The organism is Streptomyces kanamyceticus, from assembly GCF_008704495.1.
GTDB lineage: Bacteria > Actinomycetota > Actinomycetes > Streptomycetales > Streptomycetaceae > Streptomyces > Streptomyces kanamyceticus.
In genome coordinates this window covers 3,672,336-4,126,791 of the sequence record NZ_CP023699.1, presented here as the reverse complement: position 1 = coordinate 4,126,791, position 454,456 = coordinate 3,672,336, and the positions used below count along the sequence as shown (strand labels likewise).

Annotated in this window: 404 protein-coding genes, 3 pseudogenes and 1 riboswitch (1 of these 408 running past the window's edge); of the genes and pseudogenes, 224 read left to right on the top strand and 183 right to left on the bottom strand. The window is 70.5% G+C overall.

Going from position 1 to position 454,456, the window contains the following annotated elements; all coding sequences use genetic code 11:
- Positions 1–670: the 3' portion of a LysR family transcriptional regulator gene (locus CP970_RS16925; RefSeq protein WP_055549853.1), read on the top strand. The gene continues 227 nt to the left of window position 1, outside the view; only the last 670 of its 897 coding nucleotides appear in the window; its start codon lies beyond the left edge, outside the window; its stop codon occupies positions 668–670.
- 72 nt (positions 671–742) lie between these two features.
- On the opposite strand, the gene CP970_RS16920 is transcribed toward CP970_RS16925, so the two are convergent.
- A complete protein-coding gene (locus CP970_RS16920) occupies positions 743–1,069 on the bottom strand; it encodes a WhiB family transcriptional regulator (RefSeq protein ID WP_055549854.1) in 327 nt (108 codons plus the stop codon).
- 389 nt (positions 1,070–1,458) lie between these two features.
- On the opposite strand from CP970_RS16920, the gene CP970_RS16915 reads away from it, so the two are divergent.
- From CP970_RS16915 to CP970_RS16900, 4 genes are all read left to right on the top strand, one after another.
- A complete protein-coding gene (locus CP970_RS16915; protein ID WP_003948568.1) occupies positions 1,459–2,070 on the top strand; it encodes a response regulator transcription factor in 612 nt (203 codons plus the stop codon).
- A gap of 266 nt (positions 2,071–2,336) precedes the next feature.
- Positions 2,337–2,912 (top strand): sigma-70 family RNA polymerase sigma factor, encoded by a 576-nt coding sequence (locus CP970_RS16910; RefSeq protein ID WP_055549856.1) that lies wholly within the window; start codon positions 2,337–2,339, stop codon positions 2,910–2,912.
- A 129-nt stretch (positions 2,913–3,041) separates the two neighbouring features.
- Positions 3,042–4,550: an IMP dehydrogenase gene (gene guaB / locus CP970_RS16905; RefSeq protein ID WP_055549858.1), complete on the top strand. Its 1,509-nt coding sequence runs from the start codon at positions 3,042–3,044 to the stop codon at positions 4,548–4,550.
- A 112-nt stretch (positions 4,551–4,662) separates the two neighbouring features.
- Entirely contained in the window at positions 4,663–5,787 is a 1,125-nt protein-coding gene (locus tag CP970_RS16900) for a GuaB3 family IMP dehydrogenase-related protein (protein WP_055549860.1), read from the top strand.
- A 94-nt stretch (positions 5,788–5,881) separates the two neighbouring features.
- On the opposite strand, the gene CP970_RS16895 is transcribed toward CP970_RS16900, so the two are convergent.
- Both CP970_RS16895 and CP970_RS16890 read right to left on the bottom strand, forming a co-directional pair.
- A complete protein-coding gene (locus CP970_RS16895; protein WP_055549862.1) occupies positions 5,882–6,475 on the bottom strand; it encodes a hypothetical protein in 594 nt (197 codons plus the stop codon).
- A gap of 93 nt (positions 6,476–6,568) precedes the next feature.
- Entirely contained in the window at positions 6,569–7,822 is a 1,254-nt protein-coding gene (locus tag CP970_RS16890) for a nucleotide sugar dehydrogenase (RefSeq protein WP_150493503.1), read from the bottom strand.
- A 227-nt stretch (positions 7,823–8,049) separates the two neighbouring features.
- Between CP970_RS16890 and CP970_RS16885 the strand changes: the two genes are divergently transcribed.
- From CP970_RS16885 to CP970_RS16845, 9 genes are all read left to right on the top strand, one after another.
- Positions 8,050–9,759, top strand: a complete 1,710-nt coding sequence (locus CP970_RS16885) for a glycerol-3-phosphate dehydrogenase/oxidase (protein ID WP_079043985.1) — start codon at positions 8,050–8,052, stop codon at positions 9,757–9,759.
- Between the two features lie 297 nt (positions 9,760–10,056).
- Positions 10,057–12,189 (top strand): serine/threonine-protein kinase, encoded by a 2,133-nt coding sequence (locus CP970_RS16880; RefSeq protein WP_055555251.1) that lies wholly within the window; start codon positions 10,057–10,059, stop codon positions 12,187–12,189.
- 124 nt (positions 12,190–12,313) lie between these two features.
- Positions 12,314–15,064: a protein kinase gene (locus CP970_RS16875; RefSeq protein WP_150493501.1), complete on the top strand. Its 2,751-nt coding sequence runs from the start codon at positions 12,314–12,316 to the stop codon at positions 15,062–15,064.
- A gap of 201 nt (positions 15,065–15,265) precedes the next feature.
- Positions 15,266–16,918: a serine/threonine-protein kinase gene (locus CP970_RS16870; protein WP_055544679.1), complete on the top strand. Its 1,653-nt coding sequence runs from the start codon at positions 15,266–15,268 to the stop codon at positions 16,916–16,918.
- A gap of 69 nt (positions 16,919–16,987) precedes the next feature.
- Positions 16,988–18,619 carry a serine/threonine-protein kinase gene (locus tag CP970_RS16865; protein WP_150493499.1) on the top strand — a complete coding sequence of 544 codons (1,632 nt, stop codon included), beginning with the start codon at positions 16,988–16,990 and terminating at the stop codon, positions 18,617–18,619.
- 108 nt (positions 18,620–18,727) lie between these two features.
- A complete protein-coding gene (locus tag CP970_RS16860; protein ID WP_150493497.1) occupies positions 18,728–20,557 on the top strand; it encodes a serine/threonine-protein kinase in 1,830 nt (609 codons plus the stop codon).
- The gene (locus CP970_RS16855) at positions 20,557–22,239 is read left to right on the top strand and encodes a serine/threonine-protein kinase (RefSeq protein ID WP_150493495.1); all 1,683 of its coding nucleotides are present in this window, start codon (positions 20,557–20,559) and stop codon (positions 22,237–22,239) included. Before CP970_RS16860 ends, CP970_RS16855 begins: the two co-directional genes overlap by 1 nt.
- 146 nt (positions 22,240–22,385) lie before the next feature.
- Positions 22,386–24,002: a succinic semialdehyde dehydrogenase gene (locus tag CP970_RS16850; protein WP_055556780.1), complete on the top strand. Its 1,617-nt coding sequence runs from the start codon at positions 22,386–22,388 to the stop codon at positions 24,000–24,002.
- 87 nt (positions 24,003–24,089) lie between these two features.
- Positions 24,090–25,934: a GMC family oxidoreductase gene (locus CP970_RS16845; protein WP_055556782.1), complete on the top strand. Its 1,845-nt coding sequence runs from the start codon at positions 24,090–24,092 to the stop codon at positions 25,932–25,934.
- Positions 25,935–26,045: 111 nt separating this feature from the next.
- Here the strand turns inward: CP970_RS16845 and CP970_RS16840 are convergent, their stop codons facing one another.
- Positions 26,046–27,068: an LPXTG cell wall anchor domain-containing protein gene (locus CP970_RS16840; RefSeq protein ID WP_063806293.1), complete on the bottom strand. Its 1,023-nt coding sequence runs from the start codon at positions 27,066–27,068 to the stop codon at positions 26,046–26,048.
- 286 nt (positions 27,069–27,354) lie between these two features.
- Between CP970_RS16840 and CP970_RS16835 the strand changes: the two genes are divergently transcribed.
- Complete coding sequence (locus tag CP970_RS16835) at positions 27,355–27,720, top strand: hypothetical protein (protein ID WP_055556786.1); 366 nt, start codon at positions 27,355–27,357, stop codon at positions 27,718–27,720.
- 108 nt (positions 27,721–27,828) lie between these two features.
- Entirely contained in the window at positions 27,829–28,659 is an 831-nt protein-coding gene (locus tag CP970_RS44200; RefSeq protein WP_157877873.1) for a hypothetical protein, read from the top strand.
- Between the two features lie 578 nt (positions 28,660–29,237).
- Here the strand turns inward: CP970_RS44200 and CP970_RS16825 are convergent.
- A complete protein-coding gene (locus tag CP970_RS16825) occupies positions 29,238–29,543 on the bottom strand; it encodes a chorismate mutase (protein WP_150493493.1) in 306 nt (101 codons plus the stop codon).
- A 396-nt stretch (positions 29,544–29,939) separates the two neighbouring features.
- Between CP970_RS16825 and guaA the strand changes: the two genes are divergently transcribed.
- Positions 29,940–31,520 carry a glutamine-hydrolyzing GMP synthase gene (gene guaA, locus CP970_RS16820; RefSeq protein WP_055548796.1) on the top strand — a complete coding sequence of 527 codons (1,581 nt, stop codon included), beginning with the start codon at positions 29,940–29,942 and terminating at the stop codon, positions 31,518–31,520.
- A 95-nt stretch (positions 31,521–31,615) separates the two neighbouring features.
- Here guaA and CP970_RS16815 read toward each other — a convergent pair whose 3' ends face one another.
- Complete coding sequence (locus CP970_RS16815) at positions 31,616–32,095, bottom strand: pyridoxamine 5'-phosphate oxidase family protein (RefSeq protein ID WP_055548794.1); 480 nt, start codon at positions 32,093–32,095, stop codon at positions 31,616–31,618.
- A 130-nt stretch (positions 32,096–32,225) separates the two neighbouring features.
- Here CP970_RS16815 and CP970_RS16810 point away from each other — a divergent pair, with 130 nt between their 5' ends.
- The 3 genes from CP970_RS16810 to CP970_RS16800 all read left to right on the top strand — a co-directional run bounded on the left by CP970_RS16810 (position 32,226) and on the right by CP970_RS16800 (position 35,110).
- A complete protein-coding gene (locus CP970_RS16810) occupies positions 32,226–33,011 on the top strand; it encodes a class II aldolase/adducin family protein (RefSeq protein WP_055548792.1) in 786 nt (261 codons plus the stop codon).
- 172 nt (positions 33,012–33,183) lie between these two features.
- Complete coding sequence (locus CP970_RS16805) at positions 33,184–34,449, top strand: hypothetical protein (protein WP_055548800.1); 1,266 nt, start codon at positions 33,184–33,186, stop codon at positions 34,447–34,449.
- A gap of 136 nt (positions 34,450–34,585) precedes the next feature.
- Positions 34,586–35,110: a DoxX family protein gene (locus tag CP970_RS16800; protein ID WP_055548789.1), complete on the top strand. Its 525-nt coding sequence runs from the start codon at positions 34,586–34,588 to the stop codon at positions 35,108–35,110.
- Positions 35,111–35,174: 64 nt separating this feature from the next.
- Here CP970_RS16800 and CP970_RS16795 read toward each other — a convergent pair whose 3' ends face one another.
- Together CP970_RS16795 and CP970_RS16790 are read right to left on the bottom strand one after the other, a co-directional pair.
- Complete coding sequence (locus CP970_RS16795) at positions 35,175–35,399, bottom strand: hypothetical protein (RefSeq protein ID WP_055548787.1); 225 nt, start codon at positions 35,397–35,399, stop codon at positions 35,175–35,177.
- Complete coding sequence (locus CP970_RS16790; RefSeq protein ID WP_079043605.1) at positions 35,386–36,756, bottom strand: PspC domain-containing protein; 1,371 nt, start codon at positions 36,754–36,756, stop codon at positions 35,386–35,388. Before CP970_RS16790 ends, CP970_RS16795 begins: the two co-directional genes overlap by 14 nt.
- Before the next feature lie 184 nt (positions 36,757–36,940).
- On the opposite strand from CP970_RS16790, the gene CP970_RS16785 reads away from it, so the two are divergent.
- From CP970_RS16785 to CP970_RS16760, 6 genes are all read left to right on the top strand, one after another.
- Positions 36,941–38,230, top strand: coding sequence for an ATP-binding protein (locus tag CP970_RS16785; protein ID WP_055548784.1), 1,290 nt, complete (start codon positions 36,941–36,943; stop codon positions 38,228–38,230).
- A complete protein-coding gene (locus tag CP970_RS16780; protein ID WP_055548782.1) occupies positions 38,227–38,952 on the top strand; it encodes a LuxR C-terminal-related transcriptional regulator in 726 nt (241 codons plus the stop codon). Before CP970_RS16785 ends, CP970_RS16780 begins: the two co-directional genes overlap by 4 nt.
- Positions 38,953–39,018: 66 nt before the next feature.
- A complete protein-coding gene (locus CP970_RS16775; RefSeq protein WP_055548780.1) occupies positions 39,019–40,278 on the top strand; it encodes an AAA family ATPase in 1,260 nt (419 codons plus the stop codon).
- Positions 40,278–40,988, top strand: coding sequence for an RloB family protein (locus CP970_RS16770; protein WP_055548778.1), 711 nt, complete (start codon positions 40,278–40,280; stop codon positions 40,986–40,988). The genes CP970_RS16775 and CP970_RS16770 overlap by 1 nt, the downstream gene beginning before the upstream one ends.
- 98 nt (positions 40,989–41,086) lie before the next feature.
- Positions 41,087–43,903, top strand: a complete 2,817-nt coding sequence (locus CP970_RS45525; RefSeq protein ID WP_150493491.1) for a type I restriction-modification system subunit M — start codon at positions 41,087–41,089, stop codon at positions 43,901–43,903.
- A complete protein-coding gene (locus CP970_RS16760; protein WP_079043894.1) occupies positions 43,893–45,134 on the top strand; it encodes a restriction endonuclease subunit S in 1,242 nt (413 codons plus the stop codon). The genes CP970_RS45525 and CP970_RS16760 overlap by 11 nt, the downstream gene beginning before the upstream one ends.
- A gap of 2 nt (positions 45,135–45,136) precedes the next feature.
- On the opposite strand, the gene CP970_RS16755 is transcribed toward CP970_RS16760, so the two are convergent.
- Positions 45,137–45,586, bottom strand: coding sequence for an ATP-binding protein (locus CP970_RS16755; protein ID WP_079043895.1), 450 nt, complete (start codon positions 45,584–45,586; stop codon positions 45,137–45,139).
- A 133-nt stretch (positions 45,587–45,719) separates the two neighbouring features.
- Between CP970_RS16755 and CP970_RS16750 the strand changes: the two genes are divergently transcribed.
- The 5 genes from CP970_RS16750 to CP970_RS16730 all read left to right on the top strand — a co-directional run bounded on the left by CP970_RS16750 (position 45,720) and on the right by CP970_RS16730 (position 52,585).
- Entirely contained in the window at positions 45,720–46,535 is an 816-nt protein-coding gene (locus CP970_RS16750) for a helix-turn-helix domain-containing protein (RefSeq protein ID WP_224058478.1), read from the top strand.
- Positions 46,532–46,780 carry a DUF397 domain-containing protein gene (locus CP970_RS16745; RefSeq protein ID WP_055553827.1) on the top strand — a complete coding sequence of 83 codons (249 nt, stop codon included), beginning with the start codon at positions 46,532–46,534 and terminating at the stop codon, positions 46,778–46,780. The genes CP970_RS16750 and CP970_RS16745 overlap by 4 nt, the downstream gene beginning before the upstream one ends.
- 274 nt (positions 46,781–47,054) lie before the next feature.
- Complete coding sequence (locus CP970_RS16740) at positions 47,055–47,999, top strand: MarR family transcriptional regulator (RefSeq protein ID WP_224058476.1); 945 nt, start codon at positions 47,055–47,057, stop codon at positions 47,997–47,999.
- 123 nt (positions 48,000–48,122) lie between these two features.
- Positions 48,123–51,782: a type I restriction endonuclease subunit R gene (locus CP970_RS16735; protein WP_055543932.1), complete on the top strand. Its 3,660-nt coding sequence runs from the start codon at positions 48,123–48,125 to the stop codon at positions 51,780–51,782.
- 35 nt (positions 51,783–51,817) lie between these two features.
- Positions 51,818–52,585 (top strand): M48 family metallopeptidase, encoded by a 768-nt coding sequence (locus CP970_RS16730; protein WP_055543933.1) that lies wholly within the window; start codon positions 51,818–51,820, stop codon positions 52,583–52,585.
- Positions 52,586–52,649: 64 nt separating this feature from the next.
- On the opposite strand, the gene CP970_RS16725 is transcribed toward CP970_RS16730, so the two are convergent.
- Both CP970_RS16725 and CP970_RS16720 read right to left on the bottom strand, forming a co-directional pair.
- Positions 52,650–53,291, bottom strand: a complete 642-nt coding sequence (locus CP970_RS16725; RefSeq protein ID WP_063805988.1) for a hypothetical protein — start codon at positions 53,289–53,291, stop codon at positions 52,650–52,652.
- Between the two features lie 78 nt (positions 53,292–53,369).
- Entirely contained in the window at positions 53,370–54,419 is a 1,050-nt protein-coding gene (locus CP970_RS16720) for a C40 family peptidase (protein ID WP_055543935.1), read from the bottom strand.
- 345 nt (positions 54,420–54,764) lie between these two features.
- On the opposite strand from CP970_RS16720, the gene CP970_RS16715 reads away from it, so the two are divergent.
- Positions 54,765–55,118 carry a hypothetical protein gene (locus CP970_RS16715; protein ID WP_055543936.1) on the top strand — a complete coding sequence of 118 codons (354 nt, stop codon included), beginning with the start codon at positions 54,765–54,767 and terminating at the stop codon, positions 55,116–55,118.
- Positions 55,119–55,190: 72 nt separating this feature from the next.
- Here the strand turns inward: CP970_RS16715 and CP970_RS16710 are convergent, their stop codons facing one another.
- Positions 55,191–56,405 carry a C40 family peptidase gene (locus CP970_RS16710; RefSeq protein WP_055543937.1) on the bottom strand — a complete coding sequence of 405 codons (1,215 nt, stop codon included), beginning with the start codon at positions 56,403–56,405 and terminating at the stop codon, positions 55,191–55,193.
- Between the two features lie 8 nt (positions 56,406–56,413).
- Positions 56,414–56,587, bottom strand: a riboswitch (cyclic di-AMP (ydaO/yuaA leader).
- Between the two features lie 243 nt (positions 56,588–56,830).
- Here CP970_RS16710 and pcrA point away from each other — a divergent pair.
- Positions 56,831–59,380 (top strand): DNA helicase PcrA, encoded by a 2,550-nt coding sequence (gene pcrA, locus CP970_RS16705; RefSeq protein WP_055543938.1) that lies wholly within the window; start codon positions 56,831–56,833, stop codon positions 59,378–59,380.
- Positions 59,381–59,471: 91 nt separating this feature from the next.
- On the opposite strand, the gene CP970_RS16700 is transcribed toward pcrA, so the two are convergent.
- On the bottom strand, positions 59,472–61,028 hold the full coding sequence (locus CP970_RS16700) for a M23 family metallopeptidase (RefSeq protein ID WP_055543939.1): 1,557 nt from the start codon (positions 61,026–61,028) through the stop codon (positions 59,472–59,474).
- A 192-nt stretch (positions 61,029–61,220) separates the two neighbouring features.
- Positions 61,221–62,108, bottom strand: coding sequence for a lipase family alpha/beta hydrolase (locus tag CP970_RS16695; protein WP_224058475.1), 888 nt, complete (start codon positions 62,106–62,108; stop codon positions 61,221–61,223).
- A gap of 416 nt (positions 62,109–62,524) precedes the next feature.
- Between CP970_RS16695 and CP970_RS16690 the strand changes: the two genes are divergently transcribed.
- A complete protein-coding gene (locus CP970_RS16690) occupies positions 62,525–62,941 on the top strand; it encodes a cobalamin B12-binding domain-containing protein (RefSeq protein ID WP_055556719.1) in 417 nt (138 codons plus the stop codon).
- 328 nt (positions 62,942–63,269) lie between these two features.
- Here CP970_RS16690 and CP970_RS16685 read toward each other — a convergent pair whose 3' ends face one another.
- Complete coding sequence (locus tag CP970_RS16685; RefSeq protein ID WP_055555819.1) at positions 63,270–64,898, bottom strand: DUF5691 domain-containing protein; 1,629 nt, start codon at positions 64,896–64,898, stop codon at positions 63,270–63,272.
- Positions 64,899–64,915: 17 nt separating this feature from the next.
- Positions 64,916–66,271 carry an SWIM zinc finger family protein gene (locus tag CP970_RS16680; protein ID WP_055555817.1) on the bottom strand — a complete coding sequence of 452 codons (1,356 nt, stop codon included), beginning with the start codon at positions 66,269–66,271 and terminating at the stop codon, positions 64,916–64,918.
- 153 nt (positions 66,272–66,424) lie between these two features.
- Between CP970_RS16680 and CP970_RS16675 the strand changes: the two genes are divergently transcribed.
- From CP970_RS16675 to sucD, 6 genes are all read left to right on the top strand, one after another.
- On the top strand, positions 66,425–67,615 hold the full coding sequence (locus CP970_RS16675) for an ATP-binding protein (RefSeq protein WP_224058474.1): 1,191 nt from the start codon (positions 66,425–66,427) through the stop codon (positions 67,613–67,615).
- Complete coding sequence (locus CP970_RS16670; RefSeq protein ID WP_150493488.1) at positions 67,612–70,170, top strand: DUF5682 family protein; 2,559 nt, start codon at positions 67,612–67,614, stop codon at positions 70,168–70,170. The genes CP970_RS16675 and CP970_RS16670 overlap by 4 nt, the downstream gene beginning before the upstream one ends.
- A complete protein-coding gene (locus tag CP970_RS16665) occupies positions 70,167–71,336 on the top strand; it encodes a VWA domain-containing protein (protein WP_150493486.1) in 1,170 nt (389 codons plus the stop codon). The genes CP970_RS16670 and CP970_RS16665 overlap by 4 nt, the downstream gene beginning before the upstream one ends.
- Positions 71,337–71,362: 26 nt before the next feature.
- Positions 71,363–71,842 carry a hypothetical protein gene (locus tag CP970_RS16660; protein ID WP_055552082.1) on the top strand — a complete coding sequence of 160 codons (480 nt, stop codon included), beginning with the start codon at positions 71,363–71,365 and terminating at the stop codon, positions 71,840–71,842.
- Between the two features lie 307 nt (positions 71,843–72,149).
- Entirely contained in the window at positions 72,150–73,328 is a 1,179-nt protein-coding gene (gene sucC / locus CP970_RS16655) for an ADP-forming succinate--CoA ligase subunit beta (protein ID WP_055552080.1), read from the top strand.
- 21 nt (positions 73,329–73,349) lie between these two features.
- The gene (gene sucD, locus CP970_RS16650) at positions 73,350–74,234 is read left to right on the top strand and encodes a succinate--CoA ligase subunit alpha (RefSeq protein WP_055552078.1); all 885 of its coding nucleotides are present in this window, start codon (positions 73,350–73,352) and stop codon (positions 74,232–74,234) included.
- Between the two features lie 111 nt (positions 74,235–74,345).
- Here the strand turns inward: sucD and CP970_RS16645 are convergent, their stop codons facing one another.
- A complete protein-coding gene (locus CP970_RS16645; protein ID WP_055552075.1) occupies positions 74,346–75,647 on the bottom strand; it encodes a helix-turn-helix domain-containing protein in 1,302 nt (433 codons plus the stop codon).
- 149 nt (positions 75,648–75,796) lie between these two features.
- Between CP970_RS16645 and CP970_RS16640 the strand changes: the two genes are divergently transcribed.
- Positions 75,797–77,548, top strand: coding sequence for a cell division protein PerM (locus tag CP970_RS16640; RefSeq protein WP_398655226.1), 1,752 nt, complete (start codon positions 75,797–75,799; stop codon positions 77,546–77,548).
- Positions 77,549–77,584: 36 nt separating this feature from the next.
- Here CP970_RS16640 and CP970_RS16635 read toward each other — a convergent pair whose 3' ends face one another.
- Positions 77,585–78,358 (bottom strand): hypothetical protein, encoded by a 774-nt coding sequence (locus CP970_RS16635; RefSeq protein WP_055552074.1) that lies wholly within the window; start codon positions 78,356–78,358, stop codon positions 77,585–77,587.
- A 253-nt stretch (positions 78,359–78,611) separates the two neighbouring features.
- Here CP970_RS16635 and purN point away from each other — a divergent pair, with 253 nt between their 5' ends.
- Positions 78,612–79,250 (top strand): phosphoribosylglycinamide formyltransferase, encoded by a 639-nt coding sequence (gene purN / locus CP970_RS16630; RefSeq protein ID WP_398655224.1) that lies wholly within the window; start codon positions 78,612–78,614, stop codon positions 79,248–79,250.
- A complete protein-coding gene (gene purH, locus CP970_RS16625) occupies positions 79,247–80,860 on the top strand; it encodes a bifunctional phosphoribosylaminoimidazolecarboxamide formyltransferase/IMP cyclohydrolase (protein ID WP_055552069.1) in 1,614 nt (537 codons plus the stop codon). The genes purN and purH overlap by 4 nt, the downstream gene beginning before the upstream one ends.
- Before the next feature lie 113 nt (positions 80,861–80,973).
- On the opposite strand, the gene CP970_RS16620 is transcribed toward purH, so the two are convergent.
- A complete protein-coding gene (locus tag CP970_RS16620; protein WP_055552067.1) occupies positions 80,974–81,609 on the bottom strand; it encodes a hypothetical protein in 636 nt (211 codons plus the stop codon).
- A gap of 254 nt (positions 81,610–81,863) precedes the next feature.
- On the opposite strand from CP970_RS16620, the gene CP970_RS16615 reads away from it, so the two are divergent.
- From CP970_RS16615 to CP970_RS16600, 4 genes are all read left to right on the top strand, one after another.
- A complete protein-coding gene (locus CP970_RS16615) occupies positions 81,864–82,718 on the top strand; it encodes a bifunctional methylenetetrahydrofolate dehydrogenase/methenyltetrahydrofolate cyclohydrolase (protein ID WP_055552065.1) in 855 nt (284 codons plus the stop codon).
- A 19-nt stretch (positions 82,719–82,737) separates the two neighbouring features.
- Positions 82,738–83,211 (top strand): DUF3017 domain-containing protein, encoded by a 474-nt coding sequence (locus tag CP970_RS16610; RefSeq protein ID WP_055552062.1) that lies wholly within the window; start codon positions 82,738–82,740, stop codon positions 83,209–83,211.
- A gap of 264 nt (positions 83,212–83,475) precedes the next feature.
- Positions 83,476–84,657, top strand: coding sequence for a sensor histidine kinase (locus CP970_RS16605; RefSeq protein ID WP_055552059.1), 1,182 nt, complete (start codon positions 83,476–83,478; stop codon positions 84,655–84,657).
- A gap of 4 nt (positions 84,658–84,661) precedes the next feature.
- Positions 84,662–85,345 (top strand): response regulator, encoded by a 684-nt coding sequence (locus CP970_RS16600; RefSeq protein ID WP_055552057.1) that lies wholly within the window; start codon positions 84,662–84,664, stop codon positions 85,343–85,345.
- Positions 85,346–85,430: 85 nt separating this feature from the next.
- On the opposite strand, the gene CP970_RS16595 is transcribed toward CP970_RS16600, so the two are convergent.
- A complete protein-coding gene (locus CP970_RS16595) occupies positions 85,431–85,784 on the bottom strand; it encodes a hypothetical protein (protein WP_150493484.1) in 354 nt (117 codons plus the stop codon).
- Positions 85,785–86,445: 661 nt separating this feature from the next.
- On the opposite strand from CP970_RS16595, the gene CP970_RS16590 reads away from it, so the two are divergent.
- Positions 86,446–87,576 (top strand): helix-turn-helix domain-containing protein, encoded by a 1,131-nt coding sequence (locus CP970_RS16590; RefSeq protein ID WP_150493482.1) that lies wholly within the window; start codon positions 86,446–86,448, stop codon positions 87,574–87,576.
- A gap of 815 nt (positions 87,577–88,391) precedes the next feature.
- Positions 88,392–89,381: a malate dehydrogenase gene (locus CP970_RS16585; protein WP_150493480.1), complete on the top strand. Its 990-nt coding sequence runs from the start codon at positions 88,392–88,394 to the stop codon at positions 89,379–89,381.
- Between the two features lie 113 nt (positions 89,382–89,494).
- On the opposite strand, the gene CP970_RS16580 is transcribed toward CP970_RS16585, so the two are convergent.
- Complete coding sequence (locus CP970_RS16580) at positions 89,495–90,829, bottom strand: MFS transporter (protein ID WP_398656945.1); 1,335 nt, start codon at positions 90,827–90,829, stop codon at positions 89,495–89,497.
- A gap of 250 nt (positions 90,830–91,079) precedes the next feature.
- On the opposite strand from CP970_RS16580, the gene CP970_RS16575 reads away from it, so the two are divergent.
- A complete protein-coding gene (locus tag CP970_RS16575; RefSeq protein ID WP_055557222.1) occupies positions 91,080–92,003 on the top strand; it encodes a LysR family transcriptional regulator in 924 nt (307 codons plus the stop codon).
- A gap of 45 nt (positions 92,004–92,048) precedes the next feature.
- Here CP970_RS16575 and CP970_RS16570 read toward each other — a convergent pair whose 3' ends face one another.
- Positions 92,049–92,468: a hypothetical protein gene (locus tag CP970_RS16570; protein WP_317987154.1), complete on the bottom strand. Its 420-nt coding sequence runs from the start codon at positions 92,466–92,468 to the stop codon at positions 92,049–92,051.
- Between CP970_RS16570 and CP970_RS16565 the strand changes: the two genes are divergently transcribed.
- Together CP970_RS16565 and CP970_RS16560 are read left to right on the top strand one after the other, a co-directional pair.
- Complete coding sequence (locus CP970_RS16565; protein WP_055554276.1) at positions 92,467–92,712, top strand: helix-turn-helix transcriptional regulator; 246 nt, start codon at positions 92,467–92,469, stop codon at positions 92,710–92,712. The two genes, CP970_RS16570 and CP970_RS16565, sit on opposite strands and share 2 nt — an antisense overlap.
- Entirely contained in the window at positions 92,712–93,317 is a 606-nt protein-coding gene (locus CP970_RS16560; RefSeq protein ID WP_063806217.1) for a hypothetical protein, read from the top strand. Before CP970_RS16565 ends, CP970_RS16560 begins: the two co-directional genes overlap by 1 nt.
- 1 nt (position 93,318) lies before the next feature.
- Here the strand turns inward: CP970_RS16560 and CP970_RS16555 are convergent, their stop codons facing one another.
- Positions 93,319–94,158 (bottom strand): hypothetical protein, encoded by an 840-nt coding sequence (locus tag CP970_RS16555; protein WP_224058472.1) that lies wholly within the window; start codon positions 94,156–94,158, stop codon positions 93,319–93,321.
- 156 nt (positions 94,159–94,314) lie between these two features.
- Between CP970_RS16555 and CP970_RS16550 the strand changes: the two genes are divergently transcribed.
- The 5 genes from CP970_RS16550 to CP970_RS16530 all read left to right on the top strand — a co-directional run bounded on the left by CP970_RS16550 (position 94,315) and on the right by CP970_RS16530 (position 101,578).
- Positions 94,315–95,844, top strand: a complete 1,530-nt coding sequence (locus CP970_RS16550) for an aldehyde dehydrogenase family protein (protein ID WP_191094929.1) — start codon at positions 94,315–94,317, stop codon at positions 95,842–95,844.
- 143 nt (positions 95,845–95,987) lie between these two features.
- Entirely contained in the window at positions 95,988–97,523 is a 1,536-nt protein-coding gene (locus CP970_RS16545) for a GMC family oxidoreductase (protein WP_055554270.1), read from the top strand.
- Positions 97,520–98,644, top strand: a complete 1,125-nt coding sequence (locus CP970_RS16540) for a quaternary amine ABC transporter ATP-binding protein (protein ID WP_055554268.1) — start codon at positions 97,520–97,522, stop codon at positions 98,642–98,644. The genes CP970_RS16545 and CP970_RS16540 overlap by 4 nt, the downstream gene beginning before the upstream one ends.
- On the top strand, positions 98,644–100,611 hold the full coding sequence (locus CP970_RS16535) for an ABC transporter permease (protein WP_055554266.1): 1,968 nt from the start codon (positions 98,644–98,646) through the stop codon (positions 100,609–100,611). Before CP970_RS16540 ends, CP970_RS16535 begins: the two co-directional genes overlap by 1 nt.
- A 1-nt stretch (position 100,612) precedes the next feature.
- Entirely contained in the window at positions 100,613–101,578 is a 966-nt protein-coding gene (locus CP970_RS16530; protein WP_055554264.1) for an ABC transporter substrate-binding protein, read from the top strand.
- A gap of 64 nt (positions 101,579–101,642) precedes the next feature.
- Here CP970_RS16530 and CP970_RS16525 read toward each other — a convergent pair whose 3' ends face one another.
- Genes CP970_RS16525 through CP970_RS16515 form a run of 3 tightly spaced genes read right to left on the bottom strand, consistent with a single transcriptional unit; the run spans position 101,643 to position 103,332 of the window.
- The gene (locus CP970_RS16525) at positions 101,643–102,368 is read right to left on the bottom strand and encodes an isocitrate lyase/PEP mutase family protein (RefSeq protein WP_055554280.1); all 726 of its coding nucleotides are present in this window, start codon (positions 102,366–102,368) and stop codon (positions 101,643–101,645) included.
- Complete coding sequence (locus tag CP970_RS16520; protein ID WP_055554262.1) at positions 102,365–102,811, bottom strand: carboxymuconolactone decarboxylase family protein; 447 nt, start codon at positions 102,809–102,811, stop codon at positions 102,365–102,367. Before CP970_RS16520 ends, CP970_RS16525 begins: the two co-directional genes overlap by 4 nt.
- A complete protein-coding gene (locus tag CP970_RS16515; RefSeq protein WP_055554278.1) occupies positions 102,808–103,332 on the bottom strand; it encodes a carboxymuconolactone decarboxylase family protein in 525 nt (174 codons plus the stop codon). Before CP970_RS16515 ends, CP970_RS16520 begins: the two co-directional genes overlap by 4 nt.
- A 47-nt stretch (positions 103,333–103,379) precedes the next feature.
- Between CP970_RS16515 and pdxR the strand changes: the two genes are divergently transcribed.
- A complete protein-coding gene (gene pdxR / locus CP970_RS16510) occupies positions 103,380–104,873 on the top strand; it encodes a MocR-like pyridoxine biosynthesis transcription factor PdxR (RefSeq protein ID WP_055554260.1) in 1,494 nt (497 codons plus the stop codon).
- Between the two features lie 53 nt (positions 104,874–104,926).
- Here pdxR and CP970_RS16505 read toward each other — a convergent pair whose 3' ends face one another.
- Positions 104,927–105,304 carry a VOC family protein gene (locus tag CP970_RS16505; protein ID WP_055554258.1) on the bottom strand — a complete coding sequence of 126 codons (378 nt, stop codon included), beginning with the start codon at positions 105,302–105,304 and terminating at the stop codon, positions 104,927–104,929.
- A 131-nt stretch (positions 105,305–105,435) separates the two neighbouring features.
- Positions 105,436–106,299 (bottom strand): hypothetical protein, encoded by an 864-nt coding sequence (locus CP970_RS16500; RefSeq protein ID WP_055554255.1) that lies wholly within the window; start codon positions 106,297–106,299, stop codon positions 105,436–105,438.
- Between the two features lie 197 nt (positions 106,300–106,496).
- Between CP970_RS16500 and CP970_RS16495 the strand changes: the two genes are divergently transcribed.
- On the top strand, positions 106,497–106,883 hold the full coding sequence (locus CP970_RS16495) for a hypothetical protein (RefSeq protein WP_055554253.1): 387 nt from the start codon (positions 106,497–106,499) through the stop codon (positions 106,881–106,883).
- Between the two features lie 11 nt (positions 106,884–106,894).
- A complete protein-coding gene (locus CP970_RS16490; RefSeq protein ID WP_055554251.1) occupies positions 106,895–108,079 on the top strand; it encodes a glutathionylspermidine synthase family protein in 1,185 nt (394 codons plus the stop codon).
- On the opposite strand, the gene CP970_RS16485 is transcribed toward CP970_RS16490, so the two are convergent.
- Positions 108,057–109,130 (bottom strand): NADP-dependent oxidoreductase, encoded by a 1,074-nt coding sequence (locus tag CP970_RS16485; RefSeq protein WP_150493476.1) that lies wholly within the window; start codon positions 109,128–109,130, stop codon positions 108,057–108,059. The two genes, CP970_RS16490 and CP970_RS16485, sit on opposite strands and share 23 nt — an antisense overlap.
- Before the next feature lie 137 nt (positions 109,131–109,267).
- On the opposite strand from CP970_RS16485, the gene CP970_RS16480 reads away from it, so the two are divergent.
- Positions 109,268–112,669 carry an AfsR/SARP family transcriptional regulator gene (locus CP970_RS16480; RefSeq protein ID WP_055549483.1) on the top strand — a complete coding sequence of 1,134 codons (3,402 nt, stop codon included), beginning with the start codon at positions 109,268–109,270 and terminating at the stop codon, positions 112,667–112,669.
- On the opposite strand, the gene CP970_RS16475 is transcribed toward CP970_RS16480, so the two are convergent.
- Positions 112,657–113,130, bottom strand: coding sequence for a hypothetical protein (locus CP970_RS16475; RefSeq protein ID WP_150493474.1), 474 nt, complete (start codon positions 113,128–113,130; stop codon positions 112,657–112,659). The two genes, CP970_RS16480 and CP970_RS16475, sit on opposite strands and share 13 nt — an antisense overlap.
- A 159-nt stretch (positions 113,131–113,289) precedes the next feature.
- Positions 113,290–114,531, bottom strand: a complete 1,242-nt coding sequence (gene rocD / locus CP970_RS16470) for an ornithine--oxo-acid transaminase (RefSeq protein ID WP_055549479.1) — start codon at positions 114,529–114,531, stop codon at positions 113,290–113,292.
- Between the two features lie 281 nt (positions 114,532–114,812).
- Here rocD and CP970_RS16465 point away from each other — a divergent pair, with 281 nt between their 5' ends.
- Positions 114,813–116,108, top strand: coding sequence for a serine hydroxymethyltransferase (locus CP970_RS16465; RefSeq protein ID WP_055549477.1), 1,296 nt, complete (start codon positions 114,813–114,815; stop codon positions 116,106–116,108).
- Positions 116,109–116,188: 80 nt separating this feature from the next.
- On the opposite strand, the gene CP970_RS16460 is transcribed toward CP970_RS16465, so the two are convergent.
- From CP970_RS16460 to CP970_RS16450, 3 genes are all read right to left on the bottom strand, one after another.
- Positions 116,189–116,920: a hypothetical protein gene (locus tag CP970_RS16460; protein ID WP_063806127.1), complete on the bottom strand. Its 732-nt coding sequence runs from the start codon at positions 116,918–116,920 to the stop codon at positions 116,189–116,191.
- 72 nt (positions 116,921–116,992) lie between these two features.
- Positions 116,993–117,847, bottom strand: coding sequence for a hypothetical protein (locus tag CP970_RS16455; RefSeq protein ID WP_055549492.1), 855 nt, complete (start codon positions 117,845–117,847; stop codon positions 116,993–116,995).
- Positions 117,844–118,497, bottom strand: a complete 654-nt coding sequence (locus CP970_RS16450; RefSeq protein ID WP_079043647.1) for an RNA polymerase sigma factor — start codon at positions 118,495–118,497, stop codon at positions 117,844–117,846. The genes CP970_RS16455 and CP970_RS16450 overlap by 4 nt, the downstream gene beginning before the upstream one ends.
- A gap of 89 nt (positions 118,498–118,586) precedes the next feature.
- Between CP970_RS16450 and trpS the strand changes: the two genes are divergently transcribed.
- The 3 genes from trpS to CP970_RS16435 all read left to right on the top strand — a co-directional run bounded on the left by trpS (position 118,587) and on the right by CP970_RS16435 (position 121,576).
- Entirely contained in the window at positions 118,587–119,600 is a 1,014-nt protein-coding gene (trpS, locus tag CP970_RS16445; protein WP_055549487.1) for a tryptophan--tRNA ligase, read from the top strand.
- Positions 119,601–119,701: 101 nt separating this feature from the next.
- Positions 119,702–120,283, top strand: coding sequence for a 2'-5' RNA ligase family protein (locus CP970_RS16440; protein ID WP_055549473.1), 582 nt, complete (start codon positions 119,702–119,704; stop codon positions 120,281–120,283).
- A 39-nt stretch (positions 120,284–120,322) separates the two neighbouring features.
- A complete protein-coding gene (locus tag CP970_RS16435) occupies positions 120,323–121,576 on the top strand; it encodes a hypothetical protein (protein WP_150493472.1) in 1,254 nt (417 codons plus the stop codon).
- A gap of 33 nt (positions 121,577–121,609) precedes the next feature.
- Here the strand turns inward: CP970_RS16435 and CP970_RS16430 are convergent, their stop codons facing one another.
- Positions 121,610–122,365 carry a decaprenylphospho-beta-D-erythro-pentofuranosid-2-ulose 2-reductase gene (locus CP970_RS16430; protein ID WP_055549469.1) on the bottom strand — a complete coding sequence of 252 codons (756 nt, stop codon included), beginning with the start codon at positions 122,363–122,365 and terminating at the stop codon, positions 121,610–121,612.
- 13 nt (positions 122,366–122,378) lie between these two features.
- On the bottom strand, positions 122,379–123,755 hold the full coding sequence (locus CP970_RS16425) for an FAD-binding oxidoreductase (RefSeq protein WP_055549485.1): 1,377 nt from the start codon (positions 123,753–123,755) through the stop codon (positions 122,379–122,381).
- Positions 123,756–123,997: 242 nt separating this feature from the next.
- Here CP970_RS16425 and CP970_RS16420 point away from each other — a divergent pair, with 242 nt between their 5' ends.
- Genes CP970_RS16420 through CP970_RS16405 form a run of 4 tightly spaced genes read left to right on the top strand, consistent with a single transcriptional unit; the run spans position 123,998 to position 126,900 of the window.
- Positions 123,998–124,516: a phosphatase PAP2 family protein gene (locus CP970_RS16420; RefSeq protein WP_150493470.1), complete on the top strand. Its 519-nt coding sequence runs from the start codon at positions 123,998–124,000 to the stop codon at positions 124,514–124,516.
- Positions 124,509–125,462, top strand: coding sequence for a decaprenyl-phosphate phosphoribosyltransferase (locus tag CP970_RS16415; protein ID WP_055555549.1), 954 nt, complete (start codon positions 124,509–124,511; stop codon positions 125,460–125,462). Before CP970_RS16420 ends, CP970_RS16415 begins: the two co-directional genes overlap by 8 nt.
- A gap of 2 nt (positions 125,463–125,464) precedes the next feature.
- A complete protein-coding gene (locus CP970_RS16410) occupies positions 125,465–125,929 on the top strand; it encodes a GtrA family protein (RefSeq protein ID WP_055555551.1) in 465 nt (154 codons plus the stop codon).
- Positions 125,917–126,900 carry a YihY/virulence factor BrkB family protein gene (locus tag CP970_RS16405; protein ID WP_055555553.1) on the top strand — a complete coding sequence of 328 codons (984 nt, stop codon included), beginning with the start codon at positions 125,917–125,919 and terminating at the stop codon, positions 126,898–126,900. The genes CP970_RS16410 and CP970_RS16405 overlap by 13 nt, the downstream gene beginning before the upstream one ends.
- Here CP970_RS16405 and CP970_RS16400 read toward each other — a convergent pair.
- A complete protein-coding gene (locus tag CP970_RS16400; protein WP_055555555.1) occupies positions 126,845–128,107 on the bottom strand; it encodes a D-alanyl-D-alanine carboxypeptidase family protein in 1,263 nt (420 codons plus the stop codon). The two genes, CP970_RS16405 and CP970_RS16400, sit on opposite strands and share 56 nt — an antisense overlap.
- Before the next feature lie 109 nt (positions 128,108–128,216).
- On the opposite strand from CP970_RS16400, the gene CP970_RS44950 reads away from it, so the two are divergent.
- The 3 genes from CP970_RS44950 (at position 128,217) to CP970_RS16385 (ending at position 130,360) form a co-directional block, all read left to right on the top strand.
- Positions 128,217–128,459, top strand: a complete 243-nt coding sequence (locus CP970_RS44950; protein WP_055555558.1) for an SCO4848 family membrane protein — start codon at positions 128,217–128,219, stop codon at positions 128,457–128,459.
- A 23-nt stretch (positions 128,460–128,482) separates the two neighbouring features.
- Complete coding sequence (locus tag CP970_RS16390; RefSeq protein WP_150494801.1) at positions 128,483–129,799, top strand: metallophosphoesterase; 1,317 nt, start codon at positions 128,483–128,485, stop codon at positions 129,797–129,799.
- Positions 129,800–129,961: 162 nt separating this feature from the next.
- On the top strand, positions 129,962–130,360 hold the full coding sequence (locus CP970_RS16385; RefSeq protein WP_055556194.1) for an ATP-binding protein: 399 nt from the start codon (positions 129,962–129,964) through the stop codon (positions 130,358–130,360).
- A gap of 122 nt (positions 130,361–130,482) precedes the next feature.
- Here the strand turns inward: CP970_RS16385 and CP970_RS16380 are convergent, their stop codons facing one another.
- Positions 130,483–131,934, bottom strand: a complete 1,452-nt coding sequence (locus CP970_RS16380; RefSeq protein ID WP_150494800.1) for a sensor histidine kinase — start codon at positions 131,932–131,934, stop codon at positions 130,483–130,485.
- 77 nt (positions 131,935–132,011) lie between these two features.
- Positions 132,012–132,734: a response regulator transcription factor gene (locus tag CP970_RS16375; RefSeq protein ID WP_055544387.1), complete on the bottom strand. Its 723-nt coding sequence runs from the start codon at positions 132,732–132,734 to the stop codon at positions 132,012–132,014.
- A 175-nt stretch (positions 132,735–132,909) separates the two neighbouring features.
- On the opposite strand from CP970_RS16375, the gene CP970_RS16370 reads away from it, so the two are divergent.
- Positions 132,910–135,411, top strand: a complete 2,502-nt coding sequence (locus CP970_RS16370) for an MMPL family transporter (protein WP_055544388.1) — start codon at positions 132,910–132,912, stop codon at positions 135,409–135,411.
- Between the two features lie 20 nt (positions 135,412–135,431).
- Here the strand turns inward: CP970_RS16370 and CP970_RS16365 are convergent, their stop codons facing one another.
- Entirely contained in the window at positions 135,432–136,703 is a 1,272-nt protein-coding gene (locus tag CP970_RS16365; protein WP_055544389.1) for an MFS transporter, read from the bottom strand.
- 71 nt (positions 136,704–136,774) lie between these two features.
- Between CP970_RS16365 and CP970_RS16360 the strand changes: the two genes are divergently transcribed.
- On the top strand, positions 136,775–137,320 hold the full coding sequence (locus CP970_RS16360; RefSeq protein ID WP_150493468.1) for a MarR family winged helix-turn-helix transcriptional regulator: 546 nt from the start codon (positions 136,775–136,777) through the stop codon (positions 137,318–137,320).
- Between the two features lie 208 nt (positions 137,321–137,528).
- Here the strand turns inward: CP970_RS16360 and CP970_RS16355 are convergent, their stop codons facing one another.
- From CP970_RS16355 to CP970_RS16325, 7 genes are all read right to left on the bottom strand, one after another.
- Positions 137,529–137,936, bottom strand: coding sequence for a VOC family protein (locus CP970_RS16355; RefSeq protein ID WP_055550422.1), 408 nt, complete (start codon positions 137,934–137,936; stop codon positions 137,529–137,531).
- Positions 137,937–138,093: 157 nt separating this feature from the next.
- The gene (locus tag CP970_RS16350) at positions 138,094–140,124 is read right to left on the bottom strand and encodes a family 20 glycosylhydrolase (RefSeq protein ID WP_055550380.1); all 2,031 of its coding nucleotides are present in this window, start codon (positions 140,122–140,124) and stop codon (positions 138,094–138,096) included.
- Positions 140,125–140,277: 153 nt separating this feature from the next.
- The gene (locus CP970_RS16345) at positions 140,278–141,045 is read right to left on the bottom strand and encodes a succinate dehydrogenase iron-sulfur subunit (protein ID WP_055550383.1); all 768 of its coding nucleotides are present in this window, start codon (positions 141,043–141,045) and stop codon (positions 140,278–140,280) included.
- A complete protein-coding gene (gene sdhA / locus CP970_RS16340; protein ID WP_055550385.1) occupies positions 141,045–142,799 on the bottom strand; it encodes a succinate dehydrogenase flavoprotein subunit in 1,755 nt (584 codons plus the stop codon). The genes CP970_RS16345 and sdhA overlap by 1 nt, the downstream gene beginning before the upstream one ends.
- Positions 142,800–142,815: 16 nt before the next feature.
- The gene (locus CP970_RS16335) at positions 142,816–143,307 is read right to left on the bottom strand and encodes a succinate dehydrogenase hydrophobic membrane anchor subunit (protein ID WP_055550387.1); all 492 of its coding nucleotides are present in this window, start codon (positions 143,305–143,307) and stop codon (positions 142,816–142,818) included.
- Between the two features lie 8 nt (positions 143,308–143,315).
- Positions 143,316–143,696 carry a succinate dehydrogenase, cytochrome b556 subunit gene (sdhC, locus tag CP970_RS16330; RefSeq protein ID WP_079043698.1) on the bottom strand — a complete coding sequence of 127 codons (381 nt, stop codon included), beginning with the start codon at positions 143,694–143,696 and terminating at the stop codon, positions 143,316–143,318.
- Positions 143,697–143,864: 168 nt separating this feature from the next.
- The gene (locus tag CP970_RS16325) at positions 143,865–144,530 is read right to left on the bottom strand and encodes a 2-oxo-4-hydroxy-4-carboxy-5-ureidoimidazoline decarboxylase (protein ID WP_063806146.1); all 666 of its coding nucleotides are present in this window, start codon (positions 144,528–144,530) and stop codon (positions 143,865–143,867) included.
- Between the two features lie 256 nt (positions 144,531–144,786).
- On the opposite strand from CP970_RS16325, the gene CP970_RS16320 reads away from it, so the two are divergent.
- The 4 genes from CP970_RS16320 (at position 144,787) to CP970_RS16305 (ending at position 148,653) form a co-directional block, all read left to right on the top strand.
- Positions 144,787–146,358, top strand: a complete 1,572-nt coding sequence (locus CP970_RS16320; protein WP_055550391.1) for a beta-N-acetylhexosaminidase — start codon at positions 144,787–144,789, stop codon at positions 146,356–146,358.
- 153 nt (positions 146,359–146,511) lie between these two features.
- On the top strand, positions 146,512–147,324 hold the full coding sequence (locus tag CP970_RS16315) for a DUF4328 domain-containing protein (protein WP_063806147.1): 813 nt from the start codon (positions 146,512–146,514) through the stop codon (positions 147,322–147,324).
- A gap of 163 nt (positions 147,325–147,487) precedes the next feature.
- On the top strand, positions 147,488–147,994 hold the full coding sequence (locus tag CP970_RS16310; RefSeq protein ID WP_055550393.1) for a hypothetical protein: 507 nt from the start codon (positions 147,488–147,490) through the stop codon (positions 147,992–147,994).
- A 71-nt stretch (positions 147,995–148,065) separates the two neighbouring features.
- Positions 148,066–148,653, top strand: a complete 588-nt coding sequence (locus CP970_RS16305) for a hypothetical protein (protein WP_055550395.1) — start codon at positions 148,066–148,068, stop codon at positions 148,651–148,653.
- A gap of 4 nt (positions 148,654–148,657) precedes the next feature.
- Here CP970_RS16305 and CP970_RS16300 read toward each other — a convergent pair whose 3' ends face one another.
- A complete protein-coding gene (locus CP970_RS16300; RefSeq protein ID WP_224058468.1) occupies positions 148,658–149,140 on the bottom strand; it encodes a hypothetical protein in 483 nt (160 codons plus the stop codon).
- Positions 149,141–149,437: 297 nt separating this feature from the next.
- On the opposite strand from CP970_RS16300, the gene CP970_RS16295 reads away from it, so the two are divergent.
- The 4 genes from CP970_RS16295 (at position 149,438) to CP970_RS16280 (ending at position 154,599) form a co-directional block, all read left to right on the top strand.
- On the top strand, positions 149,438–149,836 hold the full coding sequence (locus tag CP970_RS16295) for a hypothetical protein (RefSeq protein ID WP_055550429.1): 399 nt from the start codon (positions 149,438–149,440) through the stop codon (positions 149,834–149,836).
- 132 nt (positions 149,837–149,968) lie between these two features.
- Positions 149,969–150,610 (top strand): RNA polymerase sigma factor, encoded by a 642-nt coding sequence (locus tag CP970_RS16290; RefSeq protein ID WP_055550397.1) that lies wholly within the window; start codon positions 149,969–149,971, stop codon positions 150,608–150,610.
- Between the two features lie 134 nt (positions 150,611–150,744).
- Positions 150,745–152,955, top strand: a complete 2,211-nt coding sequence (locus CP970_RS16285) for a hypothetical protein (protein ID WP_055550399.1) — start codon at positions 150,745–150,747, stop codon at positions 152,953–152,955.
- A 45-nt stretch (positions 152,956–153,000) separates the two neighbouring features.
- Positions 153,001–154,599 (top strand): type 1 periplasmic-binding domain-containing protein, encoded by a 1,599-nt coding sequence (locus CP970_RS16280; protein WP_224058467.1) that lies wholly within the window; start codon positions 153,001–153,003, stop codon positions 154,597–154,599.
- Between the two features lie 46 nt (positions 154,600–154,645).
- Here CP970_RS16280 and CP970_RS16275 read toward each other — a convergent pair whose 3' ends face one another.
- Positions 154,646–156,040 (bottom strand): FG-GAP-like repeat-containing protein, encoded by a 1,395-nt coding sequence (locus tag CP970_RS16275; protein WP_055550400.1) that lies wholly within the window; start codon positions 156,038–156,040, stop codon positions 154,646–154,648.
- 350 nt (positions 156,041–156,390) lie between these two features.
- On the opposite strand from CP970_RS16275, the gene CP970_RS16270 reads away from it, so the two are divergent.
- From CP970_RS16270 to CP970_RS16250, 5 genes are all read left to right on the top strand, one after another.
- Complete coding sequence (locus CP970_RS16270; protein WP_055550402.1) at positions 156,391–157,209, top strand: hypothetical protein; 819 nt, start codon at positions 156,391–156,393, stop codon at positions 157,207–157,209.
- Between the two features lie 144 nt (positions 157,210–157,353).
- Complete coding sequence (locus CP970_RS16265) at positions 157,354–157,980, top strand: RNA polymerase sigma factor (RefSeq protein WP_055550404.1); 627 nt, start codon at positions 157,354–157,356, stop codon at positions 157,978–157,980.
- Positions 157,981–157,982: 2 nt separating this feature from the next.
- Positions 157,983–158,207 (top strand): hypothetical protein, encoded by a 225-nt coding sequence (locus tag CP970_RS16260; RefSeq protein ID WP_055550406.1) that lies wholly within the window; start codon positions 157,983–157,985, stop codon positions 158,205–158,207.
- Between the two features lie 307 nt (positions 158,208–158,514).
- Complete coding sequence (locus tag CP970_RS16255; protein ID WP_055550408.1) at positions 158,515–159,180, top strand: RNA polymerase sigma factor; 666 nt, start codon at positions 158,515–158,517, stop codon at positions 159,178–159,180.
- The gene (locus CP970_RS16250; protein WP_055550410.1) at positions 159,180–160,385 is read left to right on the top strand and encodes a hypothetical protein; all 1,206 of its coding nucleotides are present in this window, start codon (positions 159,180–159,182) and stop codon (positions 160,383–160,385) included. The genes CP970_RS16255 and CP970_RS16250 overlap by 1 nt, the downstream gene beginning before the upstream one ends.
- Positions 160,386–160,619: 234 nt before the next feature.
- Here CP970_RS16250 and CP970_RS16245 read toward each other — a convergent pair whose 3' ends face one another.
- Positions 160,620–161,495, bottom strand: coding sequence for a L,D-transpeptidase family protein (locus tag CP970_RS16245; RefSeq protein ID WP_055550412.1), 876 nt, complete (start codon positions 161,493–161,495; stop codon positions 160,620–160,622).
- A 92-nt stretch (positions 161,496–161,587) separates the two neighbouring features.
- Here CP970_RS16245 and CP970_RS16240 point away from each other — a divergent pair, with 92 nt between their 5' ends.
- Positions 161,588–163,168: an acyl-CoA mutase large subunit family protein gene (locus tag CP970_RS16240; RefSeq protein WP_055550414.1), complete on the top strand. Its 1,581-nt coding sequence runs from the start codon at positions 161,588–161,590 to the stop codon at positions 163,166–163,168.
- Between the two features lie 48 nt (positions 163,169–163,216).
- On the opposite strand, the gene CP970_RS16235 is transcribed toward CP970_RS16240, so the two are convergent.
- The 4 genes from CP970_RS16235 to CP970_RS16215 all read right to left on the bottom strand — a co-directional run bounded on the left by CP970_RS16235 (position 163,217) and on the right by CP970_RS16215 (position 169,690).
- Positions 163,217–163,705: a hypothetical protein gene (locus CP970_RS16235; RefSeq protein WP_055550416.1), complete on the bottom strand. Its 489-nt coding sequence runs from the start codon at positions 163,703–163,705 to the stop codon at positions 163,217–163,219.
- A 47-nt stretch (positions 163,706–163,752) separates the two neighbouring features.
- Positions 163,753–166,998 carry a CHAT domain-containing protein gene (locus tag CP970_RS16230; protein ID WP_055550418.1) on the bottom strand — a complete coding sequence of 1,082 codons (3,246 nt, stop codon included), beginning with the start codon at positions 166,996–166,998 and terminating at the stop codon, positions 163,753–163,755.
- Between the two features lie 392 nt (positions 166,999–167,390).
- A complete protein-coding gene (locus CP970_RS16225) occupies positions 167,391–167,603 on the bottom strand; it encodes a hypothetical protein (protein ID WP_055550420.1) in 213 nt (70 codons plus the stop codon).
- A 923-nt stretch (positions 167,604–168,526) separates the two neighbouring features.
- The gene (locus CP970_RS16215) at positions 168,527–169,690 is read right to left on the bottom strand and encodes a tetratricopeptide repeat protein (RefSeq protein ID WP_055557063.1); all 1,164 of its coding nucleotides are present in this window, start codon (positions 169,688–169,690) and stop codon (positions 168,527–168,529) included.
- Between the two features lie 154 nt (positions 169,691–169,844).
- Between CP970_RS16215 and leuE the strand changes: the two genes are divergently transcribed.
- Positions 169,845–170,501 carry a leucine efflux protein LeuE gene (gene leuE / locus CP970_RS16210; protein WP_055557067.1) on the top strand — a complete coding sequence of 219 codons (657 nt, stop codon included), beginning with the start codon at positions 169,845–169,847 and terminating at the stop codon, positions 170,499–170,501.
- Between the two features lie 22 nt (positions 170,502–170,523).
- On the opposite strand, the gene CP970_RS16205 is transcribed toward leuE, so the two are convergent.
- Positions 170,524–170,994, bottom strand: coding sequence for a MarR family winged helix-turn-helix transcriptional regulator (locus CP970_RS16205; RefSeq protein WP_150493466.1), 471 nt, complete (start codon positions 170,992–170,994; stop codon positions 170,524–170,526).
- An 18-nt stretch (positions 170,995–171,012) separates the two neighbouring features.
- Positions 171,013–172,470, bottom strand: a complete 1,458-nt coding sequence (locus CP970_RS16200; RefSeq protein WP_150493464.1) for an FAD-dependent monooxygenase — start codon at positions 172,468–172,470, stop codon at positions 171,013–171,015.
- Positions 172,471–172,507: 37 nt separating this feature from the next.
- Between CP970_RS16200 and CP970_RS16195 the strand changes: the two genes are divergently transcribed.
- On the top strand, positions 172,508–173,158 hold the full coding sequence (locus CP970_RS16195; protein ID WP_055556208.1) for a TetR/AcrR family transcriptional regulator C-terminal domain-containing protein: 651 nt from the start codon (positions 172,508–172,510) through the stop codon (positions 173,156–173,158).
- Here CP970_RS16195 and CP970_RS16190 read toward each other — a convergent pair.
- Genes CP970_RS16190 through CP970_RS16180 form a run of 3 tightly spaced genes read right to left on the bottom strand, consistent with a single transcriptional unit; the run spans position 173,142 to position 176,643 of the window.
- On the bottom strand, positions 173,142–174,287 hold the full coding sequence (locus CP970_RS16190) for an acyltransferase family protein (protein ID WP_079044037.1): 1,146 nt from the start codon (positions 174,285–174,287) through the stop codon (positions 173,142–173,144). The genes CP970_RS16195 and CP970_RS16190 overlap by 17 nt on opposite strands.
- Complete coding sequence (locus CP970_RS16185; RefSeq protein WP_055556206.1) at positions 174,284–175,666, bottom strand: polysialyltransferase family glycosyltransferase; 1,383 nt, start codon at positions 175,664–175,666, stop codon at positions 174,284–174,286. The genes CP970_RS16190 and CP970_RS16185 overlap by 4 nt, the downstream gene beginning before the upstream one ends.
- The gene (locus tag CP970_RS16180; protein WP_055556204.1) at positions 175,666–176,643 is read right to left on the bottom strand and encodes a glycosyltransferase family 2 protein; all 978 of its coding nucleotides are present in this window, start codon (positions 176,641–176,643) and stop codon (positions 175,666–175,668) included. Before CP970_RS16180 ends, CP970_RS16185 begins: the two co-directional genes overlap by 1 nt.
- A 222-nt stretch (positions 176,644–176,865) precedes the next feature.
- Here CP970_RS16180 and CP970_RS16175 point away from each other — a divergent pair, with 222 nt between their 5' ends.
- From CP970_RS16175 to CP970_RS16160, 4 genes are all read left to right on the top strand, one after another.
- Positions 176,866–178,233 (top strand): DUF6716 putative glycosyltransferase, encoded by a 1,368-nt coding sequence (locus tag CP970_RS16175; RefSeq protein ID WP_317987191.1) that lies wholly within the window; start codon positions 176,866–176,868, stop codon positions 178,231–178,233.
- A 68-nt stretch (positions 178,234–178,301) separates the two neighbouring features.
- Positions 178,302–179,618, top strand: a complete 1,317-nt coding sequence (locus tag CP970_RS16170) for an N-acylneuraminate cytidylyltransferase (RefSeq protein ID WP_055546280.1) — start codon at positions 178,302–178,304, stop codon at positions 179,616–179,618.
- Positions 179,619–179,631: 13 nt separating this feature from the next.
- Positions 179,632–180,591, top strand: coding sequence for an N-acetylneuraminate synthase family protein (locus CP970_RS16165; protein WP_055546281.1), 960 nt, complete (start codon positions 179,632–179,634; stop codon positions 180,589–180,591).
- Positions 180,592–180,644: 53 nt separating this feature from the next.
- A complete protein-coding gene (locus CP970_RS16160) occupies positions 180,645–181,748 on the top strand; it encodes a hypothetical protein (RefSeq protein WP_055546283.1) in 1,104 nt (367 codons plus the stop codon).
- Positions 181,749–181,772: 24 nt separating this feature from the next.
- Here the strand turns inward: CP970_RS16160 and CP970_RS16155 are convergent, their stop codons facing one another.
- The 8 genes from CP970_RS16155 to CP970_RS16120 form a co-directional block, all read right to left on the bottom strand.
- A complete protein-coding gene (locus CP970_RS16155) occupies positions 181,773–182,165 on the bottom strand; it encodes a peptidoglycan-binding domain-containing protein (protein ID WP_055546285.1) in 393 nt (130 codons plus the stop codon).
- A 265-nt stretch (positions 182,166–182,430) separates the two neighbouring features.
- Positions 182,431–182,919, bottom strand: coding sequence for a hypothetical protein (locus tag CP970_RS16150; protein ID WP_055546287.1), 489 nt, complete (start codon positions 182,917–182,919; stop codon positions 182,431–182,433).
- An 85-nt stretch (positions 182,920–183,004) separates the two neighbouring features.
- Positions 183,005–183,235: a hypothetical protein gene (locus CP970_RS16145; protein WP_055546289.1), complete on the bottom strand. Its 231-nt coding sequence runs from the start codon at positions 183,233–183,235 to the stop codon at positions 183,005–183,007.
- Positions 183,236–183,334: 99 nt separating this feature from the next.
- Positions 183,335–184,174, bottom strand: a complete 840-nt coding sequence (locus tag CP970_RS16140; RefSeq protein WP_055546291.1) for a Scr1 family TA system antitoxin-like transcriptional regulator — start codon at positions 184,172–184,174, stop codon at positions 183,335–183,337.
- Complete coding sequence (locus CP970_RS16135; protein WP_055546293.1) at positions 184,171–184,686, bottom strand: DUF6879 family protein; 516 nt, start codon at positions 184,684–184,686, stop codon at positions 184,171–184,173. The genes CP970_RS16140 and CP970_RS16135 overlap by 4 nt, the downstream gene beginning before the upstream one ends.
- Positions 184,670–184,876 (bottom strand): hypothetical protein, encoded by a 207-nt coding sequence (locus CP970_RS44945; RefSeq protein ID WP_079043408.1) that lies wholly within the window; start codon positions 184,874–184,876, stop codon positions 184,670–184,672. Before CP970_RS44945 ends, CP970_RS16135 begins: the two co-directional genes overlap by 17 nt.
- Positions 184,877–185,098: 222 nt before the next feature.
- Positions 185,099–185,281: a DUF397 domain-containing protein gene (locus CP970_RS16125; RefSeq protein ID WP_055546295.1), complete on the bottom strand. Its 183-nt coding sequence runs from the start codon at positions 185,279–185,281 to the stop codon at positions 185,099–185,101.
- Between the two features lie 13 nt (positions 185,282–185,294).
- Entirely contained in the window at positions 185,295–186,149 is an 855-nt protein-coding gene (locus tag CP970_RS16120; RefSeq protein WP_150493462.1) for a helix-turn-helix domain-containing protein, read from the bottom strand.
- A gap of 230 nt (positions 186,150–186,379) precedes the next feature.
- Here CP970_RS16120 and CP970_RS16115 point away from each other — a divergent pair, with 230 nt between their 5' ends.
- On the top strand, positions 186,380–186,829 hold the full coding sequence (locus CP970_RS16115; RefSeq protein ID WP_150493460.1) for an ATP-binding protein: 450 nt from the start codon (positions 186,380–186,382) through the stop codon (positions 186,827–186,829).
- A gap of 9 nt (positions 186,830–186,838) precedes the next feature.
- Here CP970_RS16115 and CP970_RS16110 read toward each other — a convergent pair whose 3' ends face one another.
- Positions 186,839–187,453, bottom strand: coding sequence for an antibiotic biosynthesis monooxygenase (locus CP970_RS16110; protein WP_150493458.1), 615 nt, complete (start codon positions 187,451–187,453; stop codon positions 186,839–186,841).
- 92 nt (positions 187,454–187,545) lie between these two features.
- Here CP970_RS16110 and CP970_RS16105 point away from each other — a divergent pair, with 92 nt between their 5' ends.
- Positions 187,546–187,947, top strand: coding sequence for a GNAT family N-acetyltransferase (locus tag CP970_RS16105; RefSeq protein WP_055555527.1), 402 nt, complete (start codon positions 187,546–187,548; stop codon positions 187,945–187,947).
- A gap of 108 nt (positions 187,948–188,055) precedes the next feature.
- On the opposite strand, the gene CP970_RS16100 is transcribed toward CP970_RS16105, so the two are convergent.
- A complete protein-coding gene (locus tag CP970_RS16100) occupies positions 188,056–188,820 on the bottom strand; it encodes a VOC family protein (RefSeq protein WP_055555529.1) in 765 nt (254 codons plus the stop codon).
- A 340-nt stretch (positions 188,821–189,160) separates the two neighbouring features.
- Here CP970_RS16100 and CP970_RS16095 point away from each other — a divergent pair, with 340 nt between their 5' ends.
- The 10 genes from CP970_RS16095 (at position 189,161) to CP970_RS16045 (ending at position 201,931) form a co-directional block, all read left to right on the top strand.
- A complete protein-coding gene (locus CP970_RS16095; RefSeq protein ID WP_055555531.1) occupies positions 189,161–190,396 on the top strand; it encodes an amidohydrolase in 1,236 nt (411 codons plus the stop codon).
- A 161-nt stretch (positions 190,397–190,557) separates the two neighbouring features.
- Complete coding sequence (locus tag CP970_RS16090; RefSeq protein WP_055555534.1) at positions 190,558–191,640, top strand: BMP family lipoprotein; 1,083 nt, start codon at positions 190,558–190,560, stop codon at positions 191,638–191,640.
- A 229-nt stretch (positions 191,641–191,869) separates the two neighbouring features.
- On the top strand, positions 191,870–192,922 hold the full coding sequence (locus CP970_RS16085; protein WP_055555537.1) for a BMP family lipoprotein: 1,053 nt from the start codon (positions 191,870–191,872) through the stop codon (positions 192,920–192,922).
- 206 nt (positions 192,923–193,128) lie between these two features.
- Positions 193,129–194,793 (top strand): ABC transporter ATP-binding protein, encoded by a 1,665-nt coding sequence (locus CP970_RS16080; protein WP_224059231.1) that lies wholly within the window; start codon positions 193,129–193,131, stop codon positions 194,791–194,793.
- Positions 194,790–195,935: an ABC transporter permease gene (locus CP970_RS16075; protein WP_055555539.1), complete on the top strand. Its 1,146-nt coding sequence runs from the start codon at positions 194,790–194,792 to the stop codon at positions 195,933–195,935. Before CP970_RS16080 ends, CP970_RS16075 begins: the two co-directional genes overlap by 4 nt.
- Positions 195,932–197,194: an ABC transporter permease gene (locus CP970_RS16070; protein WP_150493456.1), complete on the top strand. Its 1,263-nt coding sequence runs from the start codon at positions 195,932–195,934 to the stop codon at positions 197,192–197,194. The genes CP970_RS16075 and CP970_RS16070 overlap by 4 nt, the downstream gene beginning before the upstream one ends.
- Positions 197,191–197,592, top strand: coding sequence for a cytidine deaminase (locus CP970_RS16065; protein WP_150493454.1), 402 nt, complete (start codon positions 197,191–197,193; stop codon positions 197,590–197,592). The genes CP970_RS16070 and CP970_RS16065 overlap by 4 nt, the downstream gene beginning before the upstream one ends.
- 141 nt (positions 197,593–197,733) lie before the next feature.
- Complete coding sequence (locus CP970_RS16060; RefSeq protein WP_150493452.1) at positions 197,734–199,011, top strand: thymidine phosphorylase; 1,278 nt, start codon at positions 197,734–197,736, stop codon at positions 199,009–199,011.
- Between the two features lie 595 nt (positions 199,012–199,606).
- Positions 199,607–201,493: an eCIS core domain-containing protein gene (locus tag CP970_RS16050; protein WP_055549331.1), complete on the top strand. Its 1,887-nt coding sequence runs from the start codon at positions 199,607–199,609 to the stop codon at positions 201,491–201,493.
- Positions 201,494–201,559: 66 nt separating this feature from the next.
- Entirely contained in the window at positions 201,560–201,931 is a 372-nt protein-coding gene (locus CP970_RS16045; RefSeq protein WP_224058465.1) for an STAS domain-containing protein, read from the top strand.
- Here CP970_RS16045 and CP970_RS16040 read toward each other — a convergent pair.
- A complete protein-coding gene (locus tag CP970_RS16040; RefSeq protein ID WP_055549328.1) occupies positions 201,842–202,825 on the bottom strand; it encodes a sigma-70 family RNA polymerase sigma factor in 984 nt (327 codons plus the stop codon). The genes CP970_RS16045 and CP970_RS16040 overlap by 90 nt on opposite strands.
- A gap of 142 nt (positions 202,826–202,967) precedes the next feature.
- Positions 202,968–204,260, bottom strand: a complete 1,293-nt coding sequence (locus CP970_RS16035; RefSeq protein ID WP_055549327.1) for an MFS transporter — start codon at positions 204,258–204,260, stop codon at positions 202,968–202,970.
- 63 nt (positions 204,261–204,323) lie between these two features.
- Here CP970_RS16035 and CP970_RS16030 point away from each other — a divergent pair, with 63 nt between their 5' ends.
- Positions 204,324–205,301 (top strand): LysR family transcriptional regulator, encoded by a 978-nt coding sequence (locus tag CP970_RS16030; protein ID WP_055549325.1) that lies wholly within the window; start codon positions 204,324–204,326, stop codon positions 205,299–205,301.
- Positions 205,302–205,347: 46 nt separating this feature from the next.
- Here the strand turns inward: CP970_RS16030 and CP970_RS16025 are convergent, their stop codons facing one another.
- Positions 205,348–206,112 carry a dienelactone hydrolase gene (locus CP970_RS16025; protein ID WP_055549322.1) on the bottom strand — a complete coding sequence of 255 codons (765 nt, stop codon included), beginning with the start codon at positions 206,110–206,112 and terminating at the stop codon, positions 205,348–205,350.
- Positions 206,113–206,214: 102 nt separating this feature from the next.
- Here CP970_RS16025 and CP970_RS16020 point away from each other — a divergent pair, with 102 nt between their 5' ends.
- Both CP970_RS16020 and CP970_RS16015 read left to right on the top strand, forming a co-directional pair.
- Positions 206,215–207,384, top strand: coding sequence for an adenosine deaminase (locus tag CP970_RS16020; RefSeq protein WP_055549320.1), 1,170 nt, complete (start codon positions 206,215–206,217; stop codon positions 207,382–207,384).
- A gap of 152 nt (positions 207,385–207,536) precedes the next feature.
- Positions 207,537–207,875: a hypothetical protein gene (locus CP970_RS16015; RefSeq protein ID WP_055549318.1), complete on the top strand. Its 339-nt coding sequence runs from the start codon at positions 207,537–207,539 to the stop codon at positions 207,873–207,875.
- Positions 207,876–207,946: 71 nt separating this feature from the next.
- Here the strand turns inward: CP970_RS16015 and CP970_RS16010 are convergent, their stop codons facing one another.
- The 5 genes from CP970_RS16010 to afsQ1 form a co-directional block, all read right to left on the bottom strand.
- Positions 207,947–208,147 carry a PspC domain-containing protein gene (locus CP970_RS16010; RefSeq protein WP_055549316.1) on the bottom strand — a complete coding sequence of 67 codons (201 nt, stop codon included), beginning with the start codon at positions 208,145–208,147 and terminating at the stop codon, positions 207,947–207,949.
- A 90-nt stretch (positions 208,148–208,237) separates the two neighbouring features.
- Positions 208,238–208,786 (bottom strand): VanZ family protein, encoded by a 549-nt coding sequence (locus CP970_RS16005; protein ID WP_055549314.1) that lies wholly within the window; start codon positions 208,784–208,786, stop codon positions 208,238–208,240.
- A gap of 39 nt (positions 208,787–208,825) precedes the next feature.
- The gene (locus CP970_RS16000) at positions 208,826–209,431 is read right to left on the bottom strand and encodes a hypothetical protein (RefSeq protein WP_055549311.1); all 606 of its coding nucleotides are present in this window, start codon (positions 209,429–209,431) and stop codon (positions 208,826–208,828) included.
- Positions 209,428–210,975 carry a sensor histidine kinase gene (locus CP970_RS15995; protein WP_055549310.1) on the bottom strand — a complete coding sequence of 516 codons (1,548 nt, stop codon included), beginning with the start codon at positions 210,973–210,975 and terminating at the stop codon, positions 209,428–209,430. Before CP970_RS15995 ends, CP970_RS16000 begins: the two co-directional genes overlap by 4 nt.
- Entirely contained in the window at positions 210,972–211,649 is a 678-nt protein-coding gene (gene afsQ1 / locus CP970_RS15990; RefSeq protein WP_055549335.1) for a two-component system response regulator AfsQ1, read from the bottom strand. Before afsQ1 ends, CP970_RS15995 begins: the two co-directional genes overlap by 4 nt.
- A gap of 248 nt (positions 211,650–211,897) precedes the next feature.
- Between afsQ1 and CP970_RS15985 the strand changes: the two genes are divergently transcribed.
- Entirely contained in the window at positions 211,898–212,671 is a 774-nt protein-coding gene (locus CP970_RS15985) for a SigE family RNA polymerase sigma factor (RefSeq protein ID WP_079043634.1), read from the top strand.
- A 199-nt stretch (positions 212,672–212,870) separates the two neighbouring features.
- Here CP970_RS15985 and CP970_RS15980 read toward each other — a convergent pair whose 3' ends face one another.
- A complete protein-coding gene (locus tag CP970_RS15980; protein ID WP_398655189.1) occupies positions 212,871–213,554 on the bottom strand; it encodes a uridine kinase in 684 nt (227 codons plus the stop codon).
- 187 nt (positions 213,555–213,741) lie between these two features.
- Between CP970_RS15980 and CP970_RS15975 the strand changes: the two genes are divergently transcribed.
- Both CP970_RS15975 and CP970_RS15970 read left to right on the top strand, forming a co-directional pair.
- Complete coding sequence (locus CP970_RS15975) at positions 213,742–214,599, top strand: arylamine N-acetyltransferase family protein (RefSeq protein WP_055545555.1); 858 nt, start codon at positions 213,742–213,744, stop codon at positions 214,597–214,599.
- Between the two features lie 156 nt (positions 214,600–214,755).
- A complete protein-coding gene (locus CP970_RS15970; protein WP_055545557.1) occupies positions 214,756–215,190 on the top strand; it encodes a hypothetical protein in 435 nt (144 codons plus the stop codon).
- Here CP970_RS15970 and CP970_RS15965 read toward each other — a convergent pair.
- Positions 215,142–216,728, bottom strand: a complete 1,587-nt coding sequence (locus CP970_RS15965) for an MDR family MFS transporter (RefSeq protein WP_055545559.1) — start codon at positions 216,726–216,728, stop codon at positions 215,142–215,144. The two genes, CP970_RS15970 and CP970_RS15965, sit on opposite strands and share 49 nt — an antisense overlap.
- Positions 216,729–216,755: 27 nt before the next feature.
- Positions 216,756–217,373, bottom strand: coding sequence for an NADPH-dependent FMN reductase (locus tag CP970_RS15960; protein WP_055545561.1), 618 nt, complete (start codon positions 217,371–217,373; stop codon positions 216,756–216,758).
- Positions 217,374–217,461: 88 nt separating this feature from the next.
- On the opposite strand from CP970_RS15960, the gene CP970_RS15955 reads away from it, so the two are divergent.
- Entirely contained in the window at positions 217,462–218,193 is a 732-nt protein-coding gene (locus tag CP970_RS15955; RefSeq protein WP_055545563.1) for a TetR/AcrR family transcriptional regulator, read from the top strand.
- Positions 218,194–218,265: 72 nt separating this feature from the next.
- On the opposite strand, the gene CP970_RS15950 is transcribed toward CP970_RS15955, so the two are convergent.
- The 3 genes from CP970_RS15950 to deoC are packed head-to-tail and all read right to left on the bottom strand — an operon-like array spanning position 218,266 to position 221,524.
- On the bottom strand, positions 218,266–219,150 hold the full coding sequence (locus CP970_RS15950) for an aldehyde dehydrogenase family protein (RefSeq protein ID WP_055545565.1): 885 nt from the start codon (positions 219,148–219,150) through the stop codon (positions 218,266–218,268).
- Positions 219,143–220,582 (bottom strand): aldehyde dehydrogenase family protein, encoded by a 1,440-nt coding sequence (locus tag CP970_RS15945; protein ID WP_055545567.1) that lies wholly within the window; start codon positions 220,580–220,582, stop codon positions 219,143–219,145. Before CP970_RS15945 ends, CP970_RS15950 begins: the two co-directional genes overlap by 8 nt.
- 3 nt (positions 220,583–220,585) lie before the next feature.
- Complete coding sequence (gene deoC / locus CP970_RS15940) at positions 220,586–221,524, bottom strand: deoxyribose-phosphate aldolase (protein WP_055545570.1); 939 nt, start codon at positions 221,522–221,524, stop codon at positions 220,586–220,588.
- Positions 221,525–221,853: 329 nt separating this feature from the next.
- Between deoC and CP970_RS15935 the strand changes: the two genes are divergently transcribed.
- Complete coding sequence (locus CP970_RS15935) at positions 221,854–222,489, top strand: PH domain-containing protein (protein WP_055545572.1); 636 nt, start codon at positions 221,854–221,856, stop codon at positions 222,487–222,489.
- Positions 222,490–222,521: 32 nt separating this feature from the next.
- On the opposite strand, the gene CP970_RS15930 is transcribed toward CP970_RS15935, so the two are convergent.
- The 4 genes from CP970_RS15930 to CP970_RS15915 all read right to left on the bottom strand — a co-directional run bounded on the left by CP970_RS15930 (position 222,522) and on the right by CP970_RS15915 (position 227,370).
- Positions 222,522–223,736, bottom strand: coding sequence for a hypothetical protein (locus CP970_RS15930; RefSeq protein WP_224058463.1), 1,215 nt, complete (start codon positions 223,734–223,736; stop codon positions 222,522–222,524).
- A 144-nt stretch (positions 223,737–223,880) separates the two neighbouring features.
- Positions 223,881–225,569 carry a phospho-sugar mutase gene (locus CP970_RS15925; RefSeq protein ID WP_150493446.1) on the bottom strand — a complete coding sequence of 563 codons (1,689 nt, stop codon included), beginning with the start codon at positions 225,567–225,569 and terminating at the stop codon, positions 223,881–223,883.
- A 348-nt stretch (positions 225,570–225,917) separates the two neighbouring features.
- A complete protein-coding gene (locus CP970_RS15920; protein ID WP_055555941.1) occupies positions 225,918–226,742 on the bottom strand; it encodes a purine-nucleoside phosphorylase in 825 nt (274 codons plus the stop codon).
- Between the two features lie 190 nt (positions 226,743–226,932).
- Positions 226,933–227,370, bottom strand: coding sequence for a gamma-glutamylcyclotransferase (locus CP970_RS15915; protein WP_055555939.1), 438 nt, complete (start codon positions 227,368–227,370; stop codon positions 226,933–226,935).
- 104 nt (positions 227,371–227,474) lie between these two features.
- On the opposite strand from CP970_RS15915, the gene CP970_RS15910 reads away from it, so the two are divergent.
- Positions 227,475–228,923: an NAD(P)H-quinone dehydrogenase gene (locus tag CP970_RS15910; protein ID WP_055555937.1), complete on the top strand. Its 1,449-nt coding sequence runs from the start codon at positions 227,475–227,477 to the stop codon at positions 228,921–228,923.
- Positions 228,924–229,099: 176 nt separating this feature from the next.
- Positions 229,100–230,068, top strand: coding sequence for a DeoR/GlpR family DNA-binding transcription regulator (locus tag CP970_RS15905; protein ID WP_079044024.1), 969 nt, complete (start codon positions 229,100–229,102; stop codon positions 230,066–230,068).
- A 42-nt stretch (positions 230,069–230,110) separates the two neighbouring features.
- On the opposite strand, the gene CP970_RS15900 is transcribed toward CP970_RS15905, so the two are convergent.
- The 4 genes from CP970_RS15900 to CP970_RS15885 all read right to left on the bottom strand — a co-directional run bounded on the left by CP970_RS15900 (position 230,111) and on the right by CP970_RS15885 (position 234,050).
- Positions 230,111–230,674 carry a TetR/AcrR family transcriptional regulator gene (locus CP970_RS15900; protein ID WP_107099128.1) on the bottom strand — a complete coding sequence of 188 codons (564 nt, stop codon included), beginning with the start codon at positions 230,672–230,674 and terminating at the stop codon, positions 230,111–230,113.
- Positions 230,675–230,798: 124 nt separating this feature from the next.
- Complete coding sequence (locus CP970_RS15895; protein WP_055555930.1) at positions 230,799–230,978, bottom strand: hypothetical protein; 180 nt, start codon at positions 230,976–230,978, stop codon at positions 230,799–230,801.
- A gap of 2 nt (positions 230,979–230,980) precedes the next feature.
- Positions 230,981–231,847 (bottom strand): hypothetical protein, encoded by an 867-nt coding sequence (locus CP970_RS15890; protein ID WP_055555928.1) that lies wholly within the window; start codon positions 231,845–231,847, stop codon positions 230,981–230,983.
- A 427-nt stretch (positions 231,848–232,274) separates the two neighbouring features.
- Positions 232,275–234,050 carry an acetyl/propionyl/methylcrotonyl-CoA carboxylase subunit alpha gene (locus CP970_RS15885; protein ID WP_055555926.1) on the bottom strand — a complete coding sequence of 592 codons (1,776 nt, stop codon included), beginning with the start codon at positions 234,048–234,050 and terminating at the stop codon, positions 232,275–232,277.
- Positions 234,051–234,411: 361 nt separating this feature from the next.
- Between CP970_RS15885 and CP970_RS15880 the strand changes: the two genes are divergently transcribed.
- Positions 234,412–234,867, top strand: coding sequence for a hypothetical protein (locus CP970_RS15880; RefSeq protein WP_224058461.1), 456 nt, complete (start codon positions 234,412–234,414; stop codon positions 234,865–234,867).
- Between the two features lie 40 nt (positions 234,868–234,907).
- Here the strand turns inward: CP970_RS15880 and CP970_RS15875 are convergent, their stop codons facing one another.
- The 4 genes from CP970_RS15875 to CP970_RS15865 form a co-directional block, all read right to left on the bottom strand.
- Positions 234,908–235,513: a Maf family protein gene (locus CP970_RS15875; RefSeq protein ID WP_055555922.1), complete on the bottom strand. Its 606-nt coding sequence runs from the start codon at positions 235,511–235,513 to the stop codon at positions 234,908–234,910.
- A gap of 40 nt (positions 235,514–235,553) precedes the next feature.
- Positions 235,554–235,682, bottom strand: coding sequence for a morphogenic membrane protein MmpB (gene mmpB / locus CP970_RS45520; RefSeq protein WP_263406796.1), 129 nt, complete (start codon positions 235,680–235,682; stop codon positions 235,554–235,556).
- A gap of 94 nt (positions 235,683–235,776) precedes the next feature.
- On the bottom strand, positions 235,777–235,983 hold the full coding sequence (locus CP970_RS15870) for an acyl-CoA carboxylase subunit epsilon (protein ID WP_055555919.1): 207 nt from the start codon (positions 235,981–235,983) through the stop codon (positions 235,777–235,779).
- 44 nt (positions 235,984–236,027) lie between these two features.
- Positions 236,028–237,602, bottom strand: a complete 1,575-nt coding sequence (locus CP970_RS15865) for an acyl-CoA carboxylase subunit beta (protein WP_055555892.1) — start codon at positions 237,600–237,602, stop codon at positions 236,028–236,030.
- Positions 237,603–237,761: 159 nt separating this feature from the next.
- On the opposite strand from CP970_RS15865, the gene CP970_RS15860 reads away from it, so the two are divergent.
- From CP970_RS15860 to hutH, 5 genes are all read left to right on the top strand, one after another.
- Entirely contained in the window at positions 237,762–238,625 is an 864-nt protein-coding gene (locus CP970_RS15860; protein ID WP_150493444.1) for a biotin--[acetyl-CoA-carboxylase] ligase, read from the top strand.
- Between the two features lie 430 nt (positions 238,626–239,055).
- Positions 239,056–240,186, top strand: coding sequence for an adenylate/guanylate cyclase domain-containing protein (locus CP970_RS15855; RefSeq protein ID WP_055556805.1), 1,131 nt, complete (start codon positions 239,056–239,058; stop codon positions 240,184–240,186).
- A 78-nt stretch (positions 240,187–240,264) separates the two neighbouring features.
- Positions 240,265–241,062, top strand: coding sequence for an enoyl-CoA hydratase/isomerase family protein (locus CP970_RS15850; RefSeq protein WP_055556807.1), 798 nt, complete (start codon positions 240,265–240,267; stop codon positions 241,060–241,062).
- A gap of 95 nt (positions 241,063–241,157) precedes the next feature.
- Entirely contained in the window at positions 241,158–242,312 is a 1,155-nt protein-coding gene (locus CP970_RS15845; protein ID WP_150493442.1) for a GGDEF domain-containing protein, read from the top strand.
- Positions 242,313–242,613: 301 nt separating this feature from the next.
- Complete coding sequence (gene hutH, locus CP970_RS15840; RefSeq protein WP_398656942.1) at positions 242,614–244,152, top strand: histidine ammonia-lyase; 1,539 nt, start codon at positions 242,614–242,616, stop codon at positions 244,150–244,152.
- A 21-nt stretch (positions 244,153–244,173) separates the two neighbouring features.
- On the opposite strand, the gene CP970_RS15835 is transcribed toward hutH, so the two are convergent.
- The 3 genes from CP970_RS15835 to CP970_RS15825 form a co-directional block, all read right to left on the bottom strand.
- Positions 244,174–244,773 (bottom strand): AAA family ATPase, encoded by a 600-nt coding sequence (locus CP970_RS15835; RefSeq protein WP_055549094.1) that lies wholly within the window; start codon positions 244,771–244,773, stop codon positions 244,174–244,176.
- Positions 244,770–246,272 carry an APC family permease gene (locus CP970_RS15830; RefSeq protein WP_224058459.1) on the bottom strand — a complete coding sequence of 501 codons (1,503 nt, stop codon included), beginning with the start codon at positions 246,270–246,272 and terminating at the stop codon, positions 244,770–244,772. Before CP970_RS15830 ends, CP970_RS15835 begins: the two co-directional genes overlap by 4 nt.
- Before the next feature lie 101 nt (positions 246,273–246,373).
- Positions 246,374–247,105, bottom strand: coding sequence for a TetR/AcrR family transcriptional regulator (locus CP970_RS15825; protein WP_055549096.1), 732 nt, complete (start codon positions 247,103–247,105; stop codon positions 246,374–246,376).
- 138 nt (positions 247,106–247,243) lie between these two features.
- Between CP970_RS15825 and CP970_RS15820 the strand changes: the two genes are divergently transcribed.
- Both CP970_RS15820 and CP970_RS15815 read left to right on the top strand, forming a co-directional pair.
- Complete coding sequence (locus CP970_RS15820) at positions 247,244–248,548, top strand: MFS transporter (RefSeq protein ID WP_224058457.1); 1,305 nt, start codon at positions 247,244–247,246, stop codon at positions 248,546–248,548.
- Positions 248,549–248,639: 91 nt separating this feature from the next.
- The gene (locus tag CP970_RS15815) at positions 248,640–249,659 is read left to right on the top strand and encodes a hypothetical protein (RefSeq protein WP_150493440.1); all 1,020 of its coding nucleotides are present in this window, start codon (positions 248,640–248,642) and stop codon (positions 249,657–249,659) included.
- 13 nt (positions 249,660–249,672) lie between these two features.
- On the opposite strand, the gene CP970_RS15810 is transcribed toward CP970_RS15815, so the two are convergent.
- Positions 249,673–249,873, bottom strand: coding sequence for a DUF397 domain-containing protein (locus tag CP970_RS15810; RefSeq protein ID WP_150493438.1), 201 nt, complete (start codon positions 249,871–249,873; stop codon positions 249,673–249,675).
- Between the two features lie 12 nt (positions 249,874–249,885).
- The gene (locus tag CP970_RS15805; RefSeq protein WP_150493436.1) at positions 249,886–250,737 is read right to left on the bottom strand and encodes a helix-turn-helix domain-containing protein; all 852 of its coding nucleotides are present in this window, start codon (positions 250,735–250,737) and stop codon (positions 249,886–249,888) included.
- A 239-nt stretch (positions 250,738–250,976) separates the two neighbouring features.
- Between CP970_RS15805 and CP970_RS15800 the strand changes: the two genes are divergently transcribed.
- Complete coding sequence (locus CP970_RS15800; RefSeq protein WP_055546299.1) at positions 250,977–251,480, top strand: ATP-binding protein; 504 nt, start codon at positions 250,977–250,979, stop codon at positions 251,478–251,480.
- Positions 251,481–251,498: 18 nt separating this feature from the next.
- Here the strand turns inward: CP970_RS15800 and CP970_RS15795 are convergent, their stop codons facing one another.
- Positions 251,499–251,753 carry an LAETG motif-containing sortase-dependent surface protein gene (locus CP970_RS15795; protein ID WP_079043409.1) on the bottom strand — a complete coding sequence of 85 codons (255 nt, stop codon included), beginning with the start codon at positions 251,751–251,753 and terminating at the stop codon, positions 251,499–251,501.
- Between the two features lie 167 nt (positions 251,754–251,920).
- On the opposite strand from CP970_RS15795, the gene CP970_RS15790 reads away from it, so the two are divergent.
- The 4 genes from CP970_RS15790 (at position 251,921) to CP970_RS15775 (ending at position 258,106) form a co-directional block, all read left to right on the top strand.
- Positions 251,921–252,253 (top strand): hypothetical protein, encoded by a 333-nt coding sequence (locus tag CP970_RS15790; RefSeq protein WP_055546303.1) that lies wholly within the window; start codon positions 251,921–251,923, stop codon positions 252,251–252,253.
- A 266-nt stretch (positions 252,254–252,519) separates the two neighbouring features.
- On the top strand, positions 252,520–253,776 hold the full coding sequence (locus tag CP970_RS15785; RefSeq protein WP_055546391.1) for a L,D-transpeptidase: 1,257 nt from the start codon (positions 252,520–252,522) through the stop codon (positions 253,774–253,776).
- 131 nt (positions 253,777–253,907) lie between these two features.
- Entirely contained in the window at positions 253,908–254,600 is a 693-nt protein-coding gene (locus tag CP970_RS15780; RefSeq protein ID WP_055546305.1) for an ABC transporter ATP-binding protein, read from the top strand.
- Positions 254,601–254,770: 170 nt separating this feature from the next.
- Entirely contained in the window at positions 254,771–258,106 is a 3,336-nt protein-coding gene (locus tag CP970_RS15775; RefSeq protein WP_055546307.1) for a S8 family peptidase, read from the top strand.
- Positions 258,107–258,127: 21 nt separating this feature from the next.
- Here CP970_RS15775 and CP970_RS15770 read toward each other — a convergent pair whose 3' ends face one another.
- The gene (locus CP970_RS15770; RefSeq protein ID WP_055546309.1) at positions 258,128–258,523 is read right to left on the bottom strand and encodes a YybH family protein; all 396 of its coding nucleotides are present in this window, start codon (positions 258,521–258,523) and stop codon (positions 258,128–258,130) included.
- A gap of 24 nt (positions 258,524–258,547) precedes the next feature.
- Here CP970_RS15770 and CP970_RS15765 point away from each other — a divergent pair, with 24 nt between their 5' ends.
- The 3 genes from CP970_RS15765 to CP970_RS15755 are packed head-to-tail and all read left to right on the top strand — an operon-like array spanning position 258,548 to position 260,219.
- Complete coding sequence (locus tag CP970_RS15765) at positions 258,548–258,937, top strand: winged helix-turn-helix transcriptional regulator (RefSeq protein ID WP_079043410.1); 390 nt, start codon at positions 258,548–258,550, stop codon at positions 258,935–258,937.
- Between the two features lie 46 nt (positions 258,938–258,983).
- Positions 258,984–259,406, top strand: coding sequence for an ASCH domain-containing protein (locus CP970_RS15760; RefSeq protein ID WP_224058455.1), 423 nt, complete (start codon positions 258,984–258,986; stop codon positions 259,404–259,406).
- Between the two features lie 6 nt (positions 259,407–259,412).
- Positions 259,413–260,219 (top strand): alpha/beta fold hydrolase, encoded by an 807-nt coding sequence (locus CP970_RS15755; RefSeq protein WP_055546313.1) that lies wholly within the window; start codon positions 259,413–259,415, stop codon positions 260,217–260,219.
- Here the strand turns inward: CP970_RS15755 and CP970_RS15750 are convergent.
- Entirely contained in the window at positions 260,201–260,587 is a 387-nt protein-coding gene (locus tag CP970_RS15750; protein WP_055546315.1) for a VOC family protein, read from the bottom strand. The genes CP970_RS15755 and CP970_RS15750 overlap by 19 nt on opposite strands.
- A gap of 200 nt (positions 260,588–260,787) precedes the next feature.
- Entirely contained in the window at positions 260,788–261,840 is a 1,053-nt protein-coding gene (locus CP970_RS15745) for an NAD(P)-dependent alcohol dehydrogenase (RefSeq protein ID WP_055546317.1), read from the bottom strand.
- Between the two features lie 127 nt (positions 261,841–261,967).
- Here CP970_RS15745 and CP970_RS15740 point away from each other — a divergent pair, with 127 nt between their 5' ends.
- The gene (locus CP970_RS15740) at positions 261,968–262,858 is read left to right on the top strand and encodes a helix-turn-helix domain-containing protein (RefSeq protein ID WP_055546319.1); all 891 of its coding nucleotides are present in this window, start codon (positions 261,968–261,970) and stop codon (positions 262,856–262,858) included.
- Between the two features lie 161 nt (positions 262,859–263,019).
- A complete protein-coding gene (locus tag CP970_RS15735; RefSeq protein ID WP_055546321.1) occupies positions 263,020–263,355 on the top strand; it encodes a helix-turn-helix domain-containing protein in 336 nt (111 codons plus the stop codon).
- Between the two features lie 4 nt (positions 263,356–263,359).
- Here CP970_RS15735 and CP970_RS15730 read toward each other — a convergent pair whose 3' ends face one another.
- The 5 genes from CP970_RS15730 to CP970_RS15710 all read right to left on the bottom strand — a co-directional run bounded on the left by CP970_RS15730 (position 263,360) and on the right by CP970_RS15710 (position 267,683).
- The gene (locus CP970_RS15730; RefSeq protein ID WP_055546323.1) at positions 263,360–263,968 is read right to left on the bottom strand and encodes a ClpP family protease; all 609 of its coding nucleotides are present in this window, start codon (positions 263,966–263,968) and stop codon (positions 263,360–263,362) included.
- A 14-nt stretch (positions 263,969–263,982) separates the two neighbouring features.
- Positions 263,983–264,639: a ClpP family protease gene (locus CP970_RS15725; RefSeq protein ID WP_055546325.1), complete on the bottom strand. Its 657-nt coding sequence runs from the start codon at positions 264,637–264,639 to the stop codon at positions 263,983–263,985.
- Positions 264,640–264,779: 140 nt separating this feature from the next.
- Positions 264,780–265,724, bottom strand: coding sequence for a DUF5829 family protein (locus tag CP970_RS15720; RefSeq protein ID WP_224058453.1), 945 nt, complete (start codon positions 265,722–265,724; stop codon positions 264,780–264,782).
- Positions 265,725–265,771: 47 nt separating this feature from the next.
- Entirely contained in the window at positions 265,772–266,479 is a 708-nt protein-coding gene (msrA, locus tag CP970_RS15715) for a peptide-methionine (S)-S-oxide reductase MsrA (protein ID WP_055546327.1), read from the bottom strand.
- 85 nt (positions 266,480–266,564) lie between these two features.
- Positions 266,565–267,683, bottom strand: a complete 1,119-nt coding sequence (locus tag CP970_RS15710; protein ID WP_055546329.1) for a hypothetical protein — start codon at positions 267,681–267,683, stop codon at positions 266,565–266,567.
- A 101-nt stretch (positions 267,684–267,784) separates the two neighbouring features.
- Here CP970_RS15710 and CP970_RS15705 point away from each other — a divergent pair, with 101 nt between their 5' ends.
- Positions 267,785–268,939 (top strand): cystathionine gamma-synthase, encoded by a 1,155-nt coding sequence (locus CP970_RS15705; RefSeq protein WP_055546331.1) that lies wholly within the window; start codon positions 267,785–267,787, stop codon positions 268,937–268,939.
- A gap of 12 nt (positions 268,940–268,951) precedes the next feature.
- Here the strand turns inward: CP970_RS15705 and CP970_RS15700 are convergent, their stop codons facing one another.
- From CP970_RS15700 to CP970_RS15690, 3 genes are all read right to left on the bottom strand, one after another.
- Positions 268,952–269,203, bottom strand: coding sequence for a hypothetical protein (locus CP970_RS15700; protein ID WP_055546333.1), 252 nt, complete (start codon positions 269,201–269,203; stop codon positions 268,952–268,954).
- A 16-nt stretch (positions 269,204–269,219) separates the two neighbouring features.
- Positions 269,220–269,702, bottom strand: coding sequence for a sigma factor-like helix-turn-helix DNA-binding protein (locus CP970_RS15695; protein ID WP_055546335.1), 483 nt, complete (start codon positions 269,700–269,702; stop codon positions 269,220–269,222).
- A gap of 63 nt (positions 269,703–269,765) precedes the next feature.
- Positions 269,766–270,284 (bottom strand): MarR family winged helix-turn-helix transcriptional regulator, encoded by a 519-nt coding sequence (locus tag CP970_RS15690; protein WP_055546337.1) that lies wholly within the window; start codon positions 270,282–270,284, stop codon positions 269,766–269,768.
- Between the two features lie 157 nt (positions 270,285–270,441).
- Here CP970_RS15690 and ilvA point away from each other — a divergent pair, with 157 nt between their 5' ends.
- The 3 genes from ilvA to CP970_RS15675 all read left to right on the top strand — a co-directional run bounded on the left by ilvA (position 270,442) and on the right by CP970_RS15675 (position 273,709).
- Entirely contained in the window at positions 270,442–271,671 is a 1,230-nt protein-coding gene (gene ilvA / locus CP970_RS15685; protein WP_055546340.1) for a threonine ammonia-lyase, read from the top strand.
- A gap of 158 nt (positions 271,672–271,829) precedes the next feature.
- Entirely contained in the window at positions 271,830–272,843 is a 1,014-nt protein-coding gene (locus CP970_RS15680) for an ATP-binding cassette domain-containing protein (protein WP_055546342.1), read from the top strand.
- The gene (locus CP970_RS15675; protein ID WP_055546344.1) at positions 272,840–273,709 is read left to right on the top strand and encodes an ABC transporter permease; all 870 of its coding nucleotides are present in this window, start codon (positions 272,840–272,842) and stop codon (positions 273,707–273,709) included. Before CP970_RS15680 ends, CP970_RS15675 begins: the two co-directional genes overlap by 4 nt.
- Positions 273,710–273,780: 71 nt before the next feature.
- Here the strand turns inward: CP970_RS15675 and greA are convergent, their stop codons facing one another.
- Both greA and CP970_RS15665 read right to left on the bottom strand, forming a co-directional pair.
- Complete coding sequence (gene greA / locus CP970_RS15670) at positions 273,781–274,278, bottom strand: transcription elongation factor GreA (RefSeq protein WP_055546346.1); 498 nt, start codon at positions 274,276–274,278, stop codon at positions 273,781–273,783.
- 167 nt (positions 274,279–274,445) lie between these two features.
- Positions 274,446–274,853, bottom strand: a complete 408-nt coding sequence (locus CP970_RS15665) for a DUF4307 domain-containing protein (protein WP_055546348.1) — start codon at positions 274,851–274,853, stop codon at positions 274,446–274,448.
- Between the two features lie 116 nt (positions 274,854–274,969).
- On the opposite strand from CP970_RS15665, the gene mca reads away from it, so the two are divergent.
- From mca to CP970_RS15650, 3 genes are all read left to right on the top strand, one after another.
- Complete coding sequence (gene mca, locus CP970_RS15660; protein WP_079043412.1) at positions 274,970–275,851, top strand: mycothiol conjugate amidase Mca; 882 nt, start codon at positions 274,970–274,972, stop codon at positions 275,849–275,851.
- A gap of 19 nt (positions 275,852–275,870) precedes the next feature.
- Positions 275,871–276,095, top strand: a complete 225-nt coding sequence (locus CP970_RS15655) for a hypothetical protein (protein WP_055546352.1) — start codon at positions 275,871–275,873, stop codon at positions 276,093–276,095.
- A gap of 168 nt (positions 276,096–276,263) precedes the next feature.
- Positions 276,264–276,962 (top strand): alpha/beta hydrolase, encoded by a 699-nt coding sequence (locus tag CP970_RS15650; RefSeq protein ID WP_055546354.1) that lies wholly within the window; start codon positions 276,264–276,266, stop codon positions 276,960–276,962.
- A gap of 32 nt (positions 276,963–276,994) precedes the next feature.
- On the opposite strand, the gene CP970_RS15645 is transcribed toward CP970_RS15650, so the two are convergent.
- Complete coding sequence (locus CP970_RS15645; RefSeq protein WP_055546356.1) at positions 276,995–280,204, bottom strand: tetratricopeptide repeat protein; 3,210 nt, start codon at positions 280,202–280,204, stop codon at positions 276,995–276,997.
- Between the two features lie 180 nt (positions 280,205–280,384).
- Between CP970_RS15645 and CP970_RS15640 the strand changes: the two genes are divergently transcribed.
- Positions 280,385–280,900 carry a DinB family protein gene (locus tag CP970_RS15640; RefSeq protein WP_055546358.1) on the top strand — a complete coding sequence of 172 codons (516 nt, stop codon included), beginning with the start codon at positions 280,385–280,387 and terminating at the stop codon, positions 280,898–280,900.
- Between the two features lie 60 nt (positions 280,901–280,960).
- Here CP970_RS15640 and CP970_RS15635 read toward each other — a convergent pair whose 3' ends face one another.
- Entirely contained in the window at positions 280,961–281,710 is a 750-nt protein-coding gene (locus CP970_RS15635; protein WP_055546360.1) for an SDR family oxidoreductase, read from the bottom strand.
- 94 nt (positions 281,711–281,804) lie between these two features.
- On the opposite strand from CP970_RS15635, the gene CP970_RS15630 reads away from it, so the two are divergent.
- Together CP970_RS15630 and CP970_RS15625 are read left to right on the top strand one after the other, a co-directional pair.
- Positions 281,805–282,452, top strand: a complete 648-nt coding sequence (locus CP970_RS15630; protein WP_055546362.1) for a TetR/AcrR family transcriptional regulator — start codon at positions 281,805–281,807, stop codon at positions 282,450–282,452.
- Between the two features lie 79 nt (positions 282,453–282,531).
- Positions 282,532–283,266 (top strand): S1 family peptidase, encoded by a 735-nt coding sequence (locus tag CP970_RS15625; RefSeq protein WP_055546364.1) that lies wholly within the window; start codon positions 282,532–282,534, stop codon positions 283,264–283,266.
- Between the two features lie 278 nt (positions 283,267–283,544).
- On the opposite strand, the gene CP970_RS15620 is transcribed toward CP970_RS15625, so the two are convergent.
- Genes CP970_RS15620 through CP970_RS15605 form a run of 4 tightly spaced genes read right to left on the bottom strand, consistent with a single transcriptional unit; the run spans position 283,545 to position 287,991 of the window.
- The gene (locus tag CP970_RS15620; protein WP_055546397.1) at positions 283,545–284,084 is read right to left on the bottom strand and encodes a hypothetical protein; all 540 of its coding nucleotides are present in this window, start codon (positions 284,082–284,084) and stop codon (positions 283,545–283,547) included.
- A 20-nt stretch (positions 284,085–284,104) separates the two neighbouring features.
- On the bottom strand, positions 284,105–286,087 hold the full coding sequence (locus CP970_RS15615) for a hypothetical protein (RefSeq protein WP_191094925.1): 1,983 nt from the start codon (positions 286,085–286,087) through the stop codon (positions 284,105–284,107).
- Positions 286,084–287,247, bottom strand: coding sequence for a 5'-methylthioadenosine/S-adenosylhomocysteine nucleosidase family protein (locus CP970_RS15610; protein WP_055546366.1), 1,164 nt, complete (start codon positions 287,245–287,247; stop codon positions 286,084–286,086). Before CP970_RS15610 ends, CP970_RS15615 begins: the two co-directional genes overlap by 4 nt.
- A complete protein-coding gene (locus CP970_RS15605; protein ID WP_079043414.1) occupies positions 287,248–287,991 on the bottom strand; it encodes an NUDIX hydrolase in 744 nt (247 codons plus the stop codon).
- A 174-nt stretch (positions 287,992–288,165) separates the two neighbouring features.
- Between CP970_RS15605 and CP970_RS45965 the strand changes: the two are divergent.
- Positions 288,166–288,303 (top strand): annotated as a pseudogene (locus tag CP970_RS45965) (DUF255 domain-containing protein); the annotation flags it as partial.
- Here the strand turns inward: CP970_RS45965 and CP970_RS15595 are convergent.
- Positions 288,293–288,601 (bottom strand): annotated as a pseudogene (locus CP970_RS15595) (Uma2 family endonuclease); the annotation flags it as partial. The pseudogenes CP970_RS45965 and CP970_RS15595 overlap by 11 nt on opposite strands.
- Before the next feature lie 137 nt (positions 288,602–288,738).
- Here CP970_RS15595 and CP970_RS15590 point away from each other — a divergent pair.
- Positions 288,739–290,760 (top strand): thioredoxin domain-containing protein, encoded by a 2,022-nt coding sequence (locus tag CP970_RS15590; protein ID WP_055546368.1) that lies wholly within the window; start codon positions 288,739–288,741, stop codon positions 290,758–290,760.
- Positions 290,761–290,877: 117 nt separating this feature from the next.
- Here CP970_RS15590 and CP970_RS15585 read toward each other — a convergent pair whose 3' ends face one another.
- From CP970_RS15585 to trhA, 4 genes are all read right to left on the bottom strand, one after another.
- On the bottom strand, positions 290,878–291,606 hold the full coding sequence (locus CP970_RS15585; protein ID WP_055546370.1) for a Mut7-C RNAse domain-containing protein: 729 nt from the start codon (positions 291,604–291,606) through the stop codon (positions 290,878–290,880).
- A gap of 99 nt (positions 291,607–291,705) precedes the next feature.
- On the bottom strand, positions 291,706–292,344 hold the full coding sequence (locus CP970_RS15580; protein ID WP_079043416.1) for a TetR/AcrR family transcriptional regulator: 639 nt from the start codon (positions 292,342–292,344) through the stop codon (positions 291,706–291,708).
- Positions 292,345–292,348: 4 nt separating this feature from the next.
- The gene (locus tag CP970_RS15575) at positions 292,349–293,911 is read right to left on the bottom strand and encodes an MFS transporter (protein WP_055546374.1); all 1,563 of its coding nucleotides are present in this window, start codon (positions 293,909–293,911) and stop codon (positions 292,349–292,351) included.
- 132 nt (positions 293,912–294,043) lie between these two features.
- Positions 294,044–294,760, bottom strand: coding sequence for a PAQR family membrane homeostasis protein TrhA (gene trhA / locus CP970_RS15570; protein WP_079043417.1), 717 nt, complete (start codon positions 294,758–294,760; stop codon positions 294,044–294,046).
- Positions 294,761–295,007: 247 nt separating this feature from the next.
- Between trhA and CP970_RS15565 the strand changes: the two genes are divergently transcribed.
- Entirely contained in the window at positions 295,008–296,879 is a 1,872-nt protein-coding gene (locus CP970_RS15565; protein WP_055546376.1) for a phosphoenolpyruvate carboxykinase (GTP), read from the top strand.
- Between the two features lie 201 nt (positions 296,880–297,080).
- Complete coding sequence (locus CP970_RS15560) at positions 297,081–298,826, top strand: YncE family protein (RefSeq protein WP_224058449.1); 1,746 nt, start codon at positions 297,081–297,083, stop codon at positions 298,824–298,826.
- Positions 298,827–298,902: 76 nt separating this feature from the next.
- Here CP970_RS15560 and CP970_RS15555 read toward each other — a convergent pair whose 3' ends face one another.
- Positions 298,903–299,313: an SCO4983 family protein gene (locus tag CP970_RS15555; protein ID WP_055546378.1), complete on the bottom strand. Its 411-nt coding sequence runs from the start codon at positions 299,311–299,313 to the stop codon at positions 298,903–298,905.
- Positions 299,314–299,394: 81 nt separating this feature from the next.
- Positions 299,395–300,606 (bottom strand): pyridoxal phosphate-dependent aminotransferase, encoded by a 1,212-nt coding sequence (locus CP970_RS15550; protein WP_055546380.1) that lies wholly within the window; start codon positions 300,604–300,606, stop codon positions 299,395–299,397.
- Positions 300,607–300,841: 235 nt separating this feature from the next.
- On the opposite strand from CP970_RS15550, the gene CP970_RS15545 reads away from it, so the two are divergent.
- The 3 genes from CP970_RS15545 to CP970_RS15535 all read left to right on the top strand — a co-directional run bounded on the left by CP970_RS15545 (position 300,842) and on the right by CP970_RS15535 (position 302,632).
- Positions 300,842–301,693, top strand: a complete 852-nt coding sequence (locus CP970_RS15545) for a trypsin-like serine peptidase (RefSeq protein ID WP_055546382.1) — start codon at positions 300,842–300,844, stop codon at positions 301,691–301,693.
- Between the two features lie 125 nt (positions 301,694–301,818).
- A complete protein-coding gene (locus CP970_RS15540; protein ID WP_398655161.1) occupies positions 301,819–302,133 on the top strand; it encodes a MerR family transcriptional regulator in 315 nt (104 codons plus the stop codon).
- A 295-nt stretch (positions 302,134–302,428) separates the two neighbouring features.
- Entirely contained in the window at positions 302,429–302,632 is a 204-nt protein-coding gene (locus tag CP970_RS15535; protein ID WP_030788646.1) for a cold-shock protein, read from the top strand.
- Between the two features lie 102 nt (positions 302,633–302,734).
- Here the strand turns inward: CP970_RS15535 and CP970_RS15530 are convergent, their stop codons facing one another.
- On the bottom strand, positions 302,735–303,313 hold the full coding sequence (locus CP970_RS15530) for a hypothetical protein (RefSeq protein ID WP_055546384.1): 579 nt from the start codon (positions 303,311–303,313) through the stop codon (positions 302,735–302,737).
- A gap of 111 nt (positions 303,314–303,424) precedes the next feature.
- Here CP970_RS15530 and CP970_RS15525 point away from each other — a divergent pair, with 111 nt between their 5' ends.
- Both CP970_RS15525 and CP970_RS15520 read left to right on the top strand, forming a co-directional pair.
- Entirely contained in the window at positions 303,425–304,885 is a 1,461-nt protein-coding gene (locus CP970_RS15525; RefSeq protein ID WP_055546385.1) for a cellulase family glycosylhydrolase, read from the top strand.
- A 99-nt stretch (positions 304,886–304,984) separates the two neighbouring features.
- Complete coding sequence (locus CP970_RS15520) at positions 304,985–305,857, top strand: trypsin-like serine peptidase (protein ID WP_055546387.1); 873 nt, start codon at positions 304,985–304,987, stop codon at positions 305,855–305,857.
- A 22-nt stretch (positions 305,858–305,879) separates the two neighbouring features.
- On the opposite strand, the gene CP970_RS15515 is transcribed toward CP970_RS15520, so the two are convergent.
- Positions 305,880–307,496: an N-acyl-D-amino-acid deacylase family protein gene (locus tag CP970_RS15515; protein WP_055546389.1), complete on the bottom strand. Its 1,617-nt coding sequence runs from the start codon at positions 307,494–307,496 to the stop codon at positions 305,880–305,882.
- A gap of 345 nt (positions 307,497–307,841) precedes the next feature.
- The gene (locus CP970_RS15510) at positions 307,842–309,137 is read right to left on the bottom strand and encodes an amino acid deaminase (RefSeq protein WP_150493434.1); all 1,296 of its coding nucleotides are present in this window, start codon (positions 309,135–309,137) and stop codon (positions 307,842–307,844) included.
- A 210-nt stretch (positions 309,138–309,347) separates the two neighbouring features.
- Here CP970_RS15510 and CP970_RS15505 point away from each other — a divergent pair, with 210 nt between their 5' ends.
- The 5 genes from CP970_RS15505 to CP970_RS15485 all read left to right on the top strand — a co-directional run bounded on the left by CP970_RS15505 (position 309,348) and on the right by CP970_RS15485 (position 314,999).
- Positions 309,348–310,349, top strand: a complete 1,002-nt coding sequence (locus CP970_RS15505; protein ID WP_398656939.1) for a sugar kinase — start codon at positions 309,348–309,350, stop codon at positions 310,347–310,349.
- Entirely contained in the window at positions 310,346–311,146 is an 801-nt protein-coding gene (locus CP970_RS15500; protein ID WP_150493432.1) for an IclR family transcriptional regulator, read from the top strand. Before CP970_RS15505 ends, CP970_RS15500 begins: the two co-directional genes overlap by 4 nt.
- Positions 311,147–311,153: 7 nt before the next feature.
- Positions 311,154–311,564 carry a RidA family protein gene (locus tag CP970_RS15495; RefSeq protein WP_055554813.1) on the top strand — a complete coding sequence of 137 codons (411 nt, stop codon included), beginning with the start codon at positions 311,154–311,156 and terminating at the stop codon, positions 311,562–311,564.
- Between the two features lie 198 nt (positions 311,565–311,762).
- A complete protein-coding gene (locus CP970_RS15490) occupies positions 311,763–313,253 on the top strand; it encodes a GntP family permease (protein ID WP_150493430.1) in 1,491 nt (496 codons plus the stop codon).
- 183 nt (positions 313,254–313,436) lie between these two features.
- Complete coding sequence (locus CP970_RS15485; protein WP_150493428.1) at positions 313,437–314,999, top strand: alpha/beta hydrolase; 1,563 nt, start codon at positions 313,437–313,439, stop codon at positions 314,997–314,999.
- A gap of 165 nt (positions 315,000–315,164) precedes the next feature.
- Here CP970_RS15485 and CP970_RS15480 read toward each other — a convergent pair whose 3' ends face one another.
- Together CP970_RS15480 and CP970_RS15475 are read right to left on the bottom strand one after the other, a co-directional pair.
- Positions 315,165–315,536: a hypothetical protein gene (locus CP970_RS15480; RefSeq protein ID WP_055554286.1), complete on the bottom strand. Its 372-nt coding sequence runs from the start codon at positions 315,534–315,536 to the stop codon at positions 315,165–315,167.
- Positions 315,533–316,180 (bottom strand): TetR/AcrR family transcriptional regulator, encoded by a 648-nt coding sequence (locus CP970_RS15475; protein WP_150493426.1) that lies wholly within the window; start codon positions 316,178–316,180, stop codon positions 315,533–315,535. Before CP970_RS15475 ends, CP970_RS15480 begins: the two co-directional genes overlap by 4 nt.
- Positions 316,181–316,250: 70 nt before the next feature.
- Between CP970_RS15475 and CP970_RS15470 the strand changes: the two genes are divergently transcribed.
- The 4 genes from CP970_RS15470 (at position 316,251) to CP970_RS15455 (ending at position 319,727) form a co-directional block, all read left to right on the top strand.
- Positions 316,251–316,913: an O-methyltransferase gene (locus tag CP970_RS15470; protein WP_150493424.1), complete on the top strand. Its 663-nt coding sequence runs from the start codon at positions 316,251–316,253 to the stop codon at positions 316,911–316,913.
- Between the two features lie 192 nt (positions 316,914–317,105).
- Positions 317,106–318,299 carry a serine hydrolase domain-containing protein gene (locus tag CP970_RS15465; RefSeq protein WP_150493422.1) on the top strand — a complete coding sequence of 398 codons (1,194 nt, stop codon included), beginning with the start codon at positions 317,106–317,108 and terminating at the stop codon, positions 318,297–318,299.
- 62 nt (positions 318,300–318,361) lie between these two features.
- Positions 318,362–319,102: a class I SAM-dependent methyltransferase gene (locus tag CP970_RS15460; protein WP_150493420.1), complete on the top strand. Its 741-nt coding sequence runs from the start codon at positions 318,362–318,364 to the stop codon at positions 319,100–319,102.
- Positions 319,103–319,244: 142 nt separating this feature from the next.
- Positions 319,245–319,727 (top strand): phospholipase A2, encoded by a 483-nt coding sequence (locus CP970_RS15455; protein WP_150493418.1) that lies wholly within the window; start codon positions 319,245–319,247, stop codon positions 319,725–319,727.
- A 59-nt stretch (positions 319,728–319,786) separates the two neighbouring features.
- Here the strand turns inward: CP970_RS15455 and CP970_RS15450 are convergent, their stop codons facing one another.
- A complete protein-coding gene (locus CP970_RS15450) occupies positions 319,787–321,124 on the bottom strand; it encodes a M14 family metallopeptidase (protein ID WP_150493416.1) in 1,338 nt (445 codons plus the stop codon).
- 191 nt (positions 321,125–321,315) lie between these two features.
- On the opposite strand from CP970_RS15450, the gene CP970_RS15445 reads away from it, so the two are divergent.
- The gene (locus CP970_RS15445) at positions 321,316–322,641 is read left to right on the top strand and encodes an Nramp family divalent metal transporter (protein WP_150493414.1); all 1,326 of its coding nucleotides are present in this window, start codon (positions 321,316–321,318) and stop codon (positions 322,639–322,641) included.
- A gap of 89 nt (positions 322,642–322,730) precedes the next feature.
- On the opposite strand, the gene CP970_RS15440 is transcribed toward CP970_RS15445, so the two are convergent.
- On the bottom strand, positions 322,731–323,747 hold the full coding sequence (locus CP970_RS15440) for a chitinase (protein WP_150493412.1): 1,017 nt from the start codon (positions 323,745–323,747) through the stop codon (positions 322,731–322,733).
- A gap of 283 nt (positions 323,748–324,030) precedes the next feature.
- Here CP970_RS15440 and CP970_RS15435 point away from each other — a divergent pair, with 283 nt between their 5' ends.
- The 11 genes from CP970_RS15435 to CP970_RS15385 all read left to right on the top strand — a co-directional run bounded on the left by CP970_RS15435 (position 324,031) and on the right by CP970_RS15385 (position 333,574).
- On the top strand, positions 324,031–324,981 hold the full coding sequence (locus CP970_RS15435; protein WP_055556363.1) for a hypothetical protein: 951 nt from the start codon (positions 324,031–324,033) through the stop codon (positions 324,979–324,981).
- 116 nt (positions 324,982–325,097) lie between these two features.
- Entirely contained in the window at positions 325,098–325,808 is a 711-nt protein-coding gene (gene cpaB, locus CP970_RS15430) for a Flp pilus assembly protein CpaB (RefSeq protein WP_055556361.1), read from the top strand.
- A gap of 10 nt (positions 325,809–325,818) precedes the next feature.
- The gene (locus tag CP970_RS15425; protein ID WP_150493410.1) at positions 325,819–327,435 is read left to right on the top strand and encodes an AAA family ATPase; all 1,617 of its coding nucleotides are present in this window, start codon (positions 325,819–325,821) and stop codon (positions 327,433–327,435) included.
- Positions 327,436–327,545: 110 nt separating this feature from the next.
- Positions 327,546–327,869, top strand: a complete 324-nt coding sequence (locus CP970_RS15420) for a TadE/TadG family type IV pilus assembly protein (RefSeq protein WP_055557013.1) — start codon at positions 327,546–327,548, stop codon at positions 327,867–327,869.
- Between the two features lie 34 nt (positions 327,870–327,903).
- Complete coding sequence (locus tag CP970_RS15415; RefSeq protein WP_055557012.1) at positions 327,904–329,241, top strand: CpaF family protein; 1,338 nt, start codon at positions 327,904–327,906, stop codon at positions 329,239–329,241.
- Positions 329,242–329,251: 10 nt separating this feature from the next.
- Positions 329,252–330,199 carry a type II secretion system F family protein gene (locus CP970_RS15410; protein WP_055557016.1) on the top strand — a complete coding sequence of 316 codons (948 nt, stop codon included), beginning with the start codon at positions 329,252–329,254 and terminating at the stop codon, positions 330,197–330,199.
- 28 nt (positions 330,200–330,227) lie between these two features.
- Positions 330,228–331,118, top strand: a complete 891-nt coding sequence (locus CP970_RS15405) for a DUF5936 domain-containing protein (protein WP_191094923.1) — start codon at positions 330,228–330,230, stop codon at positions 331,116–331,118.
- A 310-nt stretch (positions 331,119–331,428) separates the two neighbouring features.
- On the top strand, positions 331,429–331,632 hold the full coding sequence (locus CP970_RS15400) for a hypothetical protein (RefSeq protein WP_055557015.1): 204 nt from the start codon (positions 331,429–331,431) through the stop codon (positions 331,630–331,632).
- An 11-nt stretch (positions 331,633–331,643) separates the two neighbouring features.
- Entirely contained in the window at positions 331,644–332,234 is a 591-nt protein-coding gene (locus CP970_RS15395) for a pilus assembly protein TadG-related protein (RefSeq protein ID WP_224058447.1), read from the top strand.
- Between the two features lie 32 nt (positions 332,235–332,266).
- Positions 332,267–332,860: a hypothetical protein gene (locus CP970_RS15390; RefSeq protein WP_055557008.1), complete on the top strand. Its 594-nt coding sequence runs from the start codon at positions 332,267–332,269 to the stop codon at positions 332,858–332,860.
- 3 nt (positions 332,861–332,863) lie between these two features.
- Positions 332,864–333,574: an OmpA family protein gene (locus tag CP970_RS15385; RefSeq protein ID WP_150493408.1), complete on the top strand. Its 711-nt coding sequence runs from the start codon at positions 332,864–332,866 to the stop codon at positions 333,572–333,574.
- Here CP970_RS15385 and CP970_RS15380 read toward each other — a convergent pair.
- On the bottom strand, positions 333,564–334,052 hold the full coding sequence (locus CP970_RS15380) for a nuclear transport factor 2 family protein (RefSeq protein WP_055551345.1): 489 nt from the start codon (positions 334,050–334,052) through the stop codon (positions 333,564–333,566). The genes CP970_RS15385 and CP970_RS15380 overlap by 11 nt on opposite strands.
- 142 nt (positions 334,053–334,194) lie before the next feature.
- Here CP970_RS15380 and CP970_RS15375 point away from each other — a divergent pair, with 142 nt between their 5' ends.
- Positions 334,195–334,974 carry a class I SAM-dependent methyltransferase gene (locus CP970_RS15375; protein ID WP_107099018.1) on the top strand — a complete coding sequence of 260 codons (780 nt, stop codon included), beginning with the start codon at positions 334,195–334,197 and terminating at the stop codon, positions 334,972–334,974.
- Positions 334,975–335,075: 101 nt separating this feature from the next.
- Positions 335,076–335,447 (top strand): winged helix-turn-helix transcriptional regulator, encoded by a 372-nt coding sequence (locus tag CP970_RS15370; protein ID WP_055551337.1) that lies wholly within the window; start codon positions 335,076–335,078, stop codon positions 335,445–335,447.
- A 242-nt stretch (positions 335,448–335,689) separates the two neighbouring features.
- On the opposite strand, the gene CP970_RS15365 is transcribed toward CP970_RS15370, so the two are convergent.
- Entirely contained in the window at positions 335,690–336,097 is a 408-nt protein-coding gene (locus tag CP970_RS15365) for a DUF192 domain-containing protein (RefSeq protein WP_224058446.1), read from the bottom strand.
- Positions 336,098–336,494: 397 nt separating this feature from the next.
- Between CP970_RS15365 and CP970_RS15360 the strand changes: the two genes are divergently transcribed.
- Positions 336,495–336,977, top strand: coding sequence for a hypothetical protein (locus CP970_RS15360; RefSeq protein WP_150493406.1), 483 nt, complete (start codon positions 336,495–336,497; stop codon positions 336,975–336,977).
- A gap of 70 nt (positions 336,978–337,047) precedes the next feature.
- On the opposite strand, the gene mgrA is transcribed toward CP970_RS15360, so the two are convergent.
- Complete coding sequence (gene mgrA, locus CP970_RS15355; RefSeq protein ID WP_055551334.1) at positions 337,048–338,085, bottom strand: L-glyceraldehyde 3-phosphate reductase; 1,038 nt, start codon at positions 338,083–338,085, stop codon at positions 337,048–337,050.
- Between the two features lie 109 nt (positions 338,086–338,194).
- Here mgrA and CP970_RS15350 point away from each other — a divergent pair, with 109 nt between their 5' ends.
- The 4 genes from CP970_RS15350 to CP970_RS15335 all read left to right on the top strand — a co-directional run bounded on the left by CP970_RS15350 (position 338,195) and on the right by CP970_RS15335 (position 343,290).
- Entirely contained in the window at positions 338,195–338,968 is a 774-nt protein-coding gene (locus CP970_RS15350) for an isoprenyl transferase (protein ID WP_055551332.1), read from the top strand.
- Positions 338,969–339,301: 333 nt separating this feature from the next.
- A complete protein-coding gene (locus CP970_RS15345) occupies positions 339,302–340,624 on the top strand; it encodes a PhoH family protein (RefSeq protein WP_079043759.1) in 1,323 nt (440 codons plus the stop codon).
- Between the two features lie 400 nt (positions 340,625–341,024).
- Positions 341,025–341,753 carry a lytic transglycosylase domain-containing protein gene (locus CP970_RS15340; protein WP_055551328.1) on the top strand — a complete coding sequence of 243 codons (729 nt, stop codon included), beginning with the start codon at positions 341,025–341,027 and terminating at the stop codon, positions 341,751–341,753.
- 136 nt (positions 341,754–341,889) lie between these two features.
- Positions 341,890–343,290, top strand: a complete 1,401-nt coding sequence (locus tag CP970_RS15335; RefSeq protein ID WP_055551326.1) for an AI-2E family transporter — start codon at positions 341,890–341,892, stop codon at positions 343,288–343,290.
- 96 nt (positions 343,291–343,386) lie between these two features.
- On the opposite strand, the gene CP970_RS15330 is transcribed toward CP970_RS15335, so the two are convergent.
- Complete coding sequence (locus CP970_RS15330) at positions 343,387–343,920, bottom strand: alkyl hydroperoxide reductase (protein ID WP_055551324.1); 534 nt, start codon at positions 343,918–343,920, stop codon at positions 343,387–343,389.
- Positions 343,921–343,935: 15 nt separating this feature from the next.
- On the bottom strand, positions 343,936–344,490 hold the full coding sequence (locus CP970_RS15325; protein WP_055551322.1) for a peroxiredoxin: 555 nt from the start codon (positions 344,488–344,490) through the stop codon (positions 343,936–343,938).
- Between the two features lie 158 nt (positions 344,491–344,648).
- Between CP970_RS15325 and CP970_RS15320 the strand changes: the two genes are divergently transcribed.
- Positions 344,649–345,611, top strand: coding sequence for a LysR substrate-binding domain-containing protein (locus tag CP970_RS15320; RefSeq protein ID WP_055551320.1), 963 nt, complete (start codon positions 344,649–344,651; stop codon positions 345,609–345,611).
- A gap of 92 nt (positions 345,612–345,703) precedes the next feature.
- Here the strand turns inward: CP970_RS15320 and CP970_RS15315 are convergent, their stop codons facing one another.
- Genes CP970_RS15315 through CP970_RS15305 form a run of 3 tightly spaced genes read right to left on the bottom strand, consistent with a single transcriptional unit; the run spans position 345,704 to position 349,322 of the window.
- On the bottom strand, positions 345,704–348,115 hold the full coding sequence (locus CP970_RS15315) for an FtsX-like permease family protein (RefSeq protein WP_055551318.1): 2,412 nt from the start codon (positions 348,113–348,115) through the stop codon (positions 345,704–345,706).
- Entirely contained in the window at positions 348,112–348,798 is a 687-nt protein-coding gene (locus CP970_RS15310) for an ABC transporter ATP-binding protein (RefSeq protein ID WP_055551316.1), read from the bottom strand. The genes CP970_RS15315 and CP970_RS15310 overlap by 4 nt, the downstream gene beginning before the upstream one ends.
- Positions 348,795–349,322, bottom strand: coding sequence for a PadR family transcriptional regulator (locus tag CP970_RS15305; RefSeq protein ID WP_055551314.1), 528 nt, complete (start codon positions 349,320–349,322; stop codon positions 348,795–348,797). The genes CP970_RS15310 and CP970_RS15305 overlap by 4 nt, the downstream gene beginning before the upstream one ends.
- Before the next feature lie 238 nt (positions 349,323–349,560).
- Between CP970_RS15305 and CP970_RS15300 the strand changes: the two genes are divergently transcribed.
- The gene (locus CP970_RS15300; RefSeq protein WP_055551312.1) at positions 349,561–351,816 is read left to right on the top strand and encodes a transglycosylase domain-containing protein; all 2,256 of its coding nucleotides are present in this window, start codon (positions 349,561–349,563) and stop codon (positions 351,814–351,816) included.
- A 90-nt stretch (positions 351,817–351,906) separates the two neighbouring features.
- On the opposite strand, the gene CP970_RS15295 is transcribed toward CP970_RS15300, so the two are convergent.
- The 5 genes from CP970_RS15295 to CP970_RS15275 form a co-directional block, all read right to left on the bottom strand.
- Positions 351,907–353,349, bottom strand: a complete 1,443-nt coding sequence (locus tag CP970_RS15295) for a catalase (protein WP_055551310.1) — start codon at positions 353,347–353,349, stop codon at positions 351,907–351,909.
- An 82-nt stretch (positions 353,350–353,431) separates the two neighbouring features.
- On the bottom strand, positions 353,432–355,534 hold the full coding sequence (locus CP970_RS15290; RefSeq protein ID WP_398655142.1) for a SpoIIE family protein phosphatase: 2,103 nt from the start codon (positions 355,532–355,534) through the stop codon (positions 353,432–353,434).
- A 62-nt stretch (positions 355,535–355,596) separates the two neighbouring features.
- Entirely contained in the window at positions 355,597–356,238 is a 642-nt protein-coding gene (locus CP970_RS15285) for a class I SAM-dependent methyltransferase (RefSeq protein WP_224058445.1), read from the bottom strand.
- Between the two features lie 116 nt (positions 356,239–356,354).
- Entirely contained in the window at positions 356,355–357,038 is a 684-nt protein-coding gene (fomD, locus tag CP970_RS15280; RefSeq protein WP_055551304.1) for a cytidylyl-2-hydroxypropylphosphonate hydrolase, read from the bottom strand.
- 55 nt (positions 357,039–357,093) lie between these two features.
- Positions 357,094–358,506, bottom strand: coding sequence for a class II fumarate hydratase (locus CP970_RS15275; RefSeq protein ID WP_055551302.1), 1,413 nt, complete (start codon positions 358,504–358,506; stop codon positions 357,094–357,096).
- Between the two features lie 122 nt (positions 358,507–358,628).
- Here CP970_RS15275 and CP970_RS15270 point away from each other — a divergent pair, with 122 nt between their 5' ends.
- The gene (locus CP970_RS15270) at positions 358,629–360,167 is read left to right on the top strand and encodes a ricin-type beta-trefoil lectin domain protein (protein ID WP_055551300.1); all 1,539 of its coding nucleotides are present in this window, start codon (positions 358,629–358,631) and stop codon (positions 360,165–360,167) included.
- 72 nt (positions 360,168–360,239) lie between these two features.
- Here CP970_RS15270 and CP970_RS15265 read toward each other — a convergent pair whose 3' ends face one another.
- Entirely contained in the window at positions 360,240–361,916 is a 1,677-nt protein-coding gene (locus tag CP970_RS15265; protein ID WP_107099017.1) for a fumarate hydratase, read from the bottom strand.
- 230 nt (positions 361,917–362,146) lie between these two features.
- On the opposite strand from CP970_RS15265, the gene CP970_RS15260 reads away from it, so the two are divergent.
- Together CP970_RS15260 and CP970_RS15255 are read left to right on the top strand one after the other, a co-directional pair.
- Complete coding sequence (locus CP970_RS15260; RefSeq protein WP_150493404.1) at positions 362,147–362,836, top strand: DUF1707 SHOCT-like domain-containing protein; 690 nt, start codon at positions 362,147–362,149, stop codon at positions 362,834–362,836.
- A gap of 125 nt (positions 362,837–362,961) precedes the next feature.
- Complete coding sequence (locus CP970_RS15255) at positions 362,962–363,336, top strand: WhiB family transcriptional regulator (protein WP_079043691.1); 375 nt, start codon at positions 362,962–362,964, stop codon at positions 363,334–363,336.
- Positions 363,337–363,461: 125 nt separating this feature from the next.
- Here the strand turns inward: CP970_RS15255 and glpX are convergent, their stop codons facing one another.
- Positions 363,462–364,493: a class II fructose-bisphosphatase gene (gene glpX, locus CP970_RS15250; RefSeq protein WP_055550286.1), complete on the bottom strand. Its 1,032-nt coding sequence runs from the start codon at positions 364,491–364,493 to the stop codon at positions 363,462–363,464.
- Positions 364,494–364,646: 153 nt separating this feature from the next.
- Here glpX and CP970_RS15245 point away from each other — a divergent pair, with 153 nt between their 5' ends.
- Complete coding sequence (locus CP970_RS15245; protein ID WP_079043690.1) at positions 364,647–365,165, top strand: DUF4245 domain-containing protein; 519 nt, start codon at positions 364,647–364,649, stop codon at positions 365,163–365,165.
- Positions 365,166–365,238: 73 nt separating this feature from the next.
- On the opposite strand, the gene CP970_RS15240 is transcribed toward CP970_RS15245, so the two are convergent.
- From CP970_RS15240 to CP970_RS15225, 4 genes are all read right to left on the bottom strand, one after another.
- Entirely contained in the window at positions 365,239–365,829 is a 591-nt protein-coding gene (locus CP970_RS15240; protein ID WP_055550282.1) for a malonic semialdehyde reductase, read from the bottom strand.
- A 191-nt stretch (positions 365,830–366,020) separates the two neighbouring features.
- The gene (locus tag CP970_RS15235; protein ID WP_055550280.1) at positions 366,021–366,278 is read right to left on the bottom strand and encodes an exodeoxyribonuclease VII small subunit; all 258 of its coding nucleotides are present in this window, start codon (positions 366,276–366,278) and stop codon (positions 366,021–366,023) included.
- 19 nt (positions 366,279–366,297) lie between these two features.
- Positions 366,298–367,515 carry an exodeoxyribonuclease VII large subunit gene (gene xseA, locus CP970_RS15230; protein WP_055550278.1) on the bottom strand — a complete coding sequence of 406 codons (1,218 nt, stop codon included), beginning with the start codon at positions 367,513–367,515 and terminating at the stop codon, positions 366,298–366,300.
- A 138-nt stretch (positions 367,516–367,653) separates the two neighbouring features.
- Complete coding sequence (locus CP970_RS15225) at positions 367,654–369,057, bottom strand: APC family permease (RefSeq protein WP_055550276.1); 1,404 nt, start codon at positions 369,055–369,057, stop codon at positions 367,654–367,656.
- 85 nt (positions 369,058–369,142) lie between these two features.
- On the opposite strand from CP970_RS15225, the gene CP970_RS15220 reads away from it, so the two are divergent.
- Complete coding sequence (locus tag CP970_RS15220) at positions 369,143–370,126, top strand: 4-hydroxy-3-methylbut-2-enyl diphosphate reductase (RefSeq protein WP_079043689.1); 984 nt, start codon at positions 369,143–369,145, stop codon at positions 370,124–370,126.
- 21 nt (positions 370,127–370,147) lie between these two features.
- Positions 370,148–370,891, top strand: a complete 744-nt coding sequence (ppgK, locus tag CP970_RS15215; protein WP_055550272.1) for a polyphosphate--glucose phosphotransferase — start codon at positions 370,148–370,150, stop codon at positions 370,889–370,891.
- A gap of 55 nt (positions 370,892–370,946) precedes the next feature.
- Here ppgK and CP970_RS15210 read toward each other — a convergent pair whose 3' ends face one another.
- Positions 370,947–371,639 carry a DUF6542 domain-containing protein gene (locus tag CP970_RS15210; protein WP_398655137.1) on the bottom strand — a complete coding sequence of 231 codons (693 nt, stop codon included), beginning with the start codon at positions 371,637–371,639 and terminating at the stop codon, positions 370,947–370,949.
- 206 nt (positions 371,640–371,845) lie between these two features.
- Here CP970_RS15210 and ychF point away from each other — a divergent pair, with 206 nt between their 5' ends.
- On the top strand, positions 371,846–372,934 hold the full coding sequence (gene ychF, locus CP970_RS15205; RefSeq protein ID WP_055550271.1) for a redox-regulated ATPase YchF: 1,089 nt from the start codon (positions 371,846–371,848) through the stop codon (positions 372,932–372,934).
- A 233-nt stretch (positions 372,935–373,167) separates the two neighbouring features.
- On the opposite strand, the gene CP970_RS15200 is transcribed toward ychF, so the two are convergent.
- The 4 genes from CP970_RS15200 to CP970_RS15185 form a co-directional block, all read right to left on the bottom strand.
- Positions 373,168–374,310 carry a Fic family protein gene (locus CP970_RS15200; protein ID WP_055550269.1) on the bottom strand — a complete coding sequence of 381 codons (1,143 nt, stop codon included), beginning with the start codon at positions 374,308–374,310 and terminating at the stop codon, positions 373,168–373,170.
- A gap of 50 nt (positions 374,311–374,360) precedes the next feature.
- The gene (locus CP970_RS15195) at positions 374,361–375,047 is read right to left on the bottom strand and encodes a hypothetical protein (protein WP_055550267.1); all 687 of its coding nucleotides are present in this window, start codon (positions 375,045–375,047) and stop codon (positions 374,361–374,363) included.
- Positions 375,044–375,547: a hypothetical protein gene (locus CP970_RS15190; protein WP_055550265.1), complete on the bottom strand. Its 504-nt coding sequence runs from the start codon at positions 375,545–375,547 to the stop codon at positions 375,044–375,046. Before CP970_RS15190 ends, CP970_RS15195 begins: the two co-directional genes overlap by 4 nt.
- Positions 375,548–375,697: 150 nt before the next feature.
- On the bottom strand, positions 375,698–376,924 hold the full coding sequence (locus CP970_RS15185) for a ParB N-terminal domain-containing protein (protein WP_191094919.1): 1,227 nt from the start codon (positions 376,922–376,924) through the stop codon (positions 375,698–375,700).
- A 151-nt stretch (positions 376,925–377,075) separates the two neighbouring features.
- Here CP970_RS15185 and CP970_RS15180 point away from each other — a divergent pair, with 151 nt between their 5' ends.
- The 5 genes from CP970_RS15180 (at position 377,076) to CP970_RS15160 (ending at position 387,563) form a co-directional block, all read left to right on the top strand.
- A complete protein-coding gene (locus CP970_RS15180; protein WP_055550263.1) occupies positions 377,076–379,295 on the top strand; it encodes an N-6 DNA methylase in 2,220 nt (739 codons plus the stop codon).
- A gap of 91 nt (positions 379,296–379,386) precedes the next feature.
- A complete protein-coding gene (locus CP970_RS15175; RefSeq protein ID WP_055550260.1) occupies positions 379,387–381,396 on the top strand; it encodes a type I restriction-modification system subunit M in 2,010 nt (669 codons plus the stop codon).
- A 632-nt stretch (positions 381,397–382,028) separates the two neighbouring features.
- Complete coding sequence (locus CP970_RS44935) at positions 382,029–382,628, top strand: restriction endonuclease subunit S domain-containing protein (RefSeq protein WP_224059406.1); 600 nt, start codon at positions 382,029–382,031, stop codon at positions 382,626–382,628.
- Positions 382,625–385,801: a type I restriction endonuclease subunit R gene (locus CP970_RS15165; protein WP_055550258.1), complete on the top strand. Its 3,177-nt coding sequence runs from the start codon at positions 382,625–382,627 to the stop codon at positions 385,799–385,801. The genes CP970_RS44935 and CP970_RS15165 overlap by 4 nt, the downstream gene beginning before the upstream one ends.
- Before the next feature lie 175 nt (positions 385,802–385,976).
- A complete protein-coding gene (locus tag CP970_RS15160; RefSeq protein ID WP_055550256.1) occupies positions 385,977–387,563 on the top strand; it encodes a serine/threonine-protein kinase in 1,587 nt (528 codons plus the stop codon).
- A 28-nt stretch (positions 387,564–387,591) separates the two neighbouring features.
- On the opposite strand, the gene CP970_RS15155 is transcribed toward CP970_RS15160, so the two are convergent.
- Both CP970_RS15155 and CP970_RS15150 read right to left on the bottom strand, forming a co-directional pair.
- Positions 387,592–389,055 (bottom strand): CBS domain-containing protein, encoded by a 1,464-nt coding sequence (locus tag CP970_RS15155; protein WP_055550255.1) that lies wholly within the window; start codon positions 389,053–389,055, stop codon positions 387,592–387,594.
- 593 nt (positions 389,056–389,648) lie between these two features.
- A complete protein-coding gene (locus CP970_RS15150; RefSeq protein ID WP_398655132.1) occupies positions 389,649–389,783 on the bottom strand; it encodes a hypothetical protein in 135 nt (44 codons plus the stop codon).
- Positions 389,784–389,824: 41 nt separating this feature from the next.
- On the opposite strand from CP970_RS15150, the gene CP970_RS15145 reads away from it, so the two are divergent.
- Positions 389,825–390,463: a hypothetical protein gene (locus CP970_RS15145; protein ID WP_191094918.1), complete on the top strand. Its 639-nt coding sequence runs from the start codon at positions 389,825–389,827 to the stop codon at positions 390,461–390,463.
- Positions 390,393–391,805 carry an amidase gene (locus tag CP970_RS15140; RefSeq protein WP_055550253.1) on the top strand — a complete coding sequence of 471 codons (1,413 nt, stop codon included), beginning with the start codon at positions 390,393–390,395 and terminating at the stop codon, positions 391,803–391,805. Before CP970_RS15145 ends, CP970_RS15140 begins: the two co-directional genes overlap by 71 nt.
- Before the next feature lie 3 nt (positions 391,806–391,808).
- Here the strand turns inward: CP970_RS15140 and CP970_RS15135 are convergent, their stop codons facing one another.
- The 3 genes from CP970_RS15135 to CP970_RS15125 all read right to left on the bottom strand — a co-directional run bounded on the left by CP970_RS15135 (position 391,809) and on the right by CP970_RS15125 (position 396,586).
- Positions 391,809–394,565, bottom strand: a complete 2,757-nt coding sequence (locus CP970_RS15135) for a discoidin domain-containing protein (protein WP_450262695.1) — start codon at positions 394,563–394,565, stop codon at positions 391,809–391,811.
- Positions 394,566–395,087: 522 nt separating this feature from the next.
- On the bottom strand, positions 395,088–396,023 hold the full coding sequence (locus tag CP970_RS15130; RefSeq protein ID WP_055556947.1) for a hypothetical protein: 936 nt from the start codon (positions 396,021–396,023) through the stop codon (positions 395,088–395,090).
- Positions 396,020–396,586 carry an RNA polymerase sigma factor gene (locus tag CP970_RS15125; protein ID WP_150493400.1) on the bottom strand — a complete coding sequence of 189 codons (567 nt, stop codon included), beginning with the start codon at positions 396,584–396,586 and terminating at the stop codon, positions 396,020–396,022. The genes CP970_RS15130 and CP970_RS15125 overlap by 4 nt, the downstream gene beginning before the upstream one ends.
- A 397-nt stretch (positions 396,587–396,983) precedes the next feature.
- Here CP970_RS15125 and CP970_RS15120 point away from each other — a divergent pair, with 397 nt between their 5' ends.
- The 8 genes from CP970_RS15120 to CP970_RS15085 all read left to right on the top strand — a co-directional run bounded on the left by CP970_RS15120 (position 396,984) and on the right by CP970_RS15085 (position 406,260).
- Positions 396,984–398,558, top strand: a complete 1,575-nt coding sequence (locus CP970_RS15120) for a S8 family peptidase (protein ID WP_150493398.1) — start codon at positions 396,984–396,986, stop codon at positions 398,556–398,558.
- 194 nt (positions 398,559–398,752) lie between these two features.
- Positions 398,753–399,613: a DUF4190 domain-containing protein gene (locus tag CP970_RS15115; RefSeq protein WP_055547629.1), complete on the top strand. Its 861-nt coding sequence runs from the start codon at positions 398,753–398,755 to the stop codon at positions 399,611–399,613.
- 139 nt (positions 399,614–399,752) lie between these two features.
- On the top strand, positions 399,753–400,982 hold the full coding sequence (locus CP970_RS15110) for an alpha/beta hydrolase (RefSeq protein WP_055547631.1): 1,230 nt from the start codon (positions 399,753–399,755) through the stop codon (positions 400,980–400,982).
- A gap of 112 nt (positions 400,983–401,094) precedes the next feature.
- Positions 401,095–401,850 (top strand): GntR family transcriptional regulator, encoded by a 756-nt coding sequence (locus tag CP970_RS15105; protein WP_055547633.1) that lies wholly within the window; start codon positions 401,095–401,097, stop codon positions 401,848–401,850.
- A gap of 271 nt (positions 401,851–402,121) precedes the next feature.
- The gene (locus tag CP970_RS15100) at positions 402,122–402,307 is read left to right on the top strand and encodes an SPOR domain-containing protein (RefSeq protein WP_055547635.1); all 186 of its coding nucleotides are present in this window, start codon (positions 402,122–402,124) and stop codon (positions 402,305–402,307) included.
- Positions 402,308–402,430: 123 nt separating this feature from the next.
- Positions 402,431–402,829 (top strand): (deoxy)nucleoside triphosphate pyrophosphohydrolase, encoded by a 399-nt coding sequence (locus tag CP970_RS15095; protein WP_055547637.1) that lies wholly within the window; start codon positions 402,431–402,433, stop codon positions 402,827–402,829.
- Positions 402,830–402,955: 126 nt separating this feature from the next.
- The gene (locus CP970_RS15090) at positions 402,956–403,363 is read left to right on the top strand and encodes an ATP-binding protein (protein WP_055547638.1); all 408 of its coding nucleotides are present in this window, start codon (positions 402,956–402,958) and stop codon (positions 403,361–403,363) included.
- 173 nt (positions 403,364–403,536) lie between these two features.
- Complete coding sequence (locus CP970_RS15085) at positions 403,537–406,260, top strand: SpoIIE family protein phosphatase (protein WP_055547640.1); 2,724 nt, start codon at positions 403,537–403,539, stop codon at positions 406,258–406,260.
- Between the two features lie 98 nt (positions 406,261–406,358).
- Here the strand turns inward: CP970_RS15085 and CP970_RS15080 are convergent, their stop codons facing one another.
- The 7 genes and pseudogenes from CP970_RS15080 to CP970_RS15050 all read right to left on the bottom strand — a co-directional run bounded on the left by CP970_RS15080 (position 406,359) and on the right by CP970_RS15050 (position 415,411).
- Positions 406,359–407,072, bottom strand: a complete 714-nt coding sequence (locus CP970_RS15080) for a PspA/IM30 family protein (RefSeq protein WP_055547642.1) — start codon at positions 407,070–407,072, stop codon at positions 406,359–406,361.
- Positions 407,073–407,213: 141 nt separating this feature from the next.
- Positions 407,214–409,264: pseudogene (locus CP970_RS15075) on the bottom strand (TPM domain-containing protein).
- A 124-nt stretch (positions 409,265–409,388) separates the two neighbouring features.
- Positions 409,389–410,834 carry a glucoamylase family protein gene (locus CP970_RS15070; protein ID WP_055556911.1) on the bottom strand — a complete coding sequence of 482 codons (1,446 nt, stop codon included), beginning with the start codon at positions 410,832–410,834 and terminating at the stop codon, positions 409,389–409,391.
- Positions 410,835–410,999: 165 nt separating this feature from the next.
- Complete coding sequence (locus CP970_RS15065) at positions 411,000–412,205, bottom strand: glycoside hydrolase family 1 protein (protein WP_055556909.1); 1,206 nt, start codon at positions 412,203–412,205, stop codon at positions 411,000–411,002.
- Between the two features lie 63 nt (positions 412,206–412,268).
- The gene (locus CP970_RS15060) at positions 412,269–413,105 is read right to left on the bottom strand and encodes a carbohydrate ABC transporter permease (protein WP_055556907.1); all 837 of its coding nucleotides are present in this window, start codon (positions 413,103–413,105) and stop codon (positions 412,269–412,271) included.
- A complete protein-coding gene (locus tag CP970_RS15055) occupies positions 413,102–414,157 on the bottom strand; it encodes a carbohydrate ABC transporter permease (protein WP_079044082.1) in 1,056 nt (351 codons plus the stop codon). The genes CP970_RS15060 and CP970_RS15055 overlap by 4 nt, the downstream gene beginning before the upstream one ends.
- 9 nt (positions 414,158–414,166) lie before the next feature.
- Positions 414,167–415,411 carry a sugar ABC transporter substrate-binding protein gene (locus CP970_RS15050; protein ID WP_055556903.1) on the bottom strand — a complete coding sequence of 415 codons (1,245 nt, stop codon included), beginning with the start codon at positions 415,409–415,411 and terminating at the stop codon, positions 414,167–414,169.
- Between the two features lie 364 nt (positions 415,412–415,775).
- On the opposite strand from CP970_RS15050, the gene CP970_RS15045 reads away from it, so the two are divergent.
- Positions 415,776–416,762 carry an acetylxylan esterase gene (locus tag CP970_RS15045; protein WP_055556901.1) on the top strand — a complete coding sequence of 329 codons (987 nt, stop codon included), beginning with the start codon at positions 415,776–415,778 and terminating at the stop codon, positions 416,760–416,762.
- 60 nt (positions 416,763–416,822) lie between these two features.
- Here CP970_RS15045 and CP970_RS15040 read toward each other — a convergent pair whose 3' ends face one another.
- Positions 416,823–417,893, bottom strand: a complete 1,071-nt coding sequence (locus CP970_RS15040) for a LacI family DNA-binding transcriptional regulator (protein ID WP_191095057.1) — start codon at positions 417,891–417,893, stop codon at positions 416,823–416,825.
- Positions 417,894–418,092: 199 nt separating this feature from the next.
- Here CP970_RS15040 and CP970_RS15035 point away from each other — a divergent pair, with 199 nt between their 5' ends.
- Entirely contained in the window at positions 418,093–418,773 is a 681-nt protein-coding gene (locus CP970_RS15035; RefSeq protein ID WP_150493394.1) for an SMI1/KNR4 family protein, read from the top strand.
- 15 nt (positions 418,774–418,788) lie between these two features.
- Here the strand turns inward: CP970_RS15035 and CP970_RS15030 are convergent, their stop codons facing one another.
- The 6 genes from CP970_RS15030 to CP970_RS15005 form a co-directional block, all read right to left on the bottom strand.
- Positions 418,789–419,712, bottom strand: coding sequence for a hypothetical protein (locus tag CP970_RS15030; protein ID WP_055557090.1), 924 nt, complete (start codon positions 419,710–419,712; stop codon positions 418,789–418,791).
- A gap of 60 nt (positions 419,713–419,772) precedes the next feature.
- Positions 419,773–420,975, bottom strand: coding sequence for an alpha/beta hydrolase family protein (locus tag CP970_RS15025; protein ID WP_063806304.1), 1,203 nt, complete (start codon positions 420,973–420,975; stop codon positions 419,773–419,775).
- A 169-nt stretch (positions 420,976–421,144) separates the two neighbouring features.
- The gene (locus CP970_RS15020; RefSeq protein ID WP_055550171.1) at positions 421,145–421,915 is read right to left on the bottom strand and encodes a succinate dehydrogenase/fumarate reductase iron-sulfur subunit; all 771 of its coding nucleotides are present in this window, start codon (positions 421,913–421,915) and stop codon (positions 421,145–421,147) included.
- A complete protein-coding gene (locus CP970_RS15015; protein WP_055550169.1) occupies positions 421,912–423,882 on the bottom strand; it encodes a fumarate reductase/succinate dehydrogenase flavoprotein subunit in 1,971 nt (656 codons plus the stop codon). Before CP970_RS15015 ends, CP970_RS15020 begins: the two co-directional genes overlap by 4 nt.
- Entirely contained in the window at positions 423,882–424,718 is an 837-nt protein-coding gene (locus CP970_RS15010) for a hypothetical protein (protein WP_055550167.1), read from the bottom strand. The genes CP970_RS15015 and CP970_RS15010 overlap by 1 nt, the downstream gene beginning before the upstream one ends.
- Before the next feature lie 80 nt (positions 424,719–424,798).
- Positions 424,799–425,101 carry a hypothetical protein gene (locus CP970_RS15005; protein WP_055552149.1) on the bottom strand — a complete coding sequence of 101 codons (303 nt, stop codon included), beginning with the start codon at positions 425,099–425,101 and terminating at the stop codon, positions 424,799–424,801.
- Positions 425,102–425,498: 397 nt separating this feature from the next.
- Here CP970_RS15005 and CP970_RS15000 point away from each other — a divergent pair, with 397 nt between their 5' ends.
- The 10 genes from CP970_RS15000 (at position 425,499) to CP970_RS14955 (ending at position 438,497) form a co-directional block, all read left to right on the top strand.
- Entirely contained in the window at positions 425,499–427,820 is a 2,322-nt protein-coding gene (locus tag CP970_RS15000) for an ABC transporter family substrate-binding protein (protein WP_055552147.1), read from the top strand.
- A 382-nt stretch (positions 427,821–428,202) separates the two neighbouring features.
- On the top strand, positions 428,203–430,077 hold the full coding sequence (gene typA, locus CP970_RS14995; protein WP_055552145.1) for a translational GTPase TypA: 1,875 nt from the start codon (positions 428,203–428,205) through the stop codon (positions 430,075–430,077).
- Between the two features lie 570 nt (positions 430,078–430,647).
- Entirely contained in the window at positions 430,648–432,273 is a 1,626-nt protein-coding gene (locus CP970_RS14990; RefSeq protein ID WP_055552143.1) for a peptide ABC transporter substrate-binding protein, read from the top strand.
- Positions 432,274–432,363: 90 nt separating this feature from the next.
- Positions 432,364–433,293 carry an ABC transporter permease gene (locus CP970_RS14985; RefSeq protein WP_055552140.1) on the top strand — a complete coding sequence of 310 codons (930 nt, stop codon included), beginning with the start codon at positions 432,364–432,366 and terminating at the stop codon, positions 433,291–433,293.
- Entirely contained in the window at positions 433,286–434,242 is a 957-nt protein-coding gene (locus tag CP970_RS14980; RefSeq protein ID WP_055552138.1) for an ABC transporter permease, read from the top strand. The genes CP970_RS14985 and CP970_RS14980 overlap by 8 nt, the downstream gene beginning before the upstream one ends.
- 11 nt (positions 434,243–434,253) lie before the next feature.
- Entirely contained in the window at positions 434,254–435,315 is a 1,062-nt protein-coding gene (locus CP970_RS14975; RefSeq protein WP_055552136.1) for an ABC transporter ATP-binding protein, read from the top strand.
- The gene (locus CP970_RS14970; RefSeq protein WP_055552134.1) at positions 435,308–436,462 is read left to right on the top strand and encodes an ABC transporter ATP-binding protein; all 1,155 of its coding nucleotides are present in this window, start codon (positions 435,308–435,310) and stop codon (positions 436,460–436,462) included. The genes CP970_RS14975 and CP970_RS14970 overlap by 8 nt, the downstream gene beginning before the upstream one ends.
- Before the next feature lie 152 nt (positions 436,463–436,614).
- Positions 436,615–437,187, top strand: coding sequence for a GNAT family N-acetyltransferase (locus tag CP970_RS14965; protein WP_150494792.1), 573 nt, complete (start codon positions 436,615–436,617; stop codon positions 437,185–437,187).
- Positions 437,188–437,266: 79 nt separating this feature from the next.
- Positions 437,267–437,806 carry a SigE family RNA polymerase sigma factor gene (locus CP970_RS14960; RefSeq protein ID WP_150493392.1) on the top strand — a complete coding sequence of 180 codons (540 nt, stop codon included), beginning with the start codon at positions 437,267–437,269 and terminating at the stop codon, positions 437,804–437,806.
- Positions 437,799–438,497: a hypothetical protein gene (locus tag CP970_RS14955; protein ID WP_150493390.1), complete on the top strand. Its 699-nt coding sequence runs from the start codon at positions 437,799–437,801 to the stop codon at positions 438,495–438,497. Before CP970_RS14960 ends, CP970_RS14955 begins: the two co-directional genes overlap by 8 nt.
- A gap of 131 nt (positions 438,498–438,628) precedes the next feature.
- Here the strand turns inward: CP970_RS14955 and CP970_RS14950 are convergent, their stop codons facing one another.
- From CP970_RS14950 to CP970_RS14930, 5 genes are all read right to left on the bottom strand, one after another.
- On the bottom strand, positions 438,629–439,669 hold the full coding sequence (locus tag CP970_RS14950) for an ABC transporter ATP-binding protein (protein WP_055548397.1): 1,041 nt from the start codon (positions 439,667–439,669) through the stop codon (positions 438,629–438,631).
- 34 nt (positions 439,670–439,703) lie between these two features.
- Positions 439,704–440,729, bottom strand: a complete 1,026-nt coding sequence (locus tag CP970_RS14945) for an ABC transporter ATP-binding protein (RefSeq protein ID WP_055548395.1) — start codon at positions 440,727–440,729, stop codon at positions 439,704–439,706.
- Between the two features lie 20 nt (positions 440,730–440,749).
- A complete protein-coding gene (locus CP970_RS14940) occupies positions 440,750–441,730 on the bottom strand; it encodes an ABC transporter permease (RefSeq protein WP_055548393.1) in 981 nt (326 codons plus the stop codon).
- A 112-nt stretch (positions 441,731–441,842) separates the two neighbouring features.
- Entirely contained in the window at positions 441,843–443,627 is a 1,785-nt protein-coding gene (locus CP970_RS14935; RefSeq protein WP_055548391.1) for an ABC transporter substrate-binding protein, read from the bottom strand.
- 96 nt (positions 443,628–443,723) lie between these two features.
- A complete protein-coding gene (locus tag CP970_RS14930; protein WP_079043567.1) occupies positions 443,724–444,749 on the bottom strand; it encodes an ABC transporter permease in 1,026 nt (341 codons plus the stop codon).
- A gap of 397 nt (positions 444,750–445,146) precedes the next feature.
- On the opposite strand from CP970_RS14930, the gene CP970_RS14925 reads away from it, so the two are divergent.
- The 5 genes from CP970_RS14925 to CP970_RS14905 all read left to right on the top strand — a co-directional run bounded on the left by CP970_RS14925 (position 445,147) and on the right by CP970_RS14905 (position 450,915).
- Positions 445,147–446,778 carry a peptide ABC transporter substrate-binding protein gene (locus CP970_RS14925; RefSeq protein ID WP_055548387.1) on the top strand — a complete coding sequence of 544 codons (1,632 nt, stop codon included), beginning with the start codon at positions 445,147–445,149 and terminating at the stop codon, positions 446,776–446,778.
- A 67-nt stretch (positions 446,779–446,845) separates the two neighbouring features.
- The gene (locus CP970_RS14920; RefSeq protein ID WP_055548385.1) at positions 446,846–447,769 is read left to right on the top strand and encodes an ABC transporter permease; all 924 of its coding nucleotides are present in this window, start codon (positions 446,846–446,848) and stop codon (positions 447,767–447,769) included.
- Positions 447,762–448,736, top strand: a complete 975-nt coding sequence (locus tag CP970_RS14915; protein ID WP_055548383.1) for an ABC transporter permease — start codon at positions 447,762–447,764, stop codon at positions 448,734–448,736. Before CP970_RS14920 ends, CP970_RS14915 begins: the two co-directional genes overlap by 8 nt.
- A 6-nt stretch (positions 448,737–448,742) precedes the next feature.
- Positions 448,743–449,789, top strand: coding sequence for an ABC transporter ATP-binding protein (locus CP970_RS14910; protein WP_055548381.1), 1,047 nt, complete (start codon positions 448,743–448,745; stop codon positions 449,787–449,789).
- 52 nt (positions 449,790–449,841) lie between these two features.
- Positions 449,842–450,915 (top strand): ABC transporter ATP-binding protein, encoded by a 1,074-nt coding sequence (locus CP970_RS14905; protein ID WP_055548405.1) that lies wholly within the window; start codon positions 449,842–449,844, stop codon positions 450,913–450,915.
- A 43-nt stretch (positions 450,916–450,958) separates the two neighbouring features.
- Here the strand turns inward: CP970_RS14905 and CP970_RS14900 are convergent, their stop codons facing one another.
- On the bottom strand, positions 450,959–453,142 hold the full coding sequence (locus CP970_RS14900; RefSeq protein WP_055548378.1) for a prolyl oligopeptidase family serine peptidase: 2,184 nt from the start codon (positions 453,140–453,142) through the stop codon (positions 450,959–450,961).
- A 150-nt stretch (positions 453,143–453,292) separates the two neighbouring features.
- Here CP970_RS14900 and CP970_RS14895 point away from each other — a divergent pair, with 150 nt between their 5' ends.
- Both CP970_RS14895 and mshB read left to right on the top strand, forming a co-directional pair.
- Entirely contained in the window at positions 453,293–453,487 is a 195-nt protein-coding gene (locus CP970_RS14895) for a hypothetical protein (protein WP_055548403.1), read from the top strand.
- Between the two features lie 31 nt (positions 453,488–453,518).
- Entirely contained in the window at positions 453,519–454,442 is a 924-nt protein-coding gene (gene mshB / locus CP970_RS14890; RefSeq protein ID WP_055548376.1) for an N-acetyl-1-D-myo-inositol-2-amino-2-deoxy-alpha-D-glucopyranoside deacetylase, read from the top strand.
- Positions 454,443–454,456 lie beyond the last annotated feature (14 nt).

Here is a 454,456-nt window from a genome sequence, read left to right as displayed (position 1 = left end):
CACCGCCGCGGAGGAGGAGGTCGCCGCCATCGCGGGCCTGCGCGCGGGCCGGGTCCGGCTCGTCTCCTTCCCCAGCGGCAGTTCGACGCTCGTGCCCTGCGCCCTCGCGGCACTGCGCGCGGAGCACCCGGGCACCCGCGTCTCGCTCGTGGAGGCCGAGCCGCCGCGCTCCGTGGAGATGCTGCGCGAGGGCGACTGCGACGTGGCCCTCGCCTTCCGGTACGAAGGGGCGACCGCGGCGGAGGAGTGGGACGACCTCGTCGTACGACCGCTGCTCGCGGACCGTCTCGTCGGGCTCGTGCCCGAGGGGCACCGGCTCGCCGCCGCCGCGTCGGTCACCATCGGTGAGTTCGCCGACGAGTCGTGGATCGCGGGCTGCCCGCGCTGTCGCAGGCAGCTGGTGGAGGTCTGCGAGGGCGCGGGCTTCGTGCCCCGCATCGACTTCGCGACCGACGACTACCCGGCGGTGATCGGTCTGGTCGGCGCGGGCCTCGGGGTCGCGGTGCTGCCCGAGCTCGCCATCGAGTCGGTGCGCCCCAAGGGTGCCCGCACCGTGACGGTCGAGCCGGCCGTGCGGCGCGAGATCGTCGCGCTCACACTGCCTGATCTGGCCCAGGTGCCGGCCGTCGCCGCCACGCTGGACCACCTGGCGCGGGCCGCCGCCCGCTGATCGTTCGTACGTACGCGGACGTGGTCGTGCGCGTGACTCGTACGTGTCAGACGTATCAGAGGAAACGTTCCTTCATCGGTGTGACGCGGCGGCCGTCGTGGCCGACGCCGTGACCAGGCGGTTGCGGGCGCGCCCCATGAGCTCCTCGCGCTCGTCCTCGGTCAGTCCGCCCCATACGCCGTAGGGCTCGCGCACCGCGAGTGCGTGCGCGGCGCACTCCGCGCGCACCGGGCACCGCATGCAGACCTCCTTGGCGGAGTTCTCGCGTGCGCTGCGCGCCGCGCCCCGCTCGCCCTCCGGGTGGAAGAAGAGCGAGCTGTCGACCCCGCGGCAGGCCGCGAGGAGCTGCCAGTCCCAGAGATCTGCGTTCGGTCCGGGAAGGCGGGAGAAATCTGCCATTGCTGGTCCCCTTGAAGCCGTTTTGACGCGGATACGGTGCCCATGACCGTACATCTACTGTCTAAGGAGATGAAAATATGACTCATTGCGAATCTAGCCACAGACACCAGGAAAAGGGAAGAAAAGGCGCTAAATGGGGCATAGCTTGTGATGAAAGGTTGAGGGTCTCTTGCGCTGTCTGCGCTGTGTCCGCGCCCTCACGTAGAGTGCCGAACGTGGCCGATCGCCCCGTAACTCTTTCGGGTGACCGTCGTTGAGAGTGCGAGGCGGTTGAAAGAACAAGCGCTCGGGCAGGTGTCCGAGAGCGTCAACCGCACAGGTGACGAATATGTACCAGCCTGGAGGCTCAAGGTGACGCGCAGCAGCTGTGAGAGCCGCGGAGGACAGTCATGACATCCGTCCTCGTCTGCGACGACTCCCCGCTTGCCCGAGAGGCGCTCCGCCGCGCGGTCGCGACCGTGCCCGGTGTCGAGCGTGTGACGACGGCAGCCAACGGCGAGGAAGTCCTCCGCCGCTGGGGTGCCGACCGCTCGGACCTGATTCTGATGGACGTACGCATGCCCGGTCTGGGCGGCGTGGAGACCGTCCGGCGGCTGCTGTCCGCCGACCCCGGTGCGCGCATCATCATGCTCACCGTCGCCGAGGACCTGGACGGTGTCGCGCTCGCGGTCGCCGCCGGTGCCCGCGGCTATCTGCACAAGGACGCCTCGCGCGCCGAACTGCGGGCGACGGTGACCCAGGCGCTCGCCGATCCGACCTGGCGGCTCGCCCCGCGCAGACTGCGTTCGGCCGAGATGGGCGCCGCGCCCACGCTCACCGCGCGGGAGATCCAGGTGCTCGAGGGCATGAGCCACGGCCGCTCCAACGCGGAGATCGGGCGCGAGCTCTTCCTCTCCGAGGACACCGTGAAGACGCACGCCAGGCGGCTCTTCAAGAAGCTCGGCGCCTCGGACCGGGCGCATGCAGTGGCGCTCGGTTTCCGCTGGGGCCTGGTCCGCTGAATGTGTCGCCGCGGGGGCATGGCGAGCCCCGCCCGCCGGGTGGTGGGCGGGGTGACGGATGCCCGTCGCGCCCCGCATCGGGAGCGATTGCTGTCGCTTCGCCGCCGATGCCGCATCCTTGAGGTGTGGAGTTCCTCGGGGACGAGTCGATCGAGCGGGAGGGGAGGGCGCAGGAGATGACTTCCGGCGCGCCTGCTCATAACGCTTCAGTGCACAACTACGGACGCGGTGCGACGGATCAGTCGCCGTCAAGGCACCATGGACCGATGCGCGATGACAAGACGACGGTGATCGGTGCCCTCGTCCTTCGCGCGGTCGAGGGTGACGAGCAGGCCACGCACGATCTCCTGGCACACGTGCACCCGCTGGCGCTGCGGTATTGCCGTACGCGGCTCTCCCGCCTGCCGGGTGACGCACGGCACTTCGTGGAGGATCTGGCGCAGGAAGTGTGCGTCGCCGTGCTGCTCGCGCTGCCGCGCTACAAGGACACGGGGCGCCCCTTCGAGGCGTTCGTCTTCGCGATCGCCGCACACAAGGTGGCCGATCTGCAGCGTGCCGCGATGCGCCATCCCGGATCGACCGCGGTGCCTTCGGACGAGATGCCGGAGCGGCCCGACGATTCGCTCGGTCCCGAGGAGCGTGCCCTGCTCAGCAGCGATGCGGAGTGGGCCAAGAAGCTCATGGCCAACCTTCCGGAGAACCAGCGGGAGCTGCTGCTGCTCAGGATCGCCGTCGGGCTCACGGCGGAGGAGACCGGGCAGATGTTGGGGATGTCACCCGGGGCGGTTCGTGTGGCCCAGCACCGGGCGCTGAGTCGTCTGCGGGCGCTGGCCGAGCAGTAGCAGGAACGCGTGAACGTACGACGTACGAACGTACAAAGCTTGCCGATGATCTTGATCGTGGAATGAGACACCCTCGGATCCCGTTAGCATGGACATCCGCACCGATCAAGGCCATCTGGGGAAGGTGTCATGACTGCAAACGTCGACGGAGTGCCCGGAAAATTCGCGACGCTCGGGCTGACCTACGACGACGTGCTGCTGCTGCCGGGCGCGTCGGACATGGCGCCCGACCAGATCGACACTTCCTCGCTCATCTCGAAGAACGTGCGAGTGAACGTCCCGCTGCTGTCGGCCGCGATGGACAAGGTCACCGAGTCCCGCATGGCGATCGCCATGGCGCGGCAGGGTGGCGTCGGCGTGCTGCACCGCAACCTCTCCATCGCCGACCAGGCCAACCAGGTCGACCTGGTGAAGCGCTCCGAGTCCGGCATGGTCACCGACCCGATCACGGTGCACCCGGACGCGACGCTGGCCGAGGCCGACGCGATCTGCGCGAAGTTCCGCATCAGCGGCGTCCCGGTGACCGACCCGGCGGGCAAGCTGCTCGGCATCGTCACCAACCGTGACATGGCCTTCGAGTCGGACCGCTCGCGCCAGGTGCGCGAGGTCATGACGCCGATGCCGCTCGTCACCGGCAAGGTCGGCATCTCCGGCGTGGACGCCATGGAGCTGCTGCGCCGCCACAAGATCGAGAAGCTTCCGCTGGTCGACGACGCGGGCATCCTCAAGGGCCTCATCACGGTCAAGGACTTCGTGAAGGCCGAGAAGTACCCGAACGCCGCCAAGGACGCGGAGGGCCGCCTCCTGGTGGGCGCCGCCGTCGGCGTCGCGGGTGACGCGTTCGAGCGTGCCCAGGCGCTGGTCGCCGCGGGCGTCGACTTCATCGTCGTCGACACCGCGCACGGCCACTCCCGCCTGGTCGGCGACATGGTCGCCAAGATCAAGTCCGACGCCCCCGGCATCGACGTGATCGGCGGCAACATCGCCACGCGGGACGGCGCGCAGTCCCTGATCGACGCCGGTGTCGACGGCATCAAGGTGGGCGTCGGACCCGGCTCCATCTGTACGACGCGCGTCGTCGCCGGTATCGGCGTACCGCAGGTAACGGCCATCTACGAAGCGTCGCTCGCCGCCAAGGAGGCCGGTGTCCCGGTCATCGGCGACGGTGGCCTGCAGTACTCCGGAGACATCGCCAAGGCGCTCGTCGCCGGTGCGGACACGGTCATGCTGGGCTCGCTGCTCGCCGGCTGCGAGGAGTCCCCGGGGGAGCTGATGTTCATCAACGGCAAGCAGTTCAAGTCGTACCGCGGCATGGGCTCGCTGGGCGCGATGCAGACCCGCGGCGAGCAGAAGTCCTTCTCCAAGGACCGCTACTTCCAGGAGGGCGTCGCCTCCGACGAGAAGCTGGTTCCCGAGGGCATCGAGGGGCAGGTGCCCTACCGCGGCCCGCTCTCGGCCGTCGTGCACCAGCTGGTGGGCGGCCTGCGCCAGTCGATGTTCTACGTCGGCGGACGCACCGTCCCCGACCTCCAGGCCAACGGCCGTTTCGTACGCATCACGTCCGCGGGCCTCAAGGAGAGCCACCCGCACGACATCCAGATGACGGTCGAGGCGCCGAACTACAGCCGTAGCAAGTAGCCTCCTGGCTCCACGCGCGCGTGGAAGGGGCGGCCCCGGATGACCGGGGCCGCCCCTTCCACGCGTGTCGGGGATACTGGACAGGCAGACCAAGAGGGAAAGGCCCCACAACGTGACAGAGATCGAGATCGGGCGCGGCAAGCGCGGCCGCCGCGCGTACGCGTTCGACGACATCGCCGTCGTACCGAGCCGGCGCACCCGCGACCCGAAGGAGGTCTCGATCGCGTGGCAGATCGACGCCTACCGCTTCGAGCTGCCCTTCCTGGCCGCCCCCATGGACTCGGTCGTCTCGCCTGCGACCGCCATCCGCATCGGTGAGCTCGGCGGCCTCGGCGTGCTGAACCTCGAGGGCCTGTGGACGCGGCACGAGGACCCGCAGCCGCTGCTCGACGAGATCGCCGAGCTGGACGCGGAGAACGCGACCCGGAGGCTCCAGGAGATCTACTCCGCGCCGATCCAGGCCGACCTCATCGGGCGCCGCATCAAGGAGGTGCGCGACTCGGGTGTCGTCACCGCCGCCGCGCTCTCCCCGCAGCGCACCGCCGAGTTCTCCAAGGCCGTCGTGGACGCGGGCGTCGACATCTTCGTGATCCGCGGCACCACGGTCTCCGCCGAGCACGTCTCCGGTGCCGCCGAGCCGCTGAACCTGAAGCAGTTCATCTACGAGCTGGACGTCCCGGTCATCGTCGGCGGCTGCGCCACGTACACCGCCGCCCTGCACCTGATGCGCACCGGCGCCGCGGGCGTCCTGGTCGGCTTCGGCGGCGGCGCCGCGCACACCACGCGCAACGTGCTCGGCATCCAGGTGCCGATGGCCACCGCCGTCGCCGACGTCGCGGCCGCCCGCCGTGACTACATGGACGAGTCCGGCGGCCGGTACGTGCACGTCATCGCCGACGGCGGCGTGGGCTGGTCCGGCGACCTGCCCAAGGCCATCGCGTGCGGCGCCGACTCCGTGATGATGGGCTCCCCGCTGGCCCGCGCCACGGACGCGCCCGGCAAGGGCCACCACTGGGGCATGGAGGCCGTGCACGAGGACGTGCCGCGCGGCAAGAAGGTCGACCTGGGCACGGTCGGTACGACCGAGGAGATCCTCACCGGGCCTTCGCACATCCCGGACGGCTCGATGAACTTCTTCGGAGCGCTGCGCCGCGCGATGGCGACCACGGGCTACAGCGAGCTCAAGGAGTTCCAGCGCGTCGAGGTGACCGTCGCGGACTCGCAGCACAAGCGCTGAGCCGACGCGTCGCTCCGCTTGAGCGGAAAAGGGTCCGGGCCCACCGAAAGGTGGGCCCGGACCCTTTTTCTCTTCGCATGTTTCCGTGGGCCGGTCAGTCCCCGGCCTTCTTGGCGGCGGAGAACGCGGCCGCGCCGCCGACGGCGAGGAAGACGAAGGTGAGGACGTCCTTCTCGTGCTTCCAGACCTGGTTGACCAGGTCGAAGTGGTCGGTGAGGACGGTGAAGAACGAGACGTCGAGGCCCTCGCCGATGGCCATCGCGTACCCGGTGAGCTGGCCCAGGTACACGGCTATCAGGGCGACCACGGCGGAGACGATCGGGAGCGCGGGGTGCCGTCCGCCGACCTTGCCCGCGCAGAACCCGATGATCAGGCCCACAGCGACCGCGGCGTAGCCGATCTCGTGCTCCACGGCCTTCATGATGGCGCCGTAGACACCGGCCGTGACGAACAGCAGGACGATGGCGACGGCCACGCCGAGGCCGACGTTGCCCGTGCGGCCGTGCGGCTGCGGGGCCATCGGGAAGCCGCCCTGCGGAGCGGGCTGCTGCTGCGGGAAGGCGGCGTACGGCTGTTGCTGCTGCGGGGGCTGCTGGCCGTAGGGCTGCTGGCCGTAGGGCTGTTGCGGCGGGTAGGGCTGCTGCTGGCCGTACGGGTTGCCGTCCGGTGGCTGGGGTGGCTGGGTCATTCGGGTCCCCCTGGGGCGTGGTTGCCGTACTGATGTGCGGCAGAAGGGCGGCACAGTAGCAGTCGTGGCCAACGCCCGGGGGAACGCGCCGGTTCACAGCCGGTGTGCGGCGCCCGCCGGGGTCGCTCCCCTGGTGTCCAGGAGGAGTTGGGCCTTCACCGCGAGCCCCTGGAGGTCGTACGTGCGGTGGTGCTGGAGCAGGATCGTGAGGTCGGCGTCGGCGGCCGCCTCGTAGAGGGAGTCGGCGCGCGGGACGGGGCGGCCGAGGATGCTCCAGTTCGGGACGTAAGGGTCGTGGTAGCTGACGGCCGCGCCCATCTCCATCAGGCGCGTCGCCACTTCCTGGGCGGGGGCGCCCTGCTGGTCGGCGAGGTCCGGCTTGTAGGTGACGCCGAGGAGCAGGACACGGGCGCCGCGGGCGGACTTGCCGTGTTCGTTGAGCAGGGTCGCCGAGCGCTGGATGACGTACTGAGGCATGCGGTCGTTGACCTGCTGGGCCAGTTCGACCATGCGCAGGGGGCGGGCGCCGCGGGAGGGGTTGGGGATGTCCAGGGGGACGCCGTGGCCGCCGACGCCGGGCCCGGGGCGGAACGCCTGGAAGCCGAACGGCTTGGTCTCCGCGCAGCGGATGACGTCCCAGAGGTCGATGCCCAGGTCGTGGCAGAGCACCGCCATCTCGTTGACCAGGGCCATGTTCACGTGCCGGTAGTTGGTCTCCAGGAGGTGCACGGTCTCGGCCTCGCGGGGGCCACGCGCGCGTACGACCTTGTCGGTGAGGCGGCCGTAGAAGGCGGCGGCCGACTCCGTGCAGGCCGGGGTGAGGCCGCCGATGACCTTGGGGGTGCCCGCGTAGCCGTGCAGCCGGTTGCCCGGGTCGAGGCGGCCGGGGGAGTACGCGAGGTGGAAGTCGCGGCCCGCGCGCAGGCCCGATCCCTGTTCGAGGATGGGACGGAGGAATTCCTCCGTGCTCCCCGGGTACGCGGGGGACTCGAGGATCACCGTGGTGTGCGGGCGCAGTCGCGCGGCCAGGGCGCGGGCGGCGTCGGCCACCTGGGTCAGGTCGAGCGAGCGGTCCGCGGCCGCCGGTGTGGGGGCGCAGATGACCGCGGTACGGACCCGGCCGAGCTCGACCGGGTTGGTGGTCGGCCGGAAGCCCCCCGAGAGCATCCGGCGGACGTCGGCCGCGGTGAGGGTGCCCTCGGCGCCGTCGCAGGGCAGCCTGCCGCCCGCCAGGTCGGCGGCGCGGGCGGGGTCGTAGCCGATGGTCGCGATGCGGGCGGCGACGGCGGCCTGGGCGAGGGGCAGGCCGAGGTGGCCGAGACCGATGACAGCGAGATCTGCGGGCATGGCGGTGGGCCGTCCTCCCAATAGCCGGACCGGGACGAGTGCGCAAGCCCTGTGGACAAGGCGGACCAGCGCAATGTCAGACTAGGAGTAAATATGACCGATATGTGGCATTGCCCGGCCCCGAAGTCCGGAGTGTTGTCCACAGGTCGCGGCGGCGATCAGCGGGCGCGGCGGAAATCTGGGCATGATGTGAGTCCGACCACACCCGATCGCAACGGGAGGCAGCGGTGAGGACAGCGACACTGGGGCCGGCGGAGCGTGCCGAGTCACTTGCGGGAATGGCCGACCGGGAGCTGGACATCCTGGTCGTGGGCGCGGGGGTGGTCGGCGCGGGTACGGCACTCGACGCGGTCACCCGCGGCCTGTCCACCGGCCTGGTCGAGGCCAGGGACTGGGCGTCCGGCACATCGAGCCGGTCGAGCAAGCTGATCCACGGCGGCCTGCGCTATCTGGAGATGCTCGACTTCGCGCTCGTGCGGGAGGCGCTGAAGGAGCGCGGACTCCTCCTTGAGCGGCTCGCCCCGCACCTGGTGAAGCCGGTGCCGTTCCTCTACCCCTTGCAGCACAAGGGCTGGGAGCGGTTGTACGCGGGATCGGGCGTCGCGCTCTACGACGCCATGTCGATGTCGCGCGGACACGGCCGAGGACTGCCCACGCACCGCCACCTGACCCGACGTCACGCGCTGCGCGTCGCCCCGTGCCTGAAGAAGGACGCCCTGGTCGGGGCGATGCAGTACTACGACGCGCAGATGGACGACGCCCGCTACGTGGCGACACTGGTGCGCACAGCGGCGGCGTACGGAGCGAAGGTCGCCAACCGGGCCAAGGTCACCGGCTTCCTGCGCGAGGGCGAGCGCGTGGTCGGCGCCCGCGTGCAGGACGTGGAAGGGGGCGGGGAGTACGAGATCAGGGCCAAGCAGATCGTGAACGCCACCGGTGTGTGGACGGACGACACGCAGGCCATGGTCGGCGAGCGGGGACAGTTCCACGTCAGGGCGTCCAAGGGCATCCACCTCGTGGTGCCCAAGGACCGGATCAACTCCACGACCGGCCTGATCCTGCGGACCGAGAAGAGCGTCCTGTTCGTCATCCCGTGGGGGCGGCACTGGATCGTGGGCACGACCGACACGGACTGGGACCTCGACAAGGCGCATCCGGCCGCGTCCAGCGCCGACATCGACTACCTGCTCGAGCACGTGAACTCGGTGCTCGCGGTGCCGCTCTCGCGGGACGACGTCCAGGGGGTGTACGCGGGGCTGCGGCCGCTGCTCGCCGGGGAGTCGGACGCCACGAGCAAGCTGTCGCGCGAGCACACGGTCGCGCATCCGGCGCCCGGCCTCGTGGTCGTCGCGGGCGGCAAGTACACGACGTACCGCGTGATGGCCAAGGACGCCGTGGACGAGGCGGTGCACGGTCTGGACCAGCGCGTCGCCGACTGCGTCACGGAGGACGTCCCGCTGGTCGGCGCCGAGGGGTACAAGGCGATGTGGAACGCGCGCGCCAGGATCGCCGCGCGGACGGGTCTTCATGTGGTGCGCGTGGAGCACCTGTTGAACCGGTATGGCTCGCTGGCCGAGGAAGTCCTCGACCTGGTCACCGCCGACCCCACGCTCGGCGCGGTGCTGCAGGGAGCGGACGACTATCTGCGCGCCGAGGTGGTGTACGCGGCCTCGCACGAGGGCGCGAGGCACCTGGACGACGTGCTGACGCGGCGCACGCGCATCTCGATCGAGACCTTCGACCGGGGCACGCGCAGCGCCCGCGAGTGCGCCGAACTGATGGCGACCGTCCTGGGCTGGGACAAGGACCAGATCGAGCGGGAGGTACAGCACTACGAGAAGCGGGTGGAGGCCGAGCGGGAGTCGCAGCGGCAGCCGGACGACCTGACCGCGGACGCGGCGCGGCTCGGCGCGCCGGACATCGTGCCGCTCAACTGACGGTCGGGGGACGGGGGGACGGGGGGCGCGGCCTTGCCTCGGCCGGTGAGCAGCGGAAGAGTGACGTCCAAGGCCGGATTCACGAGCCCTGACGGGTCGGCCCTTCCACCGCGGAGGGCCGCCACGAGGAGGACGGCCGACAGCGTGCGCGGTTTCGGCACGTCGGGCCCCTCCTTGTGCGCGGTCCCTCATGAGGGACCCTGGACCCTGGGCGTAAGGCGGTCCTTGAGTAAGGGACAATGAAGGCTCTGTCAGGGCGGGTTGCGCGGGTAGCAGCGGTAGCAGCAGAGGGGACGCATGTCGGACGCGGAGCAGACGGGTGAGGCCCGTCGGGACAAGAGCGAACGTCTCCTCGCCGGCCGGTACCGGCTGGGAGAGGTGCTCGGCCGCGGTGGCATGGGCACTGTGTGGCGCGCCAAGGACGAGACGCTTGGCCGTACGGTCGCGGTGAAGGAGCTGCGGTTCCCATCGAGCATCGACGAGGAGGAGAAGCGGCGGCTCATCACGCGGACGCTGCGCGAGGCCAAGGCGATCGCGCGGATCCGCAACACCAGCGCCGTGACCGTCTACGACGTGGTCGACGAGGACGACCGGCCGTGGATCGTGATGGAGTTGGTCGAGGGCAAGTCGCTCGCGGAAGCGATCCGCGAGGACGGTCTTCTGACGCCGCGTCGGGCGGCCGAGGTCGGGCTCGCCGTGCTCGACGTCCTGCGCTCCGCGCACCGCGAGGGAATCCTGCACCGTGACGTGAAGCCGTCGAACGTGCTGATCGCGGAGGACGGCCGGGTCGTCCTGACCGACTTCGGCATCGCGCAGGTCGAGGGCGACCCGTCGATCACGTCCACCGGCATGCTCGTCGGCGCGCCGTCGTACATCTCGCCGGAGCGGGCGCGCGGGCACAAGCCGGGTCCCGCGGCCGACATGTGGTCGCTCGGCGGCCTGCTGTACGCGGCGGTGGAGGGCGTGCCGCCGTACGACAAGGGGTCGGCGATCGCGACCCTCACCGCGGTGATGACCGAGGACGTGGAACAGCCGCAGAACGCCGGTCCGTTGGAGAAGGTCATCTACGGCCTGCTCGCCAAGGACCCGGAGCAGCGGCTCGACGACGTGGGGGCGCGGGCGCTCCTGATCGACGTGATCCACGCGCCGGAGCCCAAGGCGGAGCCGGAGCCGGTCGAGGCGACCAAGGTGGTGCCGCTGCCGCCCGTTCCGGGCAAGAGGGGACTGGGCAAGAAGGGGCTGGGCAAGGGCTCGGGGAAGGGTCCGGGTAAGGGTTCGGGCAGAGGGCCGGGGAGGAAGGGGCTCGGCGGATCGGGCGCCGCCGGTTCTGCCGCGGCTTCCTCTGCCGCGGCGTCTGCCGCTTCTCCTACTGCTTCCCCTTCCGCTTCCCCTTCTGCTTCTGCTTCTTCTTCCGCCCCTCCGGTCCCTTCCGCTCCTCCCGCTGTTCCTGCCGGTCCTCCCGCGTCTTCCGCCGGCGTCGGCGCGGCCGGGTCCTCCGGGACGCTCGGTGGGCGCAAGGCCGAGGAGGCCGCCGACCGGGTGAAGGGGGCGCTGCGTTCGGTCCGCAAGGCCGCCGCCTCGGCGACCGCCCGGGGTACGGGTACCGGCGCGGGCGGCACCGCCGTGCCGCCGCCTCCGGGAGCCTCGCCGCGGGCGCCGGTCAAGGCGTCGCTCACCGATGTGGTGCCGCGCAGGACCCTGGTGATCGCTTCCGTGGTCGCCGTGCTCGCGGTCCTCGGGACGGTGCTCGCCTTCGCGCTCGGCGGCGACGACAAGGGCTCCGACAAGGACAGCAAGGGCGGCGACAAGGCCGCTTCCAGCGGGGCGACGGCCGGTGACGGTGCCAAGGAGTCCGAGAAGGGGTCCGACAAGGGCACCGGTACCGGCGACGACAAGGGCGCCGGCGCGGAATCGGACAAGGGCGACGACCCGGGCAAGGGCGACGCCAAGGACAAGGACGAGGACGAGAAGAAGAACAAGGGCAAGAAGCCGGGGGACGGCGCCGCGTCGACGTACAAGCACGGCCAGGGCTTCTCCATAGGCCTGCCCAAGGGCTGGAAGTACCAGTCCACGGGCAGCGCGGGCGCGCGCTTCACCGGGCCGAACGGGCAGAAGCTGCTCGTCGGTTGGACCACCACTCCCAAGGACAACCCGGTGGCCGACTGGAAGAGCCAGGAGAACTACATGGTGCGCTCCCAGTACGACCGGATCCGGATAGAGAAGGTGGACTACCGGGACTGGAACACGGCTGACTGGGAATTCACCTATGCCGACGGCGGCACCAAGTACCGGTCGATAGACCGTGGCTTCGTCGTCAACGGCGGGCTGGGCTACGGAATGATGTACACGGCCAAGGCCGACGACTGGGGGAGCGCGGAGCGCAAGGGCGCCTGGCGGACCTTCACGAAGACGTTCGAGCCGAAGTCCTGAGATCTCCGGTCCCCTCAATGCGGTTCGCGCAAGGCACGTATCGTGAGTGCCTGCGGACCGTACGCCACCGCAACAAGCCGTAAGACGAACGGAATTGACCGCCGGGCGGGACGGGGGATGCGTCGTGGAGGACTATGCGGGACGGGTGCTCGCCGACCGCTACCGCCTGCCGCTGCCGCCTTCGGATGAGTACGAGCTCGCCGAGTCGCGTGCGTTCGACACGTACAGCGGTCAGGAAGTCCTGGTCAGGCAGGTGCCGTTGCCCGAGATCGTCGAGGCGGAAGTGCTCGACGAGGAGGTGCCGCACGATCTGCCCGCGGGGTTCGTGCCGCGGGCGGGGGCGACGGCCGGGAGCGGCGTGCGGCGGGCATCGGCGCGTACGACGCGCAGTCCCACGGATCCCGCGGTCCGCCGCGCCATGGAGGCGGCGCAGTCCGCCGCGCAGATACCGGACCATCCGCGGCTCGACCAGGTCTTCGACGTGTTCGCCGAGGGCGGCTCGCTGTGGATAGTGAGCGAGTTGGTGGCGGCGAGGCCGCTGGCCGCGCTGCTCGCCGACCAGCCGCTGAGTCCGTACCGGGCGGCGGAGGTCGCGGCGGACGTGCTCGCCGCGCTGCGGGTCCTTCACGGACACGGCTGGGTGCACCGGAACATCACCGCGCGCACGGTGTTGATATGCGATGACGGCCGGGTGATGCTGACGGGCCTCGCGGCGGGCGCGGCCGAGGAGGCGCTGTGCGGGTACGACCCGCGCCCCGAGGAGGAGGGCGAGGCGACCGGTTCGGCCGGGTCCGTCGGGAACGTCGCCGCGTACGGGAGCGGGGGCGGGGGCGAGGGCGGGTTCGGGGACGGGTTAGGGGAGCCGGACCAGGGCGGGGACGAGGGCTGGAGCGGGGACGGGAGCGGGGACGGAAGCGGGCGGTCAGGGAGCCGAGGGCTGCCCTTGTACCGGGACCAGATCGGGTATCCCGGCCAGGATCGGGGCCAGGACCAAGGACAGGATCTCGGCCAGGAACAGGGGCAGCGGCAGGGGCATCGCGGCCGGGGCCGGTCCGGGGACGTGGAGATCGAGCCAGCCCCGGAGTCCGCGGGGCTGCCGCCGGGTGACGCGCGGGCCGCGCGGGCCGGGGCCATCGCGGCGTACCGCGCGGGGGCACGGGCCGCGGCGCGGCTGGACGACGAAGAGCCTTCCGTGCCCGGACGGATCTCGGATCCCTATGGGGTCGCGGGCGTCGCGAAACCCTGGCACGGGGCGGTGCCGCGGCACCGTAACCAGGGGGCCGCGCAGGACAGTTCTCAGGGCATTTCCCCTGAGCGCGCGTACGAGTCCGGGTACGAGTCCGGGTACGAGTCTGGATACGAATCCGGCCCACTGACCCCCGAACCTCTGCCCTCCGAGCCGCCGACGCCTGCCCCCCTGGCCCCCGACGCCACCGCCCGCCGCGGCCCCACCACCGCGCTCGCCGCCGAGCGCGCCCGGCACGCGCGCATGGTCGTCGTCGGAGCCGTCACCGAGCGCTGGGCGCCCGAGCAGGCCGGGCCCGTCCACGAGAACTGGCAGCTCGCCGCGCCCATCGGACCCGCCACCGACCTGTGGGCACTCGGTGCCCTGCTCTTCCGTGCGGTGCAGGGGCACGCGCCGTACCCGGAGGACAGTACGACCGAGCTCGTGCAGATGGTGTGCGCGGAGCCGCCCGCCTTCGCCGAGGAGTGCGGGCCGCTGCGGCCCGTCGTCGAGTCGCTGCTGCGCCAGGACCCGACCGACCGGCTCGACTTCGAGGAGCTGGGCGGCTGGCTGCGCTCGCTGGTGCGGTCGGCGCCGGAGCCGGAGGCGGGGGCGCACGTCGTGCCGGTGCCGCCGTACGACGCGGGCAGGCTGCCCGTCGTACGGCGCCGTGGCGAGGTCGTGCGCAAGCGGCGGTCCGCCGTGCCCGCCACCACCGGGCAGGAGCACGGTCGGCACAAGCACAAGCGAGGCAGGGGCAGAGGTCAGGGCAAGGAGGTCAAGGCCGCCCGGGCACCGCGGGCGCCCCGGGAGGCCAGGGCGCCCAAGGAGGCTCGGCTGAGCGAGACCCGGCTGCGGGAGACAGGCCCGCGCAGGTCGAGGCCGGGCGCGCCGCGGCCCGGCAGCGGGGCGCGGCCCCGTTCGCTCGGGCGGCTGCTGCTGATCGCCATCCTGGTGGGGCTCGTCGCGGCCGTCGCGTACGCCATGTTGTTCATGCCCAAGTCTGGTGACCGCACCTCGGACGGGCGCACCGGCTCGGCGGGTGAGGTCAGTTCGGGGCCGGGCACGGACGGTGGCGACGACAAGCCGGACGGGCGGCCGAGCGACGGGGAGAAGCCGGACGGCAAGCCCAAGGACAAGCCGACCAGGACCAAGAACCCCGGCTCGCAGGAGCCGCAGACCACCGACCCCGATCTGCCCCGCGGGTTCGCGCTGCGCAAGGACACCGAGGGTTTCCGGGTCGCCGTCGCCAGCGGCTGGGACCGGGAGCCCAAGAACGGCCGGGGGCAGGTCCTTTACACGCACGGTGACTTCGAGCTGCTCCTGGTCCCGGGGCGGGACGGCACGGACAGCTACGGCAGCGACCCGATGAAGTACCAGCGCGAGCACGAGCGCGAGTTGCAGCCCTTCCGCGACTCGTCGTGGGCGACGTCCAGCGGGATGCGGCGGATCGACGTCGGCGGGCGGGCCATGGCCGAGGGGCAGTTCACCTGGCAGGACGCCGAGGGCCGCGAGGTCTTCGTACGCAATCTCGCGATGGTGGTCGGCGGGAAGTACCACGTGGTGCAGGTGCGCGGTCCCGAGGCGGAGCGGGACGAGGTGACGCGGCTGTACGAGCAGGCGTCGACCACCTATCAAGTCGTCGGCTGAGTCCGCGTCGACCACCCGCCGAGCTCCGGCGCGGCTGCCGTGGGGCAGATTTCGGCCACGCTCCGATAGCCCCTCTGACCAGCATGGAACATCCACGACATGCGTCACAGTGCGGTCTCCGTGGACCCCCGGCGGTTCCCTGCACGGGCTTCCCTCCTTAACCTGGGCCTGTCAAGACCATTGCGGGGGAACGTGAATCAGATGCAGGGCCTGCTCCTCGCGGGCCGCTACCGACTCGGTGAGTCCATCGGCCGCGGTGGCATGGGACGGGTGTGGCGCGCGCAGGACGAGGTGCTGCACCGTGCCGTCGCCGTCAAGGAACTGACGGCCGCGCAGTTCGTGCAGGAGGCCGACCGCGCGGTCCTCTTCGCGCGCACCCAGACCGAGGCGCGGGCCGCCGCCCGGATCAACCATCCCGCGGTCGTCACCGTCCACGACGTGGTGCAGTACGACGACCGGCCCTGGATCGTGATGGAGCTGGTCGTGGGGCGCTCGCTCGCGGACGCCGTCAAGGACGACGGCCGCGTCGACCCCGTCGAGGCCGCCCGCATCGGCCTGTGGACCCTGAAGGCGCTGCGCGCCGCGCACGCCGCCGGAGTCCTGCACCGCGACGTCAAGCCCGGCAACGTCCTGCTCGCCGACGACCGGCGCATCCTGCTCACCGACTTCGGGATCGCCGCGATCGAGGGCGACTCGACGATCACGCGGACCGGCGAGGTCGTGGGCTCCGTCGACTATCTGGCGCCCGAGCGGGTCAGCGGCGCCAACCCCGGGCCCGCGTCCGACTTGTGGGCGCTCGGCGCCACGCTGTACACGGCGGTCGAGGGCAACTCCCCGTTCCGGCGCACCTCGCCGCTCGGCACCATGCAGGCCGTGGTCACCGAGGAGCCGTCGCCGCCCGAGCACGCGGGGGCCCTCGCGCCGATCATCAGCGCGCTCCTGAGCAAGGACCCGGCGGCCAGGCCGAGCGCGGAGGACGCCGAGGCGATGCTGGCCGAGGCGGCGGAGGGGCGCAGGCCGCACCAGGCGCAGGCGTACGTGCCGACGCAGGTGCATCCGTCCGCAGGGACGCCCGGGGGAACCTCCGCCGGAACATCCGCCGGGACGTACGGGCAGGGGCAGACGCCCACCGCGTACGGGCAGGGGCAGACCTCGACCGCGCATCCGCAGCAGCAACAGGGCCACGGGCACACCGTCGTCGGCGGCACGGGCTCCGACGGTGCCTCCTCGCGCGAGCGGCGCCGCTGGCCCGCGCGCATCGCCCTCGTCGTGGTGGCCGCGCTGCTCGGCGGCGCCGGTGTCTTCGGCTATCTGCACTACGCGGACGAGGGTTCGGGCGCGGGAGCCGGGGCAGGGGCGGACGACGGCGGTCCGGGTACGGACGTGGGCGGCATCCCCAAGGAGTGGAAGCGGGTGAACGACCCGGCGGGCTTCAGCCTGCGACTGCCCAAGAACTGGAACCGCGAGGTCGACGGCAGCCAGATCGACTACACGCCCGACGGCGGCCGCCGCTTCCTGCGCATAGGCGTCGACAGGGCTCCGACGTTCGACAGCCCCTACACGCACCAGCTGGCCCTGGAGAAGGGCCTGCGGGTCAAGCTCCCCGCGTACAAACGGCTCGATCTGAACTCCAACACCTTCCGCGACCGGCCGGGCGCGCTGTGGCAGTTCAGCTGGACGGCGGGTGCCAACGACACGACCGCGGGGCCGCGCAGGGCCATCTCGCAGACCTACATCAGCCGGGACGGCGTCGAGTACGCGATCTACATGTCGGCGCCCGCACAGGGCTGGGAAACCACCCGGGAGCAGTTCGACGCGATGCTGCAGGGGTGGCGGGAGCGCAAGGTGAACTGAGCGGCCGGATCAGGACCGCGGCGTGCTTCACCCCATTCCGTTCGCACACGTGTGGGGCATGATGGCCGCATGGGGAGCCTGGGAGACCACACCGGCGGGGGCGCCGGTGGCGGCAACGCCCGTGTGATCGCGGGCCGTTACCGGCTTGAGGCGCGGCTCGGCCGGGGCGGCATGGGAGTCGTGTGGCGCGCCACCGATCTGCTCCTGGGACGCCAGGTCGCCGTCAAGGAGCTGGACCGCGACGAGACGCTCTCCGACTCCGAGGCGGACCAGCAGCGCGAGCGGACCCTGCGTGAGGCGCGGGCGGTCGCGCAGCTGCGGCATCCGCACATCGTCGTCGTCCACGACGTCGTCGTACAGGACGAACACCCCTACATCGTCATGGAGTTGATCGAGGGCGGTTCGCTCGCGGGACGGCTCGCGCGGGGCGGGCCGCTGGACGCGCACGCCGTCGCCCGGATGGGCATCGACCTGCTCGGCGCCCTGCGCGCCGCGCACGGCGCGGGCGTCCTGCACCGCGACCTCAAGCCCGCCAACGTGCTCCTCGAACAGGCCACCGGGCGCGTGGTCCTCACCGACTTCGGGATCGCGCAGGTCACCGGGGCGACGACGCTCACCGAGGTCGGATCGTTCGTGGGCTCGCCCGAGTACACCGCGCCCGAGCGGATGGCGGGGGAGCGGACGGGACCCGAGTCCGACCTGTGGTCGCTCGGCGCGCTCCTCGCCACCGCGCTGGCCGGTGAGTCGCCCTTCCGCCGCGACTCGATCGGCGGCGTCCTGCACGCCGTCGTCTATGACGAGATACGCCCGTCGGCCGCCGTCGCGCCCCTGTTGCCCGTGGTGCTCGGCCTGCTCGACCGCGATCCGGAGCGGCGGCTCGACACGGACGAGGCGGAGCGGCTGCTCGCGGCGTACGTCGACACGGGGCGGATGCCCGCGTCGCCGCGGGAGAGACCCGGTTCCGGCAGGAACGTGCTGCCGGGGCGCGGCGGTCACACCCCCACGCAGCGCGACCTGCCCGCGGGGGCGCGGCCGCCCGCCGCCGGGCACCCGGCGGGCCGACGGCGGCACGGGCGGGCCGTGCTGATCGCGGCGGCGCTGGTGGCGGCCGTCGCGGGGGCCGGGGTCGCCACCGCCGCGCTCCTGATGGGCCGGGACGGCGACGGGGGCGGGGAGCCTTCCCACTCGGCGTCGGTGACGGGCCGTCCGGCGCCCACCGTCACGGTGACCACCCCCACCGCGCGCCCCTCGACCCCCGAGGCCCCCGACGGCTACCACATCGTCAAGGACCCCAGGGGCTTCACGCTCGCCGTCCCCGACCGCTTCCGGCGCGAGGTGGACGGGCCCCGCGTCTTCTACGTCTCGCCGGGCGGCGCCTACCGCATCGGCATCAAGGAGTCGGCCACCGAGCCGGGCGGCCCGCTCGCCGTGCAGCGCCGCTCGGCCGCCAAGGGGCCCGAGAACAACCCCGGTTACCGCGAAGACGAGGTCACGGAGGCCACGCACAACGGCAGGCCCGCAGCCCTGTGGGAGTTCACCTGGGACGGTTTCACGGCGGCGGAGGGCGCGCGTCACACGTACGACCTGTGCTGGGAGGAGGGCGGCCGGATGTACGACGTGTGGGTCTCGGCGCCGGTCGCGGACGCGGCGGAGGCGCGGCGCTACTTCGACACGGCGGTCGACACGTTCGTACGCCGGTGAGGCGAGGTGGCCGTACGTCGGGGTGACGCGGCGCCGCGTGCATCACCCCGGTCACAAGTGGGCGACCCGGCTGGAAACCGATGTGCCCGGCAAGGTACTCATGGGGGCATGAGTAACGACGGGGGAGCCTCTTACGGCCCGAACGAGCCCACCAGCTTCGGGCTGCAGCCGCCGCAGCAGCCGGGCGTACCTGGGCAGTCCGGGCAAGCGGGGCAGAACGGTGGGGTGCATCCCGGGAATCCGTACGCTCAGCAGTCGCCGCAGCAGCCACAGCAGCCGCAGCAGTCGCCGACGCAGCAGGCGCAGCACCAGTCGCCGCAGGCTCAGGCTCAGCCCCAGCAACACCAGCAGTCCCAGCAGCCCGCCCCTCCCACCCCGCCCCCCTCCCCGTACGCCCAGCCCACCCAGGTCGTGCCGAACCAACAGGGCGGCGAGGCCGAGCCGGGTGCGGGGCGGCTCGTCGCGGGGCGCTACCGGCTGCTCTCCAAGCTCGGCCACGGCGGCATGGGCACGGTGTGGCGCGCCAAGGACGAGACGGTGGACCGCGAGGTCGCGGTGAAGGAGCCGCGCCTCCCCGACCACCTGCCCGAGCGCGAGCGCGCCAACGCCTTCGAGCGGATGCGCCGCGAAGCGCGCGCCGCGGCCAGGCTCGACCATCCGTCCGTGGTCAACGTCCATGACGTGGCCGTCGAGGACGGGCAGCCCTGGATCGTCATGGAGCTGGTGCGGGGCCGTTCGCTCGGCGCCGCGCTGCAGGAGGGCACGCTCGGCGCGCGAGAGGCCGCTCGCATCGGGCGCGACGTCCTGAACGCCCTGGACGCCGCGCACCAGGCGGGCATCCTGCACCGCGACGTGAAGCCGGACAACGTGATGCTCGGCAACCACGACCGCGTCGTCCTCACCGACTTCGGCATCGCCCAGATCGAGGGCGAGACCAATCTGACGGACACCGGCGGCTTCGTCGGATCGCCCGAATTCATCGCCCCCGAGCGGGTGTTGGGGCAGCGTCCAGGACCCGCGTCCGACCTCTGGTCGCTGGGCGTCGTCCTGTACGCGGCCACGGAGGGCGTCTCCCCCTTCCGCCGCAGCAACACCCCCGCGACGCTCCAGTCGGTCCTGAACGCGACGCCCGCGGCGCCCGCTTCGGCGTCCGGGCCGCTGGCCGACGCGATCAACGGCCTGCTGGCCAAGGACCCCGCGCAGCGGCCGAACGCCGCGCGGGTCCGCGCCCTCCTGGAGGAGGCGGCCAAGCCTCCGCAGCCCGCTCCGACGCAGTTCGTCCCGACCGGCGACGCCGGGAGCGGCCGCAAGGGCGTCGTCCTCGGCCGCAAGACGCTGATCGGCATCGGCGCGGCGGTCGTCGCGGCGGCGGTGGCGGCGTACCTGGTCGTCGCGGACCCGTTCGCGGGATCGCTGCCGAGCGACTGGGAGACCAAGGAGGCGAAGGGCCTGGGGGCGACCCTCGCGGTGCCCGCCGGATACCAGGTCTCCAAGCCCGAGGCCGACGACGAGAAGCACTGGGTCCAGTACACCGACCAGAGCGGCAGCGTCTGGGTCCTCCTGTCCCTGGTCAAGAAGTCCGAGGACGACAGCGGCGAGATCGCGGGAACCGCCGCCGCGGAGATGTACGACGACGACGCCGACTTCAAGCAGTCCGGCAAGTACGACCTCGGTATGGCGTCCGACCCCGCGCCCAAGACCGACCCCGAGAGCGACACCGAGTACCGGGGCAAGAAGGCCGCGGAGAACACCGTCGTGTACTCCAGCACGGACAGCCAGAACCCGCGCCCGCGCGAGCTCAAGGCCTTCTACTACAAGACCGGGTCCGGCGACATGTACAAGCTGGTCATCAGCTACCCGGGCAAGGGCGACTTCACCGAACGGGGCCGTGAAGTCGCGAGCACCGCCATCGACAACCTGGACATCGACGACGTCTGATGAGCGCCGACGGGGGAGAGCGGGACGGTCGTCTGGTCGGCGGCCGCTACCGCCTGGCGGAGCGCATCGGCTCCGGGGGCATGGGCACGGTGTGGCGTGCCGTCGACGAACTGGTCGGCAGGGACGTCGCGGTCAAGCAGCCGCGGCTGCCCGGGGATCCGCACGACGCGATGGTGCGGCGGATCTACGCCAGGCTGCACCGGGAGGCCCGCGCGGCCGCCAGCGTGGACCATCCGGCCGCGGTCACCATCCACGACGTGGTCCTGGAGGACGGACTGCCGTGGATCGTCATGGAGCTGATCCGCGGCGAGTCCCTGCACGAGGTGCTCCAGCGGGGCGCCCTGGCGCCCGAGGAGTCGGCCCGCATCGGGCTCGCGGTCGTCGGCGCGCTGGCCGCGGCGCACGCGCAGGGCATCGTGCACCGCGACGTGAAGCCCGCCAACGTCCTCATCGGCACGCACGGCCGCGTCGTCCTCACCGACTTCGGCATCGCGCACATCAAGGGCGAGGAGTCGCTCACGGTGAGCGGCGAGTTCGTCGGCTCCCTCGAATTCATCGCGCCCGAACGGATGTCGGGGCGCGGCGCGGGTCCCGAGTCCGACCTGTGGTCCCTCGGCGTGCTCCTCTACGCGGCCGTCGAGGGCTGGTCCCCCTTCCGCCGTACGACGATGGAGTCCACGCTCGCCGCGGTCCTCTCCGCGCAGGCGCCGCCGCCCGAGCGGGCCGGTGAACTGGGGCCGCTGATCGAACGGTTGCTGACCAAGGACCCGGATCTCAGGCCCGGCGCGGCCGAGATCGCGGCGGCGCTGGAGGCGGTGGCGGAGGGGCGGTCGCTGCCCGCGCCGTTCGAACACCCGCCCGCGCAGGACCCGTCGGGGATGCGGGAGCTGTCGGACGACGTGGGGACGCTGCGGATGTCCCGGCGGGACAACCTCAAGCCCACCGTCCCGGACACGGCTCCCGATCCGGCCCTCGATCCGGCCCCCGATCCGGCTCCCGCCCCCAAGTCCCGCCGTACCCCCGCCCTGCTCGCCGCCGCGCTCGCCGGAGCGCTCCTGGTGGGCGGCGGTGTGTGGCTCGGTGTGTCCGTGGGCGGTGGCGACACCTCGTACGACGAGGGGGTGGAGGGCGCGCCGCCGGGCCGTGTCGACGCGCCCCACGACATCCCGGACGACTCCTCGGCCAGCAAGAAGCCCGCCGCCTGGAAGACCCGCCCCGAGCGCAAGATCGACGCCGAGATCTCCGTGCCGTCCACGTACAAGGTCTTCGCGCGCGAGGACAGCGACGCCGACCACGCCCGGACCGCGGCCCGCCTCGTGGTCTACAGCCCCTCCGAGGGCAGCCTGCTGCAGGTGCGGCTCACCAGGGAGGACACGGCATCGACACCCGCCATGACCTGGGCGAAGCAGGAGGCCGCGACCTGGCACGACAACGACGCGGGCGCCCGCACGAACTACACCAAGACGTCCTTCCACGGCTACGACGCGGCGATCGCCGACACGACGTACGACGACGGCACCGCGACCCGCTGCATGCAGCTCGTGATCATCACGGCCGACCAGGAGTTCTACGAGCTGCGCGTGGACATGCCCAAGGGGACGCGGGAGGAGCGCGAGGGCACCGCGCTCTTCAAGGGAGTGCGCGACCGTCTCAAGATCGGAAAGGACATGACCGGCTCCTGAAATTGCCGCGTAAGCGAGCCGTGCGTCACGACAACGCGCTGATCAGCGGCTTTGCCGCCAGCAATCACTGGCGTCGTGTGCGTGAGTGGTGAAGGCCCATTACCGATGGGTACCCAAAAGCCTGACGTGGGCCTAGTCTCACGAGCATGACGGACTCGCAGGCCACCGCAGCGCCCCTCGGAACGAACCCGACAGCCCCGGCTCCCGAAGGCGCGCGCACCGCCGCCGACGTGGTCACGCCCGAGCTGATCGCCCAGCTCACCCGTGACGTCATAGGTTCCGGGCGCACGGCCAACCACACGCCGCTCACCGGCGAGAAGCTGGCCGACCTGCCCGAGTCCACCCCCGAGGACGTGGCCACCGCCTTCGAGCGGGCCCGCACCGCCCAGATCGCCTGGGCGAGGACCCCCGTCAGGCAGCGCGCCGCCGTCCTGCTCCGCTTCCACGACCTGGTGCTCCAGCGCCAGGCCGAGGTGCTCGACCTGATCCAGCTGGAGACCGGCAAGGCCCGGCTGCACGCGCACGAGGAGATCCAGGCCGTCGCGGTCGCCGCCCGGCACTACGGCCGCAAGGCTCCCTCGTACCTGAGCCCCAAGCGGCACACCGGCGTCGTCCCGACCCTCACCAAGGTCACCGAGAACCGCCAGCCGCGCGGCGTCGTCGGCCAGATCGCCCCCTGGAACTACCCCTTCGAGCTGTCCATCGGCGACGCGCTGCCCGCTCTCGTCGCGGGCAACGCGCTCGTGATGAAGCCCGACACCGAGACCTGCCTCACCGCGCTGTGGGCCCGCGACCTGATCATCGAGGCCGGACTGCCCTCGGAGGTCTTCCAGGTCGTCCTCGGCGAGGGCCCGGTCGTCGGCCCCGAGCTCGTCAAGCACGCCGACTACGTCTCCTTCACCGGCTCCACCCGCACAGGACGCGAGGTCGCCCAGGGCGCCGCGGCCCGCCTGGTCGGCGTCTCGCTCGAACTCGGCGGCAAGAACGCCATGCTGGTCCTGCACGACGCCGACGTCGACAAGGCCGCCGCGGGCGCGGTGCGCGCCTGCTTCTCGTCCGCGGGCCAGCTGTGCATCTCCATCGAGCGTCTGTACGTCCACGAGTCGATCGCCGACCGGTTCGTCGAGCGCTTCGCGGAGCGGACGAAGGCCATGCGGCTCGGCACGTCCCTCGCGTACGGCGCCGACATGGGCTCCCTCGTCGGCGAGCGGCAGCTGGAGACCGTCACCCGGCACGTCGACGAGGCCGTCGCCAAGGGCGCCACGCTCGTCGCGGGCGGCGTCGCCCGCCCGGACATCGGCCCCTACTTCTTCGAGCCGACCATCCTGGACGGCGTCGAGGCCCCGATGTCCGTCTGCAACGAGGAGACCTTCGGCCCCGTCGTCTCCATCTACCGCTTCACGGACGAGAACGAGGCGGTCGAGCTCGCCAACGCCACGTCGTACGGCCTGAATTCCTCGGTCTGGACGAAGGACGGCAGGCGCGGCCGCGAGGTCGCCACCCGGCTTCGCACCGGCACCGTCAACGTCAACGAGGGCTATGCGCCCGCCTACGGCAGCGTGCAGTCCCCGATGGGCGGCATGAAGGAATCGGGCCTCGGCCGCAGGCACGGCTCCGAGGGCATCCTCAAGTACACGGAGGCGCAGACCGTCGCCACCCAGCGGATCATGCCGCTCGCGCCGTCCTTCGGCCTGGACGACGAGAAGTACGCGGCGTTCATGAGCACGAGCCTGAAGGTCATGAAGGCGTTCCGCTTGCGCTAGCCCAAGCCCCGAGGGAGCGCCCGAAGGGGCGCGGGGAACTGCGCGCCCAGCTACGACGCACCCGCAGAGTTTCAACGAGGAGAGTCAATGTCACAGGAGAGCTCTGTCCAGAACCGGGCGGGCGGCGACGCTTCGTACGACTACGACTACGACTACGACTACGACTACGACGTCATCGTCATCGGTTCAGGCTTTGGCGGCGCCGTCTCCGCCCTGCGCCTGACCGAGAAGGGCTACCGCGTCGGCGTGCTCGAAGCCGGTCGCCGCTTCACGCGCGCGACCCTGCCCAAGAACTCCTGGGACCTGAAGAACTACCTCTGGGCCCCCGCCCTCGGCCTCTACGGCATCCAGCGCATCCACCTGCTCGGCAACGTGATGGTCCTCGCGGGCGCAGGCGTCGGCGGCGGCTCGCTGAACTACGCCAACACCCTCTACGTGCCGCCCGCGCCGTTCTTCAACGATCCGCAGTGGAAGGACATCACGGACTGGCAGGACGAGCTGGGCCCGTACTACGAGCAGGCCAAGCGCATGCTCGGCGTACGGCTCAATCCGACGACGACGCCATCGGACGTCCATCTGAAGGCCGCCGCCCAGGAGATGGGGGTCGGCGACAGCTTCCACATGGCGCCCGTCGGTGTCTTCTTCGGCGACAAGGAAGACGCGGACGGTCAGTCAACGGCCAGGCCCGGCGCGGAAGTTCCCGACCCCTACTTCGGTGGCGCCGGACCCTCCCGCAGGGCCTGCACCGAGTGCGGCGAGTGCATGACCGGCTGTCGGCACGGCGCGAAGAACACCCTCAACGAGAACTATCTCTACCTCGCGGAGCGGGCGGGCGCCGTCGTCCACCCGATGACCTCGGTCGTCGCCGTCACCGAGGACTCGCGGGGCGGGTTCGCGGTGGGCACCCTGCCCACCGACGACAAACGCAAGGGCAAGGGCCGTACGTTCAAGGCCCGCCAGGTCGTCGTCGCCGCGGGGACGTACGGCACGCAGACCCTGCTGCACCGCATGAAGGACGCCGGGCTGCTGCCGCGCGTCTCCGCGCGGCTCGGCACCCTGACCCGCACCAACTCCGAGGCCCTGGTGGGCGCCCAGACCACCGACCGGCGCTACCGCAAACGGCACGGCGCCGAGAAGGTCGACTTCACCAAGGGCGTCGCGATCACCTCGTCGATCCACCCGAACGACAGCACGCACATCGAGCCCGTCCGCTACGGCAAGAAGTCCAACGCGATGGGCGGCATGACGCTGCTCCAGGTCCCGTACAGCGTCAAGGGCGGCAAGGACCGCGTCACCGGCTGGCTCGGCAACATGGCGCGCCACCCGCTGCTCGCGGTGCGCTCCCTGTCCAACCGGCGCTGGTCGGAGCGGACCATCATCGGCCTGGTGATGCAGTCGCTCGACAACTCCCTGACCACGTACCGCAAGGAGAAGGGACTCGGCAAGGGCCTGCTCACCGCCCGGCAGGGCCACGGCGCGCCGAACCCGAACCAGATCGCCGAGGCGACCCGCGCCGCGACGATCCTCTCCCAGGAGATCAACGGCTTCCCGGGCTCGAACATCGGCGAGCTCATGGGCACCCCGCTGACCGCGCACTTCCTCGGCGGCTGCCCGATCGGCGACTCGGCGGACACCGGCGTCATCGACCCCTACCACCGGCTCTACGGCCACCCCGGCATCTCGGTCGTCGACGGCGCCGCGGTCTCCGCGAACCTGGGCGTGAACCCGTCCCTGACGATCACCGCGCAGGCCGAGCGCGCCATGTCGTTCTGGCCCAACAAGGGCACCGAGGACCCGCGTCCCGCGCAGGGCACCGCGTACGTACGCCTCGCGGCGGTCGAGCCGAAGACCCCGGCGGTCCCCGCGGACGCCTTCGGCGCGCTGAGGCTGCCGTTCCTGGGGATGCCGACGGTGCCGCCCAAGAAGCCGTAGCTCCCCTGGGCCCGTGGACTGATGACCCCGGACACACGTAAGGACCTGCACCCCCCTCCGAGCGCAGGTCCTTCCGCGTGATCAGGTGCCGCCGTCGGGCGGCTGCCGCGGTTACGCGGCGGCGTCGGCCTTGCGGCGACGCACGACGAACACCGCGCCCGCACCGGCGACGACGGCGATGCCGCCCGCGATGCCGATGGTCGGCAGCATCGAGCTGGAGCCGGTCTCGGCGAGGCTGCCGGTGACCGGGAGCTCCTTGGCGCCGCCCTGCGGCTTCGTGACGTTGGTCGGCTGGTCCTTGCCGGGCTTCGGCTTGGCCGTGCCCGGGTTGTCGTTGTCGCTACCGGCCTTGAGGATCGTCAGCGGGTAGTAGTCGAACGAGTTGTGCGTGCAGTTCGTCTTGGAGTCGACGTAACCGCCGAGGCCGATCGCGTAGCCGGGTCCGGCCGGGGCCTTGGCGCTGACCTTGAGCCGCAGCTTGATGTCGACCTTCTCGTTGGCGCCGAGCTCGGTGACGCCGAAGGCGAGGCCGCCGTCCAGGTCGCCGTCGATCGACTCCCAGGACTTGGTCTCCGGGTCGAAGTACTGGAGGTTGGCGAAGTTGCTCAGCCAGTCCTTCTCGTCCTCACCGTTGCTGTCCACGGCCGCGATCCACGTGACCTCGCCGAGCGCCTCGTCGGTGGGGTTGGAGGCGGTCAGCTTGAACTGGTGCCAGCCGCTGCCCGCGACGATCTTGCCGGGCAGGCCGTTGATGGCCATCTCCAGCTTGGAGTCGACGTCCTCGTCGTCCTCGTCCACCGGGCAGCTGTCCGGCGGCTCGGTCGGCTCTTCGGTCGGCTTGGCGGTCTCGGTGGGCTTCTCCGTGGGCTTCTCGGTCGGCTTCTCGGTCGGCTTGGCCGTCTCCGTGGGCTTCTCGGTCGGCTTGGCCGTCTCGGTCGGCTTGTCCGTCGGCTTGGGCGTCTCGGTGGGCTTCTCGGTGGGCGTCTCGGTCGGCTTGGGCGTCTCGGTGGCCGTCTCGGTCGGGGCGGCGGTGGTGGTGTCCTCGGTCGCGAACGCGGCGGGCGCCGACAGGAGCGCGAGCGGGACTATGGCAGCCGTAGCGGCCGCGGCAGCCATGGCACGACGAAGCTTCATGAAGACCTCAGGAAGTCCGGCGCACTGCCGGGTGGACAGTGCGGAGGTGGAGCCCTCCGCGGTGGGGCGCGGGTGTGGCCGTTGTTACTGCATGCATGACCTGCGATCCCTGTGAATGGTTGTCCTCGAACTGACGGAATTCTTATGTGCGGTGGATCACAGCGCTTGTGCCGGTGGGACGGGGTGCCGTAGAACTTCCCCGGCCCGAACGGGTTTTGATCTCAAGGGGCTTGATCTCAAGGGGCCTCATCTCAACGGGCTTGATCCCAAAGGGGGAGGGGACAGCGTGGCCATACCCGACGAGGTGTGGGAGAGATTCGAGAAGGACAGCGAGCGGGACATCCGCTCGACCGCGCCGAAGGAGCCGTCCGCGCGGGCGCGCATGGTGGCCGAGCGGCTGCGGCGCCTGGACGAGGAGGCGGCCTGCCAGCAGGCGGAGCAAGCCGGACGCCTCCGCCGCAGGCGCGGGAAGCGCAAGGCCGATCCCGAGCCGTGGCGCCCCGACGGCTGGCGCGCGGCGCCCACGGGACCGAGCCGCGGCGGCCGCTCCGAGCGCAGCCGCCGGGTGTGGAGCGTGGTGATCGTGATCGGCGGCATGGCCCTCGCGATCGCACTGCTCAGCCCGTTCCGCTTCTGGATCTGGGGCTGGTGAACAGACCGCCCGGCGGGACGGAACCGTCGGCGATCTTCCTCCGTCGTAGAAGTGGTGCGGGTGACTCCGCACGGTGCGATGCGTGAGTGAAGTGAGTGGGGGAAGAACGTGAAGTCAGCTGTGTCGCGGGCCGTGGTGGCCGCCTCCGTCGTGGCCGCCCTCGGCGCGCTGGCCGCGTGCGGCGGCAGCGGTGACAGTGGCGCCGACGACGCCGGGAAGTCGGCGAAGCCGGGCGCGAGCAAGAGCGCGGGCGCGGGTTCCGGTACGGACGGCGGTGCGGGTTCCGGTACGGACGGCGGTGCGGGCGGCTCCGGCGGTTCGCGCGGCGCCGCCGAGCTGGAGAAGGCCGCCCTTACGGCCCATGACATCAAGGGCTACAAGGTCGAGAAGGCCGACGAGCCCGCCGCGCGCCCGGCGGGCACCGTGTCCCCCGCGGTCTGCGCGCCGCTCGCCGCGGTGCTCGGACCGGGTGCGCCGCCGAAGGCCGACGCCCACGCCGGGCGCGTACTGAGCGTTTCCGGCAAGGGCGATCCGACGATCACCGGCGTCGGCCTCTCCACCTATCCGCGGGCCGACGCCACGAAGACCATGGAGGGCCTGCGCGCGGCCCTGAAGTCGAAGAAGTGCTCCACCTTCGGCGTCGGCGGCGACCGGTACCTCGGCGTCCACGGGCTGCCCGCGCCGGACAAGGGCGACGAGGCCGTGTCGTACAAACTGGCCCAGCGCAAGGGCGAGTTCCTGATGCGCGAGAGCGTCACGGTGGCCCGCCGCGGCGCGACCCTCGTCGTCTTCGAGGCGTCGAACATGTACGACCCCGAGGGCGTCCAGCAGGACAAGGACGCCGCGCGGGACGGCAGGGACGGCGCCGGCACGCCCACGGCGGACGAGGACCCGAAGGTCGCCCCGGAGATCGTCGACGTACAGCTCGGCAAGGTATGAGGTGACGTAGCGAAGGGCCCCGCGGGACGGATCCGCGGGGCCCTTGGCTGTCAGCACCGACGTCAGGGCAGCGTCGATGCCTCGGGGCGGCGCCGGGGGGAGTGCGCCGCAGGTTCGAGTGCCGGTGGCCGCCCCGGCGCACAGGGGGCGCTCGAGTGGTATCGACCATTGGCAGTGAAGCTGTGGATGGGGGACTTGGAGCCCCGCCCTCTTACGCATCGTGCTGGATGCGTTGTTGGGGGCGCAACCGTTTCGACCACATCTATAGGGGAAAGGGGACGGAGGCCGGCCGACTCCGAGCGTCCCCGAAGCCGACCGTTCTCTTGGGTGACCGGGCTGCTGTCCCCTGCCGTCCGGTCACAAATCTGAAGCGAGGTCCCACGGCGTACGAATGCGATCCGTACGCCTCATCGCTCCAGCGGAGCCACGCGTGGTTCTTACGGGCCCGCCCCTGGCTGACACGGACACCGGGACCAACGAAGCCCGCCCGGAACCGGTCACGCGCCGTACGGGTGAGAATGCGTCCGAACTCAGGTCCACAGGCGCCCGCGGCAGGTCCGCGGGCGTCCGGGGCCGGGTCAGACCCGGCCCCGGCACAGCTCCAGGAGCGTCATCGCGAGCGCCGTACCGGGCTTGCCGAGCGCGTCCCTGTAGTGGCCGAGGACCTCCATCTCGCGGGAGAGGTTCACGCGGCGGCCGCCGGAGGTGATGCGGGCTTCCTGGATGACGGCCGAGACGGCCATCCGTTCCTGGATGAGACCAATGATGCGGTCGTCGAGCGTGTCGATCCGCTCACGGGAGTTCTCGATCAGGTCCGCGGCCTCGGGGGTGCGGGCGCCGGTCTTGTCGGTGGCGGTGGCGGTGGTGGCGGTGGTGGCGGTCATGCGGGGCTCCTCGTGGCCTTGGGTCTTCGTGGGTGGGGAGCCCCGGAGCGGCAAGGTCCGCGAACGACAGAGCGCCCCGGGCCTTGTCGGCCCGGGGCGCCCGGTAAGTCGCTTGTCAGGTGATCAAGCAGCTCGACCATGGCAGCCGGCAGGCCGGTTGCCATAGGTAAAGAGGAAGCTCAGGTGCTTGGTCACGGGGCCAGTATGCCCCCACGCGCGCGTGCCCGGTCAATCCGGCTTCCCGGGCGGCTCGGATGCTGAGACGTCCGCACGGCGGCTCCGCTCCGTCGGATGCGACGAGGAAGGTCCCGCCAGGCCCGTTAGAATCGACAAACACAGACCCCCTGCTCACGCACTGAGCCTCTCGCTCACGCTCAACGCCGGAAGGCCGCCGCCGTGCCATCAGCGCCCCCCGCTGCCGCCGCTCCCGACACCGTTCTGGTCGTCGACTTCGGAGCGCAGTACGCCCAGCTCATCGCCCGCCGCGTCCGTGAGGCCCGGGTCTACAGCGAGATCGTGCCGAGCACGATGCCGGTCTCCGAGATGCTCGCCAAGAGGCCCGCGGCGATCATCCTCTCCGGCGGCCCCTCTTCGGTGTATGCGGAGAACGCGCCCACCGTCGACCGCCAGCTCTTCGAGGCCGGTGTCCCCGTCTTCGGCATGTGCTACGGCTTCCAGCTGATGGCGACCGCGCTCGGCGGCACCGTCGACGACAACGGCGCCCGTGAGTACGGCCGCACGCCGCTGGCCGTCTCCAAGCCCGGCTCCACCCTCTTCGAGGGCACCCCGGCCGAGCAGTCCGTGTGGATGTCGCACGGCGACGCGTGCAGCGCGGCGCCCGAGGGCTTCACCGTCACCGCGTCCACGGACGTCGTGCCGGTCGCGGCCTTCGAGGACGACGAGAAGAAGCTGTACGGCGTGCAGTACCACCCCGAGGTGATGCACTCCACGCACGGCCAGCAGGTCCTGGAGCACTTCCTCTACCGCGGCGCGGGCATCAAGCCGAACTGGACGACCGGCAACGTCATCGACGAGCAGGTCGCCGCCATCCGCGAGCAGGTCGGCACCAAGCGCGCCATCTGCGGCCTGTCCGGCGGCGTGGACTCCGCCGTCGCCGCCGCCCTCGTGCAGAAGGCCATCGGCTCGCAGCTGACCTGCGTCTACGTGGACCACGGCCTGATGCGCAAGGGCGAGACCGAGCAGGTCGAGAAGGACTTCGTCGCCGCGACCGGCGCGAACCTGAAGGTCGTCGACGCCAGCGAGCGGTTCCTGAACGCGCTGGCCGGGGTTTCCGACCCCGAGGAGAAGCGCAAGATCATCGGCCGGGAGTTCATCCGGGTCTTCGAGCAGGCGCAGCTGGAGATCCTCCAGGAGGACGGCCCCGAGGTCGCCTTCCTCGTGCAGGGCACGCTCTACCCGGACGTCGTCGAGTCCGGCGGCGGCACCGGCACCGCCAACATCAAGTCCCACCACAACGTGGGCGGCCTGCCCGACGACATCGAGTTCGAGCTCGTCGAGCCGCTGCGCCAGCTGTTCAAGGACGAGGTCCGGATGGTCGGCGCCGAGCTCGGCCTGCCGGACGAGATCGTCCAGCGCCAGCCGTTCCCCGGCCCCGGCCTGGGCATCCGCATCGTCGGCGAGGTCACCAAGGACCGCCTCGACCTGCTGCGCGAGGCCGACGCCATCGCCCGCGAGGAGCTGACGGCGGCCGGTCTCGACCGGGAGATCTGGCAGTGCCCCGTCGTGCTGCTCGCGGACGTCCGCAGCGTCGGCGTCCAGGGCGACGGCCGCACGTACGGCCACCCGATCGTGCTGCGCCCCGTCTCCTCCGAGGACGCCATGACGGCCGACTGGACCCGCATGCCGTACGAGGTCCTCGCGAAGATCTCCACGCGCATCACGAACGAGGTCGCCGACGTGAACCGCGTCGTCCTCGACGTGACGAGCAAGCCGCCGGGCACCATCGAGTGGGAGTGATCTCCCCGCACGCCTGACGGTGTGCGCGAAGAGATGCCTGGAGCGGCGCCGTCCACAGCCTGTGGGCGGCGCCGCTCGCGTACGCGCCCGAAGGGTCAGGTCCTGCGGGTGACACGCGACGGAGCACCGGGCTTCCACAGCCGCACCGCGAGGTACGTGCCGTCCTCGATGTACGTCCGCACCACCTCCGTCAGCTCGGTGCGGAAGAGGTGGAACGCGTTCGGGTCCGGCGGATTCACCGCCTCCGTGTAGAGCGCGACGACCTCCGGATCCCGCACCTCGACAGCCCGGCCCGCGATCCGGACGTCGCCGCCCGCCATCTCCGTGCCCGGTCCCGGATTCGCCTGCAGCGCGAAGCGCGGATCGCGGCGCAGGTCGAGCGCCTTGAGCGAGTTCGGCATCATGCCGAGCCACAACTCGCCGTTCAGGAAACGGACTTCCAGCCCGGTGGTGCGCGGCGAACCATCCTTGCGGAGCGTCGCGAGGGTGTGATGGGTGAACGCGCCGAAGCGTTTCTCGACGGTCTCGGCGAAGTCGGACTCTGCGGTGGCGAAGGCTTCCCAGTTGCACGACATACGGAGAGTCTGGCGCGGATACCCGACACCTCCTGTCCTCATTCGCGGCACCGTTGATCGTGCCCTGCCTCTGTCCTCCTGTGCTTCCCACCGGTAACTTCCGCCCCGTACAGCCAGGGATGGAGGACACATGCAGGCGCCCACACCGATACCCGTCGAACGGTTGCAGTTCGCGATGCCGCCCGTGCACGACTCCGTGGCGGACGAACGGCGCCACCGCAAGGAGCGCCTCGCCGGGGCCCTGCGGCTCTTCGGACGGCTCGGGTACGAGGACGGCGTCTCCGGGCACATCACCGCGCGGGACCCGGAGTACGCCGACTGCTTCTGGGTGAACCCCTTCGGGATGCCCTTCAAGCACATCACCGTCGGCGATCTCGTCCTCGCCAACGCCGACGGGCAGGTCGTCGAGGGGCGCCACCACGTCAACCAGGCCGCGTTCACCGTCCACGCCCAGGCGCATCTGGCGCGGCCCGACGTGGTCGCCGTCGCGCACTGCCACTCGCTGCACGGCCGCGCCCTCGCCACGCTCGGCGAACTCCTCGACCCGATCACCCAGGAGGCGTGCGCCTTCTACGAGAGCCACGTGCTGTACGACGGCTACACCGGTGTCGTCGTCGACGCCGACGAGGGCCGCAGGATCGCGACCGCGCTCGGCGACCACAAGGCGGTCATCCTGCGCAACCACGGCCTGCTCACCGTCGGCGACTCCGTCGACGCCGCCGCCTGGTGGTTCATCACCATGGAGCGCTCCTGTCAGGTCCAGCTGAGCGCGCGGGCCGCGGGCCGCCCGGTGCTCATCGGCCACAAGCAGGCGGTGCAGACCCGCGAACAGCTCGGCAGCGATCTGGTCGCGTGGATCAACTACCAATCCCTGTGGCAGGACATCAGCCGCAGCGAACCGGATCTGCTGGCCTGAGGCATCCGCCCAGGTCCGCGACCTGCCCGTCAACGGGAGCGTGGCGCGTTCACTCCCGCTGACCAGAGCCGCGGGATCCGTTCGCCCTTCAGTGCGGCACAATTCCCCTTCTCTGCAAGGAAGTTCACGGGCGGCCCCGGCGGCCCTCAGGGTGGGGAAGGCGGCGTACGCGGTGGCAGTGCAGGAGGCGAGACAGGGCGCGCACGGGGGCGGCTGCACGTGCGGCGGCTGCCCGCACGGCGCTCGCGAAGGGCACCGGCGTGCCGTGGCCGAGTTCCTCGCCAAGCGCGACGCACTCGCGGCGGGGGAGGGGCTGCCGCCCGCCGTCGCGCACTCGGCGGGCGCGTCCCGGCAGTGGGTGTCGGACGAGCTGACGCAGTCCGCGCGGGCCGTCGCCGAGCGCGGCAGGGCCGAGGGGGACGCCTGGCCGCACCGACTGTGGACGCGCACGCTCGTCGTGGTCTGGGGCGCCTTCGCCGTGCTGCTCGTGGTCCAGGCGCTGACCGCGATCGGCACGGGCTGGACGGCCGCACGCACGGCCGGTCTCCTCGCGGCCCTGGCCGTGGGCGGGCTGCTGACCGGCGCCGGATACCTCCACCGGGCGCGCGGCGGGGTCCTCGCGCCGGTGATCGGAGAGGACAACAGGATCTCCACCTCGCGTGCCGTGGCCGCCTCCTGGGTGCTCCTCGTCGTCTTCGCGGTGCTCGTCCTCGCGGGCCAGCTGGCCGCGGCGTCGGGTGCCGACCGGCGGGACGAGCTGATCGCCGGGCTCGAGCTCGCCCGCGCCGCCGGGGTGGTGACCGTCCTCGCCGTGGTGTGCGGGGTCGCGGTGCTCGTACGCCGTGTCGTCGGTGTGCGCGTGCTCGGGCAGCGGCTGCAGAAGGTCCGCGCCGACCGGCCGCGGGCCGCCGACCCGCTCACCGACGACGCGGGCAGCGGCAGCTTCACCGATGTGCAGTACGCCCTGGTCAGCGCGGTCGCCGTGGTCTTCGCCGCGGTCCGGCTCGCGCGCCGCCCCGAACAGCTGCCCGACCTGCCGTGGGGGCTCGCCCTGCTCGTCCTGGTCTCCGCGGCGACGTACCTGGCCGGCAAGTACTCCGAAGGCGGCCGTCCCGTGATCCTCTCCGTCGTCCGCTCCCGGGAGGCGGGCGACCTGGACGCCCCCATCCGTACGGGTGACGACATCGAGATCCGGGGCGCGGGCTTCGTGCCGCCCGGCGCCGGTGCCGCGGACCGGCTCGCCCGCATGGTCGTCCGCATCGGCACCGTGCACGTCCATGTGCCGCTCGTCCCCGTGCCGGGCGGCTTCACCAACCCGACCGACGCCACCTTGACCGTGCCCGTCCCCGTCGACGTCGAGCCGGGCCGTGTCGACGTCCAGGTGATCACCGCCGCGGGCATCGAGACGAACCGCGTCACGATCGACGTCACGGACTGAAACCATCGCTTCCCCATCAGAGCCTCCCCCCGGGACTGCCGGGCCGATGTCATGAAATCCGCCGCACGTCGGTGAGCAGCGGTCCCTCTTCGTACGTATGGTCAGATGACGGGTCGACGGGAGAGGCGGCGGAGCGATGGCGCACGGCATGCGGACGGACAGCCACACCAGCTATGTCAGGCGCGACGACTGGCGGGAGTCCGCCACCCGCTACGCCCTGCTTCCCCTGCGCGTCTTCCTCGGCATCACCTTCATCTACGCGGGTCTGGACAAGCTCACCGACAGCGCCTTCATGCAGGCCAGCGGGGCGGGTTCGATCGGCGCCATGATGGAGGGAGTCCGCGACATCTCGGCCATCCCCGCACTCGTCGACCTCGCCCTGAAGAGCCCCGTCGGCTTCGGCTACGCCATCGCCCTCGGCGAACTGGCCGTCGGCATCGGCACCCTGATCGGCCTCTTCGCCCGGCTCGCCGCGCTCGGCGGAGCGCTGATCTCGCTCAGTCTCTGGCTGACCGTCAGCTGGTCCACCGAGCCCTACTACTACGGCAACGACCTGGCGTACCTGATGGCCTGGCTGCCCCTGGTGCTCGCCGGAGCCTCCGTCTTCTCCGTCGACGCCCTGCTCGCCGAACGCCGCAGGAACGCGATGGGGCTCGGCTAGCCAGGGTTCGGCAGGGTCGGTCCGGGGCCGATCGGTTCGCCCGGTCCGGTCAGCCCGTCCGGGGCTAGTCCGGAGAGCGTCGGGTGCCCGAACGGCCCGAGGAGCGCGGGCGTATCCCGTGGACCGCCGCCACCACACCCGCGATCAGCAGACCGACCATCACCATCGGCAGCGCGACGAACCAGGGCGCGTCCCAGATGCCGCCCGCATCGCCCGCGTACACGACGGCGACCGCCAGCAGGAAGAGGCCCGCGACCAGCTTTCCCGGGTGGAATTCATGACGTAGCACGGGTCACCTTCGCTTGTCCGACGCCGACTTCGAGGCGCAGATCGATCGTGCCGCCGGACTTGCCGCCCGAGGGCGGCTCCAGCGTCACCTTCTTCTCCCGTCCCGGAGCGATGTCCAGGTCCTTGTCACTCGGCAACACGATGTCGCCGAGGCCCACTTCGGCGTCGAGGCGCACGGTGGCGCCCTTCGGCAGGATCACCCGGAGATCGCCCACGCCGACCTCGGCGTGCGTCTTCACCGTCTGGCCCTTGCCGATGTGGATCTTGCTCAGGTCGAGCCTGCCGGTGCCGAGGCCCACCTCGTACTGCGGCCGGACGTCCGCCGCCGTGGCGGGTATCCAGTCCGTGCGGGCGTAGTGCGTGGTGATGTTCTTCGGGAGGGCCGCCGTGGCCGCGAGGAGACCGGCCGTGAGCACCGCGAGCACGATCGACCCCGCGCCCGTGCGCCCCAGGAGGGCGCTGACCGCGATGCCGATGGCGAACACCGCGAGAGCACAGGCCAGGCCGGTCTGCAATGTCGTGCCGAGCGGGTTCGTGTCCCAGGTCAGGCCGGTACCGAGGCCGCCCGCGAGCAGAGCCAACAGGAACACCCAGCCGCCGATCCAGCGAGGCCCCCGGGGCTTGGGCGGCGGGGCGGGCGGGGTCTCGCCGCGAGGCGTACCGGGGTGGCGGCCGCTCGGCTGATAGCCGACGTCCAGGCCCCCGGGGCCCCAGAAGTAGCCGGACGCCCCGTCGTGCGTGCCGTCCTTCACTATCGGGTCGCGCCACCACGAGGGGCTGCCCGCGACGGGTGGCGCCTTCGCCTCGGGCGGGGCGTCGGCCGCCGCGTGCGCCGCCACCGGGTCGGGGTAGGGGGCGCCGCGCTGCTGCGACCAGTACCCCGCGCCCGCGAGGAGGAGGGTGAGGACGGCGGCGAAGGTCAGCGCCCCGCCGTTGTTCAACAGTGTGAGGAAGACGCCGCAGCCGACGAGGGCGAAGAGCACGGCCGTCAGGGCCTGCCCGTCGACCCGGCCGGAGAGCAGCCTGCGCGCCTCGTTCTCCTCCTCGTCCTCGTACGGCACGAAGAGCCAGGCGAAGCCGTAGACGACCAGGCCGATGCCGCTGGTGATCGCGAGGACCGCGAGGCCGATGCGGAAGATCACCGGGTCCATGTCGCAGTGCCGTCCGAGCCCCGCGCACACGCCACCGAGCTTTTTGTGCCCGCGGTCGCGGCGGAACTTCCGCTCCACGGCGGGCAGGCCCGGCTCGAAACCGCCCGCGACACCGTCAGCGAAACCGCCCGGCTCGTCCCGCGAGCCGTGCAGGGCATGGCGGAGGGCGGCCTCGGTCTCCGTCTCGGCGGGCTGCTGATCTGTCATGCGTCCATGGTGACTGCCGCGAGGCCGCCGCGGCAGTCGGGACGACCCTGGCCGAACCCTGATATCACCCCTGAGACGCCTGGGGTCCCGCCCCTGACAGGGCCGGGGCGGGGGCGGAGATCAGGGAAGTCTCGGGGGTCGACCCTGATGCCCGCATCCGCGCGCACGTGTGAATATCGGTGTCATGCCGGAAGCCGCTGCACCGCCCATCGACGACGTCCGACCGCTGCGCAAGCTCTACCGCAGCGGTGACGGCCGTTGGCTCGGCGGTGTCGCGCGCGGCCTCGCGGGACATCTCGGACTGCCCGTGATCTGGGTCCGGCTCGTCTTCGTCGGCCTGTTCACCGCGGACGGCCTGGGCGCGCTGTTGTACGCGGCGTTCTGGTTCTTCGTCCCGCTCGGCATCGGCGGTGTCGGCTCCGAGCGCCCGCCCGCGGCCGTCGCCACCGAGACGTCGTCCGACGGCCGTCGCAGGCTCGTCGCCCGCAAGCCGGACAAGGGCCAGATCGTCGCGCTCCTCGCGATGGTCGTCGTAGCCATGATCTTCGTCGGCAATGTGGACCTGGACGGCTCGACCAAGGCGTACGTCTTCCCGACCCTGCTCGTCGCGGCCGGGGTCGCCCTGGTCTGGCGCCAGGCCGACAATGCCCGCAGGGCCCGCTGGATGGCCGTCGGCCGGCGCAGGCGCACGCTGACGATCGCCCGGACGGCGGCCGGGGTGCTGCTCGTCGGTGCGGGCGTCTCCGGCGTCTTCGTGCTCCAGGGTTCCGCCGCGCATCTGGGCGCCGTCCTCCAGGCCGCGCTCGCGGTGCTCGTCGGCATCGCGCTCCTCGCCGGGCCGTATCTCGTCCGCATGACGCAGGACCTCTCCGAGGAGCGTCTGATGCGCATCAGGGCCCAGGAGCGGGCCGAGGTCGCCGCCCACGTGCACGACTCCGTGCTGCACACCCTGACCCTCATCCAGCGGAACGCGGAGAGCGCGAGCGAGGTCCGCCGTCTGGCCCGCGCCCAGGAGCGCGACCTGCGGGCCTGGCTCTACAAGCCCGAGGGCACCGGCAAGGACGAGGACGAGGAGCCCGACACCCTCGCCGAGGCGGTCCGGCAGAGCGCGGCGGAGGTCGAGGACAAGCACGGCGTCCCGATAGAGGTGGTCGTGGTCGGCGATTGCCCGCTAGACGAGAGACTGACCGCGCAGATGCAGGCCGCGAGGGAAGCGATGGTGAACGCCGCCAAGTACGGTGGCGAGGGCGGTGCGGTGCAGGTCTTCGCCGAGGTCGAGGGAGAGACGGTGTTCGTGTCCGTCCGGGACCGCGGTCCCGGCTTCGATCTGGATTCCGTGCCGGACGACCGCATGGGCGTACGAGAATCGATCATCGGCCGTATGCAGCGCAACGGAGGCACGGCGCGGCTGCGCGCAGTGCCCGGGGGCGGCACGGAAGTCGAGCTGGAGATGGAGAGGACGGCGACGACATGAGCGACGCGACCGAGGCGAACGAGCCCGCGGAGCAGGCCGGGGCGGGCGGGAGCGAGGGCGGGCGTCGTGTGCGGGTCGTCCTGGTCGACGACCACCGGATGTTCCGCACCGGAGTGCAGGCCGAGATCGGCCGGACCGAGGTCACGGGAGTCGAGGTCGTCGGAGAAGCGGCCGACGTCGACCAGGCGGTCACGGTCATCACGACCACGCGGCCCGAGGTCGTCCTCCTGGATGTGCACCTGCCCGGCGGCGGCGGTGTGGAAGTGCTGCGCCGCTGCGCGCCGTTGATGGCCGCCGCGACGGATCCGGTGCGCTTCCTCGCGCTCTCGGTCTCCGACGCCGCCGAGGACGTCATCGGCGTCATCCGGGGCGGGGCCCGCGGCTACGTCACCAAGACCATCACCGGCACGGATCTGGTCGACTCGATCTTCCGGGTGCAGGAGGGCGACGCGGTGTTCTCGCCGAGGCTCGCAGGGTTCGTCCTCGACGCCTTCGCCTCCACCGACGCGCCCCCGGTCGACGAGGACCTGGACCGCCTCACCCAGCGCGAGCGCGAGGTGCTGCGGCTCATCGCGCGCGGGTACGCGTACAAGGAGATCGCCAAGCAGCTCTTCATCTCGGTGAAGACGGTGGAGTCGCATGTGTCGGCGGTGCTGAGGAAGCTTCAGCTGTCCAACCGGCATGAGCTGACGCGGTGGGCGACGGCGCGACGGCTGGTCTGACTTGACCGACCGGTAGGCGCGTACGCGATCACGCGGTTACCCTTTGCGCGACGAGAGGAGGACGGTGTGCTGCTGAGGTTCCGCACGGCCAACGTGCGGTCGCTGCGCGAGGAGCAGGAGCTGTCCTTCGTCGTCCCGCAGGGCGAGGAATCGGACGCGGCGCGTGCGTTGGAGCTGTCAGACGGGAAGTCGCTCCAGGTCTTCCCGGTCCTGGGTGTCTTCGGTGCGAACGCTTCGGGCAAGTCCAATGTCATCACCGCGCTGAAGAAGATGAGGGAAGCGGTCCTCAGTTCATACGGGCCCTGGACGTCATACACCGGAATCCCCGATCGTCAACCCTTCGGGCTCGACCCGAAGGCCGCAGCCGAAAGCACTTTCTACGAGGCCGACTTTGTACTCGATGACGGCGTGCGGTGGACATACGGCTTCGAGCTGGGTGACAAGCGGGTCGAGTCGGAGTGGCTCCACGCGTACCCCAAGGGGCGCCGCCAGGTGTGGCTCGACCGGGATGCTTCGCGTCAGAGTGCGTACGAGTTCCCGGGTGAGCGGGTGCAGGACCGTGCGCGCCTTGCCCGCACGACACGCGCGAACGCCCTCCTTGTCAGCCGCGCGGCCAGCGACAATCATCCTCAACTCTCCAAAATTTACGACTGGTTCAGGTCGAACCTCTGGGACATCACGCCGGAGACCGAGCTGAGGCAGCGTGAGGCGTATACCGCGGAGAAGTTGCTCGACGAGGCGACGCGAGATCGTGTCCAGGAGCTTCTGCGGGCCGCTGACCTGGGCATCCAAGGTGCTGAGGTCGTGCGGCGGTCCGGAGACAACGCCCCGACTGTGAAGCTGCTTCATGGAGGTACCGGTGACGAGCCGGTGGCCTTCGACTGGGCCAATGAGTCCTTCGGTACCCGCTCATGGTTCGCGCTGATCGGGCCGCTATTGCTGGCCTTGGACAGCGGAGCCGTGTTGCTGATCGACGAGTTGGACGCCAGCCTCCATCCGCGCTTCGCGGCTGAGGTGGTCCGCCTCTTCCAGGCTCCGTGGTCCAACGCCAAGCAAGCGCAGCTGCTGTTCACATCTCATGACGCGTCGCTGCTGAAGACACCCAGGGGTGGCCGCTCGCTGGATCCGGGGCAGATCTGGCTCACGGAGAAGGACAAGGGCGGCGCCACGGAGCTGTATCCGTTGAGTGATGTTGATCCTGGTCCCGATGAGGATCTCGCGGACTCTTACCTGGCAGGCGCTTTCGGTGGAGTGCCGAACGTCAGCCAGGGGCAGATCGGACGAAAAGTGCTGACGGTACTGACGGGGGAGGCCGAGCGTTCCTGATGGCGAGGGACAAGGGGAGGGACAATCCGGGGCGGAACCGGAAGCCGAAGGTACTGCGGCGTGAAGTGTTCGTCTTCACTGAAGGCGAGGTCACCGAGCCGGAGTTCATCACCTTCGTGACCGAGAACGGCAAGCGTGCTGAGTCGGGACGCGAGATCGTCTGCACCGTTGAGAACCGGAGCGCCCCGACCAAACGCCGCAAGCCCCTGCCGCTCGTGGAAGAGGCGATCGACAAGTGGGTCGAGGTTGAGCGGGCCGCGAAGAAAGCGAAACTGAAGCCGACGGACTGGAACTGGCCTCAGGTGTGGTGCCTCTTCGACCGCGATGAGCACGAGGACATCCCTACCGCCTTCTCGCGAGCGAAGAAGGCCAAGGTGCACGTCGCGTACTCTCACCCCTGCTTCGAGTTGTGGCGCCTGCTTCACTACAAGGATCACACGAGCTCGTTCGGCGGAGTCTGTGAGAGCGCCGCGGGCCTTCTCCGGAACCAGTCCGCCTTCCCTCAGACCTACGGCCCCACCATCCAGTCGGTCTCCAAGGAGCAGGCGAAGCGCGTCATGCCGGGCCAGCTCAAAGGGAAGTACGACAAGGCGCGGCAGTTCGCCAAAGCGCTCTCTCCTGAGTACACGGGGCCGGACCAGAGCCGGTGGGACCCCTACACGGACGTATGGCGCTTCGTCGAGGACGGCCTGGACGTCGTCGACTACTGACGGTGACTTCCTGTGCGCGGTGATTCCCGAGGCCGTGAAAGCCTTAGGCTTCCCGGTGCAACCGGACGAATCGCCAGTCATCTCAGGGAGTGCCGTACGTGGCCAAGCTCACGCTCGCGCAGCTGGAACGCCATCTCTTCGCGGCGGCGGACATTCTGCGTGGCACGATGGATGCCGCCGAGTACCGAGACTTCATCTTCGTGCTCCTTTTCCTCAAGCGTGTCAATGACGAGTTCGAAGCGGCACGTGAAGTCGTCATTCAGCAGCGTCTGGCGGCAGGCGAGAGTCAGGAAGATGCCGAGGATGATGCGGAGTCGTACGAGGAGTACGGGCCGCTCGGCGCTATCTTCGTCCCGCAGGAAGCACGTTGGGAGACGTTGGCCGGTGCCGTCGACAACGTAGCCACGGAGGCCCTCCAGCCCGCCCTCGATGCCCTTGAAAGGCAGAAGGGCAACAGCGAGCTGCGCGGCTTGTTCGCGCACGTGAACTTCAACCGCATCGGCGGTGGTGGAAGCGGCAAGGGCTCGGCCGCGGCGTTGGCCGACAAGCGGCTCGCGGCGCTGATCGACCACTTCGGGAGCATCCGCCTTTGTGGTGAGGACTTCGAGTTCCCCGACATGATCGGTGCTGCGTACGAGTACCTGATCAAGGACTTCGCGGACTCGGCCGGCAGCAAGGGCGGTGAGTTCTACACCCCGCGTGCGGTCGTCCGGATGATGGTGGAGCTGGCCCGCCCGCACGGCGGCATGCGCGTGTACGACCCGTGCGTGGGCTCCGGCGGAATGCTCATCCACGCGATGGAGTACGTGGATGAGCACGGCGGCGACTCCCGCAATCTCGGCCTCGCAGGCCAGGACGCCAACAGCGGTTCGTGGGTCATGGCCACGATGAACATGCTCTTCCACGGAGCCAAGAAGTTCTCCCTGCGGACCGGTGACACCCTCACCAATCCGCTGCATCCGGAACGCGACTTCGACCTGGTCCTCAGCAACCCGCCCTTCTCCATGGACTACACGATGGCGGAGGTGCCGGGGCTCACGGATCGGATGCCGTACGGCCAGACGTCCGAGCGCGGCAAGGCCGACCTGATGTTCCTCCAGCACATGCTGGACATGGTGAAGCTGAAGGCTGGCGCGGTCTTCACCGTCATGCCGCACGGTGTGCTCTTCCGCGGCGGACAGGAGCAGAAGATCCGGGCGGAGCTGCTGAAGCACGACCTCGTCGAGGCGGTGATCGGACTCGCCCCGAACCTCTTCTACGGGACGGGCATCCCGGCCTGTGTGATCGTGCTGCGTCCGCCGGGGCAGAGGCGACCGGATCGGCGTGGGCAAGTCCTCTTCATCAACGCCGACCGCGAGTTCCACGCGGAGCGTGCCCAGAATGTGCTCCTTCCCGAGCACATCGAGAAGATCGTCTCCACGTTCCACGCGTTCGAGGGCGATGAGGTCTTCGAGGATGTCGAGGGCTTCGCGCGTGCCGTGCAGCGGGACGAGCTGGAACGCAACGACTTCAACTGCAACATCCGCCGGTACGTGGACAACACGCCGCCGCCGGAGCCACAGGATGTGCGGGCGCACTTGGTGGGGGGAGTGCCCGTCGCCGAGGTCGAGGCGAAGAAGCCGCTTCTGGACGCGTACGGCATCGGGGTGCGCGATCTGTTCGCGGTGCGGGAGAACGACTCCGAGTACGTCGACTTCCTTCCGGAGGGGGAGCGGCCGGACGCGGTGCGTCTCGCGGAGCTGGCGAGTGGGCGTGAGCGGGAGCTCTGGGGCGCCTTCGAGGAGTGGTGGACGTCGGAGACGGAGCAGATCACGGTGCTGGAGCCGGTCGACGGCGACGACCGTACAGAGCAGGAGCGTAAGGCTCAACTTGCCCGGCTTCGTGGCGAGTTGATCGGCTCGTTCCGGGATCGGCTGCTGACTGTGGGGCTTCTGGACCGGTACGCGCTCGCGGGGGCGGTCGCCGGTTGGTGGCACGACGCGAAGAACGAACTCAAGGCGCTGTCGGTCAACGGCTTCACGGGGGTCGTGGACGGCTGGGTGGAGACCGTCGAGACGATGCTCGCGCCGGAGCCGGACCCGCGTACGGGCGGGGCGCGGGACCGTACGGCGGCGGAGCGGCGTCAGGCGTACGACCATAAGGTAGTCGCGGCGATTGCCCCTGGATTCCTGGAAGACCTGGCGTCGGCGGAGCGTACGCACGCGGAGCTCGACGCGAAGGTGAAGGCGGCGCAGGAGGCGGAGGCGGCGGTTGCGGCTGCGCTGGCTGCGGCGGAGGGGGGCGACGCCGAGGACTCCGGCGCGGGGGAGATGGACCCGGAGCTGGTCAAGGCGGTGCTCAGCAAGGCTGAGATGCGGGACCTGACGAAGAAAAGGGGCGAGGCGAAGAAGGCCATCGAGGAGCTGGAGGACGACTTCTGGCCGGTGCCGGCGGTTCAGCGGAAGCGGGACGCTGAGCGGGAGAGGGTGGCGAAGAAGGCCGGTGCCGGTGCCGGTGGCGCTGGGGCGAAGGGTGGCTCGGCTTCGGGGAAGGGGCGGGCTCGGGCTGCGGAGCAAGTCGCGGCTGGTCAGGGGGCGTTGATGGAGCTGCCGGAGGCCGAGGCGGGGGCGGAGCCGGAGCCGGTGGTGGCTGAGGGGGGCGCGGCTGCCGGTGCGGCGCGGAAGGCGGGGCTCACCCGGGCTCGGGAGGAGCTGGCCGAGGCCGGTGGGGAGAGGGACGTGGTGCTCGGCATCCTGCGGGATGACCTGTCCGGGAAGCTGGGCGGTCATGTGGTGCGGCGTCAGCGGGAGTTGGGCGAGGCGTATCGGGTGTGGGAGGGGAAGTACGGGGTTTCTTTGCGGGAGATTGAGGGGCGGCGGGAGAGGGCTGCGGGGGCGTTGGAGGGGTTCTTGAAGGAGCTGGGTTATGTCGCTTAAGTCGCACCCGGAGGTGTTGCTTCGCGACACTCTGCTCGGCATCGAGTCCGGCTGGAGCCCCATTTGCGAACCCTACGCTCCCGGCAAATCGGAATGGGGAGTTCTGAGTTTGGGTGCCGTCACCTCGGGGTTCTTTATTGACAGCCAAGCGAAACGACTCCCTCCGGCTCTTAGCCCTCGTCCTGCCCTGGAAGTCGGATCAGGTGACGTTCTGGTTGCCCGGGCTAACGGGTCTAAGAGGTTGGTGGGTGTCGGGTGCGTTGTTCCCGGCGGTGTCCGTAAGGGACTTCTTCTGCCAGACCTCGTATATCGACTGGTGCCGAAACGGGAGCGTTTGGACTCTGCGTATCTCGGTCTGGTTATTTCCTCTCCTCTCTTTCGTCGACAGGTAGAAGCGGTGATGCGCAGCACCAGCGGTCAATTCAAGATCTCCAAGAGTGACCTTCTGGACTTCTCTATCCCCCTGCCGTCACTGCGTCATCAGCAACGTATCGTTGAAGCCCTTGCATCGTTGACCGAGCAAGAGCAGGCAATCGAGGCGGCCATCGCCAAGCTGCGGACGGTACGTCGTGGGGTGCTGATCTCGGCGATCCCAAGTGCTCCCGAGGCCGAGCGCGGCCGTAGTGGAATCTGGCCGACCGTGCGTGAGGTCGGCGAGGTCCGGATGGGTAAGCAGCTTTCGCCGAGCAGTCGACAATTCGGGACACAGTTGCCCTACTTGCGTGTGGCGAACGTCCTCGACGGGTGGATCAACTATTCCGACGTAAAGGTGATGGGGTTCTCGGACTCGGAGCGCAGGACGTACGAACTGCGTCCTGGCGACATTCTCCTCAACGAAGGTCAGAGCCTTGAGCTCGTCGGAAGGAGTGCGATCTACCGGAGGGGAGAAGGCGAGTTCCAATTCCAGAACACCCTCGTGCGGTTCCGTGTAGGCGAGGATGTGCTGCCGGAGTACGCGCAGACCGTATTCTCGTACTGGTTGACCACTGGCGTGTTTGCGACTATCGCGAAGAAGACAACGAGTATCGCCCACCTAGGCGGTGACCGATTCGCGTCGCTTCCGTTCCCGATGGTTTCGCTCGAAGATCAGAGGAACGTCGTCAGGACGCTCGACGCGTGGGACAAGCGAATCGCGAGCGAGGAAGACGCTCTCGCCAAGCTGCGCCGACTGAAGCAGGGGCTGGTCGATGACCTCTTGTCGGGGAAGGTGCGGGTGCAGGACGTGGCTTAAAGCTACGTTGGCGGCGTCAAGTGCAGCTCGAACCAGACTGTCTTGCCGATGCCGCCCTCGCGTAGTTCCGCGTCCCAGGCATCCGCCAGCATCGTCACCAACGCCAGGCCTCGGCCCGATTCGTCCTCTGGTGAAGCCCGACGCGGAGTCGGAAGCGTGTCGTTCGCGTCCGTGACCGAGATGTGGAGGTGGTCTTCCGTCAGTACGCAGCGAGCCCAGATCTCGCGGCCCGGAGAGGTCTTTGCGTGGCGGTACGCGTTTGTCATCAGCTCGCTCAGGAGGAGTACCGCCGTCTCCGTCAGGTCGTCCGGGAGCTTCCATGAAGTGGCCTGCTCCGTAAGGAGCGTTCGGGCCTTGCTCACGCTTCGGGCGTGACGGGGCAGGCGCCATTCGATCTCCTGCGGGAGCGCGGGCGCGGTGGGCTGTGGGGTGGAGCCGGTCTGCGTCGGCATGCGTGGTTCGGTCCTTGCGTGTGAGCTTTCGTCGTTTGCCGAGTTCACGGTCGTGGCTCGCGCGTAGCCTCAGGAGTAGCGGCGCGGGTACAGAGGGTGGTTGTACCCGCCGTGGACCCGGGAGGTGGATGCGGTGAGCGCCACAAGTTCTGAGCCGCCCATGACGTGGCGGTACTGCGGGAATCAGATCAAGCTCTGGCGCACGCGTGCTGGCTTCACTCGCGAGGCGCTGGCCATCGAGGCCGGGTATGACTACGAGTACGTAAAGTCCATGGAGCAAGGGAGGCGGAAGCCGACACTGAGGCTGCTCCAGGTCGCTGACGAGTTGTTCGAAGCGCACGGACTCCTGCTGGCAGCGCAGGATTACCTCAAGCCGGACAGGTTCCCTTCGTACTCCAAGGACTACGCCGAGGCTGAGTCCCGAGCCTCGGCTCTGCACTCGTACCAACCGCTCTTTGTTCCAGGGCAGTTGCAGACTGAGAGCTACATGCGGGCACTGCTCGGCGCGAACTGCCCTCCCCTGGACGACGAGACGATCGAGGCTCGAGTGGCTGGTCGACTGGAGCGGCAGGAAAGGTTGGTGCGCTGCCCCACGGTCCTCTTTGGGTTCGTGATCTACGAGGCCGCTTTGCATGAGCCCGTTGGTGGTTGCGACTGCATGCGCGAGCAGTTGAACCATTTGCACAACATGGGAGCCCTCCGCAATGTTTCCGTCCAAGTGCTTCCAGTTGGCCAGGGTGCGCATACGGGACTGAACGGTCCCCTCGTGCTATTGGAGACGCCTGACCACGAGAACCTTGCGTACGAGGAGGGGCAGTCGACCGGAGTTCTCCATTCCGAGCCGGATAAGGTCGCCCTGCTTACTCAGCGCCATGGCATGATCCGCATGCAATCCCTCAATGCCGAGCAATCGGCTCGGTTCATCAGGAAGGTGGCGGAGGAGCTATGAGCGAGGGGCTGGCGTGGTTCAAGTCCAGCTACAGCAACACCGAGGGTGGCGACTGCCTCGAAGTCGCCCTTGACTGGTGCAAGTCCAGCCACAGCGATGGCCAGGGTGGCGACTGCCTCGAAGCTCCCATCTGCCTCCACGTCATCCACGTCCGAGACTCGAAGCTCGGCCCCCGAAGCCCCCGCTTCGCCGTCCCCGCCGGCGCCTGGGCCGCCTTCATCTCGTACGCGTCGCACGGCGCCTGAGCCCCGAGCTTCGGGCGCCAAGATCCGAGCTCCTTTTGTAAGGAATGGGTGGTGGGTTTAACCCGCCCTCCCGCCCCAACTGCTCCCGCACGCACTGCACATCACTTTTCGTGACCGACTTGCCACACCGCGTCGCCACCCTCTAGCGTTCGCAGCAATAAACAACCCCGACAGGTGTTACCAGCACCGGCCGGGGTCTCACCCAAAGATCGAATCGAGCGATCTCGTGGCTTGCGAAAATTCTAACGCCGCCCTGCCCGCCCCCGCACACCCCATGGCCAACCCCGGCTACGGCAAACGCTCCGTCTCGGCCCCTGCTGAAGGACCTCGCCGCCCCGCCGACTCCAGCCCGTTCGGTCACCTCCCGCCCCGCGAGAGCCACCTAGCCACCCTCATCGACCGGCTCCCGGACGGCGCCGCCATGGACGCCAAGACCCTCGCCAAGGCCTCGCCCCTCTATGGGCAGCAGGCCGTCCGCACCGCCCTCAACGAACTCTCCCGCGCCGGACATCTGCGCCGTGTCCGGTGCCTTGCCGCGACCGGCGACAACGGCACCCGCTGGATTTTCCGTACCCACTGGTCCCGCACCGCACGTGACAGCGAATGGTGGGCCTGCTTCCTCGCCGGTGACGCAGTGTCCGAGGGCGGCGCCCCCATTGGCGTACGAGACGTACAACCCAAGCCCGAGCAGCCAGCCGCGGACGCGAGCGGTGAACCCCAGCCGCAGCGCCGGTCTCACACCTCAACCGCCTACCGAGTCCTCGCCCAACTCGGCCGCACCGAACCCCGCTTGACCCTCTCCGCCGCCGACTGCGCCACCCTCGAACCCCTCGTCTCCGAATGGTTCGCCCGAGGAGCCACCGGCGCCCAGCTCACCAGTGCCCTCACCTCCGGCCTCCCGGAATCCGTCCACTCGCCCTGCGGCTTCGTCGCCCGCAGGCTCCGTGACAAGCTGCCACCCGAGCCGGAGCAGGAAGCCCCCGCAGGACGCGTACCCCGCGTCATCCTGGAGTGCACCGCATGCGGTGTCCCCGGACGCTCCGAGGCCCTGCCGCAGGGCCTGTGCAGGGCGTGCACCGAGGGGTCGACGCTCCCTGGCGTCGTCGACGGCGCCGACACCATCGACGTACACCGTCACGCGGCAATCCTGCGCGCCACCCTCACCACCCGCCACGACACACTCCAGCCACCCCGCCTGGCCGGAACTCGGCTGCCCTGAACCGCGATTTTCCACCCCGCATCCGTCACGATTCGCGCAGAATAGAACAACGGTCGAAAGCGGCCACTGCCGTAGCGCCTGGAGCGCATCGACGGACGGGAAACGCGGGAAAGGCGCCAGCACATGCAACGCGGCACGGCCGAGCTCGACGAGGTGGAGCACCCGATCATCGACCAGCTGAAGTCGATGGGGTGGCAGCACATCCACGGACCGGACCTCAGTGAGAAGTCCGCCCCGGAGGGCGACGAGCGCGCCTACAGCGACGTACTGCTCACCAAGCGCCTCCGCCGCGCCGTCCAGCGCCTCAACCGCGTCGCGGGCACTGGCGAGACCTGGATGGATGGCGCCGACGCCGACGCCGCCATCGACGACCTGAGCCGAGCCGCACGCAATGTCGCCACCACGTCCCTCAAGGACGTCAACAGCCATGTAACCAGTCTGCTCCTGAGCGGCACCCCGGCCACCGGTCACGAAGTGCACCACCAGGGCCGGACCGTCCATGTCCAGTACATTGACTGGGAGTTGGAGGGGGTCGGGGACGACGAGATCCTGCGGCGCAACGAGTTCCTGGTCGTCGACCAGTTGCGGGTGCGTACTCCCGATGGGGCGGAAGCCGTTCTCGACCTCGTGCTGTTCGTGAACGGCATCCCGGTCGCCGTCGTCGAGTGCAAGAGCCCGGACCGCAAGGACCCGGTCGGCTCTGCGGTCCGCGATCTGCGGGCCTACGCCGGGGTGCCGCTCGACGACGATCCCAGGGAGCCGCACGAACGCCCTGGCGGCGTACCGGAGTTCTTTGCTCCCGTGCAGCTTCTTGTCGCGGCTGCCGGTGACAGCGGGGCGGCTCTCGGCACGATCACGTCCAGCGAGGAGCACTTCGCCGCCTGGCGGAGTGTGACCCCCGACTACGAGGACGAGAAGGCGCTTGGCCGTGTCCTTCAGGCCGTCCGGCGGGAGAACGGAGAGCGGCTCGTCGAGCCGGGGCAGTCGCCGACCGATCAGCACAAGCTCGTCGCGATCGTCCTCAAGCCGCGTAACCTGCTGAATATCATCCGGCACTACGTCTTCGAGCTTCCGGTGAAGACGAAACAGGGTGAACCGCCGATCACTGTGAAGGCGGTCTGTCGGCACCAGCAGTACCGGGCGGTCGAGAAGATCGTGCGGAAGCTGCGGACCGGGCGCACCCTGGAGGACCCTGCTGCCGAAGTCGATGAGCGCGGTGGTGTCATCTGGCACACCCAGGGCTCCGGCAAGAGCCTGACAATGGCCTTCCTCGCCCGCAGGCTCCAGACCAGCCGGGATCCGGAGCTGAACCGCTTCACGGTGCTCGTCATCACCGACCGCAAGCAGCTGGAGCAACAGCTGTCGGCGGCGGTGCGCGTCAGCGGGTGCGCGGTGCGGGTCGCCACGTCTCAGGCGGACGTGGAGGGCATGCTGGGACGCGCCGGGAAGCCGGGCGGGCGCGCGGTCATCTTCGCGATGATCCAGAAGTATTTGGGGCGCATTCCTGGAGTCGTGGGCGAGACCGCGAGCAGTGACGAGCGGGACCCAAGCGAGGAGTTCACCGCCGCGCAGGCCCGTATCGAGGAAGGCGGGAACGCCGAGGAGGCCGCGGATCCCACGCCGGACGACGCGGCCATCGAGGAGATCAGGCGTCGGTTCACCGAGTGCAGTACGTCGGCGAGTGTCCTGGTGCTCGTGGACGAGGCGCATCGGTCGCACACCTCCGTGCTGCACGCGTGCCTGCGGGACGCGGTGCCGAACGCCGCCCGAATCGGCTTCACGGGTACGCCGATCATGAAGGGCAGGCTCACCGACACGGGGCGGATCTTCGGGCTTGAGCCCGACGACAAGTTCCTCGACTCGTACCTGATGGACGAGGCGGAGCGGGACAAGGTCGTCGTGCCGGTCCGTTACGAAGGGCGGACCGGGTCGGCCGAGGTGCGCGACAAGGCCGAGCTCAATCAGAAGTTCGAGGATCTGATCGCGCGCCTGCGGGAGGAGCAGAAGGACCGTGTCCGCGGCAAGCTGAAGCCCACCAGCCGTGCCGTCGCCGAGTCCGTGTCGATGATCCGGGCCAAGGCCGTGGACATGCTGGAGCACTATGTCACCGGACCGCTGACCGGCGGCTTCAAGGCTCAGGTGGCGGCGGTGAGCCGGCGTGCGGCCGTGCTCTACCGGCACATGCTGAATGATGCCCGCGCCGAACTTCTTGCCCGTGTACGTGAATTCGACCCGGCGACGCTTCGGCACAAGGACCTGAAGGACTACACGTGGGACGACTTGGTGCTGCTCCGCGCGTGGCAGTACCAGGAGGTGCTGCGGCGCATCGACTTCGTACCGGTGATCTCCGCCGGTAGCGAGCAGAAGCAGGGACTGTGGCGGGAGTGGACCGATCCGCTGCGGCAGCAGGAGAACATCGACCGGTTCCTGGAGCCGTTCCCGGAGCTGCCGCCGGACAACCCTTGGGTGGTGACGCACGAGCCCGAGCCCGACCCGGTGCCGGGCGGCACGATCGCGATGAATCCGTGGAGCGGTGCGGCTGTGCCCGTCGTCGAGGAGAGGCGGCCGGTCGCCTTCCTCATCGTCAAGTCCATGCTCCTCACCGGATTCGACGCCCCCATCGAGCAGGCCCTGTACCTGGACCGGCCCATCCAGGACGCCGAGTTGTTGCAGGCCATCGCCCGGGTGAATCGGCCACGCCACAACAAGCACGAGGGCCGGGTCGTCGACTACTACGGCGTACTGAGCGACCTTGCTGTCACGCTGCCCGCGTACAAGGGAGACGGCCCCACACTCCGCACGGTGCGCAGCTTGGCGAGTGAGGTCCCGGACATGCAGGCGGCCGCTGCCGAGATGGAGCGATTCCTCGCCGACATGGGGATCACGGGCCTCGATACGCCCGGGGGGCTCGGGCGTGGCATGCGTGCGTTGGACGACCCTGCGGCGCGCGCCGACTTCGATGCGAAGCTCGGGGTGTTCCTGGGCGCGTTGGAGCGCGTACTCCCGCACGAGGGCGCCTTGGCGCAGGTGGCGAACGCGCGGTACTGGACGGCCTTGCAGAAGCGGGTGCGCAGGCACTACCGGGATGCCGAGCGCGGGGGCTTCTCCATGCGGGCGTACGGGCGCAAGGTGCGGGCCATGGTCGCCGACCATCTGGTTCTGCCTGAGATCACACAGGTCATCGCGCCGGTATCCATCCTCGCGCCCGACTTCGACGAGGTCGTGGACCGTATCCCAGACCTGGAGGAAGCCGCGGCGGAACAGGTACAGGCGCTCCGCTACCACTTGGAAGAGCGGCGGGAAAACGGGGAGCGGCCCATCCACCGGACCCTGTCACAGGAGCTGGAGCAGATCCTTCAGGAGTTCGACGGGCGCTGGGACGAGATCAAGGTGCGGATCGGCCCACTGATCGACAGGGCGCGGAAGGCGGAGGAGGCTGATCCGGCTGTCGCCGACCTGACGCCTGTCGAACAGCAGCTGTACACGAAGGTGTCGGACCTGCTGGCGGAGTCCCCGGCGTTCGACGTGCCTGACGTGGAATTCCTGCGCCGGGTGACGGTAGATCTCACTTCCCTGATTGCCGACCATGTCACCAGCGCTTCGTGGTCCGGGAACGAGTCGAGCCTGGACGATCTTCAGGTCGGGATCTGGCACCTCCTGCGTGAGGAGGGCCTGCGACCGAAGGAGCGGGACCGGCGGGCGCTGCGCGACCTGTCTGAGTCGCTCACCGGGCATGCGCAGCGGCATGCCGCATCCTTCAGGGCGAAGGGGAGGGGAGAATAGGGTGCGTGCCAGCCGCCCTCCCACTCTCTGACGCCATGGACATCGGTCGTACCGCTTTGACGGACGGCCAGACAGTCATGGTCAACGGCAGGAGACTCCTGGTCACGGTGAGTGCCCGGCGTAAGCGGCTGGGCCTCACCGTCGAGAGGGACGCCTCGCTGACCCTCCGTGTTCCGCCGGACTGTGAGCTCGGTCGGGCCGAGGAATTCGTCAGACAGAGCGAGGCCTGGATCGCCGACAAGCTCCGGCTGCGGGAGGAACACCGTCCGGCGCATCCGGTGCGGTCCTTCAGAGACGGCGAGAGCTTCTTCTATCTGGGGCGCGAATACCGGCTGCTCCTAGTGGACGAAAGCGACGCAGCGCCCGTCCGCCTCGTCGCGGGGAGGCTGCGGCTGGACGCGGCGATCGCCGGGAATCCGAGACAGGCCCGTCGTGAGGTGGTCGCTTGGTACCGGAGAGCCGGGCTGCGCTGGGCACAGGGCCGATTGCAGCCGTGGGGCGCGCGCATGGAGGTTCCCGAACCTGATGTGGCTGTCCGGGACGTGGGCAATCGGTGGGGCACGTACCGAGCGGGCGTGGGAGAGCGGGGGCAGATGGCGCTGCACTGGGCTGTCTTTCAGCTCCCCGCGCATCTTGTCGACTATGTGATCGCCCATGAGCTGGCGCATGCTCGCGTCTCTGGGCACGGGGCGGATTACTGGGCTTTGCTTCGGCGTGCCATCCCTGATTGTGAGCAGCGAAAGGCTGAGCTGGACGACCTCGGTCGTAGGTTGTGGCTAGGTGAGACACCAGCACTTCGTTGAGCTCTGTGGGCTGACTTTGGCCAGAGGGAGAGGTGCCCACGGACAGCTGAGGGCCCAGCCATGGTCAGCGATGTACCGCGTTGACCACCGACGCGGCCGGGCCAAGCCTGCGCAGGGCCCAGCGGTAGTGGCGGGCGGCCTTCGCGCCGCCGATGAGGCCCGTCAGCCACAGGACCAGGCCCGCGCCCATGCCGAGCGCGACATCGGCGTAGGTGTCGCGTCCCGGTTCGGCGTACGCGGCCGCGGCGAAGGACGCCCACAGGCCGAGCGCGCAGACGGCGAGGGAGGACAGCAGCCAGAAGAGGCTGAGGCCGGGAGAGCGCAGGCGGGCGTCGGTGGCCGGGTGGCTGTCCAACGCGAGCCAGGCGTCGGTGAGTTCCCGTAGCCGACGGTCGTGGCGGAGGCCGAGGACGACGCCGATCACCGAGGGGGCGAGCACCGCCACGCCGAGCACCATGAGGACCGGGCCGAGCAGGAAGCCGCTGGGGTCCTTGTCGTCGATGAACTGCAGCGGCAGCGTGAGGAGCGCACAGCCGACGACGCCCCCGAAGCCGCACAGCCACAGCAGCAGGAGCCGGTGCACTCCCAAGTACCGCCTGCGCAAGTCGTCGAGAGCCATGCCGCGGTCGGTGAGCAACGTCTGCCGGTCGGGCCAGGTGCGCAGGTGCACGGGTGGCGGGGGCGGCGGCAGCGTACGGCTAGGCATGGACGTGACATTACCTGCGGCTCCGTGGCCGGATCGCGCCGACCGGGTGACCGGATCGGCCGGGGCTCAACGGCCCTTTCACGCCACGCGGGTGGCGCCCGCGAACGGCATCTGGTCGATGGGCGCGAGCCGTACAGGAGCGCTCGGGTTGGGGGCGTGGATCATCTGGCCGTTGCCCACGTAGATGCCGACGTGGCTGATGCCTGAGTAGAAGAACACCAGGTCACCGGGGCGCAGCGCGGAGCGCGGAATCCGTTCGCCCGCGGCGATCTGGGCGTAGGTGGTGCGGGGCAGCGAGACGCCCGCCGAGCGGTAGGCGGCCTGGGTGAGCCCCGAGCAGTCGAAGGCGCTCGGTCCTGTGGCGCCCCAGACGTAGGGGCTGCCGATGGCCTTGTAGGCGTACGAGACGGCGGACGCGGCGCGGGAGTTGGGGGCCTTGGCCGAACCGCCGACGGCGGCGGCACGGGCGTCCGAGCGGGTGGCGCGGTCGCCGTCGGGGTGGGCCAGCGCGGCGCGCTGCTCGCCGGTGAGCTGGGAGAGGAGCCGCTTGGCCTCGTCGAGCTTTCCGGTGACCGTCTTCTTCTGCTTCTTCAGCTCCGCCTGGCGCTTGTGGAAGGCGTCGAGGCGGTCGTCCGCCTCGGAGCGCAGCTGGTCGATCTCCTGGAGCTGCTTGTGTATGCCGCTGACGGTCGCCGCTTGGCGGTTGCCCGCCCGGTCGGCGAGCGCGGCGCGGTCGAGGAACTGTTCGGGGTCGGAGGAGAGGGCCAGCTGCACGGTCGGGTCGATGCCGCCGGTGCGGTACTGGGCGGTGGCGTACGAACCGACTTCTTCGCGGGCGGAGTTGAGCTTCGCCGTCTTGCGGGCCGCCTCGTCGCGCAGCACTCCGAGGGATTTCTCGGCCTTCTCGGCCTTCTCCTTCGCGCCGTTGTACTTCTCGGTGGCGATCTCCGCCTCGCGGTAGAGCGAGTCGACCTTGGACTTCACCTCGGCGGGGCTGAGGCGGGGTTCCGCGTTGCCCACGCCGTCGAACGCGGTCGCCGACGCGGCTCCCGCGAGGGCGATGGTGACGGCCGTGCGGGCGGTGTTGCCGCTGAGCGAGCGCTGCTTGGGCTTGCGGTGCGCTGACACGGAGAGAGGCTCCTTACGTGTCCGGCGGCGGCCCGCACAGGGGGAGCGGACCGCCGCCGGTTCCTCGGCGGTGGTGGCCGACTGCCGCCCCGGGTCCGGGCGGCGGTGGGGAGTCGGTCACCTGGTCCAGGACGCTAAACCTGACCGTCACGGCCTGGTGAGGGATTGCACGTAACTGAGAAATGTGAGCGACGCGGTGACTGAATGTGACCGTGCAAATCACTCTTTAACATCCACTTCGCGTGGCTCTGTGACCGATGCGACGTTTGTTCCCTGACAGCCTGCGTGACGGTGATAAGGGACCGGCCGTGTGGGGTGGAACAGGCCCCGGTTAGGCTCCGGCTCATGGACGTACTCATCCATCTCTTCGTCGGCCTGCACATCATCGGCATCGCCTCGCTCCTGGGCGGCTTCCTGACCCAGATGAAGCAGATGGGCCAGGGCACCGCCCGCTTCAGCCCCGCGATGCTGCACGGCGCGCTGACCATGCTCGTCACCGGTGTCGTCCTGGTCGGCCTGAACCAGGCGGACGACAACCCGGTCAACAACCTCAAGATCGGCATCAAGATGGCCGTGCTGATCGTGATCCTCGCGCTGGTCTATGTGAAGCGGGACGAGGAGAAGGTCGACAAGGGGATGTTCGGGGCGGTGGGTCTGCTGACCGTGGCGAACATCTTCATCGCGGTGCTCTGGACCTGAGTTTTCCGCTCTCTACGCGCGCGTGGCCCGCATCCCCTGGAGGATGCGGGCCACGCGCGCGTAGTCAGGCCGTCACGCGGGGCGCACCACGCTGTGGATCGGCATGTAGTAGATCGACTCGACGCGGACGTTCGCGCCCGGCTTCGGGGCGTGGATCATCTTGCCGTTGCCGATGTAGATCCCGACGTGGCTGATGTCGTCGTAGAAGAAGACCAGGTCACCGGGTTTGGCGTCGGCCGTCTTCACCGTCGTGCCGACCTTCACCTGGTCCCACGTGGTGCGCGGCAGGGAGATCCCGGCGGCCTTCCACGCGTCCTGGGTGAGTCCGGAGCAGTCGTAGGAGTCGGGGCCCGTGGCGCCCCAGACGTACGGCTTGCCGATCTGGGCCTCGGCGAAGTCGATCACCTTCGCGGCCTTGGTGGCGTAGCTGCCGTCCGTACTCCCGGAGCCGGAGCCGGAGCCGGAACCTGAGCCCGATCCGGTGCCCGAGCCCGAGCCGGAACCAGAGCCCTCGCCCTCGCCCTGGCCCTCGTTCTTCTCCTTCTGCGCCGCCTCTTCCGCCTTGCGCTTGCGCTCCGCCTCCGCGACCTGCTTGCGGGCCAGCTCGTCGGCCTTGCGCTTGGCCGCCTGCTCCTTCTTGCGCTCGATCGCCGCGAGCCTGGCCTTCTCCTCGGCGGTCAGCTCAGACAGGAGCGTGCGGGCCTCGCCCAGCTTCTTCTGGACGGTCCGCTTGCTCGTCCTGAGGTCGTCGCGCGAGTCGGTCAGCGTCTTGAGGCTCTTCGCCGCCTTCGTGCGCTGCTTCGTCGCCGAGGCCTGCTCGGTCTGGTAGTCGTCGACCGCCTTCTTCTGGCGCTCGGTGAGCCGGTTCGACAGGTGGTTCTGGTCGAAGTAGCCCTGCGGGTCGTTGGCGAGCATCATCGTCGCCGTCTGCGAGATGGCACCGGTGCGGTACTGCGCGGCGGCGAAGGAGCCGAGCTCCTGGCGGGCCGCGTTCAGCTTCTCGGTGCGCTTGGCCACGTCGTCCAGGAGGTGGTCGACCTTCTTGCGCTGCTTGTCGGTCTTCTCCTTGGACGAGTTGTACTTCTGGGTGGCCACGCCCGCCTGGTGGTAGAGGTCGTCGACCTTCTTCTGCACTTCTTCGAGGCTGGGCTTCGTCGGCGCGGAGGGGGCCGCCTGCGCGCTCTGTGACAGGAGCGCCACGGAGGTGAGGGCGGCCGTGGTGATGCCGATGGCGGGGGCCGTGCGTTTTCCGGCTGTCCGGGTCCGCGGCTTGCGGTGCGACGCCAAGAGAGGCGACTCCTTCCGTAGACCGCCTACCGGGTTAGCTGTCGGGTTCGGGCGGGTGGTCCGGAAGGTTGCCCTACAGCCCCGTACTTCGTACTTGCCTCGTACTCCGTACGGGACCGATTCACCCCAAGGTCTTGGTGGGTCCCCGGCTCCGAGCATGTCGGACTCGGCGTAGGCCACCCGTTCCCGGCGGGGTTCGCCGGTGGGGGGACGTGCGGCCCGCGCAGCACGCTAGCCAACTCGTGTGGCCCGTGTGAAGGTTGATGTTCGATATGCCCGATACATTTTCGTGACTTTTCGAAGCTCCTGATGTGGGCATGACGCGCGGGAGCGGAGCGTGATCGCCCCGGGGCGGACCGTCATCGGCGGGAGGTGGCCGGAACCCGGGGCGGGTTGTCAGTGGGGCCGCCTAGACTCGGGAGGCGATGAGCAGCCTCTTTGATGACAGCTTCCTGGCGGACCTGCAGCCCTCTCGGGCCGCGGACGAAGAGCCCCCGCCGCCGCCCGAGGACACCACTCCGGAGCCCATTCCGGACGATCTGTTCGACGGGAAGTTCGACGCGCCCATGACCCGGGACGCGCACTACCGCGGTGGTGCCCCGCGCCCGGTCATCGACCCGGCGGCGCTTCTCGACGGCCTCAACGAGAACCAGCGCGCGGCGGTCGTGCACGCGGGCTCCCCGCTGCTCATCGTCGCCGGTGCCGGTTCCGGCAAGACCCGCGTGCTGACCCACCGCATCGCGTACCTCCTCGCCGAGCGCGGTGCGCACCCCGGCCAGATCCTCGCGATCACCTTCACGAACAAGGCCGCGGGCGAGATGAAGGAGCGCGTCGAGCAGCTCGTCGGACCGCGGGCGAACGCGATGTGGGTGTCGACGTTCCACAGCGCCTGCGTCCGCATCCTGCGCCGCGAGTACAAGAAGCTGGGCTTCACGTCCTCCTTCTCGATCTACGACGCCGCGGACTCCAAGCGTCTGATGGCCCTGGTCTGTCGCGACCTGGACGTCGACCCGAAGAAGTTCCCGCCGAAGTCCTTCAGCGCCAAGGTCTCGAACCTGAAGAACGAGCTGATCGACGAGGAGGACTTCGCAGCCCAGGCCGCCGACGGCTTCGAGAAGACCCTCGCCCAGGCCTACGCGATGTACCAGTCCCGCCTCCGCGAGGCGAACGCACTGGACTTCGACGACCTGATCATGACGACGGTCCACCTCCTGCGCGCTTTCCCCGACGTCGCCGAGCACTACAGGCGCCGCTTCCGGCACGTCATGGTCGACGAGTACCAGGACACCAACCACGCGCAGTACGCCCTGGTGCGCGAGCTGGTCGGTCCCTCCGGAGGCGAGGGTGACGACCCCGGCGAGCTCTGCGTGGTGGGTGACGCGGACCAGTCCATCTACGCCTTCCGCGGCGCCACCATCCGTAACATCCTCCAGTTCGAGGAGGACTACACGGACGCGACGACGATCCTCCTGGAGCAGAACTACCGCTCCACGCAGACGATCCTGACCGCCGCGAACGCGGTCATCGAGCGGAACGAGAGCCGCCGCCCGAAGAACCTGTGGACCAACCAGGGCGCGGGCGCGCGCATCACGGGGTACGTCGCCGACACCGAGCACGACGAGGCGCAGTTCGTCGCCGACGAGATCGACCGCCTCACCGACGCGGGCGACGCGAAGGCCGGCGACGTCGCGATCTTCTACCGCACCAACGCTCAGTCCCGTGTCTTCGAAGAGATCTTCATCCGCGTCGGCCTGCCCTACAAGGTCGTCGGCGGCGTGCGCTTCTACGAGCGCAAGGAGGTCAGGGACGTCCTCGCGTACCTGCGCGTGCTCGCCAACCCCGAGGACGCGGTGCCGCTGCGGCGCATCCTCAACGTTCCCAAGCGAGGCATCGGCGACCGCGCGGAAGCGATGATCGACGCGCTGTCGCAGCGCGAGAAGATCTCCTTCCCGCAGGCGCTGCGCCGCGTCGACGAGGCGTACGGAATGGCGGCCCGGTCGACCAACGCCGTCAGGCGTTTCAACACGCTGATGGAGGAGCTGCGGACCATCGTCGAGTCCGGCGCGGGCCCTGCGGTCGTCCTGGAGGCCGTGCTCGAACGGACCGGCTATCTCGCCGAGTTGCAGGCGTCCACCGACCCGCAGGACGAGACGCGCATCGAGAACCTTCAGGAACTCGCCGCTGTGGCGCTGGAGTTCGAGCAGGAGAGCGGTCAGGCCGCTGAGTCCGCTGACGCCGCAGAGGGCGCCGAGGGCACGGCGGACGCAGAGGGAGCAGCGGGCGAGGAGGACGCGGCTGGTGCCGCGACCGCCGGTTCGCTCTCCGACTTCCTGGAGCGCGTCGCCCTCGTCGCCGACTCCGACCAGATCCCGGACGAGGAGGACGACGGCTCCGGAGTCATCACCTTGATGACACTGCACACCGCCAAGGGCCTCGAATTCCCCGTGGTGTTCCTGACCGGCATGGAGGACGGCGTCTTCCCGCACATGCGCTCGCTGGGGCAGGTCAAGGAGCTGGAGGAGGAGCGGCGTCTTGCGTACGTGGGCATTACGCGCGCGCGTGAGCGGCTCTATCTGACGCGGTCCTCGATGCGCAGCGCCTGGGGCCAGCCCTCGTACAACCCGCCGTCGCGCTTCCTGGAGGAGATCCCGGACGCCCACCTGGACTGGAAGCGGACGGGCTCCATCGGCGCCCCGGCGTCGTCTGGCTCGTCAGGTCCGGCCGGTGGCATCGCCTCGTCGCTGTCCTCGGCGCGGTCGCGCTCCGGGGGCGCGCAGGGATTCGCCACGCGCCGTGCCACGGAGAAGCCGGTGGTCTCGCTCGCGATCGGCGACCGGGTCACGCACGACCAGTTCGGCCTCGGGACCGTGGTCGGCGTCAAGGGATCGGGTGCGAACGCCGAGGCGACGGTGGACTTCGGAGAGCCCAAGCCGAAGCGGCTGCTGCTGAGGTACGCGCCGGTGGAGAAGCTCTAGGGACCCCTAGGGGTCCCTAGGGGCCTTCGGGGATCTACGGACTGTGGTCCCGTGGGGTCGGTTGACCCCGCGGGACGACGGCGCTCGCTGCCTACGTCGGGTCGAGGCCGTGGCTGCGCAGCCACGGCAGCGGGTCGATCGCGGAGCCGCCGCCGGGACGCACCTCGAAGTGCAGGTGCGGTCCTGTGGAGTTGCCCGAGTTGCCGGAGAAGGCGATGGCCTCGCCCGCCTTCACGGGGCCGCTGGAGATCTTGTGCGTGGAGAGGTGGCAGTACCACGTCTCCGTGCCGTCCTTGGCGGTCACGATCGCCATGTTGCCGTAGGCGCTGTTCCACTTGGTGGACACGGTGCCGTCGGTCGCGGCGAGCACCTCCGTGCCGTACGACACGGGGAAGTCGATGCCGGAGTGCGCGGACATCCAGTTGACGCCAGCCTGGCCGTAGTACGCGCTCAGGCCGTGCTGCTTCACCGGCAGCGCGAACTTGGGGCGCAACCGCTCCTTGCGCGCGGCCTCCGCGACCGCCTTCTTCTCGGCGGCCACCTTCTGGGCCTTGAGGTCGATGCGCTCCTGCGTACGGCTCGCGCGGTCCGCGAAGTCGCCCGCGTCGGCGGAGAGGTTCGCCAGCTGGGTGTCCAGCTTGTTGTTGGCGGCGGACGGCTTCACGGACGTGGGGTCCGGGGCGGACGCCGTCGTGTCCTTGCTCTCGTCCCCGCCGAAGTTGCCCACGGACGCGGCGGCGACACCCGCGACGCCCATCACGCAGGCCGACGGTACGGCGACGGTGAAGAGCGCGGAGCGCTTGGCCGGGCTGCGGCGGCGGGTCCTCGAGCGGCCCCCGCCGCCCGATCCGCGGCCGCCGCGGGGTGCGCGGGTCCCGGCCTCGGCGCTGCGGGTCTCGTCATCGAGCGGCTCGTCGTCCCCGTAGGCCGCCGCGGCTTCGTAGGCGGCCTCGGCTTCGTACGCGGCCTCGGTCCCGTAAGGGGAGTCGGCTTCGTACGTGGCGGCGGTGAGGTCGTACGGGTCGGTGAGTTCGTAGGTGCCCGTCGGCTCGTAGGAGTCGGTGGGCTCGTACGACGTCGGCTCGTGCGGCTCGGGGTGCGTGTGAGGTTCGGGGTGCGCGTGGGGTGTGGGGGGCTCGTAGGTCTGGCCCGCCGAGTTCCATGCGGTCGCGTCGTACGCACCCGTCTCGAAGGTCTGCGTGTCCCACTGGCCCGTACTCGGCGGCTGGTTCCAGGCGGTGGCGTCCCACTGGCCGCTGGCTTCGGGGCCCGGCTGCGAGGGGATGTCGGTGAGCTGCTGATAGCCGCCCGTCGCCCACATCCCGGTGGTGTCGTAGCCGCCGGTGTCGTACGTGGCCGCGTGGTGCTGCGCCGCGTACGCGTCGTAGTTGAGCGTCTGCTGGGTGCCGGTGGTGGTCGCCCACTGGCCCGTGTCGTACGTGCTCTGGCCGCCCTGCATGTCCCCGAAGAGCGGGTCGGCGGCGAAGCTGCCGGTGTCGAAACTCCCGGTACTGAAGCTGCCGGTGGCGTAGGCGTCGTGCCCATGGGGCGCGGCACCGTGCTGGTCGTACGTCGCGTAGTGCGCGTAGTCGGCGCCGGGTGCCGAGGGCGGGGGAGTCGAGCTCCCCGACGGGTGACGGTCGTTCACCAACTTCTCTTTCGCCTCGGCAGCAGGGGCAGAGCAGTGCGGCGACTGTACCCGGCGGTATACGGGCGCGACAATCTTCGTCAGGTTTCGTGGTCTCAGGAAACGGGCATTCGGCCGTCTTTCGGCGGTCTGTGGGCACAGCTTTGGCCCTGCGTTCGATGTCCGTTCGATGTTTGCGCGGCGATTTCGGGGTCAGGCGACCGTCAGCCCGCCGGGCGCGCCCTTGGCGTCCGTCCCCGGGTGCGCCAGGTCGAGCGCCTGGATGATGCCGTTCGCGACCGCGGGGTGCACCGGGAGCGCCAGGTGGCCGATGCCGGTGACGCGGATGTTCTGCGCGGTCAGGTCGGGGTGGTCGACGCAGGCCGTCTCCAGCGGGTCCATGATCTGGTCGAGATCGCTCCAGAAACTCACGAAGTGCGTGCGGCAGCCCGGTGCCGGTTCCTTCAGTTCCTCGATCACCGCTGAGCCGGGGCGCATCTGCCGGACGATCGGGTGCGCGTCGGCGAGCGGCGCGACGCGGGTCCCGGTGTGCGGCGTGCCGAGGGTGACCAGCGTGCGTACGCGTACGTCGCCGCCGAGGCGCTGCGCGTAGTAGCGGGCGATCAGTCCGCCGAGGCTGTGCCCCACGATGTCGACCCTGGCGTGGCCCGTGCGCTCGCAGAGCTCCTCTATGTGGCGGCCCAGCAATTCGGCGGCGGTGTGGATGTCGCAGGTGAGCGGCGAGTAGTTGAGGGACTCCACGCGGCGGCCGCCGTCCTTGGCCAGGGCGCGGCGCAGCAGCACGAAAACGGAGCGGTTGTCGATGAAGCCGTGCAGGAGCAGGACCGGGGGCCTGGCGTCCGGGGGGAGGCGGGGGGCGTCCGGGGGTGGCTGGAGCGGGGGCGTCCTGCGTTCCTGGGCCATGCCCGAGGGATAGAGGAGGAGGTGTCCCGTGAGGATCGTCAGTTCCAGGGCGGTCGCCTTGAGGAGGGCCAGGGAGATGCCTTTGACCCTTTTCGCCTTCGCCAGTTTTGGCAGCAGCCAGCCGAGCTGGCTGATCGCGCTGAGTTGGCGAAAGGGGTGGGCCCCTGTCATCGGCATCGTCGACCTCCCGATTGGCGCACGGGAGGACGGCTCTGTCCCCCGTGTGCCCTAGGGGGAGTCGTGGGCGAGGAGTCGGCGTGCGGAGGGCTTCTCCGTGGCCTCCGTGCGGGTGGCGCCCTGTGCCCCCCGAGCGGTGCGCTCCTTGCCCCCGTGCATCGCCGATGCGCCGGGCCACCACGCCGTGCGGCTGCCGGTGTGGTGGCCCGGCGATCTCGTCGCGGCTCCCCTCGCGCCTGGTCCGGTCCGGATGTGGAGCGTGAGCTCCCGGATGACGGAGCGACGCGCAGCGAACGTGTCCCAACGTGTGATTTCCCCCTCGGTCTCCACCGCGAAACTGCCGGGTGCGCGATGCTGGGGATAACGTTCGTTCACTTGCCCCGCCGTTCGTGCGGTGTGGGGACATGGAGGCAGTGATGGGTGTGGCAGCCGGTCCGATCCGCGTTGTGGTCGCCAAGCCGGGGCTCGACGGGCACGATCGCGGGGCCAAGGTGATCGCGCGGGCGTTGCGGGACGCCGGTATGGAGGTCATCTACACCGGGCTGCACCAGACGCCCGAGCAGGTGGTGGACACCGCGATCCAGGAGGACGCCGACGCGATCGGTCTCTCCATCCTGTCCGGGGCGCACAACACGTTGTTCGCGCGCGTCATCGAGCTTCTCCAGGAGCGGGACGCGGCGGACATCAAGGTGTTCGGGGGCGGGATCATTCCGGAGGCGGACATCGCGCCGCTGAAGGAGAAGGGTGTCGCCGAGATCTTTACGCCTGGGGCCACTACGACGTCGATCGTCGAGTGGGTTCGGGCCAATGTGCGGCAGCCTGCGGGGGCGTGAGCTGGCGGGGCGCCTTGGGGGGCGGGTGGGCTGGTGTCGCCTTGGGTTCGGCTGTGGGGCGGGGCCGCGGGGGTATGTGCGTACTCGCCATCCCGGGGCCGGAGCCAATAGGACTTGCTTCCCTGCCTCGGTCTCCACTGTGCTCCGTTCGCACATACCCCCACGTCCCCTCAGGAGCGCGGGCGGCTGCGGGCCGGTGGGGGTTCCGTTCCGTCCCCTGCTCGGGCGCGCTCGCGACTGCGGGTGGGTGGGGCGTCCCCTCGGGAACGCTCGCGGTGCGGGCCGGTGGGGGTTCTGTTCCGTCCCCCTCGGGCGCGTTCGTGGTCGCTCAGCTGCCGTTCCGTTGCGGCTTGTCAGGGGTTAGCTCTGTGGTGATCGCGGCTCTTAGGCGGAGTGTGGTTACCAGGCGTTGGAAGGCTTCCGACCAGTAGCTGCCTGCGCCGGGGGAAGCGTTCTCGGGTTCGTCGGGGATGGCCGTGAGGGCCTCCAGGCGTACTGCCTCCGCGGGGTCGAGGCAGCGTTCCGCCAGGCCCATCACTCCGCTGAAGCTCCAGGGGTAACTGCCCGCGTCCCGGGCGATGTTCAGGGAGTCGACCACCGCGCGGCCCAGCGGTTCCGCCCAGGGGGTCGCGCAGACTCCGAGTAGTTGGAAGGCTTCCGAGAGGCCGTGTGCGGCGATGAAACCCGCCACCCAGTCGGCGCGTTCCCGCGGGGGGAGGGACGCCAGGAGTTTGGCGCGTTCGGCCAGGGAGACCGCTCCCGGGCCCGCGGCGTCAGGGGACGCGGGAGTGCCCAGCAGGGCCCTTGACCAGGCCGCGTCCCGCTGTCGTACGGCCGCCCTGCACCATGCCGCGTGCAGTTCGCCGCGCCAGTCGTCGGCCACCGGGAGCGCCACTATCTCGGTGGGCGTGCGGTTGCCCAGGCGGCTCTGCCAGCTGGTGAGCGGGGCCGAGTCCACCAACTGGCCGAGCCACCAGGAGCGTTCACCGCGGCCGGCGGGGGGCTTGGGGAGGACGCCGTCCCGTTCCATGGCCGCGTCGCACTCGTGCGGGGCTTCCACGGTCAGTGTCGGGGTGCTCGCCACGTGGTCCACGGCCACGCAGGAAGCCGCTCGGGCCGCCATCCGCGCGGCCAGTGCCGAGGCGGGGAGTGCGGAGAGCAGCTCGGCGGCCGTGGCGCGGACGTTGCGGCTGCGGTCGGTGAGGGCCTCTTCCAGGAAGGGCTCGTCCGTTTCGGAGAGGCCCGTGCGGAGGGTGTCGAGGAACATCAGGCGGTCCTCCGCGCGCTCCGTCCGCCAGGTGGCGGACAGCAGGGCGCGGGCCGCTTGCGCGTCGTGTTCCCTGAGGGTGGTGAGCAGGGCCACTCGTTCCGCGAACAGGCCCTCCTCCCAGAGCTGTCGGACCTGTGCCGTGTCGTCGGGGTCCGGAAGCGATATGCCGCCGCCCGGGGTGGAGCGCAGCGCGAACTTCCAGTCCGGGTTGAGGCGCGCCAGCCACAGGGCCCGGGGGCCCGCGAAGGTGAGCGCCTGGGGGCGCAGGTCCGTGCGGCCGCGTGCCGCGTTGAGCAGGGCGGGCAGCAGCTCGGGCGGCGCCCCGTAGCCCCGCGCGTTCGCCAGGGAGAGCCACTGGGGCAGGAGTTCCATCAGGTCCGGTGCCGCGCCCCGTCTGCCGCTGCCGCCGGAGCCCGGCTGGTCGGTGAGGAGCGTCGCCAGGCGGCGCCGTGCCGCGGGAGGCACCGGGGGCCTCGGGTCGTCCGTCGCGGGCTCGGGCGGTGCGGCCGCGGGGGCGGGGCGCAGACCGGCCCTGCGGCGTACGGTGTGCGCCGCCGCCTCGTCGAGCAGCGTGCGCGGTGCCTCCTTGCCGGGCGTGGCGAGCGCGCGGCGGTCCGTGCCGAGGAGGGCCGTGGTGACGAGCTCCTCCCAGGGCGTGAGCGCGGGCGTCCTTGCCTCCGCGGGCATCCTTGCCTCCTGAGATGTCAGCACAGTGGGATCGCTCCTTCCGCGTCCTTCGGCCAGGCCGCCAGGGGGGTGAAGCCGCGGTGGCCGCACTCCCCGAACACCGTGAGCGGTGCGCCGCCGGACAGCGCCACCAGGCGCCACAGGCCCGGTCGGGACGCGGCCGACGGGGCGAGGGGGAGTGCCAAGTTCTCCTCGGGGTCCGTCAGTTGCCAGGTGTCCTGGGACCGTGTCGGGATGACTTCGGCCAGCGTCACGGGGTGTGACTCCAGCCATGGGTCCTTCCGCAAGGCCTCTCCGTAGCGTGCTGTCGCCTCGGATACGCGGACGCCCGGTGGGCGCAGCGGTGTGGGGGCGGGGGCGGTGAGCTGCTCGCCGAGGTCCGCCCGGAGTTGGACCGCGCCCGGGTAGGGCGACAGTTCGGCGTCGAACGCAAGGCCGACCGGCAGCGCGAGCGACGGGGCCCGGCCCGCCGCCCCGTAGGAGAGGAGCAGTGCCGTGCGGTCCGATTCCGTGCCGTACATCCATATGCGGCGCGTGGTGAGTTTGCTGTCCGCCGTGTCGTACTGGGCGAGCACGAGCCAGTGGTCCCGCAGCGGCGGTCCCTGCGGCTGGGCGGGCAGGCCGACGCGGGAGCGGACCGTGGCTGCCAGCTCGGCCGGTAGCTCTTCGCGGTGCAGCCAGCCCTGGTCCAGGAGGTGCAGGAGCGCGCACTCCTCAAGGAGGCGGACCGGCCAGCCCGGGCCCGATGACGGGATCGCCCCCAACTCCCGTACGCGCGCGGCCAGTCCAGGGGCCTGCGCGTCGACCATGCGGGCGGCTGTCTCCTCCCACAGGCCGTACCCCGTCTGCTCGGCCGTCGCCGTGCCGCCGCGCAGCAAGTCCGACAGGCGCTGCTCCAGCTCCGTCACGCCCGCCGTGATCCGCTCCGCCCGCTTCTCCGCGCGGCGCTGTGCCGCTTCGGGGTCGGCGGGGGTGGAGGGTGTGGGTGAACTCCTCTTCTCTGTCGTCCTTTTACGGCGTGCCGCCAGCCATTCTTCGGCCCAGGCCGGAGGCTCTCCCTCCGGTACGGTGCCGTCCTGGCCCGCCCAGACGAGCAGCAGCCCGAGCGCGTGCTTGCACGGGAACTTGCGGCTCGGACAACTGCATTTGTACGCCGGGCCCGCCGCGTCGCCCGCGCCCGTGATGTCGACGACCGTCTGATACGGCTTGCTGCCACTGCCCTTGCACAGGCCCCACACCGTCCCCTCGCCAGAACTGCCCGCCTCCGACCATGGGCCGGCGACACCGAGTTTGCTGCCCGCCTTGCGTGACGGGGCATCAGGAGCCAGTGCCAGCACCTGATCCGCCGTCCAGCGCACCCCCTGCTGAGTCATGTCTCGAAGGTAGGTGCCGCCACTGACAATCGACCGGAGGGCGAGTGTTTGTGCAGGTCATGGGCTTGCTCGGGGCGATTGTCAGTGGCGTGGTGCACGGTGGAGACACATCCGGGCCAGATGTGCCCGGACGAGCTGGAGGGGGATCGCTCCATGACCGTTTCCGTCGACTCGACGACGTCCGCGACCGCGAACGGGCCCGTGTCCGCAACCGTGTCCACGACCGATTCCGTGCCCGATTCCGCGACCGGTTCCGTGAGCGGCGCGGAGGTTCTGCGGCCGCATGCCGAGCACGCGTTCGCCGACGAACTCGCCGCGCTCGACGCGCAGGACGACCGGCCCCGTCCCGCCCGGTGGAAGCTCTCGCCGTGGGCCGTCGCGACGTACCTGCTCGGCGGCACGCTGCCCGACGGGACCGTGATCACGCCGAAGTACGTGGGGCCGCGGCGCATCGTCGAGGTCGCCGTCACCACGCTCGCCACCGACCGCGCCCTGCTCCTGCTCGGCGTGCCCGGCACCGCCAAGACCTGGGTGTCCGAGCATCTGGCCGCCGCGGTCAGCGGGGACTCGACCCTGCTCGTGCAGGGCACGGCGGGTACCCCCGAGGAGGCCATCCGGTACGGCTGGAACTACGCGCAGCTGCTCGCGCACGGGCCCAGTCGAGACGCGCTCGTGCCCAGCCCCGTCATGCGCGCGATGTCCGAGGGCATGACGGCGCGGGTCGAGGAGCTGACCCGCATCCCCGCCGATGTGCAGGACACGCTGATCACGATCCTGTCGGAGAAGACCCTGCCGATCCCGGAGCTCGGGCAGGAGGTGCAGGGCGTACGCGGCTTCAACCTCATCGCCACCGCCAACGACAGGGACCGCGGCGTCAACGACCTGTCGAGCGCGCTGCGCCGCCGGTTCAACACCGTCGTCCTGCCGTTGCCGCAGAGCGCGGAGGCCGAGGTCGACATCGTCGCGCGCCGCGTCGACCAGCTGGGCCGCTCGCTCGAACTGCCCACGGGGCCCGAGGGTTTCGACGAGATACGACGCGTCGTCACCGTCTTCCGCGAGCTGCGCGACGGCGTCACCACCGATGGGCGTACCAAGGTGAAGTCGCCCAGCGGCACGCTGTCGACCGCCGAGGCGATCTCCGTCGTCACCAACGGACTCGCGCTCGCGGCCCACTTCGGAGACGGCGTGCTGCGTCCCGGTGACGTCGCGGCCGGCATCCTCGGCGCCGTCGTGCGCGACCCGGCGGCGGACCGCGTGATCTGGCAGGAGTACCTCGAAGCGGTCGTGCGCGAGCGCGACGGCTGGAAGGACTTCTACCGCGCCTGCCGCGAGGTGAGCGCATGACGACGGCGCGGGAGCCGCTGCTGCTTGGGGTGCGGCATCACGGGCCGGGATCCGCGCGTGCGGTGCGGGCCGCGCTCGACGAGGGGAGCCCCGAGGTCGTCCTCGTCGAGGGACCGCCCGAGGCCGACGCCCTGGTGGCGCTCGCCGCCGACGAGGGGATGCGGCCGCCGGTCGCGCTGCTCGCGCATGTGGTGGACGAGCCCGGCCGTTCGGCGTTCTGGCCGCTCGCGGAGTTCTCTCCGGAGTGGGTGGCCATCCGGTGGGCCCTCGGGCAGGGCGTGCCGGTGCGGTTCATCGACCTTCCCGCGGCGCACTCGCTCGCCTTGCGCGCCGAGGAGGAGCGCGAGGGTGAGCGGGAGGGGGAGGCTGAGAGCAAGGGGGAGCGCGAAGGGGGCGCGGAGGGGCGGGGTGACGTGCGGATCGATCCCATCGCCGTGCTCGCCGAGACCGCCGGGTACGACGATCCCGAGCGCTGGTGGGAGGACGTCGTCGAGCACCGGGGGCCCGTCGGCGACGCGTTCGCACCGTTCGAGGCGCTGGGCGACGCCATGACGGCGCTGCGCGAGACGTACGGGGACGGCGGGCACGCGCGCGACCTGGTGCGCGAGGCCTATATGCGGATCCAAGTGCGCGCGGCGCGGAAGGAGTTCGGGGCGGGCGGGGTCGCCGTGGTGTGCGGCGCCTGGCACGTTCCCGCGCTGCGGCGGAAGGTCACGGTGGCCGCCGACCGGGCGCTCCTCAAGGGGCTGCCCAAGGTGAAGGCCGAGATGACGTGGGTGCCCTGGACGCATCGCAGGCTCGCCCGCACCAGTGGGTACGGCGCGGGAATCACGTCACCAGGGTGGTACGGGCATCTGTTCGGCACCCCCGACCGGCCCGTCGAGCGCTGGATGACGAAGGTCGCGGGGCTGCTGCGCGCCGAGGACAGGCTGGTGTCGTCCGCGCACGTCATCGAGGCGGTACGGCTCGCCGACACGCTCGCCGCGATGCGCGGGCGGCCGCTGGCCGGGCTCACCGAGGCGACCGATGCCGTACGGGCGGTGATGTGCGAGGGCTCCGACGTACCGCTCGGGCTCGTGCACGACAAGCTCGTCGTCGGGGACGTGCTGGGGGAGGTGCCCGATGCGGCGCCCGCCGTGCCGCTGCAGCGCGACCTCACGCGGATACAGCGCACGTTGCGGCTCAAACCGGAGGCGCTGGAGCGGCAGTTGGAGCTCGACCTGCGCAAGGAGACCGACGCCGCGCGCAGCACCCTGCTGCACCGGCTCCGGCTGCTCGGCATCGGCTGGGGCGATCCGGCCGTGTCCCGGGGGAGCACGGGCACGTTCCGGGAGACCTGGCGGCTGCGCTGGGATCCTGAGCTCTCCGTGCGGGTCGCGGAGGCGGGGGTGTGGGGGACCACGGTGCTCGGCGCGGCCACGGGCAGGGCGTCGGCCGACGCGGTCGAGGCGGTCGCCCTCGCCGATGTCACCGCGCTCGCGGAGCGGTGCCTGCTGGCCGAGTTGCCGGACGCGCTGCCCGTGGTGATGCGGGTCCTCGCGGACCGGGCCGCACTGGACACGGACGTCGGGCACCTCGCGCAGGCGCTGCCCGCACTGGTGCGCTCGCTGCGGTACGGGGACGTGCGGGGGACCGGTGCCGGGGGGCTCGGCGCGGTGGCCCTCGGGCTCGCCGAGCGGGTCTTCGTGGGCCTGCCGCCCGCGTGCGCGGGGCTCGACGCGGATGCGGCACTGGCCATGCGGGGGCATGTCGACGCGGTGCATCAGGCGGTCGGGCTGCTGGGTGAGCTGGCGTCGCCGTCGGACACCGGTCCGGCGGGCGGGGCGGCCGGTGCGGCGTCGGCCGCGGGGGGCGCGCAGGGAATCCGCGTCCGGTGGTACTCCGTGCTGCGGAAGCTCGCCCGGCGGGAGGCCGTCGCCGGGGTCGTACGGGGGCGGTGCGTGCGGCTGCTCCTGGACGGCGGGGAGTTGGGGGACGAGGACGTCGCCCGGCTCATGGGGCTCGCGCTCTCCCGGGGCAGCGCGCCCGCCGAGGGCGCCGCCTGGATCGAGGGGTTCGTCGGGGGCGCGTCCGGCGGCGGGATGCTGCTGGTGCACGACGAGCGGCTGCTGGGGCTGGTCGACGACTGGCTGAGCGGAGTCTCCGACGACGCGTTCACCGACGTACTGCCGCTGCTGCGGCGCACGTTCTCGGCGTACGAGCCAGGGGTGCGACGGACGTTGGGGGAGCTGGTGCGGCGTGGGCCCGGCGGGGGAGCCGGTGCGGTGGCCTCGGGCGCGGGAGGGATCCCCGGGTTCGACCCGGAGCTCGACGCCGCGCGTGCGGATGCCGTGTTGGCGGTGGTGGAGTTGTTGCTCGGGGGTGGGGCACGGGGCGGGGCCGGTGCGGGTGAGGGGCGGCTGTCCCGCGCCGGGAGAGGCGGCAGGGAGGCGGACGGCATCGGGGCGGGCGGAAACCGAGCAGGGAGCAGCGAGGTAGGTGGCACCGGCAGAGATGGCTCCGGTGCGGGCGGCGGCGTGGACGGGCACAGCGATCTTGCGGGGGTGGGGCGATGAGCGGAGTGGTGGACGAGCGGTTGCGGCGGTGGCGGCTTGTGCTTGGTGGGGGTGACGCGGACGGCACCGGGTGCGGGCTCGCCGGGCAGGACGCGGCGATGGACGGTGCGCTCACCGCGCTGTACGGGGGAGGGGACGCCAAGGACGCCCGGGGGCGGGAACGTTCGGCGGGGCTCGGGGGATCCGCGCCGTCCGTGGCGCGCTGGCTCGGGGACATCCGGACGTACTTCCCCTCGTCCGTCGTCCAGGTCATGCAGCGCGACGCCATCGACAGGCTCGGGCTCTCCACGCTGCTCCTCGAACCCGAGATGCTGGAGGCCGTCGACGCCGACGTGCACCTGGTCGGGACGCTGCTCTCGCTCAACAAGGCCATGCCCGAGACCACCAAGGAGACCGCGCGTGCCGTCGTGCGCAAGGTCGTCGAGGACCTGGAGAAGCGGCTCGAGACGCGGACCCGCGCCACGCTCACCGGCGCCCTCGACCGCAGCGCGCGGGTCAGCAGACCCCGGCACCACGACATCGACTGGAACCGCACGATCGCGGCCAACCTCAAGAACTACCTGCCGGAGCACGGCACGATCGTCCCCGAGCGCCTGATCGGGTACGGGCGGGCGTCCCAGTCGGTGAAGAAGGAGGTCATCCTCTGCATCGACCAGTCGGGGTCGATGGCCGCGTCCGTCGTCTACGCCTCGGTGTTCGGCGCCGTGCTCGGTTCCATGCGGTCGCTCAACACGCGGCTCGTCGTCTTCGACACGAACGTCGTCGACCTGACCGACCAGCTCGACGACCCCGTGGACGTGCTGTTCGGTACGCAGTTGGGGGGCGGGACCGACATCAACCGGGCGCTCGCGTACTGCCAGTCGCAGATCACCCGGCCCGCGGACACGATCGTCGTCCTGATCAGCGATCTCTACGAAGGGGGCATACGCGACGAGATGCTGAAGCGCGTCGCGGCGATGAAGGCGTCCGGGGTGCAGTTCGTGACGCTGCTCGCGCTCTCCGACGAGGGGACACCCGCGTACGACCGGGAGCACGCGGCGGCGCTCGCCGCCCTCGACGCACCGGCCTTCGCCTGCACACCGGACCTCTTCCCCGACGTGATGGCCGCGGCGATCGAAAGGCGCCCACTTCCCATACCGGATACGACAGCGGGGAACCGGACATGAACACGCATCGGTAGCAGGGGGCTTGCGTGACCGCGGGCGAGCACGGCACCGGGCACGGGCCCCTGTCCGCGCCCGTCCACCTCAGCGGGTCCCTCGGTAACGTGAGCGTCGTGCACGGCGATCTGCACACCGCGGCGTTCGACGGCCGTGCGCCGGTCCGGCTCCTCGCCGGTGCCGGGCAGTCCGCGGATTCCGCGCCGATCCGCGCCAGCGCGGACGAGCTGCCCCAGCACTCCATCGCGGTGCCGGACCAGGCGTCCGACGCGGTGCAGGACGTCAAGGGCGACCTCCCCGACGTCAAGAAGGCCGCGACCGGTGCCGCCGCCAAGGTGAAGTCCGTCGACACCGCACCCACCGTCGACGCCGACCAGGTCCGGGACAAGCTCCCGGCCCAGGACAAGCCCGCGACCCCGGTCGGCGACGCCCGGGCCCTCGTGGGCAACGCCGTCACCGGAGTGCGCGGCGCGACCGGCGACATCACGCCGGGCCCCCCGCACACCGCCTGACCGCGGGAAGTAGCTGGAGCAACTGGATTAACTGGAGCAAACGGGCGGCCCCTGGTGCGGCAGGGGCCGCCCCCGGCCCGCGGAACAGGTGATCTGTGACAGTCATCACCGCCCAAATGTGATCTGCGATTTAGGGACCTACGGCCCGCGGCGATAACCTGCGAGACGGACATGCCGCGTACCGGACTCCGTCCTACGCCTCCCTTGTGACAGCGCAGTCACGTTGCCCTCCGCGGCACGCCCACGCAGACAGCTGACACCAAAGCAGCGAGATCGCAGCGAGATCACGGAAAAGGGACGGACGCGCGTGGACCTGTTCGAGTACCAGGCGAGGGACCTCTTCGCCAAGCACGGTGTACCGGTGCTGGCCGGTGAAGTCATCGACACGCCTGAGGCGGCGCGCGAGGCCACCGAGCGACTGGGCGGCAAGTCGGTCGTCAAGGCACAGGTGAAGGTCGGTGGCCGCGGCAAGGCCGGCGGCGTGAAGCTGGCCGCCGACCCGGACGAGGCCGTCGCTCGTGCGACGGACATTCTCGGGATGGACATCAAGGGCCACACGGTCCACAAGGTGATGATCGCCGAGCTGTCCCCGGAGATCGAGGCGGAGTACTACGTCTCGTACCTCCTGGACCGCACCAACCGCACCTTCCTGGCCATGGCGTCGGTGCAGGGCGGCATGGACATCGAGGAGGTCGCGGAGAAGACCCCCGAGGCCCTCGCGAAGGTCCCGGTCAACGCCGTCGACGGCGTGAACATCGAGAAGGCCCGCGAGATCGTGGCCCTGGCGAAGTTCCCGGCCGAGGTGGCCGAGGGCGTGGCCGAGGCGATGGTGACCCTGTGGGACACCTTCGTCGCCGAGGACGCGCTCCTCGTCGAGGTCAACCCGCTGGTGAAGACCAAGGACGGTCGCATCCTGGCCCTGGACGGCAAGGTCTCGCTCGACGAGAACGCCGACTTCCGCCAGCCCGACCACGAGGCCCTCGAGGACAAGGACGCAGCCAACCCGCTCGAGGCTGCCGCCAAGGCCAAGAACCTCAACTACGTCAAGCTCGACGGCGAGGTCGGCATCATCGGTAACGGTGCCGGTCTGGTCATGTCGACCCTGGACGTCGTCGCGTACGCCGGTGAGAACCACGGTGGCGTGAAGCCCGCCAACTTCCTCGACATCGGTGGCGGCGCCTCCGCGGAGGTCATGGCGAACGGCCTGGAGATCATCCTCGGCGACTCGGACGTCAAGTCCGTCTTCGTCAACGTCTTCGGTGGCATCACCGCGTGCGACGAGGTCGCCAACGGCATCGTGCAGGCTCTCGAGCTGCTCGCCTCGAAGGGTGAGAAGGTCGAGAAGCCGCTGGTCGTGCGCCTCGACGGCAACAACGCGGAGCTGGGTCGCAAGATCCTGAGCGACGCCAACCACCCGCTCGTGCAGCGTGTGGACACCATGGACGGCGCGGCCGACAAGGCCGCCGAGCTCGCGGCCGCGAAGTAAGGGACGAGGGACAGAACAGCCATGGCTATCTTCCTCAACAAGGACAGCAAGGTCATCGTCCAGGGCATGACCGGTGCCACGGGCATGAAGCACACCAAGCTCATGCTCGGTGACGGCACCAACATCGTCGGCGGCGTGAACCCGCGCAAGGCGGGCACGAAGGTCGACTTCGACGGCACCGAGGTACCGGTCTTCGGCTCGGTCAAGGAGGCCATGGAGGCCACGGGCGCCAACGTGTCCGTCCTCTTCGTGCCCCCGGCCTTCTCCAAGGCCGCCGTCGTCGAGGCGATCGACGCCGAGATCCCCCTCGCCGTCGTCATCACCGAGGGCATCGCCGTCCACGACTCCGCCGCCTTCTGGGCGTACGCGAAGTCGAAGGGCAACAAGACCCGCATCATCGGCCCGAACTGCCCGGGTCTGATCACGCCGGGTCAGTCGAACGCGGGCATCATCCCGGGCGACATCACGAAGCCGGGCCGCATCGGCCTGGTCTCGAAGTCCGGCACGCTGACGTACCAGATGATGTACGAGCTCCGTGACATCGGCTTCTCCTCGGCCGTCGGCATCGGTGGCGACCCGGTCATCGGCACGACGCACATCGACGCGCTCGAGGCCTTCGAGGCCGACCCCGACACCGACCTGATCGTCATGATCGGCGAGATCGGCGGCGACGCGGAGGAGCGCGCGGCGGACTACATCAAGGCCAACGTGACGAAGCCGGTCGTCGGCTACGTCGCGGGCTTCACCGCGCCCGAGGGCAAGACCATGGGCCACGCCGGTGCCATCGTCTCCGGCTCCTCCGGCACGGCGCAGGCGAAGAAGGAAGCGCTTGAGGCCGCTGGCGTGAAGGTCGGCAAGACGCCTACCGAGACGGCGAAGCTCGCGCGCGCCATCCTGGCGGGCTGACCTAGCCGTTGATTGTGGGCCCGCACCTCTTTTTGAGGTGCGGGCCCACTTTTGTTTTTGGCTGCGGGCCCGGTGGGGCTGAGCGCGCAGTTCCCCACGCCCCTTACGGGGCTACTCCGGCCGCGGGGTCAGGCGTTCCGGGCCGCTGGCCAGTTCCTCGCGGAGCTTCTTGCGGAGTTCCGTCTCCTCGTACGAGAGCGGGCCCGGGCCCATCCGGGCCGGTACTCCGCTGATGGCCTTGCCCGGTGCCTGCGGGGGCTCGTAGTGCGTGGGGGCCGTTCTCAGGGTGAGGGCCGTCGCGCCGATGATCAGGGCCGTGAAGGCGATCGCCGTGCGCGTCCAGAAGCGGGCGCGGTGCTCGCTGCCGGTGCGGATGCGTTCGGCCTTCGGCGTGCCCAGCTTCTCCGCGCCGCCCAGTTCGCCGAGGCGCCGGTGCAGCGCGTCGGGCGTGGCCAGTTCGGGCAGGCGTTCGGCGACCGCCTCGCGCGCGTGCAGGAGCCGGTTGGCCGCGGCGGGCGTGCTCGCCTCGGTCTCGGCCGCGGTCTCGGGCAGGTCGAGCCCGACGCCGTCGTAGAGCAGCAGCGTGCGGCGCTGCGCGGGCGGCAGGCTGAGGAGTACGGCGAGGAAGGCGCGGTCGGCAGGTTCGGCGGGCGGTGCGTCGGGGTGCCGCTGGCTGGGCCGGAAGCGGTGCCAGGGGGACATCGCGTACTCGTACGCCGCCGCGCGCACCCAGCCCGCCGGGTCACGGTCGACGGCCACCTCGGGCCAGCGCTGCCAGGCCAGTTGGAAGGCCCGCTCCACCGACTCCCGCGCGAGGGTCCTGTGCCCGGTGAGCAGATACGTCTGGCGTACGAGGCTGGGGGCGCAGTGGGCGCAGAGCGCGTCGAAGGCCTGTGCGGGGGTGAGGGAGGGCTGATCCGACCGCTCGGAGCTTTCCGGCCCGGGTGACGCGGGGGCCGTCCGCCGGGCGCCGACCGGTGCCAGGCCGCGGTGGGGGAGCTTGCGGGAGTCGCGCGGGGTGGCCCGCGGCTTCGACGCGCGTTTGGCGGTGGGCTCGGGCCGGGTCCGCGATCTGCCGCGGTCCGCGGCGGAGCCGTTGTGCGGGGTGCCGTTCTTCGGCTTCGGCTTCGGGGCCGGGGTGTCGACCACCGGTGGTGCCGAGGGCTCGGACGGGGGCGCGGGCTCGGCCGTCCGGACTACCGCGGACTGCTCGTCCGCGATCGCGTCGAGCAGCTTCGCGTACGCGTCGCGCTTGCGGCCGCGCGGGCTGGTGCGGCCCGTCTCCCACGAGCGCACGGTCTCGCGGGTGACGCCCACCTTCGCGGCGACATCGGCCTGGCTCAGCGACTTCGCCTCGCGCAGCCTGCGGCGTTCCTTGGGGGACGGCAGAGGCGTGGCAGGGCTCTGGGGCATCGGACTCTCCGCACGGTGGGCCGACGTGCGGCGGACGGCCGGGCGCAGCCGTTCCGCCGTACGAAAAAGTACATAAACGTATCTTGAGTGACACATCCGGTATTCGCCTGTTACGGGAAGAAAGCGCGTGTCGTTGGGAGCATGGCCGGGTGAACCGAACGACCGACCCCAGCGCCTCGCCGCCGCCCGTGAAGCCGCAGCTACAGCCGAAGTCGCTGCCGCTGACCGAACGGGCGGGTGACCGTTCGCCAGGTCTTGCCACCTGTGTCGTCGGCGGGGCCGTCGCCGCGGGGCTCGGGCTCGGCTCGTTCGCCGTCCTCGTGATGGTGCTGTGGATCAGCTCGCCCTACCCGGACAGCGGGCCCGGCGGCGCCCTGCACGTGGCGGCGGCGCTCTGGCTGCTCGCCCACGGCACCGAGCTGATCAGGACGGACACGCTCTCCGGGGTGCCCGCGCCGGTCGGCGTCACGCCGCTGCTGCTCGTCGTCCTGCCCGGCTGGCTCGTGCACCGGGCGGCCAGGGACGCGGCGGCCCCCGAGGGGCGCGGGCACGCGGTGCGCACCGCGTGGTGCGGGGTGGTCACCGGCTATCTGCTGGTCGGCGCGGCCGCGACGCTCTACTCGGCGGGCGGTGAGCTGAGCGCGTCCTGGGTCGGCGCCGCCGTGCACCTGCCGGTGCTCGTGGTGGTCGCGGCCGGGTTCGGGGTGTGGACGGCGCACGGCCGTCCGCGCGGGCCGCTACCGGTATCGCTGCGGCGGGCGCTGACCGCGCTGCCCGGCGGGGTGCGGGCGCTCTTCGTACGCGGCTTCTTCGTGCGCAGGCGGGCACTGGCCCTCGCGCGGGCAGGGGCGGCGGCGACGCTGGTGCTCGTCGGCGGCGGTGCGCTGCTCGTCGCGGTCTCCCTGGTGCTGCACGCGGGCCCGATGCGGGAGTCGTTCGCGCAGGTCACGGACGTGTGGTCGGGGCGGTTCGCGGTGCTTCTGCTCGCCCTCGCGCTGGTGCCCAACGCCGCGGTGTGGGGCGCCGCCTACGGACTCGGCCCCGGCTTCGCCCTGGGCACGGGGACGGTGGCGGGTCCGCTGTCCGTGGGCGCGGGGCCGCTGCTCCCGCCGTTCCCGCTGCTCGCCGCGGTGCCTCCGGAGGGGCCGGGATCGCCGCTGACCTGGACCGCCGCCGCGGTGCCCGTGGCGGCAGGGCTCATGGTCGCGTGGTGCACGGTACGGGTGGCGGCCCCGGCCTTCGGCGAGCGGGACGAGGCGTGGTCGCGGGGCCGGACGGCCGCGGGCGCGGCGGCGGCCGCGGCCGTGTGCGGTGCGGCGACGGCGGTGCTCGGCGCGCTCGCGGGCGGGCCGATGGGCACGGCCGTGCTCGCCGACTTCGGGCCCGTGTGGTGGCAGACGGGGGCGGCGGCGCTCGGCTGGTCGGCGTTGGTCGGGGTGCCGGGGGCGCTGGCGCTGCGGGCGTGGCGGCTGCGGGAGCCCAAGCCTGCGGCGCCGAAGGGGTCCGTGGCGGACGGGCCCGTGGAGTCCGTGGAGCCCGTGGGGGAGGGGCTCGCGGGGGCGCCTTCACTGCGGCGGCGTCTTCTGCGTCTTCCTCGTTTCGCGCGGGTTCGGGTACCGATGCCTCGCGTACGGATGAGTGTGCGGGTGCCGAAGGTCCGGCTGCCGTGGCCAGGCCGTCGCACCCCCGCGGACGCCTCGCCCGCCGAGCCCGCCGCACCGGCTCCGGTGAGCTTCGAGCTGTACGACTTCGCGGATACCGGTACTGGTACCGACGCCCCCGCGCCTTCCTGGCACGACGAGTCCCAACGCGAGGCCCGCTGGCGCGCCTTGAAGGAAGCGTCGGGAGTCCTTCCGGAGGAGCCGGAACGCGAAGGGCCCGCCCACCCCGGCTCGGGGTGAACGGGCCCGTAAGGAGCTTCGTGGCGCGGCGGAGCCTCAGTCGTCCTGCTCGCCCAGGAGCGGGCGCAGCGGCTTCGGCAGCAGGTCCTCGCAGGACTGCTTCGACGCGCTGGTGAGCGCGTCGTCCACGCACGTGTAGTAGTCCCGGTACACCAGCTGCGCCGTGAACGTGGCCGCCACCATGGCCAGCGCGAGCGCCCCCGTCACCAGGCCGCTGATCGCCGCCGTCGTCTGCGGCCGCGTCGTGGTGGGCGTCTTGTCGGTGCGCGGTGTGCCGTCGGGGCCCGTGGGCGCGGCGGCCGTCGGGTCGGGGGTGCGCCGCTTGGCGCGCAGCGACTGGATGGCCCACATCAGCGCGAGCGCGCCGAGCAGTAGCGCCACGTACCGCCAGCCGAAGAGCGCGAAGAAGAAGCCCCACATGCCGGAGAGCAGGGCGTAGCGCGCGCGGCGCTGGGCCGGGTCGGTCGGGTCCCAGCGCATGCCACCGCCGCCGCCCCCGCCGGAGCCCGACGGGCCCTCCTGGCCGGGGCCGTTCTGCTGGCCGGGGCGCTCGCCGAAGCCGCCCTGGGAGCGGCCGGGCTGCCGGTCGCTCCACTGGCTGCCCCAGGGGGAGCCCGATCCTTCGCCGTCCTGGTGGGAGTCGCCCGAGGGGCGGCGCGGCTGCCAGGGCTTGTCCGGTGTCCCCTCCGGCGGCGGCGCGAAGGGGTTGTCGTCGTCCTTGCCCGTTCCCTGCTGGCCCGAGCCCCGGGACTTCGGTCCCTGGGAATCGGAGTCCTGCGGTGGAGACGAAGGGCGGCTACGGTCCGGCATCAGGTGTGCGTCTTCCCCTAGGTAGGGCCGTGGAGGAGCCGTCGTGCGATGGCTCGGCAACTCGGCATTCGTCGGTATTCAGGCGCCTTTCCCCCAGACGCTACCCTCCGCCCGCGCCACCGTCCCGTGAGGGGCGGTTCCGGGTGCCGGTATCGTTGCTGGCGGTCGGCCGCTTCGTAGGGTTCCCCGTATCACGGAGCACGAAGCCTTCGTACGACCATACAAAGACGCACCTCCGAGAAAGGGCCCCGCTGTGGCCAAGAGCGCTGTGGTCGCGCGCCCCAAGCGCCTCGTCGTACTGGTGTCCGGGTCGGGCACGAATCTGCAGGCCCTGATCGACGCCATCGGCGAAGAGGGCACGGAGGGCTACGGGGCCGAGATCGTGGCCGTCGGCGCCGACCGCGACGGCATCGCGGGCCTGGAGCGCGCCGAGCGCGCCGGGCTCCCGGTCTTCGTCTGCCGGGTGAAGGACCACGACACCCGCGAGGCGTGGGACGCGGCGCTGGCCGAGGCGACCGCCGCGTACGAACCCGATCTGGTCGTCTCCGCCGGGTTCATGAAGATCGTGGGGAAGGAGTTCCTCGCGCGCTTCGGCGGGCGGGTCGTGAACACGCACCCCGCGCTGCTGCCCAGTTTTCCGGGGGCCCACGGCGCGCGCGACGCGCTCGCGTACGGCGTGAAGGTCACCGGCTGCACCGTCCACTTCGTCGACGACGGCGTCGACACCGGCCCGATCATCGCCCAGGGCGTGGTCGAGGTCCGGGACGAGGACGACGAGAGCGCTCTGCACGAGCGCATCAAGGAAGTCGAGCGCACGCTGCTCGTCGATGTCGTGGGGCGTCTGGCCCGGCACGGCTACCGCATTGAGGGACGAAAGGTTCTTATCCCGTGACCGCCGAAGCGAACAACGCCGCGAACGCGAACGACGCCGCGCAGCGCCCCATCAAGCGCGCGCTCGTCAGCGTCTACGACAAGACCGGCCTGGAAGAGCTCGCGCGCGGGCTGCACGAGGCGGGCGTCGAGCTCGTCTCCACCGGTTCGACGGCCGGGCGGATCGCCGCCGCCGGGGTGCCCGTCACCAAGGTCGAGGAGCTCACCGGCTTCCCCGAGTGCCTGGACGGCCGCGTCAAGACGCTGCACCCGAAGGTCCACGCGGGGATCCTCGCCGACCTGCGCCTGGAGGACCACCGGCGCCAGCTCGCCGAGCTCGGCGTGGAGCCCTTCCAGCTCGTCGTGGTGAACCTGTACCCCTTCAAGGAGACCGTCGCCTCGGGCGCCACTCCCGACGAGTGCGTCGAGCAGATCGACATCGGCGGCCCCTCGATGGTCCGCGCCGCCGCCAAGAACCACCCCTCGGTCGCGGTCGTCACCGACCCGAAGCGCTACGCGGACGTGCTCGCGGCGGTCAAGGCGGGCGGCTTCGACCTGACCGCGCGCAAGCGGCTCGCGGGAGAGGCGTTCCAGCACACGGCGGCGTACGACGTGGCTGTCGCGAGCTGGTTCGCCGATGCCCGCGGCGGAGCCGCTGATGAGCACAGCGCCGCCGCCGACGAGTCCGGCTTCCCCGAGTTCCTCGGTGCCACGTACACGCGCGACAACGTGCTCCGCTACGGCGAGAACCCGCACCAGGGCGCCGCGTTGTACGTCGACGGCACGGGCGGTCTCGCCGAGGCCGAGCAGCTGCACGGCAAGGAGATGTCGTACAACAACTTCACCGACACGGACGCCGCGCGCCGTGCCGCGTACGACCACGACGAGCCCTGCGTCGCGATCATCAAGCACGCCAACCCGTGCGGCATCGCGATCGGCGCGAACGTCGCCGACGCGCACCGCAAGGCGCACGCCTGTGACCCGCTGTCCGCGTTCGGCGGCGTGATCGCCGTCAACCGCCCCGTCTCCAAGGAGATGGCGGAGCAGGTCGCCGAGATCTTCACCGAGGTCATCGTCGCGCCCGAGTACGAGGACGGCGCCCTCGAAGTCCTCACCAAGAAGAAGAACATCCGCGTGCTGCGCGCCCACCAGGCGCCGTCGAACGCGGTCGAGGTCAAGCAGATCGACGGGGGCGCGCTGCTCCAGGTCACCGACCGGCTGCAGGCCGACGGCGACAACCCCGCCAACTGGACGCTCGCCACGGGCGATGCCCTGAACGAGGGCGAGCTCGCCGATCTCGCCTTCGCCTGGAAGGCGTCCCGCGCGGTGAAGTCCAACGCGATCCTGCTCGCCAAGGACGGTGCCTCGGTCGGCGTCGGCATGGGCCAGGTCAACCGCGTCGACTCCGCGAAGCTCGCCGTCGAGCGCGCGGGCGAGGAGCGGGCCCGTGGCGCCTACGCCGCGTCCGACGCGTTCTTCCCCTTCCCCGACGGTCTGGAGATCCTGACCGCCGCGGGCGTCAAGGCCGTGGTCCAGCCGGGCGGTTCGGTCCGCGACGAGCTGGTCGTGGAGGCCGCGAAGAAGGCGGGCGTCACGATGTACTTCACGGGGACGCGGCACTTCTTCCACTGAGCCGCATGATCTGACGTACGCATGGCTGACGTACGCGTGACGTACGCACAAGGGCCGCACCCTCCTGTGTCAGGAGTGGTGCGGCCCTTGTACGCGTACGCCGGGGAACTCGCTCAGTAGCGAGGGCGGTTGAACCACGCGGTGCCGCTGGGGACGACGGGCGCGAGGGTGATGATGACGGCGAAGACGACCCAGATGAGCGGGCCGATGATCGCGGTCGCGTAGCCCGTGTCCAGGCCGACGAAGAGGTAGATCAGGCCGACGATGCCACCGAGCGCGCCGTACACGACCGTCGTGATGCGCACGCCCTGGCCGCCGCGGCCGAACTTCACGCCGAGCGTGATCGAGAGGGCGGCGAAGGCGGCGGCGATGAGCGCGAAGACCACGAACAGGCCGGTGGCCGCGTCACCGAAGCCCGCGTCGTCGAGCCCGAACTCGTCGGCGCTGTCCGAGACGTCGTTGGCGACGGCCGCGCCGTAGAGGAAGCCGATGGTCGACAGGATCTGCACCGAGGAGATCAGGAACAGGAAGACCCGCGCGGTCATCAGGAGGCCCGGCATCGACTGCTGCATCATGTTGCCGCCCGGGTAACCGGGGTAGCCCGGGTAGCCGGGCTGCTGCTGCGGGTAGCCGTAGCCCTGCTGCGGCGGGACGCCGGGCGGGCCCTGCTGGGGATAGCCGTACCCGGGAGCGGCCGGGGGCTGCTGGGGCGGCTGCCCGTATGGGTTGTTCGGGTCGCCGTAACTCATGGCGGTCTTCCTCCGTCGGGTCGTGCTGGGGACGACGCGGCACACCATGGAGGAAGTTCTACAGATGCGGTCCGTCCCCCCGACACTGCCGCGGCACTGTGCCGCACATGGTTCTTTAGCCGTGGCTTATTTGTCCAGCCGTAGTCCGTATGTGTTGTGCAAGTGCAACCTCGCTGATCAGCGGCGCAACGGCGGTGCGCCCGGGGGAGTGCCCTGATTGGTACCGGGCGGGTGTCATCCGGGAAGATGGGGGCATGACCGCCCAGATTCTCGATGGCAAGGCCACCGCAGCCGCGATCAAGTCCGAACTGACCGCCCGCGTGGCGGCCCTGAAGGAGAAGGGCGTCACGCCCGGACTCGGTACCGTCCTGGTCGGCGACGACCCGGGCAGCCAGAAGTACGTCGCGGGCAAGCACCGCGACTGCGCGCAGGTGGGCATCGCCTCCATCCAGCGCGAACTGCCCGCCACCGCCTCCCAGGAGGAGATCGAGGCGGTCGTCCGCGAGCTGAACGAGGACCCGGAGTGCACGGGTTACATCGTCCAGCTCCCGCTGCCCAAGGGCATCGACGAGAACCGCGTCCTGGAGCTGATGGACCCGGACAAGGACGCCGACGGCCTGCACCCGATGAACCTCGGCCGCCTCGTCCTGAACGAGCCGGCGCCGCTGCCCTGCACGCCGTACGGAATCATCCGGCTGCTCAGGCAACACGACGTGGAGATCAAGGGCGCCGAGGTCGTCGTGGTCGGCCGCGGCGTGACCATCGGCAGGCCCATGCCGCTCCTCCTCACCCGCAAGTCCGAGAACGCCACCGTCACGCAGTGCCACACCGGCACCCGTGACCTCGCCGCCCACCTCAGGCGGGCGGACATCATCGTCGCCGCGGCGGGCGTGCCGCACCTGATCAAGCCCGAGGACGTGAAGCCGGGCGCCGCCGTCCTGGACGTCGGCGTCTCGCGCGACGAGAACGGCAAGATCGTCGGCGATGTCCACCCGGGCGTCGCCGAGGTGGCCGGGTGGATCTCGCCGAACCCCGGCGGTGTCGGCCCGATGACCCGCGCGCAGCTCCTGGTGAACGTCGTCGAGGCGGCGGAACGCTCCGCGAGCTGAACGGGAAAGGTGCCAGGCCATGAGTGCAGGACCTGAGCCGGGGCAGACCCCGGATGCTCCCGAGGCCAAGGGCGCGGTCAGCGCGCCGAGCCCGGACGGGCGGCCGCGGAAGGTGACGCGCCGCTTCCCGCTGTTCACGCGGGACACCGCGCGGCCCGAGGGCGGCGGCCGCGCGGCGCCCGGCGACGCGCCCGCGCCCGCCCGGCAGTGGCCCCTGCTCACCGTGGTCTCCACGGTCGGGCTCGGCCTGCTGATCACCGCGTTCGACGCGTTCCGCTTCGGCACGATACTGATCGGTCTCGCGCTCATCGGCGGTGCCGTGCTGCGCTGGATGCTGCCGGACGTGGGGATGCTCGCGGTCCGTTCGCGGTTCACGGACATGGTCACGTACGGCGTGCTCGGCGGGGCGATCGTGCTCCTCGCGATGATGGCGCAGCCGGACCCGATCCTGGAGATCCCGTTCCTGGACGACACGCTGCACTACACGATCTGAACCGCGCCGCTCGACCGCGCCGCTTGAGTGGCCATGGCCCGTCCTTCCCCCGGTGAGGACGGGCCATCGCCGTTCGGACGGCCGCTCTCGTGCGTCGCGGCCCTGCCTGCTCCCACCCGAACCTACGGACTCGCCAGGCCCGCGTCATCGCGTGCTGGTTGGACGTCGGGGTCACCCTCTGCGGTAGCCGCGCGGTTCCTCCAACTTTCGCGGTACCGCCGCTGGTTGACGTGACGCCGCAAGGACGCGAGTTACGCTGCGGCGATGCGGATCCACCCCCTAGTCGTCGACGCGCTCATCGCGGTCGCCCTGACCACGGTGGCCGTGCTGCTCGGGCAGGAGTCCGTACGGCAGGGATGGCCTGAACTCGACGCCAGGGCTTACATATTGGTGGGTCTTGTCAACCTGCCCGCCGTGTTCAGGAGCCGGGCGCCGCTCACGGTCCTGCTCGTCGTCCACCTGGCGTGCGTCGTGTACGTCACGCTGGGCTACTGGCCCGTCGTGAACACCTTCGGGCCCATGATCGCCGTCTATACGGTTGCGTCCGTGTACCCCGTCCGCGTCTCCCTGCCCGGTGCGGGGCTGATGTCCGCCGTATGGATCTACGCCGGTCTGATCAGCGAGGACGCCGTGATGGCGTCCGTCGTCGGACAGGCCGTCGGCTTCTCGCTCGTGCTGTGGCGCTTCGGTTACGTCGCACGTCAATCGGCCGAGCTGGCGCGGCAGTTGAAGCGCGAGCAGGACGAGAGGGCCCGGCGCGAGGTCGCCGAGGAGCGCGGGCGGATCGCCCGCGAACTGCACGACGTCGTCGCTCACCACATGTCGGTGATATCCGTGCAGGCGGGCCTCGCGCGGTTCGTCTTCGCCTCCGACCCCACCACCGCGCACGCGGCCCTCGGCACCATCTCGGGGACCAGCGGCGAGGCCCTCGAAGAGCTGCGCCGCATGCTGCGCGTGCTGCGGTCAGGGCCCGATGACGGCGAGGACGGATCCGAGGCCCCCGACGCGCCCATGCCCGGACTCGCCAGGCTCGGCGAGATGGCGGAGCGGGTGAGCGCCGGGGGCCTCCCCGTCGAACTGCGCGTCACCGGCACGCCGCGCGAGGTCGCGCCCGGCGTCGAACTCTGCGCGTACCGCGTGGTCCAGGAGGCGCTGACCAACGTCATCAAGCACGCCCCCGGCGCCGCCGCTACCGTCCAACTCGGCTATCTGCGCCAGCACATCGAGGTGTCCGTCACCAACTCCCGTCCGTCCGGCGGCCAGGAGGTGATTCCGGACAGACTACGGACCGGTAGCGGGCACGGCTTGCTTGGGATGCGGGAGCGGGCCAAGCTCTACGGCGGGACGATCAGCATCGGCCCGCTGAGCGAGGGAGGGTTCGCCGTGCGACTCACCCTGCCGACCTCGGCGCGGGCCGCAGCGCAGGGGGACGACGCTACGGAATGACCGGATGACCGGCTGCATCAAAGTGCTCGTCGTAGACGACCAGTTCCTCATCCGCGCGGGTCTGGTGGGGCTCCTCAGAGCTGCGCCGGGCATCGAGGTCGTCGGCGAGGCGGGCGACGGCGCCGAGGCGGTCGAGCTCGCCGCGCGGACCCGGCCCGACGTGATCCTCATGGACATCAGGATGCCGGGCATGAGCGGCATCACCGCGACCACGAAGATCCTCGCGCAGTCGCCCGAACCGGCGCCGCGCGTCCTGGTGCTCACCACCTTCGACCTCGACGAGTACGTGTACGGGGCGCTGCGGGCCGGAGCCTCCGGGTTCCTGCTCAAGGACTCCGGACCCGAACGGCTGCTCGCCGCGGTGGCGGCGGTCGGCGGCGGCGACGCGCTCTTCGCGCCCAGCGTGACGCGGCGCCTGGTCGAGGCGTTCGCGCGGCAGGCGGCGGGGCCCGGTGGCGCGGGCGACGAACCGCCCCCCGATCTGGGGGCGTTGACGCTGCGGGAGGTCGAGGTCCTGAAGCTCATCGCGCGCGGTCTGACCAACGCGGAGATCGCGGAGCGGCTCTACATCAGCGAGGCCACGGTCAAGACCCACCTCAACCGCACGATGAGCAAGCTCGACCTGGACAGCAGGGCGCAGGCCGTGGTGGTGGCGTACGAGACGGGGCTCGTTACGCCTGGGGGGTGAGGGGGCCCGCGTTCCGGTTCGGCGGCGGGCCCGGGTGGTTCAGCGGGTGGTCACCTCACGGTTCAGCCGGTGGCCACCTCGCGGTTCAGCAGGTGACGACCTTGCCGTACGAGCCGCGGCCCCAGTTCCACTCCCACTGCTCGCCGTGCTGGTACGTCAGGCACGGCGAGTCGTTGCCCCAGTCGATGACGACCTTCAGGTGCATGGCCTCACCGCAGAGGTTGGTCACCTTCACGTACTTCTTGTGCTTGATGACGTCCCGCTTCACGCAGGACGGCGCGGTGCCTTGGATCGCCGTGACTGGGGCCGCAGTTGCGGCGGGGGCCGTGGCGAGGCCGGTGGCGAGGAGGGCGGAGGCGGCGAGTGCGCCGGTGGTGAGGCGGGCGAGACGCTTGCCGTATGTCATGTCCGGGCCCTTCGTGAGGTGTGTGCGCCGCATGCGCTGCTGGTTACCGCATGCGCTGCTGCACGCGTTGCGTCGTTCTTCCTCACGAACTCTGTCGATCCGCCGCGCTCCCGCGCTGCAGGACATGGCCGGTGTGCGGTTCTTCGACCCTTTCGTGGGACGGGTTGCGTAAACCTGAGACGGCGCCCGTCCTCACCCCCGTGGGAGGACGAACGCCGCCGGTCAGCGCGCTGGTTCCGGTGGGAATCAGCCGATGTAAGCGATGCGTTTCGCTCGAGATCCAGAGTCATGGACCCGCCAACCACGGACAAGGGATGACCGGCCCCTGTGGCACGGAGGTGACCATTCCGCAACGGTGTTCGAGGCGTGCAACGAGCTTGGTCCGATCTCCGCACGAGCGGAAGGAAGGGGCAACTCTCGTAATCGGGGTAATCGGGGTAATCCAGATGCTTGGTGACGTCCCGGACCGCTGCCAGGGGTTCCGCATCGTGGAGCGGGACGGCGGTGGGACACTGTTCCGCGGATCGCGGGGGGTGTGACGCCGCACGCCAGTGGCCCGAATGCTCCCGTGCGCCCCCACGGCGGGAACTGAGATCCTGACTTTGCGCATCCCTCTGGGTAGTCCAGAACGGGATGGCGGCAAGACGGACGCGCGGGGGCAGGACAGGCACGTACGGGGGGAATAGGGGGAGCAATGCCTCGTTGGAAGGCGCTACCGGATGAGCTCGACCCGCAGGTCAGGGAGTTCGCCAGCCAGTTGCGCAGGCTCGTCGACCGCAGTGGGCTGAGCATCGCGGCGGTCTCCGACAGGACCGGCTACAGCAAGACGTCGTGGGAGCGCTATCTGAACGGGCGGCTGCTCGCGCCCAAGGGGGCGATCGTCGCGCTCGCCGAGGTGACCGGAACGCAGCCGGTGCACCTCATCACCATGTGGGAGCTGGCGGAGCGGGCGTGGAGCCGGTCCGAGCAGCGGCACGACATGACGATGCAGGCGATACGGATCTCGCAGGCGCGGGCCGCGCTGGGGGAGTTGGGGCAGAATCCGACGGGCTCGTCGAAGTTGTCCAAGTCGTCCAAGTCGAAGGGGGACGGGGCGGCTGCGCGGAACGGGGGCGGGGGGCTCGGGAGCGCGACGGGGGTCGCTGGACCGGCCGGGGTCTCGCCCACGGTGCCGCCGCAGCGCCCGGCTCCAGCTCCAGCTCCAGCTCCGGATCCAGCTCCGGCTGGTGGTGGTTTCGGTGCTCCTTCGTCTTCGTACGGGGATGTCTCCGCGTCGGCCTTCGGCGCGGTGCCGCAGCGGGAAGAAGAGGTCGGGTCTCCTGACAAGCAGCGGCGGCGCAGGAAGCTGACGATGTTTCTCGCGGGGGTCGTGGGTGCGCTGGTCGTCATTGCCGCGGCTGTGTTTCTGACGCGGGGCGGCGACGACAAGGGGAACGAGGCGCAGCCGTCGGCGACGCCCAGCTCCAGCGGTGCGAAGTTGCCCGCGGGGGTCGAGTGCCGCGGGACGGACTGCGCGGGCAAGGATCCCGAGAACATGGGGTGCGGCGGGGAGCTGGCGAAGACGACGTCGCGGGCCTTGATCGGCAAGACGGTGATCGAGGTGCGGTTCAGCAAGGTGTGCGAGGCCGCTTGGGCGCGGATCACGCAGGCGGCGCCCGGGGACACGGTGGAGATCACCGGGAGCGGTGGGGGTGCGGGGGCCAAGCAGAGCGGGACTGTGGACAAGAACTTCGACGCGTATACGCCGATGGTGGCGGTGAAGAACGGCACGGCGGCGAAGGCGTGCGCGACGCTGGCGTCTGGCCAGACGGGTTGCACGGAGTAGCGTCCCTCGGGGTCGGGGCTGGTGTCGCCTTGGGTTCGTCTTGGGGGCGGGGCCGCGGGGGTATGTGCGTACTCGCCATCCCGGGGCGGGGGCCAATAGGGCTTGCTTCCGTGCCTCGGTCTCCACTGTGCTCCGTTCGCACATACCCCCACGTCCCCTCGGGAGCGCGGGCGGCTGCGGGCCGGTGGGGGTGTCCCCACCCCCGCCCGCGCCGTGTTTTGTGCTCCCGTTCCCGCTCCTCGGCGACGGGGGCTGTGCCCACCCGTGCCGCCCAGCGGCACGATTGCCCACAGCGGCGCGGCCCTGTCCCACAGCCGAAGCCGAGGCGGGTTGTTCCTACAGGGGCGGTCCGTCGCGGAGATTCGGGTGGGCGGGTGGGAAAGGTATCCGGCGCGGAGCGGCGGGGTTGGGGCTCCTGCAGGGATTCCGGCTGCAGGCACGGGGAGTTGGGGCCGACCCCCTGGCCCGGGGTGGAGAGAAAAAACGGCGGCAGGGGGGAATGACATGCTCCCCGGAGGGCAGGCGCACCGTACCCCCACGGGAGTGGTCACACCCCCACGGCGGCCGCCACGCTCCCTCTCCCGAGGTGGCGGCCGCCCCCCCACCACGGGGGCTGTGGGCCGGGCCACACAGGCCCGGGAGTCAGGGGCAGCCGGGGCGCGATAGCCTGACGGCGGATCTCTCTTGATGCCAAGAGATCGATCATCGAGAGGCGATCGAGGACTCGGCGCGGCGTCGGCGGGGATCCAGGAACCAGGGGATCCACGTACGTAGGGACAGGGACCCCCACCGCCAGCTGTCTTACGGAGATCGCCATGACCCGCACTCCCGTGAATGTCACCGTCACCGGCGCGGCCGGCCAGATCGGCTACGCGCTGCTCTTCCGCATCGCATCGGGCCACCTGCTCGGCGCGGACGTGCCGGTCAACCTGCGCCTTCTCGAGATCACGCCGGCGCTGAAGGCCGCCGAGGGCACCGCCATGGAGCTCGACGACTGCGCCTTCCCGCTGCTGAACTCGATCGAGATCAGTGACGACCCGAACGTCGCCTTCGACGGCGCCAACGTCGCGCTGCTCGTCGGCGCCCGCCCCCGTACCAAGGGCATGGAGCGCGGTGACCTCCTGGAGGCCAACGGCGGCATCTTCAAGCCGCAGGGCAAGGCCATCAACGACAACGCCGCCGACGACATCAAGGTGCTCGTCGTCGGCAACCCGGCCAACACCAACGCGCTCATCGCGCAGGCCGCCGCCCCGGACGTACCGGCCGAGCGCTTCACCGCGATGACCCGCCTGGACCACAACCGCGCGCTCTCGCAGCTCGCGAAGAAGACCGGTTCCTCGGTCGCCGACATCAAGCGGCTCACCATCTGGGGCAACCACTCCGCCACCCAGTACCCGGACATCTTCCACGCGGAGATCGCCGGTAAGAACGCCGCGGACGTCGTGAGCGACCAGGCCTGGCTCGCCGACGACTTCATCCCGACCGTCGCCAAGCGCGGCGCCGCGATCATCGAGGCCCGTGGCGCGTCCTCCGCCGCCTCCGCCGCCAACGCCGCCATCGACCACGTCCACACGTGGGTGAACGGCACGGCCGCCGGTGACTGGACCTCCATGGGCATCCCGTCCGACGGTTCGTACGGCGTCCCGGAGGGCCTGATCTCCTCCTTCCCCGTCACCACCAAGGACGGCCAGTACGAGATCGTCCAGGGCCTGTCGATCAACGAGTTCTCACGCACGCGCATCGACGCCTCCGTCCAGGAGCTCGCCGAGGAGCGCGAGGCCGTGCGCGGTCTCGGTCTGATCTGAGCTGATCAAGCCTGATCGGGTCTGATCTGATTCTGTTGGTGAACGCCCCTCGGCGGCCGCTCCGCGCGGCCGCCGAGGGGCGTTCACTGTTTTCGGGTTTCGAGGCGTGCCCGTCAGACGCGGGGCGCCGTCTTGCCGTAGCCCAGCGTGACCAGACCCGCCGCCGCGATCACCACCAGCGCCACGATCCGCAGCGCCGCCTCCATCCCGCCCGCGAAGCCATCCCCGCTGTGCGAGGCCAGGGCCGTGCCCGTGACGGCCACGCCCAGTGCCGCGCCCACCTCGCGTGCCGAGGTGCTGAGGCCGGAGCCGAGGCCCGCCTGGTGGGGCGGGAGCGAGGTGACGACGCTCATCGTCAGCGCGGGCATGCACAGGCCCGTGCCCGCCGAGATGACCAGCAGCCAGCAGGCGTAGACCGCGTAGGGCGTCGAGCCGGTCGCGGTCGACGCGCCCAGCAGGCCGATGCCGATCAGGAGCAGGCCGCCGCCCGCCACCGGGCGGGGGTGTTCCGACCAGCGTGCCGCGATCCTGGGGATCACGACCATGCCGACCGTGAGCGGGATGATCGCGAGGCCCGCGCGTGCGGCGCCGTACCCCTTCTCGTACTGCAGGAACTGCGAGTTGACGTAGAAGAGCGAGAAGAGGCCGAAGAAGCTCACCGCCGTGCCCAGGGTCGCCGCGCGCAGCCGTGCCGAGGCGAAGATCCGGGGGTCGAAGAGGGGCGCCGGGGAGCGCAGCGCGTGGCTGACGAAGAGGGCGATGAGCAACGCGCCCGCCGCGAAGGCTGTCAGGATGCGCGCCGATGTCCAGCCGTGCAGCGGGCTCTCGATGATGCCGAAGAGCAGCGCGAGCAGCCCGCCGGTGAGCAGGAGTGTGCCCAGGGGGTCCAGGGCGGGGGTCTGGACTGCCTTGTCCGTACGGGGAGTTGTCAGCGCCACCGCCAGTGCGAGCAGGGCGGCCAGCGGCACCATCACCCAGAACAGCGCCTGCCAGGGCAGGTAGGAGCCGATGAGCCCGCCGCCGATGTTGCCCGCGAGGCCGCCCAGTCCGGCGGAGAGCGCCCAGGAGGCGAGTGCGCGCGGGCGGTGGGCGAGCGGGGTGACGCGCATCAGGACCGACAGGGTGGCGGGCATGATCAGCGCGGCTCCCGCGCCGGAGACCGCCCGTCCCGCGATCAGCGTCGCCGATGAACCGGCGAGCGCGCTGACGGCGGCGCCCGCCGCGAAGAGGCCGAGACCGGCGAGGAGCGCGCCCTTGCGGCCGTAGCGGTCGCCGAGCGCGCCCGCCGGGATGAGCAGGCCCGCGAAGGCGATGACGTAGGCGTCGACGGTCCACAGGAGCTGGCTGGGGGAGGGGTGCAGCGCGGACGAACTCAGCTGCGGGACAAGGAGGTTGATCGCGGCGACCATGCCCTGGGCGGCCATGACGCAGGCGCACAGGGTGAGCAGGGTTGAGCGGCGTAGGGGCGGTGGGGACGGAGTGGGCGGTGGGGACGGAGTAGGCGGCGGGGATGGCGCCGGTGGTGGGGATGGCGCGGAGTGTGACGGTGGTGTGGGTGCCGGGGTGTGGGGCGCGGTGTCTGCGGGTGTGCGGGCAGGCGAGGGCAAGGCTCCTCCCGGGGAGCGTCGTGGTGGGGATGTCCGTTCACCGTAGGCTCGGCACCGACTTGCTTTCCAGTGCATCTTTCGCAAGGGGTGAATGCGCGTGACGCAATCCAGCGCTGCGGGTCCCGGCGGCCTCGATCTCAATCTGCTCGCCGCCCTCGACGTGCTGCTCGACGAGCAGAGCGTGTCCGGCGCCGCCCGCCGACTGCATCTGTCGGAGCCCGCGATGAGCCGCACCCTCGGCCGCATCCGCAAGGCCCTGGGCGATCCGGTCCTGGTCAGGGCGGGTCGGCACATGGTGCCCACGCCGCACGCGCTGGCCGTGCGGGCCGAGGTGGGCGCGGTGGTGGAGCGGGCCCGCGCGCTCTTCGCGGGGCCCGGCGCCGTGGACGTTCGGACGGTCTCGCGTACGTTCACGATCCTCGGCTCGGACGCGGTCGCCGCCGCGTACGGGCCGAAACTCTTCGCACGCGCGGCCGACGAGGCGCCGGGGGTGCGGCTCCGCTTCCTCGGCGAGAGCCATGTGGACGCGCCCGTACTGCGTCAGGGCACCGCCGATCTGGAGCTCGGGGTGATCGACACGACCGCGCCCGAGGTGCACGTCGAGCACTTCCGCGACGACCGCATGCTCGGTGTCGTACGGCCGGGACACCCGCTGCTCAAGGGGAAGCTGACGGCGCGTCGGCTCGCGGAGGCGAGCCATCTGACCGTCTCGCGCAGGGGGCGGCTGGCCGGGCCGCTGGATGCGGCCCTCGCCGAACTCGGCCTGAGCAGACGGGTGGTGGGCAGTGTGGCGACGTTCTCCTCGTCCCTCTTCGTCCTGCTGCGCACGGACCTGGTGGGCCTCGGCGCCTCCTGGGTCTCCCCGCTGGCGGAGGCCATGGGCCTGGTCACCTTCGAGATGCCGCTGGACCTTCCGCTCCTGCCGCTGGGCATGGCCTGGCATCCGCGGCACGACGCGGATCCGGCGCACGCGTGGCTGCGGGCGTGCGCGCGGGATCTGCTGGCGGGGGAGTGAGCGGGGGAGTGAGCAGGGGAGGGGGCGGGGGAGGGAACGGGTGCGTCAGTTGCCGGGCTCCTTCGCCTGGAGCGCCGCCGCCTCCTTCGACAGCTGCACCGCCGTCGCGAGGCTCAGGCCCGGCTCGGCCTGGCGCAGGGCCTTGACCGCGCGGACCGAGTCGGCGGGGCCCGTGTGGCCGGCGGCCGCGAGGTGGTTCAGGGCCCAGCGGCCGCGCACCTCGGAGTCGGGGACGGCCGCCACGCGCGCGACGATCGCGGCGGCGCGCTCCAGGCCGGGGCGCTCCGCCGCGTCGGCCGTCGCGAGCGCCTCGCGCAGCTCGTCCGCGATCGCGTCCGTGTCGCGCAGGGCGACCACCGTCATTTCCCGCTTGGTGCCGAACATGTTTCCCGTGACCTCTTCCTCGTCGGTGTTGTCGCTGTCGGTGTTGTCGCTGTACTCGCGAATGTAGTACTTCTTATACATGAGCGAGCAAGTGCACAACAGGTTGGCGATGGTGCGCGCCGAGCGGAAGGTGTCGCGCCAGAGCCTGGCCGAGGCGGTGGGGGCCCACTACCAGACCATCGGCTACATCGAGCGGGGGCAGTACAACCCGAGCCTCGACCTCGCGCTGAAGATCGCGAAGTTCTTCGAGCTGCCGGTGGAGGCGCTGTTCTCCCTCGACCCGTTCCGCCCGCTCACCGATCAGGTCTACGGGAGGAATCAGTGATGAGCGGCAAGAGCGCGCAGCCAGGGCAGCAGGGGTTGCCGGGGCAGCAGGAGCGGATGACCGGATACGACCGGCGCATGTACGCCATCATGAACCGCCGCGAGGCCGCCCCGCTGTACGCCACCGCGGGCCGCCGCCGCGCCGTCGTCGTCGCGCACGTGGCGCTGACCGCGCTCGGCATCGCGTGCTGGCTCTACTCCGTGCTCGGGGACCAACGCTGGGCGACGTTCGGGATGCTCGGCGTCCTGCTGCCGTGGTGCGTCGCGACCGGCGTGATCAACGGCGCGACCCGGGGCCTCCTCGAACTGCGCGCCCGCGCCCTGGACGAGCGCCAGCGCGCCGAGAAGGACCGCGTGGTGACCCGCGCCCACCAGGCGATGATGTGGCTGCTCCTCGGTGTGACCGTCGCCGTGGGCGGCGCGGGCCTCGCCGGGTTCGAGATCGAGGGGATGATCTTCCCCGTGCTGTTCAGCGTGTTCGTCGTGCACTGGCTGATGCCGCTGTGGATGGCGGGCCTGACGGCCGCCGACGAGCCGGTGGACGGGGACGACGGGGATGACCTGGACGACGTCGACGGGGAACCGGTCGGCGCTTCCGCCGGGTGACTCAGGTCTTCCGCAGCTGCTGTTCGAGCTTGGAGACGTCGACCGATTCGTCGGGTGACGGCGTCTTCGAAGGGACCGGCTCGTCGTAGTCGGAGAAGGTCGTCGTCGTGTCGTCGCCGTCGCCCTTCTCCACCGCCTTCAGCAGGTACGGCTTGCCCTCGGTGGCGACGTAGAGGGTGATCTCCTTGCCGTCGTCCTTGCCGGTCAGCGGGATGGCGGCGGTGCCGTCGACCGTCGTGGGCTCGCCCTTGGCCAGCGACTTCGTCTTGTCGTCGGCGTCGTCCTGAATGTCCTTCTGGATCTTGCCGAGGTCGCAGATGCCGGTGACCTCCTTGAGCATTGCGTCGCTCGTACTGCCGTGGATGTAGCGGTTCTTGAAGATCTCGGCGGCCGCCTCGCCCGCGCCGCCGGGCACCTGTGTCCGCCAGAACGCCTTGTTCGGCTTCATCCACACCTTGTCGCCGCGTTTGACCAGGTCGAGGGCGGCGCCATTCGCCATCTTCATCGAGCCGACGCAGTTGTCGTCACGGTCGAGCGTCAGTTCCATCGAGGCCGGGTCCGCCGAGTCGGAGTCCGAATCGCCGTCGGAATCCGTGTCCGAATCCGTGTCCTTCGTGGCGTCCGCGCCCGTCGCTCTCATCGAGATGTGCACGGATTTCGCGTCGAGCAGCTCCCGCTTGGCCTTGTCGGAGATCTCCCGTGCGCTCAGGTCCCCGGCATCGCCCTTGGCCTTGGTCTTGTCCTCGCCGTCGCCGTCCGACGAACATGCGGGGAGGATGAGGAGTGCGGCCGCGCAGCACGCCGCGCTTCCCCTCACGCGCTTCCTGGACATTCCACTCATGACGTCACCTCCGGTGACAAACCATGCATCGAGCGTACGTTTGGGCCCGAGTGCCCGCACGCGCAGTGACACAGCGCACTTTCAGTCACGGGTTGCGCATGCTTTCTCCACCTCAGGGCAGGTGCACCCGGCTACCGCGAGTGACAGGCGGGGCAAATGACAGGAACGGAAGGCAAACGGGACGTGTCCGCACAACAGACCATCCATGTGGGCGGAGAGTGGCTGAACGCCGCCTCCGGAGCCACCCGCGAGATCCTCGACCCGGCGGACGCCAAGCCGTTCGCCGTGATCGCCGAGGGCTCCACGGAAGACGCGGACGCCGCCATCGCAGCCGCCCGCACCGCCTTCGACGAGGGCCCCTGGCCGGGCACCCCGGTCGCCGAGCGCGCCGCGCTCCTGCGCCGGGTCGCCGACCTCCTCGTGCGCGACCGCGAGGAGATCGGGCTCCTGGAGAGCCGCGACGCGGGCAAGACCCTCGAAGAGGGCCGGGTCGACGTGGACTGCGTCGCCGACGCCTTCCGGTACTTCGCCGATCTCGTCATCGGCGAGGGTGCGGGGCGCGTCGTCGACGCCGGGTCCGACGACATTCACAGCGTCGTCGTGCACGAGCCCGTCGGCGTATGCACGATGATCACGCCCTGGAACTACCCGCTCCTGCAGGCCAGTTGGAAGATCGCCCCGGCCCTCGCGGCGGGCAACACCTTCGTCATCAAGCCGAGTGAGGTCACTCCGCTGACGACGGTCGCGCTGATCGAGCTGCTGGTGGAGGCGGGCCTGCCCGCCGGTGTCGCCAACATCGTGACGGGCCCAGGACACACGGTCGGCGCCCGCCTGTCCGACCACCCCGACGTCGACCTGGTCTCCTTCACCGGCGGCCTCGTCTCCGGCACCAAGGTCGCCCAGGCCGCCGCGCTCGGCGTGAAGAAGGTCGCCCTGGAGCTCGGCGGCAAGAACCCCAACGTGGTGTTCGCCGACGCCTGCGCCACCGACGAGGACTTCGACACCGCCGTCGACCAGGCGCTGAACGCCGCCTTCATCCACAGCGGGCAGGTCTGCTCCGCCGGTGGCCGCCTCATCATCGAGGAGTCCATCCGCGAGCGCTTCGTCGCCGAACTCGCCCGCAGGGCCCAGCAGATCAAGCTCGGCCGCGGCACCGAAGAGGGCGTCGAGTGCGGCCCGCTGGTCTCCGAGCATCAGCGCGAGAAGACCGAGATGTACGTCGCCTCCGCCCTGGAGGAGGGCGCGGTGCTCCGCTCCGGCGGCAAGCGCCCCGAGCCCAGCGACGTCCGTCCGGCCGAGGGCTACTTCTACGAGCCGACCGTGCTCGACCAGTGCCACCGCGAGATGCGGGTCGTACGCGAAGAGGTCTTCGGGCCCGTCCTCAGCGTCGAGACCTTCCGCACCGAGGACGAGGCCGTCGCGCTCGCCAACGACACCGAGTACGGTCTCGCGGGCGCCGTGTGGACCACCGATTCGGGCCGCGCCCGCCGCATGGCGCGCCGGATGCGCCACGGCACCATCTGGATCAACGACTTCCACCCCTACCTGCCGCAGGCGGAGTGGGGCGGCTTCGGCAAGAGCGGCGTCGGGCGCGAGCTCGGCCCCGCGGGACTCGCCGAGTACCGCGAGTCCAAGCACATCTACCAGAACCTGGCGCCACAGCCGGTCCGCTGGTTCGCGGGCTGATCCCCGGCACGTAGCGGTACGCGCGGGGCGGCACACACACCGCCCCGCGCGCGTACGTCAAGCACCTTCACCCCCCCGAGCACCCCCCGCTCATTACGCGCAAGCACCTTCGCACGACCTCGCAGGAAGAGGAGCACGCACGCATGTCTGACCAGACCGAGTACGACTACGTCATCGTCGGTGGCGGCACCGCGGGATCGGTGATCGCGTCCCGCCTCACCGAGAACCCGGACGTCACCGTCGCCGTCATCGAGGGCGGCCCCAGCGACATCGACCGCGAGGACGTCCTCACGCTCCGCCGCTGGCTCGGCCTGCTCGGCGGCGACCTCGACTACGGCTACACCACCACGGAGCAGCCGCGCGGCAACTCGCACATCCTGCACAGCCGCGCCAAGGTGCTCGGCGGCTGCTCGTCGCACAACACCCTGATCTCCTTCAAGCCGCTGCCCTCCGACTGGGACGAGTGGGAAGAGGCGGGCGCCACCGGCTGGGGCGCCAAGGCCATGGACCCCTTCTTCGGCAAGCTGCGCAACAACGTCGTGCGCGTCGCCAAGAAGGACCAGAACCAGATCGCCACCGACTGGGTCGAGGCGACGAAGAGCGCGCTCGGCGTCCCCGAGGTCGTCGGCTTCAACGACAAGCCCTTCGACGAGGGCGTCGGCTTCTTCGACCTCTCGTACCACCCGGAGAACAACAAGCGCTCCTCCGCGTCGGTCGCCTATCTGCACCCCCACATGGAGGCCGGTGACCGCCCCAACCTCCACCTCTTCCTGGAGACCTGGGCCACCAAGCTGGAGCTGGAGGGCAAGACCGCGCGCGGCGTCCACATCCGTACGAAGGAGGGTGTGGAGAAGCTCCTCACCGCCCGTAACGAGGTGCTCGTCTGCGCCGGGGCCGTCGACACCCCGCGCCTGCTCATGCACTCCGGCATCGGTCCGAAGAAGGACCTCGAAGCCCTCGGCATCCCGGTCGTGCACGACCTGCCCGGCGTCGGTGAGAACCTCATCGACCACCCCGAGTCGGTCATCGTCTGGGAGACCAACGGGCCGATCCCCGGCAACTCCGCGATGGACTCGGACGCCGGTCTGTTCGTGAAGCGGGACCCGGCCCACAAGGGCCCGGACCTGATGTTCCACTTCTACCAAATTCCGTTCACCGACAACCCGGAGCGCCTGGGCTACGAGCGCCCCGAGCACGGTGTGTCGATGACGCCGAACATCCCCAAGTCCCGTGCCCGCGGCCGTCTCTACCTGACGTCGGCGGACCCGGAGGTCAAGCCCGCGCTCGACTTCAAGTACTTCGAGGACGAGGGCGACTACGACGGGCAGACCCTCGTCGACGGCATCAAGCTCGCGCGGAAGGTCGCCGAGGCCGAGCCGTTCAAGAAGTGGCTCAAGCGCGAGGTCTTCCCCGGCCCCGAGGTCACCGAGGACGCCGAGATCAGCGAGCTCGTGCGCAAGGCCGCGCACACCGTCTACCACCCTGCGGGCACCTGCCGAATGGGTGCCTCCACTGATGAACTCGCAGTGGTGGACCCGGAGTTGAAGATCCGGGGCATGGCCGGAATCCGTATCGCGGACGCATCCGTCTTCCCGACGATGCCCGCCGTGAACCCGATGATCGGAGTACTCATGGTCGGGGAGAAATGTGCCGAGATGCTTGGCGGTGACGCTCGATGAGCGAGGCCGCCGTGACGACATCCACGGACACCGACAAGACGAGCGGCGAGGGCGGCGGCAACCCCGTCTTCGCCGTCAAGAACCTCTGGAAGGTCTTCGGACCCAAGGCGGAGCGCATACCCGAGGACACCTCGCTGCACGGCCTGAGCCCCGCCGAACTGCGCGAGCAGACCGGCTGCACCGCCGCCGTGCGCGATGTGTCCTTCGAGGTCAACAAGGGCGAGGTCTTCGTCGTCATGGGCCTGTCGGGCTCCGGCAAGTCCACCCTCGTACGCTGTCTGACCCGGCTCATCGAGCCGACGTCGGGCGCCCTGTCCATCGACGGCGAGGACGTCCTCGCCATGGACAAGGCCCGGCTGCGCGAACTGCGCAGGCACCGCGCCGCCATGGTCTTCCAGCACTTCGGGCTCCTGCCGCACCGCTCGGTCCTCGACAACGTCGCGTACGGCCTGGAGATCCAGGGCGTCGGCAAGGCCGAGCGCCGCGCCAAGGCCCTCGAAGTCGTCGCGAAGGTCGGTCTCGACGGTCTTGAGCAGCGCAAGCCCGGACAGCTCTCCGGCGGTCAGCAGCAGCGTGTGGGCCTGGCCCGCGCCCTCGCCGTGGACCCCGAAGTCCTCCTGTTCGACGAGCCGTTCAGCGCGCTCGACCCGCTGATCCGCCGCGACATGCAGGAAGAGGTCGTCCGGCTGCACCGTGAGGAGGGCCGCACGATGGTCTTCATCACCCACGACCTCAGCGAGGCCCTCAAGCTCGGCGACCGCATCGCCCTGATGCGCGACGGCCGCGTCGTCCAGCTCGGCACCCCCGAGGAGATCGTCGGCTCCCCGGCCGACGACTACGTCCGCGACTTCGTCCGCGACGTGGCCCGCGCCGACGTGATGACCGTGCGCAGCGCGATGCGCCCCGCCGACGCCGACGAGGAGTCCCGCGGCGCGGCCCTCGCGCCCGACGCCAAGGTCGCCGAGGCCATCGAGGCCGTCGCCCGCTCCGGCTTCCCGGTGCGCGTGATGGACGGCAAGCGCTGCCTGGGCGTGGTGGACCACGCCGGACTGCTCGACGTGGTCGCGGGTACGACATCCGCCGCGCGAACGGCCCCCGGCAAGGGTGAGGTGGTCGCCTGATGGCCACCGCCACCGCATCGAGTCCCGTACGAGATACCGGAATCGGCGCGCTCCTGCGACACCGTGCCGTCGGCAAGCTCCTGCTGCTCGCCGTCGCCGCGGCCGTCGTCGTGCCGATCCTCAACGCCAAGTGGGCGTCCGGCGCCTGGCCCGACGCGCTCACCGTCGACCTGACCGAGCCGCTGGGCAAGACCACCGACTGGATCATCGACAACCGGGACAGCCACTGGCTGTTCACCTACTTCTTCGGGCACATCAGCAACGCCATCGTCCTGTCGGTGCGCGGCGTCTACCTGGTGCTGCTCGCCGCGGGCTGGGCCGGAGTGACCGCCGCCGCCGGGCTCATCGCCTGGCGCGTGGCGGGCGTCAAGCTCGCCGTCATGGCAGCCGCGTCGTTCGCCGTGTGCGGCCTGCTCGGCATGTGGGTGCCGACCATGCAGACGCTCGCCCTGATGATCGTGGCCGTCCTCGCCTCGGTCATCCTGGGTCTGCTGCTCGGCCTCGCGGGCGGCCTCAACGACCGGATCTTCCGGATCCTGCGCCCGGTCCTCGACACCATGCAGGTCCTTCCCGCGTACGCGTACCTGCTGCCGTTCGCCCTCGTCTTCGGCATGGGCGTGCCCGCGGCCATCATCGCGACGGTCGTCTACGCGGCCCCGCCCATGGCCCGGCTCACCGCGCTCGGCCTGCGCGGCGCCGACGGCGGCGTGATGGAGGCGGTCAGCTCGCTGGGCGCGACCGCGCGCCAGCGACTGTTCTCCGCGCGCCTGCCGCTCGCCCTCAAGCAGCTGATGCTCGGCGTCAACCAGACGATCATGATGGCGCTCTCCATGGCCGTCATCGCCTCGGTTATCGGCGCGGGCGGCCTCGGCGACCGCGTCTACCAGGCCCTGTCCACCGTCGACGTCGGTCAGGCGCTCGCCGGTGGCATCCCGATCGTGCTGCTCGCCGTGGTCCTCGACCGGGTGACCGGCGCCGCGGGCGAGCGTATGGGCGCGCACGTCGAGGACAACTCGCCGCTGCGCGGCTGGCGCGGCTGGTCCGTCGCCGCCGCCGTCACCGTCGTCGCCGCGCTCGCCGCCCGCTTCGCGGACCGCGTGGACTGGCCGACCGGATGGGTCGTGAACATCGCCCCCTCGGTCAACACGGCCAAGGACTGGATGGTCGACCACCTCTACACCGACGTGCCCGTCGTCGGCGGCACCGCCGACTGGGCCGCGCACTTCACCACCTGGGTCCTCAACCCGGTCCGCGACGGCCTCCAGGGCCTGCCCTGGTGGTCGGTCCTGCTCATCGTCGCCGCGCTCGCCTGGCTGATCGGCACCTGGCAGACGGCGCTCACCGCCGTCGCCGCGATGGCCGCCATCGGCGTGCTCGGCGTGTGGAGCAAGTCCCTCGACACGCTCTCGCAGGTCCTCGCCGGTGTCGCCGTGACGGTGGTGCTCGGCTTCGCGATCGGCATCGCGGCATCCCGCAGCACACGGCTCGAACGGCTGCTGCGCCCGGTGCTCGACGTCTTCCAGACGATGCCGCAGTTCGTGTACCTCATCCCGGTCGTCGCCCTCTTCGGCATCGGCCGCGCCCCCGCGGTCGCCGCGGCCGTCGTCTACGCGCTGCCCGCCGTCGTCCGCATCACCACGCAGGGCCTGCGCCAGGTCGACGCCGCCGCGATGGAGTCCTCGCGCTCCCTCGGCGCCACCAGCTGGCAGCAGCTGCGCCAGGTCCAGCTCCCGCTGGCCCGCCCCGCCCTGCTCCTCGCCCTCAACCAGGGCGTCGTCCTGGTCCTCGCCGTCGTCGTCATCGGCGGTCTGGTCGGCGGTGGCGCGCTCGGCTACGACGTGGTGTTCGGCATCGCGCAGGGCGACCTGGCGACCGGCCTGGTGGCCGGTGCCGCGATCGTCTGCCTCGGCCTGATGCTCGACCGGGTCACGCAGCCGACGGAACGCCGCGCGAAGAAGGGAGCGTGACATGCGAGTTCGTACGCGTGTGACCAGTGCGGTCACGGCGGTCGGCGCGCTGCTCGCGCTCTCCGGCTGCGGTGCCGCCGACATGACCAAGCAGGCGTCGCCGTACGCGAACGCCGCCGGGGCCAAGACGGTGACCCTCTCGGTCCAGTCCTGGGTCGGCGCGCAGGCGGACGTCGCCGTCGCCGAGTACCTGCTCAAGAACGAGCTGGGCTACCGGGTCGACAAGGTCCAGATCGACGAGGTGCCCGCCTGGGACGCCCTCAGCCAGGGCCGCGTCGACGCGATCATGGAGGACTGGGGCCACCCCGAGCAGGAACAGCGCTACGTCAAGGACAAGAAGACGATCGTCCCCGGCGGCGACGTCGGCGTGACGGGGCACATCGGCTGGTACGTCCCGACGTACTTCGCCAAGAAGCACCCGGACGTCACGGACTGGAAGAACCTCAACAAGTACGCCGACCAGTTCCGTACGTCCGAGAGCGGCGACAAGGGCCAGCTCATGGACGGCTCCCCGTCGTACGTGACGAACGACAAGGCCCTCGTGCAGAACCTCGACCTCGACTACGAGGTGGTCTTCGCGGGGTCCGAGGCGGCGCAGATCACCCAGATCGAGCAGTTCGCCAAGAAGCAGAAGCCGTTCCTCACCTACTGGTACAAGCCGCAGTGGCTGTTCGAGAAGGTGCCGATGACGGAGGTGAAGCTGCCCGAGTACAAGGAGGGCTGCGACGCCGACCCGGCCAAGATCAAGTGTGCCTACCCGCACACGCCGCTCCAGAAGTACTTCAACGCGGACTTCGCCAAGAACGGCGGCGAGGCGGCGGCGTTCCTGAAGAACTTCAAGTGGTCGGAGGCGGACCAGAACGAGGTCTCCTTGATGATCGCCGACAAGAAGATGTCGCCGGACGACGCGGCGAAGGCGTGGATCGCCAAGAACCCGGCGAAGTGGAAGTCGTGGCTGCCTAAGTAGGCGTTCGTCCCTGCTCTGCTCCGGTGCCGGGTGCCCTTTCGAAGGGCACCCGGCACCCTCGCGTCTACGTCAGCTCGTCCGCGATGCCCCGCAGTGCCGACATCGCCCGGCGCAGCAGACCGGGGCCGAACGTGATCCGCGTGGCGCCGAGCTTCCCCAGCTCCCTGGGGGCGGGCCCGCCCGGCCTGGCCAGCAGGTTCATGGGCCCCTCGATCCCCGCACGCAGTACGGGAATCGCCTCGACCGGCGCCATGATCGGATACACGCAGTCGGCGCCCGCCGCCACGTACAGGCGGGCCCGCTCCACCGCCCGCTCCGGATCGGCGACACCCCGTACGAACGTGTCCACGCGCGCGTTGATGACGAGCCGCTCCCCCGCGGCCTCCCGCACCTGGGCGAGCCAGTCCGCCTGCTCCCGGGGGTCGCGGAGCACTCCCGCGTCCTCGCCGCCGTGGGAGTCCTCCAGGTTGCAGCCGACCGCGCCCGCTTCGAGCAGCCGGTCCACCAGCTCCCCGGCGCCGAGGCCGTAGCCCGCCTCGGCGTCCATCGTCACCGGCACGGAGACCGCCCGGGTGATCCGGGCGACCGCCGCGAACATCTCGTCCGGCGGCACCTGCCCGTCCTCGTACCCGAGGGAGTGGGCGATCCCGGCGCTCGGCGTGGCGAGCGCGGGGCTGCCCGCCTCCTCGAAGACCCGCGCGCTCGCGGCGTCCCACGGCCCGGGAAGGATCAGCGGATCACCGGGCGCCCGGTCGTGGTGCAGGGCGCGCAGCGTCCCGGCGGCGCTCACCACGCGGGCCCGCCGGGCGCGATGCGGCGGCTGACCATCAGCCGGTTCCAGCTGTTGATGACGGCGATCAGGCCGATGAGATGGGCGAGCTCGGCCTCGCCGAAGTGCTTGGCCGCGACCTCGTACACGTCGTCGGGGACGAATCCCTCGGTCAGTACGGTGACCGCCTCGGTCAGCGCGAGCGCCGCCCGCTCCCGCTCGGTGAAGAGCTCCCCGGCCTCTTCCCAGGCGTTGAGCAGCGCGATCCGCTTCGGGGACTCGCCGTTCTCCAGGGCGATGTCCACGTGCATGTCGAGGCAGAACGCGCACGCGTTGATCTGCGAGGCCCGCATCATCACGAGTTCGGCGAGCACGGGATCGCCGAGACCCTGCTTGGCGGCGCCGCTCAGCGCGCTCATCGCCCCGGCGACACGCTTGTCCAAGTGCGTGGTACGGGCGGTCACTTGACGTCCCCGGCCTTGTAGTGGCCCGGCACCATGCGGGTGGTGACGCCGAAGCGGTTCCACGCGTTGATGACCGTGATCGCGGCGATGAGCTGGGTGAGCTCGGCCTCCTCGAACTGCGCGGCGGCCCTCGCGTACACGTCGTCGGGGACGAATCCGTCGGTGAGGACGGTGATCGCCTCGGTCAGCTCGATCGCGGCGACCTCCTTGGCGGTGTAGAAGTGCCGCGACTCGTCCCAGGCGCTGAGCTGGATGATCCGCTCGACGCTCTCGCCCGCCGCGAGGGCGTCCTTGGTGTGCATGTCGAGGCAGAACGCGCAGTGGTTGAGCTGCGAGGCGCGGATCTTGACGAGCTCGAAGACCACCGGGTCGAGGCCCTTACGGGCGGCCGTGTCGAGCTTGATCATGGCCTTGAAGACCTCGGGGGCGTGCTGGGCCCAGTCCAGGCGGGGGCTGTGCTCGTGGACGTACTCCTTGGTGGCGCCTGTCGTGGTTCCTGTGGTGTTCTCGTTCGTCGTCATGACCATGAGCCTACGGTCGTGGTAGCCCACGGGTATGGTCCATTTCCATGGGAGAAACTTGGGCCACTCTGGGCGTCGACCTGCACCTGGAAACGGGCGGCGACGCGTCTCGCGGCGGCGAAGCGTCCCGCGACGGTGACAGGTCCCGCGGTGGCGTCCGCAAGGGCCTGACCGACGCGCTGCGCGAGGCCGTGCGCGGCGGCCGCCTGGCCCCCGGCACGCGACTGCCGTCGTCCCGCTCGCTCGCCGTCGACCTCGGCATCGCGCGCAACACCGTCGCCGACGCGTACGCCGACCTGGTCGCCGAGGGCTGGCTCACCGCGCGGCAGGGCTCGGGCACGCGCGTGGCCGAGCGGGTCGTCGCGCCGCCGGTGCGGGCCGCGACGCCGCGCAGGAAGGGCGGCGCGCCGACGTACGACCTCACCCCCGGCACCCCTGACCTGTCCGCCTTCCCGCGTACGGAGTGGCTCAAGGCGGCCCGCCGCGCGATGGCGGCCGCCCCCAACGACGCGCTCGGGTACGGCGATCCGCGCGGCCGCGTCGAACTGCGCGAGGCACTCGCCCGCTACCTCGCGAGGGCGCGCGGCGTGCGCGCCGACCCCGACCGCATCGTCGTCACCGCCGGATTCGTGCACGGCCTCTCGATCCTGGGCCGGGTGCTGCGGCAGCGCGGACTGCCCGAGGTGACCGTGGAGTCGTACGGCCTGGACGTCCACTGGAACCTGCTGCATCGCGCGGGCCTGCGCACGGCACCGCTCGACTTCGACGAACTGGGCACGTGCACGGCGGGGTTGGGGTCTGGCGGGTCCGGCGGGTCTGGCAGGTCCGGCGGGTCCGGCAGGTCTGGCGCGGGCGCCTCGAAGGCGGTGCTCCTCACCCCCGCGCACCAGTTCCCGATGGGGGTGCCGCTGCGTCCCGAGCGGCGCGCGGCGGCCGTCGACTGGGCGCGGCGCGAGGGCGGACTGATCCTGGAGGACGACTACGACGGCGAGTTCCGCTACGACCGCCAGCCCGTCGGCGCCCTTCAGGGCCTGGACCCCGAACGCGTCGTCTACCTCGGCACGGCCAGCAAGTCACTCGCCCCCGGCCTGCGCCTCGGCTGGATGGTGCTGCCGTCCGCGCTGCGCGACGAGGTCCTCGGCGAGAAGGACGCGTCGGGGTGGGCGTGCGGCGCCCTGGACCAGCTGACGCTCGCGGAGTTCATCACCTCCGGCGCGTACGACCGTCAGGTGCGCGCCGCCCGCCTGCGCTACCGGCGCCGCCGCGACCAACTGGTGGCCGCCCTCGCCGAACGGGCCCCGGAGGTGCGGGCCACCGGCATCGCGGCGGGCCTGCACGCCGTCGTCGAACTCCCGCCGGGCACCGAGCAGTCCGTCGTCCAGGCCGCCAACTGGGAACGTCTCGCGGTGCAGGGCCTGTCCCGCTTCCGGCATCCACGCGCGGGGGCGCGGCAGACGGACGCGCTGGTGGTGGGGTACGGGACACCGGCGGAGCACGCGTGGGCGGGGGCGCTGGAGGCGCTGTGCCGGGTGCTTCCCTGAGAACCTGAGGATCTGAGAACCTGAGGATCTGAGGATCTGAGGCCTGATGACCGTCAGATCGGGTTGAGGCGGGCCTTGAGCAGGCAGAACTCGTTGCCCTCGGGGTCGGCGAGCACGTGCCACTGCTCCTCGCCGGTCTGGCCGATGTCGGCGGGGCGCGCTCCGAGGGCAAGCAGGCGTTCGAGTTCGGCGTCCTGGTCGCGGTCGGTGGCGTTGACGTCGATGTGCAGCCGGGTCTTGCCGGGCTCCGGCTCTTCCCGGTAGCTGAAGATGATCGTCGGCTGCGAGCCGCCGAACCCGTCGCGCGCCCCGATCTCGACGCAGCCCTCCTCCTGATCGAGCACCACGAAGTCCAGGACCTCGCACCAGAACCGCGCGAGCGCCTCGGGCTCGCGGCAACCGAGGACGAGCTCACTGATACGACATGCCATCGTCGGGGCCTTCTCTCCAGGTGGGAACTGTGAGGACGACGAGACCGTACCGGGTGGGGTGGGCGGCGGCTAAGCGTTTTTCTGTGACGTGGGGTGTCAACTCGGCCCAGGCAGGCCCCCCTGGGGGCGGCTCAGCCCTGCGGTGCGGACTCGCTCAACTCCTCGGGCCCATCGGCCTGTTCCGGCGCCTCGCCGAACCGCGCGAGCGCCAGTGCCCCCGCGATCGCCACCGCGAAGCCGAGGATCGCCAGCCATTCGAGTCCCTCGCGGGTGCGGTCGCCGAGCCAGACCACCCCGACGAGCGCGGGGCCGACCGTCTCGCCGATCACCATCCCGGCGGTGGCCGTGGTCACCGAGCCGCGCTGCAGGGCCGAGGTGAGGAGCAAGAAGGCGGCGCCTCCGCCGAGCAGCAGGGCGTACGTCGCCGGGTTGGTGACGAGCGCGCCCGGCGAGACGTCGTCGATCAGGCGTACGGTCACCTCGACCACGCCGAAGCCGAAGCCCGCGCCGAGGCCGAGCGCGAGGGCCCGGCCCCGGTCGGGCAGCCGTCCCGCCACCGCGCCGAGGAGCAGCACGGCGAGGGCGACGCCGAGCATGACGTAGCGGAGCGTCGTCGAGCCGGTGCGCTCGCCCTCGGCCCCGGACGCCAGGCCGAGCATCGCGAGGCCCGCGCAGACGACGCCCACCGCGCCCCACTCGACGCCGCTGAGCCGTACGTGCAGGAGGCGCGCGGCGACCACGGCCGTGACGGCGAGACTCGCGGCGAGCGCCGCGCCCACCGCGTAGATCGGGATGGAGCGCAGGGCGACGATCTGGAGCAGGAAGCCGAGTCCGTCGAGCCCGAGTCCGGCGAGGTAACGCCACTGGCGCAGGGCGCGCAGGAGCAGCGCGGGGTCGACACCGGAGCCGGTGCCCGGCGCGGTGGCGCGGGCGGCGACCGCCTGGAGAACTGAGGCGGTGCCGAAGCAGACCGCTGAACCGAGAGCGCAAATCATCCCAAGAGACACGAAGTGACTGTAGAGGAAGGCGAGTCAAAGGAGACCCAAGGGATCCAAGGGACATCGAGGGGAGGCGCCGGGCAGGGCGTGCCTGGGGTTACTTACGCTGATCGCCGATCACGTACGAAGCGTGACGTACGAAGCGTGACGTACGAAGCACGACGTACGAAGTAAGACGACGGGGGAGCGGAACAATGGCACAGAAACAACCACGGCGGCTGCGGTCCAGCACGGTCGTACTCGGCGGCATGGGCGTCCTCGCCGCCGCCCTGACCTCCTGCGGCTCGGACCCGGACCGGCGCTGCGTGGACCGGGACAGTTACGACGCGATGCTCGGATACAAGATCGTCAGCGACAAGGGCTGCAAGACGGGGACCTCGGGGCGCAAGACGGGCGCGGGTGGCTCGTACGGCACCGGCAAGGGCACCGGCACCGGCACGGGCTCCGGCCGCACCGATCCCACCTGGTACTACGACGCCGACGTCGACGGCCGCTACGCCGACTACGGCACCTTCAGCCGCAGCGAGGCCGTCGACCGCGACGGCTTCGGCTGCTCGGGCAGCGGCAGCGGCGGCGGCTGAGCGTACGAATCATGGAACGCCGCGTCATCGACCCCCGTCCCGGCTGGCAGCAGACCGTCGAGGACCAGGGGCTCATCTACCCGCTCACCCGCTACCCCGACGACTCGCTGCGCCCCTACTGGGACGAGAGCGCGTACTACGTCTTCTCGCTCCCCGAGGTCGAGGCGCTGGAGGAGGTCGTCGAGGAACTGCACGCGATGTGCCTCGCGGCGGCGGGCCACATCGTCGAGCACGACCGCTTCGGCGACCTCGGCATCACGGACCCCAGGGTGATCGAAGCCGTCGCCGAGGCGTGGCGGCGCAAGGCCGAACTCCCTTCTCTGTACGGTCGGTTCGACCTGCGCTACGACGGCACGGGCCCGGCCAAGATGCTGGAGTACAACGCCGACACGCCCACGTCCCTGGTCGAGGCGGCGAGCCCCCAGTGGTTCTGGATGGAGGAGCGCTTCCCCGGCGCCGACCAGTGGAACTCCCTCCACGAACGCCTGGTCGACGCCTGGAAGAAGCAGGCCCCGCTCCTGCCGCCCGGCGGCCCCCTGTACTTCGCGCACTCCGCCGCCGACGAACTCGGCGAGGACCTGATGACGGTCGCGTACCTGCGCGAGACCGCCGAACAGGCGGGTCTCGCCGCCGAGTCCATCTCCATGGAGGACATCGGCTGGGACCGGCTCTCGGGCCGCTTCGTCGACAAGAAGCTCCGGTTCATGCGGAGTTGCTTCAAGCTCTACCCGTGGGAGTGGCTGACCACGGACCGCTTCGCGCCGCACGTCCTGGAGACCCTGGACAACGGCGGCGGCACCGGCTCGACGCTGTGGATCGAACCCGCCTGGAAGATGCTGCTCTCCAACAAGGCGCTGCTCGCCGTGTTGTGGGAGCTGTATCCGGGGCATCCGAACCTGCTGCCCGCGTATCTGGACGGGCCGCGCGAGCTGGCCACCACTCGGGGGTACGTGGCGAAGCCGCTGCTCGGCAGGGAAGGCGCCGGAGTGACGGTGCACGAGCCGGGCGCCGCGCCGGTCCTCCGTGAAGAGCCTTGTTGCTACCAGGAGTTGGCTCCGTTGCCCGACTTCGACGGCAACCGCGTCGTCCTCGGCGCGTGGGTCGTCGAGGACGAGGCGGCCGGACTCGGCATCAGGGAGTCGGCGGGGCTGATCACGGACGAGTACGCGAGGTTCATCCCTCATGTGATCCTGTGACGGCGTGTGCCCCTGTGACGGCATGTGACCCTGTGACGGCGCCGATGCGGACCAGCATCTTGCCGGTGTTCGCCCCGCGCAGCACCCCGAGGAACGCCTCCGGTGCCCGCTCGATGCCGTCGACGACGGTCCGCTCGGTGCGCAGACTGCCGTCGGCGAGCAGCGGCGCCGCCCGGCCGATCCACTCCGGGAACAGGTCCAGGTGGCTGGTGACGAGCATGCCGCGCAGCGTCGCCTCCTGCTTGGCGGCGTGGAAGAGGTTGTTCGGTCCGGGCGGCGGCTCGGTCGCGTTGTAGGTGCTGATGGCGCCGACCAGCGCGATGCGGCCACCGGGACGGATCGCGCCGATCGCGGCCTCCAGGTGGTCGCCGCCGACCGAGTCGAGGTAGACGTCCACGCCGTCGGGCGCGGCCTGGGCGAGCTGCTCGGGCAGGCCGCCCGCGCGGTAGTCGATGGCCGCGTCGTACCCGAAGGAGTCGAGGAGCTTCTTCGTCTTCGCGGGCCCGCCCGCCGAGCCGATCACCCGCGACGCCCCGAGTTCCCGGGCGATCTGGCCCGCGACGCTGCCGACCGCACCGGCCGCGGCCGAGATGAAGACGACGTCGCCCTCGCGCACCGGCGCGGTGCGGGTCAGCGCGGCGTACGCGGTCAGGCCCGTCGTGCCGAGCGGGCCGAGGTAGGCGTCGGCCGGGGCGATCGAGGTGTCGACGACCGTCGCGGCGGCGGCGTCGAGCACGGCGTACTCCCGCCAGCCCAGGAAGTGCGTGACGGTCGCGCCGACCGGCACTCCGGGGGCGTGGGACGCGACGACCTCGCCGAGCGCGCTGCCCTCCAGCGGCGCGCCCAGCCGGAACGGCGGGATGTAGGACGGCACGTCGTCCATGCGACCGCGCATGTACGGGTCGACCGACATCCAGGTGTTGCGTACGAGGATCTGCCCCTCGGCGAGCTCGCCCTCACCCGGGACCTGGGTGGTGGCCAACTCGAAGTCGGCGGGGGTGGGTTCGCCGGTGGGGCGGGCGGCGAGGCGGATTTCGCGGGAGAGGGTCATGACGATTCCTTCCGGTGCTTCGGGCTTCTTGCTGCGTCGCTTACGGGAACCACCGTGCCGGGGTGCGCGCACGGAACTCTGACGGTCCGCGCACGGGGGCCCGTCAGCGGCCGTGCGGGCCCGATTAACGTGGCCGTATGCGATTCGAGGTGCTTGGCCCGCTGGTGGTGCGCACGCGGGACGGGGCGGCCGCACCCGCTCCCGAGCCGAAGGTGCGCGCGCTGCTCGCCGCGCTCCTCGTGCGGGCGGGCCGCCCGGTCCCGGTGGACACGCTCGTCGACGACCTCTGGGGCGACCGGCTTCCGTCGTCGCCCGCCAACTCCCTCCAGACGAAGGTCTCCCAGCTGCGCCGGACCCTGGAGGCGGCCGAGCCGGGCGGCCGCGGCCTCGTCGCACACGGTCCTGCCGGATACGAGCTGCGCATCGCGCGCGAGGACGTGGACGCCGACCGGTTCGCGTCGCTGACCTCGCGTGCGTACGACGCGGGCGCCGATCCCCGTACGAAAGTGTCACTCCTGACCGACGCCCTGGCGCTGTGGCGCGGGCCCGCGTACGCCGATTTCCGCGACGCCGACTTCGTACGCGAGACGGTCTCGCGCCTCGACGAGCAGCGGCTCACCGCGCAGGAGACCCTGGCCGAACTCCGCCTCGGCCTCGGCGAACACGCGCTCCTCGCCGATGAGCTGGCGCCCCTTGTCGCACGCGAACCCCTCCGCGAACGGCTGCGCGGCACCTACCTGCGCGCCCTGTACCGGTCGGGCCGCCCGGCCGAGGCCCTGGACTCCTACCGCGACCTGCGCCTGCGCCTCGCCGACGAACTCGGCATCGGCCCGGGCCCCGAACTCGCCGCCCTGCACGAGGCGATGCTCCGCCAGGACGCGGACCTCTCGACACCGGCGCCTGCGGCTCCCGCGGCGCCCGCCGTGGATCGGCCGCCTGTGAACCTGCCCGCGCAGGTCACCGGCCTCATCGGCCGTGAACAGGCGGTCAAGCGCGTACGCGAACTGATCACATCCGGACGCCTGGTCACCCTCACCGGGCCCGGTGGCGTCGGCAAGACCCGCCTCGCCCTGGAGTCGGCGGCGGGTCTGGCGGAGGACTTTCCCGACGGCATCCACCTGGCCGAACTCGCGGGCATCCGGGGCGAGGTGACCTCCACGGTCGCGGCGGCCCTCGGCATCCGCGACGACGCCCCGGCGGACCCGCCGGAGCCGGGAGTGACCTCCTCCGTCCTGGTGACTGAGGCCGGACGGCTGGGGCAACCCGGGCGGCTCGGGAGGCTTGGGCGGGCGCTCGTGGGCCGTCGGCTCCTGCTGGTCCTCGACAACTGCGAACACGTCCTCGGCCCCGCAGCCGACCTGGCCGCCGAACTCCTGTGCCACGCGCCGCACCTGCGCATCCTCGCCACCAGCCAGGAGCCGCTCGCCCTGTCGGGCGAGATCCTTGAGGCGGTCGCGCCGCTCGACGAGGAAGAGGCGCTGCGGCTCTTCGCCACCCGCGCGGCGGCCGCAGCGCCCGGCTTCGTCCTCGACGACGGCAACCGCGCTGCCGCCGCCCTCATCTGCCGCCGCCTCGACGGCATCCCGCTCGCCGTGGAACTCGCCGCCACCCGCGTACGCACCCTCGGCGTACACGCCCTCGCCGACCGCCTGCACGACCGCTTCCGCCTCCTGAACCAGGTCCGCCGCGACGCCCCGGCCCGCCAGCGCACCCTGCGCGCCATGATCGACTGGAGCTGGGAGCTCCTCACACCCCCAGAACGCCGGGCCCTGCGTCAACTCGCCGTATTCAACGGCGGTTTCACCCTGGAGAGCGCGGAGGAGGTGCTGTCACCTCCGGGGGATCCGGCCGAGCCGGGGGTGGGGGCCATGGAGGACGAGACCTTCGACGCCCTCGACGTCCTCGACCTGATCACCCGCCTGGTGGACCGCTCCCTCCTCGCCCCGGCGACGGTCGGCACCCCTGCGAACACGTCAGACAAGTACACGTCCGACATCTACACGTCCGACATCTGCGCATCCGACATCTGCGCATCCGACGTCTGCGCATCAGACATCTACATGTCAGACACGTACACATCAGACACGTACGCATCAGACACGTACGCATCAGACATGTCGGACGCCCCCGAGACCCGCTACCGCATGCTCGAATCCGTCACCGCGTACAGCCTCGAACGCCTCGACGAGGCCGCCGAGACCGCCACTCTGCGCCGCCGTCACGCCCACCACTTCGCCGCCCTCGCCGAACGCGGCGCCGCCGCCCTGCGCGGCCCCGAACAACGGAGCTGGCTGCGGCGGCTCGACCGCGAAGCGGTGAACCTGCGCGCCGCGCTGGAGTGGTCGGCCGCAGACGCCGACGCCACCACGGCCCTGCGCCTGGTCAACGCCCTGACCTGGTACTGGTTCCTCCGCGGCCGCCTCCGCGAAGCCATGCACTCCTTGAACCTGGCCCTGAACCTCCCCGAGCCCGAGCCCGAGCCCGAGCCCCAGCCCCAAGCCCCGGACCTCCGCTCGGCCCGTACCGCCGCCGCCTCCGCCCATGCCGCCTTCGCCCTGCTGACCGGCGAGGAGAGCTGTGCGCACGGGCTCTCCTGCGAGCGTGAGGCCGCCACCCCCGCCGATGCCCGTTCCCGCTGGCTGCTCGCCTTCGCGCGGTGCGGGTTCGACCACACGCCGAGCGAGGACGCCCGGGTCGACGCGCTGCTCGCCGAGTTCAGGGCCGCGGGCGACCGCTGGGGTGAGGCCGCAACTCTGTCCACCCGGGCCACCCGCGCCCTCTACCGCGGTGACCTGGTGGCCCTGCGCGACAACGCCGTCCGCAGCGCCGCCCTCTTCGCCCGGCTCGGCGACCGCTGGGGCCAGTTGCAGTCGTCCGAACAGCTCGGGGTGCTCGCCGAGATCGCCGCCGACTACGACGAAGCGGCCCGCCTCCAGCGCGACGGCGTGCGCGGCGCCGCAGAACTCGAACTCTGGACCGACCTTTCCTTCCGCCTCTCCCGCCTCGGCAGACTCGCGCTCCTCACCGGCGACGACCCCGCCGCCACCGACCACCACCAGCGCGCCGCCCGCCTCGCCGCCCAGCAGTCGCACCGCCCCGCCCAGCAGTTCGCCGAGACGGGCCTCGCCATCGGCGCCCGCCACCGCGGCGACCTGGACACCGCGGAGGAACTCCTGCTGCCCTGGCTGGACTTCAACCGCCGCTTCGGCGTCGACTCCGGCACGGCCCTGGTCCTGGCCCAGCTCGGCTACGTGGCCGAACAGCGCGGCGACGCCCCGCGCGCGGAGCGACTCCACCGCGACGGCCTGTCCGTGGCCCGCACCACCGGCGACGAACGCGCCGTGGCCCTCGCCCTGGAAGGCCTCGCGGGCGCCCGCTCCCTGGCCGACGACCCCGTCCACGCCGCCGAACTCCTCGGCACCGCGGCCGCCCTCCGCGAGTCAGTGGGCGCGCCGCTGCCACCCGCCGAACGCAAGGACATCGACCGCGCCCTCCGCCGCATCCGCCCGGCCCTGGACGACCCCCGTCAGTGGTCGTAGTACCCGGGGCTCATGATGATGCCGATCTCACGGCTGGGGTCCCCCTTGTCCTTGCCCTTGTGCTTGAGGTCCATCAACAGGGGCTCCCGCTCCCCCTTGAACCGGAGCTCGGTGATCCAGGTGCTGATCGTGTCGTCGGTGAAGTCCACGACGACCGGCTTCTGCGCCGCGTCCCCCCACTTCTTGACCCAGGCCCGAGCGGTGTCCTTCGCCCCGTCGTCGTCCCTCGCCAGCCCGGCAAGACCTTCGACGTCCCGTTCCTTCAGCCGCACCAGAGCCTTCTCGATGACGGATAGGGTCTCCGGCGTCGGCCGCCCGGTGACACTCAGTTCGAGGTCGGCGGTGCCGTCCTTGACGTACTGAGGGGTCTTGTCCTCCTCGCCGAGTGCGAACTGGCAGGCCGTGAACAGCAGCAGCACCGCCGCCACCAGCGCCACCCAATGCCACGCCCGTACCCCCACAGAACCCCACCCCGCACAGCTTCACCAATCAGGACAAAAGAGAAGCAAAGCTATGCGGAAACCGGACTGACTCGCCAGGGTCAAACGTCCCGAACGTCCCGAACGGCCTGAGCGCCCTGAAAGGTCTGAATGGGACTAACCGCCCCAAACCTCGCAGATCTAGCTCAGTACCTCCCGCAGCTGGTCGAGCCCCCAGTCCAGGTCCTCCTTGCTGATCACCAACGGGGGAGCGATCCGGATCGTCGCCCCATGCGTGTCCTTCACCAGCACCCCGCGCTCCATCAACTTCTCCGAGACCTCCCTGCCCGTGCCGTACGACGGGGCGATGTCGACGCCCGCCCACAGCCCGCGCCCGCGCACCTCCGTCACCTTGCCCGTGCCGGTGAGCAGTCCCAGTTCCGCGTGCAGATGCTCGCCGAGTTCCGTCGCCCGCTGCTGGAACTCGCCCGTCGACAGCAGGTCGATGACCTCGAGCGCCACCGCGCAGGCGAGCGGATTGCCGCCGAACGTCGACCCGTGCTCGCCCGGCTTGAACACCCCGAGCACATCCGCGTCGGCGACCACCGCGGACACCGGCACGACCCCGCCCCCGAGCGCCTTGCCGAGCACGTACACGTCCGGCACGACGCCCTCGTGCTCGCACGCGAACGTCCGTCCCGTCCTGCCGAGCCCCGACTGGATCTCGTCCGCCATGAACAGCACCCCGCGCTCGCGGGTCAACTCCCGCACGCCCGCCAGATATCCGGGCGGCGGTACCAGCACCCCGGCCTCGCCCTGGATCGGCTCGAGGAGCACCGCCACGGTGTTGTCGGTGATCGCGGCCCGCAACGCCCCCAGGTCGCCGTACGGCACGATCTCGAACCCCGGCGTGTAGGGACCGAAGTCCGCCCGCGCCTCCTCGTCGGTGGAGAAGCTGACGATGGTCGTGGTCCGGCCGTGGAAGTTGTCGGTCGCGACGACGATCTTCGCCTGCCCGTCCGGCACGCCCTTGACGCGGTACCCCCACTTCCGCGCGGTCTTCACGGCGGTCTCCACCGCCTCCGCGCCGGTGTTCATCGGAAGCACCATCTCCTTGCCGCAGAGCTCGGCAAGGCGCGTACAGAACTCCGCGAACCGGTCGTGGTGGAAGGCGCGCGAGGTGAGCGTCACTCGATCCAGTTGTGCCTTGGCCGCTTCGATCAGACGGCGGTTGCCGTGGCCGAAGTTGAGTGCCGAGTACCCGGCGAGCATGTCGAGGTAGCGGCGTCCCTCGACATCGGTCATCCAGGCCCCTTCGGCCGACGCGACCACGATGGGCAGCGGGTGGTAGTTGTGCGCGCTGTGCGACTCGGCCGAGGCGATCAACTCCTCGGTGGCCGATGACGACGGCGATGACGCAAAAGCAGCTGGCGTGGTCGACACGGGGTCTCCGTTCGTCGTGCGGCATGAGGCGGGTGTGGCGCCCAATTTCTATCGTCGCTCGCATCATGGACGAAGAAACATGCCGTATCGGCGCGCCAGCTAAGGTGGCCCCTACAGCACGGCGACTGGCGCACGGGGAACGAACCCCGAGGAAGCCGTGCAAGGCAAAACCTTCGAGGTGCCGCCCTTCCCCAAGCTTTCGGCTCCGCTCGAGCAGGGGGATGCCCCATCGGCACCCCGGGACCACGACCGGACACTCACCGCTCGCCCCGGAGGACGCCATGACTCTCCCTTCTTCCGCCCGGCCCAGCTCTGGACCGATCCATCCCGCGCTGACGGCCACCGACCCCGAACTGGCCGCCCTGGTCGGGGCCGAGGAGCAGCTGCAAGCCGACACTCTGCGGCTGATCCCCAGCGAGAACTACGTATCCGTCGCGGTCCTCGAGGCCTCGGGCACCGTCCTGCAGAACAAGTACAGCGAGGGCTACCCGGGCCGCCGCTACTACGAGGGCCAGCAGAACATCGACCTCGTCGAGCGCCTGGCCATCGCCCGCGCCAAGGCCGTCTTCGGCGTCGAGCACGCCAACGTCCAGCCCTACTCCGGCTCCCCGGCCAACCTCGCCGTCTACCTCGCCTTCGCCGAGCCCGGCGACGCCGTGATGGGCATGGCCCTGCCGATGGGCGGCCACCTCACCCACGGCTGGGGCGTCTCCGCCACCGGCAGGTGGTTCCGCGGCGTGCAGTACGGCGTGCGCCAGGACACCGGTCTCGTCGACCTCGACGAGGTCCGCGACCTCGCCCTCAAGGAACGCCCCAAGCTGATCTTCTGCGGTGGCACCGCCCTCCCTCGCACCATCGACTTCGCGGCCTTCGCCGAGATCGCCCGCGAGGCCGGTTCGGTCCTGGTCGCCGACATCGCGCACATCGCCGGACTCATCGCGGGCGGCGCCCACCCCTCACCGGTGCCGCACGCCGACGTGATCTCCACGACCACCCACAAGACCCTGCGCGGCCCGCGCGGCGCGATGCTCATGTCCCGCGAGGAGCACGCCAAGGCCATCGACAAGGCGGTCTTCCCCGGTCTGCAGGGCGGCCCGCACAACCAGACCACCGCGGCCATCGCGGTCGCCCTGCACGAGGCGTCCCAGCCCTCCTTCCGTGACTACGCCCACGCCGTCGTCGCCAACGCCAAGGCCCTCGCCGAGGCCCTGCTGGCCCGCGGCTTCGACCTGGTCTCCGGCGGCACCGACAACCACCTGATCCTGATGGACCTCACCCCCAAGGACGTCCCGGGCAAGGTCGCCGCCAAGGCCCTGGACCGGGCCGGGATCGTCGTGAACTACAACACGGTGCCATTCGACCCGAGGAAACCCTTCGATCCCTCGGGCGTCCGCATCGGCACCCCCTCCCTCACCTCGCGCGGACTGGGCCCGGAGCACATGCCGACCGTCGCCGACTGGATCGACCGCTCGGTCACCGCCGCGGACGCCGGGGACGAGGACGCCCTGACGAAGATCAGGCGCGAGGTCGCCGACCTGATGGCCGCGTACCCGGCGCCGGGCCTGCCGACCGCCTGACCCACGGTCTGCCCCACTGCCGTACCGTCCGCCGTGCCCGCCGCCTGCCCGCCTGCCCGGCCGGCGCGGCGGACGGCAGTTCACAGGTCCCGCAGCTCCTGTCGGGGACCGGGCTCATGAGGCCGTCGCCGCCACGTCGTCGCTGCCGCCCAGCCTTCGGCCACCGGGCCGCGCAGCAGCAGGGCGGCGGCCGCGCCTGCCCCGGCGCCCGGTATCGCCCACCGCCAGTCGGTGTCGGAACTGCCCCCGCCGTCGCCCTTCGCGGCGGCCGCCTGTTGGTCCGTGCTCTTCTCCGGTGCCGCCGGTGTCTCCAGCGAGTCCGGCGCGATCCCGGAACTGCCCTCCTGGGACGCCTTGCCCAGCAGCCCCATCTGTTTGAAAAGGGACCTCAGGCGCTCGGGCCCCTTGGCCTTGTACCAGGTGCCGTTGAGCGATCCGACGTCCGTCGAGCGGTGCACCCAGACGGCGGCATCCTTCTTGCCGGACAGCGGGGGATAGACGCGGTCCACCCGCCATGTGCTCACGTCGTGAACCATCCAGGTGATGTTGATCTGGCGGGTGCTCTCGCCGATGCCGAGGCCCGGTGGTTGTTCGCCCGGTTCGCCGAGGGAACCGGCCGGTTCGAGCGAGCGCTCCAACTGGCCGTACCTCGCGTCGTTGACGTACAGCGCCGCGACCTCCGTGCTCTCCGGTGAGACCAGCAGCACGCTCGTCGGCCCGCCGGCCGCCGCGTGTGGCGCGCTCAGCAGCACCAGAGCGGTCGCGGCCGCCAGCCCGACCGCCGATCCGCACACTCCCCTTGCCTTCCCCATGTCCGATCCCCCAGCCGCCCTTCGGCGCGGCACCTCCGCACCGGTTCACTTCTGGTACACCGGCCGAGCCGTTCAGGTTCCCGATCCGGAGGACCCGGAACGAACTGATTCAGCGATCTTCAACGCCCGCTGCTTCGACGCCACCCCTTCGAGCCGCAGCGTCAGCCGCTCCCGGTCGCGCGTCCACAGCAGCGTCGGGCCCGCCATGCGCTCGGTGCGCCGCCACCGGTCGCCGTCGTCGTCCGTCAGTCGGAGGGTGAGCCGATGCGGCTGGGCGAACCACAGCGCCGCCTCCCCGCCCACGTCGAGCCACTCGGGCTGCAGCGGCACCGTCTTGGCGAAGCCCGGGTCGAGGAGTGCCGGGTACTCGTCGAGCCGGATCGTCCTGCCGTCCTCGTGCCAGCACAGGGTGAGCAGGGCGCGGCCGCCCGGCTCGCGCGTCACCGACACCGCGGCCGGTGTGCCGAGTGCGTCCGGCACTACGGGCGCGAACCCGGCGAGGCGCCGGGCCTCGCGCATCGGGACCGGATCGGCGCACGCGGGCACGCTCGCGCTGCCCGTCGGGGTCGCCGACGGGTCGTACCGCACCTCGACGCCGCCGAAGTCGAACCACTCGAAGACCGCGGCCCGCACCGGAGGCGTGAGCGCGAGCACCGTGAGCAGCCCGCAGAGCGCGGCCGTCACCGTCCGCCAGCGCATCCGAAGACCGCGCCGCAGCCTGTGCAGCCGCTCGACGGGGCCGGTCCGCTCGGTCACGGGAGGCGGGAGCTGCTCCGCGAGTATCTGCGCGATGACGCGCTCGGCCATCGAGTCGCCGCCCGAGCCGCCCCCGCCGTGCGCGTCCAGCGATCGGCCCAGGGCCCGCAGCTCCTGGCGGAGCCGCGCCGCCTTGGCCGCGTCGTCGTCCTCGCGGCGCCGCTCACTCATGTCCTCCACCTCCCTCCACCTCCCTCCCCGCTCCCCTTGCTCTCCTTGCTCTCCCCTCTCGCCTCTATCTCCTCGGGAAACAGCTGCCCCAGCTTGCGCAGCGCGCGGTTCAGCCGGGACTTCACCGTGCCCCGCGGCCAGCCGAGCGCCTGGGCCGTCTCCGCCTCGTCCATCTCCAGGAGATAGCGGTAGGTGACGACCAGGCGGTGATCGTCACTGAGCCGGTCGAGGGCGGCGAGCAGCGCCGCCCTGCGCTCGTCCTCCAGGGCCGCCACGGCCGGGTCCGCCGATTCCGGTATCAGCGGCTCCGCCTCGGCGAGCGCTGCCTCGCGGCCGACGACCGAACGCTGCCGGACCGCCGAACGCACTGTGTTCCTCGTCTCATTGGCGACGATCGAGAGCAGCCACGGCCTGAACGCCGAGCCGTCCCTGAATCTCCCCAGTGAGCAGTACGCCTTGAAGAAGGCCTGCTGCACCACGTCTTCCGCGTCCGATCCCGCTCCGAGTGCCGTCGCCGCCCTGAGAGCGATACCGGTGAACGCGCGCACCAATTCCGCATACGCCTCCGGCTCTCCGGCGCGCACGCGGGCGATCACCGCACCCTCGTCGACGACGCGGCCCCCCTCCAGGACCTCCCCCTGTGCCCTCACACTCTTGATACACCGGCCGGACGCGATCGGTTCCCACCCGTCACACACCTGTTTCCGAGCTATGAGAGTCACCTGAGAGAATGGGCCGCATGGCCTCAGACCGACCCCGTGTGCTTTCCGGAATCCAGCCCACCGCAGGCTCGTTCCACCTCGGCAACTACCTCGGCGCGGTCCGCCAGTGGGTAGCCCTTCAGGAGTCCCACGACGCCTTTTACATGGTGGTGGACCTGCACGCGATCACGGTTCCGCAGGATCCCGCGGAGCTGCGCGCCAACACCCGGCTCGCCGCCGCCCAGCTGCTCGCCGCCGGTCTCGACCCGGAGCGCTGCACGCTCTTCGTCCAGAGCCACGTGCCCGAGCACGCGCAGCTCGCCTGGGTCATGAACTGCCTCACCGGCTTCGGCGAGGCATCGCGCATGACGCAGTTCAAGGACAAGTCCGCCAAGCAGGGCGCCGACCGCGCCTCGGTGGGCCTCTTCACGTACCCGGTCCTCCAGGTCGCGGACATCCTGCTCTACCAGGCCAACGAGGTCCCGGTCGGCGAGGACCAGCGCCAGCACATCGAACTCACCCGTGACCTCGCCGAGCGTTTCAACGGCCGCTTCGGCGAGACGTTCACCGTCCCCTCCGCGTACATCCTCAAGGAGACGGCGAAGATCTACGACCTCCAGGACCCGTCGATCAAGATGAGCAAGTCGGCGTCCACGCCGAAGGGCCTGATCAACCTCCTCGACGAGCCCAAGGCCACGGCCAAGAAGGTCAAGAGCGCCGTCACCGACACCGACACGGTGATCCGCTACGACACGGCGGAGAAGCCGGGTGTCAGCAACCTCCTCTCCATCTACTCCACGCTCACCGGTACCGGTATCGCGGAACTGGAGCAGAAGTACGTCGGCAAGGGCTACGGTGCGCTCAAGACCGACCTCGCCGAGGTCATGGTCGAGTTCGTGACCCCGTTCCGGGACCGCACCCAGGCCTACCTGGACGACCCGGAGACGCTCGACTCGATCCTGGCCAAGGGCGCGGAGAAGGCACGTGCCGTCGCCGCGGAGACGCTCGCGCAGGCGTACGACAAGGTGGGCTTCCTGCCCGCCAAGCACTGAGCCCCACAGGACCGAGCACACAGCCCGGACCGAGCACGACAGCCGCACCCGCGCTGCCCAGCAGCGCCCCCTGCCCACCAATACGACGACAGGAGTACGACGTGGGGACCGTAACGATCGGTGTGTCGATCGCGGTCCCGGAGCCACACGGCAGCCTGCTCCAGGAGCGGCGCGCGGGCTTCGGGGACCCCGCGGCGCACGGCATCCCCACGCACGTGACCCTCCTCCCGCCCACTGAGGTGGACGCGTCCGCGCTGCCCGCGGTTGAGGCGCATCTGGATTCGGTCGCGGCGGCCGGGCGGCCCTTCCCGATGCGGCTTTCGGGGACGGGCACCTTCCGGCCGCTCTCGCCCGTCGTCTTCGTGCAGGTCGTCGCGGGCGGCTCGGCCTGCTCCTGGCTGCAGGAGCGGGTGCGGGACGCCTCGGGACCGATGGAGCGCGAGCTCCAGTTCCCCTACCACCCGCATGTCACGGTGGCGCACAGCATCTCCGAAGAGGCGATGGACCGGGCCTATCAGGAGCTCTCGGAGTACGAGGCCGAGTGGCCCTGCACCGGGTTCGCCCTGTACGAGCAGGGCTCCGACGGCATCTGGCGCAAGCTGCGCGAGTTCGTTTTCGGCGGCCCTGTAGTGCCCCCTCAGGCCCAGGCCCCGGCGGCCCGGGGTACGCTGCCCGCTCGCTGACGGGGGTCGCCCCCGGCAGATCGTGTTCCGGGGGGATCCATGCGCAGAACCGCGTCAGCTCGTGCCGTCACGAACACCACGCGCGGGTGGCGTGTCTCCGTGGTGCTCGCCGCGCTGGCCCTGACCGCCGTGGGCTGCGGCTCCGATCACGCGGATCCCAAGGACACCGGCAGCGGCTCCTCGACGGGTGCCGCCGCGTCCGCCAAGGGCGGATCGTGGTCCCTGAAGTATGTGGACAAGGCGGGCAAGGGTGAGCTGACCGCCGTCACCGCGACGTCCGCCGACGACATCTGGGCGGCGGGCTACGAGCTGCGCAACGGCATGATGGACGACCCGGACGCCCAGTATCTGCTGCACTACGAAGGCGGCGATTGGCGGCGGCAGAAGGCGCCCGCCGAACTCGACGGGAACATCTTTCACCCTCGGCTCGACTCCTCGGGTCCGGACGACGTGTGGCTCTTCGGCTCCGGCAAGGACGACGCGGTGGGCGTGGCCCGCTGGGACGGCAGCGGCTGGCAGCGCGTGCAGCGCCCGCCGGGCGCGGTCACCGACGCCAAGGTCCTCGCCCCCGACGACGTATGGGTGCTGAACGGCCAGCAGCAGGCGTACCACTGGGACGGCGGCCGCTGGAGCTCCCATGAGCTGCCCGCACACGCCACGGCGCTCGGCGGCACGGCGCGCGACGGTCTGTGGGCGGTCGGCTTCCGCGACAGCGGCCCCGGAGTGGGCGGCGAGGGCCGCGAGCTCAGCCAGCCCGCCGCGATGCACTGGGACGGCGCCTCCTGGAAGCTCACGCCGACGCCGACCTACCGCTTCCCCGACCCCGTTCCGCCCGAGGCGGGAGCCTTCCTCGACGACGTGGAAGTGGTCTCTCCGAAGGAGGTGTGGGCGAACGGCTCGCACGACTTCAACCACGGAGAGGTCGATCAGGAGCCCCCGATCGAAGACGTCCTGCTGCGCTGGGACGGCTCCCGGTGGCACGAGCGGAGGGGCGCCGACCGGGATCCGTGTCTCACCAGGAGCATCGTCACGCACGGCGCCGATGGAGGGCTCCTCTTCGGAGTAGGCCGTTACCGCTCGCCTGAGGGCCGCTGCACCAAGGTGTCCTGGCCGCGTCTGCCCGTGGAGGGCAAGGTCACGGCCAAGGGCAAGCAGCAGCTCTGGCTCGACCCGATCGTGCCGGTGCCGGGGACGCGGAAGTTCGTCGGCGTGGGCAAGGTCTACGTGTTGCAGAGCGGCGGCCCGCTGCTCCTGCCCGCCGTCGCCACGTACGAGCCCCCTCGGGGCGACTAGACCCGCAGCCGTCGCCTGACCGGCACCCGTCGCCTAGACCGGCAGCCGTCGGAACAAGGGCCTCGGTGCGTGCCGCAGCGCCGACATGACGACCCGCAGCGCCCCGGGCACCCACACCGTCTCCGAGCGTCGCCGCAGGCCCGTCTCGATGGCCTCCGCCACCGCGTCCGGGGTGGTCGCCATGGGCGCCTCCTCCAGGCCCGCCGTCATCTTCGACCGCACGAAGCCGGGGCGGACGACCATCACGTGCACCCCGGTGCCGTGCAGCGCGTCGCCGAGGCCCTGGGCGAAGGCGTCGAGGCCCGCCTTGCTGGAGCCGTAGATGAAGTTCGAGCGGCGGGCCCGCTCGCCCGCCACCGAGGAGAGCACCACCAGGGAGCCGTGTCCCTGCGACTGCAGCGCCCGCGCGCAGACCAGGCCCGCCGAGATCGCGCCGGTGTAGTTGGTCTGTGCGACGCGCACCGCGGAGAGCGGCTCGTCCTCGTCGCGCGCCTGGTCGCCGAGGATCCCGAAGGCGAGCAGCACCATGTCGATGTCGCCCTCGGTGAAGATCTTGCCGAGGGACTCCTCGTGGGACTCGGGGTCGAGGGCGTCGAAGGCAACGGTGCGCACGTCCGCGCCCATGTCGCGCAGTGCGGCCGCGGCCTTCTCCAGGTCCGCCGAAGGACGCCCGGCCAGCCATACGGTGCGGGTGCGGCGTGCCACGAGGCGGCGCGCGGTGGCCAGGCCGATCTCGGAGGTGCCGCCGAGGACGAGCAGGGACTGAGGGGTGCCGAAGGCGTCTTTCATGAGTACCGGTCTCCTAGAGGTCGAGGCGGCGGGAGAGGTCCGAGCGGAACACGCCGCGCGGGTCGAGATCGGCCCGCAGAGCGCGGAAGTCGTCGAGCCGCGGATACATCGCGGCGAGCGTCTCGGGCCGCAGCCGCGAGTCCTTGGCGAGATAGACGCGCCCTTCGGCGGCGGCCACCTCCTCGTCGAGTTCGTCGAGGAAGGAGCCGAGTCCCGGCAGGTTCGCCGGGATGTCGAGGGCGAGGGTCCAGCCGGGCATCGGGAAGGACAGCCAGCCGGGATCGCCCTCTCCGAAGCGCTTGAGTACGGCGAGGAAGGAGGGGCAGCCGCGGTCCGAGATGCGCCGCACGATGCGGCGCAGGGCCTCCTCCTTGCCGTATCCGACGACGAATTGGTACTGCACGAAACCGCCGCGTCCGTAGATGCGGTTCCAGTGCGGGACGCCGTCCAAGGGGTGGAAGAACGTGGAGATCTTCTGCAGCTCGCCGGTGCGGGAGCGGGGCGCCTTGCGGTACCAGAGTTCGTTGAACAGGCCCACCGACGCCTTGCCGAGCAGCCCCTCCGGTACGAACGAGGGGGCGGCGGGCAGTTGTCCGGGGCGGAACGCCAGTGGGGCTCTACGCGCGCGTGCCCGGGCCGGGAGCGCGTCCAGGGGTGCGTGGTCGCCGCGGGTCAGGACCGAGCGGCCCATGGCCGCGCCGCGCGCGAGGAGGTCGATCCAGGCCACCGAGTAGCGGTAGCGGTGGTCGGTGGCGGCGAGGCGGGCCATCAAGTCGTCGAGGTCCGTGGCGCGTTCCGTGTCGACGCTCATCAAGGACGTCTCGACCGGCTGCAGTTGGACGGTCGCCGAAAGGATCATGCCGGTCAGGCCCATGCCGCCCGCCGTGGCGTCGAACAGGGGCGTGCCGGGCGTGACCGTGTGGACGGTGCCGTCGGCGGTGAGCAGGTCCATCGCGAGCACGTGCCGGGAGAAGGATCCCGAGACGTGGTGGTTCTTGCCGTGGATGTCGGCGCCGATGGCTCCGCCGACCGTCACGTAGCGGGTCCCGGGGGTCACCGGCACGAACCAGCCGAGGGGGAGCAGGACTTCCATCAGGCGGTGCAGCGAGATCCCCGCCTCGCACACGACCGTGGCTCCTGGCGCGTCGGTGCCCGACCCCCGGGTGGTGTCGATGGTGCGCACCCGGTCCAGGCCCGTCATGTCGAAGACGGCGCCGCCCGCGTTCTGTGCCGCGTCTCCGTAGGCACGGCCCAGGCCCCGGGGGATGCCGCCGCGCTCCCCGCAGTCACGCACCGCGGCGACGGCCTCCTCCTGGGTGCGCGGCCTGACGAGCCGGGCGGTGGTCGGGGCGGTGCGGCCCCAGCCGGAGACGGACACGGCGTCCGACATGACCACGGGCGCGGGGACGGCGGGGGAGCCGGTCGAGGGGGCGGCGAGGGAGTCGGTGGGGGAGTCGGCAGGCATGCGAACGACCGTATCGCCCATACTGGGATACTTTGCTCCTAATCATCCATCTCCTCACCGAAATGGGTGATTGATGGAGTGTCACTCAACATTGCCGTAAATATTGGTGCGTTGCCTAGAAGAGTCGATATGCCCAGCTCTCGACATGTCTTCGAAAAAGAGGCCACATGCACGACATGGACCACCGGTTGCTGGCGGCCCTGCGCGATTGCGGCGCGAATCCGCGCGTGGCGTCCGCCGCGCGCGCCCTCTCCTGGAGCGGTGAGCACGGCGCGCTCTGGATCGCCGCCGGACTCACCGGCGCCTACGTGGACCGCGAGCGGCGCGGCGCGTGGCTGCGCGGCACGGCGCTGACCGTCGCCGCCCACCTGGTCAGCATGGGCGTCAAGCAGGTCGTGCGCCGACCGCGCCCCAACAGTCGCGGCGTCGTGCCCCTCGTGCGCACCTCGGGCCGCCACTCCTTCCCCAGCTCGCACGCCACCTCGGCGGCGGCCGCCGCCGTCGCGTACGGCGCCCTGGGCCCCGTCGGCGCCCATCTCGTCCCGCCGCTCGCCGCCGCCATGTGCGTGTCCCGGATGGTCGTCGGCGTGCACTACCCGACGGACGTGGCCGCGGGCGCGGCGCTCGGGGCGCTGACCGCGCGGGCGGGAGCCGCCTGGATGAACGGAGGCCGCACTCATGCCTGAACGTTCCGCCACTCTGGAACGCGCCCGTCCGCCCCAGCCGCCGAGGCCGGGACCCATCAGCCTGCCGCTCGGCCTCCTGAAGACCGCGCGGCCCCGCCAGTGGGTGAAGAACGTGCTGGTCGTCGCGGCTCCCGCGGCCGCGGGCGAGCTCTTCTCACGCCATGCGCTCAGCCAACTCGCGATCGTCTTCGTGCTGTTCACCGCCGCCGCGTCCGCCGTCTACCTGATCAACGACGCGCGCGACGCCGACGCGGACCGCGCCCACCCCACCAAGTGCCGCAGACCGGTCGCGGCAGGACAGGTGCCGGTGCCCGTCGCGTACGCCGTCGGGGGAGTGCTCGCGGTGCTCGCCCCGGTGACCGCCGCGGTGCTGTGCACCCCGCTGACGGCCGCGCTCCTCGCCGCGTACGTAGGGATGCAACTCGCCTACTGCGTCAGCCTCAAGCACGTCCTGGTCGTCGACCTGACGATCGTGACGACCGGTTTCCTGATGCGCGCCATGATCGGCGGACTCGCGCTCGGCATCCCGCTGTCGCGCTGGTTCCTGATCACCACGGGCTTCGGGGCGCTCTTCATGGTCTCCGCCAAGCGCTACTCGGAGGCCGTGCAGATGGCAGGGAGCTCCGAAAAGCTCGGCGCCACGCGCGCGTTGCTGACCGAGTACACCACCGGCTATCTGCGCTTCGTGTGGCAGCTGGCCGCAGGGGTCGCCGTCCTGGCGTACTGCCTGTGGGCCATGGAGAGCGGCGGTACCGCCAACGGCAGCCTGCTGCCCTGGCGCCAGCTGTCCATGGCGGCGTTCATCCTCGCGATCCTGCGCTACGCCGTCTTCGCCGACCGGGGCACGGCGGGTGAGCCCGAGGACGTCGTGCTGCGCGACCGGGCGCTCGCCGTCATCGGCCTGGTGTGGCTCGCCATGTACGGCCTCGCCGTCACGGACTGGTGAGTGTGAAAACCCAACGCGATCGGCTGCGGGCGCTGGGGCCCGAACTGCTCGGCTTCGCCGCCGCGGGGATCTGCGCGTACGCCGCCGATCTCGGCCTCTTCGTCTGGCTGCGCGGACCCGTCGGCATGGACCCGCTGACCGCCAAGGCACTGTCCTTCGTGGCGGGCTGCTCGGTCGCGTACGCGGGCAACGCGCTCGGCACCTACCGGCGCGAGACCGCCGACGCCTCGCGGCTGCGGCAGTACGCGGTCTTCTTCGCCGTCAACATCGCGGGAGCCCTGGTGCAACTCCTGTGCATCGCCGTGTCCCACTACGGCCTCGGCTTCACGTCGCAGCGCGCGGACACCGTCTCCGGAGCGGGCATCGGTATGGCGTTCGCCACTGTTCTGCGGTTCTGGGGTACTCGGACGTTGGTCTTCCGGACATCGGGCAGGACTGTGAGCAGGGAGGCGTCATGGACTGGCTGAAAAAACTGCCCGTGATCGGGCCGCTCGTCGAACGGGCCATGCGCACGCACGCGTGGCACGCCTACGAGCGGCTCGACCGCGTGCACTGGGCCCGCCTCGCCGCGGCCATGACGTTCATCAGCTTCCTCGCGCTCTTCCCGCTGCTCACCGTCGCCGCCGCGGTCGCCGCCGCGACGCTCTCGAAACAGCAGCAGGACAAGCTGCAGGACAAGATCTCCGAGCAGGTCCCCGGGATCGCCGACCAGCTGAACCTGGACGCGCTCGTCGCCAACGCGGGCACCATCGGTCTCGTCGCGGGCGCCCTGCTGCTCTTCACCGGCATCGGCTGGGTCGGCTCGATAAGGGAGTGCCTGCGGGCCGTCTGGGAGCTGGCGGACGAGGAGGAGAACCCCGTCCTGCGCAAGGTCAAGGACGCCGGGGTGCTCATCGGGCTCGGCGGCGCGGGCCTCGCCTCCGTCGCGGCCTCCGGGCTCGCCTCGACCGCCGTCGGCAGGACCGCCGACTTCCTCGGCATCGACGAGCAGGGCTGGGGCGCGCTGCTGCTCAGGATCCTCGCCTTCGCGATCGCCGTCCTCGCGGCCTTCCTGCTGCTGCTCTACGTCCTGACGCTGCTGCCCGGAGTACAGCCGGAGCGGCGCGACCTCTTCATCGCCGGGCTGATCGGCGCGGCCGGGTTCGAGCTCCTCAAGCTGCTGCTCGGCGGCTATATGAAGGGCGTTGCCGCCAAGAGCATGTACGGCGCCTTCGGAGTGCCCGTCGCGCTGCTCCTGTGGATCAACTTCACGGCGAAGCTGCTGCTGTTCTGCGCGGCCTGGACGGCGACGCGGCGGGCCTCCCACAAGGAGGGGGCGGAAACCGAAGAGGCCGCCTCCGTAGAGACGGCCTCCGAAGGGACGGCCTCCGAAGAGGCCGGTGTCAGGCGCGCGGAGCGCGGCGACCGGCCTGGCCCGGCAGCGGCAGCCGACGCCTGATCACGAAGACACCGGCGGCGAGCACGGCGAGCACGCCGCCCGTCACGCCGAGCGCGATGCCCATGCCGTTCGACCCGTTGTCGGAGGCGTGGGCCGCGTTCTCGGTGCCGGAGCCCTCGCCGCCGCTGCCGGGAGCGCCCTTGCCCGCGCCGGTGGAGGCGCCCTTCGGGGCGACGAGCTCACCCACCGGGTCGACCTTGCCCGAGGCCTTGAAGCCCCAGTCGAAGAGCCGCTCGGTCTCCTTGTAGACCGCGTGGGTCTCGGTGGAGGAGGGGTTCATGACGGTGACGAGGAGGACCTTGCCGTTCCGTTCGGCAACACCGGTGAAGGTGTTTCCCGCGTTCGTGGTGTAGCCGTTCTTGACGCCCGCGATGCCCTTGTAGGGGTTGACGCCGGGGGCTCCGGTGAGCAGCCGGTTGGTGTTCTGGATCTCGAAGGACTCGCGCTTGGTCTTGCCCTTGTCCTTGCCCTTGGTGACCTTCTTGGTCTCGCCGGGGAACTTGGCCGTGGCGGTCGCGCAGTACTCGCGGAAGTCCTTCTTCTGCAGTCCGGAGCGGGCGAACAGCGTCAGGTCGTACGCGGAGGAGACCTGGCCCTTGGCGTCGTAGCCGTCGGGGGAGACCACGTGCGTGTCGAGCGCCTGGAGGTCCACGGCGTGCTTCTGCATGTCCTTGACGGTCTGCGGGACGCCGTCGTTCATCGCGGACAGGACGTGCACCGCGTCGTTGCCGGACTTCAGGAAGACGCCGAGCCACAGGTCGTGGACGGAGTACGTCTCGTTCTCCTTGATGCCGACCATGCTGCTGCCCGCGCCGATGCCGGCCATGTCGGAGAGCGCGACCTTGTGCTTCTGCGTCTTGGGGAACTTCGGCAGAACCGTATCTGCGAAGAGCATCTTGAGGGTGCTCGCCGGGGGCAGCCGCCAGTGCGCGTTGTGCGAGGCGAGCACCTCGCCGGACTCCGCGTCCGAGACGATCCAGGAGCGTCCCGTCAGGTCCTTGGGCAGCACGGGGGCGCCGGACTTGAGCCGCACCTGGGTGCCGGGCTTGCCGAGCTGGGCGCCGCCGACGGTGGACATCTTGCCGGGCGGCTTCGGTTGGTCGTCGCCCCCTCCGGGCTTACCGTCCGCGAGTGCGGGCGCCGCGGTCGACATGGACAACAATGCGGCGGAAGCGACCAAGAAGGCGGTCTTTTTCAAGGCAGGCACGGACGAGAACGTACAGGGCGCCGCTGTGGAAGTCGTCGCCGAGGTGCGCTGTGTCCCGGCCTCCCCACCCCGGCGGCGGTGCGGAGAGAGGCCTCGCGATACTGAACGTATGAAGCTCAGCCGCCCGGTCTCCTGGTTCCTGCTCGCCTTCGGGGTGTGGAGCTGGTTCATCTGGATCACTTTCGTCAAGAACCTGTGGAAGGACGGCAGTGGGCTGGCCTTCGATGACGCAGACAACCCGACCGGGTACTTCTGGGTGCACCTGACGCTCGCCGTTGTCTCCTTTGTCTTGGGGACGGTGGTTGGGGTCATCGGGTTCCGTGGAGTGCGTGCCTTGCGCGCAAGGTCATAGCCGTGGTCGTTCTCCTGGTCCTCATGGGCCTTGCCGTCCTCGCGGCCTTCGCCGGACTTCACTGGTACGTGTGGCGTCGCCTCGTGCGGGACACCACCACTCCCGGGTCCCTCGTCCGGCACGTCGGGACGGTGCTCGTCGTGGCCGCGCCGGTCGTGATGGTCGCGGCGCTGGTGACCGAGCGGGCCGGTGCGCCGTTCTGGCTCCAGCGGGTCCTGGCCTGGCCGGGCTTCCTGTGGATGGCGCTCTTCCTCTATCTGGTGCTCGCGCTGGTGGTGGGGGAGGCGGTGCGGGTGCTGTTGCGGGGGTGGGTGCAGCGGGGTGGTGCGGCTGTCGCGGATGCGCCCACTGCGTCCACTGCGCCCACTGCGGACGTGCCCTCCGAGAAGGTGTCCTCCGGAGCGGCCGTTTCCCAGGAGGCCCGCTCCGTAGAGGTCCCTTCCGAGGCGCCGGTCGAGGAACCCGTAGAGAAGCCCGTAGAGAAGCCCGTAGAGAAGCCCGCCGCGCGCCCCGCTCCCTCGCGGCGGCTCTTCGTCTCCCGTGTCGTCGGTGGGACCGCCGCGGCCGTCGCGGCGGGGACCGTCGGCTACGGGGCGTACGGCGTGCTGCGCGGCCCCAAGGTGAAGCGGGTCACCGTGCCGCTGGCCAAACTGCCGCGCGCGGCGCACGGGTTCCGGATCGCCGTGGTCAGTGACATCCACCTCGGGCCGATCCTCGGCAGGAACTTCACGCGGCGCGTGGTCGACACGATCAACGCCACGCAGCCCGATCTGATCGCCGTCGTGGGCGACCTGGTGGACGGCAGCGTCGAGGACCTGCGGCCCGCCGCCGCGCCGCTCGCCGGGCTGCGGGCGCGGCACGGCGCGTTCTTCGTCACCGGCAACCACGAGTACTTCTCCGGGGCCGAGCAGTGGGTCGAGCACGTGCGTGAGCTGGGGCTGCGGCCGCTGCGGAACGCCCGCACCGAGCTGCCCGGCTTCGACCTCGCGGGGGTCGACGACGTGGCGGGCGAGAGCGAGGGGAAGGGGCCCGACTTCGCCGAGGCGCTCGGCGACCGGGACCGCTCGCGGGCCTCCGTGCTCCTCGCCCACCAGCCCGTCGTCATCCACGACGCCGTCGAGCACGGTGTCGACCTGCAGCTCTCGGGGCACACCCACGGCGGCCAGCTGTGGCCCGGCAACCTCATCGCCGACCTGGCCAATCCGACGCTCGCGGGCCTGGAGCGGTACGGCGACACCCAGCTGTACGTGACCCGTGGCGCGGGCGCGTGGGGGCCGCCGGTGCGGGTCGGGGCGCCGTCGGACATCACGGTCGTGGAGTTGGCGTCGCGCCGGGTCTGAAGTGCCCTCCTCGGGGGTGGTTGAGCTGAAACTGGTCGGATCTGGCCGGATATCGGCGAGTCCTGGGGTGACGCGGTGACACCGGGCGGTCTCTCTGCGCAGCATTGGTGTCGGATGTTTGTGCGGTTCTTGACGCGTGCTGTGCCGGAGGGGGAACCAGGATTGTTGAGACGTGATGTCTTCCGCCTGCCACCGCACCCGGCGTCCGTGCCGCTCGCCCGGACCCGGGTGCGTGATCATTTGTCGGCCTGGGGGCAGGCGCCGGGGAAGGGGGCGCTCGACGACACCGTGCTGCTCGTGTCGGAGCTCGCGACGAACGCGATCCTCCACGGGCCCGTCACCGAGCGAGATTTCGAGGTCGCGGTGACGGTGCTCGCCGACGGGGCGTGCTTCATCGAGGTGTCCGACGAGGGACTCTCCGGGCCTGAGCCGCGCGGCTCGGGTGGCTGGGAGGACGAGGGCGGCCGCGGCCTGCGCCTTCTCGACGCGCTCGCGGACGCGTGGGGTGTGTGGCGGCGCGGTGGCGACGGCAAGACGGTCTGGGCGCTGGTGCGGGGGTGATCCGGTGGCACCCACCGGGCGAACGGGCTCGCGCCGCGTCGCCGACGTCCGCGTTGCCCTGCGTCGACTACACGGGCCCGCGTCGGCTTGTGTCGCCCCGCCTCAGCTCGCGCAAGCCCTCGTCACAGGGGGCCCGGCGCGGGGGGCCCGCCAATCCCCTCACCCCCCACCGGCAACGTAACCACCACCGCAAGCCCCGCCCCCGGCGCCGTACGTACCGCCACCTCACCGCCGTGTGCCGTGACTACGGCCCGTACGATCGCCAGGCCCAACCCGCTGCCCGCGCCCCCGCCCGTGCGGAAGAAGCGGTCGAAGATTCTTGTGGCGTCCTCGGGGGTGAGGCCGGGGCCCTCGTCCGTGACGCGTAGTCGTACGGACCCGGCGGTGCGCTCCGCTTCGAGCGTGACGGGTGTCGATGGCGGGGTGTGCACGCGGACGTTGGTGATGAGGTTGCCGAGTACCTTGCGCAGGCCCGATTCGTCGGCGCGGACCAGGAGCGGGCCGTCCGCGTGGACCGTGAGCGGGCGTAGGGGGTCCTGGGCCCGCAAGTCGTCCGCCGCCTCCCGGACGAGGCGGCTCAGGTCGACGTCCCGCAGCCGCAGTTCGGGGCGCTGGTCCAAGCGGGCCAGGGTCAGGAGTTCGTCGACCAGGCGGCTCATCCGGTCCGTCTCGGCGTTGACGCGCCCCCACGCGCGCGTGCGCTCCTCCGGGTCGGCCAGCATCCCCTTGTCGTACAGCTGGAGGTAGCCGCGGATCGCGGACAGCGGCGTACGCAGCTCGTGCGAGGCGTCCGCGACGAAGCGGCGCAGGCGGTCCTCGCTGCGTTCGCGGGTCTCGAAGGCCGATTCGACCTGGTGGAGCATGGAGTTGAGGGCCACGCGCAGCTGTTCGGTCTCGGTGACCGCGTCGGGGCGGGAGGGGACGCGGCGCGTCAGGTCGCCCTCGGCGATCGCGGACGCGGTCTCCACCATGTCCTCCAGGGGGCGGAGGCGGTGGTGCGCGGCGAGCATCGTCAGGACGGCCAGGAGCCCCAACAGGACCACTCCGAAGGCGGCGTCGAGTTTGAGGGCCTTCTTGATGCCGGAATGCAGGCTCTCCGTAGAGGTGGCCAGCAGGACGGTCGTGCCGTCCTTGAGGCGCGCGCCCACCGCGCGGTAGGGGGTGCCGCCCAGGGTGACGTCGTGCGGGTCTCCGGAGGCGGCCAGCGCGGCGGGGTCGTCGACGGCGTCGGCCAGTGCGCGCTGGCGCGCCGTCGGTTCGAGGGTGCCGATCGCCAGCGGCTTCCCGGCGGGGCCGACCGCGACGAACACGCTGTCCGCGCTGGGGAGTCCCTTCGTGTCCCCGCTGCCGGGGGAGAGTTTGTCCAGGGCCACCCCGAGTTCGCTGAGGTACTCGATCTGCTTCATGGTGAATCCCATGCGTTCCAACGACTCGCGTGACGTGGCCAGTTGCGTGTCCACGTTGGCGAGCACGTAGTGGCGCATGCCCATGAGGCTCACGGCCGCCGCGGCGACGATGCCGAGGGCGAGGAGCGCCACGTTCACGAGGGTGAGCCGGGCCCGCAGCGAGTGCATGCCACGGCGCACGCGGCGCCCGCGGCGCCCGCGAGGCCCGCGACGCCCGCCCCGTGCGGCCACGCGGGCCCGTGACGTCACGCGAGCCCGTATCCGACGCCCCGCCGCGTCGTGATCAGCGGCGGCCCGATGGCGTTCAGTTTGCGCCGCAGATAGCTGATGTAGGTCTCCACGACGGTCGACTCCGCCGTGTGCTCGTAGCTCCATACGTGGCGCAGGAGCTGCTCCTTGGAGACGACGCGGCCGCCGTTGCGCACCAGGAAGCGCAGCAGGGCGTACTCGGTGGGGGTGAGCTGCGCCGTGCGGCCCGCGCGGCGCACCAGGTACGTCGTCTCGTCCAGTTCCAGGTCTCCGTAGCGCAGTGGCGGGCGCTCCGGGAGCACGTCGCGCGCTCTGGTGCGGCGCAGGACCGCGCCGATGCGGGCCACCACCTCGTCGATGTTGAACGGCTTGGTGATGTAGTCGTCGCCGAAGCCGAGCGCGCCGACGATCTCGGCGGGCGCGTCCCGCGCGGTCAGGAAGACGACCCCCACCTCCGGCAGGCGCGCCCGCAGTTCCCTGCCGAGCGCCCTGCCGTCGCCGTCCGGCAGCATCACGTCGAGCAGCGCCACGTCGGGCCGGGTGCGCCCGGCGTGTTCGAGCGCCTCGCGCACGGTGGCCGCGACCATCACGTCGAAGCGGTGGTAGCGCAGGGCGATGGCCAGGATGTCCGCGATGCTCGGCTCGTCCTCGACGACGAGGACGGTCGCGTCGCGCGTCCGTCCGACATCTGTTCCACGGGCGTCTTCGGCGTGGCTCATGCCTTCAGTATCGGCGCGGCCGAGGTACGAAGTGCCCTTACACGCCTTGGAGTTGCTTGAGAATCATGGCCGCGCCGTGCCGTTCGAACCGCCGCGCCGCCGATGCTGAGGCACCGGAGCGACAGGGCGTCGGGGGACACGACAAGGCGACGAAGGGAAACGCATCGTGGCGGCATTGGCGCGCTGGTGCCTGCGGCACCGGCTGGTGGTCCTGGTGCTGTGGGTGGGGGCACTGTTAGGTCTGGGTACGGCCGGTACGCAGGCGGGCACCGACTACTCGAACGTCTTCTCCCTGCCGGACACCGATTCCAAACAGGCGTACGACCTGATGACCAAGGCGTTCCCGGAGCGCTCGGGCGACACGGACACCGTGGTGTGGCGGGTCTCCGAGGGGTCCGTGCGGGACGCGGACGTACGGTCCAGGATCGAGCCCGAGCTGACGCGGATCGCGGGCATGGCGGGCGTCGGCGAGGTCGCGAGTCCGTACGCGTCCCAGCGGGCGGGCGCCGCGCAGATCAGCGAGGACGGACGGATCGCCTACGCGGAGGTGACCTTCGGCAAGCAGGCGGACGCCGTGCCGAAGGCCCTGGTCGAGGACGTGGTGGACACCGCGCGGGCGGCCGGGCGGGACGGCCTCCAGGTCGAACTGGGCGGCCAGGCGATCACCCGCGTCCAGGAGCCGCCCACCGGCACCGCCGAGCTGGTCGGCATCGCCGCCGCCGCGATCGTCCTCTTCCTGGCCTTCGGGGCGCTCTTCGCGATGCTGCTGCCCATCGTCGTCGCGGTCTTCGGAGTCGGCCTCGGCATGCTGTCGACGATGCTGCTCAGCCACGTCGCGGACATCCCCGAAGTGGCGCCGCTGCTCGGCTCGTTGATCGGTCTCGGCGTCGGCATCGACTACGCCCTGTTCATCGTCACGCGGCACCGGCGCGGCATCCTGCGCGGGCTCGCGCCCGAGGAGTCCGCGGTGCGGGCGATGAACACCTCGGGGCGCGCGGTCATCTTCGCGGGCGGCACGGTGTGCATCGCGCTCGCCGGGATGCTCGTGATGAACATGCGCTTCCTGGACGGCGTGGTCATCGCCGCGTCCCTCACCGTGGTCCTGAGCGTCCTCGCCGCGACCACCCTGCTGCCCGCGCTCCTCGGCCTGCTCGGGCCGCGCGTGCTCAGCCGCCGCCAGCGCCGCGCACTCGCCGCTGCAGGGCCGGAGTCGGAGGAGCCGAACGGGCTCGCGGCGCGCTGGTCCTCGTACGTCCAGCGCAGGCCCCGGCCGATCGCGCTGCTCGCCGTGGCGGTGATGGCGGTGCTCGCGCTGCCGCTGCTCTCGCTGCGGCTCGGCGCGACCGACCAGGGCAACCACCAGGAGTCGACGACGACCCGGCAGGCGTACGACATGCTGGCCGAAGGATTCGGGCCCGGCTTCAACGGGCCGCTCCAAGTGGTCGCCGAACGGGCCGGCAAGGCGGCCACCGGGGACCTGGTGGAGCGGATCCGTGCCACCGAAGGCGTCGCGCGGGTCGCCGCCGCGCCGCCCGCCGACGGCATCTCGGTCATCCAGGTGGTGCCCACGACCTCGCCCCAGTCCGAGGAGACCGACCGGCTCATCGACCGCCTCAGGGACGACGTGATCCCCGAAGCGGGGGTCGAGGCCCACGTGGGCGGGGTGACGGCGGTGTTCAAGGACTTCGCCGCGGTGACCGCCGACCGGCTGCCCTACTTCGTGGGAGCCATCATCGGGCTGGGCTTCCTGCTGTTGCTGGTCGCCTTCCGCTCCCTCGTGGTGCCGCTGACCGCGGCCCTGATGAACCTGATCGCGGCGGCCGCGTCCTTCGGAGTGCTCGTCGCGATCTTCCAGTGGGGCTGGGGGACCGAACTGCTCGGCATCGGCAAGGAGGGGCCCATCACCGCCTTCCTGCCGGTCATCATGCTCTCGCTGCTCTTCGGACTCTCGATGGACTACCAGGTGTTCCTGGTGAGCCGCATGCACGAGGAGTGGGTGCACACCAAGGACAACGCCCGTGCCGTGCGGGTGGGGCTCGCCGAGACCAGCAGGGTCATCAACTGCGCGGCCCTGATCATGATCTGTGTGTTCTCCGCGTTCGTGCTGAGCGGCGACCTGGAGGGCGCCATGGCGGGCATCGGGCTCGCCGCGGCGGTGGCCCTGGACGCGTTCATCCTGCGCACGGCCCTGGTCCCTGCCGTGATGCATCTGCTCGGCCGCGCCAACTGGTGGCTGCCCGCGGGTCTGGAGAAGCGGCTTCCGCACCTGGCGGTGGAGCCGCGCGAGTCGGACTCGGAGCCAGACCCGGGGCCGGACCCGGGGCCGGACCCGGCGCCGGTGCCGGGTCCGTCGCTCGAAACCGTGCCCCACGCGCGCGTGCCTCAGATGGACGCACCCAGGGGCGCGTCGGTGGTGCACGGTTTCGTCCGCACCGCCGACGGCGAACCGCTCCAGGGCGCGATCCTCACGCTGCTCTCCAAGGGCGGGCGCCAACTGGACCGCGTCACGTCCCTGGCCGACGGCTCGTACATCGTCGCGGCCCCCGCGCCTGGCGCCCACCTGCTCGCGGCCACGGCCCCAGGACACGCATCCAGCGCCCGCCACGTGATGGTCGGTGACGAGCCACTGACGTACGACGTGACGCTGACCGGGGACGGGGTGGACGCCGTGAACTGACCCTGGTTCGCCGTCCGTTGTCAGACGAGGGCGCCGTCCGCCTCAGCTTCCGCCGGGCGTGCAGGGAGCGCGAAGCGGCGCACCCCCGGCACCGCCGCCGTCCCCGCGCACGCCACGGCCACCAGGACGGCCGCGATCCCCAGGGGGACCCCGGGCCCCCAGGCGTCCGCCGCCAGGGGCGCCAGGACGTATCCCAGGGGCATCGCGGCCATCGAGAGCAGCCAGTCGTACGAGGTGACGCGGGCCAGCGCCCCGGCCGGTATCGCCGCCTGTACCGAGGTGTCCCACACGGGGCTGAGGAAGCCGAGACCGGCCTGGGCCAGGCCGTAGGCGGCGATGACGGCCGGGGCCGGGGCCTGGCAGGCGAGCAGGGCGAGCGGCAGCGCGTACGTCGAGAGCCCGAGGTTGGCCATGAGCACAGGACGCCGGGGCCGGGCGCGCCCGGCGAGCAGGGAGCCGAGGAGGAGGCCGACGGCGCCGACCTCCAGGAGCCAGATCCAGACCCCCTCGCCGCCCAACTCCGCGACGGCGACGGCGGGTCCGAGGGTCATCAGGACGGCCGCGGCCCCGTTCCACGCGGAGTGGCCGAGCAGGCTCGTCCAGTACCAGTCGCGGCCGCGCACCTCCTGCCAGCCCTCGACGAGGTCCTTGCGCAGGGAGCTCCGGCCGACGGATTCCACGGGGGCGGCGCGGTGGAGGCGGAGCACCGACAGGAGGCACGCGCTGACGGCGAAGGAGGCGGCGTCGAGGACGAAGGCCCAGCCGGGGCCCGCGAACGCGACGAGCAGCCCGGCGAGCACGGGTCCGCCGAGGGCGGTGCCGCTCTTGACCACGCCGAGCAGTGAGTTGGCGCCGAGCCTGTCCTGTTCGGCGACGGTGCCGGTGATGAGCGGCGGCAGGGTCGGCATGGAGAAGGCGGACGCGGCCCCGCCGACGGCCGAGGCGGCGGCGATGTGCCACAACTGAGGATCCCCGCCGAGCAGTTCGATGCCTACGAAGAGCTGTGTCGCGCAGCGTGTGACGTCGGTGAGGAGCGCGACGGTGCGGGCGTCGAACCGGTCGCCGACGACACCGCCGAGCGGCAGCAGGAGCAGCCGGGGTCCCATCGCGCAGCCGAGGACGAGGGCGAGGTCGGAGGTGGACCCGGTGGCGCGGAGCACGGCGAGGGTGAGCGCGGCCGGGATGACGGCGTCGCCGACGAGGGACAGGGAGCGGCCGAGGAAGAGGAGGCGGAAGGAACGGTTTCGCAAGAGGAGTTGAGGCAGGAGGAGTTGAGGCAGGAACCGGGACATGGGAGCGGACTGTATTTCGTTTCCGAACTATTCGTCAACGAAATATATGGACCCGAAGTACGCTGCTCTCCATGGCGGATGCGAAGAAGAGCGGGGACCGGCACCGGGATCAGGACTGGACGGACGGGCACCTGGAGCGATGGCTCCCGGTCCTGCCCACCCTCGACCCGGACGTCGAAGGCGCCGTCACGCGCATGAAGAAGCTGACCGTCCACCTGCGCCGGGTCCGTGAGCAGTCCCTGACCGACTTCGACCTGGATCGCCACGAGTTCGACACCCTGCACAAGCTGGCGGGCCGCGGCGGTTCGGCGACCCCCTCCGAACTGGCCGCCGACCTGGACCTGGCACCCGCCTCCGTGACCGGCCGCCTGGACGGCCTGGAGCGCCGCGGCCTGATCCGCCGCACGCCCTCCAAGAGGGACCGCCGCAGGGTCGACGTGGGGCTCACGGAGCAGGGCAGGGTGACCTGGCTCGGCGCGATGGGTGTGGTGGGCCACGAGGAGGACCGGCTGTTCGGAGTGCTCCCGAAGGAGGAGCGCGCCCAGCTCTCGGACATGCTGCGCCGGATCATGGTGCTGGCGGAGGAGGGCGGCGGGGCGGGCTGGGACCGCTCCTGACCGGCCCGCCCCCAGGGCCTGTCCGGCGGATCATGGCGCTGTCGCGGGGTCTGGCACGCGCTCCCCCAAGCTCTCGGCTTCGCTCGAGCAGGGGAGGCCCCACTGCGTTGCCGCCCTCCTCCGCCTTGCGGCCGCACGCACCAGACCCCGCCCGCCCGCACCGGACGGTGCGCGCCACCCGAGCGCGCCCTGATCCGCCGGACAGGCCCTAAGTCCGTGCCAGCTCCGGGCGCTTGAGGTAGTCCGTGAATCCCACGACGTTCCCCCACGGGTCGGCGATCTCCACGGTCCACCCCGTGGCGACGGAGAACGGCGGGGCGAGCAGGGGGATTCCCGCGTCGGCGAGGGCGCGGCCCTTGGCGCGGGCGTCCCTGACCTCCAGCCATACGCGGGGCGAGGGCCACGGCGGCGTACGCGGGGTGATGCCGTCCTCCCTGCGCAGCAGGACGCCGGGCGTCTCCTTGCCCACCTTCAAGATGGCGAGCCCGAGCTCGTCGAGCCGGAAGGAGACGGGGAACCCGGCCCGCTCGTAGAACCCGACGGCCTCGCCGAGGTCGCCGACGGGGAACAGGACGTTGTCGAAGCCGAGCAGCTCTGCGGACTGGTCAGCGGACAGGCCGACCGACTGGTTGTCTGACATTCCGTCAGGCTAGGGCGAGGGGCGCCGCAGGGGCGCAGGCGCGCGTGCACCGCGCCGCGGGCGCGCGTTTCTTGAGCCGTACGGCCCCCGCCGCCACCCCAGCCACTCCAATGCCCCGCTACCTCGGCGCCCCCTACCTCGCCCGCACCACATCCAGCTCCGCCACCGCCGCGTACGTCCCTTCGCCGCCGTGCTCGCTCAGGACGCGCAGCATCACGCGCCGGGCCTTCGTGGCCGCGAACGGCACGGTGAACTCCGTGCGGTCGGCGGGGAAGGCGCCGTGGGCGACGGTCCGCCAGGCGGAGGCGGAGCCGTCCGGCACGCGCACCTCGTACTCCTTGACCAGCCCGTTCACGCCGCCGTCCTGGCGCGGCAGGTAGCGGATCCCCGCGATGCGCCGCTCGGCGCCGAGGTCGACGGTCAACTCCTGCGGGAGCGCGGCGCCGTAGGCGGAGTGCCAGTGCGTGTACGGGTCGTTGTCGACGGCGCGCGACGCCCCGCCCGGCTCGCCCGCGCTCTCCTCGCTCGTCGCGGTGGCGGTGAAGCCGGATCCCGGCAGCATCCCGGGGTTCGCCCCGATCTGCGATGCGAGGTCGCCGGGGTCGGCCGCCCGCACCGGCACGGCGTCACCGACCTGGTCGTACCGGTCGAGGAAGGGGCGTACGTCGGAGCCCGCGGGGGTCGCCCAGGTGCGGTCGGCGACCACGGCGAGCGGGCGGCGCGCGAAGTGGTCGACCCAGCCGACGGCGAAGGTCTGGGTGTGGTCGGACCAGCGGGACACGCGGTAGCCCTGGATGCCGGGCGCCGTCGTGAAGGGGTAGTCGCGGTAGGTCGTGCGTACGTCGAAGAAGCCGTAGCTGCCCGGCTTGGCGCCGAAGCCGGGGGAGACGTACAGCGGGCCGTCCTGCGAGCCCGCCACCTGATAGCCCTGCGCGGCACGGCCCTCGGGGCCCGACAGCCACTCGTTGACGACGATCCGCTTGTCCGGGTCGATGCTCGTCTCCTGCTGGAAGTCCCACCACTGCCAGATCTGTGTCGTCTTGCCGTGCGAACGCACCGCCGCGTCCAGCTCGTCGATGTACTCCACGAGGACGTCGCCGGGGTGCGGGTAGCCCTTCTCCTTCTGGTACGCGACGAGTTCGGGGCAGGCGTTCTGCGCGGCGGTCCCCGGGAGTTCGTCCGTGCCGATGTGCAGGTAGGGGCTGCGCGGGAAGATCTCCGCGACCTCGGCGATCAGGTCCTTGGCGAACGCGCGGGTGGCCGGCTTGGTGTAGTCGAGCGTCCAGTGGCCGCGGTCCGAGCCCTCCCAGCTGTTGTCCGGACGCGCCATCGGCTCGCAGGCGAACGCCAGGTCGGGGCGGGCGTCACCGATCGCGACGGCGTGGCCCGGCAGGTCGATCTCCGGGACGATCGTGACGCCGTACCGCGCGGCGTACTCCTCCAGGTCGCGCAACTCCCCCTTGGTGTAGTGCTGTTCGGCGACGATCCCGGGATGCTTCGCGCTCTCGATCCGGTAGCCGTTCCAGTCCGAGAGGTGCAGGTGGAAGGTGTTCAGCTTGTACCAGGCCGACTGGCGGATCTGCTGCTTCAGATAGTCGAGGGGGAAGTACTTGCGGCCCACGTCGAGCATCTGGCCGCGCGAGGCGTGGGTGGGCCAGTCGGTCGCCGTGCCGCGCGCCACGGTGTGCGCGGTCGGCGCGGTGCGCAGGGCCTGGAGCAGCGTACGCGTGCCGTAGAAGACTCCTTGGCGCTCGCGGGCCGTGATGCGCAGGTCGGCGCCGACGGCCAGCGCGTACCCCTCGGCGGACTCGGGCACTTCGCCGCCGCCGATGCGCAGCACGATGTCGTACGGGCGTGGGCTGCCCGTCACCACCTTCGGCCGGATGCCCTCCTGCGCGGCGAGTTCGTCCGCGAGCAGGGCGGCGGTGGGGCGCAGGGCGGCCTGCCCCGAGCCCCGCGCCACGACGATCCGGGTGGCCCGGGTCAGCTCCCAGGTTCCCTTCGCGCCCTGCCAGTTCCGCAGCGTGGGCACGGTCACGGGCGCTGGATCGCTGCCGCCGCTCGGAGCCGCCTCGGCGCCGGACGGCAGCGCCAGCGCACCGGCGAGGAGCGTGACGGCGAGAACCGCCCTGACGGCGAGGGAGCGGGAGCTACGACGAGGCATGCACCGGAGTGTGCGGGAGAGCCGCTGTCGTGTACATGGGGGTACCGGGGCCGGTGGTTGGACTTATCGACGCCCGTGTACGCCCATGTACGCCCGTGGGCCCCGCTCCTCACAAGGAGCGGGGCCCACGAAGTCGTCCGAGCGAAGAGGCGATCAGAAGCGACGCGTGATCAGCGCGCGCTTGACCTCCTGGATCGCCTTGGTGACCTCGATGCCGCGCGGGCAGGCGTCCGTGCAGTTGAACGTCGTGCGGCAGCGCCACACGCCGTCCTTGTCGTTGAGGATCTCCAGGCGCTGCTCGCCCGCCTCGTCGCGCGAGTCGAAGATGAAGCGGTGCGCGTTGACGATCGCGGCCGGGCCGAAGTACTGGCCGTCGTTCCAGAACACCGGGCACGACGAGGTGCACGCGGCGCACAGGATGCACTTGGTCGTGTCGTCGAAGCGCTCGCGGTCCTCGGCCGTCTGCAGACGCTCGCGCGTCGGCTCGTTGCCCTTGGTGACCAGGAACGGCATCACGTCGCGGTAGGCCTGGAAGAACGGGTCCATGTCGACGACCAGGTCCTTCAGGACCGTCAGGCCCTTGATGGGCTCGACCGTGACCGGCTTGGCCGGGTTGACGTCCTTGATCAGGGTCTTGCAGGCGAGGCGGTTCTTGCCGTTGATGCGCATGGCGTCCGAGCCGCAGATGCCGTGCGCGCAGGAGCGGCGGAACGTCAGCGTGCCGTCCAGGTCCCACTTGATCTTGTGGAGGGCGTCCAGGACGCGCTCCTTCGGGTCGATCTCCAGCTGGAAGTCTTCCCAGCTGGCGTCGGCCGAGACCTCGGGGTTGAAGCGGCGGATCCGGAACGTGACCGTGATCAGGTGGGAGGACGTGGAGTCGGCCTCGAGGGCCTCCAGCTTGTCCATCGTCGGGGTAGCCATCAGTACTTACGCTCCATCGGCTGGTAGCGGGTCTGGACGACCGGCTTGTAGTCGAGCCGGATCGAGTCCTTGCCGTCGTCGGCGACCTCGCGGTACGCCATGGTGTGGCGCATGAAGTTGACGTCGTCGCGGGTCGGGTAGTCCTCGCGGTAGTGACCGCCGCGGGACTCCTTGCGGGCCAGGGCCGACTGCGCCATGACCTCGGCCAGGTCGAGCAGGTTGCCCAGCTCGATGGCCTCCAGGAGGTCGGTGTTGAACCGCTTGCCCTTGTCCTGGATGGAGACGTTCTTGTAGCGGGCGCGGAGTTCCGCGATCTTCTCCACCGCCGTCTTGATCGTCTGCTCCGTGCGGAACACCATGACGTTGGCGTCCATGGTCTCCTGCAGCTCCTTGCGGAGCTCGGCGACCCGCTCGGTGCCCGTGGCGTCGCGCAGCTGCTCGACGAGACCGACGACCAGCTCCTCCGGGTTCTCCGGAAGCTCGACGTAGTCGTTCTTGGCGGAGTACTCGGCGGCGGCGATGCCCGCGCGGCGGCCGAAGACGTTGATGTCCAGGAGCGAGTTCGTGCCCAGGCGGTTGGCGCCGTGCACGGAGACGCAGGCGACCTCACCGGCGGCGTACAGGCCGGGGACGACGGTCGAGTTGTCCGCGAGGACCTCGCCCTCGACGTTCGTCGGGATGCCGCCCATGGCGTAGTGCGCGGTCGGCTGGATCGGGATCGGGTCCGTGTAGGGCTCGATGCCGAGGTAGGTCCGCGCGAACTCGGTGATGTCCGGGAGCTTGGCGTCCAGCTGCTCCGGCGGGAGGTGCGTGAGGTCGAGGTAGACGTGGTCGCCCTCGGGACCGCAGCCGCGGCCCTCACGGATCTCCGTGTAGATGGAGCGGGACACGACGTCACGGGACGCGAGGTCCTTCATGACCGGCGCGTACTTCTCCATGAAGCGCTCGCCGTCCTTGTTGCGGAGGATGCCGCCCTCACCACGGGCGCCCTCCGTGAGAAGGATGCCCATGCGCCAGATGCCGGTCGGGTGGAACTGGAAGAACTCCATGTCCTCCAGCGGCAGGCCGCGCCGGTAGCAGGCCGCCTGGCCGTCACCGGTGAGCGTGTGCGCGTTCGAGGTCACCTTGAAGAACTTGCCGGTGCCGCCGGACGCGTAGACCACGGCCTTCGCCTGGAAGATGTGGATCTCGCCGGTCGCCAGCTCGTAGGCGACGACGCCCGCGCTCTTCTTGACCCCGTCCTCCTCCACGATGATCTGGTCGAGGACGTAGAACTCGTTGAAGAACTCCACACCCTCCTTGACGCAGTTCTGGTAGAGGGTCTGGAGGATCATGTGGCCCGTGCGGTCCGCGGCGTAGCAGGACCGGCGGACCGGCGCCTCGCCGTGGTTGCGGGAGTGGCCGCCGAAGCGGCGCTGGTCGATGGTGCCGTCCGGCGTGCGGTTGAACGGCAGGCCCATCTTCTCCAGGTCGAGGACGGCGTCGATGGCCTCCTTCGCCAGGATCTCGGCGGCGTCCTGGTCGACCAGGTAGTCACCGCCCTTGATCGTGTCGAAGGTGTGCCACTCCCAGTTGTCCTCCTCCACGTTGGCGAGCGCGGCGGCCATGCCGCCCTGCGCCGCGCCCGTGTGGGAGCGGGTGGGGTAGAGCTTGGTGAGCACGGCGGTGCGGCTGCGCTTCGTCGACTCGATGGCGGCGCGCATGCCCGCGCCACCGGCGCCGACGATGACGGTGTCGTACTTGTGAATCTTCACTGAAGTCGCCTCGGCTTTAGCGGATGTTCGGGTCGAAGGTGAAGATCACCAGCGTGCCCAGAAGGATGGTGAACACCGTGGCGGTGTACAGCAGGCCCTTGAGCCACAGGCGCGTGTTCGCGCGCTCCGCGTAGTCGTTGATGACCGTGCGCAGGCCGTTCGCGCCGTGCAGCATCGCGAGCCACAGCATCAGCAGGTCCCAGACCTGCCAGAACGGCGAGGCCCAGCGACCCGCGACGAACGCGAAGCCGATCTTCGAGACACCGCCGTCGAGCACCAGCTGGATCAGCAGGTGGCCGAGGACGAGGACGACCAGGACGACGCCGGACAGGCGCATGAAGAGCCATGCGGCCATCTCGAAGTTGCCGCGGGTCGAGCGCGGGGTCTTGGAGGTCCGCTTGCGCGGGGCCTCGATGACCGGGGCCGGGTTGTCGGCGTCGTAGAGCGAGACGCCCTCGACGGGGCCGACCCCGGACGTTCCGGACTTCTCAAGCGTGGTGTCGGACATTTCTGGCGTCAGCTCCCGAAGACTTCGCGGACGGCGTGGCCGAGGACGGGGTAGAGCGCCCCGACCATCAGGACGAGCCAGATGCCGACGACGGTCCAGAGCATCTGCTTCTGGAAGCGGGGACCCTTCGACCAGAAGTCCACGGCGATGACGCGCAGGCCGTTGAGCGCGTGGAAGAGGATGGCGGCGACCAGGCCGTACTCAAGGAGAGCGACGATCGGCGTCTTGTAGGTAGCCACGACGTCGTCGTACGCCTCCGGAGAGACGCGGACGAGAGCGGTGTCGAGGACATGCACGAACAGGAAGAAGAAAATGAGGACACCGGTGACTCGGTGAGCCACCCATGACCACATGCCTTCCCGGCCGCGGTACAGCGTTCCAGCCGGCACGGAAGAACCCTCCGGGAGCGGGGATTGGGGCCGGCCGCCATCTTTTTGCCGATGAGACACAGTTTGTCGGACGAGCCCGGCCGGGTACGGTCCACCGGCCGCTCGTCATCGTATCGACGAGTTGTCGGTGTACCTGCCCCGGGTCCGCCGGTGTGATCAAACAGGCAATCAAACAGGCACGTACGGGCTATCGGGACGCGGCCGCGGGCGGGTTTCGCGGGCGGCGTGTCCCGCGGCCCTCTCGTGCGTGGTGTCCGTGTCATGACTGGCCGGGGCCATGGTCAGCCGCGCGATCCGGCCGCGGGCGAGCCTGCGCAGCTCCTCGGCGGCGATGGCGCGCTCGTCCTCAGGATCGTTGCCGAGGCGTGACCGGAGGCCGGAGAGCAGCAGGTCGAGGGCCTCGCTCGGCGCGGCGTCGTCGAGGCAGATCACGAAGGAGTGCCCGAAACGGCTCTCGTACGCGGCGTGGGCGGCGCGCAGCGCGGTGTGCACGGCGGTGTAGGTGCCGCGGCCCCTGCTGGCCACGGGCGCGCGCGGGTGCGATCCCTGTTGCGGGACCGTGGGGTCGAGGGGCTCGCTCGCCAGGGCCTCGGCGAGGTCGGAGGGCGCCAGGTCGTACGACGCCTCGTCGCCCGCGGCGAGGAGCGCGTCCAGGTCGGGGTAGGGCCGGTGGGCGGCGACCTGGCGGGCCCAGTACCCGCTGCCGCAGCAGGTGAGCAGGGCGGCTTCGGCCGCGTCCGGTGTGGCGGAGTTCAGTTGCTGCAGGGCGGCGCGGCCGGTGGGACTAGGGGAACGGTGCGGGGGCAGCGTGCGCTCCTGGGCAGGGGACGGCAAGGGCGGGGCGGTGCGGTGCGGGGGTGGTCGCCACGCTAGCGAGGCGTGGTGACAGACGTCCGATGGATGAGCGAATTTCACCCGTACGGGAGAGTTTCGCATCGTGGTGTGGACGAGTCTCTCGCGAGGGTGCGTCGTAGCGTGGATCCATGGGTCTGACATGTGGTGTGGTGCCGTACGGGGTGTTTCGTGCTGCCGCTTCGCGGCGGATTTCCTCCATTTGCCCACCCTTTCGTCCCGTTCTGCGGGGTGAGCTGTGAAGCGCGGGCCCGTCGTGGCCGCCGGGGGTGCCCTCGTCGCCGGGGCCGTCGTGCTCGCCGTCGCCGTCTGGCCCGATGAAGGCGGGGGGCCCGCGGATCCGCCCCCTTCGGACGGGAAGTCCGCCGCCTCGCCAAGCCCAGCCAGGAGTTACGCCCTCTCCAAGGCGCCCGACACCATCCCCGCCGTGCGCGAGCACGAGGCGGCGCGCGGTCCCGGCTGGCGTCCCGGGGACTCGGGCCGTGTGGTCGTCCGCGATGAGGACCTGGCCGACGAGGGCCGCCTGCTCGCCGGTGAGCTGAAGCTGAAGTACGCGGGTCAGGGCGATCCCCGGCAGGGGGACGTGGAGCTGGCGCTCGCGTCGGGGGAGGAAGCCGAGTCGTACACCCTCTCCGTGAAGGACCGCCGGGTGCGGATCACGGCCCCCACGGACGCGGGCGTCTTCTACGGGACGCGGACCCTGAAGCAGGAGGTGCGCGGGGAGAGGACCGCTCCCGAGGGCGTCGTACGGGACCGTCCGGCCAAGGCGCGGCGCGGCTTCATGCTGGACATCGCCCGCAAGCACTTCGACGTGGCGTGGATCGAGGACCGGATCCGGGAGCTCGGCGACCTCAAGTTCAACCAGCTGGGGCTGCACTTCTCCGACGACCAGGCGTTCCGCGTCGCGTCCGATTCGCACCCCGAGATCGTCTCCTCGGACCACCTCACCAAGGCGCAGGTCCGCGGCATCGTGAAACTGGCCGAGAGCCGCCACATCACCGTCGTGCCGGAGATCGACTCGCCGGGCCACCTCGGCGCGGTCATCCGCCAGCACCCCTCCCTCCAGCTCCGCGACGCCCGGGGCATCGCCACGCGCGGCGCCGTCGACATCTCCGAGCCGGGCGCGGCGGAGATCGTCGACGATCTCCTGAAGGAGTACGCGGAGCTGTTCCCCGGCGCGCACTGGCACCTCGGCGCCGACGAGTACCGCGCCCTCACGGTCAAGGACCCCGAGGCCTCCTACCCGCAGCTGGCCGCCGCCGCCCGCGAGGAGTACGGCCCCGACGGGCGGGTGCAGGACCTCGCGACGGGCTGGCTCAACGACCGGGCCGACGCCGTGCGCCCGTTCGACAAGAAGCTGGCGGCCTGGAACGACGGGTTCTTCCGGGGCGGGACCGAGCAGGCCGCCGACGACCTCGACGTGGCGTACTGGACGGGCAAGGAGATCGGCGCGCGCGAGCCCGTCGAGTACCTGCGCGCGGGCCGGAAACTCCTCAACTACAACGACGAGTACCTCTACTACGTGCTCGGCCAGCCCAACACCTTCCGCTACCCGACCGGGCAGCGGATCTACGAGAACTGGACCCCGCTGGTGCTCCGCGGCACGCGCCCGGTGAGCAAGGAGTACGACGGCCAGATCCTCGGCGGCACCTTCGCCGTCTGGTGCGACCTGGCGGGCTCGCAGACCCAGGAGCAGGTGGCGCGGGGCATCCGGATGCCGCTGCGGGCGACGGTGCAGAAGCTGTGGGACCCGCGCGATCCGGGGCGGTCCTGGGCCGACTTCGTGAAGCTGGCGGACGAGACGGGCTGACCTGCCGAGGGGCCTGAATCGGGGCGGTCTGTCCCGGTGGGGTCTGTCCCGGTGAGGTATGGTCCGTCGGCCGTCGTACGCGCCCTGGGGAGGGACGCGGGCGGCCTTCGAACACCGGACCAAGTCCGTGAACCCGTGGGGGGTAGCTCGGCCATGCTGTGCAAAGAATGTCAGTCGAACACGGCGACGACGTCGGAGGGGCTCTGCGACGGCTGCGTCACGGCGGCGGCCTACGCGGCCGCGCCGCCGCCCGCGCGCCCCGGCAGCGGACCTGCCACCTGGCTGCGCTCGCCGGTCGGGCTCGGCCGGGCGGTCATGGCGCTGCTCGGCGTCGTCATCGCCGTCGACCTGTACGCGCTGTGGGCGGCCACCGCGATGCGCGGCGTGATGAACGATCTGATCTCGGGGGAGTACGGCGAGGACATCGAGCTGGACGCCGAGCACGCCGACACGCTCTACGCCAGCGCCGGCGGACTGCAGCTGGTGGCGCTCCTCGCGACCTGCGTCGTCTTCCTCGTCTGGTTCCACCGCGTGCGCGTGAACGCGGAGGTGTTCGACCCGCACGTCCACAGCAAGTCCCGCGGCTGGACGGTGGGCAGCTGGTTCGTGCCGGTCGTGAACCTGTGGTTCCCGCGCCGGATCGCCATCGACATCTGGGACGCGAGCGGTGACCGCTCGAAGAGCCTGGAGGCACCGGGCGAGCGGGAGACGCCCTGGCTGATCAACGCCTGGTGGGCGCTGTGGCTGGTGAGCATCACGGCGGGCCGCCTCGCCGGGCAGCGCTACTCGGATGCGGAGGAGCCCGAGAAGATCAACTCGGCCCTCACCGGGATGATGGTGTCGGACGCGCTCGACGTCGTGGCCGCGGTCCTCGCGATCCTCTTCGTGCACCGTCTGACGCGCATGCAGGACGAGAAGGCGCGGTCGGGTCCGGGGGCGGTGCCGGGCGGCCTTCCGCTGGGCTGACCGATCTTCCCTTCCCCCCTCTTCCCTGCTTCTTCCCTCCTTCTTCGCCCCTTCGGTTTCTTCTCTGGTTTCTCCTTTCTGGTGGCGAACTCGCCCACGCATGTGGTGTATTCGCCCGAAGAAGGCAGAACGGGGCAGCACGGAGCACGGCGGGGGTACGGCGATGGGCTACTGGGGGTACTACGTCGTGGGCAGGAGCGAGCGGCCGCTCGCGGAGCTCTCGGCGGTGGCGGGCGTCCGCGAGGAGCTCAGCCTCCTGGTGCAGCGGGACGACGGCTGGCAGGTGTGGGAGGTCGCGGGCGGCGACGGCACGCGCGACGTCGGCAACATGAACACGCTGGCCCTGGAGACGGGCGCGCCCGCGCTCTTCGGATACGTGATGGACAGCGACTGCGTCGTCATCGAGGCGTCGGCGCCGGAGAGCGGGGCCTGGACCACCTGTCTGGCGCGCCGCGCGATGGCCGGATACCTCGGCGACGACGGGCTGACCGTCGAGGACTACTTCCTCGAACCGCGCGACGCCGCCGAACGCGCGGTGGCCTGGGCCGCCGAGTCGGGCCGTACGGCGCGGACGGGGCCCCTGCTCGACGTACTGAACGCGGAGGCCGAACCCTCGGCGGAGGAGCTCTTCTTCCGCCTCCTCGACCGGCTCGGTGTCGTGCCGCAGTGACGGCAGTGACGTTACCGGGGCAGTGCACGCAGTAAGGGGCAGTGCAGGGTCCGGGACGGGAGACGTACAGCATGAGCCTCGTGGAGCTGATCGCGCAGGCCGACGAGAGGGGCCTCGCGGCCAGCGGCCTCGCCTGCCTCGACCGGTGCGTGCCGGTACTCGGCGCGGACGACGACCTGCTGCGCCCGCTGTGGGCGAGCCTCGCCGACGGCGGCGACTGGGGCGGGCCGCTGGCAGCTGCGCGGGAGGCGCTCGCTCCCGCGGCTCAGCCGCCCGGGGCGGCCGGTGAGGCGGTGGCGCTGGCCCGGCGCATGCTCGACGCGGTCCCCGCTGTCCCCGCTGTCCCCGGCGCGCACGGCGGCGCCGAGGTGCGGGAGTGGGCCGACGGCTGCTCCGTCGCCGCGCTCCAGGTGCACAGGATCCTGGACACCGCACCGGACGGCGCGGGCCGCTCGGTACGGTCCCGCCGCGAGGGCCGCACGGACAGCATGTCCCCGCTGGTCGCGGCCGAACTCCGCCGCCAGATAAGGATCCTGGAACTCCTGGCCAACCGCGGCGCGGGCCCGGCGGGCGGCCTGCGGCAGGCCCTGGACGTGTCCATGGAGGGGCGCAGGGTGCTGCGGGCGGTGGTGTCGCGGCGGGCGCGGGGGCGTGGGTAGGACGTCAGTGCCGCTTCGCCGGTAGGTCGGCCGAGCACGTGGCCCGTCCGTAGGCGCCGAACGCCGTGGCCCTGCGCTTGTGTTCGCCGCTGATCGCGAGCGCGCAGCTCGCCTCCCCGCCCGCCTTGCCCAGCCGGATGCTGACGGCCGGGTCCTCGCCGAGCGGCACGCGGACGGTCTTGCGCCAGGGCAGTTCGACACCGGCCTCCACCCTGGCGGCGCCCTTCGCGCTCCCGGCCACGTACGAGACTCCGGCGTCGCCCGAGCCCGTGATGCGGTACGTCACCGACGCGGTGGGGACGGGGCGTTGCCGCTCCGGTTCGTCCTCGTCGAGGACGCCGTAGGTGATGAACGCGGCGCAGAGGCCGATCAGCGCGGCGCCCACGGACACGACGCGCCGGTTGGATATCTCGCCGACCGTCTTTCCCTCGATCTCGCTTTCCGGCACGACGGTCTCCCCGATTTCGTGCGTGATCTCATTCTTCATTTCCCCACCCCAGGAGCGACAGGGGCCGGTGGCGGCCCCGATAAATCCGCCCGGTTATACAACATCCCGACCACCGTTCACCAGGCCGGGAAGATAGCGGACTTAATGGGTGAAGCGGGAGGTCGATTGGCGGCTCGTCTGAGAAGGAGCATGTCCGGAGCCGTCACGGTGCGGCGGTGACTTCCGCTTGGTAGAGGGAGGGCGCGTGGCGAACCCTCGTGGCTGCTGGAGCGGAGGGGTGGAGTCATGGACGGTGGGGGAAGAGGCGGCGGAGGACAGGTGCCGAGAGCGGGGGAGATGCGCGGGCGGGCGCGGGGGTTCGTCGCGCATGTGACGATGCGGAATCGACTGCCGCTCGACTTCTCCGTGGCCAGCCTGCGCGTGGTCGACTTCCTTATCGACGGGCTCCGCAAAGGTCGCCGCGAGCGCGCCGAGATCGCGGGAACACTGTTCGGACTTGGAGCCTATGTCGGGGAAGTCCTTGTTCGCCGTGCCGGTGCCGTCTGGGTCGACTTCGACGGGGAGCAGCGGGAATTCTTCGGGCAGCCCGTCGGTGTCCGAATGCCGGACGGTCGGTTTTGGAACCCCTTGGGCAAGGTCGTCAATTGTCTTGAGCAGGGCGGAATAGAAGGTTCCGAAGCTTCGCTCCAGACCTTCTATCTGACGTTGCCCGGACGGGTACGTCACGCGGCGTGAAGCAGCCGCCGCTGGTTTATTGAGTCTTCTTTTGTTTTGGGTGACTGCGGCAGAGTGAGCCGCGGAGCGGGACCGCGGGCGCGGGCAGGGCACGGGCACGGTGGACAGTGTCAGCGGAGTTAAGAGGAGAGCGTGGGGCAAGGTGGGGAACATCGCCGTGCGGCGGGCAACGACGAGGAGTTGACGCGGGCCCTCGGGGCAGCCAGTGCGGGGGACGAGGCTGCTTTCGCCATGGTTTATCGCTGTGTCCATCCGGGTCTTCTCCGGTACCTGCGCGGCCTCGTCCGCGAGGACGCCGAGGACGTCGCGTCCGAGGCCTGGCTGCAGATCGTCCGCGATCTGGGCCGGTTTCACGGCGGCGGCGGAGAATTCCGCCGATGGGCCGCGACTGTCGCGCGCCACCGTGCCATCGACCATCTGCGCCGCCAGAGGAGCAGGCCGCGCGCCTCGCTCCTCTCCCAGGACGCGCTCGAACTGCCCGGCACGGACGACACCGCCGCCCAGGTCCTCGAGTCGCTCTCCACCGCGCGCGTACTGCGGCTCGTCGCGACGCTTCCGCCCGATCAGGGGGAGGCGGTGCTGTTGCGTGTGGTGATGGGACTCGACGGCCCCGCGGCCGCGCGAGTCCTCGGCAAGCGGCCCGCGGCGGTACGGGCGGCGGCCTATCGCGGACTGCGGCGGCTGGCCCATGAGTTGGAGGAGGCACGGTCTCCTCGGCGACGCGCCGTGGGGGGCGAGTACGCCATGCGCAGGGAGAGACGGGCGGCGTGCTGAGCCTGGGGATCCGGCAGCCGGTAACCAGCCGAATCCCAGCCGTATGTGAGAACTCTCCCCAAAGCCTCAGGTGTCTCGTTAGCCTGACGAGCCATCATTCGGCGATCTGGCCACTCGCGGCCACGGAGAGGCCCGTGCCTGATCAACTCGGATTCGATGAGCTGCTGTCCGACGGCGGCTTGATCGCGCGGCTGCTCGGCAGGACGGCGGCCGGGCGGAAGCGGGAGCTGCTCTATGGGGAGGACCTTCCCGTGGTGCTGCTCGTGGGCGGGCCCGGGACCGGGAAAGGGCGGCTTCTGCGGTGCGTGCGGGGGCAGTTCGGGCCGCGCGTGCCCACCGCTCACGTCGACTGCGCGCTGACCGGCTGCCGGGAGCAGGCGGAGGAGCGGCCGCGGAGCCGGTCGGAAGTGACCGAGGTGCTGCGCAAGATCGCCTCGCAGTACGTCGACTGGCGCGGTGACGGCGGCGGGATCGCCGTGCCGCGGCTGTACGCGGGGCTCGCGGCCGTGGCGGCGAGCGACCCGCTCGCCCCCGCGACGCTCCTGGTGGACGAGGTGGGGCGGCTCGACGGGCTGCTGCCGCCGGGGTCCTTCTGGCGCGGTGTGCTGAAGGGGACGGCCAAGAACTATGTGGGCTTCCTGCTGGGGCTCGTCACCAGTTCGCTGGTGGGGCCGTTCATCAACGCGCTCCTCGACGGGCTCTTCGCCCGCGCCTCCAAGGAGGGCAGGGCGGCTCTCGAGTCCTGTTACGGGGAGTATCCCGGCGCGGGCGGTCAGCCCCTTGTCGGGCTGCGGTCGCTGGCCGACGACTTCCAGCAGGGCGGGGAGGCGCGGCGCATCGCCGAGGGGTTCCTCCTGCGGGCGCTGCGGCAGGACATCGACGCCGCCTACCGCAACGTACGCGGGCAGTTGACGCGCGTGGGGCGGCCCGCGCTGCTCCTCGACCACGCGGACGGCTCGCTGGGGCGGCGCCTGCTGAAGCCCGCGCTCGAAGACCGGGAGCGGGGGCACCACGACCGGCTGGTGATCGTCGCGACCGCCCGGCGCGAGGACGGCGGCCGCTTCCTGCACCGGGCGGGCAGCGACCACGACGACATGGCCACGTGGCGGTCGCACATGGGCGCGCTGCCCGCGTGGAGCCGCCCGCCGGACGCCGTTCCCGATCACGCGCCGCTGTGGCGCGGCGTGCTGCGCGTACGGATGCCCGTGCTCAGCCGCGACCAGCAGAAGGACGAGCTCAGCAGGCTCAGGGGCGGCCGCGCGCAGCCCGACAACGCCGTACGACTCAGGGTCCACAGCGGTGTGCACCGGCTGAGCGGCGGCCGTCCGCTGTTCGTGACGCGGCTCGGCGAGGCGACCGCCGCCGCGTCGTTCCCCACGCCCGAGGAGTGCACCGACTGGGCGATCCTGGACGCCCGGGTGCCCGCGGGCGAGGACGACCAGGGCCGTCCCGTCGCCGACCGGGCGGTCGCCGACGTACTCGTCGACGAACTCGTGGGCCGCGTGCTCCCCGAGGAGCTGCCGCCGCAACACCGCGGCCACTGGCTCGACCTGCTCACCCACCTGTCGGTGGCGCACGATGTGGAGTGCGCCCAGACCCTGGTGCGCGCCGTGCAGGAGGACCGCACCGATCGCCTCAACGCCTACCGCATCGCCGAACTCCTGGAGGACGCCGGCTGGCCCCACTGCCCCCGGCACTTCATCGGGGACCTCGGCCTGCGCCGCCTGCTCACCCGGCGCCTGTACCGGCTGCGCGAGGGCGGCGCGGCCTGGCACGCGGACCACGCGCTGCTCCAGGGCCACTACCGGGGCCTGGGCGACCAGCACGCCGACGCGCTGTTCGTGACCGCGGGCGCGCACCGCATGCACCACCTGCTCGCCTCCGACGGCGCGGACCTCGTCACGCGCTATCTGGCAGGAACGTTCCTGAGCAGGACCGCCGCCGAGTGGTGCGCGGAACTCCTCGCCATCGCGGACGCCGCGCTGATCGGCGCCGACGACGACCGGTACGCGCGCGCCCTCGGCGAGACGCAGGTGCGCGGCGACACCCTGCGGCGCCAGATCGACCGGCTGCTGCACGCCGTCTGGCTCACCGAGGACCGCACCCAGCCGCTGGCGGAGACCGTGCCGACGGTGCTGCGCGGGCCGCTGCGCGAGCTCAGCGAGGAACTGTCGAAGATCGCCGACGATGCGGTGCGCGACCAAGGGCCCGAAGGCGCCGGTGTCGCCAGGGCGGCCGACGGGGCCGCGCTGCTCATCCGCATGGCCCGCGACTGGGGCGACCGCGCCGAGGACAAGCAGCCGCTGAACCGGTGCGTGTGCACGGAGCACATCGGGTTCGGCTGACAGAGCTGACAGAGATGGCAGGGCTGACAGAGAGGGAGGGCAGCGTTGAGGCAGTTCGGGAACTGGCTGTACAACACGTTCTGGGCCAACTGGATGCGCAGGATCCTCACGCTGCTCGGCCTCGTGGCCGCGGGCGTACTCCTGTGGGTGTTCCTGCCGCCCATCGGCGAACCCGAGAGCTGCGCCTCCGGAGTCGAGAAGCACGGCGGCGAGTGCATCGGCGTCAACGGCTCCGGCTACGACTTCGGTACGCCGCAGATCTCCGAGGTCGCCCGGGCGATCGCGAAGGAGAACGAGCGCTTCGTCGGCGACAAGCCCCACGTCACCGTGGCCCTGATGCTGCCGCTGCAGCCCGACATCGCCGCCGAGCGCGTGCAGTTGCGCAGCGAGATCCAGGGCGCCTACCTCGCGCAGTACCGGTCCAACCGCAACGAGAGCACCCCGCTGATGCGCCTCGTGCTCGCCAACCCCGGTGACGGGTACGCCCAACAGGCCAAGGTCGTCGACCAGTTGGCCGCGATGTCCACCGACAAGAGCCAGAACCTCCGCGCCGTCACCGGCTTCAACCTGAGCCTGGACGCCACGGAGAAGGCCATCTCGCGCCTGACCGACGAACTGCACATCCCGGTCCTCGCGAGCCGCGTCAGCGCGGACGAACTCGCCAACCCGGAGAAGAGCACCGGCAAGGCCCCCTATCCCGGCCTCGCCCGCATCATCCCGACCAACCGGCAGCAGGCGGACGCGCTGGCCAGTTTCCACGGCAGGCTCAAGGACGAGGAGACCGTCCTGGTCAAGGACACGCGGTCGCACGACATCTACAACGACTCGCTCGCCAAGGCCTTCAGCCGCAAGGAACCGGGCCCTCCGGGTCCCAAGGACCAGCCGTTCGAGTCCCCCTCGATCACCGACCCGGGGGACACGGGCAACGACTTCACCCTCATCGCCCAGAACATCTGCCAGTCGTCGGCGCGCTACGTCTACTTCGCGGGCCGCCCCGTACACCTGCGGCTCTTCGCCCTGAAACTGGCCGACGTGCAGTGCAAGGGCAAGAAGTACACGATCGTCAGCGGCTCGGGCTCGGCCACGCTCAACCGCTACATGAAGGGCGACGACTGGGCGAAGCTGCGCGGCGGCGACGGCAAGGAGCCCACCATCACGGTGCAGTACGCGGCTCCGGGGCACCCCGCCGCCTGGGACACGGAGCTGGGCCGCGAGGGCGCGGCGAAGAAGCGTCCCGACTATTTCACCGAGCCCCAGAAGGAGTTGCGCGAACTGCGCCTCCTGATCGGCAGGGGATCCGCGGGCGACATCGGTGACGTCCGCCTGGACGACTCCCGCACCATGCTGGTGCACGACGGCGTCCGCACCATCGCCAAGGCCGTCCTGCTCGCCAACGCCCAGACCGAGGGCACGGTGCCGTCCCTGAAGCGGGTCTCCGACATGTGGCAGCGGATCGAGGCGACCAACCGGGTCGTGGGCACCAGCGGCCTGATCTGCCTCACCAACGCGGGCAACGCCTACGACAAGCCGGTGGCCGTGGTCGAACTGAACCCCACCACGCGGAAGTTGGAGTTCGTCGGCATCGGCTGGCCGCAGGGCAAGCCGCAGCCCGCGGACTGCCGGGTGCCCAGCGGAACGGGGTGATCCACCGGGCAGACGGGGTGATCCGCCGGGCACCGGGCGCGCCGCGCTACGGCGTCAGCGCCTGGCCGAGTCGCGCCCCGACCGGCGTACCCAGCGCCGTACGCCCGTAATAGACGCCGCTCGACCCGGGCACGCCCGAACTGCCGCTGTCCAGCTGGAGGATCGTGCCGTCGCCCGCGTCCTCGCCCTCCACGCCGATGGCCAGGTCCGCGCGGCCCGAGCCGGACAGGTCGGCGAGTGTCGCGGACGAGCCGAGGCGGTCGCCGCTCTCCGTGGCGCCGGGGACGCCGGGCTCGTCCTGCGAGAAGGCCTTCGCGCCCGTGCCGGTGAGGCCGGCCGAGGAGCCCTTCAGGAGGAGGGAGGTGCCCGCGTCCTTACGGCTCGTGCCGGAGCGGGTGATGTCCTCGCCGGGGGCGCCGGTCAGGACGTCCGCGTAGCCGTCGGCGTCGTAGTCGCCCGCCGCGACCGACCAGCCCATCGCGTCGCCCGCCTCCGCGGCGCCGGGGACGCCGGACGTGGCCTGGTGGACGGTCTTCGCGCCGGTCGACGTGAGGCCCGTCGACGTGCCGGGCACCACCGTCACCTGGCCGCCCGCGTGCGCGCCCGACTCGGCCGTGTACGGCTGGCCGATGACCAGGTCGTCGTAGCCGTTGCCGTTGACGTCGCCCACGGCGACCGAGCGGCCGCCGGGGACGGAGAGCACGCCGACCCGGCTGAGGCCCGAGCGGCCGCCCCTGAACCAGGCGACCTTGCCCTTGCCCGCCTGGTCGCGGTAGGTGAGGGCGACGTCCGCGTAGCCGTCGCGGTTGAAGTCGCCGGACGCCGCGTCGGCGTACGCGATGGCCGTGTCGCCCGAGGTGAGACTGCCGCCGGACTCGTGGTCGGCGTCGAGCCGCGCGGCCCACGAGCCGCCCGTGCCCGTCGCGGCGGCGAACACGTCCGCCTTCCCGTCGGCGTTGAAGTCGCCGGAGGCGACCGCGGAGCCGAACCTGGCGCCCTTGTAGTGGAAGTCGTCCGCCAGCTGCATGTCCGTGCCGGACGTGAATTCCGGGCCGTAGAGCATCGTGACCGCGCTGCGGTCGGTGTTGCCCGACGAGTCGTCCTCGCCGGGGGCGCCGATGACGAGGTCGGCGTACCCGTCGGCGTTCAGGTCACCCCACGCGGTCGCCGCGCCCCAGTCGTCGCCGGTCTCCGAGGCACCGGGGACGCCCTCGCCGGCCTGCGTGAGAGAGATCTTCGACGCGGCCACGGGCCCGTCGAGGCCGCCGGGCAGGACCGTGACGCGGCCGCGGTGCGACGACGCCTCGGGGGTGCCCGCGATCAGGTCGGTGATGCCGTCACGGTTGAAGTCCCCGGTGGGTATCGCGGAGTTCTCGCCCGCGCCGCCCGCGCCGCCCGGTTCCGCCATCGCGTACGGCACCGTGCCCGCGCTCCCGAGCACGACGGCTCCGATCGTCAGCCACGCCCTGCGCCGCAGACTCGACGGTCTGTACGCATGTGCGGAACGAGCCTTCTCAGGAGCTCTTCCACGTCCTCTGTCACGTGTTCTGCGCGGGCTCAATTGCCCCACCCCTCAGCGAATTCCAGGTGAACCAAGCGAGTCCCTACGACCGACCGAAGTGGCAAAGGGTTGTAGGCGCGCGGGCGATTTGTCGCGTGATGTATCCCGCACGCCACAGGTGTGACAGCGCGACGGGTGGGTGCGCTGGGTCATGTGAGAGTTGTGAACCTGTGAAATGTCTATGGGCGGGGAGTCACGTGTACCGGCGTACGGGGACGGAAAGACGGTGGGTGCGGGCGGCCGCACTCTCGCTCGCGGTGGGCGCGATGGCGGGCGCCCTCACGTCCTGCGGCACCAAGGACCGCACGGTGAGCTACTCCGGGGGCACCCTCGAGAAGGTCACGCCCGAGAACGAGCGGCGCGGTAAGGAGATCTCCGTCGAGGCCATGGGCCTGTTCAAGGACGTGGAATCGCTCCGCCTCGGCGTCGACAAGACCAGCCCGCAGGGCCGCCAGAAGGTCTCCCTGCACATGGACCGCGACAGCAACTGCACGGGCACGTTCGACGCGGGCCCCGCGCAGCGCGGCGACCTCATCATGATCGAGGGCCAGGCGACCTATGTGCGGTTCAGCGACGAGTCCCTCCAGGAGATCCGCGAGCTGGCGGTCCGACGGGGCCCGGAGATCGCCGCGCGGGCCCGCGAGCGGACGGCGCTGGCGCGCGGAAAGTATCTGAAGATCCCGACGGGCGGAGCCGTCGGCGGCCCCTCGATGCCGGTGGACAGCTGCGACCTCGACAAGATCACCGGACAGATGCCCGGCGGCCCGGGCCCGGACGACGTCATCAAGGCCCAAGGCCAGACCCGGCGTTACGGCGAGGACGTCATCCCGCTCGTCGAGCACGGCAACGGGGAGACGACCGTGTACGTGGCCGCGCACGGCAAGCCGTACGTCCTCGGCCTGGAGGCGGAGGAGAACGGCCAGACGATGAGGATGCGGATGTCCGACTACGACGAGCCGGTCGAGGCGGTGGCCCCCGCGGCGGCGCAGACCATCGACATCTCGGAGGTCTCGGGAAGCACCGGCGGCGGCTCGCTCTTCGAGGTGTGAGGCGCGTACGCCGGGGGACCCGCCACCCGGCCCACACCGATGGCCACGCCCTCTCGCGCTGTGACGTTTCCGCGCCGGGGGACGCTGGTGACCGTGGGGGCACGGGCACGGTGAACTGTGCCGCGTCGGCCGGATGGGAATGCGTTGGGCCAGGGTGGGAAACCCCGTCGCGCGCAGGCGCACGACGAGGAACTGGGCAGAGCGGTCGCGGCGGCGCAGGACGGCGACGAGGCCGCCTTCGCCATCGCCTACCGGCTCGTCCAGCCCGGCCTCGTCGGCTATCTGCGCGGCCTCGTCGGCACCGAGGGGGAGACCGCGGAGGACATCGCGGCCGAGGCCTGGCTGGAGATCGCCAGGGACCTGGGGCGGTTCCGCGGGGACGGGGCGGGCTTCCGCGGCTGGACCGCGACGATCGCCAGGCACCGGGCCTTCGACCACCTGCGCAGACAGCGGACCCGGCCGCGCCCCGCCGCCTTGGAACAGGACATGCTCGAACTGCCGGGACCGCACGACACCCCCGAACAGGCCCTTGAGGCGATCTCGACCCGGCGGGTGCTCGACCTCATCGGCGAGCTGCCCCGCGACCAGGCGGAGGCCGTCCTGCTGCGGGTGGTCGTCGGCCTCGACGGCCCCGCGTCGGCCCGGGTGCTCGGCAAGCGGCCCGGGGCCGTGCGCACGGCCGCCCACCGGGGACTGCGCAAGCTCGGCGAGCGGCTCGGCCTCGGCGGTGTGACGGATGACGGGCCCGGCACGCTGGGGGAGTCGAGATGAACATGGACGAACTCCCGGGCCCCGGAGGTACGCGGGGCGGTCCTTCCCTTGATTCGCTGCTCGGGTCGGCCGTGCGGGCCGACGCGGACGCCGCGCTGGACACGGACGCGCAGCGGCAGGCCCTCGCGGCGTTCCGCGCGGCCCGCGACGAGGGAGCGCACCGGGCACGGACCCGCCGCCGCGACGACTGGCGGCCACGGGGGCGGCGCAAGGCGCGGGTGGCGTAGGCGTCCCGGTCGACTTCCGGGCGCGTACAGATGCCCCGCACTCTGTGTCTTGCCAGATCAGAGCACGGGGCATCTCCGCGATGGAAGGGGCCGCCACCCCCCACAGGAGAGGCCCCTACCGGCACGCGGCACGAACCGCGTGCGGTCCGTACTTCCTTCAGCGCCGCGCGTGCGTTTTCTGTCACACCGCGCTCTGTCACCCGGTAGTTGCGCGTTGTACAAACATGGACGTGGAGCCTGGCGAGGCCGTAGCGTGCTGCTTCGCGCCGGGGCCGGGCGCAGATCTCCGAGTGGCAGGATTGAGAGAGTGCTGGGGGACGACGCGGAGCTGACCGCCGCGGTGCTTGCGGCGCAGGACGGGGACGAGACCGCGTTCCGTACTGTGTACCGCGCTGTGCACCCGCGGCTGTTGGGATACGTACGCACGCTGGTTGCCGAGCCGGACGCCGAGGACGTCGCTTCCGAGGCCTGGCTGCAGATAGCGCGCGATCTGGACCGCTTCAGCGGCGACGCCGACCGGTTCAGGGGCTGGGCCGCGCGCATCGCGCGCAACCGCGCCCTCGATCACATACGCATGCGGGGCCGCCGCCCCGCGATAGGCGGCGACGAGTCCGAGCTGACCGGCAAACCGGGCGAGGCGGACACCGCGGGGGAGGCGATGGAGTCCCTCGCCACCGGTGCGGCGCTCGCCCTGATAGCCCAGCTCCCGCAGGACCAGGCGGAGGCCGTCGTGCTCCGCGTCGTCGTCGGCCTCGACGCGAAGAGCGCGGCGCAGACCCTCGGCAAGCGCCCGGGAGCCGTCCGTACGGCGGCGCACCGCGGTCTGAAACGGCTCGCGGAACTGCTCGGCGCGGACGGCGCGGATCCGACGGACGCGCTCGGCGCGGTACCCCCTCAGAGAGAGCCGCGCGGGCACGCGGTGACGTCCGCCGGTGTGACGCATTCGCGTACGCGGACGCAGAAGGACATGTGATGGCCGACGAGCAGTACCAGTGGCTGGACCGCGACGCGGCGGAGCGTCTGCTGCGCGGGGAGCCCCTCGAAGGCGTCGACCCTCACGTGCGCGCGCAGGCCGACAGGCTCGCCCGCGCGCTCGGCGCGCTGGCCGCCGACGACCGCGCGACCGCCCCTGGAACGGACGGTTCCGCCGCGGCGCCCCAGGACGGCACGCAGCGCGCGGCACGGGAGCAGGAACAGGGCCACGGACAGGGCCACGGACAGAGCTACGAACAGGGTCGCCCCCAGCATCACGCGCAGGAGCTCGCCCACGGTGAACTCCCCGGCGAGGCCGCCGCGTTGGCCGCCTTCCGCGCCGCGGGGCCCGGCTCCGCGCGAGCCGCCACCCGCTCCGCCGCCTACGCCACGCCCGCCCACGAGGCGGCCGCGGGCGAGACCGTGCGCCTCGGTCGCGCGGGCGAGCGCCCGCAGCCGTCCCGGTGGGGCAGACCGGTGCGGTTCGGGCTCGCCGCCGCGCTCGCGGCGTGCATGGTCGGCGGTGTCGCCGTGGCGGCGGGTACGGGCGTATTGCCCTCGCCGTTCGGCAGGCACGGCGACTCGGGCCCGGCCGCTTCCGCATCGCCCGTCGCCACCCCGGAGACGTCCCTGCCGACGCCGTCGGACGACGCGGGCACGCCCTCCGAGGACCTGAACCCGGACGCCAGCAGCGCGCCGGATCAGGAGCCCACGCGGGAGGCCGAGAGCAGCTCGCCCCCCGAGGCCGAGGCGGGCGGCGACACCCAAGGCCCCACGCGACGGCCCGACCGCACCGAGAAGCCGCAGGGCGACAAGACCAAGAACTGGTACCGCAAGGCCGTGGCCGCCTGCCGCGCCTACCGCAGCGGCGAGCTCCAGGGCGAGAAGCGCCGCCGTCTCGAAGAGGCCGCCAAGGGCCGGGCCCGCGTGGAGGAGTTCTGCGGCCGGGTGCTCGGCGGCGCGGGCGGCGGCGGCAACGGCGGTGCCAACGCGGGCGCCGGCAATGGCAAGGGCAATGGCGGCGGCGATGACGGTGACGACGGCGACGACGGCGGTTCGAGCGGCGGCGGTGGCGAGGACGGCGGCGACGACGGCGGCTCGTCCGGCGGTGACACAGGGGGCAACCCGGGCCCGCCCCCGTCGACCCCGTCCGTCCCGGGGACGACCCCCACGGCTTCGTACCGCGCTCTGCCGGTCCTGCCCTAACCCCCGCGCGACGGCATTCCGAGACCGGGTGTGACGTTTTTCGGCACGGTGACGCAGTAAGTAGTGAGCCGACTGGTCATCGGCCCGCGCACGAGCCGGGGGTTCCCCCCGTACCTTCGGCTCCGTGCCACCAGCGTGGGCGGGATACGTTCCCCCGATCCCGCCCACGCTGCTTTTCCTCCCCGGCGCTCCCGAAGACAGCTCTTTCGGAGACAGCGCTCCCGGAGACCGCCCTCACTTGTAGACGACGACCTTGTCGCCCGTGCGCACCTCGTCGAAGAGCTTCACGATCTTCTCGTGGTCCCGGACGTTCACGCAGCCGTGCGAGGCGCCGCTGTAGCCGGTGGCGGCGAAGTCCGACGAGTAGTGCACGGCCTGGCCGCCGCTGAAGAACAGCGCGTACGGCATGGCCGCGTCGTAGAGCGTCGAGACGTGCTCCCGGGACTTCCAGTAGACCTCGAAGGTGCCTTCGCGGGTCGGCGTGTACTGCGCGCCGAAGCGCACGTCCATCGTGGAGACCGCCTTGCCGTCGATCATCCAGGTCAGGGTGCGGCTGCTCTTGGCGATGCACAGGACGCGGCCCGTCAGACAGCGCGGATCCGGCTTCGCGGGCGGGATGCCGCCGCCCGAGTACAGCTCGAACCGCGTCGGTTCGTCCGTCATGGCGAGCAGCCGCTGCCAGGTGACGGTGTCCACGTCGCCGGTACGGGGCAGGCCGCGCTTGCCCTGGAAACCCTCGACCGCGCCCGCGGTCGCCGGGCCGTAGGTCGCCGTGGGGTTCTCGTGGAGCCAGGCGACCTGGCGCAGCCTGGCCTGCAGCTCCCGCACCTGGCCGCCGTGCGCGCCCCGGGCCATCAGCGTCTTCGGGGGCTCCGCCGGTCGTGACGGCTCCGCGGGCTCCGAAGGATCCGGCGCACGCGACGGATCCGTACGGTCGGGGGTCGGGTCCGGTGGGGGCGTCGCGGGGGCCGACGCGCCCGGTTTGCCGTCACCGCCGCCCGTGGCCGACGCACTCGGCCGCCCGCCGTCCGTGTCGATCTCCGCGGCCTTGCATCCCGCGGCGAGCATCAGCACCGCCACGGCTCCCACGGATATCGCGCCCTTGCCCATCAGGCCCCCCGGTGCTCCTGGACATCACTCCTGGAAGTGTTTCCCGGTTTGCCGAGAGTGACGCCTGCCGGTCGCGGGCGCAAGCTGGATACATGACATATGAGTCGGAGTCCGGACTGCCCGTCGAGCCCGTGTACGGACCCGAGGCGCTGGCGGGCTGGGACCCGGCGGAGCGGCTCGGCGACCCCGGCGCGTACCCCTTCACCAGGGGCGTCTACCCCTCCATGTACACGGGCCGCCCCTGGACGATGCGCCAGTACGCGGGCTTCGGTACGGCGACGGAGTCCAACGCCCGCTACCGGCAGCTGATCGAGCACGGCACGACGGGCCTGTCCGTCGCCTTCGACCTGCCGACCCAGATGGGCCACGACTCCGACGCCCCGATCGCGCACGGCGAGGTCGGCAAGGTGGGCGTGGCCATCGACTCGGTGGACGACATGCGGGTCCTCTTCGACGGCATCCCGCTGGGCGAGGTCTCCACGTCGATGACGATCAACGCGCCCGCCGCACTGCTCCTCCTCATGTACCAGCTGGTCGCCGAGGAACAGGGAGTCGACCCCGCGCGGCTCACCGGCACGATCCAGAACGACGTGCTCAAGGAGTACATCGCGCGCGGCACGTACATCTTCCCGCCGGGCCCCTCGCTGCGCCTGACCGCGGACATCTTCCGCTACTGCGGGGCCGAGATCCCGAAGTGGAACACCATCTCGATCTCCGGTTACCACATGGCGGAGGCGGGCGCTTCGCCCGCGCAGGAGATCGCCTTCACCCTCGCCGACGGCATCGAGTACGTGCGTACGGCGGTCGCGGCGGGCATGGACGTGGACGACTTCGCCCCGCGCCTCTCCTTCTTCTTCGTGGCACGTACGACGTTCCTTGAGGAGGTCGCCAAGTTCCGCGCGGCCAGGCGCATGTGGGCCGAGGTGATGCGCGAGGAGTTCGGCGCGCGGAACCCCAAGTCGCTGATGCTGCGCTTCCACACGCAGACCGCGGGCGTCCAGCTCACCGCGCAGCAGCCCGAGGTGAACCTGGTCAGGGTCGCCGTCCAGGGGCTCGGCGCGGTCCTCGGCGGCACCCAGTCGCTGCACACCAACTCCTTCGACGAGGCCATCGCGCTGCCCACCGACAAGTCCGCGCGCCTGGCCCTGCGTACGCAGCAGGTCCTCGCGTACGAGACGGACGTGACCGCCACGGTCGACCCGTTCGCCGGGTCGTACGTGATGGAGAGGATGACGGACGACGTGGAGGCGGCGGCGCGCGAACTGATGTTGCGCATCGCGGACTTGGGCGGCGCGGTGCACGCCATCGAGCAGGGCTTCCAGAAGGACGAGATCGAGCGCAACGCCTACCGGATCGCCCGGGAGACCGACTCGGGCGAGCGCGTCGTGGTCGGCGTCAACCGGTTCAGGGCCGACGAGGAGGAGCCCTACGAGCCGCTCCGCGTCGATCCGGCCATCGAGGAACGGCAGACCGCCCGCCTCGCCCGGCTCCGCGCGGAGCGGGACGCGGAGGCGGTGGAGAGCGCCCTGGCCGCGCTCAAGGAGGCGGCGAAGGGCGAGGCGAACGTCCTCTATCCGATGAAGGACGCGCTGCGGGCGCGGGCGACGGTGGGGGAGGTGTGCGGGGCGCTGCGGGAGGTGTGGAGGTCCTACGTACCGGCCGACGCGTTCTGAGCCCTCCGGCACCGACGGCGGCCTGCCCCGGTCTCCCCCCTCTTGCTCTTACGGCTGCGGCTGGAAGAAGTCCTTGATGATCTGGGCCAGTTCCTGGAGGTAACCGGCCGTGGGCGGCTTCTGGGAGAGCTCGAACTCGACCTCGTTGACGCCGTCCTTGCGGTGGAAGCGGAAGTCGACCTTGAGCCGCAGCCAGGCGATGACGGCACCGATCACCACGATGTGGTCGGCGGACTCCGCGAGGCCCATCTGGTCGTCGGCCGGTGGATCGGCGAGCACGGGCGCGCTCACCGCGGCGCTGTCCTCGTCCGCGGCGAGCCTGGCGAGGACCGCGCGGGCGGCGCCCGGGCCCGCGGAGCCCAGCGCGGGCGGGTCGAGCCGCGCGGCTGCGAACAGCGCGTCGATGACGTCGGCTGCCTCCCCGGCGCTGGCCACGGGCAGCGGCGTCGGCGCCGCCGCGGTCAGGGTGTGGGTGATCTCCTCCAGGGCCAGCACGACGGTGCGGTCCGGCAGGCGGGTGAGGTCGGCGGTGCTCATGGGCTGGTCTCTCCTGGGTTCGGGGGCACGTGTAGGGGCAGGGGGGCTCACCGCCAGTCGCCGAGCGGGATGAAGCCCGCCCAGTGGTAGGGGTGCGCCAGCCAGGGGCGTTCGGTGTCGGTCATCAGCCGTCGCTGGGCCCTGCGCAGCGCGCGCCACAGCGGCTCACCGGCCATCCGCTCGCGCGCGATGCCGTCGAGCAGTTCGGCCGAACTGTGCTGGTTCACCCGCCAGACGGGGGCCACCACGGTCCTCGTGCCCTCGCGGAACAGCGCCTGCGTCAGGCCCGTGAAGTCCTCGCCGAGGTGCGCGGGATCGTGCCAGCCCGCCGAACAGGCGCGCAGGACGACCGTGTCCGGTGTCGCGGACGTGGTGCCGATGTCCCTGGCGCGGAGCAGGAACGGCAGCGCGTCGGGCAGCGCGGCGCTCGTGTGCATGCTGGCGTGCGCGCGGCCGTCGGTCAGGATGAGGGCGGCGTCGCCGGGTTCGCCCTCGCCCGAGTGGCCGTGGCAGGCGATGTACGCCAAGTCGTGCTCGCCCAGGGCCTTCAGGACGCTGCGCGGGGTCGCCGCGGTGCCGGTCAGGACGGTCGTGCGGGGCCCTTCGAGCGCTTCGGGCACGGAGTCGTCGAAGCCCTGGCCGGTGTCCGTGGCCGCCAGGTCCTCCAGTGAGGCGACGTCGACGCGCAGGACGCGTTCGGGGCGTGCGGGCCGGTCCAGGAGCAGGTACTCCAGGGTGGACACGCTCGGCGTGTAGACGAGGGCGGCCCGCTCGGCGAGGTGGCTGCCGTCGGCCAGGCGCAGCGCGTGCAGGGGCAGTACGGAGAGCGGCCCGTGCGGGGCGACGCAGAGCAACTCCCGCCCCTCCAGGACGTCCTGGAACGGCAGCAGGCCGCGGAGCCCGTCCAGCGGGAGCGGCACCGGGCGGCGCGGGTGGATCTTCGGGCGCGGCGGGAAGGCCGTCGGATCGCCGTCGACGGTGCGCCGGATCGTGTCGGCGGCGGTGTGCAGGGCGGCGCGGGTGGTGGGCACGCGGTAGATGTGCAGGCGCCGCTCGCCGGAGGCGATCACGAAGCAGAAGCTGTGCCGCTCCCCGATGAAGTACGAGGCGAGGACGAGCCCTTCGGTGGGCGCGTGCTCCTCGACGAGGTGGAACGCGCCGTCCAGGCCGATGCCCCTGGCGAGCCGGAGCCGCTCGTGGCGTGGCGCGGCGCGGCCGATCTCGGCGGCCTTCTCGGCCAACGACTTCTGGACGCGGTCCAGCATCGCGGCGCTCTGCGCCTGCCCGCGTCCGGGATCGACCCGGTCCGCCTCGCGCAGCAGCCTCCGCAGGCCGGGCAGCAGACTGGCCTCGGACGCGAGGAGTTCGGGGTCGAGGTACGCGGAGGCGGGCCGCGGGAGCGGCAGCCGCGAGCGGTCCTCCACGATGCCCCGGGACTTCACCTCCTCGTGCAGTTCGAAGGCGAGCCAGGGGGCGGACCTGTGGTCGGGCAGCCGCAGCCGCTCCGGTCCTTCGCCCTCGGCCAGGAGCAGCGCGAGCAGTTCCTCGTGGACGGGCAGGGTCTGGCCCGCCCACTCCTGCCAGGAGTGCGCGCCGTGGTCGTTCGTGCGCTGCGCGAGCAGCAGCCTGCGGCACTCCCACAACTGGTCGAAGGCTTCCTGCTGCCGGGCGGGATCCTCGGCGAGGAGGCGGGCGAGGGCCAGGCGCATGCCGACGGTGTCGTCGGACCTCTCGTGGCGTCCGGCGGCGGCGAGCGTGGCGCGCAGGTGGCTCTCGGCGACGGCGGGGCCGTGCGCGGCGGCCAGGTGGTCGGCGACGGGCAGGCAGAGATCGCGTACGACGTACCAGGCGTCGCCCGCCAGGCAGTCGGTGTACAGGGTGGTCAACTCGGCTTCGTGGGCGGCGCGTTCGCGCTCCGTGGCGGCGATGCGAGACAGCCGTTGAAGGGCCAGCATGCGCACGCGGGTCAGGGCGACCGTCAGCTGGGGGATGGTCGCGTTGGAGACGCGTACCTGGTGGCAGGCGAAGGCCAGGGTCTGCGCCAGGTCGAGCTCCTTCTCCGCCAGGGCCTGCGCGACCTGGCCCTGTTCGAACGGGGCGAGGGCGCGGGGCGGCAGGTGGATCGGGTGGGGCTCGTCGTCCTGCGCCGCGCCGGTCGTCATGACAAGCGCGTCCCGCAGGCAGTCGGCGGCGGCCGCCGGTGCGCCGTCGAGCACGGCCAGGTCCGCGAAGCTCAGGAAGACCTCGCCCACGCTGCCCCACAGGTGCCTGCCCGCCGAGTCGAACAGGCACAGGACGAGCCAGTGCGCCGCCTCGCCGAGCCGCAGCGCGCGCTCCTGGCTGCCCTCGGCGGCCTCACCGGCCTCGCGCAGCAGGGACTTGGCGACCAGGAGCCGGATCTGCGGGAGTTGCGGCGCCGCCTCGGCGTCGCTCCTCGCGGTCTCGGCGAGCAGGATCTGCAGGGACTCGCGGTGGCGGCCGCGGGCCGCCGTGCAGCGGGCGAGCCACAGGGTGATCTGGCGCCGCCGGTCCCCGGTGCCGTCGTCGGCGGCCTCGGCGAGCAGGCCCCGGAAGGCGCGCACGGCCGCTCCGTACGCCCCCACGCCCTCCCACGCGCGGGCCTGCAGCTCCCGCAGGGCCGACTCCGACAACGGGGTCCTGGCCCCGCGTTCCCTCAGGCTCCGCACGGCGGCCAGGTGGTCGAGTGCCTCCTGGTAGCGGACGTCCTGGTAGACGCAGAGCGCCGCGAGCTGGGTGTGGGCCTCCGCCGCGTCGTGCGGGGAGGAGGTGGGGCGGCCGTCGGCCCGGTCGAGGGCGTGGTTGAGCACGCGGCGCACCCCGGCGCGGTCGCCGAGGTCGGCCATGGCGGCGGACAGCGAGAGGTAGGCGGGCAGGAGGGACCGGTCGTCGCCCGCCGCCTCCTGGAGCGCGACGGCGCGCGAGGCGTGGAACAGGGCGCGCCGGGCCTTCTTCCGCCCGACCAGCGCACGGGCCCAGTTGCACAGCCCCGTGACCCGGTCCGGCGGGCTCTCGCTCAACGGGGTGAGCGCGGCGAGCAGGTCCTGCTTGACGGCGAACTCCCGCTCGGCGAGGCCGGGGGCACCCATCACCGCGAGGGCGGCGCGGACGGGCTCGTCGGGGACGAGGGCACGGTGCTCGCGCAGCAGCCGGTGGGCGGGGAGCATGCCGGGGGCTTGGGCGGCGAGGATGAGGAGTTCGGTGAAGTCGACGGGTTCTGGGGCGAGTTGGGGTGGACCGGTCGTGACATCACCCGACACGTCCGGGCCCGCCACGCCCTTCGTCCCTCGACGGGCGGTCGTGTCGGCATCCGGCACGTCCGAGCGGGCTGCGTCCGCTGGCTCTCGACGGGTGGTTGTGTCATCGCCCGGTGCGTCCGAGCGCGTCGCGTCCCCCGGCTCCCGACGGGTGGTTGTGTCGGCATCCGGCACGTCCGAGCGGGCTGCGGCTCCCGGCTCCCGATGGGCGGGCGTGTCAGCATCCGCTACGTCCGAGCGCGTCGCGTCCCCTGGCCTCCGACGAGTGGTCGTGTCATCGCCCGGTACGTCCGATCCTGCCGCGGCCCTCGTCCCCCGACGGGCCGCCGTGTCAGCACCCGGCACGCCCGATCCCGTCGCGACCCCTGGCCCCCGACCCGCGGCCGGGTCCGCCTCGCTGGTGAGTCCGGTCAGACAGATCCGAGCCAGAAACTCATGCAACTCGGCGGCACGGGGTCGCGCATCAACGCCTTCGCCGTCACGATCCGCACCGACATCTTGGGCCGCGCCTGCGTCTGCCGCCGCACGTGCGTCTGCTGCGCCCGCTGCGTCTGCCGCCGCACCCGTGCCCGCCGCGTCTGCCGCAGCGCCCGCGTCTGCGGCAGCGTCTGTGCCTGCCGCATCCGTCGCCCTGCCTGCGCCCGCCGTAGCGTTCGCGTCTGCCGCATCCGCTGTGGCGCCTGCGCTCGCCGCATTCGCCGCAGCGTCTGTGCCCGCATCCGTCGCTGTGCCTGCGCCTGCTGTGCTCGCCGCAGTGCCTGCGTCTGCTGTATCCCTTGCGGCGCTTGTGCTCGCCGCATCTGTCGCTGTGTCTGCGCCTGCTGTGCTCGCCGCAGTGCCTGCGTCTGCTGTATCCCTTGCGGCGCTTGTGCTCGCCGCATCTGTCGCTGTGTCTGCGCCTGCTGTGCTCGCCGCAGTGCCTGCGTCTGCTGTATCCCTTGCGGCGCTTGTGCTCGCCGCATCTGTCGCTGTGTCTGCGCCTGCTGTGCTCGCCGCAGTGCCTGCGTCTGCTGTATCCCTTGCGGCGCTTGTGCTCGCCGCATCTGTCGCTGTGCCTGCGCCTGCTGTGCTCGCCGCAGCGCCTGCGTCTGCTGTATCCCTTGCGGCGCTTGTGCTCGCCGCATCCGTCGCTGTGCCTGCGCCTGCTGTGCTCGCCGCAGCGCCTGCCTCTGCTGTACCCCTTGCGGCGCCTGCGCCTGTCGCATCCGTCGCAGCGCTTGCGCCTGCCGTGCCTGCCGCCGCGCCTTCGTCTGCCGCGCCCGCGCCCGCCGCCGCGCCCGCGCCCGCCGCCGCGCCCGCGCCCGCCGCCGCGCCCGCGCCCGCCACCGCCCCCGCGCCCGCCACCGCCCCCGCCCCCGCACCCGCGCCCCCCTCCTCCCCGTCCCCGTCCCCGACTCCCTCGTCCCCGTCCTCCCCGACCCCATCCATCCACCGCAACAACTTCGCCGCCGACCCCCGTTGGGAGGCAGGGATGCGGTCCAGGAGCGTCAGGACCTCGTCGAACGTGGCGGCGACCATCATGCGCATGACCGCCGATGCCGCCTCCTCACCGAGTTGTGCCATCGAGGGCCTCCATGAACGCTTCGGCGCGGGTCGCCGCGTCCTGGTCGTCGGTCTGGTGGGCGCAGCGTCGCGCGTGGTCCAGGGCCTCGGTCCGCAGGCCGCAGCGTGCCAGGGATTCGGCGATGACGAGCAGGTCGTCGGGTGCCATGTCGGTCTCCTGCGTCACCTCCTCGCTCAGGCCCCGCAGCGTCTCCGACCGGTCCGCGTGGTCCGCGTGTGAGGTGAAGGAGATCCAGGCGGCGAGGAACGGCGAGCGGTAGTCCCCGCACATGGCACGCCGCTGGATCCGCTCCACGGCCCGCTGCCGCGTCTCGTCGTCGCCGTGCTCGATGTCCCCTTGGATGACGTACCACTCGGACTCGCCCTCACGGCGGCGCAGCGCGCGTTCCTCCAGGGTGGACGCCCGGGCCGCCTTGAGCGCGGGCGAGCCGGGGGCCAGCTGGCGCAGGCTGTCCAGCGCCCCCCGCTGGGCCGACATCGGCAGACCGGAGCGCGCGATGCGCACGAGCATCTCCAGGGCCGAGATCCTGCCGGGCGCCGCCGCGAGTACCTCCACCACGATCCCCGCGGCCTCCCAGAGCGGCGCGGGGTCCTCGTCCAGTTCACCGAGGGCGCACAGCGTCTGCGCCTGTAGCAGCAGCGTCTCCGAGGGGGCTCCCTCGGACGGAATCTCCGACCAGGCGGCGGCCCGCAGCACCAGGAACTCCCGTTCCAGGGCGCGCAGTTCCATCGTCCGGTCGATCCAGGCGACGCGTTCACCGACCTCCCGCAGCCAGCGCGCGCTCAGATTGCCGCCGCGCCGCGTAAGGGTCTCGGTGGTCTGCTCCAGGACCTTCCGCGCCGTCTCCGGCCGTCCCGCGTGGACGAGCGCGGTGGCCAGGTCCACCCGGACCGGGACGTGCTCGGGCCGCTCGTCGGCCAGCCGGGACAGGATGAGCAGCGCGCCGAACGGCATGCCGCACTGGAGGTGGGCGAGCCCGAGGAGGTACGTCCCCTCGTGGTGCTCGGCGGCGTGCTCCTCGAAGTACTCCAGGAAGCGGATCCGGTCCGTCATGCCCGTGCCGACGGCCATGAGGAGCGGCAGGTGCTCCTTGGGCAGCGACTCCGCCGCGAACGGCACGTCCCAGGAAGGCAGTGATCGCCCCATCGCACCCCCGTGTGCGTCGCCCAGCCGATCCGTAGAGCGCATGCTCCGCAACTCGGGCGCCCGGCGCAAGGGCGCGAACGGTCATGACGGGCGCGCGCTGTCCGGTCTCCGGACGCACGTGCCTCATGTCGTACGCACGTGCGACACTCCGGCCATGCTGGGTGTCACCGATCTTCCGACCTATCTCGTGGGCCTCGTCCTCATCGTCCTGCTGCCGGGACCGAACTCGCTGTACGTGCTCTCCGTCGCCGCGCGCCGGGGCGTCCGCACCGGGTACACCGCGGCCGCGGGCGTCTGGTGCGGCGACACCGTACTGATGACGCTCTCGGCAGCCGGTGTGGCCTCGCTGCTCCAGGCCAACGCGGTGCTCTTCGGGATCGTGAAGTACGCGGGCGCCGGGTACCTGACCTGGCTCGCGATCGGCATGCTGCGGGCCGCCGCCGCGATGTGGCGCTCCCGCCGTGAGCGCTTCGCGGACACGGGCCAGGACCCGGCGGACGGCGGCGCGGCCGAGCGGCCGTTCCGCAGGGCGCTGGTGATCAGCCTGCTCAACCCGAAGGCGATCCTGTTCTTCATCGCCTTCTTCGTGCAGTTCGTCGACCCCGGGTACGCCTATCCGGCGCTCTCCTTCGTGGTCCTCGGGGCCCTCGCGCAGATCGCGAGCTTCCTCTACCTCACGGCGCTGATATTCAGCGGCACCCGGCTCGCGGCCGCCTTCCGCCGCCGCAAGCGGCTCTCCGCGGGCGCCACGTCGGCGGCGGGCGCGCTGTTCATCGGCTTCGCGGTGAAGCTGTCGCTCAGCAGCGTCTGACGAGCAGGGGGGCGGCGTCGGCTCAGTGGTGCCAGGCCGAACCGCCCACGTTGTGGATCATGCGCTGCAGGACTTTGAGCGTCAGGACGTACTCCTCCGGCGTGATGCCCTCGTTGATCTCCGCGAGGATCTTCTTCTGCCGTTCGGCCGCGCGCTCCCGCAGCGCGCGGCCCTCGTCGGTCAGGGCGATGCGGCCCGCGGTGTCCTCGGTGATCAGGCCGCGGTCGTGCAGGGCGCTGATGTTGTGCAGCAGGGCGCCGTCGCCGGTGTCCAGGTAGCCGCGCAGGATGCCGACGACCTCGCCGCGGTCGCGGCCGCCCTCGGGCGCGTCGTGCAGCTGTCCCAGCACCCACCACTGGGGCTGGGTGAGGCCGAGCTCGGCGAGGTGGGTGCGGATGTGGTGGACCACGGCGGAGCCCGCGGCCGAACTCCAGTATCCGATGGGCTGGTTGAGGAGTTCGGCGTCGCTGTGTGAGTACGTGAAAGTCGTCATGGCCACGAAGGTAGGACCTCAAGTCGACTTGAGGTCAACCGCCCCGAAGTGAGTCCTCAGGTACGCCCGCACCCCCGTCGCGTCCGCCCCCGCCCACCCGAGGTATCCGTCCGGGCGGACCAGGAAGACGCCTTTGCCGTAGGGCTCGTACGCGGGGACGCGGTGCGTGTGGACCAACACGCCGTCCAGCGGCGGGAGTTCCGCGTCCGTGCCCACCGCGAGCAGCGTCCAGTGCGGACCGCGGAACGCGTCGAACAGCCGCTCGCCCGCCGAGGCGCCCGGGCCGTCGGGGGCGCGGTCGCCCGCCCGCAGCGCCTCGTCGGCCAGGCCCGTGCGGGTCTCCGCCGCGAGTGACGAGGCGTGGTAGCCGATGCCGAGCTGCTGGGTGGCCGCCCCGCGCCTGGCCTCGCCCCGGTGGATGCGGGTGGAGAGGCCGAGCATGTGCGCGGCGTTGGGCAGCCGCTCCTCCTCGTAGGTGTCGAGCAGGGTGTCGGGGGCGCCCCGGCGAAGGACCGCGCCCAGCTTCCAGCCGAGGTTGTAGGCGTCCTGGACGCTGGTGTTCAGGCCTTGGCCGCCCGCGGGGGAGTGGACGTGCGCCGCGTCACCGGCCAGGAAGACCCGGCCCGCGCGGAAGCGGTCGGCAAGGGCCGCGCGCGGGCGGAAGTCCGAGGCCCAGCGGACCTCGGTGACGTCGTCGGCGGACAGGTGCGTCCGGGCGGCGACGACCTCGCGCACGCCCTCAAGGGAGAGGTCGGGCGTCGTGTCCGGCGCGAACCGCGCGGTCAGCTGGAAGTCCGGGATGCCGGGCAGCGGGCAGATCGCCAGGAAGGCGTCACCGTCATCGGCGGGCGGGAACATGTGCCAGTTGTCGCGGTCGAGCGCGGGGATGCGGACGTCCGCGACCAGGACCGGGTTCGGGTCCACGGTCTCGCCGGTCATGGCGATGCCGAGCGCCCGGCGCAGGGTGGAGCGACCGCCGTCCGCCGCCACCGAGTACGCCGCGCGCACCGCCGTGCCCGTCGAGAGGCCGACGGTGACGCCGTCCGCGTCCTGCGTCAGCTCCGTGACCGCCGCGCCGAACGTGACGTCGCCGCCGAGCTCCCGCAGGCGCGCGAGCAGGATCTCCTGGGTGCGCCACTGGGGGAGCATCCACGGCCCGGCGTACGGCGCGGCCCCGGTCGGCTCCGGCGCGTCGAACATCCGGCGCTCGCCCCGCCGTTCGCCGTCGCGCCACACCATGCCGACCGGGTAGGGGCCGCCCGCCGCGAGGACCGCGTCGCGCACCCCGAGGTCGTCGAGGACCTCCATGGTGCGGGGCTGGATGCCCTTGCCGCGCGAGCCGGGGAAGAGGGCGGGCGCCCGCTCCACGACGAGGGCGGGCACACCGCGCCTGGCCAGGTCGCAGGCGAGGGCGAGGCCGGTGGGACCGGCGCCCGCGATGAGGACACCCGTCTCCTTAACGTTGTTAAGTTCCATGTCCGGAGCATGGGCTTAACGGTGTTAAGTTGTCAAGGTGGCCACGACGAAACTGGACCGCGCCCTGGTGGCGCGCACCGCGCTGGACCTGCTGAACGAGACCGGACTCGAAGGGCTGACCCTGCGCGCCATCGCCCAGCGCCTGGACGTCAAGGCGCCCGCGCTGTACTGGCACTTCAAGGACAAGCAGGCGCTGCTCGACGAGATGGCGACCGAACTGATGCGGCGCATGGCCGAGGACTTCCTTGCCACTCCCGACCCCGACTGGCGGGTGGCGCTCACCGGCTCGATGCGCGGCCTGCGCGCGCACCTGCTGCGCTACCGCGACGGCGCCAAGGTCTACAGCGGCACGCACTTCACGGACACGTCGTACGCCGCGCCCATGGAGGCCCATCTGCGGGTACTCACCGCGGCGGGCTTCACGCCAGGGGCGGCCGCGCGCGCCTGGTTCACCGCGTACAGCTACACCATCGGGTACGTCATCGAGGAGCAGGCCACGGGCCCCGACCCCGCCAGCGGCGAAGGCGGCTACGACCTCGCGGCCCGCGCCGCGCGCCTGGCCGCGTACCCGCTGGCCGCGGCCGCGGGCGAGGAGATGTTCCGCGACCACGACCGCGGCTTCCAGGCGGGACTCGCCGCGGTCGTCGCGGGCATCGGGGCGACGCTCGGGGCTACCGGCTCCGGGTGAGCGCCGTGCGGATCAGCGGGGTAAGGCGCTGCTCCACGAGGCGGTGCAGGAGCCAGGCGAGCAGCAGCATCGCCGCGACGGTCAGGGCGAACGTCGCGTACGAGGGCAGGCCCAGCTTGCGGTGCAGCGCGGCCACCGTCACCCAGCCCAAGTGCTCGTGCACCAGGTAGAAGGGGTACGTCAGCGCCCCCGCCACGGTCAGCCAGCGCCAGTCGGCGCGGTGCAGATAGCCGAGGGCGATCAGGAGCACCGCGGCGAAGCCCGCCGTGACCACCGCGATGATCACGGACGCGGAGCGGTAGGAGAAGAAGTCCGGGTTCGGCGCGTGCCACAGGCCCTTGACCGCGTAGTGCTGGCCGATCAGCCAGCTCACCCCGACGATGCCCCACGCCGTGACGTCGCGGCGGTCGCGGTGCAGCAGGTAGATGCCGATGCCGCCGATGAAGAACGGCGCGTACTCGGGCATCAGGATCAGGTCGAGCAGCGGCTCGTTCGCGGCCTCGGTGATCGCCGCCGCCAGGGTCCAGCCCGCGCAGAAGAGGACCACGCGGGCGCGGGTCGCGCCCGGCATGACCACGCACAGCGCGAAGAGGGCGTAGAAGCGCAGCTCGGCCCAGAGGGTCCAGCACACGCCCAACACCCGGTCGGCGCCCAGCGGTTGCTGGAGCATGGTGAGGTTCACCAGCGCGTCGCTGGGCGAGACGGCGGCGTAGGTGACCACCGGCAGCGCGAAGACCGCCGTCACCAGGACGATCGCCGCCCAGTAGGCGGGCAGCAGGCGCGAGGCCCGGGAGGCGAAGAAGGAGCGCAGCGGGCGGCCCCAGCCGCTCATGCAGATGACGAAGCCGCTGATCACGAAGAAGATCTGGACGCCGAGGCAGCCGTAGGCGAACCACTCGCTCGCCGTCGGGAACTGGTCGGCGGGGGAGCTCCCCCAGGCCTGGGCGATCTCGCCGTCCCGGCCGCCGTAGTGGTAGGCGGCGACCATCAGCGCGGCGATCAGCCGCAGTCCGTCCAGGGCGCGCAGGCGCGGGCGCGCGCGGGCGGGCGCGGAGGCGGCCGGGGGCGTGCCTGAGGTGGTGTCCGCTCCCGGCGCGTGCTTCGGGAGTATGGGGGCCGGAGCGGTCATCCGAGCGCGGTCCTCTTGATGGTGCGCTGCACCGAGCGGGCCCGGCGGGCGACCCGGCGTACCGTCGCGTTGCGCGGGATGAAGGCGAGCTGCGAGGGCAGCGCGCCGGGCAGGGCGAGCGCGGTGAGGCGGCGCCGCTTGAAGTAGCGCCAGGTGCGGGCGTCGAGGTGCGTGGCGAGATGACGCTCGGCGTCGGGGCGCAGGCCCGGATAGATCTGCGGCTGCATCGCGAAGCCGACGGCCTTCAGGAGCTGCGTCAGCTCGGCCACGCCCATGCCCGTGCGCTGCTCGGTGACCGCCGTGCGGTCGGTGAGCTCGGGAAGCAGCGCGTCGACGATGGTGACCGGGACGCGGTTGCTGTTCTGGTAGGGCGCGAGGCGTTCCAGGAGCAGGTCGGTGCCGGTGCGGGCGGCGGGCAGATCGTAGAGCGCGGACGCGGTGAGCAGGGCGGTGGAGAAGCAGCCGACGACGAGCGCGGGCCGCATCCGCTGGTAGAGCACCTCGGCGAGCACCGGCGTGTCCAGGACGGTGAGGTCGACGCCCATCGTCCGCGCCGCCTTCTCCAGGGAGCGCGACCAGCGGGCGGGCGCGGTGGGGTGCGGCTTGAACACCACGCGGGTGTGGCCGAGTTCGGCGGCGCCGCGCACCATGCGGATGTGCAGCTCCTCCTCTTCCTCCGCGGTGAGGATGGAGAGCGCGGAGAGGTACTGGCCGAGGACCAGCGCGGGCGCCTCGATCTCCGGCAACTCCTCCTCGTCCTCGGCCAGTTCACCGAGGACCTTCAGGAACGTCTCGGTCGGTACGACCTCGGGGGGCACGTCGAACTCGGTGAGCAGGAGCGGGGTCAGGCCCGGCACCAGGTCCAGGTGGAGCAGGCGCCGCACGCGCGTGCCGACCAGCGGGTCGATCTTGTTGCGGGTGGGGCCGTAGCTCATCAGGCCGTCGGCGTACACGTCCACGGGTACGCCGGTGAAGATCTGCGCGAGGGCCAGGGCCGGGTTGACCTGGATCGACTCGACGGCCAGCTCGACGTCGTCGTCACCGAGGTCCCAGAGCAGCCGGATGTAGCGCTCCCACAGCACGACGTCGTCGCCGCGCGGGGCCCAGCCACCCGGGTGAAAAGGGGAGATGGCCTCGTTCCAGGAGCGCACCTCGTCGAAGCGGCCGCGCAGCCGCTCGAAGCCCGGCATCTCGTCCAGCGGCGTCGTCGTCTCGGGCGTCGCCGCGTTGTTGCTGACGAGGAGGATCCGCCGGTGGGCCGGGCCGAAGCGGTCGGCGTCCAGGGCGGCGGCGAGCGTCGCGGTGCCGTACAGCGTGGACGCCAGGAAGATCTGCGTCGTACGGGACGCCGGATCGGACGTCGTACGGGGCTGCGCCATTACGCGGCCACCTCCGCCGACACCGGGCGCCTGCGCAGCCTGCGAAGACGGGTCGCCCGTTGTATGTCCATGGAGTCGAGCGCCTCGTCGAGAACGCCCTGCGGCATCCGCTTCAGCGCGGCCGCACTCATTGACTTCAATTTGCGCGCCACGGATGGCTCGAACCTTTCGATGGATCCCAAATGGTGGGAGATGATCGCACAGTAAGTCCGCACGGCCTTGGGCAGGAGTTCGTCCGCGTCCCTGTCCGCCGCGGTTTCCCGCACCACCTGGTCGAATGCCTTGATGAAATCGAGCTGTCGTACGTCGCCGATCTGCGTGAGCGAAGAGGCGACCCCGCGCCGGTAGAACACGCCGAGAAGGCCCACCGCGGCGAAGGATTCGGCCTCGCGGTGCAGCCGCCAGATCCAGGGCCGGTCCTCCGCGGTGCGCAGCCCGTCGGTGAAGTGGAGCAGGCCCGCGTCCGCGAGCCTGCGGTGGTAGATGCCGGCCCACGCGTAGGCGTAGTCGACGGATGTCGAACGGTCGGCGGGCAGGATGACGTCGCGCGGACTGAGCACCTCGCCCCGCCTGCCGTGCGGCACGCGGTGCACGGTGCGGGCCCGCGCGGTGCACTGCACATGGTCGGTGCGCACGAAGTCGCAGCCCAATTCCTCGATGGCGGCCACCAGTTGGGCGAAGTAGCCCGGGGCGAGCCAGTCGTCACCGTCCAGGAAGGTGAGGTACTCGCCGCGCGCCGCGTCGAGGCCCGTGTTGCGGGCGGTCGCCAGGCCGCCGTTCGTCTCGTGTCTGAGATGAACGGCACCGGGGAGTTCGCGCGCGGCACGCTCCAGGATGTCCGGTGTCTCGTCGCGCGAACAGTCGTCGACGAGAATGAATTCGAAGTCGTCACGCGCGTTCGCACGCAGACTCTTCAAGGTGTCGGGCGCGTATTGCTGCACGTTGTAGAACGGCACGATGACGGAGAGCTTAACCACGTGGGTGACGTTAGGTGTCGGCCCGTGATTCAGGTCGACCCGCAGTGGGATGTCAGGTGAACGACGTGTGGCGGAATGGTTAACCAGCCCTCCTGGCGGCCATTTCCGGGGCTGATTCGCCATTCGTCGGCATGCTGTTAACCGTTTGTTGCACCTGAGTTGGGCCGCGAATCGAAATGCCTTCCTAGCGTCTGGGACGTGCAAGGAAGTCATCGAAACCCGCTGCGGGTCGCCGTGCTCGCCGATTCCGATACGCGATGGAAATGGGGCGCTCTCACCGCGAACCGCATCGTATCGGACAATCGGCCGAACGGGCATGGGGCGAACGGGCATGCGCCCGACGAGCATGGGCCGGAGAGCCACCGGCTCAGTGGTTACCTGCTCCGCGGCCGGGCCACCCCCACCCCCCGCCAGCTCGAAGAGGTGGGAGTGCGCGCGGACTCGCTGCGCGAGGTCACCGCCGTCGAGTTCCTGCGGGAGATGGAGCGCGACGCGCCCGACGTGATCGTGCTCGCCCTGGTGGGCGGCGCGGTCCAGGCGGTCCTGCACGGTCTCGCCCGGGTCATAGAGGACGCCCGCCTGACCGGCGGCGCGGGCAATCGGCCCGTCGTCGTCACCGGCTACGTCGGCGTCGTCTACGAGAAGCTCGCGGACGGCCTCCTGCTGCGGCACGGCGCGGACGTCGTCCTCGCCAACTCCCGCCAGGACGCGGACCGTTTCCGCGCCGTGTACGAGGGGGTGGGCGCCGACGCGTCCGCGGTGACGGAAGCCGCACTGCCGTTCCTCGGCGGGGAGCCGTACGAGAAGCACGACCCCTACACCGTCGTCTTCGCCGCCCAGCCCTCCGTGCCCGAGAGCGCGGCCCAGCGCACCTACCTCCTGCGCCGCCTGGTCGAACACGCCAGGCTGCACCCCGACCGCGAGGTGCTGCTCAAGCTGCGCAGCAGGCCGGGCGAGCACACCACGCACATCGAGGAGCTGCCCTACCAGAAGCTGGCGCAGCGCGTCGAGGGCGGGCTGCCCGCCAACTGCCGCCTCGTCTACGGGCACATGGGCGAGGTGCTCGACCGCACCGACCTGCTCGTCACCGTCTCCTCCACGGCGGCCCTGGAGTCCCTGCACCGCCGCGTCCCCACCGCCGTCCTCACCGACCTCGGGGTCCGCGAAGCACTCGGCAACCACCACTTCACCGGCTCCGGCTGCCTCACCTCCTGGGACGGGCTCGACGCGGGCGACCTGCCCGAGCCCGACGAGCGGTGGCTGGCCAGGCAGGGCGTCGCCGCCGACGGAAGCTACGAGCGGGCCTTCGACGGGGCGCGCGAGCGGGTCACCGAGCTGCTCGCCGACGCGGCCGCCGGTCAACTCCCGCCCCTGGCGCCGTACTACGACCTCACCACCGCCCGTGGCTACCTGCCCGCCATCCTCGCCCGCCACCACCTCGGCCCGGACGGCGCACCGCTGCCGGGCGCGCCCGCGGCCGACAAGGACCCGGGTCCCGTACGGCAGATCGTGCGCCGCGCGGCCCGCGGCGCCTACCGCCACGGAGTGCAGCGCGTGGCGCCCGTCATCCGGCGGATGGGCGAGCTGTGAGCCCCGCGGGCACCACCGGCGCCGTCACCCCCCACCACCCCTCCTCGGCCGACCCCTCAGGAGCCGCCATGTCCCTCCCCGACCCAGCGGGCACGCAGGTGCGCCGCGTCCTCGCCGTCATCCCCGCCCGCGGCGGGTCCAAGGGCGTGCCCGCCAAGAACCTCGCCCCGGTCGGCGGCGTGCCCCTGGTGGCCAGAGCCATCCGCGAATGCCGGGCCTCCCGCCTGGTCACCGACGTCGTCGTCTCCACCGACGACCACGTGATCGCCGAGGCCGCCCGCGCCGCGGGCGCCGAAGTGGTCCTGCGTCCCGCCGCGATCGCCGGTGACACCGCGACCAGCGAGGCCGCCGTCCTGCACGCCATGGACGCCCACGAGGCCCTGCACGGCGCCGCCGTGGACGTCGTCCTGCTCGTGCAGTGCACCAGCCCCTTCCTCACCCGCGAGGACATCGACGGGGTGGCCGCCGCGGTCGTCGAGAACGGCGCGGACACCGCCGTCACCGTCGCCCCCTTCCACGGCTTCATCTGGCGCGACGCCGCCGACGACGCCACGGAAGGATCCGCCGAGGTCACCGCGCAGCGCACGGACGCCGTCGGCGGCACCGCCACGCTCGCCAACTCCACCCGTACGCGCGGCGGTTACGGCGTCAACCACGACAAGTCCTTCCGGCCGCGCCGCCAGGACCGCCCCCAGGACCTCCTGGAGACCGGCGCCGCCTACGCGATGGACGCGACGGGCTTCCGCGCCGAGAAGCACCGCTTCTTCGGCCACACCGAGCCCGTGCGCACCGACCCCGCCCGGGTCCTGGAGGTCGACGACCCGCACGACCTCGCCCGCGCCCGCGCGCTCGCCCCGCTCTTCGACGCGGCCCGTCCAGGAGACGAGGCCGCCCTCCCGACCGCCGCCGACATCGACGCGGTCGTCCTCGACTTCGACGGCACCCAGACCGACGACAGGGTGCTGATCGACTCCGACGGACGGGAGTTCGTCTCCGTGCACCGCGGGGACGGCCTCGGCATCGCGGCCCTCCGCAGGAGCGGCCTGAACATGCTGATCCTGTCCACGGAACAGAACCCGGTCGTCGCCGCGCGCGCGAAGAAGCTCAAGCTTCCCGTCCTGCACGGCATCGACAGGAAAGACCTCGCACTGAAGCAGTGGTGCGAGGAGCAGGGCATCGCTCCCGAGCGCGTGCTCTACGTCGGCAACGACGTCAACGACCTCCCGTGCTTCGCCCTCGTGGGCTGGCCCGTGGCGGTCGCCAGCGCCCATGACGTCGTGCGCGGCGCGGCCCGCGCGGTCACCACCGTCCCCGGCGGTGAAGGCGCGATCCGAGAGATCGCCAGCTGGATCCTCGGCCCCTCTCTCGACTCCCTCCACAGTTAAGGACTGTTCTGCCATGAGCACCATCAGCCCCGTCACCACCATCGGCGCCAACTCCCGTCTCCGTCAGTTCGGTTCGAAGACGGCTGGCCCCGGTCAGCCCGTGTACATCACCGGTGAGATCGGCATCAACCACAACGGTGACCTGGAGAACGCCTTCGCGCTCATCGACGTGGCCGCCGAGGCCGGCTGCGACGCGGTCAAGTTCCAGAAGCGCACCCCGGAGATCTGCACCCCGCGCGACCAGTGGGACATCGAGCGCGACACCCCCTGGGGCCGCATGACCTACATCGACTACCGCCACCGCGTGGAGTTCGGCGAGGCCGAGTACCAGGCGATCAGCGAGCACTGCGCCAAGCGCGGCATCGACTGGTTCGCGTCGCCGTGGGACACCGAGGCCGTCGCCTTCCTGGAGAAGTTCGACCTGCCCGCCCACAAGGTCGCCTCCGCCTCGCTCACCGACGACGAGCTGCTCCGCGCCCTGCGCGCCACCGGCCGCACGGTCATCCTCTCCACCGGCATGTCGACGCCGAAGCAGATCCGCCACGCGGTCGAGGTCCTCGGCTCGGACAACATCCTGATGTGCCACGCCACGTCGACGTACCCGGCGCAGGCCGAGGAGCTCAACCTCCGCGTCATCAACACCCTCCAGGCCGAGTACCCGAACGTCCCGATCGGCTACTCCGGCCACGAGACCGGCCTGCAGACCACCCTGGCCGCGGTCGCCCTCGGCGCCACCTTCGTCGAGCGCCACATCACCCTCGACCGCGCCATGTGGGGCTCCGACCAGGCCGCCTCCGTCGAGCCGCAGGGCCTGACCCGCCTGGTCCGCGACATCCGCACCATCGAGGCCTCCCTCGGTGACGGCGTCAAGAAGGTCTACGAGTCGGAGCTCGGCCCGATGAAGAAGCTGCGCCGCGTCGCGGGCGTCGTCGCCGAGAGCGAGTCGGCCGAGACCGAGCCGGTCGCCGTCTGAGCACGCGGCCCGCTTTAACCGGATACGGATTAACGGGATACGGACATACGACGATGAGCCCCCGAGTCGGCCGAGCCGCCGATGCCACCGGCACCACCGCTCCCTCCACGCTCGCCTTCGTGGAGAGCCCTGTTCAGCTTCTGAACGTCCTGGAGTGGGCGCATGCCGCGGCCGCGACAGGCCCGACCGGGGGACTCACCGTCGTCGTCCTCTCCCCGAACGACCCGATGACACGTGGCCAGCTGCGGCGCATGGCCCAGCTGGCCCGCGACGAGGGCGTCGAAGTCCGCTGGGAGGAGGCGCGCGGTGGCACCGCGGCCCCCTTCCACACCATCGGCGGCCTCGCGGGACCGCTGCGCAGGGCCGACCGGATAGTGATCGGCGACCCCTTCTCGCGCTATGTACAGCTGCTGCTCACGATCACCCGCGCCCGCTCCCTGGTCGTCGTGGACGACGGCACGGCCACGATGGAGTTCATCGCCCAACTCGCCCGCGGCGAACGCCTGGTGCGCTGGCACCGCAAGGGCGGCAGACCCGGCCCCCGCGACCTGGTCTTCGCCCCGGTGTCGGCCACGGCGCGGCGCCGCCTCACCCCCGGCGGGGCGCGCAGCGTGGAGGTCTTCTCCGCGATGCCCATCGACCAGGCACCGGACGGCGTGACGCTCTCCGTCAACGCCTTCGCCTGGACCCGGGAACGCTTCGGCCCGCCCCGCATCACCCGGGGCGCCGACCTCGTCGGCACCTCCCTGGTGGAGACCGGCGTGGTCGACCCCGACCGCTACGTGGAGGCGGTCCGCGCGCTCTCGCACACGCACGGCGCGACGCGTTACTTCGCGCACCGCCGCGAGAGCGCCGAGAAGCTCCACCGCCTCGCGGTCGAGACGGGCCTCCAGGTCGTACGCCCCGACCTGCCCCTGGAACTGATCGCACGACGCGGACCGATCGGCCGTACGATCCTCAGCTTCCCCTCGACGGTCGTGCACACCCTCCCGCTCGCCCTCGCGGGCACCGAGGTGAAGGTGGCGGTCTGCGACATCGACCCGGCCTGGCTGACCGAGACGGCGTCCCCGCGCGCCCAGGGCTTCCTGTCCGGGGTGACGGGGACGGCACGGGACGTGCACCGGCTGACGTCGGTACGGCATGCGGCACCTGCCTGAGGCCCGGTCATGGGCCGGGGTTCCTCAGACCCCGGTCCGCAGGTAGCTCCACGTGTTGGGGCCGACGATGCCGTCGTCGTTCAGGTGCCAGGAGCGCTGGAACTTCTGCACGGCCGAGCGGGTGTCCTTGCCGAACTTGCCGTCGATCCCGTCGGGTCCGATGCCGATGCCCCTGAAGCGGAGCAGCGCCTGGATCTCCTTGACCTGCCTGCCGCTGTCGCCGTAGTCGCTGTAGACGTTCCTGGTGTCGTAGCCGCAGTAGAAGCCGACGTTGGTGCGCCACGAGCAGCTCGCCGAGACGGACGGCGCGGCGGGCGAGGGCTCGGCCGCCGACGCGGTGGCGGCCGCCCCGGTCGCGGCGGTCGCGGCGAGGATCCCCGCGGCCAGGACGGTCGCTGCCTTGCGGTGGTGGGTCATGGGTGCTCCCGAGAAGAGGAAGGGGCGGCGCTCCCGTGCGCCGCCCGGACCCGGTGCACGCTAGGTCCGGGGCCCGCCGTTCCGCGTCCAACGGGAGGGGGACTCCCGGGTGCACCCACGGTTGCGGCGGGGTCAACCCCTGCCGTAGTTCCCCCAAGGCATCAACCCCGCGCGGTACGCGCGAGAAGGCGCGGCTGCCACCCCTGTGGTTCTCGGACAGCGACACCACGCCGTCCTGGAAAGGGTCCCCGTCCGGGAACGTCCCTCAGCGCCGTTCCGGGCAGAGTGTGTCCGGCGCCGCGTTGTTGGGCGTGCACGTCACCAGGGCCAAAGACAGGTAGGACTGTCCGTTCAGGTAGTGGCCGAGCGACACGTCGCCACCCCATCCCAGACGATCGGCTGCCGCCGCCACATGCACCGCCAGCCGCGTCGTGTCTCGATCCTGCTCGGAGGCGAACCGCGGAGCGTACTCGGCGAGCTGAAGCCCCAGCCACTCGGCGGCCGGCTTCGGATCCTTCCACGTGCCCCGGATGAGCTTCGACGGCTTCATCAACCAGTGAGCAGTCTCGATAGGTGGTAGGCCGGTCACGGGAAACTCGGCCACGACTTGCCGGTAACGGGCGGCTAGCCGCAGACCGTCCTTGTCGTCCTCACCTGCTGGCGGTGGCGGCGGATCGGGGTACGGCGGCCGTCTCAACGCGTCCTCGTCGAAGTGCGCTTTAGGGCCGGTCCACAGATAGGCGTGGATGTGCAACGGACGTCCCACCTTGAGGAGATACGGAAGCGGCCCCCAACCCACGGGGGACGGGTCGAGAGCCGCTTTCGGGGAGTGCCGTAGATCAGGCGGAGAGTCCGAAGCGCGCCGGGTCGATACCGGCCGCGTCCAGTTCCTCAGTGGTGAACCTCAGGGGCTCCGCATGAGGCCGCTTGCTGTCGCTCAGAGCCCACGCGTTGGGGCCGATCTTCGCGAGCTGCGCGCACGCTTCGCCGTCCGGGTGCGTGTTACCTCCGCACGCCTTGACGAACACGACTCCATCGATAGGCAGGGCGTACAGGTCGGTTCCGGGCATGGTGCACCTTCCTGAGTTCCTGGGATTCCTCTGTTTGGTCGGCATAGGGGCATCATCGGCCGGTCGCGGCAACGGCTCCAGCGTTATTCGCGTTGTCGACTAAAGATCACTTCGACAGGTCGCCGACCACTCCCCGAGCTTCGCCCTGGCCGCATCGTCGAATAGCATCTGCGCTTCGTATCCGGCGAAGTCATCAAGGTAGGTTCGGATATCCCGAGCATCGCGGAACACTATCGACCCCGTGGTTAGCTCCGCTGTCACCATTCGGTCGTCATAGGCTGTGAATGTGTTCAATGGCGTGCCAGGCAGAAACGTCCCTACAGGGATGACTCCGAGCCGTACATTAGGCAGGTACGTCAGGGATGCCAGATGGTCAAGTTGCATGGCCATAGCGTGGCGCTTGATGAGTGGGAAGCGTGCAGCCTGTTCAGTGATCAGGAAAGTGAACCGTTTCGATGCGTCGTGAAGTACCTGCTGTCGTTCCAGCTTGCCCGCCACGGCCTTGCTTGTATCGGCTGGTGAATGCGAGAGGCTGGCCCGCGCGTAGTCAGGGGTGGCAAGTAGGCCGGTAATCATCGACAGCAGGAAGTACCGCATATGCACCGAGGAGGCTTCGAGTGCCTTCAACTCGGCTTGCCGGGAACCGAGACCGGTGCGGCGCAGGCTTCGCAGGTCGCGCCACTGCGTGTTGGCCAGCCTCGCTAAGGTCATGATGCGGTCTGCGGCTTCTGGTGATGCGTCTGTCGCCCTAAGCCACTGTTCTACGTCCACGAGGGACGGCTGCGCCTTGGCGTTCTCGATCCGGCTTACCTTGGATTGGGACACGTTCATGCGCTTGGCGAGCCGGTCCCCGGAGAGACCGGCCCCTTTGCGCAGTCCTTTCAGTAAGACCGCCAACTCTTCCGTTGACTGGCCTAGCTGCTCAGGCCCAAACGTCACCCGCTCACGTACTCCCGAAATGGGACCGACTCGGCTACCGCAATCCGCTGGTATTCGATGAACGGCGCAGGGTCGCTTTCGTGCAGTTCCCGGCTGATCTGCCTGCCGTCGGGCTCATAGTTCATGAGCACCACTGTGGAGCGGTCGAACATCCAGAAGTCTTGGATGCCCGCCAACGGGTTGACTCGGTCGGTCACATCGAGGATGCGGATATCCTCGCCGGCCGTTGCGTGTGGCTCGTAGTAGCGAGCGAACTCAAACCGCAGGTACTCAGAGAGTGGGCGCGTAAGGACATGTACGCGCCCGTTCGCCTTCCCCTCGGCAAGCTGCCTTTTAATCCGGTCGGTATAGGTCGACGTGTAGGCATGCGGATCGATGCGCTTGCCGTCCTTGAAAGCCTGGATCTCTTCGGCCTCCTGCGGCATGAGGTACTGCGGCAGTGTTTCGAGCCGCCACGCTTGCGTGTGGAAGTCGCGGAACATTGCCTGCCACTCGTCACCATCCAAGAGCACGTACGGCCTCCCGCAAGACCTCTTCGGGGATCTCAACAAGCCCTTCCCCGGTAGGCGGAGTGAAAGCCCGCGATACGTCGCCTTGGACGATGAGGGAGCCACTAGTGGTGCGATAGACGTTGGGGCAGTCCTCTTCACCGCACTCCCCGCTGCCGTTGCCGGTAAGCCGGGTCAGTTCCTCGCGTGCCATGCGAAACCCCCATGCCGGAGCCCTGGTTGGGCCTGTTGGCCATGACGGTACGGAGCCCCGGCTGGGCCGTCTATGCGTGGACGCGACTATGCGCGTTGCCGCATAAATTGACTCGTCCGGCAGGTCAAGGGTGCGAGGCGCCGCAGCACTGGCATGAAGCTGATGCCCGAGTGGAGGGTCCAAGTCCCCCCTGGGCACCAACGAAGATCCCGGTTCCCGAGGTCAGAGGCGCGTGTTCTTGACAGCGCGTATGAGGGTGCCGAGTTGGGCGCGAGACGTGCTGAGGATGGCCTCTGGCTCGTCGCTTTCGCGGAGGCGGATCGTTCCGTCGGGGGCGGTGGCGATGTTGACGCAGGAGGAGGCCTCCGAGCTGTACGTGGACTTCTGCCAAGCGAGTTCGGGCATCGTGTCGGGTCCTTCACTTCTGGGTGGCGGCTGCCTGGGCGATCAGTTCTCGGGACTCTTCGGCTGGGAGTGCCAGCTTCTCCAAGCGGTCGAGGACTGTGGTGTAGCGCTCCAACTGGGCTGCTGCATCCAGGAATTCACTCCCATGCTCGGTGTCCAGCTGGACCGTGTCGAGGTGAGTGACAGGCCCGTGGGCGTAGTCGATGCCTTGCCCTGAGCCGGGGAAGGCGCCCCGGCCGAAGGGGATGACGAGTACGGAGATGTGGGCCCGTCGGCCCATTTCCACGAGGTGGTTGAGCTGTTCTGCTGCGACGGCCGGTCCTCCGACCCGCATGTGGAGCGCCGCTTCGTGGATCAGGGCGGTGTACGGGAGCGGAGTGCCCCGGTGTAGTACTGCTTGGCGCTTGATCCGGTACGACATCAGGTGCTCGATCTCGTGAGGGAGGCGAGGCGGTACGGCGTCTGCGAACAGCGCACGGGCGTGCTGTGCCGTCTGCAGCAGCCCGGGGATGTGCAAGGCCTGCGCGACACGCAGTGCGTCGGCGTGGTGTTCGAGCTCGGCGAGATCCAGCATGCCGTTCGGCAGGTTCCCCCGGTACTCCTCCCACCACCCGCGTGTGCGGCCCCCTGTCATGCCGACGAGGGCGCCGACCAGAGCCTCGTCCGAACAGGCGTAGTTGCGGGCGATCACGCGGACGCGGTCGGCGCCCACCGCGTACCGGCCTGCCTCGATATTGCTGATGCGTGACTGGTTGACACCCAGCAGGGCGGCCGCCCGCACGGTGGAGAGCCCGGCCCGCTCGCGCAGCTTTCGCAGCTCAGCGCCCAGGCGCTGCTGACGGAGCGTGGGGGTCTTGCTGGGGGGCATTCAGTTCCCTTCGGGCCCGGAACGGGGGAGGCGTGTCACCCACAGGAGCGGCTATGGCCTCCCTTACTCCGTATCGATGGAATATAGGCCACTCGTGAGCCTACGGTGTCACTCGACCCGCTCAACTGCCCAGCCCCGCAAGCCGGAAGCGCACCGCGTCCAAGAGGCGCGGCATGCCACCGCCCGGCAGGGCCAGCGAGCGAACCGAACTCCGCCCCCAAGGAGGCGACATGGCAACCGTATCCCCGCCCCACACCTGGTCGTACGCCCTTCACCTGCCCCACGACCCCCGCGCTCCCCGCATCGCCCGCATGACGTCCCGCGCCGTCCTTCCCGCGTACGGACTCGCTGAACTGACAGACGTGGCCGAGCTGTTGACGTCCGAGCTGGTCACCAATGCCTACCGGCACTCCGAGGGCCCCGCCGCCCTGCGCCTGCGCGGCACCGACGACCCGAGCGGGCTGCGGGTCAGCGTGTGGGACACGAACCCGCACATCCCTTCCCCTTTCGACAAGCCACCCGGCCGCCGCGGCCCACTGCGCCCTGTCCCGCACGAGGCGGACAGCGGGCGCGGCCTCGGTCTCGTCGCGCAGTGGGCCCGGGCCTGGGGCGGACACCCCCTGGGGGACGACCTCTTCGGGCGGGGCGGCAAGCTGCTGTGGTTCGAGCTCGGCGTCTGAGGGGCTTCGTCACTGGGGGAGGGGCGGGTGGGTGGGAGAAGACGAGGCCCGGCCGCCCGTGAGCGAGTGGTGGAGCGTGTACCTCCTTACGCCGGGCGCGTCGGCCGCGGCCTTCTCGTGCGCCGCGCCGTCCGTCCACTCCGAGACGACGATCGCGCGCCCGCCGTCCGCCGTCAGGTGAATGTGCGTGGCCAGCAGGCCCGTTGCCGGTGTGGACGCGTTCTCCAGGGTCTCCTGAACCGCCGTCGTCATCGTGATCGCGAAGACGCCGGGGCGGTGCCCCGCGTCGTGCACCACGCTGCGGTGCAGCCGGGTCCGGTTGAGGCCAGGGCGTTCGATCCCCGGCACCAGCGTGTCGACACGGCTGATCACGGCGCCGCGGTAGGCGCGGGCCCACGCCAGGTGGTCCTCGTCGCTCGTCCACTGCGCGTAGTGCAGGAGTCCGGTGCCGTCCGTCGCGACGAAGAGGTGCTGTGCCAGCCGCGCGGGCGGCGCCTCGGCGGCGGCCCACTCCTGGATGACGGCGTCGGCGGCCGCCCGGGTGCGCTCCGGGGTGCCGGTGCGCCACTCGCTGATCAGGACGGTGCCCGCGTCGGGGTGGAGGAGATCGAGAAGATGCGTCATGCCACCCGACGTTCCTCCCTCAACCACAGTTGAGGTCAACCGGACGGAAAAGTCCAAGGCGCCGGTCGTACGGCCGTGGCTATCATCCCCGGATGACGATCACCTACGAGTGGCGAGGCCCCTTCGAGGACGCGGAGGTCAACGTCCTGCACGCGGAGGGGTTCGGGCACCCGGTCCTCGACATCGGCTGGCGGGCGCAGCTGGCACGGCACAGCCTCGGCTGGGTCTGCGCGCGGGACGGCGAACACGGAGACCTCGTCGGCTTCGTCAACGTCGCCTGGGACGGCGGGGTGCACGCCTTCGTCCTGGACACCGCCGTGGCCGCCCGGCACCGGAGGCGGGGGATCGGCACCGGACTCGTCGCCCGCGCCGTCGAAGGCGCGCGCGAGCAGCGCTGCGAGTGGCTGCACGTCGACTTCGACGACGAACTGCGCGGCTTCTACTTCGACGCCTGCGGCTTCCGCGGGACGGCGGCGGGGCTCATCGCGCTGTGAGGCCGGGTGGGTCACCAGTGCCGCCGGGCACGCGCGCCGGCTCCTCCGCCGGGCTGGCTGCCGCCGCGCATCTCTGGTGAGGGCGACCTCCGGGCCGCCGCCCTTCGCCTACCGCGGCCGCGCGATCACATGAAACGCGCTGCCCAGCGGATCGGTGAGCCGCGCCATCCGGCCGTACGGCGTGTCCGACGGTGCCTCGGCCGCGCCGCCCGCCTCCGTCGCGCGGGCGGCCACCGCGTCCGTGTCCGCCACTTCGAACGTCGTCTCCCAGCGGGACGACGGCGCCCCCGGGACGCCGAAGACGCCGCCGATCTCGTGGCCGTCCGGGCGCCGCAGGAACGTGAAGTCGAAGTCCGGCAGGTCCTTGTTCCCGTCCAGGGTGTAGGAGAAGACCGCCGCGTAGAAGGTCCTCGCGCGCTCCGCCTCCGGCGTCGACAGGTCGTTGCGGACCAGGGTGCCCGGCTCGTTCACCAACTCGCAGCCGAGCAGGTCCCGGCCCTGCCAGAGCCCGAACTCGGCGCCCACCGGGTCGAGGAGCACGGCCGTGCGGCCCAGCGTGCCGATGTCGTCCGGGCCCCGCGTCACCGTCGCGCCCGCCGCCACGGCGCGCCCCGCCACCGCGTCGCAGTCGTCGGCGGCGAAGTACATCCGCCAGGCGCCGAGGCGGTCCGCGCCCTCGGATACCGTCCGCAGCCCCGCGACCGGGCGGCCGCGCAGCAGGCAGGTGATCCCGTGGCCCGCGTCGGCGCGGAACTCCCAGCCGAACACCGCTCCGTAGAATTCCGCCGCGCGCTCGGCCTCGGCTCCTTCGGTGACGTCGAGGTCGGTCCACGTGGGCGTGGACTCGGGCTGGTTCCTGGTGACGAGGCTCATCGGTACCACCGTTCTCGTTCCGAGGGGTGCGGTCGGGTGTCGCCGACGGTAGGACCCAAGTAGGACAGATACTGTCCTAGAAGTGCGACGCGCGGCCCGCCGCGCCCCGCCGGGCGCACTCGCGCCCCCGCTCACCACCGTGACACTGGCCTAAGACACCGGCCTATTACAGGTCCCGAACGCCATCCGCATCCTTCGCGACGGCCTAAAAGTTTACCCACCGCGACCAACACCCATGCGCCACGCGGCCACGAATTCTTCCCCTATCGGGCTGAACTTTTGTTGATCGTGGGTCAGTTGGCCCCCACGTCGCCCTACCCTTCACAGGGTGAACCAATTGATGTCCCGCGAGTCCGAAGCCGAGCCGGGATCCGAGTCCGCTCCCGCGGAAGCACTGCCCGGTGCGCTGCCCGAAGCGCTGCGCGCCGAACTCGTCGCCTTCCGCCGCGACTTGCACATGCACCCCGAGCTGGGCAACCAGGAGTTCCGTACCACCGCGGCCCTCAAGGCCCGGCTTGAGGACGCGGGGCTCAAGCCCCGCGTCCTCGCCATCGGTACGGGGCTGATCTGCGACATCGGAGAGTGGGACGGCGCCAGGCCCATGCTCGCGCTGCGCGCCGACATCGACGCGCTGCCCATCCCCGACACCAAGCTGGGCGTCCCGTACCGCTCGACGGTGCCCGACCGCGCCCACGCCTGCGGACATGACGTGCACACCACCGTCGTACTCGGCGCGGGACTCGTCCTCGCCGACCTTGCCGCCCGCGGCCAACTGCCCCGCCCCGTCCGGCTGATCTTCCAGCCCGCCGAGGAGGTCCTGCCGGGCGGCGCGCCCGACGCCATCGAGTCGGGTGTCCTCGACGGCGTCGGCCGGATCATCGGGGTGCACTGCGACCCCCGCGTCGACGCGGGCCGCATCGGCCTGCGGCACGGCCCCATCACCTCCGCCTGCGACCGCCTCGAAGTCGCGCTCGACGGCCCCGGCGGGCACACCGCGCGCCCGCACCTCACCACCGACCTCGTGACCGCGGCCGCCAAGGTCGCCACCGAGGTGCCCGCCCTGGTCGCCCGGCGCATCGACGCCCGCTCCGGCCTCTCGGTGACCTGGGGCCGCATCGAGTCGGGGCACGCGTGCAACGTGATCCCGCAGCACGCCGAGCTCTCCGGGACAGTGCGCTGCCTGGACCTCAAGGCCTGGCGGCAGGCGCCCGACCTGGTGCACGGCGCCATCCAGGAGGTCGCCGAGCTCTACCGGGCCAAGTCCGAGATCAACTACATCCGCGGAGTGCCGCCCGTGGTCAACGACCCGGTCGTCACCGACCTGCTGCGCGACGCCATGACCGGGCGGCGCGGACCGCTCTCCGTCGAGGACACCGAACAGAGCCTCGGCGGCGAGGACTTCTCCTGGTACCTGGAGCACGTGCCGGGCGCCATGGCCCGGCTCGGCGTCCGCAAGCCGGGCGAGCGCGTCGTCCGCGACCTCCACCAGGGCGACTTCGACGCCGACGAGTCGGCCATCACGGTCGGCGTGGAACTCTTCACCGCAGCGGCGCTGCTCGACGCGGACCGGGAGTGAGCCTCCCCCGGGACGAAGACCGCAACGAAGAAGTGCACGCGTAGGTACACGAATAGGTAACGGCCGCGCGAAACCCCGTTCCCCTCCCTTTCTACGCGCGTTACTGTGCGCCGAAATCAGCGCCGTCAACGGTGCGTTGGGGAACGTAAGGAGTACGTCCTATGCGTCGTGTATCGAAACTTTCCCAAGTGGCCGTGGCGGTGGCGAGCCTCGCCCTCGCGGCCTCCGCGTGCGGCAAGACCAGCGACGAGGCGTCGAAGGACGACGGCAAGGACAAGGGGTCCGCCGGGTCGTCGAAGTACGAGGGCAAGGGCATCGGCCTCGCCTACGACATCGGCGGAAAGGGCGACCAGTCCTTCAACGACGCCGCCTACGCGGGCTACTCGAAGGCCCGCAAGGAATTCAAGATCGGCGGCGTGGACATGGAGCCGGGCGACGGCGAGTCGAGCGCCGACAAGGTCCAGCGGCTCGAACAGCTCGCCCGGCAGGGCTACGACCCGGTGGTCGGCGTCGGCTTCGTCTACGCGCCCGCCGTGCAGGCCGCCGCGGAGAAGTACCCCGACACCACGTTCGGGATCATCGACGACAACACCGTGAAGGCGGACAACGTCGTCGACCTCGTCTTCCACGAGGAGCAGGGCTCCTATCTCGCCGGGGTCGCCGCGGCCAAGGTCACCAAGGTCAAGCACGTCGGCTTCGTGGGCGGCGTGGACATCCCGCTCATCCACAAGTTCGAGGCGGGCTTCGTCCAGGGCGTGAAGTCCGTGGACCCGAAGATCGAGATCGAGAAGCGCTATCTGACCGAGAAGCCCGAGGAGGGCGGCTTCTCCAGCCCCGACAAGGGACAGAACGCGGCGAGCGGTCAGATCGAGGCGGGCGCCGACGTGATCTACCACGCCGCCGGGCTCTCCGGGCAGGGCGTCATCCAGGAGGCGGGCTCGCAGAAGAAGTGGGCGATCGGTGTCGACTCCGACCAGTACAAGCAGAAGGCCCTTGCCAAGTACAAGGACTACATCCTCGGCTCGGCGACCAAGGACGTCGGCGGCGCGGTCTACGACCTGACGAAGTCGGTCGTCGAGGGCAAGCCGATGAAGGGCGAGCAGCGCTACGACCTGAAGTCGGGCCGCGTCGGGTTCGCCGACTCGAATCCGAAGTACACGGCGATGAAGGACGTCGTCGCCGCCGTGGAGAAGGCCAAGGAAGACATCATCAGCGGCAAGGTCAAGGTCAAGATCGCGCCGTAGCGCGCGGCACGGAGACGTTTTACGTAGTACGTACTGCGGCGCTTGGGCGCTCCCGCGAAGGGGGCGCCCACCCGGCGTTCGGGCACCGGACATCTGGTGGCCACAGCTCGATAACGGACCGGACAGAAGGGTTCTTATGTCAGGTCTACGCGCGTTACGCTGCGGCGAAATCGGCGCCAGGAGGCGCTCGTACGTGCTTGTGCTTGCTTGTACTAAGGAGTTCGTCTCTATGCGCCGGGTGTCTCGAATAGCTGTCGCGGGCGCCGCGACCGCCGCCCTCGCCGTCTCCGTCTCTGCCTGCGGTGGCACGTCAAGCGACGCCGCCGCCAGCAAGGACGACAAGAACAAGGGCGTCGCCATCGCCTACGACGTCGGCGGCGCCGGCGACCAGTCCTTCAACGACGCGGCGACCGAGGGCATGAAGAAGGCCGCCGCCGAGTTCAAGACCGGCGAGAAGGCCGTCGAGCCGGTCGACGGCGAGTCGGACGCCGACAAGGCGCAGCGCCTCACCCAGCTCGCGAAGCAGGGCTACAACCCGGTCATCGGGGTCGGCTACGCCTACGCCCCGGCGATCAAGGAGGTCGCCGCGAAGTTCCCGAAGGTCTCCTTCGGCATCGTCGACGACGAGACCGTCAAGGCGAAGAACGTCTCCGACCTGGTCTTCAGCGAGCAGGAGGCGTCCTACCTGGCAGGCGTCACCGCCGCCAAGGTCACCAAGTCCAAGACCGTCGGCTTCGTGGGCGGCGTGGACGTGCCGCTCATCCACAAGTTCGAGGCGGGCTTCGTCCAGGGCGTCAAGGACACGAACCCCAAGGTCAAGGTCGTCAAGCAGTACCTGACGGAGAAGGCCGAGGACGGCGGGTTCACCAGCCCCGACAAGGGCAAGACCGCCACCCAGGGCCACATCGAGAAGGGCGCCGACGTGGTCTACCACGCCGCGGGCCTCTCCGGTCAGGGCGTCATCGAGGCCGCCGCCGCCAAGAAGGTCTGGGCGATCGGCGTCGACTCCGACCAGTACAAGCAGGACGCGCTCGCCAAGTACAAGAAGTACATCCTGACCTCGGCGACCAAGGACGTCGCGGGCTCGGTCTACAACCTGGCGAAGGCCGTCGAGGACGGCAACGCCAAGGGCGGCGTCGTCCGCGCCGACCTCGCCTCCGGCGGTGTCGCGCTGACCGACTCGAACCCCGAGTTCAAGAAGATGACCGATGTCCAGGCCGCCGTGAAGAAGGCCGAAGAGGGCATCAAGAGCGGCAAGATCAAGGTCAAGGCCAAGCCGTAACGGCACACAGGCTGCCGTAACAGCAGCGTGATTCTTGTGCGACGGGGTGTGGGGGACGATGGTTCACCCGCGCCCCTTTCGCGCGGAACACACCTCAACTTCCTCCCACACCAGGGAAGTTGCCCAAAAGCAGGGGCACTGCGCGCGTAGGCGGCCCCTTTCCCTCAGGCCCTTCAAGGCCTTTCGGCCTCCGAGGAGAGTGCGCCATCGACGCGTCCACCAGCCCTCCGCCCACCGGCAAGGCACCAACCGCCGCCGGTGGCACCGCCGTTGAGCTCAGCGGCATCACCAAGCGTTTCCCGGGCGTCGTGGCCAACCACGACATCCACCTGACCGTCCGCAAGGGCACCGTGCACGCCCTCGTCGGCGAGAACGGCGCGGGCAAATCGACCCTGATGAAGATCCTCTACGGCATGCAGAAGCCGGACGAGGGCACCATCACCGTCGACGGCGAGCAGGTCTCCTTCTCCAGCCCCGCCGACGCGATCGTCCGCGGCATCGGCATGGTGCACCAGCACTTCATGCTCGCCGACCAGTTGACGGTCCTGGAGAACATCGTCCTCGGCAGCGAGAAGCTGCACGGCATCGGCGGCGCGGCCCGCCGCAAGATCGCCGAGATCTCCGAGCGGTACGGCCTCGGGGTGCGCCCCGACGCGTACGTCGAGGACCTCGGCGTCGCCGACCGGCAGCGCGTGGAGATCCTCAAGGTCCTCTACCGCGGCGCCACCACACTGATCCTGGACGAGCCGACGGCCGTGCTCGTGCCGCAGGAGGTCGACGCGCTCTTCGACAACCTGCGCGGGCTGAAGTCCGAGGGCCTCTCCGTCATCTTCATCTCGCACAAGCTGGGTGAAGTCCTGTCCGTGGCCGACGACATCACGGTCATCCGGCGCGGCACGACGGTGGGCACGGCGATCCCGTCCGAGACGACGCCCCGCCAGCTCGCCGAGCTGATGGTCGGCAGCGAGCTGCCCACCCCGGAGACGGCGGAGTCGACGGTCACCGACCGTCCCGTGATCGAGGTCGCCGACCTCAGCGTGTACGACAAGGGCATGGTGTCGACCGGCAAGTCGTCGGCGAGCCTGCTCATGGACGAAGTCCAGCGCGGGGAGGTGCGGCGCGTCCTGGACGACGTGTCGTTCACCATCCACGCGGGCGAGGTCATGGGCATCGCCGGTGTCGAGGGCAACGGCCAGACGGAACTCATCGACGCGCTCATCGGCCTGAAGCACGCGGACACCGGTGCCATCCGCTTCCTCGGCGAGGACGTCACAGGACTCCCCACCCGCAAGCGCCGCGAACAAGGCATCGGTTACATCCCCGAGGACCGCCACCGCCACGGCCTCCTCCTGGAGTCGCCGCTGTGGGAGAACCGCATCCTCGGCCACGTCACCGAGAAGCCCAACGCGAAGGGCTTCTGGCTGGACCCCAAGGGCGCCCAGGCCGACACCCGCCGCATCGTCGAGGAGTACGACGTCCGTACGCCCGGCATCGACGTCACCGCGGCCTCCCTGTCCGGCGGCAACCAGCAGAAGCTGATCGTCGGCCGCGAGATGAGCCACAAGCCGCGCTTCCTGATCGCCGCCCACCCCACCCGAGGCGTGGACGTCGGCGCGCAGGCCCAGATCTGGGACCAGATCCGCGAGGCACGGCGCGAGGGCCTCGCGGTCCTGCTGATCTCCGCCGACCTGGACGAGCTGATCGGCCTCTCCGACACCCTCCGCGTGATCTACCGCGGACGGTTCGTGGCGGACGCCGACCCGGCCACCATCACGCCGGAGGAACTGGGTTCGGCGATGACCGGCGCCTCCTCCGGTCACCTGGAACACGTCGAGTCCGGTGACGGCTCCGAGGAGGACGAGACCCGATGAAGAAGTTCGACAAGGAGCGCGTGCTCCTCGCGGTGGCAGGCCCTGTCATCGCCCTCGTCGTGGCCGTGGTGCTCACCTCGGGCGTGCTGCTCGCCTCGGGCAAGAGCCCGATCGAGCCGTACTCCCTGATGTTCGAGCAGGCCACGTACTCCGACGTCCAGGTGCTGATCATCAACCAGGCCGGGATGTACTACCTGGCCGCGCTCGCGGTGGCCATCGGCTTCCGGATGAACCTGTTCAACATCGGTGTGGACGGCCAGTACCGCCTCGCCGCGATGATCACCGCGGTCGTCGGCGCGCACGTCGCGCTGCCCGCCGCGCTGCAGATCCCGCTCCTGATCGTGGTCGCGATGCTCACCGGCGCCTTCTGGTCGGGCATCGCGGGCGTCCTGAAGACCACCCGCGGCGTCAGCGAGGTCGTCGCGACGATCATGCTGAACGCCATCGCGACGAGCGTCATCGGCTACCTCACGCTCACCGAGAACTTCGGCGTCCCGGTCGGCAACAACCAGACCACCGGCGTGATGAAGGAGTCCGGCTGGTTCCCCGGCATCAGCATGGGCGCCTCCGGCGAGATCTACGGCTTCGTGTTCGTCGCGATCCTCGCGGGCGTCCTGTACTGGCTGATCCTCAACCGCACCCGCTTCGGCTTCGACCTGCGCGCCACCGGCGCCTCCGAGTCCGCCGCCGCGGCCAGCGGCGTGAACGCCAAGCGCATGGCGCTCACCGCGATGCTGATCTCGGGCGCGGTCGCGGGCCTCTCCGGCATGCCGATCCTGCTCGGCGACACCCACACGTACAGCCTCAGCTTCCCCTCGGGACTCGGCTTCATCGGCATCGGCATCGCCCTGCTCGGCCGCAACAACCCGGTCGGCATCGCGCTCGCCGCACTGCTCTGGGCCTTCCTCGACAAGGCGTCGCCCGCCCTGGACTACGCGCAGCCGGAGCCGTACGACAAGGAGATCGCGGTGATCATGCAGGGCATCATCGTGATCGCGGTCGTCGTCTCCTACGAGGCGGTGGGCCGCTGGGGTCTGCGCCGCCAGCAGCAGCGCGTGGGTGAGGAACTGGCCGCCGCCGCACGGGCGAACGGCAACGGCAACGGCAACAACGACTCCGTGAAGGAGGTGGCTGCCCGATGAGTACGGCATCCGTGGCCAAGCCCCCGGCCAAGCAGCCCGCGCCGGGCCGCCGCCGCATCTCGCTCCCCGTCCTGATGCTGGTCATCGCGGGCGTCCTGGTACTGACCTCCGCGGTCCGCATCATCACGGGCGCCGACGGCATCACCTCCACCGGACAGATGTCGACGGCCCTCCAGCTCGCCGTGCCGATCGGCCTCGCGGGCCTCGGCGGCCTGTGGGCCGAGCGCGCGGGCGTGGTCAACATCGGTCTCGAAGGCATGCTGATCCTCGGCACCTGGTTCGGCGCGTTCGCCGGATACCAGTGGGGCCCCTGGGTCGGCGTCCTCTTCGGCATCCTCGGCGGCGCGCTCGGCGGTCTGCTGCACGCGATCGTGACGGTCACCTTCAACGTCAACCACATCGTCTCCGGTGTGGCCCTCAACATCCTCGCCCTGGGCGCGACCCGCTACCTCTCCACCTTCGCCTTCGAGGGCGAGGAGGGCGGCACCTCCAAGCAGTCGCCGCCCGTCGACTCGCTCGGCAGCTTCTCCGTGCCGGGCCTTTCCGACTGGCTCTCCGACCTCAACGGCAAGCACTGGTTCCTGGTCTCCGACCTCGCGGGCCTGCTCGGCGGCCTGATCACCAACGTCTCCCCGCTCACCGTGGTCGCCGTCGCGATGATCCCGCTGAGCTGGTGGGTCCTGTGGCGCACCTCGTTCGGCCTGCGCCTGCGCTCCTGCGGCGAGAACCCGATCGCGGCCGAGTCGCTCGGCGTGAACGTCTACAAGTACAAGTACCTGGCCGTGGTCATCTCCGGCGGCCTCGCGGGCCTCGGCGGCGCCTTCCTCTCCCTGGTCGCCTCCAACATCTACCTGGAGGGCCAGACCGGCGGCCGCGGCTACATCGGCCTCGCCGCGATGATCTTCGGCAACTGGATGCCGGGCGGACTCGCGCTCGGCGCGGGCCTGTTCGGTTACACCGACAGCCTGAAGCTCCGGGGTGGCGGCACGAACGTCCACGCGCTGCTCCTCCTCCTCGCGATCCTGCTGGTCATCGGCGCGGTCTACCTCGCCTGGCGCAAGCGCTACGTGCCCGCGGTGATCACCGCGGCCGTCTCCGCGCTGATGTTCCTGTGGTACGGCTTGACCGACGAGGTCCCCAACCAGGTCGTCACGGCCACCCCGTACGTCGTGACCCTGCTGGTCCTCTCGCTCTCCGCCCAGCGGCTGCGGATGCCGAAGGCGGACGGAATGCCCTACCGAAGGGGACAAGGCAAGTGAGCACCACCGCTGTCGACGCCGACTGGGACGCCCTGCGAGAGGCCGCGCGCGAGGCCATGTCCCGTGCGTACGCGCCCTACTCGGGCTTCCCCGTCGGCGCGGCGGCCCTGGTCGACGACGGCCGCACGGTCTCCGGATGCAACGTCGAGAACGCCTCGTACGGCCTCGGCCTGTGCGCCGAATGCGGCCTGGTCTCGCAGCTCCAGCTGACCGGCGGCGGCCGTCTCACGCACTTCACCTGCGTGGACGGCAAGGGCGAGATCCTGATGCCGTGCGGCCGCTGCCGCCAGCTCCTGTACGAGTTCGGGGGCGCGGGTCTCCTCCTGGAGACGTCGTCGGGGGTGCGCACGCTCGGCGACCTGCTGCCGGACGCGTTCGGCCCCGAACGCCTCAACTGAACGTCGGCCCCGCGCCCTTGGGATCTTCCTGATCCCGGTGCGGGGCCACCTTCATCTCCTGGCTCTATGCGCGTAGAGTCGCGAAGATACCTATGTGTGTATGTACGCACGTACGCCGTTGTACTGCTGGAAGGACATGCCATGGACGTCATCTCCGTCATCCGCACCAAGCGCGACCGGGGCGAGCTCAGCGACGAGCAGATCGACTGGGTCATCGACGCGTACACGCGCGGCGCGGTCGCCGACGAACAGATGTCGTCCCTGGCCATGGCGATCCTCCTGAACGGCATGAACCGCAAGGAGATCGCCCGCTGGACGGCGGCGATGATCGCGTCCGGCGAGCGCATGGACTTCTCCTCGCTCTCCCGCCCCACCGCCGACAAGCACTCCACGGGCGGCGTCGGCGACAAGATCACGCTGCCGCTCGCGCCGCTGGTCGCCGCGTGCGGCGCGGCCGTGCCGCAGCTGTCGGGCCGGGGCCTCGGCCACACCGGCGGCACCCTCGACAAGCTGGAGGCCATCCCCGGCTGGCGCGCGCTGCTCTCCAACGAGGAGATGCTGAACGTCCTTGACGGCGTCGGCTCGGTGATCTGCGCGGCGGGCGACGGCCTGGCCCCCGCGGACAAGAAGCTCTACGCGCTGCGCGACGTGACGGGAACGGTCGAGGCCATCCCCCTCATCGCCTCCTCCATCATGTCCAAGAAGATCGCCGAGGGGACGGGCTCCCTGGTCCTGGACGTGAAGGTCGGCACCGGCGCGTTCATGAAGAACCTCGACGACGCCCGCGAACTCGCCTCCACGATGGTCGAGTTGGGCACGGACAGCGGCGTACGCACGGTGGCGCTCCTCACCGACATGTCGACGCCGCTCGGCCTGACGGCGGGCAACGCGCTCGAAGTCCGCGAGTCGGTAGAGGTGTTGGCGGGTGGCGGCCCGGCGGACGTCGTCGAACTCACCCTCGCCCTCGCCCGCGAGATGCTGGACGCGGCGGGCCTGACGGACGCCGACCCGGCGAAGGCCCTCGCGGACGGCTCCGCGATGGACGTCTGGCGCCGCATGATCGCGGCGCAGGGCGGCGATCCGGACGCGGAGTTGCCGGTGGCACGGGAGCGGCACGTGGTGACGGCCCCCACGTCCGGGGTCCTCACCCGCCTCGACGCGTACGACATCGGCGTCGCCGCCTGGCGCCTCGGCGCGGGGCGCGCCCGCAAGGAGGACGTGGTCCAGGCGGGCGCGGGCGTCGAACTCCACGTGCGGCCGGGGGCGGCCGTGGTGGCGGGCCAGCCCCTGCTCACCCTCCACACGGACACGCCGTCCCGCTTCGAGTACGCGCTCCAGTCGCTGGAGGCGGCGTACGACATCGCTCCCGCCGGAACGGGTTTCTCGCCGGGGGCGATTGTGCTGGATCGGATCGGTTAGGGGTCAGGTGCGACTGCGACTGCGACTGCGACTGCGTCGTGGCTGGGCGCGCAGTTCCCCGCGCCCCTGACGGGGCCCGGAAGTTCAGCCCCGGCGGGGCGGGCAATTCCGGGCTCTCGGGTGGGAAAGTTCAGCCCCTCCGGCGTTTGAGGAGCGGGGTCTGGGGCGGAGCCCCAGGGGCGGCGGGGGCTGGGGGATTCGGGTGCGGCTGCGTCGTGGCTGGCCGCGCAGTTCCCCGCGCCCCTGACGGGGCCCGGAGCCTCGGCCTCGGCGGGGTGAGCGCATCCCGCTCTTCGGTCTTTCGGGCGAGGCGAGCAATTCCGGTCTTCCGGGCGGGGCCCGGAACTTCAGCGCCTCGGGCGGGAAAATTCAGCCCCTCCGGCGTTTGAGGAGCGGGGTCTGGGGCGGAGCCCCAGGGGCCACGGAGGCTCGGGGATTTGGGTGCCGGTGCGTCGTGGCTGGGCGCGCAGTTCCCCGCGCCCCTGACGGGGCCCTGGTCGGAAGGGCACGTGGACCTGCCCTTCCGCCTCTGGCCCAGGGGCCCGCCACCCCGTATGCAGGAGGAGATCCGCAACCCGCACGGGGAGACGCCACCTTGCACGACCACGACCGCACCAGAGCGACCGGGACCGAGAGGCCCCGGGTCCCGGCCCGCAGGCCCGGGAGCGCGTCGCCGCCCGCAGGCCTCCTCGGCCTGCAACGCGGCGCGGGCAACGCCGCCGTGGTCCAGCTGCTGCGCCAGGCAGGCCACCCACCCGCCCGCGACGAACCGCAGGTCCAACGTTCCGCCGTCCACGACGTCCTGCGCTCCGCGGGCAAGGCCCTCGACGACACGACCCGCACCGACATGGAGGCCCGGCTCGGCGCCGACTTCTCCGACGTGCGCGTCCACACCGACTCCGCCGCGAAGGCGTCCGCGGCGGAGGTGGGCGCCCGCGCCTACACCTCGGGCAGCCACGTCGTCATCGGCGAAGGCGGCGCCGACCGGCACACCCTCGCCCACGAGCTGACGCACGTCATCCAGCAGCGGCAGGGCCCGGTCGCGGGCACCGACGACGGCACGGGCCTGAAGGTCTCCGACCCCGCCGACCGCTTCGAGCGCGAGGCGGAGGCCAACGCCCACCGGGCACTGTCGGCCGACGCACCCGCGACGGCCGTATCTCAGAACGACAACCCGAGCACCACGCGCACCGGCGCCGTCCAGCGATACGCCACCGGCCGCGTCAAGAGCCTGGTCAGCGAGCAGGACGAGGGCCCCTACTTCGAGTCGCAGTCACCGCAGGGCACCCTGGTCGAGGACCCGGAGCGGATCGGCAAGCACTCGGTGGACCACCTCGGGGCCCGCACCCACGACCCGTTCCAGCAGGACGTGGCCGAGGAGACCGGGCAGGAACCGCCCGCCGGAGAGCTCGGCCTGCCGCTCAGGGTCGCGGGCGACGGAACGATGGCCGTGCACGACACCGAGCGCGAGCCGAAGGAGTTCTACGCGACGCAGGCCGTCATCGACGCCAGCAACGAAGCCCTGTGGGGTCAGAACGGCGTCGGCAGCAAGTACCGTCTCGCGGCCCGCGGCGCCCAGATCTCCGTGCAGAGGCCCGCCGACGGCAGCTCCGTCGTCCTCAAGCGCGTACAGCCCGAGACGCGCGACAACCCCACGAACGCCCCGTCGGGCTTCGCGAACCTGCTGAAGTCCGAATGCATCGACGTGGCCCGCGAGTTGATGGGCGGCGGCAGGCAGACGGACGTCGTCCTCGCGGGCCAGGACGCCAGGCCCTGGGAGGACGCCACCGTCGACTCCGTGGCGGGCGAGCTCGCCGACCACGCCGAACACACCGACGAGCCCGACACGGCCACCCCCAAGCGGTACGGCGGCGCCCTGCGCGAGCGCCCCGAAGCGATGGACGCCGCCTCGGCGGGCCTCGGCGTGAACAAGGCCGCCGCCCCCGAGGTGGGCGAGGGCTTCACCACGGTCTCCCTGGGCCAGAGCGACAAGCTCGACTTCGCCGGTTCCGCCACCCCCACGGAACGGCCGCAGGACATCTGGGGCTTCCACTTCGCGGGCGTGGCGGCGATCAGCGCGGACGGCCAGGACCGCGTCACCCTGGAGAACTACACCCGCACCGGCAACTCCGGTGACGCGCTCAAGGAACTGCTCCCCAGCCTGGTCGAGCAGTTCAAGGCGAAGACCGCCATCCCGCTGCTGCGCCCCGGAGGCAAGCCGCTGCCCCGCGGCTCGGAGATGGACCAGGTGAACAAGCTGCTCCAGGGCCTCGCGGGGAACGTCCAGCAGGGCACCCAGGAGTTCATGCGCCTGGCCGCCGCGAAGGAGGAGTGGAACAGCAAGTGGTTCTTCCGCATGTACGGCTCGGGCGCGGGCCAGACCTTCCACGAGCAGCAGTACGACAGCGGCCGGGGCGACTTCGTGAACCCCTTGACGCTGCGGGTCCGCAGGCGACGGCAGCAGCAGCCGACGGAGTCCTGACCGCCTGACCGACGTCGGTACGGCCCGGCACCGATGAGTTCCACCGGCCCCGCGAGTCATCCTTGCGTGGCCGATTCAGCAGAGAACCTCATCCGGATCGCCGGGCCACTGCGCCCCGGCGATGTCCCACCCCTGTGCGAACAGGTCGCCGCCGTCCGGCACGGGCCCGGCGGCGGCGACGTGATCTGTGATGTCACCGACGTCACCACCGCCGACATGTCGACCGTCGACGCCATCGCCAGGCTGCAGCTCGCCGCCCGCAGGGCCGGGGGCCGGATCCGGCTCAGGAACCCCACCCCAGCCCTGCTCGCCCTGCTCGGGCTCGTCGGTCTCGTCGAACTCCTCGGGCTAGTCGTCGAGATGGAGGGGCACGCCGAACAGCGGGAACCACCGCGGGGTGTCCAGGAAGCAGTGGAAGCCGGTGATGCGGCCCTCTGAGATCTCGATGACCTGGATCGCCCAGGGCGAGAAGCCGCCGTTGTCGGGGTCGGGCTTGTAGTGCGCGAAGCCCGGGGTGCCGTTCACGTTCACCGGGCGGAGGCGGCTGTTGGCGCACGACGCGCCCACCGTGGTCATGAAGCCCGTGATGTCCTCGGTGCCGCGCAGCCACAGGTCGAACGGCGGCATCGTCATGACGGCGTCCTCGGCGAGCAGCGCCGTGAGCGCGGCCATGTCGTACCCCTCGAAGGCGGCGACATAGCGGTCCAGGAGCTTCTGCTGCTCCTCGTCCAGCGGGTTCGAGACGGCCGTGTCGTCGCCCGGCCGCTCGGCGAGGGTGGCGCGGGCCCGCTGCAGCGCGCTGTTCACCGAGGCGACCGAGGTGTCGATCAGCTCGGCGACCTCGCTGGCCTTCCACGCGAGGACCTCGCGCAGGATCAGGACGGCCCGCTGCTTGGGCGGCAGGTTCTGCAGGGCGGAGACGAACGCCAGGCGCACCGACTCCTTGGCGATGGCGGCCTCGGCCGGGTCGTGCAGGGTGGGCAGGACGCGCGCGTCCGGCATCGGTTCGAGCCAGGTGTTGTCCGGGCGCGGGGTGAGCGCCGCCTGGGCCAGCGGGGCTGCGGCGGTCAGGTCCATGGGACGGGCGCGGCGGTTGCCTGCGTTCAGCATGTCCAGGCAGACGTTCGTCGCGATGCGGTACAGCCACGAGCGGACGCTGGAGCGGCCCTCGAACTTCTCGAAGCTGCGCCAGGCGCGCACCATCGTGTCCTGCACGGCGTCCTCGGCCTCGAAGGCCGAGCCCAGCATGCGGTAGCAGTACCCCGTCAGCTCGACGCGGTACTTCTCCAGCGTGCTGTCCAGATCGGTCGTCGTCCCTGCGATGTCGCTCATCCCAACCCACCCCTGCGGCTACTTCCGAAGGGCCCGGCAGAAGGCCCACTCCGGAAGCTACCGCAGCCCACTGACAACGGCCCCCGGAGTGGGAGAACCCGCAGGCGGGGGCCAGTTGTGCGGCAGGGCGGCGCGCGCCCGGTCAGTGCGCGGCGGCCAGCAGACCGCGCCGCTCCCGCACCCGGGCCGCGTGCGAGCCCCACACGGTGACCGACACGACGCCGAGCACCGCGAGGATCCCGAGCCCCACCGTGCCGCCCCAGCCGCCCGCGTGGAAGGCGACGGCACCGAGCGTGCCGCCCGCGCTGGAGCCCAGGTAGTACGCGGACTGGTAGAGCGCGGACGCCTGCGCCCGCCCGGTCGTGGCCGTGCGGCTCACCGACGAGGACGCGACCGCGTGGCCCGCGAAGAAGCCCGCAGTGATCAGCACGAGCCCCAGCAGGACCATGATCAGCGAGGTGGACAGGGAGAGCAGCAGTCCGCCCGCCGTCGTGCTCACCGCGAGGTACAGCGCCCCGCGCCGCCCGAGCCGTGCCACCAGCTTCCCGGCGGCGGCCGACGAGACCGTACCCACGAGGTAGACGAGGAAGATCGAGCCGATGACGCCCTGCGGGAGCGAGAAGGGCGCCTCGGTGAGCCGGTAGCCGATCACCGTGTAGACCGCGCCGAACACGGTCATGAAGAGTGCCCCGATCGCGTACAGCCTGCACAGGAGCGGGTCCGACAGATGCGTACGCACCGTACGCGCGAGGGACTTGGGGCTGAGCGAGCCCGGCGTGAAGTGCCGGGGCGCGGGCAGCAGCGCGCGGAAGGCGAGGGCACAGAGCACCGCGATGACGCCCACCACGCCGACCGCCGCGCGCCAGCCCCAGGCCTGCGCGACCCAGCCCGTGATGATGCGCCCGCTCATGCCGCCGATGGAGTTGCCCGCCACGAACATGCCGATCGCGGCGACCAGGGCCTTGGGCCGCACCTCCTCGGCGAGGAACGCCATCGCGGACGCGGGAAGCCCCGCGAGCGCCGCGCCCTGCACGGCGCGCAGCGCGATGAGCACCTCGACCGAAGGGGCGAAGGGGACGAGGAGTCCCACCACCACGGCGACGGTCAGCGAGGCCGTCATCACCGCGCGCCGCCCGAACCGCTCGCTGAGCGCGCTCAGCGGCAGGACGAAGAGGGCCAGCGCCCCGGTCGCCGCCGACACCGTCCAGCTCGCCGTGCTCGCGCTCACGCCGAAGTCGGCGGAGACCAGGGGCAGCAGGGCCTGCGTGGAGTAGAGGAGCGCGAACGTCGCGACGCCCGCGAGGAAGAGCGCGAAACTCATGCGGCGGTAGCCGGGCCCGCCGGGGGTCAGGCGCGTGTCGGTGTCGATGGCGGGGGACGGCGGGGTGAGGGCGACCGCATGGGTGGCGGACGCCCCGCTACTGGCAGGAGGCATGTCCAAGAACGTACGGCCGGTTTTTTGATGCGTCCAATGCATGGAAACCCCATAATCGTTCCCATGCAGCATCAGCAGAGGTCAGCGCCGCGCCTGTCACGCAACAGTGACGCGGAGGACATCGTGACGCTCCTCGCGCCGCGCCTCGCGTACTTCGCGGGAGTCGCCCGCACCGAGCACGTCACGCGCGCCGCGCAGGAGATGCAGATCCCCCAGTCGACGCTCTCCCGCGCACTCGTACGCCTGGAACGGGACCTCGGCGTCGACCTCTTCGCGCGCCGCGGCCGCACGGTCTCGCTCACCCCGGCGGGTCGCACCTTCCTCGCCTCGGTCGAGCGCGCGCTCGGCGAGGTGGAGCGCGCCGCCGAGTCGGTCAGGGCGGACGCCGACCCGGCGACCGGCAAGGTCGCCTTCGGCTTCCTGCACACCATGGGTTCGGAGACGGTCCCAGGCCTGCTCCGCGCCTTCCGCGCCGACCACCCGCGCGTCCGCTTCAGCCTCGTCCAGAACTACGGCGAGGCGATGATCGAACGCCTGCGCGCGGGCGAGCTCGACCTCTGCCTCACCTCACCGGTGCCCGACGCCCCCGACCTGGTCGCCCGCCGCCTCGACGAGCAGCGCCTGCGCCTGGTGGTCCCCGACGACCACCGCCTCGCCACCCGCAAACGCGTCCGCCTGACCGAGGCGGCCGACGAGGCCTTCGTGACCCTGGAGCCCGGCTACGGCCTGCGCCGCATCACCGACGACCTCTGCCAGGAGGCGGGCTTCAAGCCCCGCGTGGCCTTCGAGGGCGAGGAGGCGGAGACACTGCGCGGCCTGGTCGCGGCGGGCCTGGGAGTGGCTCTCCTGCCTCCACCGGCCGTCCCCCGCCCAGGAGTTGTGGAACTGACGGTGACGGGCCAGCGAGCGGTCCGCGAGATCGGCGTGGCGTGGCTGGGCGGCCACCCCGACACTCCGCCGGTGGCGGCGTTCAAGGAGTTCTTGCTGAGCAGGAAGGGGAGGCTGCTGCCGCAGGCAGGTATCAGCCCGTCCGGCGATTGAGGACGAACTCGGCGAAGCCGGTGATCGACACCAGCCCGTCGCAGACTCACCGTCGAAGAGACTGCCCGAAGCCGGAGGCAAGAGGCATACGCAACCCCAACGGCGGCGGAGCCGCCAACGCGTCCTCCAACGGCCGCGCGAAATCCGCCCCGAACAGCACACCCATCGCGAAGTCGGAGGCAAGCGCGAGCACTTCGGCCTGATGCTGGTGCAACCGATGCCCGTCGGAGTGCACTTCGAACCGGCACACGTCCCGGTTCGCCTTCTTCGCACGCTCCGCGTACCGGAACGACAGCTCGGGATCGGTCCGTTCGTCGTTCGTGCCGTGGACGACGAGGACCCGGCGCCCCACGAGCTGCTTCACCGGCTCGGGCGGCGCGGCCACGTCGTCCTCGGGCAGCCAAGGGGCCAGCGCCAGAACGGAGTTGACCGCCTCGTGCCCGCCCGCGCGCAGCGCCGCGCGGCCGCCCATGTCGACTCCGGCCAGACAGACGGGGACATCGCCGTAGCGACGTACGATCTCCTCCACCGCCCAGGTCGCGTCCCGCGCCAGCTGCGCCTGCGCCCCGTTCCACCCCCGGCAGCCGTAGTGCACGACATGGGCGGCGAGACCCGCATCGCGGCCGTCCTGGGCGAGTCTGCGGCCAAGGGCGCGGACGCCGCCCGCGGCGAGCGGCGACGGCTTGCGGGTGGATGTCTCGGTGCCGGCGGGCAGCAGGAGCACCACTCCGCTCACCGCCGAGGGCCCCGTCCCGATCACGCGCCCGAGCCTCGCCGTGCCCGTCGGCCCCGCCGTCCCTTGCTGTGCCATGACAGAACAGTGTCAGAAGCGATGGTGTACGCCACCCGTCCGCAGGGTCACTGTTACGTATCGACCAGTGAGTTCTACGCGCGTAGGCGCTAGAGTGCCGAAATGACGAGCCAGACTCACGCAACCGGTCACACGGACCGCGAAACGCCCAGTGCCGAACAGATCCGCCGGGCCCCGAAGGTGCTCCTGCACGACCACCTCGACGGCGGCCTGCGCCCCGGCACGATCGTCGACCTCGCCCGCGAGAACGGGTACGAGGGACTGCCCGAGACCGACCCCGACAAGCTCGGGATCTGGTTCCGCGAGGCGGCCGACTCCGGCTCCCTGGAGCGCTACCTGGAGACCTTCGCGCACACCTGCGCCGTGATGCAGACGAAGGCCGCCCTCCACCGCGTGGCCGCCGAGTGCGCCGAGGACCTCGCCGAGGACGGCGTGGTCTACGCCGAGATCCGGTACGCCCCCGAGCAGCACCTGGAGAGCGGCCTCACCCTCGAAGAGGTCGTCGAGGCGGTCAACGAGGGCTTCCGCGAGGGCGAGCGCCGCGCGAAGGCGAACGGCCACCGCATCCGCGTGGGCGCGCTGCTCACCGCCATGCGGCACGCGGCCCGCGCCCTGGAGATCGCCGAACTCGCCAACCGCTACCGCGACCTGGGCGTCGTCGGCTTCGACATCGCGGGCGCGGAGGCCGGGTTCCCGCCCACCCGCCACCTCGACGCCTTCGAGTTCCTCAAGCGCGAGAACAACCACTTCACCATCCACGCGGGCGAGGCCTTCGGCCTGCCGTCGATCTGGCAGGCACTGCAGTGGTGCGGCGCCGACCGCCTCGGCCACGGCGTGCGCATCATCGACGACATCAAGGTCGAGGAGGACGGTACGGTCCAGCTCGGCCGCCTCGCCTCGTACGTCCGCGACAAGCGCGTCCCGCTGGAGCTCTGCCCGAGTTCCAACCTGCAGACGGGCGCCGCCACTTCGTACGCCGAGCACCCGATCGGCCTGCTGCGCAAGCTGCACTTCCGCGCGACGGTGAACACCGACAACCGCCTGATGTCCGGCACCAGCATGAGCCGCGAATTCGAGCACCTGGTCGGCACGTTCGGCTACACGCTCGACGACATGCAGTGGTTCACTGTCAATGCGATGAAATCAGCATTCATTCCTTTCGATGAACGACTGGCCATGATCAACGACGTCGTCAAGCCCGGCTATGCCGAGCTGAAGTCCGAATGGCTGTTCCGTCAGACCGTCTCGACCAGCACTTCTGTCGAGGGCTAGCGGGAATTCGCACCTCTTTGTGTGACGCGTCAGCGGTCGGGAGTCATCATTCCCGGCCGCTAATTCGTTGTTTGTGGGCCGTGATCGTGGCTCATCACCGTCGTTGGACCACTCGAAGCCCCGTCGTCCAAAGACGCAAGGATGCATAGAAGATGAAGCAGTCTGCCGCCAAGACCATCGGTGTCGCCGCTCTCGGTGCCGCTTTCGCCGCAGCCGGCGCGGGTGCCGCCAACGCCGCCCCCGCCGTTCCCGACGCCGCTGCCGCCCTCGGTACCGTCTCCTCCGCGCTCCCGCTGGACCAGGCCGCCAAGACCCTCCCCGCCGGGGCCCCCGAGTCCCTCGCCGCCGGGCAGAACGCCCTCACCGGTGGCCTGGACGCCGCTGGGAAGCCCGGCACGCCCGGCCCCGGTGACGCGGTCTCCGGCCTGCTCGGTGGCCTGCCCGTCGGCGGCGCGACCGGCGCCCTCCCCGGTGGCCTGCCGCTCGGCTGACCCTCCTCGTACGTACGCCGATGGGGCGCCCCTCTTCGTGAGGGGCGCCCCATCGTGTTGTCCGCGCGAGGTCACCAGGCCTGGCGGGCCTTGTCCTCCGAGGGCAGCAGGACCCACAGCGCGATGTAGAGCAGGAACTGCGGTCCCGGCAGCAGGCAGGAGAGCACGAAGATCACGCGCATCGTCGTCGTCGACGTGCCGAAACGCTTGGCCAGGGCTGCGCACACTCCGCCGATCATCCGGCCGTGGGTGGGGCGGGCAAGGGCGGTCATGTCGGGCTCCTTCGCGAACCGTGGGTGTGAGGCTTCCTCGTCGGCCTCGATGCTTCAAAGGTACGGTCGCGAACAGCGGCGAGCGTCGCTCTACGGTGCGATACCGACCCTGGGAATCGTCGGGGTCGGACCCTGAGACAGCTCCTCCCGGGGGAGGGCCCTGAACAGCCCCGGCTCCTTCCGGCGGCGCAGCCAAGCCCTGGTCGCGGGCACCACGGCGACGTGCGCGAGGGCCACCCCGAGGGTGTTGAGCAGCAGCGAGTCGATGTCGACGACCTGCCCGGGCACCCCGGTCTGCAGGAGCTCGATGCCCAGGGAGAGCAGCGCTCCCGCGGCCACCGTTCGCACCAGGGAACCCCAGGGCGACACCACGAGCCGCCCGCCCGCCAGCGGGAGGAGTATCCCGAGCGGGGCGAGCAGCAGCAGCGCCTCGCCGATCCGGCGGGTCGCCTGGAGGCCGCCGAGCGCGAGGTCCGCTTTGATCCCGGCGAGCGGCTGCAGATTCGCGGCACTCACCCAGGGCACGTCCAGCGGACGCAGCGTGATCCACCCGACGAGCAGAAGATGTGCGGCGAGGAGGAATCCCCCCGCCGCACGGAAGCGGATGGCGGCAATGCGGCCGCCCGAGCCTTGACGCACGCCCCCCAAGACGCCGGGAACGGCAGGATCGGTTCCGCGTCAGGAGCCCACGCTCTGTGTGGGGGGTGCCACGGTGCCCGGCCGCGAGCGGACCTCCTGCGTGCACTCATAGCGCCGCAGCGGTGTCCCAGCGGGCCCGCCCATGATCACCGAGTGGTCGTCGGCCGCCGCGCTGTCCGCGAGCGTGCACACGATCTGGGCGAGCGCGAAGGCCGACAGATCCTCCGGCGGCGTACTGAAGCGGAGCGTGCCGTCGGGGTCGTCGTCACCGGGCCCCGTCACCGTGGTGCCCGCCCGCACGTCCGTGACGAAGCCCGCCTGCTTCTCCTGGTCCGACGGCGGAGTGGCCAGCTCGTCGAGGAGGGTCTGCGCGATGCGCACCTGGTCGGCGGTCGCCTTGTCCGTACGGATCTGCACGCTCCGGTCCACCGTCACCAGCTGCGACGCGCACACCAGGAAGACCTGGACGGGCACGCCGTCGCCCGACTGCGAGGACAGCGTCGCGGAGTTCGACATCACGCACGGCATCCGCGACGGCGCGGGCCCGAAGTCGGTCGGCACCTCCGTCGACCGGATCCCGCAGCCCGTGAGCGCGGCGGCGAGCACCAGGCCGATGACCGCGCCGCGCATCCCTCGCCCGTTCATGCCTGGCCCCCTTCGGCCCGCTCGTCCTCGGCGTCGGAGCTGTCGCGCGGCAGCCACAGCGTGAACACCGCACCGCCCTCGGCCGAGTTGGCGGCCGTGATCTCGCCGCCGTGGATGTGCGCGTTCTCCAGCGCGATGGAGAGCCCGAGGCCACTGCCCTCGGAACGCGGCCGGGACGCGCTCGCCTTGTAGAAGCGGTCGAAGACGTGCGGCAGCACGTCTTCGGGGATGCCCGGGCCCCCGTCCCGTACGGCGATGACGAGCTTGTCGCCCGCGAGCCGCACCGACACCTTCACCGGGGAGCCGCCGTGCTTGAGGGCGTTGCCGATGAGGTTGGCGAGGATCACGTCGAGGCGGCGCGGGTCCAGGCGCACCATGATGCCGCGCTCCGCGTCGAGCTCGACCGCGTCGAGCCAGGCGCGCGCGTCGATGCACGCGGTGATCTGGTCGGCGATGTCCACGTTGTCCAGGACGAGCCGCGCGGTGCCCGCGTCGAACCTGGTGACCTCCATGAGGTTCTCCACCAGGTCGTTGAGGCGCCGCGTCTCGCTCACCACCAGGCGTACGGCGGGTTCGATCATCGGGTCGACCGAGCCGGTCTCCGCGTCGAGCTCCTCCTCCAGGACCTCGGTCACCGCGGTGATCGCGGTCAGCGGCGTGCGCAGCTCGTGCGACATGTCGGCGACGAAGCGGCGCGACGCCTCGTCGCGGGCGCTCATGTCGTCGACCTTCTTCTCCAGACTCTCCGCCGTGCTGTTGAACGTCCTGGAGAGATCGGCGAGTTCGTCCGTGCCCGAGACCCTCAGGCGGGTGTCCAGCTTGCCCTCGCCGAGCCGCCGCGCGGCAACCCCCAGGCGGTGCACGGGTTTGAGGACGGTCGTCGCCGCGGCCTGCGCGAGCAGCGCGGAGCCGATCAGGGCGAGCCCCGTGGCGATCGCCAGCGACCAGCCGAGCGAACTCAGATCCTTCGCCTCCGGTTCCAGGGACTTGAGCATGTACCCGGTGGGGCCGCCGCCGTTCACCTTGGCGCCGCCCACCAGATAGGGCGTGCCGTGCACGACGGTGCGCTGCCAGTACAGGTGGTACGTGCTCTTGTTGCCCGAGGTGACCGGCTGCTCCTCGTTGACCGCCTTCTCCAGGGACTCGGGCACCTTGGCGAGCGTGAACTCGTCCAGGTCGGAGTAGCCGACGATCTGCCCGCCGCCCTTCTTGGCCGCGACCAGGAGCACGCTGTAGCGCTGGCTGCTGGTCGCCATCTGCCCGGCGGCGGACTGCAGTTCCTCCTGGGAAGGATGCACCTGCAGCGCGCCCGCGCGCGTCTGCATCTGCTGGCGGAAGTCCTTGAGCGCCGCGTCCTGCGCGCGCGTGAGCACGGCCTCGCGGTTGAGCCAGTACGCGATGCCGGACGCGGAGACGGCGGCGGTGAGCGCCACCAGGCCGAACACCACGACCAGTCGCAGCCGCAGGCTGGTGAAGCGCAAACCGGCCAGTATCGCCTTGCGTGCCGCGGCCCAGCCGCGGAGCTTGTCGTGCGGTTTGGTCACTGAGGCGTGTCCAGCCGATATCCGACGCCGCGCACCGTACGGATCAGGGTCGGCGAGGACGGCACGTCCTCCACCTTCGCGCGAAGGCGCTGCACACACGCGTCGACGAGCCGTGAGTCGCCGAGGTAGTCGTGCTCCCACACCAGGCGCAGCAACTGCTGGCGGGACAGGGCCTGTCCCGGCCTGCGGCTCAGCTCCAGGAGCAGCCGCAGCTCGGTCGGCGTGAGCTGCAGGTCCTCGCCGTTCTTCGTCACGGTCATCGCGGCGCGGTCGATGACGAGCGAACCGAACGTCGCCGCGTCGTTGGCCTCGCGCTCACCGCGCCGCAGCACGGCACGGATCCGGGCGTCGAGCACCCGGCCCTGCACGGGTTTGACCACGTAGTCGTCGGCGCCGGACTCCAGGCCGACCACCACGTCGATGTCGTCATTGCGCGCGGTCAGCAGGATGATCGGCAACTGGTCGGTGCGCCGGACGCGACGGCACACCTCGAACCCGTCGATGCCCGGCAGCATCACATCCAGCACGATCAGGTCCGGCCGCTGCTCACTGAGCAGCTTCAGGCCGTCCTCGCCGGTGGCAGCAGTGGCCACCCGATGTCCCTGGCGCGTCAGCGAAAGCTCCAGGGCCGTCCGGATGGCGTCGTCGTCCTCGATCAGCAACAGGGAAGGCACGGACGTCATTCTGTCCCATGCCACGGCCCTAGTTCGACTGCTGGAGCTCCCCCAAGCTGTGAAGAGAGTTGGGAGGTACCCCCTCCCACACGTCACCCTCACGCGCGAAAGGGGGTGCGAAGCGCTGTTGCAGGCCTGTGACAGTCGGCGGACACCGTCATGAAGTGCCTCGGGCAGAGTTCTGGTCACAAGCAAGAAGCACCGAAGCACAACCGATCAAGCCGGACTCCACCGACGGGGGGCGCGAGATGAATACGCTGCACAGCACCAGCTCAAGCGCAGTTGTCACGCGTCTCCACGACGTCGGACGGGGCTCTGAGAAGTCCGGTGCCGTGAGCGGGCGGGGGTGCGCTCGCGGCACCGGGCGTCAGCACACCACGTACATGACGGTGGTTGACGCCTGCCAGGGGGGACACGGGGGACACGGGGGACACGTCGTTCCTGCGGGAACAGACGGGGGAGCCGCGTACAGGGAGGACTCGGGGGAGCGGAAGTCCCTGTCGGAGGCGGAGTTCACCGCCTACGTCCAGGAGCGTCGCGCCTCTCTGTACGCCACCGCCTATCACTTGACCGGTGACCGCTTCGAGGCCGAGGACCTGCTGCAGAGCGCCCTCTTCTCGACGTACCGGGCCTGGGACAGGATCAGCGACAAGGCCGCGGTCGGGGGTTACCTCCGCCGCACCATGACCAATCTGCACATCAGCGCGTGGCGCCGCCGCAAGCTGAACGAATACCCGACCGAGGAACTGCCGGAGACGGTGGGCGACACGGACGCGATGCGCGGCACCGAGCTGCGCGCCGTGCTGTGGCAGGCCCTGGCCCGGCTGCCCGAACTCCAGCGCACGATGCTGGTCCTCCGCTACTACGAGGGCCGCACCGACCCGGAGATCGCGGACATCCTCGACATCAGCGTGGGCACGGTGAAGTCCAGCATCTGGCGCTCCCTGCGCCGGCTGCGCGAGGACGACGTCCTCAGCTTCGGCCGTGACCAGGAGGAGTCCTTCGGCGAGTTGGTCGCCTGAGGATGGGGGGCCGCCGCTCCGGGGGGACGCGGCGGGAGCAGGGGGGAACACACGGGGGAACAGCACGGGGGAGTCACGGGGGAAACAAGTAGCGGGACCGGAAGGCCGGGGGGTCTTTCCGGTCCTCGCTGCTTTTCCGGTTCTCCGGGGAGTTTCGCGCCCGTCGGGTTACGGCCCGGCGGGCGCTTCGCCGTGTCTCTCAGGCGGCGTCGGCGCGTGCCTTGACGCAGCGGCCCGCCGCCGCGGCGGCGACCCGGCCCAGGGCCTCGTCCTTGCCGCAGGGGTGCGCGCCGAGCGCGCTCTGGCGGGCCACGATGGCGCGTTCCGCGCGCATCAGGCGCCAGCCGCGCCGCAGCAGGAACGGCACGGACTTGCGGCCCTCGCGCAGATCCCGCAGGAGCCGCCGCCGGAAGGTGGTGGAGGGGCGGCCCCGCAGACAGATCGCGTCGGCGAGCACACCGGTCTCCGCGCACCGCGCCACAATGTCCGCGGCGAAGATCCCCTCGGCGATGAACAGGGGCGTGCGCTCGATGTCGAGCGTCTCCTGTCCGACCCGGGAGCTGGTGGCGATGTCGTACACGGGCACGCGCGTACGTCCCGTGCGGCACAGCTCCTCGATGGCGGCGAGCGCCACGTCCGCGTCCCAGGAGAGCGGGGAGTCCCAGTCGATGTCCGTACTGCCGGGGACCTGCGGCAGCGTGGGGTCGTCGCCCTCTTTGTAGAAGTCGTCCAGGCACAGGACGGGCAGCCCGGAGCGGGCGGCGAAGGAGGACTTGCCCGATCCTGAGGGGCCGGTGAGCAGCACGACACGCGTGGGTATCGGCGGGTGGGAGCTCAATGCGGTGACCCTTCTCCCCTGTGAGTTGTCCGGAACGTCGACCATTATCAACCGACGCGCAAGGGGGCGGGGCCGCCGGGGCGTCCGGGACCCTCCGCCGGAAGGCCGAGGACCAAGGACCGAGGTTCCTCGCGGAATAGCGTCGCGGGGGAGATCGCTGGCGATGTCGTACGCGTTACGGCAGTTGACGCGATGATCCAGATGGCCCAGATGATCCAGGGGGACCTTCCGCATGTGGCACGGTGACGCACTCGACCTCGACGCCTATCTCGCCCACCTCGGCTACGAGGGGGACCGCGCGCCCACCGAGGAGACGCTGCGGGCGCTGCACCGGGCGCATGTGCTCTCGGTGCGCTGGGAGAACCTGGAGGCGGTGCTGCGCAAGCAGCGTTCGCTCGACCTCGATGTGGTCCAGGCCAAGCTGATCGGCGGATTGCGCGGCGGTACCTGCTACGAGCACATCACCCTGTACGCGGCGGCTCTGGAGCGGCTCGGGTTCCGGTTCTCGGTGGTGCAGGGCCGGGTGCAGATGGGTGAGACGGCCAAGATCAGGCCCGAGTCGCACGCCATGGTCGTGGTGGAGCTCGGGGGCAGGCGCCTGCTGAGCGACGTCGGTTTCGGGTCGAGCCCGCTGGAGCCCATCGAGCTGGCCGACGACATCGAGGTGTCGGACGGCACCTGGGCGTACCGGCTGCGGCGCCAGGAGGTGACGCCGGGCGCCGACGGCTGGGCGCTGTACCAGCCCGTGCGCGCGGGTGACGGGCAGCCCGACACCACCGGTGACGGGTGGATGGTCCGGCACACCTTCACGCTCCACCCGCAGTACCCCGCCGATCTGCGCGTGAGCAACCACTTCGGCTCGTCCAGCCCGCACTCGCCGTTCAGCGACCGGGTCTTCGCGCAGCGTGTGCACGAGGACCGGCTGCACCTCCTCGACAACCGGCTGCTGACCACGGTCAGGCCCGGCGTTCCCGGGCCGCCGGAGAGCAGGGAGCTGGCCGCGGACGAGGTCCCGAAGGTGCTGGCCGACGTCTTCGGGGTCGAACTGTCGCAGCGGGACGCCGAACTGCTGCTGCCGAAGCTGGTCTGAGCGCCAGCGCCAGCGCCAGTGCCAGCGCAGCGCCCGGGTACGCGTCCGAGTACGGACCCGTCCGTGACGCGGGTCGGCTTTGGGCGGCGGCGTCCGCCTCAACTACGCTACGTGTGCGCTCGATCACTCGACACGTACGGAATGTGAGCGGTACCCATGGCACGAAACACAGCATCCAACTCCCCGCGTCCCGGCGCTCGCGCCCTGCTGCGCGTGGGCCTGACCGTCACCGCGGCGGGCGCCGCGCTCGGTGCGGGCGGCGCGGCGAACGCGAGCGCGGTGGAGCCGGTCTCCGCCGCTCCGGCGGCCGGATTCTCCGCGCCCGCGGGCGACGCCGACGCGGGGGACCCCGGACAGGCGGTCATGGAGGCGGTGCAGCGTTCGACGGCGGGCGGCCTCGCCCCGGCCAAGGCCCTGCGGCTCAACCCGCTGGCCGGTACCAGCGTCGACCCGCTCGACAACTCGCTCGGCACCCAGATCGCCGACTTCAAGCCGGTCAGCACGGCGGTCGCCACCGCGCCGCTCGCCGAGGGCGCGGCCCTTCAGGACCTGCCGGTGGTCGGTCCCGCGACGGGGCTGCTGCCCGGCTGACCGGCCTCGGGCGCCGCCTCGGGTGCCGTCCCGGGCGTCGCCCCGGTGCTGGACCGCAGCGGCACCTCGCGGATCAGCCAGGCCGCCGCGAACGTGAGCGCGCACAGTGCGGCCGTGCCCACCATGACGCCGTGCAGACCGCCGGAGACCCCGGCGCGGAAGGCGTCCCGCACAGGACCCGGCAGGTCGCCGAGGGCCGCGGGAGTCAGCTGGTGGCCGCCCGCGAGGCGCTCGCCCTCCGGGCCGAGCCGGTCGGTGAGGGTGCCGGCGAGACGGCCGGTGTAGACCGAGCCGAGCACGGCGACGCCCAGCGAACCGCCGATGGTGCGCAGCAGCGTGGTGGTGCCGCTCGCCGCGCCCATGTCGCGGGGCTCCGCGCTGTTCATGGTGATCAGCAGGGCGGGCTGCATCAGGCAGCCGAGGCCCGCGCCGAGCACGAAGGTGAGCGCGGAGGTCACGGCCGTGGCGGTGCCCACGCCGACCGTGAGCAGGGCGAGGGAGCCCGCCGTGGCGACCGCGCCGCCGACGATCGGATACGCGCGGTAGGCACCCCCGTGACCTACCGCGCGCCCGATGTACAGCTGCGCGCCCATCATGCCGAGCATCAAAGGGAGCAGCAGCAGACCGCTCCGCGTGGACGACATGCCGCGCACGAACTGCATGTACTGCGGCAGGTAGCTCGCCGCCCCCAGCATCGCCGCGCCCGCGAGGAAGGTGAGGACCTGGGCGAGCGTGAAGTTGCGGTCGCGGAACAGCCGCGGCGGCACGATCGGTTCGGGCGCGCGCAGCTCCACGCGGACGAACGCGGCGAGCGCGGCCGCGGTGAGCAGGGCGAGGCCCGTGATCTGCGGGGAGAACCAGTCGTACGTCGTGCCGCCCCAGGTCCCGAGCAGGGTGAGCGCCAGGATGCCCACGGTCAGGAGCGCGGCGCCCGCGTAGTCGACGCGGGCGGTGCTGCGCGTGCTCGGCAGCCGGATGAGCAGGCCGACGATCAGGAGGGCCGCGGCGCCGACGGGCACGTTGACGTAGAAGACCCAGCGCCAGTCCAGCTGGTCGGTGAGGAAGCCGCCGAGCAGCGGTCCGCCGATCATGGCGGCGGGCAGCAGTACGCCGATCATCGACTGGGAGCGGCCCGCCTGCGCGGGCGGCAGGAGCGTGCCGATGAGGGCGAGCGCGCCGACGAAGAGGCCGCCCGCGCCGAGTCCCTGGAGCGCCCTGAACGCGATCAACTGGCCGATGTCCTGGGCCAGTCCGCAGAGTACGGACCCGATGAGGAAGACGGTGATCGAGGCCAGGTAGCTGCCCTTGCGGCCGTACAGGTCACCGGCCTTGCCCCAGATCGGGGTGGAGACGGCGGCGGTGAGCAGATAGGCCGTCACCACCCAGGAGAAGTGCTCCAGGCCGCCGAGTTCGCCGACGATCGTCGGGAGCGCGGTGCCGACGATCGTGCCGTCGAGCGTCGCCAGGATGATGCCGAGCAGCAGCCCGAGGATGACGAGGCGGGAGGGCGGTGGTGCGTCTTCCGTACGCTGGTTCATGGCTTCCCCGATGTGTGTGACGTGGCGTCAGGCGGCGTACGGGTGGGTGTTCCTGGCCTCGCGCAGGGCCTGGGCCCACCAGGTGAGCTGGTCGAGCATCGACTTGGCGGCGGCCTCGCTCTGGGGGTCCCGCATCGCCCGCTCCTCGTCGAACAGGCCCCAGACGTTGTGCAGGCTGACCGTGTTGCGGATGGTCGTCGCGTTCAACTCGGCCATGACCAGGCGGAGTTGTTCGACCGCGCGCAGGCCGCCCGAGATGCCGCCGTAGGAGACGAAGCCGACCGGCTTGGCGTGCCACTGCGTGTTGTGCCAGTCGATGGCGTTCTTCAGGGCTGCCGGGAAGCTGTGGTTGTACTCCGGCGTGACGAACACGAACGCGTCGGCCTCCGCCAGGCGCGGTGAGACCAGCGCGAGCGCCTCCTGGGTGGCGGCGGGCGGCGCCTGGCCGAAGTCGGGCAGGACCGTGGGCAGCGGGGTCTCCGCCAGGTCGACGACGTCGACGCTCAGGTCGGCGCGCTGGGCGATGTGCCCCTTGATCCACTCGGTGACGACGGGCGCGAAGCGGCCTTCGCGGGTGGAGCCGACGAGGACGGCGACGCGGAGCGGGGCCGGGTTCGGGTTCGGGTGCGAGGTGGTTGCGGTCATGGGATCCCCCTGGAATGTGTACGACGTATCTTCCGTGTACAACGTACACGCGAGTGTGTACGGCGTCTACTGGAGATACGGTGTACGCATGGCCACAGAGAAGAAGAAGAGCCAGCCCGACCCTTCGCTCTGGGAGCGTCTCGAGCGCCCGGCAGCCACCCAGCGCACCGCGCTGACGTTGCGGAAGATCGCGGCGGTCGCGGTGCGGATCGCCGACGCCGAGGGCTTCCCCGCCGTCACCATGCGCCGCCTCGCCACCGAGCTCGGCGTCGCGCCCATGGCCGCGTACCGCCACGTCGCCGACAAGAACGAGCTGGCGGTGCTGATGGTCGAGCAGGTGACGGGCGAGCTCGTGGTGCCCGATGGGGTGTCCGGCTGGCGCGACGTCCTGCACGCCTTCGCCGGGCAGGCGCGGCAGCTGATGCTGAACCATCCGTGGCTGGCCCACATGCCGACCCCGCTGTACGCGCTCACGCCGAGCCGGATGGCCGTCGCCGAGCGGCAGTTGGCGTCCCTGGACGGCCTCGGCCTCGACGCCGACCAGATGATGGTCGCCTTCCGGACCGTCAACGCCTATGTGCAGGGCTCGACGCAGGCCGAGGTCGTCCTGCGGCGCTACCGCGACGAGCACGGCTGGCACACCGGCGAGGAGTCGCGGACCGCGCTCGCGCCGCAGATGAACTACCTGATGGCGACGGGCCGTTACCCGACGTACCACCGCTACGCGCACAGCGCGGACCGCAAGGACGACGAGACGTGGATGTTCGAGTCGGGCCTGGACTGCGTACTCGACGGGATCGCCGCGCGGCTCGGCATCTGAGGTAGCACGCGCATGACGAAGCCCCGGCCCTCTTGGACGGAGGAGGACCGGGGCTTCGGTGTGCGGGAGTGGCTAGTAGGCCGAGCCCGACGCGCCCAGCGAACCCGTGGGGTGCCAGACCGTCTTCGTCTCCAGGAAGGCCGTCAGGCGGTGCGTGCCCGGGTCGGCCGACCAGTCGACGGGACCCGGACGGAAGACGCGCTTGAGGTTGTCGGCGGCCGCGATCTCCAGATCGCGGGCCAGCTCCGTGCCCGCCCCCGTGAGGTCGATCGCGTTGACGTCCTGGTGCGCGGCGAGCGGGGCCGCGATCTCGGCGGTCTTCCCGGTCAGGATGTTGACCACGCCGCCGGGCACGTCGGACGTCGCGAGGACCTCGCCGAGCGAGAGCGCGGGCAGCGGGGACTCCTCGGCGGCGATCACGACGGCCGTGTTGCCCGTCGCGATCACCGGGGCGAGCACCGAGACCAGGCCCAGGAACGACGACTCCTGGGGCGCGACGACGGTGACCACACCGGTCGGCTCCGGCGTCGACAGGTTGAAGAACGGGCCCGCCACCGGGTTGGCGCCGCCGACGACCTGGGCGATCTTGTCCGTCCAGCCCGCGTACCAGACCCAGCGGTCGATCGCCGCGTCGACCTGGGCGGCGGCCTTGGACTTGGAGATGCCCTCCGCGTCCGCGACCTCGCGTGCGAACTGCTCGCGGCGGCCCTCCAGCATCTCGGCGACGCGGTAGAGGACCTGGCCGCGGTTGTACGCGGTCGCGCCGGCCCAGCCGCCCTGCGCCTTGCGGGCGGCCACGACGGCGTCACGCGCGTCCTTGCGGGAGGAGAGGGGCGCGTTCGCCAGCCACTTGCCCTTGGAGTCCGTCACCTCGTACACCCGACCGCTCTCGGAACGCGGGAACTTGCCCCCGACGTACAGCTTGTAGGTCTTGAACACCGTGAGTCGGTCAGACATCGAGGTACGCCTCCAGCCCGTGCCGGCCGCCCTCGCGGCCGAAGCCCGACTCCTTGTAGCCGCCGAACGGCGAGGTCGGGTCGAACTTGTTGAATGTGTTGGCCCAGACGACGCCCGCCCGGAGCTTGTTCGCGACCGCGAGGATGCGCGAGCCCTTCTCCGTCCAGATGCCCGCCGAGAGCCCGTACTGCGAGTTGTTCGCCTTGGCGACCGCCTCGTCCGGCGTACGGAAGGAGAGCACCGACAGGACCGGGCCGAAGATCTCGTCGCGGGCGACGGTGTGCGCCTGCGTCACGTTCGTGAAGAGCGTCGGCGCGAACCAGTAGCCGGAGGACGGCAGTTCGCACGGCGCCGACCAGCGCTCGGCGCCCTCCGCCTCGCCGGTCTCGGCGAGCGCGGTGATGCGGGCGAGCTGCTCGGCGGAGTTGATCGCGCCGATGTCCGTGTTCTTGTCGAGCGGGTCGCCCAGGCGCAGCGTCGTCAGGCGGCGCTTGAGCGAGTCGAGCAGCTCGTCCTGGATCGACTCCTGGACCAGCAGGCGCGAGCCCGCGCAGCAGACCTGGCCCTGGTTGAAGAAGATGCCCGTGACGATGCCCTCGACCGCCTGGTCGATGGGGGCGTCGTCGAAGACGATGTTCGCGCCCTTGCCGCCCAGTTCGAGCGTGACCTTCTTGTCGGTGCCCGCCACCTGGCGTGCGATCGCCTTGCCGACGGCGGTGGAGCCGGTGAAGGCGACCTTGTTGACGTCGGGGTGGGCGGTCAGGGCCGCGCCCGCGTCGCCGTACCCGGGGAGGATGTTGACGACGCCCTTGGGCAGGCCCGCCTGGCGGCAGATGTCCGCGAAGAACAGGGCGCTCAGGGGAGTGGTCTCGGCGGGCTTCAGGACGACCGTGTTGCCCGTCGCGAGGGCCGGGGCGATCTTCCAGGCCAGCATCAGGAGCGGGAAGTTCCACGGGATGACCTGGCCCGCGACGCCGAGGGGCGCGGGGTTCGGGCCGTAGCCCGCGTGGTCCAGCTTGTCGGCCCAGCCCGCGTAGTAGAAGAAGTGCGCGGCGACCAGGGGGAGGTCGGCGTCGCGCGTCTCCTTGATGGGCTTTCCGTTGTCCAGGGTCTCCAGGACGGCCAGCTCGCGGCTGCGCTCCTGGATGATCCTGGCGATCCGGAACAGGTACTTGGCGCGCTCGGCGCCCGGCAGCGCCGACCACTTCTCGAACGCCTTGCGGGCGGCCTTCACCGCGCGGTCGACGTCTTCGGAGGAGGCCCGCGCGACTTCGGAGAGGACCTCTTCGGTCGACGGGGAGACCGTCTTGAAGACCTTGCCGTCGGCGGCCTCGGTGAACTCGCCGTCGATGAACAGGCCGTACGAAGGGGCGATGTCGACGACGGAGCGGGACTCGGGCGCCGGTGCGTACTCGAAGGGAGTGGAGGTCATGGGTCAGTCCACCGTCACGTAGTCGGGGCCGGAGTAGCGGCCGGTGGCCAGCTTCTGGCGCTGCATCAGCAGGTCGTTCAGGAGCGACGAGGCGCCGAAGCGGAACCAGTGGTTGTCCAGCCAGTCGGGGCCCGCGGTCTCGTTCACCAGGACGAGGAACTTCACCGCGTCCTTGGTGGTGCGGATGCCGCCCGCGGGCTTCACGCCGATCTGTACCCCGGTCTGCGCGCGGAAGTCGCGGACCGCCTCCAGCATGAGCAGGGTGTTGGCCGGGGTGGCGTTGACGCCGACCTTGCCGGTCGAGGTCTTGATGAAGTCGGCGCCCGCGATCATGCCGATCCAGCTGGCGCGCCTGATGTTGTCGTACGTCGAGAGTTCGCCGGTCTCGAAGATGACCTTCAGGCGGGCGGTGCCGCAGGCCTCCTTCACGGCGCGGATCTGCTCGAACACCGTCATGTAGTCGCCGGACAGGAACGCGCCCCGGTCGATGACCATGTCGATCTCGTCGGCGCCCGCGGCGACGGCCTCGCGCACGTCGCCGAGCTTCACGTCGATGGCGGCGCGGCCCGCGGGGAAGGCGGTCGCGACGGACGCGACCTGCACGCCGCTGCCCGCGACGGCCTCCTTGGCGGTGGCCACCATGTCCGGATAGACGCAGACGGCGGCGGTGCGGGGCGTGTCACGGTCCGTGGGGTCCGGATGCACGGCCTTCGCGCCGAGCGCCCGGACCTTGCCCGGGGTGTCGGCGCCCTCAAGGGTCGTCAGGTCGATCATCGAGATGGCCAGGTCGATGGCGTACGCCTTCGCCGTGGTCTTGATCGAACGGGTACCGAGCGAGGCGGCACGCGCCTCCAGGCCGACCGCGTCGACGCCGGGCAGCCCGTGAAGGAAGCGGCGGAGCGTGCTGTCGGACGCTGTCACGTCAGCGAATGCAGTGGGCATGGTCACGAGGGGAGCATATCTACGCGCGTAGCTGCTGTACAGGGGTGGGGTTGGCCGGGGAGGGTCCGCTCCGGGGTCGGTCCGCACGTCGGGCCCGTGCCGTGCGGGGCCGGTCGCGCAGTTCCCCGCGCCCCTTGGCCCATGGCCCACTGCCCACGTCAGGCGCGAGCTACCCGGGGATTCGCGCAGTTCCCCGCGCCCCTTGGCCCATGGCCCACTGCCCACGTCAGGCGCGAGTCACCCGGGGATTCGCGCAGTTCTCCGCGCCCCTATCGGGGCCGGGGCGGACCGAAGGAGGGGCCCGCGTGGGCTTCAGGCAGAATCAGGGTATGAGCGACCCTCAGAACCCCGTGGCGGAGCCCGCCTATCAGGACCGCACCTTCCGGTCCCCGGCCGGTATCGCCGGTGGCGTCCTGCTGCTCGCCCTGGGCACCTGGCTCGGCGTCGACGCCGCCATCCGCGGCGAGGGCCGCACCCCGTGGCTCGCGCTCGCCGGACTGCTGCTCGCCGTGCCGCTGGTCGTCGCGTACACCGTGCGGCCCTGCGTCTACGCCAACGACGACCGGCTGCGCATCCGCAACCCCTTCCGGAGCATCACGCTGCCGTGGGCGTCCGTCGCCACGCTCCGCTCCGGATACTCCAACGAGGTCCTCACCAACGACGGCACCAAGTTCCAGCTCTGGGCGATCCCCGTCTCGCTGCGCGGCCGCAAGAAGGCGGCGCGCAGGCAGTCGCAGGCCGCCGCGGCCGGTGACCCGACGAGCGGCAAGTCCTTCCTCGACCCCACGACGCGGGCCACGCGCTCCACGGGCGACCAGTCCATGGACAGCCTCCGCGAACTCGCCGAGCGGCAGGCCGACGCCGAGTCGGCGCAGGGGGAGCCCGTGGTGCGCTGGGCGTACGAGATCCTCGCGCCGTGCGCGGCGGGGGCCGTGCTGCTCGTCGTACTGCTCGCGGTGACCTGAGCCGGTCCCTGTCCGTAGGGCCTCCGTAGGGGTTACGGCGGCCCCAGCCACGCCAGGAGCATGTGCCCGCCGAACGCGGCCGACGTGAGGGCAAGGGCCGTCAGCGCCGTCACCAGCACGTGCGTCCTCGCCCGCGCCAGCGCCACCGCGACCGGCAGCAGCAGCGGGAAGCCCGGCAGCAGGAAGCGTGCCCTCGGGAAGTAGACGCCGCTGCTGCCGAGGACGATCAGCAGGAGCAGGCCCGTGAAGACCAGCAGCGGCAGCGGCTGGCGGTCGCCCGCCGAGAGCACGAAGAGCACCACCGAGCCGAGCAGCACCGCCGTCACCATCGCGAGGAACAGCTGCGGCCGCTCGATCACGAACAGCGCGTGCATCCGGCGCAGCGTCTCCACGCCGCCGTCCCACTCGTTGTGCCACAGCTTCTGTACGGCGAAGTAGCCGTCCCAGCGGCCCAGGCGCAGGCCCACCCACCCGACGTACGCGAGCCAGCCGAGCGGGGCCAGCAGGGCGCCGAGCAGCGGGCGTACGGCGAAGGGGGCTCGGCGGCGGAGGGAGAGCAGGGCCGTCAGCGACACCGCCGCCGCCAGTGCCACCCCGGTGGGGCGCGTCACGCCCGCCAGCGCCGCCAGGGAGCCCGCCCACAGCCAGCGGCCCGTGAGCACCGCGTACAGCGACCACGCCGTGAGCGCCGTGAACAGCGACTCCGTGTAGCCCATCCACTGCACCAGCGCCACCGGCAGGCTGCCCCACAGCACCGCGAGGACGACGCCCGCCCTGCGGCCGTACAGCCGGTCGCCCACCGCGAAGATCCCCCACGCCGCGGCGAACGAGCAGACCAGCGCGATCCCCAGGCCCACCGCTCCGCGCGGCAGGCCGGGCACGAGCGCGTCGCCCGCCCTGATCAGGGACGGGAGCAGCGGGAAGAACGCGAGGTTGTTCGCGTCGAACTGGGTGCCGAGCGTGTGCGCGTAGCCGTGCTCGGCGATCTTCAGGTACCAGTCGCAGTCCCACGACTCCATCAGGAGGTGCCGGACCCCGCGGTGCTTGTGGTGCGCCCACGCCCCGAACACCAGCAGGCCGAGCGTGCGGACGGCCGCGTACGCGAGGAGCGCGGGGGAGGCGTGGCGCAGGGCGCGGACCGCGCGGGCGCGGAGTGCGGGGGACGGGTGTGCGGCGTTGCGGGGGCGCCTGGACGCGGGGACGCGGGACGGGGCGGCGGTCGAGGGCTCGGAGATTCCGTACGGCACTGCGGCAGCTCCCGGAACGTGATCGTGCGCTACCGGTCGACCCTTCCTGGGGGACCGGCAGCGCACCGGATCACTGCGTCAGCTGCCGTAGTGGAACCACTCTCGCGGGTGGCTCCGCTTCGGGTTCCGGGTGGGACAGGACCGTCAGATGCCCGCCGCCGCCGACAGGTCCCGCTTGATCGCGGCGAGGAGTTCCGTGGCCCTGGCGCGCGCCGCGGGGAGCTCCTGCTTCGCCGACACCGGGACCACCACCTCCAGGTAGCACTTGAGCTTCGGCTCCGTGCCGCTCGGGCGGACGATGACGCGGGCGCCGTCGAGCGTGTAGCGCAGGCCGTCCGTGGGCGGCAGCTTGTCCGTGCCCCGGGTCAGGTCCTCCGCCAGGGTCACGGGCAGGCCCGCGAGCTCCGTCGGCGGCTGCTCGCGCAGGCGGCGCATCGCGTCCGCGATCAGGGACAGGTCCTCCACGCGGACCGACAGCTGGTCGGTGGCGTGCAGGCCGTGCTCGACGGCCAGGTCGTCGAGGAGGTCGAGGAAGGTGCGGCCCTGCTCCTTGAGCTCGGACGCGAGTTCGGTGAGCAGCAGCGCCGCCGTGATGCCGTCCTTGTCGCGTACGCCCTCGGGGTCCACGCAGTAGCCGAGCGCCTCCTCGTAGCCGTAGCGCAGGCCGTCCACGCGGGCGATCCACTTGAAGCCGGTCAGGGTCTCCTCGTACGCGAGGCCCGCCTTCTCCGCGATGCGGCCCAGGAGGGACGAGGACACGATCGACTCCGCGAAGGTGCCCTGGGCGCCGCGCTTGACCAGGTGTGCTGCGAGGAGCGCCCCCACCTCGTCGCCGCGGAGCATCCGCCAGTCCGCGCCGTTCGCGCCGTCTGTGCCGTCCTTGACCGCCGCCGCGCAGCGGTCCGCGTCCGGGTCGTTGGCGATGATCAGGTCGGGGGCCGGGGTGGTGCGGGCCGCCGTCGCGAAGGACAGGTCCATCGCGCCCGGCTCCTCCGGGTTGGGGAACGCGACCGTCGGGAAGTCCGGGTCGGGCTCGGCCTGTTCGGCGACGAGCGTCGGCTCGGGGAAGCCCGCCCTGGCGAACGCCGCGAGGAGGGTGTCCTTGCCGACGCCGTGCATCGCCGTGTAGACGACGCGGGCGGTGCGGGGGGAGTCCGGGGCCAGGACGGCGTCCGTGCGCGCCAGATAGGCCTCCAGGACGTCCTCGGAGAGGGTTTCCCAGCCGCTCTCGGGGCGGGGCACGTCGTGGAGCGACGCGATGGCGTCGATCTGCGCGGCGATCTCCGCGTCCGCGGGCGGGACGATCTGGGAGCCGTCGCCGAGGTAGACCTTGTAGCCGTTGTCGCGCGGGGGGTTGTGGCTGGCCGTCACCTCTACGCCCGCGACCGCGCCGAGGTGCCTTATGGCGAAGGCGAGTACGGGGGTGGGGAGGGGGCGGGGGAGGACGGCCGCCCTGAGTCCCGCGCCGGTCATCACGGCGGCGGTGTCGCGGGCGAAGTCGGCGGACTTGTGGCGGGCGTCGTAGCCGACGACGACCAGGCCGTCGGTCTGGCCCTTGGACTTGAGGTACGCGGCGAGGCCCGCGGCGGCGCGGATGACCACGGCGCGGTTCATGCGCATGGGGCCGGCGCCGAGTTCGCCGCGCAGGCCCGCGGTGCCGAACTGGAGGGTGCCGCTGAAGCGGTCCGCCAGGTTGTCGGTGTCCTCGGCGTCGATGAGCTTGGCCAGCTCTTCGCGGGTCTCGGGGTCCGGGTCCTCGGCGAGCCATGCCTGGGCCCGTGCGATGAGTCCGTCGCGTCCGTCGTGTCCGTCGCGTTCGGCGTGGTCCTGCACGTGTCTTCAGCCTCTCGTGTGCGGGTTTCGTCCTGGCTGGTGCGCCTTGGGTTCGGATGTGGGGCGGGGCCGCGGCGGTATGTCCGTCCTCGCCGTCCCAGAGCCTTGCCACACTTTGGGCACCTCGGCTCGTGGCCACCAGTGCTCCGGGCGGACATACCGCCACGTCCCCTCGGGCCGGTTCGGCGCCTGCGGGCCGGTGGGGGTTCCGCCGCTGTGGGCAGATGTTCCGCAGGGCGAGTGGGGTCTCCCCTGCTCGAGCGAAGTCGAGAGCTTGGGGAAGGGTGGGCACAGCCCCCGTTGCCGAGGGGCGTGACAGGGGGCGCCCACCCGTCGCCGAAGGGGCTGTCAGATGCGGCCCAGGACCTTACCGAGCAGCTCACCCATGCGGGTAGCACTGTCGCGGCCCGCCTGGAGGACTTCCTCGTGGTTCAGCGGCTCACCCGTCATGCCCGCGGCAAGGTTCGTGACGAGGGAGATGCCGAGCACCTCCGCGCCCGCCTCGCGCGCGGCGATCGCCTCGAGGACGGTGGACATGCCGACCAGGTCCGCACCGATGGTGCGGGCCATGCGGATCTCCGCCGGGGTCTCGTAGTGCGGGCCGGGGAACTGCGCGTAGACGCCCTCTTCGAGGGTCGGGTCGATCTCCTTGCAGAGCGCCCGGAGCCGCGGCGAGTACAGGTCCGTGAGGTCGACGAAGTTCGCGCCGATGATCGGGGACGTCGCCGTGAGGTTGAGGTGGTCGCTGATCAGCACCGGCTGACCGGGGCGCATGCCCTCGCGCAGGCCGCCGCAGCCGTTGGTCAGCACGATGGTCTTGCAGCCCGCGGCCACGGCGGTGCGCACGCCGTGCGAGACGGCGGCCACGCCACGGCCCTCGTAGTAGTGGGTGCGGCCCAGGAAGACCAGCGCGCGCTTGTCGCCGACCTTGAAGGAGCGGATGCGGCCGCCGTGGCCCTCGACGGCCGGGGGCGGGAAGCCGGGCAGCTCGGTGACCGGGAACTCGGCATCGGGCTCGCCGAGCGCGTCGACGGCCGGCGCCCAGCCGGAGCCCATCACGAGGGCTACGTCGTGGGTCTCGGCGCCCGTCAGCTCACGCAGGCGCGCGGCGGCGGCGTCGGCGGCGGCGTAGGGGTCGCCCTGGATGTCGTCCGGAATAACTGAAGCGTTCACGCCGATGAGAGTAGCCGGTCACGCCCTACGCGCGTAGATGACGATGCTTACGGGATCGCGATCGTTGTCTTGTCGTTTCCGACGAGAGTGGAGGTGCGGTGCGGTTCGGGTGTGCCCCGAAGGGGCGCGGGGAACTGCGCGGCCAGCCACGACGGGCCCGCGGATGGGTACCGCATGTCCCGCGGAGCGCTCAGCAGGGCCGCTTCCGCAGTTCCATGACGTAGTCGTGGGGGGCGCCCGCCGATTCCGCCGCGTCGGCCAGCTCGCCCAGGTAACGCGCCGAAGGCAACCCGCCCTCGTACCCGTTCAGGACGTACACCCACGCCGGTTCCTCGCCCTCCAGCGTGTGCACCCGCACCCGCATGCGGCGGTAGATGTCCAGGCCCACGCCCTCCCACCGGTCCATGGAGTCCTCGTCCATGGGGGCGATGTCGTAGAGCGTCACGAAGACCTGGGAGCGGGGCGCCTCGACGATGGTCGCCAGCGCGCCCTCCCATCCCATGTGCTCCCCGCCGAAGGTGAGCCGGTGGCCGTTCAGCCAGCCGGTCGCGCGCAGCGGTGAGTGCGGGGCGCGGCGTGACATGAGCCGCGGATCCAGATTGCCGGCGTACGCGGCGTAGAGCGACATGTGGTCGAGGGTACGGCAGCGAGACCTGGGCCTCTCCCGTAACAGAAGGGCCGGGGCCACGGACGGAGGGCCCCGGGGCGAACCTCCTTGAAGCGTGCGGGACAATGAGTTACGTGACTCGGATCGTGATCATTGGCGGCGGACCCGGCGGATACGAGGCGGCCCTTGTGGCGGCCCAGCTCGGCGCGGAGGTGACCGTCGTCGATTGCGACGGTCTGGGCGGGGCGTCGGTGCTCACCGACTGCGTGCCGTCGAAGACTCTGATCGCGACGGCCGAGGTGATGACCACCTTCGACTCTTCGTACGAGGAGCTGGGGATCATCGTCGCGGACGACACTCCGCACATCGACAGCCCCGCGCGCGTGGTGGGTGTGGATCTGGGGAAGGTCAACCGCCGTGTGAAGCGCCTCGCGCTCGCCCAGTCCCACGACATCACCGCCTCGGTGACCAGGGCCGGTGCGCGCGTCCTGCGCGGGCGTGGACGGCTCGAGGGCCAGCAGGACATCGACGGCTCGCGGAAGGTCGTCGTGCGGGCGGCCGACGGGAGCGAGGAGACCCTCGTCGCCGATGCCGTGCTGATCGCCACCGGTGGGCATCCGCGCGAGGTTCCCGACGCCCAGCCCGACGGCGAGCGGATCCTCAACTGGACCCAGGTGTACGACCTCGACGAGCTGCCCGAGGAACTCATCGTCGTCGGCTCCGGCGTGACCGGCGCCGAGTTCGCCGGTGCCTACCAGGCGCTCGGGTCGAACGTCACCCTCGTGTCCAGCCGTGACCGGGTGCTGCCGGGTGAGGACCCGGACGCCGCCGCCGTCCTGGAGGACGTCTTCCGGCGCCGCGGCATGAACGTCATGTCCCGCTCCCGTGCCGCCTCCGCCAAGCGGGTGGGCGACCGGGTCGAGGTCACGCTCAACGACGGCCGCGTCATCTCCGGCACGCACTGCCTGATGGCCGTCGGCGCCATCCCGAACAGCAGCGGCATGGGTCTGGAGGAGGCCGGGGTCAAGCTGAAGGACTCCGGGCACATCTGGACCGACAAGGTCTCGCGGACCTCCGCCCCCGGTGTGTACGCCGCCGGTGACGTGACCGGGATCTTCGCGCTCGCCTCCGTCGCGGCCATGCAGGGGCGCATCGCGATGTACCACTTCCTCGGCGACGCGGTGACGCCGCTGAACCTGAAGACCGTGTCCTCGAACGTCTTCACCGACCCGGAGATCGCGACCGTCGGCTACAGCCAGGCCGACGTCGACGCGGGCAAGATCGACGCGCGCGTGGTGAAGCTGCCGCTGCTGCGCAATCCGCGCGCGAAGATGCAGGGCATCCGCGACGGTTTCGTCAAGATCTTCTGCCGTCCCGGCACGGGCATCGTGGTCGGCGGAGTGGTCGTCGCGCCGCGCGCTTCGGAACTGATCCATCCCATCTCGATCGCCGTCGACAACAATCTGACGGTCGAGCAGATCGCGAATGCGTTCACCGTGTACCCATCGCTTTCGGGGTCGATCGCCGAGGTGGCGCGTCAACTTCACACCCGGAAGACGGCGGGCGAGAGCTGATCCACGGAGCGGCCTGAATCAACTCTTCGCAGGTCACGCAGTGTTGTCGCGCATTCGCGCGGCATACTCGGAGTGAGTAGGCACCTATACCACTTCCCACCCTGCCGTGCGAACAACTTCTGTAATTCGGCGCAAACTGCTGAAAGCAGACGGTCGTTGGGGTTACTGTCAGTTTCGTGTTCGCTGCAGAACGTCGCCAATTGATCCTCGAAATGGTGCGAGCCAACGGAGCGGTATCGCTCCGTGAGCTCGCCCGCGTCGTCCAGACCTCCGAAGTGACCGTACGGCGGGACGTGCGCGCGCTGGAGGCAGAAGGACTCCTCGACCGCCGACATGGCGGTGCGGTATTGCCGGGCGGATTCACGCGGGAGTCCGGCTTTCCGCAGAAATCACATCTCGCGACCGCCGAGAAGACGGCCATCGCCGATCTCGCGGCGGGACTCGTCGAAGAAGGCGAAGCCATCGTCGTCGGGGCGGGTACGACCACGCAGGAGCTGGCCCGACGGCTCGCGCGGGTACCCGGTCTGACCGTCGTCACCAATTCGCTCCTGGTGGCACAGGCGCTGGCGCATGCCAACCGGGTCGAAGTCGTCATGACAGGCGGCACCCTGCGCGGTTCCAACTACGCGCTGGTGGGCAGCGGGGCCGAGCAGTCCCTCCAGGGGCTGCGGGTCTCCAGGGCCTTCCTCTCGGGCAGTGGCCTGACCGCCGAGCGCGGCCTGTCCACGTCCAACATGCTCTCCGCGAGCGTGGACCGCGCCCTTGTCCAGGCGGCCGCCGAGGTCGTGGTCCTCGCCGACCACACCAAGCTCGGTACCGACACGATGTTCCAGACGGTGCCGACGGACGTCATCACCCGCCTTGTCACGGACGAGCCGCCGGCGCACGACGACCGCGCGGCCACCGAACTGCAGGCACTGGCCGACCAGGGCGTGCAGATCGCGGTGGCGGGCGGCTCCGCCAGCCCTAACGCAGGGCCCGGTGTCGATTCCGTCCCGGCGGGGCGCCAGCCGCGCCGGGACGTGCCCCTGCCGGGTCAGCGTCGCAACCACGGGGCGGGTCCTGGCCAGCTGCGCAACGCGCTTCTCGGGGAACAGCCGCCCGGGGAGCGGTCCGCGCGGGTCGCCGATCTACGGCGACGCTGATCGTCGGGCCTGCGGGTGACGCGACCTGCCCGGCGGCGGGTGCTACGCCGTCGGCTGCTCGTCCGCCCGCAGGCCCCGCAGGGTCAGGAGCAGCAGGCGGTCGGCCAGCTCCGGGTCGTCCGGGGTCTCCTCGGCCGCCAGTGAGATCGCGTTGGTCAGCTGGAGCAGGTCGGAGATGGAGACGTCGGGTCGTACGGCCCCCGCCTCCTGCGCGCGGGCGAGCAGTGTCGAGCCCGCCTCGCTCATCGGCTTGCTGCACCGCGCGAGCGCCGAACTGTCGTCGTGCGACGCCGACATGAGGGCGCTCGACAGGCCGCGATACTCACCCGCATGAGTGACGATGGCACGCAGCCACGCCACCAGGGCCGCGCAGGGCTGCGGGTCGTCGAGCAGCGCGTGCGAGCGCGTGAGCAGGTCGCAGACCGCGTCCTCCCACACCGCGCTCATCAGCGCGTGCCGGTTCGGGAAGTGCCGGTAGAGCGTGCCGATGCCGACGCCCGCGCGGCGTGCCACGTCCTCCAGGGACGCGCCCGTGCCGTGCTCGGCGAAGGCGGTGCGCGCCTCGGTGAGCAGCCGCTCGTAGTTGCGGCGTGCGTCGGCCCGCATGGCGCGCGCGGACTCCTGTGGCGCTCTCGCCTGCTGTTCCGTGCCGGTCGTCATCCCCGCACCCTTCGTGAACGTACGCGTCCCTCAAGGATGCCACTCGGGCCCGGTCGGTCGGCGACGGTGTTCAGGCCGCTCCGCGGCCGAAGAACGTGTCCAGCTCCGCGCGGGCCCTGCGCTCGCGCCTGCGCGGCGGCAGGGTGCCGCCGCGCAGGTTCCGCGCCAGCCAGAGCAGCAGTGGATACGTGACGCAGGTGCCTACGACGAGTCCGCTCAGTACGCCGGCGGCCAGATCCCCCGTGAACATCCTCAACCCACCTTCGTCCGCTGCCGCTTGGCGCCGGGACGGAGTCCGTCGTGCGCCGTGGCGATCATCGTCGCCCCGTTGTCCGGCACCACCGCGCCGTAGCCGAGCAGCCGCCAGCGCGGATCCACGGCGTCGCTCTCGTAGTACGGCACGGGTCCCGCCGCCGACGGCACCAGCAGCGGCGCCGGTTCGCGCGTGCAGGCGTCGCAGGCGGCCACCTCCACCGCGGCGCCCTCCAGGACGACGGGCGGTGCCACGCGCGCGTGCCCGCGTGCGTGCAGTGGGTTGAAGTAGCAGGGCGGGTCGGGGCGCAGCGGCTGCTCCGTCACCAGCGCCTCGATGGCCCGCATCCCGATGCGGCTGAACTCGATGCCCGCGACGAGCTCGCCGACCGCGTGCGCGGCGTCGTACGCGGGATCGGGGCTCGCGGGGCCCTCGAAGGCGGGCAGGATCACCGAGTTGCTCGCCTGGATCGACGCCGTCGTCGCGAACGAGGTCAGCTCCGTGCGCAGTGGCGGTGTCAGGGAGCAGGTGTCGCGCAGGCTGTCGCCGAGCGCGGAAGCGTCGCTCAGGAGCGCGGCGCGTTCCTCGGCGTATCCGCGCAGCGCCTCGGGATCGCCCCGCGGATCCGGCAGCGGGGCGCGCCAGTCGGGCGCGGGCAGCGGCAGGGCGAAGGTGTAGGGGCGGCGGCGGCCCAGCGGCAGTGTGGTGAATCGGCGCAGCAGGGCCACGGTCAGAGCCGCGGCGATGCCGAGGATCAGGCCCGCTTCGTAGTGCTGTCCGGTGTCCGCGTTCGCCGCGTACCAGGCGGCGCTCGCGATGGCGCCTGCGGCGGGCGGCAGGCAGAGTACGTCCCCCGTGCGTGTCACTGAAGTCCCCCCGTGGTCTTCGGTTCTACGTGGGGGTAGGACGCGGTGGGGCTGGGGGCGGTTGCATGCGGGTCGGCGCCGTGGCTGATGCCGATCACCGGCTCCGCCGAGTTCGTCCTCAATCGCCGGACGGGCTTGAAATACCGCCGGGCCGAGTCTGAAGTGCCGCCGGGCGAGTCTGAAATACCGCCGGGCCGGGCCGGAAGTGCGCCGGGTCGCGCCGGAAATGCCGCCGGGCCGAGCTGGATCATCCAGCTCGGCCCGGCACGTATTCGACTCAGCCCGACCAGCGAGTACTCAGCCCGGCGGGGCGAAAATCCAGCCCCTCCGGCGTTTGAGGAGCGGGGTCTGGGGCGGAGCCCCAGGGGGCCCCGTCGCCGAGTTTCAGGAGCCCCCGTCGCCGAGCCCCAGCGACCCCGTCGCCGAGTCAGTCCTTGATCTCACAGATGACCGCACCGGAGGTAAGGCTCGCGCCCACCTCCGCCGTGAGGCCCTTGATCGTGCCCGAACGGTGCGCGTTCAGGGGCTGTTCCATCTTCATGGCCTCCAGGACGACGATCAGGTCGCCCTCGTTGACCTCCTGGCCCTCCTCGACCGCGACCTTGACGATCGTGCCCTGCATGGGCGAGGCGAGGGTGTCGCCGGAGGCGGCGGGGCCCGACTTCTTGGCCGCGCGCCGCTTGGGACGGGCGCCGCCCGCCGCCGCGGTGCGCGCGATCGTCATGCCCAGGGAGGACGGGAGGGACACCTCGAGGCGCTTGCCGCCGACCTCGACGACGACCGTCTCGCGGCCCGGCTCCTCGTCGGCGTCCGCGTCCACCGCGGGCGCGGCGAAGGCCGGGATCTCGTTGACGAACTCGGTCTCGATCCAGCGCGTGAAGATCGTGAACGGGGCGTCGGAGCCGGTCAGTTCGGGCGCGAACGCCGGGTCCCTGACGACGGCACGGTGGAACGGGATGGCCGTGGCCATGCCCTCGACGTTGAACTCGTCCAGGGCACGCGCGGCACGCTGCAGCGCCTGCTCACGCGTCGCGCCCGTCACGATCAGCTTGGCCAGGAGCGAGTCCCAGGCCGGGCCGATGACCGATCCCGACTCGACGCCCGCGTCCAGGCGGACACCGGGTCCCGACGGCGGCGCGAAGGCGGTGACGGTGCCGGGCGCGGGCAGGAAGCCCCGGCCCGGGTCCTCGCCGTTGATGCGGAACTCGAAGGAGTGGCCGCGCAGTTCGGGGTCGCCGTAGCCCAGCTCCTCGCCGTCGGCGATGCGGAACATCTCGCGTACGAGGTCGATGCCCGCCACCTCTTCGGTGACCGGGTGCTCGACCTGCAGACGGGTGTTGACCTCCAGGAAGGAGATCGTGCCGTCGGCGCCGACGAGGAACTCGACGGTGCCCGCGCCGACGTAACCGGCTTCCTTCAGGATCGCCTTCGAGGCGCTGTACAGCTCCTCGACCTGGGCGTCGGAGAGGAACGGCGCGGGGGCCTCCTCGACGAGCTTCTGGTGGCGGCGCTGCAGCGAGCAGTCACGGGTCGAGACGACGACCACGTTGCCGTGCTGGTCGGCCAGGCACTGGGTCTCCACGTGCCGCGGCTTGTCCAGGTAGCGCTCCACGAAGCACTCGCCGCGGCCGAAGGCGGCCACCGCCTCGCGCACCGCGGAGTCGTACAGCTCGGGGACCTCTTCGAGGTTCCTCGCGACCTTCAGGCCGCGGCCGCCGCCGCCGAACGCCGCCTTGATGGCGATCGGCAGGCCGTGCTCCTCGGCGAAGGCCACGACCTCGTCGGAGCCCGAGACCGGGTCCGGGGTGCCCGCGACCAGCGGGGCACCGGCACGCTGCGCGATGTGTCGCGCAGCGACCTTGTCGCCCAGATCACGGATGGCCTGCGGCGGCGGGCCGATCCAGGTCAGACCCGCGTCGATGACGGCCTGCGCGAACTCGGCGTTCTCCGAAAGGAATCCGTAGCCGGGGTGGATCGCGTCCGCCCCCGCGTCCTTGGCCGCGGCCAGCACCTTGGAGATGTCCAAGTAGCTGGTGGCCGGAGTGTCACCGCCCAGCGCGAACGCCTCATCGGCCGCCCGTACATGCAGAGCGTCCCGGTCGGGATCTGCGTAGACGGCTACGCTCGCGATCCCTGCGTCCCGGCATGCCCGAGCAACACGGACAGCGATTTCGCCACGGTTGGCGATGAGCACCTTGCGCACGATGGCTCCCTCCTTGAAACAAGCCGAGTTTAGGGACTGCCGACACGGGCTTACGACCCGTCCCCAAGGGTGAGCTTGCCCACACGGAGTGTGATTCGAGGCTCGCCCGATCCGTGAAATCCCTTGTCGTACCACGGTACGCAGGCTTCCTGCTCGGCAGCCTAGCCCTCCGGTGTGGCCAAGGTCTCTGTGAGTCCGCGCTGCGGCGGGACGCCTTTCTTTGTGGAGTCCCTACGAATGGCCCAATGATTCTTTGCCTTCGGCGCAGCCCTTGTCCCCGGGTTTACCCGTTAGTAGCGTTCGCGATGGCTCGAACGTACTTGGGGTAACAGCGGAAGCAGCGGAAAGTGGGTGGGGCGCCGTGGCGCGCAGACCGGTGGCCTGGGTGGGCGCGATCGTTCTCTTCGCGGAGGCGGTCGGCATCGCGCTCCTCAACTGGTTCCTCGGCCTCGTCGTCGACAAGCAAGACATGTCCCTGGCCGGTCTCGACCCGCGCGCGATGACCGTGTCGACCTGGATCGCGGGCATCCTCTTCGGCGGCTACCTCGTGCTGTGCGGCATCGTCCTGATCCGCGCGGCCGCCCTCGACCGCGCTCCCGGCACCTTCGGGCGGCTGCTTCTGATCAGCTGCGCCGTCGTGCACGCGCTGCTCGGCGCGTTCTCCGTCGGCCTGGCGGGCTGGCCCGCGTTCGCGTTCATGATGGTCGTCCTCGGCCTGCTCGTCCTGACGCTCGTCGCGTACGACAAGAAGGCGCGGCAGGACGAGGGCGGCGGCGAGGGTCAGGTGCCCCAGGACGGGGCCCCGCAGCCCGCCTGAGAAGTCGCCCGAGGGGCCGTCTGAGGGGCCGCCTGAGGGGTCAGGCCCACAACTCCGTGATGCCCACGCCCAGTTGCGCGAGCAGGCGGCGAAGGAGCGGCAGAGAGAGGCCGATGACGTTTCCGTGGTCGCCCTCGATGCCCTCGATGAACGGGGCCGAGCGGCCGTCCAGCGTGAACGCCCCCGCCACGTGCAGCGGTTCGCCGCTCGCGACGTACGCGGCGATCTCGTCGTCCGAGGGCTCGCCGAAGCGGACCACGGTCGACGCCGTGCCCGACGCGTACCGCCCGGAGGCGGTGTCGTAGACGCAGTGGCCCGTCTGCAGGACGCCCGCGCGGCCGCGCATCGACTTCCAGCGGGCGGTCGCCTCCTCGGCGTCGGCGGGCTTGCCGAGCGCCTGTCCGTCCAGTTCGAGCACCGAGTCGCAGCCGATGACCAGCGCGCCCTTGACGTCGGGGCGCGCAGCGACCACCGATGCCTTGGCCTCGGCGAGGGCCAGGGCGAGCTCGGCGGGGGTGGGTGCGGAGACCGCGTCCTCGTCGACCCCGCTGACGATCACCTCGGGGGCGAGGCCCGCCTGGCGGAGCAGCCCGAGGCGGGCGGGGGACTGGGAGGCGAGCACGAGACGGCGGCGCGGATCACTCATGCGGCCAGGGTAGCGAGCCGCCGGTTGCGCGGGGCACGCGTCAGCTGATGCCCAGGACGAACATCGCCACCACCATGGCCAGGGCAAGGACGAGTCCCGCACGGCGCATCTTCGCCTGCATGTCCCGCATGTCCTTGGGCGGGTTGTTCTCCGGGTCCGACCACAGCATGCCTTCGATACTGCGGCCGGCGAGGCCGGGGCGCCTGAGTACGCGTACTCAAGTTCCCCGGGCCCGCTCGGTGAGTTGGGCGGGTACGGCAGTACTAGCCGGGCCAGTAGCTGCGGCCCCAGGACGTGGGGCCCGGCGCGGGCAGCCGGTGGCGGGCCACGCGCGCGGGGTCGGCCCACGCGTCGGGGGGCGTGGGCGCGCCGGACGGCTGGTTCGCCACCGCCGCGGCGCGCGCCTGGACCACCGCCAAGGCGGCGGCGAGCTCCTCCGGGGTCGGGTTGCCCCGTACGACCTTGATCATGACCGCTCCGTGGGGGACTGGGGGACTGGGAGAGGGCTGGGGGACTAGAGGGGGATGTTGCCGTGCTTCTTCGGGGGGAGGGATTCCCGCTTCGTCCGCAGCTGACGCAGGCCGCGTACGAGGTGGGCGCGGGTCTCCGACGGCATGACGACCGCGTCGATGTAGCCGCGCTCGGCCGCCGTGTACGGGTTGAGGAGCGTGTCCTCGTACTCCTGGATCAGCTGGGCCCGCGTCGCCTCCTGGTCCTCCGCCGCCGCGATCGTGCGGCGGTGCAGGATGTTCACCGCTCCCTGCGCGCCCATCACCGCGATCTGCGCGGTCGGCCAGGCCAGGTTGAGGTCGGCGCCCAGGTGCTTGGAGCCCATCACGTCGTACGCGCCGCCGAACGCCTTGCGCGTGATGACGGTGATGAGGGGGACGGTGGCTTCCGCGTACGCGTAGATCAGCTTCGCGCCGCGCCGGATGATGCCCGTGTGCTCCTGCTCGACGCCCGGCAGGAAGCCCGGCACGTCGACGAAGGTGATGACCGGGACGTTGAACGCGTCGCAGGTGCGGACGAAGCGGGCGCCCTTCTCGGAGGCGTCGATGTTCAGGCACCCCGCGAACTGCGTCGGCTGGTTGGCGACGATGCCCACCGGGCGGCCCTCGATCCGGCCGAAGCCGGTGAGGATGTTCGGCGCGAACAGCGACTGCGTCTCGAAGAACTCGGCGTCGTCCAGGACGTGTTCGATCACCGTGTGCATGTCGTACGGCTGGTTGGCGCTGTCCGGGATGAGGGTGTCGAGCTCGCGGTCCTCGTCCGTCGGCGCCAGGTCCGCCTCCTCGGGGAAGGCCGGGGGATCGCTGAGGTTGTTCGAAGGCAGGTAGGAGAGCAGGGACTTGACGTAGTCGATCGCGTCCTTCTCGTCGCCCGCCATGTGGTGGGCCACGCCCGACGTGGAGTTGTGGGTGCGGGCGCCGCCGAGTTCCTCGAAGCCGACGTCCTCTCCCGTGACCGTCTTGATGACGTCCGGGCCCGTGATGAACATGTGCGACGTCTGGTCGACCATCACCGTGAAGTCGGTGATCGCCGGGGAGTAGACCGCGCCGCCCGCGCAGGGCCCCACGACGAGGGAGATCTGCGGGATCACGCCCGAGGCGTGCGTGTTCCTGCGGAAGATCTCGCCGTACATGCCGAGGGCCATGACGCCCTCCTGGATGCGGGCGCCGCCGGAGTCGTTGATGCCGATGACCGGGCAGCCGGTCTTCAGCGCGAAGTCCATGACCTTGACGATCTTCTGTCCGAAGACCTCGCCGAGCGCGCCGCCGAAGACCGTGAAGTCCTGTGAGAACACGGCCACCGGGCGGCCGTCCACGGTGCCGTAACCGGTCACCACGCCGTCGCCGTACGGCCTGTTCTGGTCAAGACCGAAGTTGGTCGAGCGGTGCTGCGCGAACTCGTCCAGTTCTACGAAGGACCCCTCGTCGAGGAGGAGTTCGATCCGCTCGCGCGCCGTCAGCTTCCCCTTGGCGTGCTGCTTCTCGACCGCTCGCGCCGAACCCGCGTGTTTGGCCTCCTCGATGCGGCGCTGCAGATCGGCGAGCTTGCCTGCGGTCGTGTGGATGTCGATCTCGGACATAGGGATGCGGCTCCCTGCCTGCTCATCGGGGCTTCTGGCGACTTCTGGCGGCTGCTTGCGGCCGGTGGCGGCCTGCGGTGCGGCTTGCTACTGACCCGTAGCGTATCGGCGCCGATACGGATCGGCAGTGCGGCGTTTACCACACCTAGGGTGGCTTGCATGACGTCGTCAGATGCTGAAGACAATCGCTGGTCCGACCTGGACAGGCCGCCGCTGAACGCCGCTTCGCTGCGGCGCGCTCTCGTTCGCGAGGGCGGTCTGTGGACCTCCTTGGACGTGGTCGCCAGTACCGGGTCCACCAACAGCGATCTCGTGGGGCGGGCCGGTGAGCTCCCCGAAGGGGCCGTCCTCGTCGCCGAGGAGCAGAGCGCGGGGCGGGGGCGGCTCGATCGGCAGTGGTCCGCTCCCGCCCGGTCGGGGCTCTTCTTCTCCGTGCTGCTCAAGCCCGCCGAAGTGCCCGTCGAGCGGTGGGGGTGGCTGCCGCTGCTCACCGGTGTCGCCGTCGCCACGGGGCTCTCGCGGGCGGCCGGGGTGGACACCGCACTCAAGTGGCCCAATGACCTGCTGGTGACTGTGAAGGGCGCCGAACGCAAGGCCGGGGGGATCCTCGCGGAGCGGGCCGGGCCCGTCGACGGGGGCGGTGTCGTGGTGGGCGTCGGGCTCAACGTGACGCTGCGCGAGGACGAGCTGCCGGTGCCGACCGCGGGGTCGTTGGGTCTTGCGGGGGCGGCCACCACGGACCGGGATCCGTTGCTGCGGGCCGTGCTGCGGTCGTTCGAGCAGTGGTACGGGGACTGGCGGGCCGCGGGCGGGGATCCGGGGGCCTCCCGGCTTCAGGAGACGTACGCGGCGGGGTGCGCGACCTTGGGGCGTACGGTGCGGGCCGAGCTGCCGGGGGACCGGTCGATCACGGGGGAGGCCGTCGCCGTCGACGGGGACGGGCGGCTCGTGCTTGCCACGGAGGACGGGGTGCAGCAGCCGGTGGGGGCCGGGGACATCGTGCATCTGCGGGGGGCCGGGTGAGCGCCTCGTCGTCGTAGGGGCGGGGCCGCGGCGGTATGTCCGTCCTCGCCGTCCCAGAGCCTTGCCACCTTTTGGGCACCTCGGCTCGTGGCCCCCAGTGCTCCGGGCGGACATACCGCCACGTCCCCTCGGGCCGGATGGCGGCTGCGGGCGCGCTCTGCTGTGGGCAATCGTGCCGCAGGGCGAGTGGGGTCTCCCCTGCTCGAGCGGAGCCGAGAGCTTGGGGAAGGGTGGGCACAGCCCCCGGCGCCGAGGGGCGGGAACGGGGGCACCGGCCACGGTGCGGGCGGGTGGGCGCAAGCGCCGTCGCCGACGCTCGGGGCGTAGGTCAAGAGGAACGTCACGGGAGTCGGGAGTGAGGTGCGGCACACCTGCCGTAAAGTTGGCGCCGGTCGATACCTGACCGCGGCAGATCGGAAGGGCAGCAGGCGTGACCGTCGACGACACGGGATCCGGCGAGGTACCGGAAGTGGGCGCCGGGGTCCCCGAAGTGGACGAGAAGTCCGAGGATCCGGAGAAGGATCCCCTCGCTCTCAGGCTTGAGCAGTTGATCCTCGGGGCCGATCGTCGCTATACGCCCTTCCAGGCGGCTCGCAGCGCGGGCGTGTCCATGGAGCTGGCCTCGCGGTTCTGGCGGGCCATGGGCTTCCCCGACATCGGGCAGGCCAAGGCGCTGACCGAGGCCGACGTCCTCGCGCTGCGGCGGCTCGCAGGGCTCGTCGAGGCGGGGCTGCTGAGCGAGGCCATGGCCGTGCAGGTGGCGCGGTCGACGGGGCAGACCACCGCGCGGCTCGCGGAGTGGCAGATCGACTCGTTCCTGGAGGGCCTCACCGAACCGCCCGAGCCCGGGATGACCCGTACGGAAGTCACCTATCCGCTCGTCGAGCTGCTCCTGCCCGAGCTGGAGGAGTTCCTCGTCTATGTGTGGCGGCGCCAGCTCGCCGCGGCCACGGGGCGGGTGGTGCAGGCCGCCGACGACGAGGAGATGGTCGACCGGCGGCTCGCGGTCGGATTCGCCGATCTCGTGGGCTTCACGCGGCTGACCCGGCGTATGGAGGAAGAGGAGCTCGGGGAGCTCGTCGAGGCCTTCGAGACCACCGCCGCCGACCTGGTGGCCGCGCACGGCGGGCGGCTCATCAAGACGCTGGGCGACGAGGTGCTGTACGCCGCCGACGACGCCGGGACCGCCGCGGAGATCGCGCTGCGGCTTATCGAGACCATGGCCAACGACGAGACCATGCCCGAGCTGCGCGTCGGCATCGCCTTCGGGACCGTGACCACGCGCATGGGCGACGTCTTCGGCACGACCGTGAACCTCGCGTCCCGGCTCACGTCGATAGCTCCCCGGGACGCCGTCCTCGTGGACGGGGCCTTCGCCGAGGAGCTGACGCGCACCCGTGACGCGCCCGCCTCCGAGGCGGACGCCGCCGCGCTGGCCGAGCGTGCGGAGAAGGAGGGCGAGGAGCCGCCCACCTACCGCTTCGCCCTGCAGCCGATGTGGCAGCGGCCGGTGCGCGGGCTCGGGGTCGTCGAGCCCTGGCTGCTCGCCCGCAGGAGCTGACCGCAGGCCCTTCCACTGGGGTCGGGGCGGCTGACATGATCCTTCGGTAACGGTCGTTAACCGGGTGGAGGAGGCGTCATGGGTGACGAGCAGCGGTACGGGGAGTACGTGGCGGTCAGGCGGCACGGGCACGTCGTCGAGCTCGTTCTCGACCGGCCGAAGGCCATGAACGCCGTCTCGGCGGAGATGGGGCGCTCCATCGCCGCCGCCTGCGCCGCGCTGACGGACGACCGCGCCGCCCGCGTCGTCGTCCTGACCTCCACCCATGAGCGGGCCTTCTGCGTCGGCGCCGACCTCAAGGAGCGGAACTCCTTCAGCGACGCCGAGTTGCGCCGTCAGCGGCCCACTTCGCGTGGTGCTTACGGCGGTGTGCTCGAACTGCCCATGCCGACGATCGCCGCCGTGCACGGCTTCGCCCTTGGCGGTGGGTTCGAGCTCGCGCTGTCGTGCGACGTGATCGTCGCCGACTCGACCGCGGTGGTCGGGCTCCCCGAGGTGTCGGTCGGCGTCATCCCCGGTGGCGGCGGCACCCAGCTGCTGCCGCGCCGCGTCGGGGCCGCCCGCGCGGCCGAGCTGATCTTCTCCGCGCGGCGCGTGGAGGCCGCGGAGGCGCGGGAGTTGGGTCTGGTGGACGTGCTGGTCGAGGGGGACGAGGCCCGCACGGAAGCGCTCGCGCTCGGCGCCCGCATGGCCGCCAACTCGCCCGTCGGGCTGCGCGCCGCCAAGCGCGCGCTGCGCCTCGGGCAGGGGCTCGACCTGCGTGCGGGGCTTGAGGTGGAGGACGCGGCGTGGCGCGATGTGGCGTTCTCCGGGGACCGGGTGGAGGGCGTCGCCGCGTTCAACGAGAAGCGGAAGCCGGAGTGGCCCGGGGAGTAGTGGGGGCGGGGCGGGCTCGTCGCGGGTGAGTGGCGGGTGCGGCTCGGGCTGCGTCCCGAAGTTCCTAAATGTCGTAAATCTTCTAGCCTGGGGTCATGGGTGAGGATGTCCGGCTGCGGGCCGTCGTGGAGCTGGCGCAGGGGATGGCCGCGGCGCATGCTCCGCGTGAGTCCTGGCGCGCGGCCGCCCTCGGTGCCTGCCGCGCGCTGAACGGGAGCTTCGCCGCGCTCTCCGTGTGGGAACGCGATCTGGGGCGGCTGCGGGTGCTCGTGAACGCGGGCGAACGGGCCGAGGGCGAGGAGGAGTTCCCGGAGCGGGAGTCCTACCCCGTCAACCAGTTCCCGGAGATCGCCGAGTTCCTGCACGAACGCTGGGCCGGTGGCGGTGAGCCGCACGCCTGGGTCGAGACCGTCGAGGGGCCCGCGGGTGGCAGGAGCGCGGGCTACTGCCACGAGCGCGTCACCGCGCTGCGTCGGCGCGGGCGCGGCTGCTGTGTGGTCGCGCCCATCGTGTTGCACGGGCGCGCGTGGGGCGAGCTGTACGTGGCGCGGCCGGTGGGCGCGCCGGTCTTCGACCGGGCCGACGCCGACTTCGCCACGGTCCTCGCGGCCGTGGTCGCCGCCGGGATCGCCCAGACCGAACGCCTCGAAGAGGCGCGGCGGCTCGCCTTCACCGACGCGCTCACCGGGCTCGCCAACCGGCGCGCGGTCGATCTGCGGCTCGACGAGGCGGTGGAGCGGCATCGGGTGGACGGTGTCGTGGTGAGCCTCGTCGTCTGCGACGTGAACGGGCTCAAGCGGGTCAACGACACCCGGGGTCATGCCGTCGGCGACCGCCTTCTGGAACGGTTCGGGTCGGTCCTCTCGCTCTGCGGCGCCATGCTGCCGGGGGCGCTCGCCGCGCGGCTCGGCGGCGACGAGTTCTGTCTGCTTTCGGTGGGGCCCGCGGCTGATGAGGTGGTACGGGTGGCCGAGGAACTGTGCGTACGGGCCGGTGAGTTGGAGCTCGGCGACGGGGTGGCCTGCGGGGTCGCGTCCACCGGCGATCCGATCGGTGCGGTGCGGTCGGCTCGTCGTCTCTTCCGGCTCGCGGATGCGGCGCAGTACCGGGCGAAGGCGGCGCGGGCGGCTAAACCGGTGGTTGCGGGGCGCGGTGGGGGTGTGGGTGGGGAGGATCCGGTGGTTCGGCTGGCGGATTCGGTGTCGGGGGAGCGGGAGGTGGGGGAGCGGCGGAGGTTCCGGGGGCGGTAGCTGGCGGGTTTCCTTTGGGCTGGGGTCTGTGCCTTGGGTTCGTCTTGGGGGCGGGGCCGCGGGGGTATGTGCGTACTCGCCATCCCGGGGCGGAGGCCACTGGCCTTGCTTCCTTGCCCCGGTCTCCACTGTGCTCCGTTCGCACATACCCCCACGTCCCTCGGGAGCGCGGGCGGCTGCGGCCCGGTGGGGGCCGGGCTCCCCGGGCCCCTGGCGCGGTCGCGGTAAGTGGTCCGGGGCAGATCTACCCGTGACACCTGGCGATTCAGTCCGTACGCTGCTGAATATGGATATGCACAGCGTGGGCACTGTGGCCCTAGGGACATCCGGAACGACCGCCGCCGACGTCATCGCCGTCGCGCGCGGCAACGCGCGGATCGAACTGACCGCCGAGGCGCGGACCGCCCTCGCCGCGTCCCGCGAGATCGTCGACGCGCTCGCGGCCAAGCCCGAACCCGTGTACGGCGTGTCTACCGGCTTCGGCGCGCTCGCCAGTCGGCACATCGGACCCGATCTCCGCGCCCAGCTGCAGCGCAACATCGTCCGTTCGCACGCGGCGGGCATGGGCCCGCGCGTGGAGCGCGAAGTGGTCCGTGCGCTGATGTTCCTGCGGCTGAAGACGGTCTGCTCGGGCCACACGGGCGTACGCCCCGAGGTCGCGCAGACCATGGCCGATGTCCTGAACGCGGGCATCACGCCGGTCGTCCACGAGTACGGCTCGCTCGGCTGCTCCGGCGACCTCGCGCCGCTCAGCCACTGTGCGCTGACGCTGATGGGCGAGGGCGACGCGGAGGGGCCCGACGGGGAGCTGCGGCCCGCGGGCGAGCTGCTCGCCGCGCACGGCATCAGCCCCGTCGAGCTGCGCGAGAAGGAGGGGCTCGCCCTCCTCAACGGCACGGACGGCATGCTCGGCATGCTGGTGATGGCCCTCGCCGATCTGGACATGCTCTACAAGTCCGCCGACGTCACGGCGGCGCTCACCCTCGAAGCGCTGCTCGGTACGGAGAAGGTCCTCGCGCCCGAGCTGCACGCCATCCGGCCGCACCCGGGGCAGGCCGCGTCCGCCGCCAACATGGCCGCCGTGCTCGCGGGGTCGGGCCTCACCGGGCACCACCAGGACGACGCGCCGCGCGTGCAGGACGCCTACTCGGTGCGCTGCGCCCCGCAGGTCGCGGGCGCGGGCCGGGACACGATCGCGCACGCGCGCACGGTCGCCGAGCGGGAGCTGGCCGCCGCCGTCGACAACCCGGTCGTACTGCCCGACGGGCGCGTGGAGTCCAACGGCAACTTCCACGGCGCCCCCGTCGCGTACGTCCTGGACTTCCTCGCGATCGCCGCCGCCGACCTCGGCTCGATCGCCGAGCGCCGCACCGACCGGCTCCTCGACAAGAACCGTTCGCACGGGCTTCCGCCGTTCCTCGCGGACGACGCGGGGGTCGACTCGGGGCTGATGATCGCCCAGTACACGCAGGCCGCCCTGGTGAGCGAGATGAAGCGGCTCGCGGTGCCCGCCTCCGCCGATTCCATCCCGTCCTCCGCGATGCAGGAGGACCACGTCTCCATGGGCTGGTCGGCCGCCCGCAAGCTCCGTACGGCCGTGGACAATCTGACCCGCATCGTCGCCGTCGAGCTGTACGCCGCCACGCGCGCCGTCGAGCTTCGCGCGGGCCTCACCCCCGCGCCCGCCACCCGGGCCGTCATCGACGCGGTCCGCAAGGCGGGCGTCGAGGGTCCTGGCCCCGACCGGTTCCTCGCTCCCGATCTGGCCGCGGCGGAGTCGTTCGTACGAACCGGTGCGCTGGTGGCGGCGGTCGAGCCGGTCACGGGGCCGTTGAGCTAGGGCCCGTCCGCCGGACAGGCCCTAGGCGGTCGCCTTTCGTACGCGGTTCGCGAGTGTGGGCCAGGGGCGGGCGTCCACCACGGGCAGCCCGTGCTCCCTGGCCTGCTCCGCCAGCCAGTGGGAGTACGCCGCGCCCACCCGCGCCCGTTCCGGCTGGCGGCCCGCCGCGGGCTCCCGCGCCGCGTAGTTGGCGGTGATCTGTTCGGCGTCGCCCTCGTGCAGGAACACGGCCCGGACGCGGCGGCCCGCCGCCGCTCCCTCGCGGACGGCCCGCGCCGCCGCGGCCGGGGTGAGGTAGTCGCCCTCGATCACCGCGGGCGCGTCGACCGTCAGACGGTTGCGTACGACACCGGTGACGGCGGGTTCGAGCGCGCGGGCGGTGGCGATCTGGAGGGCGAGCACGCGGTCCTCCGGCAGCTCCGCCTCGACATCCTCGTACGCGTCGAAGAGGTGCAGTCCGGGGTGCTGCTTCGGCGTCGTGATCGCCCGCACCGCCTCCACGACGTCGTCGAACTCCACCACGAACGCCTTGTGCTCGTCGGCCAGTCGGGCCGCCAACAGGCTCTTGCCGATGCCGGACGCGCCGCCGAGCAGCAGGACGTCCCAGGGGGTCTCTGTCACGGGGCGACGGTATCCGTCCGGCGTGGCGGTCCTCCTTCCGGAGCCTCCAGGTACTCCTCCGAGATCTCCTTCGGGCCGAACGGCCACACCTTCTCGAAGCGCGCCCACAGCAGGAACGCCACACACCCCAGCCCCAGCCAGGCGAGCGACCATTCGATGGGGTGCCGCCCCGGTGAGTTCTTGTCGGCGTACCCGTAGATGACGAGCCAGCCGACGAGGGCGACCAGGCTCGGCACCGGGTAGAGCCACATGCGGTAGGGCCTTCGGAGCCCCGGCTGCCGTCTGCGCAGCACCGTCACGGCGGCGATCTGGGCGAGTGCCTGGACCAGCACCATCACTGTGGTGAGGAGTTGGATGAGCGTGGCCAGGTCGGTGTGCCTGCCGATCATGAAGCCGATGGCGCACACCACGCCCATGGTCGCGAGGCCGAGCGTCGGGAAGCGGTGCCGGTGGTGCAGCTTGGCGTACGGCCTGAAGAAGACGCGGTCGCGCGCGGCGTCGTAGGGCACCCGTGAGCCGCCGAGCAGCCCCGCGAAGACCGAGGCGAAGGCGGTGATGAGGATGAGGACCGTGACGACGTTCGCCGCGCTCTTGCCCCAGGTCTCCTCAAGTGCCGCCGAGGCCACAGACGTTGAGGCGATGTCGGTCGGGTCCGTCATGCGGTGCCAGTCGATGACGCCGAGCGTGCCGATCTGCAGGAGCAGGTAGATCACCATGATGCCGAGGATCGAGAAGATGATGGCGCGGGGCAGGGTGCGGCCCGGGTTCTTGATCTCGGCGCCCATGTACGCGGCGGTGTTGTAGCCGAGGTAGTCGTAGATGCCGATGGTCAGGCCCCCGGCGAAGCCGATCCAGAAGTGATTGCTCGTCAACTCCACGGCGTGCGCGGGGTAGGTGAAGGCCAGGTCCGGGTCGAAGTGCGTGGCCGCCGCGAGGATCACGGCCCCGACCGAGACGAGCATGACGACCCACATCACGGCGGTGATCCGGGCGATGTGCTCGATGCCCCGCCACAGGAGCGCGATCACCAGGGCGATGACGCCGAGCCCGACGAGGTCCCCGGTCGTCTGTCCCATGCCCGGCGCGAGATAGCCGAGGTACTGGACGAGGCCGACGATCCCGGTCGACATGCCGATCGGGATGAACAGCATCGCCGTCCACACGAACAGGAACGGCATCAGGCGTCCCGTGCGGTACTGGAACGCCTGGCGCAGATAGACGTAACTCCCGCCGGAACCGGGCATGGCCGCGCCGAGCTCCGCCCAGATGAGCCCGTCGGCCAGCGCGAGCAGCGCGCCCGCGACGAAGCCGATGACGGCCTGCGGCCCGCCGAACGCGGCGACCATCAGCGGGATCGTGACGAAGGGGCCGATGCCGCACATCTGGCTCATGTTGATGGCGGTGGCCTGGAAGGGGCCGACGCGGCGGACGAAGCCCTTGCCGTCGGAGCGGTCGGAGCCGTGGCTGCTGTCGGGGGCGGGCGGTGGGGCTCCGGACACGGATCCTCCAGGCCGCGGGAGAGGGGGCAGGGCCGGGGCGGACCTGTCGGTGCGCGGACTGGGCGACATGGTTAAGGGGGCTGACCAACTACGTCAAGAGGTCAGAGGTCACGCCTCTTCACGGCAGTCGCGGCGATGCCATCGACCAGTACGTCGAGGGTGAACTCGAAGACCTCGTCCGGGAGTTCGGAGTGTTGGTCCTCGGCGGCCCTACGGAGATGGGGGAGGTCGTCGGCCCCTTCGCGCAGCCAGGGCGGGGGCGTCTGCCGCAGCTCTGCGGGGTCGAGGTCCTCGGGCGGCCGGTCGTGCGGGCGGTCCTGGAACTCCACGAATCCGACGATCTGGCGGATGGTCTCCATGCAGGCGAGGTAGGCCTCGCGGGGCGGCAGGCCGGTCCCCCCGATCTCGGTGAAGAAGCCGATGAGCGCGTCCACGTTCCGCAGCATCACCGGGTGGCGGGCCATCGTGATGTTCTCGCTGAGCGCCAGCGTGGTCATGCCGGGGTGGCGGCGGTAGTGCGCGCGCAGGTCGTGGCAGTACGCGCGCAGGGTCTCGCGCCAGCGGTCCGGGGCCGGGTCGAGGGTCGGGGGACGCCACTCGGACTGGAAGATCTCGGCGGCGACCGTGATCAAGTCCCGCCGGTCCTCGACGTAGTTGTAGAGCGCGCGTGGCGAGACGCCGAGCTCCGTCGCGAGCGCACGCATGGTCAGCTCGGCGGGCCCGTGCCGCCCGAGGAAGTCGAGCGCGGCCTGCCCCACGGAGGCGCGGGTGAGGGTGGCGCGCCCCTTGCGGTGGGTCGGACGGCGCCTGGCGGGCGCGGGGTCGGTGGTCATCGGCGATGACGTTAGCAAGGGCTGCCAGATGTGTGCGCGCCCCGTCGCGCCAGAACTTCACACATGTTGACTTTAAGGGAGCCGATCGGCAGGGTGATCCAAGTAAGGCTGACCTAACTCCCTTTCCTGGAGCCGCTCATGCCCCGTTCCGGTCTTGCCATGGACCTCACCCCGCTCCGCGAGAGCCGCGACTTCCGTCTGCTGTACGCCGGATTCCTCGGCGCCCTGATCGGCACCCTCATGACGAGCGTCGCGGTCGCCGTGCAGGTCTACGACCTCACCGGATCACCCGCGCAGATCGGCCTGGTCAGCCTCGCCAGGGCGCTTCCGCTGGTCGTCGGCGTGCTGATCGGCGGCGTGCTCGCCGACCGGGGTGACCGCCGCACGCTGATGCTCGTCACCCGGCTCCCGCTGACCCTCGTCGCCGCCGGACTCATGGTCAACGCCCTGCTCCCGCAGCCGCAGTTGTGGGTGATCTACGTGGCCACCGGCCTCACCGGTCTTTTCGCGGGGCTCGGCGGACCCGCCATGCTCGCGGCGATCCCCGCCCTCGTCGGCACCGAACGCCTCGCCGCGGCGGGCGCGTTGACGGCGGCGTCCACCCAGCTCGCGGCCCTGCTCGGGCCCGCGCTCGGCGGCGTGCTCGTCGCGGGGCCCGGGCTCGCCGCCTGTTTCGCGGTGGACGCGGCGGGGTTCCTGGTCTTCTCGGTGGCGCTGCTGTTCGTACGCCCGTTGCCCGCGCCGCAGGCGAGCGCCACGGGCAAGGGGCTGCGGCAGGCCTTCGGTGCCGTCGCGGACGGCGTCCGGTTCGTCCGGGGGCACCGGCTCATCGTCGGCCTGCTGCTCGTCGACGCGGCGGCGATGGTCTTCACCATGCCGCAGGCGCTGTATCCGGTCCTCGCCGACGAGCAGTTCGGCGGCGGCCCCGGCGTGGTCGGGCTGCTCTACGCGGCGCCCGCGCTCGGCGCGCTCGTCGGCGCCGCCACCAGTGGCTGGACGGCGCGTGCGGGCGGACACGCGCTGATCGGGGCCGTACTCCTGTGGGGGCTCTCGCTCGTCGGCTTCGGCCTGACGACGGTCCTGCCGCTGGCCCTCGCGCTGCTCGCGCTCGCGGGACTCGGCGACCTGATCTCGGAGACGCTCCGCTCGGCCCTGCTCCAGCACGGCACCCCCGACGAACTACGAGGCCGGGTCAGCGGACTCTGGATGGTCCAGGCCACGGTCTCGCCCGCCCTCGGCAACGCGGCGGTCGGCTTCCTCGCGGAGTTGAGCGGGGCGCGCTTCGCGGTGGTGACGGGTGGGGTGGTGTGCGTGGTGGCGACGCTGGCGGTGGCCGCGAGGTTTCCCGCGTTGCGGGCGGCGCGGTTGGGGGTTGCTCCTCCTTCGGAGCGGGCTGCTCCGTCGGAGGGGGTGGGGTCGCCCAGGGAGGGGGCGGAGCGGTAGGGAGGTGGGGCGTTTTCCGGTGAATCGCGTGCTTCAGCCGTACCCCTCGCGTTCTGTCGCTACGGTGATCTCCCATTAGGGACGATGGACGATGGACGAGGGTGCCGCGGTGGCTGTCCTGCTGTACTACCCGTTGGTGAACCCGCCCACTGAAGTGGTGCATCAGGCGCTGCTGTACTGGGACGGCCTCGCTTCTGTGGTCCCCCTGGACCCGGAGATTCGCGAGGCCGCCATCGCGCCCCCGCTACAGGCACTGGAACAACGACAGCTCTACACCCCTCTCACCATGCCCCGCCAACTCATCGACGAGGAGCCCGACGACGGCCCGCCGCCCTCCCGGCAACTCCGCGAGGTCCTAGGGGAAGAGCTCCGGTCCTTCGCCCGCGAAAGGCCGCTGCCCGGCCCGGTGCCGCATGAGGCTTTCCTGCTCCCGAGCAAGACCGAGGCGTGGCTCGAGGCGGAACTCACCGAGTCGCGCCTGGCCGAACGGTTGCCGGGTGGTCGCGGTCTGGCCATGACGAGGGAGGTGCAGGAGCTGGTCGTCGGGATGCTCGCCCGGGAGATCGCCTGGCGCAGGCGCGACCGGCACCTCTTTCCCTACACCGAGCGTGTGGACGCCCAGCGGCGGGCCCTGCGACCCGCCCCGAACAACCGTGGCCTCGCCTGGGAGATGGAGCTGGGCCAGCTGCTGCCCGTGCCCGCTGTCGCCGCCTCGCTGAACGACGTGCTCGCCTTCCGGGAGAAGTACGCGGACGAACGCCGACGGCTGATGCGCGCGCTGCACCGCCTTCTCGGTGACCTGCGACGCGACTACGAACACCCCGCCGACGTCGTCGCCCAACTCCGGGTAGAGCTCGACGAAGCGGTGGCGGACTACCGGTCCGCGGCGCGCGACAGCAGGATCGTCTGGGTGCACCGGTCGGTGACAGCGACGGTGGGCCTCGCCGCGGCGGCGGTCGGCTCCCAGCTGCTGCCGGGTCTGGACTGGTGCCTCGGCGTGGTCGGCGGCTTCGCCCTCAACGTCGCGACACGCGAGATCCGCCCGGTGACGCGGCGTCGCCAGGACCATGACTTCAGCTATCTGCACCGGGTGCACACGACCTTGCGGTAGGGCGTGAAGGCGCTCACCTGCCGGTGGGGCCCTCTGTTCGGTTCCGGATGCCGGATATCAGGGCGCGGAGCTGGCGTGGCCCCGTGGTGAGGATGGCTTCGGGGTGGTCGTCGCTTTCGTGGATGTGGATTGTTCCGGTGAGGGCTGCGGCGACGTAGACGCAGGAGGCTCCCTCCTCGCTGTAGGTGGACTTCTGCCAGTTCAGATTGGTCACGTAGGGCTTCCTTCAGGCGTCCTGGATGAGGCGGTGGATGAGGTCGCGTGAGGCGCTTGGCTTCAGGGCCACCTTCTCCATGCGGTCCAGTACCAGACGGTACTTCGCCAACTGCCCACCAGCGTCGATCACTTGAACGCCATGCGTGGTGTCCAGCTGCGCGGTGTCGAGATCGGTCACGGGGCCGTAGGCGTAGTCCACCCCGTGGCCGCTGGTGGGGAATGACGTGCCATCGAAGGCGATGACGCGGACGGTTACGTTCGGCTCCTCCTCGATCCGGAGCAGGTGTTCCAGCTGCGTCCTGACTACCTCGCGGCCACCGAACTGCATCCGCAGCGCGGCCTCATGGATGATCGCGGTGTACGGCACCGGCTGCTCGCGGAACAGGACGGCCTGGCGTTTGATGCGGTGGGAGATGCGGTGCTCGATCTCGTGCGGGCGCAGTTCCGGGACTGCTTCACGGAAGAGCGCGCGAGCGTGCTCAGGAGTCTGCAGCAGGCCCGGGATGTTGATGACTTGAGCGACTCGCAGCGAGGCGGCGTGGTGCTCCATCTCCGCGAGGTCCAAGAGCCGTTGCGGCAGAATCTCGCGGTACTCCTCCCACCACCCGCGTGTGCGCTCCGCTGCCATATCGGCCAAAGCGTCGACCAGTTGGGTGTCGGTGCAGCCGTAGATGCGGGCGAGCGTGCGGACTCGCTCGGGGTTCACGCCGAAGCGGTTGGCCTCGATGTTGCTGATCTGGCCTTGTGTGGTGCCCAGTGCACGGGATGCCTCGGCTGCGGTCATCCCCGCGCGTTCGCGTAGTCGGCGCAGCTCGACGCCGATGCGCTGGCGGCGCGCTGAGGGTGCGCTCCTCGGTGCCATGGTTCCTCGCTCCGTTCCGTACACCCCATGCGGGACGTCACCCACACGAAGGAAGCTGCTGTTTATTTTGCGTATGCGTGCAAAACATTCAGCAAGCGCAGTCTACGGTGAAACCCGAACCGCTCAACTGGCCCCGCCCACAAGCCGGAAGCGCACCGCGAGCCAACACAAGCCCGCGACACTGCCACCGCCCGGCGCAGCCGAAGAGCGCCCAAGTCCCGCCACCGCAGGAGGCATTCATGGTCACCGTATCCCCGCCGAGGCCCACCTCGGCCCCGCTCGTCGAACCCGCCCCATGGGCGTACGCCCTCCAGTTGCCGCACGACGCCCGCGCCCCGCGCGTCGCCCGCAGCACGCTCCGCGTGGTCCTGGCCACGCACGGGCTCACGGCACTCGCCGACGCCGCCGAACTGCTGACGTCGGAGCTCGTCAGCAATGCCTATCTGCACGCCGAAGGAGACGCCACCCTGCGGCTGCGCGCGCTGGACGGAGGGCGGCGGTTGCGGGTGAGTGTGTGGGATTCGAATCCGCACATCCCACCCCCGTTCGACGGGCGGCCCGGCGGCGCGGGGCTGTGCTCCGTGCCGGTCGAGGCGGACGGCGGGCGTGGGCTCTTCCTCGTATGCCATTACGCGGACGCGTGGGGCGGCTATCCGTTGGGTGACGACCTCTTCGGGCGCGGCGGAAAGCTGCTGTGGTGCGAGCTGGGGCGCCACGCGGCGCACCCGACGGGCGCCGCGTGACCACAGGGACGCGGCCCCTCAGTAAGCCGTCCCGCCCGACCTCTCCCTGCGTACCGAGAAGGCCACGAAGCCCGCCCCCAAGCCCAGGAAGGCCGTTCCGCCGATCACGTACGGCGTGGTGTCGAAGCCGCCCGTCTCGGCCAGGCGGTCGCTCTCGTCCGCGGCGGTGTACGCGTCGGTCTCCTGGTGCGCGGTGGCGGTCGCCGCCGGGCGCTCGCGGGGTATTCCGTGCGTCGCGGGGGAGGTCGCGTTCGCGGAGGGGACGAACCACATGGCACCGAGGAGAGCTCCTGCGGCGGTGGCGGTCAGCAACGATCGGCGTGCGGACACGGAATCGGATCCCCCTTGTGGTGCTGGCGAATTGGCCGTGTGGGGCGATGGTAGTGAAAGCCGCGGGTCGCGGGAAAGTCGCGGGGGACGCGGGCCTTACGCTCCGTCGTATGAGCACAGATGAGACATCACGGTTTGTACGCCTGAGGGTCGAAATGGTCGTCGAGGTGGGCGACGCGGAGAAGCTGACCGGCGCCGCGCTGGCCCGCATCGCCGAGGACGAGCAGATGCCCGCCGAGGAGCGCGCGCACGCCGAGGCCGCCGTCAAGGAGGACGCCGCGGAGGCGCTCGCCTATCTCGTGGACCCGTTCGACCTGGTCAGCCAGGTCCCCGGGGTCGAGCTCAGCCAGGCGTCGTGGAGCAGCGAGGCGATCGACTACGACCCCGATTCGCCGGACTGGGACCCGGACGAGCATGATGGCGGCGAGGACGACGACGTGTAGCGCTCCCGGGTACCGGAAACAAAGTGGAATCAGGGGCCCCGGACGGCAACCGTCGTCCGGGGTTCCGTCGTCTCAGGATGCACGGCGGGTGGCCGTCACATCCCGCACAGTGATGACCGGCCGTCATTCCAGCACCGCGGACGTGGTGTTCCCCACATTCTCCGCGATTGTGGAACGGGACGAACCGGGCAGGCGTTATGCGGGCGGGATTACGGGGACTCTCGGGGTTGGATGTTGGGGATTCGGCAACTATGGAGATGCGTGTGATGACGGACAGTAGGCGTCGTGGGCCCGGTCGCAAGGGCCTGGCGGCCGTGTCCGCCCTGGTGGGCGGCGTCCTGGTGCTCTCGGCCTGCAGCAGCGACGACGGCGACAAGGCGTCGGGCGGCAAGGAGTCGCAGAACCAGGTCGACGAGGCGGCGGCCAAGAAGACCTCGGCGGCCCAGATCAAGATCGCGCCGAAGAACGGCTCCGACAACGCAAGCATCAACAGCGCGGCCAAGGTCACGGTCAGCGACGGCACGCTCTCGGACGTCAGCATGACGAACGACGCGGGCAAGGCGGTCGCCGGGAAGATATCTCCCGACAAGAAGAGCTGGCAGCCCAGCGCCCAGCTCGAGCGCGCCACGAAGTACAAGATCGCGGCCACCGCCGAGGACTCCGAGGGCCGCAAGGCGCACGAGAACTCGTCGTTCACCACCGTCTCGAAGGCCAACAGCTTCATCGGGAACTTCACGCCCGAGGACGGCTCCACCGTCGGCGTCGGCATGCCCGTGTCGATCAACTTCGACAAGGCGATCAGCAACAAGAAGGACGTCCAGTCCGCGATCAAGGTCTCGTCCAGCAGCGGCCAGGAAGTCGTCGGCCACTGGTTCGGCGCGAACCGCCTGGACTTCCGGCCCGAGGACTACTGGAAGGGCAACTCCACCGTCACGCTGAAGATGAGCCTGGACGGCGTCGAGGGCGCCGACGGCGTCTACGGCGTGCAGGAGAAGACCGTCCAGTTCAAGATCGGCCGCAATCAGGTCTCCATCGTCGACGCCAAGACCAAGACGATGAAGGTCACGCGCGACGGCAAGGTCGTGAAGTCCATTCCGATCTCCGCGGGCTCGCCCGAGAACAAGACGTACAACGGCAAGATGGTCGTCTCCGAGATGTTCAAGGAGACCCGGATGGACGGCGCGACCGTCGGCTTCAAGGACGGCGACGGCAAGGGCGAGTACGACATCAAGGACGTGCCGCACGCCATGCGCCTTTCGAACTCGGGCACCTTCATCCACGGCAACTACTGGGGCTCGCCCTCCATCTTCGGCGGCGCCAACACCAGCCACGGCTGCATCGGCCTCCAGGACGCCAAGGGTGCGAACGACAAGAGCACCCCGGGTTCCTGGTTCTACGAGAACTCCATCACCGGTGACGTCGTGGACGTCCGCAACACCGGTGACAAGGTGATCGCCCCGGACAACGGCCTCAACGGCTGGAACATGGACTGGGCGCAGTGGAAGGCCGGCTCCGCCGTCTGATCCCGCTCCCCTTCCGTTTCCGTACGACGCGGTGGCCCGCATCCCCTCGGGGGTGCGGGCCACCGCCGTTCTCATGCTGCTCTCAAGCGCGCCTTATCCGTTCATCACCGGGCGTATCTACCGTCGCGACCATGTACGAGCTCAGAGGCGTCACCAAGCGGTACTGGTGCGGCGCGGGGACGGTGGACGCGCTCGCCGGTGTCGATCTGGTCGTCGGCGACGGGCACCGGCTCGTCGTCCAGGGCCCCGCCAAGAGCGGCAAGTCCACGCTCCTGCGGCTGCTCGGCGGCTACGGCAGGCCCACGGCGGGCAGCGTCGAACTGGACGGCACCGATCTGGCCGCGCTGCCCGAGGCACGGCTCGCCGCGGTCCGTGCCGAGTCGATCGGCTACGTCTGCGGGGACCGCGACCTGAGCCCCGCGCTGAGCGTCCTGGAGAACGTCGAGTCGGCGCTCGCGCCCCTGGGGTTCGACGGCGCCGCCCGCCGCGAACGGGCCGCCGCCGCACTGGAGTCGGTGGGCCTCGGGGCGTGCGGCGACCGGCTGCCCGGTGAGCTCCGCGACGGCGGGACGCGGCGCGTGGCCATCGCCCGCGCCCTGGTCAAACGCCCCAAGGTGCTGCTCGCCGACGAGCCGGCCGGTGATCTCGAAGGGGCCGTGCGCGACGAGATCATGGAATTGCTCGAAGGGGTGTGGAAAGCGCACGGCCTGACCTTTGTGATGGTTACGCGTGACAGCGTTGTCGCACGTAACGGCGTTATCGCGCCGCGGCTCGCCATGATCAGGGGCGGCCGCATTTCGGTCGCGGAAAACGCGGCGGGGTGAGAGGCACATTGGCTCGATCCGGGCCAACCTCCGTTAAGGCGTCATGAATTCCGTCGCGTATCAACTCCCCACATCTGTCTCACTATTGAGCAGATGTTCGCCCCTCGGCATACTTCGACGTCCGAGGGGCGGCAGCCCCTTAACCTCCAGGGGGAGACTTGCACAGACAAGTGAAGAGAGCGTGCGGGGCCACCATCGCCACGGCGGTCGCCGTGGCACTCGCGGCGGGCATGACCAGCTCGGCGACCGCGAGTCCGGCAGCCGCAGGGGGGTCGAAGGGCACGGCGGCGGGTGAGCTGACGGGCAAGAGCCACGTCACGCTGATCACCGGCGACCGCGCGGTGCTCGACGCCAAGGGCCGGGTCGTCGGACTCGACAGGGCCAAGGGCCGCGAGCACATCCCCGTACAGGTGCGGCGCACCGAAGGCCACACGCTGCTCATACCCGCCGACGCGCGACGCCTGATAGCCGACGGGCGCATCGACCAACGGCTGTTCGACGTCACGGAGTTGAACAAGAAGCGCAACCGGACGGCGCAGGCCAAGGGCCTGAAGCTGATCGTCGGCTACAAGGGTGCCTCCCAGGCCACCGCGAAGGCCGACGTCAGGGCCGCCGGTGACACCACCGTCCGCCGCTCACTCAAGGCGCTGAACGCGGACGCCCTCACCACTCCCAAGCGGGACGCGGGCGACCTGTGGAAGGCGCTGACCAGCGAGCGGGACGGCGCCCGTGCGGCCGCGTCCGGCATCGCGCACGTCTGGCTCGACGGCACCCGCAAGGCGAGCCTGGACAAGAGCGTCAAGCAGATCGGCGCCGACAAGGCGTGGGCCGCGGGCTATGACGGCAAGGGTGTGAAGATCGCCGTCCTCGACACCGGCATCGATGCCACCCACCCGGACCTCAAGGACCAGGTCGTCGGCGAGAAGAACTTCTCCACCTCGCCCGACGCCAAGGACCGCTACGGCCACGGCACCCACGTCGCCTCCATCGCGGCCGGTACGGGCGCCAAGTCCGGCGGCAAGTTCAAGGGCGTCGCGCCCGGCGCCAAGCTGCTCAACGGCAAGGTCCTCAGCGACGACGGCTACGGCGAGGACTCCGAGATCATCGCGGGCATGGAGTGGGCGGCGGCCGAGAAGGCCGACGTCGTCAACCTCAGCCTCGGCGGCGGCGACACCCCCGGTGTCGACCCGCTGGAAGCCGCGGTCAACAAGCTCTCCGCCGACAAGGGCGTCCTCTTCGCGATCGCCGCGGGCAATGACGGGGAGCCCGGTTCCGTCGGCTCGCCCGGCAGCGCGGACGCCGCCCTGACCGTCGGCGCGGTCGACGACAACGACAAGCTCGCGGACTTCTCCAGCCAGGGTCCGCGGGTCGGCGACGGCGCCATCAAGCCCGACGTGACGGCCCCCGGTGTGGACATCACCGCGGCCGCGGCGCCGGGCAGCGTCATCGAGAAGGAGGTCGGCCAGAACCCCGAGGGCTATCTGACGATCTCCGGCACGTCGATGGCGACCCCGCACGTGGCGGGCGCCGCCGCGCTGCTCAAGCAGCAGCACCCCGACTGGAAGTACTCCGAGCTCAAGGGCGCGCTCACCGGGTCCACCAAGCCGGGCAAGTACACGCCGTTCCAGCAGGGTTCGGGCCGGATCGCGGTCGACAAGGCCATCAAGCAGTCCGTGATCGCGGACCCGGTCTCGGTCAGCTTCGGTACGCAGCAGTGGCCCCACACCGACGACAAGCCGATCACCAAGAAGGTCACCTACCGCAACCTCGGCAAGGACCCCGTCACCCTCGACCTGACCGCCGCGGGCACCGACCCCAAGGGCCGTCCGGCCCCGGCCGGTTTCTTCACGCTCGGCGCGACGAAGGTGACCGTCCCGGCGGGCGGCACCGCCTCCGTCGACCTGACCGCGAACTCCAAGCTGGGCGGCACGGTCGACGGGACCTACTCCGCGTACGTCGTGGCGAGCGGCGGCGGCCAGTCCGTGCGCACCGCGGCCGCGGTCGACCGGGAGGTGGAGTCGTACGACGTCACCCTCAAGAGCCTCGGCCGTGACGGTCAGCCGACCAAGAACTACGACGTCTTGATGGTGGGCATCACCGGATCCGGGGTCGACAGGGACTTCTCGCCGTACGACGCGTCGGGGACCGTCAAGGTCCGCGTGCCCAAGGGCGGTTACGTCCTCAACGCCAACGTGGTCGTCGACCCGGCGGACTCGACCAAGGGCATCGACTGGATCGCCCAGCCGAAGCTCGACGTCACCAAGGACACGACGGTGACGATCGACGCGCGGACGGCCAAGCCGGTGGACGTCACCGTGCCGGACCCGGGCGTCAAGGGCGTCCTCGCCGCGCCCGAGTACACGGTCGGGACGGCGGACGGCGGCACCGGCTTCGGCTGGCTGCTCGACGAGTACAAGGGCTTCAACACCGCCTCGATCGGCGCGGCCCCGACCGGCGTGACGCTCGACCAGCAGTGGTCGGCCGTCTGGACCAAGGGCGACAACACCGAGTACAACACCATCGCCGGTGGACCGGTCAAGCAGATCGCGACCGGCTACACCAAGAAGTACAAGGCGAGCGAGCTCGCCACGGTGAAGGCCGGGCTCGGCGCGTCCAGCAGCGGCAAGACCGGTTCGCTGCGCGCCTACGGCGAGCTGCCCTCCAGCGGCGGCGGCTGGTCCGTCTCCGTCCCGACCAAGCTCCGCAGCGAACGCACGCTCTACGTGTCCACCGCGGACAAGGTGAAGTGGGGCCTGGAGTTCGAGCAGTACGGCGCCCCCGACCAGGACGGCTTCCCGACCACCGAGGCACGCTACTCGCTGGGCACGCCGCAGACCTTCAAGGCGGGCCAGAGCTACGAGAAGACGTTCAACACGGCCGTCTTCGGCCCGCGGATCGGCGGCGACTACGGCGTCCTCCGGCAGGGCAACGAGATCACGGGCTACCTGCCGCTGTTCGCCGACGGCAAGACGCACGCGGGCTCCTCGCTGTACTCGTCGGTGAAGTCGACGCTGTACCGCAACGGCACCAAGGTCGGCGAGAACGACGACCCGCTGGCCGGTGAGAAGCCGTTCAAGGTCCCGTCGGCCGACGCGGAGTACAAGCTGACGACGTCCGTGAAGCGCAGCGTCAAGGTGGCCGCGGCCTCCACGCGCATCGACGCCGGCTTCACCTTCCGCTCCAAGAAGGTCGACAGCGCCAAGCTGCCGGTCTCCACGGTCCGGTTCAGCCCCGCGGTCGACCTGAGCAGCAGGGCGGAGGCGGACAAGAAGCAGTCCGTGCCGGTCACGGTGCTCGGCGCGGCGGCCGGGTCGAACCTCAAGTCCCTCGCGGTGTACGTCTCCTACGACTACGGCCAGACCTGGAAGAAGGCCACGGTCAGCGGCGGGAAGATCTCCGTGAAGAACCCGCCCAAGGGCGAGGGGATCTCCTTCCACGCCAAGGTCGCGGACAAGAAGGGCAACAAGTCGACGCTGTCGATCTACAACGCGTACTACGGGAAGTGAGCTTCTCGGGGTGACGCGCGGCTAGTGCGTTGACACCGGCGCGGCGCCGAAGGGACTGTCGATCACGTATCGCCAGTACCCGTCGGCGCCGCGTCGTGCCACGTCCGTGGCCGTGGAGCGCACCGCGCCGCCGATCTCCCAGTCGACGACGAGCAGCGCGATGTCCCCGGCGACGTGCACCTGCCGGGGGCGTACGGAGATCGGCCGGCCGAGGGCGAGGAAGGGGGCGTTCGCGGCGGAGATCCGCGCGCTGCCGTGCACCGCCTCGCCCGACTCGGGCACGAACGCGGCCCGCTCCTCGTAGAGCTCCCGCACGGCGTCGGCGTCGCCGCTGTTGAAGCGCTCGGCGAAGGCGGCGGGGACGTCCTCGGCGCGGGTGGGCAGGGTGAACGGGGTGGTTATCGTCGTGGTCGTCATGGCTGCACCGTAGGAGGCCCTCTCGTGACTCACCGAACGGTAAGCGGCGCGGGTCCCGAGCCCGGGCTGCCCGACGACGCGCGGGCCGGGGTGAGAGCGCCGAGCCCCGAGTGCCCCGTCGAGATCACCCTCGCCGCGCTGCGCGGCCGCTGGACCACCCTGCTGGTGCGCGAGCTGCTGCGCGGCGATCGCTTCGCGTACGGCGAACTGGCCGCCGCACTGCCCGAGTTGTCGGACAAGGTCCTCTCGGAACGTCTCGCGCGGCTCGCCGCCGCCGACGTCGTCCGGCGCGTGCGTACGCCCGGGTGGCCCTCGGCGGTCACCTATGAACTCACCGCGCGCGGCCGGGACCTCGGCCCCGTCCTTCAGGCGCTCTGGGACTGGGGCGCCGCCGCCCCGCCGTACCGGCCCTGAGCGAAGGACCGCGGGGGCGCCGTCGCGGGCCGATTACTGTGATCCCATGACGTCGCTCCCCAAGGCCGAGTTCGCCTTCCCCGGGCCGCTCCGCGACCAGCTCGTCGCGGCGATCCTGGACGGGTCCAAGATCTCCACGACCGGTCTCGTGGCCGACTACGAGCACGAGGGGGATCCGCTGCCCCAGGTGGGTGAGCGGTCCGTGGTCGTGGACTCCGAAGGGCGGGACGTCGGCGTCATCGAGATCACCGAGGTGCGGATCGCGGCGCTCGCCGACGTGGATCTCGCGCACGCCGTGGACGAGGGCGAAGGGTTCACGACGGTCGCGCAGTGGCGGGCCGGGCACGAGGAGTTCTGGCACGGGCCTGAGATGCGGGCCGCGCTCGGCGACGAGGACTTCACCGTGGACGACACCACCGAGCTCGTCCTCGAACGGTTCCGGCTCGTGGCCGACCTGCGGGAGAAGTGAGCGGTCGTGCCCTTCGCCGAGGCGGCCGACGGCGTCGCGATCCACTATGAACTGCACGGCAGCGGCGCGCCGTTGGTGCTGCTCAGCGGGCAGTCCAACGACCACCACTGGTGGGATCCGGTGCGCGCCGACTTCGCCGCGCGCTTCACCACCGTCGTCATGGACCACCGGGGGACAGGACGCAGCGAGCGGCCCGACACCGACACGTACAGCACCCCCGGATTCGCCCGTGACGTGCTCGCGGTCCTCGACCACGCGGGAATCGGACGCGCCCACGTCTACGGCACGTCCATGGGCGGGCGCGTCGCGCAGTGGCTCGCCGCCGACTTTCCCGAGCGCGTCGAGCGGCTCGTGCTGGGCTGTACGTCGCCCGGCGGCCCGCACGGCGTCGAGCGCGGGCCCGAGGTCCGCAAGGCCCTGACCCAGGCCGATCCGGACGCCGTGCGCCGCGCTCTGCTGGAACTCATGTACACCCCGGGCTGGCTGGCCGAGCAGGAACGCGCCCGCCCCGGCCGGGAGTTCCACACGCTGGGCGATCCCACCATGCCCGGGTACGCCCGCCGCAGGCACCTGCGGGCCAGCGCCCGGCACGACGCCTGGGACGCGCTGCCCCGGATCAAGGCCCCGACGCTCGTCGTGCACGGCACGGACGACGCGTTCAACCCGACCGCCAACGCCTCGCTGCTCGCAGGCCGCATCCCGGACGCGCGGACACTGCTGGTGCCCGGTGCCCGGCACGCCTACTTCGAGGAGTTCGCGGACGTGGCCACGGAGCCGGTGCTCGCGTTCCTCGCTCAGTCCCCGGAGCCGTAGGCCCTGGTGATGATCTCCAGGTTGTGGCCGTTCGGGTCCTCCCAGTAGACGCCCCGGCCGCCGTCGTGCGTGTTGATCTCGTTCTTGTGCTGGTGGTACGGGTCGGCCCAGTAGGTGAGACCGCGGTCCTTGATGCGCCCGAAGATCGCGTCGAACTCGCCCTCGGACACGAGGAAGGCGTAGTGCTGCGGCACGATCGGGCCGCCGTCGCCGTCGGCGTAGTCGAGGGTGACCCCGTTGGGGATCGTGACGGGGATGAACGGGCCGTACTGCGGGCTCACCGCCAGGCCGAGGAGGTCCGCGAGGAAGTGCGCGGACTCCTTCTTGTCCTTGGCCGTGACGATCGTGTGGTTCAGCTCGATGGACACCGTGCGACCTCCTCGATTGCCGTGACTCCCGCTGTGCCGCGGTGAGATGGACAACGGTAGGCGCGGGCGCCCCGGCGCCGTATCGGTCACAGGGACCCGGTGGGCTGCGCATTGCGGCCTAGGGCGCGGGGCCCAGTCCGGTTCCGGCCACGGTGAGCTGACACGGCGGCCGCCCGCCGCGTCAGCACATCGCCACGTCCTCAGATCGTCGCGTTGTCGATCACGAAGCGGTAGCGCACGTCGCTGGCGAGCACCCGCTCGTACGCCTCGTTGATCTGGTCGGCACGGATCAGCTCGATCTCCGCGCCGAGCCCGTGCGTCGCGCAGAAGTCCAGCATCTCCTGGGTCTCCTGGATGCCGCCGATGCCGGAGCCCGCGAGGGTCTTGCGGCCGCCGATCACGGAGAACAGGTTGAGCGAGACCGGCTCCTCGGGCGCGCCGACGTTCACGAAGGCGCCGTCCGTGCGCAGCAGGCCCAGGTACTTGTCCAGGGGCAGCGGCGCGGAGACCGTCGAGACGATCAGGTCGAAGGTGGACGCGAGGGCCTCGAAGGTGGCGTCGTCGCTGGTCGCGTAGTAGTGCTCGGCGCCCAGCTTCAGGCCGTCGTCCTTCTTGCGCAGGGACTGCGACAGGACGGTCACCTCGGCGCCCATGGCGTTCGCGATCTTGACGGCCATGTGGCCGAGACCGCCCAGGCCGACGACGGCGACCTTCTTGCCGGGGCCCGCGTTCCAGTGCGCGAGCGGGGAGTACGTGGTGATTCCGGCGCAGAGCAGCGGCGCGGCCACGTCGAGCGAGAGCCCGTCGGGGATGCGGACGGTGAACGCCTCGTCCACGACGATGTGCGTGGAGTAGCCGCCGTACGTCGGCTCGCCGTTCTTGTCGAGGGCGTTGTACGTGCCGATGTTGCCCTGCGCGCAGTACTGCTCCAGGCCCGCCTCGCAGTTCTCGCACTCGCGGCAGGAGTCGACCATGCAGCCGACGCCGACGCGGTCACCGACGGCGAACTTGGTGACACCGGGACCGACCTCGGTCACGACACCGGCGATCTCGTGGCCCGGCACCATCGGGTAGATGCCCTCGCCCCAGCCGTCGCGGGCCTGGTGGATGTCCGAGTGGCAGATACCGGCGTACTTGATGTCGATCAGGACGTCGGACTCGCCGACGGTGCGGCGCGGGACGGTGGTGCGCTCCAGGGGCGCACCGGGGGCGGCGGCGGCATACGCGGAAACGGTGGTGATCTGCTCAGTCATGGCTACGAGCCTGCCGGTGACCTGCGGACTTACCCAGACACCTGTTCTGCCTACGACCGCTGTGCCTACCACTGGCGGGGTCAGGCTCACGGTCGTACGACCCTGAATACTGGGGATACTGGAACGCATGGACGAGATCCCCGAGGGCCGCCCCCTGGACAGCAGGGCCGAGCTGAGCGAGTTCCTGCGCACCCGCAGGGCGCGGCTGCAGCCCCAGGACGTCGGGCTGCCGAACTTCGGGCGCCACCGCAGGGTGCCCGGGCTGCGCCGCGAGGAGCTCGCGCAGCTCGCCGGGGTCTCCGTCGCGTACTACACCCGCCTCGAACAGGGCAACGGCCGCAACGTCTCGGCGGAGGTGCTCGACGCCATCGCCCGCGCGCTGCGCCTGACCGACGCCGAGCACGCGCACCTGACGCACCTCGCCAAGCCCAAGGCCCACAAGAAGAAGAAAGCCGTACGCCAGCAGTACATGCGGCCCGTGCTGCAGCAGCTCCTCGACTCCATCGAGGGCGTGCCCGCGTACGTGGTCGGCCGCCGCTCCGACATCCTCGGCTGGAACGCGCTCGCGGCCGCGCTCTTCGGCGACTGGGGCGAGCTCGCCCCCGCCGACCGGAACTGGGCGCGCATCTGCTTCCTCGACCCGCGCTCGCGCGAGCTCTTCGTGAACTGGGAGCAGAAGGCTTCGGACATCGTCAGCTATCTGCGCATGGACGCGGGCTGCTATCCGAACGACCCGCAGCTGTCCGCCCTCGTCGGCGAACTCTCCGTGAAGAGCGAGGAGTTCAGGAGCCTGTGGGCCACGCACGACGTCCTGGAGAAGGGCCACGGCACCAAGCGCATCCGCCACCCCCTGGTCGGCGAACTGACCCTGTCGTTCGAGACGCTGCGCCTGCCGGAGGACTGCGACCAGTCCCTGATGATGTACCACGCGGAGCCGGACTCGGCGTCGGCGCAGGGGCTGCGGCTGCTCGCGAGCTGGGGGCGGGACGCGTCGTCGGTGGGGTCGGGGACGACGTAGCGGTTTCGCGGGCGGCAGAACGCCTCGTACTCCCCTCATGGTCGTACCGCTCCTACGCTGGGGGAGTGAGCAGCGACGAGGCGCGAGCGCCGCAGAAGCCGAAGCCCCAGCAGAGTTCCCAGCAGAGTTCCCGGCCGAAGTCCCAGCCGAACGAAGCCCGTGTGATTCCTCTGCGCCCACCGGGCAAGGAGGCCGAGCAGCAGCGGCGGGAGCCCCTCTGGCGGGACCTCGTCGGCGACGTCCTGCGCCGCGAGCGCCTCGCGCAGGAGCGCACCCTGAAGGACGTGGCGGACGCCGCCCGGATCTCCATGCCCTACCTCTCCGAGCTGGAGCGAGGCCGCAAGGAGGCCTCCTCCGAGGTCCTCGCGGCCGCCGCCCGCGCGCTGGGTCTCGGCCTGCCCGACCTGCTCTCCCTGGCCCAGAGCCGCCTGGCGGGCCTCCCCCGTGCGAGGCCCGCCGGAGCGTCGTTCCAGGGCGAGGTGCGGTTGGCCGCCTGACGGGTCAGGCGGCGGCGGGCAGGGACCGCCTGCTGAGCACCTGGTCCGCGAGCCCGTACGCGACGGCCTCCTGCGCGGTGAAGAACTTGTCCCGGTCCATGTCGGCGCGCAGGGTCGCCGCGTCGTGCCCCGTGTGCCGGGAAAGCACCTCCTCCACCTGGGAGCGGATGCGCAGCATCTCCTTGGCCTGGAGGCTGAGGTCGGACACCGTCCCCTGCCGGCCCCGGCTCGCGGGCTGCCCGAGCAGCACGCGCGCGTGGTCGAGCACGAACCGTCGGCCCGGATCGCCCCCGGCGAGCAGCACGGCGGCGGTGGAGGCGGCCTGGCCGACGCAGAACGTCGAGATCGGCGCGGTGATGAAGCTCATCGTGTCGTAGATCGCCATGAGCGAAGTGAACGATCCGCCGGGCGAGTTGATGTAGATGGCGACCTCGCGCTCCGGGGCGGAGGACTCCAGGTGGAGCAGCTGCGCGATGACCACGTTGGCCACCCCGTCGTCGATCTCCGTGCCGAGGAAGATGATGCGCTCGGAGAGCAGGCGGCTGTAGACGTCGTAGGAGCGCTCGCCCTGCGGGGTGCGCTCGACGACGGTGGGAATGGTGTACTGGCTCATTTCCTGATCCCCCCTCAGATTCCGAGCCCGATGGGCCGCTTGGTCCCGCCGGGCCGTACGTCCTCCATCGACTCGACGACGCGGTCGACCATGCCGTACTCCTTGGCCTGCTCGGCCGTGAACCACCGGTCGCGGTCCCCGTCGCGCGAGATCGTCTCCTCGCTCTGTCCCGTGTGCTCGGCGGTGATCCGCTCGATGGCCTTCTTGGTGAACTCCAGGTTCTCGGCCTGGATGGCGATGTCCGCGGTGGTGCCGCCGATGCCCGCGGACGGCTGGTGCATCATGATCCGCGCGTTGGGCAGCGCGAACCGCTTGCCCGGGGTGCCGACGCTGAGCAGGAACTGGCCCATGCTGGCGGCGAATCCCATGGCGAGCGTGGCCACGTCGTTCGGGATCAGCCGCATGGTGTCGTAGATGGCGAGGCCCGCGGAGACGGACCCGCCCGGGCTGTTGATGTAGAGCCCGATGTCGGTCTTGGGATCCTCCGCGGACAGCACGAGCAACTGCGCGCAGACGCGGTTGGCGGACACCTCGTCGACCTGCGTCCCGAGGAGCACGATCCGCTGGTTGAGCAGCTGGGCCGCGAGATGGTCGTCGAAGCGCGAAGGGACGCTCTCGCCGTCCTCACCCCGTGGCCGCGCCACGTCCCAGCCGCTGTCGAGTACAGACATCGGTCCTCCCTGAAGTCCCGCGGCTCCCGACGCCGCGCCGTGACCTCACTGTTGCCCGCCGAGGCCGCGCCTGTCAGAGATCTCTGCCCGCGGCAGATTCGCCGAGGGCAGAGGAGTCTCGGTGGTGGTGCTCCGCGGCGCTACTTCGGGGTGTCGAAGGTCCATACGGCGCGGGCGCCGGGGCCGACCGTGAGGGTGGAGCTGCCGATCTGTTCCACGTGGCGCTTCACGGGGTGGTTGAGGGACATCGTGACCTGGCGCAGGCCCGCCCGGTCGCGCGGGACCGGGTCGAGGCGGATCGTGGTGCCGCCCCCGCGCGCGACGACGCCGTCGTCCGGCGTGGCCTTGACGTCGAACCCGCCGGCCCGCAGCAGCGGCACCGTGTTGCCGAGGTCGCGCGGGGTGATCCCCAGGCGGACGGAGGTCACGTCGCGCATCAGGTGGTCGCGGTAGGCGTCGGACAGGTAGCGCTCGCGGCCCACGTCACCGGGATAGTTGGCCGGTTCGGTGTTGCTGCGCGGGTCGGCGAAGTACTCGGGCCGGTACTCCATCCCCCACGCGCCGAAGGCGTCGTACTGGTCGGAGGTGAAGACCGCGTCGAACCACGGCACCGGCACGCCGTCGCCGAAGTCCCGCGTCTGGCGGAACTCGACCGGCTTCTCGACGCCGAGGTCGCGCAGCCGCTTCAGGACCGTCGCCATGTCACCGGCGCGCTCGGTCGAGACGCCCATCCCGGCGGACCCGAGCGTGCCGTCGGGCCCTGACACGTCCCCGATGCCGAAGAGTTCGAGATAGGTCTCGCGGCCCATCAGATAGCGGCCCGTCCAGGTCTGCCCGTCGGATCCGGTCGTGGTGCGGACCTGGAAGTTGGCGAAGTCCCGCAGGTAGGCGGAGTGTTCGATGGCGTCGGCGGTCTCCCGGTCGAGCACTCCGTAGGCGTGGTTGTAGAACAGCAGTTGCCGGTCGGAGGAAGGTCTCCCCTCCTCGGCCCGCACCGTCGCGCTCCCCTGTACCGCCCCCACCAGGGCCAGCGCGACAACCATGACGACCCGCACCATTCTGCGCAGCAGCATCATGCGGGTCATCGTAGGAGGGGAGGGGCGCGATCCGCCCCGCCTTGCCGCGAGCCCTGTTACTCGGTGGGCTCGGGAGCGGCGGCGACACCGGTCGGGCAGGACACGCCCCAGTTCGTCTCGAAGGGCTCCGCCAGCGTGACGCCCGTCCCGCCGATCCCGCAGTACCCGTCGGGGTTCTTGTCCAGGTACTGCTGGTGGTACGCCTCGGCGGGCCAGAACGGCTTGTTGTCGGCCGGAAGCACCGTCGTGGTGATCGTGCCGTGCCCGGAGGCCGTCAGGACCTTCTGGTACGCCTCCAGGGACGCCGCCGCGATCGCCTGCTGGTCGGCGGAGTGGGTGTAGATCGCCGAGCGGTACTGCGTGCCGACGTCGTTGCCCTGCCGGAAGCCCTGCGTGGGGTTGTGGGACTCCCAGAACAGCTTCAGGAGCGCCGCGTACGACACCTTGGACGGGTCGAAGACGACGCGGACCGCCTCGGTGTGCCCCGTCAGGCCCGAGCACGCCTCTTCGTAGGAGGGGTTCTCGGTGTATCCGCCCTGGTAGCCGACGTACGTCGTCCAGACGCCCGCGGTCTGCCAGAACTTGCGCTCGGCGCCCCAGAAGCAGCCGAGGGCGAAGTCGGCGACCTCCAGGCCATCGGGGTAGGGGCCGAGCAGCGGGTTGCCGAGGACCGTGTGGCGCGAGGGGACCTCGAATTCCGGGGTCGCCCGGCCCTTCAGGGCCTGCTCGGGGGTGGGGAGCTCGGGCGTGCGGCCGAAGATCATGTGGGTCTCTCCTCGTGCGTGACAGGGGTCGTAGGCAAGAACGTGCGTACGGCCCCGGGCATTCCGCCCCGGTCCGCCCCGGGGCTCAGTGCGACAGCGTCGCCGGGCTGCCGCCGTTCGCCTCGTACCCCGCGACCGCCAGCGCGCGGTACACCGCGTAGTCCGCGGCCGGGTCGGCGGACAGCGTCCAGGGCAGCGCGCCCACGTGGCCGTCCACCAGCACCAGCTGGTTCATCGCCTCGGACCAGCGCTCGCAGCGCACCAGGAAGAAGACCAGGAGGTGCCGGACGTGCGCCAGCATCGGGTCGTCCGCGCGCGCGGCGTGCACCGCGAAGAGCGCGCCCTCGACGGCCTTGGTGACGACCTCGCTCTGGTAGAAGCCGCGGACCAGATTGACCTCGGGCAGGTGCTCGTAGACCGCGAAGAGCGGCAGCGCGGCGAGCAGGGAGCCGCGCGGGGCGCGGGCCGCCGCGGCCTCCGCGAAGCTGTACGCCAGGTCGCGCGAGCCGTGCCACTTCTCGCACCAGTAGTGCAGCGCCGCCAGATGCGCGCCCATGTGCGCGGGCGCGCGGTCCAGGATCTTCAGCCACAGCTGCTCGAACTCCTCGCGGGAGTACGCGAGTCCGCGCGCGATGGAGAGCTCGATGATGTACGGAACGGGGTCGCCGGGGGAGAGCAGCGCCGCCTGCCCGCACGCCTCCTTGGCCTCCTCCAGGATGATCCGGAACTCGTCCGTGCCCTGCGACGAGGTGCGCCACGCCTGCTGGACGAGGAACTCCGCGTGCACCGCGGCGCCGCCCGCGTCCTTGGGCTTCTCGGCCCGCCACACCCGCAGCCACTGCCCGCCGGGGCCCTCGCTCACGCCACCGGGCCGCTGCTGCAGCTCCAGGGAGGCCGCGCCCGCGAACGCCTGCACCCGCTGCCAGCGCCGCTCGCCGTGCGTCTCGGTGCCCGCGAGGAGCTGCGAGGCCGCCTCCCAGGCCTGCGAGCGCTGCACGTGGTCGAGGACGTCGAGCAGGTCGCCGTCCGGGCCCGGCATGCGGATGTCCAGCTCCTCCTGGCGCAGGAAGCCGTAGTTCGCCGGGTCCGCGGCGTCCGGGGAGCCCGGCGCGACCTGCCGGATTCCGCCGCGCCTGCGCAGCAGCACGGGCCCGAGGACCGCGCCCATCATGATCACTGCCATCAGGACCCAGAGAATCTCCATGACACAAGCGAACCAGACGCGTCCGACAATTGGCCAACCTGGCGGGACGTACCCGTACCGACCCGGCGGAAGGACCCGTGCGCGCATTACGCTCAGGCCGCATGAGTGACTCGCACAGCACGCAGAGCTTCGAAACGGTGGCGATCCACGCGGGCAACACCGCGGATCCCCTCACGGGCGCCGTCGTCCCGCCCATTTACCAGGTCTCCACGTACAAGCAGGACGGTGTCGGCGGCCTGCGCGGCGGCTATGAGTACAGCCGCAGCGGCAACCCGACGCGCACCGCCCTCGAAGAGAACCTGGCCGCACTGGAGGGCGGCACCCGCGGCCTGGCCTTCGCCTCCGGCCTCGCCGCGGAGGACTGCCTCCTCCGCACGCTGCTCGCCCCCGGCGACCACGTGGTCATCCCCAACGACGCGTACGGCGGCACCTTCCGCCTGTTCGACAAGGTCGTCTCGCGCTGGGGCGTGGAGTGGTCGGTGGCCGACACCTCCGACCCGGAGTCGGTGCGGGCCGCGCTGACCGACCGTACGAAGGCGATCTGGGTGGAGACCCCCTCCAACCCGCTGCTGGGCATCACCGACATCGCGGCGGTCGCGCAGATCGCCCGCGAGGCCGGTGCCCGCCTGGTCGTCGACAACACCTTCGCGAGCCCCTACCTCCAGCAGCCGCTCGCGCTCGGCGCGGACGTCGTCGTGCACTCCATGACGAAGTACATGGGCGGCCACTCGGACGTCGTCGGCGGCGCCCTCGTCGTCAACGACGCGGCCCTCGGCGAGGAGTTGGCGTACCACCAGAACGCGATGGGCGCCGTCGCGGGGCCCTTCGACGCCTGGCTGGTGCTGCGCGGCATCAAGACCCTCGCGGTGCGCATGGACCGGCACAGCGAGAACGCCACGAAGGTCACCGAGATGCTGACCCGGCACGCGCGCGTGACGCGCGTTTTGTACCCGGGCCTTCCGGAGCACCCCGGCCACGAGATCGCCGCCAAGCAGATGAAGGCGTTCGGCGGCATGGTCTCCTTCCTGGTCGAGGGCGGCGAGGAGGCGGCCGTCGAGGTCTGCGACCGCGCGAAGCTCTTCACCCTGGGCGAGTCCCTGGGCGGCGTCGAGTCCCTCATCGAGCACCCGGGCCGCATGACGCACGCCTCGGTGGCGGGCTCCGCCCTGGAGGTCCCCGCGGCCCTGGTGCGCCTCTCCGTGGGCATCGAGTCGGCGGACGACCTCATCGCCGACCTCCAGCAGGCGCTCGGCTAGAGCCCGCGCCCGCTACCAGCGGGTGAGCGGTGGAGTCGTCCGCGAGGGCGGCTCCACCCACGGCTGTGCGACGGACGCCCAGACGGCGAAGGCGACCGCGGCGGTCAGGAGCAGCATCCAGAACAGCCGCCGCGCCGCGGTACGGCGCCGCAGCATCCGCCCGCCGCGCCGTACCGCTTCGTCGTACAGCTCGGGCGGCACCGGCGGCGGAGTGCCCTCCAGAAGGCGCCGTACGGCCATTTCCTTGCGCTCGTACTGACTCATCGGCGTGCCGCCAGGATCATGAGGGTGCCGCTTCGCTCAGGGCGCGCGTGGGCGCGGGACCGCGCGGGGGGTGCAGGACCGTCGCCATCGCGCGGGCGCAGATCGTGTGGACCCGGTCGGCGGGCAGCCCCAGGAGCGCCGCCGTCTGCTCCTCGGCCACGCCCTCGTACATCCGCAGGACGAGGATCAGCCGTTCCTGCGTGCCGAGCCGCTCCAGGACGCCGCCGCGGCCGCGGTGCCCGCGCCAGGCCGCGCGGCCGAAGCGCAGGGCGAGCTGCTGGCGGGTGCGGTCATAGGGGTCCTCGCCGCGCAGCCGGTCCCAGATCGCGTACGTGTGCGCGAGGGACGCGGTCAGCAGGGCACGCGCGCGTGGATTGTCGTCGGCGGGCTCGGCGGTGAGCAGCGTGGCGGCATGCAGCAGCCGCCCTGCCGCGCCCGCGACGAACGCCTCGAACTCCCGGGCTCGGCGGGCGTTCTGGAACGCCTGCCGTTCGCGCACCGCACCTCCCGGCCACAAGGAAGGGGGATCCCGGTCTCATCTGAGGCCAGACGCGGGCCGGGGTCAAGACTCCGGAGTGGCCGGAACCTCTCCGCCGGGCGCCGTCTGTGACGTCTGGCGTGCCGAGAGGGCGGAATTGAAGCGCGTGAGGAGCGCGCAGAAGCTTTCGCGCTCCACCGGGTCCCAGTCCTGCGTCAGCTCGGCCATCAGTTCGCGCCGCGAGGAGCGCACCTCGTCGAGCCGGGCCTGACCGCGCGGCGACAGCTGGAGCACCACGGCCCGGCCGTCCTCGGGGTGCGAGGTGCGCTTGACGAGTCCGGTGTCGACCAGCGGGGCGACCTGCCGGGTGACCGTCGACGAGTCGATGCCCATGCTCGCGGCGAGCGCCTTGACGCCCATCGGGCCTTCCTTGTCGAGGCGGTTGAGCAGCAGATACGCGGCACGGTCCATGGAGTTGCGGACCTGGCCTACGCCGCCGAGGCGGGTCTGCTCCGCGCGGCGGGCGAACACGGCCACCTGGTGCTGCAGGCTGTCGAGAAGGCCGGGGTCGCTGGCGGTCGTCATGTCCGGAGTTGTGGGCATGGCCGGGGGCTCACTTCATGCGAGGGCAGTGGGTTGGGGGACAGGGTACGCGGCCGGAGCGCGTACCGTACCTGCGCTGCGCAAACCTACGGGGAGAACAGTCTCGGCCCTTGGTCACCGCAGGAGGAGTCGGACGTCGGCTGCAAGACTTGCCGGCATGAGCTACCGCACGCGCGCCCCCTTGCCGACGGTCACCCTCGACGACGTGCGCGGCGCGCAGAAGATGCTCTCCGGAGTGGCCCGCTCGACGGCGATGGAGGGCAGCAGGCACCTGTCGCGCCTCGTCGGCTCCCCGGTGCACCTCAAGTGCGAGAACCTCCAGCGGACCGGCTCCTTCAAGCTGCGCGGCGCCTACGTGCGCATCGCGGGCCTGCTCCCCGAGGAGCGCGCGGCCGGTGTGGTCGCCGCGAGCGCGGGCAATCACGCGCAGGGCGTGGCGCTCGCCTCCTCGCTGCTCGGGGTGCGTTCCACGGTCTTCATGCCCGTGGGCGCGCCGCTGCCCAAGGTCGCGGCGACCCGGGACTACGGCGCCGAGGTGCGGCTGCGGGGCCAGGTGGTCGACGAGACCCTGGCCGCCGCGCAGGAGTACGCGCGCGAGACGGGCGCGGTCTTCATCCACCCCTTCGACCACCCCGACATCATCGCCGGGCAGGGCACGGTCGGCCTGGAGATCCTGGAGCAGTGCCCGGAGGTGCGCACCATCCTCGTCGGCGTCGGGGGCGGCGGTCTCGCGGCGGGCATCGCGGTCGCGGTCAAGGCGCTGCGCCCCGACGTACGCGTGGTCGGCGTGCAGGCCGCGGGCGCGGCGGCGTACCCGCCCTCGCTGGCCGCCGGGCACCCGGTGTCGATCGTGAACCCCGCGACGATGGCCGACGGCATCAAGGTCGGCCGCCCCGGAGACGTACCGTTTCGCCTCGTCGAGGACCTGGTGGACGACGTCGTCACGGTCTCCGAGGACGCGCTCTCCAGCGCCCTGCTGCTCTGCCTGGAGCGGGCCAAGATGGTCGTGGAACCGGCGGGCGCGAGCCCCGTCGCGGCCCTGCTGAGCGCTCCCGAGGCGTTCGAAGGCCCGGTGGTGGCGCTGCTGTCCGGCGGCAACGTCGACCCGCTCCTGATGCAGCGGATCCTGCGCCACGGCATGGCGGCGGCGGGCCGCTACCTGTCGCTGCGGCTGCGCCTGACGGACCGGCCCGGCGCCCTGGCCACGCTCCTCGGGGTCCTGTCGGAGGTGGACGCCAACGTCCTCGACGTGAGTCACGTGCGCACCGATCCGCGGCTCGGACTCACGGAGGCGGAGGTCGAGCTGCACCTGGAGACGAAGGGGCCCGCGCACTGCGTCGAGGTCGGCGCGGCGCTGCGGGACGCGGGCTACCCGGTCATCGGCTGAGCCCGCCCCCGGCACCCGCACCTCTTTGGGAAAAACCTGTACGGCAACGCGATACATCGCGTTATGGTGTGTCCAGCGTCACCGGTCGCCGGGCGAGCGATGTCCGGCAAATCTAAACTTTTCCGTAGGAAGTCACCCACACCACTGGGAGAACCCACATGCCAGGCGCCATCTACGCCGAAGGCCTGGTGAAGACCTTCGGCGACGTAAGGGCTCTGGACGGCGTCGATCTGGATGTCCCGGAAGGCACCGTGCTCGGCCTCCTCGGTCCGAACGGCGCGGGCAAGACCACGGCGGTCCGCTGTCTGACGACGCTCCTCACGCCCGACAGCGGAAAGGCCGTCGTCGCGGGCATCGACGTCCTCAAACACCCGAACGAAGTGCGCCGCTCGATCGGCCTGTCCGGCCAGTTCGCCGCCGTGGACGAGTACCTGACGGGCCGCGAGAACCTCCAGATGGTCGGTCAGCTCTACCAGCTGCGGGCCAAGGAGGCGAAGGCCAGGGCGGGCGAGCTGCTCGACAGGTTCAACCTCGCGGACGCCGCCGACCGGCCCTCCAAGACGTACTCCGGAGGCATGCGCCGCCGCCTCGACCTCGCCGCCGCGCTCGTCGTGTCGCCGCCCGTGATGTTCATGGACGAGCCCACCACCGGCCTCGACCCGCGCAACCGCCAGCAGCTCTGGGAGGTCATCCAGGAGCTCGTCGCGGGCGGTACGACGCTGCTCCTGACCACGCAGTACCTCGAAGAGGCCGATCACCTGGCGCACGACATCTGCGTCGTCGACCACGGCCGCGTCATCGCGCGGGGCACCTCCGACCAGCTCAAGGCGCAGACCGGCGGCGAGCGCGTCGAGGTCGTGGTGCACGAGCGCGAGCACATCGCCCCCGCCACCGAGGTGCTGCGCGGCTTCGGCAAGGGCGAGGTCGCCGTCGCCGAGCACACGCGCAAGCTGACCGTGCCCGTCACCGGCGGCGCCAAGCTGCTCGCCGAGGTCATCCGCGACCTCGACACCCGCGGCATCGAGATCGACGACATCGGCCTGCGCCGCCCCACCCTCGACGACGTCTTCATCTCGCTGACCGGCCACGTGGCCGAGCTGGCGGACGGGAACGGCGACGAGAGCGCCGACGCCGACGGCGAGTCCCGGCTCGACAAGGAGGCCGACAAGTGAGCACCGTTTCCGGCACGCGCAAGCTCGTGGCTCCGCTGCCCGCGGGGGGCGTCGGACAGTCGATCAGGGACTCCCTGGTCGTGGCCAAGCGGAACCTGATCCGCATGACCAGGATTCCCGAGATGATCCTCTTCGGGGTCATCCAGCCGGTGATGTTCGTGGTGCTGTTCACGTACGTCTTCGGCGGGTCCATCAACATCCCGGGGGCGCCGTCGGGCAGCGCGGGCGCCTACAAGGAATTCCTGATGGCGGGCATCTTCGCGCAGACCGTCACCTTCGCCACCGCCGGTGCGGGCGCGGGCATCGCCGACGACATGCACAAGGGCCTCATCGACCGCTTCCGGTCGCTGCCCATGGCGCGCGGCGCGGTCCTCACCGGGCGCACCCTGGCCGACCTCGTCCAGACCGCGGTGACCCTGGCCGTCCTCGCGGTCGTCGCCCTGCTCGTCGGCTGGCGCACCCACGAGAACATCGGCAAGGTCCTCGCGGGCTTCGCCCTGCTGCTCCTGCTCGGCTACGCGTTCACCTGGATCGGCGCGCTGATCGGCCTCTCCGTGCGTACGCCTGAGGCGGCCACCTCGGGAGGCCTGATCTGGCTGTTCCCGCTGACGTTCATCTCGAACGCCTTCGTGCCGGTCAACGGAATGCCGAAGTTCCTTCAGTACGTCGCGGAATGGAATCCGTTCAGTGCCACGGTGGCGGCGGCCCGTGAGCTGTTCGGCAACACGATCGACGGGGTGCCGAAGTCCGTCACCGGCGCCTGGCCCATGGAGCACCCCGTGTGGGCGTCGCTGATCTGGTCCGTCGTGATCATCCTGGTGTTCCGCGTGCTGTCGGTCCGCAAGTACCGCTCGGCGACGGCCTGACCGGGTACGACGAAGCCCCCGGCACCGTGAGTGCCGGGGGCTCAGTCATGGCCGGAGCGTGAAAGGAAACGCTAGGCCTGGTACGGCTTGGCCGCGAGGATCTTGACGGAGGCGAGCTTGCCGTTCGGCAGCTCGTACTCCGCGTCCTCGCCGATCTTCTTGCCGTTCACGCCGGTGCCCAGCGGGGACTGCGGCGAATACGTCTCGATGTCGGCGCTCGCGTACTCACGGGAAGCGAGCAGGAAGGTCACGGTGTCGTCCTCGTCGCCGTCGAAGGCGATGGTGACGACCATGCCCGGCTCCACCACACCGTCGTCGGCGGGGGCCTCACCGACCCGGGCCGTCTCCAGGAGCTGGGTCAGCTGGCGGACGCGGAGCTCCTGCTTGCCCTGCTCCTCCTTGGCCGCGTGGTACCCGCCGTTCTCGCGCAGGTCGCCCTCTTCGCGCGCCGCGGCGATCTTGGCCGCGATCTCGGTGCGCGCAGGACCAGACAGGTGCTCCAGCTCGGCCTTGAGCTGGTTGTACGCCTCCTGGGTCAGCCAGGTGACGTTCTCGCTGGTCTGGGTCACAGGTGCTCCTCGTAGGTACTGGGAATACAAAGCATCGCCCTACCCAGAAGGATGTTCCCTCACGGGTGGGCGAAACCACGAGCCTAACAATTCAGGCGCGCCAGGGGGAGGACATAAGCCATCAGAAAATCGTCAGCGCAGGTGAGCGCCGCAAAGGCGGGGCGGCTTCAGTCGGAGTGGCAGCCCAGCAGCTCGGCGCTGGTGCCCCGGGCCTTCGTACGCAGCGTGACGCGCTTGTCGACGCGGTCCTGCCGCTGGTCGAAGCGGAAGTCCGCGCGGCCCACCTCGGCGCCGTCCTCGGCCTGCGAGCGCAGCGTGCAGTAGCCCTTGGCGTCGGCGTCCTTGCGCACTTCGAGGTGCACCTCGACGGAGTCGTCGGAGACGACGTCGAACTTGATGATCTCGGCGCTGATCTTCGTACCGTTGATGTAGTCGTAGCCGAACCAGCCGACGACTCCGAGGAAGAGGACGCCGAGCACGGCGCCGACCAGCTTGAGCTTGCGATCAGCGGCCTCGTCGGCCGTACGCGAGCGGCCGTATCGGCCCTCGGGGACCTTCGAGCCCACCGCCGCCATGATCGTCCTCCAGGAACAGGGGATGCCGGAATTTTCCGCCCCCCGGTTCCGTCACTATAGAAGCCGCCCATCGCGCACAAGCACCCAGGGGCGCCCGATTATCTGAGGATCGAGTCTTGACTGAGCAGCTGCGACTGATGGCCGTGCACGCCCACCCCGACGACGAGTCGAGCAAGGGCGCGGCCACGATGGCCAAGTACGTGTCCGAGGGGGTGGACGTGCACGTCGTGACCTGCACGGGCGGGGAGCGCGGCGACATCCTCAACCCCAAGCTCCAGGGTGACAAGTACATCCAGGAGAACATCCACGAGGTGCGCAGGAAGGAGATGGACGAGGCGCGCGAGATCCTGGGCGTCAAGCAGGACTGGCTCGGCTTCGTCGACTCCGGCCTGCCCGAGGGCGACCCGCTGCCGCCGCTGCCCGAGGGCTGCTTCGCCCTGGAGGACGTCGACAAGGCAGCCGGTGAGCTGGTCCGGCAGATCCGCTCGTTCCGTCCGCAGGTCATCACGACGTACGACGAGAACGGCGGGTACCCGCACCCCGACCACATCATGACCCACAAGATCTCGATGGTGGCCTTCGACGGCGCCGCGGACGCCGAGAAGTACCCGGAGCCGGAGTTCGGCCCGGTCTTCCAGCCGCAGAAGCTCTACTACAACCAGGGCTTCAACCGGCCGCGCACCGAGGCGCTGCACCACGCGATGATCGACCGCGGCATGGAGTCGCCGTACGGGGACTGGCTCAAGCGCTGGGACGAGTTCGAGCGGGTCGAGCGCACGCTGACCACGCACGTTCCGTGCGCCGACTTCTACGAGATCCGCGACAAGGCCCTGATCGCGCACGCCACGCAGATCGACCCCGACGGCGGCTGGTTCCGCGTCCCGATGGAGCTCCAGAAGGAGGTCTGGCCCACGGAGGAGTACGAGCTCGCGAAGTCGCTCGTCGATACTTCCCTCCCCGAGGACGACCTCTTTGCGGGCATCCGCGACAATGCCTAGCGTGAACGCACATCTGGCAATGACGCAGCTCGCCCCTCTCGCCAAAGAGGTCGACGAGAACAAGGTGACTCCCGGCGTCCTCGGCTTCATCGTGTTCGCGGTGATGGCCCTGGCCGTCTGGGGCCTGATGAAGTCCATGAACCGGCACATGCGGAAGGTCGACTTCAAGGAGTCGCCGTCCGAGAAGGAGCCGGTGGGCGCCGGAGCGGGCGCGGAGGGCAAGCGTCCCGACGGCGAGAAGTAGCGCGCGACCGACGTTCCTCGTCCCGGGTCCCCGGGTGACATAGCGGTGGTGCCGGTTCCGGTTCCGGTTCTGGTGCCGGTCCCGCCGAGCCCGGGTCGCGGCCGGTCGCCGGTCCGCCTAGCGTGAGTCATGCCTACGCAGGGGGGCCGAGCGGATGGGTGCGATGTCATGGCGGACAAGCCGAGCATTGTGCTGGTACACGGGTTCTGGGGCGGTGCCGCCCACTGGGGCAAGGTCATCGTCGAACTGCGCGGACGGGGCTTCGGCTCCCTGCACGCGGTCGAGAACCCGCTGACCTCGCTGGCCGACGACGCCGCGCGCACCCGCGCCATGGTCCGGCAGATCGAAGGGCCCGTGCTGCTCGTCGGCCACTCCTACGGCGGGGCGGTCATCACCGAGGCGGGTGACCTGCCCAACGTCGCCGGGCTCGTCTACGTCGCGGCGTTCGCGCCCGACGCCGGGGAGAGCCCGGGGCAGCTCAGCCAGGAGAAGCCGCCCGCTGCCTTCGAGAACATCGCCCCGGACTCCGACGGCTACCTGTGGATCAAGCAGGACAAGTTCCACGAGAGCTTCGCCCAGGACCTGACCGCCGACGAGGCGCTGGTCATGGCGGTCACGCAGAAGGCGCCGCTTGGCTCGACCTTCGGTGACGCGATCACGGCCCCGGCCTGGCGTGCCAAGCCGACCTGGTACCAGGTCTCCACCGCCGACCGCATGATCCACCCCGACAACGAGCGCCACATGGCGCGGCGGATGGCCCCGCGCAAGACCATCGAGCTGGACGCGAGCCACGCCTCGCTGGCCTCCCAGCCCGGGCCCGTCTGCGACCTGATCGAGGCGGCCGCGCAGGAGGCCGACGGCGCCTGAGCGGCCGCCTCGCCGTCAGGGCGGGCGCGGGCTCAGCCGGGCTGGGGTACCGGGACGCCCATCACCTCCCGTGCGTGGCGGTTCGGGACCATGCCGAGGCGCCAGGCCTGCCAGCCCGTCTCCAGCTCGGCGCCGCGCTCCAGGAGCAGGTCGTATGCCTGGATGTACTCGTCGAGTTTGCCGTCGCGGACCGGGTGGCCCGCGCGGGCCAGCTGGCTCAGTTCCTCCTGGGCGACCGCCGTGCCGATCTCCCAGCCGCCGGGCGAGGCGTACGGCAGCAGGGTGCAGCGCAGGAAGCGTGCCCAGTCCTCGCCGCGCCGGTCGCCGTACGAGCCGAAGAGCGCGATCGCCTCGTCGCAGAGGGCGAGTGCCTGCTGGGCGCGGGCGTTGCCCGCGTCCACGACGACCAGCTCCAGACAGGTCCAGGCCTCGCCGTGCGCGACGCCGATCCGCTGGAAGTCGGCGCGGGCGTCCACCAGGAGCTGGCGGGCGAAGCCGGAGTTGCGCAGTGAGCCCGTCTGGGCGGCGCGCTGGTCACGGGTGACGCGCGCGGAGTGGTGGCGCGCGCAGGCCAGGCCGTACACGTCCCGCATCCGCGAGAACATCGTGCGGGCCCGCTCCAGATCGCGCACCGCCTCGTCGAGGTTGCCGGTCTCCTCCAGGGCCTGGCCGAGGTAGTACAGGGACCAGGCCTCGCCGCGCGCGTCCTCGTTGTCGCGGTGCCTGGACACCGCCTGGCGCAGTCCGTCGACCGCGGGCGAGGGGTCGCCGTCCACCAGGCGGGCCCGGGCCAGCTGTGTCATCGCCCAGGCCTCGCCGCGGGTGTCGTGGGTGCGGCCGTACAGCTCCAGGGCGTCGCGCAGCTCGGTCTCCGCGCGCGGCACGTCGCCCCTGCGCAGATTGAGCTGGCCGAGCTGGAAGTGCGTCCACGCCTCGCCGTGCACGGAGCCGCTCGCACGGTGCAGGACCAGCGCCTTGTCCAGCATGTCGAGGGCCTGCCCGAGGTGGGCGCGGTCGCGCTCCACGGCCGCGAGCGCGTGCAGCGTCCAGGCGCGGTCGCCCGCCAGTTCGTCGGCGGACTGGAGCTCCAGCGCGTCGTTGAGGCGCGCGGCCGCCTCCTTGAGGTTGCCCTGGTGGTGCAGCGTGATGCCGAGCGAGCCGAGCGCGCGGGCGGCCGCCGCGTCCTGGTGGGCCTCGAAGTAGAGGTCGACGACGGAGTTCAGCGTCGTACGGGACTGGTCGAGTTCGCCGAGCTGGCGGGCGGCGATGCCGGTGCGCCACTGCACGCTGCGGCCGAGCAGGCCCTGGTCGATGGCGTGGGCGAGTTCGTTGATCTCACCGAGCCGGTAGAGGTCGCCGCGCAGCAGGCAGTAGTCGCACAGGGCGCCGAGCAGGTTGAGGACGGCCTGCTGGTCGACGCCCTCCGCGTGCCGCAGCGCGGCGGTGATGAAGCTCGACTCGTCGTCGAGCCAGCGCAGCGCCGCGTCCAGGGACGCGAAGCCGTGCTGGCCGAACTGGTCGGCGCGGGTGGACGTCTTGCCGTCGACGAGCCGGATGACGGTGTCGGCAAGCTCGCCGTAGCTGGCGATGAGACGTTCCTGCGCGGCGCTGCGCTCGGCGGGCTCCTCCTCGTCCAGGAGGCGGGCCTGGGCGAAGGCGCGCACGAGGTCGTGCAGGCGGTAGCGGCTGCCGCGGACGTGGTCGACGAGCCCGGCGCGGGACAGCTCGGTGAGGCGGCGCCCGGCCTCCTGCTCGTCGGTGGCCAGCAGCGCGGCCGCCGCGGCCGCGCCGAGCGAGGCCCGCCCGGCGAGCGCGAGGCGGCGCAGCAGACGGCGGGCGGGCTCGGCCTGGTCGGTGTAGCGCAGCCACAGGACGCGCTCCACGGGGTCGACCGGGCCGTACGCCGCGAGGTCGGCGGCCAGCTGGCGCGGCGTGCGCGGACCGAGCGAGGAACCCGCGGCGCGCAGGGCGAGCGGCAGACCGCCGCACAACTCCCGTACGGCGTCGGCGGATTCAGCGTCGTACGGTCCTGGCAGATCCTCGGCGCTCTCGCGCAGGAGCTGCTCGGCGCCCGCCTCGTCAAGGGCGTCGACCGGCAGCAGGTGCAGCCAGGCGGGCAGGTCGTCGGGGAGGTCGAGGGGTTCGCGCGAGGTGACGAGGACGAGGCTGTCGGAGCGCTCGGGGATGAGCGTGCGGACCTGCTCGGCGTCGCTCGCGTCGTCCAGGACGATCGTCACCGCGAGGCCGGTCAGATACTGGTGGTAGAGCTCGCTGAGCCGCTTCACCTGCTGTTCCTGCGAGGAGCGCTCGCGGAAGAGGAGCTGTTCGCGCGGGGCGCCGAGGCGGTTGAGCAGATGCAGCAGGGCGTCGCGGGTGGACAGCGGCGACTCCTGCGGGTTGTCGCCGCGCAGGTCCACCACGCACGCGCCGCGGAACTGGTCGCGCAGCTCGTGCGCGGCCCGCACCGCGAGCGAGGTGCGCCCGGAGCCCGGCGCGCCGTGCAGGACGACGACGGTGGGCCGGGTGTCGGTGCTGGCGCGCGCCGCGTGCACGTGCTGGGCTATCCGCGCGAGTTCGGCCCTGCGGCCCGCGAAGGGGCCGACGTTCTCCGGGAGTTGGGTGAAGGACTGCTCCAGGACGGAACGCCTGCGCGCGGCCGCGCTCTTGTCCGTGCCGCGCAGCTGGGGCGCGGTCTTCTTCTGCGTACGGGTACCGGTCGACGCGGCGAGGACGCGCTGCTGGTCGAGGAAGGGCCGGATGCCGCGCACTTCGAGCGCGGTCAGCCACTGCAGCCTCAACTGCTCGGGTCCGCCTGGCTGGTTGAGCGCACCGGCGTGCCTGCTGGCCGCGGGGACGTGCGAGGCCGTCACCTTCAGGACGGTGGCCGCGGCGCCCGCGACGGCGACGACCGCGCCGGTGCCGAGGGCCGTGCCCACGCTGGTGCCGAACGACAGGTCGGACACCCCGGCGGCGAGCGCCGCGACCACGGCCACCAGCAGGGGAGTGCCCGAGCCCTCACGGGCGTAGCGCTGCCCGAACGTGAGCTGTCCCGCCTGCGATTCGTCGAGCGCGGTGGTGTACGCGGCGTACTCCTCGGCGGCCGTCTCCGCCATGGCGTCGAGCGCGCCGCGCGCCCGCGAGAGCAGCACGCCCCCGTCGACGCGCCCGCCCGAACGCCGGACCTCCTCCTCGACCGCCCGTCCCAACAGCCGCTCGGCCTCGGCCCGATGGCTGTCCCGCATATGGTCCCCCTCCGAGAGCAACAGTTGCCTGCGGTCACAAGTGTCCTGCGTACGGGGCTTCGGCGCGAGGGTGTCCTTGCGATGGGAGGTTCGGGGCGGGTCCGCCCCGAACGGCTCGGCTGATCGGCTCGGGGTTAATCGAGGTGCTGCCTTCCGGTCGCCCCGGTAGCGTGCCGCGGCATGACATCGGAACTGGTACGCCCCCCGCTCCAGGCGGACGAACGCACCGCGCTCATAGGCTGGTTGGACGTGCAGCGGCAGATCGTGCGCGGGAAGTGCGAGGGCCTGAGCGAAGAGGACGCGCACCGCTCCCTCATCCCGACCTCACCGGCCGTGACGATGGCCGGTCTCGTCTCCCATCTGCGCTGGGCCGAACACCTGTGGCTTGAAGTGCTGTTCCTCGGCGGCGACGAGAAGCAGAACCCGTCGTTCGACGAGTCGCGCGAGGACGCCGACTGGTACACCGACGGCCGCCCGCTCGCCGAGCTCCTCGCGGAGTACGAGGCTCAGTGCGCCCGCAGCAACGAGATCACCGCGGCGGCGTCCCTGGACGACTCGGGCCGCCACACCGGATTCGAGTCCGGCGGCGCCAACCTCCGCTGGATGCTGACCCACCTCGTCGAGGAGACGGCCAGGCACGCGGGGCACGCGGACCTGGTCAGGGAACTCCTCGACGGCAAGAAGAGCTATTACTGATCCAGCTTCCGGCTCGGCTTCAGGGCCGGGCGGGCCTCGCCGCGCGTGCGGCCACGGCACTCAGATCTGGTTCAGCCCGCCGTCCGCGTACAGGCTCGCACCCGTGATGAAGCTGCTCTCCCCGGAGGCGAGGAAGGACACCGCGGCGGCGATCTCCTCCGGGCGGCCGAGGCGGCCGAGCGGTACCTGTGACGCCAGTTGCCGCCTGAGGTCCGCGGCCTGTTCCGCGTCGGGGGCGAGTCCCGACAGGCCGGGGGTGTCGGTCGGTCCCGGCGAGATCGTGTTGACCCGGATGCCGCGGCCCTTGAGTTCGTTGGCCCAGGTCCTGGCGAACGAGCGCGTGGCGGCCTTGGTCGCCGCGTACACGCCGAACGCCTCGTCGCCGGAGGTCGCACTGGTGGAGCCGTTCAAGATCACCGAGGCGCCGTCGTTGAGCAGGGGCAGCGCCTTCTGCACGGTGAACAGGGTGCCCCGGGCGTTGATGCCGAAGAGCGCGTCGAAGTGCTCTTCGGTGACCTGCTCAAGCGTCCCGAACTCGGCGACGGAGGCGTTCGCGAACAGCACGTCCAGGCCCTGTCCCCGGTCGCGGATCGCCTCGTAGAGCCGGTCCAGGTCGGCCAGGTCCGAGATGTCGCCGACCAACGCGGTGGCCGATGGACCGATCGCTTCGACGGCCGCGTCGAGCTCGGTCTTGCGTCGGCCGGTGATGAACACGTGCGCGCCATCGGCCGCCAGCCGGACGGCGCTGGCCAGACCGATTCCGGCGCTGCCCCCGGTGACAAGCGCGGTCTTGCCCTCAAGTGATCCCACGTGGATAGCCTCCCTCGACTTCCGCATCGATCGATGCGGAAGTCGAACCGTAGCACTTCCGTATCGATCGATGCGGAAGAGGTAGGCTGCGGGGATGGCAACGAAGAAGAGCGGCCCCGGCACCGGCGCCGGCACGGGCCCCGGCACCGGCCCCATCGGCCGACCGCGAGGATTCGACGCCGACGACGCCCTTGAGCGCGCCGTGCTGGTCTTCTGGGAGCACGGCTACGAGGGGGCGAGCCTGGCCCGCCTGACGGGCGCGATGGGCATCTCGACCACCAGCATGTACGCGGCCTTCGGCAGCAAGGAGGAGCTGTTCCGCAAGGCCCTGGAGCGCTACAGCGAAGGCCCCGGCGGCTACCTGACCCAGGCCCTCGATGAGCCGACCGCGCTCGCCGTCGCCACCGCGATCCTGTCCGGCGCCGTGCGAACCAGCACCCGCCCGGCCTGCCCCCGCGGCTGCCTGGGCGTCCAGGGCGCCCTGGCCACCAGCGCCCCGGGCCACGGAGTCCGCGACCTCCTAACCGCCTGGCGCAACGACGGCTGCATCCGCGTCGAGGAGCGTTTCCGGCGAGCCGTGGACGACGGCGACCTGCCCCCGGAAACCGATCCGGGGCTACTGGCCCGCTACGTCACGACCTTGACGTTCGGCATCGCGGTACAGGCCGCGAGCGGCGTCGGCCACGACGAACTCCAGGAACTGGCGGACGCGGCCTTGCGGAACTGGCCACTGATGTCGTAGCGCTCGGGCGGAACGCTTTTGCCCGGCGGGGTCTCTCACTACCTGTACGGCTGTACCTCTGTGAGAGGAGTTGTTCTGCATGGCGCGTCGCTTTCGTGCACTGCTGCTGACCACCCTGGTGCTGGTCGCGGGCTCGGTGATGTCGTCCGCTCCGGCCTCCGCCGTCATCGGCGGGTCGAAGAGCACCTACGGCCCGTGGGCGGTGCGCATGCTCGTCGACGGCAAACCGGCGTGCACCGGGACAGCGGTCGCTCGCCAGTGGATCCTCACCGCCTCGCACTGCTTCTACGAGCAGGCGCTGCCGGTCGCCGACAAGCGGATCTCCTTCCGGGTGGGCAATCTCGACATGCGGAGGGGCACCACGGTCCGCCCCGTCCCCCGCAAGCGCGTGGGCAGCGCGCACGCCGACATGATGCTCGTCAAGGTCCCGCCGATGAACGTCCCCACGGCGCGCCTGGCCACGGTCGGCGTCCACCGCGGCCAGGCCGTGCGGCAGTACGGGTGGGGCGCCACCTGCACCACGGACGAGAGCGCCTGCCAGTCCCCCGTACTCAAGCAGTCGGACTTGAAGGTCGTACGGCCCAACGACCCCCTGTGCGCGGGGCACACCGCACCGGGCGGCCCCGACTTCTGCATGAAGAAGGTGCGCGGAATTCCCGCCGGGGGCGACTCCGGAGGCCCGGTGATGACCGTTGGCCCGCGAGGCACCGAAACCCTTATCGGCGTCTTCAACGGCTCCGACCGCGAGAAGAGTGCCGAGGCCGGGGAAGTGTCCCAGCAACTCTCCTGGATTCGCTCCGTCATCCGGCGATAGCGTCGGCGACAGGGCCATCCGCTCCGCGCGCCTGAGCGGCTTCGCAGCTCTGCTTCACCTCAGGGCAACGGTTCGGGACGCCCTGCCTCCAACCCTGTGGACTGGTGGCCGTGGGGCGAGGAGACGACGCCTCACACGAGTGGGTGCCCGAGCCGTATGTCACGCTCCGTCAGTACCTGGCTTGGGCAGGCCTGCTGACCGAATATCGAGCCCGGCCCGCCCCTCAGCGCATCGGAGGCGTCGTACGCGTACGTGGAGCGGGTCCGGTGGTGCTAGTGCTACCGCTCCGCACGGCGTAGGAACTGCCAGCCCAGCACGATTAGGGCGAGTGTCTGCACGAGAGAAGTGAGCACGAGCAGAGGCTGAACGCTGGGAGAGCACCAGAACGCGGTCGTGCAGACCATTGGCAAGACCAGGTACGCGGACAGGTCCACCGCGATCTGAAGCCGTTTGCGCATGGTGCGGCCTGCGACGCTGCGGTGGTAGACCTCCCAGCCGAACACCGTGCCGTTGGCGGAGGCGAGTTCCCCCAGGCGCGGTCCCAGTTGGTCGCGGACGTAGTAGCTGATTGCCGAGACCTTCTCGTCGTTGACCAGGTAGGTCCATCCCAGGATCAGGCAGATCGCGGGGACGGAGAGCAGCAGTCGGAACTGTCCGCTCTGGACGGTGACCGTCACGACCGCAGTGGCTGCGGCGAGCGTGAAGTAGAGGAGGTTGTCGCGGAATCCTATGCGGGTCTTCTGCTCCTCCTTGAGGCGGTCGTACTCGGTCAGCAGGATTTTGCTCTCGGTGACATCGTCCGTGGAAGTCACAGGCATTCCCATGCTCGAGTTCAGGATCACCCGGCTATCTGGAAGGGGGTCAGATTGTTGGGGCTGTGTCGTTCGAGCCAACCCTTCCCGTCCGCCGCTACCCCCTCCAGGAGGCGGAAGGTGTGGGTGGAGCCGGCCGCACTGAGGTTGATCTCGGAGATTTCCTGAGAGTTCTCGTCCGGCGCCAGTTGATGGGCATCGGCGTCCTTGACACGGATCTTCCTGGCTGGTCCGTTAGTGAGGACGAGTTCCAGTTCGTAGCCCCCATCGGCATTTTCCGCCACTTGCACGGAAGACAGAGCGTCGAACCGGTAGTTGCTCCGCTGCTCCTTCTTGCGCGTTGCGTCGGAGAAGTTGAATTCCGAGCTCATCTCGCGGATGCCGTCCTGGGTGAACAGGAACAAGCGGAATACGTAGTGCGAGTACCGCCAGGGGCCGCGTCTGACCCGGCCTCGTTTGTAAGAAGGGGCGGGGGACACCAGGATGGTGTGGGTGATCAGGTCGCGCCAGGTGAGCCGGTGGTGCCGGAGTGCTTCATCAACGAACGAAGTCTTGTCGCAGGTGAGCCAGGTCTCCATTTGCCACTCGCTGGGGCGCGTGGCATCCAGGAGCGACTGCCAGCGCTGGTGCGCGTCCTGTCGTGCGGTCAGTTGCTCACGGTATTTCTTGGTCTCCCGGGTCAGCCGGTGCTCTTCACGCCTGACCTCCAGCCACAGGGAAGCGGCCGCGTGCCCGGACCAGGCCGCACCGAGCACGGCCAGGAACGCCCACAGCGACCGTGGCGAGGCGGTACCTGAGATTGCCGTGCCGAACGCGGCCAGAGCCGTGACGCCGAGAACGGCTAGGGCCACCACGGTCAGGGCCTTTGTCCTGACCGGAGGCCGGTCCTGGCGGTCATCTTCGAACAGGGTGCCGTTGGTGTGGCGGTTCCGGGCGTCCTCAGCGAGGTACCGGATCAACCAGGTGATCCGGTCCACACTGACCCGGCTCTCCCGGTAGAGGTCCGCGATCTCGGCGGCGAGGCTGCTGCGGACCTGAGCGGTGTGGGCGAGCCAGGCGTCCGGCGTGAACTCGTGGGGCGTGCGAACGCTGAAGTAGTGATCGAACGAATGGCGGACGCGTTTGGTGAACCCGTCCACGTCAGAGGAGGGGCCGTGCGTGTGCGGGACGCTGGTCCCGGCAGTGAGGTCCAACCGGGGTTCCCGGCCCCACCACCGGTCGCCGAAGCGGGCCGCAGTCAGCATCGCGCTGAGCGCCACCAGCAACTCGACGATCGCCTTGGCCGGATCAGCGACCAGTGCCAGGGCCCAGAGCAGCACGCTGCTGACGACGAACAGGACCGTCCGGACAGGGAGGGCCGCCTTGGCGGCGGCAGCGGTGCTCGGGTGGGGCGGAACGGCCCGCGCACCGATGGGGACAGGTGCGAAGTAGGCCCAGACCCGCTGGCCCCGGTCGTTGCCGAAGCGCTCCGCCCTGGCTCGTTCGCGGGTCTCCGCCCACAGACCGTCCTTCAGCCCTCCAGTGAGCATGAGGTCGAGGTGGCGGAGGATCGCGTTGTGCTGTCGGAGCGGCAGGTCTTGCAGCTGCTTCAGCACGGGTCCGGTCTCGCCGTCGGCAGTGCTGAGCACCGCCAACAGGCCGAACGTGACGCGCAGGGCTTCCTTCCACTCGTCCTCGACGAAGCTCCGTACGAGCCCGGAGATGTAGTGCAGCCGTTGGACCTCTTCGGTGCTGAGATCGTCGTAGGTGCGTGCGCTGAGTGCGGCTAGCACCCAGTGGAAACGAACCTCCGCGCTGTCGTACCCGTGGGCGATCGCATCGGTGATCATTTCGCGGGCGCGGCTCGGGATGCCGTCCTCGAGTAACCGCACCCCCACCCTGTACTTCTCCTGCGGCGAAGCGTCCGGGTGGACGAAGTAGACGTTGGAGTTGTGCACGGTCTCAGCCTGGATTCCGACGGTGGAGTCGTAGGCGGCCGAGTTGTATGCGGCATCGTTGCCATGGCTCATGCCAGGTCACCGGCCGCAGCCACCATGGGGGCCAGCTCGGCCACCAGTGCGGGGCACTCCGCGACCAAGCCACGCAGCCTCCTGAGCGTCATGGCCGTCCGTTTCGACGATTCAGGGGTGTTGCTCCCGGCCGTCCGGAGAGCGGAGTCCAGATCGTTCAGGGCCTCTCGATAGGTGTCCTCGTCGAGGGCGCCCTCAGCACGGTGCCGCCGCAACTGCTCGCGGAAACCGTTCAGCTCTGCGATCAGGTCCGTCGTGCCGGATGCCTTCGGGGCCGAGTTCATGTGGACGCTGCTGCCCGTGACCGAGCCAGCCATGATTCCGACGCTGCTGTGGTGGGCGGTGTTGCTGACGCGTCGGTCGAACTGGTCGGCCGAACGGACGCTGTCGTCCTGGGACATTGCGGTCTCCTCCTGTTCCCCCGACAGCTCCACTGCCAACCGGGTGGCGAACGCAGCCGCGTTCGCTGCGGCCCGCGGCTGCCAGTTGCGGTCCTCCGCACTGTTCTTCGTGCCGTCCGCCCGGTCGCTGATCCCTCGGATGATGGCCACCGGTGCCCCGTTGAGATGGCCGGCCTGCGCCACACCGGCCGCCTCCATCTCGATGGCGAGTGCGTCGTTGTAGTGCTGTCGAATCCACTTCGCCTCGGCCGAGATCCTCGAGTTCTGGACGACCTCGCCAGCGGCGATTGCTCCGAAGCGCACTTGCGGCACGTCCTCGTGACCGGACATGGGGTCCGCCCAGTCGTTCAGGCGGGCCAGGTGCGAGGCGAGCTGGCTGATGCCGTGCGGTGCTTCCCATACTCGAGGGCGGGCTTTGAGTCCGTCGTCCTCGCTGGTGCCGCCGTGGTAGGCGTACACGTGTGTCGCCATCACCACGTCGCCCAGCCTGGCGGTGTCCCACAGGGCTCCGGCGACCCCGACGAACAGCACGGCCGGCGGCGAGAATTCCTGAATCGCGCGTTCGGCGATCACTGCGGCGGAACTGTTCCCTTTGCTCGTCAGGCCAAGGGCGACACGGCACGATGTGCCCTGCACGGTTCCCACCTCGAACCGGGTACCACGCTTGTGGCGATGCACCTGCGTACCTGCGAACTTCTGGCGCATGGCCTGGTATTCAAGATTGAGGGCAGTGAGAACCACCACCTGGCCACTCGGCATCTATTCCTCTTTCTCTCTCGTGTTTTCGTCCATCGCGGATGGCGCGGGTCGGATCAGCGGTGGGAACAGCACGGTTTTCGGGCCGGCTCGGTACAGCCGTGCGGGCCGTCCTCCTGTGGTCCTGCGACTCGTGCCGACTGGGACGATGAATCCCTTCGCGGCTTGGACCTTCCGGTAGAAGTTCCGGGTGTCGAGTTCGGTGCCCCAGACGGCTTCGTACACTTGTTGCAGCTCTGCGATGGTGAAGATCTCCCTGCAGAACGCTGTGGCCAGAGCCGAGAACTCAAGCTTGGTGCGCGCATGTTCGATCCCGTCCGTGGCGATTCGGCGGTGGTCGAAGGCGAGCTTCACCTCGCCGGACAGGACGGCTTCCGCGGGAACCCACGCGGCATCGGTTGCATCCGTTCCCGCTACCGGGTCGGGCAGCCCCGGCGCGATCGCCAGGTGGGCTACGGAGACGACTCGGCCCCGCGGATCGCGGCCCGAGTCCCCGTAGGTGGCCAGCTGCTCAAGGTGCACCCAACCGGCGGTCAGTGCCGTTTCCTCGCTCAGTTCGCGGTGGGCGGCATCCAGAATCTCCTCGCCATCGTGGTTCAGAAATCCTCCGGGTAGGGCGGGCATGCCCCGGAAGGGATCTTCGCCCCGCTCCACCAGGAGCACGTGGAGGCGGCTCTCCTTCAGCGTCAGGATCACGAGATCGACCGTCAGTAGTACAGGAGGTGGTGACCACACGTCATCTTGCATGCCCTGCAAGGTACTTCAGTTACTGTCACTTGCACAATAAGGAGGAGTGGGGGTAGTTATGCCACTCGACTGCATAGCCGGGGTGCGTGCGGCAGGACCGTACGGATCGACCAGCTGGCACCGACTTCACCAGTCAGTTCCGGTTTCGGGGCTCCCGCAGCCGGTGCTGCCCACATGGTGAACCGCCTGGCTGATGCCGCCTCCCCGTACTTGTTGCAGCCTGCTGACAACCCTGCCGACTGGTGGGAGCGGTCCCCGGAGGCGTTCGAGGAGGCGCGGCGCCGACACGTGCCCGTGCTTCTCGCCGTGGGGTGAGGTCGATGGTCTCCGCCCGATAGGCGATGACGTCCGGTCCGCGGTTGGTGAGCGGAACCTCCTGCAGGCGGACGTCGAAGTCCGTGTCGACGTTCCAGTCCGGGCCCGCGGCAGCGTCCAGGGCATTGGCCAGGATCCGAGCCAGCCGGTTGCGTTGCTTGGAGGCGCTCGGGCTCACGACGGCCATCCCGTCCACGATCTCGATGCCGGCGCACTGCTCGTCGGACCAGGAGTCGTACTGCTCCGCGCTGATCTGCGAATGCATCCACGCGGGCGCCACCATCTCGGGGGGCATGGTGTACCTCCTTCGAGGAGCCTCGGCAGTTCTGGCACCGTTGTGCTCAGCCTGCTGTTCTGCCATGCCGGGGCACCTGATTCGGAAGACGGGCGGGCTTCGCTGTCGGGGCGGGGCGCTGTGAGAGGCTGGATCGCATGAATCGGCTGGCCGGTGTGACCTCGCCTTATCTGCTTCAGCATGCTGACAATCCGGTCGACTGGTGGCCCTGGTCGACCGAGGCCTTCGAGGAGGCGAAACGGCGCGACGTACCCGTTCTGCTCTCCGTCGGGTACTCGGCATGTCACTGGTGCCACGTCATGGCCCACGAGTCCTTCGAGGACGAGGCGACCGCCGCGCTCATGAACGAGAAGTTCGTGAACGTCAAGGTCGACCGCGAGGAGCGGCCCGACGTCGATGCCGTCTATATGGAGGCCGTGCAGGCCGCGACGGGGCAGGGCGGGTGGCCCATGACCGTCTTCCTGACCCCCGATGCCGAACCCTTCTACTTCGGCACCTACTTCCCGCCGGAGCCCCGGCACGGCATGCCCTCCTTCCCGCAGGTCCTCGACGGCGTGCACCGCGCGTGGACGGACCGGCGCGGCGAGGTCGCCGAGGTGGCGGGCAAGATCGTGCGGGACCTCGGCGAGCGGCAGCTCACGCACAACGCCGACGAGAAGCCCGGTGAGGACGAGCTCGCGCAGGCGCTGCTCGGGCTGACCCGCGACTACGACGCGACGCGCGGCGGATTCGGCGGCGCCCCCAAGTTCCCGCCGTCGATGGCGGTCGAGTTCCTGCTGCGGCACTACGCCCGCACGGGCGCCGAGGGCGCGCTGCAGATGGCCGCGGACACCTGTGAGCGGATGGCGCGCGGCGGCATCTACGACCAGCTCGGCGGCGGCTTCGCGCGCTACTCCGTCGACCGCGAGTGGATCGTGCCGCACTTCGAGAAGATGCTGTACGACAACGCGCTGCTGTGCCGCGCGTACGCCCATCTGTGGCGGGCCACCGGATCGGACCTGGCGCGCCGTGTCGCCCTGGAGACCGCGGACTTCATGGTCCGTGAACTCCGCACGAACGAGGGCGGGTTCGCCTCCGCGCTCGACGCGGACAGCGAGGATCCGGCGACCGGCGCGCACGTCGAGGGCGCGTACTACGTATGGACGCCCGCGCAGTTGAGGGAGGTCCTGGGCGAGGCTGATGCGGAGCTCGCCGTTGAGTGTTACGGCGTGACGGCGGAAGGCACCTTCGAGGAGGGTGCCTCTGTTCTCCAACTGCCGCGGAGGGAAGGGCCGGACGCGGATTCCGACCGCCTCGCCTCGATTCGGGAACGGCTTCTCGTCGCGCGCGCCGAGCGGCCCGCCCCCGGCCGTGACGACAAGGTCGTCGCCGCCTGGAACGGCCTGGCGATCGCCGCGCTCGCCGAGGTCGGCGCGTACTTCGACCGCCCCGATCTGATCGCGGCCGCCGTGGGCGCGGGGGACCTTCTCGTACGACTCCACATGGATGCCCGCGCCCGGCTCGCCCGGACCTCCAAGGACGGTCAAGTCGGCGCCAACGCCGGTGTGTTGGAGGACTACGCCGACGTCGCCGAGGGCTTCCTCGTGCTGGCCTCCGTGACGGGGGAGGGCGTCTGGCTGGAGTTCGCGGGATTCCTCCTCGACCACGTCCTCGGCCAGTTCGTGGAGGCGGAGAGCGGGGCGCTGTTCGACACGGCGGCCGACGCCGAGCAGCTGATCCGCCGCCCGCAGGACCCCACGGACAACGCGGCGCCCTCCGGGTGGACGGCCGCCGCGGGTGCCCTCCTGTCGTACGCGGCGCAGACCGGCGCCGAGCCGCACCGCACGGCGGCGGAGCGCGCGCTGGGCATCGTCAAGGCGCTCGGCCCGCGCGTGCCGCGCTTCATCGGCCACGGCCTCGCCGTCGCGGAGGCGGCCCTTGACGGGCCGCGCGAGGTGGCGGTCGTGGGGGAGGTCCTCGGCGACCTGCACCGCACGGCACTGCTGGGGACGGCGCCGGGCGTGGTCGTCGCGGCGGGGCCGCCGGACTCCGGCGAACTCCCGCTGCTCGCGGGGAGGGGGCTGGTCGCCGGTCGGCCGGCGGCGTACGTCTGCCGCGGCTTCGTCTGCGACGCGCCGACGACGGACCCGGCCGAGCTGGCGGCGAAGCTGTCAGGGTGAACCCGTGAACCCGTGAACCCGTGAACCCGTGAACCCGTGAACCCGTGAACCGGTGAACCTGTGAACCTGGGGCTTCGCCCCAGACCCCGCTCCTCGAACGCCGGAGGGGCTGAGATCTCAAGCTCCGCCGAACTCCTCCACCGCTCGCCCCACGATCGCCTCGAGGTGATCGTGGTGGGCGCCCCGCCAGTACACGCGGACGCAGTCCCCGCACTGGGCGAAGACGTCGTACGTGCCGCGTGTCCCGCCCTCAAGGAGGTCGGCGACCTCGTCCTTCGTCGCGGAGCGGAGCGTGCCGTTGCAGGCGGTGCAGCGGGTCCAGGGGGTCAGGGCGGGGGCGAACCGGCCGAGGACGTCGCGGAGTTGGTCGTCCGGGCGGTCGCTGTAGACGTACGCGCCCGCCCACAGCTCGCGGCGGCGCAGCAGGCCCCGGTCGCGGCTGAGGAGCACGCGGCGCTCGGCGGCCGAGCGCGCGGCGAGGGCCGGGTCGCCGATGTCCGTGCTCTCGTACGCCGTGTCGACGCCGAGCAGCCTGAGCCGCCGCGCCAGCGTGCCGAGATGGACGTCGAGGAGGAAGCGGAGCGGGGCGCCGGGGACGGGCTGGGGCCGCGTCACCGCGCGTACGGCGACGGTCTCGCCCGCCGCGGGGACGTGCCCCACGGCGACCTCCGCGCCGTCCACCACGAGTGCGCCGACCTCCGTCAAGGGCACGCCGAGCGACTCGACGACGTGCCCGAGCGTGGACGCGCCGTCCGTGACGGCCTTGGTGGGGCCCTTCCTTCGCTCGTGCGGGACGAACAGGGCCAGCTCGGGGGCGAAGCTGACGACGATCTCCGGTCCGTTCATGCGGTCAGGATGGCACGGCGAGTGCCGTGGCCACCCGAGGTTTCCGCCCGCCCCTCAGCTGTCCGCCCCTCAGCCGTCCGCCCCTCAGTCGTCCGCCCTTCAGCTGTCCGAGGTACCGGCGAACCCGAACCCGCCCACCAGCATGTCGAGCGTCCGGTCCAGGAGAGCGGTCAGATCGTCCTGGTGGTCGCGCTCCGCCCAGTACGCCGTGGTCTCGGTGAGTGCGCCGATCAGGCCCATGGCGAAGGCACGCACCTCCAGGTCCCCGGGGTCACGGTCGGTGCGGTCCGCGATGACGCGGCACAGGATGGCGCCGGTGACCGACATGCTCTCCAGCATCCGGGAGCGCACGGCGGGCACCTCGGCCATCAGCTTCGTCCGCAGCATGGTCACCTCGGGCTCCTCCGCGAAGCCGAGGCCGACCGTCCGGTGCAGCACGTGCCGCAGCGACTCCACGAACGGCTCGTCGGCGGGCCGCTCCCGCAACTCGCTCTCCAGGAACGGGTCGTACTCGTCGGTGAGGACGATGTCCTCCTTGGTGGGGAAGTAGCGGAAGACGGTCGAGGGGGAGACCTCCGCCGCCTCCGCGATCTGCTCGACCGTCGTCGCCTCGTACCCCTGTTCCGCGATCAGCCGGTAGGTCGCCTCCCGGATCGCCAGGCGGGTCTTGAGCTTCTTGCGCTCGCGAAGGCCCAGCAGGGGGGCGCTCGCGGGTGCGGAGGTTCGTGCGGCCGTCATGACGTCATTGTCGGGCATCCGTCCGGGCCGTGCTCCGGGCCGCGGGCCGCCCGGGCCTGTCGACCCTGCCGGGCAGGAACGCGGCGACGAACAGCGCCGTCACCAGCGCGGCGACACCGCTGACCAGCAGGACGAGATCCATTCCGTGCAGGTACGCGGAGTTCGCGGACTCGGCGAGGCCCGGCGTGCCGAGCCGTTCGGCCACGGCGTGCGCGGCGACCACCGAGTCGTCCGCCGCCCCGGCCGCGGGCCCCGGCAGACCGGCGGTGTCGAGCCGGTCGGCGTAGGCCCCGGCGAGCAGCGAGCCGAGCAGCGCGATCCCGAGGGCGCTGCCCACCTGTCGTACGGTCATCAGCAGGCCCGAGCCGGATCCGGCGCGCTCCACGGGCAGCGCGCCGAGCGCCGAGTCCATGGACGGCACGACGGCGAAGCCGAAGCCCACACCGGCCACCGAGAGCCACAGCGCGGTGAAGCCGTAGCCGCTGTCGACGTCCGTGCGGCTGCCGAGGATCGCGGCGAAGGCGAGGACCACGAGCCCGCCGCTGATCACCGCGCGGGCCCCGAAGCGCCGCACCACGGGCTCGGCGCCCTTCGCCGCGACCAGGAGCCCGCCCATCATCGGCAGCATGCGCAGGCCGGTGCCGAAGGCGTCGTTGCCGAGGACGGCCTGGAGGTACTGCGGCAGCACGAACATCAGGCCGGAGAGCACGAACATCACCAGCGTCGCCGCGATCGTGTTCAGGAGGAAGGCGCGGTCGCGCAGCAGTGACATGTCGAGCATCGGGCGCGTCATGCGGCGCTCGCGCAGGACGAGTGCGGCGAGCAGCAGGGCGCCGCCCGCGAGCATCCCGAGGACGAGGAGGTCGGACCAGCCGCGCCCCGGCGCCTCGATGATGCCGTAGATGAGCGCGCCGAGTCCGGCGGCGGTCAGCGCGGTGGAGACGATGTCGACCCTGGGGGACGCGGGGTCGCTGGTCTCGGGCAGCAGGAACAGGCAGGCGGCCAGGCCGATCGCGACCATCGGGATGTTGATCAGGAAGATCGAGCCCCACCAGAAGTGGTCGAGCAGCCAGCCGCCGATGATCGGACCGAGCGGCGCGCCGAGTGCGGAGGCCGCGGAGACGATGCCGACGGCCTTGGTGCGCTCGCCCGGCGCGAAGAGCGCGGGCAGCACGGCCAGCGCGAGCGGCATGACGAGCGCGCCGCCCACGCCCATGACGGCGCGGGCCACGACGACGAGGGAGACGTCGTCGGCCAGGGTGCCGATCAGCGAGCCCGCGAGGAAGATCCCGAGCCCCGTCATCAGCATCCTGCGCCGCCCGAACCGGTCGCCGAGGAGCCCGGCGGGAAGCATCAGCGAGGCGAAGACCACGACGTACGCGTCCGCCATCCACTGTTGCTCACCGGTGCTAGCGCCGAGCTGTCCGGCCATCGTCGGCAGCGCGACATTGAGGATCGTCATGTCGAAGCCGAGCACGAGCAGGCTCGCGACCAGGGCGCCGAGCGCCCACCAGCGGCGGGGGTCGCCTTGGTGTGCGGCGGCAGGGGAATTTCTGACAGTTGCCATGAAGTGAGAGTAACTCTCAAAAGAGAGTTGCTGTCAATATCGGGCAGGGGAAGTCGGGCAGGGGAAGTCGGGCATGAAAAAAGTGGCCGCGGCTGGGGAGCCGCGGCCACTGGGGGAGAGGGGAGGGGTGCGTCAGCCGTGCTGGTACGCCACCAGGGAGATGCCGACGTAGTGCACGGCGAACGCCGCGAGCGTCAGCGAGTGGAAGACCTCGTGGAAGCCGAAGAAGCGGGGCGAGGGGTTGGGGCGCTTGATGCCGTAGATCACGCCGCCCGCGCTGTAGAGCAGTCCGCCGACGACGACCAGGACGAGCACCGCGATGCCGCCGGTGCGCATGAAGTCCGGCAGGAAGAAGACGGCGGCCCAGCCCATCGCGATGTAGCACGGCGTGTAGAGCCAGCGCGGGGCGCCGACCCAGAAGACGCGGAAGGCGATGCCCGCGACGGCGGCCCCCCAGACGCCCCAGAGCAGCCACTGCCCCGTCGCGTCGGGGAGCAGCAGCATCGTCAGCGGGGTGTAGGTGCCCGCGATGATCAGGAAGATGTTGGAGTGGTCGAGCCTGCGCAGGACGCCGTCGGCCCGCGGGCCCCAGTTGCCCCGGTGGTAGAGCGCGCTCACGCCGAAGAGGAGACACGCGGTCAGGGCGAAGATGCCGCAGGCGATCCGGCCGCGGGTGGAGTCCGCGAGCGCGGTGAGCACCAGGCCGGAGATCAGCACCGCGGGGAACATGCCGGCGTGCAGCCAGCCGCGCATCTTCGGCTTCGCGGGGAGCGGCAGGGGCAGCGCGGATGAAGCGAGTGAACCGGCGCCCGCGGGCTCCGGGATCGCTTCGGGGACGGGGGCGGTCATGAGCCGCATCGTACCTACGGACCCGTAAGTCGGACATCAACCGGACGCAACCCTGACGTCCCCGTACAAGTGGCGATGCTCACGCCGCTCAGGTGTGAGGCCCTCTGGACAGATGCGCGGTTGCGTCGGATGATCAAATGAGTGCGGTCGGCACCGGATGAGCGCCAGAGGGAACTACACGTGAAGCGTCCGGGTCGCAGCCCCCACGGGGCATACATCATCAAAAACCCCTCGATTAGGAGCAATCGTGGCGCGCGACATCGCGGCTCCCGTGTCCCTGGACACAGTCCCGACCAACCACCAGGAGCTGGTCTCCTGGGTCAACGAGATCGCCGAACTGACGCAGCCGGACAGGGTCGTCTGGTGTGACGGCTCCGAGGCCGAGTACGAGCGCCTGTGCGAAGAGCTCGTGGCCAAGGGCACGTTCAAGAAGCTCGACCCGATCAAGCGTCCGAACTCGTACTACGCGGCCTCCGACCCGACCGATGTCGCGCGCGTCGAGGACCGCACCTTCATCTGCTCCGAGAAGGAGGCGGACGCGGGCCCGACCAACCACTGGAAGGCCCCCGCCGAGATGCGGGAGATCTTCCAGGGGGAGAAGGGCGTCTTCCGCGGCTCGATGCGCGGCCGGACGATGTACGTCGTGCCGTTCTGCATGGGCCCGGTCGGGTCACCGCTGTCCGCCATCGGTGTGGAGATCACCGACTCCGCGTACGTCGCCGTCTCCATGCGCACCATGACCCGCATGGGCCAGGCCGTCCTTGACGAGCTCGGCGAGGACGGGTTCTTCGTGAAGGCCGTCCACACGCTGGGCGCCCCGCTGGCCGACGTTCCCCAAGCTCTCGACTCCGCTCGAGCAGGGGAGGCCCCATTGGCCGACGTGCCGTGGCCCTGCAACTCCACGAAGTACATCTCGCACTTCCCCGAGGACCGCGAGATCTGGTCGTACGGCTCCGGCTACGGCGGCAACGCCCTGCTCGGCAAGAAGTGCTACGCCCTGCGCATCGCCTCCGTCATGGCGCGCGACGAGGGCTGGCTCGCCGAGCACATGCTGATCCTCAAGCTCACTCCGCCGCAGGGTGAGTCGAAGTACGTCGCCGCCGCGTTCCCCTCCGCCTGCGGCAAGACCAACCTCGCCATGCTGGAGCCCACGATCTCCGGCTGGACCGTCGAGACCATCGGCGACGACATCGCCTGGATGCGGTTCGGCGAGGACGGCCGCCTCTACGCGATCAACCCCGAGGCGGGCTTCTTCGGCGTCGCGCCCGGCACCGGCGAGCACACCAACGCCAACGCGATGAAGACGCTGTGGGGCAACTCCGTCTTCACTAACGTGGCGCTCACGGACGACGGCGACGTCTGGTGGGAGGGCATGACGGAGGAGACTCCGAAGCACCTCACGGACTGGAAGGGCAACGACTGGACCCCCGAGTCCGGCGTCCCGGCCGCGCACCCCAACGCCCGCTTCACCACGCCCGCCTCGCAGTGCCCGATCATCGCGCCCGAGTGGGAGGACCCCAAGGGCGTGCCGATCTCGGCGATCCTCTTCGGCGGCCGCCGCGCCTCCGCCGTGCCGCTGGTGACCGAGTCCTTCGACTGGAACCACGGTGTCTTCCTCGGCGCGAACGTCGCCTCGGAGAAGACCGCCGCCGCCGAGGGCAAGGTCGGCGAGCTGCGCCGCGACCCGTTCGCCATGCTGCCGTTCTGCGGCTACAACATGGGCGACTACATGAACCACTGGGTCAAGGTCGGCTCGGACAAGGACCAGGCGAAGCTGCCCAAGATCTACTACGTCAACTGGTTCCGGAAGAACGCGGACGGCAAGTTCGTGTGGCCCGGATTCGGTGAGAACTCCCGCGTCCTGAAGTGGATCGTGGACCGCCTGGACGGCCGGGCCGAGGGCGTCGAGACGCCGATCGGCATCCTGCCGACGGTCGACTCGCTGGACACGGACGGGCTCGAACTGGCCCCCGCCGACCTGGAGTTCCTGCTCACGGTCGACAAGGAGGTCTGGCGCGACGAGGCCTCGCTCGTGCCCGAGCACCTCAACACCTTCGGCGAGCACACGCCCAAGGAGCTGTGGGACGAGTACCGCGCCCTGGTGAAGCGTCTCGGCTGACGCCCGCACGTTCCGGATGAGCCCCGCACAACGGCGTGCGGGGCTCATCCGCATGTGCGGCCGTGTGTGCGGAGGGAACGCATCCGCTCGTACACGCATCTTGTGCACCTTGCCTTCACATGGCCCTCACATGTTTCATGGTGCCCACACGGGGGACCGCTGATCGACGCGTGCCGCCAAGAAAGCCTGTGGGGGGCCGAGTTGAAGAAGTCTCAGCGGTCAAGACGGGTCACGGGCGCCGCGCTCGCGGTGGTCCTCGGCTCGGCGGGCCTGGTCGCCGTCGGGACGCCCGCCGCGTACGCGGCCACGCCGTCGGACGAAGTGGTCAAGCTGCCGATCTCGTACTTCGGGGCGATGGTGGTCGACGACGCGCACGAGCGGATCTACGTCACCGACGGGAACAAGAACGGCAGCGGGGCGAGCGCCGTCCTGGTCTACGACTTCCAGGGCAAGCGCGTCGGCTCGCTCGCCACCGACCAGCCCGCGTCCGGCATGGCGCTCAGCGCGGACGGCGCGACGCTGCAGGTGTCGCAGTCCAACCGCATCCTCTCGTTCGACACGGCGACCCAGACCAGGACCGGCGCCGCGAGCACGCCCTACGACGTCACCTGCGGCCGGGAGATGGCTGTCGCGGGCGGCAAGACGTGGTTCACCGAGACGCCGTACAGCGGCAGTTCCTACTGCGACAGGCCCGACAACAACGCCCTGCTGTACGGGGTCAGCGGCACCGCCTCGTTCAACACCGGCTGGAACAGCGAGGGGCGGCTGAAGCTGGAGTCCGGGCCCGGGGCCCCGGACCGGCTCGTGATGGGGCAGGCGGGCGCGAACAACGCGGCCAACGCGTTCGTCACCACGTTCGACGCGAGCGGCGCCAACTTGGTACGAGGCCCTCAGCGGCGCTTCGCGGACGCCGAGGGCAAGGGCGCGCTCGACCTGAAGGACATCGCCCAGAGCGCCGACGGCAAGCGGATCGCCCTCGCCGACGCGGCGTACGGCACCCGGCTGCTCGACGCGTCGGACCTGTCGGACGCCCCGGTCGGCTACCAGCCGCTGCCGACGGGGGCGAAGGCCACTGCGGTGGCGTTCAGCGGTGACGGAAAGTACGTGGCGCGCGGCGCGGTGGCCGCGGGCAGCGTGTCCGACCTGCTGATCCAGCCCGCCGACCCGGCGGACCGGGGCACGCCGATCGAGTTCGCCTTCGAAGGGGAGCTCGACGGCTCGCAGGTCGTGCCGCAGGGCCTCGGCTGGGCCAAGGACGGCTCGCGGCTGTTCGCGGTGACGTCGGACGGCGGCTTCGGCCACTGGCTGCACATCATCAAGCCCCCGGCCGCCCAGTACGACTCCCGTTTCACCGGCACGCTCGGCACCACGCCAGCCAAGCCCGTGGTCGGCGAGCCGCTCGGCATCCGCGGCAAGCTGGAGCTCGACGGGCCCGCTCCCGCGGAGCCCGTGAAGGTCGCCGCGGTCCGCGAGGACGCCGACGGCACGCAGGAGGTGGCGGCCGCCAAGGTCGCGGCCGACGGCAGCTTCACCGTCCTGGACGTACCGGACAGGCTCGGCGAGGCGACGTACACGCTGCGCTTCCTCGGTGACGTCACGCACCGGCCCGCCGAGGACGTCAAGATCACGGTCGACGTGGCCAAGGCGCCGACGTCGGTCGAGCTGACGGCGCCGGCCGAGGCGACCCGCGCGGGCGGTGTCGAGATCACCGGCAAGCTGGCGGGACAGGGCCGCGCGCTGCCGTCCGGGATCGCGCTGAAGGTGACGCGGACCGACCGGTTCGGCACGACGGGCGAGCTGACGTCGGCGTCGGTCGCGGCCGACGGCACGTTCAGGATCAAGGACCTGCCGAACAAGCGCGGCAAGACGCTCTACGAGGTGAGCTACGACGGCGACGCGCTGCACACGGCGTCGTCGGCGAAGGCCACCGTCAAGATCACCGGCTAGGCGACGCATACCCCCGGTCGTCGTCACCGCTGGTGGCGCCCGGTCCGCGGCCTCCCCGGCCGCGGACCGGGGCCGTTCAGGAGGCGCCGACCAGGCGCGTGGCGTCCGCGTGGACGTCCATGCGCTCGGCGGCCAGGATCGCGGCCGCGGTGTCGGCGCGCGATGCCGCGACGACCAGGGCGCGGCCCGCGAGGGCGTGGGCGCGCTGGTGCAGGGCGGTGAGGTGGGGTTCGTGGATCGCGCTCGCCACGGAGGACCGCGGGGGCTGCGCGCCGAGCCGCAGGCGGGCGACCTGGTCCGCCAACCGCTCGGCGGCCGCGTCCAGTTCGGCGGACGGGGCGAGTGCGCGCAGCTCGTCGGTGACGGCGAGCAGCGCCGCGAGGTGCCCGGCGAGCTGGATGTCCAGCTCCTCCTCGCGGGTGCGGTGCGGGAAGCCCGCGTCGTCGGCCATCGAGTGGACCGACTTGGTGCGGATCGGCTCGTACATGAGATGGCCTCCAAGCGGGTTCTTGAAAGCTATCCTAGCTTAGATTCTGTCTAAAGTTGAGCTGGGCCTATCGGAGCGCCTTCACGGCTGGCCGTAGCCGTCCAGGAAGCGCGCGATCCGGGTGACCGCCTCCGTGAGGTCCGTCGCGGTGGGCAGCGTCACGACCCGGAAGTGATCGGGCTCGGGCCAGTTGAAGCCCGTGCCGTGCACGACCATGATCTTCTCGGCCCGCAGCAGGTCGAGGACCATCTGCCGGTCGTCCTTGATCTTGAAGACCTTCGGGTCGAGCCGGGGGAAGAGGTAGAGCGACCCCTTCGGCTTCACGCAGCTCACGCCGGGGATCTGGGTGAGCAGGTCGTACGCCGTGTCGCGCTGTTCGAGCAGGCGGCCGCCCGGCAGGACGAGGTCGTTGATCGTCTGGCGTCCGCTCAGCGCCGCGACGACGCCGTGCTGGCCCGGCATGTTCGCGCACAGGCGCATGTTGGCGAGGATCGTCAGGCCCTCGATGTACGAGGAGGCGTGCGCCTTCGGGCCCGAGATCGCCATCCAGCCCACCCGGTACCCCGCGACCCGGTACGCCTTCGACATGCCGTTGAACGTGAGGGTCAGCAGGTCGGGGGCGATGGCGGCGGTCGGCGTGTGGGTCGCGCCGTCGTAGAGGATCTTGTCGTAGATCTCGTCCGAGCAGACCAGGAGGTTGTGCCTGCGCGCGATGTCGGTGAGGCCGCGCAGCACGTCCTCGCTGTACACGGCGCCGGTCGGGTTGTTCGGGTTGATGATCACCAGCGCCTTGGTGCGGTCGGTGATCTTGCGCTCGATGTCGGCGAGGTCCGGCATCCAGTCCGCCTGCTCGTCGCAGCGGTAGTGCACGGCGGTGCCGCCGGAGAGGGAGACCGCGGCCGTCCACAGGGGGTAGTCGGGCGCGGGGACGAGCACCTCGTCGCCGTCGTCGAGCAGGCCCTGCATGGCCATCACGATGAGCTCGGAGACGCCGTTGCCGATGAAGACGTGCTCGACGTCGGTCTCGATGCCGAGGGTCTGGTTGTGCATGACGACCGCGCGGCGGGCCGCGAGCAGGCCCTTCGCGTCGCCGTAGCCGTGCGCGTCGCCCACGTTGCGGAGGATGTCCTCCAGGATCTCGGGCGGGCACTCGAAACCGAAGGCGGCGGGGTTGCCGGTGTTGAGCTTGAGGATGCGGTGGCCTGCCGCTTCCAGCCGCATCGCCTCCTCGAGCACCGGGCCCCGGATCTCGTAACAGACGTTGGCGAGCTTCGTCGACTGGATGACCTGCATAGGCGTGAGCTTAAGCGCGTGCGGGGCGGGCCGCTTCGTGTTTTCCACCACGTCGGTTCCGGCCCGTCGGCTCCGGTGACGGGTGGGTGTGGGGCGGGTGGTGGTGGGCAAATCTGTTCTGTCAGCGGTCAGTTGTGTCCGTTTGTGGTCTTGCCCTCGGGGCCCCGGACCTCAACAATGCGCATGACAAAACCGAAGTCACTTCGGTCACACAGTCACTAGAGGGGACCCCCACATGAAGAAGCCTCTCGTCGGTGCGTGCTTCGCCGCCCTCCTGATCGGAGCCACGGCGGCGCCCGCGACGGCAGTGAGCAACGAGGCGCCCGCGAAGCCGAGGGCCAAGGCCGTCGACTTCTCGGGAACGGTGGCGCTCAGCAACTGTTCCGGCTCCGTCGTCCGCGTGCCCGACTCCAAGCCCGGCGACCCCGCGCTCGTCCTGTCCAACGGGCACTGCCTGGAGAGCGGCTTCCCCGGGCCCGGTGAGGTCCTCGTCGACAAGCCGTCGACCAGGAGCTTCACGCTGCTCAACGCCTCGGGCGGCAACGCGGGCACGGTCAAGGCCAGCAAGATCGCTTACGGCACGATGACCGACACCGACATCTCGCTCTACCAGCTCACCAGCACCTACAGCGACATCGAGAGCAAGTACGGGATCAAGGCCCTCGAACTGAACTCGGCGCGCCCCGAGCAGGGCCGGGCGATCACCGTCGCCTCCGGCTACTGGAAGAAGCTGTACAAGTGCAACGTCGACGGCTTCGCGTACCGCCTCAAGGAGGGGAACTGGACCTGGAAGGACTCGGTCCGCTACACCCCGGCCTGCGAGACGATCGGCGGCACGTCCGGCTCTCCGGTGATCGACGACGAGACCGGCAAGGTCGTCGCCGTCAACAACACCGGCAACGAGAGCGGTGAGGAGTGCACGGACAACAACCCGTGCGAGGTCGACGAGAACGGCAAGGTCACGGTCCGCGAAGGCATCAACTACGCGCAGCAGACCTACTGGATCGTGCCGTGCGTCGCGCCCGGCAACAAGATCGACCTGAGCAGGGCGGGCTGTGAGCTGCCGAAGCCCTCGGCGGTGAAGTAGTCCCCCGCGGTCCCGGTGGGGGAGCGGCGCCCGCGGCGCGCCACCCCCACCGGGCACCCGTGCCGGGCGGAAACCTGTCGCGGCCGAAGCAGACATGCGTCGGTACCGTTGGTAGCGTTCCCCTGGTGAAACCCTCGCACGGACCCGACCGGCTCGACGACGACGACTACCCCGCCTACACGATGGGCCGGGCCGCCGAGATGATCGGTGCCACGCCGGGCTTCCTGCGGGCGGTCGGCGAGGCCGGGCTGATCACGCCGCTGCGCTCCGACGGCGGCCACCGCCGCTACTCCCGCTACCAGTTGCGCATCGCCGCGCGCGCCCGCGAGCTCGTCGACCAGGGCACGCCGGTCGAGGCGGCCTGCCGCATCGTCATCCTGGAGGACCAGCTCGAGGACGCGCTGCGCCTCAACGAGGAGCTCCGCCGCGGGGAGGTCTGACGGATATCTGTTCCGGCAAATACAGAATTTCGCACCATGCGCGATGAGGGTTAATCGAGGGTGACGGTTCCGGTCGACAGTTCTAAAGAAGTAATCCGGCACGGAAGCGAGCGCCGTGCTACTGTCGATATCAGTTGCAGTTGTGGTTCCCAGAGACTCCAGGTGCTCCGGTTGGCGATCAGTGCCGACGGGGCACTTTGTATTGCCGGATCTTTTTCCGGACGGGGCAATCATCGCGGCGACGTGGAGTCCGCACAGTGTGGGCTTCCGGGCACTGCCCCGAAGGAGATATGACATGGCTACTGGCACCGTGAAGTGGTTCAACGCGGAAAAGGGCTTCGGCTTCATCGAGCAGGAGGGTGGCGGCGCTGACGTCTTCGCCCACTACTCGAACATCGCCACCCAGGGCTTCCGCGAGCTCCAGGAGGGTCAGAAGGTGACCTTCGACGTCACGCAGGGCCAGAAGGGCCCGCAGGCCGAGAACATCGTTCCCGCCTGACGCTGACGCGTACTTCGTAGTCGGGGCCCGCACTTCGGTGCGGGCCCCGACTCGTTGCATTTCCGGGATGAATTCCCGCGTTCTGAATTGTTTTTCATTTCTTCACCGGGTGCTTGGGTTATTTCCGTCGCCGGTGGGAATTCCGTCCCGCGCGCCGTGTCGCTGAAGGCTGCCGCTGAAGGCCGCCGCCGCACCGGGCAGCCAGCCGAGCGCCAGGCCCCACAGCGCGCCGAAGAGCGCCCCGGCCAGGGCGAGGCCCAGCCAGCCCCAGATGCCCGCCTCGACCATGCGGGCCGCGACCATGCCCCGCCAGACGCCCGCCGCGCCCGCGCCCGCGATCAGCGCAGTCCAGCCCGCGAGCAGCCGCCGCCCCTTGCCCGCCACCGGGCGTTTGCGCAGGTGGCGGCGCATCCGCGCGGCGGCAACGGCGATCAGGAGCAGGGCCGCGAAGTCCTCGCAGAGCTGCCAGGACCAGTCCGTCGCGCCCAGCGGGGTCGCCCGCAGGCCCGGCAGGGCGAAAGGCACGCCGAGCGCGCTCGGCGCCACCGAGAGGCCCGCCCGCGCCGTGAACGCGGTCAGCAGGGTCGCGCTGCCGTGCAGCAGGACGAGCAGCAGGCAGACGCAGGCCACCACGACCGTGCCGTCCGTCCGCGCCCGCAGCGCGTCGATCGTCGTCCGCATGGCGCGTCACTGTAGGCGGCGCGGGCCGGTGCCGACAGGGTTCTGACCGAAGAAAAGTGAACAATGCTCAGGTCTGTTGCGACGGGGTGCCCGCGATCTACCATCCGGGCCATGAAATCCCTTGAGGCGTGGCGGACTTGGGCCCTCGGCGGTGTCGTGCTCGCCGTCGCGGCCGCCCTCCTCGTCGCGGTCGGCCCCGAGGGCGCGGGCGCCGGGCGCGCCGACACCGCGAGCGGCCACCGGTGGATCACCGACCGGCAGGGCAGGGCGCTCGTGCTGCGCGGTCTGTCCACGGCGAGCAGCGCCAAGTCGGCGGCCGACGGCATGCCGTGGATCGAGGAGAAGGACGTCGCGCGCGAACGGCGCGAGCTGGGCACGAACTTCGTCCGCTTCCTCGTCCAGTGGCGCAACGTCGAGCCCGCGCCCGGGAAGTACGACAGGACGTATCTGCGGAAGGTCGCCGAGCGCGTGCGCTGGTACGGCGAGCGGGGCTATCACGTGCTGCTCGACATGCACCAGGACGTGTACGGGCCCGCGGTCGGCGGCAACGGCGCCCCGCCGTGGGCCACCGAGACCGACGGGCTGCCCGCCGCCCCCACCGACCCCTGGGAACTCGGCTACGCCGAGCCCGGGACCGTCCGCGCCTTCGACCGTTTCTGGGGGACGGTCGAAGGCGGCGGGCGCGATCTGCGGGGGCACTACGTCGGCGCCCTGGGGGAGGTGGCCAGGTACTTCGCCGACGACGACACGGTCATCGGATACGACCTGATGAACGAGCCCTGGGGCGGCAGCGTGCAGGGCCCCGCCTTCGAGTCGGGCCCGCTCGCGCGCCTCTACCAGGACGGCATCGACGCCGTCCGTACCGTCGACCGCGACCACTGGATCTTCGTCGAACCGTCCGCCATCGGCGCCAACTGGGGCTTCGCGACAGGACTTCCGCGCCTGGCCGACCCGCGCGGCGACGGTGACGAGGCCCGCATCGCGTACGCGCCCCACCTCTATCCCCTCCCCATGGACCTCGGCGGCGGCTACACCGGCGACGCCTTGGGGCAGGTCGACACCTCGCTGCGGGCCTGGCGCGAGCAGACCGAGAAGGCCGCGCGGCGGCTCGGAGCCCCCGTCGTCATCGGGGAGTTCGGCCTGGACGTGGGGCTGCCCGGCGCCATGGAGTACGTCGAGAAGGTGCAGCGGACGGCCGACGAGATGGGGGCGGGCATCGCGTACTGGTCCAACGACCCCGGCTCCTGGGCCCCTTGGGACGCCGACATGAAGCCGACCGCGCTGCTGCCCGTGCTCGACCGGCCCTACCCCAAGGCCATCGCGGGGGACCCCGTCGCCTACCGGTGGGACGCGGCGGACAAGGCGCTCACGGTGCGCTGGCGGGGCAAGGCCGGTGTGCGGGGCGGCACGGAGGTGTATCTGCCCGCGCGGCACTTCCCCGAGGGCGGGCGCGTGACGGGCGGCGGGAGCGGTCCGGGCGGCGAGCAGGGCTCCTGGGACGCCAAGTCCCGTACGCTCACGCTCGGTTCGGGGCCCGGTGAGCACTCTGTCCGCATCACACCACGTGGGTGAAATGGAAGAGTTCCCACCCCTTGTCCGGCCGCAACACGGACCCCAAGAATGCCCCTGACAACCGCACGACAGGCGTACGTCACAAGGGGGGCTCCACGGATGGGAAAGACCAGCAAGACACTCGCGGGCGGAATACTCGCTCTCGCACTGGCCGGCGCGGGGGCGGCACCGGCCTTCGCGGGACACGGCGGGACGACCGGGAAGCAACCGGCCCCGAAGGCCAAGGCCGTGGACTTCGCGGGGACGGTGGCGCTCAGCAACTGTTCCGGCTCCGTCGTCCGCAGCCCCAAGTCCAAGCCGGACGACCCGGCGCTCGTCCTCACCAACGGCCACTGCGTCGAGTCCGGTTTCCCCGCGGCGGGCGAGGTGATCGTCGACCAGCCGTCCACCCGCACCTTCAAGCTGCTCGACGCCAAGGCGAACGACGTCGCCACGCTCACCGCGTCCAAGGTGTCCTACGCGACGATGACGGACACCGACGTCACGATCTACCAACTCACCAGCAGCTACCGCGACATCACCAAGAAGTACGGCATCAAGCCGCTGGAGCTGTCGGCCGACCACCCGGTGAAGGGGCGCGCCATCACGGTCGTCTCCGGCTACTGGAAGAAGACCTACAGCTGCGACATCGACGGCTTCGCGTACCGCCTCAAGGAAGGCGAGTGGACCTGGAAGGACTCGGTGCGTTACACCTCGGCCTGCCAGACCATCGGGGGCACGTCGGGCTCGCCCGTCATCGACCACAAGACCGGCAAGGTCGCCGCGATCAACAACACGGGCAACGAGGACGGCGAGCGCTGCACCCTCAACAACCCCTGTGAGGTCGACCGCAAGGGCAACGTGACCGTGCGCAAGGACATCAACTACGCGCAGGAGACGTACGGGATCGTGCCGTGCGTCGGCAAGGGCAGCAGCATCGACCTGAACCGGAAGGGCTGCAAGCTGCCCCGGCCGACCGCGGCGCGGCGGTAACGGGCGGGTTCCGTAAGGCTGTTCAGGGAGTCCGGCGCACGGTGCGTCCCGCGATGACGTCCGTGCGTCGGCCGTCCCGCATCACGAACCTGCCGTCGATCAGGACGTGCGGGATGCCGGTCGGGAGCGTGCGGGGGGCCTCGAAGGTGGACCCCGCCGCGACCGTCTCCGGATCGAAGAGGACCAGGTCGGCGCGGTAGCCCTCGCGGACCGTGCCCCGGTCGGCGAGGCGCAGCCGGGCGGCCGGGCGCGAGGTGAGGTGCGCGACGGTCTCCTCCAGGGACAGCACGCCCAACTCGCGGGCGTAGCGGCCCAGGTACTGCGGGAACGTGCCGTACGCGCGCGGGTGCGGCTTGAAGCCCTGGAGGATGCCGTCGCTGCCACCGGTGTGCACCGGGTGCCGCATGATCGCCTGGACGTTCTCCTCGTGGCCCACGTGCTGGAGGATCGTGGAGCCCAGCTTGTCGTTGATGAGGAGACGGCGCGCGGTGACCCACGGCTCCTCGCCGCGCTGGGCGGCGGACTGCGCGATCGTCTTGCCGACGCAGGAGGCCAGGCCCGGGTCGCTCACCCCGGAGATCTCGATCGTGTCCCACTCGATGGGTACGCCGTGGCAGCCGTCGGCGCCGATGACCTCCATGTGGTGGCGGATCTTCTCGGCGGTCCCGTCGTCCTGGAGGCGGGTGAGGATCGCGTCCGGGCCGCCCTCGCTCGCCCAGCTGGGCAGCATGGCGACCAGCGTCGTACAGCCCGGTGTGTAGGGGTACGTGTCGAGGGTGATGTCGGCGCCCTTGGCGAGGGCGGCGTCCAGGAGCGCGAGCAGGTCGGGCGCCTTCCCCTTGTTCACGCCGAAGTTCATGGTGGCGTGGGCGAGGTGGAGGGGGCAGTGCGCGGTACGGGTGAGGTTCACCATCTCCTCGTACGCCTGGAGGGCGCCCGCGCCGTAGCTGCGGTGGTGCGGGCAGTAGTAGCCGCCGAGCCTGGCCACCACCTTGCACAGCTCGGTGAGTTCGGAGTCGTCCGCGTACATGCCGGGCGTGTACGTCAGGCCCGACGACATGCCGACGGCGCCCTCCCGCATCCCCTCGGCGACGAGCTGCTTCATGCGCTCCAGCTCGGCGGGGGTCGCCGGGCGGTCGTCCCAGCCCATGGCGTGCATGCGGACGGTGCCCTGGGGGATCAGGTACGCGGCGTTCACCGCGATGCCGTGGCCGCCGTGCGCGCTGTCCAGCGCGTCCAGGTAGCCGCCGACCGTGCGCCACGTGAAGTCGATGTCGCTGCCGTCGCCGTTCCAGCCGGTGATGGCCTGGCGGACCTGGGCGAGGGTGCGGTCGTCGACGGGGGCGTAGCTCAGGCCGTCCTGGCCGATGACTTCCAGGGTGACGCCCTGGGCGGCCTTCGCGGTGTGCGCGGGGTCCCTGAGGAGGGCGAGGTCGCTGTGGGCGTGCATGTCGATGAAGCCGGGCGCTAGCGCTAGGCCTTGGGCGTCGAGGGTGCTCTGCCCTGTCGGGCGGGGGCCTGCGTCCTCCCCCTCCCGGTGGATCGTGCTGATCCTGCCCTCGTGTACGCCGACGTCGGCGCGGTAGGAGGCACCTCCGGTGCCGTCTATGACGCGTGCGTCTCGGATCACCAGGTCCATGGTGGTGCCTCTCTCTTCGCTTGGCCGCGGGTCTGTTGTGGTGCACCCGGCCTCCGGCCGGGTCTGTCGTTCCCACCCGCACCACCCGTGCGGGTTTCGTCGCCGGGTGCGGGTGGCCCCCGGAGGGGGTTGACCGCCGTCGGCGGCGGACGGGTGGGTGGGGCTTTCGGGGCTCCTACGTTCACTGTCCGGTGCGGGGTAAACGGGTGGGCGGGGTCCCTACGCTCACTGTTCGGTGCGGAGCAAACGGGCGGGCGGGTGGGGAAGGTCCGCCGCGGAGCGGCGGGTTTGGGGGTTCCTGCGTTCACCCTGCGGCGCGGAGGGCCCCCGCCCAAGACCCCCCGGTCAGAAGTACGTGCGGATGTAGTCGACGACCGTCCCGTCCCCCTCGACCAGGGGAATCAGCTGCCACTTGTCGAACGCCGTGCACGGGTGCGAAAGGCCCATCCCGACCCAGTCGCCCACGGCGAGTTCCGCCTCGGGTGTCGTACGGACCCACCCGTGCTGGTCGGAGAGCCCGGTGACCGTGACCCCGGTCGCGGGTCGCTCCACCCCACCCCGTCGTACGACCTGCGCCTCCGGCAGATCGAGGTCGTACGCCGCGTCCCGCTTGCCCGCGTTGGTGAACGCCTGCTCGGCGGAGGGCCGGGAGACGACCTGGGCCCAGAGCCGGAAGGCGGGTTCCAGGGCGCCTTCCTCGGGCACCCGGTTGAACGGGGTGAGGTGCCGGTAGTGCCCGTCGTCGTGCGAGACGTACGCGCCGGAGCGCAGCAACTTCAGGACCGGCAGGGAGAGTTCGGGGATCTCCGCGAACACCTCGGCGACCGCGTCGAACCACGCGCTGCCGCCCGCGCTGACCACGACCTCCGGCAGATCGGCGAACCGCCCCGCCTTGTCGAACTCGACGAGCAGCGCGACGAGCCGCCGCAGCCACGCGGTGACCGTCCCGGTCGAGGCATCGGGCACCTCGCCCTCGTATCCGGCGACGCCCACGAGCCGCAGCGTGTCCGCGCCCGCGACGGCGTTGGCGATCTCGAAGCACTCGGCCTCGGTCCGCGCGCCGGTCCGTGCCCCGTCGCCCGCGGCCAGTTCGACCACGACGTCGACCGGGCGGGTGGCGCCCGCCTCGCTGAGCGCGGCGTGCATGAGGTCGGCTCCGCGTACGGAATCGACGTAACAGACGAAGCGGAAGCCGGGGTCGGCGGTGAGTTCACCGGCGAGCCAGCGCAGCGCCGCCGCGTCGACGAGTTCATTGGCGAGGAAGATCCGCGACACGCCGAACTCCCGGGCCACGCGCACCTGGTGGGGGACCGCGAGCGTGATGCCCCAGGCGCCGCGCTCCAGTTGGCGGTGGAAGAGCTGCGGGGCCATGGACGTCTTGCCGTGCGGGGCGAAGGCGAGGCCGTGCCGCTCGGCGTACGTCTCCATGAGCGCGAGGTTGTGTTCGAGGCGCTCGGCGGAGAGTGCGAGGACCGGGGTGGTGAAGCCGCCGGTGAAGAGGTTCCTGCGCTGGGCCGCGAGCTCGCCGACGGTGAGCCCTTCCGCGTCCGGCGGGAGTCCCTTGAAGCGGTGATCGACCCGCTCGTCCGCGAGTGCGGCCAGGGGATCTGCGGGACGGTCGACGGCGTTGTCGGCGGCCATGGGCGCCTCCTCCAAGAGTGCGTTGCATTATGTGCAACGGTCATTGCGTATGTCGCTTACTGCTGTCTAACATCCGAGCCAACGCCGGGTCAACGGATCCGGAAAGTCGGTTGAGAGGCTGAAGAGATCGTGACCGCACAGGCAGCCGCACGGGCGGCCGCAGAGGCAGCCGCACAGGCAGCGGTGGACGTCGTGGCACTCGGTGAGTCCATGGTCACGTTCCTGCCCGCGCGGCCCGGACGCCTCGCCGACGTGCCGTCCTTCGACCGCGGGATCGGCGGCGCCGAGTCGAACGTCGCCTGCGCCCTGGCCGCCGCGGGGCACACCGCCCGCTGGGTCAGCAGGGTCGGCACCGACGGCTTCGGCGACCACCTCGTGGAGACGATCGCCCGCTACGGAGTGGACACCTCCGCCGTCGGCCGCGACCCGCACCGCCCCACCGGCATCTACTTCCGCACCGCGGACGACCGCGACACCGACGCCCACGAAGTCGTCTACTACCGCGCGGGCTCCGCCGCGTCCGCCATGTCGCCGGGCTCCGTGGACCAGGACGCGCTCACCTCGGGCCGCATCCTGCACCTGTCCGGCATCACGCCCGCGCTCTCCGCCGACTGCCTGGACCTCGTACGCCAGCTCTGCACCCGGCACACCGGCCGGGCGCACCTGGTCTCCTTCGACGTCAACCACCGCCCCGGCCTGTGGAAGGACGCGGGCGCGGGCCCCGACGTCCTGCTCGATCTCGCCCGGGGCGCCGACCTGGTCTTCGTGGGCGAGGACGAGGCGGCCGCGGCCTGGGGCGTGAGCGGCGGCCCCGACGCCATCCGCGCCGCCCTGCCCGAGCCCGCCACGCTCGTCGTCAAGCAGGGCAGCCGCGGCGCCACGGTCTACGGCCACGGCGAGCCCGCCGTCTTCGAGCCCGCCCTGCGCGTGGACGTCGTCGCGCCGGTCGGCGCCGGGGACGCCTTCGCCGCCGGTTTCCTCTCCGCCACCCTGCGCGGCCTGCCGGCCGCGCGGCGCCTGCGGCACGGCCACCTGATGGCCGCCGCCGCGCTCACCGTCCCCGGTGACCTCGCCACACCCCCTGCCCGTGTACACGCCGACCGCCTCGCCGCCCTGGACGACGCCGCCTGGGGGAGACTGCGTCTCGGCCCCGGCTGGACGGCGCGCGTCCCGGAGGACACCGAGGCCGAGGAGGAGGTACGTACCCCATGAGCCAGACCGTCGACCGCGCGCTCTCGATCCTGCCGCTGCTCGCCGAGGGCCCCGCCGACCTGGGCCAGGTCGCCGACCGGCTCGGCGTCCACAAGTCCACGGCGCTCAGGTTGCTCCGCACTCTGCTCGAACACGGCCTGGTATTCCGCCAGTCCGACCAGCGCTACCGCCTGGGCGCGCGGCTCTTCGCGCTCGCCCAGGAGGCCGTCGAGAACCTCGACGTACGCGAGATCGCCCACCCCCACCTCCTCGCGCTCAACGAGAAGTGCGGCCACACGGTCCACCTCGCCGTGTACGAGGAGCAGGAGGTCGTCTACATCGACAAGGTCGAGAGCCGCTATCCGGTGCGGATGTACTCGCGCATCGGCAAGCCGGTGGCCATCACCGTCGCCGCCGTCGCCAAGCTGCTGCTCTCCGACTTCCCGGAAGCCGAGCGCCGCGCCATCGCGGAGAAGCTCGACTACCCCACCTACACGTCCCGTTCGACACCCAACGCCGCAGCGTTCCTGCGGGAGTTGGACAAGGTGCGCGAACAGGGCTGGGCCACCGACCTCGGTGGTCACGAGGAGTCCATCAACTGCATCGGGGCCCCCATCCGCGGTGCGGACGGCCGTGTCGTCGCCGCCATGTCGGTCTCCGCGCCGAACGTGGTCGTCACGGCCGAGGAACTCCTCACCCTCCTTCCGCTGGTGCGCCGCACGGCGGACGCCATCAGCCGGGAGTACTCCGGCGCCGTGCCCGAGGCGAAGGCCGACGCGCGGTCCGATGCGAAAACCACCCCTCTCAAGGAAGCCTGATCAGCGAATGACCGAGAAGATCGCCCTCACCCCGGCCACCCACACCACCCCGCCCGCGAAGTTCTCCCACGGCGTGAAGAAGGGCAACATCCTTCAGGTCGCCGGTCAGGTCGGCTTCCTGCCCGCCGAGGAGGGCAAGGCCCCCACCCCCGCGGGCCCGACCCTGCGCGAGCAGACCCTCCAGACCTTCGCCAACGTCAAGGCGATCCTCGAAGAGGGCGGCGCGACCTGGGACGACGTGATGATGATGCGCGTCTACCTCACGGACGTGGACCACTTCGCGGAGATGAACGAGATCTACAACTCCTACTTCGAGGAGCAGGGTCTGAAGGCCCCGGCCTCCGCCCGCACCACCGTCTACGTGGGCCTGCCCAAGGGCCTGCTCATCGAGATCGACGCGCTCGCAGTCCTGAGCTGACGCGCTCGCCGTTCTGAGCTGACGCGCTCGCCGTTCTGAGCTGACGAGTTCGCCGTTCTGAGCTGACGCGCTCGACGTCCTGAGGACGCGCATCACCCACCAGCAAGCCGTACGTCGTCACGGCACGGCGCCTTCCCCCGGGGCGCCGTGCCGCGATCCCCCCTGCTCCGAAAGTCCCATGCACTTACGAGGTCAAAGATGTCCCCGTCTCCCTTCGCGGCGCTCGCGGCCGCCCCCGCCACCGAGGCGCCACCGCACACCGGCGGAATCCTCACCCTGATCGACGGCACGGCGGGTCTCCTGACCGTCGCCGCGCTCGGCATCGTGCTCCTGCTCTTCCTGATCATCAAGATCAGGCTGCAGCCCTTCGTGGCGCTGCTCGCGGTCTCCATAGTCGTCGGCCTCTCGGCCGGTCTCTCCGTCACCGAACTCTTCGGCACGGTCCAGAAGTCCGACGCGGTCTCGGTCATCGAGTCGGGCATGGGCGGCATCCTCGGCCATGTGGCGATCATCATCGGCCTCGGTACGATGCTCGGCGCGATCCTCGAAGTCTCCGGCGGCGCCGAGGTGTTGGCCTCCCGCCTGCTCGGTCTCTTCGGTGAGAAGCGCGCCCCGCTCGCGATGGGCCTGACGGGCCTCATCTTCGGTGTCCCCGTCTTCTTCGACGTCGGCATCTTCGTCCTCGCACCGATCGTCTACGCCGCGGCGAAGCGCTCCGGCAAGTCGATCCTCCTCTACTGCCTCCCCCTGCTCGCGGGTCTCTCCATGACCCACGCGTTCCTGCCCCCGCACCCCGGTCCGGTGGCCGCGGCGGGTCTCCTGAAGGTGGACCTCGGCTGGGTCATCCTCATGGGCATCGTCTGCGGCATCCCCGCGGTCCTCGCCGCCTGGGTCTACTCCGCCTGGATCGGCAAGCGCATCTTCGTGCCCGTGCCGCAGGACATGGTCGAGGCCGCCGACGAGGCGAAGGCCGCGGTCGTCGCCGAGCAGCGCGCCTCGGGCGTACAGCCCAGCGAGAAGCCGGTGCCGCTCGGCGTCGTCTTCACCATCATCGGTACGCCGCTGCTCCTGATCCTCCTCGCCACCTTCTCCTCGATCGCCTTCGACCCCTCCACGTTCCGGTCGGTCATCGAGTTCTTCGGCAGCCCCTTCGTCGCGCTGACGATCGCCCTGCTGATGGCGTACTACCTGCTCGGCATCCGGCGCGGCTGGTCCCGCAAGTCCCTTGAGACGGTGTCGACTTCGTCCCTCAAGCCGGTCGGCAACATCCTCCTGGTGGTTGGCGCGGGCGGGATCTTCGGCGCGGTCCTCAAGGCCAGCGGCGTCGCCGCGGCCATCTCGGACACCTTCCAGGACGTGGGCCTGCCGATCATCGTCCTCGCCTACCTGCTCTCCCTGATCCTGCGCGTGGCCCAGGGTTCGGCGACGGTCGCGATCGTCACGACGGCGGGCATCGTGGCCCCGCTCCTCTCCGAGGGCGACTACTCGCAGGCGTTCGTGGCCCTGGTCATCATGGCGATCTCGGCGGGCTCGATCTTCGCCTCGCACGTCAATGACGGCGGGTTCTGGATGGTGGCGAAGTACTTCGGCATCAGCGAGCGGGACACGCTGAAGACGTGGACGGTGCTGGAATCGGTCCTGTCGGTGGCCGGGTTCGCGGTCGCGGGCGTGGTGAGCCTGTTCGTGTAGCGATACGTCTCTTCTCTTCTTCTCTCCGGCCGTACGCGGATGGGGCACTCGGCAGCGCTTGCCGGGTGCCCCGTTCGCGTACGGCCGTGAGGTGGCGGGGCCGCTGATGGGGGTTGCCCCCGTCGAGAATGGGGGGACAGCCGTAGTGAGTGGGAGTAGTCGTTCCGCTTAGCGTCTGACGGTATGAGACATATACGGATCCCGACCCTGGGCCTCGCCCTCGCCGCCTGCCTCGGCGCGGCCCCCGCCGCGACCGCCACGGCCACCCCCGCCGGGACCTCCGCCGCGTCGAAGTCCGGTGCCGGGCTCGACCGTTACTACGACCAGCGCCTGGGCTGGGGCGACTGTGCCAAGGGCCCGGACGACGCCATGGGCCGCGACTTGGACAAGGCGGGTGTGCAGTGCGCGGACGTCACCGTGCCGCTCGACTACGCCAAGCCCCAGGGCCGTACGATCACCGTCGCGGTGTCCCGGCTCAAGGCCACCGACACCCGCCACCGCATCGGCTCGATGCTGCTCAACAACGGCGGTCCCGGCAACGGCGCCGTCCAGTCGCCGCCGGAATTCCACGCGTGGATGAAGAAGACGGGGCCGCGGTACGACATCGTCGGCTTCGATCCCCGATTCGTCGGCCGCAGCACCCCGTTGGACTGCGGCTGGAACGTCGGCACCAACCTCTTCTCGGCCGGTCTCAGCCGGGCCAGCTTCGAGCGCCAGGTCGCCCTGCACAAGGACCTGGCCGCCAAGTGCCGTGCCGGCAACGCGGACGTGCTGCCGCACGTGAGCACCCGCAACACCGCCCGCGACATGGACGTCATCCGTGGCGCGCTCGGCGAGAGGAAGATCTCCTACTTCGGCTATTCGTACGGCACTTACCTCGGCACCGTATACACCCAGATGTTCCCGGGACGTACCGACCGCATGGTCCTGGACGGCGCCATCGACCCGCGCAAGTTCGGCCCCCGGCTGCTCAAGGAGGCCGTCGGCGAGAACGAGCGCGCGCTCGCCGACTGGGCCACGTGGGCTGCTGCCCGCGACAACACCTACGGACTCGGCCGCACCCGCGCCCAGGTCCTCGCCACCATCGACGGGGTCATCAAGAAGTCCTCGCGCGCCCCGCTGACCGTCGGCACCGCCCCGGACGCCTTCCGACTCGACGACACCCAGGTCCCGTTCGTGCTCCTCGCCGGGCTCGACAGCGACACCGACGCCTCGCGGGCGTCCCTCGGCGAGCAGGTGTCCGTCCTCGCGAAGGCCGCCGCCGGGCAGGCGCCGACCAAGCTCTCGCCGCAGTTCGCCGGGCTCCTGCGGCTCGCGACGACCGGCGACCAGTCGAACATGGGCAGTTCGCAGACCGCCGTCATCTGCGGCGACGTGGCCGCCCCGCGTGACCCCGAGGTCTACTGGCGCGACATCCAGCGCAGCCGCGCCGCCTACCCGCGCTTCGGCGCGGTGAACAACAACATCGGCCCGTGCGCCTTCTGGGACCGGCCCCGCGAGAAGCCCACCCAGGTCAAGCACGACGCCAAGGCGCTGATCGTGTCCGCCACCGGTGACCCGCGCACCCCGCACAAGGGCGCCGTCGCGCTGCACGACCAGCTCCCCAGCTCCAAGCTGATCACGGTCAAGGGCGCCAACCGGCACGCGGTCTATGGCCTCTACGAGAACGCCTGCGTCGACAAGAAGGTCAACCGCTACCTGGCCACGGGCAAGTTGCCCACCGGCGACCAGAGCTGCGCCAAGTAGTCGCGGCGCTGGGGCCTGTCCGGACGGCGGGCGAAGAAGGTCCCGACCCGGCGCCGTACCTGAGCGAGTGACACCGCCGGGTCGCTGGTGCCGATGAACGCGGCGCTCGGCACACTGATCGTGGGTGGCCGGGCGCCGTGGTTCGCCCAGGGCGCGCGCCCGACCTCAGGCAGGGACGAAGAGGTCCTCGTGGGCCCCGTCGAGGACGAACCCGTTGTCGAAGCGGACCCGCACGCTCACGCGAGGCGTCCGTTCCTGGAAGGCGGTCCACGCGGGTTCCAGGGCGCCGACCTTCTCTTCGAGCTGCCTCCTGCTCTCCGGGGGCATCTCGCGCCCGAAGGAGTCGAGCAGCGACTTGAGCCGCTCGTACTCGCGCACGTCGTCGCCCGCGTCCTCGTGGCCGACCACCTGCTCGACGGTCCCGCCGATGCCCGCCGCCAGGGACAGGAACCCGAGGACGACCCCCGCCACCTCGGCCGAATCGGTCAGCCGGGTGTCCGCTGCCAGCACTACCCGCTGGCCTGCCTTCAGAGTCATCTGCTTCCCAAATCCCCCGCGCCCGCGCGGTGCAGGAACGCCTCCACGAGGCGGTCGGTGAAAGCCTGGTCGACGGGTTCCGCCGTCACCAGGACGCGGTGGTAGACCGGCCCCACGAGCTGGTCGATCTCCGCCGCCATGTCGAGTCCGGCGGCGAGCTGGCCGCGTGCCACCGCGCGTTCCAGCGGGAGCCGGTCGCGTCGGCGCTGTTCGTCGAGGTACCCGGAGCGCAGCGCCGCGGCGAACGCGGGATCGTGCTGGGCGTGCCCGATGAGGGCCTTGAAGACGGCGCCCGCGTCGGACCGGGTGAGGAACAGGGCCAGTTGGCGCAGGTGGGCGCGGAGGTCCGGGGCCAGGTCGCCGTGGTCCGGCGGCGTCAGCGCTTCGGCCGCGTCCTGGAGGAAGGCGTCCAGGAGGATGTCGGTCTTGGTCTTCCACCAGCGGTAGACGGTCTGCTTGGCGACGCCCGCCCGGGCGGCGATGCCCTCGATGGTGACGCCGGTGAAGCCCTTCTCGACCAAGAGGTCGTCGGCCGCCTCAAGGACCGCCTGCCGGGCCTGTTCGCTGCGGCCGTGCCTGTTGCCGTGGTGGCGCGCCGCCGGTGGTGGCCCGGCCGCGGCGTCGGCCGTACGTCCTCGTTCCATGTCTGCCTCCCGGGGCCAGAGTAGGCCAGCATCTCTAGACGCTACGCAACGGTGCGTCTAGTCTAGGTTCATGGCACCCACCAACACCCTCGAAGACCCCCGCGTCGCCTCCGCCCTCGACCGGATGTTCCGGCAGGCCGAACAGGACGAGGCGACCAGCAGGCGGATCCGGGCGGAGTGGCCCCAGGGCTCCGCGCCCCTCGACCCGCAGGAACAGGCCGACGCCAAGGCGGAGGTGTACATGCCGATCTCCGCCCAGGGTGGCCGCCTCCTCTACAACCTGATCCGGGCCGCCCGCCCCGCCACCGTCGTCGAGTTCGGCACGTCCTTCGGCATCTCCACGCTCCACCTCGCCGCCGCGGTGCGCGACAACGGGACGGGGCGCGTGATCAGTACGGAACTGAGCGCCGCCAAGGCCGCGGCCGCCCGCCGGACGTTCGCCGAGACGGGTCTCGACGACCTGATCACCGTCCTCGAAGGAGACGCCCGCGACACCCTCGCCGCGGTCACCGACGCCGCGGACTTCGTCCTCCTCGACGGCTGGAAGGACCTGTGCCTGCCCGTCCTGCGACTCCTCGAACCACGCCTGGCGCCCGGCACGCTCGTCGTCGCCGACGACGTCGACCTGGCGGACCTCGCGCCCTACCTCGACTACGTCCGTGACTCCCGGAACGGGTACCAGAGCGTCACGTTCCCCGTGGAGGACGGCATGGAGATCAGCTGCCGCCTCTGAGCGACCCCACGAGGGTGGGGTTGTCCATACCTCCCGCCGGGGGGCTCCGTCATGGTCGCCCAGCGCTTCCCCATGGGTGAATGATCTTGGTCAGGACGCACCGTCCGGCCGACTGTTCGGCACCACAACACACCGTGCCCGCACGGGAGGCAGGTGCCTCGAACGGTCTCCAAGACATGCGAGGTAACCACCATGACGCAGCCACGAAACCCCGTCTCCACGCGCCGCCGTCTCGCCCTGGGCTCCGTGGCGGCGGTCGCCGCCACGGCGGCACTGGCGATGCCCGCGGCGCAGGCGGCCCAGCCGGACGTCCGAGCGGCCGATTCCGGCCGGGCGGACCTTCAACGGGGCCTGGACGACATCGTCCGCGAGGACGGAACGGTGGGCGCCGAGGCCACCTTGGTGAACGGTCGCGGGAGCAGCTCCGTGCGCAGCGGCACCGCCGAACTCGGCACCGACCTGCCGGTGCCGCGCCAGGGCTACTTCCGGATGGGCAGCAACACCAAGACCTTCGTCTCGACCGTGGTGCTGCAACTCGTGGGCGAAGGCCGCATGCGACTCGACGACAAGGTCGAGCGCTGGCTGCCCGGAGTGGTCAAGGGCAACGGCAACGACGGCGGGCGGATCACCGTGCGCCAGCTGCTGCAGCACACGAGCGGGGTGCCCGACTACGCCGCTCAGCTGCCCATCCTCGACGGAGACCAGTTCCAGAAGCACCGCTTCGACCGCTACCAGCCGCGCGAACTGGTCGACATGGCCCTGCGGAACCGGCCCACCTTCGAGCCCGGCAAGGGCTGGAGCTACTCCAACACCGGTTACATACTCGCCGGGATGATCATCGAGAAGGTGACGGGGCGCCACTGGAGCGACGAGGTCCGTGCCCGGATCATCGAACCCCTCGGCCTCACGCACACGTTCTCCGCGGGCACGCGCACCGGCCTTCCCCGGCCGCACGCCAAGGGCTATCACCAGTTCAAGCCCGGCGGCCCACTGGTCGACAGCACCAAGATGAGCATGACCTGGGGCAGCTCGGCGGGCGACCTCGTCACCAACTCGACCGACCTCGCGCGCTTCTGGCGCGCTCTGCTCGGCGGCAAGCTGCTGGCGCCGAAGCAGCTGGCGCAGATGCAGAAGACGGTGCCGGCCCCGATGGAGGGCAGCGTGGCGCCCAGGAAAGCAGGGCTCGGCATTTTCTGGACGCAGCTCAGCTGCGGCGGCGGCTCCTGGAGCCACGGCGGGACCACCATCGGTCATCTGAACGCCAACGGCTTCATCGACAAGGGCAAGAAGGGAGTCATCGTGATGCGCTCCACCAACCTGAACACGGAGGACCGCGACGAGCGCACCGACCGGCTCGTCGACGCCACTTTGTGCAAGATGAAGTGACCGCGCGGGCCAGTGCCCCAATCGTGTTGACCGCCCCCGGCAGGCGGTGCTGGAGTCGGCGCGTGGAAAGCATCCCCGCCAACCGGCGGCTCTGGAACCGGATCAGCAGCACCTACCAGCACGAGCACGACCCGCAGATCGGCGCCGCACCCCGGCTGTGGGGCATGTACTCCATCCCCGACGCGCACCTGGGCGCCCTGGGCGACGTCACCGGCAAGCGCGTCCTCGAACTCGGCTGCGGCGCAGGCCAGTGGTCCAGGGCGCTCGCCGCCGAGGGTGCCGCCGTGGTCGGGTTCGACCTGTCGGACGCCCAACTCGCCGCGGCGGACCGCGCGATGGGAGCGGTCCGCTATCCGCTGGTGCAGGGCGCCGCCGAACAACTCCCCTTCGCCGCCGCCAGCTTCGACCTGGTGTTCTGCGACTTCGGTGGGCTCAGCTGGGCGCCCCCGCACCTGGCCGTCCCGGAGGCCGCACGCGTCTTGGGCCGGGGCGGGCGCCTGGTGTTCAACGTCGCCAGCCCGTGGTTCGAAGCGTGCTACGACGAAGCCGCGAGCCGTGTGACCACGACGCTGCGGCAGGACTACTTCGGTCTGAACACCATCGCCGAAGGCGACGGCGCGACCAGCTATCAGCTCACCTACGGCGACTGGGTCAGGGTCCTGCGCGGCGCGGGTCTCGTCATCGACGACCTCATCGAGCCGCGGCCCGAACCCGGAACACCCAACGGCTACAACGAGACCGACCCGCCCGACTGGGCACATCGCTGGCCGGCGGAACTGCTCTGGGTGACCCACAAGCCGTGAACCGAGGGCGTGGCGAAACGATATGGCGGGACCCGGGAGAGTGAGACGGCCGCGTGTTGGCCGTCGGGGTGGGGGCGCCGCGCCCAGCATGGGGAGCGCCCGGTGATCGTCGGGCATCCCCTGACCAGCCTGGAGCCGCCGTATGCGCGCCCGTAACGTACTGAGCAAAGCCTTCGCCACTGTCCTGACCGCGCTGCTCGCGGTCGCCGTCCTGCCGGGGGAGGCGTACGCCGGGCCCGCCTCCAGGTCCGTCGCCGACGTCCGGGGCGAGGCCGACCGCATCATGGGCCTCAGCAGGCTCGACTTCATCAATCACGACCACATCCCACCGTTCGACTGGGACACGGACGGCTGTACGTTCTGGCCGGACGGCGTCTTCTACGAGGCATGCGCCCAGCACGACTTCGGCTACCGCAACTACGGCAACCACGGCTCCACCCATCTCAGCCTGAGCCCCACGGAGGAAACCAAGGCCTGGCTCGACGAGCGCCTGCACAATCAGATGCGGTTCGCGTGCAACGAGAACTGGCCCGCGGGGAGCGCCTCGCACACCTCCTGCCTCGCCCAGGCGACGATCATCCACGACGCCCTGTCGGCCGGTATCGGCAAGGAGAACTTCTTCTAGGACGGCCGCGGCCCCGGACCCTCGAAGGGGACCGGGGCCGCGTCGCACGCGCGCGAGCGTCAACTCGTGCAGTACTGCTGCTCCTTGCCGATCGAACGGTACATGCAGTCCGAATTCTCCAGGAGCTGCAGGACCGCGTCGCGGTTGCGTGACGTCTCCCGCTCGATGACCTCGTCGGGCGGGTAGAAGCCGCCGCCGCCGGATCGCGGGTACATCTCGAAGGTGTAGCTGAAGATCTTCTGGTCGCCCCAGAGCCAGTCGTCGATCGTGCCGTCCGTGATGTAGAGGTCACTGGACTGCTCGGGCGTGTAGCCGTTGCTCGCGGCCATCTTCTTTCCGACGGCGGCGTGCGCGTCGCGGTCGTCCTGGGTCAGCCCTGGCGCCGTGTCGTTGTACGTGTAGCCGTACGGCCACAGGACCAGTTCGCTGTACGTGTGGAAGTCGATCGCGGCCTTGATCTGCTGCTTGCCGCCGACGACGCGGCTGCGCACGAAGTTGGAGACGACCTTCACCTCGGGCGCCGACTCGGCGGCCGATCCCCGGTAGGTCTCGGAGCCAGGGGTGCTCGAAGAGCCGCCGCAGCAGCCCCACTTGTAGCCCCAGTTGCGGTTCAGGTCGGTGCCGGTGCGGCCGTTGGAGTTGGGCTGTCGGTTCAGTCGCCAGCTGCGGTACGAGCCGGTCGCGATGTCGTACTCGCCGCCGTCCGGGTTCATGTCGGGGACGATCCAGATCTCGCGCGAGTCCACCATCTTCTTGATGCGGGCGTCCGAGCCGTAGCCCGCGCCGAGTTCGCGCAGCAGGTACAGCGCCATCTCGACCGTCAGGTGCTCGCGGGCGTGCTGGTGGTGGGTGAAGAGGACTTCCGGCTCGGCCTCGTCGGTGCCCACGTTGTCGCTGATCTTGATGGCGACGATGTCCCTGCCGGAGTACGACTTGCCGATGACCTTCTTCGTCATCAGGCTCGGGTACGCCGCGATGCGCTGGTCGATCTCCGCGTTCATCTCGGCGTAGTTGTGGTACTTCGCGTCGGCGGGCGGGAAGTCCTTGGGCTCGATCGCGTGCCCGTCCGTACGCTTCGGGGGTCCGGCCAGGGGCTTGAGCCTGTAGCCCAACTCCCGCAGCTTCGCCGCCTCTTGGCCGGACGCCGAGACGACCACCGCGCGGGCGTCGACCTCGTCGATGGCGACGCCGGTGCGGGCGAGCGCGGTGCGGGCCGCGCGGTCGTCGCGCAGCGGGATCTCGTACTGACGCGTCTCGTTGTCGTCGGCCGCCGCCGTCTTGCGGGGGGCCTGGTCGGCCGAGCCCGGTGAGGCGTTGGCGGTGATGGGTGCCGCGACGGCGAGGGCGAGAAGTGCCGCTAGCGCGGCGGATCTTCTGCCGCGTATCCGAAGTCGCATGAAGTCTCCTCGGGGGTGGGGGTGGGCTCAGTGCGACGCGTGCGGTGCGGTGCGGTGCGGGCCCATCGTGGATGCGTGGCATGCTCCGGTCAACGCTGTCTTTGGCCAAACCGCCGAAGCACCCCGCCGACCGGCACGTCCGCGCTCCCCAACCCCTTGTGCACCAGCTGTCTTTGCGGTTTCTTGATCGCATGGCTGAATCGACGAGTGGCGGGACCGAAACGGGCGAGGGCGTCGTCCGGCTCCGCAAGGCGAGCTGGAAGTACGTCGGCCCCGGCATCGTCGTCGCGGCGACCGGCGTCGGCGCCGGTGACCTGGTCGCGACGCTCATCGCGGGCAGCAAGTTCGGCTACACGCTGCTGTGGGCCGCGATCATCGGCTGTCTGGTGAAGATCTCCCTCGCCGAGGCGACGGGCCGCTGGCACCTGGCCACCGGGCGCACCCTTTTCGAGGGCTGGCGCAGCCTCGGGCAGTGGACCACCTACTACTTCGCGATCTACGTCGTCATCTGGGGCTTCGTCTACGGCGCCACGGCCATGTCCTCCAGCGCCCTGCCGCTGGTCGCGCTCTTCCCCGACGGGCCGAGCCTGAAGGCCTGGGCGGTCCTGTGCGGCGTGCTCGGCCTCGCCTTCGTCTGGTTCAACCGGTACGCCGTCTTCGAGAAGGTCATGACGGTCGTCATCGGCATGAAGTTCCTGATCGTCGTGTACGTCGCGATCCGCGTCGCCCCCGACCTCGGCAACGCCGTCAAGGGCCTCGTGCCCGCCCTGCCCGACGGTTCGCTGCTCTACACGCTCGGCCTGATCGGCGGCGTCGGCGGCACCATCACCATGGCCGCGTACGGGTACTGGGTGAACTCCAAGGGCTGGACCGACATCAGCTGGCTCAAGGTGATGCGGCTCGACAACCGCGTCGCGTACATCACCACCGGCATCTTCGTCGTCGCGATGATGATCATCGGCGCCGAGCTCCTGCACTCCACGAACATCGCCCTCACCTCGGGCGACCGGGGCCTCATCGACCTCGGCAAGGTCCTGGAGGACCGGTTCGGCGCGGTCACCGCGAACCTCTTCCTGATCGGCTTCTTCGCCACGTCGTTCGGCGCGCTGATGGGCGTGTGGCACGGGGTGAGCCTGATGTTCGCGGACTTCGTGGAGCGCATCCAGCGCGAGCGCAGGGTCCCCGACGGCACCCCCGCCCAGGAGGAGGGCATGGTCGCCGAGGTCGCGGCGGGCAAGCGCGAGAAGTCGGTGCCGTTCCGGGCGTACCTGCTCTGGCTGACGTTCCCGCCGATGGGCCTGCTCTTCCTGGACCAGCCGTTCGGCCTCGTCATCGCCTACGGCGTACTCGGCGCGTTCTTCATGCCCTTCCTCGCCCTGACACTCCTCTGGCTGCTCAACTCCTCGCGCACGCCCAAGGAGTGGCGCAACGGCATGCTGAGCAACGTGATGCTGGCGGGCGCCGGGCTGCTCTTCCTGATCCTCTGCGTGCAGCAGGTGCGCGACCTGCCCTGGTAGGCCCCTGGCGGGCCGCTGGGTAGGCCGCGAACGAACGGCAGCGCCGCCGGGGGAGCGGCGGCGCTGCGGCCTTGAGAGGGAACCGAGGGTTACGGAAGCCCGTGGACGTGCGCGCCCACCGCCTTGGACCAGGTGCTGCCCGCCGTCGCGTCCCAGTTGGTGGACCAGGTCATCGCGCCCCGGATGTCGGGGTACGTCTTGGCGGGCTTGAACGAGCCGCAGCCGGTGCCCTTGGCGAGGCAGTCCAGGGCGCTGTTCACGACGTCCGGGGCGACGTATCCGCCACCGGCCGCGCGCGACGACGCGGGTACGCCGATGCCGACCTGGGACGGCGCGAGGCCGTTCTCCAGCTGGATGCAGGCGAGCCCGGTCAGGAAGTCGACCGTGCCCTGGCTGTAGACCTTGCCGTCGCAGCCCAGCATCGAACCGCTGTTGTAGTACTGCATGTTGACCACTGTGAGAATGTCCTTCACGGCGAGCGCGGTCTTGAAGTACTCGGTCGAGGGGGACTGCATGTCGATGGTCTGCGGAGCCATGGTCAGGACGAGGCCCGAACCGGCCTTGGACGACAGGGACTTGAGCGCCTGCGTCATGTAGGTGGAGTTGAGGCCGTTCTCCAGGTCGATGTCGACGCCGTCGAAGCCGTACTCCCGCATCAGCTTGTACGTGGAGTCGGCGAACGCGTTGGCCGACGCGGAGTCGTTGACCGCGATCGCGCCCTTCTCGCCGCCGACGGAGATGATCACCGACTTGCCCGCGGCCTGCTTGGCCTTGATGTCGGCCTTGAACTGGTCGACCGTGTAGCCGCCGAGCCCGGCCGAGTCGAGGTTGAAGGTGATCTGGCCCTGGGTGGCGGTGGCGTCGGCGAAGGAGACGGCGATGATGTCGTACTCGTCCTGGACGTCGGCCAGTTTCTGCACCTGGGCGCCGTTGTTGAAGTTCTGCCAGTAGCCGGTCACCGCGTGCTTCGGTACGGCGCGGGTCCGCGCGTTCGTGCTGTCCGCGTGCGCGCTGTCCACGCCGCCGGTGAACAGCCCTGCGAGGGCGAGGGCCAGGGCCGTGAGGGACCCGAGTACCGCTCCCGTTCTGCTCCGTGTGCGGTCCACTGCTGCCTCCGTGGGGGGAGTTGGGGGGAGTTGGGGGTGGGGGAGGTGGTGCGGGAACGGTGGCCACCGTCGTCCGCCAGGGTGGTGCCCGCTCGGCATGGTGTCCCTGGCTTGGTCGTACAAGTTGGTCCAGACCAATTGAGTTGTCAAGGCCTCAAGCACCACTTGGTTCACGCCGGACGGCGTCCACCTCCACATGAACAGTGCGAAGTTGGGTGTTGAGGCGACCATGACGTGGATATGGTGCTGGGGCAGGAGTGCACGAGGACCGGGGGTGTACGCGTTGCCGACCGCCATAGCCGTCACCGGCCCCGATCTCGTGCTGCCCTCGCCCGACCGGCACACCCCGTCGGCCGCCGTCCTGCAGTGCGCGGTGCGGCCCCCGGGGGCGTACTCGCTCGACCAGTCGCTCACCGAGATGGACACGCTCATCGAGCACCACGGCTATGTCGTCGTGCTGTGCCCGGCCTCCGCGCCCGCGGCCGTCACCCACCGCCTCCACGCGATCCGTTCGCTCCTGGAGAGCGACCGCATCGCCGTCCTGCGCTCCGACCTGCCGCCGCTCGGCATCGCCGTACTCGCCCTGCAGCTGCGGCAGTTGTCGATCTGCGACTTCAGCCCCGGCGTGCTCGCCTCCGCCGCCAGGCTGCTCTCGCACTACATCTACGCGGGCGCCCTGCTCGGCTCCGTCGCCAAGCTCGACCGGGTGCCCGTCACCCTCCAGTCGCACGCCAAGTCCTGGCTGCCCGGCACCCAGTTCGCCGTCCTGGCGACGCCGAGGCCCGGGCTCGTGAAGATCACGGGCGACGGCGAAGCCCACCTCCAGGGCCCCGGATTCGGCACCAAGCTGCTCTACGCGCCCGGCCGCATCGCCGCCGACTGGGTCACCACGACGCTCGCCGCCGCCTGGCACACCCAGGGCATCGAGGAGGCCCGGCTGCCCGCGGAGTCCGCGCGCTGGTGGGCGACCGGCAAGCTCGTCGAGTTCGCCGCCGCCATCCCGGACATCTCCGTCCTCTACCAGCTGGTGTCCTCCGTACGCCGCGAGGACTGCCACTGGTGCGGGCTCGAACTCATCGGTGACCGCTGCGCGTTCTGCGCCGCGCCCCTGCCGCCGCCCGGCGAACGCCCCGCGCAGCAGGCCCGCGCCCTGACGCCACCGGGCCACCGGCTCCGCCCCGCCGGATCCGGCCAGGGCCGCGCCCCGACCGCCCTGCCCAGAGGCGCGACCTAGCCCGCCGCCCGCTCCGACGGCCCCGCCCCCGCACCTCGTACGCGACCGACGACCGCACGCGCGCCACCCCGCTCACTGTCCGTAGCCAGCCGCACCCGATCGAGGTAGTCAGGACCATGAACTCACGCCAGCGCCGCGGCGTCATCCTGCTGGTCCTGTCGGTCCTGTGCGCGCTCGGCGCGTTCGCGGGTGTCCTCTCCGTGATCCGCGACGTGAACGGGAAAGTGGGTCCCGAGGTCGCGGCGTACAAGCTCAAGGACGACATCGCGCCCTACAAGGAACTGACCGCGGACCAGTTCAAGAAGGTCGAGATGCCCGAGCGGTGGCTCTCCGACAACGCCGTCAGGGACCTCCGCGCGATCCGCGGCAAGATCGCCGTCACCCAGCTGCGCAAGGGCTCGCTGCTCCAGTCCGACATGATCGTCGAGCGGCCCGAACTCGGCCCGGGCCAGCAGGAGATCGCCATCATGATCGACGCGGCCACCGGCGTCGCGGGCAAGATCACCCCGGGCTCGAAGGTCAACATCTACGCCACGTTCAAGGGCGAGACCGACAAGGCGAAGGACCAGTCCAAAGTCATCGTGGAGGGCGCCAAGGTGCTCGACGTCGGCAAGCTGACCCCGCTCGAACCCAACCAGGACGACCGCACGCGCCGCAAGGCGACGGAGGCCGTACCGATCACGTTCGCCCTCGGCACGGCGGACGCGCAGCGCGTCGCGTACGCCGAGTCGTTCGCGACCCACGTCCGGCTCGCGCTCGTCGGCGCGGGCGGCGACGCCACCGTGCCGCCGCGGGACCGGACGTACACCCTCGACGAGGACAAGTAAGGGGTCTCGTATGACCACTCGGATCCTCCCCGCCGTCGGCGACATCGACGCCGCGAGGGCGCTGTCCACGCTCGTGGGACAGCTGCCCGACGCGGAACCGGCGCTGCCCGTCGGCGACTCCACCGCGCTGCTCGACACCCTCGCCAGGCTCGCCGCCGAGTCGGTCGACGAGCTGCCGGAAGTCGTCCTCGTCCACGAGCGGATCGGTCCCGTCCCCGCCCTCGACCTCATCCGCGACCTCGTCCTGCGCTTCCCCGCCGTCGGCGTCGTCCTGATCACCGCCGACACCAGCCCCGGGCTGCTCACCGCCGCCATGGACTCGGGGGCGCGCGGCATCGTGAACGTCCCCCTCGCCTACGACGCCCTCGCCGAACGCGTCCAGGCCGCCGCCTCCTGGTCCACCGGGATGCGCCGCCACCTGGGCAGCGGGGGCATCGAGCTGTACGCGGGCGTCGGCGCTCCCGGGGCGCCCGGCGCGGGCACCGTCGTCGCGGTCAGCGGGGCCAAGGGCGGCGTCGGCGCGACCGTCACCGCCGTCCAGCTCGCCCTCGCCGCCCAGGCGTCGGGGCGCTCGGTGGCCCTCCTCGACCTCGACCTCCAGTCCGGCGACGTCGCCTCCTACCTCGACGTGCAGTTCCGGCGCTCCGTCGCCGACCTCGCGGCGATCACCGACATCACGCCCCGGGTCCTCCAGGACGCCGTCTACACCCACGAGACCGGCATCGGCCTCCTCCTCGCCCCCGCCGACGGCGAACGCGGCGAAGAGGTCACCGACCGGGTCGCCCGCCAGACCCTCGGCGCCCTGCGCGCCCGCTACGACGTGGTGATCGTCGACTGCGGCGCCTTCGTCACCGCGGCCAGCGCCGTCGCCGTCGAACTCGCCGACCAGGCCCTGCTCCTCGTCACCCCCGACGTCGTCGCGGTGCGCGCCGCCAAGCGCATGGTGCGGCTCTGGGACCGCCTCCAGATCCGCAAGGCGGAGGAGACCGTCACCGTCGTCAACCGGCACGGCAAGGCGTCCGAGATCCAGCCCTCGCTGGTGGAGCGCGTCACCGGCACCCGGACCGCCACGTCCACGGTGCCCGCCGCCTTCAAGGAACTGCGGGGCGCCGTCGACGCCGGACGCATGCAGGACCTCGACAGCCGCTCCTCGGTGAAACAGGCGCTGTGGGGCCTGGCCGGTGAACTCGGCCTCATCGACCAGGAGGCCGCGGGCCACGGCAAACGCGGCGGCCTCGCCCTGCGCAAGAAGGCGGCGGGCTCAGACCGGGGCGCGGTCACGCTGGAATTCGCCGGGATGTTTCCGCTGCTGCTCGTCGTCATGACCTTGCTGTGGCAGTGCGCGCTCTACGGCTACTCGTACTCCCTCGCGGGCAACGCGGCCGACGAGGCGGCACGGGCGGCCACGGCGGCGTACGCGATGGGCGACGGCGGCGGCGCGGCGTGCGCCACGGCGGCCAAGAAGCACCTGCCGGGCGCCTGGCAGGACGCGTCGATCTCCTGCACGGACGGGGGCCCCGTATGGAAGGCCGAGGTCTCGGTCGAGGTCCCGGTGTTCTTTCCGGGCATCGACGCGGGGTGGACGGTGAAGGGGAAGGCCGGGGCGGCGAAGGAGGGGGAGGGATGACTGCTGTGGGCAATTGTTCCGCGGGGCGGAACGGGTGGGCACAGCCCCCGGTTCAGAGGGGCGGAACGTGGGCATCGAGGCGGCGCCGCTGGGACGACCGCGGAGTGTCCATGCTGGAGTTCGCGGGATTCTTGCCGATCCTGCTCCTCGTGGGGCTCGCCGCGATCCAACTGGGCCTGGTGGGCTACGCGGCCAACCAAGCCGGTTCAGGCGCCCGCGCAGCGGCCCGCGCCGCCTCCCAGGGCGACTCGGGCGAGGCCGCGGGCACGGCAGCCATGGACGACGGCCTGGTCGCCGAGGTCAGCGTCGGCCAAGGCGCCACCACGACGACAGCCACCGTCCGGGTCCACGTCCCCACGCTGCTCCCCTTCGTCGACACGGACTGGAGCGTCACCAAGGAAGCCACGATGCCCAACGACGACGACGGCAACTGAACAGGCCTACGCACCAGGGAGGTTGACGCACGACATGAGCCTGCGCGCCCGCGTGGCCCCCACGCACCAGACCGAGCCGAGCCGCGACGACGGCCTCGTCGCCGTCTACCGCTCCAAGCTCCTCGAAGAGATCGACCTCGCCGAGATGTCCTCGCTCGCCGCCGCGGACCGCCGCGTCCGCCTGGAGCGCGTACTCGGCCACATCATCAGCCGCGAGGGCCCGGTCCTCTCCACCTCCGAGCGCTCCCAGCTGATCCGCCGCGTCGTCGACGAGGCACTCGGCCTCGGCGTGCTCGAACCGCTCCTCGCCGACCCGTCCATCACCGAGATCATGGTCAACGGCCCCGACTCGGTCTTCGTCGAGCGCAACGGCCGGGTCGAGCAGCTGCCGCTCCGCTTCGCCTCCAACGACCAGCTCATGCAGACCATCGAACGCATCGTCTCCACCGTCAACCGCCGCGTGGACGAGTCGAATCCGATGGTCGACGCCCGGCTGCCCACCGGCGAGCGCGTCAACGTCATCATCCCGCCGCTCGCCCTGACCGGCGCGACCCTCACCATCCGCCGCTTCCCGCGCGCCTATACGCTGCCCGAACTCATCGGCCTCGGCTCGCTCGACGAGCACATGCTGATGCTGCTCGCCGCGTTCGTGCGGGCCCGCTTCAACCTCATCGTCAGCGGCGGTACGGGCACCGGCAAGACGACCCTGCTCAACGCCCTGTCCGGTCTGATCCCCGCCCACGAACGCATCATCACCATCGAGGACTCGGCGGAGCTCCAGCTCCAGCAGGAACACGTCATCCGCCTCGAATCGCGCCCCCCGAACGTCGAGGGCAAGGGCCAGATCACCATCCGCGACCTCGTCAGGAACTCCCTGCGCATGCGCCCCGACCGCATCATCGTCGGCGAGGTCCGCGGCGGCGAGACCCTCGACATGCTCCAGGCGATGTCCACGGGCCACGACGGCTCCCTCGCCACCGTCCACGCGAACACCGCCGAGGACGCCCTGATGCGGCTGCAGACCCTCGGCTCCATGTCGGAGGTGCAGATCCCCTTCGAGGCGCTCAAGGACCAGATCAACTCGGCCGTGGACGTGGTCATCCAGCTCTCCCGGCACGGCGACGGATCCCGCAAGGTCTCCGAGATCGTCCTGCTCGTCTCGCACGGCCGCCAGCACTTCCGCATCGTGCCGGTCACCCGCTTCGTGCCGCGCCCGCTCGGCGCCGACCGCGTCGTGCACGGCTACTTCGAGCACCTGCCGCTGCCGCGCGAGATCGCGGACAAGCTGTACGTCGCCAACGAACCGGTGCCGCCCGCGTTCGGCGTGGCGGAGGCCATCGACGTACTGAACACGAGAGAAGCGATCGGTTGAGGGGATGCCGATGAACAACCCCGCCCTCCTCGCGCTGGGCGCCACGATCCTGACCGGCACGCTCGCCGTCGCGGGCATCCATACGTACGCGTCGGGGCGGGCCCAACGCCAGGCCATGGAAGACCGGCTGGCGCTCGGGCCCGGCATCGGCGACGGCGGCGGCTCCGGCCGCACCCGCCGCTTCGCCGCCGTCGACCGCAGACTGCGCCGCACCCGCCTCGGCCGCTCCATCCACCTGCGGCTCTCCTCGACCGGACTCGACCTGACGGCGGGCGAGTTCTTCACCTACGTCGTGGCGGTCGTCGCCGCGCTCTGGCTGATCGCGGCCGCGACCCTCGCCCCCTTCTTCGGCCCGATCGCGGGCATCGTGGCGATATGGGGCGCGGTCGCCTTCCTCAACTGGCAGCGGCAGAAGCGCATCGAGGCGTTCATCAATCAACTCCCGGATGTGGCGCGCATCCTGGCGAACGCGACGGCGGCGGGCCTGGCGCTGCGTACGTCGCTCGCGATGGCGGCGGAGGAGCTTGAGGCGCCCGCGGGCGAGGAACTCTCGCACGTGGCCGATCAGTTGACGCTCGGCCGCTCCATCGACGACACGTTGGGCGAACTGGCCGACCGCCTTCCCTCTCGCGAGTTGATAGTCCTCGTCACGACCCTGGTCCTCTCCAACAAGGCGGGCGGCACGGTGGTCAACTCGCTGCGCAACCTCACGCAGACCCTGGAGGACCGAAAAGAGACCCGGCGCGAGGTCCGCACCATGCTCTCGGAGGTCCACGCGACGGCCTTCACGGTCCCGCTCCTCGGCCTCGGCTCCCTGCTCCTCATCAACTCCTCGAACGAGGGGGCGCTGGAGCGGGTGACCGGCTCGCCGGTGGGCCAGACACTGATCCTGATCTCGCTGGGCCTGTACGGCATAGGTTTCTTCGTGATCAGACGCCTGGGCAAGATCGAAGTCTAGAAACCACCTACTGGGCAGGGGAGTTACGTTGATAGCGCTGGCGTTGGCGGCGGTGATGGGCCTGGCCGTGGCGGGTGTCTGCCAGGGCATCCGCATGTACCGCGCGGACGCCAAGCTCCCCACCGACCTGGCCGTAGCCCTGGAGGTCGGCGCGACGCGCGTCTCGGCGGCGGGCTCGGCGGTGGACCGCCTCGGGATGCGCTTCGCGCCCCTCGTGCTGCGCCTGATGGGCCCGCGCCGGGTGGACGCCAAGCGCCGCAGGATAGACATGGCGGGCAACCCCGGCGGCCTCACCATCGACCGCTACGCGGCGCGCAGGGCGGTCTACGGCATCTTCGGAGTCGTCCTCGGCCTCGTCTTCCTCACCAACGGCTCGCCCCTCTTCGGCCTGCTGACCCTCGCCTTCGGCGCGACCGCGGCGGACGGGCTGATCTGGCAGGCGATCAGGGAGCGAAAAGAGGTCATCGACCGCACGCTGCCCGACTTCCTCGACGTGCTCGCGGTGGTGGTCTCCGCGGGCCTCGGTTTCCGCCAGGCGCTGGACCGCGTCGCGGAGAAGTACGAGGGCCCGTGGGCGGACGAACTCCGCATCACCCTGCGCCAGATGGACATGGGCGTCAGCCGCCGCCAGGCCTTCGACGAACTGCGCCGCCGCAACGCGTCCGAGCAGGTCGCCCAGTTCGTCTCGGCCCTTCAGCAGGGCGAGGAACTGGGTTCCCCGATCGCGGACACCCTGATCCAGCTCGCGACGGACATGCGCCGCACGGACGCGCAGAACTCCCGTCGCAGGGCGGCGAAGACCATCCCCAAGGCGACGATGGTGACGCTCGTCTTCATGCTCCCGGCGACGATGATCCTGATCGCGGCGGGCATGTTCCTGGGCTCGGGTTCCGACTTCGGCTCGATACTGGGCCGTTGAGATGCGCGGCGGGACGTGCGCCGGTCGGTCGGACGCGCACGGATCCGGACCACCTCCGCGAAACGCCTTCGCGGATGCAACTCGGTGTGGGACAGTCGGGGCTGAGTTCACGGTTCGCAGGAGGGGACTTCGTGCATGGTGATCTCAACGACGGGGAAGAGAACCCGCCAACTTGCGGGCCGGGCAACCGGGATACCGCATACGTTGCGCAGAGTTGCTGCCGATGCACGCCTTGTGGCGTACGTTGCCTCTGACCACAAAGGGCGCGGTATCTGGTGGGAGAGAAGGAGCCGTCGTGCTGAAGGAACGCGTGCTCAAAGTCTGGGTGGACTGGACGGTCTCCGTGGCGTCGCGGGTCCGGGGGAGGGACCGGGACGCGGGGGCGGGGTTCGTGGAGTATGCGGGGCTGATGATTCTTATTGCGGGGATCTATACGTTGATCGACGGGCTGGCCCTCGACAACAAGATCTCCACGGCGATCGGCAATGCGGTGAGCGACGTCGTCGGAGGATGACGAGTCGCCGCTTGCATGGCGACCGAGGGCAGACGCTCCCCATCTACATCTGGCTGACGGGGATCCTGCTTTTCGTCGCGTTCGCCTTCTTCGCGTTCGCCCAGGCCGCCTCGGCGCGAAACGGCGCCCAAACAGCCGCTGACGCGGCGGCGTTGGCCGCGGCCCAGGACGCCAGGGACGAGCTCATCGATGGACTGGTGCTGTCCATCGGTGAGGGGGACGACTGGGTCGACTGGCTGGCCGGAGACAAGATCACCGGCGAAGGGGCCCAACAGGCGGCAGACGCGCTGGCCGCGGAGAACGACTCCACCGCTGTCGTCGGACCCGCCGAAGTGAACGGCTATCCGGGATTCAAGGCGGAGATCACGACCAATTACACCGTCGGCGATTCGATCATCCCGGGCACGGAATCCAGGCATGCCAAGGCCGACGCCACGGCAATCATCAAGCCGCGGTGTGACGTCGACCCGTCGGCCGACCCGGCAAAGGTCGTGGAACTCGACTGCGACGGTGAAGACCCCATCGAGATCGACCCCGACGATTTCGAACCCGGCGATCTCCCGGACCCGTCGCTCCTCTTCTCTGTCCACCTGGCCGACTGACCGGCGATCGACGAAAGAAGGAAGCCGTAGCCATGAACACTCGGCGCACCATGATCGCTCGCAGGGCGATGACCGCTGTGGCGATCACGACTGGGCTGGTTCTCACGGTCGCTGGTTGTGGCGGGGGTGGCGGCGGAGACGAGGAGAAGCCAGACACGAACTCCAAGTCCACGCCGTCGGCCAAGGGAGAGGGCAAGGACGACGAGCCGCAGAAGCCCGAGGCGGAACAGGCCCTGGCCGAAGCCAAGGGCGACGGGGTCACCCTCGTGATCACGTCGGCGAAGCGTGACGGAGGCGGCTTCCTCACCGTCTCGGGCAAAGTCACGAATTCGTCCGGAGGCCTCTGGACGGGCGGTCAATGGCGCGGGGACGAGAAGGAGTTGCAGAAGAACGGCGGCTCCGTCGCGGGGGCCAGCCTCGTGGACGGGCAGGGCAAGAAGCGGTACCTGGTGCTGCGGGACACGAGCGGGCGCTGCCTGTGCACCAAGTTCGAGGGTGGCCTCGACTCGGGTCAGACGGTCGACTGGTTCGCCCAGTTCCCCGCCCCGCCGGAAGGCACCGACAAGGTCACCTTCCAGGTCGGTTCGATGCCCCCCGCCCCCATAGAGATCTCCGAGGGCGAGTGACCCATGACCCGCCACCCCCTCACCCGCCACCCCCTCACCCGCACCGCAGGCGCCGCCACCCTCACCGCCCTGCTCCTCCTGCTCACCCCGTGCCCAGCCGCGGTCGCGGACGACGACGACCCCTCCACGCCCCCCGGCAGCACCACCACCTCCCCGCCCCCCGAAGTCGACTCCAACAGCCCGGGCCTCAAGCTCGCCGACGGCGCCACGCTCGCGCCGGCCAAGGTCCTGGACATCAAGTCCGTCGTCGAGGACCTCGGCGGCGAGGAGCGGCGCGAGGACACCAACACGGACGTGAAGTTCGCGTTGCAGGCGGAGGTCCTCTTCCCCAAGGACAGCTCGAAGCTGAATCCCGAGGCGAACGCCCGGATCAAGGCGATCGCGGAGGAGGCCAAGAACCAAAAGGCCACGGACGTACGCGTATTCGGCTTCACGGACGACCTTGGCTCGTACTCCCACGGCAAGAAGCTCTCCCGCGAGCGCGCGGAAGCCGTGCACGACCAGATGTCGAAGTTCCTCGGCCCCGAGGTCACCTACGCCGTACGCGGCTACAGCGAGGACTACCCGATCGCGGACAACGGCTCCGAGGAGGGCCGCAAGAAGAACCGCAGGGTAGAGGTCTCGTTCCCGCGCGGCGCCTCCGGGACCAGCGGCGACGCGGAGCCCGGCAACGGAACCGGCGGAACCGGCGGCACCAGTGGAACTAGCGGCTGATCCACGGATACCGCGCCACGTCGCGGCCCGCGTAGTCCGGATCCAAGTAGATGAAGCACCGCTGTATCAGCCAGTCCCTGATCTCGAAGACGTCGCAGAAACGGCCCGCGCCCCACGCGGGCAGGTCCGCCCGCCACGGTCCGTCCCTGTGCTCACCGTGGCTGCTGCCCTCGCAGACCACGGTGTCCGTACCGGAGAACACCCAGTTGAAATCGGCGTAGTGGTGGGTGATGGCGCGGAGCGTGCCGCCCACGTCGGCGAACATCCTGCCGATCTCCGCCTTGCCGTCGGCCAGGCCCCACTTGGGGAAGTACACCTGGGCGTCGTCCGCGAAGAGGTCGAGGAGCGGGATGCCCTCGACGGTCTTGCCGCCCCGGTCGAACGCCTTGAGGTAGGCGAGCGCGAGCGACTTGCGCTGCTCGTCGGTCATGGGCGAGTGGCGCGCCGAGCTGATGAGGGGCTGGCGGGTCTCGGTCATGGCGTGCTCCTCCCGTCGTTCGGAGTGTGACCGTCGTTCGGAGTGTGACGGCTCGGTCGTGCCGACGTACACCCCGAATACGAACCTCCGATCGGTCCCCGCGGCCATGCCCCCGTCCCGCCCCGATGCGATCATGAGCCCCATGAGTTCCCCGAGCACCCACGACCCCCGCAGCTTCGACGAGCTCGTCGAGGAGGCCGTCGCCGCGCCCACCGCGGGGTGGGACTTCTCCTGGTTCGACGGCAGGGCCACCGAGGCACGGCCCTCCTGGCGGTACGCCGAGGCCATGGCGGGGCGGCTCGCCGGGGCCAGGGCCTCGCTCGACATCCAGACCGGCGGCGGCGAGGTCCTCGCCTCCGCGGCGACGCTGCCCCCGCTGGCCGTCGCCACCGAGGGCTGGCCCGCGAACGTCGCCAAGGCCACCGCCCTGCTGCATCCGCGCGGCGTCGCCGTCGTCGCGTCCCCGGAGGACGACCCGCTGCCGTTCGCGGCCGAGGCGTTCGACCTGGTGACCAGTCGGCACCCGGTGAAGGCCCACTTCGACGAGATCGCCCGCGTGCTGCGCCCCGGCGGCACGTACTTCGCGCAGCACGTCGGTCCCGCCAGCGCCTTCGAGGTCGTCGAGTACTTCCTGGGGCCGCAGTCGCGGGAGACGCGGAACGGGCGCCACCCCGACCTGGAGCGCGCCGAGGCGGCGGCGGCCGGGCTTGAGGTCGTCGAGCTGCGGGCCGAGCGGCTGCGGATGGAGTTCTTCGACGTGGGCGCCGTCGTGCACTTCCTGCGCAAGGTCATCTGGATGGTGCCCGACTTCAGCGTCGAGAAGTACCGGCCGGAGCTGCTCGCGCTGCACGAGCGGATCCGGGCGGAGGGACCGTTCGTGGCGCACAGCGCCCGCCACCTCTTCGAACTCCGCAAGCCTTAGCTCCGAAGGCATTAGCTCCCAAGGCCTTCCGCGGACAGCTCCGCCACGCTCTTGGGTACTGTCGATCGGACAAGGGACCGGGCGGATCAGAGGAGTTGACCATGAGGAAGGACAACGAGCCGTACTCCTGCGGACTCGACGCCGCGGTGGATGTCGTCGGCGGCAAGTGGAAGCCCATGATCCTGTGGGCGTTGTACGCGGGGAAGACGCTGCGCTTCGGCGAGCTGCGGCGGCAGATCATCGGGGTCAGCGAGAAGGTGCTGATCCAGCAGCTGCGCGAGCTGGAGTCGGACGGCATCGTGCACCGCGAGGTGTACCGGGAGGTGCCGCCGAAGGTCGAGTACTCACTGACCGCACTCGGCAACTCCCTCAACACCGCGCTCATTCCCCTCGGGTTGTGGGGCGACGAGCACATGCAGCAGGTGATCGCCAACAAGGCGGGGGCGGCCGAGGCCACTGCCGTCGCGGGGTAGGTCGCGCGTCAGGCGGCAGCATTTCCGGCATACAGCGCGAATTTTGCATGGCGAGCGAATTGCGCATAATCCGCAAGCGGTGACGTAGCTCCCTGAATCGAAGTCTTGATTCCGCATCGTTATCAAGACTGGCTCGATCCGCCCCTAAGCGTCACGTAAGTTCAGACCAAGGCTAATTCGCGCGAGCAAAGCTCCGTGTGCGGTGCCGTGCGGCGGAGGGGGTCGCGCGGCGCCGCGAGCCGTCACTCCGTACCGTGTACGGCGATCCGCGCGCCCCGGCGTACGCCCCACCGGGCCATCGCCCCGGCCTCGGCCTCCAGGACGTGCCGGGCCCGCACTCGCGGCCGCCCCACCCTCCCGGGGCGCATCGTCCGCACGGACAGCACGCGCAACTCCCTGTCCAGGTACGCCACATCAAGGGCGAAGCGCATCCCGACGGTGTGCACGCCGCGCGCCGGAGTCAGCAGGAGCGCCCCCGTGATCCCCGCGCGCCCGAGCAGCCCGCGCCGCCGCGCCCGCGCCGAGTCCGCGATCTCCACCTCGATCTCCGCCCCGGTCGCCCCTTCGGTCTCCGCCTCGATCGCCGGGAGCGCTGCCGCGATCTCCCGCGGCGTTCCTTCCGGGGGTCCGGAGACCGTCATCGTCGCCATGGCCGCGACGGTAGCGGCCGGGCGTCCCGGTGCGTCAAGCGCGCGAACCTCGCCGGGGTCCCTCTTGGGGGGTATCGCCGCGCCCGGCCTGAATCCGCCGCAGAATGCCGAATTCCGCCGTGAGAACGGGGTCTCGCAGTCGTCGGCCGGTCTCGGAGAGTAGTTGTGGCACGCCAATGCACGCAGCATCACTTACGAAGGGTTATGGTGGAAACCCCCCCTCGGGCCGGTCCGTCTCCCCCCCACGGACCGGCCCGATTTTTTTGTCCCCGCGCTCCGCGGCCCCCGGGCTCCCGCGCGAAGGCCCGTCCGACGGCTCGCCCACGGCCCCCGTCCAACGGCCCGTCCCATGGCCCGTCCGACGGCGGAAGATCGACATCCGGTTATGGTCAGGGGCATGTCGAACCAGTTCCCCCCACCGCCCGGCCCGCCGCACAACCCGCAGTCAGGTCTCCCCTCTTACACCGGCCCCGCGCAGGACCCCGGTGGCGCGTACGGCTACGGCTACGGCCCGGTGCCCCCGCAGCAGATGCCCGGCGTCGTCCGCGCCGCACAGATAGTCCTCTGGGTCCTCGGCGGACTCACGATCCTCGGCTCGATCAGCGCCATCTTCATCGTCAACCCGGAGACGGCGGGCGCGGCCCTCGGGGTCAACGTCTGCCTGCTGGTCTCCGCGGGCATGGCCTTCCGCTACGGGACCGTGGGCAACGGCATCCGCGTCACCTGCATCGTCCTGATGAGCGTGCAGATCGCCTTCGCCCTCGGCGGCGCGGCGAGCGGCAACCCGGCGGGCCTGCTGCCGCTGCTCGCCGCCATCGCCGTCGTCGTCCTGCTCTCCCAGGGCGCGGCGGGCGCGTGGTTCAAGCGCCCGCGCGCCTGACGACGGACGACAAGGAGCCCCGGCCGGAACGCATCCGGCCGGGGCTCCCGTGCACGATCCGCTCCGGGCGCTAGCCCCGCCCGGCCCAGATGTTGGTGCCGGGCGTCGACACCGCGAACGTGTCGATGGCGGTCAGCTCCTCGTCCGTCAGCTTCGGACCCGCGAGGGCCGCCACGTTCTCCTCCAGCTGCTTGACGCTGGAGGCGCCGATCAGCGCCGAGGTCATCCGCTCGTCGCGGAGCACCCAGTTGAGGGCGAGCTGGGCGAGGGACTGGTCCCGGCCCGCCGCGATGTCGTTCAGGCCGTTGAGGCGCCGCAGGACCTCGTCGCTCAGCAGGCCCGGGTCGAGCGACTTGTTCTGCGTCGCGCGCGAACCCTCCGGGATGCCCTTCAGGTACTTGTTCGTGAGCAGGCCCTGGGCCAGCGGCACGAAGGAGATGCAGCCCATGCCCGCCGCCTCCAGGGTGTCGAGCAGGCCGTCGTCCTCGGTCCAGCGGTTGATCATCGAGTACGACGGCTGGTGGATGAGCGCGGGCACGCCCATCTCCCGCAGCAGGCGGGCCGCCTCCGCGGTCTGCTGGCTGTTGTAGGAGGAGACGCCGACGTACAGGGCCTTGCCCTGCTGGACGGCGGAGGCGAGCGCTCCCATCGTCTCTTCCAGCGGGGTGTCCGGGTCGAAGCGGTGGGAGTAGAAGATGTCCACGTAGTCCACGCCCATCCGCGCCAGGGAGGCGTCGAGCGAGGAGAGCAGGTACTTGCGGCTGCCCCACTCGCCGTACGGGCCGGGGTGCATCAGGTAGCCGGCCTTGGTGGAGAGGACCAGCTCGTCGCGGTGGGACGCGAAGTCCTGCGCGAAGATCTTGCCGAAGTTCAGCTCCGCGGAGCCGGCCGGCGGGCCGTAGTTGTTCGCCAGGTCGAAGTGGGTGACGCCCAGGTCGAAGGCGCGGCGCAGGATGGAGCGCTGGGTGCCGAGGGCCTTGTCGTCGCCGAAGTTGTGCCAGAGGCCGAGCGAGACCGCGGGCAGCTTCAGACCGCTGCGGCCGGTGCGCCGGTACTCCATCGAGTCGTAACGGTTCGCCGATGCGGCGTAGGAAGAGGTGTCGTTCATGGTGACGAAGCTACGACAGTCCACCGCCGCCGCGTGGCGCTCGCCCCCGTTTCACGGCGGTAGGCTTTCGCCTTCGGGACTGCCGTCTGCACGGAGGGGCTGAAAGACCGTGAACCTGCGGGACAGGCTGCGCGGCCTGCTGGTCAGGCTGTACGCACGCAGGGTGGAAGGCCACCTGGACCACGACCAGGTGCCCAAGCACATCGGGGTCATCATGGATGGCAACCGACGCTGGGCCAAGGCCGCCGGATCCACCACCGCCCAGGGCCACCAGGCGGGCGCGGACAACATCGGGGAGTTCCTCGGCTGGTGCAGCGAGACGGACGTCGAGGTCGTCACGCTGTGGCTGCTCTCGACGGACAACTTCGACCGTCCCAAGGAAGAACTGGGCCCGCTGCTCGGCATCATCGAGGACACGGTCCGCTCGCTTGGCCGCGACGGCCGCTGGCGCGTCCAGCACGTCGGCGCCACCGACATCCTGCCGTCGGAGATGCGCAACGTCCTCAAGGAGGCCGCGGAGGCCACGGCCGACGTCGACGGGATAGTGGTCAATGTCGCGATCGGCTACGGCGGCCGCCAGGAGATCGCCGACGCCGTCCGCTCGATGCTCCTCGACGCCGCCGACAAGGGCGAGTCGCTCGAACAGGTGGCCGACAAGGTCGATGTCGACCTGATCGGCAAGCACCTCTACACCAGGGCCCAGCCGGACCCGGACCTGGTGATCCGTACGAGTGGTGAACAGCGTCTGTCCGGATTCATGCTCTGGCAGACCGCTCACTCCGAGTACTACTTCTGCGAGGTCTTCTGGCCGGCCTTCCGAAAGGTCGACTTCCTTCGCGCGCTGCGGGATTACGCGGCGCGCCACCGTCGCTACGGCGGCTGACTCCCGCGCGCCCCTGAGGTCGGGGTAACCCAGAGTTAACCAACGCGTCGTCATATGCCCTGGCATGGCTGCGCTTGTTCGAGGGAATAAGCCTTCCAGGCCGACATCCGATTCACGGATGTCGGATCTCAGCGGACGGCACGGGGCCGTCCGCCCGGGAGGCCCTTTGCACCAGGACGACCGCACGGAGAGCACGTACTCCGTCGGGAACCGGGAGGGCCGGATTCCGGCCCGCGCATCGCGGTCCGAGACCGGCCGGGATTTCTCCCGCCCGACCCGGCCCAGCAAACCCTCCGTCGCTCCCCGACCTCATCCGAGGGGGTACGTCCTTCCGTGGTGACCAGCACAAAGCGCCGCATGCCCGACAGGCGCACCTATGTTCTCGACACCAGCGTCCTGCTGGCCGACCCCAACGCCCTGACCCGCTTCGATGAGCACGAAGTCGTGCTGCCCATCGTCGTGGTGACGGAATTGGAGGCCAAGCGACACCATCCGGAGCTCGGCTACTTCGCCCGGCAGGCGCTGCGCCTGCTGGACGACTTCCGCATCCGGCACGGCCGCCTGGACGCCCCGATCCCCATCGGGGACCTCGGCGGCTCGCTGCGCGTCGAGCTCAACCACTCCGATCCCGGCGTGCTCCCGGCCGGCTACCGGTTGGGGGACAATGACTCACGGATCCTCGCCGTCGCCCGCAACCTCCAGGCGGAGGGGTACGACGTCACGGTCGTGTCGAAGGACCTGCCGCTCAGAATCAAGGCGTCGTCGGTCGGTCTCCTCGCCGAGGAGTACCGCGCCGAGCTCGCCATCACGGACTCCGGCTGGACCGGAATGTCCGAACTACCCCTCTCCGGTGAGCAGGTCGACCTCCTCTTCGAGGAAGAGACCCTGTACGTCCCCGAGGCCGCCGACCTGCCGGTGCACACGGGACTCACCATCCAGTCGGAGCGCGGCAAGGCCCTGGGCCGCGTCACGGCCGAGGGCAACGTCCGCCTCGTGCGCGGCGACCGGGAGGCCTTCGGCCTCAAGGGTCGCAGCGCCGAGCAGCGCATCGCGCTCGATCTCCTCCTGGACCCGGAGATCGGCATCATGTCGATGGGCGGTCGCGCGGGCACCGGCAAGTCGGCGCTCGCGCTCTGCGCGGGCCTGGAAGCCGTCCTGGAGCGCAGGCAGCACCAGAAGGTGATGGTCTTCCGGCCGCTGTACGCGGTGGGCGGGCAGGAGCTCGGCTATCTGCCCGGCACCGAGGCCGAGAAGATGGGGCCTTGGGCGCAGGCCGTCTTCGACACGCTCGGCTCGGTGGCGGGGAAGGCGGTCATCGAGGAGGTGACGGCGCGCGGGATGCTCGAAGTGCTTCCGCTCACCCACATCCGCGGGCGCTCGCTGCACGACGCGTTCGTGATCGTGGACGAGGCGCAATCCCTGGAGCGGAACGTCCTGTTGACCGTTCTGTCCCGTATCGGGGCGAACTCCCGGGTCGTCCTGACCCATGACGTGGCCCAGCGCGACAACCTCCGCGTGGGGCGGTACGACGGAGTGGTCGCCGTCGTCGAGAAGCTGAAGGGCCATCCGCTCTTCGCCCACGTCACGCTCACGCGCTCGGAGCGTTCGCAGATCGCGGCCCTGGTGACCGAAATGCTGGAGGACGGTCAGATCTGAGGCATTGAGAGGCAGTTGTGCCGCACGAGGCGCCGCCCGGCAAAGCGAAGGAGCTTAGCCGGGCGGCGTCTTGATGCGCCCCGGTTTCCAGAAAACTCCTGGGGCAAACGGGGTGTGAGCTTTCCCACGCAACAGAGAATTGCCTTGCGGCGTACGGCTGGGGCAGAGTCTGGGTCCTGTCAGGCCCCGCATGCGACACACGTGTACCCCCAGCGGTACAAGCACAACAGAACTTCATAGTGGCCGTCGCATGCCGCCCGAGCACCACGCGGCGCTCCCATAGCGGGAGTTGTCCACCGGGCCCGTGCCTCCCGTGACCGAGTAGCAAGCGGAGGCCAGCGCCAGGGGCACGATTGCGTCCGCGAGGTCACCTATGCGGGCGATGCTGGAAGGAAACCGTGTGAGCCGGATTTCGGTCCGGGGATTCGCCGTGGCATCTGCCACCGCGGTCACCACCGTCGGCGCTGTCGTGGGTGTGGCTTCGGGCGACACCCAGCCCTCGAATACGAACGACCTCGAGGCAGCGGCAAGCGACGCGACGCTCCTCGCAGACATACCCGCGGGCCAGCAGGCCCAGGTCCAGACCGCTTCTCTGACGCAGCAGGCCGACGCGCAGGCGATGGCCGCCGACACCGCTGCCAAGAAGACCGCCGCGGAGGAGGCCCGCAAGCAGGCCGCCGCATCGGCGATCGAGAAGCAGAAGGCCGCGGCGAAGGCGGAGAAGGCCGAGGCAGCCGAGAAGGCCGCCGCCAAGAAGGAGCGCGAGGAGAAGGCCGAGACCAAGGCCAGCCGTTCCTCCGGACGCGACGCCTCCAGCTTCGCTCCCCAGAGCTCCTACTCCGTCTCGCAGGTCCAGGCGATGGCACGGCAGATGGTCCCCGGGGACCAGTTCCAGTGCTTCAGCAACATCGTCAACCACGAGTCGACGTGGAACTACAAGGCCACCAACGCCTCTTCGGGCGCGTACGGCCTCGTTCAGGCACTGCCGGGTTCCAAGATGTCGTCGGCCGGCGCCGACTGGCAGACGAACCCCGCCACGCAGATCAAGTGGGGCCTGAACTACATGAACGACCGCTACGGCAGCCCGTGCGGTGCCTGGTCCTTCTGGCAGGCGAACAACTGGTACTAGGCCCTCACAGGCCGCTGCCGTGCTCAACCTTTCGAGGCCCCTCACCGTCCTTCGGTGAGGGGTCTCGCACGTGTACGGTCGGTCCGGACAGCTCCAGGGGGGAGTGGTGGGGAAAGACGGGGGAAGAGGACGGATCATGTCGCGAGTGCCAGGGTGGCTCGGGCGGCTCGGCGCAGGCCTGAGCGAGATGAGCGAGCGGTTGAACGAGCAGCGCCGCGACAAGGACGTCGACGACGGCGACGACGTGGAGCGTGAGGTCCGCGACGACCTGGCCAGGGAGGCCAGGGAGCGCGACGGCGGCCACGAGCACGGTCGCAGTCGCGACTGCGTCGAGGACGACGCGGAGGAGCAGGGCGCCGAGCACGAGCACGTGCCCCCGCCGCCCGCCTACGCACCGGCCATAGCGGCCAGACCCGACCCCGTCGCGGCCGTGCCGTGGGGGATGCGGGTCGCGGCCGAGGCCGGCTGGCGGCTGCTCGTCCTCGCGGGCACGCTCTGGGTGCTGATGAAGGTCATCAGCGCGGTGCAGTTGGTGGTGCTCGCCTTCGTGGCCGCTCTGCTGATCACCGCGATGCTGCAGCCGACGGTGGCCAGGCTCAAGCGGCTCGGTCTGCCGCGCGGGCTCGCGACGGCCGTCACCGCGATCCTCGGCTTCGTGATCATGGGCCTGGTCGGCTGGTTCGTGGTCTGGCAGGTCATGGACAACGTCGACGAACTGTCGCGGCAGGTCCAGGGCGGCATCGAGGATCTGCGCAAGTGGCTGCTGAACAGCCCCTTCCACGTGACCGAGGATCAGATCAACGACATCGCCAAGAGCCTGCGCGACGCGGTCGGCGCCAACACCGAGGAGCTGACCTCCGCGGGCCTGGAGGGCGTCACGGTCATCGTCGAGGCGATGACGGGCATCCTGCTCGCGATGTTCTCGACGCTGTTCCTGCTGTACGACGGCAAGCGGATCTGGCAGTGGACGCTGAAGCTGGTGCCCGCCCAGGCGCGGCCCGGTGTCGAGGGCGCGGGCCCGCGGGCCTGGCGCACGCTCACCGCGTACGTGCGCGGCACGGTGATAGTGGCTCTGATCGACGCGATCTTCATCGGCCTCGGCATCTACTTCCTCGGGGTGCCGATGGCGGTGCCGCTCGCCGTCTTCATCTTCCTGTTCGCGTTCATCCCGCTGGTCGGCGCCGTGATCTCGGGCGCGCTCGCGGTGGTCGTCGCACTGGTCACGCAGGGCGTGTTCACCGCGGTGATGGCGTTGGCCGTGGTCCTCGCCGTACAGCAGATCGAGGGCCACATCCTGCAGCCGTTCATCCTGGGCCGCGCGGTGCGGGTGCATCCGCTGGCGGTCGTGCTCTCGGTCGCGGCGGGCGGTCTCGTCGCCGGGATCGGCGGCGCGGTGGTCGCGGTGCCGCTCGTGGCCGTGACGAACACGGTCGTGGGATATCTGCGGGCGTACTCCAGGGAGGCGGCGCTCAAGCAGTCGCCGCAGCCGAGGGGGGCGACGGCTACGGACGTCGCTCCTGTGGAGTCGCCGAAGTAGGTCTGGGCATACGCGAAACGCCGGACGGGCTGGATGTATCCAGCCCGTCCGGCGTTTGAGGACGAACCCGGCGGAGCCGGTGATCGACAGGGCGGACTACTCCGCCAAGTGAGCCTCAGAATCAAGCGTTACGCCGACCGCCTGGATGACCGAGGCGACCTTGAAGGCCTCCTGGATCGTCTCGCGGTCGACGCCGGCCTTGCGCAGGACCTGCTCGTGCGAGTCCAGGCACTGGCCGCAGCCGTTGATCGCGGAGACCGCGAGGGACCACAGCTCGAAGTCGACCTTCTCGACGCCCGGGTTGCCGATGACGTTCATCCGCAGACCGGCGCGCATCGTCCCGTACTCCGCGTCGGAGAGCAGGTGGCGCGTGCGGTAGAAGACGTTGTTCATCGCCATGATGGCGGCGGCCGACTTGGCGGCCGTGTACGCCTCGGGGGAGAGGTTCGCCTTCGCCTCGGGCTCCAGCTCGCGCAGCACCTTCGGGGAGCGGGACGCGATGGCGCAGGCCAGCACGGTGCCCCACAGCTGCTGCTGCGGCAGGTCGCTGTTGCCGATGACCGAGCCCAGGTTCAGGCGGAGGTCCTTGGCGTAGTCCGGTATGGCGGACTTCAGTTCGTCGAGTGCCATGTCAGAAGGCTCCGTTCACTCGCCCGAGAGCAGCGCGACCGGGTCGAGGGTCTCGTCGCCCTTGGACCAGTTGCACGGGCAGAGCTCGTCCGTCTGGAGCGCGTCCAGGACCCGGAGGACCTCCTTCGGGTTACGGCCGACGGAGCCCGCGGTCACCATCGTGAACTGGATCTCGTTGTTCTGGTCGACGATGAAGACGGCGCGCTGCGCGAAGCCGTCCTCGCCCTCGATGCCGAGGTCACGCATGAGCTCGTGCTTCGAGTCGGCCAGCATCGGGAAGGGCAGGTCGGTGAGGTCCGGGTGGTCCTTGCGCCAGGCGTGGTGCACGAACTCGGAGTCGCCGGAGAAGCCGAGGATCTGGGCGTCACGGTCGGCGAACTCGTCGTTCAGCTTGCCGAAGGCCGCGATCTCGGTCGGGCACACGAAGGTGAAGTCCTTGGGCCACGCGAAGACGATCTTCCACTTGCCCTCGTAGGTCTTGTGGTTGATCTGCTCGAACTCCGAGCCCTTCTCCATCGAGACACAGGCAGTCAGGTCGAACTCGGGGAACTTGTCACCGACAGTGAGCACGCGCTCTCCTTGCAGCAAAGAAAATCCCTTTTGGGGAGTTTCCTGGGGGGTTGGACTGCTGTCGATGGTGGCACAGGGTGCATTGATTAGGGAAATAGCTAGAGTGGGTCGTGTTGATCGGTTCCAGCTATCAGTCGCCGTCGTAAAGAGGAGAGCCCGTGGCCACCCCCAAGGCCGTCACCGCCGTCACCAAGAGAGGCGCGCGCCAGCCGAGCCTCGCCCAGCTGCGGGCCTTCACCGCCGTCGCGGAACACCTGCACTTCAGGGACGCGGCCGCCGCGATAGGGATGAGCCAGCCCGCGCTGTCCGGCGCCGTCTCCGCGCTTGAGGACGTACTCGGAGTGACCCTCCTGGAGCGTACGACGCGCAAGGTGCTGCTCTCGTCGGCGGGGGAGCGGCTCGCGGTGCGCGCCAAGGCGGTGCTCGACGAGGTCGGCGCGCTGATGGAGGAGGCCGACGCGGTCCGCGCGCCGTTCACCGGGGCGCTGCGGCTCGGCGTGATCCCGACCGTGGCGCCGTACCTGCTGCCGACGGTGATCACGCTGGTGCACGAGAGGTACCCGGACCTCGACCTCCAGGTGCACGAGGAGCAGACCTCCTCGCTCCTCGAAGGGCTCGCGGCGGGACGGCTCGACCTGCTGCTGCTCGCCGTGCCCCTCGGTGTGCCCGGAGTGACCGAACTCCCCTTGTTCGACGAGGACTTCGTGCTCGTGACGCCCCTCGACCACTGGCTCGGCGGCCGCGAGGGCATTCCGCGCGAGGCGCTCAAGGAGCTGAACCTGCTGCTCCTCGACGAGGGGCACTGCCTGCGTGACCAGGCGCTCGACATCTGCCGCGAGGCGGGCCGCGCGGACGCCCCGGTGACCACGACCGCCGCCGGGCTCTCCACCCTCGTCCAACTGGTGGCCGGAGGGCTCGGGGTGACGCTCCTGCCGCGCACCGCGGTTCGGGTGGAGACCAGTCGGAGCAATCAGCTGCTGACAGGGTACTTCGCGGATCCGGCGCCTACGCGGCGGATCGCGCTCGCGATGCGGAGTGGTGCTGCGCGGGGGGCGGAGTACGAGGAGTTGGCGCTTGCCCTCCAGGGTGCGGTGCGGCCGTTGCCGGTGCGGGTTGTGTGAACCCGCACCGGCGTTCCCGTGCGACGGCCGTCTCGGTATTCCGCGGGCCGCGTGTGGCTGAGCGCGCAGTTCCCCGCGCCCCTTAAGGGGCACTACTCCGTGCGGAGGCCGTCCGGGCGCATCATCCTGCGCAGGGGCGGCAGGCTGAGGAGCGTCACGATCGCGACCATCGCCGCGCCCGCGCCCGTCAGCGGCAGGAACGACCACCAGTCGGTGACCCCCTTGTCGATCATGCGGGTCATCACCACGCCCAGGCCGAGGCCGCCGACGATCGCGAGGCCGAGGCCGAGGGCCACCGGCAGTGCCGTCTGCCACAGGAGCGACCACGCCATCGACGAGCGGCGCGTGCCGAACGCGGTGAGAACCGCGAGGAGCCGCTTGCGCTCCCGTAGTTGCTCGATCATCGAGACCAGCATGGACGCCGCGATCAGCGCCATCGTGGCGGTCGCGCCGATCTGCAGACCGCGCGCGATGGACGCGTACTGCTTGTCGCGGTCGACCGACTTCAGGGTGTCCACGCCGATGAACGGATCGATGCGGATCGCCGTGTTGCGCACGTACTCCTCGGCGTCCGCCACCTTCGGGTCGGTCTTGACCCAGGAGGTCGTCGACGCGTCGTCCAGCTTCTTGATGTCGATGGCGCTCGGCGTCGCGAAGATGCCGTCGATCTTCCTGCCGGACGGGTTGGTCCGCGCCTGGACGGTGGGCGTGTCCTTCGGCAGCGTCCACAGGACCTGCTTGGCGTTCTTGTTGAAGTCGGGGTCGGGCCCGATGTTGACCGGCTTGCCGGGGCGCGCCGTCTGGTCCACCCAGCCGTTCTGCTCCTTGCTGCCCGTGTGCGAGACGAAGACGTCGCCGTCCTTGCAGGAGTTGAGGTTCGCCAGCTCGCGCAGGGTCGCGCAGGTGCCGATGGTCACCTCCGTGGTCGGCGTCATGTCCCTGACCTTCTTGCCGTCGGGCCGGGTGACGAACGCCTGCACGGTCCCGATGACCTTGGTGACGCCCTTGGTCGCGGTGAAGTCGTCGATCATCCGCTGGGCGAGCGGGCCGCTCGCGGCCCCGCTGCGGACCGTGAGCTGGGCGCGCGTGGTGTCCTGGCCCGTCATCTCGTTGAAGTCGTCGTGCATGGACGCGAACATCATCTGCAGCGCCACCGCGCCCGCCACCGCGACGGTGATCCCGCTGACCGCGCGGGACGCGGTGCCGGTGGTCAGCTGAAGCCTGCGGACGGCGAGCTGCCAGGGCACGGGCCCGCCGCGCAGTCGTCCCACGACGGCCTCGACGAGCCAGGGAAGCAGCGCGCTGAGCCCGATCAGGGAGAGCGCCGAACCCACCGCGATCGCCGTGACGTTGACGGCCTCGTTGCCCATGCTGCGGTCGATGCGGCCGGAGTAGAGCAGGGTGCCGATGCCGAGGACCGGCAGGGCGAGCCGCCACCACAGGCGGCGCTTGCGCTGCTTGGTGCCCCGGAACACCCCGAGCGGTTCGATGGCGACCGAGCGCAGCGAGAGCAGCGTCACCAGGACCGCCGACACCGGCACGGCCACCGCGACGAGGGCCACCAGGCCGAGCGAGGGCACCATGTCCGACGGGTAGGCGCTGACGTTCGTCATGTCGACCACGCCCACCAACTCCCGTAGGAGCAGGAAGAACACGGCGCCCGCCGCGAGCCCGACGAGCGCGCCGAACAACGCCTCGCCCGCCGCGATCCTGCGCACCGCGCGGGCGTCCGCGCCGACCAGGCGCAGGGCCGCGAGCCGCCGGTCGCGCCGTTCGCCGCCGAACCGCACGGCCGTACCGATGAAGATCGCCACCGGGGTGAGGAGCACGACGCAGATCAGCACGACCAGTGCCATCAGGAACGGGTCGAGGGGCAGCGAGTTGTCCTGCCCGAAGCTCTGGACGCGGTAGTTGTTGCCCGTCGCGGTGATCTTGTCGCTGCCCGCGTAGTAGAAGAGCTCCACCGGCGAGAGGAGGCCCGCCTTGCCGATGGTGCCGGTCACGCGGTAGTCGCCGAAGCGTTCCTTCAGGAGCTTGTTCGCCGGGTCGTCGAGCAGGTCGCGCAGCGCGGGCGAGACGACCATCTCGCCGGCCGCGGGGATCTTGTCGAGTCCCGGCGGCAGCTCCGGGCTCTTGCCGTCGGCGCGCAGGAAGAGGCCGGTCGGGCTCTTCCCGCGGAAGGTGGTGCCGGTGTCGCGGATGACCACCGTCGAATCGGTCGCCTTGAGCGGCTTGCCGTCGAAGGAGGAGTGCGGCGTGCGGGCGAACGACCGGTCGTCGCGGTTCTGCAGCATGTTCGGCACCGACGCAGCGCCGAGCAGCAGCGCCACGCCGAGGCCGACGCCGAGGGCGGTCAGGATCGTGCGGATCCAGCCCTCGCGGCCGCCGCCCGTCGCGAACCGTATGCCCATGCCCAGGTCGCGCATCCAGGCGGCGACTCCGGTCGGGGCCACGGCGGTCGGCACCGCTATCGAGGGCTCGGAGCGCACTCGGGTGTCACTCATGAGGCCCGCTCCATGTCGCGGGACTTGCCGTCCCGCACGACGATCTCGCGGTCCGAGTACGCGGCGACGCGGGTCTCGTGGGTGACCAGGACGACGGCGGCGTTGGTGGAGCGGGCGGCGTCCGTGAGCATCTCCATGACGCGCTCGCCGTTGAGGGAGTCGAGCGCGCCGGTCGGCTCGTCGGCGAAGATCACGCGCGGGCTCGGGGCGAGGGAGCGGGCCACGGCGACGCGCTGGCCCTGGCCGCCGGAGACCTCGCCGGGCCGCTTGTCGCGCACCTCGGCGACGTCGAGCCGGTCCATCCAGGCCAGCGCGGTGGCCTCGGCCTCCTTGCGCTTCACGCCGTTCATCCGCAGCGGAAGCGCGACGTTCTCCACGCAGGTCAGCTCGGGGACCAGCTGGCCGAACTGGAAGACGAAGCCGAACTCGCTGCGGCGCAGGGCGCTGAGCTGGGTGTCGGACATGCCGGTCAGCTCACGGCCGCCGTACGTGATGGAGCCCGAGTCGGGCCGCACGATCCCTGCCAGGCAGTGCAGCAGCGTCGACTTGCCGGAGCCGGAGGGGCCCATGACGGCGACGACCTCGCCGGGGTGGATGGAGAAGTCGGCGCCGTCGAGCGCGGTCGTGGGGCCGTAGACCTTGCGGAGTCCGTCGGCCACGAGGAGAGAACCTGCGGGGGTCATGCGGAGCGCACCTCCTGGGCGAGCTTGCCGAGCCGCGCGGTGGCCAGTTCCAGCCAGCGCAGATCGGCTTCGAGATGGAAGAGCGCGTGGTCGCAGATGAGCTGATCGGCGAGATCGCCCTTGCGCTTGCGATCGGTGAGTATGCGCATCAGGCGCAGGTGTTCGGCGCGCTGCACGTCGAGGAGCTCGCCCGCGTCGCGGCCGGTGAGCAGGGCCAGGACGACCTTGGTGTAGAGGGTCGACTGGAGGTAGGGCTCCGGCTTCTCCGGCGTGGCCAGCCACTGCTGGACGTCGGTGATGCCGGCCTCGGTGATCGCGTACCGCTTGCGCTCCGGGCCCTCGCCCGCCTCTATGCCGTCGACCTCGACGAGGCCGTTCTTCAGCAGCCGGGACATGGTCGAGTAGACCTGCCCGTAGTGCAGGGGCTTGTCGTGCCCGAACCGCTCGTCGAACGCGCGTTTGAGGTCGTAGCCGTGCCGGGGGCCCGACTCGAGGAGTCCCAGAAGGGTGTGGCCAATGGACATGTGGAGCACTCTACACCGTGTGTATACGTGCGATGTATACGCTCGGTTTAGAGCTCACAGGTTCGACTCCTGGGCAACCATCTGGGCCGTGGGATCGTCGGTTTCATAGGGACAGGTGCTCATTGTCACGTCCGGAAAAGACCGGATCGGCAGGAGTTTGCCCCGAGGTGCGGTGTTAGCTTCATGAGCTGACTCGACGTACGCATGAGGACTAGACGGAAGCGGAGCACTCTCAGTCATGGGCCGAGCCGAAGCACGACAAGCGCGCCAGCGCGGTGCCCGCAGGGCAGCGCGCCGCGGGCGCCCGTCCGGCGGCAAGCGCACCGGCATACGCCGCTTCTTCACCTGGAAGAAGATCCTCGGGACGTTCTTCGGGTTCATCCTGCTCGGCATGCTCGGTTTCGTGATCCTGTACCTCGTGGTGGACATCCCCGAGGGCAATGCCGCCGCGAAGAAGCAGAGCAACGTCTACCGGTACAGCAACGGCAAGGTCATCGCGCGCACGGGCGACGTGAACCGCGAGATCGTCGACCTGGACAAGGTCCCCGAGGCGGTCCAGAAGACCTTCGTCGCCGCCGAGAACAAGTCCTTCTACAAGGACGAGGGCATCGACTTCAAGGGCACGGCCCGCGGCGTCCTCAACACGGTGACCGGCAAGGGCAAGCAGGGCGGCTCGACGATCACCCAGCAGTACGTGAAGAACTACTACCTCAGCCAGGACCAGACCGTCAGCCGCAAGCTGAAGGAGCTCGTCGTCTCGCTGAAGGTGGACCGCGAGACGAGCAAGGACGACATCCTCGCGGGCTACATCAACACCAGCTACTACGGCCGCGGCGCCTACGGCATCCAGGCCGCCGCCCAGGCCTACTACGGCATCGACGCCAAGAAGCTGAACGTGCGGCAGGGCGCCTATCTCGCCGCCCTGCTCCAGGCGCCCAGCCAGTACGACTGGGCGGTCGCGTCGCCGACCGGCAAGAAGCTGGTCAAGCAGCGCTGGAACTACGTCCTCGACAACATGGTCGAGGAGGACTGGCTGGACTCGGGCGAGCGGGCCGGGATGAAGTTCCCCACGCCCGAGGACCCCAAGGCGCCGCCCGGCCGCGAGGGCCAGATCGGTTACCTGGTGGAGGAGGCCAAGCGCGAGGTGCTGCGCGACAGCGGCCTCAGCGAGGCCGAGTTCGAGGCCGGTGGCTACACGGTCACGCTGAACATCGACCCGAAGAAGCAGAAGCAGCTCGAGAAGGCCGTCGACGCGAAGCTGAACGACAAGATCGACCGCAAGAAGAGCAAGGCGGACGCGCGGGTCCAGGCGGGCGCCGCGTCCGTCGACCCCAAGACGGGCAAGGTCCTCGCCATGTACGGCGGCGAGGACTACGTGAAGCACTACACGAACAACGCCACCCGCCGTGACTACCAGTCGGCCTCCACCTTCAAGCCGCTGATCCTCGCCGCGGCCCTGGAGAACGGCGCGCGGACGCAGGACGGCAACCCGATCACGGCGAGCACCGTCTACGACGGCACCAGCAAGCGCCCGGTCAAGGGCAGCGACATCGGCTTCGCCCCGCCGAACGAGGACGACGTCAACTACGGACCCGTCACCGTCCAGAAGGCGATGAACAAGTCCGTCAACTCCGTCTTCGCGCAGATGGGCGTGGACGTCGGGATGCCCGAGGTCATGGACATGGCGGGCAAGCTCGGCATGAACGTCAAGGGCCTGCCCGCGGTGCCCGCCCAGACCCTCGGCTCCATGGGCGCGAGCCCGCTCGAGATGGCGGGCGTCTACGCCACGCTCGACAACCACGGCAAGAAGGTCACCCCGGCCCTCGTCGCCTCCGTCGAGCACAAGGACCGCACCGTCGACCTGCCGGACCCGATCGGCGACCAGGTCATCAAGCGCGGCACCGCCGACTCGCTCACCTCGGTCCTGACCGGTGTGGTCGACGACGGTACGGGCAAGGCGGTGCGCAACGCCTCGCAGGACATCGCGGGCAAGACCGGTACCTCCGACGACAACAAGTCGGCCTGGTTCACCGGCTACACGCCCAAGCTCGTCACCTCGGTCGGCCTGTTCGGCGAGGGCGCCCAGGGCACCGACGAGCAGCACAAGCAGGTGTCCATGAAGGGCGCGGGCGGCTTCCCGCGCGTCAACGGCTCCGGCTTCCCCGCCGAGATCTGGGCCGCGTACACGTTCGACGCGATGGGCGCGCCCAGCGAGTTCGACCTGGACACGAGCATGGGCGCGGCCATCGCGCCGCCCGTGGAGCCGACGCCCGAGAAGACCACGGAGCCGACGGACGAGCCGACGAAGCCGGACGACGACCCGACGAAGAAGCCGACGACGAAGCCGACCGAGCCGACGTCCACGCCGACGACGCCCACGGCGCCGCCGACGACGCCGACTCCGACGATCAAGCCGCCCACCCAGGATCCGGACCCGTCGAGCTCCGTCGGGATCCCGGAGGATCCGGACGACTCGCTGTCGGGCAGAGACTGACGTCCCGGCACGCATGGAAGGCGCCCCGAACCGGATGGTTCGGGGCGCCTTCCGCGTTCTGCGTGCTCCTGCGTGGTCCTGCGGGGGCCGTCAGCCGTCGCCGACCTTCGCCGCGACCCGGTCGCCGAGGTCCTTGTCGACGTTGCGCCAGTACTGCAGGGCGCGGTCGAGCACCGGCTCGGAGACGCCGTCGAGCAGATGGCCGCTGATGTTGCCCACCAGACGCTCGCGCTGGGCGTCGTCGAGGACCTGCCTGACCTGCGTGCCCGCCTGGCCGAAGTCGTCGTCCTCGGCGTGTAGTGCGTACGCCTCGCGGACCATCTCGCCCACCACCTGCCAGCCCGCGGGGTCGACGGACTGCTGTGCGGCCGCCGCGGGGCCCCCGTAGGAGTTGGGGGCGTAGGGACGCGCCACGTTCGCGGGCTCGTGGCGCATCGGGCCGTCCTTGGCGTACGAACTGATCGGCGAACGCGCGTGGTTGGGCGGCAGCTGCGCGTAGTTGGGGCCGATCCGGTAGCGGTGCGTGTCCGGGTAGGAGAAGAGCCGCCCGAGCAGCATCTTGTCCGGGGAAGGACCGATGCCCGGCACCATGTTGGAGGGCTCGAACGCCGCCTGCTCGATGTGGACGAAGTAGTCCTCGGGGTTCTTGTCCAGCGTCATCCTGCCGACGTCGATCAGCGGGTAGTCGCCGTGCGGCCACACCTTCGTCAGGTCGAACGGGTTGAAGCGGTAGTCCGCCGCGTCCTCGAACGGCATGATCTGGACCTTCAGCGTCCAGCTCGGGTGCTCGCCACGCGCGATCGACTCGTACAGATCGCGGCGGTGCGCGTCGCCGTCGGTGCCCGCGAGCGTGTCGGCCTCGTCCTGGGCGAGGAACTCGATGCCCTGGTCCGTCTTGAAGTGGTACTTCACCCAGAACTTCGCGCCGCCGCCGTTGATCCACATGTAGGTGTGCGAGCTGTACCCGTTCATGTGGCGGTACGTCCTGGGGATGCCGCGGTCGCCCATCAGCCACGTCACCATGTGCGCCGACTCGGGCGAGAGGGTCCAGAAGTCCCACTGCATGTCGTGGTCGCGCAGCGCGCTGCCGAACGTGCGCTTCTGCGAGCGGATGAAGTCCTGGAACTTGATCGGGTCACGGACGAAGAAGACCGGTGTGTTGTTGCCGACCATGTCGTAATTGCCGTGCTCGGTATAGAACTTCAGCGCGAAGCCGCGGGGGTCGCGCCAGGTGTCGGGGGAGCCCTGTTCGCCCGCGACGGTCGAGAAGCGCGCCAGCATCTCTGTGCGCCTGCCCGGCTGGAAGAGGTCGGCCTTGGTGAACTCGCTGACGTCGTTGGTGACCTCGAAGGTTCCGTACGCTCCGGAACCCTTGGCGTGCACCACCCGCTCGGGAACCCGCTCCCGATTGAACTGGGCCATCTTCTCGATGAGGTAGTGGTCCTGGAGCAGGATGGGCCCGGTCGAGCCGACGGTGAGCGAATGCTCGTCGCTCTCGACCGGGATCCCGGCGTTGTTCGTCGTGTAGGTCATGCGCTTCCTCCCAAGGGGCGGGGTTCGGGCACACAGGCCAGTGAACTCCGCCGACTGGGTGTCGGCAACATTTGGACGGGGTCTAATTCCGGTTCAGTTCGAACCAGACCACCTTTCCGGTGCTCAGGCGCGTGGCGCCCCACCGCCGCGCCATCTTGTTGACCAGGTACAGGCCGCGCCCGCCCTCGTCTGTCGCCCGCGCCTGCCGCAGCCTGGGCAGCTGCGGCACGTCGTCGCCGACCTCGCAGCGCAGCACGTCGGTACGGAGGAGCCGCAGCGTGACAGGGCGCGAGGCGTACCGCACGGCGTTGGTGACGACCTCGCTGACAAGGAGCTCCACCGAGTCCGTCATGTCCTCAAGGCCCCAGCGCACCAGCGCGCTGCGGGCGAGGCGGCGGGCCCGGGACGGCGTCGCGTCCTCGGGCTCCAGGAACCAGTACGCGACGTCGCTGGGCGCGATCCCGTCGAAGCGGGCGGCGAGCAGCGCGATGTCGTCGTCCCGGTCGCCGGGGCCGAGCATGTCGAGCACCTCGTCGCAGAGGGCCTCCAGGGGCGGCGGGTGGTCGGGTCCCGTCAACTGCGCGGTGGCGGCGAGGCGTTCACGCAGCTGCTCTATGCCGGTCCACACGTCGCGGAGCCGGGACTCGACGAGCCCGTCCGTGTACAGGAGCAGCGTCGCGCCCGCGGGGGCGTCGAGCTCCACCGCCTCGAAGTCCACGCCGCCCACGCCGATCGGGGCGCCCGGCGGCACCCGAAGGACCTCGGCGCGGCCGCCCAGGTGCAGCAGGACGGGCGGCGGGTGCCCCGCGTTGGCGATGGTGATGCGGTGCGATACCGGGTCGTAGACCGCGTACAGGCAGGTCGCCATGCGGTCCGAGCCGAGCCGCTGGGCCTGCTCGTCCAGGTGGTGCAGGACCTCCTGGGGCGGCAGGTCGAGACCGGCGAGGGTCTGCGCGGTCGTCCGCAGCTGGCCCATGATCGCCGCCGACGTCATGGAGTGCCCCATGACGTCGCCCACGACCAGGGCGACCCGGCTGCCGGGCAGCGGGATCGCGTCGTACCAGTCGCCGCCGACCCGGGCCGTCTCGGCCGCCGGGAGGTAGCGCGAGGCGAGCCGCACGCCGGTGGGGCGCGGCAGGGTCTCGGGCAGCATCGTGCGCTGCAGCTCGTCGGCGATGTACGCCTCGCGGCCGTACAGGACGGCCTTGTCGATGCCGAGCGCGCTGTGCGTGGCCAGCTGGGCGGCGACCAGCAGGTCGTCCGCCTCGAACGCGGGCCGGTCAGGGCGGCGCAGGAACACCGCGGCGCCGATCACCCGGCGCCTGCCCCGCAGCGGGGCCAGGATCGCCCGCTGCCCGGACGGCAGCGTGCGCCCCTCGCCGAGCAGCTCGGGCAGCGCCGCGCGGGCCGCCGCCGAGTCAGCGAAGACCGGGCGTACGCCCCGAAGGACCTCGGCGAGCGCGCCGCCGGGACGCACCTCGCACAGCTCGGCGGTGGACATGACGTCGGTGATGTCGGGCTGCACGACCTGGAGCGCGGGCAGCGTGCCCGTGCCGCCGCTCTCGGTGTCCGGTTCCTCGGAGCTGCCGTCGATGGAGCGGAGGCGGTCGGTGCGGCGCAGGCGGAGCACGAGCGGTCCGGTGGGGCGCTCGTCGCCGACCGGGAGCGGGTCGCGCAGGTAGACCAGGATCGCGTCGGAGAACGTCGGCACCGTCGCCCGGCACAGGCCCATCACGATCTCGTCGAGGTCGATGCCGCGCGCGATGCGCCGGGTGGCCGCGCCGACGTAGCGCAGCCGGTCGCCGTCGCGCCGCATCGCCGTGGGCCCGGTGCCCGGCGGCCTCGGCTGTCCGGTGCGCCGCTCCTCGCCGTCCGGCGGGCCCTGCGGCTCAGGACCCGGCAGCGCGGGGCCGCCCTCGGGCTCGGGGCGCGGCCGGTGCGGGTCGGGCTCGGCGGCGGAGTACGCGGAGGGCTGAGAGTGCTCGTCACCTGACGTCATCGGGGCTCCCGAGGGTGCGTCGCCCGTGCGTGCCTGTGCCGGTAGGGCGGCGCCCCCGCCCTGAGGCGTCTCGGGGGAACGCAGCAGCGCCCCGCGCGGGTCCGCGGGGGCGGTCGCGCCGGCACCTGGTGCCTTGCGACCACTTGGTGCCTTGCGACCCTCGTGGGGGGTGAGGTGCTCCGTCACGCGTTTCGAATCCGTCCGTCCGGGGCTGCGCGCCGTGCGCGCCGTCCAGCGTTGCACGTTGCTCAGCCGCGTCGGCAGTGCAGAAAGACCTGGTGTTCCGGTGGTGCGTCGGCGCTCGCGGGGGCGTACGAGTACGTGTCCTCGCCGGTGATCTCGAAGCCCGCGTCCCGCACGACCTGCCGCAGTTCGTCCCGCAGGTAACCCGATACCCGGATCGTGTGCCCCAGGAACGGAATTGCCGAGTCGTCCAGATCGGCCTCGACCATGGACAGCTCCATCAGGCCGCCGGGACGCAGCAGCGAGTGCAGTCGCCGCAGCGCACCGGGAATCTCCGTGCGCGGCAGCATCAGCAGGGCGAAGAAGCACGCGACGGCATCGAACGTGCCGACCCCTTCGGGCCCTTCGGCGCTGAGGTCCGCGATGTCCAGTAGCCGGAACTCCGCTGCCGGGACGTTCTTTCCCGCCAGTTCGAGCATGCCCGAAGAGATGTCCGTACCGAGCACCGTGTGACCCGATCCGGCCAGCTGCCGGGCGGTGGGCAGACCCGTTCCGCAGCCCACGTCGAGAATCCGGGAGCCGGGCGCGAGCGCGTCGAGCAGCAGGCGCCCCGCGGCCAACTGGCCCTCCTTGTGCGGGAAGGCGTCGTCGTAGTGCTGCCCGATGGCGTCAAAGGCCTCGGCCTGACCCCTGCGGTCCTCGCTCACGTTCTGCCGCCCCTCGATGACTTCCTGTCAGGCACCGTGCAGACCCACCGAGTTACTGCTGTGCGCCCTTGCGGAGGACGATCCTACGTTTGAACCACGGGGGCGCATCAAGGGTCTCATGAGGACACATGCGCGGGCGTACGGTCCCAGTCATCCGGCAGGGACGGTACGACCCAGGACGGATCGGGACGCCAGTGCTGCCAGCCGTCCGAAAAAGGTGCCCCCCACGCATCGATCGCGTCAAGGGCGGCCCGGCCCGCCGCCCGGACGTCAGCGGCCTTTTCCGCGCCCATCAGGCCCACCCGCAGGGCCTGCGCGAACTCGTCCTCGTCGTGCCAGCGCCAGCTGTGGTCGGGGCGCACGGAGATGTCCAGAAAGTGATCCTCGGAATCCACCCCTCCATCCCAACGAGTGCGTGGCTCCTCAAGGTTCACGTACCAGTTCTTGAACGTCCAGTCAGGTTCCCAGAACAGCCAGACCGACCACGGCTCGGCGGGGCGCGCCAGCTTCAGGACGCCGGTGCCCGACCAGTGGTCCCTGCGGACGGCGCGCGGCTTGGTGTAGCGGGTGGCGAGCGGCTCGCGGTGTACCGGGGTCCCGTCGGCGATCACCGGCTTCACCAGTTCGGTGCCCGGCGCCATCCACACGGCGAGCAGATCCTCGCTGTCTCGTACGACGGTGACGGGGCGACAGATGTGGAACCGGCGCCCGGCGTTCTCCCGGTACCGCCACAGAATGTGCTCCCCGGGCGCCCACCTGGCCGCCCCGTCCACCGTCGTATTCCCGTCGAGGTCTGTCATGAACAGATACTAGACGTGGGGCGCGCGCCGCCGTGGGCGATCGCCGCCCCACCACTCAGGGGTGCGTCATGCGCAACACGTCCAGCGCCTCGTCCAGTTGTTCAAGGGAGAGCACGCCCCGCTCGACGTACCCCGCCTCGAGCACGACCTCACGGATCGTCTTCCGCTCCGCGAGGGACTTCTTGGCCACCTTCGCCGCCTCCTCGTACCCGATGTACTTGTTCAGCGGCGTCACGACGGACGGCGACGACTCGGCGTACTCCCGCGCCCGCTCCCGGTTCGCGGTGATCCCGTCGACGGTGCGGTCGGCGAGCAGGCGCGACACGTTGGCGAGCAGTCGGATCGACTCCAGGACGTTCTTGGCGATGACCGGCAGCATGACGTTCAGCTCGAAGTTGCCCGCGGCGCCCGCCGCGGCGACCGTCGCGTCGTTCCCCGTGACCTGCGCGGCGACCATCAGCGCGGCCTCCGGGAGCACCGGGTTCACCTTGCCGGGCATGATCGAGGAGCCGGGCTGCAGGTCCGGGAGGCTGATCTCGGCGAGGCCGGTGCGCGGGCCCGACGCCATCCAGCGCAGGTCGTTCGCGATCTTCGTCAGGCCGACGCCGATCGTCCGCAGCTGGCCGCTCGTCTCGACGATGCCGTCCCGGGCGCCCTGCGCCTCGAAGTGGTCCCGCGCCTCGGTCAGCGGCAGCCCGGTCGCGCGTGCGACCTCGGCGATGACGGCGGCGGAGAAGCCGGGCGGGGTGTTGATGCCGGTGCCCACGGCCGTGCCGCCGAGCGGCAGTTCGGCCAGGCGCGGCAGCGAGGCGCGCAGCCGCTCGACGCCGTACCGCACCTGCGCCGCGTAGCCGCCGAACTCCTGGCCGAGGGTGACGGGCGTGGCGTCCATGAGGTGCGTGCGCCCGGACTTCACGACGTCCGCGAATTCCCCGGCCTTGCGCTCCAGGGCGGCGGCGAGGTGTTCGAGGGCCGGGACCAGGTCCCCGGTCACCGCGCCGGTCGCCGCGATGTGGATCGAGGAGGGGAAGACGTCGTTCGAGGACTGCGAGGCGTTGACGTGGTCGTTGGGGTGCACGTCGCGGCCGAGTCGCTCGGTGGCGAGCGTGGCGATGACCTCGTTGGTGTTCATGTTGGACGAGGTGCCGGAGCCGGTCTGGAAGACGTCGACGGGGAAGTGGTCGTCCCAGCGCCCGTCCGCGACCTCGGCGGCCGCGTCGGCGATGGCGTCGGCGACGTCCTTGTCGAGCACTCCGAGCCCGGCGTTGACCTTGGCGGCGGCGGCCTTGATCTGCGCGAGCGCGGCGATGTGGGCGCGCTCCAGGGTCTGCCCCGAGATGGGGAAGTTCTCCACCGCGCGCTGGGTCTGCGCACGCCACTTGGCGTGCGCGGGAACCCGCACCTCACCCATGGAGTCGTGCTCGGTCCGGTACTCGCCGGTGCGGTCGTCGCTGGCGTCGCTGGTCATGCTCTCGAACCTACCTCTCGTCCAAACCCCGTAAAAAGTTGAGCACTTGTCTTGTTCCAGGTATTCCCAAGCCCTGCTACCGGCCAGTAAAACCCTGGGTAACACCACACCGGGGAGGCGCAATGAAGCGCATCAGGCGCAGCGGGCGGGGCCGGCTGCGATGTTCGTTCGCGGCAGCGGTCGCGATGACGGCCGTGCTCGGCACGGCAGCGGCGGTACCCGCCCAGGCGGCGGACGGGGACAGGGCGAAGGCACCCGCGTCGACGCCGCTCCCGCCCGACCTGGAGAAGATCCGGGCGGACGAGGCCACCAAGCTCTACGGCAGCCCGGGCGAGCGCCCCATGGCCGACCGCAAGACCGGTCTGATCTCGCTCGGCGACAGCGAGATCTCCGGCGAGGGCGTCGGCACGTACGAACCCGGCACGAACGGCCCGGACAACTGGTGCCACCGCTCGCCGGACGCCGCGATCCACCGCACCGGCATCCCGGCCGACGTGACGTACAACGTCGCGTGCTCGGGGGCGCAGACCGTCAACATCAAGATCGGCGGTCAGAAGCAGTACGCCGATGAGCTGGTGCAGAGCGACAACCTCGCGATCAAGGCCCGAAACACCAAGATCAAGACGATTCTGCTCGTCATCGGCGCCAACGACGACCTCGACTTCTCCGGGGTGATGACGGACTGCGTCACCCGCTTCCTGCTCAGCCAGGGCGCGTGCGCGGGCAAGTACAACGACGGCTGGCAGGCGCGCGTCGACGGGCTCGTGCCCAAGGTCGAGCAGTCCATCCGCGACCTCAAGACCGTCATGAAGGACGCGGGCTACCAGGCGGCGGACTACAAGCTCGTCGCCATGGGGTACCCGAGCCCGATCGGCCCGGACTTCCGCGACAACCCCCAGTTCCCCGGCAAGCTGGTCTGCGGCGGCCTCGGCTACGACTCCGACACCGAGTGGGGCCGCAACTACGCGGTGCCGACCTTCGGGACCGGCATGCGCAAGGCCGCCAGGAACGCGGGTGCGACCTACCTCGACAACTCCCGCCTCTTCCAGGGCCACGAGGTCTGCATGGAGGACACCTGGGCGCGCGGCCTCTACATCGACGTGTCCAACCCCTTCCCGCCGGACTCCAATTCGGTGCGCCAGTCCTTCCACCCGAACGCCCGCGGCCACGCGGCCTTCGCGTCCTGCCTGACCCAGATCTACAACTCGGGCTACGGCGAGGGCAGCTGCGCCGACCCGGCGAGCACGGGCAGCCCGAAGCTCTACAAGGGCGCCTGGGACGACGCCTACAAGCCCCTCAAGAACGAGGCCACCCAGAGCTGCCTGGACGTCGACGCGTCCAAGAGCCGCAACGGCACCAAGGTCCAGGGCTGGGACTGCACCGGCAACCGCAACCAGACCTGGTGGTACGACGACACCCAGCGGTCGCTGCACACCGGCCTGACCCAGGACCGCTGCCTCGACGTGCCCGACGGCTCGTACAAGGAGGGCACCGCGGTCACCCTCTGGAACTGCCACGGCGGTGACAACCAGAAGTTCGTCCGTACGGCGGGCACGGTGCGCCCCGCCGCCGACACCGGGCTCTGTCTGACCCTCGCGGGGGCCAAGGAGCCGGTGCGGCTGCAGAAGTGCGCGGGGGCGGCGAACCAGCGGTTCGCCTGACCCCGGGCATGCCGAAGGGGCCCTCTCCGTACGCGGAGAGGGCCCCTTCGTAGTGCTACGTCTGGTTCGTCGTCACGCCTGGCCGGGACCGCGCACCGGGATGTGCGTGAACGTCGGCTCCGGAGCGGGGTTCTGGAAGAAGTCGTTGCCCTTGTCGTCGACGACGATGAAGGCGGGGAAGTCCTCGACCTCGATCTTCCAGACCGCCTCCATGCCGAGCTCCTCGTACTCGACGACCTCGACCTTCTTGATGCAGTCCTGCGCGAGGCGCGCGGCGGGGCCGCCGATCGAGCCCAGGTAGAAGCCGCCGTGCGCGTCGCACGCGTCCGTGACCTGCTTGCTGCGGTTGCCCTTGGCCAGCATGACCTTGGAGCCGCCCGCGGCCTGGAACTGCTCTACGTAGGAGTCCATCCGGCCCGCCGTCGTCGGCCCGAAGGAACCGGACGCGTAGCCCTCGGGGGTCTTCGCGGGACCGGCGTAGTAGACGGGGTGGTCCTTCAGGTACTGCGGCATCTCCTCGCCCGCGTCGAGCCGCTCCTTGATCTTGGCGTGCGCGATGTCGCGGGCCACGACGAGCGGTCCCGTCAGCGAGAGGCGGGTCTTCACCGGGTGCTTGCCGAGCTCGGCGAGGATGTCGTCCATCGGCCGGTTGAGGTCGATCTTGACGACGTCCTCCTCCTCTCCCAGGTGCTCGTCCGTCGTCTCCGGCAGGAAGCGCGCCGGGTCCGTCTCCAGCTGCTCCAGGAAGACGCCCTCGGCGGTGATCTTCGCGGTGGCCTGGCGGTCGGCCGAGCAGGAGACGGCGATCGCGACGGGCAGCGAGGCGCCGTGCCGGGGCAGGCGCACCACGCGCACGTCGTGGCAGAAGTACTTGCCGCCGAACTGCGCGCCGATGCCGATCTTCTGGGTGAGCTCGAAGACCTTCTCCTCCAGCTCCTTGTCGCGGAAGCCGTGGCCGGTCGGGGAGCCCTCGGAGGGGAGCTCGTCCAGGTAGTGCGCGGAGGCGTACTTCGCGGTCTTCAGGGCGAACTCGGCGCTCGTGCCGCCCACGACGATCGCCAGGTGGTACGGCGGGCACGCGGCCGTGCCGAGCGAGCGGATCTTCTCCTCCAGGAACTTCATCATGGAGGCTTCGTTCAGGACGGCCTTCGTCTCCTGGTAGAGGAAGGACTTGTTCGCCGAGCCGCCGCCCTTGGCCATGAAGAGGAACTTGTAGGCGCCGCCGTCGGTCGCGTACAGCTCGATCTGGGCGGGCAGGTTGGAGCCGGTGTTCTTCTCCTCCCACATGGTCAGGGGAGCCATCTGCGAGTAGCGCAGGTTCAGCTTCGTGTACGCGTCGAAGACGCCCTTGGAGAGCGCCTTCTCGTCCTCACCTTCGGTGAGGACGTTCTGGCCGCGCTTGCCCATGACGATCGCGGTGCCGGTGTCCTGGCACATGGGGAGCACGCCCGCCGCCGCGATGTTCGCGTTCTTCAGCAGGTCGAGCGCCACGAACTTGTCGTTGCCGGATGCCTCCGGGTCGTCGACGATGCGCCGCAGCTGGGCCAGGTGCGCGGGCCGCAGGTAGTGCTGGATGTCGTGGATCGCCTCGGCGGCGAGCTTGCGCAGCGCCTCCGGGTCGACCTTGAGGAACGTCCGCCCGTCGGCCTCGAAGGTGGACACACCCTCGGCGGTCACCAGCCGGTACGGGGTGGTGTCCTCTCCCAGCGGGAGCAGATCGGAGTACGCAAACTCTGGCATTACGGCCATTCCTCACTCGGCAGACAGCGGCGCGGCCTCCATTGGCGACGCGCCCACCAGCGTAGAGCGCGCGGGGCGGGCCGGGTTTGTGAGGTAAGGCTCAGTACATCCGCCGTCCGGTCCCGTGGCCGGATTCGTGGTTGCCCCCCGTGGCCGGTTCCGTGGCCGTTCCCTCGATCGCCCCCCGGGTTGTCCACAGGGGGTAGTCGCGATCTATCGCGTTTGGGTACGCTGCTGGTGTGGACCTCGAAAAGCGACCCCCGCAGCCCGCTCCCGCCACGGCCGACGCCCCGGGCTCGCTCCGCGCGTCCGACGCCGACCGGGACCGCACGGCGGACATACTCCGCGAGGCGCTGGCCGAGGGCCGCCTCACCACCGAGGAGCACGCGGACCGGATCGAGGGGGTCTACAGCGCCAAGACCATGGCCGAGCTGGAGCCCCTGGTCAGGGACTTGCCCGCGGTGGACGGCGCCGCGCCCGCCGGGACCCACGCCCCCGACCCCGCTCCCGCCAGGCCGTCCCCCGGCGCCGTCCCGCCGGTCGCCGACGAGAACCTGGTCGCGGTGCTCAGCGGCAGCGTCCGCAAGGGCCGCTGGCGCGTGGCCCGCCGCACGCACGCGTACGCGATCTTCGGCAGCGTCGAGATCGACCTGAGCGAGGCGATCTTCGAGCAGCGCCAGGTGGTCATCAAGGCGGTCTCGATCTTCGGCTCGGTCGACGTCCGCGTCCCGGAGAACGTGTCGCTGCGCGGCAGCGGCACCGGCATCCTCGGCAGCTTCGAGGTGGACACCCTCGACTCCGCCGAGCAGGACGCCCCGGTCGTCTTCGTGGACGGCTTCGCGCTCTTCGGCAGCATCGAGGCGCGGCCCAAGCGCGGTCGGCTCGTCCAGGATCTGCACAAGTACGTGCGCAAACATCTCGGGCACTGACGTCGCACGCGTCTCCCTGGGCGACTGGACTTCCGTACATCGGAACTCAGTGCATAGGCGCGCACACAGCGGGTAGAGCTTGCTGCATCGTCTCTCGCTCGCGAAGCCGTCGTCAGGAGTAGACCGTGCTGCAACCGTCGCATCAGTCCCTGCAGGTAGCCGCCGTTCCGGGTCAGCGGGTGCCAGTGCGGGACAGGAACGATGATGCCCCCTGGCACACGGAAGCCGTGTGCCGCCGAGACGAGGCCGGACTGTTCTTCGCGCCGTCCAAGGAACCGACCGCGGCCAGGCTCTCCCGCGAGGAAGCGGCGAAGCGGGTCTGCGCCCGCTGTCCCGTGATGGTCGAGTGCCGTGAGCACGCCCTGCTGCAGCCCGAGCCGTACGGGGTGTGGGGCGGCCTCACCGCCGCCGAGCGCCGCGTGGTCCTGGCCCGCCGCCGCAGGCGTGACCTGGAGCTGAAGAAGGCCGCCCACACGGCGGGGATCGCCGCCGCGGGGTAGGCGGGGCCACTTCCCGCAGGCCCGTTCGCGCATGCCGAAGGGGGCGTCCCCCGCACGGGGCGCCCCCTTCGACGTACGCGGTGGCTACTTCGGCGTACGCGTGGTTACTTCGGTGTACGCGGTGCCTACTTGGCGCGGTCGAAGTCGATCGCGCTGTACGCGCGCAGCTTCGACAGCCGGTGATCGGAGTCGATCTTGCGGATCGTGCCCGACTTGGAGCGCATGACCAGCGACGACGTCGACGCGTTCGCCGCGCGGTAGCGGACGCCCTGGAGCAGCTCGCCGTCGGTGATGCCGGTCGCGACGAAGAAGACGTTGTCCCCGCGGACGAGGTCGTTCGTGGAGAGCGTGCGGTCCAGGTCGTGGCCCGCGTCGATGGCGCGCTGGCGCTCGGCGTCGTCCTGCGGCCACAGCTTGCCCTGGATCACACCGCCGAGGCACTTGATCGCACAGGCCGAGATGATGCCCTCGGGGGTGCCGCCGATGCCCATGAGCAGGTCGACGCCGGTGCCCTCGCGGACGGCCATGACCGAGCCCGCGACGTCGCCGTCCGAGATGAACTTGATGCGGGCGCCGGTCTCGCGGATCTCCTTGACGATGCCCCCGTGCCGGGGGCGGTCCAGGATCATGACCGTGACGTCCTCGGGCGAGGAGTTCTTGGCCTTGGCCACGCGGCGGATGTTGACCGAAGCGGGCGCGTTGATGTCCACGTAGTCGGCGGCCTCGGGGCCTGTGACCAGCTTGTCCATGTAGAAGACGGCCGACGGGTCGAACATGGCGCCGCGGTCGGCGGCGGCGAGCACGGCGATGGCGTTCGGCTGGCCCTTCGCGGTCAGCGTGGTGCCGTCGATCGGGTCGACGGCGATGTCGACCTCGGCGCCGGTGCCGTCGCCGATGTGCTCTCCGTTGAACAGCATCGGGGCTTCGTCCTTCTCGCCCTCGCCGATGACGACGACGCCGTTCATCGAGACGGTGGAGACGAGGGTCCGCATGGCCCTGACAGCGGCGCCGTCCGCGCCGTTCTTGTCGCCGCGGCCGACCCAGCGGCCCGCGGCCATGGCGGCCGCCTCGGTGACCCGGACCAGCTCCAGGGCGAGGTTGCGGTCGGGAGCCTCGGGAGAAACCTCGAGCTCGGAGGGGAGATGATGCTCGGTCATCGGAGCGCACCTTTCTGCTTGATACGACGACGGCCGGATGAGGGATTGTGAATGACTCTATCCGCAGGCCGACAAAATGAGCAGAGGGCCCCACGCATGAGCGGATCGGGCACCGGGGGAAGGGCCGGATCCGGTGCCTGAGACCATGGGGGAGTGGCAGGAAGACAAGGCAACCAGACCGTCAAGAACATGCTGTGGTCGTTGGTGGTGATCGCCCTCGTCGCGGGTGTGATCTACATCTTCATCCCGCATGACGAGTCCAAGACCCCGGTCGAGCGGAAGGACTACCGCGTGGAGCTCCTGACAGCCCGGCGGGGCGCGCCCTATCCGGTGGCGGCGCCCGAGGGCCTCTCCAAGGACTGGAAGGCGACGTCGGTGCGGTACAGGGGCGAGGAGCACAACAGCTGGCACCTGGGCTTCCTCGACCCGGAGGACGAGTACGTGGCGATCAAGCAGTCCACGGAGAAGCCCGCCAAGTTCATCGAGGCCGTCACCAAGGAGGCCAAGCGCACCAAGGCCACCGAGGAGATCGGCGGCCAGGAGTGGCAGCGGTACGAGGGCGAGACGTACGACGCCCTGGTGCGCACCGAGAAGGGCGCCACGACGGTCGTCCTCGGCACGGCGCCGTTCGGTCAGCTGACGAAGATGGCCGAGTCCCTGAAGACGTCCTGACCGCGACGAGCGTGGATGCGCGAAGGGCCCCCGGCGATGTGCCGGGGGCCCTTCGCGTCGCTCGGGGGTTCGCTCAGACGGTCGTGATGACGTCGTCGTAGGCGAGGCGCGGGGAGCGCGGGAACCAGGCGTCTTCGCCCGGCTTGCCGATGTTGATGACCATCAGCGGGGTGTGGTCGTCGTCCAGGAACTCCTTCTGGACACCGGCGAAGTCGAAGCCGGTCATCGGGCCCGCGGCCAGACCGGCGGCGCGCACGCCGACGATGAAGTACGCGGCCTGGAGGCCGGCGTTGAGCGAGGCGGCCTGCTCACGGACCGGGCGCTCGGAGAAGAAGGCGTCCTTGGCCTGCGGGAAGTGCGGGAACAGCGCCGGGAGCTCCTCGTGGAACTCGTTGTCGGCGGAGAGGATCGCGACGAGCGGCGCGGCGGCGGTCTTCGGCCGGTTGCCCTCGGCCATGTGCGCGACCAGGCGCTCGCGGGCCTCGGGCGAGCGGACCAGGGTGACGCGCAGCGGCGACTGGTTGAAGGCGGTCGGGCCGTACTTGACCAGGTCGTAGATCGCCTGAACCTGCTCGTCGGAGACCGGCTCGTCGGTGAAGGTGTTCGCGGTGCGGGCCTCGCGGAAGAGCAGGTCCTGGGCGGCGGGGTCAAGGGCGAGAGACATGGATCAACCTTCTCGATGCGTACGGGGGTGTCTGCCATGCCCGTTTCCGGGCTTGCGTCCATGACACTACGCCGTCACTGTTCAACTTTCAACCAAAGTCGGTGTCGCGTGACCCGCCTCACAAGCCGCAGGTCAGGCCGGGTGCCGTCGCGGGAGCCGGTGTCGTCGCCGCGGAAGTCGGCGCCGCCGCCTCAGGAATCGGCGTCGTCGTCCGGGTCGCCGTCCGCCTCGGGGCCCGCGAGCGCCGCGTCCAGGCGGGCGCGGGCGCCGTCCAGCCAGCGGCGGCAGATCGTCGACAGCTCCTCGCCGCGCTCCCACAGGGCCAGCGACTCCTCCAGGGTCGTGCCACCGGCCTCCAGGCGGCGCACCACCTCGATCAGTTCGTCCCGCGCCTGCTCGTAGCCGAGGGCGTCCGCCGGGCCCGCGGCCTCGTCCGTCTTGCTGGTCATGAGCCCACCCTAGATGTCGTTAGATGTCGTTTTGTGTGGTTCGTACGGTGAATTCGCCCTCGGCGACACGGGCCCGCAACTCCTCGTCGGCGCCCACCTCTTCGGGGTCGCGGACCACGGAGCCGTCCGCCTTCTGCAGCACCGCGTACCCCCGCTGGAGGGTCGCGGCGGGCGACAGGGCCACCACGCGCGCGTGGGTGTGCGTCAGCTCGGAGCCCGCCCGGTCCAGGAGGTGTCCGAGCGTGCGGCGGCTGCGGTCGACGAGCGCGGCCACCTGCTCCTCGCGCTCCTCGATCATCCGGTGCGGATGCTCCATGGAGGGCCGGGCCAGGGCGTGCGCGAGGCCGCGCTCCTCGCGGTCGAGGTAGGCGTCCATGCTGCGCCGCGCCCGGTCCCGCAGCCACCGCACCCGCTCGTACTCCTCGCCGACGTCCGGCACGACCTTCTTGGCCGCGTCGGTCGGCGTGGAGGCGCGCAGGTCGGCCACGTGGTCGAGGAGGGGGTTGTCCGGTTCGTGGCCGATAGCCGACACGACCGGCGTACGACAGGACGCCACCGCCCGTACCAACTGCTCGTCCGAGAACGGCAGCAGGTCCTCCACGCTGCCGCCGCCGCGCGCCACGATGATCACGTCGACCTCGTCGAGCGCGTCGAGGTCCTTGAGGGCCCCCACGACCTGCGGCACCGCGTGCACGCCCTGGACGGGCACGTTGCGCACCTCGAAGCGGACGGCGGGCCAGCGGTGCCTCGCGTTCTCCAGGACGTCGCGCTCGGCGGCCGACGCGCGGCCGGTGACGAGCCCGATGAGCTGCGGCAGGAAGGGCAGCGCCTTCTTGCGCTCCGGCGCGAAGAGGCCCTCGGCGGCCAGGCTCTTCTTCAACTGCTCGATCCGCGCGAGCAGTTCGCCGACGCCGACCGGCTTTATCTCCGCGGCCCGCAGGGAGAGCTGGCCACGCGGCGCGTACCACTCGGGCTTGGCGTGCACCACGACGCGCGCGCCCTCGGAGACGACGTCCGCCACGGCGTCGAACACCTGGCGGTAGCAGGTCACGCTCACCGAGATGTCGTGGGACGGGTCGCGCAGCGTCATGAAGACGACACCGGCGCCCGGCCTGCGGGACAGCTGTGTGATCTGCCCCTCGACCCAGATGGCGCCGAGCCGGTCAATCCAGCCGCCGATGAGGCGCGACACCTCCCCGACGGGTAGCGGGGTGTCCGCGGACGTGTTCAGAGCCATGCGTTGAGCCTAGTCGGCGGGTATGACACCGCTGTGGCATCCGCACCGGGGTGACGTCCTGCCGGGAGGTCGCACTCCGGGTGCGGGTGATTCGTGGTTGCTCGCGCAGTTCCCCGCGCCCCTCACGGGGCGCCCGCCTTACGGGGCGTCCGGCCTATCTGTGCGTGCCCGGCCCTGCCTCTGTACGAACAGGACCACCAGGCCCACCCCCAGCCACACCGCGCCCACCACCTGTGCGGAGCCCGCCGCCTCCCAGATGACCGCCACCACGATCGCCGCTCCGAGGACGGGGATCAGGATGTGCCGCCACCAGCTGAACGCCGCGTCGCGCTGGCGCACCACGAACCAGCCCACCACGCTCGCGTGCAGCAGCAGGAACGCGGTGAGCGCCCCGATGTCGACCACCGACACCAGGTGGTCCATCCCGTCGTCCCGCCGGGCCGCCCACACCGCGGCGACCATCGTGACCACGGCCGCGCACAGCAGCGCGATCCGCGGCGTCCCGGAATCGGTCCTGGACAGGGCCTTGGGCAGCCGCCGGTCGCGCGCCATGGCGAACAGCAGCCGTCCCGCTGCGGCCTGCCCCGCGAGCGCCGCGAACGCCGCCCCGATCGCCTTGCTGACCGCCACCAGCTTGGACAGCCACACCCCGGACGCCGCCTCCGACGTGTCGTAGAAAGCGGTCCCCTGCTTGGCCGGGTCCGCCGCGAGCTCGGCCGACGACAGCGGCTCCAGGAGCGCCACCAGATACGTCTGGAGGATGAACAGGAAGCCCGCGAGCGCGAGGCAGATCAGCACCGCGCGCGCGACCTTCGCCGAACCGCCCGTCACCTCCTCGGCGAAGGACGCGATCGCGTCGAAGCCCAGATAGGACAGGACGGCGATCGACACCGCGCCGATCACCGCCGACAGCGCGAAGGCGCCCTGCGAACCGTCACCGGTCAGCGGCGAGAGCCAGCCCCGCTGGGCCCCGTCCTGGATGAGCACGACGACGGCCGCGACCACGAAGACCAGCAGGACCACGACCTCCATCGCGAGCACCGCGAAGCCGACCCGCGCCGCCGCCCGGACGCCCCACAGGTTCAGCGCCGTGGTGATGAGCACCGCGAGCGCCGTCCACACCCACCGCGACACCGAGGGGACCAGGGAGTTCATCGCGATGCCGGAGAAGAGATAGGCGACCGCGGGGATGAGGAGGTAGTCGAGCATCGCCATCCACCCGGCGATGAAACCGGGCCCGTTCCCTAGCCCCACGCGCGCGTAGGCGAAGACGGAGCCCGCCAGGGGGACCACCCGCACCATCTGCGCGTAGCTGAATGCGGTGAACGCCATCGCGACCGTCGCGATCAGATAGACGAGGGCGACGGCGCCGTGCGACTTCGCGTCGAGCGTCCCGAAGACACCGACCGGGGCCATCGGCGCGATGAAGAGCAGGCCGTAGACCACGAGGTCCCGGAACCCCAGACTTCGCCGCAGCCCTTCGCCCTCGGCGGGTGCGGCGCCCCCTGCGGGGACTCCGGTACTGGCGGACTGTCCGGACATGGTGCCTCCGTAGATCTACGCAGGCCCCCAGTCTCTCCAAGAAGCCGATCTTTGACGCGCTGAACGCGGCCTTACGATGGTGGGTATGACTGCAACGCCTGGCTCCCGCCGTGTCCTGCTCGCCGCTCCCCGTGGCTACTGCGCGGGTGTGGACCGTGCCGTGATCGCCGTCGAGAAGGCCCTGGAGCAGTACGGGGCCCCGATCTATGTCCGCCACGAGATCGTCCACAACAAGTACGTGGTGCAGACCCTGGAGAAGAAGGGCGCCATCTTCGTCGACCAGACGGTGGAGGTCCCCGAGGGCTCCATCGTGATGTTCTCGGCGCACGGCGTGGCCCCGACCGTCCACGCGGAGGCCGCCGAGCGCAAGCTCGCGACGATCGACGCCACCTGCCCGCTGGTCACCAAGGTCCACAAGGAAGCGGTCCGGTTCGCCAAGGAGGACTACGACATCCTCCTGATCGGGCACGAGGGCCACGAGGAAGTCATCGGCACGTCCGGCGAGGCGCCCGACCACATCACGCTGGTCGACGGCCCCGACGACGTCGCGAACGTCGAGGTCCGCGACCCCGACAAGGTCGTCTGGCTCTCCCAGACCACCCTCTCCGTAGACGAGACCATGGAGACGGTCGACGCCCTCAAGGGCAAGTACCCGAACCTCCTCTCGCCGCCCAGCGACGACATCTGCTACGCCACGCAGAACCGCCAGATCGCGGTGAAGAAGCTCGCCGAGGACGCCGAACTCGTCATCGTCGTCGGCTCCAAGAACTCCTCGAACTCGATCCGCATGGTCGAGGTCGCCCTGGAGGCGGGCACGCCCGCGTCGCACCTGGTGGACAACGCCGAGGAGATCGACGAGGCCTGGCTGGAGGGCGTGACCACGGTCGGCCTGACCTCCGGCGCCTCCGTGCCCGACGTCCTGGTGGACGGCGTCATCGAATGGCTCGCCGAGCGTGGCTACGCGGACGTGGAGACCGTGAAGACGGCCGAGGAGTCGATCACCTTCTCGCTGCCCAAGGAGCTCCGCAGGGACCTGCGCGCCGAGGCGGCCGAGCTGTCACAGCGCTGATCGCGCCTTAACGTGGGGTCCATGCAGATCTTCGGTGTGGACATCGGCGGATCCGGAATCAAGGGCGCTCCCGTGGACCTGGACCGCGGTGACCTGACGACGGAACGGCACAAGGTCCTGACCCCGCATCCGGCCACTCCCGACGCGGTGGTCGGCGGCGTCCGCGAGGTCGTCGACCACTTCGGCTGGACGGGGCCCGTCGGTGCGACCTTCCCCGGCGTGATCACGGACGGCACGGCGCGCACGGCGGCCAATGTCGACAAGAGCTGGATCGGCACGGACATCCAGGCCCTGGTCTCGTCCCGGCTCGGCGGCGTCCCCGTCACCGTCCTGAACGACGCGGACGCGGCGGGCGTCGCCGAGATGCACTTCGGCGCGGGCGTCGGCCGCACCGGCACGGTCATCCTGCTCACCTTCGGCACGGGCATCGGCAGCGCGCTGTTCACCGGCGGCCGCCTGGTGGCGAACACCGAGCTCGGCCACGTCGAACTGCACGGCCACGACGCGGAGAAGCGGGCCTCCTCCAAGGCCCGCGAGGACGAGGACCTGACCTGGGAGCACTGGGCCGGGCGCGTCCAGAAGTACCTGGCGCACGTGGAGATGCTGTTCTCGCCGGAGCTGTTCATCATCGGCGGCGGCGTGAGCCGCAAGGCGCACAAGTTCCTGCCGCTGATCGAGGGCATCAGGGCGGAGATCGTCCCGGCGCAGCTGCAGAACAACGCGGGGATCGTGGGGGCGGCGATGGCGGCGGCGGGCGAGGCGTAGCCCGTCGCGGGGCGTAGCCCGTTTCACGGAGCGCGGCCAGCGGCGAGACCAGCGGCTAGGCGGCGGGCAGCCGCTTCCCGCCCCCCGCCGCGGGGCCCCGCCCGGCACGCGCCTGCCGCCGCTGCGCGATCAGCCGGACCTTGCGTACGGTCACGACGAGCCCGGCGACGAGCGTGCCGCCGTACAGCCAGCCCGCGTGCAGGGCCAGCGACGTCACGAGCGCCATGAAGTGGCCGCCGAACCCGCCCGTGCCCCCGGAGACCGGCAGGATCCCCACGGCGAACGCGATCGGCACCGCGATCGGCGCGGTGACCAGGTCGGCGGGGCGCACCCAGAACGCGGTGAGCGCGGCCACCGGCAGGAACAGCACTCCATAGGTGACGGCGGAGTCGCCCACCAGCAGCCAGATCAGGCAGGCGAGCAGGAACATCACCGCCGAGCAGAAGAGCCCGCTGCCGAGCCCGGTGAGCCGCGGGTTCGGCACCCGGCGCAGCGTCCGGTACAGGGGCGTTCTGCGCAGGGCGAGGACGAACGGCGGAACGGGGCGGCGGGAACGTGCCGCGGCCCGGTAGACCGTCGAGGACTCGGCGGACGGGTCGGCGGACCGGTCCGCGGGGCCGCCCTGCGGAGGCAACGGCGCGGTACGCCGCTGCCGAGCTTTGGGGGCGGCCTTCTGGGCGGCCTTCTGGGCGGCCTTGGGGGTGGCCTTCGCGGCGGACTGAGGGGGACGCGTCCTATGTTGCTCCACCGGACCAACCTAGGTCGGTTTCCGTACGGAACCATGCGCGGGACACGCGCTTTGGCCGAGCTTGGCCATGCGTTCGATACGTAGCCGGTACGGAGACGGGGGCCTGGCCCGCACGCCGTAGACTGGGGGATCGCCCCAAGGCCGCTCAGGCCCCAAGGCCCACCCACCCCAGGACCTCACCCACCTCACGTACGGGAAGTCGCAACGTGTCGCTCACGATCGGAATCGTCGGTCTGCCCAATGTCGGCAAGTCGACCCTGTTCAACGCCCTGACCAAGAACGACGTCCTTGCGGCCAACTACCCGTTCGCGACGATCGAGCCGAACGTGGGCGTGGTCGGCGTCCCCGACCCCCGTCTGACGAAGCTGGCCGAGATCTTCTCCTCGCAGAAGATCCTTCCCGCCACGGTCGACTTCGTCGACATCGCGGGCATCGTGCGGGGCGCGAGCGAGGGTGAGGGCCTCGGCAACAAGTTCCTCGCGAACATCCGCGAGTCGGACGCGATCTGCCAGGTCATCCGCGCCTTCAAGGATGAGAACGTCGTCCACGTCGACGGCAAGGTCTCGCCCAAGGACGACATCGAGACGATCAACACCGAGCTGATCCTCGCCGACCTCCAGACCATCGAGAAGGTCCTGCCGCGCCTCCAGAAGGAGTCGCGCATCAAGAAGGACATCGGCCCGAAGGTGAAGGCGGTCGAGGAGGCCCAGGCGATCCTGGAGAAGGGCGACACGCTCTTCTCGGCGGGCATCGTCCAGGGCTCCGGCAAGGAGGAGCTCCTCCACGACCTGCACCTCCTCACGACGAAGCCCTTCCTCTACGTCTTCAACGTGGACGAGGACGAGCTGACGGACGACGACTTCAAGGCCGCGCAGAGCGCCCTGGTCGCCCCCGCGGAGGCGATCTTCCTCAACGCCAAGCTGGAGTCGGAGCTCGTGGAACTGGAGGAGGACGAGGCCCTCGAACTCCTCCAGTCGGTAGGCCAGGAAGAGCCCGGCCTCGCCACCCTGGCCCACGTCGGCTTCCGCACCCTCGGCCTCCAGACCTACCTCACGGCAGGCCCCAAGGAGTCCCGCGCCTGGACGATCCCCCAGGGCGCGACGGCCCCCGAGGCGGCGGGCGTGATCCACACGGACTTCCAGAAGGGCTTCATCAAGGCCGAGGTCATCTCCTTCGCGGACCTGGTCGAAACGGGCTCGGTCGCCGAGGCCCGCGCCAAGGGCAAGGCGCGCATGGAGGGCAAGGAGTATGTGATGCAGGATGGGGATGTGGTGGAGTTCCGCTTCAATGTGTAGCGGGTGACATAACACCACGTCGCTGGTCTGGCAAACATGCAGATCAAATGGGGTCTGACTCTTCGGGGTCAGACCCTTAGGTTTTTACCGTGCTGGATAGGTGCTGGATTTTCTGACCTCTCGTCACCTGTCATCACCCCTCATATCTCTACCGTGCTGGATCCGTGCTGGACGGGAGCGCACAGGGTGGGGCGCGCCGTCAGAGTCTGGCGGCGTTGGTGAGCGCGGGCGGGTCAGCGCTCCCGCCGGTAGGGATCCACATACGGCTCCATGGACTGGCGGACCTCTTCCCGGACCGGGTCCATGAGCGGGCCTGGGGCGTAGTACCGGGCGCGGGCCTTGCCGTGGGGGACGAGCCAGCCGCGGGCGACGAGTTCCCGGATGTCGCGGATGGCCTGCTGGTCACTGAGATCGGCGTCCTGCTGGTAGACGGTGCGGCGCACCTTCGCGTCCGAGAAGGCGGGCAGCAGGGCGTAGACGACCCGTTCGTCGAGGCCGGCTGCCTCGACGCCCTCGACCAGGCGGGTCCAGGCCCGCGACATGACATCGAAGCGGCGCTGGGCCTGCTGGGCCTGGCGGTGGTGGGCGGTCAGGCAGAACCGGATCCAGGGCCGGGTGTCCCGTTCCGGACTCCAGTGGGGGCCGCCCACGTCCTCCAGAACCTGGTAGTAGGCGTAGGTGTTCTGTCCCCGGCCGAGCCACTCCTCGATGGAGGAGAACTCGGGTGGCATCAGGGCCTCGCGGGAGAACACCAGGGTGGACAGGGCACGGGACATACGCCCGTTGCCGTCCTTCCACGGGTGGATCTTGACGAGGTTGAGGTGGGCCATGGAGGCGCGGACGTGGACGGGGGCGTCGAGGACGCCCTCGTTGAGCCAGTCGATGAACTCCGACATCAGAGCAGGAACGTCCGCCTGGTCGGGCGCGGTGTAGGCGGGGACCAAGGGGTCGTCGGGGCTGGTGACGTAGACAGGCCCGTCGCGCCAGCGCCCGGGGCGCTTATCAAGGTGGTGGCCCTGGAGCATGAAGTGCAGACCGTTGAGCAGGCCGGCGTCGTACCGGAAGTCGTCACCGGCGTCGGCGAGGGCCTGGATGTAGGTCATACCGCGCTGGTAGCCCTCCAGCTCGGCACGCGTCTTCTCTCCGGTCTCCAGCGGTTCCTCACCGGACATGAGAGCTTCCACGTCATCGACCGTCGCCGCGTACCCCTCGATGGTGTTCGATCCGGCGATCGCGCGGGCGGTGAGGTTGCGGCGCAGCTGGCGGGTCCAGCGTGGGGTGGCCCGGAGCATGTGGCGCAGGGAGCGGCGCATGCTCTCGATCTCGTCGAGGGCCCGTTGGTCGTCGGCGTTCAGGGAGGGAGTCGCGTACAGCATGACTCCATGACATGATAATTGTGTCATCAAGTCAAGCGTGTGTGCCTGGATCAGATCACCGTGGACGGAGCGGTCTTGCCGAGGTAGATCTTGAACGCCTCGCGGATCTGGCCACGCGTGTAGCCGACGGTGTTGACGTTGGCCGGCACGACTTCCCTCTCGTATCCGCGCTTGCGGGCGGAAAGGTACTTGACCACGCTCGACGCTCCCGTGTTGGAGACGAACAGGTTCCGGGCGGTCCTCAGGTCGCTGTGCAGCCCTTCAAAATTGCGCGCGTGGCCGATGCCGACCCGGCTGGCGGTGTAGTACTTGCACTCGATGGCCAGCAGGCACTTGTTGCCCCGCGGCGCCATCCGGATCTGCCGTGAGAGCGCCGCCTCGTCGGCGGGCAGGATCAGGACGTCGCACTCGTGCAGCACGCCGGAGTTCCCCTGGACCTGAACGCCGAGGTGTACCTCCAGTGCTGGGGCGCGGTTGAATTCCACCACGGCGTGGGTGTACAGGTGTGTGGTGCTGTAGAGCTGGCCGGGGCTGGTGCGGAACACCAGATTGTTAACGACGTTCCCATCGACGTCCCTGTAGTGGACGGAGGCTCCCAGATTGCTCGCGGTGGAGGTTGCCAGGGAGAAGAGGTAGCCCTCGTAGACGTCCCAGGGCTGAGATGCGGAGGTGTAAGAGACTCCGGGGCCAGCGAGCAGGGTCTGGATCTCGTGGAGCAGTGTGTTGACGGCGCTCATCGGCTGATCTCCTCGCGAGCTTCACGGAACAGGTTCTGGAGGTGTGCGCGGGTGTCTTCGGGAAGGCGTGCGGCGACGTCATGGGTCTGGTCGCGGCGCCCGGTGAGTTCCTCGTCGGGGACGAACCGAACGCTGCGCACAGGTGCGCGGTGCGGATCACTCTCGGCGCTCACGATCTTGAGGGTTTCCGCTTCGATCTCGGGCAGTTCCAGGAACAGCCGGCGCAGGGCATCGAGATGCAACTCCGTACGCTCGCGGGCGTTCATGGGGCGGGTGGTGACCACGACGGACGCCCCCCGCTTGAGGGACCTGTGGAAGATGTCCGTGCCCACGTCGTCGACGGCAAGTGCTTCGTATTCCTCGGTGGACGCGCCGCGGCGGCGCTGAAGGAGCTTCTCCTCCGCGACGCCCGTGGCGATGGCCTCGTCCAGCTCGTCGAGCAGCCAGTCGAGTCCGGCGGACCTGATGAGGTCCCTGAGCAGGTCTTCCACTTCACGCATTTCGAGTGCGTTCACTCTGTCCTCCGGTCTCGTATGGGACGGGCGTGGGCGGGGCGGCCCGGAGTCGGCTGAGCCGCCCCGCCCATGTGGGCATCAGGATCCATGGCGGTGCGCCGGGAGCTGCTACGGCCCAGTGCGTACGCCTCTCTGTCACCAGCCCCGGATCCGGCGGCCGTGGTCCGTGTCCGGGCCCAGGATCGCGTCGGCCACCCGGCCGCCGGAGTCCTTGGCGCCGCCGCCGAAGTTGAGCGTGCCGGAGGCATTGGCGCTGGCGGCCACCCCGTCCCAGTAGCGGGCCTCGCGCTCGAAGCGCACCGGCTCCAGAAGGCGTACCAGCTCGTCCGGGCTCAGCCGCGTGCCGGTCGCCGTCCAACTCGTCGCCTGGTGGGCGGCGATACCGATACCGGCGAGGACGGCGGGAGCGCTGACGGCGTCGCGCGCCGCGAAGTGGGGGTAGAGCCCGGAGATGAGGTGCGACAGCAGCGGCACGAGTTCCCGTTCGACCTGTTCGGCATCGACGCCGTCCGGCAGGTCGGCGTCGTGCACCGTCGACGAGGACAGGTTCAGCCCCGCGCGTCCGTGCAGGGCGGTGATGACCAGGACGCGGAGCGCGGAGAGCGTGACGACCTCAGGGTCGGCCTTGGTCAACTGCCGCTTGCGGTTCTGCACGAGCTTGGTGAGCGGTACGACCTTTCCGTCGTGCTCGACCTTGACGATCTCCGCGATGCGGTGCGCGATCTGGGTACCGATGTCGCGCTGGTCCATGGACATGGCGAGGTTCTTGGCAACGGGTACGCCCTCGACGTTGCGGTCGTAGAAGATCTGCCGGGCGTCCTGGACGCTGAGTCCGAAGTAGAGCTCGAAGGGCACCCGGACCTGGCTCAGCTGCTCGAAGGTCACGCCGAACCGCTCCGGGTCGTCGTACAGCTCGTGCCAGGCCGTGACCTGCGTCTCCCCGTCGATGGCCACCACGGGAGAGCCCGGCAGCACCGCGATCCGGCAGATCCCGCTGCCCGGGACGAGTTCGTCGCCGACCGCGCCGGGCTGGCCGTCCAGCCAGAGCGTGATGGGCGGCGTGGACCAGGCGGCACCATGTCCGCCGCTGACGCCGCCCGCGATGTAGGAGGCGTACGCGGCGACGTTCCGCCCCTTCTGCGTCGACTTCAGCATGCGCTGCACCAGGGCGCGCACCTCGGCGTGGCGGCGCACCGAACCGGACGCGTACTTCAGTGCCCGCTTGTCCTCCTCTGCCTTCGGAGACGGGACGAGCTGGAGCAGCGTGGGCAGACCGATGGTGCCGATGACGGCGTCCGGGCGGAAGGCGGTCACGGTGAGCTGGATGCCTTCGACGGCGGCGGTGGGCATGGCGATGGTCACGAGTTCCCCTTGATGTTGATGCCAGACGTTTATGGCTGGCGACGATTCGAGTTCAGCATATAATTGAAAGCACTGTCAAACGATTGACGCAAGTTCAGTGACGTGTAACCTGTTTCCTGTCGCTCATGTCGAACAGCGAGGAACCCTTGTCATGCCGAAGCAACCCGAGCCTTCCGTCGCGCCTGAGGTATCCGCTCAGGTCACCGCGGCGGAGATCTCCCGCCTTGCTGGGGTGACGCGTGCGACAGTCAGCAACTGGCGTCGACGACACGCGGACTTTCCGTCCCCCGCGGGGGGGACGGACAGCAGTCCGCTGTACGACCTCGCAGAGGTGCGCGTCTGGCTCGCAGGGCGCGGACACGGCGAGAAGACCCCGCCCCTTGAGGAGCTGCGCACGTTGTTGCGGCTGAGTGCGCACGATCGTTCGGTGGCGGCCCGCCTGCTCCCGTTCGTGCTCGCTGAGCGTAGGCACCCCGACCTCTTCGAAGCGGCTGATGCGCTATCAGACGAAGATGTGGCGCTCCGGGCCCAAGAGAGCGTCCATGAGCTATCCGTGCCGCCAGGGGCCCGTTTCGGCGACGTGTCTTACACGGCGTCGGACGCGTCGCTGCTCCGGGTTGTGCTCCGCTGCATCGAGGCCGGTCAGACGCAGGGTGCTGTGGACGTGCTGGCGGAGCGCGAGTTGGAGGACGAGGCGACCAGCGGCGCGTACGTCACACCCGGCCCGCTGGCCCTACTCATGGCCCGGCTCCTGGGTGCTGCCACGCCGCAGTCCCCTTATCCGGGACGTGTCTTCGACCCGGCCTGCGGCAGCGGTGCTTTGCTCGTCGCCGCAGCCCGGCAAGGTGCGCAGCACCTGTACGGTCAGGACCTCGTACCCGTACAGGCCCGGCGGAGCCTGATCCACCTGGGCCTCGAAGCTCCCGATTCCACGGTTGACATCCGCGCGGAAGACTCCCTGCGCGCCGACGCCTTCACCGACCTCATCGCGGACGGCGTGCTGTGCAACCCGCCTTATGGTGACCGTGACTGGGGTCATGATGAGCTCGCCTACGACCCCCGATGGGCTTACGGGGTCCCGCCTCGCGGAGACTCGGAACTGGCATGGGTTCAGCACGCGCTGGCCCACGTCACGCCCGGGGCATTCGCTGTCGTACTCTTGCCGCCGGCCGCCGCCACCCGCTCCCTGAGCCGCCGTATCCGCGCCGAGTTGATCCGGACCGGTGCCCTTCGTGCGGTCGTCGCGCTACCCACGGGGACCGCCCCGCCACTCCACATCGGTCTGCATATGTGGATTCTCCAGCGACCTGAACTGGCAGCCCCAGAGCATCAGTTGGTCCTGTGCGTGGAGGGCTCCGCCCTGACCGACCCGGACGGAAAGTCTGTGCCCCGGTCTGCACGGACGTTGGTGGGGTCCAGAATGGCTGGCCGCGAAGGTGTGGCCGCCGCGGCTTGGGACACCCTGAGCGAGAACGTGCTGCGCTACTGGACCTCGTACGTCTCTGACCCGTCCGGCTTCGAGGATGTTCCGGGCCAGGCTCGTGCCGTCCCAGTAGTGGACCTCCTGGACGATCTGGTCGACATCACCCCGGCCCGCAACATCCGTACTATGGCGGCTGCGGCAGACCCGGCTGCCGTCGCTGAGCAAGCCAGCCGACTCCGAAGTGAGCTAGCGCATGCCGCCGACGGGTTGGCCGCTGTAGCGCGGACGGAGAAATGGCCCGCAGCTGGCGCTGAGGCTCGCCAGTGGCGCACGGCGACCCTTGCCGACCTCACGCGCGGCGGGGCCCTCACCATCCACCGCGCTGGCCCGCCCTCTTCTCGAGAGCGGGACCCTTCGCCCCCCGCCGAGTTCGCGAACCGGCCCGTGCTCAGCGGGCGAGACCTTGCCGCTGGACAGCGGGCCGCCGATGATCCGGATACGCCAGTCCCACACCCGACGGCTATCGTCGCCGAAGGCGATGTCCTGCTGGCCGAGATCCGTAGCGACAGCGGCACGAAGGCCCGTGTCGCCGACGAGCAGGACAGCGGCGCGGTCATCGGCCGCGGAGTCCGCCTGATCCGCCCGGACCCGAAACGCCTCGATGCCTGGTTCCTGGCCGGTTTCCTCTCCGCCGAGGACAACCTCAACAGTGCTTCAGTCGGGACCAGTTCGCTGCACATCGATCCATCCCGGCTTCGCGTGCCCCTGCTCCCTCTGGAGGAGCAGCGCAAATATGGCGAAGCCTTCCGCCAACTGCATGCCGTGCGGCAGGTGGCGCGCCGAGTGACTGAACTCGCCACGGTGATGCCAAAGACGCTCGCGGATGGCCTGACCAGCGGGACACTGTTGCCACCGCCGGACGACAGTGACGGCATAGCACCCGCCTGACCACCTTTCGGAGGCATCGAGCCTCCCCACCGCATCGGATCACATTCGCCCCGCCTGTCCCGCCCTGGGAACCAGGCCCGAAGGGAAACCGTTGAACAGCAACAAGCACACGGAACTGGCGAACCACGCCTGGTCCGTCGCCGACCTCCTGCGCGGCGACTACAAGCAGTCCGACTACGGCAAGGTCATCCTGCCGTTCACGGTGCTGCGTCGTCTCGAATGTGTCCTTGATCCGACGCGTGGAAAGTTCGCCGAGGAGTACGCCAAGTACGCGGACGAAGAGGTGAAGCCGGAGCGGCTGCTGCGTCGCGCCTCCGGCCATGCCTTTTACAACACCAGCACCCTCACGCTGAAGAAGATCGCGAACGACGCGAACACGGCGGCGGCCAACCTCCAGATCTACGTCAACGCCTTCTCCGACAACGCGCGAGAAGTCCTGGAGAAGTACGAGTTCGGTCGCCAGATCAAGAAGCTCGATGAGGCGGGCCTGCTCTACCAGGTCATCGGAAAGTTCACGGACCTGGACCTGCACCCGGAGAACGTGCCCAACCACAACATGGGCTACATCTTCGAGGAATTGATCCGTCGCTTCGCGGAGCAGTCCAACGAGACCGCCGGTGAGCACTTCACCCCGCGCGAGGTCATCAAGCTGATGGTCAACCTCCTCGTGGCCCCGGACGCCGACGCGCTGAGCATCCCCGGCGTCGCGCGGAGCGTCATGGACCCGGCTTGCGGCACGGGCGGCATGCTCAGTGCGGCCGAGGATCACATCACCGACCTCAACCCGGACGCGACGGTCGAGGTGTACGGGCAGGAGCTCAACCCGGAGTCGTGGGCGATCTGCCGTTCCGACATGCTCATCAAGGGCCAGGACCCGGAGAACATCGCCGCGGGCAATTCCTTCTCCGACGACGGCCACGCACGCAAGAAGTTCGACTACCTCCTGGCCAACCCTCCGTTCGGCGTGGAGTGGAAGAAGGTCAAGGACGAGGTCGAGTACGAGCACAAGTCGATGGGCGACGCGGGCCGCTTCGGTGCGGGCCTGCCTCGCATCAACGACGGCTCGCTCCTCTTCCTCCAGCACATGCTCTCCAAGATGAAGCCGGTAGACGTCGATGGGGGAGGAGGATCCCGCATCGCGATCGTCTTCAATGGCTCCCCGCTGTTCACGGGAGCGGCCGGCTCGGGCGAGTCGGAGATCCGCCGCTGGATCCTGGAGAACGACTGGCTGGAGGCGATCGTTGCCCTGCCGGACCAGCTCTTCTACAACACCGGCATCTCCACGTACTTCTGGATCCTGACCAACCGCAAGGCTCCCGACCACAAGGGCAAGGTCGTGCTCCTCGATGCCCGTGACCAGTGGGTCAAGATGCGCAAGTCGCTGGGCGACAAGCGCAAGGAGCTGGGTGACGGGAAGAACGGCAAGCCCAACCATATCGCCGACATCACTCGGTTGTACGCAGAGGCGGTGCAGGTCGCGGCTGACACGGAGCACGAGCTGCACGGCAAGGTGAAGATCTTCGACAACTCGGCCTTCGGTTACCAACGGATCACTGTGGAGCGGCCGTTGAAGCTTCGCTTCGCGGTGACGGGGGAAACACTGGCAGGGCTAGCGACAGCGAAGCCGGTGTTGAAGCTCCCGCAGCCGGAGAAGTTCGTGGAGGCGTTCCGCCCGCTGCTCGGCTCGACGTGGGAGACGAAGACGGAGGCGTTCGTCGCCCTCAAGGACGCAGTGGTGGCGGCCGGACTGCTTTGGCCGGGGGGCGCGCCGTTCATGAAGGCGATGCGTGAGGTGGTCGGGGTCCGCGACCCTGAGGGTGAGGTCCAGAAGGTCAAGGGCGAGTCGGAGCCGGACCCGGAACTGCGGGACTACGAGAACGTGCCGCTGGGTGAGGATGTGGAGGAGTACCTCAAGCGCGAGGTGCACCCGCATGTGCCGGATGCGTGGATCGACCACGCGAAGACGAAGATCGGCTACGAGATCCCGTTCACGCGGCACTTCTACGTGTACGAGCCGCCGCGGCCGTTGGCGGAGATCGACGCTGAGCTGAAGGCGCTGGAGGCAGAGATTCAGGGGCTGTTGGGGGAGGTGACGGAATGACCAAGGAGGTCTTGGGAAAGTATCTTTTCCGTGAGATGGAAGTCCGGGCTGGCGTTAAGGACCTCCCACTCCTTTCGGTTTCCAGGTATCACGGTGTAGTGCCGCGCAGTAACCTGACTGACGCATTGGCGAGAGCGGAAGATCTGGGCAACTATAAAGTGTGTGCACCGGGCGACATTGTTGTGAATAGAATGTCTGCCTATCAGGGTGCTATGGGGCAGAGTTCATTTTCGGGTCTAGTGAGCCCAGACTACATGGTTCTCCGTCCGGGGCCGCTAGTGTATGGGAGATACTTGCACCACCTCTTCCGCTCATCCTGGTTTGCGGGGGAGGTGGTTCTGCGGCTACGTGGGATTGGGTCAGTTAATCTTGGGAATGTTCGCACGCCCAGGATCAACCCGGATGAATTTGGCGCTATCCCGCTCCCTGTTCCCTCTCTGGAGGAGCAGCGTCGCATCGCAGACTTCCTTGATGCCGAGACTGAGCGAGTTGACGCACTGTCTCAACGTTTTGCCCGACTGGGTGAGCTTGCGGTCGCTCGTGCGCGTGCGGTGATCGACCGGGCATTCTCCAGGTTCCCGCATGAGTCCACGGTCCCTGTTTCGTCAGTGTGCCGTGCCATCGTTGACTGTGTGAACAAGACGGCGCGAACGTCCGAAGCCTCCACCCAGTTCAAGATGATCCGCACGTCGAATATCCGGGATGGCCGCGTAGACTTGACGGATTGCTTTTCTGTTGAACGAGAAGTGTTCGTCGAGTGGAACCGGAGAGGTGTGCCACGCTCTGGAGATGTTCTTCTCACCCGTGAGGCCCCGCTCGGACAAGCAGGGATGTTGCTTTCCGAGGCTCCTGTCTTTCTCGGGCAGCGCATCATGCTCTATCGGGCGGACGAGCGTCACATGAGGCCCGAACTGCTCCTCTTCAACTTCCTTGCGTCGCACATGGATCGACAGTTCCGGCTACTAGGTGCCGGGGCGCTCCATGAGCACATGCGTGTGGGTGACGGACTCAAACTCCGAGTCCACTGTCCGCCACGCCCGCAGCAAGATGCCCTTGTGGGTGAGATTGAGAACGGGCGAGAGCAGAGCATGCGATTGTCGCGACTTGCAGATCGCCAGATCGCTCTGCTAGCCGAACGTCGCCAAGCCCTCATCACCGCTGCAGTAACCGGCCAATTCGACGTCGCCACCGCCAGCGGTCGCAACGTAACGGACGGAGTCCCGACCCCATGACCCCCGTGCACAACGAGAAAGCCTTCGGCTCCGCCATAGTCGCCGCCCTCCTCGATCGTGGCTGGCGCGAAGCCAACCCCCAGGACTACCAGGCTGATCTCGGTCTCGACACCAACGAGCTCTTCACCTTCATCGGACGCACCCAGCCCGACGAGTGGTACGAGCTCGCCAACGTCTACGGCGGTCAGGCCGAGGCCCAGCGCGGGTTCGCCAAGCGCCTTGACCAGGCCATCGCCGAGCACGGCGTGCTACACGTCCTCCGCGAAGGCGTGAAGGACCGCGGCGTGAAGTTGCGCGTCGCCTACTTCAAGCCGAACCTCGTCGCGGACCCCGCCATCCTCGCCCCGTACCGGGCCAACCGCCTCACCGTCGTCCGCGAACTTCCGTACGCCACCAAGCAGGCCGACTGGGGACACCGCCTCGACCTGACCCTGTTCCTCAACGGAATCCCGCTCGCCACGGCCGAGTTGAAGAACCCACTCACCGGACAGGGCGTCGAGCACGCCAAGGAGCAGTACCGCAGTGACCGTGACTCGACCGAGCTGATCTTTGCAAAGCGGGTCGTCGCGAACTTCGCTGTCGACCCGGACCTCGTGTTCGTCGCGACCCAGCTCAAGGGCAAGAGCACCCGCTTCCTGCCCTTCAACACCGGCTCCGAAGGCCCTGGTCGGCTCGGTGGCGCTGGAAACCCCGCCCCGGCCGCTTTTGGTAAGTACGCCACCTCTTACCTTTGGGAGCAGGTCTGGGAACGGGAGAACTGGCTCGACCTTCTCGAACGCTTCGTGCACCAGCAGAAGCCGAAGAAGGGCGTCGGCCGGACCACGATCTTCCCCCGCTTCCACCAGTGGGACGTGGTGAAGAAGCTGACCGCGCACGCCGCCCACCACGGCTCCGGTCAGAACTACCTGATCATGGCGTCCGCCGGGTCCGGCAAGTCCAACACCATCGGCTGGCTCGCCCACCGGCTCTCAGATCTGCACGCTGGCACCGACCCGCGCACCCTCGACCAGGACGCCGTGACCGCGGGGCGCATCGCACCCGGCGAGCCGGTCTTCGACAAGGTCATCGTCATCACCGACCGACGCAACCTCGATGCTCAGCTTCGCGAGACCGTCGGCAGTTTCTCGCGTACCACCGGGCTCGTCGTGAAGATCGATGAGAAGAACGGGGCGAAGGGTGAGCAGCTTGCCCGCGCACTGTCCCGGGACACCGGGAAGATCGTCACCGTAACCCTGCACTCGTTCCCGGCGCTGCTCGACTACATCAAGCGCAACCCGACCGAGATCGCGGGGAGTCGGTTCGCGATCGTCGTCGACGAGGCGCACTCCTCGCAGTCCGGAGACGCCGCCACCGCCGTCAAGGCCGCCCTGCGCGACCTCGGTCTGGACTCAGACTCCGAGGACGCGGGTGCGACGACTGTCAAGCTCACCGACCAGCTCAAGGAGAAGGCGCAGGAACGGGCGCAGGCCGCGAACCTCTCCTACTTCGCCTTCACTGCGACCCCCAAGGCCAAGACTCTCGAACTCTTCGGCACGCTCGACACCGTTGCCGGTGAGGCCAAGTACCGCCCCTTCCACACCTACTCGATGCGGCAGGCCATCGAGGAAGGCTTCATCCTCGACCCGCTGCGCAACTACGTCACGTACAACACGTACTGGAAGCTGGTGAACCAGAACCCGGACGAGAAGGAGGTCGACCCCTCCAAGGCCAATGGCCTGCTCGCCCGGTACGCGCTCACCCACGACTCGACCGTCGCGCAGCATGCTCAGGTGATCGTGGAGCACTTCGTCACGCACACCCGCGGCCGGCTGGGCGGGCGCGCGAAGTCGATGGTGGTCACTGCGTCACGGCAGTCCGCCGTGCAGATGGCGCGTGCCATCAAGAGCTACATCAAGGACCGGGAGTACGACACCAAGCACCCGGACCTCGGAGTTCTTGTCGCCTTCTCCGGCTCGCTCACCGTCGACGGTGAGGAGACCACTGAGAGCAAGGAGAATGGAGGGCTCGCCGAGAGCGCGCTGCCTGAGGCGTTCGCGTACACGCGCGCCGACGACAAGGCTGTGAAGGCGGGTGGTCGGGGCAAACCCGAGTGCAAGATCCTGGTCGTTGCGGAGAAGTACCAGACCGGGTTCGACCAGCCGCTCCTCACGACGATGTACGTCAACAAGACACTGACTGGCATCGCCGCCGTGCAGACGCTGTCCCGGCTGAACCGGACCGCCGAGCGCAAGGCGCAGTCCGATCTCGCTGTCCTGGACTTCGTGAACGAGGCCGAGGACATCCAGGACGCCTTCCGCCCGTACTTCGAGGAGGCGAACACCCTCCCCTCCGACCCGAACGTGCTCTACACCGCGCAGGGTCGCGTCATGTCCGCGCCGGTTCTCGCCGAGCAAGAGATGGACGAGTTCGCCGCTGCATACTTTGAGGCGAAACAGAAGGCGGGCGGCTCGCAGGCCAAGTGGGAAAAGCTGCACGCCGAGCTGTACCGGCTGCTGTCCTCGGCCGTCGAGCGGTTCACCGCCTTGATGGAGAGCGAGGACGACGAGGAGGTCGAGACCGCCGAGGACTTCCGCGCCAACCTCAACGACTACGTACGCAAGTACGGGTTCCTCGCGCAGATCGTGCCGTACCAGGATGCCGAGTTGGAGCGGCTGCATCTGTACGGCCGTCATCTGCTCAACCGGCTGCCGCGGCGCGCCGACGGAGGCGTGGACATAGGTGAAGTTGACCTCAGCCACATGCGCGTGGAGAAGACGGGCGAGTACGACGTCTCCCTCAGCCCCGAGGGGGCGGCCGACTTGAAGGGATTCGGTGACGGGGCCGGCGGTGCCATGGAGGTCGAGAAGTCGCTGTTGTCAGAGCTGATCGAGAAGTTCAACGAGAAGTTCGGCACCGAGTTCACCGAGCAGGACGTCCTGCGCCCCTTCGAAGAGGCCAAGGCCGACCCGAAGGTGCGGGCCGCCGCCGTGGCCAACAACGACGTAGATAACTTCGGCCTGGTCTTCGATGACGTCTTCGAGGACAAGATGGCCGACCATATCGACACCATTGCCGGCCTCGGCCGTCAGTACTTCGGTGGCGACAAGGGCTTCAAGTCGAGCCTCGACCGCAGCGCACGCAAGGCAGCCTGGCGGATGATTCGGCGGGAGGAAGGGGTCGACGACGGGTTCTGATGCCCTGGTCTGTCACCTCTCACGGTGGCGATGCCAGAGCCTGGTTTCGGCATCACCTTCGTGATCCTGGCTGATCCGGGCCTGGACGAGTGATCACCCCATTCGTCACACTGGACACGTACCGTCACACCGCGAATACCACGACTCGCCGATCACCGCAGGAAGCGAGAGCACCGTGCCGTCCGAGCCCATCTCCGACCGCTATGAACTCCTTGAGGAGCTTGACCACGGCGGCATGGGCGACGTGTGGCGCGGCTACGACACAGTCCTTGACCGCCCGGTCGCCGTAAAGCTGCTCCGGCAAGCGTCATTGGCTGCAGCCCCGCACCTTGCCGAGGAATTCGCCAAGCGCTTCCAGCGTGAGGCTCGAATCACCGCGCGCATTCAGCACCCCGGCGTACCTCAGGTGTATGACGCGGTGCTTGACGCCTCGCTGGAGCGGCTGTTCCTGGTGATGGAACTCGTCGACGGCGTCTCGCTGACCCACTACGTCAACTCGGCCCAGCCGATGCCGATCGGCTGGGCGGCAGCAGTTGCCGCACAGGTTGCGACCGTGCTGTCGCATGCCCACCAAGTCCCGGTAATTCATCGAGATTTGAAGCCGTCCAACATCCTCGTTGCCCGCGACGGCACAGTGAAGGTCTTGGACTTCGGCATCGCTGCCATCCTCCGCACGGATGTCACCAAGCTGACTGCCACCGGGACACCGATCGGTACGTATCAGTACATGGCTCCTGAGCAAGTGCGGGGCGGCACCATCACGCCGCGGACGGACCTCTATGCGCTCGGCTGCGTGCTGCACGAACTCCTCAGCGGTCGCCTGTTGTTTACCGCTGGTGATGAGTTCGGTCTCATGTACCAGCATGTAAGTGAAGAGCCCATGCCCTTGAGACAGCTGCGTCCCGAGGTGCCGCAGCCACTGGAGGAACTGGTCCTGCGCCTGCTGGGCAAGGACCCCGAGGAACGGCCGTCCGACACGCAAGAGGTGTACGAAAGGCTGCTTCCGTTTCTGCCGCTGCCCGGTGAGGCAACGGCCGTCAACGGCAGCCAGGGCCCTACAGGAGTGCCTGACCCGACCGCGCTCTACCGTAAGCCGTATGCACCCCGGGCTCGTGAACAGGCACGCGCTGCCGACCGGCCAAACCCTGCCGTGCTGCAGCCCATGCCGGTGCCGGCTCAGTTGCGCGAGGACATCAGGGCAGCCCGTGACCAGGCTGACCACCTCATCCGCGAAGACCGGTTCGCGCAGGCAGTCGAGGTGCTCGGGGAGGTCATCGAACCGGCGGCCCGCGCGCTCGGCCCTGAGAACAAGGCCGTACTGGCACTGCGCAGGCAACGTGCCGCCGTGCGTCTTCTCGGCGGTGACTACCGCGCCGCGCGTCCCGAGTTCGACACGCTCGCTGACGCGTATGCCCGCATTGCAGGGCCGACCAGCGAGCAGGCCCGTGCCTGCCGTGCCCAAGCCGCACGGTGCCGCGCCGAGCTCGGCATGGTTACCGACGCGCTGGCGCAGCTGAGGGAAGTGCTGGACGTCGTACGCACCGCTGACAGCGACGCGAGCGAAGAAGCACTGGAACTGCGGCACAACATCGGCATGTTGCTGCTCGCTCAAGGGCGGACGGCAGAGGCCAAGGAGGTATTGGAACCGCTCTATCAGGATGTCGTTCTGATCAGCGGTCCGGACGACGAGTTGGCGGTCGAGATCGCCGAAGCGCTCGCGGTGATTCAGCTCGGCCTCGACAAGCCTGAGCCGGAAGCCTGACAGGTCCCGACCAGGATGATTCAGCCGCTTACGGCCGCGGGTCGTGGTCGATGAGCTTCAGCAGACTCAGCAACTGCTTGGTCTCCGTCAGAGCCTCGGTCTTCGTCTCTGGGGCGTCCATGTCCCAGTGAGCGAGTTCGTTCCGGTAGTCCTTGACGGCGGTGACACGGCGGACGAGATCGTCCTGCTCATACGGCCACGCCAGCCTCGCCCAGCAGGCGTCGTCCTTGAGGACTTCTGGGTACTGGCCGAGGGTGAGGTACTTGCCTGCGGCGCGCGCCTTGCGAACGCCTGAGCCGACGGGCAGCTCGTCCTGGGGCAATCGATCGGTAAGGCGACGCAGCCGACGTTCGACCTCGCCGAGAAGGATGAACGGTTCCACCCGGAGCTTGAGCTGATCGGCCAAGTCAGACGCGGTGAGGATACCGAGCACGAGATTGTCGCCGTCGGTGACGATGAGGAATCCGTGACGCTGGATGTCGTCGATGCGGACGAACAGCTCTTCCTGCTCCTGGGAGGTAAGCGGATGAGGATCCAAAGCTGCGGCTATGGTGGCGCCGCGATGCCCCAACTGGGCTCGCGCGATGCTCTCCCAAGTGACTACCCCGCGCAGCACGTTGTTCGGGTTCACCACCGGAAGCTGGGAGAAGTCACCCTGGACCATGCGTGTGATGGCGCGGTTGAGCGGTTCGTCGAAGCCGACCGTGACCACGTCGCGGGCGAAGGGGAGGCTGCCGATGCGCCAGTGGCGACTCAGATCCTCGCCCGCGACCCTTGTAGGCGTGTGGCCAAGGTCCGTCCCCGGAGCTTCCTGAGTCGCCTCCCCCGCCAGGGTGGTCTCCTCTGCGGAGACCGTGACCAGGCCGTCGAGCTGGACCTCCGTGAAGTGCGGGGCCACCTGCAGACCTTGAGCAGTGAGCTCCCGGTCGACGAGGTCGATGACATCACCGGTGCGCCTCTGCCAGCCCCACAGGCCGATCAGGTCCCGGGCGGTCAGTTGCCGGGTGCCCTCGTCGCGCACATCCTGCTCCAACGCCTCGGGGTCCGCAGGCGGCTCCACGGCGCCCTTGTAGCCCGGGTCGACACCGGTCTGCGCCAGTGTCTCGACACGGTGTGCTGCGTCACGGCGGCGCAGCTCGCTCACGGTCAGGAATGCGCCGATGCTGTCGCGGAGGTCGCCACCGATCGCGGCACGCTCCACCTGGGTGCGCACCCACTCCACCTTGCGAGTGTGCCGAAAGCCGGGGGCGGCCTCGCTCCGGTATTCGTATCCGCCAGTCAGCCGACCGATGGCGACGACTCCGAGGAACTTGCGGGGCATCACGACCAGATCTCCGGTCTCCATCGTGATGAAGCGCCACAGCTGATGCTTCCAGTTGTCCACCCTGCCGGGCGGCTCATCGGGATAGGCCCGCGCCAGTACATCCCCCACATCGGCGATCGACGCGCAGCCGCTCAGATCGCCGACTTCCTCCCAGCCGGCGATCACCACGCCTTCGTCAATCGCCTGCTCTTCGCGCTCTCCGTACTGGCCCCCACGGACTGTCCAAGCCCTGACCATTGCTCCCCGCCCTCACATAGCTCTTCGACCATATCCCCGCTCGGCTGTCTTCCTGCCTGAATCTACGTTGCGCGTGATGGAGTCGGTACTGGCTGGAGGGAATTTGAGCCGCTGGCGAAAGACTGGCTTGCCTACCTGTGAAAGCGCATGAGCGTCTGTCTGTGTCCGAGTGACCGAGAACGTCTATGGGTTCCCTGGGACGTTGCATGCGAGTGCTGCGCGTCTGATGTGCACGCGCCGCGGAGCCTCGCGAAACTGGTGCATACGCGGGCGTTGGCGGGTATGGTTCGGGCCTTTGAGGCTTCTCGTGCTCAGGAGTGACTCCCGTGCTGGATCGGTGCTGGATGCCCGCACATTTCCGCAGGTCAAATCCTTATCGTGGAGTTCCGGTTCAACGTGTGATTGCGCCGTCGCTGTGAGCTAGGAAATTCGCCAAGCGTGCAGGCAGGAAGGGGTCGGACTCCGCTGAGTCCGACCCCTTCCGCATTCCCGTGCTGACTTGGCACTGGCCTGGAATCGCGGCGTCAGCCCGAGTGGCCCGGCGTGAGCTTGTCCCGTTCGAGAGTGATCTCGAACGGGACGGACTGCTGGAGCGCGTGGCGGAAAATCCCTGCCGGCGCGTACGAGCCGGTCGGCCCGTCGAGTTCGTAGGCGTGCACGGCGGGCGCATCCAGTTGTGCCGCTGGTCGACAATGGGTGCATGGACGTCGTCGGGATGCTTGAAGCCGCCTCGCTGCTGGTGCCCGAAGGCATTGCCAGCGACGACGACATCACCGTTTCTGATGTCTGGGACCATCTCGCGCACGACGAGTGGGAAGTGGCGCTCGACCTGCTTCTGGAGCTGAAGGGCGGATGGACCGCGCCGGCGGGGTTCTGGGAGGGGATGGGAGCGGCGGCGGGACTGCTGGGGTTCGAGCGGAGTCGGGAGTGGTGCTGGTGGCGGGGCGCCGAGGCGCAGGTAGGGGGCATTCGGGCTGAACTCGTACTCCGCCCCGCCGATGAGACGTTCCGGTGCACACCCATACCCGGAGCCGGGGTTCTGCGGCCGATGTGGGACATCGGCAACCGGAGAGCCGACGGGGCGGCCGCACTGGACATCGCCCGTGTGTGGGTCGAGTTCGCTCCCGAGCTCGCGCCGGGCGAACAGGCTCCCGTGCGCCTCCTGCCTCTGATTCCGGCTCGGTGGACTGAGGCCCCACCCCGGGCCCCGCGCGGCAGAAGGCTGATACCCGCCGGGGAACCCGCGTTCCCCTGGGCAGACTCCCCGCATGGACATCTGTCTGCTGGACGCCACCGAGCTCGCGCGGCTCGTTCGTTGTCGGGAGCTTTCGGCGCGTGAGGTGGTCGCGGCTCATCTGGCGCGGATCGAGCGGGTCAATCCCGTCGTCAACGCCATCGTCACGCTTGATGCGGATGGTGCGCTCGCCGCTGCGGCGGAGGCCGATGAGCGGCTTGTGCGCGGGGTGGAGCCGGGGCCGCTCCACGGGCTTCCCATCGCCTTCAAGGACACGCACCTCACGCGCGGCATGCGCACCACGCAAGGGTCGCCGCTGCTCGCCGACTTCGTGCCCGATGAGGATGAACTGCTCGTACAGAGGATTGAGTTGGGCGGTGCCATTCGGATGGGGAAGACCAATATCCCTGAATTCGCCGCCGGTTCGCACACCTTCAATCCCGTCTTCGGTGCCACCCGCAACCCGTACGGGCTCGACCGCAGTGCGGGTGGCAGTAGCGGTGGGGCGGCTGCCGCGCTCGCCGCCGGGCTTCAACCGATCGCCGACGGCAGCGACATGGGCGGTTCGCTGCGCAATCCCGCCTCCTTCTGCAATGTCGTCGGGCTGCGTACGACACCGGGGCGCGTGCCCGTCCATCCGGCCCTCGACCTGTGGGGGAGCCTGACCGTCGCCGGGCCGATGGGGCGCACGGTCGCCGACGTCGCGCTGTTGCTCTCGGTGATGGCAGGGCCCGATCCGCGCTGTCCGCTCTCGTTGGAGACGCCGGGTGAGGTGTTCCGTGCGCCCCTTGAGCGTGATCTTCGAGGGCTGCGGGTCGCCTGGGCGCCCGATCTCGGGGGCAGAGTGCCCGTCGACTCGGATGTGCGCGGCGTACTCGACGAACAGGTCAAGGTTTTCGAGGAGTTGGGGTGTCACGTGGAGGAGGCGTGCCCTGATCTCGACGGTGCCGACGAGGTCTTCCGTACGCTGCGCGCGCAGTCCTTCGAGCTGTCGCTCGGGGTGTTCCTCGAAGCGGCCCCCGGCGCCCTCAAGCCGAGCCTCGTGTGGAACATCGAGGAGGGGCGCAAGCTCACCGGCGCCGACCTCGCCCGCGCCACCACCGAGCGCACCCGCATCCATCTGGCGGTGGCCCGCTTCTTCGAGCGGTACGACGTGTTGCTCGCGCCGGTGAGTCAAGTAGCGCCGTTTCCCGTGGAGTTGGAGTATCCGGCCGTCGTCGACGGGCAGCCGCAGCACACCTACATCGACTGGATGCGCTCGGCGTACCTCCTCTCCGTCCCTGCCACGCCCGCGCTCTCCGTGCCCGCCGGGTTCACGCCCGACGGGCTCCCGGTCGGGCTGCAGATCGTCGGCCCCTCGCGCGCCGACCGGGCCGTCCTGGAGGTGGGCGCCGCCTACGAGGCCGCGACCGGGCACGGGAGGCGTCGGCCGCGACTTCCTGAGTGATCGTCAGTTTGACGTTGGGCTGCTGCGTTTCACCGTGAGTTCGCGCAGTGATGGTGCCTTGTCGCCCGCCCGGACCGTGATCCGCACGTGGCGGGCCGGGGTCGCGTCGGGCGCGTGCCAGGTGTGTCCGTCCTTCGATGTCTGGACGCGCTGACTCGCCGGCCGCACCGCCCACTTGGGGCTGATCGCGCCGAGCCGGACCGGGCGGCCGAGGTCGACGGTCAGGGATGCGTTCCGCGCGGTCGGCGACCAGGCCGTGACCGGGTTGCCGTCCACCGCGGCGGCCGCGTACAGGCCCGGGTCCTCGGAGGTCGCCGTCGCCGGGCGGCAGCGCGCCGCGTCCGTCGTCGGGGTCAGATCGGGGCGGCGGGTCTTGAGTACGGCGGGGGAGCCCGGGGCGACGGTGACGGTGCCGCCGCGCGGTGACTCGACGTGCTGTGACTTGACGCGCGGTGATTCGACGCGTGGTGATTCGACGCGGAAGGCGTCGCCCGAAGTCAGCCTGACCGTCGTCTCCTTGGGGCCGATCGCGATGTCATACGTCCGCCCGCGCCACCGCATCCCGCGCAGCTTCACGCCCCCCTTCGCGAGCTGCGGCGGCAGCGTCGGGTCCAGGTGCAGCGCGTCGCCCTCGCGCAGCCTGAGCCCCGTGAGCCCGTGCGTGAACACCTGGAGGAAACCGCCCTTGCCGGTGAGGAAGTCCTGCGCGGGCGACCCGGCGAGCGCGTCGCCCGCGCCCGCCTTCGTGCCGCGCGACTCCGAGAAGAGCGCGAACGGGCCGCGCATGAACGGGCGTACGGAGCGCTGGAGATAGGTGTACGAGGAGCAGCCGGGCTCACCGATCGCGGCCGCGTCGATCGCGTGCACGGAGTCCGTCATCGCGGGTCCGTCCGGGTCGGTGCGGGCGCTGTAGTGGTCGAGGGTGGCGGCGGCCGCGCCCTTCGGCATGGGCCAGTCCAGCGGGTAGGTCAGCAGGACGGTGTCGGCCTGCTTGATGGTCGAGTCGGCGTAACCGGCGTACTGGAGATAGATCTTGCGCTTCTTGTCGTACGGGATGCGGATCCGGTCGGCGGTCCGCGTCCATGCCGCGGGGGCCTGCTCGCCGAGGACGCGGGCCGCGCGGGCGGCGGCGCGCAGGGCCGTCGCGGCGACGGTGTTGGTGTAGACGCCGTCGGTGACGCCGTTGCTGTACTCGTCGGGGCCCGCGACGTTCTGGATCGAGTAACTCCCGTCCTTGTTCAGGGTGGTGCGCGACATCCAGTACTCGGCGATGCCCTTCAGGAGCGGCCCGCCGCGCTCGCGCAGCCAGGCGCGGTCACCCGTCGCCAGGTAGTACTGCCAGGCGGCGAGCGCGATGTCGCCCTGGAGGTGGTTCTGTTGGACGCAGTGCGGCGGATACCAGCTCTGGCACTCCGACCACAGGGCGCCCCGGCTCGCGCTGGTCCACGGGTAGAAGAGGCCCTTCACCGAGGTCTTCGAGGCGTTCTCGCGGGCCGCCGCACGGGTGAAGTGCCGGTAGGCCAGGACGGGTTCGGCGAGATCGGGGCGGGTGGCGAGCAGTGCGGGGAACATCCAGGTCTCGGCGTCCCAGAAGATCATGCCCGCGTAGTTGTCGCTGGTCAGACCGGCGGGCGCGATGCTGTCGCGGGAGCCGGGGCGGGTGGATGACAGGAGTCCGTACTGCGCTGAGCGCGCCCAGAGTTGGAGGTCGGGGCGCCCTGGGATCTCGATGTCGGAGGCCCACAGGCGCCGCCAGGCCGCCGCGTGCGAGCTGAACAGCGCGTCCCAGCCGAGGGCGGCGGCCTGGCGCGAGGCGGTCTGCGCGGTGGTGCGGGGCGTGGGGTGCGTGCGGATGGTGGGTGTGCGGGTGGTGGGCGTGCGGGTGGTGGCGACTCCCACGTACTTGGTGATGTCGTACGTTCCGCCGTCACGGACGCGGAAGTCGGCCGACTGGCTGTTGCTCAACTCCCTTGCGCGGCGCGCCGGATGGGTCACTCCAGGAGCCTTGAGTGTGGACGCGACGGCGCCGTCCCTGTGGGTGCCGTCGGTGCGGAAGGCCACGTCCATCGTCTTCTTGCCGCGCGGCCCGCCACCCGTCTGCGCGATCCGCCGGGCGCCGCGCCCGTCGATGCGGTCGGTGACGGTGGCCGCGCCGGTCCAGTGCGGGGTGAGGCGGAGTCGTACGGCGCCGGTGTGCGCCCGGTCGCGGGCGGTCAGGACGTCGTACGCCAGGTCGGTGCGGCGGCCGTCTGCCGTGGTCCAGGTCAGCGAGGTGCGTACGAAGCCGCAGCGCAGGTTCATGGTCTGCCGGTAGCCGGAGACGCGGCTGCGGGGGCCGTAGGTCTCGCCGCCGACGGTGAGGTCGAGGGCGCTCCAGTGGGGGAGCGCGGCGATGGCCTCGCGGTGGGCGGTGTTCGCCGGGCCGCGCGCGTAGAGGCCCGCCGCGAACGCCCCGTCGTAGCGGGGCGTGTAGAGGGGCCAGCCGGTCTTCTCGTCCTTGTCGTCCGGGTCGGGCGGGCTGTATCCGGCACCGGCGGGCGGCACGCGTACGCCCAGGTAGCCGTTGCCGACGTAGGGGTTGTAGGCGCCCTTCGCGGGGCCGCGCCGGGTGGCTGTCGGTGCCCAGGTGGGGTCGCCTGGGGGTCCGCAGCGGGACTCGGGGCGGGGGGTGGGGGTGCGTGCGGCGGTGGCTTTGGTGGTGCTTGTGGTGCTTGTGGTGCCGGTGCTGGCTGTGGTGATGCCCGTGGTGGTCAGGGTCAGGGTGGCGGTCAGGAGGGCGGTGGCGAAGTATGGCTTCACGGGCCGACGATGCTCCGTGGGGCGGCCCGGGCACGGCATGCCGCGCCGGGACCGTCCTGCGGACGGGTGGGCGCGTGGGCGCACGGGTGCGAGGCGTGCGCCGGGGGCGTCCGGTGGGGCGGTCCTGGGCCGCGTCTGTCTGGGGCCTGGGGGCTGTCCTGCTTATGGGGGTGGGCGGTCGAGGTCGTTGGGTGTGGCTCAGGCGGGCGTTGCCGGGTGCGCGTCGATCGGCGTCCTGGGCGTGGCTTCTCGGTCGAGGTTGCAGGGTGTGGCTCGGCCGACGTCCCGGGTGCGGGCGGAGGCAACGTCCCCGTGCGGGCCAGCCGACATGCCCGGATGGGCTCAGCCGACATTCCCGAGCGGGGATCTGCCGACGCCCTGGGCGCTGCTCAGCCGACGCCCCCCAGGTGCCGTCGACGTGCCCCCGGCACCCGTCGACGGCACCCGCACCCGGCACCGCTCAGCCCACGCCCCGTGCCCCACTCACCCCACCCGATCCGCCGGCCCCACCTCCAGCCAGGTGTCCCGGTCCGCCGGGATGTCCTGGCCGCGGATCTTGTGGGTCGTCTCCAGGAGGAGGCCCGTGTCGGGGGCGACGATGTAGCGGTCCGTGGTCCAGTACTTCACGCCCTTGCCGGGGCCCGTGCTGAACCCCGCCTCCGCCGTGATCTCGACCCCGACCCCCGCGCGGCCCTTGCTGTCCCGCACGTCACCGATCAGCTTCATGCCGGGGGTGTCCGCGAGGAGGCGGAAGAGCGCGGCGCGCAGTTCCGGGCTCGCGGGGGAGTCCTCCAGCATGATCACGACCTGCTGGGATCGGCTGTTCGCGTCCTTGGGGAAGAGCGCCGCCAGCGCCTTCTCGTCGGTGGGCAGCTTGTCGAGTTCGGGCCACGTCAGCCACTTCTTGCCCACCGGCCACTTCTTGACCTTGCCCTCCTCACCCATGGGCGGTTCGTGGACCGTGCCGTCCGCGTCGACCGACCAGATCCGGCCCACGCGGTCGAAGAACGTGGTGTCCGTGCGTTTGCCGTCGTCCTGGTTGACCGTCTCGACGCGGACCTTCCAGTACGGCGCGTGCGTCGCGGGGGCGTCCGCCGCGACCGCCGCCATGTCGTCGAGGAACGTGCTCGCCGAGGCCGTCGCCGCCGGTTCGCCGCCCACGTCGAGCACGGGGTAGACCACGGCTCCCGCGGCGATCGCGGCCACGGCGGCAGCGGCGACGAGCAGCCCCCCGCGGCGCGGCACGCGGGTGGTGCGCAGCGGGACGACGGTCACCTCCGCGGCCGCCGCGCGGGCCACCGCTTCGCGGGCCGCCGTCACGGCGACGGGCGCGGGCGGCGGCACCTCACCGGCGGCGAGCAACTGCGCGGCGCCGGGGAAGTCGAGCGGGTCCACACGGTCGGTGGTGCGTTCGGTCATGCCGGGTCTCCTGTCAGGTTGAGGGGCGCGCCGGAGCGCAGCCGGGTACGGGCGCGGTGCAGCCGCGAGCGGGCCGTCCCCGCGGGGACGCCGACCACCGCGGCCGCCTCCCCGGGCGTCAACTGCTCCCAGGCGACGAGCAGGAGCAACTCGCGCTCCTCGGCGGGCAGTTCGGCGAGCGCCCCGCGCAACGCCGGTGCCACGGCCGCCGCGTCGAGCCGCGCGTCGACCGCGTCCCACGGGTCGTCGCGGGCCTCGCCGGACGGCCCGGGGCGCTGACGGGCGGCGTGTCGCCAGTGCGCCGACAGGACGTTTCTGGCCACGCCGAAGAGCCAGGCCCGTGCGGGGCCGCGCGCCGCGTCGAACCCGCGCCGAGCGGCGTACGCCTGGAGCCACGCCTCGGCGAGCAGGTCATCCGCGGCGCCGGGCGCGCGCCGGGCGAAGTACCCGTGCAGCGCCGCCGAGTGGCGCACCACCAGCGGTTCGAAGGCCGTCGCGTCCCGCGCGGCGCGGGCCAGCAGGGCTTCGTCGCTGGTGGGCCCCGCCCATTCGTCCGGTGTCATGAGCCCTCCCTCCCGGACCGCCGGACGGCGGTCTCACCCCCTACTTGGTGGCGGGCCGCGGTGGCGTTCGCGAGCCCCCTCCGTACGGCCCCGCACACGCCCCCCACGCGACCCCGGTGCCGCTTCCGCACGGCCTCCGTACGCGCCCCGCCCCCTTCATGACAGTTCCTGACGACCTGTCATGACACTTGTACGACAGTCGAGTTACGTCCGAACCTGGCCCTTGTGGGATTCCTATGGATCCGCCAATCTTTCGTCCCGACGGAGGCAAGGATCGGCATGTTGCCTTGACATGTTCCTGCCCGACGCTTCCGCGAGTGTGGGCACCAACGGCACCAAAGGCATCAATGGCACCGAACCCCCACCAGCGCAGCACCTATTGAGGAGGACCCCTCAGATGGCAGTGATGCGTCATACCCGCCGAAGACTGGCCGGGATCAGCGCGACAGCGGTCGCGGCCCTCGCCCTCGGCGTCGTCTCCGCCGTTCCGGCGACCGCCCGGCCGGACCGCGCGGAAGGCACGATCGAGAACGCCGGTGTCCCCGGCTCGATCAAGAACAGCTACATCGTGAGCCTCGACGAGGACGCCCCGAAGGCCCGCTCCGCCGAGGGCAAGGCCCTCGCCAAGGCGTACGGCGCGAAGATCGAGCGGACCTACGACAAGGCCCTCAACGGCTACGCGGTCGAGCTCACCGAGTCCGAGGCGAAGAAGTTCGCGGCCGACCCGGCCGTCGACACCGTCGTACAGAACCGGACGTTCACTGCCACCGCGACCCAGAACAACCCGCCGTCCTGGGGCCTGGACCGCATCGACCAGAAGAACCTGCCGCTCGACCAGAAGTACACCTACCCGGACTCCGCGGGCGAGGGCGTCACGGCGTACATCATCGACACCGGTGTCCGCATCAGCCACACCGACTTCGGCGGCCGCGCCTCCTACGGCTACGACGCCATCGACAACGACAACACCGCGCAGGACGGCCACGGCCACGGCACGCACGTCGCGGGCACCGTCGCGGGCACCCTGCACGGCGTCGCCAAGAAGGCCAAGATCGTCGGCGTCCGCGTCCTGAACAACTCGGGTTCGGGCACCACGGCGCAGGTCGTCGCGGGCATCGACTGGGTGACCAAGAACGCGGTCAAGCCCGCCGTCGCCAACATGTCGCTCGGCGGCGGTGCCGACAGCGCGCTCGACACGGCCGTGCGCAACTCCATCGCGTCCGGCATCACGTACGCGGTCGCGGCGGGCAACGAGTCGACCGACGCGTCGACCAAGTCCCCCGCGCGCGTGGCGGAGGCCATCACCGTCGGTGCCACGACCAACACCGACGCCAGGGCGAGCTATTCGAACTACGGCAGCATCCTCGACATCTTCGCGCCCGGCTCCTCGATCACCTCGACGTGGAACACCAACGACACGGCGACCAACACCATCTCCGGTACGTCGATGGCGTCTCCGCACGTCGCGGGCGCGGCCGCGATCTACCTCGGCGCGAACCCCTCGTCGACCCCGGCGCAGGTCTCCGCGGGCCTGGTCAGCGCCTCGTCGACCGGCGTCGTGGGCAGCCCGGGCACCGGCTCGCCCAACCGCCTCCTGAACGTCACGGGCGGCACCACGAACCCGCCGGGCAAGACGTTCAGCAACACCGAAGACTTCGCCATCAACGACAACGCCACGGCCGAGTCGCCGATCAACGTCACCGGTGTCGACGGCAACGCGCCCGCCTCCCTGTCCGTCCCCGTCGTCATCCAGCACACCTACATCGGCGACCTCCAGGTCCAGCTGATCGCGCCGGACGGCACGGCGTACACGCTCAAGGCGTACGGGACCGGCGGCAGTTCGGACAACATCAACACCACGTACACCGTGAACGCCTCGTCCGAGGTGGCCAACGGCACGTGGAAGCTGCGCGTCAGCGACAACGCGGCGCAGGACACCGGGAAGATCGACTCCTGGGGTCTGCAGTTCTGAGGTCCTGAGTTCTGAAGTCCTTTGTTCTGATTCGGGCCCGTCCCGTTTCTCGCCTGGTTCGCTCCGGTCCGCGGGGCTGGAGCGGACCAGTGCCCGAGTTGTGACCTTTGAGGCCGCATTTGCCGTTTCGCCTCCGCTCCCGACTACGATGCGCCAAGCTCTCCGCATCGCCCACCGTCAGGAGCACGGCCCCCGTGGACATACCGCCGCCGCCCGGCCCGTACGCGTCAGGTTCGCAGCCGCCCTACCCCGGGCCGTACGGTCCGCAGGGGCAGCCTCCGTACGGCCCGCCGGGAGGGGCTCCCTACCAGCAGTGGCCCGGCCCGTACTCGCCGTACTCCCGGCCGCCGGTGAACGGCTTCGCGATCGCCTCGCTGGTCCTCGGCATCCTGTGCTGCATACCCGGCGTCGGTCTGGTCCTCGGCCTCGTCGGGCTCTCGCAGATCAAGAAGAAGGGCGAGCGCGGCAAGGGTCTCGCGATCGCGGGGAGCATCCTCTCCGGGCTCGGCGTCGTGCTGCTCGTCCTCGCCGTCACCACGGGCGCCGCGCGTGACTTCATGGACGGCTTCAGGGAGGCCGCGCGCGAGGCCCGCGGCGGTGCCTTCCCCGTCGACAAGGGCGGCTGCTTCAACGTCCCCGACAGTGACCTCGACAGCGCGACGTACGAATACGAGATCGACGAAGTGCCCTGCGCCCGCCCGCACGACGCCGAGGTCTTCGCGTCGTTCCGGGTGAACAACCCTTCCTTCCCCGGGGATGCCGCGGTCCAGGGTCTCGCCGAGCGCAGGTGCACGGCGTACGCGACCTCGTACACGAAGGGGTCGTCGGCCGACCTGAGCGGCGCCGAGGTCGTCTTCTTCGTCCCGGACCGCGAGACCTGGCGCCAGGGCAGCAGGCACATCACGTGCCTGTACGCCGCCGCGGACCAGACGCGCTCCCTCGAGGGGTCGTTGCGGGGCGACGGTAAGGGTGGCGGTACGGGTGGTGGCACCGGTGGGCGCCCGGATGACGATACGGACGGCGGCGCGGACGGTGGCGACAGCGCCGAGGTCTGACAGTGCCGAGGTCTGACGGCGCCGAGGTCTGACAGCGCCGAGGTCTAACGGAGCCGTCCGCAGGAGGGGTCCGCGCCTCGGCGTCGCCGAAACGCCCACCCTGGGGACCTTTTGTCCGCTTCTGTGATATTTCTTCGGCGTGACGTCCGTCAAGCCGCCTCCCGTAGCGGCCCGGGCCCTGCTCCTCGCCGCCGGACTCCTGAACGCTGCGCTCGCCGTCCTCGTCGCCGCCCCGTTGCCCCGCGTCCCGCTCCTGGTGCTCGTCGCGGCCGCCATCACCTCCTGGGATCTGCTGCTCGTGCCCCCGGGCCTGCTCGGCCTCGTCGCCGCGGCGGCCTCGGGGCGGCGTCACCCCTGGTGCGCGGGGCTGGCCGCGCTCGCCTCCTTCGCCGCCCTGGTGTACGGCGTGATGCCGTACGCGGCGGCCCTGGGTGCGGCCGGGCGCGCGGGCCAAGAGCTCGGCGCCACCCGGTACTTCGACGGCGTCAACTACGCCAAGGTGCCCGCCAGCGAGCGTTCCTTCACGTACGCGCGCGTGGGCAACGGCAACGGCCATGGCAACGGCCACGGTGCGCGGCGCAAGCAGAAGCTCAAGCTGGACCTGTGGGTGCTGCCGAAGCGGCGCGCGGTGCGCCACCCCGCCGTCGTGTGGGTGCACGGCGGCGGCTGGAACAAGGGGCACCGCAGCCAGACCCCCGAATGGAACCGGTGGTTCAACGCGCGCGGCTGGTCCGTCTTCGACATCGACTACCGCCTCGCGCCCGGCGCCACCCAGCTCGACCAGATCGGCGACGTGAAGTGCGCGGTGGGCTGGGTGCGGCGCCACGCGCGCGTATACGGCGTCGACCCCGATCACCTTCTCCTTGCGGGCAGTTCGGCCGGTGGCAACCTCGCGCTCTCCGCCGCCTATACGGAGGGTGACGATCGAGTTCCGGCCTCCTGCGCGGTGCGTGACAGCTCTGTGGCCGGGGTGATCTCGCTCTACGGGCCCACCGACATGCGGCGCCTGATCGCCGGGACCGTACTGCGCGGCGACCCGATGATGCCGCGCCTGATGGGCGGTTCGGCGACCGCCGTGCCCGCCCGCTACCGGCTCGGTTCACCGGCACGCCTGGTCAGGGGGGACGTGCCGCCGACGCTGCTGCTGCACGGCAGTGCGGACCGGGCGGTCCCGGTGAGCCAGGCGCGCGAGCTCGCGCGGCGTTTGAAGGGCGCGGGTGCCCCGGCGACGTATGTCGAACTGCCGTGGGCCGACCACTGTTTCGACGTGAACTGGGGCGGCTGGGGCAGTCAGATCGCCCGCGCGGCGACCGAACGTTTCCTCACCACGCTTGAGCGGTCGCTATATCCGGGGAAAGGCCCTGCGTAAAGACCTGCGGGGAGAGAAATCATCACTTCGGGTGATTCCTTGGCCTTGGGTTGCACCCAACAACCCACGGTTGCCAGGCTGTTGCTGTCTGTCAACCTGATGGGAGTGGCCAGTGACTTTCGGTGAGCAGCCGGCGTATCTGCGTGTCGCGGGTGATCTCCGCAAGAAGATCGCCGACGGTTCGCTGCCGCCGCACACCCGGCTCCCCTCGCAAGCCAGAATCCGCGAGGAGTACGGAGTTTCGGACACGGTCGCCCTGGAGGCCCGGAAGGTCCTGATGGCCGAAGGGCTCGTCGAGGGCCGCTCCGGTTCGGGGACCTATGTGCGCGAGCGACCCGTCCCGCGCAAGATCGCCCGCACGGGGTACCGCTCCCTGTCCGGCGGCTCCACGCCCTTCCGCCAGGAGCAGGCGGCCGACGGCGCGCGGGGCACCTGGGAGTCCCGCAGCGAGCAGGCGGAGGCGAGCGCCGTGATCGCCGAGCGGCTCGGCATCCGCGTGGGCGAGCGCGTGATGTGCACCAAGTACGTCTTCCGGGACGCGGGCGAGGCGATGATGCTCTCCACCTCCTGGGAGCCCCTCGCCGTCACGGGCCGCACCCCCGTGATGCTCCCCGAGGAGGGCCCGCTCGGCGGCTGCGGGGTGGTGGAGCGGATGGCCGCCATCGACGTGGTCGTGGACAACGTCGCCGAGGAGGTCGGCGCCCGCCCCGGTCTCGCCGAGGAGCTCACTTCGCTCGGCGGCGTCCCCGGTCATGTCGTCATCGTCGTCCAGCGCACGTACTACGCATCGGGCCGCCCCGTGGAGACCGCCGACGTCGTGGTGCCCGCCGACCGCTACCGGATCGCCTACCACCTGCCGGTCAAATGACCCCGTCGTACGTGGACTGCGGTCCGTAACCCCGCCGGACGGGCCTGAGCCCCGTCCCGCACGTCGAAGTTCCCGCCGGGGGCGCATCCGACCGGATGCGCCCCCCCGGCGTTGCCCGGCCGTTGGCCGATTGCACACCTCCTGCGTATCTCTTTGTGCAAACTCGTATCCGCTGAGTAAAGGTCGGGCGTAGGCTCGGGCATATGCGGATTGCGGTTTCCTTACTGATCGAGGCGTGGGGCGCGCCGGGGGCGGCGAGCGGAGGGGCGCTATGAACGACGGGACGGTTCTGCTGCCCTGGCTCGTGATACGTCAGGACGACAACGGCAACCGCTACCGCGTGGGCAGGTACGCGACGAAGGCCGAGGCGCAGAAGATCGCGGACAGCCTCGACGACCGCGGCCACAAGCAGCTGTACTGGATCGAAAAGCTGAGCCCGAACGGCAGCGGACGCTGAGCGGAGGGGACATCCCGTAGCCGCTGGGGCCGGGGCCCCGCAAGGGGCGCGGGGAACTGCGCGCTCAGCCAGAGGCGGCCCGCACTCGACGAACGGCCCCGCGGAGCGCCTAGGCTCCGGTTCATGAACGATCGCATCGTGGTGGGCGCTGCCCTGTACGACGGCAACCGCCTGCTCGCCGCGCGGCGCTCCGCGCCACCGGAACTGGCGGGCGGCTGGGAGCTCCCCGGCGGCAAGGTCGAGCCCGGCGAGCGCTGCGAGGACGCACTGGTGCGCGAGCTCCGCGAGGAACTGGGCGTCGAGGCCGTACCCCTGGAGCGAGTGCCCGGGCAGTGGCCGCTGCCCAAGGGATATGAGCTGCGGGTGTGGAAGGCCCGCCTGGTCTCCGGCGAGCCGAAGCCCCTGGAGGATCACGACGCGCTGCGCTGGCTGACGCCCGACGAGGTCTGGTCGGTGGACTGGCTGGCCGCCGACGTGCCCGCGGTGAAGGCGGCGCTCGCGTTGCCGGGCGCCGCGGACTGACTCCGCCTACGCCGTTCGTGCCACAGTGCGCCCAGGTAAGCGGTAATCCTGCCGGGATATCGGGTATGTGCCCATTAACCCCATGAAACCGGACAGGTTCCGCAGCTGGTCTGGAAGTGATTCGGCGTGATCGACACCGAAGGCGACTGTGCCGAATGGGATTTTCCCGCGGACCCCGGCGCCGTCCGCACCGCCCGCGCCGTCGTCCGCAAGCAACTCGGCGACTGGGGCCTCGCACCGCTCGGCGACGTCACCGTGTTGCTCGTGAGCGAGTTGGTGACCAATTCTTTGCGCTATGCGTCAGGGCCCATCGGCGTACGCCTCGTACGCCCCGTGGACCCCATGGGCACGCTGCGTGTGGAGGTGTCCGACCCGCTCCCCGACCCGCCCCTGGAACGGACCGCGGGGCCCGATGACGAGGGCGGCCGTGGCCTCCAGCTGGTGGCCCGCTCGGCCAGGAGCTGGGGCACACGTCCGGGCCGGACGGGCCGGACGGGAAAGACGGTGTGGTTCGAGCTGGCGCTGCCGGGTTAGAAGACTTGCAGTGTGCGAAGGGTGTCGGGCACAAGGGCGGCGCGGGCCAAAAGGAGTCGAGTCCGTGCTGTGATCGTGAACGCCGTGTGGCGCGCTGCCGTAGTGCTGGATACTGCGGTCAGCCGTATGCGGTGACCGGTGCCGGACGCGGTGAGCTGGAGGGGACGGTTCGCGTGAGCGAGATACCAGCGAAGGCGACGGAGCCGAACGGCCCGTCGGGCGACGCGACTGCCGAGGGTGCCGGCGACGGCATGGCCGACGAGCCAGGTGACGCCGGGGCCGAGGGGCCCGCTGAAGCGATGGCGGACGGGACCTGGCAGAGCAACCCACCCGGCTCGATCTACGACTACATCAAGGTCGCCTCGTTCTCGATCGGCGCCGACGGTCTCGTCGACCAGTGGAGCGCGCGGGCCGAGCGGCTGTTCGGCGTGGCCGCGCGGGACGCCGTGGGCAAGGACCCGATCGAGGCGTTCGTACCGCCCGAGCTGCGCGCGAGCGGCCGTCGCAAGATGGCGGAGATCCTCGACGGGCGGGAGTGGACGGGCATCGTCCCCTTCCGCATGCCCGAGGAGAGCGGGTTGGCCGGGGGGAGCGGGCTCGGTGACGGCGACGCGGCAGGCATCACGGAAGCCGTCACGGACGTCGTCACGGACGTCGTCACGGAAGGCATCGCCGAGGTCTACGTCATGCCGACCGAGACGGAGGACGGTGAGCGGGCCGCGGTCTGCATCGTCGTCGATGTCCGCGCGCTCCGGCAGATCGAGACGGACCTCGCGGCCTCGCAGGCCATTTTCGGCCAATCTCCGTTCGGCTTCCTGCTGTTCGGCACCGACCTGAAGGTGCAGCGCGCCAACCGCCGCTTCGTCGAGGTCTTCGGCGGCGGCATCGAGAACCAGCGCGGCCGCACCGTGCACGACTATCTGCCGCGCCACGAGGCCGACCGCATGTCCGCCGCCCTCAAGCGGGTCCTGGAAACCGGCGATGCCGTGACGGACATGCAGATCGTGGGCCCCACGCCCGGCGGCTCCGACCGCAGGCACTGGTCGATCAACCTCTACCGCGTGCACAGCGGTTCGGGCCGTCCCATCGGTGTCGCGGGCCTCGGCACCGACGTCACCCGGCGGCACGCCGCCGCCCGGGAGGCCGCCCACGCCCGCCGCAACCTCGCACTCCTGAACGAGGCGGGCGCCCGCATCGGCAACTCCCTCGACCTGGAGACCACCGCGAGGGAGCTCCTCGACGTCGCCGTCCCCGGCTTCTGCGACCTCGCGTCCGTGGACCTCTACCAAGGGCTCCTCGACGGCGACGAGACGCCGCCTGGGCTCGCCGACGGCAGCGCGGAGCTGCGCAGGGTGGCCTTCGCGAGCGCCGTGGCGGACGCTCCGTTTCCGGCGGGCACCGGGCCCGTGGACGTCGGCGCCGTGCACCGTTACGCGTTCACTTCGCCGTGCGCCGACGCGCTGCGCACGGCACGGCCCCGGCTGCTCACGGGCGGCGACGACGACTCCGCGAGCAGGCTCACCGGCGGGCTCATCCAGTCCACGCTCGCCGTGCCGATGGTCGCGCACGACACCGTGGTCGGCCTCGCCCAGTTCTCCCGTACGAAGGGCAGCGAACCCTTCGGAGAGCGCGACCGGGCGCTCGCCGTCGAGCTGGCCGCGCGCGCCGCGGTCTGCATCGACAACGCCCGCCTCTACCGCAGGGAGCACGAGCGCGCGCTGATACTGCAGCGCTCCCTGCTGCCGCCCGGCGACCCGGAGGCGTCCGGGCTCGACATCGCCTGCCGCTACCTGCCGGGCAACGCGGCCACCGAGGTCGGCGGCGACTGGTTCGACGTCATCGAGCTCCCCGGACACCGCACCGCGCTGGTCGTCGGCGACGTCATGGGCCGCGGCCTGCGCGCCGCCGTCGCCATGGGCGAACTGCGCACCGCCGTACGCACTCTGGCGCTGCTCGACCTGGAACCCGCCGAGGTCCTCTCCGCCCTCGACGAGATCGCCCGCGGCCTCGGCAACCCCGCGGGGCCCCAGCAGGCCACCCGCGCGGCCCGCAAGGCGGCGGACGCGGACCTCAGCGAGGTCTACCTAGCCACCTGTGTGTACGCGGTCTACGACGCCGTGACGCGGCGCTGCACCTTCGCCAACGCGGGCCATCTGCCGCCCGTGCTCGTCGAGCCGGACGAGTCCGCCCTCATGCTCGACGTGCCCCCCGGCATGCCGCTCGGCGTGGGCGGCGAGCCCTTCGAGGACGTCGAGGTCGAACTCCCCGAGGGCGCCCTGCTCGCGCTCTACACCGACGGCCTGGTCGAATCCCGCCACCATTCGCTCGACGAGGGCCTGAACGCGTTCGTACGCGCGCTCAGTGACGCCCCACCGGCCCTTGAGGACGTCTGCGACCACGTCCTGAACACCCTCGACACCCACCACGGAGAGGACGACATCGCGCTCCTGATGGCGCGCGTCGAAGGACTGCCCGCCGAGCACGTCGGCGACTGGACGCTGCCGCGCGACCTCAAGTCGGTGGGCCGCGCCCGCGAACTGGCCTGCGACCAGCTGCGCTCCTGGGACCTGGGGCGGCTCTGCGACACGGCGGAACTCCTGGTCAGCGAGCTCGTCACCAACGCCCTCAGATACGGCGAGGGCGACATCAGGCTGCGTCTCCTGCTGGACCGCACGCTGGTGTGCGAGGTGTGGGACGGCGGCTTCGTCCAGCCGCGCCGCCGCCGGGCCCGCGACACCGACGAGGGCGGGCGCGGGCTGCAGCTCGTCGGCCTGCTGAGCGCGGCCTGGGGCTCGCGCAAGACGCCGCACGGCAAGACGGTCTGGTTCGAACTGGCGCTGCCGAACGGTGATGTGGAGCCGATGGACGCGGCGGAGGCGCTGCTCAGTCTGTTCTGACCCGTCTGTTCTGACCTGTCTGTTCTGACCTGTCTGTTCTGAGCAGACAGCTCTGGTGGGGCTGTTCGGTTCTTGTCAGGCCGTTCCGGACGCCGCGTTCACGTGGTGGCCTTGAGGGCGGCGAGGCGGGCTTCGACCTCCGCCGCGTCGCCCAGGCCGTCCAGCTCCTCGAACTGCGCGTCGAGCGAGGAGGCGGCGAGCTCCTGCTTGCCGAGCGCCCGTGCCTCCTCGCGCCGCACCTTCTCCTCGAAGCGGCTCAGCTCGCTGGTCGGGTCGAGCACGTCGATGTTCTGGGCCGCGTCCAGCATCTGGTTCTGGGCCTCGGCGGTCTTGGCGCGGGCCACCAACTGATCGCGCCGCGACTGCAGTTCCGTCAGCTTGACCTTCATCCGGTCGAGCCCGGACCGCAGCTTGTCCACGATCTCGGTCTGCGACGCGATCGTCGGCTCGGCCTCCTTGGCCTCCTTCTCGGCCCGGAGCTGACGGCCGAGCGCCACCTTGGCGAGCCGGTCGAACTTGTCGGCCTCCGTGGCGTTCCCGTCCGCGCGCAGCTCGTCCCCCTTCTTGCTGGCGGCGAGCGCCTTGGCACCCCACTCCAGGGCCGCGTCCTGGTCCTCCTTGTGGTCCTGCTCCAGCATCCGCAGATTGCCGATGGTGGTCGCGACCGCCTCCTCGGCCTCCCTGATGTTCTCCGTGTAGTCGCGGATCAGCTGGTCGAGCATCTTCTGGGGGTCCTCGGCCTGGTCGAGGAGCGCGTTGATGTTCGCCTTGGCGAGCTGGGCGACGCGGCCGAGGATGGTCTGCTTGGTCATGACGCTCGTCTCCTTGCGGTGGTCTTCGAGGTGGTCTGTCTGCGAGGTGGTCTGTCTGCGAGGTGGTCTTCGCAGTCGTCTTCTTCCTACGAGGGGGCCTTGGAGCCGTACGAGGGGGCGCTGGTCAGAGCCGGTAGAGCGTCAGAACCTGCCGCCTCCGCCCCGGCGCCCCCGCGTCCCGCCGCCACCGAAGCTCCCGGGCCCGCCGCCACCGAAACCGCCCCCTCCGTAGGGACCGCCTCCGCCGCCCGTGCCACCGCCCATGCCCCGGCCCACGCCTCCGAGGAGCTCGCCCAGGATGATCCCGCCGAGCACCGCGCCACCCGTGCCGCCGCCCCGGCCACCGCCTCCGCCGAGCCCTCCGTAGGGGTTGCCGTAGCCCCGTACGTCACGCTCGGCGAGCTGCTGCGCCTGCCGGGCCAGCGAGTCCGCCCGCTGGGCGTCGGCGAGCGCGGCCGCGGCGTCGTCGTCCTGGGCCGCCTCCGCCCGGCCGAGGTGGCGCTGCGCCTCGGCGAGACGGGTCCGCGCCTCGCTGCCGACGGCGCCGCGGTGCGTGGTGACGAAGTCCGCGGCGACGCCGACGGCGCTGCGCGCGGTGAGCAGGGCCTGGGCGAGCAGGGACCGGGCGCGGTGGTCGGAGACCTCGCGCTCGCGGGCGCCCGCGAGCGCCTCGTCGAGTGCGGCGTCGGCCTCCTCGACGCGGCGCAGGGCCTGGATGGGGTCGTAGGGGCCCGCGGACGCCCGCCCGCGCACCTCGGCGACCACGGCTCCGCGCGGGCGACACGGCCCCGCAGATCGGCCGTGGAGACGCCTTCCGCGGTGCCTTCCAGGAGGCCGCGCGCGTCGGCGAGGTCGGTCTCGGAATCGGTGAGCGCGGCGGCCAGCTTCTCGGCGGCCCGCGCGAGCTCGTCGGCGAGGCGGTCGACGGCGTCCACGAAGGTGCCCGCCTGGTCGACGGCGCCCTCGGCGGCGCGCAGATGGACGGCGGCGTTCCCGCTCTCGCCCGCGTCCACGGACTGCCGGGCCTGGTTGAGGTGCGTGGTGGCGAAGACCAGACGGTCCTTGGCCTGCTCGACATGGCCGACGACGGACGCGGAGGCGCTCGGCGCGTACTTCGCGAGAAGGGCGGCGAGGGTGTCACCGGCGGCGCTGGTACGCCCCGCCACCTGCCGGAACACCGTTTCCGCGTGCTCCAGGGCCGCCGGGGCGTTCTTCTCCAGGGCGCGCAACTGGTCGAAGCCCGCCGTCTCGGCGTCGAGGCGGCGGCCCGCCTCCGTGCAGCGCGCGACGATCTCGTCCAGCATGCGGCGCCTGGTCGGGTCGTCCTCGGGGAAGGCGTCGTCGAGCTCCTGGCGCAGCCGGAACGCGGCCGTCAGCTCGGACTGCGCGTACGCGAGCGCGGCACTGAAGGGCTCGGCCGCCTCCTCGCCGTACTGGGCGGTGGCGAAGCCGAGTTCCTCGGTGCTGGTGCGGATCGCGTCGTCGGTCTCCACGAGCAGGCGGCGGGCCCGCTCGTCGAGCTCGGGCAGCGGGGTGAGGTCCTTGCCCGCGCCGCGGTTCCAGCCGCCGCCGGGCGTGGTCCGCGTGGTGACCCGCTTCCTGCGCCGCTTGTACGCGACCGTGGCCGCGATCCCCGCCACGCCCACCGCGACCACGGGGAGCACCAGGTCACCGGCGGTGGAGTCGTCGTCGGCGCCCGGGTCGGCCGCGCCCGGCGTGATCGCGGGGGTCGGCACCGGCTGACCGGCGAGGACCGCGCGGTAGCCGTTCGCGGCGCCGATGGCGGCCCCCGCCCAGTCGTTCTCGCGCAGGGCGGGTCTGATCGCGGTGGTGGCGACGTCCCTGAGCTGTGCGTCGGTGAGCCGTGACGCGTCGTCCACGGAGTAGGCGAACTGCCGGTCGCGGGTGGCGACGGCGAGCAGCACGTCGTCGATGCCGAGGCCGTTGCGCCGGGCGGTGGCGTCCGCCCAGCTCTGCGCGGAGCGGCCGGAGAAATCGCGCACATACGTAACGAAGAGCTGCATGCCACGGTCGTCGTAGAGCCGGTCGAGGGCCTGCTCGGCGGCGTCCTTCCGGTCCCCGAGCACGCCCGCCCTGTCGGTGAGCTGGCCGCCGCGCGAGAGCGTGACCGGATCGTCGGCGAACGCGGGCGGGGGACACAGCAACGGGAACCAGGCGAGCAGCACGGCCACCGCGGCCGCTGCCGCCCGCCCGGCTATGCGCGAGGGCTGTGTCACATTTGGGAGCGTATGGCGGTATCCGGGGCGCCGCCTCCCGGGGCGCCGCCTCCCGGGGCGCCGCCTCCGGAGCGGCGCCTCAGATGCTGAAGCGCTCCTTGGCGAGCAGCGGCCGCACGCGCGTGACGAAGCCGCCGGTGCGGAACGGTGCCTGCAGCAGCCCGGGCCGCAGCTCCTGGGCGAGGGCGGCGGCGATCATGCCCTGGTCGAGGGCGAGCACGAAGTCGCTGACCCGTCCGCTGCGGACATCCACGGAATCGCGGAATCCGTACGTCTCGTCGTACGCCCCGAAGTCGTGCTCCAGCGCCTTGAGGTTGGCGATGGCCGCCCCGCGCGCGTGGGGGAGCGCCAGGAAGGAGGCGTGCGGCGTGACGACGCCGAGGGAGTGGTAGCCGTCGACCTGCATGCCGATCGCGTCGACGCCGTACTCGCGGTACCCGCCCTCGGGGATGTTCGCGGGGGAGAAGCCCCAGTAGCCGTACTTCTCCTCGGCCAGGCCGTGCTCGATCTGGCCGCGTACGTAGCGGTCGTGCGTGGTGCCCCACGCGCGCGGGGACCACTCCGGTTCGGGCACGAAGAGCGGCACCATGAGCGCCTCGAACATCGAGCCGCCCCAGGTGGGCACGAGCTTGCGCCCCCGGTAGGTGTAGTGCCCCTGCCATACGCGGACGCCGTCGATGGTGACGTAGGCGCCACCGGGCCGCTGTTCCTGCTCGTGCTCGGGGAGCATGGTGCGCAGCAGGTGCCAGTAGTGGTCGGTGGGGATCGAGCCGTCCGCGATGCCGAGGTAACTGGCCATCCGGGGCTCGGTGTTGAGGGCGCCGTAGTGATGGGCGGTGGGCTCGCCGGTGTCGGTCCAGAAGCCGCCGCGCAGCTGTCCGGGGCCCGCGACCGGGTCCGCCGGGTCGTAGGGCGTGTAGAAGTACGACCAGTCGGCGCCCGCCAGCAGTCTCGCGATGCGGTGGCGTAGGGCGGGGTCGGCGTGGGCGGCGATGCGCAGGCCGGTGACCAGCCAGGCGTTGTCGACGGACGACAGGAACGGGCGGACCGGGTCGCCGGTGCCGGGCCAGCTGGTGAGGACCGAACCGTCGTGCGCGTCGTACCAGTTGAGCCAGAAGCCGTGGTGCCGCTCCAGCTTCTCGACGGCCGCGACGGTGCGGGCGAGGCGGCGGTGCATGGCGCCGTCGCCGATGACGCCGAGGCCGCGGGCGGCGACGGTGGTCCAGAGCCCGCAGCCGATGTTGGTCGGCGAGGTCTGCCGCGAGGGCACGGGGGCGCCGGGGCCGCTGACGTCGATCTTGTCGGCGGCGAGACCGAGGTCGGTCGTCATCGCCTCGATCGAGTGATGCGTGGCATGGAACCACTTCCGCAGCAGCGGTGTATCAGAGGTATGAGGACTAAACGACGGGGCCCGCGGGGTCCCGGTGGCGGCGGCCGGGGCGGCGCCGACGGCCAGAGCGGCGGCACCGGCTCCGGCGGCTCCGGCCGCTCCGGCCGCTCCCGCGAGGAAAGTACGACGATCCATGAAGGTCCAGCTCCCAGCGACAGGTATGGAAGGGGAGGTTCGTGGCGTGCGGTGCTGCGGGCAGTACGTGCGGTGGTACGGGGGCCGACCGCTGTCAGGTGCGGCCGGCCCCCGGGTTCGGGAGGGCGCGATGTGCCCCGAAGGGGCGGTCCTCGCGCGGAGCGCCTAGTCGGTCAGGCGCGGGAGTTCCCGCGTGCGGCCGAGGCCGCCCAGCCAGTGGGCGGAGGGCTTGGGCGTGCGGGCGAACGTCTCGCGGTCCCAGGCGATCAGGCCGAAGGCGGGCAGATAGGAGCCCCACTCGTAGTTGTCCAGGGCGCTCCAGGCCAGGTAACCCCCGATGTTGAGGCCGTCTTCCAGGCAGGAGGCGACCTCGTCCAGGGCGCCCTTGTAGTAGTCGACGCGGCGCGAGTCGTCATCCGTGGCGATGCCGTTCTCGGTGACGATCAGAGACACGTCGGCATCGGCGAGCACGGCGGCGGTGTGGCGCAGCGCGTGCCCGACGGCGGCCGGGTAGTACTCCCACTGCGTGAGGGTCCGCTCGGCGTCGTCGGGCGCCGGTATCGGACCCTCGGCGCCGATCCGGGTGCGCGTGTAGGACTGCACACCGATCCAGTCGTCGCCGCGCGCGGCCTCGATGAAGACGTCCTCGCGCGGGTGGCGGTAGGCGGCGGTGACGTCCTCCGCGCCGGGCAGCGCCTGGTAGACCTGGTTGGCGACGGTCCAGCCCACGCGGATCGTCGGGTCGATCGCCCTGACCTCCTTCACGGCGGCCCGGTGCGCGGCGATCACCGCGTGCGTGGTCTCCTCGTCCGGGGTCGGCAGACCGGCGGGCGGGAAGCCGATGTCACCGCGCTTGGCCTGCCCGGCCATGACGGCGATCATGTTGGGCTCGTTGATGGTGCACACATGAGGCACCCCGTCGGCGATGACGGGCGCGCAGGCGGCGACGTACCGCGCGAACAGCTCGGCCGAGTCCTCGGCCGTCCAGCCGCCCCGCGCCTCGAACCACTGCGGCACGGTGAAGTGGTGCAGGGTGACCATCGGCCGCAGGCCGCGCTCGATCGCGCCCTCGACCATCCGCCGGTAGTGCGCGAGCTCCGCCCGGGAGAACCGTCCCTCGGCGGGCTCGATGCGGGCCCACTCGATGCTGAACCGGTAGTCGGTGAAGCCGAGTTCGGCGAGCAGGTCCATGTCTTCGGGCCAGCGGTGGTAGCTGTCGCAGGCGTCCAGGCTGGGTTCCTGGATGTGGGTGCCGGTGCTGTGCTCCTTCACCCACCAGTCGCTGTTGGTGTTGTTGCCCTCGATCTGGTGGGCGGCGGTGGAGGCGCCCCACAGAAAGCCTTCGGGGAACGGGATCGGGGTGTGCGTCATCGCGAGATGTCTTTCTCTTGCAAGGTGGGGGAGTGCCGGGCGGGGCAAGCGGCGCCCGGGGGGCTACTTCATACCGGCGGTGGCGATGCCCTGCGTGAAGTACCGCTGCAGCACGGCGAAGACGATCAGGACCGGCAGCACGATCAGGAACGCCCCGGCCATCAGCATCCCGTTGGAGCCGGACGACTTGTTGGGGTCGGTCGCGAAGGTGGCCAGGGCGACCGGGAGGGTGTACTTGTCGGGGTCGTTGGTCGCGATCAGGGGCCAGACGAAGTTGTTCCAGGACCCGAGGAACGTGAAGATCGAGAGCGTCGCGAGAGCGGGCTTCACCAGCGGCATCACGATCCGCCAGAAGATGTACCACTCACTGGCGCCGTCCATCCGGGCCGCTTCGAGCAGTTCGTCGGGGATCGACTGCATGAACTGCCGCATGAGGAAGACCCCGAAGGCACCGGCCGCGAAGGGCAGCACGAGGGCGGCATAGGAGTCGATCAGCTGCAACTTGCTCATCAGCACGAACAGGGGCAGCAGCATCAGATTGCCCGGCACCATCAGGGCGCCGAGGACCAGGGCGAAGATCTTGTTCCGGCCGATGAAGTTCAGCTTGGCCAGGGCATATCCGAGCATCGAGCAGAAGACGAGATTGGCGACGGTGACGAGCACCGCGACAATCACCGAATTCATGAAGTAGAGCGGCAGATCGAGCTTGTCGAGCAGCCGGTGGAAGCTGTCCAAGGACCACTCGGACGGAATCCACACGGGCGGCGTCGCGGTCAGTTCTTCGGCCGTCTTGAAGGCCGAGAGGGCCATCCAGAGGAACGGCGCGGACATGATGAGAAGCCCGGCGGAAAGGAGCACATAGACGAGCGGCCGCTTCATCACCTGGGACTTGGCGCTCATTTGGTGTTGTCCTTCAGCAGTCGGAGCTGGAGCACCGTGATGCCCATGATCACCACGAAGAGGACGTACGCCATGGCGCTGGCATAGCCCATGTGGAAGAAGTTGAAGCCTTCGCGGTACATGTTCAGTGACACGGTGAGCGTGGAGTCCGAAGGACCGCCCTGCGTCATGACGAACGGCTCCTCGAAGACGTTGAGATAGCCGATCGTGGTGATCACCGTGGCGTAGAGCAGCGTGGGCCGCAGCAGTGGCACGGTGATCCGGCGGAGCTCCTGCCAGGCGCTGGCCCCGTCCAGCTTGGCGGCCTCGCGCACCTCGGTCGGAATGGCCTGCAGTCCGGCGATGAAGAGCACCATGACCGTGCCGAGATTGCGCCAGACGGCCATCGCGATGAGCGAGGGCATGGCGAGCGTCTCGCTGCCCAGGAAGTCCGGTGCGGTGAGCCCGAGTTCGGCGCAGAGACCGGCGATGAGCCCATCGCTCGGATCGAGCACGAACCGCCAGACGACGGCCACCGCGACGATGGAGGTCACGACAGGCGCGTAGAACCCGACCCGGAAGAAGGTCCGGGCGCGATCGATCCCGTTGTTGAGGAGGACGGCCACGAGAAGCCCGAGAAAGATGGTGAGCGGAACGCCGACCACCACGAAGTACCCGGTGTTGAAGAGGGACTTGAGGAACTTCTCGTCGCCGAAGAGCTTGGTGTAGTTCTCGAAGCCGATGAAGTTCGCTTCCCAGGGCCGGGTCACGTTGCGCAGCCCGAAGTCGGTGAAGCTCATGGCCAGCGTGGCGACGATGGGGAACGCCATGAAGACGGTGAAGAGGACCAGGAAGGGGGTGGAGAAGAGCCACCCGGCCCAGTTCTGTACGCCCATGCCGCGGCCGTGTCCGCGCCCCCGACCCCGACCACGTTCGTGTCCGTGACCGCGTCCGCGCCGTCGGCCGTCGTCGTGGCCGTCCTTGGAGCCGGTGGCCGGGAACGGTGCCGTCCCCGGGCCGCCGCCCCGCACCCCGGCCACCGGTACGGCGGCCTTTCCGCTAGTGGTGCTCATGATCGCTGCCTACTTCACGAGGTTCTCGATCTCGGACTGCGCCTTCTCGGCGGCGTCCTCGGCGGAGGCCTTGCCCTGCGTGACCGACTCGATGGCCGCGTCGACCTTGGAGGTCACCTCGGTCCACTTGGCCAGCGCGGGCGAGGTCTTGGCGGTCTCCATCTGCTTCTTGAAGACCTGCAGGTCGGGGTTGTCGGCGAGCTCGCCGCTCTCCCACGCCTTGGTGTTGGCGGGCAGGTCGCTGGTCCGCTCGAACCAGTCGGCCTGGCCCTTGGCGTCCGTCAGGTACTGGATGAACTCCTTGGCGGCGGCCTTGTGCGGGCTGTCCTTGGAGATCACGAGGCTCGATCCACCGGCCATCGACGTGGAGGTCTTGTCGGCGGGGACGGGCGCGATGCCCCACTTGCCCTTGAGGCCGGGGTACTGGTCCTTGATCAGCGTGCTGATCCAGGGTCCGGAGAAGAACATCGGGACGTCGCCGGTGTTGAAGTCCTTCAGCGGGTCGTAGCCGGGCTGCGAGCTCTTCGTGCTGAGCCCGTCCTTCATGTACGCGCCGTACTCCTTGAGGGCCTTCACCGTGGCGGGGCTGTCGAAGGCGGCCTTGCCGTCCTTGTCGACGATCTCGCCGCCCGCCGAGTACAGGAAGGGGTAGAAGGACTGCACGGTGTCGAGGCCGCGGGGCTGGAGGTAGATGCCCCACTTGCTGTCGCCCTTGTCCCGCAGGGCCGAGGCCATGTCCCGCAGCCCCTTCCAGTCGGCCGGGGGCTTGTCGACGCCCGCCTTCTTCGCGAGGTCGGTGCGGTAGTAGAGCACGCGGGTGTCCACGTACCAGGGCACGCCGTACGAGGTGCCGTCCACCTCGCCCTGCTGCCAGCCCGCAGGGAAGAAGTCCTTCTTGTCGAAGGTCTTGGTGTCCACCGGTTCCAGGACGCCGAGTTCGGTGAACTCGCCCAGGTAGCTGCCGCCCATCTGCGCCACGTCGGGCAGTTTTCCCGCGGCGGCCGCGGAGACCAGCTTCTGGTGGGCGACGTCCCAGCCGACGGGGGTGACCTTGACGGTGATGTTCGGGTTCGCCTTCTTGTACTGCTCGGCGACCTCCGCGAGCTTCTCGCCCTCGGCACCCATGGCCCAGACGGTGAGCGTCTGCTTCTTGTCGGCGGCGACTTCGTCACCGGCGGAGCTGCCGCATGCGGTGACGGCGAACGCCGTCGCGAGTGCGATGGCGACCGAAGCGGTTCTGGCGGCGCGGTGCATGGACGGCTCCTCCTTGAGCTTCCCTGACGTTCCGGCGTCTTGCGGCGTCGGATGTATGCGCTGTCTGTAAGCGCATACATCACTCTGTGGCAGTGCCCCTGGTGACCGCAAGGGGGTCTTGGTCACACTCCCGTAACGGGGGCGACATGGGAGGCGTGTGCGAAGTGCGTGGCTTGAGCAAGCTATGCGGAATGTTTGCATGCTGAAAGGAAATGTGGCGGTTGCCTCATGCGGCGCAGTCCAGTTGCCGCTGGGTGGCCTGGGCCTTGCCCTGGTCCTTGCCCCGGTCCTTGCCCTGGTCCTTGCTCCCGGTCCTCGCCTCGCGCCGACCCGGGCCGCGCCTGGCCCTGGTTAGGGTCGCGGCATGCCCGCGTTCTCGCACGACTTCCCGTTCGACCCGGCGTACGGCCACACCGTCGAGGACCTCCTCGCGGTGCCCGCGCCGCCCGCACCGGCCGACTTCGCCGCCTTCTGGCGGGCCCGCCACGAGGCCGCCCGCGCGATCGCGACCGAGCCCGTCGTCGGTCCCGTGGAGGAGGTGCGTGACGGTGTCCGTGTGCATGGAGTGACGTACGCGTCGGTCGGTGGAGTGCGCGTCGGCGGCTGGCTCGTGCTGCCCGATGACGGCCCCGTGGAGCACGGCTTCGTCATCGGGCACGGTTACGGCGGACGCGACCAACCGGGTCCGGACGTCCCGCTGCCGCTGCCGCGTTCGGCCGCGCTGCTGCCCTGCGTCCGGGGCATGGAGACCCGGGGTTGCCTGCCCGGCATCCCGGTGCGGGCCGACGAGCACGTGCTGCACGGCATCGGGTCGCGCGACACCTACGTGATCGCGGACTGCGTGGCCGATCTCTGGTGTGCGGCGTCGGCGTTGCTCGAACTGGTACCCGGGTTGACCGGAGGAACGGGGCGGGCCCGCCTCGGCTACCTCGGGGAGAGCTTCGGTGGCGGTCTCGGTGCGCTCGCGCTGCCCTGGGACGACCGGTTCGCCGCCGCGCAGCTGACCGTGCCCACCTTCGGCAACCACCCGCTGCGGCTCACGCTCCCCTGTGCGGGCAGTGGGGAGGCGGTCCGCGCGTACCACCGGGAGCACCCCGAAGTCACCGATGTGCTGCGCTACTTCGACGCGGCGACGGCGGCGACGTACCTCCGCGTGCCGACCCTCACGGCGCCCGCGCTCTTCGATCCCTCGGTCCCGCCGCCGGGTCAGTTCGCGGTGCACAACGCGATCGCGGGCCCGCGTGAACTCCATGTCCTGACGGCGGGCCACTTCGCGCACGAGGGAACGGAGCGGGAGGCGAAGGCGCTGCGGGACGCCCGCGAGAGGTTCTTCGCCGCGCGCCTCGGCTGAACGCCGCGCGTAGCGGCCTCAGCTGATCGCCGCTGGCGGCTAGCCGCGAGCCGCGAGCCGCTATCCCCGCCCGCACCCGCAGCTGGCCCGGCGCACCACGCTCACCGGCAGCATCAGGTCGACGGGCTCCCGTTCGCGCTCCGCGCCGAGCCTGCGTACGAGCAGTTCGACCGCCTCCTCGCCGAGCTGGCGCATCGGCTGGCGCACGGTCGTCAGCGCGGGCCGCACCAGGCGGCTGAGCGGGATCCCGTCGAACCCGGTGACGGCGATGTCGTCGGGCACCCGCACCCCGCGCCGCTCAAGGGCGTGCAGCGCGCCGATGGCCATCTGGTCGTTGGCGAAGAGCATGGCATCGGGTGGCGGTCCGGCCGCCTCGGCCCGGTCGAGGAGTTCGTCGGCGGCCCGCGCCCCCTCCGCCTGGGTCATCATCTCGGCGCGCAGATCGGGCTCTTCGCGTACGGGAAGTCCGGCCTCCCGGCACGCTTCCTGATACCCGAGGAACCGCGCCTGCGCGTCGGGCGAGCGCTCCTCGCCGCCGACGAAGACCAGCCGCCGCAGGCCGTGGTCATCGACCAGGTGCCGGGTCAGCTCGCGCTGGCCGTCGGCGTTGGCGACCTCGATGTGGTCGAGGTGGTCGAGCTCGTCGTTCTCGCGGGGCCCGGCGAGCATCACGACGGGCAGCCGTCGCGAGATCACGTCGAGGTCCTCGGTCGGCACGGTCCTGGAGAGGACGGCGAAGCCGTCGACCCGCCCCGCGACCTTGGCGACCAGGCTCTCCGGGCCGCCCTTGAGCGACGCGGCGATCAGCAGCGCGTACCCGTGCCTGCGGGCGGCCCGCTCCATGCCGCGGATGATCTGGTCGGAGTAGAGCATGAAGGCGTGGTCGTCGTCGGCGTCGGCCGCGGCGGCCTCGGTCTCCGTGTCCGGGTCCGAGTGGTCGGGGAAGCAGAGCCCGAGCACGCCGGTGGAACGGCTGGCGAGCCCGCGGGCGTTCCCGCTGGGCACGTAGCCGAGCTCGCGGGCCGCGGCGAGCACCCGCTCACGGGTCTTCTCGCGGACCGAGTCCGGGTTGCGGTAGACGCGCGACACCGTCGCGATGGAGACGCCCGACTGCTCCGCGACGTCGTACACCGTGGGAGTTGTGCTCACCCGATCGCCTGCTCGTTTCTCGATTCCGGTTCTGCGCTTCCGGTTCTTCGCGCCAAGACCACGTGCCGGTTTTCCGTTCCGGTCGACCCGTTCTGAAAGCGCATTCACAGTAGGCGCGTACGGTGACCGTGAGCAAGGCCGGGTCCCCTTCCGGGCGCGGCGGGAACGGGGAGGAGCGCAGGTGAGCGGGGTCTGGGCCGGGGTGCGCGAGCGGGTGCTCGCGCTGCGCGCCGCGCCGAACCGGCGGGCGGTCTTCGGTGCGTACTTCCAGGAGTACGGTCACCGTTTCGAGCTGCGCCCGGTGCTGACCGAGGAGCAGATCGGGGCCGTGGAGTGGCGGCGCGGGGTGGCCTTCCCCGCCGAGTACCGCGGTTTCCTGCTGGAGGTGGGGGCGGGCGGCGCGGGCCCGGACTACGGGCTGTTCCCGGTGGAGCCGGTCGAGGACGCGGCCCCGTACGCGTACGGAACCAACGCCTCACCCCCGCCGTTCCGCCCCGAGCGCACCGCCGAGTGGGAGGAGCACCAGTCGGCCGAGCCCCAGCGGTCCGCGTACGGCGACACGGCCGGGGAGGCGGAGAGGTTCCGAGAGGACCACGCGGCCTGGGACGCACGCGACGACGAACTCCTTGAGGGCCTGACCGACGGCGCCCTCTACGTGAGCGAACAGGGCTGCGCCTACTACACGCTGCTCGCCCTCACCGGCCCCGAACGCGGCACGATGTGGCACGACGCCCGCGCGGCCGCCGAGGGCGTGGTCCCGGTCGAGTTCGTCGGCGGCACGGCGAGGGTGACGTTCGCCCAGTGGTACGTCCACTGGCTGACGAACGCGGAGCGCCGGGCGTGGGAGCAGGCAGGGGCCTAGCTCGCCCCCCCCTCGCTACCCCTGCTTCCGGCCCCAGATCAGCAACCCCGGCAGTTCCCCCGTCTTGTCGTTGTCGCCGGGGCGCAGGCCTGACTTGGCGCTGTTCTTCCAGGTCATCGTGATGAGCGGGGTCTCGCCTTCGCCGACGGTCACCTTCGAGCCCGCGTAGCGCTCGTCGGGGGCCGTCTTCTCGCGGAGCCGGGCCGCGGTGGCCTTGGCCGCCCGCTTCGACGCCGCCCGCGCGCACAGCTTCTCCGAGGACGACTTCCCGTCCTTGCCGAGGCGCCCGCCGATCGCGAAGAGCACGGTGTCCGCGTCCTCGCGCTCGGCGTAGTACGACGCTTCGTACACGTCACCCAGGCAGTCGGCGATGTCCGCGTAAGTGTCCTTGTCCAGAAGGGACTTGGCCGGGTCGTCGAGGCCCAGTTTCACGTTCGAGCGGATGCTGACGCGGGTGGAGTCGGATGCCTCGTAGGTGGTGGGATCGCCGGACTTCTTGTAGCGGGTGCCGCCGTCGGTGTCGGTGGCCTTGTAGCCCTGCTTCTTCATGGCGCGGGCGAGGGCGTCCGTGTCGAAGTGGCCGGTGAGCAGCGAGCCGTCGCCGATCTGGACGGACGCGCGTACGTCCTTCGCGTCGAACCCCCAGTCCGCGCGGACGCTGCCGCCCGTGTAGCCGTGCTGGACGACTTCGAGGATTCCGTAACCGGCCAGGCCCCGGTAGAGCGCGGGGTCCGCGGCGACGAGTCGGCGCGTGGTCCGCACGTCCCGGTAGGTCACCGCCTGGTCGGCGGCCGACGCGGGGATCGCGTCGAGTGCCCGTTCGAGCCCTGTTCCGTCGTCGCCGCCCCCGTCTTCCCCGCCGGGGAGCGAGCAGGCCGCCGCGCTCGCGCTCAGCGCGCCGGTGAGCAGTACGGCCAGGAAGGGGCGGGGTATGCGCATGCGCGGCAGTGTGGCACAAGGGGCGCAGCGGGGCGGCGCTCCCCGTGAACCGGGGAAGGCTCACCCCGTGAACTCCACCTCCGGGTAGCGCCCCGACGGCGCGGCGAGGAGTCCGTCGTCCTTGCCCTTCAGCCACCGGTCGAAGAACGAGGCCACATGGGCCCGTTGGGCCGTGACCGCCCGGCGCGGGTCGATCGTGCCGATGTTCTTCTCGACGGTCTGCCGGTCCACCCCGGCCTGGGGCAGGAGCGCGGACAGGTCCGTGTACGCCTGGTGCTGGGAGCCCCGCAGCGTCAGGTTCCGCTTCCAGCCGGTGCTGTGGGACAGGAATGCGCGCCAGGACGGTTCGGTCGGGCGGTCGCTGCCCATCAGCAGGAACGGGCGGTCCAGACCGTGCCGCGCGACCGGCATCAGGTTGGTGCCCAGCGGTTCGGGGTTGAACTCCAGCGTGCCGTCCAGGTCGACGCCCGCCCTGACCCTGCGGTCCTCGTACATCGTCTGCGCGGCGGCGATCCCGCCCGCGGAGTGGCCGACCATGCCCACGCGCCGCCGGTCGACCACGCCGGACAGGCCGTGCGGCAGCGAACCCAGGCTGTCCAGCAGGAACGTGGAGTCGGCGACCCGCACGTCGGTGGTCTTCTTGAGGAGTTCCGGCACGGTGTGGTTCTTCTCGGCCTCCTCGAACGCCTTCATCACAGGACCGAAGTCCTTGACCGAGCCGTCGGGGAACTGGACGGCCGGGCTCTCGTAGGTGTGGTCGACGGTCACCACCACATAGCCGCGGCTGGCCATCTCCTCGACGAGCGCGGTGCCCCAGGTGCGCGGGTCACCCGCACCCGCCGCGTACACGAGCACGGGACGCCGCCCGCCCCGCGTGTCGGCGGGGGCTCCCTCGCGGGCGTGGGTGCGCGTGGCGGCGAAGTCGAGCGCGCCCTTGGGGATGCCGTGCGGCGCGGCGGCGTCCCAGCGGGCGGCGGCGCCCGGCGTCATGTAGCGCGCCCTGGCATGCCCGCCGCCGGAACCGGGCGCGGCCGGGTACCAGACGCTGACCATCAGCTCGCGGTACGGCTGCGCGGGCACCCACGGGTCGTGCCGCGAACGGTCGACGAGCCGCGCGGAGACGGTTCCGATGGCGTACGGCCCGGTGGGCGCGAGGAGTTGGGCGGCGACGGCCGCGGATCCTGCCGCCGTGGCCGCCCGCGCCGAGGCGGTCGCGGGCAGCGGCAGCAGGGCCGCCGTGAGCCCGGCCGCCGCAAGCCCCATCAACGTACGACGCGTCAAAGCCGAGGAAGCCGAAGCCGAAGCCGAGGAAGCCGAAGCCGAAGCCGTGGAAGAAGTCATGCCTCCATGCTGATCGCGCCCCACCCCCCGGACCATGGGGGCGATCACGAGAATCCCCCTGGGGGATTACCCCCAGGGGCCCGCCCGGCGGCTACTCCCCCCGCCGCCGAATCTTGTTCCCCAGCCAGACCAGCGGATCGTACTTCCGGTCAACCGCCCGTTCCTTCAAGGGAATCAGCGCATTGTCCGTGATCTTGATGCCCTCGGGGCACACCTCCGTGCAGCACTTGGTGATGTTGCAGTAGCCGAGCCCGTGCTCGTCCTGCGCGGTGCGTTTGCGGTCGAGGCCGGTGTCCGCCGCCGCGTCCAGCGGGTGCATGTCCAGCTCGGCGACCCGCATCAGGAAGCGCGGCCCGGCGAAGGCGCCCTTGTTCTCCTCGTGGTCGCGCACCACGTGGCAGGTGTCCTGGCACAGGAAGCACTCGATGCACTTGCGGAACTCCTGCGAGCGGTCCACGTCCGCCTGCTGCATGCGGTACTCGCCGGGACCGAGGTCGGCGGGCGGCACGAAGGCCGGGACCTCGCGCGCCTTGGTGTAGTTGAAGCCGACGTCCGTCACCAGGTCCCGCACCACGGGGAAGGCCCGCAGCGGCGTCACCGTGATGACCTCGTCGGGATCGAAGACCGACATGCGCGTCATGCACATGAGCCGGGGCCGCCCGTTGATCTCCGCCGAGCACGAACCGCACTTGCCCGCCTTGCAGTTCCAGCGCACCGCGAGGTCGGGCGCCTGGGTGGCCTGGAGGCGGTGGATGATGTCGAGGACGACCTCGCCCTCGTTGACCTCGATCTTGAAGTCCTCCAGGGCGCCGCCGCCGGTGTCCCCGCGCCAGACCTTGAATCGCGCGTCGTACGAACTCACTCGTACAGCTCCTCTTCGGCCAGGTACTTGACCAGCTCCTCCTTCTCGAAGAGGGCGAGCAGGTCCGGGCGGATGGGTTCGGTGGTCACGCGGACGAGATCGATCTGGCCGCGTACGGGATCGGTGGCCGCCAACCCGCCGCTGGGATCGGCGAGTTGGCAGAGCAGATTGACCCGGCGCCACTCGCGGCTCATCGCGGGATGGTCCTCGCGGGTGTGGCCGCCGCGGCTCTCCGTGCGCTCCAGGGCGGCCCGCGCCACGCACTCGCTGACGAGCAGCATGTTGCGCAGGTCGAGCGCGAGGTGCCAGCCGGGGTTGAACTGCCGGTGGCCCTCGACCCCGGCCCGCCGGGCGCGCACCCGCAGGTCGGCGAGTTTCTCCAGGGCCTGCGCCATCTCGCCCTCGCGGCGGATGATGCCGACCAGGTCGTTCATGGTCTTCTGGAGTTCCTGGTGGAGGGTGTACGGATTCTCCGGCGTCGCCCCGTCCTCGGGGCCCTCGGCGCTGAAGGGCCGCAGTGCCTCGGCCGCCGCGGTGTCCACCTGCACCTCGTCCACGGCGGGCCTGGCCGTCAGGCCCGCGGCGTACCTGGCCGCGTGCAGTCCCGCGCGCCGTCCGAAGACGAGCAGGTCGGAGAGCGAGTTGCCGCCGAGCCGGTTGGAGCCGTGCATGCCGCCCGCGACCTCACCCGCGGCGTAGAGCCCGGCGACGCGGCGCGCGGCCGCGGTGTCGGAGTCGACCGCGATGCCGCCCATCACGTAGTGGCAGGTCGGCCCGACCTCCATCGCCTCCGCGGTGATGTCGACGTCGGCGAGCTCCTTGAACTGGTGGTACATGGACGGCAGTCGGCGCTTGATGACCTCGGCGGGCATGCGCGTGGAGACGTCCAGGAAGACGCCGCCGTGCGGTGAGCCGCGGCCCGCCTTCACCTCGGAGTTGATGGCGCGCGCGACCTCGTCGCGGGGCAGCAGCTCGGGCGGCCTGCGGTTGTGGTCCGGGTCGTCGTACCAGCGGTCGCCCTCCTCCTCCGACTGCGCGTACTTCTCCTTGAAGACGTCGGGCACGTAGTCGAACATGAACCGCTTGCCCTCGGAGTTCCTGAGGACGCCGCCGTCGCCGCGCACGGACTCGGTGACGAGGATGCCCTTCACCGACGGCGGCCAGACCATGCCGGTCGGATGGAACTGCACGAACTCCATGTTCAGGAGCGGCGCCCCGGCGAGCAGCGCGAGCGCGTGCCCGTCACCGGTGTACTCCCACGAATTCGACGTCACCTTGAAGGACTTGCCGATGCCGCCGGTCGCCAGGACCACGCTCGGTGCCTCCAGGACGAAGAAGCGCCCGGACTCGCGGTCGTAGCAGAAGGTCCCGCAGACCCGCCCGCCACCGCCACCGCCGCCACCGACGCCGTCACCGTCGCCGGTCTCCTCCTTCAGTACGCGCGTGACCGTGCACTCCTGAAAGACCTTCAGGCGCGCTTCGTAGTCCCCGAATTCGCGGTAGTCCTCCTGCTGGAGGGCGACGATCTTCTGCTGGAGGGTGCGGATGAGTTCGAGGCCCGTGCGGTCGCCGACGTGGGCGAGGCGCGGGTACTCGTGGCCGCCGAAGTTGCGCTGGGAGATCCGGCCGTCAGGCGTGCGGTCGAAGAGCGCGCCCCAGGTCTCCAGCTCCCAGACGCGGTCGGGCGCCTCGCGCGCGTGCAGCTCGGCCATCCGCCACTGGTTGAGGAACTTGCCGCCGCGCAGGGTGTCCCGGAAGTGGACCTGCCAGTTGTCGCCGGAGTTCACGTTGCCCATGGAGGCCGCGATGCCGCCCTCGGCCATCACCGTATGGGCCTTGCCGAACAGGGACTTGCAGATCACGGCCGTACGCGCGCCCTGTTCGCGGGCCTCGATCGCGGCCCGCAGACCGGCGCCACCCGCGCCCACCACGACGACGTCCCACTGCTGCCGTTCCACTGGAGACATCAGAACAACCTCGGATCGTCGAAGGCGCCGGACGCGAGCAGGTACACATAGAAGTCGGCGAGCGCCACGCTGATCAACGACGCCCAGGCGAGCAGCATGTGACGGGCATTCAACTTCCCGACCCACTGCCACATGCGGTAGCGGACCGGATGCTTGGAGAAGTGCTTGAGCTTGCCGCCGACGATGTGCCGGCAGGAGTGGCAGGAGAGCGTGTACGCCCAGATCAGCGAGATGTTGACGACGAAGATCAGGGTGCCGAGGCCCATGTGGCCCCATGCGTAGTGCTCGTCGCGGAAGGCGAGCACGGTGTCGTACGTGAGGATGCCCGCGACCGGGACCGCCGCGTAGAAGAAGTACCGGTGGATGTTCTGGACGATCAGCGGGAAGCGGGTCTCGCCCGAGTACTTCTTGTGCGGCTCGGCGACCGCGCAGGCCGGTGGCGAGGCCCAGAAGCCGCGGTAGTACGCCTTGCGGTAGTAGTAGCAGGTCAGCCGGAAGCCGAGCGGGAAGATCAGGATGAGCAGCGCGGGGGACAGGCCCCACCAGCTGCCGAAGATCTCCCAGTTGGGGCCCGAGCGCATCGGCTCGCAGTTGTCGGCCAGACAGGGTGAGTAGAACGGCGACACGTAGGGCGCGTGGTAATAGTCCGCGTTCGCGAACGCCCGCCACGTCGAGTAGACGACGAAGGCGAACAGCCCGGCGGCTGTCACCGCGGGCGCCAGCCACCAGCGGTCGGTCCGCAGATGGGCAGCGCCGATCGCGGCGCGCGTGCCGTCGCGCACGCCGCCTGCCGGGGTCCTGCCGCTTTTCGGTTGAGGTTCCGTGCCGGTGGCCAACGAGGCTCCACTCCTTCTTCCGCGGTTGGGGGAGGGGCTCTGAGGGGCGTGGCTCAGGGCGGGGCGGGGGGTGCGGTCCGTCAGGGCGCGCGGCGGTCGCGGGCGCCCAGGCCCTCGTCGTCGGAGTCCGTCCACAGAGAGCTGTCGTACGGCGTGTCGGGGATCGTCACCAGGTCCGGCCTGCGTGGCGTCCCGCCGGGCGCGGGGGCGGCAGCGCGCAGCAGGGCGACGCTTTCGCGCAGGTGGTCGGTGTCCGTACGCACCCGGCGTACGTCGACGCTGTCCGCCAGCTCGTCACCGGCCTGCTGCTCCAGCTTGCCGACGGTGCGGACCAAGTCGTCGACGCAGCGCTGAACGGCTGTCAATTCATCGTGCAGAGCCATGACTTGCCCTCACTGTCAGGTGTGCGGTGGCAACGCTCATGCGCCTGCGAGTGTCGCGCTTCACATCCCGGCTTGTGAAGAGATCTGCACCGATTGCCGGATCGACGGCCGTGAATGCGCCGGATCACGCGCCGGTCGCGTCGGCCGGGACCGAAAGTGTCCGCCGGTGACCGGATCGGGTGGCCGGGCCAGGCGGCCGGACCGGGTGGCCGGACTATTGGGCCGCACGAGTGGGATCTGCGCGCCCCCACGTCGTGCCTCCGCCGCGTGACCGATCCCGTCCCCTTCAGTGGGGCGATAGATGTGATCAGCTCCATATACCCCCAAACGTGATCGAACCCGGCCCGGACCTGGCAGCGGGCGGCCGGGCGAGCCCCGGACCCCGGAGGTACCAGCCATGTCCCACGACCGCGTCAGAGTCAGATCTGTCGTGTTTCTCGCGACGGGGGTACTGGCTCTGCCCGCCCTCGCCGGATGCAGCTCGAACGACGAGGCAGGACGGCCGACCGCGGGCCAGGACGTCGCACCCGCGGCCCGGGACCTGGTCGCCGACGGGGGCACCGTGAAGTGGGCGGTCGACGCACTGCCCGAAACCCTCAACTCCTTCCAGGCCGACGCCGATCCGGGCACCTCGCGGGTCGCGGGCGCGGTCCTGCCCTCGCTGTTCAGGATCGACGCGCAGGGCAGGGCGCAGGCCAACCCCGACTTCCTGGAGTCGGCCGAGGTCGTGGAGCGCGAGCCCCGGCAGGTCGTCCTGTACAAGCTCAACCAGCAGGCCGTCTGGAGCGACGGCCGCGAGATCGGCGCCGACGACTTCGCCGCGCAGTGGCGGGCCCTCTCGGGCAAGGACACCGCGTACTGGACGGCACGCAACGCGGGCTACGACCGCATCGAGAAGATCGAGCGCGGCGCGAACAACCTGGAGGTGCGGGTCACCTTCGCCAAGCCGTACGCCGACTGGCGCTCGCTGTTCTCGCCGCTGTACCCCAAGCAGGTCATGGGCACCCCCGACGGCTTCAACGACGGCGCGCGCCGCAAGCTCAAGGTGACCGCGGGACCCTTCACGCTCTCCGACGTCGACCGCAAGGCGGGCGACGTGACGCTGGCGCGCAACCCGCGCTGGTGGGGCAGGCCCGCCAAGCTGGACAAGCTCGTGCTGCGCGCGGTGCCGCGCGACGAGCGGGCCAAGGCGCTCGCCGACGGTGACGTCGACCTGGCCGAGATCGACCCGGCGGAGGCGGACCGCATCTCGCTGGCCGCCCGCGACAAGGCCGCCCAGGGTCCGCTGGCGCACGGCCCGGGATCGACGATCACCCCCGGCAAGGCGCTGCGCTCCTGGGCGATCGCGCACGGCTCCGACGAGGAGGCCGCGGAGACGGAGGCGGCGGCGCGCTCCAAGACGCGCAAGGCCGTCAAGAAGTACGCGAAGGAGCAGACGGGCCTGCGCGGCTACGTGGTCCGCAAGTCCCTGGAGCCCGCCTACACCCAGCTGGCACTCAACGGCTCCGAGGGCCCGCTCGCGGACGACCGGGTGCGCCGCGCGGTGGCCCGCGCCCTGGACAGGGAGCAGCTCGCCGCGACCGTGCTCAAGCCGCTCGGCCTGCCCGCGGAGCCGGTCGGCAGCCACCTCGCGCTCGCCGGACAGCAGGCGTACGCCGACAACAGCGGGGCCCTCGGCGAGCAGGACACCACCGAGGCCAGGGCGCTGCTCGCGGACGCGGGCTGGATGCCGGGCGCCCCGCTCAAGGACAAGAAGGCGAAGACCGCGGGCAGCGAGGCGGAGAAGAAGAAGTCGCGCGAGTCCGACGAGGGCTCGGAGGGATCCGAGGGCTCCGGGGGCGACGGGACGTACATCGTCGGCGAGGACGACGGGAAGCCCGGCGACAACGGCACCACCGTGCTCGCCCCGGCCCCCGCGGCCGCCTACCAGCGGGCCGCGCTGAACCGGCAGGCCGATGTGCTCGGCCTGCCCGGCGAGGCCGAGAAGGAGCAGAAGAAGAAGGACCCGGGCGGCCAGGCCAAGCAGCAGGCGGAGAAGCAGTCCGCTGCCCAGGCCAAGTCCCACCCGGGCGCCAAGGACCAGGCCAAGGGCGGCGCCCCCGGTGCCTACGCGCCCAGGGGCACCGCGGCCCCGGCGGCGGTCGGCGGCCCGCTGGCCAAGGACGGCAAGTCCCTCACGCTGCGCTTCGTGCTCCCGTCGGGGGAGGGTTCGGAGCCGCTGCGCGCGGTGGCCGACCGGATCACGCGGATGCTGGAGCGGATCGGGGTGCGCACCGAGGTCTCCAAGGTCGCCGACGAGAGCTACTTCAAGGACCACATCGCGTCCGGCCAGTACGACCTGGCGCTCTACTCCTGGCCCGCGTCGGCCTTCCCCGCCACCGACGCCCGGCCGATCTTCGCCAAGCCGATCCCGGCCGCGGACGGCTCGCTGAACGTCGAGCAGAACTACACGCGCGTCGGCACCGACCACATCGACCAGCTCTTCGACCAGGCGGCGGGGGAGCTCGACGAGGAGACGGCCCGTTCCCTGGTCAGGAAGGCCGACGCCCGGATCTGGGCGGAGGCGGGCTCCATCCCCCTCTACCAGCGCCCCCAGCTGATGGCGGCCAAGGCCAATCTGGCGAACGCGGGAGCCTTCGGGTTCCAGTCCCCGGAATTCGAGGACATCGGCTTCCTGAAGCCGGGCGCCAAGCCGTCGACGGAGCCGTCGGAGAAGTGACGTACACCGCTCGCGGGAAAACGACGTACACCGCTCACGGAAAAGTGGCGTACACAGCCGTCGGAAAGTGACGTGAACAGCCGTCGGAAAAGTGGCGTACACCGACTCTTCACGCGTCTGACGCTCAGATTCCGCTCAACTCCCTTGCCCGCCGGACACCCCGGCGGGCAAGGTCGTCCCTACCCATTGACCTGCGCATTTCCCCTTCACCCCAGCCGCCTCCCGAGCCCCGTCGGGGGCGGCGCCCTGACCCCCGCGGAGGCCGCCTCCGCGCGGGCCACGTAGACTGGGGTAAGGCCGTGGCGTGTTGTCTGCCCGGCAGGGCACGCGTACCGGACCGTACGCGCCGCCGTCCACTCTTCCCGGGAGAAGCGCAGCTCGTATGCCCACGCGCCATGACATTCGTAACGTCGCCATCGTCGCCCACGTCGACCACGGCAAGACGACCATCGTCGATGCCATGCTCAAGCAGGCCGGTGCCTTCGCCGCGCATGCTGCGGAGTCGCTCGACGACCGCATGATGGACTCGAACGACCTGGAGCGTGAGAAGGGCATCACGATCCTGGCCAAGAACACGGCCGTCAAGTACCACCCCAAGGATGGCGGCGACGTCATCACGATCAACATCATCGACACCCCCGGCCACGCCGACTTCGGTGGCGAGGTCGAGCGCGGTCTGTCGATGGTGGACGCGGTCGTCCTCCTCGTCGACGCCTCCGAGGGTCCGCTGCCGCAGACCCGCTTCGTGCTCCGCAAGGCCCTCCAGGCCCGGATGCCGGTCATCCTGTGCATCAACAAGACGGACCGCCCGGACTCCCGGATCGACGAGGTCGTCAACGAGACGTACGACCTCTTCCTCGACCTGGACGCCGACGAGGACCAGATCGAGTTCCCGATCGTCTACGCCTGCGGCCGTGACGGCATCGCCTCGCTGACCAAGCCGGAGGACGGCACCGTCCCCGCGGACAGCGACAGCCTGGAGCCGTTCTTCAGCACGATCCTCCAGCACGTCCCCGCCCCGGAGTACGACGAAGAGGCGCCGCTGCAGGCCCACGTCACCAACCTGGACGCGGACAACTTCCTCGGCCGCATCGCGCTCTGCCGCGTCGAGCAGGGCGAGCTGCGCAAGGGCCAGACGGTCACGTGGATCAAGCGCGACGGCTCGCAGTCGAACGTCCGCATCACCGAGCTGATGATGACCGAGGCGCTCACCCGCAAGCCCGCCGAGAAGGCGGGCCCCGGCGACATCTGCGCGATCGCCGGCATCCCGGAGATCATGATCGGTGAGACCCTCGCCGACCCCGAGAACCCGATCGCGCTCCCGCTGATCACGGTCGACGAGCCCGCGATCTCCATGACCATCGGTACGAACACCTCGCCGCTGGTCGGCAAGGGCGGCAAGGGCCACAAGGTCACCGCCCGCCAGGTGAAGGACCGCCTGGACAAGGAGCTGATCGGTAACGTCTCGCTCCGCGTCCTGGACACCGAGCGCCCCGACGCCTGGGAGGTCCAGGGCCGTGGTGAGCTCGCGCTCGCCATCCTGGTCGAGCAGATGCGCCGCGAGGGCTTCGAGCTGACCGTCGGCAAGCCCGAGGTCGTCACCAAGCAGGTCGACGGCAAGACGCACGAGCCGATCGAGCGCATGACGATCGACTCGCCCGAGGAGCACCTCGGCGCCATCACGCAGCTGATGGCGACCCGCAAGGGCCGCATGGAGACCATGACGAACCACGGTTCGGGCTGGATCCGCATGGAGTGGATCGTCCCGTCCCGCGGCCTCATCGGCTTCCGTACGGAGTTCCTGACGCAGACCCGCGGCACCGGCATCGCGCACTCGATCTTCGAGGGCCACGAGCCGTGGTTCGGCGAGCTGCGCACCCGTCACAACGGCTCGCTGGTCGCCGACCGCTCGGGTTCGGTCACGCCGTTCGCGATGGTCAACCTCCAGGAGCGCGGTGTCATCTTCACCGAGGCCGGCACCGAGGTGTACGAGGGCATGATCGTCGGTGAGAACTCGCGCGCCGACGACATGGACGTGAACATCACCAAGGAGAAGAAGCTCACCAACATGCGTGCGGCTTCCGCGGACACGACGGAGAACGTCGTGCCCGCCCGCAAGCTCTCGCTCGAGCAGTCCCTGGAGTTCTGCCGCGACGACGAGTGCATCGAGGTGACCCCGGAGACCGTGCGCATCCGCAAGGTCGTCCTGGACCAGAAGCAGCGCGGCCGCACGGCGTCGCGCGCCAAGCACAGCTGACGCGGGCCCCTCCGGGGGCACGGGGCCCTCTGAGGGCTCTGCACAACTGAGGCTGGCGCACAGCCAGTTCGGGCATGAGAGGCCGGTTTCCGACGCTCCCACGGGGGTGCCGGAAACCGGCCTTCCGCGTGTCCGGGGGCGGTACGGTGTCGCTTCCCGCCGCTTCCCACTGCCCGCCCGGTCACACCTCGGCGAACTCCCGGCCTCGATGGTGTCGCGAAGTGTCTCTCGGCAACCGGATTTCGGGCACGGAGTGTCCGCTATTCGGACGTCACTGACCGTTAGATGTGTAACACGTCCGTTTCGCAACCATCTATCTCGGATCGGTTTGTCCGGATTTTGGAAGTTGTACGTGCCAGGTGTGATTGAACCGAGACCAAAAGGGTGTGGTCGGGCGGTACCTCATGGCTAATAGTTGACCGCGTATAGCTCGGGTCAATGGGTCACGCGCTGTGGGGAGCGCCGACTCACGAGCACACTGGGGTACACGATCTTCGCCGTCAGGGGTGTCGGCGGGATTTCACGTACCCCCTCTTGTAGTGAACAAGTGGACTCATGAGGAGGAACCCCATGCGTGGTGCCAAGAGCGCCAAGTGGGTCGCGATAGCCGGTGTTGTGGCGCTGACTGCCACCGCTTGTGGCGGCAGCGACAGCGGCGACAACAGCAATCGCAAGGTCGACCCCAAGGGGATCGTCAGCTACGCCAACGGTGAGCCGCAGAACGCTCTGCAGCCGTCCAACACCATGGAGGCGTACGGCAGCGTCGTCATCGACTCGCTCTTCACGGGTCTGGTCCACTACGACAAGAAGGGCGACATCACCTACGAGAACGCCGAGTCGGTCACCCCCGACAAGGACTCGAAGGTGTGGACCGTCAAGCTGAAGCCCGGCTGGAAGTTCCACAACGGCGAGGCGGTCACCGCCAAGTCCTACGTGGACGCCTGGAACTGGGCCGCCGACCCGGCCAACGGTCAGCAGAACAGCGCGTGGTACCGCGACATCCAGGGTTACGACGCGGTGCACCCGGCGAAGGGCAAGGCCGAGAAGAAGGCCATGTCCGGTCTGAAGGTCGTCGACGAGAACACCTTCACCATCTCGCTGAAGAGCGGCATCCCGTACTACGCGTACAAGCTGGTCTACGCCCCCTTCTACCCGCTGCCCTCGGCCGCGCTGAAGGACCCGAAGAAGTACGGCGAGGCCCCGGTCGGCAACGGCCCGTACAAGTTCCAGAAGTGGGACCACAAGAAGCTGATCTCGGTGCGCGCCTGGGACGGCTACAAGGGCGCCAACAAGCCGAAGAACGCGGGCGTCGACTTCAAGGCCTACAACAAGGACACGGCGGCCTACGCCGACCTGAAGTCGGACAACGTCGACTCGATGCCGATCGTCCCGAACAGCGAGATCGCCAACTTCAAGCAGGACTTCGGCGACCGCGCGATCGACATGGACTTCTCGGCGCTCAACACGGTCAACTTCGCCTTCTACACCAAGCAGTGGAAGGACATCGACCCCAAGGTCCTCCAGGGCCTGTCGATGGCGATCGACCGCGACACCATCGCCAAGACGGTGTTCCACGGCACGCGTGAGTCCGCGACCGGCTGGGTCGCCAAGGGCGTCAAGGGCTACCAGGACGACGCCTGTGGCGAGTACTGCAAGTTCGACGCCAAGAAGGCCAAGCAGTCTATCAAGGACGGCGGCGGCGTTCCCGGCAACAAGATCTCCATCCAGTACAACGCCGACCAGCCGCACAAGGACTGGGTCGTCGCGGTCTGCAACTCGATCACCAACGCGACCGGCGTCAAGTGCGTCGGCGACCCGGTGACCGACTTCGCGGCGGACACGGAGATCCGTGACCAGAAGAAGGTCAAGTCGATGTACCGCTCCGGCTGGGTGCTCGACTACCCGTTCAACGGCAACTTCCTCGCCGACCTCTACGGCACCGGCGTCGACGGCAACAAGGGCGGCTTCTCGGACAAGAAGTTCGACGAGCTGACCAAGAAGGCCGACGCGGCGAAGACCATCGACGACTCGGCGAAGCTGTACCAGCAGGCCGAGAAGGAGCTGGTCAACACCTTCCCGGGCATCCCGCTCTGGTACAACAAGACGCTCTCCGCGTACTCGAAGAACGTGAAGAAGGTCGAGTTCGACCAGGCCGGCGACCCGATCCTCACTGAGGTCGAGGTCTTCGAGAAGTAGCAGTCGTCGGAGTTCCGCTTCCGCGAGGTGACGCCCGGCGATCCCGGGCGTCACCTCGCGGGCGGCTCCGCAATGGACGGAGGCACCACCATGGGGCGCTACGTCGCGAGGCGACTGCTCCAGATGATCCCGGTCTTCATCGGGACAACCCTGCTGATCTTCCTGATGGTCAACGTGCTCCCCGGCGACCCGGTGGCGGCACTGTGGGGAGACAAGCCGCCGGACCCTGCGCAGGTGGCGCAGATCAAGCACGACCGTGGGCTTGATCTGCCGCTGTGGCAGCAGTATTTCCACTACATGGGTGGGCTGTTGCAGGGCGACTTCGGTCACACCATCGCGGGCAACAGGCCCATCCTCGACGAGATCAAGCAGGCCTTCCCGGTCTCGCTCAGACTCGCCGTCATGGCCTGGACGTTCGAGCTCGTCGTCGGCATCACCCTGGGCGTGCTCGCCGGCATCCGGCGCGGCCGCGTCCTCGACAACGCGGTGACGCTCTTCACGCTTCTCGTGATCTCCGTCCCGATCTTCGTGTTCGGTCTGTTCTTCCAGCTGATCTTCGGCAATCAGCTCGGCTGGGTGACCCCGACGGTGCAGGACTCCGAGAACATCGGGGAACTGCTGCTGCCCGCGCTCGTGCTCGGTCTGGTCGGCCTCGCCTACGTGGCGCGCCTGACCCGCACCTCGATCGCCGAGAACCGGCAGGCGGACTACATGCGCACCGCGGTCGCCAAGGGGCTGCCGCGCAAGCGGATCGTCACCCGGCACCTGCTGCGTAACTCGCTGATCCCGGTGGTCACCTACCTCGGTACGGACATCGGCGCCCTGATGGGCGGCGCGGTCATCACCGAGGGCATCTTCAACGTGACCGGCGTCGGCAACCTCCTCTACCGAGCGTTGGGCCAGCGCGAGGGAGCCGTCATCGTCGGTGTCGTCACCGTCCTGGTGCTCGTGTACCTCCTCGCCAGCCTGATCGTCGACCTGCTTTACGCGGTCCTGGACCCGAGGATCCGTTATGCCTGACATCACCAAGACCCCGGCCACGGACCAGACGGTCACGCCCGAGGGACCCCAGACCGCCGTCGTGGACGCGGGCGAGGCGCCCGGCAAGCCGCGCAGCCTGTGGGGCGACGCCTGGCAGGACCTGCGCCGCAGGCCGCTGTTCCTCATCTCCTCGGTGCTGATCCTGCTGCTGCTCCTGGTGGCCGCCTTCCCCGGCCTCTTCACGAGCGCCGACCCGAAGTACGGCGACCTGACGAACCACTTCCTGCAGAAGCCGAACCTCACGCACTTCTTCCAGGCGGACTGGTTCGGATACGACCGCCAGGGCCGCAGCGTCTACGCCCGGGTCGTCTACGGCGCGCGGAACTCGATCATGGTCGGCCTCGGCGTGACCATCCTCGTGACCGTCTTCGGCGGCCTGATCGGCATGCTCGCGGGCTACTTCGGCGGCATCTGGGACAGCCTGCTCTCCCGGATCACCGACGTGTTCTTCGGCATCCCGTTCCTGCTCGGTGCCATGGTCGTCCTGAACTCCTTCACCGTGCGCAACGTCTGGGTGATCACCGGCGCGCTCGCCTTCCTCGGCTGGACGCAGATCGCCCGCGTGATGCGCGGCGCTGTCATCACCACCAAGCACGCGGACTACGTGATGGCGGCCAAGGCGCTCGGCGCGGACACCAAGCGGATCCTGTTCCGGCACATCCTGCCGAACGCCGTCGCACCCGTGATCGTCATCTCGACCATCGCGCTGGGCACGTACATCGTCGCCGAGTCGACGCTCTCGTACCTGGGTCTCGGCTTCGGTGACGACGCGCTCTCGTGGGGCGGCGACATCTCCGACGCCCTCAGCGACATCCGGAACAACCCGCACACGTTGATCTTCCCCGCCGGGATGCTCAGCCTCACCGTGCTGGCGTTCATCATGCTCGGCGACGCTGTACGCGAAGCCCTCGACCCGAAGCTGCGCTGAGGGAGGCGTACATGACCAGCATCGATCTCAAATCCGACTCGATCCCCGCCCCCCGCTCGGGCGAGGAGAAGAGCGGCAGGCTCCTGGACGTGAAGGACCTGCACGTCGAGTTCCACACCCGGGACGGCGTGGTCAAGGCCGTCAACGGCGTCAACTACAGCGTGGACGCGGGCGAGACGCTCGCTGTCCTCGGCGAGTCGGGCTCCGGCAAGTCCGTGACGGCCCAGGCCATCATGGGCATCCTCGACATGCCGCCGGGAAAGATCCCGCAGGGCGAGATCCTCTTCCGCGGCCAGGACATGCTGAAGATGTCCAACGAGGAGCGCAGGAAGGTCCGTGGCCGCAAGATCGCGATGATCTTCCAGGACGCGCTCTCGTCCCTCAACCCCGTGCTCTCGGTGGGCTACCAGCTCGGCGAGATGTTCCAGGTGCACGAGGGGGCGAGCCGCAAGGAGGCCAAGGCCAAGGCCATCGAGCTGATGGAGAAGGTCAAGATCCCGGCCGCCAGGGAACGGGTGAACGACTACCCGCACCAGTTCTCCGGCGGTATGCGCCAGCGCATCATGATCGCGATGGCGCTCGCCCTGGAGCCTGACCTCATCATCGCCGACGAGCCCACCACGGCCCTCGACGTGACGGTCCAGGCCCAGGTCATGGATCTGCTCGCGGAGCTGCAGCGCGAGTACAACATGGGCCTGATCCTGATCACCCACGACCTCGGCGTCGTCGCCGACGTCGCGGACAAGATCGCGGTCATGTACGCGGGCCGGATCGTCGAGACGGCGCCGGTGCACGAGCTCTACAAGCGCCCGGCGCACCCGTACACGCGCGGCCTCCTGGACTCGATCCCGCGCCTGGACCAGAAGGGCCAGGAGCTCTACGCGATCAAGGGTCTGCCGCCCAACCTGCTCCACATCCCCGGCGGTTGCGCGTTCAACCCGCGCTGTCCCAAGGCGCAGGACATCTGCCGTACGGAGGTCCCGGCCCTGGCGCCGGTCACCGAGCAGGACGGCGCGGAGCTGGCCGGGCGCGGCAGCGCCTGCCACTTCTGGAAGGAGACGATCCATGGCTGAGCCGAAGAAGCTCTCGAAGGCCGACGAGCCGCAGGACGCGACGCCCAACGTCTCCGAGGTGGAGACGGTCGACGCGGCCACCGCCGAGGAGGCCGTCGCGGCCATCGAGGCCCCGGTCGAGCGCGGCGAGCCGATCCTCCAGGTCCGCAACCTGGTGAAGCACTTCCCGCTCACGCAGGGAATCCTCATCAAGAAGCAGGTCGGCGCGGTCAAGGCCGTCGACGGCATCTCGTTCGACCTGTACCAGGGCGAGACGCTGGGCATCGTGGGCGAGTCCGGCTGTGGCAAGTCCACGGTCGCCAAGCTCCTGATGACCCTGGAGCGGGCCACGGCGGGCGAGGTCTTCTACAAGGGCCAGGACATCACCAAGCTGTCCGGGCGTGCGCTGAAGGCCGTGCGACGCAACATCCAGATGGTGTTCCAGGACCCGTACACGTCGCTCAACCCCCGCATGACGGTGGGCGACATCATCGGGGAGCCCTTCGAGATCCACCCCGAGGTGGCTCCCAAGGGCTCGCGCCGCCAGAAGGTCCAGGACCTCCTGGACGTGGTGGGCCTGAACCCGGAGTACATCAACCGCTACCCGCACCAGTTCTCGGGCGGCCAGCGCCAGCGCATCGGCATCGCGCGCGGTCTGGCCCTCAACCCCGAGATCATCATCTGCGACGAGCCGGTCTCGGCCCTGGACGTCTCCGTCCAGGCCCAGGTCATCAACCTGATGGAGAAGCTCCAGGACGAGTTCAACCTCTCCTACCTCTTCATCGCGCACGACCTGTCGATCGTCCGGCACATCTCGGACCGCGTGGGCGTGATGTACCTCGGCAAGATGGCGGAGATCGGCTCGGACGAGCAGATCTACGAGCACCCGACGCACCCGTACACGCAGGCGCTCCTGTCGGCCGTCCCGGTGCCGGACCCGGAGGCGCGCGAGGGCCGCGAGCGCATCATCCTCACCGGCGACGTGCCGTCCCCCGCGAACCCGCCCTCGGGCTGCCGCTTCCGCACCCGCTGCTGGAAGGCGGAGGACAAGTGCGCGAAGGAGATCCCGCTGCTCGCGATCCCGGAGCGGTTCGCGGGGCAGGACACTCCCGCGGCGCACGAGTCGGCGTGCCACTTCGCGGAGGAGAAGGCGGTGCTGGTCGGCTAGCGCACGACCGGGCTGTACATCACGGGGAGCGCCCGGGACCGACGAGGTCCCGGGCGCTCCCCGTTTCCCCGTTTCCCCGTTTCCCCGTTTCCCCGTTTCCCCGTTTCCCCGTTTCCCCGTTTCCCCGTTTCCCCGGAACAGGAGGGACTCCGATGGCAGGGCAGGCGGAGACGGATCGAGCGGGCGGGATCGACGCGGGCGGGGGACTGGTCCTGCGCCCCTGGCGGGAGCGGGACGCCGCGGCGGTCCTCGCCGCCTTCCGTGCGCCGCTGATGGAGCGGCAGGCGGACGAGCCCGTGGACTCGGCGGGGGCGGCGGGCCGCTGGATCGCCCGCCGCGCCGCTGAGCGCGTGGCGGACTCGGCGTACGCCTTCGCCGTGGTGGACGCCGGGGACCGGCCCCTCGGCCACGTCGCGGTGGGTGCGGTGAACCGCGCGCACGCCACCGGCTGGGTGTCGTACTGGACGGTGGAGCGGGCCCGCGGCGGGGGCGTGGCGGCACGCGGCTGCGCGGCGCTCGCCCGGTGGGCCTTCAGGGACCTCGGCCTGTTCCGGCTGGAGCTGGGGCACCGCACGGACAACCCCGCGTCGTGCGGGGTGGCCCGCGCCGCCGGGTTCGCCGTGGAGGGGGTGCAGCGGCAGAAGCTCGCGTACGACGGGGTGCGGCACGACGTGGAGCTGCACGCCCGTCTCGCGTCCGATCGGGTGCAGGGAAGTCACCTGTAACAACTTCCGGCCCCCCGGCGTGTATGAGTCAGGAGCGGCGGGCGGACGTGCGCGCCGGACGAGGGATGGACGGGGGACGATGGCGACGCGGCCCGAAGAGACAGACCAGGGGTACGGCGCGGACTTCGACGCGTTCTACGCCGCCACCGCCAAACGCCTGGTCGCCACGGTCTACGCGATGACCGGCGATCTCGCGGAGGCGGAGGACGCGGTGCAGGAGGCGTACGTACGGGCGTGGCAGCGGTGGGACCGGCTCACCCGCGATGGGGATCCGCTGCCGTGGGTGCGGACGGTGGCGGCGCGGCTCGCCATCAGCACCTGGCGGCGTACGCGGAACCGGGTGCGCGCCCACTTCAGACACGGCCCGGGCGCCGACCTCCCCGAACTCTCCGCGGACCGCGTGGCGTTGGTGGAGGCCCTGCGTGAACTCCCGCCCCAGCAGCGGCAGGTGGTGGTCCTGTACCACCTCCTCGACCTGCCCGTGGAACAGGTCGCACAGGAGACCGGCGCCTCCAGCGGCGCCGTGCGCACCCGGCTGAGCCGGGCCCGCAAGGTATTGGGCGAACGCCTCGCCGACACGGCGGCGTTCCGCACGGAAGGGGCGGCCCACCATGGCTGAGATCCAGGGGCGACAGGTCCAGGTCGAGGAGCTGCTCGACGACGTCCCGCTGCGCATGCCGGAGGGCGCGGAGCTGCGGGCCAGGGGCGGTCGGCGGCGGGCCAGGCGTCGGATCGCGTTGTCCGCGGCGGCGGTCGCGGTCGTGGCGGGGGCGGTGGTGTGGGCGGCGGTGCCGGGGAGCGGTGACGGCGGCAGGGACGTGCGCCCGGCGGGGCCCTCGCGTACGTACGGGCAGGGCGACACCCCGTACAAGAACGACGGTGTGGTGCACCTGCTGCGGGCCAAGGAGCTGCCGCTGTACGGGAAGTGGCACTGGAAGGAGAGGGACCGTGGCGGTGACGTGGACCTGACCCTGGGCAAGGTCGGCATCGACGACGTCGGCTGCACACCCACCGGAGGAGGGAAGGAGCCCGACCAGACCCGCTTCGCCCGCATGTACCAGGGGGACAACAACGCGGCCGCCCGGCACCGCTACGCCGAGTTCCGCACGGCCACCGACACCGACGCGGTGCTCCGGCACCTGCGCAACGTGCTCGGCGACTGCGGCATGGAGCGGCGGGGGGCGGGGGCGGACGCGTACTACACGGGCACGGACACGGGCCCTCGGTCCCACCTGCGCGTGTACCTGGAGCACGGCCGCAAGTGGCTCTCGGTGGTGGAGACGGTGGACGACTTCGACCGGTCGTCCTGAGGGCGGGGACCCAGACGGAAGGCCCGTGCCGCCCCGGGGCGGCACGGGCCTTCCGGGTGGCCCGGCTCCGGGCGCCGCGCCCAGCTCGGGTCAAGGGGGAGGCGCGGGCCGGAACCGGGTCGCTGTGCGGGCTACAGCGACTTGCGAGCCGCCGGGATCGCCAACTCCGAGGCGGACTCAGGGAAGTGGCACGCCGTCAGGTGCCCGTCCCGGTTGCCGTCCAGCTGGACCAGCGGCGGGCTGTCCGTCGCGCACTTGTCCTCCGCCTTCCAGCAGCGCGTGCGGAAGCGGCAGCCGGAGGGCGGGTTGACCGGGGACGGGACGTCCCCGGTGAGCAGGATGCGTTCGCGGCGCGGCACGTCGTCCGCGGTCGCCTCGGGGACGGCGGACAGGAGCGCCTTGGTGTAGGGGTGGCGCGGGTTCCCGTACAGGTCCTCACGGTCCGCGATCTCCACGATGCGGCCGAGGTACATCACGGCGACCCGCTGCGAGAAGTGGCGTACGACGGCCAGGTCGTGGGCGATGAAGAGGAACGCGATGCCCAGGTCCTGCTGGAGCTTCTGCAGCAGGTTCACCACCTGCGCCTGGATCGAGACGTCGAGCGCCGACACCGGTTCGTCCGCGACGATCAGCTTGGGTTCGAGGGCCAACGCTCGCGCCACCCCGATGCGTTGGCGCTGCCCGCCGGAGAACTCGTGCGGGAAGCGGTTGAAGTGCTCGGGGTTGAGCCCGACCGTCTCCAGGAGCTCGCGCACGCGCGCCTCGCGGCCGCCCGCCGGGTTGATGTCGTTGACCTCCATCGGACCCGAGATGATCTTGCCGACCGTCTGCCGCGGGTTCAGCGACGCGTACGGGTCCTGGAAGATCATCTGGATCTCCGAGCGGACCGGCGCCAGCTCCTTGCGCGAGGCGTGCGTGATGTCCTTCCCCTGGTAGGAGATCTTCCCGCCGGTCGGCTCCAGGAGGCGGGTGACAAGACGTCCCGTCGTCGACTTGCCGCAGCCGGACTCGCCGACCAGGCCGAGGCTCTCGCCCTCGGCGACGGTGAAGTCCAGGCCGTCCACGGCCTGTACGGCGCCGATCTTGCGCCGGAACGGAAAGCCGCCCATCACCGGGAAGTGCTTGGTCAGCCCGCTGACATCCAGGAGAGGAGTGGGAGGGGTGCTGCTCATCGTCGTGAAGTCCCGTCTCTTGTACGTCTGTACGTCAGTCGGTGCGCGTGCTCGCGAAGTCGGCGAAGAACTCGCTGCGCTGTTCCGCCGTGAGGTGGCAGGCGGCGCCGCGGCCCTCGGAGAGCTCCAGGAGCGGCAGCTCGTCCGCGCAGCGCCCGCCGCCCACCTGCTCGGTGAACGTGCACCTCGGGTGGAAGCGGCAGCCGGACGGCGGGTTGAGGAGGCTCGGCGGGGTGCCGGGGATGGGCGAGAGCGGGACGTCCACCGGGCCTTCGAGCGAGGGCATGGAGCCCAGCAGGCCCCAGGTGTACGGGTGCTGGGGCGCGCGCAGGACCTCCTGCTTCGTACCGCGCTCCACGCACCGGCCGCCGTACATCACCAGGACGTCGTCCGCGATGTCGGCGATCACGCCGAGGTCGTGCGTGATGAAGATGATCGAGGTGCCGAACTCCTGCTGAAGTTCCTTGAGCAGGTCCATGATCTGGGCCTGGACCGTCACGTCGAGCGCCGTCGTCGGCTCGTCGGCGATCAGCAGTGCCGGGTTGCAGACCAGCGCCATCGCGATCATCGCGCGCTGGCGCATGCCGCCGGAGAACTGGTGCGGATAGTCGTCCACGCGCAGATCGGGCTGCGGGATGCCGACCTTCTTCAGCATCTCGATCGACCGGCCCCGCGCCTCCGTCTTGGAGGCGCCGGTGTGCTTGCGGAACGTCTCGCCGATCTGGCGGCCGATCGTGTGGTACGGCGACAGGGAGGCGAGCGCGTCCTGGAAGATCATCGCCATCTTGTTGCCGCGCAGCTTCTCCAGCTCGCGCTCGGTGGCGGTGAGCAGCTCCTGGCCGTCCAGCAGGATCTCACCGTCGATGACGGAGCTGTCCTTGTGGTGCAGGCCGAGGATGGCGAGGTTGGTCACGGACTTGCCGGAGCCGGACTCGCCCACGATGCCGAGGGTCTTGCCCCGCTCGAGATCGAAGTCGAGGCCGTCGACGGCCTTGACCATGCCGTCCTCGGTGGAGAAGTGGACGTGCAGGTCCCGTACGGACAGGAAGGGGGTACTCATCAGATCTCGCTCCCTGAGCCCTAGGACAGCCGTACGCGCGGGTCGATCAGCGCGTACAGGGCATCGACGATGATGTTGAAGACGACGATCGCCGCCGCGGCCACCAGGACCACGCCGAGCAGCAGCGGCAGGTCGCTGGTGTCGACCGCCTTCACGGAGAGTTCGCCGATGCCGTGCAGGGCGAAGGTCTTCTCGGTGATGATGGCGCCGCCGAGCAGCACCCCGAGGTCGAGGCCGAAGATGGTGACGATCGGCCCCATCGCGCCGCGCCAGGCGAAGCGGAAGAACACGGTGCGGCGCGAGAGCCCCTTGGCCTTGGCCGTGCGGACGTAGTCCTCGTTCATCGACTCGACCAATTGGGAGCGCGCCATGCGCGTGTAGTTCGCGGTGAAGATCAGCGCGAGCACCAGCCAGGGGATCAGCAGCCCGGAGAACCACTTGGCGGGGTTCTCGGACAGTGGTGTGTACGAGGGCCGGTCCAGGAGGTGCAACTGGTCGGTGAAGACGTAGACGGCGAAGACGCCGACGACGTAGATCTGCATCGACGAGGCGATCAGCGACGCGGACGAGGCGATCTTGTCGAGGGCCTTGCCCTGCTTGACGGCGGCCAGCATGCCGGTGCCCACGCCGAAGATGACGAACACGACAGCGGCGCCGAACGAGAGGGAGACCGTGGCCGGGAAGCGGTCGAGGATGGTGGCGAGGACGGGCTCACGGTTGCGGAACGAGTAGCCGAGGCACGGCGCGTCGCAGAAGCCGTAGGTGTCGTAGTCGCGGCCGACGAACAGGCCCTCGAACCAGTGCCAGTACTGCACCGGCACCGGGTCGGCGATCCCCAGGTTGTGCTTCACAAGCGCCAGCGTCTCCGGCGGGCAGACCTTGCCGCAGGCCAGACGCGCGGGGTCGCGCGGGGCGGTGTAGAAGAGGAGGAAGACGATGGCGCTGATGATCAGCAGGATCACCGCGCCGCCGACGATGCGGCGAATGAGGAAGCGGAACATGGGCGTTGGGATTCCTGACGGATGCCGTGCGGGAGGTGGTGTCCGGGGCGGACGCCCTCATGGGGGAGCCCGCCCCGGGGGGCCGGTCGTCAGGCCTTGACGTACACCGTCGTCAGGCCTTGACGAACACCTTGGAGAGCAGCGTGGCCGCGAACTGCGGGTCGTGGATGGCGCCGCCGACCTTGGAACCGTGCAGGTACCAGCGGCGCTGGAAGGTCTCCGGGATGATCGGCACGACCTCCTTCATGATCCGCTTGTCGAGCGCGGCCCAGGCCTTGCCCGCTTCCTTCGGGTCGGGGATGACCGCGTTCTTCTTGATCGCCTCGTTGATCCAGGGGATGTTCACCTGCGAGACGTTGTTCTGACCGTCCCCGATGGCCTCGCCGTCGAACATCGGCTGCATCATCGTGTAGGCGGTCGGCCAGTCGGGGGACCAGCCGAACCACATCACGTCGAACTTGTTGTCCAGGCGCTGGGCCTGGTCGTAGAAGTCCGTCGAGTTGAGCGGCTTGATGACCGGGTCGAAGCCCGCCTCGCGCAGGTTCTTCTCGATGACGATCTTGGTCTTGTCGTACGTGGGGCGCCGCGGGAAGGCGTACACGATCTTCGTGCCGAGCTTGTTCGCCTTCTTCAGGATCTCGTGCGCCCGCTTCACGTCGCCCTGCGGCTTGTCGAGCTTGCCGTACAGGTCGAACTTCTCGCGGCCGATGATGTCGGGGCTGAGGATCGTCGTCGCGTACTCGCCCGCGCTGGTCCCGCCGTAGATCTTGCGGCTCTGCTCCAGGGGCCAGGCGATGAGCAGCGCCTTGCGGACCTCCAGGTCGGGCACGCGCTTCATGTTGATGGCGAAGTAGTAGGTGCCCGTGGAGAGGCCGTTGAAGCTGCGCGCCTTGATGTCGGGCGTGGTGAGCACCTTCTGCATGCGCTCGGCCGGGATGTTCTCGTAGATGGCGACCATCTGCTTGTCGTTGCCCTGGTCCGCGATGAAGCGGTCGCAGGACTCAAGCCCTGTCGGTCCGAACTCGAACTCGAAGCCGTCCGGGTAGCCGTTGCGGATCGGGTCGGTCTTCGGGTCCCAGTGCTTGTTGCGCGTCAGCGTCATCGACTTGTCGATGGAGCGGGCCTTGACGATGTAGGGGCCGCAGGAGAAGGGCGCCTTGTCGTACTTCTCCTTGGTGTCGTGCTTCACCGGGGTGGCGGCGTACGAGCTCATCGCCAGCGTGAAGTTGAAGTCCGGACGGGCTTCCTTCAGCTTGAAGGTGATGGTCTTCTTCGCCTTGTCGGTGACGATCGAGTCCAGGTGCTTGCCCTTGTACGGACCCTCGTACGCGTCACGCCACTTGGCGCCCTTGCCGGTCAGCGCCGTCTGGACGTAGGCGGCGCCCTCGGTGATGAACGGGGCCCAGCCGCGCTCGATGCCGTGCCGGACGTCCTCGACCGTCAGCTCGCTGCCGTCCTGCCACTTCAGACCGTCCTTCAGCGTGAAGGTCCAGGTCTTGTTGCCGTCGGAGGACTTGCCGGTGTCGGTGGCGAGGTCGCCGACCAGGGTCTGGCGGCCCTTCATGTCGGTCTTGTAGCCGGTGAGGGCGCGCGCGAAGAGCATGGCGATCGTGGAGTTGTACGCGAAGTAGATGCGCTGCGGGTCCATGTGCGACACGTCGTCCTCGGCGACGCCGTAGATCGTGCCGCCCTTCTTCGCGCCGGGGACCTCGGCGGCGGGACCCGCGGAGTCCTCCGCGGTGCCGATCTTCACGTTGGCGCCCGTGTACTCCGTGGCCCCGCCGTGCGCACCGCCCTTGCCGCCGCCCGAGTCACCGCTGCTGCAGGCGGAGAGGACGAGCGACCCGCCCGCCGCCAACGACGAGGCGATGAGGAGGTTTCTGCGGGAGATTGCCATGTTGCTACCAACCCTGTGTGTGAAGGAAGAAGAGCGGAGAAGGCTGAGAAGGCGGACCGGTACGCCCCCGTCGGGCGGACCGGCCGCGGGGGAGCGTCAGCGCCTGGTCTTCGGGTCCAGCGCGTCGCGCACGGAGTCGCCGAGGAGGTTGAAGGCGACCACGAAGATCACCATGGCCAGACCGGGGAACACCATGAAGGTGATGTCGTCCTGGTAGTACTTCGAACCGTTCTGGATCATCACGCCCCAGTCCGGCGTGGGTTCTTCGAGCCCCACACCGAGGAAGGCGAGTCCGGCCTCCGCGGTGACGAACAGCGGCAGGGCGAGGGTCGCCTGGATCAGGATCGGCGTCCACAGGTTGGGGAGGAGCTCTTTGAAGATGATGCGCGTGGGAGACGCTCCCGTGACCTTCGCCGCCTCCACGAACTCCCGCTCGCGCAGGGCGAGTACCTCACCCCGCAGCAGTCGCGCGATCGGCGCCCAGCCGAACGCGGTCATCACCGTGATGAGACTGGTGACGATCAGCCACATCGGCGTCTTGTCCGTGGGGCTGACCAGGATCGAGATCATCACCGGGAAGAAGGCGATGTAGAAGAGCGTGGAGGGGAAGGCCAGCAGGATGTCGATGATCCGGCCGATGAGGTAGTCGGTCTTGCCGCCGATGTATCCGGCGGTGATGCCGATGACGATCCCGAAGAACGTCACCAGGAGCGTCGTGATGGCCGCGATCAGCAGGGAGTTGCGGATTCCGTAGAGCAGGAAGGTGAAAACGTCGCGGCCCAGGGTCGGCTCGACGCCGAACCAGAAACTGCCGTCGATCCCGCCGTTCGCCTTGACCGGATAGCCGAACTCGTTGAGCAGGGAGGGGTCGTCGAGCCCGTACGTCGTGTACGGGTCCTTTCCGTAGAGCTTCGCGATCAGCGGTGCGCACAGGGCGATCACGAAGAAGAAGACGACCACGCCCGCGGCGATGATGCCGGACTTGTCCCGCTTGAACCGGGTCCAGGCGAGCCGTCCGGGCGAACGGCCCTTGCTGCCCTTGTCGTTGGGCGAGGAAGGCGCGCCGTCGGTCTTGTCCGTCACTTCAAGCGTGGCGGCGGCAGCGGGAGTTGGCGAGGTCATGGCACTCCAGGCCCGGCAGGGTCGTCAGGAATCCGCAGGACAACCGGGCACCTACGGGCTAGGCGCGACTTTCGCAAGGCGTTTCCCGCGCGGTCAATGAATCGTCAGGCCCCTTGAGTGGACCTTGGGATCCTTTACTGCGACTTTGCGCAAGCTTGGCATGCGCATTGCCTTCGCGTAATCAAGCGTGATGGACAACTCGGATTGTTCATGACAAGCCCGGCAATGAGTCCGTTATGCGGGCGCCGCAGTCTCGGAATACGTACATCCGGATGGGCTCCGACTCGTACGGGTGGGCTAAATGTGCGGTTCATGACGCCTGAGGCGATATTTGGCGGTAAGTGAGACAGGTCACGTATCGCGGAGCTGCGGCTCGGCTTCAGGACAGGAGGACTCCATGCGTGGAGCCACGCACGCCAAGTGGGCCGCTGGTGCGGTCGCCGTCGCCCTCGCGGCGACGGCCTGTGGTGGCGGGGGAAGCGGCGGCGGTGGCGGCGACGGCTCCGGCATCGTGAGCTCCTCCTGGGGCGACCCGCAGAACCCGCTCGAACCCGCGAACACCAACGAGGTCCAGGGCGGCAAGATCCTCGACATGGTCTTCCGCGGCCTGAAGCGGTACGACCCGAAGACCGGCGAGGCCAAGGACATGATCGCCGACTCGATCGACACCAAGGACGCGCAGAACTTCACGGTCAAGATCAAGGACGACTGGAAGTTCAGCAACGGCGAGAAGGTCACCGCCAAGTCCTTCGTGGACGCCTGGAACTACGGCGCGAACCTCAAGAACAACCAGAAGAACGCCTACTTCTTCGGCTACATCGAGGGCTACGACAAGGTCCACCCGGAGACGGGCGCCGCGAGCGCCCAGACCCTCTCCGGGCTCAAGGTCGTCGACGACACGACCTTCACGGTCAAGCTCAGCCAGAAGTTCTCCACCTGGCCCGACACCCTCGGCTACCCGGCCTTCGCCCCGCTGCCCAAGGCGTTCTACGACGACCACGACGCCTGGCTCAAGAAGCCGGTGGGCAACGGTCCGTACGCCGTGGACTCGTACACCAAGGGCTCGAAGATGGCCCTGCGCAAGTGGGACGGGTACCCCGGCGACGACAAGGCGCAGAACGGCGGTGTGGACATGAACGTCTACACCGACAACAACACCGCCTACACCGACCTGATGGCGGGCAACCTCGACCTCGTCGACGACGTCCCGGCATCCCAGCTCAGCAACGCCAAGAACGACCTCGGCGACCGCTACATCAACACCCCCGCGGGCATCATCCAGACCCTCGCCTTCCCGTTCTACGACAGCAAGTGGAACAAGCCGGGCATGGAGAAGGTCCGCCAGGGCCTGTCCATGGCGATCAACCGCGAGCAGATCACCGAGGGCATCTTCCAGAAGACCCGCACGCCCGCCACCGACTGGACCTCGCCCGTGCTCGGCGACGACGGCGGCTACAAGGACGGGCTCTGCGGCGACCCCTGCAAGTACGACGCCGCGCAGGCCAAGAAGCTCGTCGCCGAGGGCGGCGGCATCCCCGGCGGCCAGCTCAAGATCTCGTACAACGCGGACACCGGCTCGCACAAGGAGTGGGTCGACGCCGTCTGCAACTCCATCAACAAGGCGCTCGGCAACGACAAGGCCTGCGTCGGCAACCCCATCGGCACCTTCGCCGACTTCCGCAGCAAGGCGTCCAAGCAGCAGCTCGACGGCGCCTGGCGCTCGGGCTGGCAGATGGACTACCCGCTGATCCAGAACTTCCTGCAGCCCACGTACTACACGGACGCCCCGTCCAACGACGGCAAGTACGACAGCAAGGACTTCGACAAGCTCGTCGACCAGGCCAACGCTCAGACCGACAAGGCCAAGGCCGTCAGCACCTTCCAGGACGCCGAGAAGGTCCTGGCCAAGGACATGCCCGCCATCCCGCTCTGGTACCAGAACGGCAGCGCGGGCTACTCGGACAAGGTCTCCAACGTCGCGCTGAACCAGTTCAGCGTGCCCGTCTACAACGAGATCAAGGTCAACTGAGACGCCGGGAGCGGCCGCCCGCCCGCGAGGGCCAGGGGCGGCCGCTCCCCCTAATTCCGGAGCCCCCATGGGACGTTATGTGATCCGGCGTCTGCTGCAGATGATCCCGGTCTTCTTCGGCGCCACGCTGCTGATCTTCCTGATGGTGAACGTGATGGGCGACCCCGTCGCGGGCCTGTGCGGCGACCGCAAGTGCGATCCCGCCACGGCCATGCAGCTGAAGAAGGAGTTCGGCCTCGATAAGCCGGTGTGGCAGCAGTACCTGACGTACATGGGCAACGTCTTCACCGGCGACTTCGGCACCGCCTTCAACGGCCAGAAGGTCACCGAGCTGATGTCGGCCGCCTTCCCCGTCACCATCCGGCTGACCATCGTCGCGATCGTCTTCGAGATCGTCATCGGCATCTCGCTCGGCGTGCTCACGGGGCTGCGGCGCGGGCGCCCGATCGACACCGTCGTGCTGCTCGTGACGCTCGTGGTGATCTCCGTGCCCACCTTCGTCACCGGACTCGTGCTCCAGCTGGTGCTCGGCGTCCAGTGGGGCGTCATCAAACCCTCGGTGTCCAGCGAGGCGCCCTTCAACGAACTGCTCGTGCCCGGGCTGGTCCTCGCCTCGGTCTCCCTGGCGTACGTCACCCGGCTCACCCGCACCTCCATCGCGGAGAACCGGCGCGCCGACTACGTCCGCACCGCCATCGCCAAGGGCCTGCCACGGCGCCGCGTCATCACCCGGCACCTGCTCCGCAACTCCCTGATCCCCGTCGTCACCTTCATCGGCACGGACGTGGGCGCGCTGATGGGCGGCGCGATCGTCACCGAGCGGATCTTCAACATCCACGGCGTCGGCTTCCAGCTCTACCAGGGGATCCTCCGCCAGAGCACGCAGACCGTCGTCGGCTTCGTGACCGTCCTCGTCCTGGTCTTCCTGGTGGCCAACCTGATCGTCGACCTCCTGTACGCCGTACTCGACCCGAGGATCCGCTATGCCTGAACCCAAGGAGCCGCAGGGCGCGATCGCCGCGACCGGTGCGGGCGGCGCGATGGACCTCGCCACCAGCGAGGGGACCTCCCTGACCCCGGGCGGGCCCGACGGCGGCGCGGGACCTTCGGCGCCCGCGCGCAGCCTGTGGTCGGACGCCTGGCGGGACCTGCGGCGCAACCCGATCTTCATCGTCTCGGGGCTCGTGATCGTCTTCCTCGTCATCATCTCGATCTGGCCCTCGCTGATCGCCTCCGGCAACCCGCTCGACTGCGACCTCGCCAACCGCCAGAAGGGTTCCTCGCCAGGACACCCCTTCGGCTTCAACGAACAGGGCTGCGACGTCTACACCCGGGTCGTGTACGGCACCCGGGTCTCGGTCACCGTCGGCGTCTGCGCCACGCTCGGCGTCGCGATCCTCGGCAGCGTGCTCGGCGGGCTCGCCGGGTTCTTCGGCGGGGCGTGGGACGCGATCCTCTCCCGGATCACCGACATCTTCTTCGCCATCCCGGTCGTCCTCGGCGGTCTGGTGCTCCTGTCGGTGGTCACCAGCTCCACGGTCTGGCCCGTGGTCGGCTTCATGGTGCTGCTCGGCTGGCCGCAGCTCTCCCGCATCGCGCGCGGCTCCGTCATCACCGCCAAACAGAACGACTACGTCCAGGCGGCGCGGGCCCTCGGCGCCTCCAACTCGCGGATGCTCCTGCGCCACATCACGCCGAACGCCGTCGCCCCGGTGATCGTCGTGGCGACCATCGCGCTGGGTACGTACATCGCCCTGGAAGCCACGCTCTCCTACCTCGGCGTCGGCCTGAAGCCGCCGACCGTCAGCTGGGGCATCGACATCTCGGCCGCCTCCCAGTACATCCGCAACGCCCCGCACATGCTGCTCTGGCCGGCCGGCGCGCTGGCGATCACGGTGCTCGCGTTCATCATGCTCGGCGACGCGGTGCGCGACGCCCTCGACCCCAAGCTGAGGTAGGCGCACATGGCAACCGTGGCATCCGAGGCCGTCGTACCCGGGGCGCCGGGCACGGACAAGCTGCTCGAAGTACGCGATCTGCACGTGGAGTTCCGCACCAGGGACGGGGTCGCCAAGGCCGTCAACGGCGTCGACTACAGCGTGGACGCGGGCGAGACCCTCGCCGTCCTCGGTGAGTCGGGCTCCGGCAAGTCCGTGACCGCCCAGGCCGTCATGGGCATCCTCGACATCCCGCCGGGGAAGATCACCGCGGGCGAGATCCTCTTCCGGGGCAGGGACCTGTTGAAGCTCAAGGAGGAGGAGCGGCGCAAGGTGCGCGGCGCCGGGATGGCGATGATCTTCCAGGACGCGCTGTCCTCGCTGAACCCGGTGCTCAGCGTCGGCGAGCAGCTCGGCGAGATGTACGTGGTCCACAAGGGTCTGTCCAGGAAGGACGCCAGGGCCAAGGCCGTCGAGCTGATGGACCGGGTGCGCATCCCGGCCGCCAAGGAGCGGGTCGGCCAGTACCCGCACCAGTTCAGCGGCGGCATGCGCCAGCGCATCATGATCGCCATGGCGATGGCGCTGGAACCCTCGCTGATCATCGCCGACGAGCCGACCACCGCCCTCGACGTCACCGTCCAGGCGCAGGTCATGGACCTCCTCGCGGAGCTGCAGCGCGAGATGAACATGGGCCTGATCCTCATCACCCACGACCTCGGGGTCGTCGCGGACGTCGCCGACACCATCGCCGTCATGTACGCGGGCCGCATCGTCGAGAAGGCCCCCGTCCACGAGATCTACCAGGCACCCGCCCACCCGTACACCCGGGGCCTGCTCGAATCCATCCCGCGCCTGGACCAGAAGGGCCAGGACCTCTACGCGATCAAGGGCCTGCCGCCGAACCTGATGAACATCCCGCCGGGCTGCGCCTTCAACCCCCGCTGCCCCATGGCCCAGGACGTCTGCCGCACCGACGAGCCACCGCTCGCGAAGGTGACGTACGAGGGCCTCGCCGCCGAACGCAGGAGCGCCTGCCACTTCTGGAAGGAGACGCTCGATGTCGCACGGTGAGCATGTGAGCAAGAAGCGGCTCGAGGAGGAGGGCGAGACCGCGCGGCAGCTGATGGACAAGGCCCGCGCCGAGTCGGAGTTCGCCGCGCACGGCTCGCCCTCCGGGCACGAGCCGATCCTCCAGGTGCGCGGTCTGGTCAAGCACTATCCGCTGACCCAGGGCATCGTCGTCCGCAAGCAGGTCGGCGCGGTCAAGGCCGTGGACGGCGTCGACTTCGACCTGACCCAGGGCGAGACCCTCGGCATCGTGGGCGAGTCGGGCTGCGGCAAGTCGACCGTCGCGAAGATGCTCGTCAACCTGGAGCGGCCGACCGCGGGTGAGATCCGGTACAAGGGCGAGGACATCACCAAGCTGTCAGGGCGTGCGCTGAAGGCGGTCCGGCGCAACATCCAGATGGTCTTCCAGGACCCGTACACCTCGCTGAACCCGCGCATGACGGTGGGCGACATCATCGGGGAGCCGTACGAGATCCATCCCGAGGTGGCCCCGAAGGGCTCGCGGCGCCAGAAGGTGCAGGAGCTGCTCGACGTGGTCGGGCTCAACCCCGAGTACATCAACCGCTATCCGCACCAGTTCTCCGGCGGTCAGCGCCAGCGCATCGGCATCGCGCGCGGTCTCGCGCTCAGGCCCGAGGTGATCGTCGCCGACGAGCCGGTCTCCGCGCTCGACGTCTCGGTGCAGGCCCAGGTCATCAACCTCCTGGAGAAGCTCCAGAACGAGTTCGACCTGAGCTACGTCTTCATCGCCCACGACCTCTCGATCGTGCGGCACATCTCCGACCGGGTGGGCGTGATGTACCTGGGACGGATCGTCGAGATCGGTTCGGACGAACAGATCTACGAACACCCCACCCACCCCTACACCCAGGCGCTGCTCTCCGCCGTGCCGGTGCCCGATCCCGAGGCGCGCGAGCACCGGGAGCGGATCATCCTGAGCGGCGACGTGCCCTCGCCCGCCAACCCGCCCTCCGGCTGCCGCTTCCGCACCCGCTGCTGGAAGGCGCGGGAGCGGTGCTCCCTGGAGGTGCCCGAGCTCGCGGTGCCCGCGGAGTTCCGCATCGGCGGCGGCCCCGCCGCGCACGACTCGGCGTGCCACTTCGCGGAGGAGAAGCAGGTCGTGCCGTAGACCGGCGGGGGCCGCGCGCGCCGCCGCCCCCGCCGGTCGCCCGTCACAGGCCCAGCGAGCGCTTCAGGAACTCCACTTGGAGCAGCAGCAGATTCTCCGCGACCTGCTCCTGCGGCGTCATGTGCGTGACGCCGGACAGCGGGAGCACCTCGTGCGGGCGGCCCGCGGCGAGCAGCGCCGAGGACAGCCGCAGGGTGTGCGCCACCACCACGTTGTCGTCGGCGAGGCCGTGCACGATCAGCATCGGGCGGTGCGGCTCGGCCGCGTCGACGATGCCGTCGTCCCAGACCAGGGAGTTGTGGCGGTAGATGTCCGGAGACTTGTTCGGGTCGCCGAGGTAGCGCTCCTCGTAGTGGGTGTCGTACAGCCGCAGGTCGGTCACGGGGGCGCCGACCACGGCCGCGTGGAAGACGTCGGGGCGGCGCAGCGCCGCCATCCCGGCCAGGTAGCCGCCGTAGGACCAGCCGCGGATCGCCACCCGGTCCAGGTCCAGGGGGTACTCCCCGGTCGCCGCGAGCGAGTGCAGCGCGTCGACCTGGTCGTCGAGCGTCAGCGTCAGATCGTTCTTGATCGACTTCTCCCAGGCGGGGGAGCGGCCCGGGGTGCCGCGGCCGTCCGCGACGATCACCGCGAAGCCCTGGTCGGCGAACCACTGGGAGGTGAGGAAGATGTTGTGCGCATGCTGAACGCGCTGACCGTGCGGACCGCCGTACGGATCGAGCAGTACCGGGAGCGGCCCGTCCGTCGCCTGGTATTCCGTGGGGAGCAGGACGGCGCACGGGATCTTCCGTGCGCCCCCTTCGGTGAGCGTCACGCGCGGCGTGAGCCCCGGGCGCTGCGCGTACGAGGCGATGGCCGCCACCTGCTTGCCGTCGCGCAGCACCAGCGCCTGGGACCCTGGCCGCTCCAGCGAGGCGGAGACGAGGACGGTGAGGCCGCCCGCGCGGACCGCCGAGTGCACCCCGGGCTCCCGTGAGTAGCGCTCCACGCCCAGTTCGTTGACGCGGTAGACGTGGATCTCGCCGGTCTCCGGAGCGGCCGCGGCCGCTCCCGCCGACGCCGAGATCAAGACATCTTCCTCGGTCACGTCGAGGACCGCGCGGACGTGCAACTGCGGTCCTGTCAGGGGCCGTTCGCCCCACGCGAGGACCCGGGCGCCGCCCTCGTCCACGATGCGCACCAGCTTGCCGCTCGGCGACCAGCAGGGGGCGCCGGGGAAGAGGTCGAGCCACGCCGTCGCCGGATCCGCGTCCTCCGCGTGCACCATCCGCGTGGACCCGTCGTCCGGGTTCACCGCGAGGTAGAGCTGGCCGCACTGGTCGCGCGACTGGACGAGCAGCAGCGGCGCGCCATCCGCTGACCAGTGCACACGTGCGAGATAGGGGAAGCGGGCCCGGTCCCAGACGACCTCGGTGCGCGTGCCGTCCAGGCCGAGTACGAACAGTCGTACGTCCGCGTTGTCCGTGCCCGCGGCCGGGTACGCGACCCGCTGGGGCTCCCGCTCCGGGTGCGCGGGATCGGCGATCCACCAGCGCCGCACGGGGGCGTCGTCGACCCGGGCCACGAGCAGACGGTCGGATTCGGGGGACCACCAGAAGCCGCGGTAGCGCGCCATCGACTCGGAGGCGACGTGCTCGGCGAGCCCGTATGTGACGGTTTCTTCCTGGCCGGATTCAGGCGCCGCGAGCGTCCGGTCCGCCGTGCCGTCGGCGCCCGTCACGCGCAGCGCGCCCCGGGCGACGTACGCGATGTGCCGACCGTCGGGCGACGGGCGCGGGTCGAGCACGGGCCCCACGGCGGGGAGTTCGCGCGTCGTGCCCGCGCGCAGCTCGGCGGCGAAGAGCCTGCCCGACAGCGCGAACGCCGCCAGTTCCACCGCGGCGTCCGTCGCGTAGCCCACGATGCCCGCGCCGCTCTCCCTGCTGCGCTCGCGCCGCGTGCGCTCCTGCGCCGAGAGCTCCTCCTCCGCGCCGCCGAGCAGCGCCCCCGGATCGGCCGCCACGCGCTCGCCGCCGCCGTCCGCCACGTCGAGGACCCAGAGCTGGTGCGTGCGGTCCGTACCGGCCGGGGAGCGCAGGAAGGCGACCCGCGACCCGTCGGGCGCCACCGCGAACGAACGGGGCGCACCGAGCGTGAAGCGCTGCGTGCGGGCGTGCGCGCGCGGGAAGGAGAGCCGCTGTGCCGGGCTCTCGTCGGGCCTGGTGATTCCGGGGTTCTCGGTGGTCATCCCCCGAGCCTAGGGCGCATGCGCCCCCTGTGCTGCCGTGCTCCGACTCATGCGTCCACACGGATAGTTATGATCCGTAGCGCTTGGTGGGTATGAACCTGCTGGCGTGCGTCCGCACTGGGTTACGGCAACGACTTGGAGGTGACCGCCGTGGCACTCTCGATTTCGGCGGTGGTGCTGCTGGCGATCATCGTTTTCCTGTTGGTCAAGAAGTCAGGACTCAAAGCCGGGCACGCGGTCGTGTGTACGCTGCTCGGCTTCTACCTGGCGAGCTCGTCGGTGGCGCCGACGATCAGCGAGCTGACGACGAACGTGGCGGGGATGATCGGCGACATCAAGTTCTGAGCCCTCCCCGCGGTGCTCGTAGGGTGGTCCCATGACGGAACTGCCCGCCCGGCGCCTGCTGCTCGTGCACGCGCACCCCGACGACGAGTCGATCACCACCGGCGCGACCATGGCCAGGTACGCGGCCGACGGCGCCCATGTCACGTTGGTGACCTGCACGCTCGGCGAGGAGGGCGAGGTCATCCCGGCCGAGCTCGCCCATCTCGCCGCCGACCGCGAGGACTCCCTGGGCGCCCGGCGCGTCGGGGAGCTCGCGGCCGCCATGCGGGAGCTGGGGGTCACCGACCACCGCTTCCTCGGCGGCACCGGGCGCTACCGCGACTCCGGGATGATGGGCGCCGAGCAGAACCACCGGGCGGGTGCCTTCTGGTCGGCCGACCTCGACGAGGCGGCCGCGTACCTCGTCGAGGTGATCCGCGAGGTGCGCCCGCAGGTCCTCGTGACGTACGACCCGGACGGCGGCTACGGCCACCCCGACCACATCCAGGCGCACCGCGTCGCGATGCGGGCCGCCGAGCTCGCCGCCGAGCCCGCCTTCCGCGCCGACCTCGGCGAGCCGCACACCATCGCCAAGATCTACTGGAACCGCGTCCCGCGCTCCGTCGCCGACGAGCGCTTCGCGGGCCTCGCGGACGCGCTGCGGTCCTCGCCCTTCACCACCCCGGCCGTCGTCGCGGACGTGCCGGGCGTCACCGACGACGAGCGCGTCACCACGGAGATCGACGGCACCGCCGTCAAGGCGGCCAAGGCGGCGGCGATGCGCGCCCACGCCACCCAGATCCAGGTCAGCGAGCCGCTCTTCATCCTCTCCAACGACCGCGCGCAGCCGATCTTCGAGGTGGAGTACTTCGAGCGGGTGCGGGGAGAAGTGCCGACAGGGGTCGGTGGTCGTGAGCGCGATCTGTTCGCCGGCCTCGAAAGGGTGACGGATGTGGCTGAGGTGACCGCGCTGTGAGTACGCGTTCTCGT

Excerpts from the sequence above, each read along its gene's own strand:
- CP970_RS16920 (WP_055549854.1), bottom strand. The coding sequence starts at position 1,069 with ATGGCAGATTTCTCCCGCCTTCCCGGACCGAACGCAGATCTCTGGGAC.
- CP970_RS16915 (WP_003948568.1), top strand. The coding sequence starts at position 1,459 with ATGACATCCGTCCTCGTCTGCGACGACTCCCCGCTTGCCCGAGAGGCG.
- CP970_RS16910 (WP_055549856.1), top strand. The coding sequence starts at position 2,337 with ATGCGCGATGACAAGACGACGGTGATCGGTGCCCTCGTCCTTCGCGCG.
- guaB (WP_055549858.1), top strand. The coding sequence starts at position 3,042 with ATGACTGCAAACGTCGACGGAGTGCCCGGAAAATTCGCGACGCTCGGG.
- CP970_RS16895 (WP_055549862.1), bottom strand. The coding sequence starts at position 6,475 with ATGACCCAGCCACCCCAGCCACCGGACGGCAACCCGTACGGCCAGCAG.
- CP970_RS16890 (WP_150493503.1), bottom strand. The coding sequence starts at position 7,822 with ATGCCCGCAGATCTCGCTGTCATCGGTCTCGGCCACCTCGGCCTGCCC.
- CP970_RS16880 (WP_055555251.1), top strand. The coding sequence starts at position 10,057 with ATGTCGGACGCGGAGCAGACGGGTGAGGCCCGTCGGGACAAGAGCGAA.
- CP970_RS16870 (WP_055544679.1), top strand. The coding sequence starts at position 15,266 with ATGCAGGGCCTGCTCCTCGCGGGCCGCTACCGACTCGGTGAGTCCATC.
- CP970_RS16865 (WP_150493499.1), top strand. The coding sequence starts at position 16,988 with ATGGGGAGCCTGGGAGACCACACCGGCGGGGGCGCCGGTGGCGGCAAC.
- CP970_RS16860 (WP_150493497.1), top strand. The coding sequence starts at position 18,728 with ATGAGTAACGACGGGGGAGCCTCTTACGGCCCGAACGAGCCCACCAGC.
- CP970_RS16855 (WP_150493495.1), top strand. The coding sequence starts at position 20,557 with ATGAGCGCCGACGGGGGAGAGCGGGACGGTCGTCTGGTCGGCGGCCGC.
- CP970_RS16850 (WP_055556780.1), top strand. The coding sequence starts at position 22,386 with ATGACGGACTCGCAGGCCACCGCAGCGCCCCTCGGAACGAACCCGACA.
- CP970_RS16845 (WP_055556782.1), top strand. The coding sequence starts at position 24,090 with ATGTCACAGGAGAGCTCTGTCCAGAACCGGGCGGGCGGCGACGCTTCG.
- CP970_RS16840 (WP_063806293.1), bottom strand. The coding sequence starts at position 27,068 with ATGAAGCTTCGTCGTGCCATGGCTGCCGCGGCCGCTACGGCTGCCATA.
- CP970_RS16825 (WP_150493493.1), bottom strand. The coding sequence starts at position 29,543 with ATGACCGCCACCACCGCCACCACCGCCACCGCCACCGACAAGACCGGC.
- CP970_RS16815 (WP_055548794.1), bottom strand. The coding sequence starts at position 32,095 with ATGTCGTGCAACTGGGAAGCCTTCGCCACCGCAGAGTCCGACTTCGCC.
- CP970_RS16810 (WP_055548792.1), top strand. The coding sequence starts at position 32,226 with ATGCAGGCGCCCACACCGATACCCGTCGAACGGTTGCAGTTCGCGATG.
- CP970_RS16800 (WP_055548789.1), top strand. The coding sequence starts at position 34,586 with ATGGCGCACGGCATGCGGACGGACAGCCACACCAGCTATGTCAGGCGC.
- CP970_RS16790 (WP_079043605.1), bottom strand. The coding sequence starts at position 36,756 with ATGACAGATCAGCAGCCCGCCGAGACGGAGACCGAGGCCGCCCTCCGC.
- CP970_RS16785 (WP_055548784.1), top strand. The coding sequence starts at position 36,941 with ATGCCGGAAGCCGCTGCACCGCCCATCGACGACGTCCGACCGCTGCGC.
- CP970_RS16780 (WP_055548782.1), top strand. The coding sequence starts at position 38,227 with ATGAGCGACGCGACCGAGGCGAACGAGCCCGCGGAGCAGGCCGGGGCG.
- CP970_RS16770 (WP_055548778.1), top strand. The coding sequence starts at position 40,278 with ATGGCGAGGGACAAGGGGAGGGACAATCCGGGGCGGAACCGGAAGCCG.
- CP970_RS16760 (WP_079043894.1), top strand. The coding sequence starts at position 43,893 with ATGTCGCTTAAGTCGCACCCGGAGGTGTTGCTTCGCGACACTCTGCTC.
- CP970_RS16755 (WP_079043895.1), bottom strand. The coding sequence starts at position 45,586 with ATGCCGACGCAGACCGGCTCCACCCCACAGCCCACCGCGCCCGCGCTC.
- CP970_RS16745 (WP_055553827.1), top strand. The coding sequence starts at position 46,532 with ATGAGCGAGGGGCTGGCGTGGTTCAAGTCCAGCTACAGCAACACCGAG.
- CP970_RS16740 (WP_224058476.1), top strand. The coding sequence starts at position 47,055 with ATGGCCAACCCCGGCTACGGCAAACGCTCCGTCTCGGCCCCTGCTGAA.
- CP970_RS16735 (WP_055543932.1), top strand. The coding sequence starts at position 48,123 with ATGCAACGCGGCACGGCCGAGCTCGACGAGGTGGAGCACCCGATCATC.
- CP970_RS16730 (WP_055543933.1), top strand. The coding sequence starts at position 51,818 with ATGGACATCGGTCGTACCGCTTTGACGGACGGCCAGACAGTCATGGTC.
- CP970_RS16725 (WP_063805988.1), bottom strand. The coding sequence starts at position 53,291 with ATGCCTAGCCGTACGCTGCCGCCGCCCCCGCCACCCGTGCACCTGCGC.
- CP970_RS16715 (WP_055543936.1), top strand. The coding sequence starts at position 54,765 with ATGGACGTACTCATCCATCTCTTCGTCGGCCTGCACATCATCGGCATC.
- pcrA (WP_055543938.1), top strand. The coding sequence starts at position 56,831 with ATGAGCAGCCTCTTTGATGACAGCTTCCTGGCGGACCTGCAGCCCTCT.
- CP970_RS16695 (WP_224058475.1), bottom strand. The coding sequence starts at position 62,108 with ATGCCGATGACAGGGGCCCACCCCTTTCGCCAACTCAGCGCGATCAGC.
- CP970_RS16690 (WP_055556719.1), top strand. The coding sequence starts at position 62,525 with ATGGGTGTGGCAGCCGGTCCGATCCGCGTTGTGGTCGCCAAGCCGGGG.
- CP970_RS16685 (WP_055555819.1), bottom strand. The coding sequence starts at position 64,898 with ATGCCCGCGGAGGCAAGGACGCCCGCGCTCACGCCCTGGGAGGAGCTC.
- CP970_RS16680 (WP_055555817.1), bottom strand. The coding sequence starts at position 66,271 with ATGACTCAGCAGGGGGTGCGCTGGACGGCGGATCAGGTGCTGGCACTG.
- CP970_RS16675 (WP_224058474.1), top strand. The coding sequence starts at position 66,425 with ATGACCGTTTCCGTCGACTCGACGACGTCCGCGACCGCGAACGGGCCC.
- CP970_RS16670 (WP_150493488.1), top strand. The coding sequence starts at position 67,612 with ATGACGACGGCGCGGGAGCCGCTGCTGCTTGGGGTGCGGCATCACGGG.
- CP970_RS16665 (WP_150493486.1), top strand. The coding sequence starts at position 70,167 with ATGAGCGGAGTGGTGGACGAGCGGTTGCGGCGGTGGCGGCTTGTGCTT.
- sucD (WP_055552078.1), top strand. The coding sequence starts at position 73,350 with ATGGCTATCTTCCTCAACAAGGACAGCAAGGTCATCGTCCAGGGCATG.
- CP970_RS16645 (WP_055552075.1), bottom strand. The coding sequence starts at position 75,647 with ATGCCCCAGAGCCCTGCCACGCCTCTGCCGTCCCCCAAGGAACGCCGC.
- CP970_RS16635 (WP_055552074.1), bottom strand. The coding sequence starts at position 78,358 with ATGCCGGACCGTAGCCGCCCTTCGTCTCCACCGCAGGACTCCGATTCC.
- CP970_RS16620 (WP_055552067.1), bottom strand. The coding sequence starts at position 81,609 with ATGAGTTACGGCGACCCGAACAACCCATACGGGCAGCCGCCCCAGCAG.
- CP970_RS16615 (WP_055552065.1), top strand. The coding sequence starts at position 81,864 with ATGACCGCCCAGATTCTCGATGGCAAGGCCACCGCAGCCGCGATCAAG.
- CP970_RS16610 (WP_055552062.1), top strand. The coding sequence starts at position 82,738 with ATGAGTGCAGGACCTGAGCCGGGGCAGACCCCGGATGCTCCCGAGGCC.
- CP970_RS16605 (WP_055552059.1), top strand. The coding sequence starts at position 83,476 with ATGCGGATCCACCCCCTAGTCGTCGACGCGCTCATCGCGGTCGCCCTG.
- CP970_RS16600 (WP_055552057.1), top strand. The coding sequence starts at position 84,662 with ATGACCGGCTGCATCAAAGTGCTCGTCGTAGACGACCAGTTCCTCATC.
- CP970_RS16595 (WP_150493484.1), bottom strand. The coding sequence starts at position 85,784 with ATGCGGCGCACACACCTCACGAAGGGCCCGGACATGACATACGGCAAG.
- CP970_RS16590 (WP_150493482.1), top strand. The coding sequence starts at position 86,446 with ATGCCTCGTTGGAAGGCGCTACCGGATGAGCTCGACCCGCAGGTCAGG.
- CP970_RS16585 (WP_150493480.1), top strand. The coding sequence starts at position 88,392 with ATGACCCGCACTCCCGTGAATGTCACCGTCACCGGCGCGGCCGGCCAG.
- CP970_RS16575 (WP_055557222.1), top strand. The coding sequence starts at position 91,080 with ATGCGCGTGACGCAATCCAGCGCTGCGGGTCCCGGCGGCCTCGATCTC.
- CP970_RS16565 (WP_055554276.1), top strand. The coding sequence starts at position 92,467 with ATGAGCGAGCAAGTGCACAACAGGTTGGCGATGGTGCGCGCCGAGCGG.
- CP970_RS16570 (WP_317987154.1), bottom strand. The coding sequence starts at position 92,468 with ATGTATAAGAAGTACTACATTCGCGAGTACAGCGACAACACCGACAGC.
- CP970_RS16560 (WP_063806217.1), top strand. The coding sequence starts at position 92,712 with ATGAGCGGCAAGAGCGCGCAGCCAGGGCAGCAGGGGTTGCCGGGGCAG.
- CP970_RS16555 (WP_224058472.1), bottom strand. The coding sequence starts at position 94,158 with ATGAGTGGAATGTCCAGGAAGCGCGTGAGGGGAAGCGCGGCGTGCTGC.
- CP970_RS16550 (WP_191094929.1), top strand. The coding sequence starts at position 94,315 with ATGACAGGAACGGAAGGCAAACGGGACGTGTCCGCACAACAGACCATC.
- CP970_RS16545 (WP_055554270.1), top strand. The coding sequence starts at position 95,988 with ATGTCTGACCAGACCGAGTACGACTACGTCATCGTCGGTGGCGGCACC.
- CP970_RS16540 (WP_055554268.1), top strand. The coding sequence starts at position 97,520 with ATGAGCGAGGCCGCCGTGACGACATCCACGGACACCGACAAGACGAGC.
- CP970_RS16535 (WP_055554266.1), top strand. The coding sequence starts at position 98,644 with ATGGCCACCGCCACCGCATCGAGTCCCGTACGAGATACCGGAATCGGC.
- CP970_RS16530 (WP_055554264.1), top strand. The coding sequence starts at position 100,613 with ATGCGAGTTCGTACGCGTGTGACCAGTGCGGTCACGGCGGTCGGCGCG.
- CP970_RS16515 (WP_055554278.1), bottom strand. The coding sequence starts at position 103,332 with ATGACGACGAACGAGAACACCACAGGAACCACGACAGGCGCCACCAAG.
- pdxR (WP_055554260.1), top strand. The coding sequence starts at position 103,380 with ATGGGAGAAACTTGGGCCACTCTGGGCGTCGACCTGCACCTGGAAACG.
- CP970_RS16505 (WP_055554258.1), bottom strand. The coding sequence starts at position 105,304 with ATGGCATGTCGTATCAGTGAGCTCGTCCTCGGTTGCCGCGAGCCCGAG.
- CP970_RS16500 (WP_055554255.1), bottom strand. The coding sequence starts at position 106,299 with ATGATTTGCGCTCTCGGTTCAGCGGTCTGCTTCGGCACCGCCTCAGTT.
- CP970_RS16495 (WP_055554253.1), top strand. The coding sequence starts at position 106,497 with ATGGCACAGAAACAACCACGGCGGCTGCGGTCCAGCACGGTCGTACTC.
- CP970_RS16490 (WP_055554251.1), top strand. The coding sequence starts at position 106,895 with ATGGAACGCCGCGTCATCGACCCCCGTCCCGGCTGGCAGCAGACCGTC.
- CP970_RS16485 (WP_150493476.1), bottom strand. The coding sequence starts at position 109,130 with ATGACCCTCTCCCGCGAAATCCGCCTCGCCGCCCGCCCCACCGGCGAA.
- CP970_RS16480 (WP_055549483.1), top strand. The coding sequence starts at position 109,268 with ATGCGATTCGAGGTGCTTGGCCCGCTGGTGGTGCGCACGCGGGACGGG.
- CP970_RS16465 (WP_055549477.1), top strand. The coding sequence starts at position 114,813 with ATGACTCTCCCTTCTTCCGCCCGGCCCAGCTCTGGACCGATCCATCCC.
- CP970_RS16460 (WP_063806127.1), bottom strand. The coding sequence starts at position 116,920 with ATGGGGAAGGCAAGGGGAGTGTGCGGATCGGCGGTCGGGCTGGCGGCC.
- CP970_RS16455 (WP_055549492.1), bottom strand. The coding sequence starts at position 117,847 with ATGAGTGAGCGGCGCCGCGAGGACGACGACGCGGCCAAGGCGGCGCGG.
- trpS (WP_055549487.1), top strand. The coding sequence starts at position 118,587 with ATGGCCTCAGACCGACCCCGTGTGCTTTCCGGAATCCAGCCCACCGCA.
- CP970_RS16435 (WP_150493472.1), top strand. The coding sequence starts at position 120,323 with ATGCGCAGAACCGCGTCAGCTCGTGCCGTCACGAACACCACGCGCGGG.
- CP970_RS16430 (WP_055549469.1), bottom strand. The coding sequence starts at position 122,365 with ATGAAAGACGCCTTCGGCACCCCTCAGTCCCTGCTCGTCCTCGGCGGC.
- CP970_RS16425 (WP_055549485.1), bottom strand. The coding sequence starts at position 123,755 with ATGTCGGACGCCGTGTCCGTCTCCGGCTGGGGCCGCACCGCCCCGACC.
- CP970_RS16420 (WP_150493470.1), top strand. The coding sequence starts at position 123,998 with ATGCACGACATGGACCACCGGTTGCTGGCGGCCCTGCGCGATTGCGGC.
- CP970_RS16415 (WP_055555549.1), top strand. The coding sequence starts at position 124,509 with ATGCCTGAACGTTCCGCCACTCTGGAACGCGCCCGTCCGCCCCAGCCG.
- CP970_RS16405 (WP_055555553.1), top strand. The coding sequence starts at position 125,917 with ATGGACTGGCTGAAAAAACTGCCCGTGATCGGGCCGCTCGTCGAACGG.
- CP970_RS44950 (WP_055555558.1), top strand. The coding sequence starts at position 128,217 with ATGAAGCTCAGCCGCCCGGTCTCCTGGTTCCTGCTCGCCTTCGGGGTG.
- CP970_RS16390 (WP_150494801.1), top strand. The coding sequence starts at position 128,483 with ATGGGCCTTGCCGTCCTCGCGGCCTTCGCCGGACTTCACTGGTACGTG.
- CP970_RS16380 (WP_150494800.1), bottom strand. The coding sequence starts at position 131,934 with ATGCACTCGCTGCGGGCCCGGCTCACCCTCGTGAACGTGGCGCTCCTC.
- CP970_RS16375 (WP_055544387.1), bottom strand. The coding sequence starts at position 132,734 with ATGAGCCACGCCGAAGACGCCCGTGGAACAGATGTCGGACGGACGCGC.
- CP970_RS16365 (WP_055544389.1), bottom strand. The coding sequence starts at position 136,703 with ATGTCCCGGTTCCTGCCTCAACTCCTCCTGCCTCAACTCCTCTTGCGA.
- CP970_RS16360 (WP_150493468.1), top strand. The coding sequence starts at position 136,775 with ATGGCGGATGCGAAGAAGAGCGGGGACCGGCACCGGGATCAGGACTGG.
- CP970_RS16350 (WP_055550380.1), bottom strand. The coding sequence starts at position 140,124 with ATGCCTCGTCGTAGCTCCCGCTCCCTCGCCGTCAGGGCGGTTCTCGCC.
- CP970_RS16345 (WP_055550383.1), bottom strand. The coding sequence starts at position 141,045 with ATGGCTACCCCGACGATGGACAAGCTGGAGGCCCTCGAGGCCGACTCC.
- CP970_RS16335 (WP_055550387.1), bottom strand. The coding sequence starts at position 143,307 with ATGTCCGACACCACGCTTGAGAAGTCCGGAACGTCCGGGGTCGGCCCC.
- CP970_RS16315 (WP_063806147.1), top strand. The coding sequence starts at position 146,512 with ATGCTGTGCAAAGAATGTCAGTCGAACACGGCGACGACGTCGGAGGGG.
- CP970_RS16310 (WP_055550393.1), top strand. The coding sequence starts at position 147,488 with ATGGGCTACTGGGGGTACTACGTCGTGGGCAGGAGCGAGCGGCCGCTC.
- CP970_RS16305 (WP_055550395.1), top strand. The coding sequence starts at position 148,066 with ATGAGCCTCGTGGAGCTGATCGCGCAGGCCGACGAGAGGGGCCTCGCG.
- CP970_RS16300 (WP_224058468.1), bottom strand. The coding sequence starts at position 149,140 with ATGAAGAATGAGATCACGCACGAAATCGGGGAGACCGTCGTGCCGGAA.
- CP970_RS16295 (WP_055550429.1), top strand. The coding sequence starts at position 149,438 with ATGCGCGGGCGGGCGCGGGGGTTCGTCGCGCATGTGACGATGCGGAAT.
- CP970_RS16260 (WP_055550406.1), top strand. The coding sequence starts at position 157,983 with ATGGACGAACTCCCGGGCCCCGGAGGTACGCGGGGCGGTCCTTCCCTT.
- CP970_RS16250 (WP_055550410.1), top strand. The coding sequence starts at position 159,180 with ATGGCCGACGAGCAGTACCAGTGGCTGGACCGCGACGCGGCGGAGCGT.
- CP970_RS16245 (WP_055550412.1), bottom strand. The coding sequence starts at position 161,495 with ATGGGCAAGGGCGCGATATCCGTGGGAGCCGTGGCGGTGCTGATGCTC.
- CP970_RS16240 (WP_055550414.1), top strand. The coding sequence starts at position 161,588 with ATGACATATGAGTCGGAGTCCGGACTGCCCGTCGAGCCCGTGTACGGA.
- CP970_RS16235 (WP_055550416.1), bottom strand. The coding sequence starts at position 163,705 with ATGAGCACCGCCGACCTCACCCGCCTGCCGGACCGCACCGTCGTGCTG.
- CP970_RS16225 (WP_055550420.1), bottom strand. The coding sequence starts at position 167,603 with ATGCGGCAGGCACAGACGCTGCCGCAGACGCGGGCGCTGCGGCAGACG.
- CP970_RS16215 (WP_055557063.1), bottom strand. The coding sequence starts at position 169,690 with ATGGGGCGATCACTGCCTTCCTGGGACGTGCCGTTCGCGGCGGAGTCG.
- leuE (WP_055557067.1), top strand. The coding sequence starts at position 169,845 with ATGCTGGGTGTCACCGATCTTCCGACCTATCTCGTGGGCCTCGTCCTC.
- CP970_RS16205 (WP_150493466.1), bottom strand. The coding sequence starts at position 170,994 with ATGACGACTTTCACGTACTCACACAGCGACGCCGAACTCCTCAACCAG.
- CP970_RS16200 (WP_150493464.1), bottom strand. The coding sequence starts at position 172,470 with ATGGAACTTAACAACGTTAAGGAGACGGGTGTCCTCATCGCGGGCGCC.
- CP970_RS16190 (WP_079044037.1), bottom strand. The coding sequence starts at position 174,287 with ATGACCGCTCCGGCCCCCATACTCCCGAAGCACGCGCCGGGAGCGGAC.
- CP970_RS16185 (WP_055556206.1), bottom strand. The coding sequence starts at position 175,666 with ATGGCGCAGCCCCGTACGACGTCCGATCCGGCGTCCCGTACGACGCAG.
- CP970_RS16170 (WP_055546280.1), top strand. The coding sequence starts at position 178,302 with ATGTCCCTCCCCGACCCAGCGGGCACGCAGGTGCGCCGCGTCCTCGCC.
- CP970_RS16165 (WP_055546281.1), top strand. The coding sequence starts at position 179,632 with ATGAGCACCATCAGCCCCGTCACCACCATCGGCGCCAACTCCCGTCTC.
- CP970_RS16160 (WP_055546283.1), top strand. The coding sequence starts at position 180,645 with ATGAGCCCCCGAGTCGGCCGAGCCGCCGATGCCACCGGCACCACCGCT.
- CP970_RS16155 (WP_055546285.1), bottom strand. The coding sequence starts at position 182,165 with ATGACCCACCACCGCAAGGCAGCGACCGTCCTGGCCGCGGGGATCCTC.
- CP970_RS16145 (WP_055546289.1), bottom strand. The coding sequence starts at position 183,235 with ATGCCCGGAACCGACCTGTACGCCCTGCCTATCGATGGAGTCGTGTTC.
- CP970_RS44945 (WP_079043408.1), bottom strand. The coding sequence starts at position 184,876 with ATGGCACGCGAGGAACTGACCCGGCTTACCGGCAACGGCAGCGGGGAG.
- CP970_RS16125 (WP_055546295.1), bottom strand. The coding sequence starts at position 185,281 with ATGCCCGAACTCGCTTGGCAGAAGTCCACGTACAGCTCGGAGGCCTCC.
- CP970_RS16120 (WP_150493462.1), bottom strand. The coding sequence starts at position 186,149 with ATGCCCCCCAGCAAGACCCCCACGCTCCGTCAGCAGCGCCTGGGCGCT.
- CP970_RS16115 (WP_150493460.1), top strand. The coding sequence starts at position 186,380 with ATGGCAACCGTATCCCCGCCCCACACCTGGTCGTACGCCCTTCACCTG.
- CP970_RS16110 (WP_150493458.1), bottom strand. The coding sequence starts at position 187,453 with ATGACGCATCTTCTCGATCTCCTCCACCCCGACGCGGGCACCGTCCTG.
- CP970_RS16105 (WP_055555527.1), top strand. The coding sequence starts at position 187,546 with ATGACGATCACCTACGAGTGGCGAGGCCCCTTCGAGGACGCGGAGGTC.
- CP970_RS16100 (WP_055555529.1), bottom strand. The coding sequence starts at position 188,820 with ATGAGCCTCGTCACCAGGAACCAGCCCGAGTCCACGCCCACGTGGACC.
- CP970_RS16095 (WP_055555531.1), top strand. The coding sequence starts at position 189,161 with ATGTCCCGCGAGTCCGAAGCCGAGCCGGGATCCGAGTCCGCTCCCGCG.
- CP970_RS16090 (WP_055555534.1), top strand. The coding sequence starts at position 190,558 with ATGCGTCGTGTATCGAAACTTTCCCAAGTGGCCGTGGCGGTGGCGAGC.
- CP970_RS16085 (WP_055555537.1), top strand. The coding sequence starts at position 191,870 with ATGCGCCGGGTGTCTCGAATAGCTGTCGCGGGCGCCGCGACCGCCGCC.
- CP970_RS16075 (WP_055555539.1), top strand. The coding sequence starts at position 194,790 with ATGAAGAAGTTCGACAAGGAGCGCGTGCTCCTCGCGGTGGCAGGCCCT.
- CP970_RS16070 (WP_150493456.1), top strand. The coding sequence starts at position 195,932 with ATGAGTACGGCATCCGTGGCCAAGCCCCCGGCCAAGCAGCCCGCGCCG.
- CP970_RS16060 (WP_150493452.1), top strand. The coding sequence starts at position 197,734 with ATGGACGTCATCTCCGTCATCCGCACCAAGCGCGACCGGGGCGAGCTC.
- CP970_RS16040 (WP_055549328.1), bottom strand. The coding sequence starts at position 202,825 with ATGAGCGACATCGCAGGGACGACGACCGATCTGGACAGCACGCTGGAG.
- CP970_RS16035 (WP_055549327.1), bottom strand. The coding sequence starts at position 204,260 with ATGCCTCCTGCCAGTAGCGGGGCGTCCGCCACCCATGCGGTCGCCCTC.
- CP970_RS16030 (WP_055549325.1), top strand. The coding sequence starts at position 204,324 with ATGCAGCATCAGCAGAGGTCAGCGCCGCGCCTGTCACGCAACAGTGAC.
- CP970_RS16025 (WP_055549322.1), bottom strand. The coding sequence starts at position 206,112 with ATGGCACAGCAAGGGACGGCGGGGCCGACGGGCACGGCGAGGCTCGGG.
- CP970_RS16020 (WP_055549320.1), top strand. The coding sequence starts at position 206,215 with ATGACGAGCCAGACTCACGCAACCGGTCACACGGACCGCGAAACGCCC.
- CP970_RS16015 (WP_055549318.1), top strand. The coding sequence starts at position 207,537 with ATGAAGCAGTCTGCCGCCAAGACCATCGGTGTCGCCGCTCTCGGTGCC.
- CP970_RS16010 (WP_055549316.1), bottom strand. The coding sequence starts at position 208,147 with ATGACCGCCCTTGCCCGCCCCACCCACGGCCGGATGATCGGCGGAGTG.
- CP970_RS16000 (WP_055549311.1), bottom strand. The coding sequence starts at position 209,431 with ATGAACGGGCGAGGGATGCGCGGCGCGGTCATCGGCCTGGTGCTCGCC.
- CP970_RS15985 (WP_079043634.1), top strand. The coding sequence starts at position 211,898 with ATGAATACGCTGCACAGCACCAGCTCAAGCGCAGTTGTCACGCGTCTC.
- CP970_RS15980 (WP_398655189.1), bottom strand. The coding sequence starts at position 213,554 with ATGGTCGACGTTCCGGACAACTCACAGGGGAGAAGGGTCACCGCATTG.
- CP970_RS15975 (WP_055545555.1), top strand. The coding sequence starts at position 213,742 with ATGTGGCACGGTGACGCACTCGACCTCGACGCCTATCTCGCCCACCTC.
- CP970_RS15970 (WP_055545557.1), top strand. The coding sequence starts at position 214,756 with ATGGCACGAAACACAGCATCCAACTCCCCGCGTCCCGGCGCTCGCGCC.
- CP970_RS15965 (WP_055545559.1), bottom strand. The coding sequence starts at position 216,728 with ATGAACCAGCGTACGGAAGACGCACCACCGCCCTCCCGCCTCGTCATC.
- CP970_RS15960 (WP_055545561.1), bottom strand. The coding sequence starts at position 217,373 with ATGACCGCAACCACCTCGCACCCGAACCCGAACCCGGCCCCGCTCCGC.
- CP970_RS15955 (WP_055545563.1), top strand. The coding sequence starts at position 217,462 with ATGGCCACAGAGAAGAAGAAGAGCCAGCCCGACCCTTCGCTCTGGGAG.
- CP970_RS15950 (WP_055545565.1), bottom strand. The coding sequence starts at position 219,150 with ATGTCTGACCGACTCACGGTGTTCAAGACCTACAAGCTGTACGTCGGG.
- CP970_RS15945 (WP_055545567.1), bottom strand. The coding sequence starts at position 220,582 with ATGACCTCCACTCCCTTCGAGTACGCACCGGCGCCCGAGTCCCGCTCC.
- deoC (WP_055545570.1), bottom strand. The coding sequence starts at position 221,524 with ATGCCCACTGCATTCGCTGACGTGACAGCGTCCGACAGCACGCTCCGC.
- CP970_RS15935 (WP_055545572.1), top strand. The coding sequence starts at position 221,854 with ATGAGCGACCCTCAGAACCCCGTGGCGGAGCCCGCCTATCAGGACCGC.
- CP970_RS15915 (WP_055555939.1), bottom strand. The coding sequence starts at position 227,370 with ATGTCGCTCTACGCCGCGTACGCCGGCAATCTGGATCCGCGGCTCATG.
- CP970_RS15910 (WP_055555937.1), top strand. The coding sequence starts at position 227,475 with ATGAGTTACGTGACTCGGATCGTGATCATTGGCGGCGGACCCGGCGGA.
- CP970_RS15900 (WP_107099128.1), bottom strand. The coding sequence starts at position 230,674 with ATGCGGGCCGACGCACGCCGCAACTACGAGCGGCTGCTCACCGAGGCG.
- CP970_RS15895 (WP_055555930.1), bottom strand. The coding sequence starts at position 230,978 with ATGTTCACGGGGGATCTGGCCGCCGGCGTACTGAGCGGACTCGTCGTA.
- CP970_RS15875 (WP_055555922.1), bottom strand. The coding sequence starts at position 235,513 with ATGAGTGATCCGCGCCGCCGTCTCGTGCTCGCCTCCCAGTCCCCCGCC.
- mmpB (WP_263406796.1), bottom strand. The coding sequence starts at position 235,682 with ATGCTGTGGTCGGACCCGGAGAACAACCCGCCCAAGGACATGCGGGAC.
- CP970_RS15870 (WP_055555919.1), bottom strand. The coding sequence starts at position 235,983 with ATGATCAAGGTCGTACGGGGCAACCCGACCCCGGAGGAGCTCGCCGCC.
- CP970_RS15865 (WP_055555892.1), bottom strand. The coding sequence starts at position 237,602 with ATGTCCGAGATCGACATCCACACGACCGCAGGCAAGCTCGCCGATCTG.
- CP970_RS15860 (WP_150493444.1), top strand. The coding sequence starts at position 237,762 with ATGACGTCGTCAGATGCTGAAGACAATCGCTGGTCCGACCTGGACAGG.
- CP970_RS15850 (WP_055556807.1), top strand. The coding sequence starts at position 240,265 with ATGGGTGACGAGCAGCGGTACGGGGAGTACGTGGCGGTCAGGCGGCAC.
- CP970_RS15845 (WP_150493442.1), top strand. The coding sequence starts at position 241,158 with ATGGGTGAGGATGTCCGGCTGCGGGCCGTCGTGGAGCTGGCGCAGGGG.
- CP970_RS15825 (WP_055549096.1), bottom strand. The coding sequence starts at position 247,105 with ATGACCACCGACCCCGCGCCCGCCAGGCGCCGTCCGACCCACCGCAAG.
- CP970_RS15820 (WP_224058457.1), top strand. The coding sequence starts at position 247,244 with ATGCCCCGTTCCGGTCTTGCCATGGACCTCACCCCGCTCCGCGAGAGC.
- CP970_RS15815 (WP_150493440.1), top strand. The coding sequence starts at position 248,640 with ATGGACGAGGGTGCCGCGGTGGCTGTCCTGCTGTACTACCCGTTGGTG.
- CP970_RS15805 (WP_150493436.1), bottom strand. The coding sequence starts at position 250,737 with ATGGCACCGAGGAGCGCACCCTCAGCGCGCCGCCAGCGCATCGGCGTC.
- CP970_RS15800 (WP_055546299.1), top strand. The coding sequence starts at position 250,977 with ATGGTCACCGTATCCCCGCCGAGGCCCACCTCGGCCCCGCTCGTCGAA.
- CP970_RS15795 (WP_079043409.1), bottom strand. The coding sequence starts at position 251,753 with ATGTGGTTCGTCCCCTCCGCGAACGCGACCTCCCCCGCGACGCACGGA.
- CP970_RS15790 (WP_055546303.1), top strand. The coding sequence starts at position 251,921 with ATGAGCACAGATGAGACATCACGGTTTGTACGCCTGAGGGTCGAAATG.
- CP970_RS15785 (WP_055546391.1), top strand. The coding sequence starts at position 252,520 with ATGACGGACAGTAGGCGTCGTGGGCCCGGTCGCAAGGGCCTGGCGGCC.
- CP970_RS15780 (WP_055546305.1), top strand. The coding sequence starts at position 253,908 with ATGTACGAGCTCAGAGGCGTCACCAAGCGGTACTGGTGCGGCGCGGGG.
- CP970_RS15770 (WP_055546309.1), bottom strand. The coding sequence starts at position 258,523 with ATGACGACCACGACGATAACCACCCCGTTCACCCTGCCCACCCGCGCC.
- CP970_RS15760 (WP_224058455.1), top strand. The coding sequence starts at position 258,984 with ATGACGTCGCTCCCCAAGGCCGAGTTCGCCTTCCCCGGGCCGCTCCGC.
- CP970_RS15745 (WP_055546317.1), bottom strand. The coding sequence starts at position 261,840 with ATGACTGAGCAGATCACCACCGTTTCCGCGTATGCCGCCGCCGCCCCC.
- CP970_RS15740 (WP_055546319.1), top strand. The coding sequence starts at position 261,968 with ATGGACGAGATCCCCGAGGGCCGCCCCCTGGACAGCAGGGCCGAGCTG.
- CP970_RS15730 (WP_055546323.1), bottom strand. The coding sequence starts at position 263,968 with ATGAGCCAGTACACCATTCCCACCGTCGTCGAGCGCACCCCGCAGGGC.
- CP970_RS15725 (WP_055546325.1), bottom strand. The coding sequence starts at position 264,639 with ATGTCTGTACTCGACAGCGGCTGGGACGTGGCGCGGCCACGGGGTGAG.
- CP970_RS15720 (WP_224058453.1), bottom strand. The coding sequence starts at position 265,724 with ATGACCCGCATGATGCTGCTGCGCAGAATGGTGCGGGTCGTCATGGTT.
- msrA (WP_055546327.1), bottom strand. The coding sequence starts at position 266,479 with ATGATCTTCGGCCGCACGCCCGAGCTCCCCACCCCCGAGCAGGCCCTG.
- CP970_RS15710 (WP_055546329.1), bottom strand. The coding sequence starts at position 267,683 with ATGGAGATTCTCTGGGTCCTGATGGCAGTGATCATGATGGGCGCGGTC.
- CP970_RS15705 (WP_055546331.1), top strand. The coding sequence starts at position 267,785 with ATGAGTGACTCGCACAGCACGCAGAGCTTCGAAACGGTGGCGATCCAC.
- CP970_RS15700 (WP_055546333.1), bottom strand. The coding sequence starts at position 269,203 with ATGAGTCAGTACGAGCGCAAGGAAATGGCCGTACGGCGCCTTCTGGAG.
- CP970_RS15690 (WP_055546337.1), bottom strand. The coding sequence starts at position 270,284 with ATGCCCACAACTCCGGACATGACGACCGCCAGCGACCCCGGCCTTCTC.
- ilvA (WP_055546340.1), top strand. The coding sequence starts at position 270,442 with ATGAGCTACCGCACGCGCGCCCCCTTGCCGACGGTCACCCTCGACGAC.
- CP970_RS15680 (WP_055546342.1), top strand. The coding sequence starts at position 271,830 with ATGCCAGGCGCCATCTACGCCGAAGGCCTGGTGAAGACCTTCGGCGAC.
- CP970_RS15665 (WP_055546348.1), bottom strand. The coding sequence starts at position 274,853 with ATGGCGGCGGTGGGCTCGAAGGTCCCCGAGGGCCGATACGGCCGCTCG.
- CP970_RS15655 (WP_055546352.1), top strand. The coding sequence starts at position 275,871 with ATGACGCAGCTCGCCCCTCTCGCCAAAGAGGTCGACGAGAACAAGGTG.
- CP970_RS15650 (WP_055546354.1), top strand. The coding sequence starts at position 276,264 with ATGGCGGACAAGCCGAGCATTGTGCTGGTACACGGGTTCTGGGGCGGT.
- CP970_RS15645 (WP_055546356.1), bottom strand. The coding sequence starts at position 280,204 with ATGCGGGACAGCCATCGGGCCGAGGCCGAGCGGCTGTTGGGACGGGCG.
- CP970_RS15640 (WP_055546358.1), top strand. The coding sequence starts at position 280,385 with ATGACATCGGAACTGGTACGCCCCCCGCTCCAGGCGGACGAACGCACC.
- CP970_RS15630 (WP_055546362.1), top strand. The coding sequence starts at position 281,805 with ATGGCAACGAAGAAGAGCGGCCCCGGCACCGGCGCCGGCACGGGCCCC.
- CP970_RS15625 (WP_055546364.1), top strand. The coding sequence starts at position 282,532 with ATGGCGCGTCGCTTTCGTGCACTGCTGCTGACCACCCTGGTGCTGGTC.
- CP970_RS15620 (WP_055546397.1), bottom strand. The coding sequence starts at position 284,084 with ATGCCTGTGACTTCCACGGACGATGTCACCGAGAGCAAAATCCTGCTG.
- CP970_RS15615 (WP_191094925.1), bottom strand. The coding sequence starts at position 286,087 with ATGAGCCATGGCAACGATGCCGCATACAACTCGGCCGCCTACGACTCC.
- CP970_RS15610 (WP_055546366.1), bottom strand. The coding sequence starts at position 287,247 with ATGCCGAGTGGCCAGGTGGTGGTTCTCACTGCCCTCAATCTTGAATAC.
- CP970_RS15605 (WP_079043414.1), bottom strand. The coding sequence starts at position 287,991 with ATGCAAGATGACGTGTGGTCACCACCTCCTGTACTACTGACGGTCGAT.
- CP970_RS15590 (WP_055546368.1), top strand. The coding sequence starts at position 288,739 with ATGAATCGGCTGGCCGGTGTGACCTCGCCTTATCTGCTTCAGCATGCT.
- CP970_RS15585 (WP_055546370.1), bottom strand. The coding sequence starts at position 291,606 with ATGAACGGACCGGAGATCGTCGTCAGCTTCGCCCCCGAGCTGGCCCTG.
- CP970_RS15580 (WP_079043416.1), bottom strand. The coding sequence starts at position 292,344 with ATGACGGCCGCACGAACCTCCGCACCCGCGAGCGCCCCCCTGCTGGGC.
- CP970_RS15575 (WP_055546374.1), bottom strand. The coding sequence starts at position 293,911 with ATGGCAACTGTCAGAAATTCCCCTGCCGCCGCACACCAAGGCGACCCC.
- trhA (WP_079043417.1), bottom strand. The coding sequence starts at position 294,760 with ATGACCGCCCCCGTCCCCGAAGCGATCCCGGAGCCCGCGGGCGCCGGT.
- CP970_RS15555 (WP_055546378.1), bottom strand. The coding sequence starts at position 299,313 with ATGTACGAGCCGATCCGCACCAAGTCGGTCCACTCGATGGCCGACGAC.
- CP970_RS15550 (WP_055546380.1), bottom strand. The coding sequence starts at position 300,606 with ATGCAGGTCATCCAGTCGACGAAGCTCGCCAACGTCTGTTACGAGATC.
- CP970_RS15545 (WP_055546382.1), top strand. The coding sequence starts at position 300,842 with ATGAAGAAGCCTCTCGTCGGTGCGTGCTTCGCCGCCCTCCTGATCGGA.
- CP970_RS15535 (WP_030788646.1), top strand. The coding sequence starts at position 302,429 with ATGGCTACTGGCACCGTGAAGTGGTTCAACGCGGAAAAGGGCTTCGGC.
- CP970_RS15530 (WP_055546384.1), bottom strand. The coding sequence starts at position 303,313 with ATGCGGACGACGATCGACGCGCTGCGGGCGCGGACGGACGGCACGGTC.
- CP970_RS15525 (WP_055546385.1), top strand. The coding sequence starts at position 303,425 with ATGAAATCCCTTGAGGCGTGGCGGACTTGGGCCCTCGGCGGTGTCGTG.
- CP970_RS15520 (WP_055546387.1), top strand. The coding sequence starts at position 304,985 with ATGGGAAAGACCAGCAAGACACTCGCGGGCGGAATACTCGCTCTCGCA.
- CP970_RS15515 (WP_055546389.1), bottom strand. The coding sequence starts at position 307,496 with ATGGACCTGGTGATCCGAGACGCACGCGTCATAGACGGCACCGGAGGT.
- CP970_RS15510 (WP_150493434.1), bottom strand. The coding sequence starts at position 309,137 with ATGGCCGCCGACAACGCCGTCGACCGTCCCGCAGATCCCCTGGCCGCA.
- CP970_RS15505 (WP_398656939.1), top strand. The coding sequence starts at position 309,348 with ATGGTCACGTTCCTGCCCGCGCGGCCCGGACGCCTCGCCGACGTGCCG.
- CP970_RS15500 (WP_150493432.1), top strand. The coding sequence starts at position 310,346 with ATGAGCCAGACCGTCGACCGCGCGCTCTCGATCCTGCCGCTGCTCGCC.
- CP970_RS15495 (WP_055554813.1), top strand. The coding sequence starts at position 311,154 with ATGACCGAGAAGATCGCCCTCACCCCGGCCACCCACACCACCCCGCCC.
- CP970_RS15490 (WP_150493430.1), top strand. The coding sequence starts at position 311,763 with ATGTCCCCGTCTCCCTTCGCGGCGCTCGCGGCCGCCCCCGCCACCGAG.
- CP970_RS15485 (WP_150493428.1), top strand. The coding sequence starts at position 313,437 with ATGAGACATATACGGATCCCGACCCTGGGCCTCGCCCTCGCCGCCTGC.
- CP970_RS15480 (WP_055554286.1), bottom strand. The coding sequence starts at position 315,536 with ATGACTCTGAAGGCAGGCCAGCGGGTAGTGCTGGCAGCGGACACCCGG.
- CP970_RS15475 (WP_150493426.1), bottom strand. The coding sequence starts at position 316,180 with ATGGAACGAGGACGTACGGCCGACGCCGCGGCCGGGCCACCACCGGCG.
- CP970_RS15470 (WP_150493424.1), top strand. The coding sequence starts at position 316,251 with ATGGCACCCACCAACACCCTCGAAGACCCCCGCGTCGCCTCCGCCCTC.
- CP970_RS15465 (WP_150493422.1), top strand. The coding sequence starts at position 317,106 with ATGACGCAGCCACGAAACCCCGTCTCCACGCGCCGCCGTCTCGCCCTG.
- CP970_RS15455 (WP_150493418.1), top strand. The coding sequence starts at position 319,245 with ATGCGCGCCCGTAACGTACTGAGCAAAGCCTTCGCCACTGTCCTGACC.
- CP970_RS15450 (WP_150493416.1), bottom strand. The coding sequence starts at position 321,124 with ATGCGACTTCGGATACGCGGCAGAAGATCCGCCGCGCTAGCGGCACTT.
- CP970_RS15445 (WP_150493414.1), top strand. The coding sequence starts at position 321,316 with ATGGCTGAATCGACGAGTGGCGGGACCGAAACGGGCGAGGGCGTCGTC.
- cpaB (WP_055556361.1), top strand. The coding sequence starts at position 325,098 with ATGAACTCACGCCAGCGCCGCGGCGTCATCCTGCTGGTCCTGTCGGTC.
- CP970_RS15425 (WP_150493410.1), top strand. The coding sequence starts at position 325,819 with ATGACCACTCGGATCCTCCCCGCCGTCGGCGACATCGACGCCGCGAGG.
- CP970_RS15420 (WP_055557013.1), top strand. The coding sequence starts at position 327,546 with ATGCTGGAGTTCGCGGGATTCTTGCCGATCCTGCTCCTCGTGGGGCTC.
- CP970_RS15415 (WP_055557012.1), top strand. The coding sequence starts at position 327,904 with ATGAGCCTGCGCGCCCGCGTGGCCCCCACGCACCAGACCGAGCCGAGC.
- CP970_RS15410 (WP_055557016.1), top strand. The coding sequence starts at position 329,252 with ATGAACAACCCCGCCCTCCTCGCGCTGGGCGCCACGATCCTGACCGGC.
- CP970_RS15390 (WP_055557008.1), top strand. The coding sequence starts at position 332,267 with ATGAACACTCGGCGCACCATGATCGCTCGCAGGGCGATGACCGCTGTG.
- CP970_RS15385 (WP_150493408.1), top strand. The coding sequence starts at position 332,864 with ATGACCCGCCACCCCCTCACCCGCCACCCCCTCACCCGCACCGCAGGC.
- CP970_RS15380 (WP_055551345.1), bottom strand. The coding sequence starts at position 334,052 with ATGACCGAGACCCGCCAGCCCCTCATCAGCTCGGCGCGCCACTCGCCC.
- CP970_RS15375 (WP_107099018.1), top strand. The coding sequence starts at position 334,195 with ATGAGTTCCCCGAGCACCCACGACCCCCGCAGCTTCGACGAGCTCGTC.
- CP970_RS15370 (WP_055551337.1), top strand. The coding sequence starts at position 335,076 with ATGAGGAAGGACAACGAGCCGTACTCCTGCGGACTCGACGCCGCGGTG.
- CP970_RS15365 (WP_224058446.1), bottom strand. The coding sequence starts at position 336,097 with ATGGCGACGATGACGGTCTCCGGACCCCCGGAAGGAACGCCGCGGGAG.
- CP970_RS15360 (WP_150493406.1), top strand. The coding sequence starts at position 336,495 with ATGTCGAACCAGTTCCCCCCACCGCCCGGCCCGCCGCACAACCCGCAG.
- mgrA (WP_055551334.1), bottom strand. The coding sequence starts at position 338,085 with ATGAACGACACCTCTTCCTACGCCGCATCGGCGAACCGTTACGACTCG.
- CP970_RS15335 (WP_055551326.1), top strand. The coding sequence starts at position 341,890 with ATGTCGCGAGTGCCAGGGTGGCTCGGGCGGCTCGGCGCAGGCCTGAGC.
- CP970_RS15330 (WP_055551324.1), bottom strand. The coding sequence starts at position 343,920 with ATGGCACTCGACGAACTGAAGTCCGCCATACCGGACTACGCCAAGGAC.
- CP970_RS15315 (WP_055551318.1), bottom strand. The coding sequence starts at position 348,115 with ATGAGTGACACCCGAGTGCGCTCCGAGCCCTCGATAGCGGTGCCGACC.
- CP970_RS15310 (WP_055551316.1), bottom strand. The coding sequence starts at position 348,798 with ATGACCCCCGCAGGTTCTCTCCTCGTGGCCGACGGACTCCGCAAGGTC.
- CP970_RS15305 (WP_055551314.1), bottom strand. The coding sequence starts at position 349,322 with ATGTCCATTGGCCACACCCTTCTGGGACTCCTCGAGTCGGGCCCCCGG.
- CP970_RS15300 (WP_055551312.1), top strand. The coding sequence starts at position 349,561 with ATGGGCCGAGCCGAAGCACGACAAGCGCGCCAGCGCGGTGCCCGCAGG.
- CP970_RS15295 (WP_055551310.1), bottom strand. The coding sequence starts at position 353,349 with ATGACCTACACGACGAACAACGCCGGGATCCCGGTCGAGAGCGACGAG.
- fomD (WP_055551304.1), bottom strand. The coding sequence starts at position 357,038 with ATGACAGACCTCGACGGGAATACGACGGTGGACGGGGCGGCCAGGTGG.
- CP970_RS15275 (WP_055551302.1), bottom strand. The coding sequence starts at position 358,506 with ATGACCAGCGACGCCAGCGACGACCGCACCGGCGAGTACCGGACCGAG.
- CP970_RS15270 (WP_055551300.1), top strand. The coding sequence starts at position 358,629 with ATGAAGCGCATCAGGCGCAGCGGGCGGGGCCGGCTGCGATGTTCGTTC.
- CP970_RS15265 (WP_107099017.1), bottom strand. The coding sequence starts at position 361,916 with ATGGCCGTAATGCCAGAGTTTGCGTACTCCGATCTGCTCCCGCTGGGA.
- glpX (WP_055550286.1), bottom strand. The coding sequence starts at position 364,493 with ATGACCGAGCATCATCTCCCCTCCGAGCTCGAGGTTTCTCCCGAGGCT.
- CP970_RS15240 (WP_055550282.1), bottom strand. The coding sequence starts at position 365,829 with ATGTCTCTCGCCCTTGACCCCGCCGCCCAGGACCTGCTCTTCCGCGAG.
- CP970_RS15235 (WP_055550280.1), bottom strand. The coding sequence starts at position 366,278 with ATGACCAGCAAGACGGACGAGGCCGCGGGCCCGGCGGACGCCCTCGGC.
- xseA (WP_055550278.1), bottom strand. The coding sequence starts at position 367,515 with ATGGCTCTGAACACGTCCGCGGACACCCCGCTACCCGTCGGGGAGGTG.
- CP970_RS15225 (WP_055550276.1), bottom strand. The coding sequence starts at position 369,057 with ATGTCCGGACAGTCCGCCAGTACCGGAGTCCCCGCAGGGGGCGCCGCA.
- CP970_RS15220 (WP_079043689.1), top strand. The coding sequence starts at position 369,143 with ATGACTGCAACGCCTGGCTCCCGCCGTGTCCTGCTCGCCGCTCCCCGT.
- ppgK (WP_055550272.1), top strand. The coding sequence starts at position 370,148 with ATGCAGATCTTCGGTGTGGACATCGGCGGATCCGGAATCAAGGGCGCT.
- CP970_RS15200 (WP_055550269.1), bottom strand. The coding sequence starts at position 374,310 with ATGCTGTACGCGACTCCCTCCCTGAACGCCGACGACCAACGGGCCCTC.
- CP970_RS15195 (WP_055550267.1), bottom strand. The coding sequence starts at position 375,047 with ATGAGCGCCGTCAACACACTGCTCCACGAGATCCAGACCCTGCTCGCT.
- CP970_RS15190 (WP_055550265.1), bottom strand. The coding sequence starts at position 375,547 with ATGCGTGAAGTGGAAGACCTGCTCAGGGACCTCATCAGGTCCGCCGGA.
- CP970_RS15180 (WP_055550263.1), top strand. The coding sequence starts at position 377,076 with ATGCCGAAGCAACCCGAGCCTTCCGTCGCGCCTGAGGTATCCGCTCAG.
- CP970_RS15165 (WP_055550258.1), top strand. The coding sequence starts at position 382,625 with ATGACCCCCGTGCACAACGAGAAAGCCTTCGGCTCCGCCATAGTCGCC.
- CP970_RS15145 (WP_191094918.1), top strand. The coding sequence starts at position 389,825 with ATGGACGTCGTCGGGATGCTTGAAGCCGCCTCGCTGCTGGTGCCCGAA.
- CP970_RS15140 (WP_055550253.1), top strand. The coding sequence starts at position 390,393 with ATGGACATCTGTCTGCTGGACGCCACCGAGCTCGCGCGGCTCGTTCGT.
- CP970_RS15130 (WP_055556947.1), bottom strand. The coding sequence starts at position 396,023 with ATGACCGAACGCACCACCGACCGTGTGGACCCGCTCGACTTCCCCGGC.
- CP970_RS15125 (WP_150493400.1), bottom strand. The coding sequence starts at position 396,586 with ATGACACCGGACGAATGGGCGGGGCCCACCAGCGACGAAGCCCTGCTG.
- CP970_RS15120 (WP_150493398.1), top strand. The coding sequence starts at position 396,984 with ATGGCAGTGATGCGTCATACCCGCCGAAGACTGGCCGGGATCAGCGCG.
- CP970_RS15100 (WP_055547635.1), top strand. The coding sequence starts at position 402,122 with ATGAACGACGGGACGGTTCTGCTGCCCTGGCTCGTGATACGTCAGGAC.
- CP970_RS15095 (WP_055547637.1), top strand. The coding sequence starts at position 402,431 with ATGAACGATCGCATCGTGGTGGGCGCTGCCCTGTACGACGGCAACCGC.
- CP970_RS15080 (WP_055547642.1), bottom strand. The coding sequence starts at position 407,072 with ATGACCAAGCAGACCATCCTCGGCCGCGTCGCCCAGCTCGCCAAGGCG.
- CP970_RS15070 (WP_055556911.1), bottom strand. The coding sequence starts at position 410,834 with ATGGATCGTCGTACTTTCCTCGCGGGAGCGGCCGGAGCGGCCGGAGCC.
- CP970_RS15065 (WP_055556909.1), bottom strand. The coding sequence starts at position 412,205 with ATGACGCACACCCCGATCCCGTTCCCCGAAGGCTTTCTGTGGGGCGCC.
- CP970_RS15060 (WP_055556907.1), bottom strand. The coding sequence starts at position 413,105 with ATGAGCGCCAAGTCCCAGGTGATGAAGCGGCCGCTCGTCTATGTGCTC.
- CP970_RS15055 (WP_079044082.1), bottom strand. The coding sequence starts at position 414,157 with ATGAGCACCACTAGCGGAAAGGCCGCCGTACCGGTGGCCGGGGTGCGG.
- CP970_RS15050 (WP_055556903.1), bottom strand. The coding sequence starts at position 415,411 with ATGCACCGCGCCGCCAGAACCGCTTCGGTCGCCATCGCACTCGCGACG.
- CP970_RS15045 (WP_055556901.1), top strand. The coding sequence starts at position 415,776 with ATGCCCGCGTTCTCGCACGACTTCCCGTTCGACCCGGCGTACGGCCAC.
- CP970_RS15030 (WP_055557090.1), bottom strand. The coding sequence starts at position 419,712 with ATGCGCATACCCCGCCCCTTCCTGGCCGTACTGCTCACCGGCGCGCTG.
- CP970_RS15025 (WP_063806304.1), bottom strand. The coding sequence starts at position 420,975 with ATGGGGCTTGCGGCGGCCGGGCTCACGGCGGCCCTGCTGCCGCTGCCC.
- CP970_RS15015 (WP_055550169.1), bottom strand. The coding sequence starts at position 423,882 with ATGTCTCCAGTGGAACGGCAGCAGTGGGACGTCGTCGTGGTGGGCGCG.
- CP970_RS15005 (WP_055552149.1), bottom strand. The coding sequence starts at position 425,101 with ATGGCTCTGCACGATGAATTGACAGCCGTTCAGCGCTGCGTCGACGAC.
- CP970_RS15000 (WP_055552147.1), top strand. The coding sequence starts at position 425,499 with ATGTCCCACGACCGCGTCAGAGTCAGATCTGTCGTGTTTCTCGCGACG.
- typA (WP_055552145.1), top strand. The coding sequence starts at position 428,203 with ATGCCCACGCGCCATGACATTCGTAACGTCGCCATCGTCGCCCACGTC.
- CP970_RS14990 (WP_055552143.1), top strand. The coding sequence starts at position 430,648 with ATGCGTGGTGCCAAGAGCGCCAAGTGGGTCGCGATAGCCGGTGTTGTG.
- CP970_RS14985 (WP_055552140.1), top strand. The coding sequence starts at position 432,364 with ATGGGGCGCTACGTCGCGAGGCGACTGCTCCAGATGATCCCGGTCTTC.
- CP970_RS14980 (WP_055552138.1), top strand. The coding sequence starts at position 433,286 with ATGCCTGACATCACCAAGACCCCGGCCACGGACCAGACGGTCACGCCC.
- CP970_RS14975 (WP_055552136.1), top strand. The coding sequence starts at position 434,254 with ATGACCAGCATCGATCTCAAATCCGACTCGATCCCCGCCCCCCGCTCG.
- CP970_RS14970 (WP_055552134.1), top strand. The coding sequence starts at position 435,308 with ATGGCTGAGCCGAAGAAGCTCTCGAAGGCCGACGAGCCGCAGGACGCG.
- CP970_RS14965 (WP_150494792.1), top strand. The coding sequence starts at position 436,615 with ATGGCAGGGCAGGCGGAGACGGATCGAGCGGGCGGGATCGACGCGGGC.
- CP970_RS14960 (WP_150493392.1), top strand. The coding sequence starts at position 437,267 with ATGGCGACGCGGCCCGAAGAGACAGACCAGGGGTACGGCGCGGACTTC.
- CP970_RS14955 (WP_150493390.1), top strand. The coding sequence starts at position 437,799 with ATGGCTGAGATCCAGGGGCGACAGGTCCAGGTCGAGGAGCTGCTCGAC.
- CP970_RS14950 (WP_055548397.1), bottom strand. The coding sequence starts at position 439,669 with ATGAGCAGCACCCCTCCCACTCCTCTCCTGGATGTCAGCGGGCTGACC.
- CP970_RS14945 (WP_055548395.1), bottom strand. The coding sequence starts at position 440,729 with ATGAGTACCCCCTTCCTGTCCGTACGGGACCTGCACGTCCACTTCTCC.
- CP970_RS14940 (WP_055548393.1), bottom strand. The coding sequence starts at position 441,730 with ATGTTCCGCTTCCTCATTCGCCGCATCGTCGGCGGCGCGGTGATCCTG.
- CP970_RS14935 (WP_055548391.1), bottom strand. The coding sequence starts at position 443,627 with ATGGCAATCTCCCGCAGAAACCTCCTCATCGCCTCGTCGTTGGCGGCG.
- CP970_RS14930 (WP_079043567.1), bottom strand. The coding sequence starts at position 444,749 with ATGACCTCGCCAACTCCCGCTGCCGCCGCCACGCTTGAAGTGACGGAC.
- CP970_RS14925 (WP_055548387.1), top strand. The coding sequence starts at position 445,147 with ATGCGTGGAGCCACGCACGCCAAGTGGGCCGCTGGTGCGGTCGCCGTC.
- CP970_RS14920 (WP_055548385.1), top strand. The coding sequence starts at position 446,846 with ATGGGACGTTATGTGATCCGGCGTCTGCTGCAGATGATCCCGGTCTTC.
- CP970_RS14915 (WP_055548383.1), top strand. The coding sequence starts at position 447,762 with ATGCCTGAACCCAAGGAGCCGCAGGGCGCGATCGCCGCGACCGGTGCG.
- CP970_RS14910 (WP_055548381.1), top strand. The coding sequence starts at position 448,743 with ATGGCAACCGTGGCATCCGAGGCCGTCGTACCCGGGGCGCCGGGCACG.
- CP970_RS14905 (WP_055548405.1), top strand. The coding sequence starts at position 449,842 with ATGGACAAGGCCCGCGCCGAGTCGGAGTTCGCCGCGCACGGCTCGCCC.
- CP970_RS14900 (WP_055548378.1), bottom strand. The coding sequence starts at position 453,142 with ATGACCACCGAGAACCCCGGAATCACCAGGCCCGACGAGAGCCCGGCA.
- mshB (WP_055548376.1), top strand. The coding sequence starts at position 453,519 with ATGACGGAACTGCCCGCCCGGCGCCTGCTGCTCGTGCACGCGCACCCC.